A 458,590-nucleotide genomic window follows, 5' to 3' on the forward strand; every position below is an offset into this window, starting at 1 on the left:
ACGGCGGAGCTCCGGGTCGCCGTAGAGACCCCTGACCGCAGCGATCCACGGCCCGATCGGCTCGGAATCGAGGACGAACTGTCGAGCGAGGGCTTCGTCGGTGAAGAGGAAGTCTGCTGCTCCGTAGTCCTTCGAGAGGATCACCGGAACGCCGCGAAGGGCTGCCTCGACTGCGCTCCGCCCGAAGGCCTCGCGCAGGGACGTCCCAAGGAAGACTGATGCACCGTCCCACAGTCTGTCGGGCTCCGTCCAACCGCACAGCTCCGCGTTGGGTGGCAGCGTCTGTTGAAGCGAGGACTCCAGTGGACCACGACCGTAGATCTTCGCTCTGACGCCTAGTGCGCGGACGATCTCCGTGAAGAACGCCGGTCGCTTGTCGACGTCCAGTCGGCCAGCGAAGATCGCATCCCCGTCCGAGCCGAACTCCCCGTGAGAGGTTCGCGCCGCGTGCGGTACGCCGGCCGGAATGAGAATCGGTTTACGTACAGATCTGATCGCTGCTGCGAGCACCGCGGTGGTCACCCAGACCTCATCAGCCGCACGCATCGCGCGAGCGACGAGGAGGAACTGCACTAGACGCCGAATCACAGTGGCCTCTCCCGCTGCGGGCCAGGGCAGCCCACGCACGAAGGAGACCCAGAGCCCGGGGAGTCCCGATCGAAGCCGGGTCATGGCGACATCGCTCTGACCGATCATGGTGATCACGACGTCCGCCGTCCGCACTTCGGGTCGGGAGAGCAGAAGGTGCTCGATCGCCGGAATGAGTGAGGCACCGTGCTGAGTGATGGTCGTCTCGAAGATGCCATCGGTCGTGTCGGGCGGGCCGCCCGCAGCGCCTGGGCGCATGGCGACGATGCCGTGCCAGTCCAGCCCCTTGGACCGTGCGCTCGTCACGAGATCGTACGTCGAGCGGTAGACGCCGCTCCTCGCGGTCAGCGGAACCGACACGATGCACACTCGCATAGGCTCACCGGCTCCTGACAAGATCAGAGACGAGTTTCACGGTCTCGGTCGCGTATCCCTCGGTCGAGAATCGAGCCACAACACTCTCACGTCCCGCCGATGCGATCAGGGTAGCGCCCTCGGGGTCCTCGATCAGAGCAGCGCATGCATCAGCCAGCCCCTTCGCGTCACCGGGCTCAAAGGTGGAGCCCACCACGGGGCTGTCAACGATCTCGACAAGGCCTTGAGTCCGAGCGACCACGGTACAACGTGCTGCGGCCATGCCTTCGGCTGCGACAGTTCCGAACGGCTCCACGCGAGAAGGCACGATCACGATGTTCGCCGAAGCGAACGCCCCGACAGGGTCGGGGCTGAAGCCGGCGAACTCCACGTGGTCAGCGATCTCCAATCGTTGCGCGTCAGCTCTGAGCTGCTCGGGAAACCATTCGTAGCCGGGGAAGACATCCCCGACCAGGGTGAGGTGGACCGGGTAGCCCCTGCCTCGGAGGATGGCGGTGGCCTCGACCGCGGTGTCCGTTCCCTTGCGAGGGCTGATCCTTCCTACGAGGAGCAGAACCACCTTCGCTGCCACGGTGCTCGTCGGAGGGACCTCCAGGTACCGCGACCAATCTTTCCCGTTGTACAGCAGAGACGTCTTGGACTTGGTCCAGAGCCCGAAGCGGTGCACGTGCTCTTCGGTCGCCCGACTGTTACAGGGGATGGCGTGAGCGAACGTGAGCGGAAGGGAGAGGAGGCGCTTGAGCAGGTTCGAGAGTTCGGACTCTGCCTCTCTGACGTGAGCGATGACCCCGATGCGGGCAAGACGTCCGGCTGCAATCCACCACGGCTGAGTGATCGTGTTCACGTAGAGCAGGTCCGCGGAGGACCGACGGATCAGGCCGACGGCTCGGATCAGCGTTGCCGGCATCGTCGCGACGAGCCTCAGGAGCTGCAGCGGTCTGAGCAGCGACTTCCTCAGAACGGGGAGCGCGATGATCACCACATCCGCGCCCGCGTCCCTGAACAGATCCAGAAGTGGTCCGTCGTTCGGGACGGCGACGGTCACCTCGAACCCCGTTCGGGTGAGTGCAGCGACGGTCGCAACTGCCATTCGATCGCTGCCGTAGAGCTCCGCACCGGGATGCGCGAGAAGTACTCGGGTCACTTGATGGCCCTTCTTAGAGGGGGTTTTGTGGAGGACATAGAACACGTTTCCCGGGGGATGGCGGGCCTCACTTACCACGGTCGGCTGAGGAACTCTCGCTGTCCTCGTCATGCAATAGACTACATCGGAGAAGCCGGAGCGCCCGTCGTGCGAGTCCGGTTTAGCACCGGTGCTCGAAACGACGGAAGCGTCGTGGAGCCATGCCAGCGATCTGATCTCGATCTATTCATCCTTGATTGCCAGACGAAAGTGGTAGTGAGTGTCTCGTTCCGTCGCCATCATCGGCACTCGCGGCTACCCCAGCTACTACGGCGGCTTCGAGACTGCTGTGCGGAAAATCGCTCCGTATCTGGCGGAGCAGGGATGGGATGTCACTGTCTACGGACGCGATGGCTCGACCCGGCCCGACGACCCTGAGATCGATCGCCGTGTGCGGACCGTCGTGACTCCAGGTATCGAGTCGAAATCTTTGAGCACCCTGTCCTATGGCTTGATGGCCACATTACATGCCTTTTGGAAAAAGCCGGACGTCGCAATAGTCATGAACGTGGCTAACGGTTTCTGGCTACCGCTCTTGCGTCTCAGGGGGATTCCGACTCTCGTGAACGTAGACGGGATCGAATGGGATCGCGCGAAATGGGGACGGGTCGCGAAAGCGATGTTTCGCGCCGGCGCCAAGATGACTGCCTGGTGGGGAGACCGACTGGTCTTCGACGCACGAGCGATCGGCCAGCGTTGGCGCGACGAGTTCGGTAGGGACGGGGACTTCATACCGTACGGAGGCGACGCTCCGGTCGCGCGAGAGGTCGAAGCTCCGCTCGTCCACCGCGAGTACGCCCTCATGGTGGCTCGTTTCGTTCCGGAGAACACGGTCAGCGAGTTCCTCGACGCTGCGCGGATCATCGCCGAGACGCATGACGTGGTGATTGTGGGTTCTACCGGCTACGGAGGTCCTCTCGATGAGCAGGCTCGACAACTCGGAGAGTCCAGCTCACGCGTCCACTGGCTCGGTCATGTGAGCGATGATGGTCGCCTGTACGCGCTGTGGGCGCACGCGGGAGCGTACTTTCACGGTCATAGTGTCGGTGGCACAAACCCTGCGCTCGTGCAGGCGATGTCCTGCGCCGCCCCGACGGTCGCTCGCGACACGGTGTACAACCGAGAGGTTCTCGGAGAAACTGGGCTTTTCGTCGCTCCGACAACCGAGGCCATCGTCGAAGGCGTGCAGAATCTCTTGTCGAACCCTGTCCTGCAGGACCGATTGAGCAGAAGTGCGTTCGAACGCGGTCGGGCGGAGTACTCCTGGGAGAGTATCTGCGCGAGCTACGAGCGAAGCGCGCGCGAGACGATCGACGCTTCGCGGAAGCGAGACCGAACATCGTCGCGACGGCAACATCTGTGAACACAGCTCGTTCGTCTTTCCGGCGGGACATCCACGGCCTTCGCGCAGTCGCTGTCGGACTCGTAGTGCTCTATCACGCCGGCGTGCCCTTCCTCGGTGGGGGTTACGTCGGCGTAGACATCTTCTTCGTAATCTCCGGATTCCTGATCACGAGCCACCTGTTGACTCAACTCGAACGGAACGGACGTCTCGACCTGGCGTCGTTCTACGCGCGCCGTGTGAGGCGAATCCTCCCCGTTGCCTTCTTCGTGCTCGTCTTCGCCGTGATCGGGTCGCTGGTTTTTCTCCCGCCCCTACGAGTGTGGGATGCCATGAGGGATGCTGCCGCGTCGGCGCTGTACGTGCCGAACGTGCTCTTCGCGTACGTCGGGACGGACTACTTGGCGGAGACGGCGCCGTCACCGTTCCAACACTTCTGGTCGCTCGGGGTCGAAGAGCAGTTCTACCTGTTCTGGCCGCTCGTACTCTGGCTCGTCTATCGCCTGACCCGCGGCGTGGGCCGGCGGTTCTCCCTGGTCATCGGAGCCCTCGTAGCGTTGAGTTTCGCTCTGGGGCTCGTTCTGACGACGATTTCGCAGCCGTGGGCGTTCTTCAGCTTGCCGACGAGAGCGTGGGAGTTGGGCGTGGGAGGACTCGTTGCGTTAGCGGTGTCCCGGTCGTTCACGCCGTTCTCTTCGGCGGTCAACGCAGTTCTGGGATGGCTCGGTCTCGGTCTCGTCCTCGGTGCAGGGTCCCTCTTCGACTCGAGCACGTTGTTTCCGGGCTACGCCGCGCTGGTACCGACCGTCGGCGCAGCGATGATCATCTGGTCGGGTAGCGCTCGCATTCAGCATCCGCGGGGTCCGATCGTGGCTCTCGGCGCACGGCCCCTGCAGTTCGTGGGGACGATCTCGTACTCGATGTATCTGTGGCACTGGCCGTTGCTCGTGATCCCGGCGGCGGCATCGCTGACACCGCTTCCGATCTGGACCGGCCTCGCGATCGCTGCTCTGACGGTTCCGTTGTCCTGGCTGAGTCATCGGTACATCGAGGAGCCCGCACAGAAGAGGGGCGCACTTGCGCGCGCGCGTCCACGCGCGTCAGTCATCGCTGCCTTGGTGACATCCGTTGTCGTCGCGGCGGCGAGCCTCGGAAGTGGGGTGGTGTCCGACGCAAGGCCTCTCGACTCCGGCAGGTCAGCCGCACCGGTCTCGTTCTCGTCGCAGCCCTCGTTCTCTGGGTCGGTTCCCGACAACATGGTGCCTTCTCTTCGCGGTGCCGAGCAATCGAATCCCGCCATCTATTCCGACGGCTGCCACCTCGACTACGCCGCTACAGACGTGCAGAACTGTGTCTTCGGGGATCCGGACTCACTTGAGACAGTGGTGCTCTTCGGAGATTCTCACGCGGCGCAATGGTTCCCGGCTCTCTTGGATTGGGCCGACAGAGTCGGGGTGAGACTCGAGACATACACCAAGTCCGCATGCCCCTCCGCAGACGTCTCGACTCAGCTTCTCGGCAATGTTTACTCCGCGTGTGCGGAGTGGCGGGAGAAAGTCACGACGAAGCTAGCCGGCGAAGAAGTGGGACTGTTGATCCTCGCCAATTATTCGCGCCAGGAAGTGCTGACGTCGGACGATAAAAGCATCGCGGATTCATGGCGTGAGGGTGTTGAGTCGACTATTAGTCGAATAGGCGCAGAAAAGACAGCGGTGATCAGGGATACGCCGTTCATGGGGACTTCGCCGGCGATCTGCCTTTCCGTTCACCTCGATGACTCAGAGCAATGTTCTGTCAGGCGTGCAGCAGCCGAGAACCCGATCGTAGACCGAGCGGAGACAGCAGCTGCCGCGGCAGTGGGGGCTGCTTTGATCGACGTCAACGATTACCTCTGCAGTGCCACGGTTTGCGGACCGATTATCGGAAACGTTCTGCTCTATCGCGATGCTCATCACCTCACAGTCGAGGCGAGTCGAATGCTGAGTGAGCCGCTGGGTCGGCAACTCCTGTCTCTAACGTCAGGCTGATCTGGAGAGCTGTACTTGTCCTCCGTCCAGGCGCCGGCGGTTGCCGTGAAGAAGCTCTCGGCGCCCCCGGCGGTCGACTGCCGCGTGAAAGCCCCGCCGCTGCCCGTCGTCGGGGTCAACGTGTTCCTGGTGCCGATCGGCGTCGATGCGGGGGAGTCGCTCTCGCGGGTGCCCAAGGGCGGTGGCGGAGCCAGCCGCAAAGGTTGGAGCGTCCCCGATTTGTACCAGTCCGGCCGCTAGCGCCCCGGCGAGGACAAGTGTGAGCAGTGCAACGCGTCGGCCACCTCTCAGTACTGGCCTCTGCCGTCGGCGACAGGCGCAGCCGCGGGGGAGCGGAGGGTCGGGAGCGCGTTGACCCAGTGGAGGGCAGGATGCGCTCCCTTCGAGATTCGATTCGCCGTCCGGGTGACGTGAGCAACGGCTCCCCATCGGGTCCAGCGAACACGGTTCACGAGCCGTGCTTGCGCGACGCCTGACGGTCCCGGAACTGCATAGCGTCGTCTTCAGGCGCCCAGAATCTGCCGCCGTCCTGAGACGACGGCCGCGGCCCTCAGCAGCGCCGGGCGCTACGGGGTGGTGCTGATCTGCGCCGAGTACTTCGCCTCGGTCGCCGCCTTCTGCGGACGCCACCAGTCCTCGTTCTCGCGGTACCACTGCACCGTCGCGGCGAGGCCCGACTCGAAGTCCGTGTAGCGCGGCTCCCAGCCCAGCTCCGTCCGCAGGCGCGTGGAGTCGATCGCGTAGCGGAGGTCGTGGCCGGGCCGGTCGGTGACGTGGTCGAAGGCGTCGGCGCCCTGGCCGAACTCCTCCAGGATCAGGGTCACGACCTCGAGGTTGTTCTTCTCGCCATCCGCGCCGATGAGGTACGTCTCGCCGAGCGCACCGCGCTCGATGATCGCCCACACGCCGCTGTTGTGGTCGTCGACGTGGATCCAGTCGCGGACGTTCTCGCCGGCGCCGTAGAGCTTGGGCCGGACGCCGTCGATGACGTTCGTGATCTGCCGGGGGATGAACTTCTCGACGTGCTGGTACGGCCCGTAGTTGTTCGAGCAGTTCGAGATGGTCGCCTTCACGCCGAAGGAGCGGACCCATGCGCGCACCAGCAGGTCGCTGCCGGCCTTGGTCGAGGAGTAGGGGCTGGAGGGGTTGTAGGGCGTCTGCTCCGTGAACTTCGCCGGGTCGTCGAGCTCGAGGTCGCCGTAGACCTCGTCGGTCGAGATGTGGTGGTAGCGGACGTCGTGCTTCCGCACGGCCTGCAGCAGCGTGAAGGTGCCGATGATGTTGGTCTCGAGGAACGGCGTCGGATCGTTCAGCGAGTTGTCGTTGTGCGACTCCGCGGCGAAGTGCACGACCAGGTCGGTGTCGGCGACCAGCCGGTCGACCAGCTCGGCGTCGGCGATGTCGCCCTCGACGAACGTGATCCGATCGGCGACCGGGGCGAGGGAGGCGCGGTTGCCCGCGTAGGTGAGCTTGTCCAGCACGGTGATCTGCGCGTCGGGCCGCTCGCGGAGGGTCAGGTGGACGAAGTTGCTGCCGATGAAGCCGGCTCCGCCGGTGACGAGGATTCGCACGAGTGCTCCTGTTACGAGTTGGGGAAAAGAAGGGGGGACAGGGGCTTCCCTTTGGGACGTTACCGCACGCCGAGCGGGCAGTCGGACGGTCCCGCACGCTCTCGAGAAGGTGGTTTCCCCCCGTCCGGGTGATGTTCCGCGACCACAATTGACCGCTTAATGCGCCGAGGCGGAATTCTCCGATCAACGGCTCCTACGGTGTTCTGCGGTGCGAATTCGTGCCACGACGGAGAGGGGCAGCAGCCATCATGCGACCCACCGTCGACCTCCCGCTCGCCGCCGCCGTCGGCCTCGTCCACGCCCTCGTGGACGACCTCGTCCGCGGCGCGGGGATCCGCGCCCTGTTCCTCAAGGGCCCGATCGCCGATGCGCACCGGATCCGCCGTCCCCATCCCTCCAGCGACGCGGACGTCCTGGTCGCCCCGGGCGATGCGGACCGCCTCCTCACCCTGCTCGGCGAGCGCGGCTGGTCGGTCCGGCCGGGGTCCGCCGCGCACCGGGCGTTCGTGACCCACTCGGTCACCCTCCTCCACGCTTCCTGGCCCTGCGACATCGACGTGCACACCAGCTGGCCCGGCTTCTTCGTCGATCCGCACCTCGCCTTCGAGGTGCTCTGGCGGACCCGCTGCGAGGTGGTCGTCGCCGGAGTGCCGGTGCGGGCGATCGGCTTCGACACGTCCGTCGTCGTCTCCGCCCTGCACAGCCTGCGCTCGCCGTATCAGCAGCGGAGCGAGGAGGAGTTCGAGGAGCTCGTCGCGGTGGTGGCGGCCCGGGGCAGGGAGGAGGCGGTGGTCGCTCGAGCCGCGGAGCTCGGCTGCCTGGAGCCGATCGCCCCCTTCCTCGCGCGGATCGGCGCGAGCGTCGCGCTGCCCGCCCGGCCGAGTCGGCAGTACGCGCTCTGGCGGCTGCGCACCCGTCGACCGAGCAGGACGGCCGACTGGCTGCTGGCGATCGACCAGGCGCCGACGCTCGCGGAGCGTCTCGTCCTGCTCCGGCGAGCGCTCCACCCCGCCTTCCGGGACCTCGTGATCGACCACCCTCTGCTCCCGCCGACCGCCTCCGCCCGCCTGGCGATCCGTGCGCGGCGCTTCGTCGCCGCGACTCGTGCGCTCCTGCCCGCGCTCCGGGACCTCGTCGCCGTGCGCCGCGCCTCCCGGGTGGACGCCGACCCTGCCGCTGCTCCGGGACTCGCGTCCGGGAGAACCGCTCCCGTCGGCGGAGCTCCCGCGCCGACGCCCGTCACCGAGCGGACGGCTCAGGCCACAGGGCTCGTCGTCGACGGCGCGCGGACGACCTGCGGGCCGTCCGCGACGGGGTCCCGCGTGGCGGCGATGGCGACCCCGCAGGGCCTCTACCTCCTGCCCCTCGGTGCCCCCGCGGGGGCGCAGCCGGTCGTGCTGCAGGGGGCGGCGCGGCTGCTCTGGGAGCGGTTCTCCGCTCAGGACGCGCGCTCGCGAGCAGGGGCCGCCGCTGTCGTCCACACCGCGGACGACCTCGGCGACGTGCTCGCCGACGGCCGGCGCGCGGAGATCGAGCAGCTCCTCGACGAGCTCGTCGAGCTCGGCCTCCTGGCGGCCTGACCCGGGCCCGGCGACCCGACCGTGAGACCCGGCGACCCGGCCCGGGGAGCCGACCGCCCGCCGCGGGGGATCGACGGCCCGACCCGGAGGTCTGGCGACGACTCAGCGCACGGAGAGGAAGCGCCCCCGGCTGCCCGCGACGACGCCGCGGAGGATCGTGCGGGTCGTCGCGGTCCGGCCCCACCGCAGGCCCCGGGCCGCCAGCGCGGCGCAGTAGATTCCGCGGTTCAGCGCGAAGACGCTGCCGCCGCGGCGCCCCTCCGTCCGGGCCAGCTCGAGGTCGAGGGCGGTCCGGTTCCGGACGGCGAGGTAGAGCTCTCGGGAGTTCGAGGAGTGCAGGAGCACGTCGGTCGCCGACGCGCGCTCGGCCGCGCTCCGGCACCGGTCGAGATCGTCGATCCGGCTGAGGGGATGCAGGTTGAGGGTGAAGCCGGCCCGCGTGATCCGCCGCGTCCAGTCCCGGTCGTCACCCCGGAGCACGAACTCCTGACGCGGCGGCTCCACCTCGACGAGCGCGGCCCGGGAGACCAGCAGGCCGCCGTAGGGCGCGATCGGAACCACGATCGGCTCCTGTGGGCGCGCCCCGCAGGAGCCACCGGCTCGGCGCTGGAGCAGCCGGCGCATGTCGTTGTCCAGGAACCGGCCGGGGCTCGGGAACACCTCGGCGGCGGGTCGACCAGTGACGAGCTGGGACTGGTAGAAGTCGGTCTCGCGCAGACTCGCGTGGCAGCCCCTCGGATCGAGCGCCAGGGGAGAGGCCAGCAGCACGGCGAGTGCGTCCGGCCGCGGCGCGGTGTCGTCCTCGAGGAGCCAGGCGTAGTCCAGCTCCTGCGTCCGGCAGTGCTCGATCGCGGCGCGGAAGCCGCCGGCGGTGCCGAGGTCGTTCGGAAGGACCGTGGCGCTCACGCGGGCGTCGAGGCCCGCCGGGAGCAGTCCGCGCAGCACGCGCTCCTGGCCGCCGTTGCCGCTGAAGACGACGTGCACCGAGTCGGAGCCGGCCTGCAGCGCCGCCTCGACGACGCGGGCGAGTGTCGCCGTGCGCTTTCCGGTGGACACGGTCACGGCGATGACCCGGGGTTCGGTGCCGTCGAGGCGTCGGAGCATGGCGGTGGTCTCTTCTTCGGTGAGGGGCGGGAGCGAGAGGCGGGCGGCGAGAGCGGCGCCGCCTCGAGCAGGAGGACAGGAACAGCACCGTACACGAGAAGATGAGGTGCGCTCGCTATTGCGAGAGATTCTCTCAGTTCCGCCCGTGCCGCGCACCGCAGCCCGCCCGATCGCCCATGACCCGTGCCCCTTCTTCGGCGAGGACGACGTCGAGCACCCGCTCCGCGTAGGTAGTCCAGTCGGTGATCGACGTCGCCGCGGTGCGCGCCGACTCCGCGATCGCCAGCCGGGTCGCGCGATCGAGCGTCTGCACCCTGCTGAGCGCTTCCCGGAGCGCCAGGACGTCTCCCGCGGGCAGGACCGTGCTGTGCCGCGGGTCGAGAAGGGCGGAGGCACCGTTGGCGTCGGTCGTGATCACCGGGAGGCCGGAGGCCGCGGCTTCGGCGACGACCAGGGAGCAGGCGTCCTCCAGTGTCGGGAGGACGAAGGCGTCGGCGGCCCGGAACTCCCGCGCGAGCTCGTCCGCGGAGAGCGGGCCGGTGACGATCACGTTCGGCGGGGCACCGCGGAGCAGGCGCCGATCGAAGACTCCGCCGGCCAGGACGAGGTCCACCGGCAGCCCTCGAAGGGCGTCGAGGAGCTGGGGGATCCCCTTGCGATGCGAGAGGTGGGCCGCGCAGACGACTCGTCGACGCTCGGGGTCGCGATCGACGGACGGTCCGTCGGGAGTGAAGCCGGTCAGGCTCACGCCGTAGGGGATCTGCACGATCTTCGCGCGATCGACGCCGTACCGGGCCATCTGCTCCGAGACGATCGCCGAGGGCGTGAGGACGATGTCGGCGAGCCGCAGCTCCTTCTCGATCCGGCGCACGAGGCGCCCGGGGTAGCGCTCGTCCCAGGTCCGGCGGCGGGAGAAGTGCCGGAGGAGCTCGCCGTTGTGCGCGCGCGGATGCGCGTCCACGGCGTGGAGGACCCGCCGGGCGTCGGGGTGAGCGCGGAAGAGCGCGAAACAGGCGCCCGGGAAGCCCAGCACGACCGCGCCCTCGGGGAGCTCGACAGCAGCCGCCGCCCGGTCGAAGAGGACCTTCGAGAGGTAGGACGCCCGCAGCGCGAGACCGGGACAGGGCAGCCGGAGACCCGCGCGGAGCACCGTCTCGGCCAGATGCGACACCCGCTCGACCCGGTGGGGACGGGCCGCGGCGTAGCCGTCCCGGAGGACGCGCATCCGCCGCCCGAAGGTCGTGCGGGCTGCAGCGGACGGGAGGGGGAGCGACGCGGCGAGAGCGACGAGCCTCGTCCGCGGAAGGATCTCCGCAGCCAGAGCCCCGCGGGACGCCGCACCGGCGACCAGGGCCCTGGCCGCCCCCTCGGAGTACGGGCTCGCGACGACGAGTGCGCGTCTCGGCGGCGTCATCGCAGCATCGCCCGGAGCTCCTCGCCGATGCGGCGCACGAACTCGGTCCGCGAGAAGGCCGCCGTGGAGTGCTCGTGCGCGGCCCGGCCGAACGATTCGACGGCGGCGCGATCCAGCCCCTCGAGGGCCGCGACCCACTCCTCCACCGCGCCGGGGGCGAGCGTGCGCCCGGTCACTCCGTCCAGGACGATCTCCGGCAGCCCGCCGGAGCGGCTGACGAGGGCCGCTCGTCCGGCTGCGGCGGCCTCCAGGGCGATCGTCGGCAGGGGATCGGGCGACGTGCTGGGCACGACGACGACGTGAGCCGCGTCCAGCACTCGCCGCACGTCCTCGCACTCGCCGCGCACCTCGACGGACTCGCCGTTCCGCATGCCCGCCACGATGCCGCGGACGTCCACTCCGGCCCCGCAGACCGGAGGCCCGCCGAGGACGATCAGCCGCACATCTCGGCGCTGGAGGCGACTCCACACCCGGAGGAAGTGCTCGTGGCCCTTCCACGCGTTCCACCTGCTCGCCAGGACGAAGACGAGTTCGTCTCCCTGCGGCAGCGGGACCGGCGGTGCGCTCTCGAATCCGTTGTGGACGACGGTCGAACGTCTCCGGTTCGAGGCGGTCAGCGTGTCCGCGACCGCTCGGCTCACGACGACGAGGCGGTCCGCCGAGCGGAACAGCAGGCAGAGGACCCGGCGCTCGATCCCTCGACTGTGCTCGTGCAGATGCAGGAGGGTCGGTGCACCGAGGAGGCGGGCGACGGGCAGCACGAGCGCGAGCGCGGCGGTGTTCACGTAGACGAGTGCCGGATCGAGCTCGCGGATCGCCCGGCCGGTCGCTGCGGTCCGCCGCAGGAAGGAGAGGAGGTGGCGCGGCCGGAGATAGGCGCGCCGGAGCACGGGCAGCGGCATGCGGCGCACGGTGACACCGCGTTCCTCGAGCAGGCGGGTGAGGGGGCGAGCGGGGTATTCCAGGTCGTCCGGGAGCCACACTTCGGCCGTCATGCCCTCGGGGACCGCCCGCAGCGCCTCGAGGAGGACCCGATCGGCGCCGTAGGTCTCGTCGGAGGGATGGAGGAACAGGATCGTTCGCGGACAGGACACCGCGGCCGGAGGGCGGGGACGGCGTCGCCGACCGACGGACCCGCTCACCGGCTCACCAGCGGGCGGCGGTGGGCGCGCGGACGGGCCGACCGTGTCGTTGCGCCGTCCACCAGCCGGGCGAGGGTCTCCTCGTAGGCGGAGCAGACCGAGCCCCAGGTGTAGTGCTCGCGGGCGCGCTCGCGGGCCGCGTCGCTCGCGGCGCACTGCTCGTCGGGGGAGAGGAGCATCCGCCGGACCGCCGCGGCGATCGACGGAGGGTCCGGTGCGACGAACACGCCGCCCTCCCCGAGCACCTCCCGGTTGTAGACGGTGTCGCGGGCGACCGTCGGAGCGCCGCAGGCCATGGCCTGGACCAGCGCGGGATTGGTGCCGCCGACGCTGTGACCGTGGAAGTAGGCGCCGGCGTGCTGCCAGAGCGAGAAGAGCCGGGCGTCGTCGCGGAGGTGACCGAGGTGGTGGATGCGCTCGTGGGACGCCGCCAGGCGAGCGGCCCACTGATCCAGCGCGCCGCCGCAGCCGGTGGAGCCGACGATGACGACGTCGTGGGTGCGCGCGATCGCGGGAGCGGCGGCGAAGAACTCCTCGACGGTGTTCTCGGGCACGAACCGCGAGACGAGGAGGGCGTACGACCGGTGCCGGAGCCCGGGCTCCACGGGCAGGGCGGGCGGGACGTCGCCGCCGTAGGGCAGGAAGACGCCGTCGCGCTGGAAGTCGGTGCCCCAGCGCCGGGCGATCTCGTGCGAGTCGAAGGCGAGCTCGGTGGCGTGCGCCGCGGTCATCCGCGCGCCCCTCCGGAAGACGGACCGCGCGAGAGGCCCCCACTTCTCCCGCTCCCACTCCATGCCGTCCACGTTCACGAGGGTGGGGATGCCGGCTCGCTCGAGCAGGGGGAGGAGGAGGCCGTTCGCGGCGTTCATGACGAGTGCGACGTCGGGAGCGCGTCGCACCGCGTCGCGGGTGGCGCTCAGCCCGTGGCTCAGCGTGCTCAGCGACCGGGAGTCCCAGCCGGAGGTGACGACGGTGCGGACGCGCGGGTCCCGGCCCTCGGCGTCGTCGACGGTCGCTCCGGGGCGCCCGTAGACGGTGACGTCCCAGCCCGCGGCGACGAGGTGGGGGGCGAGCCGGCGGACCGCGGTCTCGAAGCCGCCGTAGTAGCTGGGGTAGCCGCGCGTGCCGATGACGGCGAGGGATTTCGGCATGGCGGGGACGCTATTCGCGCGGGACCGGGCGTCGACCCGGAGGGGCGTGTTCGTCGGGGAACTGGCGCGCAGCGCCGCTCGGACCGCGTCAGACGCGCCGGAATCGACGCAGGTGGCGCAGGATGCGTGTCAGCGTCGACCGGCGGCGAAGACCCACATAGGCGCTCGGCGACACGGCGATGAGAGCGAGTGCGGCAGCGACGGCGAGGTGCCCGTCGCGGACGGTGCGGAGGACGTCGCTCGCTCGGACGTCGGCCGAGACCTCCCGCTCGATCGTGCGTCCGGCATCGCCCGCGGACGGGTGCTCGGCGACGTGGTTCAGGGCCGACAGGTGGGCGACCCGCGCCGTGTAGGAGCTGACCGAGGGGTGCGCGGCGAGCAGGGGGAAGTCCGCCTCGAGCAGGCGCACGACGTGACGGACGTTCCTCGAGAGGTCCAGGAGGTCGACCTGCAGTCCGTCCGTGATCGCACCGGGGCGGACGGAGTAGACGTAGAGCTCGCGATCGACGAACGAGACCGTGCGCGCACGCGCGAGCAGGACGGCCATCAGCGCCGTGTCCTCGTAGGAGCGGGAGCGGGGGAAGCGGAGGCCGGCGTAGAGCTCGCGCCGGACGAGCTTGTTCCAGAGGAAGGCCCAGAGCCGGAACTCGAAGAGCTCGACCGCGGCGTCGCATCCCGTCCAGAGGCGGCCCCCGGTGTACGGCATCGCTCCGACGGGCAGCCGCTCGCCCGACTCGCCGACGGCGACCAGACCGGTGACGACGACGTCCACCTCGCCGGACATCGCATCGACCATCGCCGCGAGCATGTCCCGATGGACGTGGTCGTCGGAGTCGACGAACCAGACGGCGTCTCCGGAGGCGCGCTCGAGGATCGTGTTCCGCACCTCGGCGAGCCCGAGATTCGACTCGTGCGTCACCACCAGCACCGAGAACGCCGGAGGCGCGTCCGCGATCGACGCGCGGACCTTCACCATCGAGTCGTCGGGGCTCGCGTCGTCGACGATGATCACCTCCACCGTGCATCCGGGCGGCAGCGCGAGCGCCCACAGCGAGGAGAGGCAGCGCTCGACGTACGCGGAGACCCCGTGGACCGGAACCCCGATCGTGACCGAGCGGGGACGCGCCGTGCTCGGGCGGGTCATCGGTGCCCGTTCGAGGCGCTCGCCCCGCCGATCGCCCGGCCGGCGCCCTCGAGCAGCTGCTGGGCGGCCGCGAGCAGGTCCGGTGCCACCGAGTCCGCGGTGAAGGCACCGATCCCGCGCGCAGCGCGAGCGGTGAGGCGCTCCCTGAGCTCGGGCTCGTCGAGCAGTCGTCCGATCGCCTCGCTGAGCGCCGAGCGGTCGTCCCGAGGCACCAACAGCGCATCCACGCCGTCCTCGCAGAAGTCGTCGAAGCCGCTGCCGGTGGTGGCGACGAGCGGGGTACCCACCGCTTTGACCTCGAGCGCCGCGTTCCCGAAGCCCTCCCAGCGCGAGGGACAGGTCACGACGGTGGCGGCCCTGATCGCGGCGAACACCTCGTCGCCTCCGACATGGCCGAGGAACGTGAACCTGTCGCGGTGCTCGGCGGCGACCGTGCCGAGGAGCTCCGCCTCCGTCGGCTCGAGGAAGCAGAAGGCTCCCGCGAAGACGAAGGAGACGTCAGGACGGGTGCGGGCCAGTGCCTCGAAGGCGTGCATCGCGGTCTCGACGCCCTTGCGCCGCTCGATGCGGCTGAGGAAGAGCACCACGGGACCCGGGCCGGGCGGCCAGCCCTCCGGGAGGTCGCCGGACCGCGCGCTCCGCTGCACCGTCGGCACGTCGATGCAGTTGCGGACGACGACCGAGGGCGGAAGCTCCGGGATCCGCGTCGAGTACCAGTCCCGGACGGCGCGGGAGATCGGGACGAGTCCGAGCGACCGTCTCATCTGGCGGGTCTCGAGGCATTTCTGGAGCCCGATCAGGAGGCGCGTGCGGAGAGTCCGCCCTTCCGTCGACCGGCCCGCGATCCAGTCCGCGATGCGGTAGCCGGTCGCGAGGTTCGTCACGAGCGGCGCGTGCCGGGGGAGCAGCGCGCCCAGGCCCTCCCACTCCGCGAGGAAGATCACGTCGTAGCGGGAGCGGCGGACGAGGGCGCGCAGGTGGAGCGCCCGTTGCAGGAGCCTGCCGACAGCGGGCCGGCGGCGCAGCCGGACGTACTCGAGGATCCGCACGCCCTCGGGATCGAAGCCGTCGAGAGGCGGATCGCAGGAGAGGACGACGAGGTCGACCTCGACGCCGGCTCTCACCAGCGCCGGCAGGAGCGAGGCGAAGCCGCGCCCGATTCCGCCGGTGTAGGGCGTCAACCCCGCGTACTCCGTGGTGGCGACCAGCCAGCGGCGCGTCGATGTCATCAGCACTCCTCGGTGTCCGCCGGGGGCGGGGTGTCCAGCGGCTCGCGGGACGCTACCAAGACGCTCGCCGCCACTGCGGCGTGCGGCGCGGTCTCCGGGGCTCTTGGCGCGGCGCGGCCGGAACGACCCGGCTCGTCGCCGGTCCGGCTGCTCCGGCGCGCCCGTCCTGCGCTGCTGGTGCAGCGGGGCCCGAGCTGCTCGAGTGGCGCTCGCCGGGGCCGACGCGGTGCGGAGGGACGGGCGGGAGGGCACGCGGCGGTGCCGGTTCCGACCGCGCTTCCGCGATGGTCAGCAGGAGGGCGAGCGCCGGGATGATCAGAGAGGCCGGCGCCGACTCGAGGAGGTTGAAGGCCGACGCCGCCACCAGGTAGGCGACCAGCATCGCGGGGCCGGCCACCGCACCCCGGGCGATCGAGCAGATCAGGACGATCAGGAGGTGGGCCACGAGGAAGGTCGTGCCGATGATCCCGTAGCTGAACACCGTCTGCCACAGGCTGCTCTCGAGGACGTAGTTCCCCCCGCCGTTCTGCGCGAAGACGACCCCCGACAGTCCTCCTCCGGAGCCGAAGACGCCCGACTCCGTCGGCAGCACCTTCAGACCGATCCGGAGGACCAGGTCGCGGACGTCCGCGGACCGTGCGCCCTCCTCCGTCTCGGAGCGGGAGTCGAGGGCCTGAGCGCCCACGGTCGACACGATCACGAGGAGAGGAGCGAACGCGAGGATCAGTCTGATGAACCGGCTGCCCGTGAGGCGGAAGACGGTCACGCCGCCCGCCACCAGGACGCCGACAGCGATCGAGATCACGGCGCTGCGCGATCCGGAGAGCAGCACTCCGGCGCAGCAGGCCGCGAAGCCGAGGAGGGCACCCGGCCGTCCGCCCTTGAGGACCAGTCCGAACGCGAGGGACCCGACCGAGGCGAAGAAGGTGCCGTTCACCAGGGGGTGCCCGAGCGTCGTCATGATCCGGTACACGCTCCACTTCTGCGTGAGCGGGAACGGAGCGGAGGCGAAGATCTCGGCGTAGAGGTTCGACCGCGTCGTGAACTCGACCGTCCCGACGATCGCGAGGACGACCGACACGACGAGGAGGGCGGTGGTCAGCGGCCGGAAGACCGAGGGGTCGCTCATCCACAGCGGAAGGGCGATCAGCGCGATGACGACGACGGCCGTCCAGGAGACGATCGTCTCGATCTGCCCCTGCGGCCGGAGGACGGGGATCACCAGTGCGTAGACCGTGAACGCGATCGGCGCCATCAGCCGGGTCCTGCGGAGCCAGTGCGGTGGCGGAGCTCCGGTCGCGATCGCCAGGAGTGCCGCGAGGACGATGATCGGACTGAGGATCGGGAACGGCGCGGGCAGCGCCAGGTAGTCGAACGGGACGACCGCGTAGAGGACGAGCACGAGCGTCAGGGCGGCGGCCGGCGGGAGCAGGCGGGCGACGATCAGCACGCAGGTCGCCGCAGCGGCGAGCGCCGGGATCCGGAGCTCGCCGGTGACGACCGCCACCACCACGGCGCCGAGCAGGAGGACTGCCAGAGCGGGAAGCCAGACGGCGTTCGAGCGCTGCGCGGGCGCTCCGCCCGGGAGCGGGGCCTCCGGGTGACCGGGCCGCGGCAGTGGCGGAGGTCGTCGTGGAGACCGTGCGAGCGATCGGCGGTGCGAGCCGGCGGGAGGTGGTGTCATGGCGGGTCGCCTCAGGGGTCGGGGGGTGTCACGGATGGTCAGCTGTAGCGGGGGAGCGCGGCGCAGAAGCCTGCGGCGCCGATGAGCACGCCGGCCGCGAGGCAGCCGGAGACGCGCAGGAGGCCGGAGCGGCCGATGTCCTGCCCGACGTGCGGCAGGCGACCGGCGAGGGCGACGGCGTCGCGGAGGACGGCGGCGCACGCTCCCGCGAGCAGGTCGGCGGCGACGGTGAATCCGGCTCCGATGCTGAGAGCGACGCCGATCCAGTGCCAGGGGACGAGCACGCTCGCGCGGCCCTGCACGATCAGGTACGACGAGGCGCACCACAGGCAGGCGATCGGCGCGGAGGAGACGGAGAGGATCGGCACGATCAGCAGGGCGGGATGCCAGGAGGAGTCGAGGACGCGTCCGAGGACGAGGAGATCCAGGGCGACCATCGTCGTCTGGACGACCAGGGCGCCGACCGCCGCCTGCATCACGACGGATCGGAGCACTGCGCGCCGCTCCTCGTCCGTCCGGGAGTTCGCCACCCGGGCGCGGAGGACGTTCGCGAGTCCGAGGACGACGGCGTCCGAGACGGCGCGCGCGATCTGACTCGCGATCGAGTAGAGGCCGAGTGTCGTGGCTCCACCGAGGGCGGAGAGGACGATCCGCTCGGACTGGCCCTGCAGCCAGCCGAAGACGTTGCTCTGCAGGGTGGGGATCACGTAGTCCCTGAGCATCGGCCGACGTGGCAGGTCGGGAGCCGGCAGTGTCCCCCGTCTCGAGAGCAGGAGGAGGAGGATCCCCTCGGTCACGCCGGTCTGGAGCGATCCCGCCGCGATGCCGAGGACGGGAGCGAGCGGGACGCAGACGACGATCGAGGCGATGCTGCCGAGGGCCTGGCCCCGCGCGATCGAGGCCCAGCGTCCGTCGAACTGCGCCCGGGTCAGTGCGGGCAGGATCGCTCCGTGGAGCGCGGCGACGGCGACGAACGGCAGGAGGGCGACGGCCTGCGCGGCGGACGCCGCCGACAGGGCCCAGAGCAGGCCGATCGCGACCGCCATCGCCGTCGCGCCGCCGACGGAGACGACGGCGGCGGCGCGACGGAGCTGGCGCGCACCTCCCTCCCTCCGCCACATCGCGACGCCGAGCGGGCGCACCGTGTTCTACCCGATCTCCTGCAGGAGGGAGAGCGCGAGGAACGCCATCGCGTACACGCCTGCCTCCGCGGGCGACACGTGGACGGCGACGACGAGGCCGACCACCGCGCTCGTGCCGCGGGAGACGAGCCGCTCGAGGGCGGCGTTCGAGGAGCTCTGCGCTGTCGGGGAGCGCAGCAGTGCGGCGACGCGGTGGATCATCGAGCTCCGGGGCGTGGAGCCCCGGACTCCGTCGCGCAGCAGGACGTCCGGTCCATCGAGGGAGCCTCCCGATCGGGGATCACGACGGCAGGCGAGCCGCCGGGACACGGTAGGACGCCCCGTTCCACCCCGCCCCGCGTGGCGCGTCCCGGGGCGCGGATCGCCCGCTTCCGTGCAGCGGGCCCCCTCTCGGCGCGGTCCCTTCCTGCAGGAGCCGTCCGCCGGAGCGGTGCGCGCCCTCCGAGTGGTCGCCACCGGTGGTCCCGTATCATTGCGGCGTTATGTCACGCATCTACGACTGCTCCGTCGACACGGACCTCCTGACCGGCACCCGTCTCGCGCGCACCGCGATCGGCCGGGGCGAGCTCGTCGTCCTGCCGACCGACACGGTCTACGGGATCGCGGCCAACGCGTTCGATGCCGCGGCGGTGCAGCGCCTGCTCGACGCGAAGGGGCGCACCCGGCAGTCGCCGCCGCCCGTGCTGATCGGCGACGTGGCCGCGCTCGACGCCCTCGCGGAGAACGTGCCCGAGGCCGTCCGCGAGCTGGCGAAGGCCTTCTGGCCGGGTGGGCTCACGATCGTGCTGCACGCGCAGCCCTCCCTCGTCTGGGACCTGGGCGAGACACGGGGCACCGTCGCCCTCCGGATGCCCGACAACCCGGTCACCCTCGAGCTCCTCGCCGAGACGGGGCCGCTCGCGGTCTCCTCCGCCAACCGCACCGGCCGCCCGTCCGCCGCCACCGCCCAGGAGGCGCTCGACCAGCTCGGCGACTCCGTCGACGTCTACCTCGACGCGGGCACCGCCGGCAGCCGCTACAGCGACCGCCCGGTCGGCGCCAGCGAGTCCTCCACCATCGTCGACGCGACCGCGCTCAGCTTCGAGGGCGGCACCCTGCGCATCCTCCGCCAGGGCGTCGTCTCGGCCGAGAGCATCCGCGAGGTCGTCGGCGACCTCCTCCTCGACGGCGTCGCCACGGCCGAGGAGCCCGAGGCGCCCGCACCGGTCGCGTCCTACGACGCCTCCACCGAGCTCAGCGACCCGACCGTCGAGGACGACGAGCCCGTCGCCGCCGAGGAGCAGCCCGCTCCCACGGCGCGACCGGACTGGGCGTCGCGCGCTCAGGTGCAGGACGAGCCGGCGGCGAGCGGCACCGCGCGCCCCGACTCCACCCCGGGTGAGTAGCCGATGATCACCTTCGTCCTGGTCTCGCTCGCGGTCGCGGTCGTGACCTGCGGGCTGTCGTGGGTCATCTGGAAGCTCAGCCTGCGGTACCGGCTCTACCCGGCGATCCGGGTGCGCGACATGCACACCCGGCCGACCCCGCGCCTGGGCGGGATCGCCATGTTCCTCGGGATCCTCGTCGGCTTCGGCATCGCCTCGCAGCTGCCCTACTTCCGGCTGGTGTTCGCCAACCCCGAGCCGATCCTCGCGATCCTCGGCGCGAGCCTCCTGATCGTCCTGATCGGCGTCGCCGACGACATCTGGGACCTGGACTGGACGACGAAGCTCGCCGGGCAGATGATCGCCGCGGGCCTGATCGCCTGGAAGGGCGTGCAGATCGTCTCGCTGCCGATCGGCGGCCTCACCGTCGGCTCGCCCTGGATGTCGCTGATCATCACCGTGCTGGCGATCGTGCTCGTGACCAACGCGCTGAACTTCATCGACGGCCTCGACGGCCTCGTCGCCGGCGTGGCGCTGATCGCCAACGGCGTGTTCTTCCTCTACAGCTACCTGCTGGTGCAGCAGACGTCGCCGACGGACTACTTCAACCTGGCCTCGCTGATCGCGGTCGTCCTCGTCGGCGCCTGCGCGGGCTTCCTGCCGATCAACTGGCGCCCGGCGAAGATGTTCATGGGCGACGGGGGAGCGCTGCTCGTCGGCATGCTGATGGCGACTTCCGCGATCGCCGTCACCGGCCAGATCGACCCCTCGCAGCTCGCGGCGAAGGAGCTGCTGCCCGCGTTCATCCCGATCATCCTGCCGTTCGCCATCCTGGTCGTCCCGCTGATGGACTTCGGCCTCGCGGTGATCCGGCGGCTGCGTGCGGGCAAGTCGCCGTTCAGTGCCGACCGCAAGCACCTGCACCACCGGCTGCTCGACATGGGGCACTCGCACCTGCATGCCGTGCTGATCTTCTACGCCTGGACGGCGGTCGTCGCCTTCAGCTGCCTGCTGATGTTCGTCGTCGACGTCCTCTGGGTGCCGCTCGCCTTCCTCGCCATCGGGCTGCTCGCCTGCACCGTCGTCACGCTCCTCCCGCTCAGCCGCCGCAAGCGGCTCGAGGCGGCGGCGCAGTCGGCGGAGGCGTCCCCCGTCCTCGACCCCCTCGACCGCGCGTCCGAGTCCGACACGCGCCGTCCGCCGATCGGGCTCCCGCTCGGTCGCGACACGACAGCGCCGCACCAGGCGCGGAAAGAAGCATCATGACCGGAGCCTCCCCGGCCGCCCCCCGCCCCCAGCCCGCCTCGGTGCCCGTCCTCCGGCGCACGCTCGCCGTCGGCGGCGTCTTCGTCCTCGCTCTGGCCGTCGTCGGCGCGATCGTCGGCTTCCTCGCCGCCGGCGGGGAGGGCGCCGTCGGCGCCCTGATCGGCGCCGTCGTCGGCGGGGCCATGGTGGCGCTCACCGCCGCCAGCATCCTCGTCGCCAACCGGATGGACATCGGCGGCTTCTTCGCCGTGGTGCTCGGCACCTGGCTCGCGAAGTTCGTCCTCTTCGTGATCGCGGCCCTCGTGCTGCGCGACCAGCCGTGGCTGAACAGCACCGCGATGTTCGTCACGATCATCGCGGCGGTCCTCGGCTCGCTCGTGATCGACGTCCTCGTCGTCTCGCGCTCGCGCATGGCGAACGTCAGCGACATCGCCCGATGAGCGCCGCCCGAGTGGCGTCTGAGAGGATCACGATTCGGCTCTCAGGCCGTTCTGTTGCTACAGTAGGGTCCAATCCCCGCAGGCGACGTGTGCCCGTCCTCAGGTCGTCTCATCGTTGATGTCGACCGCCGAGTGCGAACGCCGTCCGAGCGGAATACCCCACCTTTCGTCGTCGCGAGAGCGTTGCGTCCGAACGATTCACGTCGTTCGCCTGCCACGTGCCACGCCCCGAATTCCAGGAGCTAGCGCTGTTTGCTAACGCTGTGACCCTGTTGGTCTCGTCCTCGACCGGTGAGAGTGACTTCCACACCCCGTCGATCTCCGAGTTCTTCCCGCCCGGTTTCCTCTTCGAGGGAACCCCTTTCGAGATCAACCGCGTCATGCTGGTCCGCTTCATCGCGGTCATCGCACTGATGCTGTTCTTCTACCTCGGGACGCGCAAGATGCGCATCGTCCCGGGACGCTTCCAGAGCGTCGTGGAGATGGCCTTCGACTTCGTCCGCGTGACGATCGCGAAGGACATCCTCGGCGAGAAGGACGCGCGCCGCTTCCTGCCGATCCTGGTGACGATCTTCTTCGCGATCATCGCGATGAACCTCACCGGCATCGTCCCGTTCCTGAACATCGCGGGAACGTCGGTCGTGGGCATGCCCCTCTTCCTCGGCCTGGTCGCGTACGTCACCTTCATCTACGCCGGGATCAAGGACCGGGGGATGGGCTTCTTCAAGAACGCCCTCTTCCCGCCCGGAGCCCCGTTCCTGATCTACTTCATCCTCACGCCGATCGAGCTGCTGCAGACGTTCATCATCCGTCCGCTCTCGCTCGCGCTGCGGCTCGTGATGAACATGATCGTCGGGCACCTGCTCCTGGTGCTGTGCTTCTCGGCCACGCAGTTCTTCCTCTTCAGCTCGCAGATCGACCCGGGCTTCAAGCTCTTCGGTGTCGTGACCTTCGCCTTCGGCGGCGCCTTCACGCTCTTCGAGCTGCTGGTCGCCGTGCTGCAGGCCTACATCTTCACTCTCCTCGCTGCGGTCTACATCCAGTTGGCCGTCGCCGAGGAGCACTGACCCCACTACTCACGGGCTCCCGCCCGTTCACACGATCACCCCACTGAAAGGACCCACTCGTGGACTCAGTCACCGTTCTCGCCGAACTCACCGGCAACATCGCGACGGTCGGTTACGGCCTCGCAGCGATCGGCCCCGGCATCGGTGTCGGCATCGTCGCGGGCAAGACCGTCGAGGCCATGGCGCGCCAGCCCGAGATGGCCGGCCGCCTCCAGACCACGATGTTCCTCGGCATCGCGTTCACCGAGGTGCTCGCGCTCATCGGTCTCGCCACCTACTTCATCTTCGCGGCGTAGTCGTGTTCAGCACCGCTGTGAACATCGCTGCGGAAGAAGGTGACGTCCCCGCGGTCATTCTGATCCCGGAGTTCTACGACTTCTTCTGGTCGGGGGTGATCTTCCTCATCCTGCTGTTCTTCTTCTGGAGGCTGGTCCTGCCGCGCATCCAGACGATGCTCGACGCGCGCTCCGCCGCGATCGAGGGGAACATCGCGAAGGCCGACGAGGCCCAGCGACAGGCTGAGATCGCACTCGAGAAGTACACCGCTCAGCTGGCCGAGGCCCGCGCCGAGGCCGGAGTGATCCGCGAGAAGGCGAACGCCGACGGCAACGCGATCGTGGCGGCGAAGAAGGAGCAGGCGCAGGTCGAGGCCGAGCGCATCCTCCAGAACGCGCACGCCCAGATCGAGGCGGACCGCCAGTCGGCCGTCGTCGCTCTGCGCTCCGAAGTCGGAACCCTCGCCATCGATCTCGCCTCCGGTGTCATCGGCGAGAGCCTCAACGACGACGCGAAGGCGTCCGCGATCGTGGACCGCTTCCTCGCCGACCTCGAGGCCTCGGAGAAGGCGAACAGCTGATGGGCAGCGCGTCCAGGCAGGCACTCGCGTCGGCGAAGGCGGAGCTCTCCGCCCTCGGCGGCCAGGCGTCCCTCGACACCGCCCAGCAGCTCTTCGAGGCGGCCCGGGTCATCGACGGGCAGGCGCAGCTGCGCACGGTCCTGTCCGACCCGAGCACCGACGCAGGCAGCAGACAGGCCCTCGTCGCCCGGGTGTTCGCACCCTTCGGTGAGCCGGCCAAGCGCCTGCTGACCGTCGTCGTGGGCCACCGCTGGTCGAGCCCGAGCGATCTGATCGCCGGGATCGAGGAGGTCGGGGTCCGTGCGATCGCGTCCGCCACTCCGGAGGGCGTCTCGCTCGAGACCGAGCTGCAGACCTTCGGCGCCGTCGTGGCGTCGGATGCTCAGCTCGAGCTCGCGCTCGGCAGCAAGCTCGCCGCGGCGGACTCGAAGGTGGCGCTCGTGCAGCGCCTCCTCGAGGGCAAGGCCTCCGCGGAGACCCTCGCCATCCTCCGCCAGCTGATCGCGCACCCGCGCGGTCGTCGCATCCCCGAGCTCGTCCGCTTCGCGGCGGGCGTCGTCGCCGACCAGGGCGGCTTCACCCTCGCCACGGTCTCGGTCGCGGCTCCGCTGCACCCCGAGCAGCTCGACCGGCTCCGCTCGGCGCTCACGCGCCAGTACGGCCGCCCGGTCTCCGTCAACGTCCTGGTCGACCCCTCCCTCCTGGGCGGCATGCGACTGCACGTCGGCGACGAGGTCATCGACGGCTCCGTCTCGGCGCGGCTGTCCGACCTGAAGCTCCAGCTCGCGTCCTGACGGACGCACGTATCCTCAGGGAGCGGCTCGCGCCGCCTCCGACCTCCGCTCCACCCAGGTCAGGCCCCGACGACCGCTTCGGCTCGCACGGACCCAACGAATAGGAATTCCCATGGCAGATATCACCATCAGCCCGGATGAGATCCGCGACGCGCTGAAGGACTTCGTCTCGTCGTACGAGCCGGGCAAGGCGTCCACCACCGAGGTCGGCTACGTCATCGACGCCGCCGACGGCATCGCCCACGTCGAGGGACTCCCCGGCGTCATGGCGAACGAGCTGATCCGCTTCTCCAACGGCGTGCTGGGCCTCGCTCAGAACCTCGACGAGAACGAGATCGGCGTCGTCGTCCTCGGCGAGTTCTCCGGCATCGAGGAGGGCATGGAGGTGACCCGCACCGGCGAGGTCCTCTCCGTCCCCGTCGGCGACGGCTACCTCGGCCGCGTCGTCGACCCGCTCGGCAACCCGATCGACGGACTCGGCGACATCGCCTCCGAGGGCCGCCGCGCCCTCGAGCTCCAGGCGCCCGGCGTCATGTCGCGCAAGTCGGTCCATGAGCCGCTGCAGACCGGCATCAAGGCCATCGACGCGATGATCCCCGTCGGCCGCGGACAGCGCCAGCTCATCATCGGCGACCGCCAGACCGGCAAGACGGCCATCGCGATCGACACGATCATCAACCAGAAGGCCAACTGGGAGTCCGGCGACACGAACAAGCAGGTCCGCTGCATCTACGTCGCCATCGGCCAGAAGGGCTCGACCATCGCCTCGGTGAAGGGCGCGCTCGAGGACGCCGGAGCGATGGAGTACACGACGATCGTCGCGTCCCCCGCCTCGGACCCCGCTGGCTTCAAGTACCTCGCCCCCTACACCGGCTCGGCCATCGGCCAGCACTGGATGTACGGCGGCAAGCACGTCCTGATCATCTTCGACGACCTGTCGAAGCAGGCCGAGGCCTACCGCGCCGTGTCGCTCCTCCTGCGCCGCCCGCCGGGACGCGAGGCGTACCCCGGCGACGTCTTCTACCTGCACTCCCGCCTGCTGGAGCGCTGCGCGAAGCTGTCCGACGAGCTCGGCGCCGGCTCGATGACGGGTCTCCCGATCATCGAGACCAAGGCGAACGACGTCTCGGCGTACATCCCGACCAACGTGATCTCGATCACCGACGGCCAGATCTTCCTCCAGTCCGACCTCTTCAACGCCAACCAGCGTCCGGCGGTCGACGTGGGCATCTCGGTGTCGCGAGTCGGCGGTGACGCCCAGGTCAAGTCGATCAAGAAGGTCTCCGGAACGCTGAAGCTCGAGCTGGCGCAGTACCGCTCGCTCGAGGCGTTCGCGATGTTCGCGTCGGACCTCGACGCCGCCTCGCGCCGTCAGCTCGCCCGCGGCGCCCGCCTCACGGAGCTGCTCAAGCAGCCGCAGTACTCGCCGTACCCCGTCGAGGAGCAGGTCGTCTCGATCTGGGCCGGAACGAACGGCAAGCTCGACGAGGTGCCCGTCCCCGACGTGCTGCGCTTCGAGCGCGAGCTGCTCGACTACCTGGGCCGCAACACGCAGGTCCTCTCCACGCTGCGCGACACCAACGTGCTCTCCGACGACACCGTCGCCGAGCTGCACCGTGCCGTCGACGGCTTCAAGCTCGAGTTCCAGACCGGTGAGGGCAAGCCGCTCGCCTCGGTCGGGCGCGAGGAGCACAAGGCGATCTCGGCCGACGAGGTCGGCCAGGAGAAGATCGTCAAGGGCCGTCGCTAACAGCGGCCCCCTGACGATTCAGAGAAGGACAACAGGAGACACATGGGAGCGCAACTCCGGGTCTACCGGTCGAAGATCCGCTCGGCCCAGACGACCAAGAAGATCACCCGCGCCATGGAGCTGATCTCGGCCTCGCGCATCCAGAAGGCGCAGAACCGCGTCGCCGCCGCGGCTCCGTACTCGAACGCCATCACGCGCGCCGTGTCGGCCGTCGCGACCTACTCGAACGTCGAGCACCCGCTCACGACCGAGCGCGAGAAGCTCGACACGGCCGCGATCGTGATCTTCACCTCCGACCGCGGCCTCGCGGGCGCGTTCTCCTCTAGCGTGCTCAAGGAGGCGGAGGAGCTGGCCTCGCTGCTGCGCAGCGAGGGCAAGGAGGTCGTCTTCTACCTGGTCGGCCGCAAGGCGAACGCATACTTCTCGTTCCGCCGGCGTCCGAGCGTCCGCATCTGGACGGGCGGCACCGACCAGCCGGTGTTCGAGACGGCGAAGGAGATCGCCGACGCGGTCGTCGACTCCTACAACCTCGATGACGAAGAGGGCGGAGTGGACGAGATCCACCTCGTGTACAACCGCTTCGTCAGCATGGTCACCCAGCAGCCGACCGTCGTCCGGCTCCTGCCGCTCGAGGTCGTCGAGGGCGCCGAGGATCAGAACACCGATCTGTACCCGCTCTACGAGTTCGAGCCCGACCCCGAGACGGTCCTCGACCGCCTCCTGCCGGTCTACGTCGAAAGCCGCATCTTCAACGCGATGCTGCAGTCGGCGGCGTCCGAGCACGCGGCGCGCCAGAAGGCGATGAAGTCGGCGAGCGACAACGCCGACACCCTCATCAAGACCTACACCCGGCTCGCCAACAACGCGCGCCAGACCGAGATCACGCAGCAGATCGCCGAGATCGTCGGCGGCGCCGACGCCCTGTCGTCCTCGAAGTAGACGGCGCACCTCCCCGACACGAAGCCTCCGCCCTCCGGGTGCGGTGAGACCACAGAAGGAAGAAGCAATGACACTGACCGCACCTGAGGCGGCGACCGGGACTCCGGGCGGGGCCGTCGGCCGTATCGCCCGCGTCACCGGCCCCGTCGTTGACATCGAGTTCCCCCACGACGCGATCCCCGAGGTCTACAACGCGCTCTACACGCACGTCGAGGTCGAGGGCGTCTCGTCCAAGCTGACCTTCGAGGTCGCGCAGCACCTGGGCGACGACCTCGTCCGCGCCATCTCGCTCAACCCGACCGACGGACTCGTCCGCGGCCAGGAGGTCCACGACACCGGCCTGCCGATCTCGGTCCCGGTCGGCGACGTGACCAAGGGCAAGGTCTTCAACGTGATCGGCGAGGTGCTCAACGCTGACGCCGACGGCACGATCAACGGACAGTCGTTCGAGATCACCGAGCGCTGGCCGATCCACCGCAAGCCCCCGGCGTTCGACCAGCTCGAGTCGAAGACCGAGCTCTTCGAGACCGGCATCAAGGTCATCGACCTCCTCACCCCGTACGTGCAGGGCGGCAAGATCGGCCTGTTCGGCGGAGCGGGCGTCGGCAAGACCGTCCTCATCCAGGAGATGATCCAGCGCGTCGCGCAGGACCACGGTGGAGTGTCCGTGTTCGCCGGTGTCGGCGAGCGCACCCGTGAGGGCAACGACCTCATCGCCGAGATGGAGGAGGCGGGCGTCTTCGACAAGACGGCCCTCGTCTTCGGCCAGATGGACGAGCCGCCGGGAACCCGCCTCCGCGTCGCGCTCTCCGCGCTGACGATGGCGGAGTACTTCCGCGACGTGCAGAAGCAGGACGTGCTGCTCTTCATCGACAACATCTTCCGCTTCACCCAGGCCGGCTCGGAGGTGTCGACCCTCCTGGGCCGCATGCCCTCCGCGGTGGGCTACCAGCCGAACCTCGCCGACGAGATGGGTGTGCTCCAGGAGCGCATCACCTCGACGCGCGGACACTCGATCACCTCGCTGCAGGCGATCTACGTCCCCGCCGACGACTACACCGACCCGGCGCCGGCCACGACGTTCGCGCACCTCGACGCGACGACCGAGCTCTCCCGTGAGATCGCGTCGAAGGGCCTCTACCCGGCCGTCGACCCGCTGACCTCGACCTCGCGAATCCTCGACCCCCGCTACCTGGGTGCCGACCACTACCGCGTGGCCACGAACGTCAAGCAGATCCTGCAGAAGAACAAGGAGCTGCAGGAGATCATCGCGATCCTCGGCGTCGACGAGCTCTCCGAGGAGGACAAGATCACGGTGTCGCGTGCGCGCCGGATCCAGCAGTTCCTCTCGCAGAACACCTACATGGCGAAGAAGTTCACCGGCGTGGAGGGCTCGACCGTCCCGCTGAAGGACACCATCGAGTCGTTCGACGCGATCGCCCGCGGCGAGTTCGACCACGTGGCCGAGCAGGCGTTCTTCAACGTCGGCCCGATCACGGACGTCGAGGAGAAGTGGGCCCAGATCCAGAAGGAGAACGGCTGATCATGGCCGCGTTCCTGAAGGTCAGCGTCGTCTCCGCGAACGCGGAGGTCTGGGCGGGCGACGCGAAGCAGATCTCGGCTCGCACCGTCGAGGGCGAGATCGGCATCCTGGTCGGTCACGAGCCGATGCTCGCGATCCTCGCCTCCGGTGAGGTGCGCGTCACGGCCGCCGACGGGACTCGGATCACCGCGCAGGCGGACGACGGCTTCCTGTCCGTCGAGAACGACGTCGTCACCGTCGTGGCCCGCGAGGCCGCGCTGGTCTGACGACCCGCCGCCTCGAGCGGCGACCGGAGGGGCCGGGTGATCATCGCGATCGCCCGGCCCCTCCGTCGTGCGCGGCGTCCCCTCGCCGCGTCCCCCGCGTGCGCTCTCGCACGCCGTCCTCCCGAGGAGTCCCGTGCACGTCCTGCTTCCCCCGTCCGAGACCAAGCGCGACGGCGGCTCGGCCGAGTTCCGGGTCGAGGAGCTGTCGTTCCCGGGGCTGACCGATCGTCGCGTCGCCCTGCGCGACGCGCTGGTCGCGCTCGCCGGCGACCGGGACGCGGCGTCCCGCGCACTGAAGCTCGGTCCCCGGCAGCTCGGCGAGATCGAGCGCAACGCGGCACTGCCGACCGCGCCGGCGATGCCCGCGGTGGACCGCTTCGACGGTGTGCTGTTCGACGCGCTCGAGGCGGCGTCGCTCTCGGCCGGGGCGCGCGGCGTCCTCGGCCGGATCGTCGTGGTGCAGTCCGCGCTCTGGGGTCCCGTCCGGGGCCTCGACGGCATCCCCGCCTACCGGCTGTCGCACGACTCGCGTATCCCCGGGATGCCGCTCAAGCGCTGGTGGGCTGCCGAGGCGGGGCGCGAGCTGTCGGCGCTCCCGGGTCTCGTCCTCGACCTGCGCAGCGAGTCCTACGCGGCGCTCGGGCCGCTGCAGCCGGGGGAGGGGCGCTTCTTCGTCCGGGTGCGGTCGCGCGACGCGACGGGGCAGCTGCGCAACCTCAACCACTTCAACAAGCAGGGCAAGGGTCTCTTCGTCCGCGCGCTCGCGGAGGACGGCGTCGAGACCGACGCCCTCGCCGAGCTGATCGAGTGGGCGGCGTCCCGCGGGTTCGAGCTGGCGCCGAACGCCGGCAGCGGCGAGCTGGATCTCGTCGTGCGCTCGGCCTGAGCGTCAGGAGCGGGCGCGGAAGCACCCGGTGAGGTGGTCGTCGACGACGCCGGCCGACTGCAGCAGGGCGTACATGGTCGTCGCGCCGACGAAGCGGAAGCCGGCCTTCCGGAGCGCCTTCGAGAGCGCGAGGGACGCCGGAGTGGAGGTCGGGACGTCGGCGGGGCGGACGATCCGGCCGGGCGGGGCGTCCTCCTCGAACGACCAGACCAGGCGGTCGATCGCGCCCTCGCCGTCGCGCTCGCGCAGGGTGACGGCCGCCTGCGCGTTGCCGATGGTCGCGAGGATCTTGGGGCGGCTGCGGATGATGCCGGCGTCGTCCATCAGGCGGTCCACGTCGTCCGCGTCCATCGCGGCGACGACGTCGATATCGAAGCCGTGGAAGACCTCGCGGAACCGTGGCCGCTTGCGGAGGATGGTGATCCAGGAGAGCCCCGCCTGGAAGCCCTCGAGGCAGATCTTCTCGAAGAGCGGCCGGTCTCCGTGCAGGGGGACGCCCCACTCCTCGTCGTGGTAGCGGCGGTACTCGACGTCGTCGCCGCTCCAGCCGCAGCGGACGGTCCCGTCCGCGTCGGTGATCAGCCCGTTCTCGGCCGTCATCGGTGCGCGATCCCCTCGTGATCGAGCAGCCAGGCCTTCGTGGCGACGCCCTCACCGGCACTGAAGCCGGTGATCCGGCCGTCTCCGGCCAGCACACGGTGGCAGCCGACGAGGATCGGGATCGGGTTCGCGCCGACGGCGCCGCCGATGGGCCGACCGGAGCGGAGCCGTCCCGTCGCCTGCCCGAGGGCACCGTAGGAGGTGATCTCGCCGAAGCCGATCCCCTGGAGCGCTCCCCAGATCTCCAGCTGGAAGGGCGTTCCACGGAGCAGCAGCGGCAGGTCGAAGGTGCGCCGCTCGCCGGCGAAGTACGCATCGAGCTGGTCGACCGCGGTGCAGAGGACGGGGAGCGAGCTGTCGGGCAGGTGGTCGTGCGGGAGGGTTCCGCCGTTCTCGATCGCGAGCGAGACGATCGACTCGCCGTCGCTGCCGACCTCGATCCGGCCGAGGGGGCTGACGGTGCGGCGCACGTGCAGGGGAGTCGTTCTCATGCCACGAGAGTAGCCGCGGCTCACGCGGGTGACCGGCGGGAATCGGACATCGGTGGACGGCTCCGCAGCTCGGCGGCCTGTGGAGGACGGAACGGGCGCGTCGAGATCCACCGGCCTCGCAGTCCCGCCGTGCTGACGGTGGGCGGGTCTCGATACGCCCCTGCGGGGCTACTCGACCAGCATGCATGTGCCGACTGCGGAGCGTCGGGCCACCCTGCTGATCGAGTAGCCCGCGGAGCGGGCGTATCGAGATCCACCCACCGGGCGCACGTCCGGGCGCGGTGGGCCTGCGTCCTCCACAGGTGGCGTTCCGGCGATCTGTCTTCCGGTCGCCGTGGGCCCCGCCCCGCAGCGACGCCGGGCCCGCCACCGTTGCCGCATGACATCCACTGCATCGCCTCCGGTCCACCCCGTCGATCACAACGCCGTGCTCGCGGCGATCCCTCGCCTGCTCGGGCATCCGCCCCACGAGAGCGTCGTCCTCGTCCCGCTGAGGTGCGGCACGCCCACCGGCGCCCTCCGCTTCGACCTCGCTGTCGGCGATCCGACACGAGCAGCACGGGTCTGGATCGGGGCCCTCGGGCGCTTCGGGCGCGTGGAGTGCCTGGTGATCGTGCTGTTCTCCTGCGACCGACGCGTTCCGTCCGCCGGTGCGCTGATCGGCGCGCTGAGCAGTCGAGCGCAGGAGCTCGGAATCGCCGTGGAGGTGCTCGTCCCCGCCGGCCCGCGCCGCCCGCGCCGACCGGGCAGCGGAACGACGGTCCTCAGAAGGGCCGGCGAGACCCCCTCGGCGGAACTGCTGCCCGCCGCCGACCGAGGGGAGGCGCTGGCGATCGCGGCGGAGGTGGACGCGCTGCTCGACCGGCACCCGCGCGCTCGTCTCCCCGAGGCGGTGACGGCCGACGTCGAGTCCCTTCTGCTGCGCGCAGCCGCGGGTCGTCCCTGGCAGCCGCGGACCCGCGCGCTCGCCGCGCTCATCGTCGGTGCGCAACGGCGGGAAGGGCGGGAGCGGGTGATCCGACTCGTCGCCTCTCCCGACCGCGCCGCTGCGTCGTCCGTCATCGGGCTCGTCGCGCACGCGGCCGCGGCGGCGCCGGCGACCGAGCGGGGACCGCTGCTGGTCCTGCTCGCCACGCTCCACTGGTCGTCGGGGTCGATCCGCTCAGCGGCGCTCCTCGCGCGGGAGGCGGTCCGCCTCGACCCGCACGATCACGACTCGCGGATCCTCGCAGCCGCTCTCGAGGGCGGCGAGCCGTGCCCGTGGGTCGCCGAGGGGCGCCGTGCCGCGTGAGGCGCGTCCGGCGTGCTCGTGAGCGCCGCCAGTTCCTCCGGCGGCGCGCACGAGCACGTCAGAGTCGCGCCCAGGCCTCCGTCAGCACGGAGCGCAGGATCTGCTCGATCTCGTCGAACTCCTTCGGTCCGATGGTGAGCGGCGGTGCGAGCTGCACGACGGGGTCGCCGCGGTCGTCCGCCCGGCAGTACAGGCCGGCGTCGAACAGCGCCTTCGAGAGGAAGCCGCGGAGCAGGCGCTCCGACTCCTCCGCGTTGAAGGTCTCCTTGGTCGTCTTGTCCTTGACCAGCTCGATCCCGAAGAAGTAGCCCGCGCCGCGGACGTCGCCGACGATCGGCAGGTCGAGCAGCTTCTCGAGCGTGGAGCGGAAGAGCGGCGAGTTCTCCCGCACGTTCTCGTTGAGCTTCTCCTCCTCGAAGATGTCGAGGTTCTCCAGCGCGACCGCGGCCGAGACGGGGTGCCCGCCGAAGGTGTAGCCGTGCGGGAAGGAGACCTCGCCGTGCCGGAAGGGCTCGTAGATGCGGTCGCTGACGATGGTGGCGCCGATGGGGGAGTAGCCGCTGGTCATGCCCTTCGCGCAGGTGATCATGTCCGGCACGTAGCCGTACTCGTCGCAGGCGAACATGTGGCCGATCCGCCCGAAGGCGCAGATCACCTCGTCCGAGACGAGGAGCACGTCGTGCCGGTCGCAGATCTCGCGCACCCGCTGGAAGTAGCCGGGCGGCGGGGGGAAGCAGCCACCGGAGTTCTGCACCGGCTCGAGGAAGACGGCGGCGACCGTCTCGGGGCCCTCGAACTCGATCATCTCCTCGATGCGGTCCGCGGCCCAGACGCCGAAGGCCTCCAGGTCGTCGCCGTGCTGGGGCGCGCGGTAGAAGTTGGTGTTCGGCACGCGGAAACCGCCGGGCACGATCGGCTCGAACATCGCCTTCATCGCCGGGATGCCGGTGATCGCCAGGGCGCCCTGCGGGGTGCCGTGGTAGGCGACCGAGCGCGAGATCACCTTGTGCTTGCCCGGCTTGCCCTGGAGCTTCCAGAAGTGCTTCGCCAGCTTGAAGGCCGTCTCGACGGCCTCACCGCCACCGGTCGAGAAGAACACGCGGTTGAGGTCGCCCGGTGCGTGATCCGCGAGGCGATCGGCGAGCTCGATCGCCGAGGGCGTCGCGTACGACCAGAGCGGGAAGAACGAGAGCTCGGCCGCCTGCTTGGCCGCGGCCTCCGCGAGCCGACGCCGGCCGTGGCCCGCGTTGACGACGAAGAGCCCGGAGAGCCCGTCGAAGTACTTCCGGCCCGTGCTGTCCCAGATGTGATGGCCCTCACCCCGGGTGATGATGGGGACCCCCGCGCCGGAGTCCATCACCGACTGCCGGGTGAAGTGCATCCAGAGGTGGTCCTTGGCCTTCTTCTGCAGCGCGGCGTCGTCGAAGCCGGCCGGGGCGTCCTCGCCCTTCACCGGATCGCCCGACGCGAGGCCCTGGCTCGAGAATGCTGTCTCTGTGGTCATCGGTTACCGCGTTCCCCAGTTGTAGAACTGCTTGTGGAGTTTCAGATAGACGAAGGTCTCGGTCGAGAGCACCCCCGGGAGCGACCGGATCTCCTGGTTGAGCAGGGCGATCAGGTCGTCGTCGTTCTCGCAGACGACCTCGGCGAGGATGTCGAAGGTGCCGGCCGTCAGCACCACGTAGTCCACGGCGGGGATCGCCGCGAGGCTGTCCGCGACCACCCTGGTGTCCCCGGTGACGCGGACCCCGATCATCGCCTGCCGGTAGAAGCCGAGCTGCATCGGGTCGGTCACGGCGACGATCTGCATCACGCCCGACTCGGTCAGCTTCTGCACCCGCTGGCGGACGGCCGCCTCGCTGAGCCCGACCGCCTTGCCGATCTCGGCGTAGGAGCGCCGGCCGTCGGCCTGCAGCTGCTCGATGATCGCCTTGGACACGTCGTCGAGCTGGAGCGGGCGCGGCGCAGGAGGGCGGGAGGGGCTCATGCGATGATCCTGGCAGCCTCGGCGGGGCCCGGCAAGTGAATCCGCATCGGCGAGGCGTCCCGGATGACGGAATCCACTGTCGCGGAAGCGCTCTCGCCCACGCGGAGGACGGTCGGTCCGATCCTCCGCGGGGGCGCTGCGGAGCGCCGCCGAGCGGGCGTCTCCAGTGCTCGCACAGCCGCTAGCATCGGAGGGATCGGCCCGCATGCGCGGAGCCGGCGGAGGCGAGGAGACGCGATGACGCAGATCGGCCGCAGCCGAGCGTCGGTGACCGTCCCCGTCTCGGCCTGGTCCTCGAGCACGCCCTCCGCGGAGGTCACCCTCGGCTGGGCGGCGCGCACCGAGGTCGGCCTGGTGCGCAGCGCCAACGAGGACAGCTACCTCGCGAAGACACCGCTCTTCGCCGTCGCCGACGGGATGGGCGGTCATGCAGCCGGAGAGGTGGCGAGCGACGCCGTCGTGTCCCGGCTCTCCCTCGCCGCGACCGGCAGCACCGTGGGAGCGGAGGAGATCGACCGCGCACTCCGTGAGGCCGTGGACTACATCGCCCGCCAGTCGCGCACCGCCGACGGCGGAACAGGGACCACCGTCACCGGAGCGGCACTGACCGCCGTGGGCGGCGAGCCCTACTGGTCCGTCTTCAACATCGGCGACTCGCGCGTCTACCTCTGCGTCCAGGGCGCCCTGGTCCAGCTGACGGTCGACCACTCGATCGTCCAGGAGCTCGTCGATGCCGGCCTGATCACCCGGGACGAGGCCGACGTGCACCCCCACAGCAACGTGATCACCAGGGCGGTCGGCTTCCACGAGCCGCCCGTCCCCGACTACCGCCTGGTTCCCGTCATCGCCCCGTCGCGGCTGCTGATCTGCTCGGACGGGCTCACCAAGGAGCTCACGGACGCGGGCCTCGAGCACGTGCTCTCCACCGCGGAGACGGCCCAGGACGCCGCCGACGGACTGGTCGAGGCGGCGCTCGGCAACGGCGGACGCGACAACGTGACGGTGATCGTCGTCGACGTGCTCGCCGTCACCGGCGAGAGCGACTGATCGCGGACCCGGGAGGCCCGCCGGAGCCCCGGGTAGCATGGGTCGAGGAGGGGTGGTCTCGGTGATCTGCAGCACGTGTGGCTCCACCCTCGATCCCGGGGCGATCCTCTGCGGAGAGTGCGGCACCTCGGTGGCCTCGCACGCGACTCCCGGCGCCTCCCGCCCCGCGTCGACCGGCGACACCACCGTCCTCGACCCCTCGCGCCGTGCCTGGCTCCCCGGTCTCGCACCGGGCCGGCACCGGCGGCCCGCTCCCGGGGCGCCCATGGCGCCGCCGAGTCAGGGGCTCGTGAAGCTGATCTTCGCCTCCGGGCAGCACGCCATCGTCACCGGCAGCGGTCTCATCGGCCGTCAGCCGCTGCCGGATGCGGGCGAGACCTTCCGGCACATCCTCGCGGTCCCCGATCCGACGCGCTCGCTGTCGAAGACGCACCTCGAGTTCGGCTTCGACGAGGGCGGCCTGTGGGTCAGCGATCGCTGGTCGGCCAACGGCACCGTGCTGGTCGCCCCGACGCAGGCCCCGCTCCCGCTCGAGGCGGGCCGCCGCTACCGCGCGAAGATCGGCAGCAGGCTCCTGCTGTCCGCGGTCGAGATGGCGGTGGAACGGGTCGACGGCTCCTCCACAGCCTCGAACCGTCCACCGATCACCCGCTGACCCACCGCGCGCGGCCGGCGTCCGCTTCGCTGGTCGGATGACGATCCAGCACCCCCGGGCACGGCTCCTGCCGCCCACTCCGCCGAGCACGCCGCCGCGGCCGCCGTTCCCGTGGATCGCGGCGCTGACCCCGGTGGTGTCGTCCCTCGTGCTGTACGCGCTGACCTCGTCGCCGTACACGCTGGCCCTCGCCGCTCTCGGGCCCGTGGTCGCGCTCGCCTCCTTCCTCGACGCGGCCCGTCTCCGTCGCCGCACCGCGCGGCGGGAGGCGGAGCGCTACTCCCGGGAGCTCGCGGAGCACACCGTCGCGACGGCCAAGGCGCGGGCGGAGGAGCTCGCCGCCCTCCGCCGCGCGTCGCCGCTCCCGCTCGAGGTCCTCGAGCAGCGCGTCCCGGCGGACGCCCGCTGGCGCCGGCCGGCGGAGGGACTCGAGGTCGTGCTCGGTCGGGCGAGGGGAACAGGGGAGGGCGCGTGGGAGGACCGGGAGGTGCTGCTGGCAGCGATGTCCTCGGGGATCGGCGTCGTCGGCCCCGCCGTCCTCACCCGCGCGCTGGTGCGGGGGCTCCTGGTGCAGATCGCGGAGCTCGTCGCGCCGGAAGCCCTCCGCATCGAACTGCCGGCCGGAACCGGCTGGCGCTGCCTCCGCGCTCTCCCGCACACGCGGTCGGTCGGCGCGCCGCTCACCCTCGCCGTCCTGGAGGAGGACGCGGCGACCGAGGCGGACGCCGTCCTCGCCCTCGCCGGCACGGCGGCCGAGCTGCCGAAGCGGTGCCGCTGCATCGTGCAGCTCGGCGGAGCCGGCGTCGCGAGCGTCGTCGGCCGGAGAGGGCCCGGCACCACGGAGCCGCTGGTCGTCGACTTCGTGGCTGCGGAGCAGGCGCGCGGCTACGCCGAGTCGCTCGCCGCCGCCCGCGGCGCAGGACCGGCGGAGCTCCCGGGGACCGTGCTGCTCTCCGACCTCGGTGGCCGGGACGGACCCGAGGACGGCACCGGCCTCCCGGTGCTGCTGGGGCGGACGCCGAGCGGCCCGATCGAGATCGATCTGGTCCGCGACGGACCGCACGCCGTCGTCGGCGGGACGACGGGGAGCGGCAAGAGCGAGCTCCTGATCGCCTGGGTCGTGGGGCTGGCGATCCGGCACCCGCCGACCGCCGTGACGTTCCTGCTCGCGGACTTCAAGGGCGGCGCGGGGTTCAGCGCGCTCCGGCCCCTCCCGCACGTGACCGGGGTGGTCACCGATCTCGACGCCGAGGGGGCTCTCCGCGCCTTCACCAGCATCGCCGCCGAGCTGCGCCGTCGCGAGGTGGTCCTCGCCGAGCGCGGCGTCCCGGACATCGCCCGGCTGGCACCCGGTGTGCTCCCGCGGCTGGTCGTCGTCGTCGACGAGTGCGCGGTCGTGCTGGAGCGCGCACCGGAGCTGCACCGCACCTTCGCCGACATCGCCGCGCGCGGGCGCTCGCTCGGCGTCCACCTCGTGCTCTGCACCCAGCGGCCGGTCGGCGTCGTCCGCGACGCGGTCGCGGCGAACTGCGGTCTCCGGATCGCGCTCCGGGTGCACGACGCCGCCGACTCGCGAGCACTGATCGGCTCGGACGCCGCCGCGCGGATCCCGCACCGCGCGGCGGGTCGGTGCGTGGTGTCGATCGGTGGACGCGGCCAGCTGATCCAGGCGGCCCTCGCGCAGGAGGACGACATCGCCAGGGCGAGGCGGAGCGGCGCCGGGTCGGCCCCGGCGCACCGGCCCTGGCTCGACCCGCTCCCCGACCGGATCCTCCTGCCGGAGCACCGGCGGACGGGCCGGATCGCGCTCGGCGTCGTCGACCGCCCGGCCGAGCAGCGCCAGGACGTCGTCCACCTCGATCACCGCTCCCTCCTCGTCCTCGGAGCAGCGGGCTCCGGTCGCAGCGGCGCGCTCCGCACGGTCGCCGCGCAGCTCGGCGGCGCTCGCACGGTCGGCCCGCTCGACGCCGAGGGGGCCTGGGACGCGATCGTCGCCGAGGAGGGGCCGTCCGGTCCGCTCCTGCTCGACGACCTGGATCTGCTGCTGCGACGCTGCACCGAGGACGAGCGCCGGCGACTCCTCGACGCCCTGCAGACGGCGCTCCGCTCCGGCGGGGAGCCGATCGTCGCCACCGCCCGCCGGGCGACCGACGGTCTCGCCGGTCTCCGGGACTCCTTCGACGACGTCCTGCTGCTGCGCGCCGCACACCGGCAGGAGCACCAGCTGCTCGCGCTGCACGGCGAGCCGTACCGCGGCGACCTGCCCCCGGGCGGCGGCTGGTGGCGCGGGGAGCGGATCCAGGTCTTCGCGCCGCCGCCGTCGCCGTCGGGCAGGCGTCCGGCGGCCGTGCCGGTCGTGCCGACGGGCGAGGAGCCCACCGCCGTCCTGACGAACCGCGCGGGAGCGTTGCGGGCGAGGCTCACCGCGGCCGGTGTCCCCGCGCTCCCGGTCCCGGTGGTGGCGGACGGGCTGCCTCCGGCCGGGGCGGCGATCCTCGGGTCGGTCGCGGAGTGGTCCGTGGCGAGGGCGCTCCTCGCCCGCCTCCGCGCAGGTGCGCCCGTCGTGCTCGACCTCCCCCCGGCCGAGGCGCGGGTCGTGCTGGGCCCGCTCCCGCCGGCACCTCTCTGCGCGGGCGACAGGGTGCTGCTCCTGATGGACGACTGTCTTCGTCGTGCGCGCTGGCCGGACGCCCCGGTGTCCTGACCATCGGCTCCGAACAGGAGGAATCCGTGGTCGGAGAGCCCTCGGAGCGCGGATTTCGTGACAATCATGTTTCCAGATCACCGATCTCCTCCGTCCGTCATCGACAGACGTCCGAGCACTGTGCCAGTATTTCCCCACGTTCACGCCGGTGGGCCCGAGCACCGACGCAGTCAGGAGCCGCAGCCATGACCCGTCCTCTCCCGAGGGACCCCGTCCTCCGCGAGGCCATCGCCGTCGCACGATCCCGCGAGCGGGAGCGGCGCGCGATGCTCTCGCGGCGCGCAGTCCTCGGCGGTCTCGGGCTCGGCGTCGGCGCGCTGGCGCTCGCCGGCTGCGCCCCGGTCTCGCGCGCCGCCCCCACCGCCGCGGTCGACGAGTCCGCCTCCGATCCGAGACTGGTCTGGGACAACTGGCCGGCCTACCTCGACGAGGACGACGACGGCGGCTACCCGACGCTGACGGCGTTCGAGGAGCAGTCCGGCATCTCCGTCACCTACAACGTCGCGGTCGACGACAACAACTCCTACTACGGCAAGGTCAAGGACCAGCTCGCGCTCGGCCAGTACATCGGCGCCGACACCGTCTGCCTGACCGAGTGGATGGTCTCGCGGCTGGCCCGGCGCGGCTACATCCAGGAGCTCGATCACGCGAACATCCCGAACATCGCGAACCTCACCCCCTCGCTCGCGAACCCCGACTTCGATCCGGGCCGCCACCGTTCCCTCCCGTTCCAGGCCGGCTTCGCCGGGATCTGCTGGAACAAGGAGAAGCTGCCGAACGGACTCGCGAGCGTGGAGGACCTCTGGGACCCGGCACTGCGCGGCCGGGTCGGCGTGCTCAGCGAGATGCGCGACACCATCGGACTGATCATGCTCGCCCAGGGCACCGACATCGCCGGCTCCTGGGGGGACGACGAGTTCATGAACGCGATCGACGTCTTCCGGAAGCAGGTCGACGAGGGCCAGATCCGCAACATCAAGGGCAACGCGTACCTCAACGACCTGCAGAACGAGGACACCCTCGCGGCGATCTGCTGGTCGGGCGACATCACGCTGATCAACACCGAGGCCGGCGACAAATGGGAGTTCGCGCTCCCCGACTCCGGCGGCACCCTGTGGAACGACACCTTCGTCGTGCCGATGGGCTCCCAGCGCAAGGCCAACGCGGAAGCGCTGATGAACTACTACTACGAGCCGGAGGTCGCCGCCGAGGTGGCCGCCTGGGTCAACTACATCACCCCCGTCGACGGAGCGAAGGACGCCATGGAGAGCATCGACCCGGAGCTGGCCGAGAACCAGCTGATCTTCCCCGACGAGGACACGCTCGCGCAGTCCCACATCTTCCGGACGCTCACCGCGGACGAGGAGAAGGACTACCAGGCCGAGTTCCAGAAAGTGCTGCTGGGCATCTGATGGCGATGGGAACCTTCGCCGAGCGCGGCGCCGACCTCGAGCTGGTCGGGATCAGCAAGCAGTACCCGGGCTTCACCGCCATCGACTCGCTGGATCTCACGATCCCCGCGGGCTCCTTCTTCGCCCTGCTCGGACCCTCCGGCTGCGGGAAGACGACCACCCTGCGGCTCGTCGCGGGCCTCGAGGAGCCCAGCGCCGGCCGGATCCTCATCGGCGGGAAGGACGTCACGGCTACCAAGACGTTCCAGCGCCCGGTCAACACCGTCTTCCAGTCGTACGCGCTGTTCCCGCACATGTCGATCCTCGAGAACGTCGCCTTCGGTCTCAAGCGCCGGCGGATCGACGACCCGGTCGGCAAGGCGCACGAGGCGCTCCGGCTGGTCGAGCTCGACCACCTCGCCCAGCGCCGCCCGGCCCAGCTCTCGGGCGGGCAGCAGCAGCGGGTCGCCCTCGCCCGGGCCATCGTCAACCGGCCCGCGCTCCTGCTCCTCGACGAGCCGCTCGGCGCGCTCGACCTCAAGCTCCGCCGACAGATGCAGCTCGAGCTGAAGTCGATCCAGGAGGAGGTCGGCCTCACCTTCCTGCACGTCACGCACGACCAGGAGGAGGCCATGACCATGGCCGACACGGTCGCGGTGATGAACAAGGGCAGGATCGAGCAGATGGGCGCCCCCGAGGCGCTCTACGAGCTCCCGCGGACGGTCTTCGTCGCGAACTTCCTCGGCCAGTCGAACCTCTTCACCGGCGAGGTCGTCGGCTCGACCGCCACCGCGCTGACGATCGCGGCCGGCGACGCCCGGATCGTCGTGCCCACCGCCCGTGCGGCTCGCGAGTCCGGCGAGATGACGATCGGCGTCCGCCCCGAGAAGCTCCAGCTGCTCACGGAGGCGCCGGCCGACTCGCCGGACCGCAACGTGCTGGGCCCGGGGCGCGTCGTCGACGTCTCCTTCAGCGGCGTCAGCACGCAGTACACGATCGAGATCCCGACGCTCGGCTCGATCGTCGTCTTCGCCCAGAACATGGTCTTCGGGCCGGTCGTCGGCGAGGGCGCGCAGGTCTGGGTCAGCTGGAGCATCGAGCACGGCTTCGGTCTGGCCGACGAGCCGGGCACCGTGCCCCGCTTCGCCGCCGACGACTCCACCCGCTCGATCGCCCTGCAGAAGCGCGGGCTGCTCGCCGGACGCTCCGGAGGGGCGTAGGCATGGCCTTCGCTGCGTTCGCGACCGGCTCTGCCGACACGCTCGATCCGCCGGTCCGCCGGCGGTCGACGATCGCCCTGGTGCTCCTGCTGCCGGGCATCGTCTACATGCTGCTCTTCTTCCTGACGCCGCTGATCTCGCTCGTGCTGACCTCGTTCCAGGTCGAGGTGCCGGACGGGGACATCGGCGAGTACGCGCCGGGCTTCGCCTGGCAGAACTACCTCGTCGTGATGGCCGACTACTGGCCGCACGCGATCCGCTCCTTCGGCTACGCGCTGATCGCCACGGTGCTCGCGCTCGTCATCAGCTACCCGCTCGCCTACTTCATCGGAGTGAAGGCGCGGCCGTGGCCGCTGCTGCAGAACCTGCTGCTGACGCTGGTGATCGCGCCGTTCTTCATCAGCTTCCTGCTGCGCACGCTGGCGTGGAAGCAGATCCTCGCCGACGAGAGCCCGCTCGTGCAGGCCCTCAAGACCGTCGCGATCCTGCCCTCCGACGGCCACCTCACGGGGACTCCGATCGCCGTCGTCTTCGGCATCACCTACAACTTCATCCCCTTCATGACCCTGCCGCTGTACACGACGCTGGAGCGGCTGGACACCCGGCTGCTCGAGGCCGGCTCCGACCTCTACGCGCACCCCGCCTCGGTGTTCTGGAAGGTCACGGTGCCGCTCTCGATGCCCGGCATCGTCTCGGGCACGCTGCTCACCTTCATCCCGGCCGCGGGCGACTACATCAATGCGAGCCGGGACTTCCTCGGCTCGTCGCAGACCTCGATGGTGGGCAACGCGATCGAGGCGAACTTCCTGACCCTCGAGAACTACCCGGCCGCCGCCGCGCTGTCGATCGTCCTGATGGCCGTGATCCTGGTCATCGTCGGCTTCTACGTGAAGCGCAGTGGAACGGAGGACCTCCTGTGACCGCCACCGCCGACCGCCCCGTCGCGAGCGCCCAGGAGGCGCTGGGAGCACCCGCTCCCGCGCCGGTGCGAGGCCCCCGCCGCTTCAAGGGCCTCGGGCTCGGGATCTACACCACCCTCGCCCTGATCTTCCTGCTGATCCCCATCGGCTACACCTTCGTCTACTCGTTCAACGACTCGGGCAAGAGCAACCTCGCCTGGCGGGGCTTCACCTTCGACAAGTGGGTCTCGGCCTGGACGAGCGAGGAGGTGATGACGGCGTTCGGCAACAGCCTGCTGGTCGGCGTCGTCGCGACGGTGCTGGCCACCGCACTCGGGACGATGATCGCCATCGCACTCGTGCGGTTCCGCTTCCGGTTCCGCTCGGCGATCAGCCTGCTGCTGTTCCTGCCGATGGCCACCCCAGAGGTGGTGCTCGGCGCCGGACTCGCCGCCCAGTTCCTCGCGCTCGGCACCGAGAAGGGCCTCGTCACGATCATCCTGGCGCACACGATGTTCTGCATCAGCTTCGTCGTGGTGACGGTGAAGGCGCGCGTCGCGAGCCTCGACCCGCGACTCGAGGAGGCGGGGCGCGACCTCTACGCCTCACCGGCCCAGGTCTTCTGGCGGATCACCTTCCCGCTGCTGCTGCCCGGCATCCTCGCGGCGGCATTGCTCTCGTTCGCGCTGAGCTTCGACGACTTCATCATCACGAACTTCAACTCCGGGTCCGTCACCACGTTCCCGAAGTACATCTACATCGCGGCGGCCCGCGGCATCCCCGCCGAGGCGAACGTGATCGCCTCGGCGGTGTTCGTGCTGGCGATCCTCATCGTCGTCGTCACGCAGGTGTCGGCGGCGGCCCGGGCGAAGCGGCTGGCGCGCACGCAGTAGCGGCGCGACCGGCCGCTCCGGCGGCGCCCCGGCGCCTCAGACGTAGGAGGCGCGGACCGCGCCGACCGGCTTGCCGCCGCCGGTGACCACCGGGTTGAGCCGCACCAGCACCTCGTTCGCCGCCGTGCGGTCCACGGTGCCCGCCTCCACCAGCAGCTTGAGCGCGACCACCGTGGCGGCGCGCAGGCTGCCGTCGAGGATCTTCAGCGCGACCGTCGTTCCGTCGGGCGAGGCCATCACGAGCACTCCCTCCGCGCCGAGCTTCGCGACCAGGCCGAGCCGCTCGATCACGACGGTGTTGTCGCGACCCGGCCCGTCCAGCGCCCATGCGTTCTCGAGGATCGCCTCGGTGAGCACGCCCGCCTGCCGGTAGAGCCCGAACGGCGAGGCGGGGGAGGAGGAGACGATCCGCGAGATCCCCTTCGCCAGCGCGGTCAGCGGCAGTGCGTGCACCGGTGCGCCGCAGCCGTCGACGGCCGAGCCGGCGATCCGCTCGCCGGTCAGGCGCTCGATCGTGTCCACGATGTGCTGCTGCAGCGGGTGCGAGCGCTCGAGGTAGTCGTCGGTGCTCCAGCCGTTCTGCACGCAGGCGAGCAGCATCGCCGCGTGCTTGCCGGAGCAGTTCATGTACAGCGGGTCCGCGCTCGCGCCGGCGCGCAGCAGCTTGGTGCGCGAGGCCGAGTCGCTCGGCCAGTCGGCCGGGCACTGCAGGGCGGTGTGGTCGAGGCCCGCGCGGAAGAGCAGGTTCTGCACCAGGGCGACGTGCTGCGGGATGCCGGCGTGGCTCGCGGTCGCGATCACCGCCTCCGCCCCGCTCAGCTCGACGCCGGCGGTCATCACGGCGAGGGCCTGGAAGGGCTTCAGGCAGGAGCGGGGGAGGACCGGCGCCGTCGGGGTGCCCAGGGTGCGGGCGACGCGGCCGTCGGAGTCGAGGAGCACGGCCGATCCGGCGTGGCGCGACTCGACGAAGCCGGAGCGCTCGACCACCGCCAGTTCGACGGACTCGGCGAGGGTGAAGGTACCTGCGGACATCCCCCCATCTTGCCCGACGGCCCGGCGCCTCCTGGGCGGAGGGGCCGGGCCGTCGACGGAGCGGGCGGTGCTCAGAGGGTCGCGAACGCCTCGCCGAGCACGGCCACGGCCTCGTCCAGCAGCTCGTCCGTGAGGGCGAGGCTGGGGAGGAAGCGCACCACGTTGCCGTAGGTGCCGGCGCTGAGCACGAGCACGCCGTGCTTGGCGGCGTAGTCGATGATCGCGGCGACCGCCGCGGTGTTCGGTCGCTTGGTCGTCTGCGCGGTCCCGGGCTCGACGAGCTCGATCGCCATCATCGCGCCGATGCCGCGCACGTCGCCGATGATGTCGTAGCGCTCCTGCAGGGCGTGCAGCGCGGCACCGAGGCGGGCGCCGATCCGGTCGGCCTCGGCGAGGAGGCCGTCCTGCTCGATCCGCTCGAAGACCGCGACGGCTGCGGCCGCCGCGACGGGGTTGCCGCCGAAGGTGCCGCCGAGGCCGCCGGCCTGCGCGGAGTCCATGATCTCGGCCCGGCCGGTGACGCCGGCGAGCGGCAGGCCGCCCGCGATGCCCTTGGCCGAGAGAACCAGGTCCGGGACGAGGCCGAAGTGCTCGCTGGCGAACCAGGCGCCGGTGCGGGCCATGCCCGACTGGATCTCGTCCGCGACGAAGACGATGCCGTTCGCGGTGCACCACTCCTGCAGGGCCGGCAGGAAGCCCTGCGCCGGGACCATGAAGCCGCCCTCGCCCTGGACGGGCTCGACGACGAGGCAGGCCAGCGCGGAGGCACCCACCGTCTTCTCGAGGTACGAGATCGTCTGCTCGGCCGCTTCGGCGCCCGAGAGGCCGTCGTGGTACGGGTAGGAGCTCGGCGCGCGGTGGACGTCGCTCGCGAACGGGCCGAAGCCGAGTCCGTAGGGGAGCGCCTTGAAGTTCATCGCCATCGTCAGGTTCGTGCGGCCGTGGTAGGCGTGGTCCAGCACTGCGACGCCGGGGCGGCCGGTGTGCTTGCGGGCGATCTTGACCGCGTTCTCAACGGCCTCGGCGCCGGAGTTGACCAGCACGGTCTTCTTCGCGTGGTCGCCGGGGGTGTGCTCGCCGAGCAGCTCCGCGACGCGGATGTACGGCTCGTAGGGCGTGACGGTGAAGAGCGTGTGGGTGAGGCGGCCGAGCTGCGCGGTGGCGGCGGCGACGACCGCGTCGTCGGTGTGGCCGATCGTCGTCACGCCGATGCCGGCGCCCAGGTCGATGAACTGGTTGCCGTCGACGTCGACGAGGATCGCGCCGTGCGCGCGGTCGATGTAGACGGGGAGCGCGGTGCCGACTCCGGTGGGGACGACGGCGAGGCGGCGCTCGTGCAGAGCCCTCGATCGCGGCCCCGGGATCTCGGTCGCGACGCGACGCTCCTGGGGGACGGCCGACGTGGGAACCTGGGGAGCGAGCGTGTCTGTCATGGTCCCCCGAGTGTACCCGCGGGCCTCGGAGCAGCAGGGGTCCAGACCGCCGAGACCGGCCTGAACCACGGCCCAGAAGGAGGATTCCGATGAAAGCGGAGCACGATTACGCCGTATCCGTCGTCTGGGAGGGCAATCGCGGCACCGGCACCAGCGGCTACCGGGACTACGGGCGCCAGAACGTCCTCGTCGCCGAGGGCCCGCCGCCGATCCTCGCCTCGGCCGACAAGCCCTTCCGCGGCGACCCGGACCGCTGGAACCCCGAGCAGCTGCTGCTCGCCGCCCTCGCGCAGTGCCACCTGCTCTCGTTCCTGCACGTCGCGGTCAAGAACGGCGTCGTCGTGACCGAGTACGTCGACGACGCCGCCGGGCGGATGGTGCAGGAGGGCGAGGGCGGGCGCTTCGTCTCCGTGACCCTCCGGCCTCGGGTCCGCGTCGCGCACGAGTCGATGGTCGAGCTCGCGCAGTCGCTGCACGGCGAGGCCTCGCGGCTGTGCTTCATCGCGAACTCGGTGAGCTTCCCCGTGGGACACGAGCCGCAGACCTCGGCGGCCGACGCGCACTGATCCGGGCGGGCTCGGGCAGCGGCGACCGGAGCGGTCAGCGCCGCTCGTGCGGCAGCGCCCGTCGGATCTTCTCGACCGCGGTGACCGGCGGCGACTCGTTGTAGACGCCCGCGGCCTCCTGGCCCGAGAGCGCGTGGATCGCGGTCATCACCTCGTCGGTCGCGTGCCGGCGCGCGCGACCCGAGTCGGCCGAGCCGTGCCGGGAGAGGTCGAGCGGATCGCCGAAGCGCACCGTGATCCGGTGCAGGCGGGGGATCCTCGAGCCGACGGGCTGCAGCTCCTGGGTGCCGACCAGCCCGACCGGCACGACCGGTGCGCCGGTGGTGAGGGCGAGCCACGCCACTCCGGTGCGCCCGCGGTAGAGGCGGCCGTCGCGCGAGCGCGTGCCCTCGGGGTAGACGGCGAACGCCTCGTCGCGCTCGAGGATCGCGCGGCCGAGGTCGAGGGCCTCCTGCGCGGCCTGGCCGGCGCCGCGCTCGACGGGCACCGCTCCGACCGCCGTGAAGAACGAGCGCGACGCGGCGCCGCGTGCTCCGGTGCCGGTGAAGTAGTCGGCCTTCGCGAGGAACTGCACCGGCCGCGGCGCCAGCAGGGTCAGGACGGGGGAGTCGATGAACGACAGGTGGTTGCTGGCGAGGATGACCCGGCCGGTGCGCGGGACGTTGTCGCGGCCCTCGACGATCGGGCGGTAGATCATCCGGCCGAGGCGGCTCATCGTGAAGCGGGCCACGCGCGCGGAGACGCCGATCCCCGGGGGTGTCGGCGGTGCGGGAGCGTCGTCGGTCGGCATTCGCCCGACGCTACCGGCGGGTGCATGCCGCTCGGGTCATGCTCCGCCGACCGCTCCGCCGGGGCCCTTCTCGCGGGCCGGGGCGGACGACCGCGGGCCGCCCCTCGTGACGAGGAGCGGCCCGCAGGTCGACGCAGAGGGAGTGACTCAGCCGAAGGTGGCGAGCGCCTCCTCGATGACACCGGCCGCGTCGTCGATCAGCTCCTCGCTGATGACCACGCTCGGCATGATGCGCAGGACGCTGTCCCAGCTGCCGGCGTCCAGGGCGATGACGCCGTTCGTCGTGACGTGCTTGAGGACGGCGGAGAGCGCCTCCGGGTTCTGCTTCTTCGTGCCGGGGTGCACGAGCTCGACGCCGAACATCGCGCCCTTGCCGCGGACCTCGCCGACGACGGCGAAGCGCTCGGCCCAGTCGCCGATGCGGGCCTGCAGGGCGCGCTCGACGCGCTGCGCCTCGGCGATGAGCCCCTCGGACTCGATGGCCTCGAAGGTGGCGAGCGCGGCGGCGGTCGAGACGGGGTTTCCGCCGAAGGTGCCGCCGATGCCGCCGGGCTGCACGGCGTCCATGATCTCCGCGCGCCCGGTGACCGCGGCGAGCGGGAAGCCGCCGGCGATGCCCTTGGCCGAGGTGATGAGGTCCGGGACGACGCCGAAGTGCTCGATCGAGTACCAGGCGCCGGTCCGGGCGATGCCGGCCTGGATCTCGTCGGCGACGAAGACGATGCCGTTCTCGGTGCAGAACTCCGACAGCCGCTCGAAGTAGCCGGCCGCCGGGATGATGATGCCGCCGTCGCCCTGGATCGGCTCGACGAACAGCGCCGCCAGCTCCTCGGCGCCGATGTGGGTGCGGATGTAGTCGATCGAGCGCTCGGCCGCCTCCTCGCCCGTCATGCCCTCGGGGTCGCGGAAGGGGTAGCTCATCGGGAGGCTGTAGATCTCACCGGGGAACGGGCCCATGCCGGCGCGCTCGGGCCAGGGGCGGTAGGTCATCGCCATCGTGAGGTTGGTGCGGCCGTGGAAGGCGTGGTCGAGCGAGGCGATCGCGCGGCGGCCGGTGTGCTTGCGCGCGATCTTGACCGCGTTCTCGACCGCCTCGGCGCCGGAGTTGACGAGGATCGAGTGCTTCTCGAAGTCGCCGGGGGTGATCTCGGCGAGCTTCTCGGCGACCCGCACGTAGTTCTCGTACGGGGTCACGGTGAAGAGGGTGTGGGTCAGCTTCTCCGCCTGCGCGGCGGCGGCGGCCGCGACCGCGGGGTGCGCGTGGCCGATGGTGGTGACGCCGATGCCGCAGCCGAGGTCGATCAGGCGGTTGCCGTCGACGTCGACCAGGACGGCGCCCGAGGCGTGATCCATGTAGATGTTGGCGAGGGTTCCGGCGCCGCGGGAGACGCTGGCGACGCGGCGCTCCTGCAGCGCGATCGAGCGGGGGCCGGGGAGCTCGGTGACGAGCGCGCGGGACTGGGGGACCGAGAATTCACGCATTCCTCCATGCTAGGCGCGGCTCCCGGGGAGGGGGCCGGGGACGCTCCGGGGCGGCGCGACCGGGTGGGCGCCGTGGAGGGATCGTTCAGCCGGGGCAGAGGCGCAGCCCGCAGGATGGACCGATCCCCCCGACGTCGTCCCGCTCCCTGCCGGGCAGGAAAGGTGCACCCGTGCGCAGAACCCTCGCGATCCTCGCCGTCCTCGGCGCCTCCCTCGGCCTCGCGGCCTGCACGCCGGGCACCCCCGGCACCCCCGAGGCGACCCCGAGTGCGAGCCCGACTCCGCTCTCCTGCATCTCCTCCGGAGACGCGTCCGCGGCGGTGGACGCGGCGGGCGACTTCGGGACCAAGCCGGTCACCGTCTTCCCCACCCCGATGAGCGTCGACGCGACCGAGGGCACCACCGTCATCGACGGCACCGGCGAGACGGTCGCCGAGGGCGACACCGTCCTCGTCGACTACACCCTGTACAACGGCACGAGCGGAGCGGAGTTCTCGGCGAGCAGCTACGCCTCCGGGGGCCGCGCGGCCTTCGAGGTCGACACCGAGCAGTACCTGGCCGGCCTGGTGAAGGCGGTCAACTGCGCCACCGTGGGATCGCGCGTCGTCGCGGTCGTCCCGCCCGCCGACGCGTTCGGCGACGCCGGCAGCACCGACCTCGGGATCGCCGCGAACGACTCCATCGTGATGGTCATCGACGTCGAGGGCATCGTCCCCTCGGCCGCGACCGGCGAGCCGCAGGCCCCGGTCGACGGGCTGCCGACGGTGGCGCTCGCCGAGGACGGCGCCCCGACGGTGACGATCCCCGCGACCGACCCGCCGGCCGAGCTGCAGCTCGAGGTGCTCAAGAAGGGCGACGGGCAGACCGTGGCCGACGGCGACTCGCTGATCGTCCAGTACCAGGGCGTGGTCTGGGGCACCGGCGAGGTCTTCGACCAGAGCTGGGGCAAGGGCACGCCCGCGTCCTTCGGCACGGGCGACGTGATCGAGGGCTTCAAGGAGGCGGTGGTCGGCCAGACCGTCGGCTCGCAGGTGCTCGTGGTCATCCCGCCGGACAAGGGCTACGGCGAGGCGGGCAACGCGAACGCGGGCATCAGCGGCACGGACACCCTCGTCTTCGTGGTCGACATCCTCGCGGTGAGCTGACCCGGAGGGGCTCCGCACCCGGGAGGGCCGAGGGCCGCCGTGCCAGGATGGGCGGATGCGCAGGGTCATCATCCTCGGCTCGACCGGGTCCATCGGCACGCAGGCCCTCGACGTCATCGGCGCGAACCGCGACCGCTTCGAGGTGGTCGGCCTGGGCGCCGGATCCAACCGAGAGGTCGTCGCCCGGCAGGCGCGCGACTTCGGCGTCGAGCACACCGCCTTCGGCGCCGCGGAGGCCGAGCAGCTGATCCGCTCGGTCGACGCGGACGTCGTCCTGAACGGCATCACCGGCTCGGTCGGCCTCGGCCCGACGCTCGCGGCGCTCGAGGAGGGCCGCACCCTCGCCCTCGCGAACAAGGAGTCGCTGATCGTCGGCGGCGAGCTGGTCACCTCGCTCGCCGCTCCCGGCCAGATCGTGCCCGTCGACTCCGAGCACTCGGCGATCGCGCAGGCGCTGCTCGCGGGGGAGCACCGCGAGGTCCGCCGGCTGGTGCTGACCGCGTCGGGCGGTCCGTTCCGCGGGCGCGACCGCGCCTCCCTCCGCGACGTCACCCCGGCGGAGGCGCTCGCGCATCCGACCTGGGACATGGGCCTCGTGGTCACCACCAACTCGTCGACGCTCGTCAACAAGGGCCTCGAGGTCATCGAGGCGCACCTGCTCTTCGACGTGCCCTACGACCGGATCGACGTCACCGTGCACCCGCAGTCGATCGTCCACTCGATGGTCGAGTTCGTCGACGGCTCCACGATCGCCCAGGCCTCGCCGCCCGACATGCGGCTGCCGATCTCGCTCGGCCTCGACTGGCCGCACCGCGTCGCCGGCGCCGGCGTCCCGCTGGACTGGACCCGCGCGCAGTCCTGGACGTTCGAGCCGCTCGACGAGGAGGCGTTCCCCTCCGTCCGGCTCGCGAAGAAGGTCGGAGTCGCGGGGGCGTCGTACCCGGCCGTCTTCAACGCCGCGAACGAGCAGGCCGTGCAGGCGTTCCACGCCGGTCGGATCGGCTACCTGGACATCCTCGCGACGGTCGAGGCCGTCGTCGACGCGCACACCGTGGACGGCGAGCTGACCCGCGAGTCGCTGGCCGAGGCCGAGGCCTGGGCGCGCCGCACGGCGGACGCGCGGATCGCCTCCGCCTGAGCGCGACGGGCTGATCGCGCCCTCATCGCGATCCTCCAGCGCCTCTCCAGCCGAGGGGTCACCCCGCGGCCTACAGTGACCGAGTGGAATCCGTGCTGCTCTTCGTCCTCGGCGTCGTCATCATCGCCGTGGGCGTCGCCCTGTCGATCGCGCTGCACGAGGTCGGACACCTCGTTCCGGCGAAGCTCTTCGGGGTCAAGGTCACGCAGTACATGATCGGCTTCGGCCGGACGGTCTTCTCCGTCCGCCGCGGCGAGACGGAGTACGGCGTCAAGGCGCTGCCCCTCGGCGGCTACATCGCGATGATCGGGATGTACCCGCCCAAGCACCCGGGCGACCGCGTCGGCGAGTCGAGCACGGGCTTCTTCAACGGGCTGAACGGCAACGAGTCGGCGCCCGACCCCGAGCCCCGCCGCGGCGGCTACGCGACCATGATCGACGAGGCCCGCGCCGCCAGCGCCGAGACCATCGGCGAGGGCGAGGACCACCGCGCCTTCTACCGGCTCGCGGTCTGGAAGCGCGTGATCGTGATGTTCGGCGGCCCGTTCATGAACCTCGTGATCGCCACCGTCCTCTTCGCGGTGCTGCTCTGCGGCATCGGCGTCGCCCAGAACACGTCGACCATCTCCACCGTCTCGCAGTGCGTGGTCCCGGCGAGCGACACCACCACCGAGAGCTGCTCCGCCGACGACCCGCTCGCGCCCGGCGCCGCCGCCGGCATCCTGCCCGGCGACACGATCACCGCGATCGACGGCACGCCCGTCTCCTCCTGGAACGACCTCACCCCGATCATCCGCGCGTCCGCCGGCGTGCCGCTCAGCGTCGCCGTCGAGCGCGACGGGCAGCCCCTCACCCTGACCATCACCCCGGCCGAGAACGAGGTGGCCGTCACCGACGCCGCGGGCAACGCGGTGCTCGACTCCTCCGGCGCGGTCGAGACGCAGACCGTCGGCTTCATCGGCATCTCGCCGACCCAGGCCCTCGTGCAGCAGCCGATCACCGCGGTCCCCGGCACCGTCGGCGAGAACATCAGGAGCGTCGCGGGGGTCATCCTCAACCTGCCGCAGCGCCTCATCGACGTCGCGCAGGCCGCCTTCGGCACCGAGGCCCGTGACGCCAACGGACCGATCAGCGTCGTCGGCGTCGGCCGCATCGCCGGCGAGATCGCCGCCTCCGACCAGCTGCCCGTCGTCTCCAAAGTGCAGACGATGGTCGGCGTCCTCGCCTCCCTCAACGTCGCGCTCTTCGTCTTCAACCTCGTCCCCCTCCTCCCCATGGACGGCGGCCACATCGCCGGCGCCCTCTGGGAGGGCCTGCGCCGCCGCATCGCCAAGCTCTTCGGCCGCCGCGACCCCGGCCCCGTCGACATCGCCAAGCTCCTCCCGCTGACCTACGCGGTCGTCCTGCTCCTCGGCGGCATGAGCGCGCTGCTGATCTACGCCGACATCGTCAAGCCGATCACGCTGTTCTGAGCTGTCTTGCGAGCCGGTCCCTGCCCGGCTCGCCGCGGTCGGCTTTGCGACGGGTGGTGTTGGGAGGAGCGGGTTGCGGTCGGCTAGCGCGAATCGCTGGCACGCGATTCGCGCGTTCGCCTTGGAGGTGGCGCCGGTCCTCGCCCGGCTCGCCGCGGTCGGGTTTGCGACGGGTTGCGTGGGGAGGAGCGTGTTGCGGTCGGCTAGCGCGAATCGCTGGCACGCGATTCGCGCGTTCGCCTCGGAGGTGGCGCCGGTCCCTGCCCGGCTCGCCGCGAGAGGTCGGTCTGATCTGCAGGCGAGGGGGCGGGGAGGAGTCGAGGGGACAGGTATGGACGCGTGGCGGGCGGGGGATCGCCTGCGGATCGGACGTCGGCGGGTCGCTCACTCGGGGAGGCAGGGCCGGCGCGGACGGCGGAGATCGGCGGGACCTGGGAACCGGGGGAGCGGCGGCGTCCGGCCGTGCGGCGCGCGTACGATGGGGCTCGTGCCTGCTGTGAATCTGGGTTTGCCCAAGGTCCCCGTGACCCTCGCCCCCCGCCGGAAGACCCGTCAGATCAAGGTCGGGAAGGTGCTGGTCGGCGGCGACGCCCCGGTCAGCGTCCAGTCGATGTGCACGACGCCGACCACGAACATCAACGCGACGCTCCAGCAGATCGCCGAGCTCACCGCCTCCGGCTGCGACATCGTGCGCGTCGCCGTGCCGAGCCGCGACGACGCGGAGGCGCTGCCGATCATCGCGAAGAAGAGCCAGATCCCCGTCATCGCGGACATCCATTTCCAGCCGAACTACGTCTACGCCGCGATCGACGCCGGCTGCGCGGCCGTCCGGGTGAACCCGGGCAACATCCGCAAGTTCGACGACCAGGTCGGCAAGATCGCCGCCGCCGCGAAGGCCGCCGGCGTCTCCATCCGCATCGGCGTCAACGCGGGCTCGCTCGAGCCCAGCCTGCTGCAGAAGTACGGCAAGGCCACCCCGGAGGCGCTCGTCGAGAGCGCCGTCTGGGAGGCGAGCCTCTTCGAGGAGCACGACTTCCACGACTTCAAGATCTCGGTCAAGCACAACGACCCGGTGATCATGGTCCAGGCCTACCGCCAGCTCGCCGAGCGCGGCGACTGGCCGCTGCACCTCGGCGTGACCGAGGCCGGCCCCGAGTTCCAGGGCACGATCAAGTCGGCGACGGCGTTCGGCATCCTGCTCGGCGAGGGCATCGGCGACACCATCCGCGTCTCGCTCTCCGCGCCGCCCGCGCAGGAGGTCAAGGTCGGCCTGCAGATCCTGCAGTCGCTCAACCTCCGCGAGCGCAAGCTCGAGATCGTCTCCTGCCCGAGCTGCGGCCGTGCGCAGGTCGACGTCTACACGCTCGCCAACGACGTGACCGCCGGTCTCGAGGGCATGAGCGTCCCGCTGCGCGTCGCCGTCATGGGCTGCGTCGTCAACGGACCGGGCGAGGCCCGGGAGGCCGACCTCGGCGTCGCCTCCGGCAACGGCAAAGGCCAGATCTTCGTCAAGGGCGAGGTCATCAAGACCGTCCCCGAGTCCGAGATCGTCAAGACGCTCATCGAGGAGGCCAACCGGCTGGCCGCCGAGATGCCCGCCGACGACACCTCGACCGGCTCCCCGGTGGTCGTCGTCTCGAAGTGACCGCGGGCGGTGGACCGGCACACGCCCGGTCCGCCGCCACCCCGGACCGCGCGGGACACCCCGCCGCGGACTCCGGATAGGATCGTCCCTCGTGGTTACCCGTCTCTCGCACCTGTTCGTCCGCACCCTCCGAGAGGATCCGGCCGACGCCGAGGTCGCGAGCCACCGCCTCCTGGTCCGGGCCGGCTACATCCGCCGTCAGGCCCCCGGCGTCTTCGCCTGGCTGCCCCTCGGTCTCAAGGTCAAGCGCCGCATCGAGGCGATCATCCACGCCGAGATGGCGGCCGCCGGCGCGCAGGAGGTCCACTTCCCCGGGCTGCTGCCCCGCGAGCCCTACGAGCTCTCCGGCCGCTGGACCGAGTACGGCGACGGCGTCTTCCGCCTGAAGGACCGCAAGGACGCGGACTACATGCTGGCGCCGACCCACGAGGAGTTCTTCACCCTCCTGGTGAAGGACCTCTACTCGTCCTACAAGGACCTGCCGCTCTCGCTCTACCAGATCCAGGACAAGTACCGCGACGAGGCGCGCCCCCGCGCAGGCCTCCTGCGCGGTCGCGAGTTCACCATGAAGGACGCCTACTCCTTCGACTACACCGACGCCGGTCTCGACGCGAGCTACCAGGTGCAGCGCGACGCGTACGAGCGGATCTTCGCGCGGCTCGGCCTCGAGTACGTGATCGTGCAGGCGGACGCCGGCGCGATGGGCGGCTCGCGCAGCGAGGAGTTCCTGCACCCGACTCCGGTCGGCGAGGACACCTTCGTGCGCTCGGTGGGTGGCTACGCGGCCAACGTCGAGGCGTACCGGACCCCCGTGCCCGAGGCGCTGCCCGTGGACGGACTCGCCGAGGCGCGCGTCTTCGACTCGCCCGGCACCCCGACCATCCAGACGCTCGTCGACCTCGCCAACGCCCAGGAGCCGCGCGCCGACGGCCGCGCCTGGACCGCCGGCGACACGCTCAAGAACGTCGTCCTCGCGCTCACCGCGCTCGACGGGACCCGCGAGCTCGTCGTCGTCGGGCTGCCCGGCGACCGGGACGTCGACCTCAAGCGCGCCGAGGTCGCCTTCGCCCCCGCCGAGGTCGAGGCCGCGACCGAGGAGGACTTCGCGAAGCACTCCGCGCTGGTCAAGGGCTACATCGGCCCGTGGTCGGCCGAGGGCGCCGTCCTGGGGGAGGAGTCCGCGAGCGGCATCCGCTTCCTGCTCGACCCCCGCGTCGTCGAGGGCACCTCCTGGATCACCGGGGCGAACACCGCCGGGAAGCACGTGCTCGACCTCGTCGCCGGCCGCGACTTCTCCGGCGACGGCGTCGTCGAGGTCTCCGACGTCCGCAGCGGCGACCCCGCTCCCGACGGCTCCGGCCCGATCGAGACCGCCCGCGGCATGGAGATCGGCCACGTCTTCCAGCTCGGCCGCAAGTACGCGGAGGTCCTCGGCCTCAAGGTCCTCGATGAGAACGGCAAGCTCGTCACCGTCACCATGGGCTCCTACGGCATCGGCGTGACCCGGATCCTCGCGATCATCGCCGAGAGCAACCACGACGACCGCGGTCTCATCTGGCCCGAGAACGTCGCGCCGTTCGACGTGCACGTGATCGCGACCGGCAAGGACCCGGCGGCGCTCGCGCTCGCGGAGTCGGTCGGCGCCTCGCTCGAGGCCGCGGGCCGCGACGTGCTGATCGACGACCGGCCCAAGGTCTCACCGGGCGTCAAGTTCGGCGACGCCGAGCTGATCGGCGTGCCGCTGATCGTCATCGCCGGCCGCAGCGCCGCCGACGGCATCGTCGAGCTCTGGGACCGGCGCACCGGCGAGCGCGAGCAGCTGCCCGCCGCCGAGGCGCTCGCCCGCCTCGGAGCCTGAGCGGCTCCGGTCCCTCCGTCCCGTCCGCCCTCAGCGCGGTCGGTTATGCTCAATGGTCCCGACGCGCGGGCCCGGCTCCGGCCGTGGCGCCGCCGGCGTCGGACCGGTTTTCGACGTGGTCGCGCTGCGCCGCCACGCCCCAAGTGAATAGAGAGAAAGGCCCGCCCATGGACATCGACCTGAGCGTTCTGCGCCTGCTGGAGCGCGAGCGCGAGATCCCCTTCGAGGAACTCGTGCAGATCATCGAGCAGGCGATCCTCACCGCCTACCTCAAGCACATCGGCCAGGCGGACGACGCCGACAAGGCCACCGCCGTGGACGCCCGCGTGCACCTCGACCGCAAGACCGGGCACGTCAGCGTGTTCGTCCCCGAGATCGACGAGGAGGGCGCCGTCGTCGGCGAGTCCGAGGACTCGCCGCGCGACTTCGGCCGCATCGCGGCCTTCGCCGCCAAGCAGGTCATCAACCAGCGGCTGCGCGACATCGGCGACGAGAAGGTCCTCGGCGAGTTCAAGGGCCGCGAGGGCGACATCGTCGCCGGCGTCATCCAGCAGGGCCCCAACCCGAAGATGATCCACGTCGACCTCGGCTCGATCGAGGCGATCCTCTCGCCCGAGGAGCAGGTGCCCGGCGAGGACTACAGCCACGGCCGCCGCATCCGCGTCTACGTGACGAGCGTCAGCCGCGGCCCGAAGGGTCCGTCGGTCCAGGTCTCGCGGACGCACCCGTCGCTCGTCCGCAAGCTCTTCGCCCTCGAGGTCCCGGAGATCGCCTCCGGCGTCGTCGAGATCGTCTCGCTCGCCCGCGAGGCCGGCCACCGCACCAAGATCGCCGTGCGGGCGACCGAGCCGGGCGTCAACGCCAAGGGCGCGTGCATCGGCGAGCTCGGCCAGCGAGTCCGTGCGGTGACCGCGGAGTTGAACAACGAGAAGATCGACATCGTCGACTACTCCTCCGACCTGCCGACCTTCGTCGCCAGCGCGCTCTCGCCCGCCAAGGTGACCAGCGCCTTCGTGATCGACCAGAGCCTCAAGGCCGTCCGCGCCCTCGTGCCGGACTACCAGCTCTCGCTCGCGATCGGCAAGGAGGGTCAGAACGCCCGACTCGCCGCCAAGCTCACCGGCGCCAAGATCGACATCCAGCCCGATTCGGTGATGGACGGGGAGTGATCCCCGCTGTCGGCGGTGCGGGGAGGCGCTCCCGGGAACGAGGGAGTACAGTGGAACCCGTCAGAACGTGCGTCGGCTGCCGTCTGCGCGCCCCAAGGGCCTCACTTCTGAGGCTCGTCCTCCCCTCGAACGTCCTCGTGGTAGATCCGCAGGGTGTCCGTGCTGGGCGGGGAGCGTGGCTGCACGACGCGTACGACTGCTACGAGCTCGCGGTGAAGCGCCGCGCGTTCAGCAGGGCGTTCCGGACGCGCGAGAGCGTGGACGCGAGCGCCGTGGAGCAGTACGTCACCCGTGACCTGACCGGCTCGGCTCCTCACCCTGAGGAACCGGCCAGGCGAACGATCACACCGCAGAGAGAACAGGCAGAACGGCCCGTGAACTGATCATGAGCAACGACTGATGAGCGGCTCGAAATGAGATCCGTCCGTTTGTGATGGCCTGCCCCGTCTTGGGCGCAGGTCCGAGACAGGAGAGAAGTGGCTAAACCACGCGTGCACGAGATCGCCGCCGAACTCGGCGTCGACAGCAAGGTCGCACTTGCGAAGTTGAAAGAACTGGGCGAGTTCGTCAAGGGACCGTCCTCCAGCATCGAACCCCCCGTCGCCCGCAAGCTCCGCCAGGCCCTCCAGGGCAGCGCGAGCACGGGTGCATCGTCGACCCCGTCGGCGCCCACCGCCGGCACCGCCCGTCCCGGGGCTCCCCGCCCCTCGGGTGCCCGCCCCTCCGCGCCGATGCCCGGCCCGGCCAAGCCGCCCGCTCCGGCGCCGGCTCCGCCGATGTCGGTCGCCGAGCGTCAGGCGGCCGCTCAGGCCGCCCAGGAGGCCGCGGCCGCGGCTCGCGCCCAGGCCGCTGCGAACGCCCCCGCCGCTCCGGCTCCGACCGAGGCCGCCGCTCCGGCGCCCGCGGCCGAGAAGCCCGCCGCAGCGACCCCCGCTGCCTCGCCCGCCACCCCCGGCGGACCGAAGCCGGCGACCCCGCGTCCGGCCCCGGCGGCAGCCCCGCCGAAGTCCGGCGGCAGCAGCTCCGCTCCCGGCGGCTCCAGCCGTCCCGGTGGCGCCCCGCGTCCGGGCAACAACCCCTTCGCGAGCAACCAGGGCATGGGCCAGCGTCCCCCGACGCCCCCGCGTCCGGGCAACAACCCGTTCGCCAGCTCGCAGGGCATGGGCTCGCGCCCGACGCCCAGCAACATCCCCCGTCCCGCGGCTCCCCGCCCCGGTGCGCCCCGACCGGGTGGACCCGGCATGGGCCAGCGCCCCGCCGGCTTCGGCCAGCGTCCCGGCGGTCCCGGTGGCGGAGCGGGTCGTCCCGGCGGCCCCGGCCGTCCGGCCGGCGGCGGCTTCCAGCGTCCCGGCGGCGCTCCCGGAGCGGGTGGCGGCTTCGCCCCTCGTCCCGGCGGCGGCGGCGGTCGCGGTCGCGGCCCCGGCGGTGGCACCGCGGGTGCCTTCGGTCGCGGTGGCGGCAAGAGCAAGGCCCGCAAGTCGAAGCGCACGAAGCGTCAGGAGTTCGAGCTCAGGGAGGCCCCGTCGCTCGGCGGCGTCAGCGTCCCCCGCGGCGACGGCAAGACGGTCATCCGTCTGCGCCGCGGCGCGTCGATCTCCGACTTCGCCGACAAGATCGAGGCCATGACCGGCGTGCCGGTGCCCCCCGGCAACCTGGTCACCGTCCTCTTCGCCCTCGGCGAGATGGCGACGGCGACCGAGTCGCTCGACGAGGCCACCTTCGAGGTGCTCGGCGGTGAGCTCGGCTTCAAGATCCAGGTCGTCTCGCCCGAGGACGAGGACAAGGAGCTCCTCGAGGGCTTCGGTCTCGACCTCGAGCAGGAGCTCGAGGACGAGACGGACGAAGACCTCCAGATCCGTCCCCCCGTCGTCACCGTCATGGGTCACGTCGACCACGGAAAGACGCGCCTGCTCGACGCGATCCGCAACGCCAACGTCGTCGCCGGCGAGGCGGGCGGCATCACGCAGCACATCGGTGCGTACCAGGTCGTCGCGGAGCACGAGGGCATCGAGCGCCCGATCACCTTCATCGACACCCCGGGTCACGAGGCGTTCACCGCCATGCGAGCCCGCGGTGCCCAGGTCACGGACATCGCGATCCTCGTGGTCGCGGCGGACGACGGCATCATGCCGCAGACCATCGAGGCGCTGAACCACGCCCAGGCGGCCAACGTGCCGATCGTGGTCGCGGTCAACAAGGTGGACAAGCCCGACGCCAACCCGGCCAAGGTGCGCCAGCAGCTGACCGAGTTCGGCCTCGTCGCCGAGGAGTACGGCGGAGACGTCATGTTCGTCGACGTGTCGGCCCGCGCGAACACCGGCATCCAGGACCTCCTGGACGCCGTGCTGCTCACCGCGGACGCCGGTCTCGACCTGCGCGCCAACCCCGACAAGGAGGCCCGCGGAGTCGCGATCGAGGCGAAGCTCGACAAGGGACGCGGTGCCGTCGCGACGGTCCTCATCCAGTCGGGAACGCTGCGCGTCGGCGACGCGATCGTCGCGGGAACGGCCTACGGCCGCGTCCGTGCGATGGCCGACGAGAACGGCGTCGCCGTCCTCGAGGCCGTGCCGTCGCGACCGGTGCAGGTGCAGGGACTCTCGTCCGTGCCCCGCGCCGGCGACACCTTCCTCGTCACCGAGGAGGACCGCACCGCCCGCCAGATCGCCGAGAAGCGCGAAGCCGCTCAGCGCAACGCCCTGCTGGCCAAGGCCCGCAAGCGCATCTCGCTCGAGGACTTCACCCGCGCTCTCGAGGAGGGCAAGGTCGAGTCGCTCAACCTCATCATCAAGGGCGACGTGTCCGGTGCCGTCGAGGCGCTGGAGGAGTCGCTCGTCAAGATCGAGGTCGACGACTCGGTGCAGCTGCGCATCATCCACCGCGGTGTCGGTGCGATCACGGAGTCGGACGTCAACCTCGCGACGATCGACAACGCGATCATCGTGGGCTTCAACGTCCGCCCCGACCCGAAGGCCCGCGAGCGCGCTGCTCGAGAGGGAGTGGACATCCGCTTCTACTCGGTCATCTACAACGCGATCGAAGAGGTCGAGAACTCGCTCACGGGCATGCTCAAGCCCGAGTACGAGGAGGTCCAGTCCGGTGTCGCCGAGATCCGCGAGGTGTTCCGCTCCTCCAAGGTCGGCAACATCGCGGGTGTCATCGTCCGCTCCGGCACGATCACCCGCAACTCGAAGGCGCGCGTCATCCGCGACGGCGTCGTCGTCGGGGACAACCTCGCCATCGAGTCGCTGCGTCGCTTCAAGGACGACGTCACGGAGGTCCGTACGGACTACGAGGCCGGTATCGGTCTCGGCAAGTACAACGACATCCAGATCGGCGACGAGATCGAGACGATCGAGATGAAGGAGAAGCCGCGAGGCTGACCCTGATGCTCACTGGAAGGCCCGGGTCCGCCCGGGCCTTCCGGCGTTCCAGGGGCCCTGCCCTTTGGGGCTGGAGGTCTGACGAGGGATCGGGAGGATCGACTCGCCAGCACGTGCAGAGGGGGCCCGGTCTCCGAGGTATGTCGCGTCGGGTACCTGCACCAGCACGTGGGGTGGGGCGCCTGCGCGGGAGGGGGACCGGGAGTACGTACTTCCGCCTGTATTGACGGGAGGTGCGGGTGGGGTGTCTCGTCGCGGCTCCTGGCTCGGGTCTGGCGGGCGCGGCGCAGCCGCGCGGGAAGGAGCCGCGGCGAGGCACCCCACCCGCGCCGGCGCAGCCGCGCTGCAGCCAGCACGAAGACCTGGGGTGAGCTCGCGAGGGCAAGCCCCCAGCAAGACGACCGGCAGGACTGCCGGGGAGTGGTTAGATGGCGAGCCGAACGGTTCGTCGAGAGAGATGAGGACCAGCCATGGCAGATCCGGCACGGGCGAGGAAGCTCGCCGAACGGATTCAGGTGATCGTCGCCAAGCGGCTCGAGCGCGGACTCCGCGACCCCCGACTCGGCTTCGTCACCATCACCGATGTGCAGGTGACCGGTGACCTGCAGCACGCCTCCGTGTTCTACACGGTCTACGGCACCGACGAGGAGCGAGCCGACTCGGCGCTCGCCCTGAAGGCGGCGACCGGCATGCTCCGCACGGAGGTCGGCAAGAACATCACGGCGCGGCTGACGCCGTCGCTCGAGTTCATCCTCGACGCGATCCCGGAGAACGCGAAGCACATCGAGGACCTCCTCGCGACGGCGCGCAACCAGGACACCCAGGTGCAGTCGCTCGCCGCGAAGGCGGACTACGCCGGCGACGCCGACCCCTACGTGAAGCCGCGCGAGGACGAGGACGAGGACTAGGCAGCAGGCCTGAACACCGCGGAGCCCGTGGCGACGTCGACCGATTCCAGGACGACGACGACACGGGCTCCCGGCGTCTGCGGCACCGGGACGTCGACGGTCATCTCCGGGTCGAGCAGCTGGACCTGCGAGCGGGTCCTCGCGGAGGAGACGACGACGCCCTCGAAGGAGGTGCCCTCGCGGCCGCGGAGGATCGCGGCCTCGACGACGGCGGTGGCGGCGCGGGAGGCGGCTCCGGAGCGGCGGTCGCTCGCGGTCATCAGGGCGGGCAGCTCGGGCAGGGCCGTGCGGAGCCAGGCCGGGAGCTCCGCTCCGGTCGAGATCGCGAGGCAGGTGGCCAGGCCGAAGCGGTCGACCAGGCGGCGGAGCGGGGCCGTGACGTGCGCGTACGGGGCGGCGAGGGCGGACTGCTCGGGCTGCTCCGGGGCGGCACCGTCGAAGGCGGTGTAGCCGGCGCCGCGGAAGAGCGTCGCCGCGGCGGACATGATCGCGAGCTGTGCGGGGTCGGCGGTGTCGAGGCGGCGGAGGTAGGCGCCGTAGAGCTCGTCGGCGCCCCAGGGGACGCCGAGGGCCTCGGTGCGGGCGCGGAAGGCGGCGACGGTGTCCTCATCGGCCGCGGGCATGGTGCGGAGGATGCCGACCCCCGCGTCGAGCATCATCGTCGCGGCCGCCATGCCGGTGAGCAGCGAGACCTGGGCGTTCCAGCCCTCCGAGGGGAGGGGTGCCCGGCGCTCGATCCGGTAGCCGCCGTCGACGGCGACGATCTCCTCCTCGGGGAGGGCGAGGCTCGCTCCGCCGCGCTCGGCCTCGCGGGCGAGGCGCTCGGCGCCGAACCAGGGGAGCAGCGCGATCGAGGGGTGCGGCTCGCCGGCGTCGACGTTGCGCTGGACGCCGGCGTAGTCGAGCCGGGCGGTGCTGCGGACGAGGGCGCGCTCGAGGCGGACCGTGCGCGGTTCGGCGGCGTCGTCGAGCTCGAGGGTCCAGACCAGGGCGCGGCGCTCGACGTCGGGCAGCAGCGAGGCGGTGCCCTCGGAGAGGACCGGCGGGTGCAGCGGGACGCGGCCGTCGGGGAGGTAGTAGGTCTGGCCGCGGCGGCGGGTCTCGGCGTCGAGGGCGCCGCCGGGACGGACGACGGCCGGCACGTCGGCGATGGCGTAGCGGAGCACGACTCCGGTGGACCGCCGCTCGAGGTGCACGGCCTGGTCGAGGTCGAGGGAGCCGGGCGGGTCGATCGTGACGAAGGGGACGCCCGTGAGGTCGATCCGGCTCGTGTCGTCCGCCGTGCGGTCGGCCTGCTCGGCCTCGGCGAGGGCGTCGGGCGGGAAGGCGCCCGGCAGGTCGTTCGCGGTGCGGACGGCGGCGAGCGCGCTGTCGAGCTCGGCGTCGGGGCGGGGGAGTCGGAGGCGGCGACCGGTCACGGCGCCACGCTACCCGCCCCGTCCGACACCGGAGCGCCGCTCAGGAGTGGGGGAGCAGGTAGCCGTCCTCCGGCGTGCCTGTGGCCAGGCCGTCGGCGAGGAGGCCGGCGAGGGCGCGGTCGCGCTGCTCGGCGTCCGGCCAGAGCGAGGCGATCTCGGCCGCGGTCACCGGGCCGTGCGCGGCGCGGAGCTCGGCGAGGATCAGGCCGCGGACCTGCCGGTCGGAGCCCTCGTACTTCTTCTGCCGCGCCTTGACCGGGCCGTCGTAGGCCGGGTAGCCGGCGGCCCGCCACGCGCAGGCGTCTCGGATCGGGCAGGCGTCGCAGCGGGGAGCGCGGGCGGTGCAGACGATCGCGCCGAGCTCCATCGCGCCCGCGTTGAAGGCGGCGGCGTCGGCGAGGTCGTCGGGGAGGAGTGCCTCCATCGCGGCGAGGTCGGCCTTCGCGCGCGGCGGGCCGGGCTCGGCCGCGCCGTCGATCGCGCGGGCGATCACGCGCCGGACGTTGGTGTCGACGACGGGGTGCCGGTGGCCGAAGGAGAAGACGGCGATCGCGCGCGCGGTGTAGTCGCCGATGCCGGGGAGGGCGAGGAGCGTGTCGACGTCGTGCGGGACGACCCCGCCGTGCTGCTCGGTGATCGCGACGGCGCAGGCGTGCAGGCGCAGCGCGCGGCGCGGGTAGCCGAGCGACTGCCAGGCGCGCACCGCCTCACCCGGAGGGACGGCCGCCAGATCGGCCGGGGTCGGCCAGCGCTCGAGCCACTCGGCGAGCCGCGGGATCACCCGAACGACCGGCGTCTGCTGGAGCATGAACTCGCTGACGAGGGTGCCCCAGGCGGGGAAGCCCTCGCGGCGCCAGGGCAGATCGCGGGCGTTCTCGCGGAACCAGTCGACGATCGCGGCGGAGAGTGCGGGCGTCGGTGCGACGGGCACCGATGCGACGGGCACCGATGCGGCGGGCGTCGATCCGGTGGGCATCAGGTCACCCTAGGCCGTCCCGCGTATCGTGGGCGAATGACCAAGTGGGCTCCGCAGAAGGCCGATGTGCTCGACGCTCTCGCGGCGGAGGTGCTGCACAACTACGGGCACGGCCGCGTGACGATCGGGATCGACGGCGACGACCCGGAGGTGTCCGGCGCGTTCGCGCTCGCACTGGCCGAGGCGATGCGCCGGGCGGGCCGGGACACGGTGGTCGCGCACCTCGCCGACTTCCGCCGTCCCCGGGCCGAGCGGGAGGATCCGTCGATCCCGGAGGCGCAGCGCGCCTACCTCGCGGGCTACGACTACGAGCTGCTGCGCCGGGTGCTGCTCGATCCGTTCAAGCTGGGCGGCAGCACCGGCTTCGTCCTGGCCGGTTACGACGGCGTGCGCGACGAGGCGCGGCAGGCGCGCTGGCGCACCGCCGGCCGCGACGCCGTGCTGCTCGTCGACGGGCCGTTCGCTCTGCGCCCCGAGCTCCGCGGAGCGTGGAGCACGTCGATCCGGCTCGACACCCAGGAGCCGCCGGTCGACGAGGCCTACCGGGCGAGCACGGATCCGAAGCGGATCGCGGGGATCCTGGTGGACGTCCGCGACCCGGAGCACCCGCGCCGGCTCTTCGCCGACTCCTGCTGAGCTGTCCCGCGCTCCTCCGCTAGACGGAGGACGCCCGCCGGACCACGTCGTCCGGCGGCAGGAACGCGCCCGAGCGCTCGACCTCGTGCACGAGCTCCACGAGCAGCTGGTTGACCGGCGCCTCGCGCCCGAGGCGGTGCGCGGTGCGGACGACGGCGCCGGCCAGGTGGTCGATCTCGCTCGGGACTCCGCGCCGCACGCTCTGCAGCGTCGACCCGGGGTTCGGCACGTCGCCCATCCGGGTCGCCATCCGCCGGGGCAGCAGCTCGACGACCGGCAGCGGCGCGGCGGCGAGCGCGCGGATCCGGGCGTCGGAGAGACCCTGCAGCGCGCCGAAGCGGACGCCGGCGGCCAGGCCGGTCCGCGCCGCCTCCCGCATCGCCCGCGCGAGCAGCCGGCGCAGGCCCGGGTGCGCGATCGTCTCCTGCACCGAGAGGCCGGTGATCGCGGGCAGCGCGTTGACCTCGTTGATCAGCAGCTTCGTCCACTGCGCCCCGAGGAAGTCGTCGGTGGTGGCCGTGGGCACCGCCTCGCCGAGGATCGCGGCGGCCCGGCGGACGTCGTCGTCGGCGAGGCGGCCGGGGACGCCGAGAGTCGTCGTCGCCGGGGCGGTCACCGTGACGCGGCCGGGCTCGAGGTGGCTGGCCGCGAAGAGGGCGAGCGCGCCGACGAGGCGGGCGTCGCGGACCTGGCGGGCGGCGGCGTCGAGGCCGTCGAGCCCGTTCTGAACCACGACGAGGAGCGTGCCGTCGACCGTGCGGCGGTTGGCGCGGAGCGCGTCCTCGGCGTCCTGCGCCTTCGTGCAGAGCACGGCGAGATCAGGGACGAGGTCGAGCGTCTCGCCGCAGCGCACCCAGGCGGTGTGCTCGCCCCAGGCGCCGTCGAGGCGAAGGCCCTGCCGCCGGATCGCCGTGAGGTTCTCGCCCCGGGCGGTCACCTCGACGTCGTGTCCTGCGCAGTCCAGGAGAGCGGCGACGGTGCCGCCGACGGCGCCCGCTCCGAGTACGGCGATCCTCATCCGGACAGCCTAGAACCGCGGCGAGCGGCGGCCGTGCCGGGCGCGGGCTCCGCGGGGCCGACTCCCGAACTGCGCGTGTATCCTCGCACCCGTGCTCGAGACTCCCAGCCCTTCTGCGGCGGCTCCGAACGGGATCCTCCTGCTGGACAAGCCGGGCGGGATCACCAGCCACGACCTCGTCTCGCGGACCCGCCGCCGCGCCGGGACGCGCAAGGTCGGACACGCCGGGACGCTCGATCCGATGGCGACCGGGCTGATGATCCTGGGCCTCGGCCCCTCGACGCGGCTCCTCACCTACCTGGTCGGCCTCGACAAGGAGTACGAGGCGACGATCCGCCTCGGCGCCGCGACGAGCACCGACGACCGCGAGGGCGAGACGCTCACGACCGCCGAGCCCGGTGCCGTGGCGGCCCTCACCGCCGAGGCGGTCGACGCCGTTGTGGCGACTCTCACCGGTGCGATCGAGCAGATCCCGAGTGCCGTCAGCGCCATCAAGGTGGACGGCCGCCGCGCCTACGCCCGGGTGCGCGACGGCGAGGAGGTCGTGCTGCCGGCCCGTCCCGTCACCGTGAGCGCCTTCGACGTCCTCGAGCGCCGCGAGGCCGACGGCTTCCTCGACCTCGACGTCCGCGTCACCTGCTCCTCCGGCACCTACATCCGCGCGCTCGCGCGCGACCTCGGCGCCGCGCTCGGCGTCGGCGGGCACCTCACCGTGCTCCGCCGCACGGCCGTCGGCCCGTTCCGGGTCGCCGGGGCCGGCGTCATCGACGAGCTCGACGTCCCCGCCGCCCTGCTCACGCCGACCGCTGTCGCGGGCGAGCTGTTCCCGCTGCTGCACCTGGACGCCGGCGAGGCGGTCGACCTCGCGAACGGCAAGCGGATCCCGGTGCCCGAGGCGTTCGCGGGAGCCAAGGGCCTGCTCGCCGCCGTCGGTCCGGGGGAGCGCCTGGTCGGCCTCGCCGAGCGCCGCGGCGCCGCGCTGAAGAGCGTCGTCAACTTCCCCACCGAGGACCTCCGGGTGGCGACGTCGTGATCGATTGGTTCACCACCCTCCAGGTCGGCATCGCCGTGGCGGCGGGACTGCTCTGCCTGGTGCTCGGAATGATCGGCCGGCGCCCCTCCGACGTCACGGTCGGGGCCACCGCGATCGTCGAGCTGCTGCTGATCGTCCAGCTCGCCGTCGCGATCGTCTCGCCCCTGGTCGGCAACCGGCCCTCGGGCAGCCTGCCGGAGTTCTACATCTACCTGGTCTCGGCGCTGATCCTGCCGCTCGCCGCCGGCTTCTGGGCGCTGATCGAGCGCAGCCGGTGGAGCACGGTCATCCTCGGCGTCGTCTGCCTCGCGATCGCCGTGATGGTCTACCGGATGCACCAGATCTGGTTCTTCCAGGCCGCCTGACGCTCCCGATCCCCGGCCGAGGGGGAGAGGGCGCAGCGAGCGCCTACCATTGACCCTGCGATGTCGAACCAACCCAGCGATGCGCCCGGACGGGCGGCCCAGGACCCAGCTCTGCCACACCCCGATCAGCGACCCGCCCGCTCGGCGCGGTCCCGGGGGATCGGCAGCCTCCTCGTCGTCGTCTACGGCATCCTCGCGCTCGCCGCGACGGGCCGCTCGGTCTTCCAGATCATCGACCGCTTCGACGAGGCGCCGCTCGCGTTCTCGCTCTCGGCGCTCTCCGCCGTCGTCTACATCCTCGCGACCATCGCCCTCGTGGCGCCCGGCCGGGTCTGGCAGCGCATCGCCTTCGTGACGATCACCTTCGAGCTGGTGGGCGTGCTCGTCGTCGGCGCGATCAGCGTGCTGGCGCCGCAGCTGCTCGGGCTCTCGAGCGCGGATCCGTTCGGCCGGCAGTCGACGGTCTGGGCGGCGTTCGGCGCGGGCTACCTGCTCATCCCGCTCGTGCTGCCGGTGCTCGGGCTCTGGTGGCTGCGGGTGCAGGGCCGGCGCTCCGCCGCGGGGAAGCAGGCCTGATGCGCGTCGAGCAGCGCCCCGCCGACCTCACCGGCATCGGCCCGTCCGCGGTCACCATCGGCAAGTTCGACGGCGTGCACACCGGCCACCGGGCCGTCATCGACACCCTGCACGCGCGGGCCCGCGAGCGCGGTCTCGCGGCGGTCGTCGTCACCTTCGACCGCAATCCGCTCAGCGTGATCGCCCCGGAGAAGTGCCCTCCGGCGCTGGTCGGCAACGAGCAGAAGCTCGAGCTGCTGGCCGGGACGGGGATCGACGCGACCCTCCTGCTGGCGTTCGACGAGCGGTTCCGCGCGCTCACCCCCGAGGAGTTCGTGCAGCAGGTGCTCGTCGACGCCCTGGAGGCGCGCGTGGTGCTGGTCGGCTCGGACTTCCGCTTCGGTGCCCACGGCGCCGGCGACGTCGCCATGCTGCGCACGCTGGGCGAGACCCACGGCTTCGAGGTCGAGCTGATCGACGACGTGCGGCCCGAGCACGGCCGCCGGGTGTCGTCCACCTGGATCCGCGAGCTGCTCGCCGAGGGCGACGTCGAGCACGCGACCTGGCTGCTCGGCCACGAGCCGGTGGTGCGCGGCGTCGTCGTGCACGGCGCCAAGCGCGGCCGCGAGCTCGGCTTCCCGACCGCGAACCTCTCGCCCGAGTCGCAGGGGCTGATCCCCGCCGACGGCGTCTACGCCGGCCGCTTCGTCACCGAGGGCCGCAGCTACCCGGCCGCGATCTCCGTCGGCAGCAACCCGACCTTCGTCGGCGTGCCGCCCAAGCAGGTCGAGGCCTACCTGCTGGACGAGACGATCGACCTCTACGACCGCGTCGTCGACGTGGCCTTCGTCTCGCGGATCCGCGGCCAGGTGGCCTACGAGGGCGTCGAGCCGCTGATCCGGCAGATGAACGACGACGTCGAGAAGGTCCGCACGATCCTCGGCGCGGAGCGACCGGCCGGCTGACGCCTCCGGAGTCCGCGGGGGTGGCTCCGGCGGTCCTAGCAGTGGCCGGAGCGGCGCACCAGCGGGAGAGCGTCCAGGGGTGGCGGCGTACCGTGGCTCGCATGAGCGAATCCTCACCCGCCCCGTCGCGCCCCTCGGACCCGTCGCGCCCGCTGGCGCTCGTCACCGGAGCGACCGGCTACATCGGCGGCCGCCTCACCCCGCGCCTGCTCGAGGCCGGCTACCGGGTCCGCGTGCTGGTCCGCGACCCGCGGAAGCTCGCCGAGGTCCCGTGGGCCGAGGAGGTCGAGGTGGCGCAGGGCGATCTCAGCGACCCGGAGTCGCTGGCGGCCGCGTTCGAAGGTGTCGACGTCCTCTACTACCTCGTGCACTCGATGGGCTCGGGCGCCGACCACGCGCGCTTCGAGCAGGTGGAGAGCCGCGCCGCCATGAACGTCGCCGAGGCCGCGCTCGCGGCCGGTGTCGACCGGATCGTCTACCTCGGCGGCCTGCACCCGGACGTGGAGAAGCTCTCGCCGCACCTGCGCTCACGGGCCGAGGTGGGCCGCATCCTGATGGCCTCCGGCGTGCCGACGATCGCGCTGCAGGCCGGCGTCATCATCGGCTCCGGCTCCACCTCGTTCGAGATGGTCCGCCACCTCACCGACGTGCTGCCGTACATGCCCGCGCCGCAGTGGGTCCGCAACTTCATCCAGCCGATCGCCGTCCGCGACGTGCTGCACTACCTGCTCGGCGCCGCCGCCCTCGAGGACGCGACGCTGAACCGCACCTTCGACATCGGCGGGCCGGACGTGCTCCGCTACGGCCAGATGATGAACGGCTACGCGGTCGAGGCGGGGCTCGCGCAGCGGCCGATCGCGTCGCTGCCGGTGTTCACGCCGTGGCTCGCCTCGCAGTGGGTCAATCTGGTGACGCCGATCCCGCGCTCGCTCGCGGTGCCGATCATCGCGTCGCTGCAGTACGACTGCGTGGTGCGCGAGGACGACATCCGCGCGCTGATCCCCGACCCCGAGGGCGGCCTGACGCCGTACCGCCGCTCGGTCCGGCTCGCGCTGGGCAAGATGCAGGCGGGCGAGATCGAGACCAGCTGGCAGAACGCCGAGGTCGTCGGCGCCCCCAGCGACCCGCTGCCGAGCGACCCGGAGTGGGCCGGCCACACGGTCTACGTCGACCTCAAGGTCCGTAGGACGGACGCCGATCCGGCCAAGCTCTGGCGGGTCATCGAGGGCATCGGCGGCACCAACGGCTGGTACTCCTTCCCGCTGGCCTGGGCGATCCGCGGCTGGATGGACAAGCTCGTCGGGGGAGTGGGCCTGCAGCGCGGGCGCCGCGACTCCGAGCGGCTGCACGCCGGCGACGCTCTGGACTTCTGGCGCGTCGAGGCGATCGAGCGGCCGACGCTGCTGCGCCTTCGCGCGGAGATGAAGGTGCCCGGCGGTGCCTGGCTGGAGATGCGTGCGGAGCCCGGCGAGGACGGCGGATCGGTGTACACCCAGCGCGCCGTGTTCTTCCCGCAGGGGCTCGGCGGCCGGCTCTACTGGTTCGCCGTGCTGCCCTTCCACGGCGTGATCTTCAACGGGATGGCCAACCGCATCACGGCCACCGCGACCGACCTCGCGGACGCCGGCGAGGAGCGCTCCCCTGGTGGGCGCGGGGCGCAGCGGTGACAATGGAGGGGTCCGCGGGCGGCGACGCCGCCTCGGACGCGAACGAGAGGAGCACGATGAGCGAACGATCGGACACGGACGCGGGGCGCGATCTCCAGCTGGGAAAGGTCGCCTTCATCGGCGACAGCATCATCCAGGGCGGGTCCTGGGACGAGTGGTTGACCGCGTCGACGGTCGTCGACGAGGGCATCGGCGGAGCGACCAGCGACGACGTCGTGGAGCGGCTGCCCGGGCTCGTCGAGGGGGCGCCCGACACGGTGGTCCTGCTGGTCGGGACGAACGACCTGGCCTACCACCGCACGACCGAGCACATCGTGCGCAACATCGAGACCATCGTCGCGACCTTCCGCCGCGACCTCCCCGACGTGCGGATCCTGGTGACCTCGATCCTGCCGCGCGCCCGCGAGTTCGGCGCGCAGATCCGCGAGGTCAACCGCCACCTCTGGCAGTTCGCGCCCACCGCGCACGCCGGCTACCTCGACCTCTGGCCGGTGCTCGCCGGCGAGGACGGCGCCCTGCTCGAGCAGTACTCGCCCGACGGCCTGCACCTCAACGAGGCCGGCTACGGCGCCTGGCGCGAGGCCCTCGGCCCGGCCCTCGACTCGGTGCTGCGGATGCCGCCGCGCACCCGGCCGATCACGCTGCCGTACGACGAGTTCGCGCGGCCGAAGACGGCGTAGAGCCTCACCGCGAAGGGGGAGTGGGACCGTGTGGTCCCCTCCCCTTTCTCGTTGTCGAGAACGGCGGATTGCGCGTTCATGCGGGTCTTCGGGGATCGATCAGCGGTTCTTGCCGGGGTCATAGGCAGTGGCGGCACTGTCGATCGTGCACCCGGCCGGGTGCGGACGAGAGCCGGAGGCGCAGCATGAGCAGCACGATCGAGAACCAGGCACCGGGGACGGCGGAGTGGCCGCCGCCGACGGCGGGGACCGCGGCACCGGGCGCGGCGGAGCCGGCGCGGTCGCATCAGCCGCTCTGGCGACGGCGCCGCGCCCGGTGGATCGCGCTCGCCGTCCTCGCCGGTCTGCTGTTGCTGGGCGGCGGCTTCGGGATCGGCTACGCCGTCGGGAACTCGGTCGGGTCCTCCGCCGTCGGCGGATTCGACCCGTCGCAGCGAGGCGGGATGCCGGACGGCGGCTTCCCCGGCGGTGGTGGTCCCGGGTCGTTCGGCGGCCAGGGGAGCGGCACCGGGACGGACTCGGGCACGGACTCCGGTACCGGAGCGGACGCGGGCTCAAGCGCCGCGACCGGGACGGCGAGCTAGCCGAGCGCCTCGCGGAAGGCGGCGAGGGCGTCGTCCGAGAAGAGCACGAAGCGGACCTCGTCGAGAGTGCCCGGTCCGTCCTCGGCGGCGGCGAGCCGGACGGAGTCGACGGCGATGCGCGCGGCGCTGGCCATCGGCCAGCCGTAGACGCCGGCGGAGACAGCGGGGAACGCGACGGTGCGGGCGCCGAGGGAGCGGGCGACGCGGATCGACTCGGTGTAGGCGGAGGCGAGGACAGCGGAGCGATCGTCACTCCGCGAGTAGACGGGGCCGACGGTGTGCACGACCCAGCGGGCGGGCAGGCGGCCGGCGGTGGTCGCGACCGCGGAGCCGGCGGGGAGTCCGTCGCGCAGCTCGCCCGCCCGGAGGCGCCGGCACTCCTCGAGGATCTCGGGACCGCCCGCGCGGTGGATCGCCCCGTCGACCCCGCCGCCGCCGAGCAGCGTCGAGTTGGCGGCGTTGACGATCACGTCGACCTGCTCGCGGGTGATGTCGCCGCGGACGGCGGTGAGCGCGGTCACGAGCGGTTGTTCGACAGCTCGAAGATCTTCACGAGCTCGGCGATGGCGGCCTCGCGCGCGTCGCCGCCCTCGTCGAACATCGCGGTCACGTGTGTGCGCAGGTGGTTCTCGACGATCAGCTTGTTCAGCGAGCCGAGCGACTTCTGGATGGCGAGCGACTGCGTGACGATGTCGACGCAGTAGTCCTCGTTCTCGATGGCCTTCTCGAGGCCGCGCATCTGGCCCGCCAGGATGCGGGCGCGGTGCAGGGAGCGCTTCTTCAGATCCTCGATCACCCGCACAGTTTACGCCGGGACGCCGATACCCGGCGGGGGTATCGGCCGGCGAGACGACGCGGACTGTGATCCGTGAACGCGTCGGCGCCCGTTTCGAGTCGTCTCGATCGGTGTGCGGCGCTCGAGTGGACGCGTGCTGGGGTGTGCAGGCCTGTCCGGACCCGATTCGCGTCCGTTCGCTCACGAACAGGGCCGCGCTCCTTCGAGTCGACCCTCGATGGGGTCTGCGGGCGCACTCGCGCCCCGTCCGGGTCGATTCGCTCGGGGCGAGGAGGCCGAACGGACAGCTGTCGGGGTCTGCGGGTGAGTCAGGACCCGGTCCGGGTCCGTTCGTGACGGCGCGGGGGCACGGCTCTGCGAGTGGACGCGGACTGGTGCCTGTGCGCGGGCGTGCGCCCGGTTCGGGTCGGTTCGCGCGAGGGGCGGGAGCCGAACGGGCCCGTGCGGGGTTCCACAGCGGAGCGGTCGGGACCGCCCCGTACGATCGACGGGTGAACGCTGAGAAGTCCGGCCCCCCGCGCGGCGGCACGACCGCCCGCTACCCGTCCCGCTCGAGCGCGCGGATGGCGCTGGCGCCGGGGATCCTCGAGGCGATCATCCTGCTCGCAGGGCTCGCGCTGGTCGGCGGCGACGCCTACGACTTCGTCCGGTACCCGGTGGCGATCCTCGCGGCCGTCATCGGCTGGTTCGCGATCCAGGCGAAGGCGTACTACTGGCTGATCGGGCTCGCGCCGATCGTCGTGCTCTGGAACCCGGTCTTCCCGTTCTCGTTCCCGGACGCCGTCTGGTCCTCGCTGCACCTGGCCGCGGTCGGCGTCGTGGTGGCCGCCGGCCTGATCATCCGGGTGCGCGTCGCCGAGTGATCCGGCGGCCGCTGGACGCGCCCGCAGGCGCAGGTGCCGCCGATCCGGCGCTGAGGAGTAGACTCGTCGCGCACCCGCACGCCGGGGATGCTGCGACCGGGTCTCAGACCCGTTGCTCGGAGCTCCCGACGGCCACCGGGCGCATCGGTGCCCGTCTCGTCTCCGACGCGACGCGGCCAGTGCAACACAAGCGGTGCAGGCAAGACACGCACAGCACGCAAGATTCGCACAGTGCAATGCGACGGTAGAGCGCGGGAACCCCTCCTCCGCCCCCGTCCACGTCGAGGAGGAGCATGGCTCGCAGCGGCCAGCGTCAGTCCGGTCAGTCGCGTCGTTCGACGAGCGCGAGCCCGGGAACTCGGCCCCGATCGCGCCCGCGCGGCGTCGACAACTCCGGGATCATCCCGATCCTCGCCCGTCGCGTGCGCGAGGTCGAGGCGAAGGCCCAGACCGGCAAGGTCGGGCCCACCAATCGCACGAAGTTCCTCGTCATCGCCCTGCTGATGCGCGAGGAGCGCAAGCGGGTGAAGAGCGACACCGAGCTGAGCGACTCGCAGCGCGCGGAGGAGATGAAGCGCCTCGACGGCATCGCGACGATCCTCGCGAAGACCGCGGCGCGCGACACCAGCCTGATCGCCCTGCTCGAGTCGGAGGCCGGCATCACCGCGGCCGCGCAGAAGCTGCGCCGCGACTGGCTGCTGGAGGCCGGCGCCGAGCTGAGTCCCGACGAGCTGCTGATCGTGACCGAGCCGGAGCCCAAGCCGGAGATGCCGGTCAACCAGGTCGTGCCGCCGTCGGTGCGCGCCCGCCAGCTCGCCAACCCCTTCCTCCCGCCGGACTTCTCGATCGCCAGCGCGCCCACCCCCGCCCGCCGTCGCCTCGACGACTGGGAGCTGCTCGGTCCGCTCTTCAAGGCGTTCGAGTACGGCGCCGGCGGCCGCGCCGCCAGCATGGAGCTGCCCGAGCCGCCGAAGATCGACCGGGTGACGCCGCGCGGGCGCGACCTGATGCCGCACCAGGCCCGCTTCATCGAGGGCGCGCGCGAGGGGCACCGCAGCTTCCTGCTCGCCGACGAGCCGGGCCTCGGCAAGACGGCGCAGAGCCTCCTCGCCGCGTCCGTCACCGGCTCCTACCCGCTGCTGGCCGTCGTGCCCAACGTCGTGAAGATGAACTGGGCGCGCGAGGTCGAGCGCTGGACGCCGCAGCGCCGCGCCACCGTCATCCACGGCGACGGCGGCACGCTCGACGCCTTCGCCGACGTCGTGATCGTCAACTACGACATCCTCGACCGGCACATCGGATGGCTCGGCAGCCTCGGCTTCCGCGGCATGGTCGTCGACGAGGCGCACTTCATCAAGAACCTCCGCTCGCAGCGCTCGCAGAGCGTGCTGGCGCTGGCCGCGAAGATCCGCGAGACGACGCCGGGCCACGACCCGCTGATGATCGCCCTCACGGGAACGCCGCTGATCAACGACGTGGACGACTTCCGCGCGATCTGGCGCTTCCTCGGCTGGATCGACGAGACCAAGCCCGGCCCCGAGCTGATGAGCCTGCTCGAGGACACCGGGCTCACCCCCGCGGACACCGGCTTCTACCCGGAGGCGCGCGAGGCGGTCATCGACCTCGGCATCGTCCGGCGGAAGAAGATCGACGTCGCAGCGGACCTGCCCTCGAAGCGGATCGTCGACCTGCCGGTCGAGCTGGACGACGACCTCGGCCGCTCGATCCAGAAGGCGGAGCGCGAGCTCGGCGCCCGGATGCTGCAGCGCTACAAGGCCGTCACCGCGTCGATCACGCACGAGCTCGACGACGACGAGCGCGAGCGCTTCGTCCGCATCGTCGCGCAGAGCGAGCTCGAGGAGTCGAAGTCGGCCAAGACCGGCGAGAACGTCTTCACGATGGTGCGCCGGATCGGCCAGGCCAAGGCGGCGCTCGCCGCCGACTACGCCTCGCAGCTGGCCCGCTCGGTCGGCAAGGTGGTCTTCTTCGCCAAGCACATCGACGTGATGGACCAGGCGGAGGAGACCTTCGAGAAGCGCGATCTCACCTCCGTCTCGATCCGCGGGGACCAGTCGGCGACGTTCCGCCAGGCGCAGATCGACGCGTTCAACGAGGACCCCGACGTCTCGGTCGCGGTCTGCTCGCTCACCGCGGCGGGCGTCGGCGTCAACCTGCAGGCCTCGTCCAACGTCGTCCTGGCCGAGCTGTCCTGGACCTCGGCCGAGCAGACGCAGGCGATCGACCGCGTGCACCGCATCGGCCAGGAGGAGCCGGTCACGGCCTGGCGCATCATCGCGGCGCACACGATCGACGCCAAGATCGCCGAGCTGATCGACGCGAAGGCCGGCCTCGCCGCCCGCGCGCTCGACGGCGCGGACGCCGAGGTCGCCTCGGCCGACACGGTTCAGCTGGACGCGCTCATGCACGTCCTCCGCGAGGCGATCGGCTGAGCGGAGCCGCGAAGAAGTCGCGCTCGAACACGCTCGAGCGCAGGAACGCGTCGCCCATGGCGGCGCGTTCCGCGTTCGTGCCGCGAGCGGCGGCCGCCTCGGTGATCGCGATCGCGCGCTCGGTCGCGACGGCGAAGGCAGGATCCGCGTAGGTGACGAGCCAGTCCGCGTAGGGGTGCCCGGGCCGGTTCGCCGCGGCGAGGCGCACGCCGATGTCCGCATAGAGCCAGAAGCACGGCAGCAGCGCGGCGACGATCTCGCCGTAGCTCCCTCTCGTGCCGACTGCGAGCAGGTGGTCGATGTAGCCGCGGGTGACGGGGGAGGCCGTCGCCGTGCGCTCGCCGAGGCGGTCGCGGTGCAGCTGCGCCTCCGCCGCCAGAGCCGAGGCCGAGGACTCCGCCCAGAAGATCTGCTCGGCGGTGCTCGGCGCGAGCTGCGCCGCGACCGCGAGGACCCGGGCGTACTCGGTGAGGTAGAGCGCGTCCTGCTCGAGGTACCACTCGAAGTCGTCGCGGGCGAGGCAGCCGTCGCCGAGCGCCGTCACGAACGGCAGCGCGTCGATCTCGGCGCGGAGCTGCTCCGTCTCGGCCCACATCCGCTCGCAGAACGCCGGGGCGCGCAGGCGGTGGAAGTGGTCGATCGGGCCGTTGCCCTCGCCGACACGGAGCGCGTCGGCGCCGCGGAGGGCGCCGTTCAGCCAGTCCTTCGCCTCGGTCAGCGCCTGCGTGAGCGTGTCCGGAGTCGTCCCGCCGCCGGCGAGGAGCGTCGCCATCGCGGAGGAGAGCGAGCAGCCGGTGCCGTGGGTGTTGCGGGTGGCGACACGCTCGCCCGGCACCTCGCGCACGCCGCCGTCCGGGGTGACGATCGCGTCGGGCGTCGCCGGGCCGTCGAGGTGCCCGCCCTTCACCAGGACCGCGGTGCCGAGATCCCGGGCCACGGAGCGGGCCTGCTCGAGGGCGGCGGACCAGTCGGCGGCCGGCTCGGCTCCGGCGAGCACGGCCAGCTCGGGGAGGTTGGGCGTGACGAGGCCGGCACGGCGGACGAGCGCGCGGACCGCCTCCTCCGCCTCGGGGTCGAGCAGGCGGTGGCCGCTGGTGGCGACCATCACCGGGTCGACGACGACGAGCGGCGGGCGGACGTCGTCCAGCCAGGCGGCGATGATCCCGCCCAGCTCGGCGTTCGCGATCATGCCGATCTTCACGGCGTCGATCTCGACGTCGTCGCTGACCGCGTCGAGCTGCTCGCGGAGGAACGCGGCGGGCGGCAGGTGGATCGAGCGCACGCCGCGGGTGTTCTGCGCGACGAGCGCGGTGACCACGGCCATCCCGTAGCCGCCGAGCGCGCCGATCGACTTGAGGTCGGCCTGGATGCCGGCGCCGCCGGTCGGGTCGGTGCCGGCGATGCTGAGGACGCGGGGGATCGGGCGGGGCAGCGGGAGCGCGGCACTCATCGGTCCCACTCCGCTCGGAAGGCGCGGGCCGCGGACTCCGGATCGTCGGCCGCGCAGATCGCGGAGACGATCGCGAGACCGGCCGCGCCGGCGCGGCGCAGGGCCGCGGCGTCGCCGGCCGTGACGCCGCCGATGGCGACGCAGGGGAGCGGGGTCGCGGCGGCGAGGGCGGCGAAGCCGTCGATCCCGAGTGGGACCGGGTGGTCGGGCTTGGTCGCCGTCGCCCGGATCACTCCGACGCCGAGGTAGTCGACGGTGCCGGCGGGCAGGGCGTGCGCGGCGGAGAGGTGGGCCGGGGTGTTCGCCGTCAGCCCGATCACCGCGTCGGCGCCGAGGATGCTGCGCGCGGCGAGGACCGGGAGATCGGACTGGCCGACGTGCACGCCGTCGACGCGGGCGCCGGCCAGGCGGGCGGCGAGGACGACGTCGACGCGGTCGTCGACCAGCAGGGTCGTGCGCTCGTCGAGGACGGCGGCGACGGCGCAGGTCAGGGCGACGAGCTCGGCGGCGGTCGCGTCGTGGTCGCGGACCTGGACGACGCGGACGCCGCCGGCGACGGCCGTGGCGACCACGGCCGGGACTCCGCGCGGACCGCAGAGGCGGGTGTCGGTGACGAGCTGGAGCGAGAGGTCGATCATGCGATCCGCGCTCCGCTCTCGACGTCGTCGGCAGTGAGTGCGGCGAGAGCGTCGAGGAGGCCGACCGCGAACGAGCCGGGGCCGGCGGCGGTGACGGCGGACTGCTCGGCGGCGAGGCCCCAGACCACGGAGGCGGCGACCGCGGCGCCGAGCGGGTCGGAGCCGCCGGCGCCGAGGAAGGCGGCCATCACGGCGCCCAGCGCGCAGCCGCCGCCGGTGACGCGGGTGAGCAGCGGGTGCCCTCCGGCGACGCGGACGACGCGCTCGCCGTCGGTGACGACGTCGACGGCTCCCGAGACGGCGACGACGGCTCCTGAGCGGTGGGCGAGCGCAGTCGCGGCCTCCAGCGCCTCCTCCGGGCCGTCGACGGCGTCGACACCGCGACCGCCCGCACCGAGGCCGGCGAGGGCGAGGATCTCGGAGGCGTTGCCGCGGATGATCGCGGGTCGCGCCTCGAGCAGCTCGGCCGCGAGCGCGGTGCGCACCGGCAGCGGGCCGACGGCGACCGGGTCGAGCACCCAGGGTGTGCCGGCCGCGTTCGCCGCCGCGACGGCCTCGCGGGCGCCGTCGCGCTGCTCCGCGTGCGGGGTGCCGAGGTTCACCAGCGTCGCGGAGGCGATGCCGGCGAAGACGCCGGCCTCGCCGGGCAGATCGCACATCGCGGGGCTCGCGCCGAGCGCCAGCAGGCTGTTGGCGGTGAAGCCGGTGACCACCGCGTTGGTGATGCACTGAACGAGCGGCACGGCGGACCGCAGCCCGTCGAGGTCTCGGGCGACGGCCGGGCCGTCGAGGAGGGTCGGGTGGGCAGGCGTGCGAATGCTCATTCGCGACATCCCTTCGCTAGTACGAACTAGATCAGGTTCGACGGGTCTCATCTCAGCCCTGGTGGGCACCCCGTGTCACTGCCGACGACCCTAGCGGGTCGCTCCGTCACGCCGTGAGGATCCTGCTGTCTCCGCGGTCGCTGACGACGACCTTGAGCCCGGTCGGCAGCCGCTCGCGCATCGCGTCGACGTGGCTGATGAGGCCGATCGTGCGCCCGCCCGAGCGCAGCGCGTCGAGGGTGCCGAGCGCGGTCTCGAGGGTCTCGGCGTCGAGCGAGCCGAAGCCCTCGTCGATGAACATCGTCTCGAGCGAGACGCCGCCGGACTGCATCGTGACCACGTCGGCCAGGCCGAGGGCGAGGGCGAGCGAGGCGAGGAACGTCTCGCCGCCGGAGAGCGACGCGGGCTGCCGGCGGGCGCCGGTGAAGGCGTCGAGCACGTCGATCCCGAGCCCGGAGGCGGCGCCGCGGTAGGCGAGCGAGTCGTCGTGCACGAGCGCGTAGCGGCCGCTGGTCATCGCGTTCAGCCGCAGATTCGCGGCGGCCACGATCTCCTCGAGCCGGCCCGCGAGGGCGAAGGCCTCGAGGTCCATCCGGCGGGTGTTCTGCCCGCGGCCGTCGATCGTCTCGGCGAGGGCGCGGAGCTCCTCGTGCCGGCGCAGGCGCTCGTCGAGAATCGCCAGTCGCTCCTCGGCGCGGCCCGCCAGCTCGGCGAGCCGGGCGGCGCGGTGCTCGAGCACCGAGTGCCGCGAGCGGGCCTCGTCGCGGCGGGCGGAGGCGGCGCGCGCGTCCTCCTCCGCGGCGGCGAGGTCGACGGGGGCGGTCGGCAGGCCGGCGAGCTCGGGGTCGGCCAGCACCGAGTCGACGGAGCTGCGGCGGCGCTCGTGCTCGGCGACCACGGCCTCGGCGCGGGCGCGCTCGCCCGAGGTGAGGGCGGCGGACTCGGCGTCGTCGGCGCTCGCGAAGCCGCGGTCGGCGACCACCTCGGCGAGCTGGACCTCGGCGGCCTCGGCCGCCTCGCGGCGCGTGGTCGATGCGTCCTCGGCCTCGACGAGCGCGTCGGCCAGGCGGCGCTGCGCGGTGAGGGCCGCGACGCGGTCGGCGATGCTGGCCGCGCCGTCGCGGTGGGCGTCGATCCGCTCGCGCAGGAGGCGCAGCGCCTCGGCGGCGAGGGCGGCGTCGGAGCTGAGGCGCTGGTGCTCGGCGCGGGCGGTCTCGAGGGCGGCCGCGAGGTCGTCACTGCGGAGACGGAGGTCCGACCGCTCGCGCCGCAGCTCCTCGAGCCGCGTCGCGGCGCTCCGGGACGCGGTGAGCCGCGTCTCGGCCTCGGCACGGGCGGTCTGCAGCTCCTCGGCGGTCGTGGCGCCGGCCCGCTCCTCGAGAGCCGCCAGGGCGAGCGCGCCGGCGCTCTCGGCTTCGCGGGCGGCGTCCATCGCGGCGGCGGCGCGGTCGACGGCGGTGCGCGCCTTCTCGATCTCGCCGGTGCCGACGGGCGGCAGCTCGCCGTGCTCGGCGGGGCGCGGGTGCTCGCAGGAGCCGCAGACCGGGCAGGGGTCGCCGGGAGCGAGCGCTCCGGCCAGCTCGCCGGCGAAGCCCGCGAAGCGGCGGGCGACCAGCTCGGCGTGCTCGGCGGCGTGGACGCCGTGCACCCGGGCCGCCTCGGCGTGGGCGGAGCGGAGGCGATCGAGCGCGGTCGCGGCACTCGCGCGCTCGGCGGCGGCGCGGATCCGGCGCTCGAGCGCGGCCAGCTCCTCGGTGCGGGCCGGCAGCGCCGTCGCGTCCGGCGCGAGCGCGTCCTCCTCCGCGGAGAGCGCGTCGAGAAGGGCGGGCAGCGCCCGCAGGTCGCGATCGAGGACGGCCAGCGCGGCGGTGGACCGCTCGCGTGCGGTGACGGTCCGCTCGGCGCGGCGGACCGCCTCGGGCAGGCCGCGCTCGTCGGCCAGCGCATCGGTCAGCGCGCCGAGCGTTCCGGCGAGGCGCTCCGCGGCCCGGGCGGCGGCGGCCCGGTCCGCGGGCTCGTCGAAGGCGGCCGTGAAGGCTACGGCGGCGCTCTCGCGGCTCCGGTCGGCGGCGGCAGACCTCTCCGCCGCCGAGCGCGCGCCCTTCAGCAGCGGCAGCACTCCCTCGGCCCGTCGGGCCCGCTCGATCCGCTCGCGCTCCCGGACGACGAGCGACTCCGCGACCGCGAGCTCCTCGGCCTCGATCAGCGCGCTCCGGCGGCGGTCCTGCGCCCGCTTCACCAGCCGCGTCTCGTCCCGGGCGGTCTCGGCCGCACGGAACGCGGCGTCGGCCTCCGCCACCTCGTCGCGGGCGAGCGCGAGGGGAGCGTCGAGCCGGGTCACCAGGGCGCGGAACCACTCCGCATCGGGCGGTGTCGGCGCCGTCTCCTCGTCACCGGTGAGCCGGACGGCCTCGTCGGCCAGCGCCGTCACGGCCGCGCGCTCCTCCTCGAGCGCCGCTCCGCTCTCCTGCCGCTGCTCGACGAGCCGTCGGCGCAGCAGGTCGTAGCGCTCCGTCGCGAAGAGGGTGCGCAGCAGCCGCTGCCGGTCGTCGTTCTTAGCGAGCAGGAACTCGTGGAAGCGGTTCTGCGCCAGCAGGATGACCTGGAGGAACTGGTCCTTGGTCAGGCCGACGATCCGGCCGATGTCGGCCCCCGTCTCGCGCGCGCTGGAGGACAGACCCCGCCACTCGCCGTCGACGTGCTCGAGCAGCGCGACCTTCGCCGCCTGCCGGGTGGTGCCGCCGCCGCGCTTGGCCGGCCGCTCGTACTCCGGTGAGCGGCGGACCCGGTAGAGCCGGCCCGCCGCCTCGAAGTCGAGCTCGGCGAACGTCTCGTCCTCGGGGGCGCTGTGGTCGCTGCGCAGGCGCGAGGCCGTGCCGTCGAAGCGCGGCACCGAGCCGTAGAGCGCGAAGCTGATCGCGTCGAGGATCGTCGACTTGCCGGCGCCGGTGCGTCCGGCGATCAGGTAGATCCCGACGTCCTCCAGGCGGTCGAAGTCGATCTCCTGCTCCGCGCGGAAGGGGCCGAGACCGGCGAAGGAGAGGCGGCGGATCCTCACCGCAGTGCCTCGGCGTCGACCTGCGCCAGCGCGTCGAGCGCGAGCGCGCGCTCGGTCTCGCTCGCGCCGTGCCCACCGCGGACGTGCGCGAGGAAGTCGTCGATCACCTCGACGTCGCTGCGCCCGCGGATCCGCTCGGCGTAGCGCCGCTCGTCGACCGCCGCGTGCGGGGGCCGGTGCTCGAGCGTCACGCAGCCGGGGAAGCGGGACTGCAGCCGCGCCATCGCGTCGAGCGGGCGCACCTCGTCGGTCAGCACCGCCGAGACCCAGTCCGGCTCGTACTCGGCGAGCGACGGGTCGCTCAGCAGCTCGTCCAGCCGACCCTCGATCACGCTCAGCCGCCGCGGCACGGGCAGCGCCGACCAGGTCACCTCGCCGAGCCCGTCGGCGCCGAGCTCGACCAGCCAGCCGCCGCGCGGCTTCGAGGCCTCGCCGAACGAGTAGTGCAGCGGAGCGCCGGAGTAGCGCACGCTCGGCAGCAGGATCGCCCGCCCGTGGATGTGCCCGAGTGCCGCGTAGTCGGCCGCGGCGAAGTGGTCGACCGAGACGTAGTCGATCCCGCCGGCCGTGATGTCGCGCTCGACCGTGCCGGCCGGGGCGCCGACGGCGAAGCAGTGCGCGAGCACCACCCAGCGCCGCCCGGCCGCCTCGGCGTGCGCGCGGATGCGGCGCATCGCGAAGGCGAGGACGTCCTCGTGGCGGCGGAGCGACTCGTCCGGGTGCCGGTGCCGGTAGAGGGCCGGCTCGAGGTAGGGGATGCCGTAGACGCCGACCTCGAGCCCGCTCCCGTCGCGGAGGACGACCGGCTCGGCGTACGCCTCGGGATCGGTGAGCACGTGCACGCCGGAGCCGCGCAGCAGCCCGGCCTGGAAGCCCAGCCGGGCGGGGGAGTCGTGGTTGCCGCTGGTCAGCACGACCTCGGCGCCGGCCGCGCGGATCGCCTCGAGCGTGCGGGTGAGCAGGGTGTAGTGCTCGGCCGCCGGCACCGCGGAGTCGAAGACGTCGCCGGAGATCAGGACGACGTCGACCGCCTCGGAGCGCACCGTCTCGACGAGTGCGTCGAGCACGACGCCGAGCGCGGCGACGCTCGAGTGGCCGTGGAAGGTGCGGCCGATGTGCCAGTCGGAGGTGTGCAGGAGCTTCACGACCGTCCTTTCGCGGGGTCTGCGGGTGTGCGGTGGCGCTCCCTGTCGTGCCCCTCCAGGCTACTGAGCGGCTCCGACACCGGACGCCGGCCGAGCCGTCGCCGCCGGACACCTCCCGTTCACCCGCGGGTGCAGAATGGGTCGTCGGTCGATCGAAGGAGGCCCCGCGTGAAGCTGCCCCGAGTGCCCTCGACCCTCCTCGGTCTCGGCTCGCGCACCCGCGCCGCCGCCGAGGACACCAGCCCGATCGAGCGGATCCGCCCCGAGGAGGAGCCGGTCCGCCGGAGCACCGTCGACAACGCGATCTACCAGGACGGCCGGCGCGTCGTCTCGCCGCACAGCATCCCGGAGGCGCTCGCCGCCCTGCAGAAGCTGCCGGACGCGATGGCCTGGATCGGCCTCTACCGCCCGACGGAGGCCGAGCTGGCGGCCCTCGAGGACGAGTTCTCGATGCACCCGCTCGCGATCGAGGACGCGATCAGCGCGCACCAGCGGCCCAAGCTCGAGCGCTACGGCAGCGACATGTTCGTGGTGCTGCGGGCCGCGAGCTACGCGGACCAGCGCGAGGAGGTCGACTTCGGCGAGCTCCACCTCTTCGTCGGGCCGAACTTCGTCGTCACCGTCCGCCACTCCGAGAAGCCCGACCTCTCCCTGGTCCGGCGCCGGATGGAGGCCGACCCCGAGCTGCTGCGCAAGGGCCCGGTGGCGGTCCTCTACGCGATCCTCGACGCGGTCGTCGACCAGTACGCCCCGGTCGTCGCCGGCCTCGAGAACGACATCGACGAGATCGAGGCGCAGGTCTTCGAGGGGGACCCCGCGGTGTCCCGGCGCATCTACGAGCTGTCCCAGGAGGTGCTCGACTTCCAGCGGGCGACCCGTCCGCTGACCGGCATGCTCGGCCGGCTGGTCACCGACTTCGACGTCTTCCGCGAGGACGTCGAGCTGCGCCGCTACCTCCGCGACGTCGCCGACCACGTCGCCGTGGTCGACGAGCGCGTCGAGGGCTTCCGGACGACCCTCCGCGAGATCCTCGCGGTGAACGCCACGCTGGTCGCGCAGCGCCAGAACGAGGACATGAAGAAGCTCGCGGAGGCGGGCAACCAGCAGAACGACGAAGTCAAGCGGATCTCCGCCTGGGCCGCCATCTTCTTCGCGCCGACCATGATCTCCAGCGTCTACGGCATGAACTTCGACGCGATGCCCGAGCTGCACCTCGCCTGGGGCTACCCGGCGGCGCTCGGGCTGATGGTCGCCTCGAGCGTGGTCCTGCACCGGCTGTTCAAGCGCTGGGGCTGGCTCTGAGCCGCCGCCGACGGCCGCGCGCGCTGTCAACACCCTGACGGGTCCGGCCGCCGCGCGTAGCGTCGTTTCGAGCCGCCCTCCGCGGCCCGAGTGCAGGGAGACCCGATGAAGCGAATCGATGTGCCGGCGACCGAGCGGACCTCGCTCTGGCGGCAGGACGCCGCTCCGATCCCGGGCGACGCGTTCGTGCCGGGCGCGCACTACGACGACGTGATCGTCGGAGCCGGCCTCTCCGGACTCGTGACGGCGCTCCTGCTCCAGCGCGGCGGCCGCCGCGTGCTCGTCCTCGAGGCCCGCGAGGTCGGCGCGGTCGCGACCGGCAGCAGCACCGCCAAGCTCAGCCTCCTGCAGGGGACGCACCTGTCGAAGATCGCGGCCCGCAACACCCCCGCGGTCACCCGGGCCTACGTCGCCGCGAACCTCGCGGGCTTCACCTGGCTCGTCGACTACCTCCGCGAGGCCGGCGTGCCCGTGCAGCGCCGCACCGCCTACAGCTACGCCCAGACCCCCGACGGGGTGGACGCGGTGCTGCGCGAGCACGAGACGGCCCGCCGCTTCGGCCTGGCCACCCGCCTCGTCGGCTCGCTCGACACGCCCTTCCCGAGCACCGCCGCGGTGGCGCTCGACGACCAGGCGGAGTTCGATCCGATGGCGGTGCTGACGGCGCTCGCCGCCGATTTCCGGGCCGCGGGCGGCGTGCTCGTTCAGGGCGCCCGCGCGCTCGGGCTGCGCGCCTCCTCGCCCGTGCGCGTGCGGACCAGCGCCGGCGAGGTGACCGGCGAGCGGGCCCACCTGCTCACCGGCACGCCGATCCTGGATCGCGGGCTCTACTTCGCCAAGCAGGTCGCCCTGCGCTCCTACGCGGTGGCCTTCCGCGGTGCCGAGACGATCCCGGACGGCATGTACCTCTCCGTCGACGGGCCCTCGCGCTCGATCCGCGACGTGGAGCGGGACGGGGAGCGGCTGCTGCTGATCGGCGGAAACGGCCACGTCGTCGGCCGGCGCGCGCGGACGCAGGAGAGCGTCGACGACCTGATCGCCTGGACCCGCCGCTCCTTCCCCGGCGCCGAGCCGATCGCGCAGTGGAGCGCGCAGGACTACGAAGCGTTCCACCGCGTGCCGTTCGTCGGCTGGCTGCCGCGGGGCCGCGGGCGGATCTTCTTCGCCTCCGGCTACGACAAGTGGGGGATGACCAACGCGGTGCAGGCGGCGCTGACGCTGGTCGGCGACTCGAGGGGCGAGACGCCGCCGTGGGCGAAGGTTCTGCACCGCCGCCCGACGCTGCCCCGGGTGATGGCGGAGGGGGCCGGAGCGCTCGCCGCGGTCGGCGCCTGGTACGCCCGCGGGTACTGGTCCGCTCTGCGCGCGCCGCGCTCGGTGGACGTGGTGCCGGAGGAGGGGCACGGCGCGCTCGCCCGTGACGGGCTCCAGCCCGTCGCCGTCTCGACGGTCGAGGGCCGCCGTTGCGCCGTCTCGGCGGTCTGCCCGCACCTGGGCGGCGTCGTCACCTGGAACGACGCCGAGCGCAGCTGGGACTGCCCGCTGCACGGCTCGCGCTTCGCCGCCGACGGGTCGGTGCTGGAGGGACCCGCGGTCGCGCCGCTCGCGCCGGTGCGCTGACGACCCGCGGCGCTGACGACCCGCGGCGCCGGTCGCCCGGTAGGGTCGGCGCATGGGGGACACACTGCACGTCCGACGACCGATCGCGCCTCGACTCGCGGCGGGCGCGCTCGGCCTGGCCGTCGCTGCCGCCGCGCTGACGGGCTGCACGAGCGGGGGCGGCGCCGAGGCGCAGACCCCGGCGCCGACCGTCACGGTGACGGTCGAGCCGACGGCGCGCGGGACGGTTCCGGGCGAGCAGGACACCAGCGTGTCCTACGTGTGCGGCCGCTACAGCTCGCTGCTCAGCATCGGCTGGACCATGCAGTGGTTCCACGACCGCGGCGACGTCTCGGACGAGGCGTACCAGGTGTTCCTCGAGCGGCAGGCCTTCCAGCTCCAGACGGTGCGGATGCAGAACCCGGAGCCGGACGAGACCGGCGTCTCCGCCGCGTCCTCCGGCATCCGGACCTACCTGCAGGACGCCCAGGCGGCCGCCGGCCGATGGACGTACGACCCGTCCTCACCGGAGTGGAGCACCCTGCAGTCCGACCTCGGGGTCGGCTGCGCCGCCGCCGGCTCGACCCTCGCCTCCTACGCCGAGCCCGAGATGGGCGGCTGAGCCGCCGGCCCGAGAGCACCTGCCGATCGAGCAGCCGCACTGCGCGCCACCCACGTCGATCGAGCAGCCCGCGTTGCGGGCCGCCCCTGCTGGTGACGGAGCCCGCGGAGCGGGCGCCCATGCTGGTCGAGCAGCCCGCGCTGCGCGCTGCCCTTGGCGATCGAGCAGCACGCGGAGCGGCCCCTCATGCTGATCGAGTAGCCCGCGGAGCGGGCGTATCGAGATCCACCATCGCCGGGAGTGCGGGTGATGGTGGGTCTCGATACGCCCCTGCGGGGCTACTCGACCAACATGAGGGGCGTTTCTGCCGGTGATTGGAGCTGCCCGCGGAGCGGGCCCGCATGTGATGGAGCAACCCGCGGAGCGGCCCCCGTGCGATGGAGCTGCCCGCGGAGCGGGCCCGCATGTGATGGAGCAGCCCGCGGAGCGGCCCCTCCGTGTGATGGAGCAGTCCGCGGAGCGGCCCCCATGCTGATCGAGTAGCCCGCGGAGCGGGCGTATCGAGATCCACCATCGCCGGGAGTGCGGGTGGTGGTGGGTCTCGATACGCCCCTGCGGGGCTACTCGACCAGCATGGGGTGAGGGTGGGTCCCGAGACGCCCCTTGCGGAGCTACTCGACCGACTCGTCCTCGGAGGGCTCCGCGACCTCGCGGCCGTCGGCGCCCGAGGCGTCGCCGTCCACGTGCAGGTCGGTGTCGCCGGGGATGCTGAAGTCGCTCAGGGGGTCGAGCGGCCCGTCCTCGTGGCTGGCGGAGTCGGGGGCGTCGCTGGTCTCGTCGCGTGCGGTCATACCTGCACCCTACGAGCGTCCGACGAGCCGCTGCACCGCGGTCACCGGGATCGACAGCCACTCCGGGCGGTTGCGCGCCTCGTAGATGGCCTCGTAGATGGCCTTGTCGAGCTCGAAGGCGTCCAGGACGGCGCGGTGCGCGGTGACCGCGTCACCCGCCTCCTCGGTGTAGCCCTCGAGGAAGGCGCGGCGGCTGGCCAGCGCCCAGGCGGCGCGGGAGTCGCCCGGCGACGCCTGCTCGTGCGCGCCCGCCGCGTAGTCGAAGGAGCGGAGCATCCCGGCCACGTCGCGCAGTGCGATGTCCGGCAGCAGCCGCTCGTGCATCGGCCGCAGCGGCTCGCCCTCGAAGTCCAGCAGGACCCAGCCGCGGCCGGGCACGGCCAGCACCTGGCCGAGGTGGTAGTCGCCGTGGATGCGCTGCAGCCGCGGCCACGGGGCCTGCTCGGCGGCCTGGAAGACCGCGTCGATCGCGTCGGCGTCCTCGGCGATGACGGGCACCTCGGAGGAGGCGATCCGCAGCCGGCGGCGCATGGTCGCGATCATCCGCTGCACGACCTCGGGCGTCGCGTCCTCGGTCGGCATCACCTCGGCGAGGGTGGAGTGCACCTGCGCGGTCGCCAGGCCGAGCTCACGCGCCGGCCCGGTGAAGTCGGTGTCGCCGGCGACGGCCTCGAGCGCGACGCGCCAGGCGTCCTCGACGCCCGGCAGGAACTCCTGCGCGAAGGCGAGGTGCCCGAAGGCCCGGCCGGTCGGCTCGCCGCGGTCGTCCCACTCGCCGGTGACGTTGCCGATCACCGGCGGGACGAGCGTGCTGCCCGCCGCGTTCAGCGCGGACTGCACGGTGACGTCCGGGTTCTCGCCGTGGTGCAGCGCGCGGAAGACCTTGACGATCACGGGGGTGCCGGCCGAGCCGTCCTCCGCCGTGGTCTGCACGATGATCGAGGTGTTCGACTGCTCGCCGCTGAGGATCCGCGACGACGCGAACGCGCCGATCACGGCGCCGGGCTGGCGGTGTCCCTCGGCGCGGGCGCCGCCCAAGGCGCCCTCCGCGTCGGAGGAGCCGCCGTCGGCGATCAGCTCGAAGAGCGCCCGCGCGAACAGCGGGTCGCGGGGTCCGTCGTAGACGAAGCGGGTCCCGTCGCTCTCGATCAGCGCGTCCTCGAGGCCCGCGACGGGCGACGAGCGCACGGTCACCGGCACCTGGTAGAGCACCGGGCTCGAGCCGGCCCGGTCGATGACGAGGTGCACGACGACGTCGCCGTCACCGCGCTCCAGGCGCCACTCGCCCCGGATCTCCAGCTCGGGGCGGCGCCCCTTGCTCGCGTACCACCGCTGATCGGCGACCCAGGCCGCGGCCCGGTCGATCGACAGTCCTGCGCTCATCTCTGCACTTCCCCTCGGTCGGCACCCCGAACCTTACGCGGCGCGATCGACGCGCCGGTGGGGCTTGCGGCGCGCCCACCCGATCCGGATCCCCGGCTCAGGAGCGGGTCTCCTCCGCCAGCCCGAGCACGTCCAGGATCCAGGCGTACTCGAACGCCACCTCGCGCCAGCGCTCGTAGCGCCCGCTCACGCCGCCGTGCCCGGCCGTCATCTCGATCTTGAGCAGTGCCGGCGCGCCGACCTCGCGCAGCCGGGCGACCCACTTGGCCGGCTCCACGTAGAGCACGCGAGTGTCGTTGAGGCTCGTCGTCGCGAGGATCCGCGGATACCGGGCGCCCTCGCGCACGTTCTCGTACGGCGAGTACGACTTCATGTAGGCGTAGACCTCGGCGTCGTGCAGCGGGTCGCCCCACTCGTCCCACTCGATCACGGTCAGCGGCAGCGACGGGTCGAGGATCGAGGTCAGCGCGTCCACGAACGGCACCTGCGCCAGGATCCCGGCGAAGGCGTCCGGGGCGAGGTTCGCGACCGCGCCCATCAGCAGGCCGCCGGCCGAGCCGCCCTGCGCGACGAGGCGCTCCGGCGTGGTGAAGCCGGCCTCGACGAGGTGCCGGGCGGAGTCGACGAAGTCGGTGAAGGTGGTGCGCTTGGCGAGGGTCTTGCCCTCCTCGTACCAGGAGCGCCCCATCTCGCCGCCGCCGCGGACGTGCGCGATGGCGAAGACCACGCCGCGGTCGAGCAGCGAGAGCCGCGCGATCGAGAAGCCCGGGTCGATGCTCGCCTCGTAGGACCCGTAGCCGTAGAGCAGGAGCGGCGCGGGGGCCTCGTCGGGCGCCGCCGCGTCCCTCCGCCAGACCATCGACAGCGGGATGCGCGTGCCGTCCTCGGCGGTCGCCCACTCGCGGCGCTGCTCGTAGCGGGCGGGGTCGTAGTCGCCGAGCACCGGCTGCTGCTTGAGCACGGTCCGCTCGCCGGTCGCGACGTCGAGGGTGAGCACCGTGGAGGGGGTGACGAACGAGGTGTAGGCGAGCCGCAGCGCGGGCTGCTCCCACTCCGGGTTGCCGGCGAGGCCCGCGTCGTAGAGCGGCTCGTCGAAGACGATCTCGTCCAGGCGCGCGCCGCCGTCCCCGTCGATCAGGAGGCCGAGGCGGGTCGCCCCCGCCTCGCGGTAGGAGACGACGACGTGCCGCGCGAAGGCGTCGACGCCCTCGATCCGCCGGCCCGGGGTGTGCGGGACGAGGACGCGGCGCTCGGCCGCCCGCTCCTCGGGGGAGAGCGCGAGGTCGGCCGGCTCCTCGACGATCTCGAAGTCGAGTGCGCCGTCGTTGTGCACGATCAGCAGGCGGTCGCGGCCGTCGACGACGGCGTGGTCCACCTCGTACTCGACGCCCTCGCGGCGCGGCCAGACCGATCGGAACTCGCCGGTCGGGTCCTCCGCGTCGAGCAGCAGGCACTCGCTGGTGATCTTGCTGCCGATCTCGATGACGAGGAAGCGGCGGCTGCGGGTGAGCCCCACGCCGATCCAGTAGCGCTCGTCGGGCTCGGAGAAGACGACCTCGTCGGCGGTCGACTCGGTGCCGACGGTGTGCCGCCAGATCGTGTCCGGCCGCCAGGACTCGTCGACCGTGGGGTAGAAGACGAAGCGGGCGTCGGCGCCGAAGGTCGCGCCGCCGCCGGTGCCCTCGACGACGTCCGGGAGGTCCTCGCCGGTGCTGAGATCGCGGATGCGCAGCGTGTAGCGCTCGTCGCCCTCGACGTCGGTGCCGAAGAGCAGGAAGCGCCCGTCGGCGGAGACGTCGAAGCTGCCGAGCGAGAAGAAGTCGTGGCCCTCGGCCTCGATGTTGCCGTCGAGGACGACCTGCTCGCCCTCGAGCGGTCCGCCCTCGGCGATGGAGGGCGGAGTCCAGTCGTCCGGGCCGGAGATCGGCGCGCGGCAGTGCACGCCGTACTGGCGGCCCTCGTAGGAGCGGGAGAAGTACCACCAGGCGCCCTCGCGGACGGGCACCGACAGGTCGGTCTCCTTCGTCCGGGAGCGGATCTCGTCGAAGAGGCGCTCGCGCAGCGGCGCGAGGGGAGCGAGGAGGGCGTCGGTGTAGGCGTTCTCGGCCTCGAGGTGCGCGATCACCTCGGGCTCCTCCTTCTGCCGCAGCCACTCGTACTGATCGACCACCAGATCGCCGTGGTGACGGCGTTCGAGCGGGACACGGCGGGCGACGGGAGGGACGGGCGCGGTCATCGCTCCAGCCTAGGCCGACCTCGCGCCCCGCCGCGGGCCTGCCGCCGGGAGCGTCTCCCGCGTGCGCACAATGGACCATGGCTCAGCGTGCGGACCGGACGAAGGCGGAGGCGCCGCGGCGCGTGCAGACCGAGGTGGAGCGGAAGTACGACGTCGATGCGGACACCGCCCTGCCGGAGCTGACCGGCGCGGGCACCGTCGACACGGCGCTCGCCGAGGAGCCCGTCCGCCTGTCCGCCCAGTACTTCGACACCGCGGACCGCGCGCTCTCCCGCGGGCGGATCACGCTCCGCCGCCGCGAGGGCGGCGAGGACGAGGGATGGCACGTCAAGCTGCCGGGCTCGGCCGGCCGCACCGAGATCCACGCCCCGCTGACCGCCTCCCGCACCGTGCCGGCCGAGGTCCGGGAGCCGGTGCTCGGCCACGTCGGCCGCGCGCGGCTCGAGCCGCTCGCCACCCTGGAGACCGTCCGCGCGATCACCCGGGTCGCCGACTCCGCTGGCCGCCGCCTCGCCGAGATCGCGGACGACCTGGTCGTCGCGCACGATCAGCGCTCCGGCGTCGAGCGGCGCTGGCGGGAGTGGGAGGTCGAGCTCGTCGACGTCCACGGCCCCGAGGGCGAGGCCGTGCTCGACGCGATCGAGGAGCGACTGCTCGCCGCCGGCGCCCGCCCCGCCGAGAGCGCCTCGAAGCTGGCCCGGGCCACCGGCGGTCCGATCGAGGACGCGCACCCCGCACCCCAGGACGGCGGGGAGGCGGCGCTCGCCGCGATCCGCGAGCTCCTCACCGGCCTGCGCGCCGTCGATCCGCGGGTGCGCCTCGAGGCCGACGACGCGCTGCACCGGATGCGCCTGCACACCCGCCGCCTGCGCAGCGTCCTCGCCGCCTCCCGCTCCGTGCTGGAGCGCGAGGCCCTCGATCCGCTGCGCGACGAGCTGCGCTGGCTCGGCGGCGTCCTCGGCGCCGCCCGCGACGAGGAGGTGCTCGCGGCCCGCCTCCGCACCGCCGTCGACGAGGCGGGGGAGGGACTGCCCGCGAAGGCAGTCGTCGGCACCACCCTCTTCGACGCGATCGAGCGCCGGCACTCGATCGCCCGGCAGCGGGTCGCCAAGACCCTGCGCGGCGCCCGCTACCTCGCCCTGCTCGCCGCGCTCGACGCCCTGCTGGCCGACCCGCCGCGGACGGCGAAGGCCGGCGCGAGCGCGAAGAAGCTCGTCCGCCGCTCCCTCGCGAAGGAGGTCGCCCGCGTCGACGCGGCGAGGAAGGGCGGAGACGACCTCGAGGCCCGGCACGAGCTGCGCAAGAGTGCGAAGCGCCTGCGCTACGTCGTCGAGGCCTGGAGCGCGGTCGTCCCGGACGCCGTCGGCGCGACGCAGCGACGGATCGCGAAGGCGGCGAAGGCCGTCGCGGACGCGCTCGGCGAGGAGCGCGACGCCCTCGCCGCCCGCGACGTGCTCCGCGGGCACGCCCTCGTCGCGGCCCGTCGCGGCGAGCCGGCGTTCGCCCTCGGCGTCGCCTCCGCCCGAGAGGAGAGCCGGGCTCACGAGGCCGCGCGAGCCGGGGACGCGGCGCTGGAGCGGCTGCACTCCCTGTCAAGCTGAGCAGGACGGTCATCCGCACGAAACGGGCGGCGGATAATGTGAATCATGCCTTCCGTCCGTCCTCTGCCGTCAGCCCTCCTGCGTCCGCGCCATTTCGACCGTGACGACGTGGTCGTCCATGCCGGTCTGTTCTCGCTGGTCAACTCGAGTACGACCCCGCAGGCGGCCTGGACCGAGGACCTGATCGCGCTCGGCGAGGTGCTCGACGAGGCGGAGTTCCCCTACCGCCTCATCCGCGGCACGAAGGGCGCGCCCTTCCTCGCGATCGACCGCTCGCTCGGCGCCGAGCTGGCCACGCTGCTCGCGCGCGCCTTCGCGACCGAGCCGTTCTACGTGAAGACGCTCGACAAGCGCGGCACCCCGCCGCTGCTCCTGGCCGAGGGGGCCATCGCCCCGTATCCGCGCGCCGCGGTCTTCTCGCTCTTCCGCCCCCGCGTCTCCTCGAGCGGCTCGCTCCGCTACGGCGCCCGCAGCGGCGTCCGCCTGGAGTTCTGGAAGGTCGGCGAGGAGGAGATCACCACTCCCGCCGAGAACGCGCTGATGCGCAGCAGCCTCCCCGTCGCCGAGGCGATCGACGCGCACGTCGAGGCCTACGGCCGCACCTGGCCGACCTTCGAGGGCATGTTCGAGCCGCTGGTCAGCGACATCCGCTTCGACGTCGACATCGTCTTCTCCTGGGTCGACGGGACGGACCTGGAGTTCCAGCGCGCCCGCGCTGCCCGGATGGCCAGCTACGTCGTGGGCGAGGGCGACGACGCCCCCGCGCGCTTCCGCCAGATCGACGAGCTCAAGTACGCCCTCCGCAGCGTCTACATGTACGCGCCGTGGGTCCGGCACATCTACATCGTCACCGACTCGCCGCGCCCGCGCTGGCTCGACGAGCACCCCGACGTCACCCTGGTCCGCAGCGAGGACCACTTCCGCGACCTCTCGGTGCTGCCCACGCACAACTCGCACGCGGTCGAGAGCCAGCTGCACCGCATCCCGGGCCTGGCCGAGCATTTCCTCTACTCCAACGACGACATGTTCTTCGGCCGGCCCGTCGACCCGTCGATCTTCTTCTCGCCCGGCGGGATCACCAAGTTCATCGAGGCGACCACCCGCATCGGGATGGGCGACTCCAACGCCTCCCGCAGCGGGTTCGAGAACGCGGCGCGCGTCAACCGCCGGCTGCTCCGCGAGCGCTTCGGCGCGATGACGACCCGCCACCTCGAGCACGCGGCCACGCCGCTCCGCAAGAGCGTGATGGCCGAGCTGGAGACCGAGTTCGAGCCGGAGTTCACCGCGACCGCCGCGAGCCGCTTCCGCTCGGCGAGCGACGTCTCCGTCACCAACTCGCTCTACCACTACTACGCGCTGATGACCGGCCGCGCGGTGGTGCAGGAGAACGCCTCGGTGAAGTACGTCGACACGACGATGCACCAGGGCCTCAAGGACATGAAGAAGCTGCTGAAGAACCGCGGCGTCGACTTCTTCTGCCTCAACGACGGCAGCTTCCCCGAGATCTCGGCGGAGGTGCGCACCCGCGCCGTGATCGACTTCCTCGAGGAGTACTACCCGATCCCGGCGCCGTGGGAGCGGGTGGACTGAGCATGGCCTGGGCGATCGGCGGCGGAGTCCTCGGGCTGCTGCTCGGGCTCGCCAGCGCGCTCGTCTTCCCCGGCATCGGGGTCGGCGCGGGCATCGGCGTCGGGATCGCGCTCGGCGCGGCTCTCGCCTTCGCCGGACACCTGTTCGCCCTCGACCGCAGTCGTCCCAAGCGCTGACGTCCGTTCTGCAGGCGATCCGCGGCTCCGGAGCCTCGGTCCCGCGGACGGGATCGTCTCTCGGCGCGGATCGCCTGCAGACCGGACGCAGTCCTTTAGGCGCTGACGCTGACGGGCTCCGCGACGGGCGGGTAGAGGGCCTCGACCTGCTCGAGCGGAGCGGCGGTGGCCGGGGCGATCTCGACGCCGTGCGAGGCGAGGATCCGCTCGGTCTCGTTCGCCGAGACGTAGGACACCTCGGTCGAGGCTCCGATCGGCACCACCGAGTGCAGCACCGTGCCGTCGTAGACGTGGATGAGGTTGAAGGCCTGCGCGGAGTTGCGGGCGCGAGTGCCGCCGACCGGCACGTTGAGGTCCTGCGTGTAGCAGGTGGCCGACGCGACCGAGACGGGGATGCCCGCGAACGTCGCGGTCGAGGAGTAGTGCAGGTGGCCGGCGATGATGCTGCGGACGTCCGAGCCCTCGAGCACCTCCGCGAGCGCGGGCTGGTCGCGGAGCTCGACGAGCACCGAGAGGTCGAGGACGCTCGGCACCGGCGGGTGGTGCAGCGCCAGGATCGTGCCGTGCGGCGCGGGGCTGGAGAGCTCCTCCGCGAGCCAGTCCAGCTGGGCGTCCGAGATCTCGCCGTAGTGCGCGCCCGGGACGGTCGAGTCCAGCGCGATGATGCGCAGGCCGTTCACGTCGTGCACGCGGTCGATCGGCTGCGTGGTGGGCAGCTGGTCGAGCAGCCCGGAGCGGAAGGCACCGCGGTCGTCGTGGTTGCCCATCACCCAGATCACCTCGGCACCGAGGCGGGCGGCGGCCGGCTCGACGACGGCGCGGAGCTTGGCGTACGCCTGCGGCTCGCCCTTGTCCGCCAGATCGCCGGTGATGACCACGGCCTCCGGGCGACCGCCCGAGGCCTCCAGCTCGTCGAACAGGCGGCGGAGCTGAGCCTCGCTGTCGACGTCGGAGCCGTACAGCCCGCCGTCTCCGGCGATGAAGTGGGTGTCGCTGAGGTGAAGGATGAAGTGGTTCGGCCGGGGGTACTCGGCCTGGCGGACAGTCATGATCCTCGGGTTCCACGATCGGTGGGGCCGGCTCGATCGAGTCGGCGTCGGTACGGGATGTCGCATGGTGCTGTACTGCTGGTCCGCGGGCTGGGAACTGCTCCCGCGAGGCTCAGTCCATCATCGCGGGGTGAACGGACGGCCAACGAGGATCGGCGCGTCATCGAACGGTTTTCCCAGATTCGGCGCCGGACAGTGCCTTCGTCCTCAGGAACCGCGCTCACCGAGCGCGCACTCCCCGCACACCGATCGCCCACGCCCCGCATCGGCGTCGCAGAGGGAGTCGTCAGAGCTCGAGCAGGAGCCGTGCGTAGAAGGCGATGGCGCGCTCGAACTGGTCGACCTCGACCGACTCGTCGGCACCGTGGATGCCGAGCTGCTGCTGCGGGCTGATCTCGAACGGGATGAAGCGGTAGACGCCGTCGCTGATCGCGTGGAAGTGGCGGGCGTCGCTGCCGCCCGTCTGCACGTAGGGCGCGACGATCGCCTCGGGGAAGACCTCCTGCACCACGCGGCGGAGCACGTCGTACGGGCCGCCGTCGCCGGGCTCGCCGGTGGGGGAGACGGGGGAGGGCTCGTGCGCGACGCGCACCTCGATCTCGACCTCGGGGTCGTCGATCACCGCGCGGATCCGCTCGACGACGCCGGCGACGGTGCCGCCCGGATTGATCCGCACGTTGGCGACCGCGCTGGCGGTGGACGCGAGGACGTTCGCCCCGGTGCTGCCGCGCAGCTGCGTGATCGCCACGGTCGTCCGCAGCATCGCGGCGGAGCGGTTGGAGTGCGCGGCCAGGGCCGCGATGACGGCGTCCGGGTGCTCGTGCGGCTTCGCGTACCAGACCGCGTGCGCGGCGTCGGCTCGGGGCGCGGCGGCGCGCACCAGCTCGGCGATCGGCTCCGGAAGGGTCGAGGGGAACGGGTTCTCGGTGAGGCGGTGGATCGCCCGCGCGAGTCGCTGCGTGGCGAGCATGCCGGGCAGGGGCGGCGGGGCGGAGGCGTGCCCGCCCGCGTCGCGGCAGGTCAGCTCGAGGTTCATGATGCCGCGCTCGGTGACGCCGATGACGGCGATCGGCGTGGTCACTCCGGGCACGATGCCGCGACGGACGTTGCCGCCCTCGTCGAGCACGAAGCGCGGGCGGACGCCGCGCGCCCCGAGCAGCGCGACGATCGACGGCGCGCCGTCCCCCGCCGTCTCCTCGTTGTGCGTGGAGACCAGGTAGACGTCGCGGCGGGGCCGCTCGCCGCGCAGGACGGCCGCCTCGACGGCCTCGAGCAGGGCGACGAGGGAGCCCTTGTCGTCGAGCGCGCCGCGCCCCACGATCGCGGTGCGGCCGTCCGGGCGGAGGACCGTGTCCGCCGCGAAGGGCGCGATCGACCAGTCGTCGGGGGTGACGCTGACCACGTCGTAGTGCGCCATCAGGACCGACGGCTCGCCGTCCTCGGTGCCGCGCCAGCGCCAGACGAGGGAGTGCCCGGCCACGGTCTCGCGCTCGAGGGCGCTGTGCAGCGCGGGGTAGAACTGCTCGAGCAGCTCCTGGAAGACGCGGAACCGGCTCCAGTCGGTGTCGGACTCGTCGGAGTGCGACACCGTGTCGACCCGCAGCAGGGCCTGGAAGCGCTCGAGCGCGGTCGTCGTCACCGGGCTAGCCTACGACGGCGGTCCCGACCCCCCGGACCCGGCGAGCGGAGGTGCGGCATGGGCGTGCGGCCGCCGACCGATCCGCTGCCCGAGGTCTGCGTGGTCTACGTCCTCCGCGAGTCGCCGCGCGGCACCGAGGTGCTGCTCGGAAGGAAGCTCCGCGGTCTCGGCGAGGGCCGGGTCGTCGCGCCCGGCGGCAAGCTCGAGCCGGGGGAGTCGCCCGCGGCGGCGGCCGTCCGCGAGCTGGCGGAGGAGGTCGGCCTGCGCGCGGAGCCGACCGACCTCGAGCCCCGCGGGTCCCTCGACTACCTCTTCCCGCACCGCCCCGCCTGGAGCCAGCGCTCGCACGTCTTCGTCTGCCGCCGCTGGTCGGGAGACGTCGTGGCGTCGGGGGAGCTCGCCGCCGCCTTCGTCCCGCTCGACGATGTCCCCTACGACCGGATGTGGGACGACGCGCGCTTCTGGCTGCCCGCGGTGCTGCACTCCGGCGCCGAGGCGTCGGGCACCTTCGAGTTCGGCGCCGACCTCGAGCACGTCGTCGATCGGTCCTGATACCGCCGTCCGGTCGCATCACCGCCGGATCCTCGACGCCTCCTCGGTCGAACGTCCTCGAACCCACCGGCACGGCGCGACCTCGATCAGGTCGAGATCCTCGACTCCCGCATCCTCTGACGAGCGCGCACTCCGTGCGGCTAGACGTCGAGCACGTCGCCCGGCTCGAGGGCGTGGTACTCGCCGCCGCCCTCGCGGGTCGCCCAGCCGAGGCGGTCGTGGCCGAGCTTCTGGCCCGCCTCGGACAGCACGCGCTCGTGCGTCGCGAACGCGTGCCGCGGCGCGAGCTCGAGGACGTAGTCGATCGACTCCGCGATCTTCATCCAGGGCGCGCCGGAGGGGGCCGCCAGCACCTCGACGTCGACGCCGGCCGGCACGGTGAAGGAGTCGCCCGCGTAGTAGAACCGGCCGTTCACCAGGACCCCGACGTTGTCGATCACCGGGATGGAGGAGTGGATCACCGCGTGCCGGGAGCCGAAGAAGCGCAGCTCGAACGGTCCGACCTCGACCACGTCGCCCTCGGCGACCGTCTCGACGTCGAAGCCCTCGGCCGCCGCGGCGACACCGGCCGGCCCGAGGATCCGCAGCGCCGGGTTCGCGGTGCGCAGCCGCTCCAGCTGCTCCGCCGTCCAGTGATCGGCGTGCTCATGGGTGATCACGACCGCGACGGTGTCGGCCGAGCCCTCGACGGGACGGGTGAAGGAGCCGGGGTCGAGGACGAGCCGCGAGCCCGCCTCCTCGACGAGGACGGTGGCGTGCTCGAGCTTGGTCAGTCGCATGCTCCGAGCCTCTCGCGGGGGGCGACCACGGTGCAAGACGGCCCCGGGGAGCGCGCCGTCCGCCCGCTCGATTTGCACCGGTGCGGATCCGTGTGCAACACTCTTCGAGTTGCAAAAACGCGGCCCCATCGTTTAGCGGCCTAGGACGTCGCCCTCTCACGGCGGTAACGCGGGTTCAAATCCCGCTGGGGTCACCACGGCAACACGAGCAGAACCCCCGGTCATGGCCGGGGGTTCTTCTCGTTTAACGGCCCGCTCCCCGGGGAGAGACCGTCGGAATCCACTCACCCCCGGAAGGTCCCCATGCAAGAGCTGCCCGTCTGGTTCGTGACCGGCTCGTTCGTCGTCCTGAGCCTGATCCTGGCCGCGGACCTGCTGCTGGTCTACAAGCGCCCGCACGTGCCGAGCCTGAAGGAGTCCGGCCTCTGGGTCGGCTTCTACGTCACGCTCGCGCTGATCTTCGCCCTGGTGATGCTGCTGCTGGGCGGGGGAGAGGTCGCCGGTCAGTTCGTCGCAGGCTGGCTGACCGAGTACAGCCTGTCGATCGACAACCTGTTCGTCTTCGTGATCATCATGGGCCGCTTCGCGGTGCCGCCGAAGTACCAGCAGGAAGTGCTGATGGTGGGCATCATCATCGCGCTGATCTTCCGCGGGGTGTTCATCCTGCTGGGCGCGCAGCTGATCGAGAGCTTCAGCTGGATCTTCTACCTCTTCGGCGCCTTCCTCGTCTACACGGCCTGGAACCAGGCGTTCGGCAAGGAGGACGAGAACGAGGGCACCGACAACCTCCTCATCCGCCTGCTGCGCAAGCGCGTGAAGATCTCGGACGAGTTCGACGGGTCGAAGATCCGCACCGTGAAGGACGGCAAGAAGTACTTCACGCCGATGCTGATCGTGTTCCTCGCGATCGGCTCGACCGACCTGCTCTTCGCGCTCGACTCGATCCCGGCGATCTTCGGCATCACCGAGAGCCCGTTCATCGTCTTCACCGCGAACATCTTCGCCCTGATGGGCCTGCGCCAGCTCTACTTCCTGCTCGGCGGCCTGATCGACAAGCTCGAGTACCTCAAGTACGGCATCGCGTTCATCCTCGCCTTCATCGGCGTGAAGCTCGTGCTGCACGCCCTGCACGAGAACGACCTCCCGTTCCTCAACGGCGGCGAGCCGCTGCCGGTCTGGGACATCGACACGATCACCTCGCTCGCCGTCATCGTCGTCAGCATGACCGTCGCCACGGTCGCGAGCCTGGTCAAGATGCGCCGCGAGCACTCCCACATCGAGCTGCACGACGGCCACCCGGAGGTCGTCGCCGACGCCGACGGGGAGGACCGCGCCGAGAAGAAATGAGCCCGGTCCCGTGACTGCGACGACGAGCACGACCAGCATCGATCTGCCCCAGGGCGTCCTGCACCTGACGGTGTCGAGCAGCACCGACGTCGGCGCCGTCCGGCGGGTGAACGAGGACGCCCTCCTGGTCTCGCCGACGCTGGTCGCCGTCGCCGACGGCATGGGCGGGCACGCTCGCGGCGACCTGGCCAGCTCGACCGCCGTCGAGAGCCTGCGGGCGAGCGCGGCCGAGGCGATCGGCCCGGTCTCGGACGTCTTCGCCGTCGTCGAGACGGCCAATGCCGCGGTCCGCGACCTCGACGTCGGCGGCGCCCTCTGCGGAACGACGCTCACCGGCCTCACCCTCGTCCGGCCCGACGACGGCGGACCCGCCTCCTGGGGCCTGTTCAACGTCGGCGACTCCCGGGTCTACCGCTGGGACGGCGCGGGTATCCAGCAGCTGACCGTCGACCACTCGGCGGTGCAGGAGCTGGTCTCGGCCGGCCTGCTCAGCCGGGAGGCGGCGGAGTCGCACCCCGACCGCAACATCGTCACCCGGGCGCTCGGCGCCGACGACGAGGTCGAGACGGACGTCTGGACCCTGCCGATCGTGCCCCGGGCGACCTACCTGCTCTGCTCCGACGGCCTCACCAAGGAGCTCTCCGACGCCCGGATCGCCGAGCTCTTCGCCCGCCGCGACGCGGGGGACCTGCACGGCGCCGATCTCGCCGAGGAGCTCGTGCGCGCCGCGGTCGACGCCGGCGGGCGGGACAACGTGACGGTCGTCGTCGTGGAGGCCGTGCTCGCCCCCCGACCGGACGCCGAGGCCTGACTCCACGGGCCACGCCCCTCGAACAGGTGGCAGCGACTCCGGCTCCGAACTGCAGAGCCGGGCTGTCGATGGGCATACTGGAGGGATGGACACCGTCGAGGCTCTCGATCGCGCGAAGACGCGCTTCGCGGAGGGCGACGTCCGAGGGGCCGTGTCGCTGCTCGAGCGCTGCGTCGAGGCCGACCCCGTCTGGATCGACCCCCGCGTCCTCCTGTCAGAGCTCTACCGGAGGTCCGGCGACCTCATCGAGGCCGGCCGCTGGGGCTACCTGATCGAGAACTGCGCCGCTCCCGAGGAGCGCCGGGCGTTCGAGCGCGCCCTGGTGCGCACCGACGAGGACCCGTTCGAGTTCGCGGAGCGGGCCCTGGTGCGTCCGCTCGAGCTCGCGGCCGAGTCGCCGCACGCCGCGATGATGCTCGCCGAGCTGCCGGCCCGGATCGACGAGGCCGAGCGGTTCGAGCAGGAGTCGCCCGATCCGCTCGACGGCGACTGGTTCGAGCACGAGGCCGTGCCGGTGAAGCGGCGCTCCGGTTTCGTCGGGATGGTCGGCGCCGCGGTCGCCGCGGTCTTCGTCGTCGGCGGCGTGGTGGTCGGCGCGGCGGCTCTGCTGGTGGTCCCCGCGGTGCTCATCGCGATGCTCGTCGCGCCCTGACGGCCGCTGCCGCCCTCCCGATCCGCTCGGGCCGCGCCTCCCTGCCGCTCGTCGGCGCGGTGCTATCCTCGGTCAATGCTGTTCGGCCGGCTCCTCCTTCTCCGCCGCGACGAGACCTCGATCTGACAGGCCTCCCTCGTCGCGGTGTCTCTCGCGGGCTGACCACATTCCTGAGGAAGAGAAACCCGTCATGAACGACAGTTCCCCCGACACCGCCGCGCCCTCGGCCGCCGACACCCCGGCCGCCGAGCGCCCGCGCACCCTGGCCGAGAAGGTCTGGGACGACCACCTCGTCGCCAAGGGCGAGGACGGCACGCCCGACCTGATCTACATCGACCTGCACCTGGTGCACGAGGTGACCAGCCCCCAGGCCTTCGACGGCCTCCGCCAGGCCGGCCGACCCGTCCGGCGCCCCGATCTGACGATCGCGACCGAGGACCACAACACCCCGACCGTCGGCATCGACAAGCCGATCGCCGACCTCACCAGCCGCACCCAGATCGAGACCCTGCGGCGCAACGCCGCCGAGTTCGGCGTCCGCCTGCACTCCCTCGGCGACATCGAGCAGGGCATCGTGCACGTCGTCGGCCCGCAGCTCGGGCTGACCATGCCCGGCATCACCGTCGTCTGCGGCGACTCGCACACCTCGACCCACGGCGCGTTCGGCGCGATGGCGTTCGGCATCGGCACCAGCGAGGTCGAGCACGTGATGGCCACGCAGACGCTGCCGCTCAAGCCCTTCAAGACCATGGCGATCACCGTCGAGGGCGAGCTTCGCGAGGGCGTCACCGCGAAGGACATCATCCTCGCCGTGATCGCGAAGATCGGCACCGGCGGCGGTCAGGGCTACGTGCTCGAGTACCGCGGCTCGGCGATCCGCGCGCTCTCGATGGAGGGCCGGATGACGATCTGCAACATGTCGATCGAGGCGGGCGCGCGCGCCGGCATGGTCGCGCCCGACGAGACGACCTTCGCCTACCTGAAGGGCCGCCCGCACGCCCCCGAGGGCCAGGACTGGGACGACGCGGTCGCCTACTGGCGGACGCTGCCGAGCGACGAGGGCGCCGTCTTCGACGCCGAGGTCGTCCTCGACGCGGACGCGCTCGAGCCGTTCGTCACCTGGGGCACCAACCCCGGCCAGGGCGTCTCGCTCTCGCAGGCCGTGCCCGACCCCGACGCGATCGCCGACCCGAACGAGCGCTCCAACGCCCGGCGCGCGCTGGAGTACATGGACCTCGAGGCCGGCACCCCGATGAAGGAGATCCCGGTCGACGCGGTCTTCATGGGCTCCTGCACCAACTCGCGCATCGAGGACCTCCGCGCCTTCGCGTCGATCATCGCCGGCCGCACCAAGGCGCCCGGCGTCCGGGTGATGGTCGTCCCCGGCTCCGCCCGCGTGCGCATCGAGGCCGAGGCCGAGGGCCTGGACAAGGTGATCACCGCGTTCGGTGCCGAGTGGCGCTTCGCCGGCTGCTCGATGTGCCTCGGCATGAACCCGGACCAGCTCGCCCCGGGGGAGCGCTGCGCCTCCACCTCGAACCGCAACTTCGAGGGCCGGCAGGGCAAGGGCGGCCGCACCCACCTGGTGTCGCCGCTGGTCGCCGCCGCGACCGCCGTCCGCGGCACCCTCTCCAGTCCGTCGGATCTGGAGCCCGTCCGCGAGCTGGTGGAGGCCTGATCATGGAGAAGTTCGAGACCGTCACCGGCATCGCCGCGCCGCTGAAGCGCAGCAACGTCGACACCGACCAGATCATCCCCGCCGTCTTCCTCAAGCGGGTCACCAAGACCGGCTTCGAGGACGCGCTCTTCCACGGCTGGCGCCAGGACCCGGAGTTCGTGCTCAACCAGCCGGCCTTCCAGGGTGCGCAGATCCTCGTCGCGGGCCCCGACTTCGGCACCGGCTCCAGCCGCGAGCACGCCGTCTGGGCGCTGCGCGACTTCGGCTTCCGCGTCGTGCTGTCCTCCCGCTTCGGCGACATCTTCCGCGGCAACTCCGGCAAGCAGGGGCTGCTCGCGGCGGCACTGGCGGAGAGCGACATCGACCGGCTCTGGGAGCTGATCGATGCGACGCCGGGAATAGAAGCGACCGTCGATCTGGTTGGTCGTACGGTCACCGCCGGTGGCGAGACCTTCCCTTTCGAGGTCGACGACTACACTCGTTGGCGCCTGATCGAAGGGCTGGACGACATCGGCCTGACCCTGCGCGACGAAGCGCTCATTTCCGAATTCGAGACCCGTCGCGCGAGCTGGCGGCCCAAGACATTGCCGGTGAAATAGCGTGAACACACTTCTTCAGGACGCCAAGGCGGCGGGAGCACAGGATGCGAAGGCGGCGGGAGCCCGTGTGGGGATGACCACCGAGCGGATCACCATCCACGGCGGGCGGCCGCTGAAGGGCCGGATCGAGCTCAAGGGCGCGAAGAACCTCGTCACCAAGGCGATGGTCGCCGCACTCCTCGGTGAGACCGCGTCCACCCTGCGCGACGTCCCGGACATCAGCGACGTCCGCGTCGTGAAGGGCCTCCTCGAGGTGCACGGCGTCAAGGTGAAGCAGGGCCCCGAGGTGGGCGAGCTGATCCTCGACCCCTCCAACGTCGAGTCCGCGCACTTCGCCGACATCGACGCCCACGCCGGCTCGAGCCGCATCCCGATCCTCTTCTGCGGACCGCTGCTGCACCGCCTCGGCGAGGCGTTCATCCCCGACCTCGGCGGCTGCCGCATCGGCGACCGCCCGATCGACTACCACCTCGAGGTGCTCCGCAACTTCGGCGCCATCGTCGAGAAGCTGCCCTCCGGCATCCGGATGTCGGCGCCCGAGGGCCTGCACGGCGCCAAGGTGTCGCTGCCCTACCCGAGCGTCGGCGCGACCGAGCAGGTGCTGCTCACCGCGGTCCGCGCGTCGGGCATCACCGAGCTGTCCGGTGCGGCGATCGAGCCGGAGATCATGGATCTCATCAACATCCTGCAGAAGATGGGCGCGATCATCTCGGTCGACACCGACCGCGTGATCCGCATCGAGGGCGTCGACCGCCTGGAGGGCTACACCCACCGCGCGCTCTTCGACCGCAACGAGGCCGCCTCCTGGGCCGCCGCGGCCCTCGCGACCGACGGCGACATCTTCGTCGGCGGCGCTCGCCAGCAGGAGATGACGACCTTCCTCAACGTCTTCCGCAAGGTCGGCGGCGCGTTCGAGATCGCCGAGGACGGCATCCGCTTCTACCACCCCGGCGGCGAGCTCAAGCCGGTCATCATCGAGACCGACGTGCACCCCGGCTTCATGACCGACTGGCAGCAGCCGCTCGTCGTGGCGCTGACCAAGGCCAAGGGCGTGTCGATCGTGCACGAGACCGTCTACGAGCAGCGCTTCGGCTTCGTCGACGCGCTGGTCGAGATGGGCGCGACCATCCAGATCCACCGCGAGTGCCTCGGTGGCCAGGCCTGCCGCTTCGGTCAGCGCAACTTCATGCACTCCGCGGTCATCTCCGGCCCGTCGAAGCTGCACGGCGCCGACATCGTCGTGCCCGACCTGCGCGGCGGCTTCTCGCACCTGATCGCGGCGCTCTCGGCCGAGGGCACCTCCTCGGTCTCGAACGTCGGCATCATCAGCCGCGGCTACGAGAACTTCCTCACCAAGCTCGAGCTGCTCGGCGCCGACTTCTCCCTCGACGCGTAATCCCGCAGCACCTCCGGCACGCTGGAACGGCTCCGGCTCGCAGAATCCCCCCGATCCTGCGAGCCGGAGTCGTTTCCACGTGCTGGACGTCCCACCGCCGCTCGTCGGCTCGACCTCCGGCTCGCGGAATCGCCTCCGGCTCATCGGATCGGCGGGATCCTGCGAGCCCGAGTCGTGTCCGCGTGCCGGAGTCTCGGCCGCACGGTCGCTCCGCGGGTCCGGCCGGTGTCCCGCGGGACCACCCCTCGCGATCGATCCCCGCAGGCCGTGCTGAGCCACGAGTCCCGTTGCGGTGCCGTGCTCAGTGGCTGTCGGGGACGCGGACCCGGCCGCCTCCACCCGCGCGCGGAGCCGCCCGTGGAAGCGGTCGACGCTCTCAGCCGATGCCGGCCGCAGTCCGAGAAGCCCCGGCTCCTCGACGAGACGCAGGTCCGCGGACCGCGGCCTGAACCCGCGAGACACCGTCACGCCGATCGCGGTCCGGCTCCCGAGGCCGACGGTGCGTCGCTCGAGGGTGCGGATCTCGTCCCAGAGGATCTCGACGCGCCGATCGCCGGCGAGCACCACGAGGGCCTCCTCCGCCGGATCGAGGACGAGGTACGGGTGCAGATCGGGCGTCGGGAGGGTCGGGTCGCCGAACCGCAGCAGGCGCGAGACCGCCGGTCCACCGACGACCACGACACCGCCGATCGCGCTCGCCTGGACGAGGGCGCGCGGAGCGGTGACGAGGCGCGCGGCGACGAGGACCACCAGGAGCACGATCGTGACTGCGGCGGTCGCCGCAGCGACCAGGAGCGCGGGGCTCTCCGATGCGGCGGCGAGCACCGCTTCGAGGAGGCGAGGGGCGCGGATCACGTCGACACGGTACCCAGGCGATCCGCTGCACGGTGACGGTGACGCATGGGACGTGTCCGGAGGGGCATCGCCGCATCCCGCCTGCGCGGCGACCCGAAGCGGATCGCTCCTCCCAGCCGGTGCAGCTCCTCGAGGGTGGCGTCACTCGTCGGGAGTGCCCCAGGCCGGCGCGGGCTCGCCCGGTGGGAGCGCCGCGGCGATGCGGCGATGGAGGAGGACGAGCGTCTGCTCGGAGGCGGGGCTCTGACCGAGCAGCCCCGGCTGCTCGACCGGGACGAGCGTGAGCGACCGCGTTCGGCCGCCCCCGGCCCGGGAGAGGTCGACGACGACGGCGTCGTGCCGGCGCAGCCCTCGACGGACCCGGCGTCGCCGGACGGCGCGGACGCGCGACCAGGGGACGATCACGACGTGCGAGCGGAGGATGACGGAGAGTCCCCTCGCTCCGGGGACGACGACGGCGTAGGGGCGGGAGACCCGCCGCGGGAGGCGGGGCTCCACCCAGCGGAGGACGTCGACCAGGTCTCCGTGGCCCAGCACGACCTCGCCGTCGCTCGCCTCGGCCTCGACGTGCGCGAGCGGGCCGCCGACCGCGCGCGCGACGGAGCGCACGACGACCAGGACGAGCCCCGTGGCGACGGCGACTCCGACCGCGACGAGGCCGGCCCACGCGAGCAGCTGGGCGAGCAGCTCCGGGCTGCGGGTGCCGATCGAGTAGACGGCGACGAAGTCGAGCAGGAGGACGAACGCGAGCGTCTGGAGCGCCGTCACCGAATCGGTGAGCCCGCGGAGCGCGGCGGACACCGGGTTCTCGCGTCGCTCGCTCACTCCGCCACGCTAACGCTGCGGCGTCCCCGCGTGATCGGCCGGAATCTCGTGCCGGAGTCGTCTCGGCCTGCCGGACCCGCGAGCGGTGAGCGCGCAGCGGCGGCAAGACGGACGTCGTGTGGGAGAGGGGTCTCGGTGCGCCCCTGCGGGGCTGCTCGACCAGCATGGTCTGCGGGCGTCTCCTCCAGTCGATGCGCGCCCTCGAGCACGGCAGGGCGCTTCATGCTGATCGAGTAGCCCGCGGAGCGGGCGTATCGAGATCCACGCACTGGGGGACGGTGGGTCTCGATACGCCCCTTTGGGGCTACTCGACCAGCATGAGCCCACGGCGCTGCAGCCGTCTCCTCATCGCCGAGACACGGAGCCGCGCCGCGCGTTGGCGTGGGCGGCGGGGGCGGCGGAGCCGGGGTGCGAGGATGGGCGGGTGTCTGAACGAAGCCGTCCGTCCATCTTCTGGCTCCTCGCGGCGTTGGTGATCCCGACGCTCACCGCCTCCGTGGACCTCCGGGTCCGCGACATCGACAAGATCCCGGGCAAGGGCGCGTTCGTGTTCGCGCCGAACCACTACAGCGAGATCGACCCGTTCATCACGGGCTGGGTGCTGTGGCGCGCCGGTCGCGCGCCGCGCTTCCTGGCGAAGGCGTCGCTGTTCAAGATCCCTGTGGCCGGAGCGATCCTGCGCGCCTCGGGGCAGATCCCGGTCGAGCGGGCCGGTTCCGTGCGCGGCAGCGAGCCGCTGAAGGCGGCGAAGGAGCTCGTCGACCGGGGCGGCTCCGTCCTGATCTACCCGGAGGGCACCCTGACCCGCGACCCGGAGCTCTGGCCGATGCGCGGCAAGACCGGCGCGGTGCGGATGGCACTGCAGTACGGGCTACCCGTCGTGCCCGTCGCGCACTGGGGCACCCAGCAGGTCATGGGCCGCTACTCGAAGAAGATCACCCTCTTCCGCCGCAAGCGCGTCGACGTCCTGGTCGGCGATCCCGTCGACCTGTCGGCGTTCCGCGGGCGCAGCCTCGACTCCGCGACCCTCAACGAGGCGTCGACCGTCGTGATGGCCGCGATCACCCGCCTGCTCGAGGAGCTCCGCGGCGAGACGGCACCGGAGAAGCGCTGGAACCCGGCCGAGCACAATCAGAAGGGCACGGGACGCTTTGAGCAGGGGCAGTAGGGCCGAGAAGGCGCCGATCCCCGTGCCGCGCCGCGTCGCCGTCCTCGGCGCCGGCAGCTGGGGGACCACCTTCGCCAAGATCCTCGCCGACGGCGGCTCCGATGTCGTGATGTGGGCGCGGCGGGCCGAGCTCGCCCGCGAGATCACCGAGGCCAAGCGCAACAGCGACTACCTCCCCGGCATCAACCTGCCGCGCAACATCCGGGCGACCCCGCGGATCGAGGAGGCGCTCGAGGGCGCCGACCACGTCTACCTCTCCATCCCGTCGCAGACCCTGCGCGGGAATCTCGAGGCGATCACGCCGTTCCTCACCGAGCGGACCGTCCTCGTCAGCCTGATGAAGGGTGTCGAGAAGGGCACCGGCCAGCGGATGAGCGAGGTGATCTCGCAGGTGCTGCCGATCGATCCGAGCCGGATCGCGGTCGCCTCCGGGCCGAACCTCGCGCTCGAGATCGCGAAGGAGCAGCCGACCGCGGCGGTCATCGCCTCGGAGAGCCTCGTCACCGCGCAGGAGGTCGCGCTCGCCGCGACCAACCGCTACTTCCGCTCCTACGTCAACACCGACGTGATCGGGACCGAGTTCGGCGGCGTGCTGAAGAACCTGATCGCCGTCGCGATCGGCATCGTCGACGGCGTCGGCTACGGCGAGAACACCAAGGCGTCGATCATCACCCGCGGCCTCGCCGAGATGACCGACTTCGCCGTCGCGTACGGCGGGCGGCCCGAGACGATGTCCGGGCTGGCCGGCCTCGGCGACCTGATCGCGACGTCGAGCTCGTCGCTCTCCCGCAACAACACGGCCGGGCGCCTGCTCGGCCAGGGCTACAGCTTCGGCGATGTCGTGAAGTCGATGCAGCAGACGGCGGAGGGGCTCTCCTCTGTCGCGCCGATCCTCGAGCTCGCCCGGGCCCGCGGAGTCGACATGCCCATCGTCGAGCAGGTGTCGCAGGTGCTCGCCGGTACGCTCGATCCGAAGGACATCGCGCCGCACCTGACCACGGATTCGGACGAGCCCCAGGGTGAGAGGAACCTCGATGACCAGCAAGCTCGCAGTGGCCGTTCTGTTCGGGGGGCGTTCAAGCGAGCACTCGATCAGCTGCGCAACGGCGGCGGGGGTGCTGCGGGCGATCGATCGTGACCGCTTCGACGTGATCCCCGTCGGGATCACCGCCGACGGCGCGTTCGTGCTCGAGGAGGACCGGCCGGAGAAGTTCGCGCTCGACGCGAGCGCCCTGCCGCGCGTCGAGGACAACGGGACGCGCGTGCGCTGGCCGGAGTCGGCGCTCTCCCGCGAGCTGACCGTCACCGCGGCCGACGGCTCCGTCCGCTCCCTCGGCGACGTCGACGTCGTCCTGCCGATCCTGCACGGCCCGTGGGGCGAGGACGGCACCGTCCAGGGGATGCTCGAGCTGGTCGGGCTGCCCTACGTCGGGTCGGGCGTGCTCGCCTCGGCGCTCGGGATGGACAAGCACTTCACCAAGACCGTCTTCCGCGCCGCGGGCATCGCGGTCGCCCCCTGGTACACCGTGACCGAGGCGGAATGGCGCGAGGACCCGAGCGACGCGGCGTCGGCCCTCGACGAGCTCGGCCTGCCCGCCTTCGTCAAGCCGGCTCGTGCCGGGTCGAGCGTCGGCGTGAGCCGGGTCGACGAGCGCTCGCAGCTCGACGCCGCCCTCGAGGAGGCGTTCACGCACGACTCGCGGGTGCTGATCGAGTCCGCGATCGTCGGCCGGGAGGTCGAGATCGGCGTGCTCGGCGCGCGCCGCGGGGAGTCCCCGCGGGCGTCCGTGGCCGGCGAGGTCGTCGTCAGCGGCGGCGGCTTCTACGACTTCGAGGCGAAGTACCTCGGCATGAAGGGCGTCGAGCTGGTCTGCCCGGCCGAGCTCACCGAGGACGAGCTCGCCGAGATGCGGGCCCTCGCGGTCAGCGCCTTCACCGCGATCGGGGCCGAGGGCCTCGCTCGGGTCGACTTCTTCCTCACGGCCGACGGCTTCGTCATCAACGAGATCAACACGATGCCCGGCTTCACGCCGATCTCGATGTTCCCGCGGATGTGGGGCGCGAGCGGCGTCGACTACCCCGACCTGATCAGCGAGCTGCTCGACCTGGCGCTCGAGCGCGTCCCGGCCGCGGTCCGATGACCGCGGCGGGCCTCGGGCTCCGGCTCGAGCCGGGCCCGCGGGCGCCGTTCGAGCAGATCCGCGAGGGGATCACCGCGCAGGTCGCCGCGGGGTCGCTCCTGGTCGGCACGCGGCTGCCTGCGGTGCGGACCCTCGCCGAGGAGCTGGGCGTCGCTCCGGGGACCGTCGCGCGGGCGTACAAGGAGCTCGAGGCCGCGGGGATCGTGGAGACGCGGGGACGCGCCGGGACGGTCGTGTCCGGCGGCGTCGACTCGGTCGAGCACGAGCTGCAGCTGGCGGCCGGCGCGTACGCCGCGCGGGCCCGGGCGCTCGGAGCGACGCCGGAGCGGGCGCTCGAGGTCGCGGCCGCGGCACTCGGCACGTCGGGCTGACGACGGCTCAGCCCGCGGGCGTGCTCGGCGGGTCGAGGGTGTCTGTGTCGGAGACGTTCGTGCAGGCGCGCTCCTGCGGCAGGTAGGAGACGGCGTTCGCGAGGTCGACGACGGCCGAGGTTCCGGAGGCGCGGCTCTGGTCGACGGTGATCTCGACCGCCGGATCGCGGCCGTAGGTGGTCAGCGTATAGACGTCGTCGGCGGCCTGCGACTCGTCGATGATCCAGTCGACGCCGCTGACCGAGACGCAGAGCTCGGTGGTGGGGCCGGGGGGAGTGACACCGCAGTGCAGGATGACGGCGGCGGGGGTGCCCCAGGCCGCCGTGCCCTGCGCGTTCGTCTCGCGCTCGGGCAGCTCGGCGACGACGTCGGGCAGGCGCACCGAGACCTCGGCGCAGCCCTCGTTCGTCGCGTCGTCGGCCGGCTGCAGCGCCACGGCGGCCGAGCAGCCGCTCAGGAGCAGGACGGCGGCGGCGACGACCAGGGGGGTGCGGAGGAGGCGGGAGGACATCGACGGCAACGCTAGCGTGTGAACCATGGCACCGGATCCGAGCCCCACCCTGGCCGAGCTCAGCGAGGGCGAGGTGCTCGCGCGGATCCTGCCGAGGCTCGGCGGCGGTGCCGAGACGCTGGTCGGGCCGGGCGACGACTCCGCCGTGCTGCGGGCGCCGGACGGCCGCTTCGTGGTCACCACCGACATGATGGTGCACGGCCCGGACTTCCGGCTCGCCTGGTCCTCGCCCTTCGATCTCGGCTGGAAGGCCGCCGCCTCCAACCTCTCCGACGTCGCCGCGATGGGCGCCCGCCCGACCGCGCTGGTGGTCGCCATCGCGGCACCGCAGCGGCTCGGGGTCGACGTGCTCGAGGGGATCGCGGACGGTCTCGCCGAGGGCTGCGCGGCGATGGCTCCCGGCTGCGGCGTGGTCGGCGGCGACCTGTCCGCGTCCTCGACGCTGACCCTGGCGATCACGGCCTTCGGCTCGCTCGACGGCCGGCCGCCGGTGCTGAGGAGCGGCGCGCGCCCGGGTGACGTGATCGCGACCGCCGGGCCTCTCGGCGTCTCCGGGCTCGGCCTCCGGCTGCTCTTCGAGCGTGCCCGGACGGCCGGCGAGCCCGACGCGGCCCTCGCCCGCGCGCTGCGGGCGGAGCATCCCGAGGTGCTCGACGCGCAGCTGCGGCCGACGCCGCCGATCGCGGCCGGCATCGCGGCGGGCGGCGTCGCCACGGCGATGATGGACGTCTCCGACGGCGTCGTCCTCGACGCGCGGCGGCTGGCCCGGGCGAGCGGGGTCGTGCTCGATCTCGATCCTGACGCCGTCGACGCCCACGCCGCCCCGCTGACCGCCGTGGAGGGGATCGACGCGGCACTGGCCCGCGCGCTCGTGCTCGGCGGCGGCGAGGACCACGCGATGCTCGCCTGCTTCCCGCCCGGCACGGCGCTGCCGCGGGGGTTCACCGCGCTGGGCACGGTGCGCGAGGGCGCGCCGGAAGTTCGGCTCGGCGGAGTCTCGCTGGACGAGCGCGGCGGCTGGGACCCCTACCTGGGCTGGGACGGCGCCGCGGGCTGATCCGCGGCGGCGGGCGGCTCGGCTACTGGCTCGCCGCCGGCGACGCCCACCAGATCGTCGTCTCGCCGTAGTCCTTCCGCCGGTCGCGCTCGAGCCCGGCGGGCCAGCGCGGCTCCGGGCTGCGCGAGCTCCGCTCGACGACGACGACGGAGTGCTCGGCGAGCAGCGGGAGGAGACCGGCGAGGTCGGCGGCCAGCTCGTCTTCGGGGAGGTCGTAGGGCGGGTCGAGGAAGACCGTGTCGGCGTTGACGGCGGGGGAGCCGTCGAGGAACGAGCGCACGGAGGCGATCACGACCTCGATCCGCGGCTTCGGGCGCTTGTTCGAGGCCGCCGCCGTCGCGATCGCGCGGGCGTTCTCGCCGGCGGTCTTCGCGGCCTTCGGGTCGCGCTCCACCAGCAGCACGGACGCGGCGCCGCGGCTGGCCGATTCGAGGCCGAGCGCACCGGAGCCCGCGTAGAGGTCGATGACCGTCGCGCCGTCGAGGGCGTCGCGCGCCTCGAGCGCCGAGAAGATCGCCTCGCGCACCCGGTCGCTCGTGGGTCGCGTGCCGGCGCGGGGGACCCGCAGGGTGAGCGATCCGGCGAAGCCGGCGATGATCCTGGTCACCGTTCCGAGCATAGGACTCGCGCCGAGGGCTGGGAGCCCCCCGGAAGCCTGAGCCGTTTTCCGGTTCGCACTGCGAGAATCACCAGTTATGACGTCCCTCGATGAGACCCGCTCCGCAGTCGGCACGGCATCGGACCGCGGTGCGGCTCCCGGGTCGGCGATGACCCGCGAGGAGTTCAGCGCCCACTGCGCCGCGATCCTGAAGAACCTGTGCAGCGTGATCGACGGCAAGGACGCCGAGGTCTCGATGGCCCTGACCGTGTTCCTGGCGGGCGGCCACCTGCTGATGGAGGACGTCCCCGGCACCGGCAAGACCGTGCTGGCGAAGTCGCTGGCGGCCTCCGTCGGCGGCACCGTCTCGCGGATCCAGTTCACCCCGGACCTCCTGCCCTCCGACGTCACCGGCGTCTCGGTCTTCAACCAGGCCACCCGCGACTTCGAGTTCAAGCCCGGCCCGGTGTTCGCGAACGTGGTGATCGGCGACGAGATCAACCGCGCCTCGCCCAAGACCCAGTCGGCGCTGCTGGAGTGCATGGAGGAGCGCCAGGTCTCGGTCGACGGCGTGACGCACATCCTGCCGCGGCCGTTCGCCGTGGTGGCGACGCAGAACCCCGTCGAGATGGAGGGCACCTACAGCCTCCCCGAGGCGCAGCGCGACCGCTTCATGGCGCGGCTCTCGCTGGGCTACCCCGACGAGCGCGCCGAGCTCGAGATGATCCGCACCCGCGACGCCGCGAGCCCGCTGGAGGAGCTGCGCCAGGTCGTCGGCCACGATCAGCTCGCCCGGATGATGGACTACGTCCAGTCGATCTACGTCGCCCCGCCGGTGCAGGAGTACGTGGTGGCGATCATGCAGGCGACCCGCATCGACCCTGAGCTGCGCCTCGGCGGCAGCCCGCGTGCGACCCTGCAGCTGATCGCCGCGGCGAAGGCGCTCGCCGCGATCAACGACCGCGACTTCGTCGTCCCGGATGACATCGACGTGCTCGCGGTGCCGGTGCTCGGCCACCGGCTCCTGCCCGCCACCCGGCTCCCCGGCCGCTCCGGCACCGGCGCCTCGCACTCCGTCACCGAGATCGTCCAGCGCATCGTCGCCGCCACCCCCGTCCCGTTCAGCGGCCGTGCCGACTGAGCCGCGCGGTCCCCGGTCCGGCGCGCCCCTATCTCGCGAGTCCGAGCGGCGCGTCGGCGCGCTCCCGGCCGTCCGCGGGGTCGCGCTCACCCTGCGCGGCGGGGTGCTGGTCGTCCTCGGCGTGCTCGGGATCGTCGTCGCGCCGATCATCGAGTTCCGCGAGCTGCTCTTCGTCGGGATCGTCCTCCTCGGCCTGCCCGTCGCCGCCGTCCTCGCGCTGCTCGCCGTGACGCCCGTGCTGCAGGTGCAGCGGCGCTTCGCCCCGCAGGTCGTCGCGGTCGGCGACGTGGTCGACGTCGACGTCGTCCTCGACAACCGCGGCGCGGCGCTGCGGGCCGGTGCCCGGGCGGAGGACCGGCTCGAGCGGGTCGAGCGCGGTCTCGTCTCCGGGCGCACCGTCGCCCGCGGCGCGTTCACCCTGCCGGCGGTCGCACAGCGGGGGAGCGGCTCGAGCCGGGTCCGCGCGCGCTACCGCCTCCCCGCGGGGCGGCGCGGCATCCACCGCATCGGCCCGCTGCGGCTCCTCCGCGGCGACCTCTTCGGCCTGGCGGTCCGCGAGACGATCGCGGGCGCGGCGCAGCCCTTCGTGGTCACTCCGCGGGCCGTCCCGCTGCAGAGCGACGTGCTCGACGCCCACGGCGCCGGCGGCTCCAGCCCGGTCGCCCACGCGACCGCCGGGGCCGGGACCGACGACGTGATCCCGCGCGACTACCGCCCCGGCGACGCCATGCGCCGCGTGCACTGGCGGGCCAGCGCCCGCTCGGGCGAGCTCAAGGTCCGCCAGGACGAGCAGAACACCGACCCGCACGCCTGGATCCTGCTGGAGACGCGCGCCGCCCGCATCCTCGATGAGCGCGGCGGCGACGAGCGCCTCGAGTGGGCGGTCTCGATGACCGCCTCGCTCGCGGTGCACCTGCTCGAGCGCGGCTTCGAGACGCACCTGATCGAGACCGGCGCGCCCGACCAGGCCGTCCGCTCCGAGGACGAGCGCGAGGCCGCGCACGACGTGCTGCTGCGCTTGGCCGAGCTCGCCCCCGCCGCCGAGTCGGTCGAGGCGGTCGGCCGCATCGCGGCCGAGATGCGCGACGCCGGCGGCAGCCGCCCGGTCTTCGCCGTCCTCTCCCGGCTGCACGAGGAGGACCTCGCCGCGCTCGCCTCCCTCGCCGCCCACGCCCGCCCGGCCGTCGCCTTCCTCGTCGGCGGCACGCCCGAGGAGGAGGCCGCGCTGGCCTCCCTCGGCTGGTACCCCGTCCCGGTCACCCCGCGCACCGCCGTCGAGGAGGCGTGGGCGCAGGCCCTCGCGCTCCGGGTGGTCGCGTGAGCCGCCGCGGGCGCGACGCCCGCTCGGGCTCGGTCCTGCTCTCCGTCCTGCTCTGGCTCTCGCTCGTCACCGCGTCCTCCGGCATCGGCCGCCTGCTCGAGGGGATCGGCTGGCTCGTCCAGCTGGCCGTCGCGGTCGGCGTCGTCCTCGCTGTCCCGGCCGCCGCGCGCGCCGTCCGCGCTCACCCGGTCGTCCCGCCGATCCTCGGCACCCTGGCCGCCGTCGGCGTGCTCACCGCGATGTTCGTGCCCGGGCGGGCGCTGCTCTTCCTCGTCCCGACGCCGGGAGCGATCGCCGACGCGCAGACACTCGCCCAGGCCGGCTTCACCTCGATCGCCGAGCAGGGCCTGCCGGCGGTCGCCGACAACGGCATCGCCTTCCTCCTCGTCGGCGGTGTCGTCGTGCTGGCCTGGGCCGCCGACCTCTTCGCCTTCTCGGTGCGGCTGCCCGCGCTCGCCGGTCTCTTCCCCGCCACCCTGCTGGCGGTGCCGGCCATCATCGACCCGGCCGACGTCTCCTGGCCGAGCCTGCTGCTCACGGCGCTGGTCTATCTCGGGATCCTCGCGGTCAGCGCCCGTCCCGAGCGCCGCGCACCGCGCGGGGGCTCGCTCGGCGCCGCCGTGCCGTCGATCGCGATGGCCGGCGTCGTCGTGATCGCCGCCGGGCTCGTCGCCGGCTCCGCGGGCGGCTTCACCCGCGTCTCCACGCCGTCCGGGGTCTCGGGCACGCTCTTCAACGGCTCCATCGACCCGGTCGTCGCCCTCGGCGCCGATCTCCGCCGCCCCAACCCGGTGACCGTGCTGCGCTACTCGACCGATTCCGACCTCCCGGTCTACCTCCGGGTGCTCACCGTCTCGGACTTCGAGGGCGAGGACTGGGCGCCGAGCGACACCGAGGAGACCGCGGACATCGCCGCTCCCATCGCTCCCGCCGGTCTCGGCGAGGCCGTTCCGCGCGAGACCGAGGAGGTCGACGTCTCGGTCGAGACCCTCCGCAGCCGCTGGCTGCCGGTGCCCTACCCGGTCTCCGAGCTCAGCGGGGTCGGCGACGGCTGGCTGCAGGACGTGCAGGACGGCTCGATCCGCGGCGACGCGACCACCCGCGCGGGCGACGAGTACCAGGTGCAGGCGCTGCGCCTCGAGCCCGATCCCCAGCAGCTCCTCGACGCTCCGGTGCCCACCGGCTTCGAGCGCTACCTCTCGCTTCCGGAGGACGTGCCGGAGATCGTCCGCAGCACGGCGACGGAGGTCACCGCGGACGAGGTCACCGCCTACGACCGGGCCCGCGCGCTGCAGACCTTCTTCCGCTCGTCCGAGTTCCGCTACTCCGAGGACACTCCCGCCGAGGAGGGCTACGACGGCGACGGCGTCGGCGTGCTCGCCTCCTTCCTCGAGGTCCGCGAGGGCTACTGCGTGCACTTCGCCTCGGCGATGGCCGTGATGGCGCGGGAGCTCGGCATCCCCTCCCGGCTCGCCATCGGCTACCAGCCCGGCTCGGTCGTGCCCTCGCCGGGCACCGAGCTGACCAGCTACCGCGTGCAGTCGTCCGACCTGCACGCCTGGCCGGAGCTGTACTTCGAGGGCGTCGGCTGGCTGCCGTTCGAGCCGACGCCGAGCCGCGGGGCCCCGGCCTCGTACACGCTGCCGAGCGCGACGACCTCCGCCTCGTCGACGACCCCCGGGGCCGCAGCGAGTGCCGCGCCCGGCGCGGCGCCCGGCGAGACCGCGACGCCGACTCCCACCGCGTCGACCGCGACGGCGACGCCCGGGGCCCTCGGCGGCTCCACGGCGTCCACCGCCCCGGTCGTCACGCTCTGGTCGCTGCTGGTCCTGCTGCTGCTCGTGCCCTGGCTCCTGCGCGTCGTCCAGCGCGCCGTCCGCCGGCGCCGGGCGGCCGACGGCTCTCTCGAGCCGGCCTGGGCCGAGCTGGTGGCGAGCGCGCGCGACCTCGGTGTCCCGGTCGAGGACGGCGAGTCGCCGCGAGCCCAGGAGGCTCTGATCGCCGATGCCCTCGGCGAGGACGAGGGCGCCCGCTCGGCGCTGCGGGAGCTCCGGCAGGGGGTCGAGCGCGTCCGCTACGCGCCGGTGCTCGCGGAGCAGTCCGCAGGCTGGCGCGCGGCGACGACGGTGGTCGCCGGACTGCGCTCCTCCGTCGGCCCCGGCCGCCGCCTGAGCGCGGCCGTCGCGCCGCGATCGGTCCTCCCGGGCCTCGCGCGGGCCCGGCGTCCGAGGTCCGACCTATGATCGTCGGGTGATCCCGGACCCCCTCGACGCCTCGCTCGCGCCGCTGATCGGCCCGCGCACGGCCAAGCCGATCGAGAAGGCGTTCGGCTACCGCACGGTCGGCGAGCTCCTCGGCCACTACCCGCGCCGCTACGCCAAGCGCGGCGAGCTGACCGACGTGTCGCGGCTGCCGGTGGGCGAGAACGTGACGATCGTCGCCGAGGTCCGCGAGGTGCGCTCCCGCGAGATGAAGAACCGTCGCGGGGGACTGCTCGAGGTGATCATCTCGGACGGCACCGGCACCCTCTCGCTGACGTTCTTCGGCCAGCCCTGGCGCGCCGCGCAGCTGCGCCGGGGCGTGCGCGGCATCTTCGCCGGGACCGTGTCGATGTTCCGCGAGACGAAGCAGCTCACCCACCCCGACTACCGGCTCTTCGACGACGAGGAGGTCACGGCGCACGGCCCGATCGCGAAGTCGGCGCTCACGAAGGACTGGACCGAGCGGCCGATCCCGATCTACCCCGCGACCAGCACGATCGCGAGCTGGCAGCTGCAGGCGGCGATCGACGTGGTGCTCGACGACCTGAAGTACGTGCAGGACCCGATCCCCGCCGAGGTGCGCGCGAACCGCAAGCTGCTCGACCTCGGCGCCGCGCTCGAGCTGATCCACCGGCCGCAGCGCGAGGGCGAGGAGATCCCGGCGCGCGACACCCTGCGCTTCCATGAGGCGTTCCTGCTGCAGCTGGCCCTGCTCGAGCGGCGGGCGGCGGCGCGCTCGACCCCGGGCACTCGGCGGGTCGCCGAACCCGGCGGTCTGCTCGAGCGCTTCGACGCCGCGCTGCCGTTCACGCTGACCGACGACCAGAGGACGGTCGGCCGGGAGATCGCCGGCGACCTCGCGGCCGAGTCGCCGATGTCGCGGCTCGTGCAGGGCGAGGTCGGCTCGGGCAAGACCCTGGTCGCGCTGCGGGCCATGCTCGCGACGGCCGAGAGCGGCGGGCAGTCCGCGCTGCTCGCACCCACCGAGGTCCTCGCCGGTCAGCACCTGCGCTCAATCGTGCGCACCCTCGGGCCCGAGCTGGCGGCGGAGCTCTCGCCGACCCTCCTGACCGGCGGCCTCGGCGCCGCGGCCCGGCGCGCTGCCCTGCTGCGGATCGTCTCGGGAACCGCGAGGATCGTGGTCGGCACGCACGCCCTGCTCGGCGACAAGGTCTCGTTCTACGACCTCGGTCTGGTGGTGATCGACGAGCAGCACCGGTTCGGCGTCGACCAGCGCGACGCGCTGCGGCGGAAGGGGGCGCAGCCGCCGCACGTGCTCGTGCTGACCGCGACGCCCATCCCGCGGACGGTCGCGATGACCGTCTTCGGCGACCTGGACGTCTCGACGATCCGCGAGCTGCCGGCCGGCCGCCCGGGCATCACGAGCCACGTCGTGCCGCTGGCCGATCACCCCGCCTGGATCGCCCGGGCCTGGGAGCGGGCCGAGGAGGAGATCCGCAAGGGCCACCAGGTCTACCTCGTCTGCCCGGCGATCGAGCCGGGGGAGGCGGCGGAGGGTCCGCTCGCCGGCGAGGACGAGCCCGCGGCCACCCCGCTGTCGACGGTGTCGGAGACGATCGAGGGCGTCCGCGGGCACGCCCTGCTCGGGAAGCGGCGCTCGGCCGCCCTGCACGGCCGGATGACGGCGGAGGAGAAGGACGCCGTCATGCGGGCCTTCGCGGCCGGCGAGATCGACGTCCTCGTCTCGACGACGGTCATCGAGGTCGGCGTCGACGTGCCGAACGCGTCGATGATGATCGTCCTGGACGCGGAGCGGTTCGGCGTCTCGCAGCTGCACCAGCTGCGCGGCCGGATCGGGCGCGGCGGGGTGCCCGGCGTCTGCCTCTTCGTCACCGCGGCCGAAGCCGGGACGACCGCGCGCGAGCGGGTCGAGACCGTCGCGGCGACCCTCGACGGCTTCGAGCTGGCCGAGGCCGACCTCGAGCTGCGCCGCGAGGGCGATGTGCTGGGCGATTCGCAGTCCGGCGGGCGCTCCTCCCTGCGCCTGCTGCGCGTCGTGCAGGACTCCTGGCTCATCCTCGAGGCCCGGGTGCTGGCCGAGCGGCTGCTCGAGACCGATCCGGTGCTCGCCACGCACGACCGCCTGCGCGCCGCGCTCGAGCGGCGCGTGCAGGAGCGCGACCGCGAGTTCCTCGGCAAGAGCTGACCCCCGACGGGGTGGTCGGGGCCCGGCCGGCCCGCCGGGGCGCCCGATACGCTGGGGGCATGGCCCGCATCGCCGTCGTCCCCGGCTCGTTCGACCCCGTCACCCTCGGGCATCTCGACGTCATCGAGCGCGCCGCGCGCCTCGTCGACGAGCTGCACGTCGTCGTCGTGCACAACCCCTCCAAGACCGCGCTGCTGCCGATCGCGCAGCGCGTGGCGCTGATCGAGCAGTCGATCGCCGAGGCCGGCATCGAGGGGTCGATCGTCGTCGCCTCCTGGAGCATGGGCCTGCTCGTCGACTACTGCACCGACGTCGGCGCGAGCATCCTGGTGAAGGGCATCCGCTCGCAGGTCGACGTGGCCTACGAGACGCCGATGGCCATCGTGAACCGGAATCTCGCGCACGTCGAGACCGTCTTCCTCCTGCCGGACCCCGCGCACGCCCACGTCTCCTCCTCGCTGGTGCGCCAGGTGTCGGGACTGGGCGGCGACGTCTCGCCCTACGTGCCGCCGGCCGTCGCGGCGTACCTCGCCTCCTGACCGCCCGCTCGCACGGTCCGGGCTCGGGCCGCAAGCGCCCCGGGGGCGTGCGCTCCGCGTCTCCGGCGCCTGGGACAATGGCGGGATGAGTGCGATGCGCGTGGCGGCCTGGGTCCTCGAGGGCATCCCCGAGGTGGTCCCGGGGGACGACCTGCTCGAGCTGATCCTCGCGGCGGTCGCGGCCGCTCCCGAAACCGACCGTCCCGTCGACGGCGACGTCCTCGTGGTGACCAGCAAGGTGGTCTCGAAGGCCGAGGGCCGGGTCGTCGCGGCCGACGACCGCGAGGACGCCATCACCGCCGAGACGGTCCGCGTCGTCGCCACCCGCGCGCACGCGCACGGCGTCACCCGGATCGTGGAGAACCGCCTCGGCATCGTCCAGGCCGCTGCGGGGGTCGACTCCAGCAACGTCGCCGAGGGCACCGTCCTGCTGCTGCCCGAGGATCCGGACGCCTCGGCCCGCGCGCTCTGCGCCGGTCTGCGCGAGCGGCTCGGTGCGCGCGTCGGCGTCGTCGTGAGCGACACGCTCGGCCGTGCCTGGCGGGTCGGCCAGACCGACGCGGCGATCGGCGCGGCCGGGCTGCTGGTGATCGACGACCTGCGCGGCGCCGTCGACGCGCTCGGCAGGACGCTCGCGGTGACCATGCCCGCGGTCGCCGACGAGATCGCCGCGCTCGGCGACCTGGTGAAGGGCAAGGCGACCGGGCACCCCGTCGCCGTCGTCCGCGGCCTCGACCGCTTCGTCAGCGGCCTCGATGCGCCGGGCGCCCGCACGCTGACCCGCACCGGTCCGGACGACATGTTCCGCGTCGGCGCCGACGAGGCGCACGCGGAGGGCTACGCCGAGGGCCATGCGGCCGGGCTCGCGGCAGCGGCCGGGCGGGTCGCGTCATGAGCGGCGCCTGGACCGCCGTCGTCGTCTACCGGGGCCGCGGCACCTCCAAGACCCGCCTCGAGCTCGTGGCGCGCTCCGCCCTCGCCGAGGCGTTCCTCCTCGACACCCTGGCCGCGGTCGGCGCGGCGGAGTCTGTGGGCGCCGTCGTCCTCGTCACCTCCGACATGTCCGCGGCGGAGCGGGCCGCGCTCGAGCACCCCGGACTGCACGTCGTCGGCGATCCCGGGCAGCTCAATCCCGCCGTCGCTGCGGGCATCGCGGCGGCGCAGGACCACCGCCCCGGCTCGCCGGTGATCGCGCTGACCGCCGACCTGCCCGCGCTCACCGCCGCGGATCTCGACGCCGCGCTCGCCGCCGCCGGCGACGACCCGGCGATGGTCGGCGACCGCGCCGGCAGCGGCACGACCGCGCTGCTCCTGCCCGGCGGGACCGGCCCGGAGCCGGCCTTCGGTCTCGACTCGCGGGAGAAGCACGTCGCTGCCGGCTACCGCGTGCTCGGCCTGCCCGAGTCCTCGACGCTGCGGCTGGACGTCGACACCGTCGACGACCTGCGCCACGCCGAGTCGGTCGGGGTCGGCGCGTGGACCGCGCGAGAGCTCTCCGACGCGGCCTGAGCGCCCGGGACACGTCAGTCGGCGAGCAGTCCCTCCTCGAGGGCCGAGGTCAGTGCACGGTCCACGGTGAGCGGCTCTCCGTCCACCGAGCGGATCGGCACGGCGCGCCGGGTGCTCGACACCAGCCAGGCCGCGTCGGCACCGGCCAGCGCCGCGACGGGCAGGTCCCGCCGCGCGGAGGAGAGGCCGCGCCTCTCGCCGATCGCCAGCACTCTCGCCACCGTCGTCCCGTCGAGGATCCCGGCGCCGGCGGCGGGCGTCACGAGCACCCCGTCCGCGAGCAGGACGAGACTCGAGGTCGCGCCCTCGAGCAGGAGGCCGTCGCTCGTGCGCCAGACCACGTCGTCCGCGCCCCGCCGCTTCGCCTCGCGCAGTGCGGCGCGGGTGACGGCGCCGGAGGTCGTCTTGACGCCGCCCAGCAGCCAGGGCGCCTCGTCCTGAACCCCGTACGGGTAGCCGCGGTCGAGCACGGCGACGGCGACGCCCCGGGTGCGCAGCTCCGAGGAGTCGGCGGTCGGCTCCGCACGGACCGTGGCCCGCGCCGTCGCGGCGTCCCGGTAGCCCGCGACCAGCCGGATGCTGAGGTCCTCGACCGCGTCGTGCTCGGCGACCGCGAGGCCGATCGCGGCGGACCACGCCGCTGCGGACGGGATCTCGAGCCCGACGGCCGCGGCGGAGGCCGCGAGGCGCGCCAGGTGCTCCTCCTGGCCGCGGGCACGGCCGCGGATCACGGCCAGCGTCTCGAAGACGCCGTCGCCGCGCAGATAGCCCGGCTCGTCGACGCGGACGAGGCCGGCCCCGGCTTCGCGGAGCAGGGGAGTGCCGGAGTCGTCGATCTCGACGAGGACGGGGGAGGTCATCTCCCCATCCTGGACCGCCGGGCCGCTCGGCGTGCGGCTCAGCGGGCGGTCAGACCGCGCGCCACGTCCTCGGCCGTGAGCAGCTCGCGCGGCGGCTCCGCGCGCGCTCCGGCCGCGCCGAGGACGTCGACGGCGGCGAGGGCGTCGAGGTCCAGACCCGTCGGCCCGGCCAGGCTCGCCACCGCGACCTGGAAGGTCCGGTAGGCGCCGAGCGGGGCGAGGCCCTCGCGGTCCTCGCCGTCGACGATCCGGCGCACCAGCGCGGTCTGGTCGAGCAGGTACGCGCTCGCCGCGAGGGTCGTCCCGTCGGGGCTCCAGGCCGCGATCTTCCAGAACCGCAGCGGGATGCCGATGCCGCGGTAGACCGGGTCGCCCTCGGCCAGCACCGGGCCGGTGAAGACGTCGATCCGGGCGCGGTTCGCCTCCGCGTACTCGAGGACGAGGTCCTCGAGGCCTAGCCACAGCTCCTTGGACTGGTTGAAGCCGCTGGCCTGCGGCGCCGCGTTCGTGTAGCAGAAGCTGTCGACGTTGCCGGCGCGCGCCTCGGCCGGCTCGCCCCAGACGGGGTCGCGGCGGCGGACGAGGTGGCCGCGGTCGAAGTCGTTCCGCGCGTACACCTCCGGCCCGGTCTGCTCGCTCGCGGGCACGCGCTCGTCGAGGTGCCAGTCGTCGCCGCGGCCGAGGTCGAGCAGCCGCGCCCCGTCGATGTTCACCGCGGTCGAGAGCGCGAGCCGGCGCTCCGGGGCGAGGAGCACCTCGAAGTGCGTGTACGGCAGCTGCCGCACCACGCGGGCGCCGGAGGGACGGGGTGCCGTGAGCGGGGCGCCGAGGAAGCCGGGATCGAAGCCGCTCACTGGTCGACCTCCGCTGTCGGGGTGACGGTGGGCGTCGCGGTCGGCAGCGGCGTCGGAGTCACGGTCGGCTCCGCGGTGGGCTCGGCCGTCGCGGTCGGAGCCGTGGTCGCCGTGGGAGCGGGCGCCTGCGTCGCGGGAGCGGGCACCAGGGCGCCGTTGCTCACCAGCAGCGTGATGCTGGAGTAGCGGGCGATCGTCGTCCCGGCGCCCGGGTCGGTGCCGGCGACGGTTCCGGCGGGCGTTGCGGCGTCGACGGTGGCGCCCTCCTCGACGTCGAAGCCGAGGTCCTCGAGCACCTCCGTCGCGTCGTCGACGGACTGCCCGGCGACGTTCGGCACGGCGATCTGCCGGCCGTTCAGCAGCGCGCTGCTCGGCTCGGCGAAGTCGTCTCCGCCGTACTTCTCGTCGGCGGCCGTCATCACCCTGTTCCAGATGTAGTGGCGGATGTTCGACGCGTAGGGCCGCGACTCCAGGTCCGAGTTCGGGAAGCGCACCTCGCGCATCGAGACGTGGCCGTCGATGTTGCCGACCCAGACGACGGTCGCGACGCGAGAGCTCGCGCCGTCGATCCAGGTGGATTCGGCGTTGTCGGTGGTTCCGGTCTTGCCGATGTGCTCGATCCCGTCATCGGGATCCGACTGGGCGGCCGTACCGGACGTGACGACGCGCTGGAGCGCGTAGTTCGCCACGGCGGTCAGCTCGGGCGAGAGTGCCTGGTTGCAGGTCGACGTCGGCGGCTGCACGCCGACTCCGGTCGCATCCGTGATGGAGTCGATCGCGATGGCCGAGCAGGCGGAGCCGTTGTTGGCGAATCCGGCGAAGGCGGTGACCATCGAGATCGGCGAGATCAGGGTGTCGGAGCCGAGGATCGAGGACGGCTTGTAGTCGATCACGCCGCCGTCCGCCGCCTTCACTCCGAAGGCGACCGCCTGGTCGCGGATCGCGCAGAGATCGAGCTGCTGCGCCATGGAGACGAAGACGGTGTTGATCGAGCGCATCGTGCCCTCGAGGACGCTGTAGGTGCCGTTCTCGTTGTCGTCGTTGCCGACCGCGGGATAGGAGAGGTCCTCGCCGCCGTTCGGGTCGCAGCTCGCCGTGAAACCGGAGAAGCCGCGCTCGCGGCCGTTCACCGTCTCATAGAGCGTGTGCCCGTTGGCGAGCCACTGCGCGAGGGTGAAGACCTTGTAGGTCGACCCCACCTGGAAGCCGGCGGAACCGCCGTAGGCCGTGTCGGTGTTGAAGTTGATCGCCGAGAAGTTCGCTCCGTTCACGGAGCCGGCGGCGTCGTAGTCCTTGTTCTGCACCATCGCCAGGACGCGGCCCGTGCCCACCTCCATCGAGACGGTCGAGCTGCCGATGTTGACGTCGTTCGTGGGCACCTTCGGCACCGCGGCGTTCGTGGCCGCCGTCGCGACGTCCTGGAGCTCGCGGTCGAGCGTCGTGTAGATCTTGTAGCCGCCGCGCTGGAAGTTGGCGAAGCGGGTGTTCTCGTCGTCGCCGAAGGCGGGGTCGTTCTGGATCACCCGGGTCACGTAGTCGCAGAAGAAGGCGGCGTTGCCGGCCTGCTGGCAGCCCGTGGGCGTCTCCTTGATCGCCGGGACGACCTCCTCGGCCACCGCCGCGTCGTGGTCGGCCTGGGAGATCTTCCCCTCCTCGAGCATCCGGTCCAGGACGTAGTTGCGCCGGACCTTGTTCTCCGGGATGTTCTCCGGCTGGTCGATGCGGAGGCCGTTAGGGTTGTTCACCGTCGCGATCAGGCTGGCGGCCTGGGCGAGCGAGAGCGTCGCCGCGGTGCTGGAGAAGTAGTACTCGGCCGCGGCCTGGATCCCGTAGACCTGCCCGCCGAAGCCGGCGATGTTGAGGTAGCCCAGCAGGATGTCGTCCTTGCTGTACTTCTTCTCGAGGTCGACGGCGAGCTTCATCTCCTTGAGCTTGCGCGCCGGCGTCGTGGCGGTCGCCTCGTCGTAGGCGGCCTGCGAGGCGGCGGCGTCGGTGTCGCTGAGCGCCTCGGCCTTCTGCACGAGGACGTTCTTGACGTACTGCTGCGTGATCGAGGACCCGCCCTGCAGATCGCCGCCGACCACGTTGCTCAGCACCGCGCGGATCGTGCCCTGCAGGTCGACGCCGCCGTGCTCGTAGAAGCGCGGGTCCTCGGTCGAGACGGCCGCGTCCTTCACGAACTGGCTGACCTGGTCGAAGGCCACCTCCTCGCGGTTCTGCGCGTAGAAGGAGGCGAGGAGACCGTCGGTCCCGTCGGCGTTCTTCGCGTAGATCTCGGTCTTCTGCGCCAGCTGGCCCAGCTCGAGGTACTCGGGCACGGTCTCGAAGAGGCCGATCGGGTTGTTGGCGGCGAGCCCGGTGACGGCGAGGGCGGGAGTGACGCCGACGGTGATCAGCAGCCCTCCGGCCAGGCTCGCTCCGACGACACCGAGGACGCGGGCGAGCACGCCGCTGCGGGCGGTTCCTTGCGCAGACATGGCTACGAGAGTAGGCGACGAGTCTGTACCGGCGGTGCCGCGCTGCGCCGCGTCGGCTCGGAGTACGGTGAGCGGATGAGCCGGCAGCAGCGATGAGCACCTCCGCAGACACCGCGACGAGCCGCCCGCGCGCGGTCCTCGTGGTCGCGATCCTCGCCTCCTTCGTGGCGTTCCTCGACGGCACCGTCGTCAACGTGGCGCTGCCCGCGATCACCCGCGAGCTCGGCGGCGGGCTCGCCGTGCAGCAGTGGGTGGTCGACGGCTACCTGATCACCCTCGGCGCGCTGATCCTGGTCGCCGGCTCGCTGGCCGACCGGATCGGGCGCGCCCGCAGCATGACGATCGGCCTGATCGGCTTCGGCGTCACCTCGCTGCTCTGCGCGCTCGCGCCGACGGCGGAGGTGCTGATCGTCGCGCGGATGCTCCAGGGCGCCGCCGGGGCGATCCTCGTGCCCAGCTCGCTCGCGCTGATCATCGCGACGGTCCACGGCGCCGCGCAGGCGAAGACCATCGGCGCGTGGACCGCGTGGACGGGCACGGCGACGATCGCGGGCCCGGTGATCGGCGGGCTGCTGGTGGACGCCGGCTCCTGGCGCTACGTCTTCGCCCTCAACCTCCTCCCGATCGCGGTGACGCTGCTGCTGCTGCGGCGGCTCGGCCACGTCGACTCCGGCACCCGGGTGCCGATCGACGGCGTCGGCGCGGTGCTCGGCGTGATCGGCCTCGGCGGGCCGGTGTTCGCGCTGATCGAGCAGGAGCGGCTCGGCTTCGGGAACCCGCTGGTGCTCGTGGCCCTGATCGGCGGTCTGGCCGCCCTGGTCGCCTTCGTGCTCTGGGAGCGGCGGACGCCGAACCCGATGCTGCCGCTCTCGCTGTTCGCCTCGCGCAACTTCGCGGTCGGCAACGTCTCGACGGCGTTCATCTACGGGGCGCTCTCGTTCGGCTTCTTCGCCCTGGGTCTCTACCTGCAGCAGGGGCTCGGCTTCTCGGCCACGCTCGCCGGCCTCGCCACGCTGCCGCCGACGATCCTGCTCCTGCTGCTCTCGCAGGTCGCCGGCTCTCTGACGGCGCGGTTCGGGCCGCGGCTGTTCATGGGTGTCGGACCCCTGGTGGCCGGCGTCGGCTTCCTGCTGCTGGCCGGCGTCCGTCCGCCGGCCGACTACGCCACCCAGCTGCTGCCCGGCATCCTGCTCTTCGGGCTGGGCCTCGCGATCACCGTCGCCCCGCTCACCTCCACCATCCTCGGCGCGGTCGACAGCCGGCACAGCGGAGTCGGCTCCGCCATCAACAACGCTGTCTCGCGGATCGCCGGTCTGGTCGCGATCGCCGCCACCTCGCTGATCGTGGGCGACAGCCTGGACGCCGAGGGCTTCCGCCGCGCGGCGATCGCGACCGCCGTGCTGCTCTTCCTCGGCGGGCTGGTCTCGCTGCTCGGCATCCGCAACCCGGTGCGCGACGCGGAGCCGACGGCCGCGCGCTGACAGGACGGCCGCCCCGGGCGGCTCAGCCGTCGAGCTCGGCGACGTCGTAGCCGAAGATCGCGCCGTCTGCGTCCTCCTCCGCGATGCCGGCGTAGGCGAAGCCGAACGGGTTCTCGCCGTCGACGATCGCGTTGTAGACGCCGTCGAAGGAGAAGCGTCCGGTCACCGGGTCGACCGGGGTGAACCGGCCCGCGTCGCGGCGGAGATCGACTCGCTCGTTCGGGTCCGAGAAGTTCACGAACGCCTTCGAGGGCATCGGACCGCGCGAGATGGTGACGGTGCCGGTCAGCGGCGGGAACTCGACCCGGTCGCCGACGCGGGTCCCGCGGTACTGGCGGGGGGTGAAGACGATCGTCCCGGTGATCTCCGTGGTCGAGGCCGCGGCGCCGGGGGAGGCGAGTGCGGCTCCGACCACGGGAGCGGCCCAGGCGCCGGCCAGCACGGTGCGGCGGCGGAGGGCGTCGGCGGGGGTGGGGGCGTCGGTCATCGGTGTCTCCTGTCGAAGGGCGCCTCCGGAGGGGCGCCGGCTCTGGCCGGGGATCGCGCGGATGCTGCGGGGCCGTCCTCAGTCTTCGTCGTGCTCCGCGCGGACTCGCCCGCGCCGTGGCGACGGTCTGTGCCCCTTCCGAGGGTGGAAGGCGGCGTGGAAGTGTCCATCAGTCGTCGGACAGGGGTCCCGTGTCGAAAAAGGTTGTCGCTACATGGAATACTCGATCCGTCGATGCGCTTGCATACATCGGACGGGGACGAGCTTCCCGCGCGATTCACACTCTCGAGGAGAAACCATGAGCGACACCACCACCATCCCCGGATACCGCGCCGGCACCTGGGTCATCGACCCCACGCACAGCGAGGTCGGCTTCAGCGTCCGCCACCTGATGATCAGCAAGGTCAAGGGCAAGTTCGAGCGCTTCACCGCCACCTTCACCACCGGCGAGAACCCGCTGGACTCCAAGGTCGAGGCCACCGCCGAGGTCGCCTCCATCAACACCAACGAGCCCAACCGCGACGGACACCTCCGCACCGGCGACTTCTTCGAGGCCGAGAAGTACCCGTCGATCCACTTCGTGTCGACCGCGGTCCGCGCGAACGGCGACGACTTCCTCGTCGACGGCGAGCTCACCATCAAGGACGTCACCAAGCCCGTGACCTTCGAGGTCGAGTTCGGCGGCTTCGGCTCCGACCCCTACGGCAACTACAAGGCCGGTCTGACCGCCAAGGCGACCATCGACCGCACCGACTTCGGTCTCACCTACAACGCCGCCCTCGAGACCGGTGGCGTGCTCATCGGCGAGAAGGTCACCATCACGCTCGACCTCCAGGCCGCGCACCAGGCGTAGTCCGCCCCGCCACGACCGAGGCCGCCCCTCCCCACCCGGGGAGCGGGCGGCCTCGGTCGTTCGCGGCACGGCCGCTGGGCGCGGCTGCCTCATGCTGATCGAGTAGCCCGCGGAGCGGGCGTATCGAGATCCACCGTCGCCGGAAGTCGACTCTGCAGACCCGCCGAGCTGACGACGCCGGGTCTCGATACGCCCCTGCGGGGCTACTCGACCAGCATGCAGTTGCGCCCCCGCGGAGCTGCTCGGCCGGCACGGCCTCCGGCACGGCCTCCGGCACGGTCAGAGGATGCCGAGCTCGGTCAGCTGCTCGGAGATGCCGGCGCCGTCCGGGGCGTAGACCCACGGGGTGCCGCTCGTCTCCGAGAGGTCGGCCGCCTTCGAGCGGCCGCCGGCGAGCACCGCCTCGCCGTTGGAGAGCTGGCGGATCGCGATCGCCGCGACCTTCTCGGGGTGCTCGTGCGCGAAGTCGGAGTAGATCTCCTCGTCGTGCTGCCCGTCGTCGCCGACCAGCAGCCAGCGGACGTCCGGGAACTCCATGGCGAGGCGGCGGAGGTTCTCCTCCTTGTGCTGCTTGCCGCTGCGGAACCAGCGGTCGTGCGTCGGCCCCCAGTCGGTCAGGAGCAGCGCGCCCGCCGGGTAGAGGTGCCGCGACAGGAACCGCGTCAGCGCCGGCGCCACGTTCCAGGCGCCGGTGGAGAGGTAGATGACGGGCGAGCCCTGATTCTGGCGGGAGAAGCGGTCGAGGAAGACGGCCATCCCCGGCGTGGGCATCCGCGCGTGCTCGTCGAGCACGAAGGTGTTCCAGGCGGCGACGAAGGGCCGGGGGAGCGCCGTGACCATGACCGTGTCGTCGACGTCGGACACGACGCCGATCCTCGCCTCCGGCCGCACGATGAAGACGGGGGCCTCGACCGGCGCGCCGCCCTCGACGGTGAGGGTGATGCGGTGCCAGCCCGGCTCGAGCGTGATCGGGATGTCGGTGTCGATCACGCCGCCGCGGTCCGCGACCATCCGGTGGCTCTGCCCGTCGACCGAGACCGAGACGACCGCGCCGCTGATGTAGAGGCTCGTGAAGCTGCGCCAGCCGCGGACGCTCTCCACGGGCTGGACCTCCTGCGCCCCGGGCGGGGTGGGCCGGGTGTAGAGGACGCGCGCGAGCACGCGGAGCTGCTCGGTGGTGCCGTAGCCGGTGTAGGGGATGATCCGCGGCACGTAGCCCTTGCGCGTCACCCGGCGCATGCGCAGCGCGTGGATCCGGTCCTCGATGCGTGCGGCGCGGTGCAGGACCTCGGCCGCCCCGGCGCTCATCGGTTTGCTCTCGGGCGTCAGCGGCATCCGCCCAGTGTGCCAGACGGCCCCGGCAGCCGGACGCCCCCGTCCGGCGGGCGCCGCGCTGCGCCGGAGGAGGGACGCCGGTCCGACTCAGTCCTCGACGGGCTCGATCAGCTCCGGCCCGTTGCTGCCCACCGTGCCGACCGCGGCGCCGACGCGGTGCACGTCGAGCTCCTCGGCCAGCTCGGCCGCGCCGTCGGACGCCGCGCGCAGCAGCGAGCCGTCGCCCGGGGTGAGCGGGTCGAGCCAGTCCTCGATCAGCTCCGGCTGCAGCAGCACGGGCATCCGCTCGTGCACCTCGGCTGACGCGCCCGCGGACGGGCGCGTCAGGATCGTCGCCGACAGCAGCCACGGCGCCCCGGGCTCCGCCGAGCGCCACCACTCGTACAGCCCGGCGAACAGCACGAGTGCCCCGCCGCCCGGGGAGACGAACACGGGTGCCTTCGCGCCGTCGGCGCCGACCCGCCACTCGTACCAGCCTGAGGCCGGCACGATCGCCCGTCGCGCGGCGAAGGACTCGCGGAAGGAGGGCTTCTCGGCGACCGACTCGATCCGCGCGTTGAAGAGCGGCGCACCGGACGGATCCGCGGCCGAGCGGGGCACCAGGCCCCAGCGCGCGCCGGCCAGGCGGCGGCGCGGTGGCTCGCCCTCCTCCACGCCCTTCATCGACTCCGCGACGGCGGCGATCCGCTGCGTCGGCGCGATGTTCCAGGACGGGCCCGGAAGATCCGCGCCGGGCTCGTCGATGTCGAAGAGCGCGACCAGGTCGGCGCTGGTCTGCGAGAGGACGAAGCGTCCGCACATGGGTCCTCCTGGGGTGCCGCTGCGCGCCCACCCTACGCGGGGCGAAGAAAGCGAGAGACATTCGGTGATTCGACGCGGACGGCACGTCCGCGTGCGTACGATTGTAGAAACCGATACCGAAGGAGCTTCGCCGTGCCGCTTGGAAACCTCGTCGATCGACCTTTCGGAGAGTCGCCTCAGGTCCGCAACGAGCCCGTCCAGGTCCGCAGCGCGGCCCGGCTGGCCTCCCTCCTCGACGCCGCCGCGGCCGTGGTCGACGAGGTCGGCTTCGACCGCCTGACCACCGCGATGGTGGCCGAGCGCGCGGGCGCCGCGATCGGCACCGTCTACCGCTACTTCCCCGACCGCATCGCCGTGCTCCAGGCGCTGCGCGAGCGCGCGCTCGAGCGCTTCCGCAAGAAGGTCATCACCGACATCCGCGAGAAGCACCCGGCGGACTGGTGGGGCGCCGTCGACTGCGCGGTCGACGCGTTCTGCGACATGCACCGCACCGAGGCCGGCTTCCGCTCGATCCGCTTCGTCGACACGATCCACGCCCCCGAGGTCGCGGGGGAGGCGTTCGAGGCCGGCTTCTTCGCCCGCCGCTTCGCCGAGATCCTCGCCTCCGAGTACGGCCTGCCCGGGGGCGCTCAGCTGTCGTTCCGCCTCGAGGTCGTGATCGAGGTCGCGGACGCCATGCTCACCCGCGCCTTCCTCATCGACCCGGCCGGCGACCAGCGCTTCATCGACGAGGCCCGGGTGCTGCTGCGCAACTACCTCTCGATGCACTACGGGCCGATCGAGGCCTGACCGCGACGGCCGCCGGCGGCCTAGCTCTTTCCGCGCTCCGGTGCAACACTGCGCCATCCGGGTTGGCACGCGTCTCCGAATGATGTTTTGCTGATCGCTAGGTTCTGACCGGGACCACGGGACAGGGAAGAGCAGGACCGTGATCGAATTCCGCGGAGTGAGCAAGCAGTATCCGGACGGCACGCGGGCGGTGGACGACTTCTCGCTCGTGCTGCCCTCCCGGCAGACGACCGTCTTCGTCGGCTCGTCCGGCTGCGGCAAGACGACGATCCTGCGGATGATCAACCGCATGATCGAGCCGACCGGCGGCACGATCGAGATCGACGGCGAGGACATCTCCACGCTCCCGGCCGTCTCCCTCCGCCGCCGCATCGGCTACGTCATGCAGAACTCGGGCCTCCTGCCGCACCGCCGGGTGATCGACAACATCGCCACGGTGCCGCGCCTCAACGGCGTCGCGAAGAAGCCCGCCCACGACCGCGCGCTCGAGCTGATGGACACCGTCGGCCTCGACCGCTCCCTCGCCACCCGGTACCCCAGCCAGCTCTCCGGCGGTCAGCAGCAGCGCGTCGGCGTCGCGCGCGGTCTCGCCGTCGACCCCAACATCCTGCTGATGGACGAGCCGTTCGGCGCCGTCGATCCGCTCGTGCGCGCCGACCTCCAGCGCGAGACGCTCCGCCTGCAGCGCGAGCTCGACAAGACGGTCGTCTTCGTCACCCACGACATCGACGAGGCCTTCCTGCTCGGCGATCAGGTCGTCATCCTCGAGAAGGGCGGCCGGATCGCGCAGAAGGGCTCGCCCGCCGAGATCCTCGCGAACCCGGCCAGCGAGTTCGTCGCCGGCTTCGTCGGCGCAGACCGCGGCAAGCGCTCGCTCTCGATCGAGGAGCGCGACGGCGCCCGGATCGTCGTCGACGGCGACGGGCGGCCGACCGGCGTCCTGCGCGCGCAGGACGGCGTCGACGCGTGAACTGGGTCGTCAACAACACCGATCAGATCCTCGCGAACCTGCTGGCGCACCTCGCGCTCTCGGTCCCGCCGATCCTGCTCAGCTTCGTGATCTCGCTGCCGTTCGGCTGGGTCGCCAACCGCTACCGCTGGAGCCGCGGCACGCTGCTCACCGGGCTCGGCGTGCTCTACGCGATCCCGTCGCTGGCGATGTTCATCCTGCTGCCCGCGCTGCTCGGCATCCCGCTGCGCTCCACCGCGAACGTCATCATCGGCCTCACGCTCTACGGCATCGCGCTGATGGTGCGGACCACCTCCGACGCGCTCTCCGCGGTATCGGAGGACGTGACCCAGTCGGCCACGGCGATGGGCTACTCCGCCTGGGCCCGGTTCTGGAAGGTCGAGTTCCCGCTCGCCGGTCCCGTCCTGCTCTCGGGTCTGCGCGTGGTCACGGTGAGCACGGTCAGCCTGGTGACGGTCGGCGCGGTGCTGGGCATCCAGAGTCTCGGCCTGCTCTTCACCGACGGCTTCCAGCGCGGCATCCAGGGCGAGATCATCACCGGCATCGTGCTCACGATCGTGCTGGCCCTCGTGCTCGACGGGCTCCTCGTCCTGCTCGGGCGCCTGCTGATGCCGTGGACCACCCTCGACCGGAGCCGCTCCCGCCGCAGGAGCGCCGCGAGCGCGAAGGCGGTGACCGCGTGAACCTCATCGCCCAGGCCTTCGCCTGGATCGGCGACCCGACGCACTGGGAGGGCATCTACGGCATCCCGACCCGCGTCGCGCAGCACCTCGGCATCAGCCTCATCGTGCTGGTGATCGCCGCGGCCATCGCCATCCCGCTCGGCTACCTCATCGGCCACACCGGCAAGGGCAAGGGCATCGCGGTGCCCGTCGCCGGCGGCCTCCGCGCGCTGCCCACCCTGGGCGTCCTGGTGCTCGCGGCGATGAGCCTCGGTCTCGGCCTGGGCGCGCCGCTGATCGCACTGGTGATCCTGGCGATCCCGTCGATCCTCGCGGGCGCCTACTCCGGGCTCGAGGCGGTCGACCGCCGCACCGTCGACGCCGCGCGCTCCGTCGGCATGACGGAGTGGCAGATCCTGGCGAAGGTCGAGATCCCGCTCGGCCTGCCGCTGCTGATCGGCGGTCTGCGCGTCGCGGCCCTGCAGATCATCGCCACGGCGACGCTCGCCGACTACATCGGCGCCGGCGGCCTCGGCCGCTACATCTTCCAGGGCGTGAAGGCGGGCGACTACCCGCAGATGCTCGCGGGATCGATCATCGTGATCGTGCTCACGCTGCTCAGCGAGGTGCTGTTCGCGGTCCTCCAGCGGATCGCCGTGCCCCGCGGAGTCGTGCTCGGTCTCGGCCGCGCCACGACCGAGCGCTCAGGTTTCCGCGCGTCGTCACTCCGACGCCGCGCGGTGGTGGGAATCCCCATCGACGAAGGGAAATAAGAGATGTTCACAGCAACCAAGAAGGGCCGTGTCGTTCTCAGCGCACTCGCGGTCGGCGCCGTGGTGGCGCTGGCAGGGTGCTCGTCCAGCGATCCGCTCGACGAAGGATCGGGAGCGACCGCCGGCGGCGACACCATCGTCATCGGCTCGCAGGACTACTACTCGAACGAGATCATCGCCGAGATCTACGCGCAGGCCCTCGAGGACGGGGGGATGACCGTGCAGCGCGACTTCCGCATCGGTCAGCGCGAGATCTACCTGCCCGAGATCGAGAGCGGCTCGATCGACGTGTTCCCCGAGTACGGCGGCAGCCTCCTGCAGGCGCTGGAGCCGGACACGACCGCGACCACGGCCGACGACGTCTATTCGGCGCTCACCGACGCCCTGCCCGACGGACTGCGCGCGCTCGACGCCGCGGACGCGAGCGACCAGAACTCCTACACGGTCACCCAGGCCTTCGCCGACCAGTGGAACCTGACCGACATCGCCTCGCTGAAGAACGTCACCGATCCGATCGTGCTCGGCGGCAACTCCGAGCTGCAGACCCGTCCCTACGGGCCCGACGCTCTGCAGTCGAAGTACGGCATCACCACGACGTTCCAGGCGATCGAGGACAGCGGCGGATCGACGACCGTCGACGCGCTGGCCAGCAACCAGATCCAGATGGCGAACATCTACACCGCCGACCCGAACATCGAGTCGAACGATCTGCTGCCCCTCGCCGACCCCGACGGCCTGTTCGTCGCGGACAACGTGGTGCCCATCGTCTCCGACAAGGTCGACGACGACGCCGCCGAGATCATCAACGGGGTCAGCGCGAAGCTGACCGCCGACGACCTCGTCGCGCTGAACTCCGAGAGCGTCAACGAGCAGAAGTCGGCCGCGGCCATCGCGACCGAGTGGCTCACCTCGGCAGGCCTGATCGGCTGACCCGACCCGCTCACGCCCGGAGGCGCGTCACTCGTCGAGGTGACGCGCCTCTGCGCGTGAGAGGAGCTTCTTGACCCCGATGACGACCAGCACGAAGACCACGATCGCCCCGACGAAGAGGTAGCCCGCGTAGTGCAGGCTGTCCGACAGCTCGCGGTAGCCGCCCGCCGCGGCGGCCCCGACGCCGACGTAGGCGAACGACCAGAGGATGCACGCGGGCGTCGTCCAGGCCATGAAGGTCCGGTAGCTCATGCCGCTCATCCCGACGGTGAGCGGGATGAGGGAGTGCAGCACCGGGAGGAAGCGCGAGAGGAAGACGGCGATGCCGCCGCGGCGCGCGAGGTAGCGCTCGGCCCGCAGCCAGTTCTTCTCGCCGAGGCGGCGACCGAGGCGGGAGCCGCGGATCCGCGGTCCGAACCAGCGGCCCAGGTAGAAGCCGACCGATTCGCCGCAGAGCGCCCCGATGATCACGGCGATCGCGAGGGCGACGAACTGCAGGGGGGACGTCACGCCGGTCGCGCTGACGATCACGACGGTGTCGCCCGGCACGATCAGCCCGGCGAGGATCGTCGTCTCGAAGAAGACGGCGAGGCCGGCCAGCAGCGTCCGCCAGACGGGCGGCACGCTCACGACGAAGGCGAGGATGCCGGTCAGAGCGTCGTTCACGGCCGCGTGCGCTCCGGCATCTCAGCGGACCCGCTTGAGCAGCGACCAGAAGGTCTCGACGATCGAGCCCATGTCGACCCGGTCGTCGAGCAGCCACTGCACCTGCAGGCCGTCGGAGAGCGCGGTGATCATCTTCGCCGCGAGCTCGGGGTCGATGTCGGCCGCGATGAGCCCCTCGCTCTGGTCCTCGCGGACGCGGGCGGCGAAGACCTCGTTGACCGTCCGGTAGCGCTCGATGAAGAACTCGTGCGCGGGGTGCGACTCGTCGGTCGCATCGGCGGAGAGCGTCGCGTAGAGGTGGACGAGACCGGGCACCTCGCTGTTGTGGCGGATCAGCTTCACGACCTGCTCGATCGCCTGATCGCCCTTCCGCTCCAGGTCGTAGACGGCGCGGTCGGTGTCGTCGCGCTTGCGGAGGACCTCGGCGAAGAGCTCCTCCTTCGAGTCGAAGTAGTGCAGGAGCCCCGCCTGCGTCAGGCCGACCTCCTCCGAGATCTCGCGCAGCGAGGCCTTGCGGTACCCCTGCCGCGAGAACACCTCCAGGGCGGTCTGCAGAATCTCCTCGCGCTTCGCGACACCCTTGGCGTAGCTCCCCTTGCTCGGCATCCCTCGATCGTAGGGGGCGCGGCCGAGCGGGAGCCGCGAGCGTCGCGCGGTGACGGCGCACGATCTCTCAGTGCGGACGCGGGACGCCGGAGCAGCTGTGAAAGACCTGTGAAGATGCGAGCTCGACAGCGCGAAGCGGGGTCGCGAGCGATCGCTCGCCGTCGAGAGGTCCGTCGCCGACCCTCTGACGGACGCGGGCGCTGCTCGACCGGACCCACGGGAGGAGATCTCTCGACGTCTAGACGCTCTGTCTCGACGTCGAGACGTCACTGACGCGCGGGTCGGCGGTGGGCGGCTCGGACCGTCCCGGAAGGGTGTCGCCGGGGGCCCCGCGGGAGGCGCACATCCGCCCCAGTACTGGGATCCGAGGGCATCGCGCCCCTTTGGTCGACCTAGGCTCGGAGCCGTGAACGAACTCCTGGACCCGCTCCTCCTGTCGCGCTGGCAGTTCGGCCTGACGACGATCTACCACTTCCTCTTCGTGCCGCTCACCATCGGCATGGCGCTCACGGTGGCGATCTTCCAGACCTGCTGGGTGCGCACCGGCCGCGTGCACTACCTGCAGCTGACGAAGTTCTTCAGCAAGATCTTCCTGATCAACTTCGCGATGGGCGTGGTCACCGGCATCGTCCAGGAGTTCCAGTTCGGGATGAACTGGAGCGACTACTCCCGCTTCGTCGGCGACGTGTTCGGCGCCCCGCTCGCCTTCGAGGGCCTGCTCGCGTTCTTCCTCGAAGCGACGTTCATCGGCCTCTGGATCTTCGGCTGGGACAAGCTCTCGGCGAAGCTGCACCTCGCGACGATCTGGCTGACCACGCTCGGCACGACGCTCTCGGCCTACTTCATCATCGCCGCGAACGCCTTCATGCAGAACCCGGTCGGCTTCCGGATCAACGAGGCCAAGGGCCGCGCCGAGCTCACCGACATCTGGGCCCTGCTGACCAACAAGGTCGCGCTCGCCGCGTTCCCGCACACGATCTTCGCCTGCTTCATGGTCTCGGCCGCGGTGATCGTCAGCGTCGCCGCCTACCACCTCTCGCGGAACCAGCACCTCGAGACGATGCGCCCGGCGCTGAAGTTCGGCGCCTGGATGATGCTGGTCAGCGGCGGCCTCACCCTCTTCACCGGCGACTCGCTCGGCCTCGCGATGGTCGACACGCAGCCGATGAAGATGGCGGCCGCGGAGGCGCTGTACAAGACGTCCACCGGCGTCGACGCCTCGTTCTCGGTCTTCACCTGGGGCACCCCCGACGGCTCGAGCGAGCTCTTCTCGATCCGCATCCCCTACCTGCTCTCCTTCCTCTCGACGCACACCTTCACCGGCACCGTCGAGGGCATCAACGACCTGCAGGCGCAGTACAGCGCGGTCTACGGACCGGGCGACTACACGCCGATCATCTGGGTCACCTACTGGTCGTTCCGATGGATGATTGCGCTCGGCGTCCTCGCCATCGGCGTCGCCGCCGCCGGCCTCTGGTTCACCCGCAAGGGCCGCCGGCCGAAGCAGTGGATGTGGAAGATCGCGATCTGGGCGGCACCGCTGCCGCTGATGGCGATGATCGTCGGCTGGGTCTTCACCGAGATGGGCCGCCAGCCCTGGCTGGTCTTCGGCCTGCTGAAGACCGCGGACGGCGTCTCGCCCGGGGTCAGCGGCCTCGAGGTGCTGATCTCGCTGATCGCCTTCACCGCGATCTACGGCACCCTCGCGGTCGTCGAGTTCCGGTTGATCAAGCGGGCGGCCCAGGCCGGCCCCGACGACGCCCCCGAGATCGACGAGGAGAGCGGTCGCCCGCAGCTCGTCGGCACCGTCTACTGAGAAGGGCACTGCGCACATGGATCTCGGATCGCTCGATCTCGCCACGCTCTGGTTCTGGATCGTCGCCGTCTTCTTCATCGGCTACTTCGTCCTCGACGGCTTCGACTTCGGCGTCGGGATGTCGCTGCCGTTCCTCGGCCGCGACGACACCGACCGCCGCGTCCTGATCAACACGATCGGGCCGGTCTGGGACCTCAATGAAACCTGGGTCATCGTCGCGGGCGCTGCGATGTTCGCCGCCTTCCCCGAGTGGTACGCGACGCTCTTCAGCGGCTTCTACCTGCCGCTGCTGCTGATCCTGCTGGCGCTGATCGCCCGCGGCGTCTCCTTCGAGTACCGGCACCAGCGTCCGGAGGCCGCCTGGAAGAAGCGGTTCGACACGATGATCGTGATCGGCTCGGCCGTGCCCGCGTTCCTCTGGGGCGTCGCTTTCGCGAACATCGTGCAGGGCGTGCCGCTGGACGCGGACCACAACTACATCGGAACGGGCTTCGATCTGCTGAACCCGTACGCGCTGCTCGGCGGCGCGACGACGCTCCTGCTCTTCTTCACCCACGGCGTCGTGTTCGTCTCGCTGAAGACCGACGGCGAGATCCGCGAGCGCGCGCGCCGGCTGGCGACGCGGGCGGGGCTGGTGACCGTCGCGGTCGCCGCGGTGTTCCTCGGCTGGACGAACCTGGCGCAGGGGAGCGGTCCGTCCTGGCTGCTGTCGATCGCCGCGGCGACCGCCCTGGTGCTCGCCTGGCTCGCGAACGTCCGCGGGCGGGAGGGCCGTGCCTTCGCCCTGCTGGCCGGCACGATCGGCCTCGCGGTGCTCGCGCTGTTCACCACGCTCTTCCCGGCGGTGATGCCCGCCTCGAACGACATCGCCAACAGCCTGACCATCGAGAACGCCTCGAGCACGCCCTATACCCTGACGGTGATGAGCTGGACGGCGCTGGTCTTCGTCCCGCTCATCGTGGGCTACCAGGCCTGGACCTACTGGATCTTCCGCAAGCGCATCACCCGGAGCCACATCCCGGTCGACGCGCACTGACCGATCGCGACCGTGAAGCCCCTCGACCCCCGACTGCTCCGCTACGCCCGCTCCGCACGGCTGTTCCTCGTGCTCGGCGGGGCGCTCGCGCTGGCCCGCACGGCGACCGCGGTCGCGTTCGCGTGGCTGGTGGCGCAGCTCGTCGCCGGGGCGGTCGACGGGCGATCGGCGACCGACCTGGCGCCGTCACTCGCGGCGCTGCTGGGCGTCGTCGCGGTGCGCGCGGTGCTGGCCTGGGCCGTCGAGGTGAACGCCGCCCGGGGCGGCGCCGGCGCGAAGGCGCAGCTGCGGTCGGCGGTCCTCGCCGCGCTGGTCGCGCTCGGGCCGGCCGGCCGGACGGGTGGTTCGGGCGGGGTCGTCGCGCTGCTCGGCGGCGGGCTCGACGCGCTCGACGGCTACTTCGCCCGATACCTGCCGCAGCTGATCGCCACCGCGATCACCACGCCGATCCTGACAGTCGTGGTCTTCCTCGCGGATCCGCTCAGCGCGCTCTTCCTCGTGGTGACGCTGCCGCTGATCCCGGTCTTCATGATCCTCATCGGTTGGGCGACCCAGGCGGTGCAGAAGCGGCAGTGGAGCCGCCTGCAGGCGCTGGCCTCCGGCTTCGTCGACACGGTCGGCGGACTGGCCACGCTGAAGATCTTCGGACGGGCGGAGCGGCAGAGCGCCCGCATCCGCGCGCTGACCGAGGACTACCGCGTGCACACCATGAAGGTGCTGCGGGTGACCTTCGTCAGCAGCTTCGTCCTCGAGCTGGCCGGTTCGCTCTCGGTCGCGCTCGTCGCGGTGTCGATCGGGCTGCGGCTGGTCGACGGCTCGCTCGGGCTCGCGATCGGACTCTTCGTGCTGGTGCTGGCGCCGGACGTGTTCCTGCCGGTCCGCCAGGTCGGCGCCGAGTTCCACGCGGCGGCCGACGGCGTGCAGGCGGCGGACGAGGCCTTCGCGATCATCGAGGCGGCGGCGACCGTCCCCGGGCGAACCGCGGTGCCCGGCCGCTCGGGAGCGCTCGAGCTGCGCGGTCTCGCGGTGGACGACGGTGCGGGCCGCGTGCTCGCGCCCGTCGACGCCGTCCTGCCCGCCGGCTCGATCACGGCGCTGACCGGGCCCAGCGGATCCGGGAAGTCGACCCTCCTCGCCGCCCTCGCCGGCTTCGCTCCCGCGACCGGCTCGATCGCCCTCGGCGGGGTCGCCGTCGACGAGTCGACCGGCCGCGACTGGCTCGCCTGGTCGGGGCAGCGGCCCGATCTGCTGCCCGGGACCGTCGGCTCGAACGTCGCGCTCGGCGCGCGCTCGCCCGACCCGGAGCGCGTCCTGCGGGCGCTGGCTGTCGCGGGTGCCGACCTCGACCCCGGCCGGCGGATCGACGCGGACGGCAGCGGACTGTCCGGTGGGCAGGCGGCGCGCGTCGCCGTGGCGCGTGCCGTGCACCGCGTCCTCGAGCGCGGCTGCACCGTATTGGCCCTCGACGAGCCGACCGCCGCGCTCGACGAGGAGTCGGAGCGCGCGCTGCTCGCCGGGCTCCGCTTCCTCGCCGACCAGGGCGTGATCGTGCTCGTCGCCACGCACCGCCCGGCGACGATCGCCGCCGCCGACGCCGTGCTGGCGCTCGCCCCCGCCGAGGCGGTGCTCCGGTGAACCGCACCGATGTGCTGCGGGCGGCGATGCCGACGCCGCGGCGCTTCCTCCCCGGACTCTCCTTCGGGCTGCTGTCGTCCGCGTCGGTCGTCGCCCTTCTCGCCTGCTCGGCCTGGCTGATCGTGCGGGCGGCCGAGCAGCCGCCGATCCTCTTCCTCTCGATGGCCGTCGTCGGCGTGCGCGCCTTCGCGCTCTCGCGGGCGTTCTTCCGCTACCTCGAGCGCCTCTCCGGGCACGACGCAGCGTTCCGCGCGCTGGCCGAGTTGCGCGCCGGCGTCTACGACCGGCTGGTCCCCGTGGCGCCGGACGGGCTCGGTCGGGTCCGGCGCGGAGATCTCGTCTCGCGGGTGGTCGCCGACGTCGACGCCCAGCAGGACGTGCCGCTGCGCATCGTGCAGCCGCTGGTCGTCGCCGCCGTGGTCTCCGCCGCCGCGGTGGTGGGCGTCTGGCTCCTGCTGCCCGCGATGGGCGCCGTGCTGCTCGGTCTGCTCGTGCTCGCGTTCGTCGGCGGAGCCCTCGGCTCGGGGCTGGTCTCGGCGCGCGCCGACCGCGAGCTGGCGCCGCTGCGCGGCGAGCTGGCCGAGCGCCTGAACCTGCTGGTCACCCGGCTCGACGTGCTGATCGCCTTCGACGCGGCCGACGACGCGATCGACGACGTCGCGCAGGCGGAGGCGGCGCTCACCCGGGCCGCCCGCCGGCGCGCGGCGTCGACCGGGCTCGCCGCCGCCGTCCTCGCCCTGTGCTCCGGCGGTGCGGTCTGGGCGGGTCTCGCGCTCGGGATCCCCGCGGTCGGCGAGCTCGGCGGCCCCGCGCTCGGGGTGCTCGCCCTGGTGCCGCTCGCCGTGTTCGAGGTCGCGGCCGCCGCTCCGCTGGCGGTGCAGAGCGCGCGCTCGGCGCTCTCGAGTGCGCAGCGGCTCGCGGACCTCGACGCGCAGGCCGCGTCGCCGGCGCTGGCGACCGACGCCGACGTCGATCCGTCGGCCGCCGTCCCGCTCGGCCGCGACATCGTCCTCCGCGACCTCTCGGTCTCCTGGCCCGGAGCCGCGACGCCCGCGCTCCGCGACGTCTCGCTCGAGCTCCGCGCCGGCGAGCGGATCCTCGTCACCGGCGGCAGCGGCTCGGGCAAGACGACGCTCGCGCACGCGCTCGTCCGCTTCCTCGACCACACGGGCTCCTACCGGATCGGCGGAGTGGAGGCCCGGACGCTCCCGCAGGACGAGCTGCGGCGCCTCATCGGTCTCGTCGAGCAGCAGCCCTACCTCTTCGACGACACCATTCGGCAGAACCTGCTCTTCGCCCGGCCCGAGGCCGACGACGCGGTGCTGACCGCCGTCCTCGAGCGGGTGGGCCTCGCCTCCTGGACCGCGGCCCGCGGCGGTCTCGACGCCCGGGTCGGCGAGCGCGGCTCGCTCGTCTCGGGCGGTCAGGCGCAGCGTCTGGCGCTCGCCCGCGCCCTGCTCGCCGACTTCGACGTGCTGGCGCTCGACGAGCCCACCGCCTCGGTGGACGCGCCGGTGGCCGACGCCCTGCTCGCCGACCTGCTGCATGCCGCCTCAGGCCGCACGGTCGTGCTGATCGCGCACCGCGTCCCCGCGTCCCTCGCCTTCGACCGGCGGATCACGGTCGTGGACGGCACCGCGCGCTGACTCCTGACAGAGCGGATCCCCGAGCCGAGAGGACGGCCCGGGGATCCGGCTCCGTGCGGGTGCAGGGGTATCAGCGGCTCGACCAGCTCGCCCGTCCGCGCCCGTCGTACTGCACCAGGTTGCCGTCGTCCTGCATCACCAGGCGGAACGGCGGCACGGCGGGGCCGACGTTGACGAAGTACCGCGGGAGGACGGTCCAGCTCACGCCGCCCCGGCTGGAGACCGACATGAAGCCGTCGTCCTCGAGGGAGAGGACCGCGCCGGGAGTGGGGTTCCCCGTGGACCAGATCGCGCCGGCCGGTCCGTAGACGACGAAGTTGCCGTCGGCCTGCATCACCGCGCGGTAGGCACCGTTGCCGGAGCGGAGTCCCTCGCCCGGATAGAGCGCGGCCGGAGCGAACAGCGTGCTGTTCGGGAAGGCGGTCCGGCTGCTCCAGAGCGGGGCGTCCTCGAGACTGTAGAGGACGAGCCGGCCCGCGTTGTCGAGGTTCATCCGCACCCCGGAGCCGCTGGTGCCGGTGAACCACTTCACCGAGCCGTCCGCGCCGTAGATCACGGCATTGCCGTCCTCCTGCAGCACGAAGCGGTTCCCGTCGCCGGAGGTGCCGGTGCTCCAGGTCACGCCGTTCGGTCCGTAGCCGACGAAGTTGCCGTCGCCCTGCATCACGGCGGTGAAGCGGCCGTCGCCGGAGGTCAGCCGCTGACCGGCGCGCAGTGTCTCGGTGGGGTAGAGCGAGTCGGTCGGCGGCGCCGCGATCGTCGTGCCGATGCTGCTCGCCCACGCGGGGGCGCCGTTGGCACGGCTGACGACGAGGTTGCCGTCGTTCTGGATCCGGACGCTCGCGCCGGTCTCGTCACCCGTTCCGGTGAACCAGACGGGCCGCCCGTCCGCGGCGTAGATCACGAGGTTGCCGTCGGCCTGCATCACCAGGCGATCTCCTCGACCCTGGGTGCCGGTGCTGAAGGTGGCACGCCCGCTCGCGTCGTAGGTGACGGCGTTGCCGTCGGTCTGCAGCACGAACCGGTAGCCGCCGCCGACCGAGACGATGCTCTCGCCGCGCGCGAGCTGCTCCCCGCTGACGAGGGCGTCGGTGAAGACGTTCGCGGCGGTCGCGACCGCGGTCGTGACGGGCCCGGAGCCGGCAGCCAGGGCGGGGGGCGCTCCGAGGAGCAGGGCGCCCGCGGTCGCGAGCACCACCGCCCCGGAGAGGAGTGTGCGGGCGGGGTGGCGAGGCGTCATCGCGGGTCCTTCGAGCGGATCGGTGGGCAGTTCTCCCGCATGCTCCCATGCCGCTCGCCCGCGCCACGCCGCCGGAACGCGGTCGTGACCGAGTGGTGATCCGGCCCTGTCAATCCGCCGGCCGGACCCGTCTCTCGGCCTCGGCGAGCGTCCCGCCCTCGGCGGCCCACCGGTCGAGCACACCGTCGACGCGGGCCCGCGCGGATCCGCTGCTGCTCGCGCGCAGTGGAAGGATCACGTCGCGGGCGAGCGGTGCCGTCAGCTCCTCGACCCGTGCATCGCGGACGAAGCCCTCGAGCCGGGTCAGGTCGGAGGCGCGCAGGATCGCCGCCCGCGACTGCAGCAGGACGATCGCCGCGAGCCGGGCCTCGAAGACGGGCGGCGCCCACAGCTCCGAGGACAGCGCCGTGACGTCGTCGTGCTCGAGCCCGCGGAACTTCTTCAGCGCGTCCCGCACCGTGCCGCGGACCGCTCCGACGGAGGCACCGGTGGAGTCGAGTCCCGCGCCGAGCCGCTCGCGCACGTCCTGCGCCCGCCAGACGTCGCCCTCGTACTCGAGCGCCGTGCGGATGAAGTCGCCGGCGTCGCTCACCCCTCCATCATGCGACCCGCGGGGGAGCAGCGACGAACCGTGCGCCGCTGCGGGCCGCGCGCCGGAGGTGGCGGTCCGCCCTTCGAGTCGGGTCCTGCAGTGCGGGAACGCCGACGGCCCGGCCCGTGCAGGGGATGCACGAACCGGGCCGTCGGTGCGGGTCCGCGGGAGGGCGGGACCCGATCAGAGGAGCGTCGAGTCGACCGCGCTCAGCGGCTCGCCCACACCGCCTGGTCGCGTCCGTCGTACTCGACGAGGTTGCCGTCGTCCTGCATGACGAGGCGGAACGGGGCGACCGCGCCGGCGCGGGGCGTGACTGTCCAGGTGCCGATGCCGTCGCCGCGGACGACGGCCATGAAGCCGTCCTCGTACAGGTTGAACGAGCTGCCCGCGCCGGACGTGCCCGTCGACCAGATCGGGCCGGAGCGGCCGTAGACCACGAAGTTGCCGTCGCCCTGCATCACGGCGCGGTAGACGCCGCTGGCCGAGCGGAGCAGGCTGCCGGCGGCGAGCCCGTTCTCGGCGTAGAGGCTCGAGCCGGGCAGCTGCGCCTGGCTGGTCCAGAGCACGTTGTCCGCCTGGTCGACGATGATCAGCGAGCCGGCGTTGTTGATGCCGAGGCGCAGGTCGCTGCCGCGGGTGCCGGAGGACCACTGGACGGAGTTGTCGGGACCGTAGATCACGGCGTTGCCGTCGGTCTGCAGGACCAGGCGGTTGCCGGCGCCGCGGGTGCCGGTGTTCCAGACGACGCCCTGCGGGCCGTAGCCGACGAAGTTGCCGTCGGTCTGCATCACGGCGCGGAAGCGGCCGTCGGCCGAGGTGAGCTGGCGTCCGCCGCGGAGGGTCTGGCCGGTGAAGAGGGTGTCGGTCGCCGGCTCGGCGATCCTCCCGTTCACGCTGCTCGCCCAGGCGGGGGAGCCGTTCTCGCGCGAGACGACGAGATTGCCGTCCTCCTGGATGATCAGGTAGGCGCCGGGCTCGTCGTTGGTGCCGGTGCTCCAGACGGGGCGGTTCTCCGCGGAGTAGATCACGACGTTGCCGTCGGTCTGCATCGCGAGGTGATCGCCCCGGCCGGTGGTGCCGGTCGCGAAGACGACGCGGCCGTCGGGCGCGTAGGTGACGGCGTTTCCGTCGGTCTGCATCACGAACTCGTAGGCGGGGCCGGGGTTGTCGGAGACGATGCTCTCGCCGCGGGCGAGCTCCTCGCCGCCCTCCAGCGCGTTGTAGTAGGCGCCGGCGGCGCGGGACTGCTGATCGGCGTTCGTCTGCAGCGCAGGCGCCGAGTCGGAGGAGGAGGAGAGCGTCTGCTGCACCGCCTCCTCGGCGAGCGCGGGCGTCGCGGTGAAGAGGAGGGCTCCGGTCGCGACGAGCGCGACGAGCCCGGAGCCGACGAATCGGGAGGGCCCGGTGGAGCGGGAGTCTCCGGTGGAGCGGGAGGAAGAGGGAGGCGTCATCGCAGATCTTTCTCGAGAGGTCGGCATCGCCGAGCGGATCCTCGAATGCTCGCACGCGCCGGCGACATCGGGCGTGCGCTCAGGACGCCGTGTCCCGGTGGCGCGTGCGTCGGCGCCGCCGAAGCGCTCGCTCGCCGGTGGCCCGGACCTCGGGCCTTCACGACGGCGGCCCGGTCCGTGCGGGAGGCGCACGACCGGGCCGTCGGTGCAGGGCGGACCGCCTCGGCGGAGCCCGCTGGTCGATGCCGTCAGCGGCTGGACCAGACGACGTGGCCCTGTCCGTCGTACTCGACGAGCTTCCCGTCGTTCCCCAGCACGAAGTGGAACGGCCCGGTCGCGCCGGAGGCGGAGCGGTTCGCCCAGACCACGGTGTCACTCCAGTCGTAGATCGACGCGACGCCGTTCTCGGCGACGTACAGCCCATTGGCGATGCCGTGAGTCCCGGTCTGCCAGTTGAGACCCGTCGGGCCGTGGACGACGAGGTTCCCGTCGGACTGCATCACCGCCAGGTACAGACCGTCGTCCGAGCGCAGCACGTCACCGGTCGAGAGGTGGTTCGGGGCGTACAGGACCGACCCCGGCAGCTGGGACTGGCTGTCCCAGCCCAGGTCGCCCTCGTCATCGACGATCGTGAGCACTCCGCTGTCGTCGAGCTCGACGGCGAGGTTCTCGACGTTGGAGTCGGTCGACCACGCGGCGGTGCCGGACGACCACTCGACCGAGCCGTCGGTGCCGAGGACGACGGCGTCGCCGTCGTCCTGCATGACGAAGCGGTTGCCGGCGCCGCGGGTGCCGGTGTGCCAGATCATTCCGTCGGGTCCGTCGCCGACGAGATCGCCGTCGGTCTGCATGACCGCGTGGAAGAGCCCGTTCTTCGACGTGAGCTGGTCACCCGGTGCGAGGGTGCCGCCGGTGGGGAGGGTGTCGTGCGGCGGTGCGGCCGTCGTCCCGGCACCGTCCGACCGGGCGGGAGTGCCGTTCTGCGAAGCTGCTGCGCCGACGGCGCTCTGAGCGAGGGCGGGTGTCGTGCCGAGGAGCAGGGCTCCCGCCGCGACGAGCGCGACGAGGACGGAGGCGAGGGAGCGTGGATGTGATGTGGACGTCATGGCAGTTCCTTCTCGAGAGATGGGCACCGCCGTCGACGAGGCGGCATCGCCGAACGGTCTTCCTCCCACCGAAGCACTGCCGTCGGACTTCCACGAGGTCTGGCGCGGGGCGCGGGGTCGCTGTCGCGTCGTCCCGCTTGTGCGCTCGCGGAGACACTGCGCAGCTCCGGACCGCCGCGGGAGCACGCCGACGGCCCGACATATGCAGCGGGTGCATGTGCCGGGCCGTCGGGAGGCGTCATCGCGCCCGCGGGCGCTTCGACGTCGGCGCCGTCAGCGGCTGGACCAGACGGCCCGACCCTGTCCGTCGTACTCGACGAGGTTGCCGTCGCTCTGCATCACGAGGCGGAACGGGCCGACCGCACCGGAGGCCGGGCGGGACGTCCACGTCACTGCGCCGCTCGCGGTCTCGATCGTCGCGACGCCGTTCTCGGAGAGGACGAGCGTGCTGTCGATGCCGGCGGTGTGGCTCTGCCAGATCGCGCCCTTCGGGCCGTAGACGACGAAGTTCCCGTCGACTTGCATCACCGATCGGTGGGCGCCGTCGCCCGAGCGCAGCAGGTTCCCGACCTCGAGGACGTTCGGAGCGTACGCCACCGACCCTGGCAGGGCGACCTGGCTGTCCCATTCGACCGCTCCGCCGGGATCGACGATCCTCAGTACTCCGCTGTCGTCGAGCGTGACGGCGAAACCTTCACCGCTGGTACCGGACGCCCACCTGACCGAGCCGTCGGCGCCGTAGACGACCGCGTTTCCGTCGTCCTGGATGACGAAGCGGCTGCCGATGCCGCGGGTGCCGGTGCTCCAGATCGCTCCGGAGGGCCCGTAGCCGACGAGGTTGCCGTCGCGCTGCATGACGGCACGGAACAGCCCGTTCTCGGAGGTGAGCTGGTGCCCGTACGAGAGGGTCTGACCGGTGTCGAGGGTGTCGTGCGGCGGCTCGGCGATCTTCCCTGCGCTGGCGGACCAGGCCGGGGTGCCGTCCTGGCGGTAGAGGACGAGGTCGCCGTTCTCGCCGAGCACGAGGTGCGCGCCCGGCTCGCCATCGGTTCCGGAGCTCCAGATCGGGCGCTCGTCAGCGGCCCTGACCACCAGGTTCCCGTCCCTCTGGAGAAAGAGGTAGTTCTCCTGGAGTGTCGGCCCGATGTAGGTGGTGTTGAAGGTCTGGGTACTGAACAGAACCTTCCCGTCGCCTGTGCGGAGGACCGCGTTGCCATCGAGCTGCATGCTGAAGACGTAGCTTCCGGGGAGATCGGACTGGAGGCGACTGTCATCCCCCGGCCGATCGGAGTTCAAAGTGCCACCGCTGAGCAGGGCGTTGTAGTAGGGGTTCAGGGAACGTGGATCGGGCCAAGGCCTGAGTGCCGGTGTCGTAGGGCTCCACTGCGACGACGAGGCGGAGTCGGACGAGGCGTCCACGGCGAGGGCGGGCGTTCCGCCCAGAAGCAGGGCCCCGGCTGCGACGAGTGCGACGAGCCCGGAGGCTCGGCGTCGTGGGTGGGTGACGGATGTTATGGCAGTTCCTTCTCGAGAGATCGGCACCGCCGCTGACGAGGCGGCGTCGCCGAGCGGTCTTCCTCTCCACCGAAGCACTCGCGCTCGACCCCGACACCACTTGGCGTTCGATATGGGCTCTCTGTCGCGTGGTCCCGTTCCCGGCCCTTCCGAACGGCATCGGAAGTCGTAGCGCAAGCTCCTCACGCGCTTCTCCGAGGGAACGACGACGGCCCGGCTCGTGCAGGGCGTGCACGTGCCGGGCCGTCGGGAGCAGGGGTCACGGCAGCCGCCAGTGCCTCGGACGGGAGGTGGTCAGCGGCTGGACCAGACGGCCCGGCCCTGCCCGTCGTACTCGACGAGGTTGCCGTCGCTCTGCATCACGAGGCGGAACGGGCCGGTGCCGCCGGAGGGCTTCGCCGTCCAGGTGACGGAGCCGTCGGCGGTCACGACCTGCAGAGCGCCGTCCTTCGTGAACTCGAGGGAGCTGCCCGCGCCGGAGGTGGCGGTCTGCCAGACGGCTCCCTGAGGGCCGTAGACGACCACGTTGCCGTCCGCCTGCATGACGACGCGGTACTGGAGGCTCTCGGACCGGAGGATCTCGTCGGTCTTCAGGGTGTTGGGCGCGTACATGCTCGGGCCGGGCAGCTCGGACTGGCTCGACCACACGACGGCATCGGCCTCGTTGTCCATGCTCAGCACACCGTTGTCACCGAGAGTCACCGTGTCGACGTCGCCGGAACCTTCGGGAAGACTGATCCACTTGACCTGCTCATCGGCGTCGATGATCGTTGCGAAGCCCTCGTCCACGACGAACGTGTTGTCCGAGCCGCGGGTGCCGGTGCTCCACAGGGCTCCGTCCGGGCCGTAGCCGACGAAGTTGCCGTCGCGCTGCATCACCGCGCGGAAGAGGCCGTTCTTCGAGGTGAGCTGGTGGCCCCGGTGGAGTTCGTCACCGTCGGAGAGGCTGCTGAACGGCGGCTCGGGGATCGTCCGGTTCACGCTGCTCGCCCAGGCCGGGGTGTCGTCCTCGCGGTACAGGACGAGGTTGCCGTCCCCCTGGATGACGAGGTGCGAGTCCGGTTCGTTGTCGGTCCCGGTGTTCCAGAGCGGGCGGTCCTGGTCGGAGTAGATCACCACGTTGCCGTCGTCCTGCAGGACGAGGCGACTGCCGCGCCCCGTGGTGCCCGTGTTGAAGAGGGCATGACCGACGGCGTCGTAGACGACGGCGTTCCCGTCGTCCTGCATCCGGAAGGTGTGACCGCCGGTGGCACTGTCGGAGGCGAGGAAGTCGCCCGGGAGTAGCTCGTCACCGGCATCGAGAGTGTCATCGGCGGACTCGTGAGGATCGATCGGGGGGTCGGTGACCACCGGGGAGGCTTTCGCGGACACGGCGCTGTGCGCGGTCTCGGCGAGGGCAGGTGTTCCGGTGAGGAGCAGGGCTCCGGTCGCGACGAGCGCGACGAGCCCTGAGGCGCGGGGGCGTGGAGAGGTGTGAGGTGTCATCGCAGTTCCTTCTCGAGAGATGAACCGTCGAGACGAGAGCGGCGCCGGACGGACTGCTTCGAGGCTGACACGCAGGGATCGTCGTAGCCTCCGCCGGACGCGCAGTGAACGGCCCGTGGCGCGTCGCTCGCGCTGAGCGCGGATCCGCTCCTCCGCGGCGTCCCGAGAGTCAGGGGAGGGGACGGCGGAGAGCGTCGAGTCGCTTGCGCCAGGCGTCGAGCCGGCCCGGTACTGCGGCGAGCGCCGGTCCGTCGACCCAGCCCGTGGCCAGGCGCAGGCCGTGCAGGGCGTTCGCCGTCCAGACCTCGTGGCCGTCGAGGTCGGCGGGCTCTGCCGGGGCCTCGATGACGTCGACGCCCAGTGCTCCTGCGAGTACCGAGACCGTGCGGGCCGTGACGCTCAGGACCCGGCGGCTGCTCGCGGGCGGGACGACCAGCGCGTCGCCGAGCCACCACAGCACGGCGCTCGATGCGCCGTCGATGACCGCGCCGTCGGCTCCGAGGATCACGGCCTCGTCCGCGCCCGCGGCGCGAGCGCGCGAGCGCGCGAGCGCAGGAGCGCGGGTCGAGCGATGTCGGGTCCCTTGCGCTCCGGGGTGCGCCGCGGATCCACGGGACTGGTCCACAGGACGACGGTGCGGCCGCGCGGCGGGGCGGGGCGGAGGCGCAGGCGCAGTCCCTCCGCGGTCAGCACGACCCGTCGGGGCGGTCAGCGGCTGAACCAGACGGCTCGGCCCTGTCCGTCGTACTCGACGAGGTTGCCGTCGCTCTGCATGACCAGGCGGAACGGGGCGGCTCCGCCGGCGGCCGGCCTCGCCGACCAGGTCACGGCGCCGTTGCCGGCGACGACCTGGGCGGTGCCGTCCTTCGAGAACTCGAACGAGCTGTCGACGCCGGAGGTGGCCGTCTGCCAGATCGCTCCGGTGGGGCCGTAGACGACGACGTTGCCGTCACGCTGCATCACAGCACGGTATCTCCCGTCGTCGGAGCGCAGGTGGTCGTCGATCTCGAGCGTGTTCGGGGCGTACATGCTCGAGCCGGGAAGCCCGGACTGACTCGTCCAGAGGATCGCGTCGTCCTGATCGAGGACGGTCAGCACGCCGCTGTCGTCGAGGGTGACGCGGTGGACCCCGCCCCCGTTTCAGCCACCCACTTCCGTGTCCCGTCTTTGCGCTCGACTGTGACGCTGTCCGGCCTCACGGCTAGCCAGTTGTCGATTCCACGAGTCCCCGTGTTCCAGACGACACCCCCGGGGCAGTAGCCGACGAGGTTGCCGTCGCGCTGCATCACGGCCCGGAAGAGACCGTTCGGTGAGGTGAGCTGATGGCCACCGCCGAGCACGTCGAGCTGGAGAAGGGTGCTGAACGGAGGCTCGGCGATCCGGCCGTTGACACTGCTCGCCCAGGCGGGCGAGGTCTCCGGGCTCACGCTGAAGTAGAGGTAAGCGCGGTAGAGGACGAGGTTGCCGTCTCCCTGGATGACGAGGTGCGAGGGCGGGTCTTCGTCCGTTCCCGTGCTCCAGAGCGGGCGGCCGTCGACGGAATAGATCACGACGTTGCCGTCCTCCTGCAGGACGAGGTGATTACCGCGCCCCGTGGTGCCGGTGCTGAAGACGGCATGGCCGGCGGCGTCATAGGTCACGGCGTTGCCGTCGTCCTGCATTCGGAAGGTGTAGCCGCCTCCCGACGGGCTCGAGGCGATGGACTGGCCGGCAAGGAGCTGCTGGCCGGGTTTCAGTGCGTCGGAGGACGACGCGCGGGCGGCGGCGGCGGAGACGCTCGAGGGCGCGGCACTGAGACCGCCCTGAGCGAGGGCGGATGTCGCGCTGAACAGCGGGGCACCGGTCGCGACGAGCGCGACGAGTCCAGAGGCGAGCGAGCGTGGGGAGGTGTGAGGTGTCATGACTGGTCCTTCTCGAGAGGGTGAACCGTCGGTGCGAAGGCGGCGTCGCCGAGCGGTCTTCCCTTCCACCAAACCACTCACGCTCGAGCCGCTCAGTCTTCGGCGTGCAGTGCGGCCTCGTTGTCGCGTGCCGGACAGAGCCCGCCACGCGTGTCCGACCTCCCTCGGTACGTCTGCGCGGTGACGACCACGGCCCGGCTCGTGCAGGGCGTGCACGTGCCGGGCCGTCGGGAGCAGGGGTCAGGGCATCCGCCAGTGCCTCGGACGGGAGGCGGTCAGCGGCTGGACCAGATCGCGTGGTGGTGGGCGTCGTACTCGACGAGGTTGCCGTCGCTCTGCATGACGAGGCGGAACGGGGCGGTGCCGCCCGCGGGCGTCGCCGTCCAGGTGACAGCGCCGTTGCCGGCCACGACCTGCGCCGTCCCGTCCTTCGAGAACTCGAACGAGCTCTCGACGCCGGAGGTGCCGGTCTGCCAGACCGCCCCCGTCGGGCCGTACACGACGAAGTTGCCGTCACCCTGCATCACGGCGCGGTAGCGGCCGTCGTCGGAGCGGAGGAGGTCGTCGACCTCGAGGGTGTTGGGGGCGTACAGCTGAGCGCCGGGCAGCCCGGACTGGCTCGACCACAGGACGGCGCCGTCCTCATCGAGAGCGGTCAGGACACCCCTGTCGTCGAGCGTGAGGGAGGTGGCCTCACCCCCGGTGTCGGCCGCCCACCTGATCCCCCCGTCCGCGCCGATGATCACGGCGTAACCGTCGTCGGAGACGAGGAGCTGGTTGTCCGTGCCGACGGTGCCGGTGTTCCAGACGACGCCGTCCGGGCCGTAGCCGACGAGGTTGCCGTCGCGCTGCATGACCGCACGGAAGAGTCCGTTCGGCGAGGTGAGCTGGTGCCCTCGGGAGAGCGCGTCGTCCACGTAGAGGGTGCTGAACGGCGGCTGGGGGATCCTGCGGTTCACGCTGCTCGCCCAGGCCGGCGAGCCGTCTTCCCGGTAGACGACGAGATTGCCGTCCGCCTGGATGATCAGAGACGCGTCCGTCTCGTTGTCCGTCCCGGTGCTCCAGAGCGCTCGGCCGTCGGCGGAGTAGATGACGACGTTGCCGTCCTCCTGCATCACGAGGCGGTTGCCGCGCCCCGAGGTGACGGTGCTGAAGAGGGCGTGGCCGACTCCGTCGTAGACCACGGCGTTGCCGTCGTCCTGCATCCGGAAGGTGTAGCCGCCTCCCGACGGGCTCGAGGCGATGGACTGGCCGGCGAGGAGCTGCTGGCCGGGATTCAGTGCGTCGGGGGCCGACGCGCGGGCGGTGGAGACGCTCGAGGACGCGGTGCTGAGACCGCCCTGAGCGAGGGCCGGTGTCGCGCTGAAGAGCAGGGCCCCGGTCGCGACCAGCGCGACGAGTCCTGAGGCGAGCGGGCGTGGGGAGGTGTGTGGTGTCATGGCAGTTCCTTCTCGAGAGATGGGCGCCGTCGGGGTGAGGGCGGCATCACGAGCGGACTGCCTCGATCCTGACGCGAGCGGGTGCGCACGACGATCGATCGGCGCGCGGTGACCGGTCCTTGGCACGCCGTCCGTCCCGCCGCTTCGTGCGAGTCAGGGGAGGGGACGGCGGAGGGCGTCCAGGCGCCGGCGCCAGGCGTCGAGCCGGCCCGGAACCGCGGCGAGCGCCGGTCCGTCGACCCAGCCCGTGGCCAGTCGCAGGCCGTGCAGCGCGTTCGCCGTCCACACCTCGCGGCCGTCGAGGTCCATCGGTTCAGCCGGGGCCTCGATCACATCGACTCCCAGTGCGCGCGCGAGCACGGAGACCGTGCGGGCCGTCACGCTCCGGACCCGGCGGCTGCTCGCGGGCGGGACGACCAGCGCGTCGCCGAGCCACCAGAGCACAGCGCTCGAGGCACCGTCGATCACGGCGCCGTCGGCACCGAGGATCACGGCCTCGTCCGCGCCGGCGGCGAGAGCACGGGAGCGCAGGAGTGCCAGCCGTGCGATGTCGGGTCCCTTGCGCTCCGGGGTGCGGCGCGGATCCACGGGGCTGGTCCAGAGGACGACGGTGCGGCCCCGCGGCGGGGCAGGGCGCAGCCGGAGGCGCAGACCCTCGGCGGTGAGCTCGACGCGGGGGAAGGAGTCGCCGGTGCGGGGGAGCGCCGCGATCGCGGCGTCGAGGAACGCCTCGGCGTCGTCGGGGTCTCCGCCGACGGGTCGCCCGGCGTCGCTGAGCGCGCCCAGGAACCGCTCCCGGTGCAGCTCGAGACCGCGGACGCGGCCCGCCGACACCAGCCAGGAGTCGGCCGCGAGGAGGGCGCCGGCCGGAGCGTCGACCGCGGGACCGAGCTCGTGCCCCTCCCAGACCCGCACCAGCTCGCCGTCCATGACGGCCTACGCTAGCCCAGTGGCCGCGCTCCCCGAGGTTCCTGCCGCCCGGCGGCAGCTGACCTGGGTCGATCCCGAGCGAGCATACCTCGACTTGTTCGCCTCGGCGGACGCCTCCTTCTGGCTCGACTCCGGCCGCGACGCTGTCGAGGGCCTCTCCTTCCTCGGATCCTCGGACGACGTGCTGACGGTCGGGCCCGGCGCGGACGTGTCGACGGCGCTCGCCGCCGTCGCGGCGGAGCGCACCGGCGATCGGGCGCTCGGCCGGTACGGCTGGATCGCCTACGAGGCGGGTGCGCCGTTCGTCGCCCTTCCGCCTGCACCCGTCGGTGGGGACGCTCCGCCCGCGCTCGCGCTGATCCGGGGCGATCCGGTGCTCGAGTTCGACCACGCCCGGCGGACCCTGCACCTCGTTTCCTCCCCGGAGCGGGAGCCGGAGGCGCGGCGGCTGGAGCGAGCCCTGACGGCGCTCGCCGAGACCCCGGCCGACGCCGGCGAGCCGCGCGACGCGGAGCCGTCCGGGCCCGCCGAGTGGCGGCACGGTCCCGAGCGGTACCGAGCGTTGATCGCCCACTGCCAGGCCGCGATCCGCGCGGGTGACGCCTACCAGCTCTGCCTCACCAACGAGGTGGTGGTCGAGGGCGCGTTCGACCCGCTGGAGGCGTACCGGCGCCTCCGCCGCTCGAGCCCGAGCCACCACGGCGGACTGATCCGGGTCGGCGGGCTCGCCCTCGTCAGTGCCTCGCCCGAGCGCTTCCTCGACGTCACGGCCGACGGCCGCGTCGCCACGCATCCGATCAAGGGCACCCGGACCCGCAGCGCCGACCCCGTCGTCGACGCGGAGCTGCGGGCCGAGCTGCTCGCGAGCGTCAAGGAGCGCGCCGAGAACGTGATGATCGTCGACCTCGTGCGGAACGACCTGGCCCGCATCGCCGCTCCCGCCTCGGTGCAGGTGGACCGCCTCCTCGAGATCGAGACCTATCCGCACGTGCACCAGCTGGTGAGCGAGGTGTCGGCGCAGCTCGCGCCCGGCGTCGGACCGGCCGAGCTGCTCGCCGCGACCTTCCCCGCCGGATCGATGACGGGAGCGCCGAAGCGCCGCGCGATCGAGCTCCTGCGCGAGTGGGAGGCCGGGCCGCGCGGTCTCTACGCCGGCGCGTTCGGCCGCCTCGGCGGCGACGGGTCGCTCGATCTCGCGATGACCATCCGCACCCTCGTGCTCGACGGCGCCCGCGCCAGGATCGGCACCGGCGGGGGCATCACCGCTCTCTCCGTCGCGGACGAGGAGGTGGAGGAGACCCGCCTCAAGGCCCGTGCGCTGCTGGCCGCGCTCGGAGTCGACCTGCACGTCACGGCGGAGTCGTCGCCCGGTCGCTAGAGGCCAGTAGGGTTGTTGGTCGGACGCAGGCGCCCTCCGAGCGCGCGCCCACCCCCACCCTCACAGAAGTAGGACACACCTGTGGCAGAAGAGACCTCCCAGCAGACCGGCCCGACCGACGAGGAGCGTTACGACTTCCGCGCGCTCCAGGAGAAGTGGCTCCCGATCTGGGAGGAGACCCGGCCGTTCGCGACCGGCGACTCCACCGACAAGCGCCCGCGCAAGTACGTGCTGGACATGTTCCCGTACCCCTCCGGCGACCTGCACATGGGCCACGCGGAGGCGTACGCGCTGGGCGACGTCATCGCGCGCTACTGGCGCCAGCAGGGCTTCAACGTGCTGCACCCGATCGGCTGGGACAGCTTCGGCCTGCCCGCCGAGAACGCGGCGATCAAGCGCGGCCTCAACCCGGTCACCTGGACCTACGACAACATCGAGCAGCAGAAGCGCTCGATGAAGCGCTACGCCGCGTCCTTCGACTGGGACCGCGTGCTGCACACCTCCGACCCCGAGTACTACAAGTGGAACCAGTGGCTGTTCCTCAAGATGTACGAGAAGGGCCTCGCGTACCGCAAGGACAGCTGGGTGAACTGGGACCCGGTGGACCAGACCGTCCTCGCGAACGAGCAGGTCCTCGCCGACGGCACCTCGGAGCGCTCCGGCGCCGTCGTCGTGAAGAAGAAGCTCACCCAGTGGTACTTCAAGATCACCGACTACGCCGACCGCCTGCTCGACGACCTCAACCAGCTCGAGGGCTCCTGGCCGTCGAAGGTCATCGCCATGCAGCGCAACTGGATCGGCCGCTCGATCGGCGCCGACGTCGAGTTCGAGATCGAGGGCCGCGAGGAGCGGATCACGGTCTTCACGACGCGCCCCGACACCCTCTTCGGCGCGACCTTCATGGTGGTCGCGCCCGACTCCGACCTGGCCGCCGAACTGGTCGAGGGCGCCGAGCCCGAGCTGCAGACCGCCTTCCGGAGCTACCTGGAGAAGGTGCAGAAGTCGAGCGAGATCGAGCGCCTCACCGTCGACCGCCCGAAGACCGGCGTGTTCCTCGGCCGCTACGCGATCAACCCCGTCAATGGCGAGCGCCTGCCGATCTGGTCGGCCGACTACGTGCTGTCCGACTACGGGCACGGCGCGGTGATGGCCGTCCCCGCGCACGACCAGCGCGACCTGGACTTCGCCCGCGCCTTCGACCTGCCCGTGCGGGTCGTCGTCGACACGACCGCCTCGGTCACCGGCGCGATCCCGGTCATCCCGAAGGACCCGGAGGAGCTCGCCGCGCTCGAGAAGGAGTACTCGCTCGACCCGGCCACCACCGGCGAGGCGCTGACCGGCGACGGCCGCCTGATCAATTCCGGACCCCTCGACGGACTGTCGAAGCGCACCGCCATCGAGCGCGTGATCAAGCTGCTCGAGGAGCGCGGCCGCGGCCGCTCGGCGAAGAACTACCGCCTGCGCGACTGGCTGATCTCGCGCCAGCGCTACTGGGGCACGCCGATCCCGATCATCCACGGCGAGAACGGCGAGCTGATCCCGGTCCCCGAGGACCAGCTGCCTGTGCGCCTGCCCTCGACCGACGGCCTGGACCTGCAGCCGAAGGGCTCCTCGCCTCTCGGTGCCGCGGAGGACTGGGTGAACGTCGCCAATCCGAACGACGGCAGCCCCGCGCGCCGCGACCCGGACACGATGGACACCTTCGTCGACTCCTCGTGGTACTTCCTCCGCTTCCTCTCGCCGAAGGACGACACCCAGGCGTTCGACCCGAAGCTCGCCGAGAAGTGGGCGCCCGTCGACCAGTACGTCGGCGGCGTCACCCACGCGATCCTGCACCTGCTCTACGCGCGCTTCATCACCAAGGTGCTCTTCGACCTGGGCTACGTCTCCTTCACCGAGCCGTTCACCGCGCTGCTCAACCAGGGCATGGTGCAGATGGACGGTGCCGCGATGTCGAAGTCGAAGGGCAACATCGTCCGCCTCTCCGACCAGCTCGACGAGTTCGGTGTCGACGCCGTGCGCCTGACGATGGCGTTCGCCGGCCCGCCCGAAGACGACATCGACTGGGCCGACGTCTCGCCGTCGGGCAGCGCGAAGTTCCTCGCCCGCGCCTGGCGCCTGGCGAAGGACGTCACGACCAAGCCCGATGTGGAATGGAAGAACGGCGACGCGGCGCTGCGCCGGCAGACGCACCGCTTCCTCGCCGAGTCGCCCTCGCTGATCGAGGCGTTCAAGTTCAACGTCGTCGTCGCGCGCCTGATGGAGCTGGTCAACGCGACCCGCAAGGTCATCGACTCCGGTGCCGGCGCGGGCGACCCCGCCGTCCGCGAGGCGACCGAGGTCGTCGCGATGGCGCTCAACCTGTTCGCGCCGTACACCGCCGAGGACATGTGGAACCGTCTCGGCTACGAGGGCTCGGTCGCGCACGCGCTCTGGCGCAAGGCCGACCCGACGCTCCTGGTCGAGGAGAAGGTCACCGCGATCCTCCAGGTCGACGGCAAGGTCCGCGACCGCATCGAGGTCTCGCCGAAGATCTCCTCGGACGAGCTCGAGCAGAAGGCGCGCGCGGCCAGCGGTGTCGCGCGGGCGCTGCAGGGCCGCGAGGTGGTCACGGCCGTCGTCCGCGCACCGCGCCTGGTGAACCTGGTGACGAAGCCGGCCTAGGTCCTCCCGAGCACCGGCTCACCTCGAAGGGGCTCCTCCACTGCGGAGGGGCCTCTTCGGCGTTCCCGCCTGTGACGCGCTGTCAGGCGGGCGGCACGGCGCCGTTGCGGATGTGCTGGTAGACGACCGAGGTGCGGACGTCGGCGACCTCGCGGCGCTCGGTGAGGCGGTCGATGACGACGGCGTAGAGGTCGTCGTTGTCGCGGACGGCGACGTGGATGATGAAGTCCTCGTTGCCGGCGGTGACGAAGACGCCGAGGGTCTGCTCGAGGCCGCTGACCCAGTCGCGGAACGATTCGATCACCTCGCGGGACGGCGGCCGGATGCGCACGGCGATCAGCGCCTGGACGCCGCGGCCGATCGCGGCGAGGTCGACGTCGAGAGTCGTGCCGCGGATGACGCCGCGGGTGCGCAGGCGCCGCATGCGGTCGAGCGAGGTGGTGGGGGAGACGCCGATCGCGGTGGCGACGTCGCGGTTGGACATCCGCGCATCCGACTGGAGGAGGCGGAGGATGGCGATGTCGATTGCGTCGAGGACCACTCCAACGCGGTTCTGCTGGTCGTTCATACGTACATCCTGCGGCTCACGCGCGCATCCGCCTATCGTGGGCGCGGCCGGTCGGGAGGATCGACCAGAGAGGGACGACGATGAGCACTGCACCTGTCGGCTACGCCGAGGACGAGATCGACACCGCGGCGCCGACGCGATCGGCACGGCTGAAGTGGGTGGTCGTGGTCGACGAGGCGCTGCCGGTCGGGCGCGCGGTGAACGCCGCCGTCTGTGTCGCGGCCGCGACCGGCGCGCAGGTGCCCGGACTGCTCGGTCCTGCGGCGCAGGACGCCTCGGGCTCTGAGCACCCGGGGCTGCCGTGGGCGGGCTGCACCGTGCTCGCGGCCGACGCGGCGACGCTGCGGACGATCCGGGCGAAGGCGGAGGCGCACGAGGAGACGTTCGTCGCCGACATGCCCGCTGCCGCGCAGGACACCCGGGTGTACGACGAGTACCGCGAGGTGCTCGGGGCGACCGGGCCCGAGCTCGTCGAGTACCTGGCGGTCGGTCTGATCGGGCCGAGGAACCGCGTGGACAAGATCGTCGGGCGGCTTCGACTGCTCTGAGCGGTCGGGGCGGGCGTCCTCCACAGGACGGGATCTCGAGCTTCGTCCACTGATCCGCAGGCGTCGCTGATCGCCCGAACCGGGCCGCTCTAGCGTCGTCGGATGCAGCAGACGAGCCAGACCGACGATCCCGCGGGGCTGCTGCGCCGTCCGCGGCGAGCGCGGTCGCGCTGGCGGATCGGGGTCGGCGCGGCGATGGTGCTGGTGATCGCGGCGGCGGTCGTCGCGGTGCTCCTCGCAGGGACGCGGGCGAGCGGCCGGACGGAGGTGCTCGCGCCGGCCGGTGGTGTCACTGCTGCGGCGGGTCCGTCCGGAGCGCCCTCCTCCACGGAAGGGAACGCGACGCCCGCGGCGAGCAGCAGCCCCGGTGAGGTGCTCTACGTGCACGTCGCCGGAGCGGTCGCCGCGCCCGGCCTGTATCTGCTCGATCCCGGTGCGCGGGTGGCCGATGCGCTCGCGGCGGCGGGTGGTTTCACGGAGCCGGCCGAGCGGGCCGCCGTGAACCTCGCGCGCCGGCTCGTGGACGGTGAGCAGATCCTCGTCCCGGAGCGGGGTGCGGCGGTCGCACCGGGCGGCACGGCTCCGGCCGCCGGAGGTGCTGCCGCCGCGGGCGGGATCGTCCGCTTGAGCACGGCCACGGCCGCGCAGCTCGAGGAGCTGCCCGAGATCGGGCCCGCGACGGCGGCGAAGATCGTCGCCTACCGCGAGGAGCACGGGCCGTTCACCTCGGTCGACCAGCTGCTGGAGGTGCCCGGCGTCGGCGAGAAGACGCTCGAGGCCTTCCGCGAGCAGGTGGCACCGTGATCCGGGCCCAGGACCTGCGGCTGCTGCCGCTCGCACTCTCGGCCTGGGCGGCGGCCGCGGCGACCGGGCTGCTGCCGGTCACCGCCGTCCTCGGCGGCGGGGTGCTGCTCTGCACGGTCGCGTGGTCCGTGTGCCTCGTCGCCGTTCTGGCTCTCGGCGTGCTCCGTCGGCGCCGCGCGGCCGTCGTCCTGGCTGGGATCGCGGTCGCGTTGGGGGGAGCGGCGCTGGCCGTCACCTCCGTCGTCGTCACGACTCCCGAGCGGCATCCGCCGGAGCTGCGGGCGGCCGCGGAGTCCCGAGCGGCTGAGGCCGTGCTCGTCCGCGTCGAGACGTCCGCGAGACCGCTCGTCACCGGTGGGGTGTGGTTCGACGGCACCGCGCTGCAGCTGGAGGATCAGCCGATGTCGGCGCCGGTGCGGGTGTTCCTCGCCGAGCCCGGAGGGCGGCTGCCGGTCGGCTCCGAGGTGGTGCTGCGGGCTCGGGCCGAGGAGCCGGGCGTCGTCGGCGAGAGCACGCTCCTGACGGCGAGCGCCGTGCTCGAGCGGCGTCCGCCCGTGGGGGTGGCGGCGGTCGCGGAGGTCCTGCGCTCGGGCTTCCTGGCGCGGACCGCGGTGCTCGGGGGAGACGTGGCCGGCCTGCTGCCCGGGCTCGCGACCGGGGACACCTCCGCCCTGTCGTCCGATCTGGAGGACGACATGCGGACCGCCTCGCTCACTCACCTCACCGCGGTGTCCGGAGCGAACTGCGCGGTCGTGGTCGCGGCCGGCTGGCTCGTCGCCGCGCTGCTCGGCGCCGGCCGTCGGCTCCGCACCGTCTCGGCTCTGGCGGTCCTCGCGGCGTTCGTCGTGCTGGTCACTCCGGAGCCGAGCGTCGTCCGCGCGGCCGTGATGGCGAGCGTCGTGCTGCTCGCGCGTCTGGGACGCCGGTCGGGTGCGGCGGTCCCGGCACTGCTGGCGAGTGTCGTCCTGCTGATGCTCGTCGATCCCGCGATCGCGGGGCGGCTCGGCTTCGTGCTGTCCGTGCTGGCGACGGGCGGGCTGCTGCTCGCGGCGGAGCCGATCGCGGACCGGCTGGGCGACGTGCTGCCGCGTCCGCTCGCGCTGGTGGTCGCGGTCCCGCTGGCGGCCCAGCTGGCCTGCCAGCCCGCGGTCCTGCTGATCGACCCGTCGATCCCGGTCTACGGGGTGCTGGCGAACCTGCTCGCCGAGCCGGCGGCGCCGGTGGGCACCGGACTCGGGCTGATCGGCTGCCTCCTGGCGCCGTGGTGGCCGGGTGGCGCCGATGTCGCGATCCGTCTCGCGGCCGTACCTGCCTGGTGGATCGCCTCGATCGCGCGCGCCGTCGCCACCTGGCCGTCTCCGCGCATCGCCTGGCTGCCCGGACTCGGCGGGATGCTGGCGCTCATGGTCCTGACCGTGCTCGCCCTGCTGCTCGTCACCCGTTCGCGTCGCCTCACGCGGGCGCGACAGGTCGCGGCGACCGTGCTCGCCGGGGCGCTGGTCGTCGGGGGAGCGTCGAGCGTGGCGACGCCGCTGCTGCGCTCCGGAGCCGTCCCGTCGGACTGGCGGGTGGCGATGTGCGACATCGGGCAGGGCGACGCGGTGCTGGTCCGCGGCGACGCCGGGGTGGTCCTCGTCGACACCGGACCGCTGCCGGAGCGGCTCGACGCGTGCCTCGACCTGCTCGGCATCGACCGCCTCGCGCTGCTGCTGCTCACCCACTACGACCTCGACCACGTCGGCGGCCTGGCGGCCGTCGTCGGTCGCGTCGACGAGGCGCTCGTCGGCCCGGTGGCGGACGAGGGCGACACCCGCGATCGCGCCGACCTCGTGTCCGGCGGGGCAGCGGTGCAGGAGGCGGCGCGCGGCGACAGCGGCTCGGTCGGCTCGCTGCGCTGGCGGGTCGTCTGGCCGGAGCGGGGGACCACCCTCCGCGGCAACGAGGCGAGCGTGACGCTGCGGATCGACATCCCGGCGGACGCGATCGGCGGGCCGCTGTCCCTGGCCATGCTCGGCGACCTCGGCGCCGAGGAGCAGGGGCGGCTCGCGCGTCTGGATCCCGGCCGCGTCGACGTCGTGAAGGTGGCGCACCACGGCTCCGCCGACCAGTCGCCCGCCCTCTACGACGCACTCGGCGCCCGCACCGGGCTCGTCTCGGTCGGCGCCGACAACACCTACGGCCATCCGACGCCCTCGCTGCTCGCGCTACTGGCCGAGCGCGGCACCCGCGCCCTGCGGACGGACCTGGAGGGGACGGTGCTGCTCTCCTCGCGACCCGAGGGGGTCGTGGTCTGGACGAGCGGTGCCGCCGCGCAGGTGGCCGCTCTGGACGACCAGGGAGGTGCAATCACGCCTGTGCTCAGCCGAGGGTCGCCGGTCGCCGGGGAGGATGGTGCTGCGGGAACCCGATCCGCGGGTGTCTTGCGACGGAGTGGACAGCGTGGCGCCGCGGATCGGTCGCGGACGTCGCCGACTGCTTGGATACGGGATCGACGTGGCGTGACGAGGAGAAGGAGTCGGCGTGACTCGGAAGGAACGACCCGAACTCCGGAAGGATCAACCCGGCGTCTCGATCTCTCTGGTCATGTTCGCCCACGTGGCACTCCTCCTGTTCCTGGCCGCGGTGCCTCACCAGCCGCCGTGGTGGATCGTCGTCTCCGCGGTCGCGCTGATCGGAACAGGGATCGGCGCCTTCTCCGATTCCCGCAGGTACCGACGGAAGTACCTGGAGAGGCAGCGACGGGGCGGTCCGTCCTGACGGCGCGTCCTCTCCTCGCTTCTCCAGCGCGTGTCTCCGGACTCGTAGAATCGAGGGTCACGGAAGGACGACGGCATGGCAGGCAGAGCCCCGGCGCGCGGCAAGGCGGCCCCCTCGAAGGCGGCGATCCCGCAGCTCGCGTGGGACCAGACGCGACCCGCTCCGATCGTGCTGATCACCGGTCCCGAGCAGTTCCTCGCCGATAGGGCACTGCGGTTCCTCCGCGAGTTCCTGCGCGCCGAGGACCCGAGTCTCGAGGTCAACGACATCGACGCCGGCGGCTATGCGCCGGGAGAGCTGCTCACGCTGGCGAGCCCGTCGCTGTTCGACGAGCCGCGGCTGCTGCGCGTCTCCAACGTCGAGAAGTGCTCGGACGCGTTCCTCGTCGAGATGATCGAGTACCTCGCCCAGCCCGCGGACGGCGCGACCGTCGTGCTCCGGCACGGCGGAGGCAATCGCGGCAAGAAGCTGCTCGACGCGATCCGCTCGGGGACCGGCGGCGGCATCGAGATCGTCTGCGCCGAGCTCAAGCGGGAGAGCGACAAGGTCGACTTCGCGATCGCGGAGTTCCGCACGGCCGGGCGTACGGCGACCACCGGTGCGGTGCGGGCGCTGGTATCGGCGTTCTCCGACGACCTGGACGAGCTCGCGTCCGCCTGCCAGCAGCTCGTCTCCGACGTCACCGGAGACATCACCGAGGCGACGGTCGCGAAGTACTACGGCGGTCGCGTCGAGACCACCGCGTTCACGGTCGCCGATGCCGCGATCGCCGGCCGGCACGGGGAGGCGCTGCTGGGGCTCCGGCACGCGCTCGCGTCGGGTGCGGACCCGGTGCCGATCGTCGCGGCGTTCGCGAGCAAGCTGCGCACGATGGCGAAGGTCGCCGGGTCCCGTGAGGGGTCCGGTCAGATCGCCTCGCGGCTGGGCCTCGCGCCGTGGCAGGTGGACCGCGCTCGCCGCGATCTGGCGGGCTGGACCGGCGACGGCCTGGGGACGGCGATCCTGACCGTCGCGGAGGCGGACGCGAACGTCAAGGGCGCGACCCGCGATCCGGTGTTCGCGCTGGAGCGCATGGTGTCGGTCATCTCGGCGCGCGGGGTCTGACGTTCGGCACTTCTCCTGCCGGGGGCGGTGGGTCTCGATACGCCCCTGCGGGGCTACTCGACCAGCATGCACGGGCAGCGACGACCAGCAGCAGCAGCAGCTTTTCGGCCAGCACAGCCGGGCGGCGGTGATCGAGCATCAGGCGGGCGGCACCCGATTCATGCTGATCGAGTAGCCCGCGGAGCGGGCGTATCGAGATCCGACCCGTCAGCACCCACGGTCTCAGCCCGCTTCGATCAGCCGGGTGAGTCGATCCGCGGCGGAGGAGATCGTCGAGACGGCGACGAGCGTGAAGACGCAGGCGACGCCCCAGAACCAGGTGCGGCCGGGAGCGTGCGCGCGACGGCGGTCGAAGGCGAGCCACCAGGCCGCGACGACCGAGACGAGCGCGGCGATCACCGACCCGAGGGCCATCCTGACCCAGTCCGCGGCTTCCGGCTCCGTCCAGGAGTTCGTGCCGACCACGATCGCGGTCGGCACGACGACCATCCCGAGCAGTCCGAGGAGGATCGCCCTGTCCTGGCTCAGCGGCTTCGCCGTCTCCGTGCTGGTCATGATCCCCCGATCGCGCGCCGGGCAGCTCCCTGCGGGAGCCGTCCGTCACGGCGACGCTACCGGACGTCCTTGCGGTGGGTGGGTCTCGATACGCCCCTGCGGGGCTACTCGACCAGCATGTGGTCGCCTCCAGGCTGATCGACCAGCATGTGGTCGCCTCCAGGCTGATCGACCAGCATGTGGTCGTGCGGGCTCGTGCTGCGTGATGTCCTGGCGAGCCGGCGCCGGTGGGCTCAAGCCGCGGCCTCGCAGGCGAACAGGCGATTCGCGTGCCAGCGAATCGTCGTAGCCGGAACGCGACCCGCTCCACTCAGCGAGACCCCTCGGGAAGCCGACCGCGCGACGGACGACGAGGAACGAGGAGTCCGTCGACGGCGAGCGGCAACGACGAAGGGCCCGGCCAGAGGCCGGACCCTTCGTCGTTGCCGTGAGACGCAGCCTTACAGCGCGGCGACCTGCTTCGCGATGGCCGACTTGCGGTTCGCGGCCTGGTTCTTGTGGATGACGCCCTTGCTCGAGGCCTTGTCGAGCTTCTTGGCGGCGAAGGCGAGCGCGGTGGCGGCCTTCTCGGTGTCGCCGGCGGCGATGGCGGAGTGCACCGCGCGGACCGCGGTCTTCAGCTCGCTCTTGACGGCCTTGTTGCGCTCGTTCGCCTTCTTGTTGGTGAGGTTGCGCTTGATCTGCGACTTGATGTTTGCCACGTCTATTACCTTCTTCTCGGATGTGTGTGCAGCCGGCTACTCGACGGAGTGCCCCTTCCGGTGGCGTGGAAACGCCATCCCGGTGCGACTGGAGGTCGCCGGCTTCTGAATCACTCCACACACGCCAATGGTGGAGCGCAAGCCAACAAGGAACTTTAGCGCACCCGCCGCCACCCTTCAACCGCGCCGCGCCCGCCGCCCACGTCCCGTCCCGCGAGATGCCACTTGCGTACGCGACACGCCGCGCGAGGCGTACGCAAGTGCCATCTCGCGGCGGGAGCCCGCCAGTAGCCTGACCAGCGATGCCCCGACTCGCCGATCACATCCCCGCCGTTCCGCCCTCGGGCATCCGCCGGCTGTTCGAGATCGCCCTCCGCCTGGACGGCGTGACGCTGCTCGCCGTGGGGGAGCCCGACGTCGCCGTCGCACCGCACATCATCGAGGCGGCCCGCGCCGCCTGGGCCGCGGACGACACCGGCTACGGCCCGAACGGCGGTCTGATGGAGCTGCGGCGCGCGATCGTCGCCAAGCTCGCCCGCGACAACGGGTTCCGCGCCGACGTCGAGCAGGTCTGGGTCACGGTCGGCGCCACGCAGGCGCTCTACCAGGCGATGACGCTGACGCTCGGCCCGGGCGACGAGGTGCTCCTGCCCGACCCCGGCTACACCACCTTCACGATGAACGCGCGGATGATCGGCGCCGTTCCGGTGCCCTACACGCTGCGCGCCGAGAACGGCTTCCTCCCCGACCTCGACGAGCTCGAGCGGATCGTCACCGACCGCACCCGCGCGATCATCGTGAACAGCCCGTCGAACCCGCTCGGCATCGTCCTGCCGCGACCGATGCTCGAGCGCCTGCTGGACTTCGCCCGCCGCCACGACCTCTGGATCATCAGCGACGAGGTCTACGAGTGCTTCACCTACGGTCGCCCGCACGTGAGCCTCGCCGCGCTCGCGCAGGAGGCCGGCCACGACGACGACCGCGTCTTCAGCGTCTTCTCGCTCTCGAAGACCTACGCGATGACCGGCGTCCGGGTCGGCTACCTGGTCACCCCGCCCGGCCTGACCTCGACGATGGTCACCGTCCAGGAGGCGTCGATCAGCTGCGTCGCGACGCCCGACCAGCGCGCGGCCCTCGCGGCGCTGACCGGGCCGCAGGACGCGGTCGCCGACGCCTCCGCGCACTACCTCGCCAACCTGCGGCTCGCGACGGCGCTGCTCGACGAGCGCGGCATCCGCTTCCGCGAGCCGGAGGGCGCCTTCTACCTCTGGATCGACGTCTCGCACGCGAGCGACGGCGACGTCGCCTCCTGGGCCGAGGCCTTCCTGCTCGAGACCCTCGTCGCCGTCGCGCCGGGCAGTGCCTTCGGGCGCACCGGTGAGGGCTGGATCCGCGTCTGCCTCGCCGCCGACCCCGCCGACCTCGAGCACGGGCTGCGCGCCCTGCCGGCCCCGATCGCGGCGGCGAGCGCATGAGCGCCGACGACGTCCTGGTCCGCCGGGTGCGCCCGGAGGAGTACGCCGAGGTCTCCCGACTGCGCCTCGCCGCGTACGCCCACGACTACGAGCTGGGGGAGGAGTACGCGGCGGACGTCGCCGACGTCGCCCGGCACGACCGCGAGGGCGAGGTCTGGGTCGCGGAGGAGCACGGCGCGATCCTCGCGACCGTCACCACCGCGGCTCCCGGCGCCACCCTGTACTCCCTCGGCCGTCCGGGCGAGCTCGACTGGCGGCTGCTCGCGGTCGCTCCGGAGGCGCGCGGTCGCGGGCTGGGCCGCCTGCTCACCGAGTTCGTGGTGATGCTCGCCGTCGAGCGGGGACTCCAGCGCGTGGTCATGAACAGCGGCACCGACATGCTCGCCGCGCACGCCCTCTACGAGAGCATGGGCTTCGTCCGGCTCCCCGAGCGCGAGAACCCGCCCGGGATCGAGCCCACGCGCACCTACGGACTCGACCTCTAGCGAGGACCGCCCGCAGAACATCAGCGGAGAAGGGCGTTCATCGCCCCTCAGCGATGAGGTCCCTCCACAGCTGACGTTCTGCCCCGCATCCGGCCGGTCCCGGCCCCTCGCCCTCCGCCGCACCCCGGCCGTGGGACACTGGACGCACGATGTCTCCACGTGCACACCTCGGGCTCGAGCCCGCCGCGACCGATCCGGCGTCCATCCGCAACTTCTGCATCATCGCCCACATCGATCACGGCAAGTCGACGCTCGCCGATCGCATGCTCGGCATCACGGGCGTGGTCGAGGACCGCGCCATGCGCGCGCAGTACCTCGATCGGATGGACATCGAGCGCGAGCGCGGCATCACGATCAAGTCGCAGGCCGTCCGCATGCCGTGGGAGCGCGACGGGCAGACCTTCGCGCTGAACATGATCGACACCCCCGGTCACGTCGACTTCTCCTACGAGGTCAGCCGCTCGCTCGCCGCCTGCGAGGGCGCGATCCTGCTGGTCGACGCCGCGCAGGGCATCGAGGCGCAGACCCTCGCGAACCTCTACCTCGCGCTCGAGAACGACCTGGCGATCATCCCGGTCCTCAACAAGATCGACCTCCCCGCCGCCGACCCGGAGAAGTACGCGGCCGAGCTCGCGAGCCTCATCGGCGGCGACCCGGCCGACGTCCTCCGCGTCTCCGGCAAGACCGGCGTCGGCGTCGAGGCGCTGCTCGACCGCGTCACGGAGCTGGTGCCCGCGCCGGTCGGCGACAAGAACGCTCCCGCCCGCGCGATGATCTTCGACTCCGTCTACGACTCCTACCGCGGCGTCGTCACCTACGTCCGGATGATCGACGGCCAGCTCTCGCCGCGCGAGAAGATCCAGATGATGTCGACGCGCGCGACGCACGAGATCCTCGAGATCGGCGTCTCCAGCCCCGAGCCCGTCTCCACCAAGGGCCTCGGCGTCGGCGAGGTCGGCTACCTGATCACCGGCGTGAAGGACGTCCGCCAGTCGAAGGTCGGCGACACCGTCACCACCGCGTCCAAGCCCGCCACCGAGGCGCTGCCCGGCTACACCGAGCCGCTGCCGATGGTGTTCTCGGGTCTCTACCCGATCGACGGCAGCGACTACCCCGACCTCCGCGAGGCACTGGACAAGCTCAAGCTCTCCGACGCGGCGCTCGTCTACGAGCCCGAGACCTCGGTCGCGCTCGGCTTCGGCTTCCGCTGCGGCTTCCTCGGCCTGCTGCACCTCGAGATCGTCACCGAGCGGCTCGACCGCGAGTTCGGCCTCGACCTGATCACCACGGCGCCGTCCGTCATCTACGAGGTGACCACCGACGACAAGAGCACCGTCACGGTCACCAACCCGAGCGAGTTCCCGGTCGGCAAGATCGCCAGCGTCACCGAGCCGATCGTCCGGGCCGCGATCCTCGCGCCGAAGGACTACGTCGGCACGATCATGGAGCTCTGCCAGAGCCGCCGCGGCACGCTGATCGGCATGGAGTACCTCGGCGAGGACCGCGTCGAGATCCGCTACCACATGCCCCTCGGCGAGATCGTCTTCGACTTCTTCGACAACCTCAAGTCGAAGACGGCCGGGTACGCCTCGCTCGACTACGAGCCCGCCGGCGACCAGGAGGCAGATCTGGTGAAGGTCGACATCCTGCTGCAGGGCGAGCAGGTCGACGCGTTCAGCGCGATCGTCCACCGCGACAAGGCCTACGCCTACGGCGTCCTGATGACGGGGCGGCTGCGCAAGCTGATCCCGCGCCAGCAGTTCGAGGTGCCAATCCAGGCCGCGATCGGCGCCCGCATCATCGCGCGCGAGTCGATCAGCGCGATGCGGAAGGACGTCCTCGCCAAGTGCTATGGCGGTGACATCACCCGCAAGCGCAAACTGCTCGAGAAGCAGAAGGAGGGCAAGAAGCGCATGAAGATGGTCGGCCGCGTCGAGGTCCCGCAGGAGGCGTTCATCGCCGCCCTGAGTGGTGACGTCGAGACGAAGGACAAGAAGTGAGCGTCCGGCGCTCGAGCTTCGAGGGGCAGCCGCAGGTCACCTACGCGGCGGTCGGCGGCACGCTCGCGCCGGACCTGCTCGAGTACCCGCCGGACGGCTTCACCGCCGAGCGCTTCGAGGCGCGCCTGGGCTCGGGCGCCGAGCGCTTCGCGATCACGACCGCGTCGCTGATGACGTGGGGCGTGCAGCGCGGCAGCGGCATCGCCGTCACCGACATCACCGCCGGCAGCGGCGTGCAGTACACGGGCGTGAACTTCGACTCCGCCGGCACCCCGATCGACCTCGCCAGCCGCCCGACCGAGGAGCAGTTCTCGGCGGACGGCACGCCCTACATCACCGCCGGCGTGACGGCCGTGCTCAAGATCACGCTGCTCGGCCGGACGGTGAACGCCCCCGTGCGGGTCGTGTACGTCGTCGACGAGCCCGACCAGGTCGGCTTCGCCTACGGCACCCTCGAGGGCCACCCGGAGAGCGGCGAGGAGTCCTTCGTGGTCGAGAAGCGCGCCGACGACTCGGTCTGGCTCGTCATCCGCGTGTTCTCGCGGCCCTCCACCGCCCTCTACCGTCTCGGCACCCCCGTCCTCCGGGTCGTGCAGAAGCGGCAGGTCAAGAAGTACCTGCGCGCGCTGCTGCCGGCGCGCGTCAGCTGACGTGGGCAGCGCCCTCCCGCTCGCCGACCCGGCGCCCCTCGACGGACTCCTGCCGGCCTCCGTCGCCGACGGCGTGGAGACCCGCGACCTCGGGCTGTACGTGCACGTCCCGTTCTGTCGGGTGCGCTGCGGCTACTGCGACTTCAACACCTACACCGCGACCGAGCTGCGCGGCGCGAAGCAGCAGGACTACGCCGACGAGGCGGTCGTCGAGATGGCGCTCGGCGAGGGCGTGCTCGCGGCCGCGGGTCTGCCGCGACGGCCTGCGGCGACCGTGTTCTTCGGCGGCGGGACTCCGACGCTGCTGCCCGCCCGCGATCTGGTGCGCATGCTCGACGGGCTCCGGCGTCACTTCGGCGTCGCCGACGGTGCCGAGATCACCACGGAGGCGAACCCGGATTCTGTCGACGCCGCCTACCTCCGCGAGCTGGCCGACGCCGGGTTCACCCGGGTCAGCTTCGGGATGCAGTCGGCCGTGCCGCACGTGCTCGCGACGCTCGAGCGCACCCACGATCCCGAGCGCGTGCCGCTCGTCGTCGAGTGGGCGCGCGAGGCAGGGCTGCAGGTCAGCCTCGACCTGATCTACGGCACGCCGGGGGAGTCGCTGCCCGACTGGGAGCGCTCGCTCGATTCGGCGCTGGCCAACCGGCCCGACCACCTCTCGGCCTACGCGCTGATCGTCGAGGACGGGACGAAGATCGCGCGGCAGATCCGCCGCGGTGAGGTGGCCACTCCGGACGACGACCTGACCGCCGACATGTACGAGCTGGCGGACGCTCGGCTCGCTGCGGCCGGCTACTCCTGGTACGAGGTCAGCAACTGGGCGCGCGACGACGCCCACCGGTCGCGGCACAACCTGTCCTACTGGCTGGGGCACGACTGGTGGGGCGTCGGGCCCGGTGCCCACAGCCACGTCGGCGGGGTGCGCTGGTGGAACGTGAAGCACCCGGCGGCCTACGCCGAGCGGCTGCACTCCGGCTCGTCGCCGGCCGCCGGACGGGAGACGCTCGACCCGGCGACCCGCCGGGTGGAGGACGTGCTGCTGCGCTCGCGCCTGGCGGACGGACTGCCGATCGACGCGATCGACCCGGAGCGCCGCCGCGAGGTCGCAGGGCTGATCGCCGACGGCCTCGTCGACGGCCGGGCGGCCCTCCGCGGGCGCCTCGTGCTGACCCTGCACGGCCGGCTGCTGGCCGACGCGGTCGTCCGCCGCCTGACGGACGGCTGAGCCGGACCGCTCCCACTGATCGAGCAGCCCGCGGAGCGGGCGCATCGAGATCCCCTGTCCGATGTGCGTGGGTCTCGATACGCCGCCTGCGGCGGCTACTCGACCAGCATGGGGTTCCGCCTGCGGTGGCTACTCGACCAGCATGAGGTGGAGCAGGCGCGTCATGCTGATCGAGCGGCCCGCATCGTGGGCTCCTCATGCTGATCGAGTAGCCCGCGGAGCGGGCGTATCGAGATCCCGCTCGGTGCCTACTTGAAGAAGGGGATGCTCAGCGGGTACGTGTAGTACTCGCCGGCGCTGGCGCGCACCGAGGCGATGATCGCGAAGACGATCACGAGGATCGGCACGACGATGAAGACGATGAAGCCGACGAGCACGAAGCTCAGGATCGTCCCCGCGACGTAGGCGATCAGGGTCGTGAGGTGGAAGTTCAGCGCCGTCTTCGCGTGCGCCTCGAGGAAGGGCCCGCGGCCCTTGAAGACGAGGTAGACGATCAGCGACGGGATGAAGCTGAAGAAGATGCCCGTGATGTGGGTGACGATCGCCCAGGTCTTCTCGTCGGCCGGGTTCAGCGGCGGGGCGGGCGTCGAGTAGGCGGGCGGCGGGGGCGGGGTGGCCGACATGGTGATCTCCGTCTCAGGAATCGGCGCGCCGGGCGACCCCGGGCGCTCGGCGTCCATCGTGGCAGAGAGCGAGCCGCGACGGGACGGATCCAGGGCGAGCCCCGCCCTCCTTCCTCCTGCGCGGTTATGATTGGCACTCAATCTCGCGGAGTGCCAAGCTCCGCGCGGCGCCACGGCGCCGAGGTGGTCGTGCCGCGAGGCACCCGGAGTCCGGCGGGAGGTCGGTCGTATGGTGACGGAGCGCGGTCTCCAGGTCCTGCGCGTGATCGTGCAGGACTACGTCGCGAACCGCGAGCCGGTGGGCTCCAAGTCCATCGTCGAGCGCCACGCGTTCGGCGTCTCCGCGGCGACCATCCGCAACGAGATGGCGCAGCTCGAGGAGGAGGAGCTGATCGCGGCCCCGCACACCTCCTCCGGCCGCGTCCCCACCGACAAGGGCTACCGCCTCTTCGTCGACCAGCTGACCGACCTGCGCCCGCTGACCGCGGCGCAGCGGCAGGCGATCGAGACCTTCCTCGGCCAGAGCCCCGACCTCGACGAGGTGCTCGTGCGAACGGTCCGGCTGCTCTCGCAGCTCACCAACAGCGTCGCGCTCGTGCAGTACCCGTCCTTCGGGGCCGCGCGCATCCGTCACGTCGAGCTGGTCGCCCTCGCCCCGCGGCGGTTGCTCTCCGTGCTGATCACCGACACCGGCCGCGTCGACCAGCGCGTGCTCGAGACGCCCGAGGACGTCGACGAGCTGCTGCTCGGCGAGATCCGGGCGAAGCTGAACACCGCCGTCCTCGGCCTGGGGCTCGCCGCTGCGGCGGAGACGCTGCAGAGCGCGACCGCGCAGTTCAGCCCGGAGCGCCGCGCCGTCGTCGACCCGGTGGTGCAGACCCTGCTCGAGCAGGTCGGCGCGAACCGGCAGGACCGCTTGGTGATGGCGGGCGCCGCGAACCTGGTGCGCACCGAGGAGGACTTCTCGGGCAGCATCTACCCCGTTCTCGAGGCGATCGAGGAGCAGGTCGAGCTGCTGCGCCTCTTCGCCGAGATGACGCCCGATCCGCGCGGCATCTCGGTCCGCATCGGCCGCGAGAACGCGCCGTTCGGCCTGCAGGAGACCTCCGTGCTGACCAGCGGCTACAACACGGCCGGCGGCCAGGTCTCGCGCCTGGGGGTCCTCGGACCGATCAGGATGGACTACTCCGGCAACATCGCGGCGGTCCGCGCCGTCGCCCGCTACCTCTCCCGCCTCCTCGGCGAGGAATGACCCGCTCCCAGACCCTCGCCGGAACCCCGGCTCCCGACAGGTCCGCCGCGCCCGGCGCTCCGACCACGAACGAAGGACGAAGCCCCCTGTGGCCGATCACTACGAAGTCCTCGGCGTCGACCGAGACGCCTCCGCCGACGAGATCAAGAAGGCGTACCGCCGGCTTGCACGCGAGCTGCACCCCGACGTCAACCCGAGCGCGGACGCGTCCGAGCGGTTCAAGCTCGTCACGCACGCCTACGACGTCCTGAGCGACGTCCAGCAGCGACAGCAGTACGACCGCGGCCCGCAGGACGGCTTTCCCGGCGGTGGTGGGCAGGGCTTCGGCGGCTTCGGCGACATCTTCGAGACGTTCTTCGGCCAGGGCGCGCAGGGCTCCTCGCGCGGCCCGCGATCGCGTCGGGAGCGCGGCCAGGACGCGCTGCTGCGCGTCGAGGTCTCGCTCGACGAGGTCATCTTCGGCACCCACCGCGACCTCGAGGTCGACACGGCCGTGCTCTGCGAGACCTGCCAGGGCTCGTGCTGCCAGCCGGGCACCTCGCCGGTCACCTGCGACATCTGCCACGGCTCGGGGCAGATCCAGCGCACCGTCCGCTCGCTGCTCGGCAACGTGATGACGGCCAGCCCCTGCGGCACCTGCCGCGGCTACGGCACCGTCATCGCCACTCCGTGCTCCACCTGCCAGGGTCAGGGCCGCGTCCGCGCGCGCCGGACCATCCCCGTCGACGTCCCCGCGGGCGTCGACACGGGCCTGCGCCTGCAGATGCCCGGCAGCGGCGAGGTCGGCCCGGCCGGCGGCCCGAGCGGCGACCTCTACCTCGAGATCAAGGTCAAGCACCACGACATCTTCAGCCGCAACGGCGACGACCTGCTCTGCACCCTCGAGGTGCAGATGACGGACGCGATCCTCGGCTCGACGACGACCCTCGCGGCGCTCGACGGCGACATCGAGATCGAGGTCAAGCCGGGCACGCAGAGCACCGAGATCGTCACGATCAAGGGCCGCGGCGTCACCAAGCTGCGCGGCAACGGCCGCGGCGACCTCCGCGTCGGCATCCAGGTGGTCACCCCGACCAAGCTGGGGCACCGCGAGCGCGAGCTGGTGCAGGAGTTCGCCAAGCACTATAAGCCGCAGAAGCCGGCCCTCACGCACTTCCAGCAGGGGCTCTTCTCCAAGCTCCGCGACCGCTTCCTGGGCTGACCGGATCCGGCGTGGCGCACCACTACATCGACGAGTCGCTCGACTCCGGGGACTTCGTCGCCGGCGGCCGGTTGGAGCTCTCCGGCGCGGAGGCGCGCCACCTCGCAACCGTGAGCCGGATCCGCGCGGGCGAGAGCGTCCGCGTCGGCGACGGCCGAGGCCGGGTCGCCGTGGCCGTCGTCGAGAGCGCGGAGGCGTCGCGTGTCGTCCTCGCGGTCGAGTCGGTCGAGGAGGTGCCCGCGCCGAGCCCGCGCCTCGTGCTCGTGCAGGCGCTCGCGAAGGGCGACCGCGACGAGCTGGCGATCCAGGCGGCGACCGAGCTCGGCGTGGACGAGGTCGTGCCGTGGCAGGCCGCCCGCAGCGTCTCGCGCTGGTCGGGCGTCAAGGAGGAGAAGGGCCGCGAGCGCTGGCGCAGCATCGTCCGCGAGGCGAGCAAGCAGTCGCTCCGCGCCCGGGTGCCGGAGGTGTCGGCGGTCGTCGGCCTGCGTGCTCTGGTGGAGCGGGCCGCGACGGCGCGCGTGCTCGTGCTCGAGCCCTCGGCCGAGGAGCGGCTCACCGCGATCGAGCCGGACGGGCGCGACCTCGTGCTCGTCGTCGGACCCGAGGGCGGCATCGCGGCGGAGGAGCTGCGCGCCCTCGCCGACGCGGGTGCCGAGACCGTCGCACTCGGCGACTCCGTCCTGCGCACCTCCACCGCCGGCCCGGCCGCGATCGCCGTGCTCTCGGCCCGTCTCGGCCGCTGGTGATCCCCGCGGATCCGCGCGCCCTGGGCGAACGCGCCCCCGTCGTCGCCCTCGCCCCGTTTAAGATGGATGCATGACCGAGCCCACTGTCTTCACGCGCATCGTCCGCGGCGAGATCCCCGCCGACGTGGTGTTCGAGAACGAGCGGATCCTCGCGATCCGGGACATCGCGCCGAAGGCGCCCGTCCACCTGCTGATCTTCCCGAAGACCCCCGAGTACGCGAACGTCGCCGAGCTCGCCGCGGGCGATCCGGAGCTCCTCGCCGAGATGGCCGTCGTCGCGCAGACCCTGGCCGACGCGCACAGCAACGGCCAGTTCCGCCTCGTCTTCAACTCCGGCGAAGAGGCCGGTCAGACCGTGTTCCACGTCCACGCCCACGTCCTGGGCGGCCACCTGACGGAAGGCTCCCTTGCCACCGGTTGATCACGCGGGCGATCGCTCCGCGGACCAGAACCCCACTCGAACCGGCTCGACGGAGCCGTCGGTCCCGCAGAGCGACGCGGACCGGACCACCGGCGGGACCCATCGCGTCATCGCCGTCGACGGAATCGCCATGGTGCGCCTCCTCGGACCCCAGGACCGCCTCATCCGGGCGGTCGAATCGCGATTCCCCGACGTCCGGGTGCACGTGCGCGGCAACGAGGTGACCCTCGACGGCGAGGGCGCCCCCGTCGCCGCGGCGGCGCGCCTGGTGGAAGAACTGGTGCTCATGACGGCAGGCGGCCACGACCTCGACCCGGAGGGCGTGCGCGAGTCCGCGCGCATCCTCGAGAACGGCGGGCCGGTGCGTCCCGCGGACGCGTTCGGCCAGGCCATCCTCACGGCGCGCGGGAAGAGCATCCGCCCGAAGACCCTGGGGCAGCGCGAGTACGTCGACGCCGTCGATCAGAACACGATCGTCTTCGGCATCGGCCCGGCCGGCACCGGCAAGACCTACCTCGCGATGGCCAAGGCGGTGCAGTCCCTGCAGCGCAAGGAGGTCGAGCGGATCATCCTCACGCGCCCCGCGGTCGAGGCGGGGGAGCGGCTGGGCTACCTGCCCGGCTCGCTCACCGACAAGATCGACCCGTACCTGCGCCCGCTCTACGACGCGCTGAACGAGATGATGGACCCGGAGATCGTGCCGAAGCTGCTCGCGGCGGGCACGATCGAGGTCGCTCCGCTGGCCTACATGCGCGGCCGCACGCTGAACTCCTCGTTCGTCGTGCTCGACGAGGCGCAGAACACGACGCCGGAGCAGATGAAGATGTTCCTCACCCGCCTCGGCTTCGGCTCGAAGATGGTGATCACGGGCGACATCACCCAGGTCGACCTCCCCGCCGGATCGAGCGGTCTCCGCCTGGTGACCCGGGTGCTCGACGACATCGACGACATCCACTTCGCCCGGCTGACCAGCGAGGACGTGGTCCGCCACAGCCTCGTCGGCCGGATCGTCGACGCGTACACCGAGTACGACCAGCAGAAGCAGGCGCAGAGCTTCGAGCGCGAGCAGGCCCGCGAGTTCGCGGCCCGCGCCGAGCGCCGGGCGGCCACCCGCTCGACCGGCGACGCGCAGCCCAAGCGCCCGCGCGCCTGAGCGCCGTACCACCGCCTCCCGCCCCGCCGAGCCCCTCCCGATCGAAGGAAAACCGCACCCCGTGAGCATCGAGATCAACAACGAGTCGAGCATCCCTGTGGACGAGGCGACCCTGCTGCGCCTCGCGGGCTACGCGCTCGACTCGATGCACGTGCACCCCGACGCCGAGCTCGCGATCGTGCTGGTCGACGAGGGCGCGATGGAGCAGCTGCACGTGCAGTGGATGGACGAGCCCGGCCCCACCGACGTGCTGAGCTTCCCGATGGACGAGCTGCGCCCCGGCACCGAGGACGAGCCGACCCCGGCCGGCCTGCTCGGCGACATCGTGCTCTGCCCGCAGGTGGCGCAGAGCCAGGCCGAGGCCGCCGGCCACTCCGTGCTCGACGAGCTGCTGCTGCTCACGGCCCACGGGCTGCTGCACCTGCTCGGCTTCGACCACGCGGAGCCCGAGGAGGAGCGCGAGATGTTCGGCATCCAGCGCGACATCCTCGTCGGGTTCCACATCAGCGAGCGACGCCGCTAGGCCCGGCGTGCTCACCGTCCAGCTCCTCATCGCGGCCCTCGGCCTCGTCGCCCTCGGCGGTTGGCTCGCCGCCACCGACGCCGCCCTCGGCGTGCTCTCCCGCAGCGACGTCCTCGAGATGGCGAACCACTCGCGCAGCTCGCGCGCCCTGCGGGCCATCGCCGGCGACATGAGCGCGCACGTCAACGTCGTCAACTTCACCCGGATCGCGGCCGAGACCACCGCCGCGGTCTTCGTCACCACCGTGCTCGTCGTCGTGGTCGACGCCCTGTGGCTGGCGCTCCTGCTCGCGATCCTGATCATGGCGGCCGTCTCGTTCGTGCTCGTCGGCTCCAGCCCGCGCAGCGTCGGGCGCGCCCACGCCCGCGCCGTGCTCGGCTCCAGCGCCTCGCTCGTGCACGTGCTGCGGGTCGCGCTCGGCCCGGTCGCGCACGGCCTCGTCGCGCTGGGCAACCGGGTCACCCCGGGCACCGGCCGCTCGGCCGGCTTCTCCTCGGAGGAGCAGCTGCTCAGCATGGTCGACGAGGCGACCGAGCAGTCGGTCCTCGAGCAGGACGACCGCGAGCTCATCCACTCGATCTTCGAGTTCAACGACACGCTGGTGCGCGAGGTGATGGTGCCGCGGACCGACATGGTGACGATCGAGGCCGGCGCCTCGGTCGGCGCCGGCATGGGCCTGCTGCTCAGTCGCGGCATCTCCCGGCTGCCCGTCATCGGCGACGGCGTCGACGACGTGCTCGGCGTGCTCTACCTCCGCGACGTCGCCCGGCACACCTACGAGCGCCCGGACGACGACGACTCGGCGGCCGACCTCGCCCGCCCCGCGCTGTTCGTGCCGGAGTCGAAGAAGGCCGACGAGCTGCTGCGCCAGATGCAGCTCGAGTCCAACCACCTCGCCATGGTGGTGGACGAGTACGGCGGCATCGCCGGGCTGGTCACGCTCGAGGACCTGATCGAGGAGCTCGTCGGCGACATCTCGGACGAGTACGACCGCGAGGTCGACCTCTTCGAGGAGACCGAGCCGGGCGTCTACCGTGTCTCGGCGCGGCTGCCCGTCGACGAGCTGGGCGAGCTGTTCGACCTCGAACTCGAGGACGACGACGTCGACTCGGTCGGCGGACTGCTCACCAAGGCCTACGGCCGCCTGCCCGAGCGGGGCGCGACCGCCCGGATCGACGGGGTGATCCTCGAGGCCGAGCAGGCGGATCCCCGTCGCGGCACCATCTCGACCGTCATCGTGCGGCGCGATCCCGACTACGATCCCTCAGGCGAGACCGGCACCGGACCGGTCGCGATCGTCGCCGAGACAGACCACCAGGACGAGGACGCACGATGACCGACCCCAGCACTCCCACGACCCCCTACCGGGCGGGCTTCGTGTCGTTCGTGGGCCGCCCGAACGTCGGCAAGTCCACGCTCACCAACGCGCTGGTCGGCGAGAAGATCGCCATCACCAGCTCGAAGCCGCAGACCACCCGCCGCGCCATCCGCGGCATCGTGCACCGGCCCGACGGCCAGCTCATCGTGGTGGACACCCCGGGTATCCACCGCCCGCGCACCCTGCTCGGCGAGCGGCTGAACTCCCTCGTCACCTCGACCCTCGGCGACGTCGACGTGATCGGAATGCTCTTCCCGGCCGACGAGCCGATCGGCCCCGGCGACCGGTTCATCAACGAGCAGCTCGAGGCCTTCCCGCGCGCCCGCAAGGTCGCGATCGTCTCGAAGGTCGACCTCTCCTCGAAGAAGTCCGTCGCCAAGCAGCTGCTCGCCGTCTCCGAGCTGCGCGAGTGGGACACCATCGTGCCGATCTCGGCGGTCACCGAGGAGCAGCTCGACGTGCTCGCGGTCGAGCTGCTGCGCCTCATGCCGGTCTCGCCCGCGCTCTACCCCGAGGAGGCCGTGACCGACGAGGACACCGGCTCGCGCATCGCCGAGTTCATCCGCGAGGCAGCGCTCGAGGGCGTCTCCGACGAGCTGCCGCACTCGCTCGCCGTGACGCTCGACGACATGGTCGAGCGCGAGGACGGCTCCTTCATCGACATCTACGCGAACGTCTTCGTGGAGCGCGACAGCCAGAAGGGCATCATCATCGGCAAGGGCGGTCAGCGCCTGCGCGAGGTGGGCGCCGTGTCGCGCGAGCAGATCGAGCGGCTGCTCGGCCGGCGCGTGTTCCTCTCCATCCGGGTGAAGGTCGCCAAGGAGTGGCAGCGCGACCCGAAGCTGCTCGGCCGCCTCGGCTTCTGAGCCGGTGAGCGCGGCGCCGGATCGGGAGGGGGACGGCAGTCACTCTCCCGGACGACGCCCCGCGGCGACGTCGCCGCGTAGCGTGGGGCTCATGCGTGCGCTCCTGGATCGTCCGGCGACGCTCCCGATCGCGGGAGCCCTGCTCGGGGTCCTCCACCTCGGACTGAGCGCGGCCGGCCAGATCGCGCCGGAGCACCTCAGCGGCGGTCTGCTGATCGCGCTCGGCCTCGGCCTCGCGGCCTTCCTGCCGGCCCTCGCACCGTCCCTGGTCGCCGTCGGGGCGGTCACCGGCGGCGGGATCCCGCTCCTCGGCGTGCCGGTGGACGGTGTCCTCGTGGGCCTGCTCGTCCTCTGGTCCACGGCGCGCCGGCTCGGGCCCTGGACGCGGACGCTGACCCTCGTCGGCGCCCTCCTGCTCGCGGGCGTCGCCGGGCTGGTCGCCGCACTGAGCGGGACCGAGCAGCTGCTGCCGCAGGAGGCGAGCGCCGACCAGGTCCTGCTCTTCCGCGCCGTCGCCGCGCTGGTCGTCGCCGCCCTCCTCGCCGGCCTGAAGGTCCTCGTCTGGCGCGCCGGGGTGCGGCGGCCGGTCGGTCCCGGCGACAGGATCGATGCGCTCGTGGTGCGCGTCGCCGGTCCGCAGGACGGCTTCGCCGTCGGAGCGGCCGGCTGGCAGGCGCTCCTCCTGCTGCTGATCTCGACCGTGCCGTTCGCGGCGCCCGACGGCTCGCTCCAGCCGGTCGTCGGCGGAGTGCTGGCGGTCGCGCTGGTCCTGCACCGCCGGGCGCCGGCGCTCTCCCTCACGATCGCCTGGGGCGGGGCGCTCCTGCAGATGGGTCTGCAGCTGGCACCGGGACCGGCCGACCTCGCGATCCTCGCGGTGCTCTTCGGCACCGGTGCGTCCGAGCGGCGCCGGGTGCGCGCGGCAGGGGCCGTCTCCGCGGTGCTCGGCGCGATCGTGGCCGTCGTCTACCTGATCATCGTCTTCCGGCTCGTCCAGTCCATCCCCTCGCCGATCCTGACCGGGGGAGCGGTGTTCGGCGGGATCCTCGCCACGCTCGGCCTCTCCTGGACGGTCGGCCTGCTGTCCCGCTCGGTGCGGCGAGCGCGCGAGGGGCAGACCCTCCGCGCCGAGGCCGAGCGCGAGCGCGCGGCGGCGCAGCGCGAGCTGGACACGGTCGAGGAGCGCAACCGCATCGCCCGCGACATGCACGACGTCGTGGCGCACTCGCTCGCCGTCGTGATCGCGCAGGCGGACGGCGCCCGCTACCTCGGTGCGTCCAGCCCGGCACAGACGGACGCCGCCCTGCTCACCATCTCCTCGGTCGCCCGCGACGCGCTCGGCGACGTCCGCGTCCTCCTCGCTCAGCTCCGGCACAGCCAGAGCGACGGACCGCAGCCGGAGGCGCGCGACCTGCCGGCGCTGCTCGAGAGCGTCTCCGGAGCCGGGACGCAGCTGCGGTCCGAGCTCGAGGTCGACCTCGAGACCGTGCCGCGCGGCATCGGCCTCGCGCTCTACCGCATCGTGCAGGAGGCGACGACGAACGCGCTCCGGCACGGCCGGCCCGGCGCCCCGCTCGACGTCGCGCTCCGCCGCGAGTCCGGCGAGATCGTCCTCACCGTCCGCAACGCGCGCTGCGCCGACGCCGAGGCCGCCGCTCGCGTGCCCGGGGAGGGGCACGGCCTCGTCGGCATGCGCGAGCGCGCCGCACTCGTCGGCGGAGTCCTCCGCGCCGGCCCCGAGGGCGACGACTTCGTGGTCGACGCGCGCCTGCCCGCCCCCTCGTCCACCGCCCTGCCCGTCGCCTCTGGAGGCCACCCCGCATGACCGACACCATCCGCCTCGTCCTCGTCGACGACCAGGCGCTCTTCCGCGCCGGCATCCGCATGCTGCTCAGCTCCCAGCCGGACCTCGAGGTGGTCGGCGAGGCGTCCGACGGCGCGGAGGGCGCGGAGCTCGTCGGCCGGCTGGCCCCGGACGTGGTGCTGATGGACATCCGGATGCCGGGGGTCGACGGCATCGAGTCGACGCGCCGCATCCTCGCCGACGCCGCGGAGAAGGGCGTGGAGCCGCCGCGCATCCTGGTGCTCACCACCTTCGACCTGGACGAGGCGGCCGCCCGCGCGATCCGCGCCGGGGCGAGCGGCTTCCTGCTCAAGGACACCGAGCCGGGCTTCCTGCTCGCCTCCGTCCGCACGGTGCACGCCGGCACCGCCGTGGTCGCCGCCTCCGCGACGCGCGAGCTCTTCGAGCACTTCGGCGCGCCGGGGAGCGGCCGCGAGACGCCGGCCGCGTTCGGCACGCTGACCGACCGCGAGCGCGAGATCTTCCACCTCGCCGCGCGCGGCCTCAGCAACACCGAGATCGCCCGGGCGGAGTTCCTCAGCGAGGCGACGGTCAAGACGCACATCAGCCGCACGCTCGGCAAGCTCGGGCTGCGCGACCGGGTGCAGCTCGTCGTCTACGCCTACGAGAACGGTCTCGTCGCCTGAGGACGACGTCCGCGCCGCAGTGGTGCCTCGTGGGTGCCGACCCGCGGGCGCAGTGCTACCGTGGTCGCGTGCGCATCGGTCTGCTCCTTCTTAGCCGCCGCGACGAGATCTGATCCTCAGGCCCTCCTCGTCGCGGAGTCCGTCGTCGGCTGAATCAGACCCATCGTCACCACAGACCACCCGCGTGGTTCGATCCGCATCCGGATCCCCGCGAGACGAGAGACAGGCGCGTCCGCGCGCCGGGAGAGCACCCTCATGAAGAACACCCAGAAGCCGTCGTCGCTGCCGATCGGCAAGTACAAGCCGTTCCACGAGCAGATCGTCGTCGAGCTGCCCGACCGCACCTGGCCGGCCAAGCGCATCACCACGGCGCCGCGCTGGTGCGCCGTCGACCTCCGCGACGGCAACCAGGCGCTGATCGATCCGATGAGCCCCGAGCGCAAGCGGATCATGTTCGACCTGCTGGTCCGGATGGGCTACAAGGAGATCGAGGTCGGCTTCCCGAGCGCCAGCCAGACCGACTTCGACTTCGTCCGCAGCCTCATCGAGGAGGACGCGATCCCGGAGGACGTCACCATCCAGGTGCTGACCCAGGCGCGCGACCACCTGATCGAGCGCACCTACGAGTCGATCCGCGGCGCCCGCCAGGCGATCGTCCACCTGTACAACTCGACCAGCGTGCTGCAGCGCGAGGTCGTCTTCCGCAAGGACCGCCAGGGCATCATCGACATCGCCCTCGCCGGCGCTCGCAAGTGCCGCGAGATGGAGGCGTCCGTCCCCGGCACGGCCGTGTACTACGAGTACTCGCCCGAGAGCTACACCGGCACCGAGCTCGACTTCGCCCGCGAGATCTGCGACCGCGTGGTCGAGGTCTTCGAGCCGACCCCGGAGCGCAAGGTCATCCTCAACCTGCCCGCCACGGTCGAGATGGCAACGCCCAACGTCTACGCCGACTCGATCGAGTGGATGTGCCGGAACCTCGCCCAGCGCGAGAACATCATCGTCTCGCTGCACCCGCACAACGACCGCGGCACCGCGGTCGCGGCGGCCGAGCTGGGCTACCTGGCCGGCGCCGACCGCATCGAGGGCTGCCTCTTCGGCAACGGCGAGCGGACCGGCAACGTCGACCTGATCGCGCTGGGCGTCAACCTGTTCACCCAGGGCATCGACCCGCAGATCGACTTCAGTGACATGGACGGCATCAAGCGCACGGCCGAGTACTGCAACCAGCTGGCCGTGCCCGAGCGCAGCCCGTGGGCCGGCGACCTGGTCTTCACCGCGTTCAGCGGCTCGCACCAGGACGCCATCAAGAAGGGCTTCGAGGCGATGGAGGCCGAGGCGGAGCGCACCGGCGTCAGCCGCGACGAGCTGACCTGGGCGGTGCCCTACCTGCCGGTGGACCCGAAGGACCTCGGCCGCTCCTACGAGGCGGTCATCCGCGTCAACTCGCAGTCCGGCAAGGGCGGCGTCGCGTACCTGCTGAAGACCGACCACGCGCTGGACCTGCCGCGCCGCCTGCAGATCGAGTTCTCCGCGGTCGTGCAGGCCAAGACCGACGCCGAGGGCGGCGAGGTCACCAGCGAGCAGATCTGGACGATCTTCCAGGACGAGTACCTGCCCGCGCCCGCGCACCGCGCTGAGGACAAGTGGGGCCGCTTCGAGCTGGCCCGCACGAGCACCTCGAGCGACCTGGGCGGCTCGATCGCCCTCGACGCCGTGCTGCGCGTCGGCGACGAGACGGTCACCGCGAGCGCGACCGGCAACGGCCCGATCAACGCCTTCGAGGCGGTGCTGGCGCAGCACGGCGTCGAGGTCCGCGTCTTCGACTACGTCGAGCACGCTCTCAGCGCCGGCGGCGACGCGCTGGCCGCCTCCTACGTCGAGTGCTCGGTGAACGGCCGCACCCTCTGGGGCGTGGGCGTCGACGCCGACATCTCGACCGCCTCCCTGAAGGCGATCGTCTCGGCCGTCAACCGCGCCCTCCGCGAGGAGGCCCCGGACCGAGAGCTGGCGACGGCCTCGGCCTGAGCCTCGCGCGGCCCGAGCAGCCCGCGGAGCGGGCGGGCCATGCTGGTCGAGTAGCCCGCGGAGCGGGCGGGCCATGCTGGTCGAGTAGCCCGCGGAGCGGGCGTATCGAGACCCGTGTTCATGCGGTGGTGGGTCTCGGTACGCCGCGTGCCGCGGCTACTCGACCAGCATGTTGCGGAGCCGTGCCGTCAGGCGCGGCCCTGCAGGATGAGGTTCCAGTAGACCCAGGGGAGCAGGTAGCGGTCGGCGAGGAAGGTGATGCGGCGCTCCCTCGCAAGGCCCTTCCAGAAGGGGATGGTCGGCTTCGGGCGGTAGCGGTCGTCGAACTCGGCGAAGACGACGGTCGAGCGCGAGACGACGAAAGGGCAGACCGAGTAGCCGTTGTAGACCTGGGGGAGCGGCTTCCCCTGGCGCGCGGCGACGAGGTTCTTCGCCAGGGTCTTGGTCTGCTGCCGGAGCGCGCCACCCGACTTCGAGTTCGTGGTCGCCGCCGCGTCGCCGAGCGCCCAGACCTCGGGATGGCGGGGGTGGCGCAGCGTCAGCGGGTCGACCTCGACGAAGCCGCCCGTGCTCCCCTCCGCCACGAGCCCGGTGCCCGCGAGCCAGTCCGGTGCGGACTGCGGCGGGACCGCGTGCAGCACGTCGTAGGAGAGCGTCTCCCGCTGCTCGGAGCCGACGTGCCCGGCGTCGTGGTCGACACCCAGCTGCGCGCGGCGGCCGTCCTCGCCCGCGATGACGACCGTCCGCTTCTCGGCGTCCACCTCGACCAGCTCGCGGCTGAAGCGCACGTCGATCCCGTACTCCGCCACCTTGCGCTCGAGCTCCGCGTCGATCAGCGGCATGCCGAACATCGTGGGTGTCGGCACGACCAGCACGACGTGGACGTCCGCGAGCACGCCGGTCTCGCGCCAGTAGTCGCAGGCGAGGTACATCGGCTTCTGCGAGGCTCCCGAGCAGGTGGCGGGTCCGCTGGGCTGGGTGAAGACGACGGTGCCGGAGCGGACCCCGCGGAGGACACTCGAGGCTTTCCGCGCGTACTCGAACTCGTAGTTCGAGACGCCGACCGGCGACGCCATCGCCTCCGTCAGCCCGGGCACCGCGGACCAGTCCTTCTGGATGCCGGGGCAGACGACGAGGTCGCCGTAGCCGACCCGCCGACCGGAGGCGAGCACGACCGACTTCGCAGCGGGATCGATGGCCTCGACACGGTCCCGGATCCAGGTGACTCCCTTCGGCGTCACCGAGCCCTGCGGCCGGGTCGCCTTCGAGGCGGGAGCGGTGCCGCCGGCGACGTGGGAGAACATCGGCTGGTAGAGGTGCGTCTCGCGCGGCTCGATCACCGCGACGTCCGCCACCCCGTAGCGGCGGAGGCGCCCCGCGACCGAGAGTCCCGCGTTCCCCCCGCCGATGATCAGCACGTCGTGTCGGTCGGTCGTGGTGCCCGCAGCGGTCATGCCGCCACCCTAGGTCGGACCTCCGACACGGGCGCGGGCTTCCGCGAGCCGTCCCGACGTGCATCCCCGCCGTCAGCCGCGCTTCCGCCAGCCCAGACGCGGCACCCGGCTCAGCGCCCGCTGCTCCGGCAGGCTCCAGCCGTAGCGCACCGCCAGCAGCCGGATGACGGCCGTGACCAGCACCGCGATGGGCGCCGCGTAGTCGATCACCATCCCGAACCGCAGCGCGACCACCAGCACGACGGTGCCGGCGGTCGCCGCGATCGCGTAGAGCGAGCCCACGTGCATCAGCGCGATCGGCCGGTTCAGCAGGATGTCGCGGATCACCGAGCCGCCGACGGCCGAGACGGTGCCGACGAACACGGCGGGCACCTCCGGCACGCCGAGCGAGAGCGCCTTCGTCGTGCCGATGGCGCCGAAGAGCCCGATCGTCAGCGCGTCGAGCGCCGTGATCGTGCCGTCGACCCGGTTGAGCACGTGCTGCAGCAGCATGCCGAAGAGCGAGGCCGTCACCGCGACGAGCAGGTAGGCGTTGGTGTGCAGCGCCACGAGCGGGGTCTGCAGCAGCAGGTCGCGCAGCACACCGCCGCCGAGGCCGGTCGCCGTGCCGATGATGGTGACGCCGAGCAGGTCGATCCGGCGGTCGCGGAACTCGCCGGCGAACATCGCGCCCTGCAGGCAGCCGATCGCGATGGCGAGGAGGTCGGCCCAGGCGGGGATCTCGAAGAGGGAGGCGGCCACCGAGCCATCGTTCCACGGGCGGGAGGGGGCGGGTGCCGGTCCACCGCGGGGTTGTCAGGGGTGGGGAGGATAATCGAGCGCATGCCCACCTACCGTGACGAAGCCGTCGTGCTGCGCACCCACAAGCTGGGCGAGGCCGACCGCATCGTGACGCTGCTCTCGCGCAGCCACGGCAAGATCCGCGCGGTCGCCAAGGGCGTGCGCAAGACCGGCTCCAAGTTCGGCTCGAGGCTCGAGCCGTTCATGGTCGCCGACCTGCAGCTCTACGAGGGCCGGAGCCTCGACATCGTCACGCAGGCCGAGTCGCTCGGCGCGTACGGCGCGATCATCGCGGCCGACTACGACAGCTACACCGCGGCGAGCGCCATGGTCGAGACGGCCGACCGCCTCACCGACGCCGACGCCTCGCTGCAGCAGTACCTCCTACTCGTCGGCGCCCTGCGCTCGCTTTCGAAGCACGAGCACGAGCCGGTGCTCACGCTCGACTCCTACCTGCTGCGCGCGCTCTCGATCGCCGGCTGGGCGCCGAGCTTCGAGGACTGCGCCCGCTGCGGCGCCCCCGGCCCGCACGGCGCGGTGGTCGTCCAGCTCGGCGGGGTCGTCTGCGAGGACTGCACGCCCCCCGGCGCCCCGCGCGTCGCCCCGGAGGTGGTCGTCCTCCTCGGCGCCCTGCTCACGGGAGACTGGGAGCACGCCGAGACGACGGAGCCCTCGACCCGCTCCCGAGCGAGCGGCGTGGTCGCCGCCTACACCCAGTGGCACCTCGAGCGCGGACTGAGATCTCTGGAGCACGTCACCCGATGAAGCCGTTCACCCACAGGGACGCCGTCCCGTTCCGCCCCCTCGACTGGACCGGCGTGCACCCGCCGGAGCTGCCGCGCAAGGCGGTGCCCGAGCACGTCGCGATCGTGATGGACGGCAACGGCCGCTGGGCCAACTCCCGCGGGCTGACCCGGGTGGAGGGGCACAAGCGCGGCGAGGCGTCGCTGCTCGACGTGGTCGCGGGAGCGATCCAGATCGGCGTCAAGCACCTCAGCGTCTACGCTTTCTCGACCGAGAACTGGAAGCGCTCGCCCGACGAGGTGCGCTTCCTGATGGGCTTCAACCGCGACGTGCTGCACCGCCGCCGCGACCAGCTCAACGAGTGGGGCGTCCGGGTGCGCTGGGCCGGCCGGAAGCCGCGGCTCTGGGCGTCGGTCATCAACGAGCTGCAGTACGCCGAGAAGCTGACCGAGGGCAACGACGTCCTCACGCTCACCATGTGCGTCAACTACGGCGGCCGCACCGAGATCGCCGACGCGGTGCAGCGGATCGCCGCCGAGGTCGCCGCGGGCAGGCTGAAGCCGTCCGGCATCACCGAGAAGACGATCGGCAAGGCGCTCTACCTGCCCGACATGCCGGACGTCGACCTCTTCGTGCGCTCCTCCGGCGAGCAGCGCACCAGCAACTTCCTGCTCTGGCAGAGCGCCTACGCCGAGATGGTCTTCCTCGACCGGCTCTGGCCCGACTTCACCCGCGAGGACCTCTGGGGCGCGATCGAGCACTACGCCGGCCGCACCCGCCGCTTCGGCGGCGCCGTGGACGTGCCGGGGGCGTCGTCATGACCGGCGGGAGGACCGTCCGCGTCGGGCTCGTCGGCTACGGGCTCGCGGGGCGGATCTTCCACGCGCCGTTCGTCGAGGCGGACTCCGACTTCGACCTGGTCGCGATCTCGACGAGCGATCCCGAGCGAGGGGCGGCGGCGACGGCCGCGCATCCCGGCGCACGGATCGTCCCCGACCTCGACGCGGTGCTCGCCGAGCGACCCGACCTGGTGGTCCTCGCGACGCCGCCCTCCGTGCACCGCGAGCAGGCCGAGCAGGTGCTCGCCGCCGGCGTCGCGGTCGTGATCGACAAGCCGTTCGCGCCGAGCACGGCCGACGTCGACGCGATCCTCGCCGCCTCCGAGGCGGGCGGCGCGCCCGTGTTCGTCTTCCAGAACCGCCGCTGGGACGCCGACTTCCTCACGCTGCGCCGGCTGCTGGGGGAGGGCGCGCTCGGCGACGTGATCCGCTTCGAGTCGACGTTCGAGCGCTGGAGCGCTCCGAAGACCGGGCGCTGGCAGACGGCGATCGGACCGGCACGGGGCGGCGGCATCCTCTTCGACCTCGGCAGCCACCTCGTCGACCAGGCCCTGGTGCTCTTCGGTCCGGCCGTCGTCACCGCGGCGGAGACCCGCGTCGTGCACGCGGGCGGCGCGAGCGAGGACGACGCCTTCGTCTCGCTGCTCCACGAGTCCGGAGTGCGCTCGCACCTGACGATGAGCCGGATCGCCCGCGCCTCCGCCCCGCGCTTCCGGGTGCTCGGGACGCGGGCTGCGTTCTCGGTCGACGGCCTCGACCCGCAGGAGGGCGCGCTGCGCGGCGGCGGCGCCACTCCGCTGGACGAGGACTTCGGCGTCGTCCCGCCGGGCGCGGAGGGGATGCTGGCCGACGAGCGCGGCACGACGGCCGTGCCGAGCGAGCGTGGGAACTACGCCGCCTTCCTCGCGGGAGTCGCCCGCGCCCTGCTCGACGGCGCTCCGTCACCCGTCGACGTGCAGGACGCTCGAGCAGTGGTCGCGCTGATCGAGCAGGCCCACGCCCTCGCCGCGCGGTGACGCACGACGCGCCCGGTCCTGCCGCGAGGTTGGCGATCCGGGCGTCGAGGGGGATCCTCGGAGGGTGAGCACCGCACCCCCGGCCCCCGCCGACCTCCGAGCGCTCTTCCCCGGCGCCCGCGGGTACCACAACGCCTGCACGCTGGGCCTGCCGCCTCGCGCGACCGCCGAGGCCCTGCGCGCGGACCTCGACGAGTGGTCGGCCGGCTGCGGCACAGCCGCGGGCTACGGAGCGGTCGCCGAGCGCGCACGAGCCTCCTTCGCGCAGATCGCCGGAGTGCCGGTCGACCGGGTCGCGATCGGCTCGCAGACCTCGGCGATGGCCGCCGTGCTCGCCGCCTCGCTCCCGGACGGAGCGCACGTCCTCTGCGTCGACGGCGACTTCTCCTCCATCGTCTTCCCCTTCCTCGCCCAGGCCCACCGCGGCGTCGTCGTGCGCTCGGTGCCGCTGGAGGCGCTCGCCGATTCGGTCGAGGACGCCGACGACCTCGTCGTCTTCTCGGCCGTGCAGTCCAGCAGCGGGGCGCTCGCCGATCTCGACGCGGTCGTCGAGGCCGCCGCCCGCCACGGCGTGCGCACGGCCTGCGATCTGACCCAGGCCGCGGGCGTGCTGCCGGTGGACGCCTCCCGCTTCGACGCGACCCTCACCCACGCCTACAAGTGGCTCTGCTCGCCGCGCGGCGTGGCCTTCCTCACCGTCTCGCCCGAGTACGCGGCCGAGCTGCTGCCGGTGCAGGCCGGCTGGTACTCGGGGGAGGACGTCTGGTCCTCCTGCTACGGGCCCGCGATGCACCTCGCCGAGAACGCCCGGCGCTTCGACGTCTCGCCCGCCTGGCAGGCGTTCGTCGGGGCGGAGGCGTCGCTCGAGCTGTTCCGCTCGCTCGACCTCGACGCGGTCTGGGCGCGTGCCTCCGGGCTGGGCGATCAGCTCTGCGAGCGCCTCGACCGCGCGCCGCAGCACCGCGCGATCGTCTCCTGGCCGGACGAGGACGGCGCCGATCTGGCGCGCCTGCAGGCCGCAGGGCTACGCGTCTCGGGCCGGGGCGGACGTCTCCGCGTCGCCTTCCACCTCTGGAACGACGAGTCCGACGTCGACGAGCTCGTCCGGGTGCTGCGGGAATAGCTCCCCGTCGCCGCGGTTGTCCTCGGAGTGAGCGAAGCGCAGACCCCCATCACCGTCGACATCTGGTCCGACATCGCGTGCCCCTGGTGCTACATCGGCAAGCGCAAGTTCGAGCGCGGGCTGGCGGCGTTCCGTGCCGCGCACCCCGACGCGCCGGAGGTCGCGGTCGAGTACCGCAGCTTCGAGCTGTCGCCGGAGACGCCGGAGGACTACCGCGGCGGTACGGCCGAGTTCCTCGCCCAGCACAAGGGCGTCCCGCTGGAGCAGGCACAGCAGATGCTCGACTCCGTCACCGCGATCGCGGCGGGGGTCGACCTCGACTACCACTTCGAGTCGGTCGTGCACGTCAAGACCGTCCGGGCGCACCAGGCGCTGCACCACGCGAAGGCGAACGGGCTGCAGCTCGAGCTGAAGGAGCGACTGCTCCGCGCCTACTTCGTCGAGGGGCGCGACCTCGCGGACTCCGACGTCCTGGCCGCCCTCTCCGCCGAGGTCGGGCTCGACGCCGACGAGGCTCTACGCGCGCTGGACGAGCAGCGGCACCTCGCCGACGTGCAGTCCGACATCGCGCAGGCCCGGGAGTACGGGATCAACGGGGTGCCGTTCTTCGTGCTCGACGGCCGCTTCGGGGTCTCCGGCGCGCAGGAGCCCACCGCGTTCACCGAGGTGCTCGAGCACGTGCTGTCGCAGCGGGCGGTCGTCGCGTGAGCGAGCCAGTGCCGAGCGGGCCGTTCGAGATGCTCGGCGCGACTGACGTGCCCGTCTGCGAGGACGGGGTCTGCGAGGTCCCGGCGTCCGCGGCTCCCGCTGTCAGCGAGCAGGCTCCTCGATCGTGATGTCGGCGACCGTCGCGCCGTAGGCGGCGATCAGCGCGTCCGCGTCGACGAAGGCGCTCCGGCCGCTCGTGCCGGCGCCCAGGGCGATCCGGCGGCCGACGACCCGCTCGTCCGCGACGACGGGCCAGGCGGTGGTCGAGCCGATCGGCGTGATCGTGCCGCGGCGGTAGCCCGTCGCCTCCAGGGCCACCGACTCGTCGGGCAGCCGGAGCTTGTTCACGCCGACCACCGCGCGCAGCAGCGGCCAGGAGATCTGCCGGCCGCCGGGCACCAGCGCGAAGACGAAGCCGCCGTCGTGGCGCTTGACCACCAGTGATTTCACGATCGAGCCGGGCTCGATGCCCAGCAGCTCGGCCGCCTCGGCCAGGCTGCCGGCCTCCGGGCGGTCGACGATCTCGACGTCGAGTCCGCGCTCGCGCGCATCCGCCTCGAACCGCGCCGGGCCGTCCTCCACAGTGCGGTCCTCCGCGGTGCCGACCTCCGTAGCTCCGTCCTCCACAGTGCCGTCCTCCACAGTGCCGTTCCCGTCCATCCGTCCCCACCTCTCCGCTCGTTCGCCTTCCCCAACACAGGATCTGGGAGAATCGATACCGATGTCCTCCACTCTCATGGCCGCACCGCCCGCGCGCACCGCGCCGGCGCTCCGGATCGGCCCCCTCGAACTCGACGCCCCCGTCGTCCTCGCGCCCATGGCCGGGATCACCAACACCGCGTTCCGCCGGCTCTGCCGCGAGTTCGGCAACGGGCTCTACGTCAGCGAGATGATCACCTCCCGCGCGCTCGTCGAGCGCACCCCGGAGTCGATGCGCCTCATCCGCCACCACCCCAGCGAGAAGGTCCGCTCGATCCAGCTCTACGGGGTCGACCCGAAGACGGTCGCCGAGGCCGTCACCATGCTCGTCGCCGAGGACCGCGCCGACCACATCGACCTCAACTTCGGCTGCCCCGTCGCCAAGGTCACCCGCAAGGGCGGGGGAGCGGCCCTGCCGTGGAAGCTCCCGCTGTTCCGTCAGATCGTCGAGGGCGCGGTGCGGGCCGCGGGCGACGTCCCGCTGACGGTCAAGATGCGCAAGGGCATCGACTCCGACCACCTCACCTACCTCGAGGCCGGCCGGGCCGCGGAGGGCGCGGGAGTCGCGTCGATCGCGCTGCACGCCCGCACCGCCTCCGAGTTCTACAGCGGCCAGGCCGACTGGTCGGCGATCACGACCCTCAAGCAGGCGATCTCGAGCGTCCCGGTGCTCGGCAACGGCGACATCTGGTCGGCCGAGGACGCGCTGCGGATGATGAGCGAGACCGGCTGCGACGGCGTCGTCGTCGGGCGCGGCTGCCTCGGCCGCCCCTGGCTCTTCGGCGACCTCGCCGCTGCCTTCGCGGGCTCGGACGAGCGCTTCACACCGACCCTCGGCCAGGTCGCCACGGCCTTCCGCCGGCACGCCCAGCTGATCTGCGAGTTCTTCGAGAGCGAGGAGCGCGGCTGCCGCGACATCCGCAAGCACGTCGCCTGGTACTTCAAGGGCTACCCCGTCGGCGGCGACCTGCGCGCGAAGATGGCCTCCGTGGTCACCCTCGCCGAGCTCGACGAGCTGCTCGCCACCCTCGACCCGGACGTGCCCTACCCGGGCGAGGCGGCCGAGGGCCAACGCGGCCGCGCCGGCTCGCCGAAGACGCCGTCGCTGCCCGACCGCTGGCTCGAGTCCCGCGAGCTGAACGCCGACCAGCGCGACGCCGTCGCGGCCGCCGAGATCCACCACAGCGGTGGATGACCGCGCGCTCTGGGGGTACTCGCTCGTCGACGTCGAGCGGTTCCTGCCGGAGGACCACAGCACCCGCCGCTCCGACTTCGCCCGCGATCGCGCCCGGCTCTTCCACTCCAGCTCGCTCCGCCGCCTCGCGGCGAAGACGCAGGTGCTCAGCCCGACCGCCGGCGTCGACTTCGCCCGCAACCGACTGACGCACTCGCTCGAGGTCGCCCAGATCGGCCGCGAGCTCGCGACGAGCCTCGACCTCGACCCCGACGTCGTCGACACCGCCTGCCTCGCGCACGACATCGGCCACCCGCCGTTCGGGCACAACGGCGAGCGCGCCCTCAACACCTGGGCCGAGTCGATCGGCGGCTTCGAGGGCAACGCCCAGACCTTCCGGCTGCTGACGCGGCTCGAGGCGAAGGTGTTCGGCGAGGACGACCGCCCGTACGGCCTGAACCTCACCCGCTCGAGCCTCGACGCCAGCTGCAAGTACCCGTGGCCCGACACCCGCTCCGTCGCCGACCCGTCCGGCCGCGCCAAGTACGGCTTCTACGCCGACGACGAGCCGGCCTTCACCTGGATGCGCGAGGGCGCCCCCGAGGGCGTCCGCTGCATCGAGGCCGAGGTGATGGACCTCTCCGACGACATCGCCTACTCGGTGCACGACTTCGAGGACGCCGTCTTCTCCGGCTACATCGACGTCGCCGCGCTCGGCTCCCGCGTGGACCACGACGACCTCGTCGAGTCGATGCACTCCTGGGTCGGCGGCGAGATCGGCCACGACGAGCTCGTCGCCGCCTTCGACCGCCTCGACTCCCTCGACGTCTGGGTCGACTCCTGGGACGGCTCCCGCCGAGACCAGGCCCGGCTGAAGAACCTCACCAGCCAGCTCATCGGCCGCTTCGCCGCCTCCGCCACCGAGGCCACCCGCGAGGCCTACTCCCACCCCGACCTCGTCCGCTTCGGCGGCCACGTCGTCGTGCCCCGCGAGCAGCAGGCCGAGATCGCCGTCCTCAAGGGCATCGTCGCCACCTTCGTGATGTCGCGGAACACCCGTCAGCCGATCTACGCCCAGCAGCGCGAGGTCCTCACCCGCCTCGCCGACACCCTCCTCGAGCGCGGCGCCGGCGCCCTCGACGCCGGCTTCGCCGAGGACTGGAACGCCGCCGGCACCGACGACGCCCGCCGCAGGGTCGTCGTCGACCAGGTCGCCAACCTCACCGACCAGAGCGCCCTGAGCTGGTTCGAGAGGCTGTGCCACTGAGCTCGCCGGGCGCAGCCCGGCTCGCTCGGACGCCGGTCCCCGCCCGGCGTCCGCGCAGTCGGCTCCTCGGGGTGGTGCGTTCCGCAGAGCGGAGCGCGGACGCCCAGCGCGATTCGCTGGCACGCGAATCACGCGTTCGGCTGCACCCTGCGCCGTGCCCGCCGGTCGGCTGAGCTTTCCGGCATCCATGCTGGTCGAGTAGGGCGCGGAGCGGCCGTATCGAGACCGACGAGTCCGGTTCGGTGGGAAGCCCATGCTGATCGAGTAGGCCGCGCAGCGGGCGTATCGAGATCCACCAGCGTCAGCAGGACGAGTCTGCAGACCCGCTCTGCTGATGACGGTGGGTCTCGATACGCCGCGTTCCGCGGCTACTCGACCAGCATGTGCGCGGGAGGCGGGTGCGCCGTTCGGCGCTCCTCCTTGCTGGTTCCGCGGCTACTCGACCAGCATGTGCGCAGGAGGCGGGTGCGCCGGTCGGCGCTCCTTCCTGCTGGTTCCGCGGCTGCTCGGCCGGCAGGGGAGGGGCGGAAACGGCGCACTCGGCCGGGGGGCGGGTGGCGGCGGATACGATGGGAGGCATGCCTCGGATTCGACAGACGGATGTCGAGGAGGTCAAGGCCAGGGTCAACATCGCGGACGTGGTCGGCGAGTACGTCACCCTGAAGTCGGCGGGCGTCGGCTCGCTGAAGGGGCTCTGCCCGTTCCACGACGAGCGCAGCCCGAGCTTCCACGTGCGCCCCCAGGCCGGCTTCTACCACTGCTTCGGCTGCCAGGAGTCGGGCGACGTCTACAGCTTCGTCATGAAGATGGACCACACCTCGTTCAGCGAGACGGTCGAGCGGCTCGCCGGCCGCATCGGCTTCCCGCTGCAGTACGAGGAGGGCGGCGGCCAGGCCCCCGAGACCGGCGGACGCGCCCGGCTCATCGCCGCGAACAACGCCGCCGAGGAGTTCTTCCGCGAGCAGCTCGCGACCCCCGGCGCCGACGTCGGCCGCCGCTTCCTCGGCGAGCGCGGCTTCGACCGCGCCGCCGCCGACCGCTTCGGCGTCGGCTTCGCCCCCGACGGCTGGGACGGCCTGACCACCGCACTCAAGCGCCGCGGCTTCTCCGAGGAGGAGCTCACCACGGCGGGCCTCGTCAGCAGCAGCAACCGCGGCGGCGTCTACGACCGCTTCCGCGGCCGCCTCGTCTGGCCGATCCGCGACGTCACCGGCCAGACCGTCGGCTTCGGCGCCCGCCGCCTGCTCGAGGAGGACAAGGGTCCGAAGTACCTGAACACCCCCGAGTCGCCCGTCTACCACAAGTCGCAGGTCCTCTACGGGCTCGACCTGGCCAAGCGCGACATCTCCCGCGGCCACCGGGTGGTCGTCGTCGAGGGCTACACCGATGTGATGGCCTGCCACCTCGCCGGCGTCACGACTGCGGTCGCCACCTGCGGCACCTCCTTCGGCGTCGACCACATCAAGGTCCTGCGCCGCGTGCTCGGCGACGACAGCGGGGTCGGCGAGGTCGTCTTCACCTTCGACCCGGACGCCGCCGGCCAGAAGGCGGCGATGCGCGCCTTCCAGGAGGAGCACCGCTTCGCCGCGCAGACCTTCGTCGCCGTCGCGCCCGAGGGCCTCGACCCGTGCGACCTGCGCCTCAACCGCGGCGACGACGCCGTCCGCCGGCTCATCGACGACAAGAAGCCGATGTTCGAGTTCGTCATCCGGCAGCTGCTGGCTCGCTACGACCTCGACACGGTCGAGGGCCGGATCGCCGCCCTGCGCGCCGCCGCGCCCGTCGTCGCCGAGATCCGCGACCCGGCGCTGCGCCCCGGCTACTCCCGCGAGCTGGCCCGGATGCTCGGCCTGGACATGTCCGAGGTCAACTCCGCCGTCCGCTCCGCCGGCTCGCGCGCGCGCAACGCCCCGGGCGGCCGGGACGAGCGCCCGCAGGAGGACGCCCCCGAGGCGCCCGCCGGCGCCCGGATCGCCGACCTCCCCGTCGACGTCGTCACGCGGATCGAGCGCGAGGCGCTGATGGCCATGCTCCAGCTGCCGCAGGTGATGGGGGAGTCGCTGCTCGCCCGGGCCGCGCACGCCGCCGTCACGAACGAGACCCTCCGCGTCGTCCGCGACGCCGTGGTCGCCAACCTCGAGCGCGCGCAGGACCGCGACTGGGTCGAGCACGTGGCGGCCGACGTGCCCGGGCCGTTCGCCTCGCTCGTGCACCAGCTCGCCGTGGCGCCCATCCCGGCCGCCGACGAGGCCGGCCTCGCCCGCTACTCGAAGGACGTCGCGATCTCGCTGATCGAGCGCGACCTCCTGCGCGAGATCGCCGAGCTGCGCGGCGCCCTGCAGCGCGCCTCGACCGACCCCGTGCTCTCCCGCGCCGTGCAGGTCCGCCTGGTCGAGCTGGAGCGCGAGAAGCGGGCCCTGCGCACCGAATGAGGGCGCCGCGGGTGCCCCGTGCCCTCGATGAGGGACGTGTTGCAGTCGTGTGAAGAAAGCGCTCGACGGCCCGCGCCGGTTCGGAGAGCGCTTCCGCATGTGTTACCACTGAGGAACAGCAATGCGGGCGCTCAGCGTCGTGGCCCCCGTGCGCCCAGAGAACACCGCGCGCCTGAAGGACAGTGCGCCGGATCGACACCGCTCCGCACGGACCCCGTGCGCGACGGACTCTGCGCCGCGGGACCGCGTTCCACGCCGAGGTCCGCATCCGATTTCTGACAGGAAGAGGCAGACGGAGATGACATCCGGATTCACTCGCGGTTCGCGGGCACTCGGCACGGCAGCAGGCTTCGCCGCGGTCGCGCTCGTGCTGGCGGGCTGCTCCGCCGGCGGCGGGGACTCGACCGGCGGCGCGGCCGGCGGCACGCTCACCATCGGCACCACCGACAAGATCACCACGCTCGACCCCGCCGGTTCGTACGACAACGGCTCCTTCGCCGTGATGAACCAGGTGTTCCCGTTCCTGATGAACACCCCCTACGGCAGCCCGGACGTCGAGCCCGACATCGCCGAGTCGGCCGAGTTCACGGCGCCGACCGAGTACACGGTCACGCTCAAGGACGGCCTGAAGTGGGCCAACGGCCACGACCTGACCTCCTCGGACGTCAAGTTCTCCTTCGACCGCCAGGTCGCGATCGCGGCCGAGAACGGCCCGTCGTCGCTCCTCGCGAACCTCGACAGCGTCGCGGCGCCGGACGACACCACCGTCGTCTTCACGCTGAAGTCGGAGAACGACCAGACCTTCCCGCAGATCCTCTCGAGCCCCGCGGGCCCGATCGTGGACGAGGAGGTCTTCTCGGCCGACGAGCTGACCGCCGACGCGGACATCGTCTCGGGCGACGCCTTCGCCGGGCAGTACACGATCGCCAACTACGACGTGAACAACCTCATCCAGTACAAGGCGTACGACGACTACCAGGGCGTGCTCGGCGCGGCGAAGACCGGCACCGTCAACGTCAAGTACTACGCGGACAGCTCGAACCTCAAGCTGGACATCCAGGAGGGCAACATCGACGTCGCGTACCGGAGCCTCTCCGCGACCGACGTCGAGGACCTCCGCGGGAACGACGCGGTCAAGGTCGTCGACGGTCCCGGCGGCGAGATCCGCTACATCGTCTTCAACTTCGACACGCAGCCGTTCGGCGCGACGACCGCCGAGGCCGACGCGGCCAAGGCTCTCGCCGTCCGCCAGGCCGCGGCCGATCTGATCGACCGCCAGGAGATCGCCGACCAGGTCTACAAGGGCACCTACACCCCGCTGTACTCCTACGTCCCCCAGGGCCTCACCGGCGCGACCGAGTCCCTCAAGGGCCTCTACGGCGACGGCCAGGGCGGTGTCGACGCCGACAAGGCGGCCGCCACGCTCCAGGCCGCGGGCGTCACCACCCCGGTCACCCTGAACCTGCAGTACTCGAACGACCACTACGGTCCGTCCTCGGGCGACGAGTACGCGCTGATCAAGGACCAGCTCGAGTCCACCGGCCTGTTCACCGTGAACCTGCAGACGACCGAGTGGGTCCAGTACTCCAAGGACCGCTCGAGCGACGTCTACCCGGCGTACCAGCTCGGCTGGTTCCCGGACTACTCCGACGCCGACAACTACCTGTCGCCGTTCTTCATCAAGGAGAACTTCCTCGCGAACCACTTCGACGACGCCGACGTGCAGAGCCTGATCGCCGAGCAGGTCTCCACCACCGACGCCGATGCGCGCACCGCGCTGATCGAGGAGATCCAGGACAAGGTCGCGGCGCAGCTGTCGACCCTGCCCTACCTCCAGGGCTCGCAGGTCGCGATCGTCGGCAGCACCGTGAGCGGAGCCGAGGACACCCTCGACGCCTCGTTCAAGTTCCGCTACGCGGCGCTCAGCAAGGGCTGATCCACCCCTCCGGCCGGCGCCTCCCCACCCGGGAGGCGCCGGCCGTTCTCCACGAAAGGCATCACGTGACGACAGCCACGACGGCTGCGGCGACGGCGCCCACCCGGCGACCGCGCGGCTCCGGAGGAGGACTCGGGCGCTATCTGCTCGTCCGCTTCCTGCTCATCATCCCGACCGTCTTCATCCTCGTGACGATGGTGTTCCTGCTCATGCGCTCGACGGGCGACCCGATCACCGCGGCGCTGGGCGGTCGGCTCACCGCCGACCAGCTGGCCGAGCGCGTCGCCGCGGCCGGCTACGACCGCCCGCTGATCGTGCAGTACCTCGAGTACCTCGGCAACCTGCTGCGCGGCGACTTCGGCACCACCCTGAGCGACAACCGCCCGGTCACCGAGGTGCTGGTCACCTACGGCGCCGCGACCGTCGAGCTCGCCTTCTACGCTCTGATCGTGGCGTTCCTCGTCGGCATCCCGCTCGGAATGCTCGCCGCCTACCACCGCGACCGCACGCCCGACGCGGTCCTGCGCATCTTCGCGATCCTCTGCTACGCGACCCCCGTCTTCTTCGCGGGGCTGCTGCTCAAGCTCGTCTTCTCGGTCTGGCTCAAGTGGTTCCCGGTCGCCGGTCGCGCGACCACGAACACCGAGCTCTCGCTGCAGTTCCTCGAGAACAAGACCGGCATCTACCTGATCGACGCGATCCAGACCGGCGACCCCGCCGCCGTCGCCGACGTGCTCTCGCACGCGGTGCTCCCGGCGATCGCGCTCGGCCTGCTCACCGCCGGCATCTTCCTCCGCCTCGTGCGCACGAACGTGATCGGCACCCTCGGCACCGACTACGTCGACGCCGCCCGCTCGCGCGGAGTGAGCGAGTTCCGCCTGGTCCGCACACACGCCTACCGTCCGGCGCTCATCCCGATCATCACCGTCATCGGCCTGCAGATCGCCCTGCTGCTGGGCGGCGCGGTGCTCACCGAGACGACCTTCGAGTGGAAGGGCCTCGGCTTCCAGCTGGCCGAGTACCTCCAGGCGCGCGACTTCGTCGCCGTGCAGGGCATCGTCGCCCTGCTGGCCGTGATCGTGGCGCTGACCAACTTCATCGTCGACGTCATCGCGGCGCTCATCGACCCGCGAGTGAGGTACTGACCCATGAGCACCACCACTCCGGCGCGCCCGCGCCGCCGCCTCGTCGACCGGCTGCCGGTCGTCCACCAGCTCCGGCAGAGCGTGGGCCTGCAGCGCGGGATGCTCGTCACCGGTCTCGTGATCACCGGCGCGTTCCTCCTCGTCGCGGCCCTCGCCCCGCTGATCGCCCCCTACGGCTACTCACAGCTGCGCACCGGCACCGAGTCGTTCGGCGCGCAGCAGCCGCCGAGTGCCGAGCACCTGCTCGGCACCACCGTCGGCGGCTACGACGTGCTCTCGCGCGTGATCTGGGGCGCCCAGACGGCGTTCCTCGTCATCGTGGTCGCCGTCGTGCTGTCGATCTTCCTCGGCGTCTTCCTCGGTCTCGTCTCGGGCTACCTCGGCGGCTGGCTCGACCGCGTGCTCGTCGTGATCTGCGACGCGATCTACGCCTTCCCGACCCTGCTGCTCGCGATCGTGATGTCGATCGTGATCTCCGGCGGGCAGTCGAACCTCTGGTCGGGCATCTTCGCCGCCGCGGTCTCGATCACGGTCGTCTACATCCCGCAGTACTTCCGGGTGATCCGCGCCGAGACGGTCCGGATCAAGGGCGACGCCTTCGTCGAGTCGGCGAAGGTCATCGGAGCGTCGACCCCGCGGATCATGTTCAAGCACGTGCTGCGCAACGCCACGCGCACCCTGCCGCTGATCTTCACGCTGAACTCGTCCGAGGCGATCCTCACCCTCGCGGGCCTGGGCTTCCTCGGCTTCGGCATCGAGCCGACCTCGGCCGCCGAGTGGGGCTACGACCTCAACAAGGCGCTGTCCGACGTGACCAGCGGCATCTGGTGGACCTCGGTCTTCCCGGGCCTGGCCATCGTCCTCGTCGTGCTCGGCATCACGCTGGTCGGCGAGAGCCTCAACGACCTCGCCGACCCGCGCCTGCGCGGCCGGCGCGCGGTGGCCGCCGGTTCCGGCGACGTCGCCGCGACGTCCGTCGTCCCGGGCGGTGCGCTCCCCGCGGACGGCCTGGAGACGCCGGGACATGATCCCGTCGCCGGAGTGGAGAAGACCCGATGAGCGTCCAGCGTCCCGCCGACAGCCGTCCCGCCGACGCGGGCTCCCGCCCGATCGTCGACATCCAGGACCTCGAGGTCGCCTTCGCGAGCGATCGCGGCGCCGTTCGCGCGGTGGCCGGCGTCAGCCTCCGCGTCGAGCGCGGCGAGGTGCTCGCCATCGTCGGCGAGTCCGGCAGCGGCAAGACCGTGACCGCCAAGACCATCCTCGGGCTGCTGCCCGAGACGGCGACGGCGTCCGGCGTCATCCTGCTCTCGAAGAAGGACGGCAGCTCGTCGACCGACGTCGTCTCGGTGCCGAAGTCGCGCCTGCGCGAGCTCCGCGGCACCGACGTCGCGATGGTCTTCCAGGAGCCCGGCACCGCCCTCAACCCGGTCTTCACCGTCGGCTGGCAGATCGCGGAGGGGCTGCGCGCGCACGCCTCCGTCTCGCGCAAGGACGCGCGGAAGCGCGCCATCGACGTCCTGCGCACGGTCGGCATCCCCGAGCCGGAGAAGCGGGTCGACTACTACCCGCACCAGTTCTCCGGAGGCCAGAAGCAGCGCGTCGTCATCGCGATGGCGCTCGTGCTCGACCCGGGGCTGATCGTCGCCGACGAGCCGACCACGGCCCTCGACGTGACGGTGCAGGCGGAGATCCTCGACCTGCTCCGCCGCTGCCGCGACGACTTCGGCACCTCGATCGTCCTGATCACCCACAACATGGGCGTCGTCGCCGACCTGGCCGATCGCGTCGCGGTGATGTACCAGGGCGAGCTGGTCGAGGAGGCGCCGGTCGCCGAGCTGTTCGCCGCACCGAAAGCCGAATACACCCGCAAGCTCCTCGCCGCCGTGCCGCACGTGGGCCAGGGCGTCGCCCGGGCGAAGGAGCGCGCCATCGAGCGCGCCGGCGCCCCGGAGGCGGAGACGCTCGTCCTCGCCGAGGATCTGCGGATCCAGTACCCGGGCCGCCTCGGCCGCCCCGGCTTCGTCGCCGTCGACGGCGTCTCCTTCCGCATCCGCGCGGGCGAGGTGCTCGGCCTGGTCGGCGAGAGCGGCTCGGGCAAGACGACCATCGGCCGCGCGATCGCCGGACTCACCACCGTCACCGGCGGCTCGCTGCGGGTGCTCGGCAAGGAGATGCGCGGCATCCGCGAGCGCGCCTTCCGCCCCGTCCGCGGCGACATCGGCTTCGTCTTCCAGGACCCGGCGTCGAGCTTCAACCCGCTTCTGACGATCGCCGAGTGCGTCGCCGAGCCGCTGATCGTGCACGGGCGAGCCCGCGACGCCGGTGCCGCCCGGAAGCGGGTCGACGAGCTGCTCGAGGCGGTGCAGCTGCCGCGCTCCTACGGCGACCGCTACCCGCACGAGCTCTCCGGCGGCCAGCGCCAGCGCGCGAGCCTCGCGCGCTCGCTCGCCCTCGAGCCGAAGCTGCTGATCGCCGACGAGCCGACCTCGGCGCTCGACGTCTCGGTGCAGGCGCGCGTGCTCGAGCTGTTCGCGGAGCTGCAGCGCGAGTTCGGCTTCGCCTCGCTCTTCATCAGTCACGACCTCGCCGTCGTCGACCTGCTCGCCGACCGGATCGCCGTGCTCTACCGCGGCGAGCTGGTCGAAGAGGGCACGGGCGAGGAGGTGCTGTCCGCGCCGAAGCACCCGTACACGCAGCGGCTGCTGGCCTCGCTGCCGGTGCCGGACCCGGGGGAGCAGGCCGAGCGCCGCGAGCTCCTGCGCAGCATCGTCGAGGCGGAGCGGAAGGCGTGAGCCGAGCCGCCGCCGCCTCGGCGCCCATCGTCGTCGACGACCTGAGCGTCGAGTACCCGCCGCGCGGCATCAGCGGGCGCTGGACCGCGCTGCGCGGGGTCAGCCTGCGCGTCGAGCCGGGTGAGGTGCTCGGGATCCTCGGCGGCAGCGGCTCCGGAAAGTCGACGCTGGCGCGCGTCCTCGGCGGCGAGGGTCTCGATGGCCCGGCCGGTGCCGGGGCGCGGACGCGGCCGGTGATCATCGGCGGCGAGGCCACCGTCTCCGGCCACCGACTCCGCGGGATGCCCGCCCGCGAGGTCAAGCGCTTCACTTTCGACGTCGCGCACCTCGCGCAGGACGCCGGCGCGGTGCTGCGCCCGGAGCTGACCGTCTCCGAGCTGATCGCCGAGCCGATCTTCCTCCGCGACCGGCACTACGACCCGAAGAGCGCCGCGGTGCGGGTGGCGACGCTGCTCGACTCCGTGCACCTGCCGCTGTTCCTGCTCGACCGCTTCCCCTACGAGCTCTCCAGCGGTCAGCGGCAGCGCGTCGCGATCGCGCGCGCGCTCGTCCTCGGCCCGAAGGTGCTGATCGCGGACGAGCCGACCTCCGGCATCGACGCGACCGTCCGCGAGTCGATCGTGGACCTGCTGACGGATCTGCGCCGGCAGGAGGGCTTCGCCGCGGTCGTCGTGAGCCACGACATCGACGTCCTCAGCCGGGCCACCGACCGGATCGCCGTGCTGGTCGAGGGCGAGGTGGTCGCCTACGGCCCGCTGCTCGAGGTGCTGAACGACTCCCGGCACCCGTACGTCCGCGAGCTCGGCGCCGCCTTCGCCGAGTTCGAGCGCTTCGACGCCACCCGCGCCGCGCGCACGGCGCCCGCGGAGGAGGCCGGATGAGCGCGCCGCGCGTCGCCGTCCTGCCCCGGCCGAAGCAGACCTTCACCGACGCGATCGAGGCCGGCGGCGGCACCGTCGTCGGCGTCGAGGACGCGGAGGCGCTGCTCTGGCTCTCCTACGGCCGCACCGACGAGCTCGCGGCGGTCCTCGCGGAGCACCCGGGCCTCCGCTGGGTGCAGCTGCCCTGGGCGGGCGTCGACGTGTTCGCGCCCGTGCTGCGCAGCACCGCGCATCGAGGGCTGCGCTGGACGAGCGCGAAGGGCGCCTACGCCGAGCCGGTCGCCGAGCACGCTCTCGCGCTGACCCTCGCGCTGCTGCGCTCGCTGCCCGAGCGCGCGCGTGCCGACTCCTGGGGGGCGAAGCGCGCCAGGACGCTGCACCGCGCGCGAGTCGTCGTCGTCGGCGCGGGCGGCATCGCCGTGGAGCTGCTGCGGCTGCTCAGCGTCTTCGACGCCCACGTCACCGTGGTGCGCCGGACCGACGCCGCCCTGCCCGGAGCCGACCGCACGGTCCCCGCGGAGCAGCTGCCCGACGTGGTCGCCGACGCGGACGTGCTCGTGCTCGCGGCCGCCGCGACCGACGGCACGGCCCGGCTGGTCGACGCCGAGCTGCTGCGGCGGCTGCCGGCCGAGGCCGTGCTGGTCAACGTCGCCCGGGGGAGTCTCGTCGACACGGACGCTCTCGTGACCGCCCTCGCGGAGGGACGGCTCGCTGGAGCCGCTCTCGACGTCACCGACCCGGAGCCGTTGCCAGACGGGCACCCGCTGTGGAGCGAGCCGCGCTGCCTGATCACCCCGCACTCCGCGGACACCCCGGAGATGACGACGCCGCTGCTCGCCGAGCGGGTCCGCGCCAACGTCGCCGCCTTCGCCGCGGGCCGCGAACTGCTCGGCGTCGTCGACCCGGTGCTCGGCTACTGATCCAGGATTTGGAGTTCGCGCAGACTTTGCTAAAGTAGTCACGCGCTGCTCGCCTCCGGGTGAGCGGATGATCCTCGATAGCTCAATTGGCAGAGCAATCGGCTGTTAACCGGTAGGTTCTTGGTTCGAGTCCAAGTCGGGGAGCGAAGGGCCTGGGACTCCACTCCTGGGCCCTTTTTCGTGCCCTCGAGTCGGTCCTCCGGGCCCGGTCTCCGCGCCTCGTTCCCTGCGTGCTCACCGGTCCGCCGTGCTCCCCGCCACGACCCCGACCGGAGCCCCCATGCGCGACGACGTCCTCGACCTCCTCCGCCGCCGGCCCGACGTCGAGGCCCCCGACCTCGTCGCGGTCGACGCGAGCGACCGCCTCCTCCTCGACCTCGCCGCGGGGCACTCCCGGGTCGCCGTCGTCGGCGACGCCTTCGGCGCGCTGACGCTCGCCCTCGCCGCCGACGGCGTGGCGGTCTCCTCCGCCCAGGACTCGATCGTCGCCGAGCGGGCCCTCGCGGCCAACGCCGAGGCGGTCCGCGCCGCCGGCATCGAGCTCGCGCTCTTCACGATCGCCGACTCGATCGCCCAGGCGGTCGAGGGCGCCGAGATCGTGCTGCTGCGCCTCCCGCGCTCGCTCGACGCGCTGGCCGCCGTCGCGGCCGAGGTCGCGCTCGCGAACCCCGCCGCGCAGCTCATCGGCGCCGGGCGGATCAAGCACATGTCGCTCGGCATGAACGAGGTGCTGGCCCGCCGCTACGACCGGATCGACGTCAGCCTCGCGCGGCAGAAGTCGCGGGCGCTGCTCGCGAGCGAGGCGAAGGCGGAGCAGCCCCCCGCCGCCGGTGCGGAGCGCCGCCGTCTGGCCGAGCACCGGCTCGAGGTCGTCGCACTGCCCGGCGTCTTCGCCGGCGCCAAGCTCGACCTCGGCACCCGGGCGCTGCTCGCCGCGCTCGACCCGGCCGCGCTGCCCGGGGGAGTCGCGGTCGACCTCGGCTGCGGCTCCGGAGTGCTCGCCGCGTCGCTCGCGCTCGCCCGCCCGGACCTCGACGTGATCGCCACCGACAGCTCCCGCGCGGCCGTCGAGTCCGCCGGCCTGACCGCCGAGGCGAACGGCCTGGGCGACCGCATCCGGCTGCTCCGCGACGACAACGCCTCCACGCTCGCCGACGGCTCGGTCGACGTGGTGCTCTGCAACCCGCCGTTCCACTCCGACGGCGCGGTGACCGACCTCGTCGCGCGCCGGATGATCGCGGCCGCCGGCCGCATCCTCCGCCCCGGCGGCGAGCTGTGGACGGTCTTCAACTCGCACCTCGCGCACCCGGCCGAGCTGCGCCGCTCCGTCGGGCCGACCAAGATCATCGAGCGCAGCGCGAAGTTCACCGTCGCGCGCAGCCGCCGCGAGGGCTGAGCGCTCACTCGAGTCGGGTGAGTCGACCGCAAGCCCCCGCCGCGCCTCCGGCTCCGACGCCCGCTCCCGGGTACCATCGCTCTCCGGCGTCCCCCCGCGCCGTTCCCTGATGCCCCGGAGGCCGTCGTGCTCGAAGTCGTCCTCGTCCTCGCCCTGATCGTCGCGGCGGGGGCGATCGTCCTGTGGCGCCGCTCCGCCGCCGCCGAGCGCCGCGCGCTCGACAGCCGGGCCGAGGAGACGGCGCGCGCCGTCGCCCTCGAGCTGTCCGTCCGGGAGCAGGAGGCGCGGCTGCGCATCGTCGGCGAGCTCGAGCAGCTCGCCGTCCGCGCCGCGTCGAAGGTGGTCGAGGAGGCCGAGAGCGTGCGCCTCACCATCGACCGCGATCCCGCCGCCGCCTCGCGCTCCGCCGGGCGGGCCGTCAGCGCCGCGGAGGCGTCGCTCGCCCAGCTGCGCCGCATCGCGACGGTCGCCGCGGTCGATCCGCGCGAGCTCCCCGCGACCGGCGGGACGGACGCCCTCATCGAGAGCGCCCGCGAGCGCGGCCTGGTCGTGCAGGAGGAGACCTTCGGCGAGCCGTTCCCGCTGCAGGACGGCGCGGACGTCGCCGTGATGCGCGTGCTCGAGTACGCCTTCGACGAGGCCCTCGAGTCCGGCGGCACCGGCACCGAGCTGCGGATCACCTCCCGCTGGACCGCCACGGGCCTCCGCGTCGAGGTCGACGACGACCGCGAGCGCCACGCCGGCGCCGAGTCCGACGCGAGCGCCGTCGACGCCGACCTGCATGCGCTGACCGACCGGATCGACAGCCCGGCGCTCTCGGAGCTGCGCGAGCGGGCCGGCCTCTTCGGCGGCGACGTCGTAGAGAAGCGCACCCCCGGCGTCGGGCGCAGCGTCACCGCGTCCTTCCCGACCGTGCGCCACCACAACGGCGTGCACGGCGTCGACCTGGCCTAGGCCAGGGAGCGCCGGCCCGGAATCGGAGCGGAGGCGGGGTGCCTCGGACGCTCAGTCCTCGAGGTGCTCGAGGCCCGGGGTCCAGGAGACGCCGGGCACGCCCCAGCCGCGCTTGCGGGTGATCTTCGCGACGGGCTTGGCGTACTCGTGCTCGAGGCGGTCCGTGTAGAGGACGCCGTCGAGGTGGTCGAACTCGTGCTGGAAGACGCGGGCGAACCAGCCCTCCGCCTCGATCTCGAACGGCGCGCCGTCGAGGTCGACCGCGCGCAGGATCGCGCGCTCCGAGCGCCGCAGCGGGAAGCGCTCGCCCGGGAACGACAGGCAGCCCTCGGACTCGGTGTCCTCGTCGGCCTCGCCCAGCGGCGTCGGCGTGACGAAGAGCTCGGGGTTGATCGCGACACCGCGGCGGGGAGTGCCGTCGTCGGCCTCGTAGTCGTAGACGAAGAGCCGCAGCGGCACGCCGACCTGCGGTCCGGCCAGTCCGACGCCGGGCGCCGTGTCCATCGTCTCGAACATGTCCGCGACGAGCGTGCGGAGCGCGTCGTCGAACTCGGTGACGGGGGCGGCGGGGGAGTGCAGGACGGGGTCGCCGGCGATGCGGATGGGGAGGACGGCCATGAGGATCAGGGTATCGCGGGCCCTGCGGGCGGCCGTCCTGATCGTCATCCGCTGGTTAGCCGAGGTCCCCCGTGCGTCGGAGGATGCGCGGATCGATCGTGGGTAGGGTCGTGCCCATGCCCACTGACCTCGCCGACCTTCTGAACGACCCGGCGAAGTTCATCGGCATCCCGATCGCTCTGATCGGCGCGGTCTTCCTCTCCCTCGGCGCGCAGTTCCAGCACCGCGGAGTCGTCAAGGTCGAGCGCTTCTCGAAGCGCTCCGGGTCGAGCGGGCTGAGCGGCGGGCAGCTCTTCGCGCTGCTCTCGCGGCCGTCCTGGGTGATCGGCACGCTGATGCTGGCGCTCGCGATCGTCTTCCAGCTCACCAGCCTCGGCTTCTCGCCGCTGATCGTCGTCCAGCCGCTCGGCGCCGTCGCCCTCGTCATCACGGCGATCGTCAACGCCCGGGTGAGCAAGGTCCGGCTGAACGCGTCCTCGATCCGGGCGATCATGCTCTGCGTCGGCGGCGTCGGGGTCTTCGTGCTGGTGGCCGCCTTCAACGCGGTCGACGAGTCGATCCGGACCTCGCAGCTGATCACGATCCTGGTGATCCTCGCGGTCGTCATGACGATCTTCGTGATCGCCTTCCGCGTCTTCCGCAAGAAGGCCCGCGCGATCTTCTACATCCTCGGCGCCGGCGTCGTCTACGGCTTCGTCGCCACCCTTGCGAAGGTCGTCCTCAACCGGATCAAGTTCGGCGAGTTCGACCCACTGACCGTCGTCTGCATCGTGGCGCTCCTGGCCGCCACCGCGCTCGGCGGCTACTTCGTGCAGAACGCCTACGCCTCCGGGCCGCCGGACCTCGTCGTCGCCGGCCTGACGGTCGTCGACCCGCTGGTCGCCGTGGCGATCGGCATCATCGTCCTCGGCGAGGCGCAGTACGCCGCGCCGTGGGCGATCCCGCTCTTCATCGCGGCGGGAGTGGTCGCCATCTGGGGCGTCTTCCTCCTCGCGAAGCACCACCCGCAGGCCCGCTGAGCCGCCCGACGCGAGGCGCCGCAATCCCGGGTTCCGGCGCCCTCCCCGCCTACACTGGGACCGCTTCGAGACGCCGTGCACCCGCCCGAACCCACGCCGATCGCTCCACTCCCTCGAGCGACACGACATCGTTAGGACCCACTCCGTGTCAGATCCCCGCGACGCGTCACGCCCCGAATCGTCGACCGGCGACTCCGCTCCGGCGGACGCCGCCCGCCGCCCGCTGACCGTCGTGATCGGCTGCGACACCTTCGCGCCGGACGTCAACGGAGCCGCCAAGTTCGCCGAGCGCCTCGCCGCCGGCCTGCAGGCGCGCGGCCACGAGGTGCACGTCGTCGCCCCGTCCGCCGACGGCTGGAGCGGCACCCGCGTCGAGGACCACGAGGGCCAGCGGATCATCGTGCACCGCCTCTTCAGCCTCCGGTGGCCTCCGCACGACTGGCTGCGCTTCGCGATGCCGTGGCGCATCCGCCAGAACAGCGCGCGGATCCTCGATGAGGTGAAGCCCGACGTCGTGCACTTCCAGTCCCACGTCATCGTCGGCCGCGGCCTCGGCCAGGAGGCGGCCAAGCGCGGCATCCGCATCATCGGCACCAACCACTTCATGCCCGAGAACATGCTCGAGTTCACGCTGCTGCCCAAGGCCGCCCAGGCGAAGGCCGTGGCGATGGCCTGGCGGGCCGCCCGCCGCACCTTCGGCCGCGCGGAGGCCGTCACGACGCCGACTCGCAAGGCCGCGCAGTTCCTCGAGAAGTACACCGGGCTGCAGGGCGTGCACGCCATCTCCTGCGGCATCGATGCCGACAACTACACGCCCGACTTCACCCCGCGCACCGCCAACCGCATCCTCTTCGTGGGGCGCGTCACCGGCGAGAAGCACATCGACGTCCTGCTCCGCGCGGTCTCGCTGCTCGACCCCTCGCTGGACGCGCAGCTCGAGATCGTCGGCGGCGGCGACCAGATGCGCAACCTGCAGCAGCTCGCCACCACCCTCGGCATCGCCGACCGCGTCCACTTCACCGGCTACGTCTCCGACGCCGAGCTGAAGCAGGCGTACAGCCGGGCGACCGTCTTCGCGATGCCCTCCATCGCCGAGCTGCAGAGCATCGCCACCATGGAGGCGATGGCCTCGGCCCTGCCCGTGGTCGCCGCCGACGCGATGGCTCTCCCGCACCTCGTCCACGAGGGCGAGAACGGCCACCTCTTCGAGCCCGGCAGCGCGCAGGCCCTCGCCGACGGCCTCACCGACGTCCTGACGGCCGACCCCGAGCGCCTCGAGGCCCTCAAGCGCAGCTCGCTCCGCATCGTCGCCGCACACGACATCAACCGCACGATCAGCACTTTCGAGAGCCTGTATCGTGGGGAGCCGGCGGCCGATCCGGCCGCCGACGCAGCGTCCGCTCCGGCAGGCCGAGCCGCCTCCTGACGGCCCGCCCCGCTCGCCTCGGGCGCCGCGGGGCGTTAGCTCAGCCGGTCAGAGCAGCGGACTCATAATCCGTCGGTCACGGGTTCAAGTCCCGTACGCCCTACTTCCGTCCCGTCCCCGTCGCGCCGCCGGTCCGCGCCTCGACTCCGCAGTAGTCGTCGTACTCGCGCGCTGAGTACGACCACTTCTGCGCACTCGACGCGACCTCGCCGTCGGTCCCGCCGCGCTTGCGTGAAAGTCGTCGTACTCCGGCGGCGAGTGCGACGACTTCTGCGGAGTGGGCGGAGTGGAGGGCGTCAGGCGTCCGGGCGGGACTTCTTCAGGCGGGACTTCGCGGCGCGCTCGGTGAGGACGGACAGGTAGTCCTGGACCGGGCGGTCGGCGAGGGAGTCGAGCTCCTTCTGGACGGCCGACTCCACCTCGGCGGCGGGGCGGTCGGGGAAGCGGGTGCGCAGGCGCGCGGACACTTCGGAGACGATCTGGTCGAGGTTCACTTCAGCGGTCACGGGCGGATCTTCCTCCCCGTTGGTTAACGGATGGTGTTCCTTCTGCGTCGACCGCGTCGGCGCTAGCACGTCCGCCGCCCGGAAGCCCGTAGTGGCCGGTCTCCGCACGACGTGGTTCGCTGTTCTCGTGCCTGACCTCCCGATGTTCCCGCTCGGCTCCGTGCTGCTGCCGCACATGCCGCTCCCGCTCCGGCTGTTCGAGCCGCGGTATCTGCGGATGCTCGGCGACGTGCTCGAGGACGACACGCTCTCGTTCGGCGTCGTGCTCATCGAGCGCGGGCAGGAGGTCGGCGGCGGCGACCAGCGCTTCCCGATCGGCACGGTCGCGCGCATCCTCAACATCGACGGCGCCGAGTCGTTCGTCACCCTCGACAGCGTCGGCGAGAACCGCTTCGAGGTCGTCCGCTGGTACGACGACGACCCGTATCCGAAGGCCGAGGTGCGCCCCGTCGCGCCGCTCGAGTGGGCGCCGGAGCACGAGGAGCTGCTGCGCTCCGCCGAGTCCGCGGTGCGGACGGCGCTGGCGGTGGCGAGCGAGTTCGTCGAGCAGCGCTACGGCGCCGTCGTCGAGCTGGCCGAGGACCCGGCCGCGCACGCCTGGCAGCTCGCGGGTGTCGCTCCGGTCACCGAGCTCGACCGGCTCGCGTTCCTGCGGAGCACCTCGATGGTCGAGCTGCTGGAGGCCGTGCGCGAGCGCTCCTCCGAGGCGACCGAGTCGTTCCGCGCCGGCTGGGCCTGATCATGCACTACCGCTGAGCGCTGTCTCCAGCTGACCGCGGGAGAGCACCTTACTCCTCGAGCGCGACTCCGCGCTCGGCCGCGAGCTTCGCCAGGTCGTCGACGACGACGAGCGACATCCGCACCGAGCGGTCTCGCTGATACTCCTCGTCGTCCGCGTCGATCAGCGGCGCGCGGTCGAGGGTCTCCTCGATCGACTGCGACAGCTCGCGCCAGGCGTCCTGCCGAGCGTCGTCGACGAGCGAGGCCAGGTACTGCTCGTCCCGCGCGCGGTGGCGCAGGGAGTCGGCCACCGCGAGCGAGAGCCGCTCGCGGTGGTCGAGGTTGTCGATGTCGGCGGAGCGGTAGTCGTGCACGTGGTCGGAGCGGCCGCCGACCAGGGTCGCGTCCGCGGCGATGGCGCGCAGGCGCTCGGCCGCCGCCTCCGACTCGTCGGCGAGCTTCTCCAGCTCGGCGGCGGCGATGACGGAGTAGTGCCGGACGTCGAAGGGGACGCCCTCGGCCAGGCCGTCCATCAGCACGCGGTTCTTCACGGCCATCCGGCTCGCGTACTGGGCGAGCAGCAGGCCCTCCTCCGCGGCCTCCTCGACCGAGACGGGCTCGCGCGACGGGTTCTCGTCCGGGTCGTACGGCTCCATCTTGAACCTGCGTCGACGGCGGAACCACACGCGCGTCACCTGCACCCTCGGTTCGAGCGCCCCGCCCACCGGAGCACCTCTTCGAGAATACCGGTCGGGCGGGCGCGATGGTCGGCCGGTCAGGCGTCCCGCCAGTCGTCCTGCAGCAGGTGCGAGCCGGCCTGCGGCCCCATCTGCAGCATGCCGCCGTCGACGGCGTAGGACGCTCCCGTGATGTAGGCGCCCGCGGGCGAGGCGAGGAGGGCGATCACGGCCGCGATCTCGCGCGCGTCGCCGGGACGGCCGAGCGGGATGCCCGGGCGGTCGATGCCGTGCGGATCCACGTCCTCCGCGTCGTTCATCGGGGTCGCGATCTCACCCGGTGCCACCGCGTTGGCGGTGATGCCGTAGCGGCCGAGCTCGAGGGCGGCGACCTTCAGCAGCCCGCCGAGGCCGTGCTTGGCGGCGACGTAGGCGCTCGCGCCGACGCGGGGCTGGTGCTCGTGCACGCTCGTGACGCCGATCAGCCGACCGCCGGTGCCCTGCTCGACCATGATGCGGGCGGCGCGCTGGAGGCCGACGAACGCTCCGTCGAGGTTCAGCGCGACGACCTCGCGCCAGCTGTCCAGGCTCTGCTCGAGGAAGGGCTCGCCGCCGCCCCCGCCCGCGTTGTTGACGAAGACGTCGAGTCCGCCGAGGCGCTGGGCCAGGTCGTCGATCACGTCGCCGACCCGATCGAGCTCGGTCGCGTCGAGGTGGGCGACCTCGGCGCGGCGGCCGTGCGAGCGCACCTCCTCCGCGGTCTCCAGGGCGCCCTGCTCGTCGCTGTGCCAGGTGATGCCGACGTCCATGCCGGCCTCGGCGAGGGCGACGGCGGCGGCTCGGCCGATGCCGGAGTCCGAGGCCGTGACGACGGCGCGGGTGGGGTGGAAGTCGCGGGGTCCCTGGGTCATGTCGTCTCCTGTTCCGAGGCGCAGCGCGCCTCCTCGATCACGATCCCAGCACCGGCGTCGGCCGGCCGGCAGACGCTTGACACGCCGGTCACCGCGGTCGCGGGCGTGGCGGATGTCCGGGCGAGGGCCCGGATCGAGTTGACTGTCCTGATGGACTCCCGACGCATCTCCGTCGTCGTCCCCGTCAAGGACGACGCCCGGCACCTCGAGCGGCTGCTCGCCCTCCTGGCCGAGCAGACCCTCGCCCCCTTCGAGATCGTCGTCGTCGACGACGGCAGCACCGATGACAGCGCGGACGTCGCCCGTGCAGCGGGCGCGCGGGTGATCGTGCACGGCGGGACCGGCATACCCGCCAGCACGGCGCACGGCTTCGACGAGGCGGAGGGCGACGTGCTCGCCCGGCTGGACGCCGACTCTCAGCCCGACCGGCACTGGCTCGCGCGGATCGCCGCACACTTCGCCGACCCGGGCGTCGGAGCGGTGACCGGCCCCGGCCGGTTCGTCGAGCTCGGCCCGGTCGCGCGGAACCTCGCCCGGATCGTCTACATGGACGCGTACTTCGTGCTGATGGGCTCCGCGCTGGCCAACTGGCCGCTCTTCGGCTCGAACTGCGCCGTCCGCCGCTCGGCCTGGCAGGAGATCGCGGGGGAGATGCACCGCGACGACCCCTACGTGCACGACGACGTCGAGATCAGCGTGCACTTGGGCCTGCGCCACCGGATCGTCTACGACCGCCACCTGGAGGTCGGCATCTCGGCGCGACCGTTCGGCGCCGCGGCCGACATGGTGCGGCGCCTCGACCGCGCCCTGCACACGCTGCGCCGGCACCCCGGGCTCGGCGACCCGGTGCAGCGCTGGATCCACCGCACCCGGCGCCGGCACGTGGAGCGGCTGAGGGCCCTCTCCGCCGCCCGCCGCGCTCCGCGCTAGGACTCCGCGGGGGTCGCGGCCGGAGCCTCGGCCGGTCGCGGGTCGTCCTTCGGCATCGCGCGGACCGCGAAGAGCATGCCGACGGCGAGCACCGTCAGCGCGATGCAGACGAAGCGGGTGCCGGCCGCGAGGCCCTCGGGCGTCGGATCGCCGCCACCGGCCTGGGCGTTGACGATCGCGCCGAACACCGCGACGGCGATCGCGCTGCCGATGTTGCGGGCGAAGAAGTTCGTCGAGGACACGACGCCGCGCTCGTTCCACTCGACGCTCGCCTGCGCGCGGATGAGGGTCGGCGTCGCGACCAGACCCATCCCGGCGCCGATCAGCACGCAGAAGCCCGCGATCTCCCAGAGGCTCGACGAGGCGCCGAGGAGGATCGTCAGCCCGGTGCCGATGGTGACCAGCGCCGCGCCGAGGAAGGCCGTGCGGCGGAAGCCGATCCGCAGGTAGAGCCTGCCGGAGAGGCTCGCCGCGACCGGCCAGCCGATCGTCATCGCGGCGACCGCGAAGCCGGCGCCGAGGGCGGAGCTGCCGAGGACGCCCTGCGCGAAGGTCGGGAAGTAGGAGGTGACGCCGAGCGTGATCGCGCCGACCGTCACCGAGACGAGACTCGTCGAGAGCAGCACCCGCCGCGTGAGCACCCAGAGCGGCAGCACCGGGGCGACCGCTCGGCGCTCGATGGCGACGAAGCCGGCGAAGGCGAGCGCCGCGACGACGAAGACGCCGACGCCCGCGGGCGAGAGCCAGGGCCAGGCGTTGCCGCCCTCGAGCAGGCCGAGGATCAGCAGCGCGGTGCCGACGGCGAGCACCGACGCGCCGGCGAGGTCGAGCGGGGTGCGCTCGCCGCGGGTGGTCTCGCGGAAGCTGCGGATCAGGAGGAAGGCCGCGAGCAGGCAGAGCGGGATGTTGACCAGGAAGATCCAGCGCCAGGCGCCCAGGTCCGAGAGCACGCCGCCGAGAGTGGGGCCGACGACCGAGGAGATGCCCCAGACGCTGGCGAGGTAGCCCTGGGTCTTCGCCCGCTCGGCGACCGTGTAGATGTCGCCGGCGATGGTGATGCCCATCGGCTGGATCGCCCCGGCGCCGAGGCCCTGCAGGGCGCGGAAGGCGATCAGCGCGGGCATGCTCCAGGCCAGGCCGCAGAGCAGCGAGCCGACGAGGAAGAGGCCGATCCCGATCAGCATGATGGGCTTCCGGCCGATCACGTCGGAGAGCTTGCCGTAGAGCGGGACGGAGACCGCCTGGGCGAGCAGGTAGATGGAGAACAGCCAGGGGAACTGCTCGAAGCCGCCGAGGTCCGCGACGATCGAGGGCACCGCGGTGGAGAGGATGGTCGCGTCGAGGGCGACCAGCGCGGTCGAGATCATCAGCGCCAGGAGGATCGGACCGCGCTCGGAGCGCAGTCCGACGCTCGCGCGCGTGGGGGAGTCGGTCATTCCGCTCACGCTATTGCAGAGCCGGGCGATGGAACGGGGGCTCGACGCACTCGGTAGACTGGCCCTATGGAACTCGTGCTCTGGCTCGTCGTAGCCGCCATCGCCGGTGTCGGCCTCGTCTCCGGAGTCGCGGCTCTGGTCGCCATGACGAAGGCGCCCTGGTCCGACGGCAAGTAGCGGGGTCCGGGGTCGCACCCGCCCGCCCTCACTCGTAGTACCGCACCACGCTCCAGCACGGATCCGTCGAGGCGACGACGTCGAGCACGAACGCTCCGCCCGTCTCGAGATCGGTCGCCTGGAAGCGCCAGCCGCCGATGCTGACCGGCACGCCGCCGAACGTCGGCGGGAAGCCGTCGAGCGGCGCCCACCAGTCGCTGGTGCGCGTCCAGACCGTCGGCCGATCGCTCACCCGATAGCTGGCGCCGCGCCATTCGAGTGCGACGGGCACTCCGTCGCCGTCGGTCGCGACCATCGCCGTCTCCTCGGTCACCGCCATCGTGGGTGCTCCCGCCTGCTCCTCTCGACCCGCCGGACTCGACTGGCCGTTCGAACATGTGTTCGATAGTCTGCGAGTGTACGCCGCGGCGCCCGTGCTCGCCACGGCAGCGGATCGACCGGGCAGGAGGCGAGATGATCGAGTGGAGTCCCCTCCAGATGCTGCGCAGCAGCGGGCCCGACGAGTGGGTCATGGTGGACGCGATGCGGACCGGGCGGATCGGGCTGATCCGCAGGATCGAGACGGGACCGTACCGCGAGAGCTGGTTCCGGGCCGTCACCTGGGCCGCGGAGCCGGGCAAGCGGACGCTGGTGGGCTACTCGCGGTCGATGGAGACCATCGCGGCCACGCTGTGGGCGCATCAGCCGCTGACCGCGCAGGAGAAGCCGTTCCCGGGCTACCCGGCGTCGAGGCCGGCCGGGGCGCCCGCGCCGTGAGTCCGGCGGCCGAGGCCGTCGTCCGAGCTCGCGCACCCGCGGAGGAGAATGGCCGGATGCTTATCGCGCTCACCGGTGGCCCCACGGGGGAGTGGCGGGCGGTCGTCTCGGACGGCTCGGGGGCCGAGGTGGGCGGCGGGCGCGGTCCGGTCGAGCTGGCCGCCTTCGTCCGCGAGCGGGAGGCGGAGCGTCCGCGCTGGGTCTGGGACGACACCGCCCGCTGGTACCCGGCTCTCCTGGCCGAGGGCGTGCACGTCGCGCGCTGCCACGATCTCCGCCTCGCCCGGGCGATCCTCCGCCGTTCGGAGCAGACGGCGCGCTCGCCGCTCGCCCGCGCGGCTCCCGACGCCTGGGACGCCGGGGCCGCCGCCCCGGTCGCCGGCGACACGCTGCTCGGCTTCGAGGAGGCGCCCGCGGAGACGGACGAGCTGGACCCGCTGGTCGAGCTCGCCCGGCAGGAGGAGGCGCTGGCAGCGGCCGCGCAGGGCGGGCGCCTGCGACTCCTGCTCGCCGCGGAGTCGGTCGGCGCGCTGATCGCCCGCGAGATCGCCGCGGCCGGGCTGCCGTGGCGCGCCGACGTCCACGACCGCGTCCTCACCGATCTGCTCGGCCCGCGTCCGCGCTTCGGCGGACGGCCGGCCCGCCTCGAGGCCCTGGCCGACGACATCCGCCGTGAGCTGGACGCGCCCGAGCTGAACCCCGACTCGCCGGCGGACCTCCTGCGCGCGCTCCGCCGCGCCGGACTCACGGTCGAGTCGACCCGCTCCTGGGAGCTGACCTCGATCGAGCATCCGGTGATCCCGCCGCTGCTGGAGTACAAGAAGCTCTCGCGCCTGCTGACCGCCAACGGCTGGGCCTGGCTCGACGCCTGGGTGCACGACGGGCGCTTCCGACCGGAGTACGTCGTCGGCGGCGTCGTCACCGGCCGCTGGGCGACGTCGGGCGGGGGAGCGCTGCAGCTGCCGCGGCAGATCCGCGCCGCAGTGACCGCGGACGCGGGCTGGAAGCTGGTGGTCGCCGATGCGGCGCAGCTGGAGCCGCGCATCCTCGCCGCGCTGGCGGGCGACTCCGTGATGGCCGCCGCGGGTCGGGGCAAGGACCTCTACCAGGGCATCGTCGACGCGGGAGTCGTCCCGGACCGGCCGCGGGCGAAGGTGGCGATGCTCGGCGCGATGTACGGGGCGACGAGCGGTGAGGCCGGTCGGCTGCTCCCGCGGCTCACGCGCGCGTACCCCCTCTCCGTCGCGCACGTCGAGGCGGCCGCCCGCGCCGGCGAGCGGGGCGAGCGGGTGTCGACCCGGCTCGGACGCAGCTCACCGCCCGGCGACGTCGACGCCGGTGGTCAGCGCGCCCGCGACTGGGGGCGCTTCACCCGCAACTTCGTCGTGCAGGGCACGGCCGCCGAGTGGGCGCTCTGCTGGATGGGGGAGCTGCGGGCCCGGCTGCGCGCGGAGGGCGCGCTCGCGCACCTCGTCTACTTCTTGCACGACGAGGTGATCGTGCACGCGCCCGCGGAGGAGGCGGAGCGGGTCGCCGCGGTCGTGCTCGAGGCCGCCGTGCGCGCCGGGCGGGCGCTGTTCGGCGATCAGGACATCGACTTCCCGGTCACCGTCGCGATCGTCGACGCCTACGACGAGGCGAAGTGACGCGACTGCCCGACCGAGGCTCCGGTGCAGTGGCTCAGTACCAGTGCGGCGAGCGGTTGTTCCAGGCCGACCAGGCCGCGCACGGCGAGCCGTAGCGGTCGGAGATGTAGGCCAGACCCCAGTCGATCTGGGTCGCGGCGTTGGTCTGGTAGTCCGCGCCGTAGGTCGCCATCTTGCTCGCCGGCAGCGCCTGCGGGATGCCGTAGGCGCCCGAGGAGCGGTTCAGCGCGTTCCAGCGCCAGCCCGACTCGCCGTTCCAGAGCGGGATGAGGCAGCTGTCGGCCTGATCCTGGCCCCAGCCGTGGACGCCCATGACGGAGCGCGCGTAGTTCTGCGCCTGCGCCGGCGACATGCCGTCGGTCCGGCCGGCGTAGCTGCCGAGCGCGGCGATGGTCTTCGCACTGCTGTCCTTGCCGGACGCGTCGTCGTCGCCGAGCTCGACCGGGCCGCCGCCTCCGCCTGTCGACGGGGCCGCGGGCGCCGCCGGTGCCGGAGCGGAGGGTGCGGACGGCGCCTTCGCGGCCTGCTGACGCCGGGCCTCCGCCTCGGCGGCGAGGCGGGAGAGGCGCTCCTGCTCCTCGAACGCGGCCTTCGCCTCCTGACCGGTGGCGAACTCCTCCTCGAGCGCGGCCGTGGTGTTCTTCAGCGAGGCGAGCTGCTCGTAGAGCCCGGCGCTGTACTGCTCCTGGTCGGCGACCTTCGCGTCGGCCTCGGACTGCGCGGCCTGCGCCGTGGCGAGCGCGTCCTGCGCGGCGCTGACGAGGGAGAGCCGCTCCGTGCGCGCCTGCTCCGCCTGCTCGGCGAGGGAGGCGGCGGCGTTCTCGGTCGACTCGGCGTCGCTCTGGAGGCGGCTGGTCTGCAGGGTGAGCTGGCTCATGGTGCCGAGGCGGTAGAGCAGCTTGTCGGACTGATCGCCGCCGACCAGGAGGTTGAGCGTGGCGTCGGTGCCGCCGTTGCGGTAGAGCTGAGCGGCGAGCCGGCCTGCCTGCTCCTTCGCGGCGTCCGCGTCGGCACGGGCCGCGGCGGCGCGCTCCTCGAGGGCGGTCACGCGCTGGGTGGCCTCATCGAGCGCGCTCTGAGCGGCGTCGGCCTCGGACGCGCGGGAGATGGCGGCGTCGGTGAGGGCGGCGGCCTGATCGCGCAGGTCGGCGAGGATCGCGGTGATGCGGTCGACCTCGGCGGCGGTCGCGGTCTCGCTCGACTTCGCGGCCTCGACGTCCGACCAGGACGGGTAGTCGGCCGGGTCGTAGGCGTTGGCCGCCATCGGCGCGGCCAGGGCGGCGCAGAGGACGAGGACCGTGCCCGCTCCGGCTGCGACGAGCCGTCGGCGCGCGGAGGTGGACACGCGGAGGCCGAGAGGCGAACGGATCATAGCCCCCACCCTAGGCGACGGCGCCCGCGCCTGTCTCGTGCCGGTCGTTCTGTGCGCTCAGCGGCCCCTCGGTCGCGGCGTCGTCCCGCGCCGCCGCCTTGCGTCCGCGCCGCGGGCGCTCGAGGGCGTAGCCGCGGACGGCCGCTCCGTCGCCCGCCCCGGCGAGCTCCTCTCTGGCGGCGTCGAGGAGCCGGCGCAGCGCGTCGTCGCGCACCAGCACCGCCCGTGCGGCGAGGCGGCGCTGCGGGTGCTCGTCGAGAGCCTCCTGCTCCTCGGGGAGCGTGCTCCCGTAGGCGTCGAGGACCGCATCGAGGTCGGCGTCGGAGAGGCTCGAGGCGAGGAGGATGCGGTCGAGCACGTCGTCCCAGTCCTCCTCGGCGGAGGCGCCCTCGCCGCTCAGCCAGGCGAGCGCCTCGGCCCGGCCCTCGTCGGTGAGCGCGTGCAGGGGGAGGCCGTCCTCCGTCGATCCCGCCGCCGCGACGAGGCCGCGCTCGCGGAGCCGGTCGAGCGTGGAGTAGATCTGCCCGACGTTGACCCGGCGGCGGTGGGCCGCCCGATCGAGCAGCTCGGCGTGCAGCTGCAGACCGTAGGCGGGACCGAGGGTGAGAAGAGCGAGCAGACCGTCGCGGACCGACACGGGGCTCCTCTCGAGCGGGTCGCGGGCCCGGAGCCGGGCGACGCCGCGGTTCGGGCGGACTTTCCCGAGTATAGGCAGGGGATCTGCGCGACCCGGCGGCGGGAGCGGCGAGGCGCCTTGTCGTGGCGCGGAGGGTCCTGCATAATCTCGACTGGTGGCTCGTCCACCGCACAAGAAGGCACTGCACGTCGCTCGTGGTCCAGGTCGTTGGGGAAGACGCACCAGGACGGACGGAGGACAGCGTGGTGACGCAACAGACTCGGGGTGTGCTCTTCGTGCACTCCGCCCCCCGCGCGCTCTGCCCCCATCTGGAATGGGGAGCGGGTCGCGCTCTCGGTCGTGCCGTGAACTTCGACTGGATCGAGCAGCCGGTGCAGCGCGGCGCCCAGCGCACCGAGTACGCCTGGGAGGGACCGGTCGGCACCGGCGCGGCGATCGCCTCCGCGCTCCGCGGCTGGGCCGACGTCCGCTACGAGGTGACCGAGGACCCCTCTCCTGGCGTCGACGGCGGCCGCTGGATGCACACGCCCGAGCTGGGCGTCTTCTACGCGCAGACGGACAGCGCCGGCAATACCGTCGTCCCCGAGGACCGCATCCGCTCCGCCATGGAGACCGCCGGAGCCGACCCCATCGAGCTGCACCGCGAGCTGCGCCTCGCCCTCGGCCAGGCCTGGGAGGACGAGCTCGAGCCGTTCCGCGCCGCCAGCGACTTCGCGCGGGTCATCTGGATGCACAGCGTCGGCTGAGCGGGCGGTGCCCACTTCTGCGCCGCTCCTTGCGCGGCGCAGCGCGGTCGGCTCGGGGAGGTGGTCGCGTTCTGCAGAGCGGGGTGCGGGCGGCGACGGCGATTCGCTGGCACGCGAATCGCCGGATGCGCCTCGGGGCGCCCGGCGATACGGTGCGCGCGACACTCTGAAGGGTGGGCGCATCTTCGGCTCGTGAGACGCGCTTCGGCTCGTCGGAACGTCGGGATCCGGCTGCTGGTCCGCCGTGCTGGGGACGGTGGGTCTCGATACGCCCCTGCGGGGCTACTCGACCAGCAAGCTCGTCATGGTGATCGAGTAGCCCGCGCAGCGGGCGTATCGAGATCCACCACCGCCTGAACGCGGGCCGGCGTCGGTGGGTCTCGATACGCCCCTGCGGGGCTACTCGACCAGCATGGCCGGGCGCTGGCGGAGGTTCCGGACGGAGCGAGCCGCAGGCGATGCGGTCACTTCACCCGGAGTGCTGCAGCGAGTGCCCGGCCGAGCGAGCCGCAGGCGATGCGGTTTTGTTGCCAGAACTGTGGGCGAGGGCTCGCGGTGAACGACCACCCTAGCGGCACGAGGCGCATCCGGCGATCCGCGTTCCAGCGGATCGCCGTCGCCGCACCGCACCGGCCCTGCGGAACGCGACCATGCAGGGAGCGGACGCGCCTGCGCCGCGCGATGCGCGGCGCAGCCCGCGTTCCGCTCGGAGTGACGGGGCTACGCCCCGTTACACCGACCGGAACGCGGCAACAGCATTGTGCCCCCCGAACCCGAACGAGTTGGAGAGGGCGACGAGGGGCCCTGCTCCGAGGTCGCGCGGGCTGGTGACGACGTCGAGCGGGATCTGCGGGTCCTGCTCGAAGAGGTTGATGGTGGGCGGGGCGGTGCGCTCGTGCAGGGCGAGGACGGTGAAGATCGCCTCGAGGGCGCCGGTGCCGCCGAGGAGGTGGCCGGTGGCGGCCTTGGTGGCGGAGACGGCGATGTTCGGGAGGTGGTCGCCGAACACGCGGGCGAGGGCGCGGTACTCGGCGATGTCGCCGACGGGGGTGCTGGTCGCGTGGGCGTTGACGTGGGTGACGTCGGTGCGGGCGGCGCCGGCCTGCTCGAGAGCCTCGATCATGGCGCGGGCGGCGGCGGAGCCCTCGGGGTCGGGGGCGGTGATGTGGTACGAGTCGCTGGTGACGGCGCCGCCGGCGAGCTCGGCGTAGATGCGGGCGCCGCGGGCCAGGGCGTGCTCCTCGGTCTCGAGGACGAGGGTGGCGGCGCCCTCGCCGAGGACGAAGCCGTCGCGGGAGACGTCGTAGGGGCGGGAGGCGGTGGCCGGGTCGTCGTTGCGGCGCGAGAGGGCCTGCATCGAGGCGAAGGCGGCGAGGGGGAGCGGGTGGACGACCGACTCGGTGCCGCCGGCGATGACGACGTCGGCGAGGCCGCGCTGGAGGTGCTCGTAGGCGTTGGCGATCGCCTCGGTGCTGGACGCGCAGGCCGACACGTCGGTGCGGGCGTAGGCGCGGGAGGGGATCGACATGCTGATCGCGGCCGCGGCGGCGTTGGGCATGAGCATGGGGATGGTCATCGGGAGGACGCGGCGGGGGCCGCGCTCGCGGAGGGTGTCCCACGCGTCGATGAGCGTCCAGAGTCCGCCGATGCCGGTGGAGTAGTCGACGCCGACGCGCAGCGGGTCGACGTCGGTGATGCCGGAGTCGGCCCACGCCTCGCGGGCGGAGATCAGGGCGAACTGGCTGGAGGGGTCGAGGCGCTTGGCCTCGGGCCGGGGGAGGACCTCCTCCGGGCGCACCTTCGCCTGCGCGGCGAAGGTGACGGGGAGCTCGAGCTCGGTCACCCAGTCGGCCTGGATCGTGCTGACGCCGGACTCACCCGCGAGAAGGGCGTTCCAGGACTCGCGAGCGGTGCCGCCGAGGGGCGTGCTGGCTCCGATGCCGGTGACGACGATTTTCTTGGGACTCATGACGACGATCTCTGTTCCGTGACGGGTGGGTTCCGGGCGCACCCCGGCCGGGCTCAGGGCCCTGGCCGGGGTGTCCGCCGCGAGGACGGGAAGCGCGGGGCGCTGGTTACGCGGAGGCCTTGACGATGAAGGTGACCGCGTCGCCGACCGTCTTGAGGTTCTTGACCTCGTCGTCCGGGATCTTCACGTCGAACTTCTCCTCGGCATTGACGACGATGGTCATCATCGAGATGGAGTCGATGTCGAGGTCGTCGGTGAACGACTTCTCCATCTCGACGGAATCGGTCGCGATGCCGGTCTCGTCGTTGACCAGTTCGGCCAGGCCGGCGAGGACTTCTTCGTTGGACAGTGCCATGGTTCTCTCCTTGAGGGGTGTTCGATCAGGGTGTTTCGACTCGGTGTACGTCGAGATCGAGGTGTTCGTCGTGTGACCGTAGGTCAGTTTAGGGGTGGGCCTGCGCCCCCTAAGGGAGCACCACGACCTGCGCGCCGAAGACGAGTCCGGCGCCGAAGCCGATCTGCAGGGCGAGTCCGCCGCTGAGCTCGGGGTGCTCCTCGAGCAGGCGGTGGGTCGCGAGCGGGATGGAGGCGGCCGAGGTGTTGCCGGTCGTCTCGATGTCGCGTCCGATGGTCACGGTCTCGGGCAGCTTCAGCTGCTTCGCGAGCTCGTCGATGATGCGCATGTTCGCCTGGTGCGGGATGAAGGCGGCGAGGTCCTCGGGCGCGACGCCCGCCTCGGCCAGCGCCTGCTTGGCGACCTTGGCCATCTCCCAGACCGCCCAGCGGAAGACGGAGGGGCCGTCCTGGCGCAGCGTCGGCCACTCGGCGACGCCGTCGCGGTAGGCGGCGAGCGGGTTGTCCATCCCGACGGTGTCCCACTTCGAGCCGTCGGAGCCCCAGACGGTCTTCGAGATGCCGACGGTGTCGCTCGGGCCGACGATCGCGGCGCCGGCGCCGTCGCCGAGGAGGAAGGAGATGCTGCGGTCGGTCGACTTCACGATGTCGGAGAGCTTCTCGGCCCCGACGACGAGGACGTACTCGGCGAGGCCGGAGCGGACGAACGAGTCGGCCTGGGCGATGCCGTAGGTGTACCCGGCGCAGGCGGCGGAGATGTCGTAGGCGGGGGCCGGGTTCGCGCCGATCCGATCGGCGAGGAGCGCCGCCAGCGACGGGGTCTGCACGGTGTTGCTGATCGTGGAGACCAGCACGAGGCCGATCTGGTCGGCGCGGATCCCGGCCTTCTCGATCGCCTCGAGCGAGGCGGTCGTCGCGAGGTCGACGGCCTGGATCTCGGAGGAGGCGCGGCGGCGCTCGACGATGCCGGTGCGCTGGCGGATCCACTCGTCGGAGGAGTTGATCGGGCCGACGAGGTCGTCGTTCGGGACGACGAGGTCGCCACGGGCTGCGCCGATGCCGAGGATGCGGGTGTACTGGCTGCCGCTGGACTGGGTGAGGGAAGGGGTCGTCATGGGTCTCTCCTGCTAGGCGGCGTGCTCGTCGATGAAGGCGCGGGCGGCGTCGAGGTCGTCGGGGGTCTTGATCGCGAGGGTCGGGAGGCCCTTGAGGCCGCGCTTGGCGAGGCCGACGAGGGCTCCGGCGGGGGCCAGCTCGATGAGCCCGGTCACGCCGGCCTCGGCGAAGGCCGCCATGCAGAGGTCCCAGCGGACGGGCGAGGCGACCTGGCCGACGAGCAGCTCCAGGAAGCGGGAGCCGCTGTCGACGACGGAGCCGTCGCTGTTCGTCCAGAGGCGCAGCGTCGGGTCGGCCGGGGTGATCGAGGCGGCGACGCCGGCGAGGGAGTCGCGGGCCGGCGCCATGTAGCGGGTGTGGAAGGCGCGGGCGACCTGCAGCGGGACGACGCGGGTGCCGCGGAGGGGCTCGTCCTTCAGCGCTTGCAGGGCGTCGACCGCACCGGCGACGACGATCTGGCCGCCGCCGTTGTAGTTGGCCGGCTCGAGGCCGAGCTCGTCGAGGCGGGCGAGGAGCGCCTCCTCGTCGCCGCCCAGGACGGCGCTCATCGCGGTGGGGGTCGCGGCGGCCGCGGCGGCCATGGCGCGGGCGCGCTCGCGGACGAAGACGAGGGCGTCGGGCTCGGAGAGGACACCGGCTCCGGCCGCTGCGGTGATCTCGCCGACCGAGTGGCCGGCAATGCCTGCGATGCGCTCGCGGCGGCCGCCCTCGAGCAGCGCGGCCAGGCTGACCAGCCCGGCGGAGACGATCAGCGGCTGGGCGACAGCGGTGTCGCGGATCGTGTCCGCGTCCGAGACGGTGCCGTGGGCGGCCAGGTCGATGCCGACCGCCTCCGAGTGCGCGGCGACCTGCTCGGCGACCGAGGGGACGGCGAGCCAGGGCTCGAGGAATCCGGGGGTCTGGGAGCCCTGACCCGGGGCGACGACGACGATCACGCTTTCAGTCTTCCGATCCGCGCCGGTTCGTGCGGCGCTCTGAGGTACTGACAAACCACAAAGAGCTTGTGGCGGTTCTACAACGGGGTGCGAGGAGGGAGCGGCTCACTTGCGGGTCGGACGGCGGCGGACCGCCCCGTCCGGGTCGCTCATCGAGCCGAGGATGAGGGCCGACTGGAGGATGAGCGCCTCGCGGGCGCCCGTCGCGTCCCAGCCGATCACCTCCGCCACCCGCTTCAGGCGGTAGCGGACGGTGTTGGGGTGCACGAAGAGCTCGCGGGCCGTCGCCTCGAGCGAGCGGCCGTTGTCGAGGTACGCCCACAGCGTGGTGAGCAGCTCGGTCGAGTGCTTCTGCAGCGGCTTGTAGATCTGGGTGATCAGGCTGTGCCGGGCGAGGGGATCGCCGGCGAGCGCGCGCTCGGGGAGGAGGTCGTCGGCGTTCACCGGCCGCGGGGCGTTGCGCCAGGAGCGCGCGACCGCGAAGCCGGCCAGCGCTGCGCGGGCGCTCCGCGAGGCCTCGACGAGCGTCGGCACCTCGTGGCCGAGGACCAAGTGACCGGAGCCGAAGCCCGGCTCGAGCGCGTTCGCGATCTCGAGGAAGGCGACCGGCGGGCCGGTCTCCTCCGTCGCGTTCTCGCTCGGCTCGGCGCGGCCGATCACCAGCACGAGCCGGCTGCCCTGCACGCCGATCAGCACGTCGGCGCTCATGTGCCGGGCGGTGCGGCGGAGCTGGTCGACGTCGAGCATCTTCGGCGCGGTGCCCACGAGCACCGCGACCTCGCCGTGGCCGTGCCAGCCGAGGGCCGCGATGCGGCTCGGCAGCTCGTCGTCGGCCTCGCCCGTGAGGATCGAGTCGACGACGAGCGCCTCGAGCCGGGCGTCCCAGAGGCCGCGCGCCTCGGCCGCACGGGCGTAGACGTCGGCCGCGGCGAAGGCGATCTCGCGCGAGTAGAGCAGGATCGCCTCGCGCAGGTCCTCGCCGCGGTTGGTGATCCGCTCCTCGACGACCTCGACGGTGACCTTGATCAGCTGGAGGGTCTGGGTCAGCGAGACGGAGCGGAGCAGCTCCCGGGGAGCCGCTCCGAAGACGTCGGCGGCGATCCACGGCGTCGCCGAGGGGTCGTCGAACCAGGAGATGAACGAGGTGATGCCGGCCTGCGCGACCATGCCCACCGCGGAGCGGCGGCCCGGGGGCATGCTGCCGTACCAGGGCAGCGTGTCCTCGAGCTTCTTGATGGTCTGCGTGGACAGCTCGCCCGAGAGGGTCCGGAGCCACGCGAGGGTCTGCTCCTTCGTCCGCGGAGCGCCCGGCCGGGTGGCCGGACGCTCCGCGGAAGGGGCAGTGCCCCGCGTCGACTGCGCGTCGTCGGAGGAGAGCACCGAGCCGTCCGTCAGCTCTCGCCGCCCGCGTTGCCGGTGGTGCCGGCGTTCACGTCGTGGAGGCTGTACTTCTGGATCGCCTGGGCGGAGAGCGAGGGGTCGACCTCGCCGCGCTTGGCGAGCAGCTGCAGCGTGCGCACCACGACCGACGGTCCGTCGATCTTGAAGTGGCGACGTGCGGCGGCGCGGGTGTCCGAGAAGCCGAAGTCGTCCGCTCCGAGCGTCGCGAAGTCGCCCGGGATGAACTGGCGCAGCTGGTCCGGGACCTGGTGCGAGAAGTCCGAGACGGCGACGAAGGGGCCCTTCGCGTCGGCGAGCTTCTGCGTGACGTAGGGGACCTGCGCCTCGTCCTCGGGGTAGAGGAAGTTGTGGTGCTCGGCGTTGATGCCGTCGCGCCGCAGCTCGTTCCACGAGGTGACCGACCAGACGTCGGCCGACACTCCCCAGTCCTCGGCGAGGAGCTTCTGCGCCTCGATCGCCCACGGCACGGCGACGCCGGACGCGAGCAGCTGGGCCTTCGGGCCGTCCCACTGACCCCAGGAGACCCGGTGGATGCCGCGGACGATGCCGTCCACGTCCACGTCCTCGGGCTCCTTCGGGTGCACGATCGGCTCGTTGTAGACCGTCACGTAGTACATGACGTTCGGCTCCGGGTGCTTGCCGCCGTACATCCGCTCGAGACCGGCCTGCACGATGTGCGCGATCTCGTAGCTGTACGCCGGGTCGTAGCTGACGACGGCCGGGTTGGTGGCGGCGAGGATCGGCGAGTGGCCGTCCGCGTGCTGGAGGCCCTCACCGGTCAGCGTCGTGCGACCGGCGGTCGCCGCGATCATGAAGCCGCGGGCCATCATGTCGCCCGCCGCCCAGATCGCGTCGGCCGTGCGCTGGAAGCCGAACATCGAGTAGAAGACGTAGACCGGGATGAGCGGCTCGCCCTGCGTCGAGTAGGACGTGCCGACCGCGGTGAACGCCGCGAGGGCGCCCGCCTCGTTGATGCCGACATGCAGGATCTGACCCTGCGGGCTCTCCTTGTAGGCCAGGAGCAGCTCGCGGTCGACCGACGTGTAGTGCTGACCGCGCGGGTTGTAGATCTTCGCGTTCGGGAAGAACGCGTCCATGCCGAAGGTGCGGGCCTCGTCGGGGATGATCGGGACGACGCGGTTGCCGAAGTCCTTCGAGCGCAGGATGTCCTTCAGGATGCGGACGAACGCCATGGTGGTGGCGATCTCCTGCGTGCCGGAGCCCTTCTTGCCGATCTTGTAGGCCGAGTCGTCCGGCAGCGAGAGCTGCGTGTACTTCGACCGGCGCTCGGGCAGGTAGCCGCCGAGCGCGCGGCGGCGCTCCTGCATGTACTCGATCGCCTCGTCGCCCTGACCGGGGTGGTAGTACGGCGGGAGGTAGGGGTTCTCCTCGAGCTGGGCGTCCGTGATCGGGATCCGCATGGTGTCGCGGAAGCCCTTCAGGTTGTCGAGCGTCATCTTCTTCATCTGGTGGGTCGCGTTGCGGCCCTCGAAGCTGCGGCCGAGACCGTAGCCCTTGATGGTGTGCGCGAGGATGACGGTCGGCTGGCCCTTGTGCTCCGTCGCGGCCTTCATCGCGGCGTAGATCTTGCGGTAGTCGTGACCACCGCGGCGCAGGCCCCAGATCTGCTCGTCGCTGTAGTCCTCGACGAGCTTCTTCGCGCGCTCGTCGCGGCCGAAGAAGTTCTCGCGGACGTAGGCGCCGTCCTCGGTCTTGAAGGTCTGGAAGTCGCCGTCGGGCGTCTTGTTCATCAGGTCGAGCAGCGCGCCCTCGGTGTCGCGGGCGAGCAGGTCGTCCCACTCGCGGCCCCAGATGAGCTTGATGACGTTCCAGCCGGCGCCGCGGAAGAACGACTCCAGCTCCTGGACGATCTTGCCGTTGCCGCGGACCGGGCCGTCGAGGCGCTGCAGGTTGCAGTTGATGATGAAGTTGAGGTTGTCGAGGCCGTCGTTCGCGGCGACCTGGAGCTGACCGCGCGACTCGACCTCGTCCATCTCGCCGTCGCCGAGGAACGCCCAGACCTGCTGGTCGGAGGCGTCCTTGATGCCGCGGTTGGTGAGGTACTTGTTCGCCTGCGCCTGGTAGATCGCGTTGATCGGGCCGAGGCCCATCGACACGGTCGGGAACTGCCAGAACTCCGGCATGAGGCGCGGGTGCGGGTAGCTGGAGAGCCCGCCGCCCTGGTGCGACTTCTCCTGGCGGAACCCGTCGAGCTGGTGCTCGCTCAGGCGTCCCTCGAGGAAGGCGCGCGCGTAGGGGCCGGGGGAGGCGTGGCCCTGGATGAAGATCTGGTCGCCGCCGCCCGGGTGGTCCTGGCCGCGGAAGAAGTGGTTGAAGCCGACCTCGTAGAGCGAGGCGCTCGACGCGTAGGTCGAGATGTGCCCGCCGACGCCGATGCCGGGGCGCTGCGCGCGGTGCACGAGGATGGCCGCGTTCCAGCGGATCCAGGCGCGGTAGCGGCGCTCGACGTCCTCGTCGCCGGGGAAGTCGGGCTCGTTCTCGGCCGCGATGGTGTTGATGTAGTCCGTCGTCGGCACCATCGGAACGCCGAGGTGCAGCTCCTTGGAGCGCTTGAGGAGGCTGAGCATGACGTCGCGTCCGCGACCGGCACCCCGCTCCTCGACGAGCGCGTCCAGCGACTCGTTCCACTCCGACGTTTCCTCGGGATCCGAGTCGACGTGTCCGACGGAATACGGGTCCTGATCGTTAACAGTCACCCTCGACCTCTCTCTGGGGGCAGATCGTGCCCGAGACATCACTCTCATGAAGCGGTGCGGATCCGCGCGCAGGACCCTCGGATGACGAGGAGCGCGCGGGCACCCGTGCAAGCCTAGCGATTCCGGTCATGTGTGGCGATCCACGACGGAACCGCACAGGGCACTGTGGGATTTCTCCATCCGGACCGCGTCCAGCGGCCGATCGTCGCGGTCCCTTGGCCGATCGGCGGAGCGGGTCTAGCATTGCCCCTCGTGCTCGCGCGACATTCGTGCGCATGGAAGGACATCGTCCGATGGCTCTCGAGAAGCTCACGCTGGCTCCCGACTTCGAACTCGCGAACCAGTACGGCGAGCGCATCCAGCTCGGCGACTTCCACGGGCGGCGCAACGTCGCCCTCGTCTTCTTCCCCCTCGCCTTCTCCGGCACCTGCACCGGCGAGTTCTGCGCACTGCGCGAGAACCTCTCGCTGTTCGAGCACGCGGAGGTCGAGCTGATCGGCATCTCCGTCGACTCCAAGCACACCCTGCGCGCCTGGGGCGAGAAGCAGGGCTACGACTTCACGCTGCTCTCCGACTTCTGGCCGCACGGCGACGTCGCCAAGCAGTACGGCGTCTTCCTCGAGGGCAAGGGCTACGCGACGCGCGCGACCTTCCTCATCGACAAGGAGGGCGTCATCCGCGACACCTTCATCACGGCTCCCGGCGAGGCCCGCTCGATGGACGACTACCGCGCCGCGATCGACGCGCTCACTCCGGCCCACGCCTGACACCCTCCGCGAGATGCCACTTGTGACCGCCTTTCACGGCGTGTCGCGCTCATAAGTGGCATCTCGCGGGAGGGGTGCAGGGGTGCACACGCCAGGGCGTCAGTTGAGGATGTTCACCGCTCGGGAGATGACCAGGGCCAGCAGGACGAAGCCGGTGAAGCCCTCGAGGGCCATCAGGAGCTTCACCCGGCTGGACAGCGGCATCGTGTCGGTGGGGCTGAACGCCATGGTGTTCGTCGTCGAGACGTAGAGGTAGTCGACGAAGCCCGGGCGCCAGTCGGCCTTCTCGGAGGAGCCGGCCGCGACCTCGCTGACGGTGTCGCGGTAGGTGTCCTGCGGGAAGGCGAAGTCGGCGGGCGGCAGCTGCGAGCGCTCGAGCGTGCCGCGGGAGACGGGGCCGCCGCGGTCGAGCTCCCAGAAGATCAGCGCGTAGGCGACGACGTTGGTGACCCAGACCTGCAGCGCGGTGAGCAGCAGCAGCGGGCCGTCGGCGGATCCGTCGACGAGGTCGATCACGACCCGGACGACGTTGATCTGGTTCGCCGCGGCGAGCACGACCGCGAGGGCGATCGACACTCCGCGGGACCAGCGGGTCTCGGTGTCCAGCCGCCGCGGGTTGACGACGAACAGCGGGATCAGCAGCGCCAGCGTCAGGACCGCCGCGGCGATCCGGACGACCGAGGTGCCGGGATCGTGCCCGACGAGGTTGAGCGCGACGGCCACGAGGATCGCGGCGGAGGCCGGCCAGCGGCTCTCGGCCCGGCGCCTCGCGCGGGTGTCGTCCGTGTCCGCCATGCGCCGAGAGTAGCGGTGCGAGCCGTGTCGTAGGATCGATCCCGATCGTCCGCGGCCCGGCCGCGACGGGGGCCTTTAGCTCAGTTGGTAGAGCGCCACGTTTACACCGTGGATGTCATCGGTTCGAGCCCGGTAGGGCCCACAGGAGAACCTCGCGAGACCGCGCCTCAGCGGGACTGGCGGCGCTTGTAGGGCTTGGGCTGGCCCTTGACGACGGGGGCGCGGCCGGTGCCCTTCGAGGCCTTGGCCTTGCCGCCGGACTTGGGGGCCTCCTCCGGCTCGTCGCCGAGGGCGGCGAGCTCCTCGCGGGCCGAGGCGAGGCGCTGGCGGCCGGCGGCGGTGAGGGTCGTGGCGGCGGCACCGGGCTCGAAGAGCGGGCGGCCGAGGTCGAGCTCGACGGCGGCGACGGAGGAGTCGAGCTTCGCGCGGGAGATGCCGAGCTTCTCGGCGGCGCGCACGAAGTGGAGCTCCTCGGCGACGGCCACGAAGTGACGCAGCTGGCTGATCTTCATGAGGAACCCTTCGCGGCCGCTCGCTGCGACCGCCTCCACCCTAGGCGGACCCCGGCGCGCGGCGGACACCCGCCCCGGCGCGGACGGACGCTCGCGGACACCCGCCCCGGTCGAGACCGGCCCTACGCGGACGGCGTCAGCCGCTGATCGCCGACGACCCCGAGCAGCCGGAGGGCCTCGGCGGAGGCGGGCGATCCGGCGCGCGGCGTCAGCACCAGCAGCACCTGCGCCTGGTTCTCGGTGAAGAGGGCCTGACAGTCGACGTCGATCTCGCCGACCTCGGGGTGCCGCAGGGTCTTGTGGTCCTCGAAGCGGGCGGTGACCTCCTGCAGCTCCCAGTAGCGGCGGAACTCCTCGCTCCGCGCGAGCAGCGACGCGACGATCCGGGCGGCCAGCGGGTCGGCGTCGGGTGCCGCGGCGGCGAAGCGCAGCTGGGCGGTCTGCATCCGCCCCTGGTGCTCGTGCTCGCGCTCGGGGTAGCTGCGGCGGGCCTCGTCGGGGTGCGCGAACCAGCGGTGGATGCCGCTGCGGTCCAGGCCGGTCCAGGCGGTGCCGTCGCCGAAGAGGGCGCGGGCCAGGCGGTTCTGCACGAGGGTCTCGCCGAGCTCGGTGATCACCAGCGCGGGAGTGTCGTCCAGCCGGTCCAGCACGCGGAGGAGACCGGGGGAGACGTGCTCGTCGCGCCGGTGCCGCGCGGGCGGGGTCTGCCCGGCGAGTCGGAAGAGGTGGTCGCGCTCGTCGAGGTCCAGGCGCAGCCCGCGGGCGATCGCGGTGAGCATCTGCTCGGACGGCTGCGGTCCGCGCTGCTGCTCCAGCCGCGACCAGTAGTCGGCGGACATGCCGACGGCGGCGGCGATCTCCTCCCGGCGCAGGCCCGCGGTGCGGCGGCGCGCTCCGGGCGGCATGCCGACGTCGGACGGCTGCAGCCGCTCGCGTCGGCCGCGGAGGAACTCGGCGAGCGCAGGTCGGTCCATGCGCTCATCCTGCCGGTCCGCGCGCATCGCGGACCAGGGACCGCCGATCCCTGGATCGTCCAGCCCTTCCGGCCCGTGCGGCGCAGGGCGACGCTGGGGTCAGCCGGGCGGGACAGCCCGGGACACGGAGGAGACCACATGAAGACCACGGGCAGCACCATCCTGATCACCGGCGCGACCTCGGGCATCGGCCGGGGCCTCGCCGAGCGCTTCCTCGACGCGGGCAGCACGGTGATCCTCGGCGGTCGCCGCAGCGAGCTGCTGGACGAGTTCACGGCGGCCCACCCCGGCTCGCACTCGGTCGTGATCGACGTCACCGATCCGGAGTCGATCGCCGCCGCGGTCGAGACGGTCACCCGGGAGCACCCCGACCTCGACGTTGTCGTCACGATGGCCGGCATCATGCTGCCGGAGGACCTGCGGGACTCGGGGCACCTCGACACCGCCGCGGCGATCGTCGAGACCAACCTGCTCGGCACGATCCGCACGCTGACCGCGTTCACGCCGTGGATCGCCGCGAAGCCGGACGGCGTGCTGATGACGGTGTCCTCGGGGCTCGCGTTCGTGCCGCTGCCGGCGACCCCGACTTACAGCGCGACCAAGGCCGCGGTGCACTCCTACACGCAGAGCCTGCGGGCGCAGCTCGCGGAGACTCCGGTGCAGGTGATCGAGCTGGTGCCGCCGGCCGTGCAGACGACGCTGATGGGGCAGCAGGACGACCCGAGCGCGATGCCGCTGGACGAGTTCCTCGACGAGACGGTGCGGATCCTCGCCACGCAGCCGGAGGTGGAGGAGGTGCTCGTCGACCGGGTGCGCTTCCTCCGCGACGCCGAGGCCGAGGGGCGCCACGCCGACGTGCTGGCGCTGCTCAGCAGCAGGCACTGAGCCCGGAGGGGGACGCCCCGCGCCGCTCGGCCGTCGTTCGGCGACTGTTCTCCGGCAGCCGTTGCGCTGGAGCGCTCTCACGCCTACCCTCGCGGGCGTGGTCGGAACCCGAATCCGGCTGCAGAGGAGGCCGATGTGGGCGCGCTCGTCTACAGCGGTGTCGCCTCGATCGACGGCTACACCGTCGACGAGACCGGGGATTTCAGCTGGGCCACGCCCCGTCCCGAGGTGCACCGCTTCATCAACGAGACCGAGACCGGGGTGGGCACGTACCTCTACGGTCACCGGATCTACGAGACCATGCGCGGCTGGGACGCGGGCTACGAGCTCGCCGAGCAGTTCGCCTTCATCCACGACTTCCAGGAGATGTGGCGCGCGGCCGACAAGGTCGTCTACTCGACGACCCTGCCCGCCGTGCGCACCCGCCGCACCCGGCTCGAGCGGACGTTCGATCCGGTGGGCGTGGCGCAGGAGGTGCGCTCGAAGCCGCACGACGTCTCCGTCGGCGGTGCGACCCTCGGGGCGCAGGCGCTCCTGGCCGGCGTGGTCGACGAGATCCGCTGGTACGTGGCGCCGATCGCGGTGGGCGGCGGAACGCCGTTCCTCCCGCACGGCTTCCGCAGCCGCCTCGAGCTCCGGCAGCAGCGCAGCTTCGCGGACGGAACGGTGTTCCTCCGCTACGGCGTGAAGCGCTGAGGAGGAGCGACGCGGGCGCCGGTCAGGCGCGGGCCGGCTCGTCCGCGCCGACCAGTGCGGCGATCCGGGCGGCGATCCGCGCGCCCTGCGCCCGGCCGGCCTGCGCGGCGGCGGGACGGACCTCGGGGTCGAGCGAGTTCGGGCCGAAGGCGGCGATCGACGCCTCGTCCGCGTAGACGACCTCGACGCGCGAGCCCGACAGCGCCTCGAGCTCGGCGGTGGGCAGCGTGCCGACACCGGGCGAGCCGATGCCGGACATCGGCGTGATGACGACCACCCAGTCGGCACCCGCGGCGAGGTCGGCGTTGCTCCCGGAGCGCACGCCGCCGTCCATGTAGCGGACGCCGTCGATGCTGACCGGCGGCCAGACACCGGGCACCGCGCAGCTGGCGGCGATGGCGTCGACGAGGCCGACGCCGCTCGTGCGGTCGAAGACGGCGAGCGCCCCGGTGGCGGTGTCGATCGCGGTGATCAGGAGGCGCTGCTCGGGCCAGTCGGCATCGGCGATCCGCGCGGCGATGACGTCGCGGCGGGACTCCTCGGAGAGGGTCGCGGTCTCGAGGGCGAGCACGCCGATGCGGCGCCGGGCGTCCTCCGGCGAGGTCGCGCCCTCGATCGCGGCGGCGTAGCTCGCCTGCAGGCGCTCGACGTCGACGACGGCGCCGATCTCGGCGGACTCCTCGCGCAGCTGCGACGCGTAGGCCTCGTCGAGGCCGACGGAGGTGCTCAGCTGCGAGGCGACGGCGGAGCCGGCCGAGGTGCCGATCAGGGTCGTCGAGGGGTCGAGGAGGAGGCGGGCCGCCTCGGGCGAGGCGTCGCTGAGGCCGCGGACGATGCCGAGCTCCCAGGCGATTCCGGCGAGGCCGCCTCCGGCGAGGACGAGGGCTCCGGGCATGGGTGGTCCTTTCGATGGTGCGGTGAGGGGTGCTGCCAGCCTGGCCCCCGAGGCTGGGAGGCGCCGGCCGGTGGCGCGTGTCCGGCGCCGGTCAGGCGCGGGCTGCGGCGATCGCGTCGGCCGCGAGCCGCGCTGAGCTGTCCCGGTCGCGGAGCCAGAGCGGGACCGAGTGGACGCGCAGACCGGTGCCGTCGAGGGCGCCGACGGCCGCCGCGTCCTCCTCGCCGACCAGCCAGGCGTCGAGCAGGCCGCCGGCCGAGCGGGCGCCGTAGTGCCGGCCCACCGCCTCCGCCGAGGTCTCGACGCCGATCGCGGGCAGGCAGTGGTCGGCCATGCCGCGCACCACCGCGCCGCCGATGATCGGCGAGACGCCGACGACCGGAGCCGACGTGGTCCGCACGGCCTCCGCGATGCCGGGAACGCCGAGGATCGTCCCGATCGACACCACCGGGTTGGACGGCGCGATCAGGACCGCATCGGTGTCGGCGATCGCCTCGAGCACGCCCGGGGCGGGGCGCGCCTCCTCGACGCCCCGCTGGACGAAGCGGCGGGCGGGCACCGACGCGCGCAGCCGCACCCACCACTCCTCGAAGTGCAGCAGCCGGACGCCCTCGCCGGGCAGGTCGACCTCGACGTGGGTCTCGACGTCGGAGTCGGACATCGGCAGCAGGCGGACGCCCAGCGGCCAGCGCGCGGTGATCCGCTCGGTGGCCTCGGAGAGGGTGAGCCCGTCGCGCAGCATCGAGGTGCGGGCGAGGTGCGTGCCGATGTCGAGGTCGCCGAGGGTGAACCACGGCCAGCCGACGCCGAACGCGGTCAGCTCGGCCGAGACGCGCTCGCTCTCGCCGGCCCGGCCCCAGCCGCGCTCGGTGTCGTTGACACCGGCGAGCGCGTAGGTGAGCGAGTCGAGGTCGGGGCAGACCTTCAGGCCGGTCAGCCACATGTCGTCGCCGGTGTTGGCGACGACCGTGATCTCGGAGGGACCGCCGCCGGCCGCCTCGAGGTCGCGGAGGTGCTCGCGCACCGCGGAGGTGAAGCGGGCGCCGCCGACGCCGCCGGCCAGGATCGTGATGCGCATCCGTCGACGCTACCGCGGACCGCGGACACCGCGGATTCCGAAGGGGCCGAGGCCTTAATGCTGCGGATCCGCGCCGGAAACACCCGGGAAACGTCGGAGGACGACGATGAACCCCTGTCCGGCGCACGGAGCGGAAGCGGTCATTGCCTTCGACCCTCGCGCGGACCACAGTGAGACCACGGCCCCTCGGCGCCGCCTCCCGCGTCTCGCGGGACCTCGGCGGAGCCTCGACCGGGCCGACCGAAGCATGGAGGTACCGATGACCATCGTCCGCGCAGCGATCACCCAGACCACGTGGACCGGCGACAAGGAGTCGATGCTCGACAAGCACGAGCAGTTCGCCCGCGACGCCGCCGCCCAGGGAGCGCAGATCGTCTGCTTCCAGGAGCTGTTCTACGGCCCGTACTTCGGCATCACCGAGGACAAGAAGTACTACCGCTACGCCGAGCCGGCCGACGGCCCGATCGTGCAGCGCTTCGCCGCGCTGGCGAAGGAGCTCGGCACGGTGATGATCCTGCCGATCTACGAGGAGGACATCACCGGCGTCTACTACAACACCGCCGTGGTCGTCGACGCCGACGGCACGATCCTCGGCAAGTACCGCAAGCACCACATCCCGCACCTCGACCGCTTCTGGGAGAAGTTCTACTTCCGCCCCGGCAACCTCGGCTACCCGGTCTTCGACACCGCCGTCGGCAAGGTCGGCGTCTACATCTGCTACGACCGGCACTTCCCCGAGGGCTGGCGCGAGCTGGGCCTGAACGGCGCGCACATGGTGTTCAACCCGAACGCGACCAAGCCGGGCCTCTCGAACCGCCTGTGGGAGGTGGAGGGCCCGTGCGCCGCCGTGGCGAACGGCTACTTCGTGCTCCAGCCCAACCGGGTCGGCCGCGAGGACAACGAGTACGGCGAGCTGGCCGTCGACTTCTACGGCACCAGCCAGGTGATCGACCCGCGCGGCAACTTCGTCGGCGAGCGCGGCTCGGGCGACAGCGAGGAGATCCTGATCCGCGATCTCGACCTCGACATGGTGCAGCAGATGCGCGACGACTGGCAGTTCTACCGCGACCGCCGGCCGGACTCGTACACGAGCATCCCGAAGCCCTGACCGCCGACGTCCTGACCGCGCGACCGCCGCAGCACCGGAACCACCGAGGAGCATCGATGAAGACCCTCATCACGAACGGCACGGTCGTCAACGCGACCGGCACCGCCACCGCCGACGTCCTGATCGACGGCGAGACCATCGCCGCGGTGCTCGCGCCCGGCTCGACGCTGCTGGGCTTCGACCTCGCGGCGAACGTCGACCGCGTGATCGACGCGACCGGCAAGTACGTCATCCCCGGCGGGATCGACGCGCACACGCACATGGAGATGCCGTTCGGCGGCACCTTCGCCTCGGACACCTTCGAGACCGGCACCCGCGCCGCGGCCTGGGGCGGGACCACGTCGATCGTCGACTTCGTCGTGCAGTACCCGGGCGAGAGCGTGGTCGACCGCTACCAGGCCTGGCAGGAGAAGGCGGCCGGGAACTGCGCGATCGACTACGGCTTCCACCAGATCCTCTCCGACGTGCAGGACTCGTCCCTGGTGGCGATGGACGAGCTGATGGACGAGGGGGTGACCAGCTTCAAGCTGTTCATGGCCTACAAGGGCGTGTTCCTCTCGGACGACGGGCAGATCCTGCGGGCGTTCCAGAAGGGCGCCTCGAACGGCGCGATGATGATGATGCACGCCGAGAACGGCGCGATCATCGACGAGCTGGTGAAGCAGTCGCTCGCCGCCGGCAACACCTCGCCCTACTTCCACGGCACCTCGCGGCCGTGGCAGGCGGAGGAGGAGGCGACGCACCGGGCGATCATGATCGCGGACCTCACCGGCGCGCCGCTCTACGTGGTGCACGTGTCGGCGAAGCAGGCGGTGGAGCAGATCGCGCAGGCCCGCGACCGCGGGATGAACGTGTTCGGCGAGACCTGCCCGCAGTACCTCTACCTCTCGCTCGAGGAGCAGCTCGGCGCACCGGGCTTCGAGGGCGCGAAGTGGGTGTGCTCGACGCCGCTGCGCTCGAAGGCGGAGGGGCACCAGCACCACATGTGGCAGTCGCTGCGGACCAACGACATCCAGATGGTCTCCACCGACCACTGCCCCTTCTGCATGAAGGGCCAGAAGGACATGGGCGTCGGCGACTTCTCGAAGATCCCCAACGGCATCGGCTCGGTCGAGCACCGGATGGACCTGATGTATCAGGGCGTCGTGTCCGGGCAGATCTCGCTGCCGCGCTGGGTCGAGCTCACCTCGACCACTCCGGCGCGGATGTTCGGGATGTACGGGAAGAAGGGCGTGATCCAGCCCGGGGCCGACGGCGACGTGGTCGTCTACGACCCGAACGGGCACACCTCGATCGGCATCGGCGAGGGCCGCAGCCACCACATGAACATGGACTACTCCGCCTGGGAGGGCTTCGAGATCGACGGCCACGTCGACACCGTGATCTCCCGCGGCAAGGTCGTCGTCGACTCCGGCGACTACATCGGCACCAAGGGCGACGGCAAATACATCAAGCGAGGTCTCTCGCAGTATCTGATCTGACCTGAAGTCATCTTTTTCCCACCGCAACGAAGGAAGCCCCATGGACTTCGGAGTCGTCCTCCAGACCAACCCGCCCGCCTCGCGCACCGTCGCGCTCGCCGTCCTCGCCGAGACCTACGGCTTCGACTACGCGTGGACGTTCGACTCGCACCTGCTCTGGCAGGAGCCGTACGTCATCTACTCGCAGATCCTCGAGAAGACCCACCGGATCACCGTCGGCCCGATGGTGACCAACCCGGCGACCCGCGACTGGACCGTCATCGCCTCGCTGCACGCGACCCTCAACGAGATGTACGGCAACCGCACCGTCTGCGGCATCGGCCGCGGCGACTCCGCCGTCCGCGTCACCGGCGGTGCTCCCACCACGCTGAAGACCCTGCGGGAGTCGATCCACGTCATCCGGGAGCTCGCCAACAGCCGCTCGGTCGAGTACAACGGCTCGACCCTGCAGTTCCCGTGGAGCCGCGGCTCCTCGCTGGAGATGTGGGTCGCCGCCTACGGGCCGCTCGCGCTCAAGCTGGCGGGGGAGACGGGCGACGGGTTCATCCTGCAGCTCGCCGACCTCGACATCGCGCGCTGGATGATCCAGACGGTCAAGGACGCGGCGGCGAACGTCGGCCGCGACCCGGAGTCGCTGCAGTTCTGCGTCGCGGCGCCGATGTACATCGGGACCGACCGCGCGCACATGTACGACCAGTGCCGCTGGTTCGGCGGGATGGTCGGCAACCACGTCGCCGACATCGTCGGCCGCTACGGCACGAGCGGCGCCGTCCCGCAGGCACTGACCGACTACATCGCCGGGCGCGAGGGCTACGACTACAACGAGCACGGGCGGGCCGGCAACTCGCACACCGCGTTCGTGCCCGACGAGATCGTCGAGCGCTTCTGCGTCCTCGGCACCGCCGACGAGCACATCGCGAAGCTGACGGCGCTCGCCGAGATCGGCGTCACGCAGTTCGCCGGCTACCTCCAGCACGACAACAAGGAGGAGACGCTGCGCGTGTACGGCGAGCGGGTCATCCCGGCCCTCGGCCCGCACATCGTGGCGAAGGCATGAGGTCGCCGGCCGCGACGCGCGGGGTCCTGCTCGGCGCGGCCGGGCTGCTCCTGCTCGCGGTGCTCTGGGAGGTCTACAAGGCCCTCGGGCCGGAGACCGGCGTCGTGATCCAGGGCGTCACCGTGCTCCCGCGCACCAGCGCCATCGCGATGCCGCACCTCTGGGAGATCGCCGGCCGGCTCGCGGAGCCGATCACCGGCGCCCGCAACGCCCCGGTGCTCTGGCTCGCTGTGCTGCAGGCCAGCGCCTTCTCGCTCGGGGTCGCGGCCGTGGGCTGGGTCGTCGGCGTGGTCGTCGGGCTGCTGCTCGCCGTGCTGATGCAGCGCTTCCGCACGGCCGAGTCCGCGGTGCTGCCGTGGATCGTGCTGAGCCAGACGGTGCCGCTGATCGCGATCGCACCGCTGGTGCGCCGCTGGGGCTCGCAGCTCGAGCTCGGCGCGTTCACCTGGGAGAACTGGATGTCGGTGGCGCTGATCGCCTCCTACCTCGCCTTCTTCCCCGTCTCGATCGGGGCGCTGCGCGGGCTCAACGCGCCGTCGGCGCACCAGGTCGAGCTGATGCGCGTCTACGGCGTCGGCTGGTGGAAGACGCTGCTGCGGCTGCGCCTGCCCGCGAGCGTGCCGTTCCTCCTCCCGGCGCTGCGGCTCGGTGCCGTCAGCGCCGTGATCGGCACCGTCGTCGCCGAGGTCTCGATCGGCCTGCGCGGCGGCATCGGTCGCATGATCATCGAGTTCGCCTCCTCCGCCGGGGGAGACCCCGCCAAGCCCTGGGCGCCGATCCTGGGCGCGGTGCTGGTGGGCCTCGCGGCCGCCGGCGTCGTCGGCCTGATCGGCACCGCCCTCCGTCCGTTCCGCAGAGGGGAGCAGCCCGCATGAGCGCTGCCGAACCGGCCGTCGTCGTCGACTCCGTCACCAAGACGTTCACCACGAAGAAGAACACGAGCGTCATCGCGCTCGACACCGTCTCGCTCGAGATCGCCGCGGGGGAGTTCGTGTCGCTGATCGGGCCCTCCGGCTGCGGCAAGTCGACGCTGCTGCGCCTGATCGCCGACCTGGACGAGCCGACCTCGGGCACGATCTCGGTGTTCGGCAAGACGGCGCGGCAGGCGCGGCTCGACCAGGAGTACGGGATCGCGTTCCAGCAGGCGGGGCTGCTGCCCTGGCGGAGCATCCGCGCGAACATAGCGCTGCCGCTCGAGCTGCACGGCGTCGGCACCGCGGCCCGCCGGTCGCGGGTCGACGAGCTGCTGGCGCTCGTGGGGCTCGGCGACTTCGCCGACTCCTACCCCGACCAGCTCTCCGGCGGGATGCAGCAGCGGGTGGCCATCGCGCGCGCCCTCGCCGAGAGCCCCCGGCTGCTGCTGATGGACGAGCCGTTCGGCGCCCTGGACGAGATGACCCGCGAGCGGATGCAGACCGAGCTGCTGCGCATCCGGAGCGAGACGGGGGCCGCCGTGGTCTTCGTGACGCACTCGATCCCCGAGGCGGTGTTCCTCTCCGACCGCGTCGTGGTGATGTCGCCGCGGCCTGGACGGATCCGGGACGTGCTGCGGATCGCGCTGCCCGACTCCTCCGAGCGCGAGGCGGGGGTGCGCGAGGACGCGGCGTTCTTCTCGGACGTCGGGGCCGTGCGCGAGCTGCTGCACGGCGACGCCGCGGCTGTGCCGCGCGGGGTGGAGAACCGGTGAACAGCCCCGCGCTCGCCCGGGCGGTCGTCGCGCCGCTCGTGCTCGGCGTCGCGGCGCTGCTGCTCTGGCAGGTCGGCGTCGCGGCGCTCGACGTGCAGCCGTTCGTGCTGCCGTCGCCGCTCGCGATCGGGGCGGAGTTCGCGCAGAACGCCGGCTCGGTCCTCGCCGGGAGCCGGGTGACCGGCGGCAACGCGCTGATCGGGCTCGTCGCCGGGGCGGTGCTCGCGGTGCTCGTCGCCGCGGTGTCGGCGCTGGTGCGGGTCTTCGACGGGCTGACGGCGGCGATCGTCGCCGCCGCGGCCGTCGTGCCAATCGTGGCACTGGCCCCCGTGCTCTACACGATGTTCGGCGCCAACGTGGAGACGGCGCGGCAGCTCGTGGCCGCGCTCGCGGTCTTCGTGCCGGTGTACGTCAACACGCTGCGAGGGCTCCGGCAGGCTGCTCCCGTGCACCGCGATCTCATGCGCGCCTACGCCGCCTCGCCGTGGCAGACGGCGCGGACGATCACGCTGCCCGGGGCGGTGCCGTTCTTCTTCACCGGACTGCGGATCGCCTCCTCGCTCGCCGTGATCTCGGCGCTGGTCGCCGAGTACTTCGGCGGGCCGATCGGGGGCCTCGGCAAGTCGATCACCTCGGCGGCGTCGGGCAGCGACTACGCGCTGGCCTACGCCTACGTGCTCGGCGCCGTGCTCGTCGGCCTCGTCTTCTACTGCGTCACCGCGGGCCTCGAGGCGCTCGCGCTGCGGCGCAGCCACGCGCGCTGAGACGCGCCCCTCGACTCCCGCCGGCTCGCGCCGGACGGGCACTTCGGCACCACCCGAACGCACCACCCGCACCACTGCACTCGCACCACCGCACTCGCTCCATCCGCTCCACCGCTCCATCCGCACCACGGCACTGACGGCCCGTCCGGGCCGCATCCCGCACCGCACCGCACCAGGAGGAACAGTGAACAGACGCACGCGCATCGCGATGACGACCACGGCGGGGCTCGCCGCCGTCGGCCTCGCGCTCACCGGCTGCAGCGCAACCAGTGACACCGGCTCCGGAGCCTCGGGGGACTCCGGGGATCTCACCCCCGTCACCCTGCAGCTCCAGTGGGTCGCCCAGGCCCAGTTCGCCGGCTACTACGCCGCCGTCGACCAGGGCTACTACGAGGACGAGGGCCTCGACGTGACCATCGCCGAGGGCGGCGGCGACATCGTGCCGCAGGACGTCCTCGCCTCCGGGGACGCCGACTACGCGATCTCCTGGGTCCCGAAGGTGCTCGGCTCGATCGAGAACGGCGCGAACATCACCGATGTCGCGCAGATCTTCGAGCGCAGCGCGACCACGCAGATCTCGTTCAAGGACAAGGGCATCACCTCGCCCGCCGACCTCGCGGGCAAGCAGGTCGGCAGCTGGGGCTACGGCAACGAGTGGGAGCTCTTCGCCGGCATGCAGAAGGACGGCGTCGCGCTCAGCGACATCTCGCTCGTGCAGCAGCTCTTCGACATGAACGGCTTCCTCGCCGGCGACATCGACGCCGCGCAGGCGATGACCTACAACGAGTACGCGCAGGTCCTCGAGACGGTGAACCCCGACACGGGCGAGCTGTACACGCCGGACGACCTCAACGTGATCAGCTGGAACGACGTCGGCACCGCGATGCTGCAGGACGCGATCTGGGCCGACGCGGACAAGCTCTCGAGCGACGACGCCTACGCCGAGCAGACCGTCGCCTTCATCAAGGCGTCGATCAAGGGCTGGATCTACGCGAAGGACAACCCGCAGGAGGCGGCGGACATCGTCACCGCGGCCGGCTCCACGCTCGGCACGAGCCACCAGCTCTGGATGACCAACGAGGTCAACAAGCTGATCTGGCCCTCGACCGACGGCGTCGGCATGATCGACGAGGCCGCCTGGGACCAGACGGTCGACATCGCCAAGACGACGGAGAACGAGACCGGCGCGACCATCATCAGCGAGGACCCGCCGGAGACCGCCTACTCGAACGAGTACGTCGAGAAGGCGCTCGCCGAGCTCGCGGACGAGGGCGTCGACACCAGCGGCGCCGACTACGAGCCGATCGAGGTGACCCTGCAGGAGGGCGGCGCCTGACGCGTCCTTTCCCACTGACCACCCTCTCCACTCCGCAGAAGTTGCGGTAGTCGATCCCGGCTACCGCAACTTCCGCGTACTCGGCCGCATCTTCTGAGGAGTGAGGGTGCGGGGTGTCGGCGGGATCCGCCGGACCTCCGCCCGGGCGTGGCGCGGGGGACTAGGCTCGATCCTCGTGACTACTTTCAAGAAGACGCCGTTCACCGTGAACGTGCGCGACATCGTGAACCGCCCGGGGGAGATGCGCGAGCACCGTCTCGACCTCGAGGCGCCCGAGGCCTTCGGCGAGGGAATCGTCGCCGTCCGCCAGGGCGCGCCGCTCGATCTCGACGTCCGGATCGAGTCGGTGCACGAGGGCATCCTGGCCAGCGTCCAGGTGTCCGCGGAGGCCGTCGGCGAGTGCAGCCGCTGCCTCACCGACATCTCCCTGCCTGTCGATGTCGAGTTCCAGGAACTTTTCGCGTACTCTTCTGACGAAGCTTTCGACTATGAGGTTCACGACGACCACGTGGATCTTGAACCTCTGGTCAGGGATGCGGTGGTGCTGTCGCTGCCGTTCCAGCCGGTCTGCCGGCCGGATTGTCCGGGCCTCGACCCTGTCACGGGGGAGCGGCTGGCCGAGTCCTCCGTGTCCGAGCCCGAGGCTCCGCGCGACTCCAGGTGGGCCGCGCTCGCCGGGTTGGGCGAGTCGGGGACCGGTGGGGCCGCAGCGCCCGGAGCTTCCGCAGACAGTGGTGCCGGCGCCGAGCCGCGCACCGAAGACGACCGAACCTGATCAGCCCCGCCTGATCCGACCGAGCTAGAGAAGAGAGAATCATGGCTGTTCCCAAGAGGAAGAAGTCCCGCGCGAACACCCACGCTCGTCGTTCGCAGTGGAAGGCGGAGGTCCCGCCCCTGGTGAAGACCGTCGAGAACGGCAAGACCGTCTACAGCCTCCCGCACCGCGCCAAGGTCGTCGAGGACTCCGCGGGCACCGCGCTGTTCCTCGAGTACAAGGGCCGCAAGGTCGCGAACGTCTGATCCAGTCCCTTCGGCTCCGCGTCGCTCCGCGACACGAGCCGTGCGGTCCATGGTGAACCAGACCTCTGCCACACCCTCCAGCGACGACCGGTCGCGTCTGGAGGCCACGCTCGGCGTGAGCCTCGATGGTGAGCTCTTCGAGCTCGCCCTGACGCACCGGTCGTTCGCTTTCGAGCACGGCGGCCTCCCGCATAACGAGCGCCTCGAGTTCCTCGGCGACTCGATCCTCGGGCAGGCCGTGACGGTCATGCTCTACACCGAGTACCCCGCGCTGAGCGAGGGCGACCTGGCCAAGCGCCGGGCGAGCCTGGTATCGACGGTCGCGCTGGCCGAGATCGCCCGCGGCATCGGCCTGGGCGAGCACCTCCGCCTCGGCCGCGGCGAGGAGATGACCGGCGGCCGCGACAAGTCGTCGATCCTCGCGGACACCGTCGAGGCGATCATCGGCGCGGTCTACCTCGGCACCGGCCCGGACGCCGCGCGCGATCTCGTGCTGAGGCTGATCGCCCCGCTGACCGCGGATCCGCTGCGCTTCGGCGTCTCGATGGACCCGAAGACGAGCCTCCAGGAGGCGGCGGCCGAGCGCGGTGCGCCCGCGCCCCGCTACGAGATCGCGGCGACCGGACCGGACCACAGCAAGGTCTTCGTCGCCACCGTCGTCGTCGGCGGGCTCGTCACGGCGCGCGGCGAGGGGACGAGCAAGAAGGCGGCCGAGATGGCCGCCGCTCTCGACGCCTGGACGCGCCTCTCGGCGACGGCTCCGGGTGAGCCGGTCGCGCCCGCGGCGCCCGCCGCTCCGATCGAGGGCTGACCGTGCCCGAGCTGCCCGAGGTCGAGGTGGTGCGGGCCGGGCTCGCTCCCGCCGTCACCGGCTCGCTGGTGACGAGTGTGGAGATCGTCGACGAGCGCTCGCTCAAGCGCCATGTGCACCCGCTCGGCTCGTTCGAGGGGCTGCTCGTCGGGCGGCGGCTGCGCGGCGCGGTGCGGCGCGGCAAGTTCCTCTGGCTGCCGGCCGGTCGCGACGAGGCGCTGCTCGTGCACCTCGGAATGAGCGGGCAGGTGCTGCTGCGGACGGCCGACGCGGCTCTCGCGAAGCTGACCCGGATCCGGATCGGCATCGAGCATCCGGAGCACGGCGAGCTGGCGCTGCACTTCGTCGACCAGCGGATCTTCGGCTCGATGGCGATCGACTCGCTGGCTCCCACCGCGGACGGTGCTCCGGGCGGCTACGCCGGCGACGACGCGGTCGACGGCGACTGGCTGCGCGCCGTGCCCTCGCAGGTCGCGCACATCGCCCGCGATCCGCTCGACCCGTTCTTCGACCTCTCCGCGGTCCTCGGCGTGCTGGCCCGCCGGAACAGCGGCATCAAGCGCTCCCTGCTCGACCAGACGCTGGTCAGCGGCATCGGCAACATCTACGCGGACGAGTCGCTCTGGGCGGCCGAGCTGCACCCCGAGACGCCGAGCTCGTCGCTGACCGAGGCGCGGATCCGCCGTCTCTTCGCCGAGGTCCGCTCGGTGCTCGAGCGCGCCCTGGCCGAGGGCGGCACCAGCTTCGACGCCCAGTACGTCAACGTGAACGGCGCCTCCGGCTACTTCTCGCACAGCCTCAACGCCTACGGCCGGACCGGCAAGCCCTGCCCGCGCTGCGGCGAGCCGATCGTCCGCGTGCCGTTCATGAACCGCTCGTCGCACCTCTGCCCGCACTGCCAGCGCGCACCGCGCTGAGCGGTGCGACCTCCGGTTCGGTCGGCGCTGCCTCCGATGGAGGAGCCGCTGCAGAACATCAGCTGAGGTGGCAGGTCAGCGCTGATGGGCGATGAGCAGGACTCCTGGCTGATGTTCTGCGTCGGCCCGCTCTGTAGGGCGGGGTCGAGCCGGGTCAGGCCGCGGCCTTCTCCTCCGCGGGGATGGCGTGCTTGACGTGGGCGAGGAGGTGGCCGAGGAGCGAGGCGATCAGGGTGATCGCGGCGGCGATCGCGAGACCGAGCCAGAGGCCGACATTCAGTGCCAGGGCGCCGACTCCGGCGCCGGCGGCGATCAGGACGACGGCGGTGGCGCGGCGGAACCAGGGCTGGCCCTTGCCGCCGCCGAGTCGGGAGTCGGCGGCGAGGCCGGTGATGGTCGAGGTGACGACGACGGTGGTGACGTCCTTGACCGCGATGTGGCGGGCGGTCGCGGCCTGGAGGCCCATCGCGAGGCCCAGGACGCCGGTGACGGTGAGGGCGAGAAGCTCGGGGTGCTCGGGGACGACGCCGAGCACGACGGCGAGCACGGCCATCAGCAGGCCGACGACGGTGAAGAGCCAGGAGGAGCGGGTGGTCCAGCCGGCCTTCACCGGGCGCAGGACGCGGCCGCCGATCGCGGCGCCGAGCATGAAGCCGGCGAGGGCGATGATCGGGCCGACGATGGGGAGGTCGTCGGCGCCGGCGAGCGCCATGCCGAGGATGACCACGTTGCCGGTCATGTTGCCGGTGAAGACCCGGTCGAGGCCGAGGTAGCCGACGGCGTCGATGATGCCGGTCGAGAAGGTCAGGGCGAGCATGAGGCCGAGGTGGACGTTGTCGGTGCGCGTGCGCAGGCGTCGGAACACGGGGGTCCTGTCGTCGGAGGGGTGGGCGGGCACCGCGAGATGCCACTTGTGAGCGCCTCCGTCGGCGTGTCGTGTGCACAAGTGGCATCTCGCGGGAGGGAGCGAGGGTGGTGCGGGGCCGATACTGCCATGGATGCGGCGGGCGGCCGGGACACGAGGGCGCAACACGGCGCCGCTACTGTCGGACGGAGTGCGGGGCGGGCCCGCGCGGAGAGGCGGCCATCGTGCAGGACGTGCAGAGGCGGGACGCGCAGGGGCGGCCTGCGCAGGAGCGGTCGGCGGTGTGGGCGGTGCAGCCCGGGGAGGGACTTCCGGAGGGGGTCGAGTACCTGCCGGCCGGTCCGGGATCGGTGCTGTGGGGGCGGCTGCCCTGCGCGAGCGACCGGGCGGTGCTCACCGTGGACTCCGGTGCCGAGGTCGTCATCGACACGCTGAGCCACGAGGGGGTTCTGGAGGATCAGGGGCGCGATCCGGTCGCGTTCTTCGGGGCGCACGGTGTGGCTCCCGAGGGGGTGCTGCGCGACGCGATCGAGCTCGCCGCGGCCGGGCCCTTCCGCGACACCGCCGTCGACGGGCCGCACGTGGTGACCGGGCCGATCGCGGTGCGCGGCGCGCAGCCGGGCGATCTGCTCCGGATGACGCTGCTCGAGGCCGAGCCGCGCGTCCCGTACGGCGTGATCTCGAACCGGCACGGGCGCGGCGCGCTGCCGGGGGAGTACCCGCTCGCTGCCGGCCCGTTCAGCGCCTTCGCTCGGGTGGAGGAGGGCGTCGACGGCATCCGGCGGGGCGTGCTGCCGCTGACCCCGGGCGGTGAGCGCTCGGCGCGGTTCGAACTGCACCCGTTCCTCGGGATCATGGGCGTCGCGGTGGCGGGCGACGAGCGGCCGCACTCCGTGCCCCCGGGCGCGCACGGCGGCAACATCGACATCTCGCTGCTCACGGCGGGCACGAGCGTGTACCTGCCGGTGCAGGTGCCGGAGGCGCTCGCCTACGTCGGGGACCCGCACTTCGCGCAGGGCGACGGCGAGGTCGCGCTGACCGCGATGGAGGCGAGCCTGCGGGTGCGGGTGCGCTTCGAGGTGATCCCGCGGGCGGAGGCGCTCGCCGCGTTCGGCGAGATCGCCGGGCCGCTCGGCGAGACGGCCGAGTTCCTGGTGCCGACCGGGATGGACGAGGACCTCGACGTCGCGGTGCAGAACTGCGTGCGGGCGGCGATCGCGCTGCTCCAGGCCCGCTACGGAATGGACGCGAGCCTGGCCTACGCGTACCTCAGTGCCGCGACGGACTTCAACATCTCGCAGGTCGTCGACCTGGTGAAGGGCGTGCACGCCCGCGTGCGGACGGCGGACTTCGATGACTGAGCAGGACGGCCCTGATCCGCGCGTCACGACACTGGAGGGGCAGCTGCCCGACGGGCTCGTCGACGCGGTGCTCGCCTACGAGGCCGCGCTGGCGGCCGACGACGTGCCGGCGCTCGCCGACGCCTTCGTCCGAGAGCCGACGACGCTGCGCGGCGACGCCTCCGGGCTGCTCGTGGGGCACGAGGCGATCACGGGGTTCCGCGGTCGGCGCGGCGGGACCCCTCCGAGGGCTCTCGCGGAGCTGCACGTGCGGGCCCTCGGGGCGGACGACGCGCTGGTCGTGACGGTGAACCTGCCGGCCCGCGGGGGGCGCGGGCTGGTGACGCAGCTGTGGACGCGGGACTCCGGAACCTGGCGGGTGCGCGCCGCGCAGGTGCAGGCGCCCGCGCCGGCGCTCGACGTGCGGGTGTGGCGGGCGGTCGGGGCGCCGCTCGTGCCCGCCTCCGCGTCGGGGCCGCTCGACGGGCTGGACGTGGCGGTGAAGGACCTGTTCGCGATCGAGGGGCAGCGGATCGGCGCGGGGATCCCCGTGCGGCTGGCGGAGGCCGAGGTCGAGCGATCCACCGCTCCCGCCGCCGCGATGCTGCTGGGCGCGGGGGCATCGGTGCGCGGGATCGCGCAGACCGACGAGTTCGCGTACAGCATCGCGGGGCGGAACTCGGGCTACGGGACGCCGCCGAACCCGGCGGTCCCGGGGGCGATCCCAGGCGGCTCCTCGAGCGGACCCGCGACCGCGGTCTCGCTCGGGCAGGCGGCGGTCGGGCTCGCCACGGACACGGCGGGGTCGATCCGCGTGCCCGCTTCGTACCAGGGGCTCTGGGGGCTGCGGACGACCCACGGCGCGGTGCCGGTCGCGGGGCTGCTTCCGCTCGCTCCGAGCTTCGACACGGTGGGGTGGCTGACGCGGGATCTCGAGACGTTGCGGAAGGTCGCCGCGGTCGCGCTGACCGGGCCTGCGGAGTCGCCGGTGAGTGGATTCGTCGTGGCCGAGGCGCTGCTCGAGAGGGTCGACGCTTCGGTCGCGACCGCGTTCTCGGCGGTGGTCGACGGGCTCGAGGTGGAGCGGATCGCGCTGCCGCCGGTGGCGGAGATGTTCGAGGCGTTCCGGCTCGTGCAGGCCGCGGAGGCGTGGGCGTCGGACGGTGCCTGGGTCACCGCGCACCCGGGCGTGCTGGCGCCGGACGTGCAGGGCCGGTTCGACGCGGCGGCGCGGACCGATGCCTACACCGAGGCGGCGGCGCGGGAGCGTGTCGCGGGGTTCCGCGAGCAGCTCGACGCGGCGCTCGGCGGGCGGGTGCTGCTGCTGCCGTCGGCGTCGTCGGTGGCGCCGGCGCTCGACGCGTCGGCCGAGGTCATCGACGCGGCTCGGACGGCGACTCTCGGGTTGACCTGCCTCGCGGGGATCGGCGGGTATCCGGCGCTGTCGGTGCCGCGGTTGAGCGTCCACGGCAAGCCGGTGGGGCTGTGCCTGGTCGGGCCGCGCGGGGCGGATCTGGCGCTGCTGGAGCTGGCGGCGGAGGTGCTGGGGTAGGCGGGTCTCCCGGAGCAGAGCACCTTGTCGATGGTGGATGACCCCACGCATGCTGATCGAGCAGCCCGCGGAGCGGGCGTATCGAGATCCGCCCGCGCCAGGACAGGAGTCTGCAGACCTGCCCTGCTGATGACGGTGGGTCTCGATACGCCGCTGCGGGGCTACTCGACCAGCAAAGGCTGCGGGCGTCTCTTCCCCGTGGACCCTCCGGCGCCGAAACATCGACGAAACGTCTGTTGCAGTAGAGTCGTGACCTGAAACAGGTTTTTCTCTGCACGTCCGACTGCGAAGAAGGTGGCTCCCATTCCGACCGCGCCCGCGATCTCGACGTTCCTCCCCATCGACCCGCCGCCCCGGCTGCTGATGGGCCCCGGCCCGATCAACGCCGACCCGCGGGTGCTCCGCGCGATGTCCGCGCAGCTGGTGGGCCAGTACGACCCGTTCATGACCTCGATGATGAACGAGACGCAGGAGCTCTACCGCCGCGTCTTCGCCACCTCGAACGAGAAGACGATGCTGGTCGACGGCACCAGCCGCGCCGGCATCGAGGCGGCGCTCGTCTCGATGCTCGAGCCGGGCGACAGGGTGCTGGTGCCCGTCTTCGGCCGCTTCGGCCACCTCCTCCGCGAGATCGCCGAGCGCTGCGGCGCCGAGGTGCACGTGATCGAGGCGGAGTGGGGCCAGGTGTTCCCGGTCTCGGTCATCGCCGAGGCGATCGAGCGCGTGCGCCCGAAGGTGCTCGCAGTCGTGCACGGCGACACGTCGACGACGATGGCGCAGCCGCTCGAGGAGCTCGGCGCGGTCTGCGAGAAGCACGGCGTGCTGTTCTACACCGACGTCACCGCGTCGCTCGCGGGCAACGCGTTCGGCGCCGACGAGCTCGGCCTCGACGCCGTCTCGGCCGGCCTGCAGAAGTGCCTGGGCGGGCCGTCCGGCTCCGCTCCCGTCACCTTCTCCGAGCGCGCCGTCGCCGTGATCGAGGCGCGCAAGAGCATCGAGGCCGGGATCCGCGACGAGGGCGACGCGGTCAGCGCGCACCCGGTCCGCTCCAACTACTTCGACCTCGGCATGGTCTTCGACTACTGGGGTCCGCGCCGGCTCAACCACCACACCGAGGCCACGACGATGCTCTACGGCGCGCGCGAGTGCGCCCGGCTGATCGTCGAGGAGGGCCTCGACACCACCATCGCGCGGCACGAGCTGCACGGTGCGGCGATGCTCGCCGGCGTCCAGGGTCTCGGCCTCCGCGTCTTCGGCGACCTCGCGCACAAGATGAACAACGTCGTCGCAGTGCACATCCCGGACGGCGTGAACGGCGATGCGGTGCGCGGCGCGATGCTGGAGGACTTCGGCATCGAGATCGGCACCTCCTTCGGGCCGCTGCACGGCAAGGTCTGGCGGATCGGCACGATGGGCTACAACGCGCGCCAGGACACGGTGCTGACCACCCTCGCCGCGCTCGAGGCGGTCCTGCGCCGCGCGGGCGCGACCGTCGCTCCGGGCGGCGGCGTCGCGGGCGCCTACGGCGTCTACGACTCCGCACGGGGAGGCGCGGCGTGAGCGTCGTCGACGCCGCCGCGATCATGGCGCGCTGCGACGAGCTCGCCGCGGTGTCGAGCACCCGCGGCGCGATCGAGCGCGTCTACCTCTCTCCGGAGCACGCCCGCGTCAACGCGATGGCCGCGCGCTGGATGGAGGACGCCGGCATGCGCACCTGGCAGGACGCGGCCGGCAACCAGTGCGGCCGCTACGAGGGCGCCACGCCCGGACTGCCCGCGCTGCTGCTGGGCTCGCACCTGGACACCGTGCCCGATGCGGGGCGCTACGACGGGATCCTCGGCGTGATGCTCGCGATCGCGGTCGTCTCCCGGTTGAACGCGGCTAGGACCCGGCTGCCGTTCGCCGTCGAGGTCGTCGCGTTCGGCGACGAGGAGGGCACCCGCTTCGGCACGGCCCTGCTCGGCTCCCGCGCGGTCGCCGGCACCTGGGACGAGCACTGGTGGGAGCTGGAGGACGCGCACGGCACGACCCTCGTCGAGGCGTTCCACGAGTTCGGCCTCGACCCCTCGCGCATCTCGACCGCGGCGCGCGACGCCGCCGACGTCCTCGCCTATCTCGAGACGCACATCGAGCAGGGCCCGTACCTCGAGGAGGCGGACCGCGCCCTCGGCGTCGTCTCCTCCATCGCCGGCGCCCGCCGCTTCGCGCTGACCCTCACCGGCAAGGCCGGGCACGCGGGGGGCGTGCCGTTCGACCGCCGCCGCGACGCGCTGACCGGGGCCGCCGAGGCCGTGCTCGCCGTCGAGCGCATCGCCCGCGAGCACGGGGCGATCGCCACCGTCGGCCGCCTGGAGGCGTTCCCCGGCGCGGTCAACGTGATCCCGGGCCGGGTGGAGTTCTCGCTCGACCTGCGGGCCGAGTTCGACGACGTCCGCGACACCGTCTGGGACGGGATCGAGCACGCGATGTCGGAGACGGCCCGCCGCCGCCGGCTCGCGCTGACCGTCGAGGAGACGCACGGGGCGCCCGCCGTCGTCGCGGCCGACTGGCTGCAGGACGTGGTCCGCGCCGGCATCCGCGCGACCGGCGACGAGGAGCCGATGGTGCTGTTCTCGAAGGCCGGGCACGACGCGATGGCGATCGCCGACCTCACCGAGTACGCGATGCTCTTCGTCCGCTGCGAGGGCGGCGTCAGCCACCACCCGGAGGAGAACGTGACCGAGGCCGACGTGGCGACGGCACTGGACGCCTTCGAGGCGGCGGTGCACGCGTTCGCCGAGGCGCGGGCAGGACGGGTGTGACCGCCTCGGCGCCGATCTCCGAGCACCGCGCCGAGGCCTCCGCACCGAGCATCGGCCGTCGGATCGACGCGGGCTACGCCTCGCTCTCGCGGCAGGAACAGCGCGCGGCCGACTTCATCCTCGACCATCTCGGCGACCTCGCCAGCTACACCGCCACCGAGCTCGCGCAGCACAGCGGGGTGTCGAAGGCCACGGTCTCGCGGCTCTTCCGCCGCCTGGGCTTCTCCAACTCGCAGGAGGTGCGCGAGCACGCCCGCGCGCTGCGCAGCTCCGGGGTCCCCGTCGGCCCGGCCTCGGCCGGAGCCCCCGCCGACGCGCTCGCCGCGCACCTCCAGAGCGAGCACGCGAACCTCCGCCGCCTCGCCACGACCTTCGCCGACGGGCGGCTCGAGGAGTCCGTCCGGCTGCTCTCCGGCGCCCGCGAGGTCGTCGTGATCGGCCTGCGCAACAGCTACCCGGTCGCGCTGCACCTGCGCCAGCAGCTCGCCCAGGCGCGCGCCCGAGTGCGGATCGCGCCGCAGCCCGGGCAGTCGCTCGGCGAGGAGATCGCCGGGCTCGGTGCGGAGGACGCGGTGGTGCTGGTCGGCTTCCGGCGGCGGCCCGCCTCCTTCGCGGTCGTCGTCGAGGTGCTGGCCGCGCACGGGGTGCCGGTCGTGCTGCTCGCCGACGCGCACGCGCGGCGGTTCGCCGACCGCTGCGCGGTCTGGCTGGAGTGCCCCGTCGACAGCGAGACGGCCTTCGACAGCTACGCGGCGGCGATGAGCGCGGTCGCCGTGCTGGCCGCCGGGGTGCTCGGCGCCGTGCCGCGCGAGTCGCGCGAGCGGATCGCGGGCATCAGCACCCTGTACGCCGAGCTGGCCGAGTTGGAAGAGCGGCCGTGAGCGCCGAGGCGGCCGAGCTGATCCGGGCGCACGCGCGGCACCCGGTCGGGCGCGACGACGCGATGCCGGCCGGGGTGCTCGGCCGGGCCGAGCTGCTCACGCCGACCTGCGGCGACCGGATCGAGGTCCGGGTCTCCGGAGACGCGACGGCGCTGGCGATCAGCTGGAGCGGGCGCGGCTGCGAGGTGTCGCAGGGCTCCGCGTCGCTGCTCGCGGACGAGCTCGACGGGCTCGACGCGGTCACTGCCCGCGGGCGCGTCGCCGCCTTCCTCGACGCGATGGCGGCGCACGACGCGGTGTCCGGTCGCGGGGCGGATCCCGACGGCCCGGCGGGCCAAGCGCTCGGCGACGAGGCGGCGCTGCTGCTGGTCGCCGCGAACCCGGTGCGCTCGGTCTGCGCGGCGCTCGCCTGGCGCGCGCTGCGCGACGCGCTCGACGTGAGCGGGCTCGGATGACCGCGTCAGCCGGGTCCGTCGCGGTCGGCCCCCGAGGAGAGATCGCCGCACTCCACCGCGAGGGCGCCGTGCCGCGCGAGGTAGTCGCGGGCGCCGGAGTCGCCGGTGAGCGTTGCCGCGAGCGGCCGCCAGTGCGCGCTGCCCAGCAGCACGGGATGACCGGGGCGACCGCGGTAGGTCGCGCGGGCGAGCACCGACGGGCCGACGGGGGAGTCGCGGAGGACGCGCTCGCCGACCGCGGCGGGTTCGTCCGGCAGATCGACGAGCGTCACCAGGGCGGCGTCACCGTGCGCGGCGCGCAGCCCGGTGCGCAGGGAAGCGGACAGTCCCTCGGCCCAGTCCTCCGCGACGACGACCGCCGCTCGTTCGGGCACCAAGGGGCGCGCCTCGTCGGCCTCAGCGCCGAGCACGACCAGCACGCTCCCGCAACCCGCGTCCTCGAGTCGCGCCACGGCACGCTCGACCCAGCTCACGCCCTCCGCATCGACCCGCAGCGCCTTCGGCCCGCCCGCCCGGCGGCCGGCACCCGCGGCGAGCACCACCCCCACCACGTCCATCCGACCATCGTGCCGCACACCCGGGCCGACGAGGAGACCGCATGACCGACCCCACCCCCCTCCGCGACGCGCTGCTGGCGTGCCTCGCCGTCCCGCGCTGGGCCGATGAGGTCGCCGCGGGCGCGCCCTACGCCTCGACCGGGGCTCTCGCCGCCGCGGCCGACGCGAGCGCGCGCACGCTGACCGCCGACGAGGTGGAGGCGGCGCTGGCCGACCACCCCCGGATCGGCGAGCGGCACGCGGGGACCGGACGCTCCTCCGACTTCTCCGCCGCCGAGCAGGCGTCGAGCCTCTCGCCGGACGAGGCGCTGGCCGAGCGGCTGCTGGCCGGCAACCGGGCCTACGAGGAGCGGTTCGGGCGGGTGTTCCTCATCCGCGCGGCCGGGCGCGACCGGGCCGAGATCGTCGCCGAGCTGGAGCGCCGGCTCGGCCTCGACGAGGACACCGAGCGCGGGATCGTCGCCGACCAGCTGCGCGAGATCACGGTGCTGCGGGTGCGCGCGCTCGGACCCGAGACCGGCGCCGTCGCGGAGGCGGCTCGATGAGCGCGCACCGCAGCCACGTCACGACGCACGTGCTCGACGCCGTGCTCGGCCGGCCGGCGCAGGACGTGCCGGTCGCGCTCGAGGCGCGACGAGGATCCGGCTGGGAGCTGATCGCGACCGCGCGGACCGACGCCGACGGCCGCGTCGCCGAGTTCGGTCCGGTCGAGCTGCCCGCGGGGATCTACCGGGTCGTCTTCGACACCGCCGTGTACTTCGAGCGCTCGGGCACCGCGTCGTTCTACCCCGAGGTGGTCGTCGCGTTCCGCCTCGAGGACACGGCCGCGCACTTCCACATCCCGCTGCTGCTGAGCCCGTTCGCCTACTCGACCTACCGGGGGAGCTGAGCGTGCAGCTCCGGGAGCTCCTCGACGCGCCGACACTGCGGATCCGCGCCGTGCACACCACCGAGGAGGCGCTCGCTCGCGAGGTGAACTGGACCTTCACCACCGATCTGCTCGACCCGCGCCGCTACCTGGCGCGCGACCAGCTCGTGCTCACCGGCATGATGTGGCGGCGCACGGCCGAGGACAGCGAGACCTTCGTGTCCGCGGTCGCCTCCTCCGGCGCCGTCGCGCTGCTGGCCGGCGAGGGGCTCCTGGGCTTCGTGCCCGACGACCTTGTCGCCGCCTGCCGCGCGCACGGCGTCGCGCTGTTCGCCGTGCCGGCCGACGTGTCCTTCGCCGCGATCACCGCGCACCTCTCCAATGCGCTGGCGGGCGACCGGGTCGCGCGGCTGACCGCCGGGCTCGCGCGCCAGCGGCAGCTGCTGACCGAGGTCTACCGCGGGCAGCTGCTCGACGAGCTGATCGCCCGCACCTCGACCGAGCTCGGGAGGCCGGTGCGGGTGCTGACCGCGACCGGGCGCTCCGCCGCCGCGTCCGCGGACCCGCTGAGCGCCGACGAGGTCGACCGCGTCGTGCACGCCGCCCTCACGTCGCGCCGCACTCCGGTGACGGTGCCGGACGCGCACGGAGGAGTGCTGTCGATCCTCGCCGTCGCGGGAGCGGAGGAGCACCGCGCCGCCTCCTGGTTCGTCGTCGTCGCCGGCGACTGGAACGAGTGGCACCCCTCGCTGCTCGACGCGATCACCGAGCTGACCGGCGTCATCGGGCTCTACCGGCTGCAGCGCGAGGCGGCCCTGCTCGCCGACGCGGCGCTCGTCGACCGGCTGCTCGAGCTGATCGAGGAGGACAGCGAGCAGCCCGAGACCACGGTCTACCTCCGCCAGCTGGGCCTCGGCGGCGTCGAGCGCTTCGCGGTGCTGGCGGCCGCGGCGGACGGCGACGGCGAGCTCGCGCGCTCGGTGCTCACGGATGCGGTGGCGCACCTGGGGCGGGCCGTGGTGGGGCGCGATGCCGACGGAGCGGTGGCGCTGGTCCCGGTGGCGGACGACGAAGCCCTGGCCGTCGTGACCGCGGCGCTGCGCCGGGCCGGTGCGGCGTTGGACGGCGCGGTGCTGCGGGTCGGAGTGAGCGCGCCGAGTCCGCTGGCCGCGCTCGGCGGGGCGCTGCGGTCGGCGCGCTACGCGCTGCGGCTGCCGTCCGCGCCGGGCGACGCGTCGCCGGTGCGGATCGGGACAGCCGGCGAGGTGACTTCGGCGGTGCAGCTGCTGAGCGCGGTGCCGGACCACCTGCGCGCGGTGTTCGTCGAGCTGGTGCTGGGCCGGCTGATCGAGCACGACGCGCGCTACAACTCGCAGCTGGTGGCGACTCTGTCGGCGTTCCTCGACTGCGGCGGCTCCTGGGTGCGCGCGGCCGAGCAGACGCACCTGCACCTCAACACGGTGCGCTACCGCATCGCCCGGGTGGAGGAGCTGACGCAGCGCGACCTCTCGAACACGTCGGACCGCGCCGACCTCTTCCTGGCGCTGCGGCTGCGCTGAGCAAACCATGTCGATCGAGTAGCGCGCGCAGCACGCGTATCGAGATCCACCGTCGTCTGCGCGCGTGGGTCTCGATACGCCCCTGGCGGGGCTACTCGACCAGCATGAAAGGGGCCCTGCGGGGCTGTTCGACCAGCATGATGCGTGGGCGCAGGCGCTTCCTTCGCTGGTCGAGTAGCGCGCACAGCGCGCGTATCGAGATCCACCCACAGTTCGGACGGGTGGGTCTCGAGACGCCCCTCCGGAGCTCCTCGACCACCATGAAGCCCGGGGCTACAGGGACGGAGCGACGACGCGGCGGCCCTGCACGTGGACCGCCGCGATGGCGGGCTCGCGCAGGCCCAGGAGCAGGGCGAACAGCAGCTGGGCCGTCGCCTCCTCCGGGTCGTCGGCGCGGACGCCGAGGGCGAGCACCTCCGCGAGCGGCTCCCAGCGGTCGGGCTCGATGCGGAGGAAGTCCGCGTCCTTGCCGAGGTCGAAGTTGCCGAAGCGCTCCTCCATGTCCAGCGCCCGCGCGCCGGCCAGCGTCGCGGTGAAGAGCAGCTGGGCCGGGTGCAGCGCGATCGACGCGTCGCCCTCCTCCGACAGGTGCACCTTGAAGGTGTCGTTCGCCACCCGCGCGAGCAGCCACTCGTCGCCGGCGCCGATGTCGCTGCCGAGCGCGATGGTCACGCCCGCCGCCGCGGTGCGCCGCCACGGCATCGTCCCCGAGCCGAGGAACTGCTGCGAGGTCGGGCAGTGCGCGATCGAGGTGCCGGTCGCGGCCATCCGGTGCAGCTCGGCGTCCTGGCAGTGCACGGCGTGCGCGAGGATCGTGCGGCGACCGAGCAGGGACGAGCCGCCGCGCTGCGAGCCGGGCAGGAACAGCCCGTCGTAGGTGTCCAGGTAGCTGCGGGTGCCGAAGCTCGCCCGGACCGCCGCGATCTCGCCGTCGCCCGGCCGGTCGTTCTCGTTGAGGTGGCTGTGCACGTACACGCCGCGGTCGCGCACACCGTCGTAGAGCTCGCCGAGCCCGGCGAGCGTCGTCGGCGTCACCGACAGCGAGAAGCGCGGCACGATCGCGACCTGCTGCAGCGCCGTCGAGGGGTCGCCGGTGTCGACCGCGTGCCAGCGGTCGATCTCCTCGGCGACGAGCGCGAGCGCCTCGTCCTCGCCGGTCAGCAGCGCCGCGGCGGACGGCGGCCCGACCGTCTGCAGTCCGCGACCCGACACCGTGCGCAGGCCCGCCGCGACACTCCGCTCGAACAGCGCGTCCTGCGCGTGCGGGAACGCCGAGCCGAAGACCATCGCCGCGGTCGTCCCGGCGCTCACCCGGCGGCGGGTGAAGGCGCGTGCGATGCGGCTCGCGAACTCCTCGTCGGCCAGCCGCGACTCCGCCGGGAAGATCGCCGTGTCCAGCCACTCCAGCAGCTGCCCGCCGCCGAACGCGTCGGTCGAGTACGTCTGCGGGAAGTGCAGGTGCGTGTCGACGAAGCCCGGCAGGAGGAACGCGCCCGCGTCGCCGGTGACCGGCCAGTCCGCGTAGTCGCGGGGGAGGGCCGCGTGCGGTCCGACCCAGAGGATCGTCCCGGTGTCGCCGACGACGAGCGCGCCGTCGGGGATCGAGACCAGCGCGTCGGCGGCCGTCTCGACGGTGGGCCGGCCGGCCACGTGCAGGACGTGGCCGCGGTGCACGCCGCGCGGGCCTGCGCCCGGACCGGACCCTCCGCTCACACCAGTCCCGAGTACGCGTACCAGGCGGGCCCGGCGTCCGGCGCGTCGTCGCGGGTGACGGCGGCCTGGATCAGCCCGTACGGCCGGTCGGCGGCGTGGTAGACCTCGTTGTCGTTCTCCACGCCGAAGGGCGAGAGGTCGTAGAGGAAGTGGTGCTTGTTCGGGGCCGAGAGGCGCACCTCGACGATCTGCGGGAACTCCTCCAGCACCGCCTTGCCCATCTCGAAGAGCGTCTGCTGCAGGGCGAGCGAGTGCACGGTGGCGAAGCGGCTGATCATCAATGCCTTCACTCCGGCGTAGACGGCCTCCCAGTCGCTCGCGGCGATCTCCTCGTCGCTGAGGGCGAAGCGCCACTTCGCGACCAGCGAGGTCGCCATCACGCGGTCCCGGGTGGGCGGGAGCACCGTGTACGGGTCGGTGAGGAAGCCGTGGAACTCCGAGCCGGTGGACTTGAGGATCGTCAGGTCCTTGAAGCCGCCGGTGATCCAGACCTGCTGCGCGTCGCCGGTGCCCTCGACGGTGACGGAGGCGATGCGCACCTCCTGGCCCTTGCGGACCCAGGTGTGGTCGTGCTCGGCGCCGTCGACCAGGACGCGCTCCCAGGCGAACTCCTCGATCTCGATCCGCGCGCCGTGCACGGTCGCGGTGCCGTCGACGAAGTGCCGGGCCAGCTCGAGGCCGTACGCCTCGATCGAGCGCAGCCCCTTCTCCTTGGCGAAGGAGTAGGCGGTCTGCTTCTGGGTGTCGGTGGGGAGGACCGCGGACTGGTCACCGGTCAGGTGCGCGGCCGCGAAGTCGCCGCGCAGGGCGGTCGAGACGTTCACGTCGTGGATCTCGTGCCGGGGGCTGTCGCGGTAGATCCGGACGACGCGGTTCTCGGCCTTCCCGTACTGGTGGTCTCCGAGGATGATCGACATGTCCGCTCCTGTTCGCGTTCGGTGGTTCGTGGCGGTGCGCGGAGTCCGCGGCCGCGGCCGGGCGGTGCCCGTCTGCCAGGATGCCGCGCGCGGAGCCGCCGTCGCACCGGCGGAGCACTCAGCGTCCGGCGCCCGCCTCACCCGAGTCTTGTGCGATCCGCCCGGAACCGCGCCCGGAACCGCGGGAGTTCACACGGCGGAAACGTGACCGGAACACGCGGCCCGGCCTCGTCACTGCGACTCCGCTGCCGGTGACGGCTCAGGGCCGCTCGAGCAGCCGGCCGACCGGCGCCGAGGTCTCGCCCGTGACCCGGATTCCGCCGATCCACGTCGCCGCGACGGCGCCGCGCAGCACGCGGCCGTCGTAGGCGGAGACCTTGTTCTTGTGCGAGAGCGCGTCGACGTCCACCGGCGACGCGGCCTCCGGCTCGAACGCGACCAGGTCGGCGTCGGCGCCGGCCCGCAGCAGCCCCTTCTGCCCGAGCCCGGCGAAGGCGGCGGTCGCCGTCGACATCCAGGCGACGACCTGCTCCAGCGGGATCCCGCGCTCGCGCGCGCCCGTCCAGACCGCGCGGAAGCTCAGCTCGAGCCCCGAGATGCCGCCCCAGGCGAGGCCGAAGTCGCCGTCGTGCGCGAACTTGAGCTCGGCCGTGGCGGGGGAGTGATCGGAGGCGATCAGGTCGATCGTGCCGTCGAGCAGTCCCTTCCAGAGCAGCTCGCGGTTGCGCTCGTCCCGGATCGGCGGGCAGCACTTGAACTGCGTGCCGCCGTCGGGGATCGTCTCCGCATCGAAGGTGAGGTAATGCGGGCAGGTCTCCGCGGTGATCCGCAGCCCCTCGGCCTTCGCCTCGCGCAGCAGCGGCAGCGCCTCGGCAGAGGACAGGTGCAGGATGTGCGCCCGCCCGCCCGTCTCGCGGACGGCCTGGATCACGCTCGCGATCGCCGAGTTCTCGGAGGCGGGCGGCCGGGAGTCGACGAAGGCGTCGTAGGAGGTGCCGCCGCTGTTCGCGCTCGCCTCGAGCTCGTCCGGGTCCTCGGCGTGCACGATCAGCAGGCCGTCGAACGCGGCGATCTCGGCCATCGCCTCGAACAGCTGCTCGGTGCTGAGGTGCGGGAACTCGTCGACGCCGCTCGGCGAGAGGAAGCACTTGAAGCCGAAGACGCCCGCGTCGTGCAGCGCGCGGAGGGTGCCGAGGTTCTCCGGGATCGCCCCGCCCCAGAAGCCGACGTCGACGAGCGCCTGCGGACCGGCCGCGGCCTTCTTGGCGTCCAGCCCCGCGACGGTGGTGGTCGGCGGGATCGAGTTCAGGGGCATGTCGATGATCGTGGTGACCCCGCCCGCGGCGGCAGCGCGGGTGGCGGAGGCGAAGCCCTCCCACTCGGTGCGGCCGGGCTCGTTCACGTGCACGTGCGTGTCGACGATCCCCGGCAGCAGCACCTGACCGGCGGGGAGGACGACCTCCTCCAGGGTCTTCCAGGGCGCGTCGATGTCGCCGACGGCGACGATGAGGCCGCCCGCGACGGCGACGCTGGCGGGCCGCGTCCCGTTCTCGGTGAGGACGGCGGAGGAGCGGATCACGAGGTCGAGCGAGGGGGAGTCGTCGGGCATGGGTTCGACCATATACTCGGCATGTTTCCCGCGTGTGAGCGCCCGCCGGCCGCACGACCCGGCTCCGCGCCCTCCCGCCCGTCGACGTCGGAGGCCGCCGTGCTCGAACTCGCCGTACCGCTCCTCGCGCGCGTCGAGGCGGGCGAGAGCGTCGCCGTGGTCACCGTCACGCACGTCTTCGGCTCGGCGCCGCGTGCCCTCGGCTCCTCGATGGCGGTCGACGCGGCCGGCAGCGCCATCGGCTCGATCTCGGGCGGCTGCGTCGAGGCCCAGGCCTACGCGCTCGCGCAGGAGGTGCTCGGCTCCGGCGGCTCCGGCTCGGAGCACTTCGGCTTCGACGACGAGGCGGCCTTCGCGGCCGGTCTCTCCTGCGGCGGGCAGCTGCGGGTCTTCGGCCACGTCGTCGACGCGAGCTCGGGGGCCGTGCTGGCCGAACTGCGGGCCGCGCGGGCCGGGCGGCCGGCGGGACTGGCGATGATCGTCGGCGGGCCGGCCGAGCTCGTCGGCCTGGTGCTGACGGGCGCGACCCGCGCTCAGGACGTGGTGGGACCGTCGCTGGACGAGGACACGGTGCGCCGGATCCTCGCCGAGCGGGCCGCGCGCCTGGCCTCGGGCCGCTCGGCGACGGTGGAGATCGCCTGCCAGGGCACCGAGCTCGAGGTGACCTACGTCGTGAGTGCCGAGAAGCCGCGTCTGCTGATCTTCGGCGCCGTCGACTTCTCCGCGGCGCTCTGCGCGGCCGGGGCGCTGCTCGGCTACCGCGTGACGGTCTGCGACGCGCGACCGGTCTTCGCGACGGCGGAGCGGTTCCCGGGCGCCGACGAGGTCGTGGTCGACTGGCCGTCCGACTACCTCGCGGCGACGGAGGTGGATGAGCGCACGGTGATCGCGGTGCTCACCCACGACGAGAAATTCGACGTGCCGCTGCTCGAGACGGCGCTGACCCTGCCGGCCGCCTACATCGGCGCGATGGGCTCGCGGCGCACGCACGAGCGGCGGCTGCGGCTGCTGCGCGAGGCCGGGGTGGCGGAGGAGTCGCTCGCCCGGCTGCACTCGCCGATCGGCCTGGACATCGGCGCGTCGACGCCGGAGGAGACGGCGGTCTCGATCCTCGCGGAGGTGCTGGCGGTGCGCGCCGGGGCATCCGGGGCGCCGCTGGCGGGGCGGTCGGGTCCGATCCACGCCTCGAGCTAGAGGTCGGTACCGAGGGCGGATGCGCTGAGGGGCGGGCGCGCTCCGCTCCGGGGTGCGGATCCTCCGATGGAAACCGCAGCGAAACACCGCGCTGGCATTCTGGGGGGATGCAGCGTCACGTCATCACCGGAGCCCACGTCGCCACCGTCGACGCCGCCGGGGCCGAGCACCCCGGCGGCCACGTGGTCGTCGACGACCGGCGGATCGTCGCCGTCGGCGCGGGGGAGCCGCCCGCCTGGGCCCTGGACGGCCGGGCGCCGACCGGGCTCCCGTCCGCGGAGCCGGTCGTGCTCACCCGGGTCGACGGCCGCGGCCACCTGCTGACCCCGGGGCTCGTCAACACCCACCACCACCTGTACCAGTGGCTGACCCGCGGCTGGGCGCAGGACTCGATCCTCTTCGACTGGCTCGTCGCGCTGTACCCGGCCTGGTCGCGGATCGACGCCGATCTGACCCGGTCCGCCTCGCTCGGTGCGATGGGGGTGCTCGCCCGCTCGGGCTGCAGCACCGTCGGTGATCACCACTACGTCTTCCCGCGCGGGTCCGGCGACATCGTGGGCGGGATCGTGGACGCCGCCTCGACGCTCGGGCTGCGCCTGCACGCGACGCGGGGCTCGATGGACCTCGGCGAGTCGCAGGGCGGGCTGCCGCCGGACTTCGCGGTCGAGACGACCGCGGCGGCGCTGCAGGCGAGCGGCGAGGCCGTCGAGCGCTACCACGACGCCTCCTTCGAGGCGATGGTGCGCGTCGCGATCGCGCCGTGCTCGCCGTTCTCGGTGACCCCGGACCTGCTGCGCGAGTCGACGGTCCTCGCTCGGCAGCTCGGCGTGCGGCTGCACACCCACGGCTCCGAAACGGTCGAGGAGGACGCTTACACCCGCGAGACCTTCGGGATGTCGCCCACGGACTACCTCGAGTCGCTCGGCTGGCTCGGCGACGACGTCTGGATGGCGCACGGCGTGCACCTCGACGACGACGCGATCGCGAAGTTCGCCGCCACGGGCACCGGAGTCGCGCACTGCCCGTCCTCGAATGCGCGGCTCGCGGCGGGCATCGCGCCGATCCCGCAACTGCTGGCGGCCGGGGCTCCGGTCGGGCTCGGCGTGGACGGCGCGGCGTCGAACGAGTCCGGGCAGCTGGGCTCCGAGATCCGCGCGGCCGTGCTGATGAACCGGCTCCGCGCCGGCGCAGACCGGATGGGCGCGCGGCAGGCGCTCTCGATCGCGACGATCGGCGGCGCGCGCGTGCTCGGCCGCCAGGACGAGATCGGCTCGATCGAGGTGGGCAAGCTCGCCGACCTGGCGCTGTGGCGGATCGACGGGGTCGAGCACGCCGGCATCGCCGATCCGGTCGCGGCCCTCGCGCTCGGCGCGCAGCCGCCGCTGACGCTGCTGCTCGTGAACGGGCGGCCCGTGGTCGCGGACGGGCACCTCGTCTCCGCGGACGAGGACGCGATCGCCCGCGAGGTCGCCCGCGCGAGCGCGGAGCTGGCGGCGCGCGTCTGACTGAGCACGGCCCGGATTGCGGACCACCCTCCGCCGCTGAGGGAGCGACCCGTGCGGCGGCCCGCCCGTTCTTGCTGATCGAGTAGGCCGCGAAGCGGGCGTCTCGAGATCCACGGTCGTCCGTGGGGCGGTCTGCAGACACCGCGTGCTGGCGGTGGTGGGTCTCGATACGCCCCTGCAGGGCTACTCGACCAGCACGGGCGGCCCTGGCCACGGCCGCCGCTCGGGTCAGCCGGGGGGCGCGCCTGCATCGACCGTCGGCACGGGGGGCGCGTCGGGGTGGAGCAGGCGCCAGACGCGGTCGCGGGAGACGGGCAGGGCGTGCGGCCGGACGCCGACGGCGTCGCGGACGGCGTTGGCGAGGGCGGGCGCCACCGGGTTGTAGGGCGCCTCGCTCATCGATTTCGCGCCGAACGGGCCCAGCTCGTCGGCCGTGTCGGCGAAGTAGACCTCGGTCGGCGGCACGTCGGCCATCTGCGGGATGTGGTAGTTCCGCAGGATCGCCGTGGTCACGGTGCCCTCGCCGTCGAGGATCACCTCCTCGTACAGCGCCGAGCCGATCGCCTGGGCGACGCCGCCCTCGACCTGCCCGCGGAGCTGCGCCGGATTGATCACGAAGCCCGCGTCGACCGCCTGCACCGACTGCAGGATCCGCACCTCGCCGGTCGGCGCGTGCACCGCGACGCGGAAGCCCTGCACGTTGAAGGCGAGCGAGCGCTGCGCGCCGTCCTCGCTTCCGGTCGCCGACACCGGTCCGCCGGCCGCGAGCACCAGGTCCGCGTAGCTCACCCGGGTCCCATCGGCGGCGAGGAGCCCCTCGTCGTCCGGCTCGAACTCGCTGCCGTCGTGACCGGTGAGCCGCTTCGCCAGCGAGCGCAGATCGGCGAGGAGCCGCAGCGCCGCGCTGTACACGGCCTTGCCGGCGACGACCGTCCCCGCGGAGCCGAACGCGCCGGTGTCGTACCGGGCCGCGGCGGTGTCCGACTGGCGGATCCGCACCCGGTCCGCCGAGGCGCCGAACGCACTCGCGACGAGCTGCGTGTGCACGGTCGTCGTCCCGTTCCCGAACTCCGCGGTGCCCACTCCGATCGTCAGAACGCCGTCGGCGTCGACCGACACGGTCGCCTCCGAGAAGTGGCCGCGCGGAGGCAGCGTCGCGATCATCGCGACCGCCATGCCGCGCCCGGTGCTCCAGCCCGGTCCCTCCGGAGCCGGCGCGCCCGTCGCGCGGTCGAGCGCCGCCTCCGCGAGATCGAGGCACTGGTCGAGCCCGTAGGAGGCGAAGCCGATGTCGTCGCCCTCCACATGGGTCACGACGAGCGGCTCGCCCGGCTTCACCGCGTTGATCCGCCGCAGCTCGAACGGGTCGATGCCGAGCTCGCCAGCGAGCTCGTCCATCGCGGACTCGATGCCGAAGATCACCTGGCCGAGGCCGTAGCCGCGGAACGCGCCCGAGGGCAGGTTGTTCGTGTAGACCGCCTGCGCGTCGACGCGCTTGTTCGGCGCCGTGTAGGTCGCGACCGACTCCGACGTGCCGTGGAACATCACCCCGGGGCAGTGGTTGCCGTAGGCGCCGGTGTCCGAGAGCACGTCGACGCTCAGCGCGGTCAGCGTCCCGTCGCGGCGCGCGCCGAGCGTGACGTCGACCCGCATCGGGTGCCGGCAGGGCGCCATCGTGAACTCGTCGGAGCGGGTGAACTCGAACTGCACCGGCCGCCCGGTCGCCAGCACGGCCAGCGCGACGACGTCCTCGGTGAGGATCTCCTGCTTGCCGCCGAAGCCGCCGCCGACCCGCGCGGTGAAGACCCGCACGGTCGCGGGGTCGCGGTCGAAGATCCGCGCGATCTCGTCGCGGACCAGGAACGGCACCTGGGTGGAGGTGCGCAGCACCAGCTCGTCGCCCTCGAGCCAGCCGATCGTGCCGTGCGTCTCCAGCGCGGTGTGCGCGACGCGGGAGGTGGTCCACCGCCCCTCGACGACGACGTCCGCCTCGGCGAGGCCGGCCGCGACGTCGCCGTACTCGCCGTGCAGCTCGGCGACCACGTTCGAGCCGGGGTCGGCGATTCGCGAGGCGATCGGGTCCTTGTCCGCGTGCAGGAGCGGGGCACCGGGCGCGCGCGCCTCCTCCGGGTCGAAGACCGCGGGCAGCAGCTCGTACTCGACCTCGATCGCGCGGCAGGCGGCCTCGGCCACTCCGACCGACTCGGCGACGACGACCGCGACGCGCTGGCCGCGGAAGCGCACGACGGTGTCGAGCATCCGGGTGTCGTCGGGGTCGTCCAGCCGCGACTCGTGCCGCGCGGTGGAGTAGAGGATGTCCGGCACGTCCGCGGCGGTCAGCACGGCCACGACGCCGGGCATCGTCGCGGCGACCGCGGTGTCCATCGAGAGGATGCGGGCGTGTGCGTGCGGGCTCTGCAGCACCTTGAGGTGCAGCAGCCCGGGCACGGCGACGTCGAGCGTGTACGGCTCCTGGCCGGAGACGATGCGGCGGCCGGCGGGGGCGCCGAGCGAGCGGCCCACCCGTGACTCATCGGCGGAGGTGCGCCCGGTGCGCCGCACGGGGGTCAGCCCGGTGGGCGGCGCGCAGACGTGCTCGGACACCGCCTCGCGGATCGGCCGGTAGCCGGTGCAGCGGCAGAGGTTTCCCTTCATCAGGCGGGGGAGGTCCCCCTCCCGCGCCCCCTGGAGGGCGCTCGCGGTGACGACCATGCCCGCGGTGCAGAAGCCGCACTGGAACGCGGCGTGGTCGACGAACGACTGCTGCACCGCGCCGGGTTCCTCCGGAGTGCCGAGTCCCGCGGCGGTGGTGACCTCGCGCCCCTCGATGCGGTGCGCGGGGTAGAGGCAGGAGTGGAAGGGCGTGCCGTCGACGAGCACCGAGCAGGCGCCGCAGTCGCCCGCGTCGCAGCCCTTCTTGACCTCGAAGTGCTCGTGGTCGCGCAGCAGCGTCCGCAGCACCTGGCCGGGGCGGGGCGACGCGTCGACCGGTTCGCCGTTGACGGTGAATCTCATGCGGCGCCTCCCGCGGTCGGGGTGGTCTCGCCGCTCGTCGCCGGCTGGTCCGCTCCGCCCAGCTCGTCGCGGATCTCCTCGGCCAGCACGCCGACCACCGCGCGCCGCCAGTCGGCCGTGCCGTGCGGGTCGGTGAACCAGGTCGTGATCGCGCCGAGCGCGGCGTCGAGCTCCTCGGCCGTCGGGAGCGCCGTCCAGCGCAGCACCTCGGGCCGGATCGTCGCGGCGGTGACCGTGACCACGACCTCCCCGTCGGCGTCCACCCGGCCGATGACGAGCGCGCCGGAGCGCCCGAGCGGCGACAGCGCGATCTTCCGGTACGCCGTCCGCGCCGCCAGCGCCCGGCGCGGGATCTCGATCGAGCGGATCACGTCGCCGTGCCCGAGCGAGGTCGTCATGTTGCCCGTGACCAGCTCGGCGACCGGCACGAGAGCGTCGGAGCCGTCCGCGCGCCAGACGAGCGCCTCGGCGTCGAGCGCCGCGGTGAGGCTGATCATCGGCCCGGCCGGGAGTGCGTTGGCGATGTTGCCGCCGACCGTCGCGACGTTCCAGATCTTGAAGGAGCCCAGCAGTGCCGTGCAGCACTGGAAGAAGAGCGGGTGCGCGGGCCGACCGCCGTCCGGCATCGCCGACAGCTCGGCGAGCGTGCAGGTCGCCGCGATCGAGAGGCCCTCGGCCGTCTCGCGGTACGGCTCCCAGCCGAAGCCCTGCAGGTCGAGCAGCTCGTCGAGGTGGTCGTGCGGGAGCGAGAACACCCAGGACCCGCCGCCGATCACCGCGGTGCGCGGACCCATCGCGGCCAGGTCGGCGCGCTCGCGGACGACGCGCACGCGCTGGATCGTGTTCAGGTCCATGCCGCGCCCTCCGCTCCGTGCGCCGACGGCGCGCTCCTCCCAGTGAACCCCAGACGTGTGACGCTCGTGTTTCCGAGCCCGCCGCGGCCGATCAGCCGAGCGACGCGACCCACTCCGAGCTGCCGTCGACGAACGACTGCTCCTTCCAGATCGGCACGGTCGCCTTGATGTCGTCGACCAGCGCCGCGCAGGCCTCGAAGGCCGCGGCGCGGTGGGCGGAGGCGACGGCGCAGGCGAGCGCGAGGTCGCCGACCACGAGGTCGCCGACCCGGTGCACCGCGGCGACGCGCACCTCCGGGAACCGCTCGACGATCCGCCGGGCCGAGGCGAGCAGTGCGGCAGGCGCCTCGGGGTGCGCCTCGTAGGAGAGGCGCAGCACCCCGCGGCCCTCGTCGTGGTCGCGGACGATCCCGGCGAAGGTGACGACGGCGCCGTGGGTCGGCGACTCGACGGCGTGCTCGCACTCGTCGACGGTGACGGGGTCGCGGGCGATCCGGGCCAGGGCGACGGGATCAGCGGACATGATCGCCCCCGCCCAGCTGGTCCAGCACGTGGCCGATGATCGGCTCCAGCACCTCGATGCCGTCGCGGACGCCCCCGGGAGAGCCGGGCAGGTTCACGATGACGCTCCGGCCGCTGACTCCCGCGCGCCCACGGCTGAGTACCGCGGTGGGCACGTGAGCGGCCCCGCGCGCGCGGATCGCCTCGGCGAGTCCGGGCAGCTCGCGCTCGAGCAGCGGCGCGGTCTGCTCCGGAGTGACGTCGCTCGGTGCGACGCCCGTGCCGCCGGTGGTGATCACCACGTCGATGCCGGCCGAGAGCGCATCGGAGATCGCCTCGCCCACCGCGTCGCCGTCGGCGACGACGACCACGCGGCCGCTCCAGCCGCGGCTCTCGAACCAGGTGAGCAGCGCCGGACCGGTGCGGTCCTCGTAGACGCCCGAGGCGGCGCGGGTGGAGGCGACCACCGCGACCGCGGTGCGGCTCACGACCGGCTCCACGAGCCGCTCCTGCCGCCCTCTTTCGCCAGGACCCGTATCCCGGTGATGACGGCGCCGCGGTCGACGGCCTTGATCATGTCGTAGACCGTGAGCGCGGCGACGCTGACCGCGGTGAGCGCCTCCATCTCGACGCCGGTGCGGCCGCTCGTGCGCACGCGCGCCTCGATCCGGACCCGGTCGTCGCCGGGCTCGAGGTCGATGTCGACGCCGTCGAGCACCAGCGGGTGGCAGAGCGGGATCAGCGCGGAGGTGGCCTTGGCGCCCATGATCCCGGCGATGCGCGCGACGCCGAGCGCCTCGCCCTTGGGCAGCTCGCCCTGCGCGAGGAGGCGGACGACGTCGGGAGTCGTCTCGACGAACCCCTCCGCGACCGCGACCCGCGAGGTGACCTGCTTGCCGCCGACGTCGACCATGTGCACGGCGCCGTCGCCGCGGACGTGGGTCAGCTCGGTGCCGTCGGCCGTCCCGCCTCTTCCGGTCGTGTCCGTCGTGTCAGTCATCGATCCTCCAGATCTCGACCGTGTCTCCGGTCGCGGCGTGCTCGGTCCCGATCGGGACGTGGATCAGCACGTTCGATCGAGCGTAGGACGCGAGCAGGTGCGAGCTCGGCCCGCCGACGGCGTGCACGAGCCCTTCGTCGTCGAGGGTGCCGCGCCGGATCTGGTGCAGATGCCCGGGGGAGTCGAGCGGCGTGGCCAGCCGCGCGCGCAGCCGGGGACGCTCGGCCGGCAGCCGGCCGGCGAGGGAGCGGAGCACGGGGCGCAGGAACAGCTCGAACGAGACCAGGGCGCTGACCGGGTTGCCCGGCAGCGAGACGATCGGCAGGTGCAGGTCGTCGCGGACCCGGACCAGGCCCAGGCCCTGCGGTCCGCCCGGCTGCACGGCGACGTGGCCGAACTCGGAGCCGGCCGCCCCGAGCGCGTCGCGGACGACCTCGTAGGCGCCGGCGCTGACCCCGCCGACGGTGATCGCGAGGTCGGCCTCGGCCGCGTGCGCGTCGAGGAGCGCGAGGAGGTCCTCCGCCCGGTCGCTGCCGCAGGGCACCACGATCGGCAGGCCACCGGCCTCGCGGACCGCCTCGGCCAGCAGTGAGCCGTTGGCGTCGAAGATCTGGGCGTCCTCGAGCTCCGAGCCGGCCGCGCGGATCTCGTGCCCGGTCGGCACGACCAGCACGCGGACGCGGGGGAGCACCTCGACCTCGGTCAGGCCGAGCGAGGCGAGCAGCCCGTAGTGCGCGGCGCGGAGGACGGTGCCGGCGGGCAGCGCGAGCTCGCCCTGCCTCGCGTCGCTGCCCCGGGCGCGGACGAAGGCCGCCGCGACGACGGGGCGCGAGAAGGCGACCTGGGCGTCGGTGCTGCCCGGGGCAGGGAAGCGCGGCGGGTCGACGGTCTCGATCGCGACGACGGCGTCGGCGCCGGCCGGCAGCGGCGAGCCCGTCATGATCGGCACCGCGGTGCCCGCCTCGTGCCGGGGAGCGCGGTCGCCGGCCGGGATCGGCGCGGCTACAGGCAGCGAGACCGGGCTGCCGGCGCTCGCCGCGGCGAGGTCCGCCGCGCGCACCGCGAAGCCGTCCATCTGCGAGTTGTCGAAGCGCGGCAGATCCAGCGGAGCGTCGACCGAGCGCGCGAGCACGCGGCGGTCGTACGCACCCGGGTCGGCGGCGACGGCGGCGGGAGCGAGCGTCAGCGTCTCGCGGGCGCCGCGGGTGGCCAGCGGCGAGAGCAGCGCGCGCACGCGGGCGGCGTGCAGATCGATCGAGGTCATCGGGTCCTCTCGGAGGTCCTGGCCGGCGAAAGCGCTCCTGACGGGGCGGGGCGTTCCTGACGGGGCGGAGGCGTTCCTGACCGGCGGCAGGGACGTCTCCATCTTGCCCGCTCCGGCCCGGATCCGGCGCGTAGTCTGTCCGGATGAGCACAGCACTCGGGATCCCCGGCATCCGGCCCCGCCCACGCGGTGCGGTCCTCCCGGCCGAGCGGCCCGAGACCCCGCTGCTGCTCGACAGCTACGGCCGCGTCGCCGACGATCTGCGCATCTCGCTGACCGATCGCTGCAACCTCCGCTGCACCTACTGCATGCCGGCCGAGGGACTGCCGTTCCAGCCGCCCGCGTCGCTGCTGAACCGCGAGGAGATCGTCCGCCTCGCCCGCATCGCCGTCGAGCAGTTCGGCGTCCGCCAGATCCGCTTCACCGGCGGCGAGCCGTTGCTGCGCAAGGACCTCGTCGACATCATCCGCGACGTCGCCGCGATCGAGCCGCGCCCCGAGATCTCGCTGACCACCAACGCGATCGGCCTCTCCGGCCGCGCGCAGTCCCTCGCTGACGCGGGCCTGGACCGGGTGAACGTCTCGCTCGACTCCATCTGCGCCGAGACGTTCGCGAAGGTCACCCGCCGCCCCTTCCTCGACCGGGTCCTCGCCGGCATCGACGCGCTCGGCCCCGCCGGGCTCCAGCAGACCAAGATCAACGCCGTGCTCCTGCCCGGGATCAACGACCACGAGGCGCCCGAGCTGCTCGCCTGGGCGCTCGCCGGAGGGCACCAGCTCCGCTTCATCGAGCAGATGGCCCTCGACGCCGACCACGGCTGGGACCGCTCCACCATGATCACGGCGGCGATGATCCGAGACCTGCTCTCGGAGCGCTTCGTCCTCACGCCGAACGCCGCGCCGCGCGACGGCGCGCCCGCCGAGCTCTTCGACGTCCGCGCGATCGGCTCCGACGAGCTGCTCGGCACCGTCGGCATCATCGCCTCCGTCACCGAGGCGTTCTGCGGCGACTGCCGCCGCACCCGGCTCACCGCCGAGGGCGGCGTTCGCAGCTGCCTCTTCTCCAACGAGGAGACCGACCTGCTCGGCGCGATGCGCTCCGGCGCCGACGACCATCACGTCGCCCAGCTCTGGCGCGGCGCGATGTGGGCCAAGCCGGCCGGCCACGAGATGAACCGGGCCGGTTTCGTGCAGCCCGAGCGCACCATGAGCGCGATCGGCGGCTGAGCGTGCGCGTCCGCTACTTCGCCGCGGCGAAGGCCGCCCTCGGGCGCGCCTCCGACGAGCTCGACGGCGTGGCCGACCTGGCCGCCCTGGAGGCGGAGCTGGTCGCCTCCGCGCCGTCCGCGGCCGACGTCCTCGCCCGCTGCAGCTACCTGGTCGACGGCGTCTCGACGACCGACCGCGCCACGCCGCTGCCCGCCGGCGCCGCGGTCGACGTCCTGCCGCCCTTCGCCGGCGGCTGACCCCTGCGCCCTCGCCGTTCTGCAGGCTCGTGTCCGTTGTGCAGGAGATCTCGGCTCCGGTCGGCCGCGCCACGCGGCGAGACGGCACAGGGAACGCGGAAGACCTGCGAATCGGACCTCTGACCGGATCAGCGCCAGCCCACCATCCCGCCGAGCAGAGAGTCGGAGGCGATCCCCGCCGCCGCCGCCCGGTCGGCCGCGATCCGCGAGCGCACTCCCGAGGCGCAGTGCAGCACCAGCGGCCCCGCGGGCAGCAGCGCCGGATCGAACCGCGACATCGGCAGCCGCACGGCCCCGGGGATCGCGACGGAGCGGTCCTCGTCGTCCTCTCGCAGATCGACGACCGTCGGCGGCGTCGGCCCGGCGAGCCGCGCCCGCAGCTCGTCGGCGGTCACCGCTCCGGCCACGGCGAGCACCACAGCCACCGGCGGCACCGCGCGGGCCAGCGGCAGCTCGCTCCAGGTGCTGTCCAGCGCGTCGTGCACGACGACCCGCCCGAACAGCGGCTCGCCGACGCCCGTGACGAGCTTGACCACCTCGCTCGCCATCGCCGAGCCGATCGCCGCGCAGAGCGAGCCGAGCACCCCGACCGTCGCACAGCTGTCGGCCGCGTCCTCGGCCCCGGGGTGCAGGGCGCGCAGGGTGACTCCGCCCCCGGGCGCGTCGGCCCAGAACGTGGACAGCTGCCCGTCGAAGCCGAGCGCCGAGCCCCAGACGTGCGGGACCCCGGCCCGGGTCGTCGCGTCGGAGGCGAGGTAGCGCGAGCCGAAGGTGTCGAAGCCGTCGACCACCACGTCCCAGCCGGCGACGAGCGCGTCGGCGTTCGCAACGGTGAAGGAGACGGGGAAGGCCTGCACATCGATCCCGGGGGAGAGCCGCCGCGCGGTCGCTGCCGCGGACTCCGCCTTCGACGAGCCGATCGACGACTCGTCGTGCGCCGTCTGCCGCGCGAGATTCGACGCCTCGACGACGTCGCCGTCGACGATCCCGAGATGACCGACTCCGGCCGCGGCGAGCGCCGTGATCACCGGGGAGCCGATGCCGCCCGCGCCGAGGACGAGCACCCGCGCATTCCGCAGGCGTCGCTGCCCGAGCTCGCCGAGCGGCGACAGCCGGATCTGCCGGGCGAAGCGCTCGCGCTCGGCGGCGGTCAGCGGCGGCCCCGGCTCCACCAGCGGGATCACGGCGCCACCTCGTCGAGCCGCCACTGCCCCTCCACGGCGATCGCCCGGAACCCCACGGCCTCGTTGACGGCGAGCATCGGCCGGTTCTCCTCCGCGTTCCAGGTGTAGACGGCTCGGCAGTCGGGATCGGCCGCGGCCAGGTGCTCGAGCGCGTCGAGCTTCAGCAGCATGCCGAGCCGGTGCCCGCGGTGCGCCGGCTGCACGAGCGTCGCGCCCCAGAGCGCCGCGCGGCCGGGCAGCACGTCGACGGTGCAGTAGCCGACCGGCCGGTCCTCGTGCAGGGCGACCGAGGTCAGCTCCACCCGTCCACCGGCGGTCGACTCGCGGTCGTGCGCCTCGAGGCGCTCGCGGGTCCAGGTCTCCTCCGGCACCGACAGCCCGGCCGTGGGCGCCTGCGCGGACATGCTCGCGCGCAGGGCGAGCATCCCGTCGACGAGCTCCGCGGGCGTCGCACCGCTCCAGTGCCGCAGCTCGTAGCCCTCGGCGTGCGCCAGGGCACCGCGGCGCCGGGACGCGGCGAGCACGGGGTCCAGCGGCAGCCGCACCGCGCTGACCCGCTCCACCTGCTCCAGCACCCAGCCGCGGGAGGCGAGCCAGCGCGCGCCGGGGTCGTCGGCCGGAACGGAGCCCGCCCCGGAGCGCGCGGCCCGGCGCGGCCCCGAGCGGTCGGCCCGGTGCGCCGTCCAGGTCTGCAGCACGGTGCGCCCGAGCGCGTGCGCCTCCGCCGTCAGCCGCTCCAGCAGGGCGGAGCCGACCCCGCGCCCGCGCTCCGCGGCGAGGACGGAGAACGCCAGCCAGGCCGCGTCGTCGCCCTCCTCGGTGCTCCAGTGCAGCTCGCCGCTGCCGACCGCGCGGACTCCCTCGGCGTCCACCAGCTCGGCGAGGAATGCGCGGCGCGGGTCGAACTCCTGCTGCCGCCACTCGCCGAGGTTCGTCTCGGCGGGGAAGCCGAGCTCGTCCGTGCCGGTGCCCTCGGCCTCGACGGCGTTGCCGATCGCGGTGAGGGTGACGAAGTCGTCCCAGCCCCCGGCGCCCGGGTGCTCGGGGATCGGCAGCTCGCGGATCCGGAGCGCGGGGTCGGTGGGGCTCGTCACCTCCCCAGTGTGCACGCCGCCGGGCCGCACCGCGCGGTTCCGGGGCACGACGGAGCCCGTCGAGTACCGTAGGGAGCGTTTTCGAGCGGAGCGAGGCGGCCGGGTGTACCTGAAGAGCCTGACCCTCAAGGGGTTCAAGTCCTTCGCGCAGCCGACCACGTTCGCCTTCGAGCCCGGGGTCACCTGCGTCGTCGGGCCCAACGGCTCGGGCAAGAGCAACGTCGTCGACGCTCTCGCCTGGGTGATGGGGGAGCAGGGCGCGAAGACCCTCCGCGGCGGCAAGATGGAGGACGTCATCTTCGCCGGCACCTCCACCCGCGGCCCGCTCGGCCGCGCGGAGGTCGCGCTCACCATCGACAACACCGACGGCGCGCTGCCGATCGAGTACACCGAGGTGACGATCAAGCGCACCCTGTTCCGCAACGGCGGCAGCGAGTACGCGATCAACGGCCGCGCCTGCCGGCTGCTCGACGTCCAGGAGCTGCTGAGCGACTCCGGTCTCGGCCGCGAGATGCACGTCATCGTCGGCCAGGGCCAGCTCGACGCCGTCCTGCACGCTACCCCGGAGGAGCGCCGCGGCTTCATCGAGGAGGCGGCCGGCATCCTCAAGCACCGCCGCCGCAAGGAGAAGACCCTCCGCAAGCTCGACGGCATGCAGGCGAACCTGACCCGCCTCTCCGACCTCGCCGGCGAGATCCGCCGCCAGCTCAAGCCGCTCGGCCGCCAGGCGGAGGTCGCCCGGCAGGCGCAGACCATCGCCGCCGTCGTCCGCGACGCCCGCGCGCGCCTGCTCGCCGACGACGTCGTCACTCTCCGCACCGCGCTCGACGGCTTCGCCCGCACCGAGAGCGAGCGGCACAGCGAGCGCCTCGTGCTGCAGGAGCGGCTCGAGCAGAGCACGCTGCGCACCGCCCGGATCGAGTCCGAGATGGTCGGCGACGCGGTCGACGACGCCCGGCGCACCACCTTCGAGCTCGAATCGGTGCAGGAGCGGCTGCGCAATCTGGCGGCGCTCGCCGGCCAGCGCCTCGCCCTGCTCGAGGCGGAGTCGGAGCAGCCCGCCGTGCAGCCCCGCGTCACGGCGCCGATGGTCGAGGAGGCGCGCGCCGAGCTGGAGCGCCTCCGCGTCGCCGTCCTCGACGCCGAGACCGCGTGGACCGACTCACAGAAGGCGACGGTGCGCGCTCGCGGCGCCCTGGACGCGACCGACGAGGAGATCGCGGCGCAGTCGGCGCTCGTCTCCCGGCACGACCTCGAGCTGTCCAAGCTGACCGGCCAGGCCGACACCGCCGCCTCCCGCCTCGCGGCCGTCCGCGGCGAGGTCCTCCGCGCGCAGAACACCCTCGACTCCGCCGTGCAGCGCCGCGAGGCGGCCCAGCGCCAGCTCGACGCGCTCGAGGACGAGATCGGCGAGGCCGGCGGCGGCACCGACGGCACGCTCGACGAGGGCTACGAGCTCGCGCAGTCCTCGGTCTTCGAGGCGGAGGGCGAGATCGAGCGGCTCCGCGAGGAGCTGCACGCGCTCGAGCGCGAGCGCGACGGACTCGCCGCCCGCCGCAGCGCCCTCTCGCTCGCCCTCGACGTCTCCGACGGCTCGGCCGAGCTGATCGCCACCCGCCTCGACGGCATCCGCGGCCGCGTCGCCGAGCGGATCCAGGTCCGCCCCGGCTACGAGGCGGCGATCGCCGCGGCCCTCGGTGCCGCCGCCGACTCCGTGCTCGCCGACTCGCAGCCGCACGCCGAGGCCGCACTCGACGAGGCGATCCGTCGCGAGCTCGGCCGGGTCGAGCTGCTGATCGGCGACGCCGCCCGCCCCGCCCTCGCGATCGAGGTGCCGGAGGGAGCCACCCGCGCCCGCGATCTCGTCACCGGCCCCGACGGCGTCCTCGCCCTCCTCGAGCAGGTCGTCGTCGTCGACGACCTCGACACCGCCCGCCGGCTCTGGCCCGCGCTGGCCGGCGGCGAGCACCCCGTCACCGTCGTCACGCGGGACGGCGCCTCGGTCTCCGACGCCGTGCTCAGCGGGGGAGCGGGCGGGCAGCGCAGCCGCCTCGAGCTGGTCTCCGAGCGCGACGCGGCTGCGAGCCGGCTGGAGGAGATCGAGGGCCGGATCGACCGCCTCCGCTTCGACCTCGCCGAGCAGACCGGCGCCCTGCGCGCCGCCAAGGAGCAGTCGCGCCTCGCCCTCGCCGCCCTGCGCGAGCACGACGCCGCCCGCGCCGCGCACACCGAGCGCCTCGGCCGTGTCCGCGCGCAGCTCGAGGGCGCCACCGCCGAGCTCGGCCGCGGCGAGAAGGCCCTGACCATCGCCACCGAGCGGGTCGGCGACGCCGAGGCCGCCGCGCAGAGGGCGAAGGGCGAGCTCGACGTCGCCCGCTCGCGCCCGCGCCCGGTCCTCGACGTCAGCGCCCGCGACGGCCTCCAGCGCGAGGTCGACGCGGCCCGCGAGCGCGAGATCGAGGCGCGCCTCGGCGTCGAGACCGCCAAGGAGCGGGTCCGAGCCGAGCAGTCCCGCGGCGAGTCGCTCGAGCGCCAGCTCGCCGCCGACCGCGCCGCCGCCGACGAGGCCGCCCGCCGCGCCGTGATCCGCCGCCGCCAGCACGACGCCGCGGCCGACGTGACCGGCGCGATCCCCGCCGTGCTCGCCTCCGTCGACCGCTCGGTGCAGCAGTCGCGCGCCGAGCTGCTCCGCGCCGAGACCGCGCGCTCGCAGCAGAACGAGGAGCTGCAGGCGCTGCGCCGCGAGGAGGGCGTGCTCCGCGACCGGCTGCAGAGCGTCACCGAGAGCGTGCACGGCCTGGAGCTGCAGATCTACGAGAAGCGCCTGCAGCTCACCGGGCTGCTCGAGCGCGCCGGCTCCGAGCTCGGCCTGGTCGAGGACGTGCTCGTCGCCGAGTACGGCCCCGAGGTCCCGGTCCCCGACGAGGCCGACGCCGAGGCGCCCGCGCGCCCGTTCCTCCGCGACGAGCAGCGCCGCCGGCTGGACAAGGCCGAGAAGCAGCTCGGCCAGCTCGGCCGGGTGAACCCGCTCGCCCTCGAGGAGTTCGCGGCTCTGGAGCAGCGCCACGTCTTCCTCACCGAGCAGCTGACCGATCTGACGAACACGCGGCGCGACCTGCTCACCATCATCGAGGAGCTCGACGAGACGATGCAGACGGTCTTCGCCTCGGCCTTCGACGACACCCAGGCCGCCTTCGCGGACGTCTTCCCGGTGCTCTTCCCCGGCGGCACCGGCAGCATCCGGCTCACCGACCCGGAGAACCTGCTCACCACCGGCATCGAGGTGGCCGTGCGCCCGGCCGGCAAGAAGATCGAGCGGCTGTCGCTGCTCTCCGGCGGCGAGCGCTCGCTCGCGGCGGTGGCCTTCATGGTCGCGATCTTCAAGTCGCGGCCGAGCCCGTTCTACATCATGGACGAGGTGGAGGCGGCGCTCGACGACGCGAACCTCGGCCGCCTGCTCAGCATCTTCCAGGACCTCCGCACGTCGAGTCAGCTGATCGTCATCACGCACCAGAAGCGCACGATGGAGATCGCCGACGCCCTCTACGGCGTCTCGATGCGCCAGGACGGGGTCTCCGCCGTGGTCGGTCAGCGCGTGGAGGCGCCGGCGGTCTGACGCCCGCGTCCGATTCGCAGGCGATGCCGGCCGGCAGGCCCGTCCTGCCGCAGGTGCAGGCGCCGCGAAGGGCGGATCGCCTGCAGATCGGACGTCCACCCGCCGGTAGCCTGGGCGCATGGCAGAACGCAGCTCCTGGTCGCTCGGTCGCGCACTCCGCGGCCTGTTCGAGAAGCGCACGATCGACGAGCAGACGTGGGACGACCTCGAGACGGCCCTGATCACCGCCGACTTCGGGCCCGACATCACCGAGGAGATGGTCGAGGACCTCCGCGCCAAGGTCGCCCGCTACAACACGACCGACCCCCGCGACCTCCAGCGCATGCTCCGCGAGTCGCTCGAGGAGCGCCTCTCCAAGTACGACACGACCCTGAAGCTCAGCGAGCGGCCCGCGGTCATCCTGGTCGTCGGCGTCAACGGCGTCGGCAAGACCACGACCATCGGCAAGTTCGCGAAGTTCCTCCGCAACTTCGACCGGAGCGTCGTGGTCGGCGCCGCCGACACCTTCCGCGCCGCCGCGGTCGACCAGCTCGCCACCTGGGCGCAGCGCGCCGACGCGCAGATCGTCCGGCCGCAGCAGGAGCGCCAGGATCCGGCCTCCGTCGCCTACCAGACCGTGGAGTACGCGAAGACCCACGGCATCGAGATGGTCATCATCGACACCGCCGGCCGCCTGCACACCAAGGGCGGCCTGATGGACGAGCTCGGCAAGATCAAGCGCGTCGTCGAGAAGCAGGCACCGATCTCCGAGATCCTCCTCGTCCTCGACGCGACCACCGGTCAGAACGGCCTGATGCAGGCCCAGGCCTTCATCGAGCACGCCGGCGTCACCGGCCTCGTCATCACCAAGCTCGACGGCTCGGCCAAGGGCGGCTTCGTCCTCGCCGTCCAGGAGAAGACCGGCATCCCCATCAAGCTCGTCGGCCAGGGCGAGGGCATCAACGACCTCACCGGCTTCACCCCCCACGTCTTCGCCGCCCAGCTCGTCGCCTGACCCGGGGAGCCCTCCCTCCCCCTCCGCGAGATGCCACTTGTGCACACGACACGCCGTGAAAGGCATGCACAACTGGCATCTCGCGAAGCAGTTCAGTCCCCGCCGCAGCGTGAGTCACCACTGACCGCCGGGCCGAGAGTGGACGCGAACCGAGTTCTGCGGGCGGGCAATGGCCCGAGACGGATCGACTCGGCGAACAGCCCTCTCGGAAGACCGGCCACTTTGCTGATCGAGTAGCCCGCGGAGCGGGCGTATCGAGATCCACCAGCGTCAAACAGCGAGTCTGCAGACCACCCCTGCTGACGATCGTGGGTCTCGATACGCCCCTGCGGAGCTACTCGACCAGCGAGGGTCCCCAGGACCTCGTCCGCGAGATGCCACTTCTGCACTCGACACGCCGTGCAAGGCGTGCACAAGTGGCATCTCGCGGGGAGAGCGGGTCAGACCGCCTGGGAGAAGCCGAGGGCCGCGTCCGCCAGGTGGCGCAGGTGCTCCGGGACCGGCAGGCCCTTCGACTCCATCGAGCGGGCCCAGAGGCGACCGGCGCGGTACGAGGAGCGGACGAGCGGGCCGGAGAGCACGCCGAGGAAGCCGATGTCCTCCGCCTCCTCCTTGATCGCGACGAACTCCTCCGGGTGCACCCAGCGATCGACCGGCAGGTGCCGCGGCGTCGGGCGCAGGTACTGCGTGATCGTCACGATGTCGGTGCCCGCGTCGTGCAGGTCCTGCAGCGCCTGCGAGATCTCCTCGCGCTCTTCGCCCATGCCGAGGATGAGGTTCGACTTCGTGATCAGCCCCGCGTCGCGCCCCTGGGTCAGCACGTCGAGCGAGCGCTCGTAGCGGAAGGCCGGCCGGATCCGCTTGAAGATGCGCGGCACCGTCTCGACGTTGTGCGCGAACACCTCCGGCCGCGCGTCGAACACCCGCTGCAGGTGCTCGGCGCGCCCGGTGAAGTCGGGCACCAGGATTTCCACGCCCGTCCCGGGCGCCTGCGCATGGATCTGCCGGATCGTCTCGGCGTACAGCCAGGAGCCCTCGTCCGGCAGGTCGTCGCGGGCCACCCCGGTCACCGTCGCGTAGCGGAGGTTCATCCGCGCCACCGACTCGCCCACCCGGCGCGGCTCGTCGGCGTCGTAGTCCGCGGGCTTGCCCGTGTCGATCTGGCAGAAGTCGCAGCGCCGCGTGCACTGCGAGCCGCCGATCAGGAAGGTCGCCTCGCGGTCCTCCCAGCACTCGAAGATGTTCGGGCAGCCGGCCTCCTGGCAGACCGTGTGCAGCTCCTCGTCCTTCACCAGCGACTGCAGCTGCCGGTACTCCGGGCCCATCACGGCCTTGGTCTTGATCCACTCGGGCTTGCGCTCGATCGGCGTCTCGGCGTTGCGCACCTCGAGGCGCAGCAGCTTCCGGCCGCCGGTCTCGGCGCTCACGCCGCGACCCCCGCGATCGCGTCCACGGCCGCGAAGGCGGGCGCCGCCTCCCGGAACCGCGCCTCGACCCGTGCCCGCACCGCCGCCATCGACGGCGCCTCGCCGCGCTCGCGCTCGCGCTCGACGGTGGTGACTCCGGCATCGGCGATGCCGCACGCGATGATCCGGGAGTAGGGCTCCAGGCTGTTCGACACGTTGAGCGCGAAGCCGTGCATCGTCACGCCGTGCGCCACCCGGATGCCGATGGCCGCGATCTTGTCGGCGCCCTCGCCCCGGCGGATCCAGACCCCCGAGCGCCCGTCGACCCGCACCCCGGCGACACCGAGGTCGTCGAGCACGTCGATCAGCACGCCCTCGAGCGAGCGGACGTAGGCGACCACGTCGACCGGCTCCCGCAGCCGCACGATGGGATAGCCGACCAGCTGCCCCGGCCCGTGCCAGGTCAGCCGTCCGCCTCGGTCGACATCGACCACGGGGGAGCCGTCGACCGGGCGCTCGTGCGACTCCGTGCGCTTGCCCGCCGTGTAGACGGCGGCGTGCTCGCAGAGCACGAGCGTGCCCGGCCGGGAACCGGCGACCACCTCGCCGTGCAGCCGGCGCTGCAGCTCCCAGCCGTCGCGGTAGTCCAGGGGATCCGCGGCGTCGCCCGCGAGCAGTGTCTCGATCACCCGGCCACCCTAGACGAGTTCCTGCACTCGGTACAGTTAATCGACGCGGGCCGCCGTCGTCCGACCCCCGGGAAGGCTCCGGTAGAATTCCCGGCATCATGGCTACTTTCGGCACCCTCTCCGATCGACTCGTCGAGACCTTCAAGAACCTGCGCACGAAGGGCAAGCTCTCGGCCTCGGACGTCGACGGCACCGTCCGCGAGATCCGGCGCGCGCTGCTCGACGCCGACGTCGCGCTCGACGTCGTCAAGGCGTTCACCGGCAAGATCAGGGAGCGCGCCCTCGGCGACGAGGTGAACAAGGCGCTGAACCCCGCGCAGCAGGTCGTGCAGATCGTCAACGAGGAGCTCGTCGCGATCCTCGGCGGCCAGTCGCGCCGCCTCGAGTTCGCCAAGCGCCCGCCGACGGTCATCATGCTCGCCGGCCTCCAGGGCGCGGGAAAGACGACCCTCGCCGGCAAGCTCGGCAAGTACCTCGGCAAGGACGGCCACACGCCGCTCCTCGTCGCGGCCGACCTCCAGCGCCCCAACGCGGTGCAGCAGCTGCAGGTCGTCGGCGAGCAGGCCGGCGTCGCCGTCTACGCGCCCGAGCCCGGCAACGGCGTCGGCAACCCGGTGAAGGTCGCGCAGAACGCGATCAAGTTCGCCACCGACAAGCAGTACGACACCGTCATCATCGACACCGCCGGCCGCCTCGGCGTCGACGCCGACATGATGAAGCAGGCCTCCGATATCCGCCGGGTGACGAACCCGGACGAGGTCCTCTTCGTCATCGACGCGATGATCGGCCAGGACGCGGTCGCCACCGCAAAGGCCTTCCAGGAGGGCGTCGACTTCACCGGCGTCGTCCTCTCCAAGCTCGACGGCGACGCCCGCGGTGGTGCGGCTCTCTCCGTCGCCTCGCTCACCGGCCGCCCGATCCTCTTCGCGTCCACCGGTGAGGGCCTCGACGACTTCGAGCAGTTCCACCCGGACCGCATGGCGAGCCGCATCCTCGACCTCGGCGACGTCCTTACCCTCATCGAGCAGGCGCAGAGCGCGTTCGACGAGGACGAGGCGCGGAAGATCGCCGAGAAGATCATGGGGGACACGTTCACCCTCGACGACTTCCTCGGCCAGATGCAGCAGCTGCGCAACATGGGCTCGATCAAGAAGATGATCGGCATGCTGCCCGGCGCGAAGGGCATGCGCGAGCAGCTCGACCAGTTCGACGAGCGCGAGATCGTGCGCACCGAGGCGATCATCCAGTCGATGACCAAGGCCGAGCGGGTGAACCCGAAGCTGCTGAACGGCTCGCGGCGCCTGCGCATCGCGCGCGGCTCCGGCATGACTGTGACCGACGTCAACCAGCTCGTCCTGCGCTTCGACCAGGCCGCGAAGATGATGAAGACCGTCGCCAAGGGCGGCGTGCCGAACGTCCCCGGCATGGGCCCCGTGCCCGGTGCCGGCTACCAGGGCCGCCCGAAGCCGCAGAAGAAGAAGAGCAGCAAGTCGGGCAACCCGGCCAAGCGCGCCGCGGAGAACGCGGCGATCAGCTCCGGTCCGCAGTCCACGAACGCGGGCGGCTCGGGCTTCGGCCTCGGCGGCGGCTCCGGTGCGGGTGCGCAGCCCACTCCGGAGGAGCTGGAGCAGCTGCAGAAGCTCCTCGGCCGATGAGGGGCCTGCGCGCCGGTCTCGCGGTCGCCGCGGCGGCCGCTCTCGCCCTAGGGCTGGCGGGCTGCTCCGAGGGCTCGGGAGTGGACGCCGCCTCGGCCCCGTCGCCGGACGAGCTCGTCGGCCGCTGGGTCACGGGAGTCTCCTACGAGTCGCCGGACGTCCCGTTCCTGCTCCTCGCTGAGGACGGCACCTGGACCGGCTCCGACGGGTGCAACGGCGTGCAGGGCGAATGGTCGATCGACGGCGAGGGCGCGCTGACCGTCGACGCCGGCCCCAGCACGATGATCGCCTGCGACGGCGTCGCCCTGCCGATGATCTTCGCCGACGCGATGATGGCCTCGATCGACGGCGGCCGCCTCCGCCTCTTCGACGCCGACGGCGCCACCACCGTCAAGCTCGCCCGCTCCACCAGCGACGACGCCCCCACCGCGTCCCCCGACCCGGCCGGCGAGTAGCCACCCCGGCCGGCCTCCCTTGGTCCGCTTGCTCTGCATGCTGGTCGAGTAGCCCCGCAGGGGCGTATCGAGACCCACAGCCGTCAGCACGAGAGCCGTGCAGTCCGCCCGCCGCGAGGTCTAGCGTGAAGGCATGACAACCGCTTCTCCGCGCCCCGTCCGCATCGGCGTCCAGATCGCTCCGCAGCACGTCTCCTACGAGGTCATCCGCGACACGCTCGCCGAGCTCGAGGACATCGGCGTCGACATCGCCTTCAACTGGGACCACTTCTACCCGCTCTCCGGTGAGCCCGACGGCCTGCACTTCGAGGGCTGGAGCATGCTCGCCGCCTGGGCCGAGCAGACCAGCCGCATCGAGTTCGGCCCGCTCGTCACCTGCAACAGCTACCGCAACCCCGACCTGCTCGCCGACATGGCCCGCACCGTCGACCACATCAGCGCGAAGGGCGCCGAGGGCCGCCTGATCTTCGGCATCGGCTCCGGCTGGTTCGAGCGCGACTACCAGGAGTACGGCTACGACTTCGGCACCGCCGGCTCGCGCCTCGACGAGCTCTCCGAGGCCATGCCCCGCATCCGCGCCCGCTGGGACAAGCTGAACCCCGCTCCCACCCGCGACATCCCCGTGATGATCGGCGGCGGCGGCGAGAAGAAGACCCTCCGCATCGTCGCGGAGCACGCCGACATTTGGCACAGCTTCTCCGACGTCCCCACCCTCGAGCGCAAGCTCGGCGTCCTCGCCGACTGGTGCGGACGCGTCGATCGCGACATGGACGCCATCGAGATCTCGACCGGCGCGAGTGTCCGCGGGGGCGTCGGCGACGCCTCCTTCGGCGTGCTCGACCAGCAGTTCGACCTCGGCGCCCGGCTCTTCACGCTCGGCATCACCGGCCCGGACATCGACCTCCAGCCGGTGCGCGACCTGCTCTCCTGGCGCGACGGCAAGAACAGCACCACCCGCTGAGCGGCTCCCCGGGGGTCAGCCGGGCGCGTCCGTCGCCCGCTGGTCCCCGGGGATCGCCTGCGCGAGCCCGGCCTTCTCCGCGGCGAGCACGAAGGCGTCCGCGAGCGCGACCTGGCCCTCGGCCGTCGGATGCACGCCGTCCTCGGCGAGCAGCCCGTCGGCGCGCAGCGGGTCCGGGTACTCGAGGGCGATCCCGCCTGCCGCGTCCACGGCGCCGACGAGCACCGCATCGTACGCGTCGAGGTCCTCGGGTCGCGGATCCGGCCCCCACACCGAGTCGAGCGCGATCAGCTTCGCGGAGGGGGAGGCCTCCGCGATCGCCTGCACCGCCGGGCCCATCGCGTCGGCGACCTCCTCGGGCGTCCAGCCGAGGTCGTTGCTGCTGGCGATCAGCACGATCGCGTCCGGCCGGGTGTCGGCGATCTCCTCGGCCCGGTCGCCGATCGCGACGCCGCAGTCGCCGGGCTCGATGAAGCCGCCGCCGTCGCAGCCCAGGTTGACCACGTTCCAGCCCAGGTCGTCCCCGACGAGCGCCGGCCAGGCCTGTCCGGGATCGAGCCCCAGACCGCGGACGATGCTGTCGCCCACGATGGTCACCCGCGCGCCGGCGGGCAGCGCGCCGCCGAGGGCGAGGGGAGCGGAGTCGGACAGCGGATCCGAGGTCGGCGACGGCAGGGCAGTGGCCGTCGCGGTGGACGCCGTGGGTGTCGCACCCGCTCCGGCGGGAGCGCCGCTGGCACTCGAGCACCCGGCGAGAGCCAGCACGCTCGCGCCGAGCAGCAGCGCGCCTGGGAGGAGCCGTCGTGTCATGCCCGCGGGTCCTTGAGTCCGTCACGCAGCTCGCCCGCCAGAGCCCGGACCACGGCCTTCAGATCGCCGTCGTTCTCGGCCGCGGTGCGCAGCTGGCGCTGGTAGCTCGCTCCCGCGACCAGGATCAGCTCGACGTCGGCCAGCTCCGCCGCGCAGTCGAGCCGCTCCGCCACCGGCGCGAGCGTCGTGAGCAGATCGCGGATGTCGTCCGTGACGAGCCGCTCGTTCCCGGCGGCGTCGAGGATGATCTCGGCATCGAGTCCGTAGCGCGCCGCGCGCCACTTGTTCTCCCGGACGTACCAGGGCTGCATCGTCGCGAGCGTCCCGCCCTCGTCGAGCTGGGTGGAGAGGTGCTCGACCAGGCACTGGATCAGCGCCGCGACCGCGCCGATCTCCTCCGGCGAGGACAGCCCGTCGCAGGCGCGCATCTCGATCGTGCCCCACTGCGGCGAGGGGCGGATGTCCCAGCGGACCTCGGTGTGGTCGTCGATGACGCCGGTGCGCATCATGTCGTCGACGTACTCCTCGTAGTTCGCCCAGGCGCCGAACTGCGGCGGCAGCCCGGCGGTCGGCAGCTGCTGGAACATCAGCGCGCGGTTCGAGGCGTAGCCGGTGTCGACGCCGCCCCAGAACGGGCTGGACGCCGAGAGCGCCTGGAGGTGCGGGTAGTAGTCGAGGAGCGCGTTGAGGATGGTGAGGACCTTGTCGCGGTCCTCGATCCCCACGTGCACGTGGATGCCCCAGATCATCATGTTGCGGCCCCACCATTGGGTGCGGTCGATGAGCCGGTGGTACCGCTCCTTGTCGGTGATGGTCTGGTCGTACCACTGCGCGAACGGGTGCGAGCCGGAGCAGACGAGGTCCAGGCCCATCGGGTCGGTGATCTCGCGCACCTGGCGCAGCTGGTCCTGCAGGTCGGCGACGGCGTCGCGGACGGTGCGGTGCACCCCGGAGACCAGCTCGACGGTGTTCTTCAGCAGCTCGCCGGTGATCCGCGGGTGCGGCGATCCGTCCTCGCCCCGGAGCGCCTCGAGCACGACGTCGGCGACGTTGGCGAGGTCGCCCGTCTGCCGGTCGACGATGGCGACCTCCCACTCGATCCCGAGGGTGGAGCGGTCGGATTCGGCGAAGGTGATCTCCATGACGGCGTCCTCGTCAGTCCGGCGTCCACCGGGCGGGACGCGCCCCCACATCCTCGCACCCGAGACCGGAGCGGACGCCGAGTGACGGGTGTCAGTGTCGGGGCCGCAGGCCGGGGGTTTTTCTGGCAGAATGATCCGTCGGGTCCGAGGCGGTCGACCCTCTACTCACCGCCGAAGAAACCCCCTCGAGCTTCCGGCCGGGTGTGCACCCCACGCTCACGGCTCAGTTCATCCATCATCGACCTCACGGTCAACGACCACACAGGAGAATTGTGGCTGTCAAGATTCGTCTGAAGCGCCTCGGCAAGATCCGAGCGCCCTACTACCGCATCGTCGTCGCCGACTCGCGCACCAAGCGCGACGGCCGCGTGATCGAGGAGATCGGCCAGTACCACCCGACCGAGCAGCCCTCGTTCATCAAGGTCGACTCGGAGCGCGCGCAGTACTGGCTCGGAGTCGGCGCGCAGCCGACCGAGCAGGTCGCCGCGATCCTCAAGCTGACCGGCGACTGGGGCCGCTTCAAGGGCGACGCCGACGCCGTCAGCACCGTCCAGGTGAAGGAGCCCAAGGCTCCGTTCGTCGTCGACGCCAAGAAGAAGCCGGTCCTCAAGCCGAAGTCCGAGGCTCCCGCCAAGGCCACCGCGCCCGAGGCGCCCGCCGCCGACGAAGCCTCCACCGAGGCGTAGTCCATGCTCGCTCCCGCCGTCGAACACCTCGTCAAGGGGATCGTCGAGAACCCCGATGAGGTCAAGGTCGTGGCTACGAGCTCCCCGCGCGGAGAGGTCCTCGAGGTGCGCGTGCACCCCGAGGACCTCGGCCGCGTGATCGGACGTTCCGGTCGCACCGCCAAGGCCGTCCGCACTCTCGTCGCTGCCCTCGCCGACGGGCGACGCGTGCGCGTCGACGTCGTCGACACCGACAAGTAGGGTGGCGGCCCCCGCAGCGGGCACGACGCAGCTCCGCGTCGCCCGACTCACCAAGGCCCACGGGCTCAAGGGCGCGATCAAGCTCGAGCTCTACACCGACGAGCCCGACAAGCGCTTCACGCCCGGCGCCTCCTTCACGCTCCAGGTGCCGCGCACCTCCGAGTGGCACGGCAAGAAGCTCGAGCTCGTCGAGCTGCGCTGGTACAACAGCCACCCCGTCGCGTTCTTCAAGGGCATCGCCGACCGCGACGCCGCCGAGACCCTCCTCAAGGCGATCCTCTGGATCGACGAGGAGGTGCAGACCGAGCCCGGCGACGACGACTCCTGGTACGACTACCAGCTGGTCGGCATGTCCGTCGTCCGCGACGGCCGCGAGGTGGGCACGGTCCGCCGCGTCGACCACTTCCCCGCGCAGGACCTCCTGATCGTCGGCACGCCGTCCGGCGAGGTGATGGTCCCGTTCGTGAACGCGATCGTCCCGTCCGTCGACCCGGTCGCCGGCGTCGTCACCGTCACGCCGCCGATCGGCCTCTTCGAGGAGGCTCCCGAGGAGGAGCCCGCCGAGGTGGACCTCAGCGGTATCGACCTCTCCGACCCCGAGCTGGCCGCGGCCGCTCCGGTCGAGGACGAAGCCGACGCCGACGCCGAAGCCGAATCCGAGTCCGCCGACGTGACAGCCGACTCCGCTCCGGCCGACTCCGCCGACGCCGACGCCGCGGATGCCGCGACCCCGGACTCCCAGGAGGAGCCGCGGTCGTGAGGATCGACATCGTCACGATCTTCCCGGAGTTCTTCGGCGTCCTCGACATCAGCCTGCTCGGGCGCGCGCGCCAGAGCGGGCTGATCGAGCTCGGGGTGCACGATCTCCGCTCCTTCACCCACGACCGGCACCGCACCGTCGACGACACGCCCTACGGCGGCGGCGCCGGCATGGTGATGCGGCCCGAGCCGTGGGGCGAGGCGTTCGACACGATCCTCGATCCCGCGGCGGACCCGCTGGTGATCTTCCCCTCGCCCGCCGGCGAGGTCTTCACCCAGGCGACCGCGCGCGAGCTCGCGCAGGAGTCGTCCCTCGTGTTCGGCTGCGGCCGCTACGAGGGCATCGACCAGCGCGTCGTCGACCACACCGCCGAGCGCGCCCGCGTGCGGATGATCAGCCTCGGCGACTACGTCCTCAACGGGGGAGAGGTCGCCGTGATGGCGATGATCGAGGCCGTCGGCCGCCTCGTGCCCGGCGTCGTCGGCAACCCGGCGAGCCTGGTCGAGGAGAGCCACTCCGACGGCCTGCTCGAGTACCCCAGCTACACCAAGCCCGCCTCCTGGCGCGGCCTCGACGTCCCCCCGGTGCTGCTCAGCGGCAACCACGGAGCGATCGCCGCCTGGCGCCACGAGCAGAGCGTCGAGCGCACCCGCCGCGTCCGCCCGGAGCTCCTGCCCTGACCCGCCTCCGCGCCTGGCCCCGATCCCGCGAGATGCCACTTGTGCACACCTTCTGCGGCGTGTCGCGCTCATAAGTGGCATCTCGCGGAGGGGGGTTACGTCGCGCGCGTCAGGGTGAGGTGGCGCTCGCGGAGGGCGAGGAAGAGGGGGAAGGCGAAGGCCAGGGCGACCAGGGGCGCGAGCAGGACGAGGATCCACACCCGCTTCATGCCGATGCGGCGGCCCTCGGCGATCATGAAGGCGACGGCGGCGATCGCCACCACCAGCAGGTCCGTCGTGATCGACGAGACCGCCGGTCCACCGCCCGCGAGGTCGCCGAGGAAGTCGACGCTCTCCAGCACGGCCCGGACGTTGTACGTCCAGGTGCCGACGAGGCCGGCGACGGCGAGCAGCAGGTAGATCACGGCGGGCGGCGTCCAGCCGCGGCGCAGCCGGCTCATCGCGCCACCTCGGCGGAGGCGCGGCGGACCGCGACGACTCCCGCGATCACGAGGGCGAGCACGACAGCGCCGCCGACGGCGAGGGTGAGCGCATCCGGAGCCACGATCGACTGCCCGCGCAGCGCCTGCCAGCAGGTCAGCGCGACGACCGCGGACCACGTGAGCGCCGCAAGCGCGACGAGCCGCAGCCGGAGAGTCGCATCGCCGAGCAGCCGCGCCCGCGTCCCCAGCCGTGCGAGTGCGAAGGCCAGCAGCGGCAGCCCCTGCAGCGCGTGCATCCCGAGGAAGTGCGGGATCCGCAGATCGCCGCCCGTGGTGCTCCAGCCGAGCAGCGGCAGACCTGCGCCGCCGTCCTCCACGCCGACCGCGTGCGCACCGACGAATCCCTGGTAGTCCGAGAGCTGCGACGCGGTCGGCCCGGTCATCAGGAAGGCGAGCGCCATCCCGACGAGTCCGATCACGAGGCCGGCCCGGACCGCGAGGGTGAGCGAGGGGTCGCCGAGCGGCACCCGCGCCAGGAGCGCCGCCAGCACCAGCGTGACCAGCCAGACGACGACGATCGACACCGCCATCGCCGCCCAGAGCGCCGAGTGCAGCGGGGTGGTGACGTTGAAGTGGCTCGTGACGCCGACCGCCGCGGCGCCGCCGATGACGACCATCTCGATCGCGAGACCGGCGACCGCGATGCTGCCGAGGATCCGCGCGAGTCGCCGGCGGCGCTCGGGGACGAGGCCGATCAGCCAGGCGAGCGTCAGTGCGTAGACGGCGATGGAGAGGCAGAACTTCAGCGGCTTCGCCCAGAGCGGCTGGCCGCCGAGCTCGCGCGTGTCGACGAGCAGCAGGACGAGGCAGGCCAGGACGCCGACCGCCATCGCCGCGGCGAGGACGAGGAGCGGGCGGTGCGGGCGGGCGGGGACCGCTGCCGCACGCTCCGGACGCTGGATCGTGGCGGTCAACGCGCCACCTCGGCGTTCTCTCGCACCGCGCTGTGCTCGGAGGCGGAGGTCGAGTCCTGCCGCTCTCCGAACCGCCGCTGCGTCTCCCGGGCCTGGGCGACCCGGCGCATCGACTGCAGCACGACATCACCGAGGGCCGTGCCCACCGCCGCGATCGACGTCTGCTCACTCACGCTGCTGCGCGCCTCGAGCTCGTCCAGGTCCGCGCTCGCGACGATCGCCGCCGCCCGGGCGTAGGCGTCGAGCCAGGACGGCGTCATGCCGCCCCCGGAGAGCTCCAGGGCGTCGAGCGCCCGAGCCGCTGTCCGCACGGCCGGGTGCTCGCAGTAGTCGTCCCCGACGATGGCCCGCACCCGCTCGAGCGTGTCGTCTGAGGCGACGGCCTCGGAGTCGACGTTCGCGGAGACGACGTCCTGCGCTACCTCGAACGCGACCGCCGGGGGAGCGCCCTCGTCCAGAACGGCAGTGATCCGCTTCGCGCCGGCGATGCCGACGCCGCCGCTCTCGATCAGCGCGCGGAGCAGGCGGAGCCGGGCGAGGTGCTCGTCGCCGTAGTCGGACCGCTGCGGCCCCGAGGCCGTGCCCGGCGGCAGCAGCCCCTCCCGGATGTAGTACTTGATCGTAGGCAGGCTGACGCCGCTGAGGCGGCTGAGCTCCGAGACTCGCATGCGGATAGTATTGCTATCAGATACCGCTCCTGTCCAGTACTCGGCGGGAGAACCTCCAGGGGTGGGCTCAGTCGCGCGCGGAGAGGACGACGTTGCCGGTCTCCGTGATGGCGATGGTGTGCTCCATGTGCGCGCCGCGCGAGCCGTCGCGGCTGCGGAGGGTCCAGCCGTCCTTATCGGTGTAGATCTCGTCGGTGCTCTGCAGGAACCACGGCTCGATCGCGACGACCAGGCCCGGGCGCAGCGGGTAGCCGCGGCCGGCGCGGCCGTCGTTTGCGATGTGCGGGTCGCCGTGCATGGTGCGGCCGACGCCGTGGCCGCCGAAGTCGGTGTTGATGCTGAGCCCCTCGGCGCGGGCGACCGCGGCGATGGCGGCTGAGATGTCGCCGATCTTCTTACCCGGCTGCGCGGCGGCGATGCCGGCCTCGAGCGCGCGGGTCGTGGTGTCGACGAGCTTCAGGTCCTCGGGGCGGGGCGTGCCGACGGCGACGGTGATCGCGGAGTCGGCGACCCAGCCGTCGACGGAGGCGGCGAAGTCCAGGGTCAGCAGGTCGCCGTCGCGCAGGCGGTAGTCGAAGGGGAGGCCGTGCAGCACGGCGTCGTTCACCGACGTGCAGATCACCTTGCCGAACGGGCTGGCGCCGAACGAGGGGTGGTAGTCGATGTAGCAGGACTCCGCGCCGGCCGAGCGGATCATGTCGTGGGCGAGGCGGTCGAGCTCGAGCAGGTTGACGCCCACGGCGGCCGCGGCGGACGTCGCCTTCAGCACCTCGGCGACGAAGCGGCCGGCCGGGCGCATCTCCTCGATCTCGGCGGGTGTGCGCAGCTCGATCATGCTGATCCTCTCTCGGGGGTCGCTGAGGCGTTCTTCAGCGGTCGTGGGTACCGTCGGTGCATGCGCACGAGACGGGCTTTCGGTTCCTGGCTGTACCCTGCGGCGGTCGTCCTGCCGCTCTGGATCCTCCTGGGGTACGGACTCTTCGGAGGATCGAGCGGCTGGACCGTGCTCGGCCTGGTCATCGCCCTCCCCATTCTGGCGGTCGCTCTGGCCGTCGTCGCGAGCGTCGTGGCGTTTCGGGTGACCGTGCGGCCCTCGCGGACCCCCGCCTGGGGCGACGTGGCGGCGCTCGGCGCCTGGCACGTCTCGCTGATCGCCTTCGGCTTCTTCCCTCCCGGGGCGTGGGCGCTCGGCCTGCTCTCGATCCTCCTGGGCGTCGTCGCCTTCACCCACTCCGTCTGGCGCTTCTTCACGGACGCGCGCGCGACGCTCCTCGCGTTCGCCGCGGCCGCAGAGGTGCAGGCCCAGGGCGGCCCGCAGCCGCAGCCGGTGACGGACGAGCGCTTCGACCCGGACCGCCCCCAGGACGGGCAGACGATCGTCCTGTGAGGCCGCGCGCCGGGCTCGCGGCGCCTCCGACTCCGCCGCCGAGTCCTCGAAAGTTGCGGTAGTCGAGCGCGACTACCGCAACTTCTGCGTAGCGGCGAGAATCCGGCCGGCCCGCCGCTTTGACGCCGGCTCCGGCGCCATGGCAGAATGAGCGCTTGTGCCTCGCGCAGGCTCTGCCACAGGGGAGCCGCGACGACGTGGGCACGACCGACTTCCATCAACGAAACGGTGTTCGACCTGTGGCGGGCACGGAGAGCGATACAGCATGCACATCCTCGACTCACTTGATGCGGCGTCACTCCGCACCGACATCCCCGAGTTCCGCGCCGGCGACACCGTCAAGGTGCACGTCAACATCGTCGAGGGCACCCGCTCGCGCATCCAGATCTTCCAGGGCGTCGTCATCGGCCGCTCGAACGAGGGCGTCCGCGAGACCTTCACGGTCCGCAAGGTCAGCTTCCAGGTCGGCGTCGAGCGCACCTTCCCGGTCCACTCCCCGGTGATCGACCACATCGAGGTCGTCACCCGCGGTGACGTGCGTCGCGCGAAGCTCTACTACCTCCGCAACCTCCGCGGCAAGAAGGCGAAGATCAAGGAGAAGCGCGACTCCTGAGCGGCGTCCGCACAGCGATTCCCGGACCCCGGCCCATCTATGATGGACCGGGGTCCGACCCTTTTCCGGGGCGGTACGACCCGGTGATCCACAGACCGGCGCGGCACCGCGCGGGTCGACCACAGTAGGGGCCACGGCACGCGATGACAGACAGCACGGCCCCCGTGACCCTCCCGCACGACGGCGGCCGCCACTCCGCCGATCCGGACGGCGAGCACCGCCCGCGCCGTCGCCGACGGGGGGTGCTCCTCTTCCTCCGCGACGTGCTGATCATCGTCGTCGTCGCCGTGCTGGTGTCCTTCCTCGTCAAGACGTTCCTGATCCGCTCGTTCTACATCCCGTCCTCCTCGATGGAGCAGACGCTGGTCGAGAACGACCGCATCCTCGTGAACGAGCTGGTCCCCGGGGTCGTCCCGATCTCGCGCGGCGACGTGGTCGTCTTCCGCGATCCGGGCGGCTGGCTCTCGCCGACCTCCGAGCCCGAGGTCCCCGCGTTCCAGGCCGCCATCGACTCCGCCCTCGCGCTCGTCGGCCTCACCGCGCCCGACAGCAACGACCACCTGATCAAGCGTGTCATCGGCCTGCCCGGCGATCACGTCACCTGCTGCACGCCGCTCGGCCAGGTCGAGATCAACGGCAATCCGATCTCGGAGCCGTACGTGAAGCTCCCCGACGGCGTCCAGGCGGTCTCGGCGACCCCGTTCGACGTGGTCGTGCCCGAGGGCTCGCTCTGGGTGATGGGCGACAACCGCTACAACTCCGCCGACTCCCGCTACAACACCGACAAGCCCGGCAATGGCTTCGTGCCGATCGACAACGTCGTCGGCCGCGCGATCCTGGTCACCTGGCCGGTGCAGCAGTGGGCCTGGCTCGACGACTACCCCTCGGTGTTCCGTGGCGTCGACACCGAGGCGTCCGACGAGCAGTCGGAGGACGACCGGGCCAGCGCGGGCGGGCGCTAGGTGGTCGTCGCCGACCCGGACCTCCGCGAGGAGCGCCGGCTCTTCCGTCAGGGCTTCGAGAGCGTCATCGGCTGCGACGAGGTCGGCCGCGGCGCGATCGCCGGACCGGTCTCCGTCGGCGTCGTCGAGATCGGCTCGCGCTGCGGCCGCTTCCCGGAGGGCCTGCGCGACTCGAAGATGCTCGCCCCCGCCCGTCGCGAGGCGCTGCTGCCCGGCGTGGTGAAGTGGGTGTCCGGCTGGGCGATCGGCGAGTCCTCCGCCGACGAGATCGACGACACCGGGATCATCGCCGGCCTCGGCCGCGCCGCCTCGCGCGGCATCGAGCGCCTCGTCGACCAGGGCGTGGAGCTGTCGCGCGCCGTCGTCCTGCTGGACGGCAAGCACGACTGGCTGACGCCCGCGCTCGGCCCGTGGGCGGCGGAGCTGACGATCGTCACCCGGATCAAGGCCGACCGCGACTGCGCCTCCGTCTCGGCCGCCTCCGTGCTGGCGAAGGTCGGCCGCGACGGCCAGATGGTGCGCCACCACGACGACTTCGCCGACTACGCCTGGGACAGCAACAAGGGCTACGGCAGTGCCGCGCACTGGGCCGGCCTCGACCGCGTGGGGCCGTCGCCGCTGCACCGGGTGACCTGGCTGTCGCGCTCGCGCGAGGCCGGAGTCGACGCCGTCTCCGCCTAGGGCGGTCCCGGCGCCGGGCGGTGTCGCGTAGAATCGACGGACGATGGATGAGGACGAGTTCGAGGACTACGACCGCGAGGTCGAGCTGGCACTGTACCGGGAGTACCGCGACGTCGTCTCGCAGTTCTCGTACGTCGTCGAGACCGAGCGGCGCTTCTACCTCGCCAACGAGGTCGAGCTGGTCCGCCGCGACACCGAGCACGACTTCTACTTCGAGCTGACCATGCGCGACGTGTGGGTCTGGGACGTCTACCGCTCCGACCGCTTCGTGAAGTCCGTCCGCGTCCTCACCTTCAAGGACGTCAACGTCGAGGAGCTCTCCCGCAAGGAGTTCGAGCTCCCGAAAGAGCTCGCCCTCGACGAGTAGGGCCTTCGGCTCGTTCTCTCCGGGTTGAGGAGCGCTTCCAGCGCACACTCCCCCCTGCCGAGGAGCGCTTGCAGCGCTTCATTCTCCGGCTGAGGAGCGCTTGCAGCGCACTCTTCCCTCCGCTGATCGAGTAGCGGTGGCGCTCATCGAAACCTCGCAGACGGACGTCGCTGACGGCTCTTCCCTCGCGACGCCGCCGGCACCACCCATGCTGGTCGAGTAGCCGCCGAAGGTGGCGTATCGAGACCCACCCTCACAAGGGGCCGGCAGCGGCTGGTCTCACGATTCCGGCATGCATCACGCACCGCCCGGCCTTCATGCTGGTCGAGTAGCCGCCGCTGGCGGCGTATCGAGACCCACTGTCGACGGACGATCCCGCGCCGATCGACGCCGCCGGGCCCGCCCTCCACAGCTCCGGATTCCCCGCTCCCTCCCCAGTTCTGCCGCCGCTCGCCCCGTGCCCCTTCTCCCTCCGCGACCCTTCCGCAAGGAGGTTCTGCATGGACAAGGACGAGTTGGGCCGCCGTGGCGAGGAGATCGCTGCGGCGCATCTGAGGGAGCGCGGTTTCGAGATCCTCGACCGCAATTGGCGGGTGCGGGAGGGGGAGTTGGACATCGTGGCGCGGGAGGGTGCGGCGCTGGTGGTGGTGGAGGTGAAGACGCGGTCGTCGACGCGGTTCGGGTTGCCGATCGAGGCGATCACTCGGGTGAAGGCGCAGCGGTTGCGGCGGCTCGCATATGCGTGGGCTCGGGAGCACGACGAGCGTTCGCGGCACCTGCGGATAGACGCGGTCGGGATCGTCGCGCCGGAGGGTGTGCCGTCTCAGGTGCGGCACGTGCGGGCGGTGGCGTGATGGGGCTGGGGCGGACGTCCGCGGTCGGTCTGGTCGGCTTCACGGGTGCCGTGGTGGGAGTGGAGGCGCATTCCGCGGACGGCACTCCGGGGATGGTGATCATAGGGCTGCCGGATGCGGCGCTGTCGCAGGCGAAGGAGCGGGTGCGGTCCGCGGCGATCAACTCGGGGAGCGGGATCGCGGAGTACAAGCTGACGGTGAACCTGTCGCCGGCGGCGATGCCCAAGCACGGGTCGGCGTTCGATCTCGCGATCGGGCTCGCGGCTCTGGCGGCGCTGGGGGAGGTGAACCGGGAGTCGGTCGCGGCGGTCGTGCACATCGGCGAGCTCGGGCTGGACGGGCGGCTGCAGTCGGTGCCGGGGGTGCTGCCCGCGGTGCTCGCCGCGGCGCGGGCCGGCCGATACAGGGTGATGGTGCCTGAGGACGACCGGCTCGAGGCGGAGCTGGTCGAAGGAGTCGACGTGATCCCGGTCTCCTCCCTGGCGGCGGCCGCCGTCTGGCACGGGGCGGAGTGGGACGTGCCGGTCCTGCCGGAGCGCTCTACTGCGCCTCCTGCCGCTCGTGAACCGGAGTCCCGGCTCGACTTCGCGGACGTGATCGGCAACGAGGAGGCGGCGTCCGCGATGGTCGCCGCAGCGGCGGGCGGTCACCATGTGTTCCTCCTGGGTCCGCCCGGTGCGGGGAAGACGATGCTCGCCTCGCGCCTGCCCGGCATCCTGCCGGATCTCGACGACGAGGCGGCACTCGAGGCGACCTGCATGCGTTCCCTGGTCGGGGAGCACACCGGCGGGACACTGGTGAGGCGTCCGCCCTTCGAGAGCCCGCACCACTCCGCCTCCGCCGCCGCGATCGTCGGCGGTGGCAGCGGGAGGATCCGCCCGGGAGCCGTGGCTCGCGCCACCCGCGGGGTCCTCTTCCTGGACGAGGCGCCGGAGTTCTCCGCCGTCGCCCTCGACGCGCTGCGGCAGCCGCTCGAGTCGGGCGTGATCCGCATCCACCGTGCGAACGTCATGGCGGAGTTCCCGGCCCGCGTGCAGCTCGTGCTCGCGGCGAACCCGTGCCCCTGCGGGCGCCACGGCATCCGGGGTGAGATCTGCTCGTGCTCGCCGCCGGTGCGGCGCCGCTACCTGGCGCGGCTGAGCGGTCCGCTGCTCGACCGCGTCGACATCCGGCTGACGGTACGGCGCATCGGGGCGGCACAGCTCGCCGTCCGTCGCGACGAGCCGGGCCTCTCGACGGCGCAGGCTCGTGCCCGAGTGGTCGCCGCGCGTGCTCGCGCTCGGGCGCGTCTGGCAGGCACCCCCTGGTCGGTGAACGCCGAGGTCGACGGCGCGTGGCTCCGCGCGAGCCCGCAGCGCCCGACCGCCCGGGAGTCGAGCACCCTCGACCTGGCCCTGGAGCGCGGGCTGGTGACGATGCGCGGCTACGACCGCGTGCTCCGCCTCGCCTGGACGCTCGCCGACCTCGACGAGGTCGACCGCCCCGCTGCGAGCCACCTCGCCCGCGCACTGATTCTGCGGGGAGCGGGCTCGTGACGGCCGTCGCCGAGCTGTTCGACCGGACCGAGACGCGCCTCGCGAGGCGCCTGCTTCCCGAGGACAGCGAGTCCGACCCGGTGGAGACGCTCGCGCGCGCGGCCTGGTCGTCGCTCGCCGAGCCGGGCGATGCGGTGGCAGGAACGCTGATCGAGCGATTCGGTGCCGGCGGTGCGCTCGCCCACGTCGTGGGGTCGGCGTCGGCGGGGGAGATCCTCGCGGAGTCGGCGGCGGCGGACGTGCGCCGGGTCGAGGCCGGACCCGCGGACGACGCTGCTTTGGAGACCGGCCGCTCCGAGAACTCGTTCGACTCGACGATGGGCGGAGAGAGCGACGGCGACGATTCCCGGAGCGGAACGAGAGTCCTCGCCGCCGGATTGGCGCGCTGGCGCCCCCGCGTCGACAGGGCCCTGCTCCTCCGCCGCCTGGAGATCGCGCACCGTCTCGACGCACGCCTCCTGCTGCCGGGCTGCGAGGGCTGGCCCCAGCCGCTCGCCGACCTGGGGGAGCACGCGCCGTTCATGCTCTGGAGCCGCGGCGATCCGCTCGCCCTCGCCGCTCCGTACCGCCTGGCCGTCGTCGGGGCCCGCGCCGCGACCGGCTACGGCGAGCACGTCGCCGCGGACCTCGCCGCCGGTACCGCCGAGCGCGGCGTCCTCATCGTCTCCGGAGCCGCCTTCGGGATCGACGCGGTCGCACACAAGGCCGCCCTCGGAGCGGGTGGCAGCACGGTCGCCTTCCTCGCCGGCGGCTCCGACCGGCTCTACCCGACGGCGCACACCGACCTCCTGCACCGCGTCATCGCGACGCCCGGCTGCTTAGTGGTGACGGAGGTGCCGCCGGGCACGACGCCGACGCGTTGGCGCTTCCTGCAGCGCAACAGGCTGATCGCCGCGTCGACCGCTGCCACGGTCGTCGTGGAGGCGGGAGCCCGCTCCGGGTCGCTGAACACCGCCGGCCACGCTGCGGCGCTCGGGCGCCCGCTCGGTGCAGTGCCCGGCCCAGTGACGAGCGCCTCGTCGGCGGGCTGCCACCGGCTCCTTCGGGAGTACGCCGCGACCTGCGTGACGTCGGCTCCGGAGGTCGTCGAGCTGCTCGGCATGTCCGCGGTACTCGCTGCTGTACCGGAGGTCTCACGGACGGCGTCGCGCGTCCTGGACGTCCTCCGCTCGGACGGTGCGCACGAGACCGAGGTGCTCGCGCAGCGCTCCGGCCTGTCCGTCTCCGAGATGCTCGACCTGCTCGGGACCTGCCTCGCGACCGGGCTCGTCCAGCGCGACGCGGAGGGGAGGTGGAGGGCAGCCGCGTGAGAAGCGGGTGAGGGGAGGTGGCGGTCCGCCGCAGGAGGACGGGGTGACGTTCCGCTCCGTCCCTCGCCGTCCGGCGAGGCATCCGGTCCTCGACGGCCCTGAAGGCGAGCGACTCGCGGGACGAGGTTCTTCCGGCCTCGCGAGGCGCGGCGAAAGGCCCCGCCTCAATTCACGGCGAAGCAAGCCAGTCCGGAGCATCCCGCGCGCACGGCCTGCCGCCGAGGCGACGGGGCGCTGTCGGCGGTGCGCCCTACGCTGTCGATCAAGCAGCGAGGGGAGCCGCATGGGTGACGAGACGACGACGAGGACGCAGCCGGAGAATCCGCAGCTCGGGCACTTCCGGGCCGCCGACCGGGTGGTCGCGCACCTCAGCGACATGCACTTCCTCGCGGAGGGCGCTCCGCTCTACGGGCGCGTCGACACCGTCTCCCGGCTCGAGCAGGCCGTCGCGCGGCTCGTCGAGCGCGGCGGTCGGCTCGACGCGATCGTCGTCACGGGGGACGTCGCCGATCGCGGTGAGGAGGACGCCTACCGGCGGGTCAAGGACGTCCTCGATCCCGTGGGCGAGCGCTTCGACTGCCCGATCGTCTGGGTGATGGGCAACCACGATGAGCGCGGTGCGTTCCGCCGGGTGCTCCTCGATCAGGAGCCGGGCGACGTGTCCAGCGATGCCCCGATCGACCAGGTCGTCGACCTCGGCGGGCTGCGGCTCATCGCGCTCGACAGCGCGGTGCCGGGCTACCACCACGGCGCGCTCACCGGCGAGCAGCTCGAGGCGCTCCGAGCCGAGCTCGCGACGCCTGCTCCACTCGGCACGATCCTCGCGCTGCACCACCCGCCGCTGCCGACGCCGCTCGGAGCGATGACCGTGCTCGAGCTCCGCGGAATGGACCGGCTGGAGGAGGTGGTGCGCGGGACCGACGTGCGCGCGATCCTCGGCGGGCACCTGCACTATCCGACGGCCGCCACCTTCGCCGGCGTCCCGGTCTTCGTCGCCGGAGCGACCAGCTACACGATGGACCTCGGCGCTCCGGAGCGCGAGCTCGCCGGCATCGACGGCGCGCAGAGCTTCTCGCTCGTCCACGTGCACCCGGAGACCGTCGTCACCTCGCTCGTCCCGAGCGCCACCGCGCCGATCGCCACCCGCTTCGGCACGGATCTGATCGAGAAGCTCGAGAGCCTCGACGAGCAGGGCCGCATCGACCTGTGGTCGCGGATGCCGGGCACCGATGGCTGACACGCCTCCCGCAGGCCTGCCCCCGCGTGGCGAGCCGCTCGCGGCGGCCGTCGAGGACTTCCTCCGCTACGTCCTCGACGAGCGCTCCCTCTCACCCGCCACGGCCCGCGGCTACCGCGCGGACCTCTCGACGCTGATCGACTTCGCCGCAGGCAGGAAGCAGCCGATGCTCGCCCAGCTCGACCTCGAGCTGCTGCGCGACTGGCTCTGGCACGAGTCGCAGACCGGCGTCGCACGCGCGACGCTCGCCCGGCGGACCGCGGCCGTCCGCTCCTTCTCGTCCTGGGCGCAGCGCTCCGAGCGCCTGCCGATCGACGTCGCCGCACGCCTGCGCACGCCGAAGGGCGGGCGCCCGCTGCCGCGCGTGCTCACCGAGCCGCAGACCGAGCACCTGATCGACGTGGTCGCGGCGCGCGGGGCGACCGAGGACCCGGTGGCCCTGCGCGACCTCGCGATCATCGAGCTGCTCTACGCCTCCGGCATCCGCGTCTCCGAGCTCGTCGCGATCGACGTCGGCGACCTCGACCTGAGCCGGCTCACCGTGCTGGTCACCGGCAAGGGGAGCAAGCAGCGCGTCGTGCCGTTCGGCGTGCCCGCGAAGGAGGCGCTCATCGCCTACCTGGAGAAGGCCCGCCCGCAGCTGCTCCCGGACGCGGAGGCCAGCGCGACCGGGACGAGCACCCCGGCCCTTTTCCTCGGCCGTCGCGGCGCCCGCCTCACCCCGCGCACCGTCTACGGCGTCGTCGCCCGGCTCCTCGACGGCGGCCAGGGCTCCGGCCCGTCCGGCCCGCACACCCTCCGGCACACCGCGGCGACGCACCTGCTCGACGGGGGAGCGGACCTCCGCGCCGTCCAGGAGCTGCTCGGCCACGCGAGCCTCGGCACCACCCAGATCTACACCCATGTCTCGACCGAGCGGATCCGCGAGGCCTACCGCCTCGCCCACCCGCGCGCCTGAGCGCGCCGCCGTCACCACCGCCTGCTCCGGATCGGCGACCGCTCCTGCGGCCACTCCGTCCATCGGCAGCAGCACCGCCCGCGGGATCCCGCCGAAGAACCGCATCGGGTTCACGTACTCCCCGTCCTCGCGCACCCCGAGGTGCACGCACGAGCCGTCGCAGTGCCCGCCCGAGCCCACCGAGCCGACGACGTCCCCGGCGCGGACCTCCTGACCCTCCGCGACGGACGGCTCGACCGGCTCCACGCTCGACACCAGCCCGTCGGCGTGCGCGATGCTGACCACGCTCCTGTCGACCACCCGCCCCGCGAAGGACACCCGCCCGTCCGCGACGGCCCGCACCGGAGAACCCGCCGTGGCAGCGAGGTCGATCCCGCGATGCCCCGCGGCGTAGCGATGCGCGGGCGCCCGCCACGGCTCGACGACGGAGAAGCCGTCCACCGGCGGGGTCCAGAGCATCGGAGCGAGCAGGGCGAGCACCAGGAACACGCCCGGGCGGAGGAGGAGAGGAGCAACCATGCGGACACCCTCGCCGACAGCGCAGAGGCGCGGGCGACTCGCGGCCCGACCGGGGGAGAAGCACCGGAGTACGCCGCCTGTGGAGGAGCGACTGCGAAAGCAGCGCTCCGCAACCCGTCCCGGCGGATTGGCAGGCGGGAGTAACGTGCCTGTGATCCGGAGCGGGCGCGGAGACACCGCACCCACCGGCGGCGAGAATCGGAGACGACCATGACCAGCGGACGATCTGACACCATCCCGAACCCCTCGGCGGCGAAACTGAAGAGGAAGGTGATCGGTCTCGCCATCGCGGCGGCGGTCGGCGGCTTCCTCTTCGGCTTCGACTCGTCCGTGGTCAACGGAGCGGTCGAGGCGGTGCAGGGCGAGTTCGAGCTGTCGGCCGCGCTGATCGGCTTCGCCGTCGCGTCGGCACTCCTCGGCTGCGCGGTCGGCGCCTACCTCGCCGGTCGCCTCGCGGACCGCTGGGGCCGCATCAAGGTCATGCTGCTCGGCGCAGGCCTCTTCTTCATCTCCTCGATCGGCGCCGGCGCGGCCTTCGCCGTGTGGGACCTCGTCCTCTGGCGCGTCGTCGGCGGCCTGGGCATCGGCATCGCCTCGGTGATCGCCCCCACCTACATCTCCGAGATCGCACCCAAGGCGATCCGCGGGGCGCTCGCGTCGCTGCAGCAGCTCGCGATCACGCTCGGCATCTTCGCCGCGCTGCTCTCGGACACCGTCATCGCCGAGGGCGCCGGCGGAGCGTCCGAGCCGTACTGGTTCGGCGTCGCGGCCTGGCGCTGGATGTTCATCGCCTGCGCCGTCCCCGCCGTGATCTACGGACTGCTCGCCCTGACGCTGCCGGAGTCGCCGCGCTACCTGGCCACGCGGGGTCGCTCGCAGGACGCGCGCAAGGTCCTCGCGACGGTGACCCCGCGCGACGAGGTGGACGAGGCACTGGCCGACATCCAGAAGAAGATCGACGAGGACGCCGAGAACGCCCAGCGCTCGAGCCTGCGCGGTCCGGCGCTCGGCCTGCTGCCGGTGGTCTGGGTCGGCATCCTGCTCTCGGTGTTCCAGCAGTTCGTCGGCATCAACGTGATCTTCTACTACTCGACCTCGCTCTGGAGCGCGGTCGGATTCGACGAGTCGAACTCGTTCGCCATCTCGGTCTTCACCTCGGTCGTGAACGTCGTGGTCACCTTCGTCGCGATCTTCCTGGTGGACAAGGTCGGCCGGAAGCCGCTGCTGCTCGTCGGCTCCGCCGGCATGGCGATCTCGCTCGGACTGATGGCGCTCGCGTTCAGCCAGTCGACGATCAGCGGCGAGGACGTCTCGCTGCCCGGCGCCTGGGGTCCGATCGCGTTGGTCTCGGCCAACGCCTTCGTGGTCTTCTTCGGCGCGACCTGGGGCCCGCTGGTCTGGGTGCTGCTCGGCGAGATCTTCCCGAACCGGATCCGCGCCGCCGCCCTGGGCCTCGCCGCCTCGGCGCAGTGGATCGCCAACTTCGCGATCACGGTGACGTTCCCGATCCTGTCGCAGGACGTCTCGCTGACCCTCGCCTACGGCCTCTACGCGGCGTTCGCCCTCATCTCGTTCTTCTTCGTCTTCCTGTTCGTGCCCGAGACCAAGGGCCGCTCACTGGAGGAGATGGACACCCTGCACATCCGCACCGTGATGAAGTCGGCGCGCAAGTAGGGCCGCACCGCGCCCCTTTCCGAGCTCCGGCTCGCGAGAACGCCTCCGGCTCGTGGAATCCCAGCGGTTCTACGTGCCGGAGGCGTTTCCGCGTGCCGGAGCCGCGTGGCTGAGCTGCGCGGCGGACTTCGGGCTCGTGATTGCGGGTCGGGCTCGTCAGATCGGGTGGTTCCTGCGTGCCGGAGGTGTTTCTGCGTGCCGGAGCCGCGCGGCGGGACGTCGGGCCCGAGGTTTCGGTCCGGGCTCGTGGGATCGGGCGGCTTCCGAGTGCCGGAGGTGTACTCACCTGCCGAACGTGGGTGGTGGAGCCCCGGGCTCGCGATTTCGGCTCGGGCTCGTCGGATCGGAGATTCTCCGCGTGCCGGAGGTGTTTCTGCGTGCCGGAGGTGAGCAGCGGGACCCCGGGCTCGTGATCTCGGCTCTGGCTCGTCGAATCGGGCGGTTTCCGCGTGCCGGAGGCGTCTCCGCGTGCCGGAGGTGGTCGGCAGCCGGGCGGCGGACGCGCGGGTCCCGCACCCGCGGGGGAGGCGGCCGTCCTGGTGCTAGTCTTCTCGGAGCACCTCGCTCGTCGGGGTGACTACGCGCGCCCATTCGGCCAACGCTCCCCACGGTCCCCTTCGCCCAGTGCGAGGAGGGCGGGAGCGCGCCGGGCGCCAGGGCGACGTGCCGACCGGCCGTCGCGGACAACCGAACGGGAGTTCGGCGCCGTCGTGCGCCCGAGCCCCAGAGAAGGAGAACGACTCATGGCAGTCGTCACCATGCGCCAGCTGCTCGACAGCGGCGTTCACTTCGGGCACCAGACCCGTCGCTGGAACCCGAAGATGAAGCGCTTCATCCTGACCGAGCGCTCGGGCAGCTACATCATCGACCTCCAGCAGTCGCTGGCCTACATCGACAAGACCTACGACTTCGTCAAGGAGACGGTCGCCCACGGCGGCACCATCCTCTTCGTCGGCACGAAGAAGCAGGCGCAGAACGCGATCTCCGAGCAGGCGACCCGCGTCGGCCAGCCCTACGTCAACCAGCGCTGGCTCGGTGGCCTCCTCACCAACTTCCAGACGGTCTCCAAGCGCCTCGCGCGCATGAAGGAGCTCGAGGAGCTCGACTTCGACGACACGTCGAAGAGCGGCTTCACGAAGAAGGAGCTCCTCATCAAGAAGCGGGAGCTCGACAAGCTGCACAAGTCGCTCGGCGGCATCCGCAACCTCTCGAAGACGCCGTCGGCCCTGTGGGTCGTCGACACCAAGAAGGAGCACCTCGCGATCGACGAGGCCAAGAAGCTGGGCATCCCGGTCATCGGCATCCTCGACACGAACTGCGACCCGGACGAGGTCCAGTACCCGATCCCGGGCAACGACGACGCGATCCGCTCGGTGAGCCTGCTCACCCGCATCGTCGCCGACGCCGCGGCCGAGGGCCTCATCCAGCGTCACCAGAAGCCCGAGGCCGAGGGCAACGTCTCCGCCGTCGAGCCGCTGGCCGAGTGGGAGAAGGAGCTGCTCACCACGAGCGACGACTCCGCCGCCTCGACCGACGCCCCGGCGTCCGACGTCCAGGAGCCCGCCGAGCAGGCCGGCGCCGAGACCGAGAAGGTCGCCGACGCCGAGCTCGCGACCGCCGACGAGGCCGTCGCCGAGGCCGAGGCGCCCGCCGAGGCCGACTCGACCACCGAGTCCGCGACCGACGAGACCCCGGCGTCCGTCTGACACCCGCACTGAGCCGGGGGTCGGACGGGTCGCGAGAGCGCCCGGCCGACCCCCGCTCATTCGGTGCACGTTCACCACGAAGCAGAACCGCCGACACCCCGGCGTGATGGAGTCCTCGACACCGAGGCCCGTCGCCGCGGGACCGGCAGACCACGACGTCCTGGCGGGCGCGGGTGCGCGAAGCACCGCGCCGACCGGACACAACAGAGGAGTTCGCAGAACTATGGCTAATTTCAGCCTCGCTGACGTCAAGACGCTGCGCGAGCAGCTCGGAACCGGCATGGTCGACACCAAGAACGCGCTCGTCGAGGCCGACGGCGACCTGGACAAGGCGGTCGAGATCCTCCGCCTCAAGGGCGCCAAGGGCAACGCGAAGCGCGCCGACCGCTCCACGAGCGAGGGCCTCGTCGCCGCCGCCGAGAAGGACGGCGTCGCCACCCTGATCGAGCTCGCCTGCGAGACCGACTTCGTCGCCAAGGGCACCAAGTTCATCGCCCTGTCCGAGGGCGTGCTGGACGCGGTCGTCGCCGCCGGCGCGACCACCGTCGAAGAGGCCCTCGCGGCCCCCGCCGGCGACAAGACCGTCGCCGACCTCATCAACGACGAGGCCGCGATCCTCGGCGAGAAGGTCGAGCTCCGCCGCGTCGCCACCGTCTCCGGCGAGCACTTCGCCGTCTACCTGCACAAGACCAACAAGGACCTGCCCCCGCAGGTCGGCGTGGTCCTGGGCTACTCGGGAGACGACGCGGAGACCGCGCGTTCGATCGCGCAGCACATCTCGTTCGCCAACCCCTCCTACCTGTCGCGCGAGGACGTGCCGCAGTCGGAGGTCGACAACGAGCGCCGCATCGTCGAGGAGATCTCGCGCGGCGAGGGCAAGCCCGAGGCCGCCCTGCCGAAGATCATCGAGGGTCGCGTCAACGCGTACTTCAAGCAGGTCGCGCTGCTCGACCAGGACTACGCCAAGGACAACAAGCTGTCCATCAGCAAGGTCGTGGCGGACGCCGGTCTGACCGTGTCGGGCTTCGCCCGCTTCAAGGTCGGCGCGTAGCACGCACAGCGAGGGGAGTCCGGGTCGTTCAGTCGACCCGGACTCCCTTCGCTCTGCCCGGGGGAGGCGCCCGGGCGTGGTCGCGGGGCGTCCCCCGCGCGGGATAGGTTTGTACGGGTCTACGGGAGGAAACGTCCATGACGGAGACGGATGCGAAGACGACGGGCAAGCGCCGCAGGGTGCTGCTGAAGCTGTCGGGGGAGGCGTTCGGAGCCGGCACTCTCGGGGTGAACCCGGACGTGATCAGCGCCCTGGCGCGCGAGATCGCCGACGCCGCGACCGAGGTCGAGATCTCGGTGGTCGTCGGCGGCGGCAACTTCTTCCGCGGGGCCGAGCTCTCGCAGCGCGGCATGGACCGCGGCCGCGCGGACTACATGGGCATGCTCGGCACGGTGATGAATGCCCTCGCCCTGCAGGACTTCCTCGAGCAGGCCGGCGCGGAGACGCGCGTGCAGTCCGCGATCGCGATGACGCAGGTCGCCGAGCCCTACATCCCCCGCCGGGCGATCCGGCACATGGAGAAGGGCCGCGTCGTGATCTTCGGCGCGGGCGCGGGCCTGCCCTACTTCTCCACCGACACCGTCGCCGCGCAGCGCGCGCTCGAGACGCACGCCGACGTCGTGCTCGTCGCGAAGAACGGCGTCGACGGGGTCTACGACGCCGACCCGCGGACCAACCCGGACGCGAAGAAGCTCGACACCCTCACCTACCAGGAGGCGCTGCAGCGCGGTCTCAAGGTCGTCGACTCGACCGCCTTCAGCCTCTGCATGGACAACGGCATGCCGATGCAGGTCTTCGGGATGGAGCCGGCCGGCAACGTCGCGCGCGCCATCCGGGGCACCCGGCTCGGCACGCTCGTCTCCAACTAGGGCGCCCCCGCCCCGAACTAGACTGACCACTTCCCTCTCTTAAGGAGCCCCCTGTGATCTCGGATGTACTCGCCGACGCGACCGTCAAGATGGACAAGGCCGTCGGAGTCGCCAAGGAGGACTTCTCCACGGTGCGCACCGGTCGGGCCAACCCCGGCCTGTTCCAGAAGGTGCTGGTGAGCTACTACGGCACGCCCACCCCGCTCTCGCAGCTCGCGTCGCTGCAGAACATCGAGGCGCGCACGCTGCTGGTCACCCCGTACGACAAGGGTGCCCTGCGCGACATCGAGCAGGCCATCCGGGACATGCCGAACCTCGGCGCCAACCCGACGAACGACGGCTCGGTCATCCGCATCAACCTCCCCGAGCTCACCGCCGAGCGCCGCAAGGAGTTCGTGAAGATCGTGCGCACCAAGGCGGAGGACGCGAAGATCGCCGTCCGCAACATCCGCCGCAGCGCGAAGAGCGACCTCGACGCGCTCAAGGGCGACATCGGCGACGACGAGCTCTCCCGCGGCGAGAAGGAGCTCGAGGCCCTGACCAAGCAGCACGTGGACGCCATCGACGAGGCGCTCAAGCGCAAGGAATCCGAACTGCTCGAGGTGTAGTGCCGTGCCCGTGAACCCCGAGGATCCCGAGAGCAGCGACGACGCTCCGGCGCCGCACGTTCCGGGCGCCCGGGGTTCGCGCATGGTCACGCGCGACGCCCTGCGCGCGCGGGCCCAGCAGGGCCGGGCCGACGTCGAGCGACAGCTCGAGGCGACCCGTGCCCAGCTCGAGGCGACCAACGAGCGGCTGACCGCGCGCTCGGGCCGGAACCTCGTCTCCGCGACCGTCATCGGCCTGATCGGCGGCGGCGCGATGGTCGTCAGCCTGCTGGTCGTCAAAGAGCTCTTCATGGTGCTGGCCGGCGCGTTGGTGCTGCTGGCGGCGCTCGAGCTGTCGAGCGCGTTGCGCCACGCCGGCCGCGACATCCCGCGCATCCCCACCGGGGTCGTAGCCGTGGTCGCCGTGCCGGCGGCCTACTACGGCGGGATGCAGGCCGCCTGGTTCGCCGTGCTGGGCGGCTCGGCGCTGGTCGCCCTCTGGCGGCTGGGGGAGCAGCTCCTCCGCCGGACGAGGTCGACCGGTCGCGAGCTCCTGCTCGACGTCGGGCTCGGCGCGTTCGTGCAGATCTACGTCACGTTCCTCGGCGCCTTCGCGATCCGCCTCGTCGCGGAGGAGGGCGGCCAGTTCTGGGCGCTGTCCTTCCTGATCCTCGTGATCGTCGTCGACACCGGCGCCTACGTCAGCGGTCTCACCTGGGGCAAGCACCCGATGGCGCCGCGGATCAGCCCGAAGAAGACCTGGGAGGGGTTCGCGGGAGCGGCGGTCGCGGGCGTCGTCGTCGGCGTTCTCCTCGCCCTCCTGCTGCTCGGCCAGCCCTGGTGGGTCGGCGCCGTGTTCGGCGCGGTCGTCCTCCTGACGGCGACGCTGGGCGATCTCGCCGAGTCGCTGATCAAGCGCGACATCGGCATCAAGGACATGAGCTCGTGGCTGCCCGGGCACGGCGGCTTCCTCGACCGGCTCGACTCGATCCTCCCGTCGGCCGCCGCGGCCTACGTGCTCTACTTCGTCTTCGCGCACTGACCGCGCACGCGCTGATCGGGCCGTGGCCGAGCGCACGGCCTCCGGCCCCTCGCGGCGCGGTCGACGCGTCGATTCCCGGACCGGGCCGCCGTCTTGGCAGAATGACGGGATGAACGCTCCCTTCCCCCGCGCGCGCGAGTCCCGGCCCGGCTACGACACGGACGAGGTCGACTCCTTCCTCGCCTCGGCCAGGGACGCCTACGCCCAGCTCTCGGGCGGTCCGGCCGACCTGCGCGCGGTGGATCTGCGGCACACCGCCTTCTCGCTGAAGAAGGGCGGCTACTCGGCGCCGCACGTCGACGCCGCGCTGGAGCGCCTCGAGGACGCCTTCGCCGTGCGCGAGCGCCAGTACGCGATCGCGGCGCAGGGCGAGGAGGCCTGGCTCCGGAGCGCCCGCGAGACCGCGCAGGAGATCGTGAACCGCCTGGCACGGCCCGCGCGGGAGCGCTTCACCCGCGCCGGCGTGCTGACCACCGGCTACAACATCCGCCAGGTCGACGCCTTCTCCGACCGCGTCTCCGGCTACTTCCGGGACGGCTCCGTGCTGACCGTGGACGACGTCCGGACGGTGTCGTTCGCGCCGCAGCGCGGCGGCTACTCCGAGCCGCAGGTGGACCTCGTGCTCGACGCCGTGGTCGACGTGATGCTGGCGGTGCGCTGAGCGGTCGGCCCCGCACTGGCGGATCGAGAGGTCCTCCGTTATGCTTTCGTGATCGTGGGTATGCATCAGAGAACGTCCGTCGCGCAGCCACCCGTCTCTCGATCCTCGGTCGAGACCTCGAAGCGCCCGGCGGCCCGTCGGTCCCGGACCCGTGTCCCGCTGGCGTTCCTCGCCTTCGCCGCCTCCATCGGCTTCGTCGCCGTCAGCGCGGTCGACCCGTCCAGCGGCGCCGTCGCGTCGCCCTTCTACCAGGCCCCGGAGCGCTTCAACGGCGACCCGGCCCAGCGCCTCGTCGTCGCCGAGGCGGCGGTCGAGCGCACCGTCCAGCGCGACACCTTCGACGCGCAGGCCAAGCCGACCCCCACGCCGACTCCGACGCCGACCCCCACTCCGACGAAGTCGAAGCAGGCCGTCGTCGAGGACGACGAGGAGGAGGAGTCGGCCGCCGCGGCGCCCGTCGCCCGCTCGGCCGCTCCGGACCCCGGCTCGGCGAAGGCCCTCGCCTACGACCAGATCGTGCAGCGCGGCTGGGCCGACAGCGAGTACGACTGCCTCGTGCTGCTGTGGAACCGCGAGTCCGGCTGGAACGTCTACGCCGAGAACAAGTCCAGCGGTGCCTACGGCATCCCGCAGGCGCTCCCCGGCAGCAAGATGGCGACCGTCGGCGGCGACTGGCAGACCAACGCCAACACCCAGATCACCTGGGGCCTCGGCTACATCTCGGGCCGCTACGGCTCGCCGTGCGGCGCCTGGGCGCACTCGGAGAGCGTCGGCTGGTACTGATCCCCGCCGCTGCCCGTCCGCAGGGGAATCGGCACGCCCGATAGCCTGATCGCGTGGATTACGCGCTGCTCGGGGTCGTCGGGATCATCACCGTCGTCACCGTCGCGCGCTTCTCGAGTCGGCTCGGGGTCGCAGCGCCGCTGCTGCTCGTCGTCATCGGCATCGGCGCGTCCTACCTCCCCGGCGTCCCCGAGATCGAGGTCGAGCCGGAGCTGATCCTCGCCGGGGTGCTGCCACCGCTGCTGTACTCCGCGGCGATCCAGGTGCCGCTCGCCGACTTCCGGCGGAATCTGCGCTCGATCTTCGGGCTGTCTGTGCTGCTCGTCGTCGTCACGGCGCTCGTCGTCGGCTTCTTCCTCTACATGCTGCTGCCGGACCTCAGCCTCCCGGCCGCCATCGCGCTCGGCGCCGTGGTCAGTCCGACCGACGCGGTCGCGGCCACCTCGATCGGCAAGAAGCTCGGCCTGCCGCCCCGGCTCGTGACGGTGCTCGAGGGCGAGAGCCTCGTCAACGACGCGTCGGCGCTCGTGCTGCTGCGCGCCGCCACGGCCGCGACTGCGGTGGTGGGCGCCTCCGTCTCGAGCGACGCCATCGACATCGGCGAGGTCGGCGTGCTCTTCGTGTACTCGGTCGTGATGGCCGTCGTCCTCGGGCTGGTGATGGGCGTGCTGACCGTCTTCGTGCGCTCGAAGCTGCGCGACCCGGTGCTCGACACCGCGGTCTCGTTCGCGGTGCCCTTCCTCGCCTACATCCCGGCGGAGGAGCTCGGCGCCTCGGGTGTCCTCGCAGTGGTCGTCACGGGCATCTACACCGGGCACAACAGCGCGCGCTTCCTCAGCCCGCAGTCGCGGATCAGCGAGCGGGTGAACTGGCGGACGGCGCAGTTCCTGCTCGAGAACGGCGTGTTCCTCCTGATGGGCGCCGAGATCAAGGCGATCGTCGGCGACATCGAGCCGGGCGGCGTCGGCGTCGACACCGCGGTCCTCCTCGGGCTCGCGACGGTCGTGATCCTGATCGTGCTGCGCACCCTCTTCGTCTGGCCGCTGCTGCTCTGGCTGCGCGGCTCGGGCCGGCGCGCGGAGCGGATCAACCGCCGGCTCGCGGTCGGGGTGATGCGCCTGCGCAACAGCGCCAGCAGCGACGAGCGGTTCGTCCGCCGCCAGCAGCGGGCGGAGCGGCTGTACCAGCGGCGGGAGACCGACCTCGCGGCGACGACGAGCGAGGCCTTCGGCTGGCGCGGCGGCGTCATCCTCTCCTGGTCCGGGATGCGCGGCGTGGTCACGCTCGCGGCGGCGCAGTCGCTGCCGGAGGAGACGCCGTACCGCTCGCAGCTGATCCTGATCGCCTTCACGGTCGCGGTGGTCACCCTCCTGCTGCAGGGGGCGACCCTGCCGGCGCTCATCCGGGTCACGGGCATCCAGGGGAGCGACGGCGACGCCGACCGCCGCGAGCTGGCCACGCTGCTCGACGAGGTCGCCTCGACCGGCATCCAGGCGCTGCCCGAGGCGGTCGAGGACCTGCCGGCCGGCAGTGTCGGCGAGCGGGTGCTGGAGCGGGTCCGCCGGGACACGCTGACCCGCTCGCAGGTCGCGTGGGAGCAGGTGGAGCGCGAGGCCGACGGCCCGCTGGGCCCGCAGGGGCAGTATCTGCACCTGCGGCGGGCGGTGCTCAGCGCCGAGCGCGAGGCGCTGCTGGAGGCGCGCGGTCGAGGGGTCTACTCCTCGCGGATCCTGCGGCGGGCGCAGCTGATGCTCGACGCCGAGGAGACGCGGCTCGAGATGGACGACTCCTCGCACTGACCCGCCCGGGAGGGACGGCTGCGAGCGAGTGCTCGCGCGGCGGCTCCTAGACTGGAGCAATGCCGCGCAGCAATCGACCCCGCGGACGCGGGCGCGAGGACGACGACGAGCAGCGCGACCTCTCGCAGATGCTCGCCGGCTGGCGCCGCACCGAGACGCGCCGAGGCCGGGAGTGGAACGTCCAGCCCGTCTCGTCGTCGCGCGCGGTCAAGAACTACCTCTGCCCGGGCTGCGGCCAGACCATCGACATCGGCCTCGCGCACGTCGTCGTCTGGCGCGGCGACGGAGCACTCGGCGACGCCGCGGACCTCGCCGGCCGTCGCCACTGGCACACCCACTGCTGGCGGATCGAAGGAGCACGATGACGCACGAGATCCGCGGAGGAGTCGTCCTCCCCGCCCGCCGCGAGGACGTGGAGCTGCGCACCGCCGACGGGCTGACCCTGGTCGGCGAGCTGGCCCTGCCGCTCGAGGGCGAGCCGGTGGCCACGCTGGTCACCCTGCACCCGCTGCCGACGCACGGCGGCTTCATGGATTCGCACATCCTGCGGAAGGCCGCCGCGCGGCTGCCCGCCCTGGCCGGGGTGGCGGTGCTCCGCTTCAACACCCGCGGCACGAGCTCGCCGCGCGGGACGAGCGAGGGTGCCTTCGACGGCGGCGCCGCCGAGCGGGCCGACGTCGCCGCGGCGATGGCGCTGGTCGCCGAGCGCGGGCTGCCGCACCCCTGGCTGGTCGGCTGGTCCTTCGGCACCGAGCTGGCGCTGAAGTGGGGGAGGGAGCACCCCGTCGACGGCGCGATCCTGCTGTCGCCGCCGCTGCACCGGGCGACGGCCGAGGAGGTCGCGGCCTGGGGCGAGGACGGCCGCCCGCTGGTCGCGCTGATCCCCGAGTTCGACGACTACCTGCGGCCGGACGCGGCCGCCGAGCGGTTCGTCTCGGTCCCGCAGCTCGAGCTGGTCGCCGTCGAGGGCGGCAAGCACCTCTGGGTCGGCGAGGCGCAGACGCGCCGCGTGCTCGACGAGATCGTGCGGGTGGTGGCGCCGGAGTCGTCGCCGCTGCCGACGGAGTGGGCGGGCGAGCTCGGCTGAGCCCGCCCGCGCCGGTCAGCGGTTCGCCGCGCCCCCGTCGTTCTTCGATCCGCCGCCGTCGTTCTTCGAGTCGCCGTCGTTCTTCGAGTCGCCGTCGTCGTCCTTCGATCCGCCGTCGTCGTCCGACAGGCCGTCGATGTGCCCGATCAGGCCGCGGAGGCCCGTGACGTAGCCGGCGATCGCGTCGCGCTCGGTGCGGATCTCGTCGAGACGGGACTCGGCCGTGTTCTGCAGCTCGCGGGTGCGCCGCTCGGCGTCGGCGATCATCTCGCGGGCGCGGTCGCGCGCGGAGTCGAGCAGCGCGTCCGACTCGTCCTGCGCCTCGCGGCGCAGGCGCGTGACGTCGTCGAGGGCGTCGCTGCGGAGCGCGTCGGCCTCCAGGCGCTTGTCGTTCGCGCGGCGGATGGCGTCGGCGAGCTGCAGGTTCGACTCGTCGAGGTAGCGCTGCGTCTGGGCGACCGCCTCCTGGTGGCGGAGCAGGTAGTCGCGGTCCGCCTCCTCGCGGCGGGCGGCGAGCTCGACGACGAGATCGATCCGGGCCTGCTCGACCTCGCGCGAGAGTGCTGCGGCCTCGTCGGAGGCGGCGGAGCGCAGCGCGGCGAGCTCGGCGTCCAGGAGGGCGACGGCCTCGGCCCGGTCGCGGGCGAGCTGGGTGCGCAGATCGGCGAGCTCGCGCGCGCCCTCGGCGCGACCGGTGGCCAGCTCCGCGGCGAGGTCGGCGCGGCCGGACAGGACCTCGGCCTCGAGGTCGGCGCGGGCGGCCAGGACCTCGGCCTCGATCGCGGCACGGGCCTCGGCGACCTCGGCGGTGACGGCGGCGCGCAGGCGGTCGACCTCGGAGGCGACCTCCGCGCGCAGCAGCTCGTTGCTCTGCGCCAGGCGGGCGGCCTCGGCGCGGGCCACCTCGACCTCGCGGGCGGCGACGGCGCGCATCTCGGCGGCCTCGCGGCCGGCCTCGGAGCGGATCGCTGCGGCCTCGCGCTTCGCGGTCGCGCGGGTCTCGGCGGCCTCGGTGGCGACGGTGCCGCGGATGGCGGCGGCCTCGCGGACGGCGTCCTGGGTCATCACGTCGCGGTCGTCGGCGGCCTTGCCGAGCGTCGCGGCGGCCTGCGCCTCGGACTCCTCGCGGGTGCGGTCGGCGCGGCGGCGCGCCTCCGTCACGAGGCGCTCGGCCTCGTCGCGCGCGTCCTTCAGCAGGCTGTCGCGGTCGTCGCGGGTCGAGCGGCGCAGCGCCGAGGCGTCGTTCTCCGCCTGGGCGATGATGCGCTCCGACTGCTCCTCGGCCACCCGGAGGGTGTGCTCGAGCTTCGCCCCGAGTCCCGCGTAGGTGGGCGCACCGACCTGCTGCAGCTCCTTCTCGAGCCCGTCGATCCGGGAGGAGAGACGCTTGGCCTCGCGACCGCTCTCAGCGGCCTGGGTGTTGGCGTGGATGAGCTCGCGGCGCAGACCCTGGATGGCCTTGTCGACCTCGTCCCGGTCGTAGCCCCGGAACACCTGGGTGAATTCGGCCTCGTCGCTTGCCACGTCGTCTCCTCCGGAACACGGCCGCGGTGGGGTCGCGGCACTCCAGGGAGTTTAGTCAGCGGGTGCCTCGCGGCCCGGGCCGACACCCGCACCGCGCGCCCCTGGATCGGGGCTCTCGGCCGATCCCTGGGTTCGGCTCGGCCCATCCGCTAACCTGGACTGTCTTTGTCTGTTGCCGTCGCGCCCCGGTCCGGCCGTCACCGGAGCCGTCCCGGGCCGCCACCCCCCCCGATCCGGCAACGCAGGAGGAGTTCTTTCGTGCGGTTCGTCTTCGCCATCATCGCCACCGTCATCGCCGCGGCGCTCATCGCGCTCGGCATCGGCCAGCGGACGGTGTGGGCTCCACCGGAGTCGCTCACCGCGCAGACCGCGCTCGAGTCCGGCGCCCCCTACGCCGTCATCGACGGCAGCACGCTTGGCGCCAATCCCGGCCGGCAGACGATCACGGTCGAGGGCGAGGGCGACCTCGTGATGGCGTACGCGCCGACGACCGACGTGCTGGGCTGGGTCGGCGGCTCCGACTACGACCGCATCGACTACGCGAGCAGCGAGGACGGCGCGGACAGCCTGTCCGCCGAGCAGGAGACCGGGACGGCGCTGACGCTGGCCTCCGACGTGGCGGACGCGAACGCCGCCGTCGTCGATCCCCGCGATTCCGACCTCTGGCTCGAGCAGTTCGAGGGCACCGGCAGCATCACTGTCGCCCTCGACCTGCCGGAGGACGTCTCGCTGATCGTCGCCACCGACGGGACCGCCCCGGCCGCGAGCGACATCCGGGTGAGCTGGCCGGTCGACACCGCGACGCCGCTGGCCGGTCCGCTGCTGCTGGGGGGAGCCGTGTTCCTGCTGATCGGGCTGATCCTCTACATCTGGGCGTTCCTGCACCTGCGCCGCCAGCACGGACCGCGCCGCAAGGGCCCGCAGGGCAAGGTGCCGCGCGGTGTCCGGCTGCCGCGCGCCCGCGCCGGCATCCAGTCCTCCCTCGCGGCGGCTCAGCCCTCGCGGCGCCGCCGGCTGCTGGTGCTCCCGATGGCGCTCGGCGCGACCGTGCTGCTCGCCGGCTGTAGCTCCGACTACTGGCCCGACCTCGCCGCGAGCGCCTCCGGGACGCCGACGGCGTCCGCCACCGCGACCCCGGGCGCCGAGCCCGTCGCCGAGGAGCCGACCCCGGTCGTCACCACCCAGCAGGCGGAGGCGATCGTCGCCTCGGTCTCCGAGGTCGCGGCTGCCGCCGACGCCGCTCGCGACGCGAGCATCCTCGCGGAGCGCTTCCAGGGCGAGGCACTGACCGAGCGCACCACGAACTACGAGGTCCTGACGAAGGGCGGCACGATCGACGCGCCGCAGGCGATCCCGGCGTCGCCGGTGAGCCTCGTCCTCCCGCAGGACACCGACAGCTGGCCGCGGCTGGTCACGGCGGTCGTGCAGAACACCGCCGACGCCACGCAGGCGCCGATCGCCCTGATGATGAGCCAGGCGAGCCCCCGCCTCGACTACAAGGTCGACTACGCGATCTCGCTCGAGGCCAACGCGCGGATCCCCGACGTCGCGCCGGTCACGGTCGGCACCTCGATCGTCGCCCCCGACTCGAAGCTGATGAAGCTCGCTCCGGAGAACGTCGGCGCGGCCTACGCGGACATCCTCGCCAACGGCGACTCCAGCCAGTACGCCGGGACCTTCTCGGGCGACGGCGACACCCTCCGTGGCCAGGTCGGCGTCGACAAGAAGAACGCCGATCGCGAGGCGCTGCCGGACACCGCCTCGATCGAGTTCACCAACGCAGCGGGGACCTCGGACACCATCGCCCTCGCCACCAACGACTCCGGCGCGCTCGTCGCCGCGAGCATCGCCGAGACCGCGACGGTCCGCCCGACCGCCGAGGGCTCGACCGTGTCGACGTCCGGCGCCTCGCAGACCCTGCTCGGGATCGACAAGTCGACCACGGGCATCGCGACCACCTACGGTTATCAGTTGCTGTTCTACGTACCGCCCGTCGGATCGGAGGAGAAGATCGTCATGCTCGGATGGAGCCAAGGACTCGTCTCGGTGGTGCAGCTGCCGTGAGCACCCCCCTGCCCCCGCTGCCCGGCAACCTGCGCGGTGCCGTCGACCTGTCCACTCTCGTGAACCGGCGCACCCCGCCGGCCGCGCCCTCCGCACCCGCGGGCGGCGGTGAGGCCCCCCAGGGCGCCCCCGTCGCGAACCCGCTGCTGCTCTCGGCCGGTGACGCGGAGTTCGACCAGGTCGTCCAGCTGTCCTCGCGGGTCCCCGTGATCATCGACCTGCGCGGCTCGTGGTCCGACCAGAGCCTGAGCATGACCGCTCTGCTCGAGAAGGTCGTGATCTCCTACGCCGGTGCCCTCGTGCTGGTCGGCGTCGACGTCGAGTCGAGCCCCCAGCTCGCGCAGGCGTTCCAGGTGCAGTCGGTCCCGACGATCGCCGCGGTGATCGCCGGCCGCCCGGTGCCGATGTTCAACGGCCTCATCACCGAGGAGCAGCTCCGCGACCTGCTCGAGCAGGTCCTCCAGCTCGCCGCGCAGCAGGGCGTCACCGGCACCGTTCCCGTCGACCCGGCCGCCGGTGCCGAGCCGGGCGCCGAGCCCGAGGCCGCCCCGCTGCCCCCGCACCACCAGGAGGCGTACGACGCGATCGACCGCGGCGACTACTCCGCCGCGATCACCGAGTACGAGACCGCCATCGCGCAGAACCCGCGCGACGACCTCGCCGTCGCGGGACTCGCCCAGGTGAAGCTGCTGCAGCGCCTGCAGGGCCGCACCCTCGACGACATCCGCTCGACCGCGGCCGCCGAGCCCGCGAACCTCGACGCGCAGCTCGCCGTCGCCGACCTCGACGTCTCCGGCGGCCACGTGGAGGACGCGTTCGACCGCCTCCTGTCGATGTACCCGCGCCTCGACGCCGACGGCAAGGCGAGCGTCCGCGCCCGCCTGCTCGAGCTGTTCGAGATCGTCGGCACGACCGACCCGCGCGTGAACAAGGCGCGAGCGCGGCTCACGGGGTTGCTGTACTGAATTGAATTGCGGGAGGAGCGCTAGCGCTCCTCCCGCCGCGGTCGGCAGATCGTGTGCGTGCGTTCCGCAGAGCGTCCTGCGTCCGGCTCGCGAGAAACGCTGGCACGCGTTTCTCGCTCATCGCCTTGTGGGACTCGGCTGGTTCTGGGGACGGGCGGCTCAGCATTCGTTGTCGTCAGCGCACGTGCTCCGCAGAGGCCGACCTCTGGCCGCTGTATCCCGCATCCGGCCATGGTGGTCGAGTAGTCCCGCAGGGGCGTGCCGAACATGCTGGTCGAGTAGACCCGCGGGGGTGTGCCGGACATGCTGGTCGAGTGGCCCCGGAGGGGCGTATCGAGACCTGCCGTCGACCGGGGTGGAGGCTGCCGCCTCCGTGGATCGAGGGTTGCGATCGTGCCGCTGCGCGAGCTGCTCCTCGCGTGAGGCAGCAAGGGCGAGGCCTGAGGTCGCGGGTCGAGCAGTGCGCAGGGCTCAGCGGGGCCCGCTGGTGCAGGTGGAGGGGACCGGCGCTGCTGGTTCCGACCGTGGTGGATCTCGATACGCCCGCTGCGCGGGCTACTCGATCAGCATGCGGGGGCCGCGTCGGGGCGGGGTCGGCAGCGTTCGGGCGGGGCGTCGCGCTCAGCCGCAGGAGCAGTTCTCGGAGCGGGGGGCGGTGATGCTGCGCTGGTGGACGAGCACCTCGCGGGCCACGATCGGCAGGTCGAGACCGCTCGACGCCGCCTCGGCGCGCAGCGTGAGGAAGGCGACGTCGGCGGAGATCCGCAGGCTAGCGCTCAGGAAGCCGACGGCCTGGAGGACCGCCGCCTCCTCGTCCGTGACGTCGGGCAGGGACTCCACCCAGGAGACGAACACACCGTCGACCGAGTCCTCAGGCACGGGGGCCACCACCGGCACGACGACGGCTCAGGGAGGTACGGAACGGTGACAGCATCCCCATCAGTGTCACCGAAACGGTGACATGAGCGCGGGGGGCTCGCCGCTGCGGGAGGAACACGGACGAGGACGACCGGTCCCGCCTCGTGTCGGGCGCCTCAGGGGCGGTGCGTGCCGAGTGAGGAGTGGACACCCGGCGCTCGGAGTCGACGCGAGGTCCCGCGGTCAGCCGATCCGGCGGATCGCTTCGGGTCGGCGCGGATCGACCGCGGAGAAGTTCCATGGTGGTCGTCCTGTCTGCCGGGGTCTGGGGCGGATCGGATTGTCGGATCGACGCAGACAAGGTAACTTTTTTGCCGGTATCTCCTTCCTGTGCGGTTGTCCGCTCAGCGCACTCCTCGCACCGGGAGGTCGCTCACGGCGGCGGCTACCGCGGATCGGCACGGGCGGAAGGGGGAGCAGTGGCGGAGCACCTGCAGTTCGAGCCGAGCGGAGACCGGGCCGCGCGCCTCGTGGAGGCGGTCGTGCACGCGCAGGACGCCCAGCGCCGGTTGACCGCCCGAGGGCGGGTGCAGCTCGGCCTCGGCGCGACCGACATCGCGGCCCTGCAGTACGTGGCGCGGACCGGCCGCTCCCCGGTGACCCTCGGCCAGCTCGCCGACTGGCTCGACGTCACTCGCGCTGCGGCGTCGATGGCCGCCAAGCGGCTGGTCGCGGCCGGCTACCTGCACCGCGTCGACGACGAGTCCGACGGCCGACGGCGCTGGCTCGCCCTCACTCCACGCGGTCGCGAGGCGATCGACGAGGCGTTCGGCCCTGCCGACCGGGATGCGTCGGCGCTCGTCGCGCAGCTCGACGACGCCGTGGTCGAGTCCGTGCTCTCGACCCTGCAGCAGCTCGCGACCGTGCTCGACCCGCCCGGTGGGCCGGAGCGGACGAGAGCGCAGCATGGCGACTGATCGGGCTCCGGACTCCGCACGGGAGGATCGGGGGAGCATCCGCATCGAGGCGGTCGGCACCGACCTCGAGCGCGCCTCCGAGGTCCTCGGCGGCTTCTACTCGGGGACGGGGTGGTCGGTGGCGGCCACCGAGCAGCCGTTCTCGTTCCGCTACGCGGCGCTGGGCGACCCGGTGATGACGCTGCGCACCTCGCAGATGCGCGGCGCGACCACCGGGGAGGACCCGGCCGGCGGCGACTACGTCGTGCAGTGGCTGGTCGAGGGCAGGGGGATCGTCGACGTCCACCGGGACGCGATGCCGGTGACGCGTGGTGTGCCGCTCCTGAATCCGGCCCATCGACCGTTCGTCTTCTCCTACGCCGACTACGACCAGAAGCTCGTGCACCTGAGCCGTGAGCACGTCGACCGCAGCGCCCGCGAGCACGGCTACCGCCGCACGGGCGCGCTCCGCTTCGACCACCTGCACCGCCACGGCGTGGAGGCCGTGGCGCAGTGGCACGCGGTGATCGGCGAGATCTCCACGGCGATCCGCACCGGCCGGGTGACGCCGCTGCTCTGGGACCGGCTGACCCGCCGGGCGGCGGCCGCGTTCCTGGAGCTGTACCCGCCCGAGGGCGCGGCGCTCCCGGAGGTCCTGCTCGCCCCGAGCAACGCCGGGATGCGCTCCGCCGTCGAGTTCGTGCACGAGAACGCGCATCTCCCGATCGGACCGATCGAGATCGCCGCAGCCGCGCACCTCAGCGTGCGCGGTCTGCAGGTCGCGTTCCAGCGCCTGCTCGGCACCACGCCGCTGCAGTACGTCCGCGACGTGCGCCTCGACCGGGTGCACGCGGACCTGCGCCTGGGCGATCCGGCGCGCTCGAGTGTCGCCGGCACGGCACGCAGCTGGGGCTTCGGACACCTCGGCCGGTTCTCCGCCGCCTACGCCGCGCGCTTCGGCGAGTACCCGAGCAGCACCCTCGGCCGCTGATGCGGGCGTCCGGTCAGGGGCGGTAGAGCGCCCACTCGTCCCGGGGCAGCTCGCGCAGCTCGTCGACGACCCGCAGCTGCCAGGTCGCCGGCGTGTGCCCCTCGAGGCGCCCGTGCACGGTCTCGCTGGTCCAGCCGTCGCGGGTGCGGGTGTAGCGGATGAATCGGACGTGCCGGCCCTCGAGGGGTGCTCCGCTGGTGGCCATCCCTCGATGGTCCCCGATCCGAGGGGCGGTTATCCGCTCTTGACAATGCGCGCGACCAGCTGGGCGACGTACGGGAAGGGGATCGGCGGCTGAGCACCGACCGCGGAGTGCGGTCGGGGCGCTCGCCACCGACCCCTAGGGTGAGCGGATGAGCACCGCCGCCCTCTCCCCGAGCGCCCGATTCCACCAGCGATTCCTCGTCGAGCAGCGGGAGATGACGGAGCCCGCCCGCCGCCGCCTGATGCGCGCGGGAGGCGGTTCGGTGGCGGTCGGTCTCGTGCTCTTCGCCGCGCTGATCGTCCAGGTCGCGACGGGCACCGGCCTGGCGGCGCTCGACCCCGCGGTCTCGGAGTGGTTCCGCGCGAAGCGCTTCGCGGAGGGGACGGTGGTGATGGACACGCTGGCCACGGTGTTCGGCCCGGTCTTCCTGCCGATCATCATCCTCGGCGTGCTCGTGCTGTGGATCGCGCTCGCCCGGCACCTCTGGCGGCCGCTCCTGCTCGCGGGCGGGATGATCACGGGGATGCTCAGCGTCCAGCTCGCCGCGCACCTGGTGCAGCGGATGCGGCCGCCCGTGGAGTACATGCTGCTCGGGGCCGACGGGACGTTCTCCTTCCCGTCCGGCCACGTGACCGGCGTCTGCGACTTCTTCCTGATCACGACCTTCCTGCTCGCCTCGCGCCGCTCCTCGCCGGTCTGGGCGATCGGCGGCTTCGCGCTCTCGCTCGGGATGATCGCCGGCCAGGTCGTCGCCCGCCTGTACCTCGGCTACCACTGGCTGACCGACACTCTCGCCTCGGTGGCGCTCGCGCTCGTGATGCTCGGGTCGGTCGTGCTCATCGACACCTGGCGCACCGCGGTGGCGCGCGGGGACGAGGCCTGACCGGAGGTCGCCGAACCGCACCGCTCAACGACGACGCCCCCGGGCCGCAGGGCTCGGGGGCGTCGTCGTCCATCGGGGGAGCGTCAGCCGCCGACGGCCTGGCGTGCGCTGTCGAGTCCGGAGGAGAAGGCGTCCGCCGACGAGACGTTGCCGGACTCCAGCTCGACCAGGGCGCCGGAGAGCGCCGCGCCGATCACGCCGGTGTCGGGCCCGTTGACGAAGGACGGGAACTGCTCGACGGAGGTGGCGATCACGTCGCCGATCTTCGAGTCGCCGAAGAACGGGTCCGTGTAGGCGCGGACGCTCTCGCTCTCGAGGGCGTCGGTCGCCGCCGGGAAGGTGCCCGAGGTGGCGAAGTGGTCCTCCTGGCCCTCGGCCGACATCATCGTCTCGATGTACTGCCAGGCGGCCTCGGGGTGCTCGGCGCGGGCCGGGATGGCGATGACGCTGCCGCCCCAGTTGCCGCCGACGCCGGGGACCGTGGTGACCCGCCAGTTCCCGGCGGTGTCGGGGGCGTCGGTCTTGATACCCTGCAGGATCCACGAGGGAGCGACGGTCACGGCGAACGCGCCGTTCGCGCGCCCGGGGCCCCAGCCCGAGGAGAACGCGGCGATGCCGGCGCTGATGCCCGCGTCGTGCGCCTGCACGGCGGTGTCGAAGGCGTCCTCGACCTGCGGGTTGGTGTCGTAGACCAGCTCGCCGTCGGGGGAGTAGTACTTCTCGGTCACCTGGTTGATGGTCGAGTAGAAGACGCTGGTCTCCACGTTGTCGACGAACGGCTTGCCGGTCGCGGCGGTGTACTTCTCGCCCGTCGCGAGGAAGCCGTCCCAGTCGCTCCAGAGCGCGGCGACCTCGGCAGGGTCGGTCGGGAGGCCGGCCTGCTCGAAGAGGTCGGCGCGGTAGGCGAAGCTCAGTCCGCCGACGTCGGTCGGGATGCCGACGACCGAGCCGTCCTGCGCGGTGCCGGCGTCGGCGGCCCACTTCAGATAGGAGGCGTCGAGGTCGTCGCCGCCGAGGGTGCGCAGGTCGAGGAAGCTGGCGCTGTTCTCGACGAAGCGGGGCAGGTCGTCGCCCTGGATCATGACCAGGTCCGGCACCTTGCCGCCGGCGAGCGCGGCGGTCAGGGCGGTGGCGGTCTCCTGCGAGGAGCCGACCTCGGTCAGCTTGACCTTCGCGTCGGGCTTCTTGGCCAGATACTCGCTGACGTTGTCCTTCGCCTGGATGCCGGTGAAGGACCAGAACTGGACCTCGGCGTTCGGGTCGTCGGACGCGCCGCCGCCACCGCCCGAGGAGCAGCCGGTCAGGGCGAGGGCGACGGTGGCGACCGCGGCGGCCGCGGTCAGGATTCTTCTTCTCACGGGGGAGTCCTCTTCATCGGGGAGTCGCGGTGGTGCCCCGCGCGCGGGCGGGAGAACGATCTCTAGCTCGACGCTATCCCGCGCCTGGCCCCCTACGCAACAGCTGTCGGTCTCGGCGAGAGTTCGATCTCCCATCCACGGCGGGTCCGTGCATGCTGGTCGAGTAGCCCCGCAGGGGCGTATCGAGACCCCAGGTCCTCTGCAGGGCGGTCTGCAGACTCGGCTTCTGACGCCGGGGGATCTCGATACGCCCGCTCCGCGGGCTACTCGATCAGCATGAGGTGGCCCGTTGCGCATGCAGATCGATCAGCATGCGGTGGCCCGCTCCGCGGGCTGCTCGATCAGCATGGCCCGGTCCGCTGAGCGGCCGCCCGACCGGCACGACGACGAAGGCGGGCGGAGGGACGCGTGTGCGTCCGCTCCGCCCGCCTCCGGGTGGGGTGGTGCCGGTCAGCCCAGGTGGCGCAGGAAGAGCGCGCCGAGCGGGGGCAGGATCAGCTCGGCCGAGGCGGGTCGGCCCGCCCAGGGCTCGTCGCGGGCCTCGACGGCGCCGAAGTTGCCGACTCCGGAGCCTCCGTAGATCTCGGCGTCCGTGTTGAGCAGCTCCTCCCAGCGGCCGGCCTCGGGGAGGCCGACGCGGTAGCCGTGCACCGGCGAGCCGGAGAAGTTGACGATGACCGCGACCGCGCGGCCGGCCTTGTCCTTGCGGAGGAAGGAGATCACGTTCGGCGCCGCGGCACCGCCGTCGATCCACTCGAAGCCGGCCTGGTCGTTGTCGAGCTCGTTCAGCGACGGGACCTCGCGGTAGAGCCGGTTCAGCTCGCCGACGAGGCTCCACAGCCCGCGGTGGCTGGGCTGGTCGAGGATCCACCAGTCGAGCCCGCGCTCCTCGGACCACTCCGAGTACTGCCCGAACTCCTGGCCCATGAAGAGCAGCTGCTTACCCGGGTGCGCCCACATGAACGCCAGGTAGGCCCGCACGTTGGCCAGCTGCTGCCAGTGGTCGCCCGGCATCTTCTGGATCAGCGAGCCCTTGCCGTGCACGACCTCGTCGTGGCTGATCGGCAGCACGAACTGCTCGCTGAAGGCGTAGACGAAGGAGAAGGTGATCTCGCCCAGGTGGTACTGGCGCCACAGCGGGTCGTTCGCCATGTAGCGCAGCGAGTCGTTCATCCAGCCCATGTTCCACTTGAGCCCGAAGCCGAGCCCGCCGGAGACGGTGGGCTGGGTGACGCCGGGCCAGCTGGTGGACTCCTCGGCGATCATCATGATGCCGGGGTAGAGCTTGTACGCGGTGGCGTTCACCTCCTGCAGGAAGCTGATCGCCTCGAGGTTCTCGCGGCCGCCGAACTGGTTCGGCAGCCACTCGCCCTCCTTGCGGGAGTAGTCGAGGTAGAGCATCGACGCCACGGCGTCGACCCGCAGGCCGTCGACGTGGAACTCCTCGAGCCAGAACAGCGCGTTGGCCACGAGGAAGTTGCGGACCTGGGTGTGCCCGAAGTCGAAGACGTAGGTGCCCCAGTCCATCTGCTCGCCGCGGCGCCAGTCCGGGTGCTCGTAGAGCGGCTCGCCGTCGAAGCGGGCGAGCGCGAAGTCGTCCTTCGGGAAGTGCCCGGGCACCCAGTCGACGAGCACGCCGATGCCGGCCTGGTGCAGCCGGTCGATCAGGTACTTGAGGTCGTCGGCGGTGCCGAAGCGGCTCGACGCGGCGTAGTAGCCGGTGACCTGGTAGCCCCAGGAGCCGCCGAAGGGGTGCTCGGCGAGCGGCATGAACTCGACGTGGGTGAAGCCCAGCGTGGTGACGTACTCGATCAGCGGATCGGCGAGGTCGCGGTAGCCGAGACCGGGCTTCCAGGAGCCGAGGTGCATCTCGTAGACGCTGATCGGCTGGGTGTGCGGGTCGATGCTCGCGCGCTGCTCCATCCAGCCGGAGTCGCTCCACCGGTGGTGGGAGACGGGGACGCGCGAGGCGGTCGCCGGCGGCACCTCCGTCGCGCGGGCCATCGGGTCGGCCTTCCGGACCCAGCGGCCGTCCCGCGAGAGCAGGTCGAACTTGTAGGAGGCGCCGGGCTCGACGCCGGGGACGAAGATCTCCCAGACGCCGTTGACGCCGAGGTTGCGCAGGGCGTGGCCCTCGCCGCTCCAGTCGTTGAAGTCGCCGACGACGCGGGCGGCCTGGGCGTGCGGCGCCCAGACGGCGAACGAGGTGCCCCAGACACCCTCGTGCTCGCGGTGCCGCGCACCGAGCGCCTCCCAGAGCCGCTCGTGCCGGCCCTCGCCGATCAGGTAGAGGTCGAAGTCGCCGACCGTCTTCGAGAAGCGGTACGGGTCCTCGGCGGTCCAGGAGGAGCCGTCGCCGTAGTGCGCCTCGACGGTGTACGCCTGCGGGTCCTCGTCGTGGACGCCCTGCCAGAGGCCGTCGTGCAGGTGCTCGAGCTCGACGCGGACGCCGCCGGCCAGGACGGCCGTGACGGCGTCGGCGAGCGGCCGGCGCACGCGGACGACCGCGCCGCCGCCGGGGAGCGGGTGCTGCCCCAGGACGTCGTGGGGGAGCGCGTTGCTGCCGGTCGCCAGCTGCTGGAGGACCCACTCGGGGAACTCGGGGAGCGCGTCGACCTCGGCGTCCGGCGCCGGGGCGGGGTCGGAGTCGCTCGTCTCGGCGATCGGTGCGTCGGCCGCGGCGGTCGGCTCCGGCGGCGTCAGCGGCTCGAGGGTCGCGGACGGAGCGGTCGGCTCCGGCGGCGTGAGCGGCTCGGGGGTCGCGGACGCCGTGGTCGGCTCGGGCGGCAGGAGCCGCTCGGGCGGCGCGACGGGCTCGGGCGGGGTGAGCCGCTCGGGCGCCGCGGACGACTCCTCGGCCGCGGGCTCCGCGACGTGCGCGCCCGTGGTCGTGGCCGAGCTCGTGCCGGTCGTCACGACCGTCTCCGTGCGCGGCTCGACGTCCGCCGCGTCGGCGGGGCTGCCGGCCTCGGCGGGGACGACGTTCTGCGCCGGCCCCGTCCCGCGCTCGCTCTCGTCCGTGCTCTCGGCCGGGCTCGTGCCCTTGCCCTCGGGAACCGTCATCGTCCGTCCGCCTTCACGCTCAGGATGTGCGCGGGCTCGACGAAGGAGTCGAGCCGCACGTAGTTGTCGCTGCCCCAGGTCCACACGGCACCGGTGATCAGGTCCTCGACCTCGTAGGTCGAGCTCCAGTCCAGCCCGAGGGACGGCAGGTCGATGTGCACCGTGGTCTCGCGCGCCGAGTGCGGATCGGTGTTGACGACGACCAGGAGGGTGTCGTCGCTGCCGGTGCCGGTGAACGCGCGGTCCAGGTGCTTGGAGTAGACGAGGATCGCGTCGTCGTCGCTGCCGTGCACCTGCAGGTTGCGGCGCTGGGCGAGCGCGGGGTGCGCCCGGCGGATCTCGTTGAGCCGGGTGATGTACGGGGCGATCGTGGTCCCGGCGGCGTCGGCCGCGGCCCAGTCGCGCGTCTTGTACTCGAACTTCTCGTTGTCGATGTTCTCCTCGGCGCCGGGGCGCGCGACGTTCTCGATCAGCTCGTAGCCGGCGTACACGCCCCAGAGCGGCGAGGCCGTCGCGGCGAGCGCGGCGCGGACCTTGTAGGCCGAGCGGCCGCCGTACTGGAGGTACTCGGTGAGGATGTCCGGCGTGTTCACGAAGAGGTTCGGCCGCATGTAGTCGGCCGTCTCGTGCGAGATGCTCGTGAAGAACTCCTCGAGCTCCTCCTTGGTGTTGCGCCAGGTGAAGTACGAGTACGACTGCTGGAAGCCGACCTTGCCGAGCGCCCGCATGATCGCCGGGCGGGTGAACGCCTCCGCGAGGAAGACGACCTCGGGGTTCTCGGCGTTGACCTCGTGGATGATCCACTCCCAGAAGTCGAGCGGCTTCGTGTGCGGGTTGTCGACGCGGAAGATCTTCACGCCGAGCGAGATCCAGTACCGCAGGACGCGCAGCGCCTCCTGGCGGATGCCCTCGGGGTCGTTGTCGAAGTTGATCGGATAGATGTCCTGGTACTTCTTCGGCGGGTTCTCGGCGTAGGCGATCGAGCCGTCCGGCAGCGTCGTGAACCACTCCGGGTGGCTGGTCACCCAGGGGTGGTCGGGCGAGGCCTGCAGCGCGAAGTCGAGCGCGAGCTCGAGGCCCGCGGCGGTGACGGCGTCGTGGAAGGCGGTGAAGTCCTCGACCGTGCCGAGGTCCGGGTGGATCGCGTCGTGCCCGCCCTCGGGGGCGCCGATCGCCCACGGCGAGCCGGGGTCGCCCGGGCCGGCGTTCAGCGTGTTGTTCGGGCCCTTGCGGAAGTTGCGGCCGATCGGGTGGATCGGCGGCAGGTAGAGCACGTCGAAGCCCATCGCCGCGACGGCGGGGAGGCGGTCGATCGCGGTGCGGAAGGAGCCGGAGGTGACGGTGCCGTCCTCGTTCCGGACCGCGCCCTCCGAGCGGGGGAAGAACTCGTACCAGGCGCCGACGCCGGCGCGGGTGCGCTCGACGTGCACCGTGCGCGGCTCCGAGACGCTCGCGAGACTCATCACGGGACGCGCGGTGAAGGCGCCGTGCACGGCGGGATCCTCGGCCGCGGCGAGGCGCGCCTCGGGGGAGAGCGACTCGTCGGCGACCGTGGCCGCCGCGTCGGACAGGAGGGAGCGCTCGGCCTCGGAGCGGGAGTCGTCGCCGGCCGCGGTGCGGAGGAGGCCCTCGCCGATCGCGAAGGTGACGGCGATGTCCAGGCCGGCCGGGATCTTGACCTCGGCGGTGTGCAGCCAGGTCGCCCAGTCGTCGGCGAAGGCGCGGATGCGGTACGTCCAGTCGCCCTCGTCGTCGAGGAGGACGAGGCGCCCGTAGCGGTCGGTGCCGGTGGCGATCAGTGCCATCCGGTGCTCCGACTCGGTGCCGGCGGGGGAGGTGAGCAGCAGGTCGACGCCGATCAGGTCGTGACCCTCGCGGAACGCCGTCGCCGCGAACGGGACGACCTCGCCGACGAAGGCCTTCGCCGGCCAGCGGTCGTCCTCGAGCCGCGGCTGCGGGTCGATGATCGGGATGCGCTCGGCGCGCACCCGGTAGCCGGAGCCGGTCGGAGGGGACTGCTCCGCGGTCTCCGCCGCAGCCTCGGGAGCCGGCGCCGCGTCGGCCGTCCCCGGTGCCACGGGCGCCTGCGCCTGCGCGGCCGGAGCCGGTGCCGGTGCCGTGCGATCCTGCGCATCCTGTGCCGCCGCCTCGGGCGACAGGGGTGTCTGCGCGGCGGGAGTCTCCTCCCGGGCCGCACCTCCCCGAGCCGCTCGTCGTGCGTCCTTGCCGTGCGAAGCCTTGCCGAAAGGTGTCTGAGCCACGTCACGACAGTAGCGACCGGCGATGCCTTTGGCACGCCGGTTGCGAACGCGCGCGCCGCTGTGCAAAAGGGCCTGCGCCACGGCCGACGGCGCCCGCGGGCACTCCGCTACAGTGTGCGAGCGCGACCGCCCCGGCCGTCCGCAGGGGGTGCTCGCCGGGGTCCGCAGTCGCCGGGATCAGCCGGTCGTCGTACCGGCAGAGAGTCGAGGAGTGCCGTGAAGGCCATCCGCCGCTTCACCGTCCGATCGGTCCTGCCGCCCGAGCTGTCCGCGCTCGGCGAGCTGGCGGGCAATCTGCGCTGGGCCTGGCACGAGCCGACCCGTCGCCTGTTCGAGCGGGCGGACGCCGAGCTGTGGCAGCGCAGCGGCGGCGACCCGACCGCGCTCCTCGGCGCGATCGCGCCCGAGCGCCTCGCCGAGCTGGCCCGCGACCAGGGCTTCGTCGACGACGCCTGGCGCCTCCGCGACGACCTCGAGCGCTACCGCACCGAGCCGCGCTGGTACCAGTCGCTGCCGGAGTCGGCGCCGCGCTCGATCGCCTACTTCTCGCCCGAGTTCGGCATCGCCGCGGCGCTCCCGCAGTACTCCGGCGGCCTGGGCATCCTCGCGGGCGACCATCTCAAGGCGTCCTCGGACCTCGGCGTCCCGCTGACGGGCGTCGGCCTCTTCTACCGCTCGGGCTACTTCTCCCAGGGCCTCTCCGCCGACGGCTGGCAGCTCGAGTCCTACCCCTCGCTCGACCCCGACGGCCTGCCGCTGCGGATCGTGCGGCTGGCCGACGGCTCGGCGGCGCGGATCGTCCTGGCCCTGCCGGACGGGCGCGCGCTCTACGCGCGGGTCTGGCGGGCCGAGGTGGGCCGGGTGACGCTGCTGCTCCTCGACACGGACGTCCGCGAGAACGAGGACGCCCTGCGGACGGTCACCGACCGGCTCTACGGCGGCGGCGGCGAGCACCGCCTCCTGCAGGAGCTGCTGCTGGGCATCGGCGGCGTGCGCGCCCTCGAGCTGTGGGCCGAGGTCTCGGGCACGCCGCTCCCGGAGGTGTTCCACACCAACGAGGGGCACGCGGGCTTCCAGGGGCTCGAGCGCATCTCCGGCCTGATCGGCTCGGGCCTCGACTTCGACCAGGCGCTGCAGGTCGTCCGGGCGAGCACGGTCTTCACCACGCACACGCCGGTGCCGGCGGGCATCGACCGCTTCGACCGCGGGATGATCGAGCAGTACTTCACCACCGAGCTGCTGCCGGGCGTGCAGATCGAGGACGTGCTGGCGCTGGGCTCCGAGTCGACCACGGGGGGCGCGAGCGACGTCTTCAACATGGCGTTCATGGGGCTCCGCCTGGCGCAGCGCTCCAACGGCGTCTCGAAGCTGCACGGCGAGGTGAGCCGCTCGATGTTCTCCGGTCTCTGGCCGGGCTTCGACACGGCGGAGGTGCCGATCGGCTCGGTCACCAACGGCGTGCACGCGGCGACCTGGACCGATCCGATCCTCCGGGGTCTCGCCCGCGACCGGCTCGGCACCGACGACACCACCCGCGCCGACTGGGCGTCCGGCGCCCTGAGCGACGGCGAGCTCTGGCAGGCGCGGCGCTCGATGCGCGAGCAGCTGGTGCGCGACGCCCGGGCGCGCGCCGCCCGCAGCTGGCGCGAGCAGAACCCCGGCGGCCTCACTCCGGCCTGGCTCGACGAGCTGCTCGACCCGGACGTGCTCACCATCGGCTTCGCCCGGCGAGTGCCCACCTACAAGCGGCTGACGCTGATGCTGCACGACCCGGAGCGGCTGCGCGCGCTGCTGACCCACCCGGAGCACCCGATCCAGATCGTGATCGCCGGCAAGTCGCACCCCGCCGACGAGGAGGGCAAGCGGCTGATCCAGAAGCTGGTCCGCTTCGCGCAGGAGCCGGACGTGCGCCGGCGGATCGTCTTCCTGCCCGACTACGACATCGCGATGGCGCAGCTGCTCTACCCGGGCACCGACGTCTGGCTGAACAACCCGCTGCGTCCGCTCGAGGCCTGCGGCACCTCCGGGATGAAGGCCGCGCTGAACGGCTCGCTGAACCTGTCGATCCTCGACGGCTGGTGGAACGAGTACTTCGACGGCGAGAACGGCTGGGCGATCCCGTCCTCCGACCGCGACCTCGACCCGGAGTCGCGCGACACGCTCGAGGCCGATGCGCTCTACGAGCTGCTCGAGAGCGAGGTCGTGCCGCGCTACTACGAGCGCGATCACGACGGAGTGCCGCGCCGCTGGGTGCGCTCGATCCGGCACACGCTGGCGACGCTCTCGCCGGAGCTGTCGGCCGAGCGGATGGTGCGCCAGTACGTCGAGGCGCTCTACCAGCCCGCCGCGGAGGCCGGGCGCGAGATCGCGGCCGACCACTTCGAGCCCGCCAAGGAGCTGTCGTCCTGGAAGCAGCGGGTCCGCGCGGGCTGGCCGGGAGTGGCGGTCGCCTCCGTGGAGTCCGGCGGCATCGACGCGGTGCCCCAGCGCGGCGACCGGCTCGCCCTGCGCGCGGGAGTGCGCCTCGGAGAGCTCTCGCCCGAGGACGTCGTGGTGCAGGTCGTCTCCGGCACGACCGCGGCGGACGGCTCGCTCGTCGACGTGCGCCTGCACGAGCTCGAGGTCGCCGAGGAGTCGGGCGCGGTCGTGCCCGCCGACGCGGTCGGCCGCGTGCCCTACGCCGGCGAGATCGTCCTCGACCGCAGCGGCTCCTTCGGCTACACCGTCCGCGTCGTGCCGCGGCACCCGCTGCTCGCCCGCTCGGCCGAGCTCGGCCTGGTCGCGGCGGCCGGCTGACGCGCCCCATGCCGGTCGAGTAGCCGCGCAGCGGCGTCTCGAGCGGGGAAGCCGCTCCGCGTCTCAGTGGTGAGCTGAAGGACGCGGCTGCGCCGCGACATGCTGGTCGAGTAGCCCCGCAGGGGCGTATCGAGACCCGACGTCACCAGAAGGGCTGGTCTGCAGACTCAGGTTCTGACGGTGGTGGATCTCGATACGCCCGCTCCGCGGGCTACTCGATCAGCGTGGAAGCCCGCTGCGCGGGCTGCTCGATCAGTATTGACGTGGCCTCAGTGCATGCCGGTGGAGCTGCCGCGAAGCGTCCTCTCAGATGCATGCTGGTCGAGTAGCCGCGCAGCGGCGTATCGAGACCCGCCCCGCTCAGCGCGCGATGTCCGCCAGGGTCGCGCCCGTCGCGGCGACGAGGTCCGCCGGCGCGAGCTCGATGTCGAAGCCGCGCCGCCCGCCCGAGACGAGCACGGTGTCGTACAGCTCCGCCGTCTCGTCGAGCACCGTGCGGTGCCGCGTCTTCTGCCCGATCGGCGAGATGCCGCCGAGCACGTAGCCGGTGCGCCGCTGCGCCAGCGCCGGGTCGGCCATCGCGGCTCGCTTGCCGCCGACCGCCGCCGCGAGCTCCTTGAGCCCCAGCTGCCCGGTCACCGGCACGATGCCGACGACCAGCTCGCCGTCGACGTCGACCAGCAGCGTCTTGAACACCCGCTCCGGCTCCACCCCGAGCGCCTCGGCCGCCTCGCCGCCGTAGCTCGCCGCCCCGGGATCGTGCCGGTACTCGCGCGGCACGAAGGCGATCCCCGCCGCGGTCAGCGCGAGCGTCGCCGGAGTCCCCGGTCCGCCCTTCATCAGCTCGCGGCGGCCGGACGCGGGCCGTGCGCGGCGAAGAGCTGCATCGACGTGCCGGCGACGCGGACGACCTGCCCCGGCTCGAACGACTCGCCGTGCTCGAGCGGCACCGACTCCTCGCTGCTCCAGAGTCGCGTGTACCCGGTGACCCCCTCGCTCTCGGCGAGGACCACCGAGGTGTCCGCCTCGACTCCGTGCACGATCAGCAGGACGCGGTCGAACTCCTCCGTCTCGGGAGTCGACGCGGCGAGGTACTGCAGCGTGCGGTTCTCCGCCGAGGTCCAGTCGTGCTCCGACATCGTCCGCCCGTGCGCGTCGAACCACTGCATGCTTGTGGCTCCCGGTGTCACCGCACCGCCGCGCCCGTAGTGCGAGGGCCGCAGCGCCGGGTGCTCGCGGCGCAGGCGGATCAGCGTCCGTGCGTGCTCCCGCAGCTCGAGCTGCCAGTCGCTGCGCCCGTCCCAGCGCAGCCAGGTGAGGTCGGAGTCCTGGCAGTAGGCGTTGTTGTTGCCGCGCTGGCTGCGGCCGAACTCGTCGCCGGCGGTGATCATCGGGACGCCGGCCGAGAGCAGGAGCGTCCCGAGCAGGTTCCGCATCGCCTTCCGCCGGCCCCGGTTGACGCCGTCGTCGGCGGTCGGGCCCTCGAAGCCGTGGTTGAATGAGCGGTTGGTGTCGGCGCCGTCGCGGTTCGACTCCCCGTTGCCGATGTTGTGCTTGACGTTGTAGGAGACCAGGTCGGCGAGCGTGAAGCCGTCGTGCGCCGTGACGAAGTTGATGGAGGCGAGCGGCCCGCGCTCGAGCGAGAACGTGTTCGACGAGCCGGAGAGCCGGGTCGCGAAGCCGCCGATGCCGACCGGCGCCGTTCCCGCGCGCCGGGCGTAGTCGATGTCCGAGAGCCAGAAGTTGCGCGCACGGTCGCGGTAGCGGTCGTTCCACTCCGACCAGCCGTCCGGGAAGTTGCCGGTCTGCCAGCCGCCCATGCCGACGTCCCAGGGCTCGGCGATCATCTTCACGTCGGCGAGCGACGGGTCCTCGACGGCCGCGCGCAGCAGCGGGTGGTCGCGCTGGAAGTGCGCGATCTCGTCCCGCCCCAGCGTCGCCGCGAGGTCGAGACGGAACCCGTCGACCCCGACCTCGTCGGACCAGTAGCGGAGCGAGTCGAGCACCAGGCGCTGCGCGACCGGCCGGCCGAAGTCGATGGTGTTGCCGCAGCCGGTCACGTCGATGTAGTGGCCCTCGCCGGTCTGGCGGTAGTACGCCTGGTCGTCGATCCCGCGCAGACTCGAGCGCGGACCCTGTGGCCCCTCCTCGGCGGTGTGGTTGTAGACGACGTCGAGGATCACCTCGAGCCCGGCCTCGTGCAGCAGCTTGACCATGCCCTTGAACTCGCGCAGCACCGCGGTCGGGCCGCCGCGCTGGGCGGCGGGGGAGGCGTAGGCGGCGTGCGGGCTGAAGAAGTTGAGGGTGTTGTAGCCCCAGTAGTTGGTGAGCCCCTGGCGCAGCAGCCGCTGCTCCGAGACGAACGCGTGCACGGGGAGGAGCTCGACGGCGGTGACCCCGAGGTCGAGGAGCGACGAGACGGTTGACTCGTGCGCGAGGCCGGCGTAGCTGCCGCGCAGCTCGACGGGCAGGGCCGGGTTGAGCTTGGTCAGGCCCTTCACGTGCGCCTCGTAGATCACGGTGCGATCCAGCGGCGTGCGCGGCTTCTCGGAGGAGCCCCAGTCGAAGGAGTCGTCCACGACGACGGAGCGCCACTCGTTCTCGGCGACCCGGTGCAGCCCGCGGGAGTAGGGCTCGAGCAGGGGGACCCGCGGATCGAAGCGCCCGGGGACGCCGGAGGGCCCGTCCACCTTGATCGCGTAGCGGCGGCCGACGGTCAGCTGCGCGGCCCGGGCCGACCAGACGGCGTCCTCCCCGCGCACCAGCGGCACCGTGCGGGTGACCCAGCTCGGGTCCTTCTCGTCGTAGAGCAGCAGATCGATGGCGGTCGCGTGCTCCGACCAGACCCGCAGCTCACCGCCCTCCGCGTCCACGACGACTCCGAGGCGGGCCAGGGAGTCGCGTGTCTGCATGCGACCTACAGTAGTGAGGGGCCGGAGACCTGCTCCGCACCCCGGACGCGGGACGGAGGGCGCCATGATCTATCTCGACCACGCGGCGACCACCCCGCTCCGGGCCTCGGCGCTCGCCGCCTTCGCCGAGGCGTCCGCGCAGCCCGGCAACCCCTCGTCGGTGCACGGCTCGGGCCAGGAGGCGCGCCGCCGGCTCGAGGACGCCCGCTCGGCGATCGCCGTCGCCCTCGGCTGCGAGCCGATCGAGGTGATCCTCACCGCGGGCGGCACCGAGGCGATCAACCTGGCGCTCAAGGGCCTCTACTGGCAGCGCCTCGCGGAGTCCCCGGCGCGCACGCGCATCCTCGTGCCCGGCGGCGAGCACCACGCCACGATCGACACGGTGGAGTGGCTCGCGGCCCACGAGGGAGCCCGGATCGAGTGGCTCGCGCTCGACGCGGAGGGGACGCTGCGGCCCGAGACGCTCGAGGCGGCGCTCGCCGCGGATCCCGGCTCCGTCGCGCTGGTCTCCGCGCTCTGGGTGAACAACGAGATCGGCACGATCGCGCCGGTCGCCGAGCTGGCCGCGGTCTGCGCGCGGGCCGGCGTGCCGTTGCACCTCGACGCGGTCGCGGCGCTCGGCCACGTGCCGCTCGAGATCGCGGCGGTGCGGCGCGCCTCCGGCTCCCGCGACGGCGCGGGTCTCGTCGCGGTCAGCGTCTCGGGGCACAAGGTCGGCGGGCCGATCGCGACCGGCGCCCTCATCCTGGCGCGCGACGCCCGGGTCGTGCCGGTGCTGCACGGCGGCGGCCAGCAGCGCGGCGTCCGCTCGGGCACCCAGGACGTCCCCGGGGCAGCCGCGTTCGCGGCGGCCGTGATGGACGCGGTCGCGGAGCTGCCCGGCGAGGCGCTGCGACTGGCGGCTCTGCGCGATCGGCTCGTCGCGGGGATCCTCGCGGCCGTCCCCGGTGCGACGCTGACCGGGCCGGCCGTCGACTCCGGCCGGCGGGTCGCGAGCAACGCGCACGTCGCCTTCCCCGGTGCGCAGGGCGACTCGCTCCTCTTCCTCCTGGACATGGCGGGCGTCTCGGTGTCCACCGGCTCGGCCTGCACGGCGGGCATCCCCGAGCCCTCGCACGTGGTGCTGGCGCTCGGCCGCAGCGAGGACGAGGCGCGCGGCGTGCTCCGGATGACGCTGGGCTGGACCACGACGGACGCTGACGTCGACGCGCTGCTCGCGGCGCTGCCGGACGCGTACGCGCGGGCGGCCCGCGCCGGGTTGTCCAGCCGCGCCGTGCTGCCCGGCTGACGCCGCCTCCGCGCGCCCGCCCGCCCGGTCCGTTGTGCAGGCGTCCGGCGCGAGTCGCCCGCTCCTCCGTGCAGGTCTGCACCGAACGCACGCGATCGCCTGCAGATCGGACGCGACGGGGGACGGACCGCCGCGAATCGCGCACACCGCACGCCCGCCGCCCGCTCGTAGACTCGGACGGTGAAGGTTCTTGCGGCGATGAGCGGTGGAGTGGACTCGGCGGTGGCCGCGGCCCGCGCGGTGGAGGCGGGGCACGAGGTGGTCGGCGTGCATCTCGCGCTGAGCAGGATGCCCGGCACGCTGCGCACCGGCAGCCGCGGCTGCTGCACGATCGAGGACTCGATGGACGCCCAGCGCGCCGCGAACGTCCTCGGCATCCCCTACTACGTGTGGGACTTCTCCGAGCGGTTCAAGCTCGACGTGGTCGACGACTTCGTGGCCGAGTACGCCGCCGGCCGCACCCCCAACCCGTGCATGCGCTGCAACGAGCGGATCAAGTTCGCCGCCCTGCTCGAGAAGGCGCTCGACCTCGGCTTCGACGCCGTCTGCACCGGCCACTACGCCTCCCTCGAGACCGCGGCCGACGGCAGCCCCGAGCTGCACCGCGCGAGCGACGAGGCGAAGGACCAGTCCTACGTGCTCGGCGTGCTCACCACCACGCAGCTCGAGCACTCGATGTTCCCGCTCGGCTCGACGCCGTCGAAGGCGGTCGTCCGCGCGGAGGCGGCCCGCCGCGGCCTGAGCGTCGCGAACAAGCCGGACAGCTACGACATCTGCTTCATCCCCGACGGCGACACCCGCGGCTGGCTCTCGGAGCGCGTCGCCCCCGAGACCGGGGCGATCGTCGACCGCGACGGCGCGGTGGTGGGGGCCCACGAGGGTGCCCACGGCTACACGGTCGGTCAGCGCCGGGGCCTGCACCTCGGCGTGCCCGCGCCGGACGGACGACCGCGCTTCGTCCTCGAGGTGCGGCCGAAGACGAACGAGGTCGTCGTCGGTCCGCGGGAGGCGCTGCGCATCGGCGAGATCGCCGGCGCGCGCTTCACCTGGGCCGGCGCGGCGCCGGAGGACGCGTCGACGCCGTTCCGCTGCGACGTGCAGATCCGCGCACACGCCGACCCGGTCCCGGCGACCGCCGTGGTGTCGGACGTCTCTGGGAAGGTGGAGCTCGTGATCACTCCCGACTCGCCGCTCGACGGCGTCGCCCCCGGCCAGACGGCCGTCGTCTACCTCGGCACCCGCGTGCTCGGCCAGTGCACCATCGACCGCACGGTCGCGGCCGACCTCGTCGGTGCCTCCGCGAGCGGGGCGGTGCTCTGATGGCCGCGACGTCCGAGGCGGGCGCGACTCCGGCGGCGGACCTCGATCCGGCGCAGCGCGTCGACGAGCTGCGCGCGCGGATCCGCTCGGCGAGCGAGGACTACTACGCGGCCGACGCCTCGCCGCTCGCCGACGCCGAGTACGACGCGCTGGTCCGCGAGCTCGCCGAGCTCGAGACGGCGCACCCCGAGCTGGCCAGCGAGGACTCGCCGACGCAGACCGTCGGGGGAGTGGTCGCCGCCGGTCTCGACCCGATCGATCACGCCGAGCGGATGCTCTCGCTCGACAACGTCTTCTCGGCCGAGGAGCTGCGCGAGTGGTGCGACAAGACCGTCGCCTCCGCCGCCCGCCCGGTCGCCTGGCTGACCGAGCTCAAGATCGACGGCCTCGCCATCTCGCTGCACTACGAGAACGGCCGCCTCGTCACCGCGGCCACCCGCGGCGACGGGCGGACCGGCGAGGACGTCACCGTCAACGCACTGCGCGTGGCGGGCATCCCTCAGCAGCTGGCGGGCGAGGGGCACCCCGCGCTGGTCGAGGTCCGCGGCGAGGTCTTCATCCCCGTGCGCGAGTTCGCGGCACTGAACGCCCTGCAAGAGACCCTGCGGGACGAGGCCGTCGAGGAGGCGCGCGAGCGCTGGTCGGCCCGGCCGAGCGCCACCCGCAAGCCCTTCGACGAGGAGCGGGTCCGCGACAGCGCCCTGCGCCGCTTCCCCACCTTCGCCAACCCGCGGAACGCCGCGAGCGGCGGGCTCCGCCAGCAGCTCGACAAGAAGTCCGGCCTCGACCTCCGCGCCGGCGAGGCGCGCGTCGGCTCGCTCGCGCTCTACGTGCACGGCATCGGCGCCTGGCCGGACCCGCCGGTGCAGAGCCAGTCCGAGGTCTACGGGCTGCTCGCCTCCTGGGGGCTGCCGGTCAGCGCGCACAACCGGGTGTCGGAGTCGGTGGACGAGGTCCTCGCCTTCGTCGAGCAGTACGGCCGCGAGCGCCACTCGGTCGAGCACGAGATCGACGGCGTCGTCGTCAAGGTGGACGAGCTGGAGCTGCACGACGAGCTCGGCGCCACCAGCCGCGCCCCGCGCTGGGCCATCGCCTACAAGTACCCGCCCGAGGAGGTGCACACCAAGCTCCTCGACATCGTCGTCAGCGTCGGCCGCACCGGCCGGGCCACCCCGTTCGCGCAGATGGAGAAGGTCAAGGTCGCCGGCTCCGAGGTGCGCCAGGCCACGCTGCACAACGCCGACGTGGTGAAGGCCAAGGGCGTGCTGATCGGCGACACCGTCGTCCTGCGCAAGGCCGGCGACGTCATCCCCGAGGTGCTCGGCCCGGTGATCGAGCTGCGCGACGGCAGCGAGCGCGAGTTCGTGATGCCGACGCAGTGCCCCGAGTGCGGCACGACCCTCGCTCCCGCCAAGGAGGGCGACGTCGATCTGCGCTGCCCGAACGCCCGCTCCTGCCCCGCGCAGGTGCGCGGCCGCGTCGAGCACATCGGCAGCCGCGGCGCGCTCGACATCGAGGTGCTCGGCGAGGTGACCGCCGCGGCGCTGACCCAGCCGTTCGTGCCCGCGGAGCCGCCGCTCGACACCGAGGCGGGCCTGTTCGAGCTGCGGATCGAGGACGTCTTCCCGATCGAGGTCGTCGTCCGCGACAGCGAGACCGGGCTGCAGAAGCTCGACGACCGGGGCGAGGCGAAGGTCGTCGGCCCGTTCAAGCGCAAGCGGCAGAAGCGCGACGGCCCGTTCGACCCGGAGGCGGAGGTGTTCGGCGGCGACGCCGAGTACGTGCCCTCGACGACCGGCCTCGCGCTGATCGCCAACATCGAGAAGGCGAAGACCTCGCCGCTCTGGCGCTTCCTGGTCTCGCTCAGCATCCGGCACGTCGGCCCGGTCGCCGCCCGCGCCCTGGCCGGGCACTTCGGCTCGCTCGACGCGATCCGCGCGGCCAGCCGCGAGGAGCTCGCGGCGGTCGACGGCGTCGGCGGCATCATCGGCGACGCGGTGCTCGCCTGGTTCGAGGTCGACTGGCACGCCGAGATCGTCGACCGCTGGGCGAAGGCCGGCGTGCAGTTCGCCACGCCCGGCCACCCCGTCCCCGGCGCGGCCGACGCCGCGGGCGGCGTGCTCGCCGGGCTGACCGTCGTCGCGACCGGCTCGCTCGAGGGCTACAGCCGCGAGGGGGCACAGGAGGCGATCCTCGCCGCCGGCGGCAAGGCCGGCTCGAGCGTGTCCAAGAAGACGCACTACGTCGCCGCGGGGCCCGGTGCCGGGAGCAAGCTCGGCAAGGCCGAGGCGCTCGGCGTGCGGATCATCACCGCCGCGGAGTTCCACCTGCTCGTGACCGAGGGGCCCGAGGCGATCGCGCTGCCCGAGGAGGCGGCCTCGGAGGAGACGGCCGGCGACGCGCCAGTGGCCGACGCGCCCGCCGCCGACGGCACCGACCCGGTCGCCGCCGAGGCGCCGGCCGACGAGACCGCCGATGCGTCGACCGCCGATGCGCCCGCCGCCGAGGAGACCCCCGACGCGGATGCCTGACCGGCCCGGCGAGGAGCGGCGGGCGTTCCTCCGCCGCTCCCTCGCCGAGGCCGCCTCGACCGCGCTGGACGCCGCCGCCCGCGCCGTGCCGCTCACGACTCGCGAGCGCGAGGCCGCCGCCGCACTGGCCCGGATCGACCACCTCGTCGTCGTCTCCTTCGCCGGCCGGCCGCGCCGGGAGGTCTTCGGCGCTCTCGACGGCGAGCCGGGCAGCGACTTCGCCGGCGGCACCGACGAGGTGCTGACCGCCCCCGGCCCCAGAACCGCGGGCGACCGATTCGCCCCCGCGATGCTCCCCGTGCACACGCTGCTCGCGCACTCCTTCGCGCGCGCCGACCACTGGCGCGCGGACGGCCGTGACCCGCTCCGCTCACTGCTCGACTCGGCCAGGCACGTCGGCACCCGCTGGTCCCTGGTCGTCGACGACCGGCAGGGTGTCTCGACCACGCTGCTCGCCGACCCCGAGTGGCCGCACCACGACCCCGCGGCCGTCGCCGCCGCCGAGGGAGTCCTTCTCCCGCTCTCCCGTCTCGCGGAGGCCGCCGCCGCGGGCGCCCTGCCGCCGGTCGTCCTCGTCGAGCCCCGCTCGCTCGTCGATCCGGCCGACTTCGCCGCCGCCGACGATCCGAGCGCCTCGCGGTCCGCGGACGCGCGGGTCGCCGAGCGGCTCCTGCACGAGACCGTCGACGCGGTCCGGGCGGCGGAGTCGGCCGGCCGCCGAGTGCTCCTGCTCGTCATCGCGCGCGGACAGGCCGGTCGCCCCGGCGACGTCCCGGCCCTCCTCATCGCCTCGAGCGCGCGGCCCGGTGATCGTCTGACGGCCCGGCTCGGCCCGGCGACTCCCGCCCTCCTGCACCGCGCCCGCTTCGCCGCGGACCGCCGGGCGCTGGCGGACGACGGCGTGCTCGCCGTCGCCGAGGCGCTCTCCGGGCCCGCCCGGCCGCTGTCGCGCTACCCGCGCACGGCACCCGCCTTCGCGCCGGAGGACCGGGAGCGCTCGATCGGGCCGGCCCTGGCCGCAGCCCTCGCCGCGGCAGGCGTCAGCGGCGCGCCCATCGACGTCGATCAGGCCCTCATGATGCTCCGAGCCGCCGCCCCGGGCGCGTCGCTACACTCCCGGGAGGCACGGATCCGCAGCACGCGGGAAGGGCGGGACGCATGAGCGGCACCGACGGCGGCGGCGATCGCACCCCGCGAGACGATGCCCCTCGTTCGCGCTCCCGCCGCCGCTTCCTGGCCGGCGGCGCGGTCGCCGGCGGAGTCGCCGCCGCGGGCCTCACCGGCGGAGCGATCGGCGCGGCCGTCGCCTCCGGCCGGGACCGCGAGGCCGAATCGCCGCTGCCCGAGCGCAGCGAGCCGGGCTTCGACCACGTCGTCGTCGTGATGTTCGAGAACCGCTCCTTCGACAACATCCTCGGGCAGCTCTACACGGCCGACGGCCCGCCCGCGGGCGCGACCTTCGAGGGCCTGCAGAGCGGCGAGCACTCCAACACCACCGCCGCGGGTGACACGGTCGCCGCGCACGTCTACCAGGGCGCGACCGACACCGTCATGCGCCAGCCCGATCCCGACCCGGGCGAGGAGTACCCGCACGTCAACACCCAGCTCTTCGGCACGATCGACCCGCCGTCGAACGCCGGGGCGTCCGTCGGCGCGATGACGGCCCCCTACAACGCGCCCGCCGACGCGTCCGCGCCGACGATGAGCGGGTTCCTCGAGGACTACGTGCAGAACCTCCGCCACCTGAAGAAGGGCGAGGAGCCGACCCGCGAGGAGTACGGCACCATCATGGGCGGCTTCTCGCCCGACATGCTGCCCGTCTTCTCGACACTGGCCCGCGAGTTCGCCGTCTTCGACCACTGGTTCTGCGCCGTCCCCTCGCAGACCTTCTGCAACCGCTCGTTCTTCCACGCCTCGACCTCGCACGGCTTCGTCACCAACAAGCACGGCGGCGGCTACGAGAAGTGGCTCGCCGACGACCTCGCCGATGCACCGACCGTCTTCAACCGCCTCGAGGAGGCCGGGAAGAGCTGGCGGGTCTACTTCGACGCGCTCCAGGTCGTCTCCTACACCGGCTTCCTGCACGCGCCGGTGCTCGAGAAGTACTGGAAGACCAACTTCGCCCCGATGGAGCAGTTCCACGCGGACGTCGCGAACGGCGAGCTGCCCGACTACGCCTTCGTCGAGCCGCGGCTCGTCTTCGACCACAACGACATGCACCCGCCGACGGGCGTCCTGCACGAGGACGAGGTCGACGGGCAGCCGCTCTACGACAGCGCGCTCTCCGACGTGCGCGCGGGGGAGCTGCTGCTGCACCAGATCTACTCGGCGATCCGCGAGAGCGCGTCGACGACGGGCTCGAACGCGATCAACACCCTGCTGCTGGCCACCTTCGACGAGCACGGCGGTCTCTACGACCACGTGCCGCCGCCCGCCGCGACCCCGCCCGGCGACGGCCGCGAGGGCGAGATGGGCTTCGGCTTCGACCGCCTCGGCTGCCGCGTGCCGGCGATCGCGATCTCGGCCTACACGCGGGCCGGCACGGTCCTGCACGACGAGATGCACCACGGCGCCCTGATCCGCACCCTCAGCCGCCTGCACGGGCTCGAGCCGCTCACGGCGCGCGACGCGGACGCGCCCGACCTCTTCGGCGTGGTCACCCTCGACACCCCGCGGCAGATCGACGACTGGCCGACCACCGTGCCGCAGTACCTGCCGCCGAATCCGGAGGCGACCCCGCCGCACCCGGCCAACGCGAACAGGGACAAGCCGCTCAGTCCGCCGGCCCTCGGGTTGATGGGCCTGCTGCTCGCCCGCTACGGCGAGCCCGGCGACGACCTGCCGACCACTTACCAGGGCGCCTACGAGGCGCTGCTGAAGCACGGCACGAGCCTCTTCGGCACCGGCACAATCACTGCCTCGCCCACCGCCTCGCCCACCGCGTCGCCCGGGGCCTGAGCGGAGGGAGCGTCGGTGCCCCTGGCTAGACTGGACGCCGATTCCCACGAACCACCCGACGGAGACGCATGTCCGAGATCACGGCCGACACGGTCGCCCATCTGGCCTCGCTGGCCAGGATCGACCTCACCACCGAGGAGATCGAGAACCTCACCCGGGAGCTCGGTCAGATCGTCGACTCGGTGACGGCGATCCAGGCCGTCGCCACCCCCGACGTCCCGGCCACCAGCCACCCCATCCCGCTCGAGAACGTGTTCCGCCCCGACGTCGTGGGCGAGACGCTGACCCTCGAGCAGGCGCTCTCCGGTGCTCCCGAGCACGACGGCAGCCGCTTCCAGGTCTCCGCGATCCTGGGGGAGGAGCAGTGAGCGCCCACGGCGACGAGCTCGTCCGCCTCAGCGCCTCCGCCCTCGCCTCGCGCCTCGCCGACGGCTCCGTCTCCTCGCGCGAGGCGACGCAGGCGCACCTCGACCGCATCGCCGCCGTCGACGGCGCAGTGCACGCCTTCCTGCACGTCGCGGGCGACGCCGCGACCGCGACGGCCGACGCGATCGACCGCCGCCGCGCCGAGGGCGAGTCGCTGCACCCGCTCGCCGGCGTCCCGCTCGCGGTCAAGGACGTCATCGTCACGAACGACATGCCGACCACCGCGGGCTCGCGCATCCTCGAGGGCTGGCGCCCGCCGTACGACGCGACCGTCATGCAGAAGGTCCGCGCGGCCGGCCTCGTGCCGATCGGCAAGACCAACATGGACGAGTTCGCGATGGGCTCGACCACCGAGCGCTCCGCCTACGGCCCCACCCACAACCCGTGGGACCTCGACCGCATCCCCGGCGGCTCCGGCGGCGGCTCGGCCGCGGCCGTCGCGAGCTACGAGGCGCCGCTGGCCCTCGGCTCGGACACCGGCGGCTCGATCCGCCAGCCCGCGCACGTCACCGGCACCGTCGGAGTCAAGCCGACCTACGGCGGGGTCTCCCGCTACGGCGCCGTCGCCCTGGCCTCGAGCCTCGACCAGATCGGCCCGGTCTCGCGCACGGTCCTGGACTCGGCGCTGCTGCACGACGTCATCGCCGGGCACGACCCGCGCGACTCGACCTCGCTCCGCGACGAGTGGCCCTCCTTCGCCGATGCGGTCCGCCGCGCCGACGTGAAGGGCCTGCGGATCGGCGTACTCAAAGAGCTCGACGGGGGAGAGGGCTTCCAGCCCGGTGTCCTCGCGCGCTTCCACGAAGCCCTCGCGGTGCTCGAGAAGGCCGGCGCCGAGATCGTCGAGGTCAGCGCGCCGAGCATCGAGCACGCCGTCGCGGCGTACTACCTGATCCTCCCCGCGGAGGCGTCGAGCAACCTCGCGAAGTTCGACTCCGTCCGCTTCGGCCTGCGGGTCACCCCGCAGGGCGGCGGCACCGTCGAGCAGGTCATGGCCGCGACCCGCGAGCAGGGCTTCGGCCCCGAGGTGAAGCGCCGGATCATCCTCGGCACCTACGCGCTCTCGGCCGGCTACTACGACGCCTACTACGGCAGCGCGCAGAAGGTGCGGACCCTGGTCCAGCGCGACTTCGACGCCGCCTTCGCCTCGGTCGACGTGATCGCCTCGCCGACCGCGCCGACCACCGCCTACCGGCTCGGCGAGAAGCTCGACGACCCGCTGGCGATGTACCGGGGCGACATCGCCACCATCCCGGCGAACCTGGCCGGCATCCCCGGCATCTCGGTCCCCGCCGGTCTCGCCGACGAGGACGGCCTCCCGGTCGGCGTCCAGTTCCTGGCCCCCGCCCGCCAGGACGTCCGGCTCTACACCGTCGGCGGCGCGCTCGAGGCGCTCCTGGAGGAGCAGTGGGGCCACCCGCTGCTCTCGCAGGCGCCCGATCTCGCCGCCGCCCAGCTCTCCGCCCCCCAGGAAGGTGCCGTCTGATGGCCTCCGCGCACGCGTCCGCCCCCGAGCTGATGGACTACGACGAGGTCTTCGAGCGCTTCGAGCCGGTCCTCGGCTTCGAGGTGCACATCGAGCTCAACACGAAGACGAAGATGTTCTCGGACGCCCCGAACATCGCCGGCTCCGAGCCGAACACGAACACGACGCCCGTGTGCCTGGGCCTGCCCGGCTCGCTGCCGGTCGTCAACGAGCAGGCCGTCCGCTACTCGATCAGCCTCGGCCTCGCGCTCGGCTGCTCGATCGCGCCGTCCAGCCGCTTCGCCCGGAAGAACTACTTCTACCCGGACATGGCGAAGAACTACCAGATCTCGCAGTTCGACGAGCCGATCGCGTTCGAGGGCTCGGTCGAGGTCGAGCTCGCCGACGGCAGCGTCGTGCACATCCCGATCGAGCGCGCGCACATGGAGGAGGACGCGGGCAAGCTGACCCACGTCGGCGGCTCCACCGGCCGCATCCAGGGCGCGGAGTACTCGCTGGTCGACTACAACCGCGCCGGCGTCCCGCTGGTCGAGATCGTCACGAAGCCGATCCACGGCGCGGGCAAGAGCGCTCCGGAGTACGCGAAGGCCTACGTCGCCACCATCCGCGACATCGTCCTCGCGCTCGGCATCTCCGACGCGAAGATGGAGCGCGGCAACCTCCGCTGCGACGCGAACGTCTCGCTCAAGCCGATCGGCCAGGAGAAGCTCGGCACCCGCACCGAGACCAAGAACGTCAACTCGCTCCGCTCGGTCGAGCGCGCCGTGCGCTACGAGATCCAGCGCCAGGGCGCGATCCTCGCCGCCGGCGGCACGATCACCCAGGAGACGCGGCACTGGCACGAGGACACCGGCCGCACCTCGGCCGGGCGCCCGAAGAGCGACGCCGACGACTACCGCTACTTCCCGGAGCCCGACCTGCTGCCCGTGGTGCCGAGCCCCGAGCTGATCGAGGAGCTGCGCGCCGCGCTGCCCGAGAAGCCCGCCGCCCGCCGCCGCCGGCTGAAGGCCGACTGGGGCTTCACCGACCTCGAGTTCCAGGACGTCGCGAACAGCGGTCTCCTGGTCGAGATCAGCGAGACCGTCGCCGCCGGCGCCTCGCCGCAGGCCGCCCGCAAGTGGTGGACCGGCGAGATCGCCCGGCTCGCCAATGCGGCGGGGCAGGACCCGGCCGAGCTGGTCGCTCCCGAGCAGGTCGCCGAGCTCGCGACGCTGATCGACGCCGGCACCCTCACCGACCGGCTCGCCCGCGAGGTGCTCCAGGGCGTCATCGCCGGCGAGGGCACCCCGCAGGAGGTCGTCGACGCCCGCGGGCTCGCGGTCGTCTCGGACGACGGCGCCCTCATCGAGGCGATCGACGCCGCCCTGGCCTCGCAGCCCGACGTGCTCGTGAAGATCCGGGACGGCAAGGTCCAGGCCGCCGGCGCGGTCATCGGCGCGGTGATGAAGGCGATGAAGGGCCAGGCCGACGCCGCCCGCGTCCGCGAGCTCGTCCTCGAGCGCGCGGCCGGCTGAGTCGATGCGCGGGGAACGGACGGCGGCGTGAGCACCCTGCCCGGCGACGCGTCCGTCCCCGCTCGGCTCGATCTGCCGGGCGGGGCGTTCCTCCGCCCGCTCGTGACGAGCGACGCGGATCTGCTGCACCCGGTGATCGGGCAGCGCCGCGGCTGGCTCGCCGCGCTGCTGCCCAAGGGCGACCCGAGCGGCCTGCCCTCCGCCTCCCCGGGTGACGACCTGCGCGCGCTCCGGCGGCTCGAGACCGCCGCGCGCGAGCGGCGCCTCTTCGCCTACCTCCTCGTCGGCGCGGACTGGACCGAGGTCCTCGGTGCCCTGAGCGTCCGGCCCGTCGGCGACGACCACGGCGAAGCGTCCTGGTGGGTGGTGCCGAGCCTCGTCGGGTCCCGCCTCGAGGAGGAGCTCGACGCCTACGCGCGACGCTGGCTGCTGCTGCGCTGGCCGTTCGAGCGCGTCGAGACCCCCGACAACCACCCCGAGGAGCCGGCCGCCCTGGCCGGGGCCAACCTGCTCCCGCTGCTCCCCGAGACTCCGGCGCGCACGCCGCTGCCCGAGCCGGACCCCGCGGCGGCGGAAGTACTCTGGGCCGCCTACCGGGCGCACGAGCCGACTGCGCCCGAGGAACTGCCCCTCGTCGAGTCCTTCGGCGACTCGGTCGAGCTCGCCGACGAGCTGCTCGCCCTGGTGCGGCGCGGCGTCAAGACCGCGACGGCCTCGCTCGTCGGCGACGAGCCCGTGCTCCGCGTCGGCGACCACTGGATCGTCTGCGACGGCGCCGGTGTCGCCCGCGTCGTGCTGCGGACCGTCGAGATCCGTCTCGGTCCCCTCGACAGCGTGGACGACGCCTTCGCCTGGGACGAGGGCGAGAACGACCGCTCGCGGGAGTCCTGGCTCGCCGGGCACCGGCGCTACTTCGAGCGCGAGTCACCGGGCGGCATCGGCACCGTCGTCTTCGAGCGCTTCCGCCTGGTCTGGCCGGAGGAGGATGCGACCGTCGCCGCGGGCTTCTCGCGGCGGATCGCCTCCGAGCGGCCGGACGGCGCACCCTAGGCCGGTTCGGGGGGTTCCCCTGATGCTCCACTCAGCGGCCCTGCGTCAGAGTGGAGGCATGGCTACTCTCGTGCGCCCCCGTCGGGGCAAGATCATCGCCGGCGTCTGCGCCGGCCTCGCTAACCGCTTCGGCTGGAGCCCCTTCCTGGTCCGGCTGCTCTTCGTGCTCTCCTGCCTGCTCCCCGGGCCGCAGATCATCGCGTACCTCGTGATGTGGGTGGTCGTCCCGAAGCAGAAGTGATCCCGGCGCTCCTCCGCCCCTCCGCCTCCCTCGGGAGCGGTGGCGGGGGAGCGTCTTTCTTCACGTGGTGAACGTTCACGGCGACGTACCGCGCCACGCTTGACCCGACCCCTCGTGCCGCTCTACCGTGATGCGTGAACGTTCACGTCGACGACGCCGCGAAAGGGCTACGCATGACCGACTCCACCACGACCACCGCCACCGCACCGGGCTGGGCGGTGCTCGGCCCCGGCAGCATCGCGCGCCGGTTCCTCTCCCAGCTCCCGGCGAGCAGCCGCGGGGCCCGGCTCGTCGCGGCGGGCAGCTCCGATCAGGGGCGCGCCGCCGCCTTCGCCGCCGAGGCCGTCGAGCACGGCTTCCCGGACGCGACCGCCGGCGACTACGCCGCGGTCCTCGCCGATCCGCAGGTCAGCGCCGTCTACATCTCCACGGTGCACACCGGCCACGCGGCGCTCGTCCTCCAGGCGCTCGAGGCCGGCAAGGCCGTGCTCTGCGAGAAGCCGCTCGCCGTCAATCACGGCACCGCGATGGCCCTGGTCGACGCCGCCCGCAGCGCCGGGCTGCCGCTGGTGGAGGCGTACATGTACCGCTTCCACCCGCAGACCGCCGCGCTGCTCGACCTCGTCCGCGACGGCGTGATCGGCGACGTCGTGCACATCGACGCCTCCTTCTCCTTCCGCACCGGCGCCCGCGAGGGCCGGCTGTACGACGTCGCGACGGCCGGCGGCGGCATCCTCGACGTCGGCGGCTACACCGTCACCGCCGCGGCGGCCGTGGTCCAGGCCGCGACCGGCGTCGCCGTCGCCGAGCCCGTCGAGTTCGACGCGCAGGGCACGCTCGGCCCGACCGGCGTCGACGAGTGGAGCGTCGCCCGCGCGACCTACCGCGGCGGCATCACCGCGACCCTCCGCACCGGAGTGGCGCTGGACGACGTGAACGCCCTGACCGTCCACGGCACTCGCGGCCGTCTGCACGTGGCCGACCCGTGGTTCGGCGCCGCGGAGACGGGCATCGAGATCAGCGTCGTGGGCGAGGAGCCCCGCCTCGTGGCCTTCGAGGGGGAGAGCCCCTACGCGCTCGAGGCGGACGCGACGACCGACGCCCTGGCCGCCGGCGCTGTCGAGGTGCCGCAGATGACCCTCGACGAGACCCTCGCGACCGCACGCACGCTCGACCGCTGGCGCTCCGCGGTCGGCCTGCGCTTCCCGTTCGAGGCCGAGACCGCCGATATCCCGACCGTCTCCGGTCGGCCGCTCCGCGTCGCGGCGGACGCCTCGATGCTCTCCGGTGAGATCCCCGGCGTCGGCAAGCGGATGTCGCGGCTCGTGATGGGCGTCGACAACCAGCCCGACCTGGCGCACGCCTCGGCGATCTTCGACGCCTTCGTCGAGCAGGGCGGCACCGCCTTCGACACCGGCTACATCTACGGCGGCGGCGTGCTCGAGGGCCGTCTCGGGCAGTGGATCCGGAACCGCGGCATCCGCGAGGACGTCGTCGTGATCACCAAGGGCGCGCACACCCCGTACTGCGATCCGGAGTCGCTCACCCGCCAGCTGCTCGAGAGCCTCGAGCGCCAGGGCACCGACTACGCCGACATCTACCTGATGCATCGCGACAACCTCGAGGTTCCGGTGGGCGAGTTCGTCGACGTGATGGACGAGCACCAGCGCGCCGGGCGGATCCGCGCCTACGGCGTCTCGAACTGGACGCCCGCACGCTTCGACGAGGCGCAGGAGTACGCCCGGGCCAACGGCCGGGCCGGCTTCCAGGCGCTGAGCAACCACTTCGGCCTGGCCGAGGCGTACGACGTGCCGTGGGACGGCTGCGTGCACGTCACCGACCGGGCCTCGAAGGAGTGGCTGGTCGAGCGGCAGATCCCGCTGCTGCCGTGGTCCTCGCAGGCCCGCGGCTTCTTCACCGGCCGCGCCCGACCGGATGACACCAGCGACGCCGAGCTGGTGCGCTGCTACTACGGGCCGGACAACTTCGAGCGGCTCCGCCGGGCCGAGCAGCTGGCGGCCGAGCACGGCGTCGGAGCGACGGCGATCGCCCTGGCCTACGTGCTCGCGCAGCCGTTCCCGACCTTCCCGCTCTTCGGACCGCGCACGATCACCGAGCTGCGCTCGTCGATGCGCGGCCTGTCGATCGAGCTGACTCCGGAGCAGACGGCGTGGCTCGACCTCCGCGCCTGAGCGGTGCCGAGGCCGGCGGTCGCGCGACGATTCACGACGTCGCCGCGGCCGCCGGGGTCTCCCGCCAGACCGTCACCCGGGCGATGAACGGCATGCCGGGCATCAGCGAGGAGACGAAGCAGCGGGTCCTCGAGGCGGCGGAGCAGCTGTCCTACCGGCCGTCGCGCTTCGGCCGCGGCCTGGTGACGGGTGGCGAGCACCAGCTCGGGCTCGTCGTCGACGACCTGCGGAACCCGTGGTCGCCGGAGCTCGCCTCCGCCGTCGTCCGGGTCGCCGCGGCGCGGGGCTGGAACGTCTCGCTCGCGGACGTCGGCCTCGCCGCCGACTCCGACCGGATGATCCAGGCGCTCGGCGCGCAGACGGACGCGGTGATCGGCACCTTCGGCGATCGGGCTGCCGAGTGGATCGAGCGGCTCGGCTCCGTGCCGGTCGTCGAGCTCGATCCGACCGGGGACCCGCTGAGGGGCGCGGTGCTGCTCGACCATTCCGACGCGGTCGGGGCGCTGGCCGAGCACCTGGCCGAGGTGGGGGTGCGGCGTCCGGTGGTCGTCGACGTGTCGCGGGACGCGCGGCCGAGCCCGCGGGCGGAGCTCCTGCTGGGCGCCTTCGCCGCGCACGGGCTCGAGGCCTCGGTCGTCCGCGCGGACGTCCCGACCGCGCAGGCCGCGGCGGAGGCGACCGAGCGGATCGTCGCGCGGCCGCGGGTCGCGGATGCGATCGTCGCCTTCAACGACCTCTGCGCGCTCGGCGTGCTCTCCGCCTGCCGCCGCGCGGGCGTGGACGTGCCCGGTGACGTCCGGGTGGTCGGCATCGACGGCCTCTCGATCGGGCGGCTGCTCGCCCCGACGCTGACGACCCTCGCCGTCGACCTCGACGAGCTCGCCCGGCACGCCCTCGACCTCGCCGTCGCCATGATCGCCGGTGAGCTCCCGAAGGGGGGCCCGTCGGTGCACCGCACCGTCCGTCACCAGCTCGTCCTCCGCGAGTCCGCCTGACCCCCGCGGAGGTCTCGCGTGCCGCGAGCCGCGCCGTCATGCTGGTCGAGTAGCCCCGGAGGGGCGTATCGAGACCCGCCGTCATCAGCAGGGCGGGTCTGCAGACTCGTCTTCTGATGCTGGTGGATCTCGATACGCCCGCTGCGCGGCCTACTCGATCAGCATGAAAGGCGGGCGTTCCTCTGAGGTGGCGCCCTCCTGCTGGTCGAGTAGCCCCGGAGGGGCGTATCGAGACCCGCCGTCGTCAGCAGGGCGGGTGTGCAGACTCGTCTTCTGACGCTGGTGGATCTCGGTACGCCCGCTCCGCGGCCTACTCGATCAGCAGGGAGACGGAGTGGCGCTTCGCGCCACCTCTCCTGTCTCCGTCGACGGCTGACGACCGACGCTGGGCTCGCTCTGAGTGAACCCTCAGCGATCCCTGCGGAGGGAGGCATAGCGTTGCGCTGTGCGTGCGCATCCTGCCGCGCCGAGGAGGAGATCATGGGATTCCTGGACCGACTGCTGGGCCGCGAAGAGCGACCCGAGGAGCGCCGCGCCGCCGCCGGCTACCCGGCCCCTGCGGCCGCGGAGCGCCGCGCCGACGCCCCGTCCTACGGCACCCCGCCCGCGCAGTCCGCGCGCAGCAAGGACGAGATCGCGATCGAGCGCTACCGCTACCTCCTCCGCACCGCGCCGCCCGAGGCGATCGAGCAGGTGCACCGCGAGGCGTTCGAGCAGCTCACGCCCGAGCAGCGCCAGCAGGTCTTCCGCGAGCTCAGCGAGGGCGCGCCCGCGGGCGACGCCCCGCGCGCCGACGACGCGCAGTCGCTCGCCCAGTCCGCGACCCGCAGCGAGCTGCGCCAGCCCGGCTTCATGGAGCGGCGCTTCTCCGGCGGCGGCGGCGCCGGCGGCATGGGCTTCGGCGGCGTGCTCGCCTCATCGATGCTCGGCACCATCGCCGGCTTCGTGATCGGCTCGGCCATCGCCGACGCGTTCATCCCCGACGGGGTCGGCGAGTCGGTCCAGGCCGACGGCGGAGACGGCGGAGACGGCGGAGACGCGGGAGCGGACGGCGGCGACGCCGGTGCCGGCGACGCAGGAGGCGACTACGGCGGGGGAGACTACGGCGGAGGCGACTTCGGCGGCGGAGGCGACATCGGCGGAGGCGGCGACTTCGGGGGCGGCGACTTCGGCGGAGGCTTCGACTTCTGACCCCCGCGAGTCCTGAGGCCGGCGAAGGACCGCCCGGCCTCAGGACTCGTCGAGCAGCAGCGCCTTCACCTCGCGGCGCAGCACCTTCCCGATCATGCTCCGCGGCAGCTCGTCGACGACGACGATCCGCTTGGGCACCTTGTAGGGCGTGAGCGCCTCGCGCACGGTGCGGCGCGCCTCCTCCTGATCGAGGTGGGCACCCGGCTCGAGGACGACCGCGGCAGCGACCTGCTCGCCGCTGCGGGCGTCCGGCAGGCCGACGACGGCCACGTCGCGGACGGCGGGCAGTCGGCGCAGCACTTCCTCGACCTCCGACGGTGAGACGTTGAACCCGCCGGTGATGATCAGCTCCTTGATCCGATCGACGATGGTGACGAAGCCGTCCTCGTCGATCGTCGCGATGTCGCCGGTGCGGAACCAGCCCTCGGCGGTGAACACGGCCGCGGTCTCGTCGGGCTTGCGGTGGTAGCCGCGGAACACCTGCGGGCCGCGGACGACGAGCTCGCCCTGGCCGCCGGCCTCGACCTCGGTCTCCGGGTCCTCAGGATCGACGATCCGCACGTCCGTCCCCGGCAGCGGCAGCCCGACGGTCCCGGCCCGGCGCGCGGTGCTGACCGGGTTCGCCATCAGCACGGGCGAGGTCTCCGACAGCCCGTAGCCCTCGACGAGCGTGCCGCCGGTGAGCGCCTCGAACGACTCGACCAGGTCCGGGTCGAGCGGCATGGCGCCCGAGATCGCGATCTCGATGCCCTGCAGCGAGACGCCCTTCTCCTTCGCGCGGAGAGCGAGCCGCTCGGCGATCGGCGGGACCGCAGGCAGGAACGTCGCCGGGTGCTTGCGGACGACCTTGAGGACGAGGTCCGGATCGAACTTGGGGAACAGCACGAGCCGCGCACCCATGCTCATCGCGAAGGTGAGGCAGAGGGTCAGCCCGTAGGCGTGGAACATCGGCAGGACCGCGTAGACGACGCAGTCGCCGCGGCGCACCGTCGGCACCCACGCGCGGGACTGCGCGGCGTTGGCCGTGAGGTTGAGGTGCGTCAGCTCCGCGCCCTTCGGGGCGCCGGTCGTGCCGCTGGTGTACTGGATGACCGCGAGGTCCTCCGCCGTCGGCCGCGAGTGCGCCGGGTCGAGACGGCGGCGCAGCAGCGAGTCCCACTCGATCGCGCCGCGGACCTTCCCGGTCAGGGCGGCGCGCGACTCGCGGGCCTTGCGGATCGGCAGCCGGAGGGCCGCGCGCATCGGCGCGGGCATCGCCCGGGTCAGGTCGACGGAGACGATCGTCTCGACGCCGAGGTCCTCGGGGAGGTCCTGGACGAGCGGCACCACGCGGTCCCAGGCGATCGCGACCCGCGCGCCGTGGTCCTCGAACTGGTGCCGCAGCTCGCGCGGCGTGTAGAGCGGGTTGTGCTCGACGACGACCGCGCCGAGACGCAGGACCGCGTAGAAGGCGACCACGTGCTGCGGGCAGTTCGGCAGGATCAGAGCGACCGGGTCGCCGGACCGGACGCCGAGCCGGCGCAGGCCCTCCGCGGCCTTCTCCACGTCGTCCGCGAGCTGGGCATAGCTGGTCGAGCGGCCGAAGAACTCGAGCGCGACCTGGTGCGGATAGAGCCGCGCGGACTCGGTGACGATGTCGACGAGCGAGCCGGTCGGGAGCTCCAGCTCCTCCGGCACTCCCTCGGCGTAGCTGCGGATCCAGGGGCGGGGCGGGTGAGTGCTCACCCGCCCCACTCTAGGTGCAGGGCTCCCGGCGCCCGACGGGCCGGTGAGCGCTCAGGCGCCCTTCGCGACCGCGTCCTCGATGGCGACGTCGCCCGAGACGATCTCCCAGGTCTTTCCGATCGAGGACGGATCGGCGAGCACCGCGATCACGGTGGCGGCGACGTCCTCGCGCGGGATGCTGCCCCTCTCGACGCTCTCGCCGAGCTCGATCCGGCCGGTGCCCTCGTCGTTGGTCAGACCACCCGGGCGGAGGATCGTCCAGTCGAGGTCGGTGCCGCGCAGCGCCGTGTCGGCGTCGCGCTTGGCCTCGACGTAGGCGCGCCAGCCCTCCTCGGTGTCGTCGTCGAGCGGGGCGTCCACGCCGATCGCGCTGATCTGCACGAAGCGGCGGATGCCGGCGATCGCGGCCGCCTCCTGGCTGAGGACGGAGGCGCCCAGGTCGACGGTGCGCTTGCGCTCGGGACCCGAGTCGGGTCCGGCGCCGGCGGTGAAGACGAGGGCGTCCACGCCCTCCAGCCGCCCGGCGAAGTCCTCGGCGGTCGAGTGCTCGAGGTCGTGGACGAGCGGCTCGCCGCCGAGGCGGACGATGTCCTCCGAGTGGTCGGGGTTGCGGACGACTCCGACCGCTTCGTGTCCGGCGTCGTAGAGCAGATGGAGGATCTGCTGGCCGACCTTGCCGTGTGCTCCGATGACGGCGACGCGTGTCATGGGTGTCCCTTCCTCGTCGGGGCGCTGGGCCCCTGGTGCCGTCCGCGCGGTGGGCGCGGACCTCCCCATCCTGCCGTCGGCAGCCTGGGGTCGTTCTCAGGTGGTGCGGCTCGTGCGGCGCTGCTCAGGTGCCGCGGCTCACGCGGCGAGGCGGTCGTCGCGCCCGGTGACGGCCAGCAGCCGGCTCTGCAGCGGCGCGGAGGCGTCGATCGGCACGGGCGCCGCGAACAGCCCGCTCGCGCGCAGCGTCTCCTCCTGCGGGGCGAAGAGCTCCCAGACGGCGGCGACGAGGCCCTCCTCCATCGCCTCCTCGCTGCCGGTGGCTCGCGCGAGGTCCCAGGTGTGCACGGTGATGTCGGCGACCTGCTCCTGCAGCAGCTCCAGGGCGGTGACGGTGTCGCGGCCGAGGCGCATCTCCGCCTCGGGGTCGATCTCGCGGGACACCGCGCGCAGCAGGGTCGTGACCCGGGTCCACTCGCTCCGCAGATCGGCGGCGACGGGCTCGAGGCGGATCGGCGACTCGTCGCCGCCGGAGAGGAGCGTGTGCGCCCGCTGCTGCTCGCGGACGACGTGCAGAACGAGCGCGCGCGTGTCCCACTCGGTGTCGGGGGTCGGCGCCGTCCAGTCGACCACCGCGTCGAGGCGGATCTCGAACGCGGCGTGCGCGCGGGCCTGCAGGTCGAGCCAGAGGCTCAGGTCGGAGTCGGGGGAGGCGGGCTCGTGCTCGTGCGTCATGTCTTCTCCGATGGAGTGATCGTGGGTGCTCGGGTCAACCGCCTGAGCGGCGCCGCCATTCCCACCGGGGCGGGTCCGCGCGAGGGCGGCCCGGTGTCGGTGGTGCGTGCGACCATGATCCTCGGAAGCACTGCCGTCCGGGGAGCGGTGCGCCACTCGAGCAGGGCGGAACGTGAGCAAGCAGGACGGCAGCGGGCGGCAGGTCACCATCGAGCCCTTCGACGACCCGCGCGCGAGCATCCTGCACGTCGACATGGACGCGTTCTTCGCCTCCGTCGAGCTGCTCGAGCACCCGGATCTGCGCGGCAAGCCGGTCGTCGTCGGGCACATCGGCTCGCGCTCGGTGGTCACCGCCGCCACCTACGAGGCGCGCAAGTACGGCATCAACTCGGCCATGCCGATGGCCGTCGCCCTCCGCCGCTGCCCGCACGCGATCATCCTCGAGCCGCACATGGACCGCTACCGCGAGGCCTCGCGCCGGGTGATGGCCATCTTCGACTCCTTCACCCCGCTCGTCGAGCGGCTCAGCATCGACGAGGCGTTCCTCGACGTCGCCGGCGCGCGGCGGATCTCCGGTTCGCCCTGGGCCATCGGCACCGAGATCCGCCGGAGGGTGCACGACGAGCTCGGTCTCACCTGCTCCGTCGGCATCGCCAGCACCAAGTTCGTCGCCAAGCTCGCCTCCGGCCGCTCCAAGCCCGACGGCCTGCTCGTCGTGCCGTCCGACGGGGTGCAGGCCTTCCTCGATCCGCTGCCGGTGAGCGCGCTCTGGGGCGTCGGCGCCAGCACGGAGGAGGCGCTGGTGCGCCGGGGCCTGCGGACGGTCGCCGACGTGGCGACCACGCCGCTCGCCTCCCTCGTCTCGGCCCTCGGCGAGGCCACGGGGCGCCGCCTGCACGCGCTGTCCAACGGCGTCGATCCCCGCCCGGTCGACACCCGGCAGATCGAGAAGAGCGCCGGCCACGAGATCACCTTCGCGGACGACGTCGCCGACCCCGAGCTGGTCCGCCGCGAGCTGCTGCGCCTCTGCGACAAGGTCGCCGTGCGGATGCGCCGCTCCGGCGTGCGCTGCCGCACCGTCGCCGTCAAGGTCCGCTTCGGCGACTTCAGCACCCTGACCCGCTCGCGCACGCTGCCCGAGGCGACGGACGTGGCGCGCGTGCTCTACGACGCGTCGTCCGCGCTCCTCGAGGCGGCCAATCCGCTGCGCCGGCCCGTGCGCCTGATCGGCGTGCGCGGCGAGCAGCTCGTCGAGGGCGACGACGTCGCCTTCTCGCTCTGGAGCGACTCCGACGACTGGCGCGACGCCGAGCTCGCGGTCGACGGCGTCTCGGCGCGCTTCGGCACCGGTGCCGTCCGGCCGGCGTCGCTGCTCTCGCGCTCCGCTCCGGAGTCGGCGAAGGGCATCGACATCAGCGACACCCTCGCTACGCGGAACCGATCGTCAGACTGATCGGCCGGTGGTCCGAGCCGTTCGGCGGCAGGACTTCGAGGGTCGCGGCGGGCACTCCGTCCGCCAGAGCGTGATCGAGCGAGACCAGCGGCAGCAGAGCCGGCCAGGTCGCCGGGAAGCCGATGCCGGACGTGCGGACCAGCGCCGCCTGGTCGAGGACCGGCGCGAGCAGGTGGTCGTCCGTCGCGGTGTTGAAGTCGCCGACCACGAGCGTGCGGTCCGACGCGTCGTCCGCGAGCGTCGAGGCGAGGCCGCCCAGCATCGTGTCGCGCTCGGCGTGATCGCCGAGGCGGAACGAGGCGAGGTGCACCACGAAGAGCCGCGTCGCGCCGAGCGGGGTGTCGACGTCGACCGCGAGGGCGCGGTTCCAGTCCAGGCCGAGGTCGAGCGGCTCGCCGTTCGAGAGCTCCGTGCGGCTCCACAGCCCGACCGTGCCGACCACGTACGAGTGCGGGTACGTGTCCGAGAGCTCCGCGTCGACCGCCTCGCGATCCTCGCCGGCCAGCTCCTGGAAGGCGAGCACGTCCGGCTCCCTCGTCGCCAGCTCCGTCGCCAGCGCTCCGGCGTCGTCGCCGGTGCCGAGGTTCTGGCTGATCACGGTGAACGATCCGGAGCGGACCGCCGGTGCGGGGAGCGCCACCGGGAGCACGAGCACGCCGTAGACCATCACGAGCACGGTCACCGCTGCTCCGGCGCCGCGCGAGCGCAGAGCGACCGCGGCGGCCACGAGGACGAGCACCGCGAGTCCGGACCACGGGATCGCGGTCTCGACCACCGACAGCCAGCCGGCCGCGTCCCACAGCACGCGGTGGAAGGCGAGGAGCGCCGCCAGCAGCAGGCTCGCGACCGCGACGGTCGCGGCGCGACCTGGACGGCGGCGGCGCGGGCGGGACGGCATCCGACGATCATCGCAGCAGACCTCGGGGAGGAGGTGGGGGAGTCCTGTGCGCGCCGGTGCGCCGCTTGTCGCCCGTTCGGCCCGCGGAGTAGCGTCGGGCCATGCCCAACATCGCTGTCTCCCTGGCCGACAAAGTGACCTCCGCGGGTGCCGCGACGAGCTACGGAGACCCGATCGAGGTCGACGGCGTCTCGCTCGTCCCCGTCTCGCTCCGCTGGTTCGGCTTCGGCGGCGGCAGCGGCTCCGAGGACGGCCAGGAGGGCGGCGGAGGCGGCGGCGGCGGTGCCGTGGTGCCGATCGGCGCCTACATCAAGGACGACCTGGGACTGCGCTTCCAGCCGAACATCGTCTCGGTCCTCGCCGTCGGCGTCCCGCTGGTCTGGGTCTCCGGCAAGGCGCTCGCGCGGATCATCCGCGCGCTCAAGAAGTAGCGGCCCGGGCGCGGTCTCAGCGCTGGGGCCTTGCAGCGAACCAGGTCTTCTTCGTCCGGCCGAAGCCGACGATCAGCCGCTCGGCATCGTTCGGCCGGCGCGGGTCGTAGATGACCGCGACCGGCTCGCCCGCCATCCAGGCGTCGCCCCGGCGCTGCGGGGTCTTCACCAGGTGCCGCTCCTCGCCGTCGACGAGGCGGTAGGCGACGAGCAGTCGACCGAGATCGCGAGCCGCCGCATCGTCTCCGCGGGCCGGATCCTGCGCGACCACCCGACCGGACACCCGCGTGCCGTAGCTGAGCAGCTCGCGGCGGATCCGGAAGCGGCGCCGCCAGAGCAGCACCTGCAGGAGCACCACGAGGACCGCGGCGAGGACGAGCACCACCGACCACGACATGCTGTCTATGATTGCTGACGAACACGGGAGTCCGGTGCACCGGGCTGAGAGGAAGGCAGCAGCCTTCGACCGTCGAACCTGATCTGGGTCATGCCAGCGAAGGAACGTTTCGATCTCCTCTTCTTCGACCCGTGCCCCGTTTCGCTTCCACGAAAGGGCACGTCAGTGCAGAACACACCAGCGCAGAACAACGCAGCGCAGAACTCAGCAGCGCAGAACACCTCCGCGGAGAACTCAGCAGCGCAGACCACCTCCGGTCCAACGAAGGCCTCCTCAGCCGGCCGTCCCCGGGACCTCCGCTGGCGGGTCGTCGACATCGTCGTGGCCAGCGTCGTGGCCGTCGCCGCCGGCATCGTCTTCTGGGCGTGGGGTCTCGCGACCAACGTCCTCGGCGTGGCTTTCGAGTTCCTCCCCGGCCTGGGCGGCCTCCTCGGCGGCGGCTGGCTCTTCGCCGGCGTCCTCGGCGGCCTCATCATCCGCAAGCCGGGTGCGGCGCTCTACACCGAGCTGCTCGCCGCGGTCGTCTCGGCCCTGATCGGCACGCAGTGGGGCTTCCTCGTCCTGCTCTCCGGACTCGTCCAGGGTCTCGGCGCCGAGATCGTGCTCGCCCTCTTCCTCTACCGCAGCGGCCGTCCGCTCGTCGCGATGCTCGCCGGAGCGGGCGCGGGCCTCGCCCTCGCCGTCAACGACCTGCTGGTCTACTACCCCGCCGTCGACGACCTCTTCCGGACGGTCTACGTGGTCTCGTCTCTCGTCTCCGGCGCCGTGCTGGCCGGGCTCCTGCCCTGGTTCGCGGTGCGCGGCCTCGCCGCCTCCGGGGCGCTGGACCGCTTCGTCTCCGGCCGGGAGGGCCGCGTGGTCGAGGGGGCGGGCGCGGGCGCTCGATGAGCGGCGCGTCGATCCTGGCCCGCGGCTGGAGCTGGCGCCATGCGGGCCGGTCGACCGCGGCCGTGACCGGGCTCGACCTCGAGGTGCAGCCGGGCGAGCGCGTCCTGCTCCTCGGTCCGTCCGGCGCGGGCAAGAGCACGCTCCTGCACGCGCTGGCCGGGGTGCTCGGCGGCGAGGAGGACGGCGCCGACGAGGGCGAGCTGAGCATCGACGGTGCCTCTCCGGCGGAGCGCCGCGGAGTGGCCGGACTCGTCCTCCAGGACCCGGACACCCAGGCCGTGCTGGCCCGCGTCGGCGACGACGTCGGCTTCGCCTGCGAGAACCTCGGGGTGCCGCGCGCGGAGATCCCGGCGCGAGTCCGTCGCGCGCTCGACGACGTCGGTCTCGACGTCGCCCTCGACCGCTCGACGTCCGCGCTCTCGGGCGGGCAGAAGCAGCGGCTCGCTCTCGCCGGCGTCCTCGCGATGCAGCCCCGCCTCCTGCTGCTCGACGAGCCGACCGCGAACCTCGATCCGCGCGGGGTCGAGGAGGTGCGCTCCGCGGTCGAGCGGACCACGGCGCGCACCGGCGCCACCCTGATCGTCGTCGAGCACCGCGTCGACGTCTGGATCGACCTCGTCGACCGGATCGTCGTGCTAGGCGCCGACGGGACGGTCGTCGCCGACGGCGAGCCGCGTCCCGTGATCGAGCGCGCCCGCAGTGTCCTCGTGGCAGCGGGTGTCTGGCTCCCCGGCGAGCACCCGGAGCGGCGCGTCGAGTCGCCGGCGCCCGCATCGACCGCCCTCACCGCCGCCGCGCTCGATCTCGCCCGCCCCGTGTTCGGACGCCGCACGCCGCCCCTCATCGCGACGGGCCTCGACCTGACGATCGACGCCGGACGGGTGACCGCCGTCCTCGGCCCGAACGGCGCGGGCAAGTCCACGCTCGCCCTGACGCTCGCCGGTCTCCTCCCGCCGGCCGGGGGAGAGGTCGTGGCCTCGCCGGCGGTGCGCGACGGAGCGTCGCCGCACCCGCACCGCTGGAGCTCGCGGCAGCTCGCCGACCGGGTCGCGATGGTCTTCCAGGAGCCGGAGCACCAGTTCCTCACGGCGCGGGTCCGCCAGGAGCTGCACCTCGGCGCTCGCGACCAGGTGGAGCGGCGCCGCGCCGACGAGCTGCTCGAGCGCCTCGGTCTCGCGAACCTCGCCGAGGCGAACCCGTTCACCCTCTCCGGCGGCGAGAAGCGGCGGCTCACCGTCGCGTCGGCGCTGGTCCGGCGTCCCGCCGTCGTCGTGCTCGACGAGCCGACCTTCGGGCAGGACCGGCGGACCTGGGACGTGGTCGTCGACCTCCTGGCCGAGCTGCGCGGCGAGGGCCGTGCCGTCCTCGCGGTCACCCACGACGAGCACCTGGTGTCGGCCCTCGCCGATGCCGTGGTCCGCCTGGGCGAGCCCACGGTGGTGACCGGATGACGCTGCTCGACGCGGTGCCCGCCCGCGGACGCATCGCCGGTGCGAACCCGGTCGCGAAGCTCCTCGCGAGCCTCCTCATCGCCGTGGTCCTCGTCCTGACCGTCGACGTCGTCTCGGCGGCCACCGCTCTCGTCCTCGAGCTGCTCGTGCTGCCCTTCGTCGGTCTGCGTCCCGGCGACCTGGTGCGCCGCACCGCGCCGATCTGGATCGCGGCCCCGCTGGCCGGCGTGACGACCGTGCTCTACGGCCGCGACAGCGGCGCCGTGCTGGGGCAGTTCCTCTTCGTCTCCGTCACGGAGGGCTCCGTCGCCCTCGGCGCAGCGATCGCCCTGCGCGTGCTCGCCATCGGCCTGCCGAGCGTCGTGCTGATCGCGACGACCGATCCGACGGATCTCGCGGACGGGCTCGCGCAGATCCTCCGGCTCCCGGCGCGCTTCATCCTCGGCGGCCTCGCCGGGATGCGACTCGTCGGCCTGCTCACCGACGACTGGCGCACCCTCGCGATGGCGCGCCGGGCGCGGGGCGTGGCCGACGGGCGCGGACCTGTCGCCGCGGTGAAGAGCCTCGGTGCCCGCAGCTTCTCGCTGCTGGTGCTGGCGATCCGGCGCGGTAGCCGCCTCGCCACGGCGATGGAGGCGAAGGGCTTCGGCTCGGACATCCCGCGCACCTGGGCACGCGAGTCGCGCCTGGGCGCGTTCGACGTGCTGCTGGTGCTGGGCGGAGCGGCGATCGCGGCGGTCGCGGTCACCGCGGCCGTGCTGACCGGCGCCTGGAGCTTCGTGCTGAATGGCTGACCCGCGGCAGCTCACCGGGTCGACCGCGCGGACACTCGCCGTCGGCCTCGTCGCCCGCCGCGCGCGCACGGTGCTGCTCGACGGCCCGAGCGGCTCGGGGAAGTCGACGTTCGCGCTGGCGCTGCTGGCGGAGCTGCGGCGGTCCGCCCGTGCTCCCGCGGCCGCGCTCGTGCGGATGGACGACGTCTACCCCGGCTGGTCGGGGCTCGACCGCTCGGTCGCGATCGCGGCTGACCGGATCGTCCGGCCGCACGCGCTCGGGCTCGGCGCGCGCTGGCAGGCCTGGAACTGGGCCGCCGCCACGACCGCCGGCCCGCGCACCGCCGAGGCACCGCTCCTCCTGCTCGAGGGCTGCGGCGCCGCGGGGGAGCGGAGCCGGCGCTTCGCCGACCTCACCGTCTGGATCGAGGCAGACGAGGCGCAGCGGAAGCAGCGCGCGCTCGCCCGCGACGGCGCGCTCTTCGAACCGCACTGGGACTCCTGGGACGAGCAGTTCCGGCGCTACTGCGCGCGGGAGCGTCCCCGCGAGGGCGCCGATCTGGTGCTGGACTCGAGCGACCCGGAGGCCATCGCTCCAGGCTGAGGGGTCAGGCCCAGCCGAGCTCGTGCAGGCGGTCGTCGTCGATGCCGTAGAAGTGCGCGATCTCGTGCACGAGGGTGACGTGGATCTCGTCGCGCAGCTCGTCGAGGGTCTCGCAGGCGGCGAGGTGCGGCTCGCGGTAGAGGATGATCCGGTCGGGCATCTCGCCGAAGCCGTAGCGCTCGCGCTCGGTCAGGGCGACGCCGTCGTAGAGCCCGAGCAGGTCGAGCGAGCCGTCCTCGGGGCGGTCCTCGACGACGAAGACCACGTTCTCGAGCCCGTCGACCATGTCGTCCGGGAGGGCGTCGAGCTCGGCGACGACCAGCGTCTCGAACTCGGCCTCGTCGAGGGTGAGCATCGCCTGGCCTCTCGTCATCGATCGGGTAGGGGAGCGGTCGGATCTCCGGCGGCGGAAAGACGGAAGGCCCGGAGCCATCGACTCCGGGCCTTCCGAACTGGTTCTCATACAACTGGGGTGAGTAACGGGGCTCGAACCCGCGACCTCCTAGACCACAACCAGGCGCTCTGCCAACTGAGCTATACCCACCAGGACGGTGTTCCGCGGGGTGAACCCGCGAAGCAACTGTACGAGAGTACTACATCCGCGAGGCGAACTCGTCCACGACGGCGGCCGAGACGGCCTGCACCTCGGCGGAGGTGGGGCCCGGCTCGGGGACGAAGACGGCCCGGCGGTAGAAGCGGAGCTCGCGGATGCTCTCGAGGATGTCGGCGAGGGCGCGGTGGCCGCCGTGCTTGGCCGGGGCGTTGAAGTAGATGCGCGGGAACCAGCGGCGGGCCAGCTCCTTCACGGTCGAGACGTCGACGTTGCGGTAGTGCAGGTGCGCGTCGAGACGCGGCATGAACTTGACCAGGAACGCCCGGTCGGTGCCGATGGAGTTGCCGGCGAGCGGCGCCTGCTGCTCGGCGGGGACGTGCTTGAGCACGTACTCGAGCACCTCGTACTCGGCCTCGGCGACACTCACGCCGTCCGGGATCTCCTTCAGGAGGCCCGAGGTCTCGTGCATGTTCCGGACGAAGTCGCCCATGTTCTCCAGCGCCGACGCGTCGGGGCGGATGACGATCGACAGCCCCTCGTCGAGGGGTTCGAGATCGAAGTCGGTGACGATCACGGCGATCTCGACGAGCTCGTCGACGGCGAGGTCGAGTCCCGTCATCTCGCAGTCGATCCAGACAAGACGGTCGGGGGCGCTACTCATGCGCCGAAGTCTATCCGCGGCCACCGACACGGCCGGGGCGGCGGGGAGCGCCTCCTAGAATCGATCTCCGTGATGATCCTCGTCTGCGTGCTGCTGATCGCCAACGCCGTCTGGAACGCCGTCGTCTGGCCGCCGTTCCTCCGCCGGGTGCGGAAGGACCCGCGCGCCCGCGACGCCTCGGGCCGCGCAACGACCTTCCTCCGCGTGCACTCGATCCTGATCGGCGTCTCGCTGCTGCTCGCGGCGGTGTCTCTGGTCGTCGGCGTGCTGGGTCTCGTGCAGGGCGCCTGACCCGGCCCCGCTGCCGGCGCCGTGGCGACGCCGCCTCGTGAAGGCGCCGTAGTAGCCTGGCGAGACGCCCCCGTAGCTCAGCGGATAGAGCAGCAGCCTTCTAATCTGACGGTCGCAGGTTCGAGTCCTGCCGGGGGCACTTCCGCGTCACGACGACCGCGGCGATCGCTCCGCCCGCCCGTCGGATCCTCTCCGTCGAGCCCCGTCCGCTCCTGCCACCCGGACGCGGGTCGGCAGGTCCCCCGGACGCGGGCTCGCGGTCCGGGCGGCGCTAGCACAGTGCAGATATCTGAGCAATACCGGCGTGTTTCGCCGCATCGGCCGTTCCGCCCCTCCACCCGCCCCTAGGCTGATCGAGCACCGGAATTACAACGACGTAAGAAACGGAGGTACGACCATGTTGCTCCTCGCCATCCTCGGCGGAATCGCCGTCGCGTGGACGATCATCGCGGCGCCCCTCGCTGTGCTGGTCGGTCGAGTCGCTCGTGCTCGAGATGCGCACGTCTGAGGCGTACGAACTGCACCACGGAGAAGGCCCCGATCGCACTCGCGATCGGGGCCTTCTCTTCTTTCCTGGGACGGCTACTCGGCCGGACGGGTGGTCGCGGCGCTCTGATCGCGCTCGGCCGAGGGCTCGTCCTGCTCCTCCGCGGAGTCCGCCTCCGTGCTCGTGGCGCGCTGTTCGACGGGCGGCAGCTCCTCGACGGGCCGCTCGCGCGACGGGACGTCGAGGCGGTCGACGTCGGCCATGAGTCGGCGCGTTTCGTCGTTGTGCGGTCCGTCGGAGACGGGCGGCAGGACGATGGTCGGCGTCGACGGCCGCTCGAAGGCGGTCGTCGGCTCGCTCGAACCGGCGCCGACGACCACCGGGGTCGCCGCGGCGGGGGCTGTCGGACGGACGGGCTCCGGAGCGCGGTCGGCCGAGCCCTCCGTCGAGCCCGACGTCGACCCGGTGGTCTTCGCGGCCTCGGGGCGCGAGGTCTCCGAGAAGCGCCAGCGCTCGAGGTCAGCGAGGAACGCCTTCCGGGCGCGGTTCGGCTTGTCGCGCCAGAGCACGAGGCGGTCGCGGAACTCGCCGACGCTCGCCTGCGTCTGGTATCCGCCGGTCGACGAGGTGTGCTTGAGGTCGGCGAGCTCGTGCGCGGCCCAGTTGGCGGCGACTCCCGAGCCCTTGACGGGGAGCAGGCGGAGGTGCGTCTCGGCCTGCGCGGCGGCGCGGTCGCTCAGGATGCGCTCGGACTGGCTGAGCACGTTCCAGGCGGAGGCGTCGACCGCGGCATCGATCAGCGTCGCGATGACCGCGTTCTTGCGCTCGTGCTCCTGCTGCCGGATGAGGCGCCCGATCGCCGAGCGGAGGACGAGCGCGGCCACGATCACCCCGATGATCACGGCGAGGAGGACGAGTGCGCCGACGAACACCGACTGGCGCCCTTCGGCCGTCTGGACCCAGGTCACGAATTCGTTCCACCACTGCATGAGCCGAACGTTAGCCCGGGGCCCGGCGGCACACCGGTCAGGCGCGCCGACCCCCGGGGGATCGGCGCGCCGAGCCGGGGCTCAGGCGACCCGGAAGACCTCGACGGCGTCCTCGACGCTCCAGAACTCGCCGATCTCGGCGCCGGCCGGCATGCCCGCGCGCAGCAGCCGGGCGCGGTACTTCTCGCCCTGCGGGCCCTCGACGAGCTCGACGTGGCCGACGATCGAGCCGGCTCCGGTGCTCACGCGCCAGAGGCGGGCGTTCACGCGGGTGAGGGTGGGCGGGACGCGGGTGGCGTGAAGGGTGGTGAGGGACACTGCTTCCTCCTGCTGGTCGTCGAATGCGGGAGCACCCTCCGGCCGAGTGCTCTCGCAGACTACGAGCGACCACCGACATCGCCGCCGGCCCGCGGCGGCCGGTTCGGAGACGTCGGCCGGGAGCGTCAGTTCAGCGACGTCCCGTGCACCGCGAACTCCTCGATCGCGGCGGTCTCCGACTCGGTCAGCGGTCCGGCCTCGAGGGCCGCGACGTTCTGCTCCAGCTGGGCGACGCTCGAGGCGCCGATGATGGCGCTGGTGACCGTCGGCACGCGCAGGACCCAGCTCAGGGCGAGCTGCGCGAGGGTCTGGCCGCGGCCCTCGGCGATCGCGTTCAGACCGCGGGCGCGCTCGAGGTACTTCTCATCGATCCGATCGGAGGAGAGGAAGCGCGAGGTCGCCGCGCGGGAGCCCGCGGGCACCGTGCCGTCGAGGTAGCGGTCGGTCAGCAGGCCCTGCGCGAGCGGCGAGAAGACGATGCAGCCCGTGCCGATCTCGTCGAGGACCGGGAAGAGGCCGTCCTCGATGTGGCGGTCGAAGAGGGAGTAGCGCGGCTGGTGCAGCAGCAGGTGCACGCCGCTGCCGGCCAGGGCGGCCTCGGCGGCGCGGGTCTGCTCCGGGCTGTAGTTCGAGATGCCGACGTAGAGCGCCTTGCCCTGCTCGACGGCCGAGACCAGCGCGCCCATCGTCTCCTCGATCGGCGTCTCGGCGTCGGGGCGGTGCGAGTAGAAGACGTCGACGTAGTCGAGTCCGAGCCGGGTCAGGCTCTGATCGAGCGAGGAGAGCAGGTACTTCCGCGAGCCGCCGTCGCCGTAGGGACCCGGCCACATGTCGTAGCCGGCCTTGGAGGAGATGATCATCTCGTCGCGGTAGGGGCGGAAGTCCTCGGCGAACAGGCGGCCGAACGCGGTCTCGGCGGCGCCGTACGGCGGGCCGTAGTTGTTCGCGAGGTCGAAGTGGGTGATCCCCAGGTCGAACGCGCGGCGCAGGATCGCGCGCTGGATGTCGAGGGGACGGTCGGATCCGAAGTTGTGCCAGAGGCCGAGCGAGAGGGCGGGCAGCTTCAGCCCGCTCCGTCCTGCGCGTCGGTAGTCCATGGCGTCGTAGCGGGCGGGGGCGGCGTCGTAGCTCACGCGCCGACTCTATTCCAGCGCCCGAGCCGTGCGGAATGCGCACAGCCCCGGAGGTGTTGGATCGAGAGACGTGCCCGGCGCCCCGGACGCGTCGATGAGACAGGAAGTGAGTCACACGCAATGCGCACATTCGTACTCGCCGGAGGATGCTTCTGGTGTCTGGACGCCGTCTACCGCGTCCTCGACGGCGTGACCGACGTCGTCTCCGGGTACACCGGCGGATCGACCCCGAACCCCGACTACGAGTCCGTCTGCACGGGCCGCACCGGGCACGCGGAGGCTGTCGCCGTCACCTTCGACCCCGAGGTGATTCCGGAGCAGGTGATCCTCGACGTGTTCTTCACGCTGCACGACCCGCGGCAGCTCAACCGCCAGGGCAACGACGTCGGCACCCAGTACCGCTCGGCGATGTACTACTCCTCCGACGAGGAGAAGGAGCTGTTCGAGGCCGCCCGCGACCGCGCGTCCGAGTGGTGGGACGGCCCCATCGTCACCGAGATCGCGCCGCTGGGTGTGTACCACGAGGCCGAGGACTACCACCAGGACTTCTTCGCCAAGAACCCCGGCCAGGGCTACTGCCTCGCGGTGGCGCTGCCGAAGGTGAACAAGATCCGCAAGTCGTACTCGAAGTACATCCTCGCCTCCTAGCTCTCCTCCCCAGGCGACGATGTCGCCCGGTCTCCACCGAAGGGCCCGCCTCCACCACGGAGGCGGGCCCTTCGTCGCGACACTGTCCCTGCGTCGCCCGGGTGGTTCCGGCCCCCTCCGCCCGGGCGGCGTCCCCGTCGCAGTCGCGTCGGGAGCAGAGGAGCGCCGCCCGTGGCGGCGACCGAGGAGAGGACAGCAGCATGACCGACACCCTGACCGTCATCGGAGTCATCGGCACCGAGCCGCGCAGCGTCGACACGGCGAGCGGCACCGCGATGACGACCTTCCGCCTGGCGTCCGCCCAGCGGCGCTACGACCGCTCCACCCAGCGCTGGGTGGACGGCTCGACCAACTGGTACACCGTGAACGCCTTCAACGGGCTGGCCGGCAACGCCCTGGCCTCGCTCGCGCGCGGCGACCGCGTCCTCGTCACCGGGCGCCTCTCCGTCCGCTCCTGGGAGTCCGGCGGCAAGACGGGGACGGACGTCAGCGTGATCGCCGAGGGCCTCGGCCACGACCTGGCCTGGGGCACGACCCGCTGCACCCGGACGGTCGGGCGGGCGAAGGCGGCAGCGCCCGAGTCGGCCGCGCCGGAGGCGGCCACGAGCGGCGCGAGCGGCTGGAGCCCGGAGGCGCCGGCCGCCGTCGAGGGCGCGACCTCCGCGTCCTCCGGCGGCGACTGGGGCGCAGCGCGCGCCTCCGTGTCGGAGCCGTCCGAGGCCTCGTTAGACTCGGCCGACGCCCCGTTCTGACGCGGCGTTCGGCGCGCGTCCGGCCGCCGCGGGAGGGATTCGAGTGAGCACACGGACCGTCGTCCGCGCCGGCCTGCGAGCGGGAGCGGTGCTCGCGCTGCTGACCGGGATCGCCGGCTGCACGGCGCCCACCGCGCCGCCGGCCGCCGAGAGTCCGTCGGCGTCGGCCGCCCCGTCCACCGAGGAGCCCGCCGCCCCGGTCGCGCTGGTGCCCGGCGGCACCGCAGAGGAGAACCTCCCCTTCTTCCGGGAGACCGTCACCGCCGCCGCCGGCTCCGACCCGGAGACGCCCGGCCGGAGCGTCGTCGACGCCCTCGTGGCCGCCGGCTTCGCGAAGGAGTCGATGCAGCTCACCGCCGACGAGACCTCGGTCGGCCTCGAGGCCGACTCCGTGCAGGTCTCGGTGAAGGCGAGCGATGCCTGCCTCATCGGGCAGTACGGGCCGAAGGTGGACGGCGTCCGCGCGGTCGTCGCCGCGCCGATCGCGACCGGCGCCTGCCTCATCGGCAGCACCGTCCCGCTCGACGGCTGAGCCGACGGCCGGAGCCGGAGCAGCGAGCCGAACGCTCCGCGCGTCCAGCCGGTATCCTCGGTACCGGCCCGGCCTCCGACCTTCCCGCCCGCGCTCCCGCGTGCGGTGGTCGATCACCGGCGACATTCCGGCCGAGGGGCACCCGACGAACGGGACGCCCGCGGCGGAGAGCGGGGCTCCGAGAACGTACGAGCGGTTGAGGGACTGAAGTGGCTGAATACATTTACTCGATGGTGCGCGCCCGCAAGGCGGTCGGCGACAAGCTGATCCTGGACGACGTCACGATGTCGTTCCTGCCCGGGGCGAAGATCGGCGTGGTCGGCCCGAACGGCGCCGGCAAATCGACGATCCTGAAGATCATGGCGGGGCTCGACACCCCGAGCAACGGCGAGGCGCGGCTGAGCCCGGGCTACACCGTCGGCATCCTGATGCAGGAGCCGGAGCTCGACGAGACCAAGACGGTGCTCGAGAACGTCCAGGAGGGCGTCGGCGAGATCAAGGGCAAGATCGACCGCTTCAACGAGATCTCGCTGGCGATGGCCGACCCGGACGCCGACTTCGACACGCTCCTCGCCGAGATGGGCACCCTGCAGGAGGCCATCGACGCCGCCGACGCCTGGGACCTCGACTCCCAGCTCGAGCAGGCGATGGACGCGCTGCGCACCCCGCCGGGGGACTCGCCCGTCACCAGCCTCTCCGGTGGTGAGAAGCGCCGCGTCGCGCTGACCAAGCTCCTGCTGCAGAAGCCCGACCTGCTGCTGCTCGACGAGCCCACCAACCACCTGGACGCCGAGAGCGTGCTCTGGCTCGAGCAGTTCCTCTCCAAGTACCCCGGCGCCGTCCTCGCCGTGACCCACGACCGGTACTTCCTCGACAACGTCGCGGAGTGGATCGCCGAGGTCGACCGCGGTCACCTCTACCCCTACGAGGGTAACTACTCGACCTACCTCGAGAAGAAGAGCGCCCGCCTCGAGGTGCAGGGCAAGAAGGACGCGAAGCTCGCCAAGCGCCTGACCACCGAGCTCGAGTGGGTCCGCAGCAACGCGAAGGGCCGCCAGACCAAGTCGAAGTCGCGCCTCGCGCGCTACGAGGAGATGGCGGCGGAGGCGGAGAAGACGCGCGTCCTCGACTTCGAGGAGATCGTCATCCCGGTCGGCCCGCGACTGGGCTCGCAGGTCATCGACGCGAAGAAGCTGCACAAGTCGTTCGGCGACCGCGTCCTGATCGACGACCTCAGCTTCACCCTGCCGCGCAACGGCATCGTCGGCGTCATCGGCCCGAACGGCGTGGGCAAGACCACGCTCTTCAAGACGATCGTCGGCTTCGAGCCGCTCGACTCGGGCGACCTGAAGATCGGCGACACCGTCGACATCTCCTACGTCGACCAGACCCGCGGCGGCATCGACCCGAACAAGAACCTGTGGGAGGTCGTCTCCGACGGGCACGACTACATCCAGGTCGGCAAGACCGAGATCCCCTCGCGGGCCTACGTCTCGCAGTTCGGCTTCAAGGGCCCGGACCAGCAGAAGCGCGCCGGCATCCTCTCCGGTGGTGAGCGCAACCGCCTCAACCTGGCGCTGACGCTCAAGCAGGGCGGCAACCTGCTCCTGCTCGACGAGCCCACCAACGACCTGGACATCGAGACGCTCGGCAGCCTCGAGAACGCGCTGCTCGAGTTCCCCGGCTGTGCCGTGGTGATCACCCACGATCGCTGGTTCCTCGACCGGATCGCGACGCACATCCTCTCCTATGAGGGCACCGAGGAGGACCCGGCCAACTGGTACTGGTTCGAGGGCAACTTCGAGTCGTACGAGCAGAACAAGATCGAGCGCCTCGGTCCGGACGCGGCGAAGCCGCACCGCTCCGCCTACCGCAAGCTCACCCGCGACTGATGCGCCTGCACGTCGCCATCCCGCTGCGCTGGTCGGACTTCGACGCCTACGCGCACGTCAACAACGCCGAGATGCTGCGCCTGCTCGAGGAGGCGCGCATCCAGGCGTTCTGGCGCCCCGACTCCCCGGAGCCGGGCGGGAGGGCGACGGCGGTGCTCGACGCCCGGCCCGGCGCGCGCACGATCAGCCTGATCGCGCGGCAGGAGATCGAGTACCTCGCACCGATCCCGTACATGCGCGCCCCGCTCGACATCGAGCTGTGGATCGGGCGGATCGGCGGCGCGAGCCTCGAGGTCTGCTACGAGCTGTACTCGCCGATCGGAGTCGAGCCGCGCGTGCTCTACACGAAGGCCGCGACGACGCTCGTCATGGTGACCGCTGCCACGGGTCGCCCGGAGCGCATCCCGGAGGAGCTCCGGGAGGTCTGGGCGCCGTACGTCGAGGAGCCCGTCGCCTTCTCCAAGCGGAGCTGACGCCGTCCCCTCCGGCGGGCGGTCCCGGCGCGAGCCGGACCGCTCAGCCGAGCGGGACGCGGACCATGCCCTCCTGGGCGACGCTCGCCACCAGGCGGCCGTCCCGGGAGTAGATCCGGCCGAGCGAGAGCCCGCGGCCGCCGGAGGCGCTCGGCGACTCCTGCACGTAGAGCAGCCACTCGTCGACGCGCGCGGGGCGGTGCCACCACATCGCGTGGTCGAGGCTCGCGATGCGCAGCCCCGGGGTGATCCAGGCCGCGCCGTGCCGGCGCAGCGTCGACTCGAGGATCGTGTAGTCGCTCGCATAGGCGAGCGCGGCGCGGTGCAGCAGCGCGTCGTCCGGCAGCGGGCCGAGCGCGCGCATCCAGACGCACTGGTGCGCCGTGCGGCTCGGATCGGCGCGGAGATACACCGGCTGCTCGACGTGGCGGACGTCGAACGGCCGCTGAGTGGCCCAGAAGCTGCCGACCGGGTGGTCGACGCCCTTCAGCACCTCGGCGGTGCTCGGCAGCGACTCCGGATCGGGCACGCCCTCCGGCATCGGCGTCTGGTGGTCCAGGCCCTCGTCCTCGGTCTGGAACGACGCGATCATCGAGAGGATCGGCGCCCCGTTCTGATAGGCCTGCGTCCGCCGGGTGGCGAACGAGCGGCCGTCGTGGATCCGGTCGACCGAGAAGGTGATCGGCTGCGAGATGTCGCCCGGGCGGAGGAAGTAGCCGTGCATCGAGTGCACGCTGCGCTCCTCGACGGTGCGGCCGGCGGCGATCAGCGACTGCGCCAGCACCTGGCCGCCGAAGACGCGGCCCTCCGGCATCCACTGCGAGGGCCCGGTGGAGATGTCCTCGCTGGTGCGCGCGCCCGTGTCGACGAGATCGAGGGCGGTGAGGAACGAGGAGAGCGGATCGGACACGGGACCTCCGGGGTGTCTGCCGATCAGGAGAGCGGCCTCGGGTAAGTTTATCGACGCGATGATGTCGTCCTTCTCCCTGGCGGATCCGCCCAGCCTCTCCGATCTGCGCGTGTTCCTCGGCCGGTCCGCGCGTGTCGAGGACGGCGCCGTGCGCCTCCTCGCGCAGGATCGCATCCTGGCCGCGTACACCGCGATCCTCCAGCCGCGCGGCCTGCTCGACCGGTCCTCCACCGTGCTCGGCCTGCGGGTCTTCGCACTCGACGAGCCCACCGCCTTCGACCGCGTGGTGCCGATCCGCGCGCTCTCCGACCGGCTCGCCCGCCTGCAGTGGGAGCCCGGGGGAGCGGACGGCAAGCCGGTCGTGCTGCCCGACGGCGACGACGCCACGGCGGGCGCCTGGGCCGGCATCTCGCCGCCGCGCGGCGGCTGGCAGCGGCGCGAGCCGGTCGACCCGGCGTTCCTCGAGAAGGTCGCCCGCGACGGCATCGACGAGATCGCCGCAGCGGTCGGCTCCGAGACCGGCGAGCAGATCGTCGGCCGCGTGCGCTCCACCGTCTGGGGCCGTCCGCTCGACGGTCTCGAGGACGTGCCCGCCGGCGCCGCCTTCGCGCTGTTTGCGCTCGGCTTCCTCGGCGCCGACGACCCCGTCGCGCTGCTCGAGAGCGGCCAGTGGCGGCGGCTCACCTCGCGGCGCGGGCACGTGCTCGTCCGCACCCCCGCCTGACCCGACGCCGGCGGGAAGCGCCGATGGCTACTCCTCGAAGGTGTTGACCATCGCGTGCGCCGCGCGCTCCAGGTAGTCCCAGAGCATCGCGTCGTCGGCCGGAGCCAGCTTGAGCTCATCGACCGCGACCCGCATGTGCGCGAGCCAGTGGTCGCGCGCCTCCGGGTTCACCTTGAAGGGCTGGTGCCGCATCCGCAGGCGCGGGTGCCCGCGCTCCTCGCTGTAGGTGCCCGGTCCGCCCCAGTACTGCTCGAGGAAGCCGGTGAGCCGCTGGATCGCGCCCTCGAGGTCGTGCTCGGGGTACATCGGCCAGAGGACCTCGTCCTCGCGGACGCCCTCGTAGAAGCGGCGGACGAGGCGCTCGAAGGTCGGTCGCCCGCCGAGGTGCTCCCAGAAGGAGCGCATCGGGGGAGTGCCGCCGATCTGCAGCCCGCTCACGGGCGCGGTCCCGTCTGGGGCGGCACGGAGCCGCCGTCCTGGGGACGCTCGGTGGACTCGGTCGCCTTCGGACGCCGCAGAGCACGCGGCAGGCGCACCGGCTTCCCGTGCTCGGTCGTGACCGTGGCGGTCGGCGTCGTGCGCGGTCCCTTCACGCCGCCGACGCTCGTCGCGCCCTCGAAGCCGCTGAGCACCACCGCGCTGAGCGAGGGCAGCTTGACGTCGAGCGTGTCGAGGGCGCGCTTGAGACGGATGCGGAGCTCGCGCGCGACGTCGTCCTTCGCGGTGGTGCGGGTCTTCAGCACCACGCGGATGACCAGCGCGTCGTCGGCGATCGACTCGAGGCCCCACAGCTCGGGCTTGTCGATGATCCGGGCCCGCCAGCGGCTGCTCGAGGCGAGCTCGTTCGCGGTGCTGAGGATCGTGCTCTGCACCGACTCCAGGTCGGTCTCGTAGGGCACGGCGAGGTCGATGATGACCCGCGACCAGCCCTGCGACATGTTGCCGACGCGGACGATCTCGCCGTTGCGGACGAACCAGAGTGTGCCGTTGACGTCGCGGATCTGGGTGATCCGCACGCCGACGTTCTCGACCACTCCCGTGGCCTGGCCGGTGTCGACGACGTCCCCGACGCCGAGCTGGTCCTCCGCGACCATGAACAGGCCGTTGAGGACGTCCTTGACGATGTTCTGCGCGCCGAAGCCGAGGCCGGCGCCGAGCGCGGCGGTCAGCAGCGCGAAGGAGCCGATCAGAGTGTTGTCGATGGTGTTCACGATCATCACGACGGCGATGACCACGATGAGGATCGAGCTGATGTTGTTGAGGATCGAGCCGAGGGTCCTCGTGCGCTGCACGACCCGGACGGCCGCGAGCGGGGAGGCGGCGATCGCCTGCGTGTCCTCGACCCGCTGGCGCTTCTTCACCCCCGAGACGATCTGGTCGACGACCCGCCCGACGACGAAGTGCGCGATGACGCGGGCGAGCAGGGCGCCGAGCACGATCGCGAGGACGGCGACGCTCTTCCAGAAGAGCTCGGAGTCGAAGAAGGAGATGGTCGCGGCGACGGGGTCTGGGGTGGAGGTCTCGAAGAGCAGCATCCCGTCCAGGTTAGGGGACGCGTGCTGACGAGCTCCGGTGACGCCGGAACGACGCCGAGCGGCGTCCGGGGGATAGATTCGACGAGGGCCTGCCGGGCCCCCGAACTCCGCACCCGAACTCCGCCCCAGGGGAAGGACGCCCGATGCTCCACTCCACCCGGACTCCCGCCGAGAAGCGCCGCCTCTTCCGCGAGCGGCTCGCGACCGGCGAGCTGCTGCAGCTGCCCGGGGCGTTCACCCCGCTGTCGGCGCGGCTGATCGAGGAGAAGGGCTTCGACGGCGTCTACGTCTCGGGCGCGGTGCTGTCGGCCGAGCTCGGTCTGCCGGACATCGGCCTGACCACGCTGAGCGAGGTCGCGGGCCGCGGCCAGCAGATCGCGCGGATGACCGATCTGCCCGTCCTGATCGACGCCGACACCGGCTTCGGCGAGCCCCTCAACGTCGCGCGCACCGTGCAGATGCTCGAGGACGCCGGAGTGACGGCCCTGCACATCGAGGACCAGGTGAACCCCAAGCGCTGCGGACACCTCGACGGGAAGTCCGTCGTCGATGAGAGCACCTCCGTGCGGCGCATCGCCGCCGCGGTCGACGCCCGCCGCGATCCGGGTCTCGTGATCATGGCCCGCACCGACATCCGCGCCCTCGACGGGCTGCAGGCCGCGATCGACCGGGCGAAGCGCCTCGTCGACGCCGGCGCCGACGCGATCTTCCCCGAGGCGATGCGCGACCTCAGCGAGTTCGAGGCCGTCCGCGCCGCGATCGACGTCCCGGTGCTGGCGAACATGACCGAGTTCGGCAAGAGCGAGCTCTTCACGACGCAGCAGCTCGCCGACGTCGGGGTGAACATAGTGATCTACCCGGTGTCGCTGCTCCGCATCGCGATGGGCGCGGCGATGCGCGCGCTCGACGCGCTGAAGGCGGAGGGCTCGCTGCAGTCCGAGGTCGCGGGGATGCAGACCCGGGCCGAGCTCTACGAGCTGCTCGACTACTCGTCCTACAGCCGCTTCGACGAGGGCGTCTTCGACTTCAGCCTCGCCGGCCACCACGGCGCCTGAGCCACGACCCACCCCGGCGGCTCCGGCCGCCGATCCGATCGCGAAGGAGCGAGCGATGAGCACCACCGAGCAGGACATCCGCAAGGGACTCGTGGGGGTCGTCGTCGACACCACGGCGATCTCGAAGGTCGACCCGGAGTCGAACTCGCTGCTGTACCGCGGCTATCCGGTGCAGGAGCTGGCGGCGTCCTGCTCCTTCGAGGAGGTGTCCTGGCTGCTGTGGAAGGGCGAGCTGCCGACTCCGGCCGAGACCGAGGAGCTCCGCGCCTTCGAGCGCGCGCACCGGGAGCCGGCGCCGGAGGTGCGCGCGGTGGTCGAGCTGCTGCCGGTGACGGCGCATCCGATGGACGTCGTCCGCACCGCGGTCAGCGTGCTGGGCGCGCTCGAGACGGACCCCGAGGACGAGTCGCCGGAGGCGGTCCTGGAGCGCTCAATGCGGCTCTGGGCGGTGCTGCCCGCCGTCGTCGCCGCGATCCAGCGCCGCCGGCACGGGCAGGAGTCGATCGCCGCGCGCGACGATCTCGACTACTCGGAGAACTTCCTCTGGATGACCTTCGGCGAGCTGCCCGACCCGGTGGTCGTCGATGCCTTCCGGGTGTCGCTCGTGCTGTACGCCGAGCACTCGTTCAACGCCTCGACGTTCACGGCTCGCGTGGTCACATCGACGCTCTCGGACGTGCACTCCGCCGTGACGGCGGCGGTCGGCGCGCTGAAGGGGCCGCTGCACGGCGGCGCGAACGAGGCCGTTCTGCACGTCTTCGACGAGATCGGCCTCGGGCCGGAGGCGGGTCCCCGCGCGCGGGCCTGGCTGGCGGAGGCGCTCGGGGCGAAGCGCAAGGTGATGGGCTTCGGCCACCGCGTGTACAAGTCGGGCGACTCGCGCGTGCCGACGATGGAGGCGGCGCTCCGCCGGGTCGCCGACCAGGCCGGGGCGGACGACATGCTCGAGCTCTACGACGCGCTGGCCGCCGAGATGGCCGAGCGCACGGGCATCCTGCCGAACCTCGACTACCCGTCCGGTCCGGCCTACCGCCTGATGGGCTTCGACACCGAGCTCTTCACGCCGCTCTTCGTCGCGGCCCGCGTCGTCGGCTGGACCGCGCACGTCCTCGAGCAGCGCGCCTCGAACGCGCTCATCCGCCCGCTGTCCGCGTACGACGGCCCGGCCCGCCGCGCGGTTCCGGAGCGCTGACCCCCCCCGCATCTCGCTGTCCTGCGGAGCCGGCGCGGCCGACGCGGTTCCCAGTGCGCGCTGCGCGCGCCTCGCATGCTGGTCGAGTAGCCGCGCAGCGGCGTATCGAGACCCGCCCTCCTGGTGGCGGTGGATCTCGATACGCGCGCTGCGCGCGCTACTCGATCAGCAGGGCCGGCGCGCTCAGAGCGCCGCGTCGCGCTCCTGCGCGCGCAGGGCGCGCTCGACGCCGGCCAGGTTCTCGATCACGAGGCGGCGCAGCGCCGGCACGTCGGGGTTCGCGTCGAGCCACGCGCGGGTGGCGTCGACGATCGCCGGCGTCGGCGTCGCCGCCGGGTAGAAGCCGACGACGAGGTACTCCGCGATCTTGTAGCTCTTCGCGTCCCACAGCGAGCGGAGGGCGTCGAAGTACACCGGCACCATCGCCTCGAGGACGGCGGGGTCGCTGGTGTGCTGGAAGCCGAGACCCGTCGCACGCACGATGGTGTTCGGCGCCGAGTCGTCGAGCGTCACCGAGTCCCAGGCCGCGCGCTTCGCCTCCGCCGTCGGGATCGCCGCGCGGGCGTTCGCCGCGGACTGCGCTCCCGTCGCGGTGTTGTCGGCCGCGAGGGCCGCGTCGATGTCCGAGGCGTCCGCCCGTCCGCCGGCCACGAGCGCGATCAGCAGCTCCCAGGAGAGGTCGGTGTCGATCTCGAGCCCCGACAGCGTCGTGGTTCCGTCGCGCAGCGCCTGCACCGCGTCCAGGTGCGCGGGCGTCGTGGCGACGGCGGCGAGCACCTTCACGAACTGGAACTGCGCGTCGCTGCCGGCCTCGGCGCCCTGCGCCAGCGTCCACAGCCGGTCGCCCACCTCCGCGAGGACCTCGTCGCGGTGCTCCGGCGCGACGTACTGCGAGGCGGTGCTCACGAGCTGGCCGAGGACCGTGCGCAGCGTCGTCGACTCGGTCTCGGTCGCGATGTTGCCGAGCACGAGGCGGACGAAGTCGCGCGGCGCCGACTCGGCGTCGCGGGTCGCGTCCCAGACCGAGCCCCAGACCAGCGAGCGCGCGAGCGGGCTGCTGATGCTCGCGAGGTGCTCGATCGCGACGGCGAGCGAGGCGTCGTCCAGCCGGATCTTCGCGTAGGCGAGGTCGTCGTCGTTGAGCAGCACCAGCGCGGGGCGGGTGCGGCCGATCAGCTCGGGCACCTCGGTGCGCTCGCCGTCCACGTCGAGCTCGAGGCGGTCGATGCGCACGAGGCGGTCGCCCTCGAAGTCGTAGAGGCCGATCGCGAGGCGGTGCGGGCGGATCGTCGGGTAGTCGGCGACCGCGCTCTGCAGGATCGCGAACGAGGCGATGGCGCCCTCCTCGTCGACCACGATCTCGGGGCGGAGCGTGTTCACGCCGGCCGTCTCGAGCCACTGCGCCGACCACTCGGTCAGGTCGCGGCCGCTGGTCGCCTCGAGCTCGACCAGCAGGTCGCGCAGCTCGGTGTTCGAGAACGCGTGCTTCAGGAAGTACTCGTGCACGCCGGCGAGGAACTCCTTCTCGCCGACCCAGGCCACCAGCTGCTTGAGCACCGAGGCGCCCTTGGCGTAGGTGATGCCGTCGAAGTTGACCTGGACGTCCTCGAGGTCGTTGATCGTCGCGACGATCGGGTGCGTCGAGGGCAGCTGGTCCTGGCGGTAGGCCCAGCTCTTCTCCATCGCGGCGAAGGTGGTCCAGGCCTCGGTCCACTCGGTCGCCTCGGCCGTCGCGAGGGTGGAGGCGTACTCGGCGAACGACTCGTTCAGCCAGAGGTCGTTCCACCACTTCATGGTCACCAGGTCGCCGAACCACATGTGCGCGAGCTCGTGCAGGATCGTGACGACCCGGCGCTCCTTGACCGCGTCGGTCACCTTCGAGCGGAAGACGTAGGTCTCGGTGAAGGTGACCGCTCCCGCGTTCTCCATCGCGCCGGCGTTGAACTCCGGCACGAAGAGCTGGTCGTACTTCGCGAACGGGTACGGCACCCCGAACTTCTCCTCGTAGAAGGCGAAGCCCTGCTTGGTCTTCTCGAAGACGTAGTCCGCGTCGAGGAACGGCGCGAGCGAGGCGCGGGCGAAGACGCCGAGCGGCACGGTGCGGCCGTCGGAGGAGACCAGCGAGTCGGTCTCGACGACGTAGGGGCCCGCGATGAGCGCGGTGATGTAGGAGGAGATCCGCGGGGTGGGCTCGAAGCTCCAGGTCGCGACGCCGTCACCGGCCGGGACCGGCTCGGGGGTCGGCTGGTTCGAGACGACCTGCCAGGCGGCGGGCGCGGTCACCGTGAAGGAGAAGGCGGCCTTGAGGTCGGGCTGCTCGAACACCGCGAAGACGCGGCGCGAGTCCGGGACCTCGAACTGCGAGTAGAGGTAGACCTCGCCGTCGACCGGGTCGACGAAGCGGTGCAGGCCCTCGCCCGTGTTCGTGTAGAGCGCGTCGGCGTCCACGCGCAGTACGTTCTCGGCGGCCAGCGAGTCGAGGCGGATCCGCACGCCGTCGGCGACGTCGGCCGGGTCCAGCTCGACGCCGTTCAGCGTGACCGAGTGCACGGTCTTCGTGATCGCGTCGATGAAGGAGGAGGACCCCTCCGTCGCGGTGAAGCGCACGGTCGTGGTGCTGCGGAAGGTCTCGGCCCCCCGCGTCAGGTCGAGGGCGACGTCGTAGGCGTCGACCTGGATCAGCGAGGCGCGCTCCTGCGCTTCGCTCCGGGTGAGGTTGTCTCCAGGCACAGGGTGCTCCATCCGTTCGTCTCGGCGCTGCCGCTTCGGCGCCGGGGTGCGGGCGCCACCGATCCACCCTAGGGCCGCGCCGCACCCGCGCACCCGAGAGGCGCCGAGAGGCGTAGCGTTGCCTCATGACCGCCGTTGACTTCTGGTTCGATCCCTCCTGCCCCTGGGCCTGGATGACCTCCCGCTTCGTGGACGAGGTGACGGAGGGGCGCGACCTCGACGTCACCTGGCACATCATGAGCCTCGCCGTGCTCAACGAGGACCAGGACGTGAGCGACGACTACCGCGCGTTCTTCCCGCGCGCCCTGCGCTACACCCGCCTCGTCGCCGCCGTCGGCGAGCGCGAGGGCCAGGAGAAGGTCAAGCCGCTCTACGACGCACTGGGCACGCGGATCCACAACGGCGGCCGCACGGACGTCGACGCGATCATCGCCGAGTCGCTCGCCGAGGTCGGCCTCGACGCGAGCCTCGCCGCCTTCGCCGACACCGACGAGTACGACGAGCCGATGCGCGCCTCGCACTTCGACGGCATCGGCCGGGTCGGCCAGGACGTCGGCACGCCGGTCATCGCGATCGGCGACATCGCCTTCTTCGGACCGGTCATCTCGCCGATCCCGCGTGGCGAGCAGGCGCTCTCGCTCTGGGACGGCCTCGTCGCCGTGGCCTCGTACGACGGCTTCTTCGAGCTCAAGCGCTCGCGCACCCGCGACCCGATCTTCGACTGAGCCGCGATCCGCGTCGGCGACCCGGTCCTCGGCTGAGGACCGGGCCGCCGCGCGAGCGGTACCCTGACTCCCGGCCCCAGATCCACGGGCCACGAACGGCTTTCCGGAGGACGAGCGCGTGCGCATCCACATCGCAACGGACCACGCCGGGCTGGACTTCAGCCGGCACCTGATCGAGCACCTCGGTGCCGCCGGCCACGACGTGGTCGACCACGGCCCCACCTCGTACGACCCGCTCGACGACTACCCCTCGTTCTGCATCAACGCGGCCGCCGCGGTCGTGCGCGACCAGGAGGCCGGCGTCGAGGCGCTCGGCATCGTCTTCGGCGGCTCGGGCAACGGCGAGCAGATCGCGGCCAACAAGGTCGCGGGCGTCCGCGCCGCGCTGGTCTGGAGCCTCAGCACCGCGGTGCTCGCCCGGCAGCACAACGACGCCAACGTGATCTCGATCGGAGCGCGCCAGCACTCGGTCGAGGAGGCGACGGACTTCATCGACGCCTTCGTCGCCGAGCCGTTCTCCTTCGAGGAGCGCCATGTGCGCCGCATCGCGCAGCTCGCGGAGTACGAGGCCACGGGCGACATCGCCGGCCGCACGGTCGACTCCGCCGCGAGCGGTCGCTAGGTGCCCGAGGGCCACTCCGTCCACCGCATCGCGCTGCAGTTCGAGCGCGACATCGTCGGCCACTCCGTCGCGACGAGCAGCCCGCAGGGACGCTTCGTCGAGGGCGCCGCGCTGCTGGACGGCCGCACCGTGCTCGAGTCGACCGCGGTCGGCAAGCACCTGCTGCTGCGCTTCGAGGGCGACGCGACGCTGCACGTGCACCTCGGCCTCTACGGCGCCTGGGACTTCCTCGGCCACGTCTCGCCGCTGTTCGACGACGGCAAGGCGGGCAGCAGCATCGGCGCCCCGCGCCGCCGCCGGGCCGTCCGGCTCTCCGAGACCGAGCACGAGACCGACAGCGATCTCGAGGAGTTCCCGCCGCCGCCGATCGGCGCCGTGCGCGTGCGCATCCAGACGGAGGAGACGGTCGCCGACCTGCGCGGCCCGACCGCCTGCGAGGTGATGGACGACGCGCAGGTGGAGGCGCTGCTCGCCCGGCTCGGTCCGGACCCCGCGGCGGACGACTCCGACGAGGCCCGCGATCGCTTCGTGAACCGCCTGCGCAAGACGGCCACGCCGGTGGGGCTCGTGCTGATGGACCAGTCGGTCGTCAGCGGGATCGGCAACATCTACCGAGCCGAGCTGCTCTACCGCGCCGGACTCGACCCGCATACGCCGGGCAAGCTGGTGCCGCTCGAGCTCGCGCGCGAGCTCTGGGCCGACTGGGCGCTCCTGCTCGAGGACGGCATCCGGACCGGGATGATGATCACCCGCCGCGGCCTGACGAAGACGCAGCGCTCCGCCGCCGTGCGCAGCCGGGCCGAGCGCAACTACGTCTACAAGCGCGAGGGACTGCCCTGCCGGGTCTGCGGCACGAACGTCCTCCTCGAGGAGATCGGTGCACGCAAGCTCTACTGGTGCCCGGTGTGCCAGTCGTGACCGCCTGAACCGCTCGTGATGAGCGACGACCGAGAGGACCCCGTGACCCCGAGCCTGCTCCTGCGCACCGCGCGGCTCCTCGGCCGCGACGAGCCGGTGTCCGTGCTGCTCCGCGACGGCCGGATCGAGGCGATCGCTCCGGACGGCGCTCTCGACGGCACCAGGACGGGCGACGCCGAGGTGCGCGACCTCGACGGCCGCTGGCTGCTGCCCGGGCTCTGGGACGAGCACGTGCACTTCTCCCAGTGGTCGATGACCGCGCCCCGCCTGGACGTCTCGACGGCGCGGTCGGCGGCGGAGGCGGTGGAGGCGGTCCGTGCGCGGCTGGCCCAGGCGCCGGACTCGCCGGCGACCCTCGTCGGCTTCGGCTTCCGCGACGGGCTCTGGCCCGACCTGCCGACGACGGCGCTGCTCGACGCGGTGGCGCCGGAGCGACCGGTGGTCCTGGTCAGTGGCGATCTGCACTGCGCCTGGGTGAACTCCGCGGCGCTGCGCCGCTACGGCTTCCCCGCGCAGGACGACATCCTTCGGGAGGAGCCCTGCTTCCGCCTCGTCACGGCGCTCGGTGCGCTGAGCGACGACGAGCTCGACGAGCTGGCCGACGAGGCGGCGCGCCGCGCGGCAGCCCGCGGCGTGGTCGGCGTCGTCGACCTCGAGATGCGCTGGAACGCGGGGGACTGGACGCGGCGGATCGCCCGCGGCACCCGCTCCCTGCGCGTCGACATCGGCGTCTACCGCGACCACCTCGACCGGGCGATCGCGGAGGGCCTGCGCACCGGGGACGAGGTCGAGGGCGGTGAGGGCCTGCTCCGGATGGGTCCGCTCAAGGTGCTGATCGACGGCTCGCTGAACACCCGGACCGCGTACTGCGTGCACCCGTACGCCGGGCACGAGGGCAGCGGCGTCCTCACCGTGGACCCCGCGGAGCTCGACGAGCTGCTCGCGCGGGCGGCCGCGGCGGGTATCCGGCCGACGGTCCACGCGATCGGCGACGCGGCCGCGACGGTCGCGCTCGACGCCCTGGCCAAGGTCGGCGGCGGCCGCATCGAGCACGCGCAGCTGCTCTCCGACGCCGACCTCCCGCGCTTCGCCGGGCTCGGCGTCGTCGCGGGAGTGCAGCCGGCACATGCGCTGGACGACCGGGAGGTCGCCGACCGCTACTGGGAGGGCCGGACCGGCCGGGCCTTCGCGCTGCGCTCGCTGATCGACTCCGGAGCGACGGTCGTGCTCGGCTCGGACGCCCCGGTGGCGCCGCTCGACCCCTGGGTGGCGATCGCCGCCGCCGTCTCCCGCGCCCGGGACGGCGACGAGCCGTGGCACCCCGAGCAGCGGGTCACGGTCGCGGAGGCGCTCGTCGCGTCGACCCGCACCCGGCGGCTCGCTCCGCAGGGGGGAGACGTCGCCGACCTGGTCGTCGTCGAGCGCGACCCGCTCGCCTCCGACGGCGAGCAGCTGCGCTCGATGCCGGTCGCCGCGACACTGCTCGCCGGACGCGTCACGCACGAGGTCTGACCGGATCGTGAACGACGGACGGCCCGCCGGATCCGAGGATCCGACGGGCCGTCGCGGCGTGGGAGGCGCGTGCTCAGCTCTCGCTGACGTGCGCGAACAGGAACCAGCGGTCCTTCTCGAGGCCGCGGCCGATCTCGATCGCGACGTCCTGGCTGCTCGCGTCGATGTCGGCGAGCTCGGCGATCGCGGTGTTGACCGTGGTGATCGCGACGTCCATCAGGCCGATGACCTCGACGATGGCGTTCTCGGAGCGCTGGAAGCCCGGAGTGAGCGGCGCGGTCTGCGTGGCCGACGCGACGGTCTGGATGCGGGCGTCGACGGGGAGGCCGAGGGCGACGACGCGCTCGGCGGCCAGGTCGGCCCACTCGATCGCGTGGCCGACGACGACGTCGAGCAGCTCGTGCACGCCGATGAAGTTGGCGCCGCGCACGTGCCAGTGCGCCTGCTTGCTGTTGACGGCCAGGGCGGTCATCTCGACGACGACCGGGCTGAGGAACTGGGCGACTCCGGATGCGACATCCGGGTTCGACGAGGTGAGCGACGCGACGGATGCAGTGGACATCGTCTGTTCCTTTCGAGAGGGGGTGACTGATCGTCAACACTACGCCGCAGCCCAGTGTTCGCAAGGAAGTGCAGGCTCGGCTAAGGCGGGAGAAGGGGAGCCTGGCCTGTGCCGGCCAGGCACGTGCGGTGGGCTTCCGAGACGGAACCGGGGGTCAGCCCCCGCATCGCCGCGAAGGGTCGCCGGTACCCTCGAGAGGATGTCCGCGCGTTCGCGAGGACCGGTGGAGGAGGCTCGCGTGCCCGCAGCGCCGACCGCCCTCGGTGAGGCCTCCGCGGCGTACCTCCGGCTCTGGCGCGAGCTGCCCCGCGAGGCCCTGTCGCTCCTGCTCGCCGTCCCACTGGCGCTGGCGGGTGCGTTCGCGACCGGAGTCGCCCTCGCCCTGGGCCTCGGCCTGATCGGCGTGCTGATCGGCGCGGTCTTCCTCCCGCTGGCACTGCACACCGCCCGGGGCTTCGCTCGGGCGACCCGAGCGCTCGACCGGCTCGCCGGCCGCCCGCGGATCGAGGAACCACAGTGGCGGCGTCCGCCCGCCTCGGTCGCGCCCGCCACCTTCGCCCTCTACGGCCCGGTCGTCGACGGGCACTACTGGCTCGCGCTGCTGCACACGCTCGTCGTGGCGCCGCTGCTCGCGCTCGTCTTCGCCGCGGTCCTCGGGCTCTGGAGCTGGGCCGGCCTCGGCTCGCTGACGGCGCTGCTCGCCGGCGACTCCTCGGTGATCGTCCGGCTCGTCTCCGGGCAGTCGAGCGCAGTCCTCGGCGTTGCCGGGCCGCCCACGGCCTTCCTGGTGCTGGCCGATGTCGCGCTCGTCGTCCTGTTCCTCGCGACGCTGCCGTTCGTCACCCGCGGGCTCACCCTCGCGCGATTCCTGGTCGATCGGCTGCTGCTCGGGCCCTGGGGCTCGGAGGCGCTGCAGCGCGAGGTCGCGGAGCTCAGCGTCTCCCGCGGTGCGGCGGTCGCCGCCGAGGACCGGGCGCTGCGCCGGCTCGAGCGCGACATCCACGACGGTCCGCAGCAGCGGCTGATCCGGGTGCAGATGGACCTCGGATCGGCTCTCAACCGGGTGCGCTCCGATCCCGACTCGGCGGCGGCGCTGATCGACGAGGCGCGCGAGCACGTCCGCTCGGCGCTCGACGAGCTGCGCGCGCTCTCCCGGGGAGTCGCGCCGCCGATCTTGCAGGACCGGGGCTTCACCGCTGCGGTGCATTCGCTGGCGGTCATGAGCCCGGTGCCCGTCGAGGTGCTGGTCGAGCATCCGGTGACGGAGGTGCCGCCCGAGGTCGAGCGCAGCGTCTACTTCGTCGTCGCCGAGCTGCTCGCGAACGCGTCGAAGCACGCGTCGGCCCGCTCGATCCGCGTGCACCTCGACGTGCGGGGGACGGGCGGACCGGAGCGCTGGTTGGACGTCTGGGTCGTCGACGACGGCGTCGGCGGCGCCTCGCCCCTGCCCGGTCACGGTCTCGAGGGGGTCGCCGGGCGCGTCAGCGGGCTGCGCGGGCTGTTCACCGTCGATTCGCCCCCGGGCGGCCCGACCACGGTGGGCGTGCACGTGCCGTTCCTGCCCGCACCGCCGCCCGCCCTATCCTGAGGGCGTGCCGCCCGCCTCACCGATCCGTGTCGCCCTCGCCGAGGACTCCGTCCTCCTGCGCGAGGGCCTGGTCCGACTGTTCGAGGACGCCGGCTTCTCCGTCGTCGGAGCCCACGGCGACGCCGAGGGGCTGCTCGCGGCCGTCGCCGCGGAGCCGTCCTCGGTGGACGTGGCCGTGCTCGACGTCCGCATGCCGCCCACCTTCCGCGACGAGGGCGTCCGCGCGGCCCTCGACCTCCGGCGCCTGCACCCGCGGATCGCCGTGCTCCTGCTCAGCCAGTACGTCGAGGTGACCTACGCGCACGAGCTGCTCGGCTCGGGCGAGGGCGGCATGGGCTATCTGCTCAAGGACCGCGTCGCCTCGGTGGAGGAGCTGCGCGACGCCGTCGAGCGCGTCGCGGCGGGCGGGACTGTGCTCGATCCGCAGGTCGTCGCCTCGCTGCTCCAGCGCAACCGCGACCCGCTGGCGCTCCTGACCCCGCGCGAGCGCGAGGTGCTCGAGGCGATGGCCGAGGGGCGCACGAACGCCGGCATCGCCGCCGCGCTCTTCATCGGCGTCGGCGCGGTCGAGAAGAACGTCACCTCGATCTTCCAGAAGCTCGGACTCGAGGACTCCGGCTCGGACCACCGCCGCGTGCTCGCGGTGCTGGCCTGGCTCCGCGCCGCGCGCTGAGCCGGCCGAGTAGTCGCACCGCGTCTCGCCGGTGAGGCCCCTCCATGCTGGTCGAGTAGCCCCGCAGGGGCGTATCAAGACCCACCGCCGTCAGCTGGGCGGCTCTGCAGACCCTTGCTCTGACGCTGGTGGATCTCGATACGCCCGCTCCGCGGGTTACTCGATCAGCATGCCTGCCGTCACGGCGATGCGATCTGCCGAGATGCGCCCGCAATCATGCTGGTCGAGTAGCCCCGAAGGGGCGTATCGAGACCCACCGTCGTCAGCAGGTCGGGTCTGCAGACTCCGGTCCTGACGCTGGTGGATCTCGATACGCCCGCTGCGCGGGCTGCTCGATCAGCATCGGCCTCCGACGCGGAAGAGACAGTCCCGACGCCTACTTCAGCGCCGTCCGCTCCGTGTCGTAGAGCGCCTTGACCTGGTCGGCGGTGAGGGCCTTGTCCCAGACCCGGATCTTCGCGAAGGTGCCCTTCGCGTAGTTGCCGGGGCCCGAGGTGAGCTCGACCGCGCCGACCGTGAAGTCGCCGGCGTTCGGGTTCAGGCCCTCGGTGAAGAGGTACGGGTTCTTCGCGTAGGTCGCGCCCTTGTTGTCGACGAAGCGCGGGTAGGCGACCGAGGTGCCGTCCAGGTAGGAGACCGCGTAGGTGCCGTCGTAGGTGCCGACGTGCAGCTGCCAGGTGTTCCGAGTGAACGTGTTCCCCGAGGCCGAGTAGTCGCGGGAGTACGGATAGCCGGGGGTCGGGCCGCCGGTCCGCGAGACGTGGAAGGCCGATCGCTCGTCACCGCCGTAGAGGCCGAGGTCGTAGAAGAGGCCGTAGGAGCGGCCCGCGCGCTCACCGTGCTCGTTCCAGGCGCCGGCGACGTAGCCGGTGCTGTCGTCGGTCATGTAGACCCAGCTCGCGACGGTGACCGCGTTGCCCGTGGCGCCGATCGTCAGGCGACCCGCCGACTCCTGCGGCACCCGGAGGAAGCTCGACCCGGTCATCGAGATCCCGGAGCCCCAGGGCGTCGACGTGGCCGTGGCCTTGGTCTTGCCCGCCTGGAGCAGCGGCAGGTCGTTCGCCGTGGAGTAGTACGGCGCGGCCGACTGGGTGAAGTCCCACTGCGCGAGCGGCGCCGGAACGCCGGGCACGGTGGGGGGAGTGGTGGGCGTCGCCGTGGGGGTCGGCGTCGCGGTCGGGGTGGCCGTAGGGGTCGCGGTCGGTGTCGCGGTGGCGGTCGGCGTCGCCGTGGGCGTCGGAGTCCTCGTCGGGGTCGCGGTGGGCGTCGGAGTCGCGGTCGGCGGCGTCGTCGGTGCCGTGGCCGAGACGGTCAGCGCGATCGAGCCGCTGCTGCCGATGTTGCCGGCGGCGTCGCGGGCCTTGGCGATGATCACGTGCGAGGTCACGGCGAGGCTCGAGGTGGTGAGCGACCAGTCGCCGGAGGCCTGCTGCACGGCGTTCCCGACCCGGGTGGAGCCGGACCAGAAGGAGAGAGCGGTGACTCCGACGTCGTCCGACGCGGTGGCGACGAGCGTCACGGTCCGCGGGACGGTGCTCCCCGTGGCGGGCGAGGTGATGCGCGCGGTCGGCTTCGTCGTGTCGGGCTTCGGCGAGCCCGTGGCGGTCGGCGTGGCGCTGGGGCTCGGCGCGGTCGTCGGGCTCGCGGTCGGCGAGGGAGTGGTCGTCGCGGTGGGCGTCGCCGACGGGACCGGGGTCTGCGTGGGGGAGGGACTCGTCGTCGGAACGGGGGTCGAGCCGGTGTTCTGCACGGTGACGCGCGTGGCGGCACTGTTGCCGATGTTCCCCGCCGCGTCCTTGCCCTTGGCCACGAAGACGTGCGAGCCCTCGGTCAGCGTCCGGGTGTCGAGCGGCAGAGACCAGACGCCCGCCTGCACGGTGGCGTAGCCCAGACGGCGGGTGCCCTCCCAGAACGAGAGCTGAGTGGTCCCGACCGCGTCCGTCGCCGTCGCCTTCAGGGAGATCGTCCCCGAGACCGTCGATCCGCTCGTCGGAGCGGTGATGCTCACAACCGGCTTCACCGTGTCGGCGGCGGCGCTCGCCGAGCTGCCCGGCGCGGTGGCCACCATCGGCACCAGGAGGAGGGCTGCGAGCGCTCCCATGATCGTCGCCCGTGCGGTACGTCGTCGCATTGCCGTCCCCTTGTTCCGTCGGTCACGGAAATCCCCCCGGACCGGGGTCAGCCTAAGTCGTGCCGCCTCCTCCGCGCGTGCCCCGGACGGGGACAGATCGTGGTCAGGGTCCGACGACCGGCCAGGATCGCCGCCCGGGCGGTGCCCGACGCCCCTGCGACACTGGGATCCGGCGACCGCGAAGTCCGCCGAGGAGGAGGACCGATCGCATGGCACCAGGAGCGCACCCGGACGCCCGCTTGATCGCTCTGCCGAGCGGATCCCCGGTCGTCGCCGACTCGGCCTGGGTGGCCCCGGGCGCGACCCTCGTCGGGGCGGTGGAGCTGGAGGAGGAGTCGAGCGTCTGGTACGGCGCCGTCCTCCGCGCGGAGAAGGCGCGCATCCGGATCGGCCGCGGCAGCAACCTGCAGGACGGCGTGATCGTGCACGTGGACGAGGGCTTCGACGCGACACTCGGCTCGGGTGTCTCGGTCGGGCACAACGCCGTGCTGCACGGCTGCACCCTCGAGTCCGACGTGCTCGTCGGGATGAACGCGACCGTCCTGAACGGGGCGGTGATCGGCTCCGGGTCGCTCGTCGCCGCCGGCGCAGTGGTGCTCGAGGGCACCGTCGTGCCGCCGGGCTCCCTCGTCGCGGGCGTTCCGGCGAAGGTGCGCCGCGAGCTGTCCGAGCAGGAGCGGGACGGGATCCGCCGCAACGCCGCGTCGTACCTCGACCTGGCCGAGCTGCATCGGGGAGCGGCCGGCGCCGGGACCGACTGAGGCGGTCAGGGAGCGCCAGGAGCCCGATCGGCGCCAGAAGTTCCCGCCTCTGCGGTGAGCGTCTCTATCGTTCGGGAACAGGTTCCGCCGTGGCACTCCGGTGTGCGGTCGCCGCCCTCGGATCGACGGCTCGCCGATCGATCGGACACCTCTGTCTCCGTCCCACTCTTCCCGAGGAGAATCGTGTCCCCGCATCGTCCCCGCCGTTCCCCCCTGATCGTCCTCGGCCTCGCCGCGGCCGTGCTCGCGGGAGGGGCGATCGCCCCCGCGGCCGCCGCCGCGACACCGTCCGAGCTGTCCGTCGTCGCCTTCGGCGATTCGATCACCCGAGCCGCCGCGACCTGCGGCACGGAGGACGACTGCCCGGTCAACTCCTGGTCGACCGGTTCCGCCCCCGAGGTCCGCTCTATCGCGACCCGCCTCCAGGAGGTGGCTCCGCAGCGCACGGTCACGACCGACAACCGCGCGAAGTCCGGCAGCCGCATCGCCGAGGTCTCCGCGGCGGTCACGGCGGCACAGGCGGCCGGGGCCGCTCCGGACGTGGTCACGCTCCTCATCGGAGGCAACGACCTCTGCAGCCCCGACGTCCCGGCCGGGCCGGACGGCTACGCGATGACGCCCGCCGCGGACTTCTCCGCCTCGGCGTCGGGTCTGCTCCGGCAGATCAGCTCGGCCTGGCCCCGGGCGACCGTGCTGCTCGGGTCGGTGCCGGACATCGGGTCCGAGTGGGAGGTCGTCCAGGGCACACCGGGCGAGTTGATCTGGGGACTCTTCAGCATCTGCCGGACCACGCGCGGAGCCAAGGCCGACAACCACGTCCAGAGGGGGGCCGCCTTCGAGGCGACGGTCGCCGCAGCCGAGGAGCGCACGGATCGGTACAACGAGGCCCTGGCCGCGGCCTGCTCCGCAGCGGGCCCCCAGTGCGTCTGGGACGGCGGTGCTCTCACCAGGACGCCCGTCACGAAGGACGTCCTCTCGACGGTCGACTACTTCCACCCGAACGTCGCCGGCCAGGCGCTGGTCGCCAGCGTCCTGTGGGGCCCGGAGGCGGTTCCCGCGTGGGCGGTCCCGCACTCCGCAGGCGCTCCGGCTCCGGCTCCGGCGGACCTCCCGACGCTCGACGAGATCGGCATCGCCGATTCGACGAGCGGCGCCCCGGACGAGTCGAGGACGCGGGTCGGCATGCCCGAGAACGTGACCGAGCGCGTGACGCTCGGCCGTCCGGCCGGAGCGCAGCCGTCCGAGGGGAGCCCGTCTCCGGCGGACCTCCAGCAGACCGCCGCCGTCGGCCGCTAGCTCGAGGGAGGCGCACCGATCGTCAGAGTGCGCCACGTGGTCAAATGCCGACAACTGCTCGATGAACGCCAGTCGAGTCGACCCGTGCCACAAGTTGGCGGCCTGCGGAGGAGCGGAAATACCTTTCCCCACGAGGTTCCGCCGGCGTCGTCCGCGGACCTCACCGCGGTCGGTCGACCGCTGGAGCCGACGGTCGAACGACCGTGCTCCGCCCTCCTTGATCACCGTCCTTGAGAAGAGCCATGTCCCTCCGTTCCCGCCTGTCCACCGTCGCTCTCACGGCACTGCTCCTCGCCGGAGGAGCAGCCGCCCCGTCCGCCACCGCCGCCGAGGCCCCCGCGCTCTCGGTCGCCTCGTTCGGCGACTCGATCACCCGCGCCGCCACCACCTGCGGAGGCCGGGGCGACTGCCCCGTCAACTCCTGGGCCACCGGTTCCGCACCCGCGGTCCACTCCGTCGCCACCCGCCTCCAGGAGCTGAACCCGGGTCGCACCGTCACGTCGACGAACTACGCCAAGTCGGGCAGCCGGATCGCGGGAGTCGCCTCGGCGGTGTCCGCCGCGGCGGCCGCCGGGGCCCGACCCGACGTCGTGACGCTGCTCATCGGCGGCAACGACCTCTGCCACCCCGATCTCCGGGCCGCCGCCGACGGCTACGCGATGACGCCCGCCGACGCGTTCGCCGCGTCCGCGACGAGTGCGCTGCAGCGGATCAGGTCCGCCTGGCCGGAGGCGACCGTCCTCGTCGGGTCGGTCCCGGACGTGGCGTCCGAGTGGGCCGCGGTGCAGACCGGCGCGGGCGCGAGGACCTGGCCGTCGGCCAAGCTGTGCCGGACGACGCGCGGGGCCCTCGCCGACAACGTCGTCCAGACCGGTGACGCCTTCACCTCGACGGTGATGGCCGCGGCCGAGCGCACGCGGCAGTACGACGACGCGCTCGCCTCGGCGTGCGCGGCCGAGGGCCCGCACTGCGTCTGGGACGGCGGCGCCCTCAGCCGCACGGAGATCAGCCCCGAGATCGTCTCGAGCGTCGACTCCTTCCACCCGAACGTCCAGGGCCAGGCCCTGATCGCGCGGGTGCTCTGGGGTCCCGAGGCGGTCCCCGCCTGGGCCGCGCGCCTCACCCAGGGCGCTCCGGTCTCCCCGCCGGTGCCGGCGGTCACCGACGCACCGGTCCCGACGACGCCCACTCCGACGACGACTCCCGCCCCGACGACCACCCCGTCGTCGAAGACCACCCCCGCGCCGAAGGCCACTCCGACCCCGGCCGGCGCGCGCCGAGCGACGAAGACCGTGACTCCTGCTCGGCCCACGACCCCGGCACGCGCAGCGACCCGCGCTCCGGCGCCCGGCTCCACTCCGAGCACGACCCCGAGCCGAGGCCTCGCCGGCACGAAGGACACGACCGCGCCGACGGTGCGCATCACCGGCCCGCTCGCCGGCGACTCGGTCTCGGGGAACGTCGCCCTGGCCGCCGTCTCCGACGACGACACCGCCTCGCTCGTCTTCTCGAGCGAGGGTCGCCGCCTCGGTTCGGCGAAGCACGCGGCGAACGGCGGCTGGACGCTGACCGTGTCGACCAGGGGCTTCCCGAAGGGCGAGCACGATCTCGTCGCCACCGCGACCGACCGCTCGGGCAACACGGGGACGAGTGCCCCCGTCACCGTCACGGTCCGCTGACCAGCAGGGGCCGCCGTCAGGCGCCCCACGGGACCGCGGCGGTCCTCGTCGGAGCGGTGCAGGACGCACCGAAGGATTCGACCCGTGCCGCGCCTCACCTATGGGGGGAGCAGGCCGGTCCTGAGGCGGTGCCGTGCTGCCGCGCCGTCGGCCAGGCTCTGAGCAGCCGGCACCGCCGGAGTGGCCGGGCTCCCTGAGCGGCACTTCTCCGGGCGGATCCGGCGGTTCCCCTCCCCGTCCCCCGGTCGCCCGGTCGACGGAGCCCGCGCCCCCGCCTCGCTCCGCTGCCGCGGCACCACGTCGCCCCACGAGAGCAGAGTCATGCCCCCGCGCCCGGCCCGCCGTTCCCCCCTGTCCGTCCTCCTCCTCATCGCCCTCCTCCTCGTCGGCGCGGCCGCGGTGCCCGCCGCGGCCGCCGAACCGGCCCCGACCCTGTCGGTCGTCTCCTTCGGCGACTCGATCACCCGTGGCGCCTCGAGCTGCGGCACCCGCGCCGACTGCCCGGTCAACTCCTGGTCGACGGGAACCGCGAGTGCGGTCCGCTCGATCGCCACCCGCCTCCAGGAGGTGAACCCGGGCAGCGTCGTCACCACGGCGAACTACGCCAAGTCGGGGAGCCGGATCAACGCCGTCGCCTCGACCGTGACCGCTGCCGCCTCGGCCGGCGCGGACCCCGACGTCGTCACCCTCCTGGTGGGCGGGAACGACCTCTGCCACCCCGACCTCACGGGCGCCGCCGACGGGTACGCGATGACTCCCGCCGCGTCCTTCAGCGCGTCGGCGTCGAGCCTGCTGCGTCAGATCGGCTCGACCTGGCCGGAGGCGACGGTCCTCGTCGGCTCGATGCCGGACATCGCGTCCGAGTGGGCGGGCCTGCGCGGGGGACCGGCCGAGGCGGGCTGGCCCGCGAACCGGCTCTGCCGCACGACCCGCGGGGCGACGGCCGACAACGTCGTCCAGACCGGTGACGCGTACACCGCGGCGGTCGCCGCAGCGGCGCAGCGCACCCGTCAGTTCAACGACGCCCTCGCCGCGGCCTGCTCCGCCGTCGGCTCCCGCTGCGTCTGGGACGACGGCGCCTTCACCGCCGCCGCCGTCTCGCCCGACATCGTGTCCACCGTCGACTACTTCCACCCCAACGCCCGCGGCCAGGCCCTGATCGCCGACATCCTCTGGGGACCCGAGGCCGTGCCCGACTGGGCGGCGTCCGAGCCGACGTCGACGCCCGTGCCGTCCGCTCCGCCGACCGCTGAGCCGACGAGCGTGCCGACGCCCAGCGCCTCCCCGGCACCGACAGCCGTCCCCGAGCCGACCGATCCTGCCGAGACCCCGACCGCGTCCCCCACCGCGACGGCCTCCCCGACCACCACCCCGACTCCGTCTCCGGCCGCGACTGCTACGCCGACCGCGACTGCCACGCCGACCGCGACTCCGACCGCTACGCCGACTGCGACTCCGATCGCCACCCCGAGTCCGACTGCAACGGCGACTCCGACTGCAACCGCGACTCCGACTGCAACCGCGACTCCGACTGCTACTGCGACTGCATCGCCGACTCCGACCGCGACCGCGACTCCGACTCCGACTCCGACTGCCTCTCCGACCCCGACGCGTACGCCGACGCCGACGCCGACTCCGGCCCGAGACACGGCCGCACCGTCCTCGCGCGTCACCAGCCCGACCGCGGGAAGCACCGTCGTCGGAACGGTCACCCTCGTCGCGGTCGCGGACGCCGACACCACGTCCCTGGTCTTCTGGACGGGCAGCACGCGGATCGGGACGGCGAAGAAGGCGGCCGACGGCACCTGGAAGCTGACCGTCTCCACCAAGGGCTTCCCCAAGGGCGAGCACCTAGTCGTGGCGAAGGCGTCGGACGCCGCGGGCAACACCGCGTCGAGTGCCCCGGTCGCCGTCACCGTCCGCTGAGCTCCGCCGCCATGCTGATCGAGTAGTTCTCGCAGGGGGCGTATCGAGATCCATCCCTGCTGAGCACGGTGGGTCTCGATACGCAGCTAAGCGGCTACTCGACCAGCATGCGGAAGCGCGCGGAAGCCCAGCTGATCGAGTAGCCCTCGCAGAGGGCGTGTCGAGATCCATCCCTTCTGAGGACGGTGGGTCTCGATACGCCGCTGCGCGGCTACTCGACCAGCAAGAAGGAAGAAAGAATCGGAGGGGCTGACGAGAATCGAACTCGCATCATCTGTTTGGAAGACAGAGGCTTTACCACTAAGCTACAGCCCCGGAATCGGCAGTCCGGAGAACCCGCCGCGGGCCGCCCTCTCGGGCGGGGCCCGTCGTCTCGACCGGGCACCAGGACACTGTAGTACACGAGGCGAAGCGGCGGCGACGCCGACCCGCGAAGCCGCCCCCGCGCGCCTGTTCCGGCCGCAGGAGTGCGGTGCAGTACACTTGCGAAGGCCATTTCGGCGTGTCGCGCCAGTGACCGTGCAGGAAGGGCTCGACGAGAGTCCTCATCGGCACGGTGCACCGGCCCGCGCAACCGGGGCGTAGCTCAGCTTGGCTAGAGCGCCCGCTTTGGGAGCGGGAGGTCGCAGGTTCGAATCCTGTCGCCCCGACCACGAGTACTCATCGTGACGACATCGACCCGTGACGACCGGTCACACGGCGCCGACACCAACCAGCACAGGAGATCCCCTCACGTGAAGACCACGGTAGAAAAGCTGAGCCCGACCCGCGTCAAGCTCGCGATTTCGGTCACCCCGGACGAGCTCGGCCCCAGCATCACCCACGCCTACGGCCACATCGCCGAGCAGATCAACGTCCCCGGCTTCCGCAAGGGCAAGGTCCCGCCGGCGATCGTCGACCAGCGGGTCGGCAAGGCCGCCGTCCTCGAGCACGCCGTCAACGAGGGGCTCGACGGCTTCTACCGCGAGGCCGTCCGCGAGACCGAGGTGCGCCCCCTGGGCCGCCCGCAGGCCGACATCGTCGCCTGGCCGAGCGACAAGGACTTCACCGGCGACCTCGAGCTCGCCATCGAGGTCGACGTCCGCCCCGAGATCACCGTCCCGGCCTACGACGGCCTCGAGCTCACGGTCGATGCGGCCGAGGTGACCGACGCCGACGTCGACGCCGAGCTCGACAAGCTCCGCAGCCGATTCGGCACGCTCGTCACCGTCGATCGCCCCGCGACGACCGGCGACTTCGCGCAGATCGACCTCATCGCGACCATCGACGGCGTCGAGGTCGACACGGCCAACGCCATCTCCTACGAGCTCGGCTCGGGCGAGCTGATCGAGGGCATCGACGAGGCGCTCGACTCGCTCACCGCGGGGGAGAGCACCACGTTCACCGCTCCGCTGCTCGGTGGCGACCACGCCGGCCAGCAGGCCGAGATCGCCGTCACGCTCACCGCCGTCAAGGAGCGCGAGCTCCCCGACGCCGACGACGACTTCGCGCAGATCGCCAGCGAGTTCGACACCATCGCCGAGCTGCGCGACTCGCTCAAGGAGCAGGCCGCCCAGCAGAAGACCTTCGGTCAGGGCGGCCAGGCGCGCGAGAAGCTCGTCGAGGCCCTCCTCGGCCTCGTCGAGGTCCCCGTCCCCGCCGCGCTCGTCGAGGACGAGGTGCACCGCCACCTCGAGGGCGAGAACCGCCTCGAGGACGCCGAGCACCGCGCCGAGGTGACCGAGGCGAGCGAGAAGACCTTCAAGACCCAGATCCTCCTCGACCACGTCGTCGAGCAGGAGAAGGTCCAGGTCAGCCAGGACGAGCTCACGCAGTACCTGATCCAGGGTGCGGCGCAGTACGGCATGGAGCCGAACGAGTTCATCAAGATCCTCTCCGAGAACAACCAGATCGGCCAGATGGTCGGCGAGGTCGCCCGCAACAAGGCGCTCGCGATCGTCCTGGGCAAGGCGAAGGTCACCGACACCGAGGGCAACGCCGTCGACCTGACCGCGTTCACCGCCGTCCCCGGGGACGACGCGGACGAGACGGACGCCGACGCCGCGACCGATGAGGTCGACGCGCCCGCCGCCGAGGTCGTCGAGGAGGCCGTCGTCGAGGAGGCCCCCGCCGCCGCCGAGGCGCCCGCCGAGGAGGAGGCCGCTCCGGCCCCCAAGAAGAAGCGCGCCCCCGCGAAGAAGAAGGCTCCGGCCGCCGAGGAGATCCCGGCCGCCGAGTAGTCCTCGACGCAGAACGACACGAGCCGCTCCCGGATCACCGGGGGCGGCTCTCGTCGTCTCGGCCCGAGTCCGGGGTCGAGCCCCGGCCCGGGTCCCGTCCGCAGTCCGCCCCGGGCGAACACCGGCCGCTCCGGCTCCGCCCCCGGCGAACACGGCCGGGTCGCCCGGGTGCCGTCCGATAGATTCGCCTCCGAAGCGACAACTGAAACGGAGCGACACATGGCCGATATGGCGATGCCCAACAGTGTTTTCGACCGCCTTCTCAAGGACCGGATCATCTGGCTCGGTTCTGAGGTGCGCGACGAGAATGCGAACGAGATCGCAGCGAAGCTCCTGCTCCTCGCGGCCGAGGACGCCGAGAAGGACATCTTCCTGTACATCAACTCGCCCGGCGGCTCGATCACCGCGGGAATGGCGATCTACGACACGATGCAGTTCGTGCCGAACGACATCGTGACGGTCGGCATCGGCATGGCGGCGTCCATGGGTCAGCTCCTGCTCACCGCGGGGACCCAGGGCAAGCGTTACATCACGCCGAACGCGCGCGTCCTGCTGCACCAGCCGCACGGCGGGTTCGGCGGCACCGCGTCCGACATCCAGACCCAGGCGCAGCTGATCCTCGACATGAAGAAGCGCCTCGCCGAGATCACCGCGAAGGCGACCGGCAAGACCGTCGAGCAGGTCAACGAGGACGGCGACCGCGACCGCTGGTTCAGCGCCGAGGAGGCCCTGGCCTACGGCTTCGTCGACCACATCCGCTCCTCGGCGACCGACGTCGCCGGCGGCGGCGGAACCGCCACCGACAGCTGAGCACCCCGACGCGCCGAGAGATCAGGAAGAGACAATGAACACACCCACCTTCGGCGGGACGGCCTTCGGCTCCGGAGCCGCGCCCTCCTCCCGCTACATCCTCCCCACGTTCGAGGAGCGCACGGCCTACGGCTACAAGCGCCAGGACCCCTACGCGAAGCTCTTCGAGGACCGCATCATCTTCCTCGGCGTGCAGGTCGACGACGCGTCCGCGGACGACATCATGGCCCAGCTCCTCGTGCTCGAGAGCCAGGACCCGGACCGCGACATCGTGATGTACATCAACTCGCCCGGTGGCTCCTTCACCGCGATGACGGCGATCTACGACACCATGCAGTACATCCGCCCGCACATCCAGACCGTCGTCCTCGGTCAGGCCGCGTCGGCCGCAGCGGTGCTCACCGCGGCGGGCACGCCCGGCAAGCGCCTGGCGCTGCCGAACGCGCGCATCCTGATCCACCAGCCGGCCGTGCAGCAGGGCGGTGGCCAGGCCTCGGACATCGAGATCCAGGCCGCGGAGATCATGCGCATGCGCGAGTGGCTCGAGAAGACGCTGTCCTTCCACTCCAACCGCTCCCCGGAGCAGGTCAAGAAGGACATCGACCGCGACAAGATCCTCGGCGCCGACGACGCGCTCGAGTACGGACTGATCGACCAGATCCTGACCAGCCGCAAGGGCGTTCCCGCCCTCACGGTCTGACCTCGGGAGAGCGACCGATCGTCGAGGGGCCGGGAGGCGGAGCGATCCGCCGCCCGGCCCTTCCGCGTGCCGGCGGACGGATGCGCGCCGCCGGACCGTAGCAAACCGACACGGACGGGGCAATGGTCCGCCGATCCGGCCCGCCTGCCGAGCCCTCTCGGCTCAGCGGCTAGGCTCGGTCCTGAGTTCGGCGGTTCCGCATGACCGCCCTCTGCGAGACGCTCGACGGCACCGCCGCCCGAGAGCACCGACGCACGACAAGGAAGTGGGGCATCCCCGTGGCACGTATTGGCGAAAGCGCCGACCTGCTGAAGTGCTCGTTCTGCGGCAAGAGCCAGAAGCAGGTCCAGCAGCTCATCGCCGGTCCCGGCGTCTACATCTGCGACGAGTGCGTCGAGCTGTGCAACGAGATCATCGAGGAGCGCCTCTCCGAGTCGAGCGAGGAGACGAGCCACGAGTTCGACCTCCCGAAGCCGAAGGAGATCTACGGCTTCCTCGAGGAGTACGTGATCGGCCAGGAGCAGGCCAAGCGCGCCCTCGCCGTCGCGGTCTACAACCACTACAAGCGCGTGCGGGTGCGCAACACCATCACCGCCGCGGACGCGATCCACGACGAGATCGAGATCGCCAAGAGCAACATCCTGCTGATCGGCCCCACCGGCTGCGGCAAGACCTACCTCGCGCAGACGCTGGCCAAGCGGTTGAACGTCCCGTTCGCCGTGGCCGACGCGACGGCGCTGACCGAGGCGGGCTACGTCGGCGAGGATGTCGAGAACATCCTGCTCAAGCTGATCCAGGCCGCGGACTACGACGTCAAGCGGGCCGAGACCGGCATCATCTACATCGACGAGGTCGACAAGATCGCCCGCAAGGCCGAGAACCCGTCGATCACGCGCGACGTCTCTGGCGAGGGCGTGCAGCAGGCGCTGCTGAAGATCCTCGAGGGCACCGTCGCCTCCGTGCCGCCGCAGGGCGGTCGGAAGCACCCGCACCAGGAGTTCATCCAGATCGACACGACGAACGTACTGTTCATCGTGGCCGGCGCCTTCGCCGGGCTGGAGGACATCATCTCCTCGCGCGCGGGCAAGCGCGGCATCGGCTTCGGCGCCCCGCTGCACAACAAGCAGGACGAGATCAACATCTTCAGCGAGGTGCTCCCAGAGGACCTGCACAAGTTCGGGCTCATCCCCGAGTTCATCGGCCGCCTCCCTGTGGTCACCACCGTCACGCAGCTCGACCAGGTCGCGCTGATGCAGATCCTGACCGAGCCGCGCAACGCGCTGGTCAAGCAATACCAGCGGATGTTCGAGATCGACGGGGTCGAGCTCGAGTTCGACCGCGGCGCCCTCGAGGCGATCGCCGATCTCGCCGTGCTGCGGCAGACCGGCGCCCGCGGTCTCCGCGCCATCCTCGAGGAGGTGCTCGGCCCGATCATGTTCGAGGTGCCGTCCTCCGACGAGGTCGCCCGCGTGGTCGTCACTCGCGCCGCGGTTCTCGACAATGCCGCGCCGACCATCGTGCCGCACGCTCCGCGCCGCCAGGAGAAGAGCGCCTGAGCCGCCTCCGCCGGGCCGTCGCGTGACCAGTTCGCGCTGATTGGCCCGGCGTTCGTGCGCCCGGGCGCGACGCGGTTCCCTACTCTGGCGGAGCGCATCGCCGATGCGTCCGCCGGCTCAGCGCTCGGCCGGGTCAGCGACCGGAGGCACCGTCATCGTCCAGCCGCTCCTCGCCGGGATCGTCGCCGCCCTCACCGGCTTCTCCAGCTCGTTCGCGATCGTCCTCGCGGGCGTCGTCGCCGTCGGCGCCACCGATGCTCAGGCCGCGTCGGGTCTGCTCGCGGTCTGCGTCCTGCAGGGCGTGCTCTGCATCGCGCTGAGCGTGCGCTACCGGGTGCCGATGACCTTCGCCTGGAGCACCCCGGGCGCCGCCCTGCTCGCCGCCACCGCGACCCTGCCCGGGGGCTTCGACCGCGCCGTCGGCGCCTTCCTCGTCGCGTCCGCGCTGATCGTCGTGACGGGGCTCTGGCCGGCGCTCGGGAGGCTCGTGGCGCGCATCCCGCGGCCGCTCGCCAACGCGATGCTCGCCGGCATCCTGTTCCCGCTCGTGCTGGCGCCCGTGCGGGCGGCGGTCGAGATCCCGCTGCTCGCGCTGCCGGTGATCGCGCTCTGGCTGATCCTGCTCCGCCTGCTGCCGCGCTGGGCGGTGCCGGCGGCGATCGCGCTCGCGATCGTGCTGCTGCTCGTCACGGACGGCGCCGCCCTCGCCGGGGCGCCGCTGCTGCCGGTCCCGGAGTTCGTCGCCCCGGTCTTCGAGATCGGCGCGATCGTCGGCATCGGGCTGCCGCTCTACGTCGTCACGATGGCGGGGCAGAACATCCCCGGCATCGCGGTGCTGTCGAGCTTCGGCTTCGAGGCGCACTCCCGTCCGGCGATCGTGTCGAGCGGCCTCGCCTCCGGCGTCTCGGCGGTGTTCGGGGGAGTGCCGGTCAACTACGCGGCGCTGAGTGCTGCTCTGACCGCGGGTCCGGAGGCCTCGCCGCAGCCGGAGCGGCGGTGGATCGCCTCGGTCTCGGCGGGAGCGTCCTATCTGGTGCTCGGCGCGGTCGCGGGAGCGGCCGCGGCACTCGTCTCCTCCGCCAGTCCGCTGCTGATCGAGGCGGTGGCCGGGCTGGCGCTGCTCGGCGTGTTCGTCTCGTCGGTGCAGGCCGCGGTCGAGGACGCGCGACTGCGTCTGCCCGCCGCGGCGACCCTGCTCGTCACCGCGTCCGGCATCGCGGTCGCGGGGATCGGCTCCGCGTTCTGGGGCCTGGTGGTGGGGCTGGTCGTGCTGGCCTGGCTGCACCCGCGTCGGGTGGCCCGCCACTCCTGACCCCTGGGACGCGCCCTTGGATCAGGCGAGTCCGCGGCGCCGCAGCAGGGGCTCGGTGCGCGCGTCGCGCCCGCGGAACTCCCGGTAGGCGACGAGCGGGTCGCGCGAGCCGCCGATCTCGAGGATCCGCCGCCGGAACCGCTCGCCGGCCGCGCGGTCGAGTCCGCCGTTGTCCTCGAACCACTCGACGGTGTCGGCGTCCAGGATCTCGCTCCAGATGTAGGAGTAGTAGCCCGCGGAGTAGCCGCCCGAGAAGACGTGCTTGAAGTAGGTGCTGCGGTACCGCGGCGGGATCGCGGCGTTCAGCAGCCCGGCGGCCTCCAGCGCGCGCGTCTCGAACTCCACGACGTCGGCGCGGTCGGCGGAGGCGGGCGTCTCGTGCCAGGCGAGGTCGAGCAGGGCGGCGGCCAGGTACTCCGTGGTCGCGAAGCCTTCGCCCCAGAGCGCCGCCGCCTCGAGCTGCTCGACGACGGCGGCCGGCAGCGGCTCACCGGTCTCGACGTGCCGGGCGTAGACGGGCAGCAGCTCCGGGTGGCGGATCCACATCTCGTTGACCTGGCTCGGGAACTCGACGAAGTCGCGGAAGACGCTCGTGCCGCCGAAGCGGGGGTAACGCGTGGTCGCGAAGAGGCCGTGCAGCGCGTGCCCGAACTCGTGGAAGAGGGTCTCGACCTCGTCGAGGCTGAGCAGCGCCGCCTCCCCGTCGCCGGGCGCCGAGATGTTCAGCGTGTTCACGACGACGGCGGAGTCGCCGAGCAGCGTCGTCCGGGTCCTGAGCGAGTTCATCCAGGCGCCGCCGCGCTTCGAGTCGCGCGTGAACGGGTCGAAGAGGAACAGACCGAGCGGGGTGCCGTCCTCCTCCGCGACCTCGAAGACGCGGACGTGCGCGCTGTGCCCGACCAGGTCGGGCCGCTCCGCGAACCGGACGCCGTAGAGCCCGGTGGCGGCGGCGAAGACGCCCTCGCGCAGGACGCGCTCGAGCTCGAAGTAGGGGCGGAGCGCGCTGGAGTCGACGGCGTAGCGGGCGGTGCGGACGCGCTCCTCGTAGAAGGCGCGGTCCCAGGCCTCGAGCATGAAGCGCGGCCGTCCTGCGGCGTCCTGCTCGGTGTCGGCCTGCTGCTGCATCTGCTCGAGCTCGGCGCGGGCGTTCCGGGCGGCGGGGATCGCGAGCTCCTCGAGGAGGGCGCGGACGCGCTCGGGTGTGCCGGCCGTCTGGCCCGAGATCACGAACGCGGCGTGCGAGGAGTGGCCCAGGAGTGCGGCGCGCTCGGCGCGCAGGGCGACGATGTCGAGCAGGACCTCCCGGTTGTCGTGCGCTCCGCTCTCCCCGGCGCGGCCGAGGGAGGCGCGCAGGATCCGCTCGCGGACGGAGCGATCGCGCAGGCGGGCGAGCCACGGGTGCCCGGAGTAGAGCGGCAGCGTCACGAGGTAGCCGTCGGCACCGCGATCCGCGGCGGCGCGGGCGGCGGCGGAGATCTCGGAGGCGTCGAGTCCGTCGAGCTTCTCGGCGCGCTCCAGCAGCACGGCCCGCTCGTTGGTGTCGGCGAGCAGGTTCTTGTCGAACCGGGTGGTCAGGCTCGACAGCCGCTCGTTCAGCGCGCTGAGCCGGGTCTTGCCGGCGTCGTCGAGGAGGGCGCCCGCGCGCTCGAAGCGCAGGAGGACGCGCTCGAGCAGGTAGGCGGTTTCCGCGTCCAGGTCGAGTGTCGCCTCGCGGTCGGCGAGCGAGCGGACCCGGGCGTAGAGGCGCGGGTCCAGGGTGATCGCGTCGTCGTGCGCGGAGAGCAGGGGAGCGAGTTCCTCCTCCACAGCGTCGGTCAGCGGCGTGCGATCGGAGGCGCCCACCGTGAAGAAGACCGCGCTGACCCGGCGCAGCTCCCGGCCGGAGCGCTCGAGCGCCACCAGCGTGTTCTCGACCGTCGGCTCGTCGGGGGAGGAAGCGATCGCCTCGATCTCCGCGCGGTGCCGCCGCAGCGCCTCGTCGAACGCCGGGCGGTACGCCTCCGGCTCGACCGCCGCGAAGTCGGGCAGCCCGTGCGGCAGCGCGCTCGGCTCGAGGAGGACGGCGACGGCGGCGGAAGTGCTCATCCAGCGAGCCTAGGGGCGCCGCGTCCGCGGGCGGGGTCCGCGGTCCCGCCCTGCTGGAGACGGTGGGTCTCGATACGCCGCTGCGCGGCTACTCGACCAGCATGGAACGTCATGCTGATCGAGCAGCCCGCGCAGCGGCCCACCCATGCTGATCGAGTAGCGCGCGCAGCGCGCGTATCGAGATCCACGCCGTCAGCCGCTCAGCCCCAGTCGTCGTCCTCGCCCTCGACGCGGCCCTGCGGCTGGGTGATGTAGGCGGCGTCCTCGTCCGGGCGGTAGGTGATGGTGGTGCCGTCGTCGAGTTCGAGCACGGGCTTGCCCTCGAGCCAGGTCAGCGTCCAGCGCCAGGCGGAGCTGTCCGTGCCGGCGGCGGCGAGCTCGCCCTCCACGTCGCGGACGGCGGTGACGACGATCTCGGGCAGGGTGGACGGCGTGTCTCCGCCGACCGGCCAGCGCGTTCCGAGCTGCATGGGGTGTTCCTCTCGAGAAGAGGGGGAGCGGGCCGGAGCCCGCTCCCCGGGTGATCAGGCGGTCGGCTCGGTCTCGAGCTCGATCTGCACGGCCAGCGCGTCACCCTCGGCGAAGTCGAGCTCCGCGATCCGGCCGACGGCCGCGAGGTCGCCCGCGGCGAGTCGCAGCGACGCCACCAGCTCGGCCGGAGCGGTGACGACGGCCGACCGGGCCGGCGTCTTCTGCGAGGCCTTCGCATCGGTCTTCGCCCGGCGGATCGCGGTCAGCACGGTGCTGGCGGCGGTCAGCACGGCCGGGTCGCCGCCGAGAGCGGCCTGCTCCGGCCACGGCTGCACGTGCACCGAGCCGTCGTGCGACCAGGACCAGGTCTCCTCGACCGCGAACGGGATGAACGGCGCGAACAGCCGCTGCAGCACGTCCAGCGCACGGTGCAGGGCGGCGGCCGCGGACGCGCCGTCCTCGCCGTACGCGCGCTCCTTCACCAGCTCCAGGTAGTCGTCGCAGAACGTCCAGAAGAACGCCTCGGTGGTCTCGAGCGCACGGGCGTGGTCGTAGTTCTCCAGCGCCGTCGTCGCGTCGGCGACCACGCCGTCGAGCGCGGCGAGCATGCTCAGGTCGAGCGGGTCGCTGACCGTCGCGCCCTCCGGCAGCGGGAAGCCGTGGATGAACTTCGCCGCGTTGAGCACCTTGATCGCCAGGCGGCGGCCGATCTTGATCTGCGTCGGGTTCTGCGGGTCGAAGGCCGCGTCCGTGCCCAGGCGCGAGGAGGCGGCCCAGTAGCGCACCGCGTCCGAGCCGTGCTGCTCGAGCATGCCGGCCGGCGTCACGACGTTGCCCTTCGACTTCGACATCTTCTTGCGGTCGGGGTCGACGATGAAGCCCGAGACCGTCGCGGTGCTCCACGGCGCGCGGCCGTCCTCGAGCTGCGAGCGCAGCAGGGTCGAGAAGAGCCAGGTGCGGATGATGTCCTGCCCCTGGGGGCGCAGGTCGTAGGGCGCGACCAGCTGCCAGAGCTCGTCGTCGCGCTCCCAGCCGCCGGCGAGCTGCGGGGTGAGCGAGGAGGTCGCCCAGGTGTCCATCACGTCGAGCTCGCCTTGGAAGCCGCCGGCCACGCCGCGCTGGTCCTCCGAGTAGCCGGGGGCGGCGTCCGAGGACGGGTCGACGGGCAGCGCCGACTCCTCGGGGACGATCGGCGCGTCGAACACCGGGTTGCCGTCGCCGTCGAGCGGGTACCAGACCGGGATCGGCACGCCGAAGAAGCGCTGGCGCGAGATCAGCCAGTCGCCGGCGAGGCCGTTCACCCAGTTCTCGTAGCGGACGCGCATGAACTCGGGCACGAACCGCACGTCGCGGCCGAGCTCGAGCAGGCGCTCCTTGAGCGCCGCGTCGCGGGCGCCGTTGACGATGTACCACTGGCGGGTCGAGACGATCTCGAGCGGCTTGTCGCCCTTCTCGAAGAACTTCACCGGGTGCACGATCGGGCGGGGCTCGCCGACCATCTCGCCCGACTCGGTGAGCAGCGCGACCACGGTCTGCTTCGCGGAGAACACGGTCTTGCCGGCGAGTTGCGCGTACGCGGCACGGCCGGCCTCGCTCTCGATCGCGGCGGGCGCCTCGGAGATCAGGCGGCCGTCGAAGCCGATGACCGCGCGGTTGGGCAGATCGAGCTCGCGCCACCAGACCACGTCGGTCAGGTCGCCGAAGGTGCAGATCATCGCGATGCCCGAGCCCTTGTCCTTCTGCGCGAGGTGGTGCGCGAGCACCGGCACCTCGACGTCGAAGAGCGGAGTGCGCACGGTCGTTCCGAAGAGCGCCTGGTAGCGCTCGTCGTCCGGGTGCGCCACGAGGGCGACGCACGCGGGCAGCAGCTCGGGGCGGGTCGTCTCGATGAAGACGTCCTCCGCACCGTCGCGGTGGAAGCCGATGCGGTGGTACGCGCCGGGCTGGTCCTTGTCCTCGAGCTCGGCCTGCGCGACCGCGGTCCGGAAGGTGATGTCCCAGAGGGTCGGCGCCTGCGCCTGGTAGGCCTCGCCGCGGGCGAGGTTCCGCAGGAAGGCGCGCTGCGACGCGGCCTGCGACTCCTCGCCGATGGTGCGGTAGCTCTGCGTCCAGTCGACCGAGAGGCCGAGGGTGCGCCAGAGGTCCTCGAACTGCTTCTCGTCCTCGACGGTGAGGCGCTCGCACAGCTCGATGAAGTTGCGGCGGGAGATCGGCTTCTGGTCGGCCGCCTTGCTGCTCTTGTTGTCGCCGCCCTCGAACGGCGGCACGAAGTCCGGCGTGTAGGGCAGGGTCGGGTCGCAGCGGACGCCGTAGTAGTTCTGCACCCGGCGCTCGGTGGGCAGGCCGTTGTCGTCCCAGCCCATCGGGTAGAAGACGCTCTTGCCGCGCATGCGCTGGAAGCGCGCGACGACGTCGGTGTGCGTGTAGGAGAAGACGTGCCCGATGTGCAGCGAGCCGGAGGCGGTCGGCGGCGGGGTGTCGATCGAGTAGACGTCCGCGCGGGAGAGCCCGGTGCGATCGAACCGGTAGGTGCCGTCCGTCTGCCAGACGAGGCCCCACTTGCTCTCGAGGCCCTCGAGGGCGGGCTTGGCGGGGAGGCGGTCGGCGACGGTCATGGTTCTCCGGTTCGATATGGGCGGCACCGCGTCGGTGGTGATGATGCCTGGGTGGGGGCTCTCGGAGCGTGTCGCTCACCGGCCGCGACGATCCTACCGCGGGGCCGGGAAGCCGCGACGGGCGGGCGCGGTCAGCCGACGACGGGCGCGAAACCGCGGCAGACCGGCGTCAGCGCCTCGTCGAGGTAGGGCACCAGCTCGCCGCGGGTCGGCCCCGCGGCCGCCCAGGCCTGCACCGCGGCGACCGCCGCCCCGACGCTCGCGTAGGCGACGGCGTGCGCCACGTGCGCGGGCAGCGGACGTCCGGCGCGTGCGCGCACGAACTCCGCGACGATCGCCGCCTGCCGAGCGAGCCGCGAGAGCGCCGACGCCTGCAGCTCGTGCACGCTGCCGATCAGCTCGGTCTGGGTCAGCGCCCACGGCACGCTCGACGGACCGAAGCCCGCGCCGACCGCGAGCAGCGCGCCGCGCAGAGCGTCCATCGTCGACACGTCCGGCGACGCGGCCTCGAGCGCCGCCGGCAGCTCGGCCAGCCGGTCGTCGACGAGCACCCAGAAGACGTCGCTCTTCGAGGCGAAGTAGTTGAAGAAGGTGTTGCGCGAGACGCCGGCGCGCTGGGCGATCTGCTCGACCGTCGTGCCCGCGTAGCTCTGCTCGACGAAGAGATCGAGAGCCGCGTCCTCGAGCATGGAGCGCGACGACGCCCGCGGCCGTCCGCGACCCGCTCCCGCTGTCCGCGCCATGACCGCCTCCGCCCCTGTCCGGCGACCGCCGACGCGCTAGGATAACGGCTGGACGACTTCGACCCGGCCATCACCGGTGAGTCTCCGGAAGAACAGCCCGGCCCCGGCCGCGGCCCAGTAGACCCGGACGGGTACGGCCCGTGACAGCCGATCGAGTGGGAGCGACCAGGGACAGCCCGTGAGGGCCGGTCCTGGGCGGTTCAAGCGAGGTGGTACCGCGACCCGGCCCGGGGTCTGAGATCCGGGCGGGCCGTCCTCGTGCAGACCAGCAGCACTGCCAGGAGACCGCACGTGACCTACCCCCTGACCCCGCCCACCCCCCGCGATGCCGAGAGCGCCGGAGACGACGCGAGCACCGGCGTCCCCGCGAGCACCGGCTCCGCCTTCGGCCGCGGCGTCCCCGCGTCGCCGCGGTTCCCGCAGATCGAGGAGAAGGTCCTCGCCTACTGGAAGGCCGACGACACCTTCCAGGAGTCGATCCGCTCCCGCGAGGGCGCCCAGGAGTGGGTGTTCTACGACGGCCCGCCCTTCGCCAACGGCCTGCCGCACTACGGGCACCTGCTGACCGGCTACGCCAAGGACGTCTTCCCCCGCTTCCAGACGATGCGCGGCAAGCAGGTGCACCGCCGCTTCGGCTGGGACACGCACGGCCTGCCCGCCGAGCTCGAGGCGGAGCGGCAGCTCGGCATCACCGACAAGTCGCAGATCGAGGAGATGGGCGTCGCCGCCTTCAACGCGGCCGCCAAGGAGTCGGTGCTGCGCTACACGGGGGAGTGGCAGGACTACGTCACCCGCCAGGCGCGCTGGGTCGACTTCGACGACGACTACAAGACCCTCGACCCCACCTTCATGGAGTCCGTGATCTGGGCCTTCAAGCGGCTCTACGACAAGGGCCTCGCCTACGAGGGCCACCGCGTGCTGCCCTACTGCTGGCGCGACCAGACCCCGCTCTCGAACCACGAGCTGCGGATGGACGACGACGTCTACAAGATGCGCCAGGACCAGACGGTCACGGTCACCTTCCCCCTCGTCGGCGAGACCGCCGAGGCGCTGAACCTCACCGCCGTCCGCGCCCTCGCCTGGACGACGACCCCGTGGACGCTGCCCACCAACGCCGCGCTCGCCGTCGGCCCCGACATCGAGTACGCCGTGCTGGCGGCCGGCCCGAACGGCGCCGCCGACGGCAAGGGCGAGCCGGAGGAGCGCGAGCTCTCGGCCGAGTACCTCCTCGCCATCGACCAGGTCGGCGCCTACGCCAAGGACCTCGGCTACGAGGACGCGGAGTCGGCGCTGGCCGCCGTCTCGCGCACGCACCGCGGCAGCGAGCTCGAGGGCATCAGCTACGACCGCCTCTGGGACCACTACGCCGACACCGAGCAGTGGGGCACGCAGAACGCGTGGCGCATCCTCGTCGCCGACTACGTGACCACCAGCGAGGGCACCGGCGTCGTGCATCAGGCGCCCGCCTACGGCGAGGACGACCAGAAGGTCTGCGAGGCGGCGGGGATCCCCGTCATCATCTCCGTCGACGACGGCGGCCGCTTCCTGCCGCAGATCAGCGAGGTCGCCGGCCTGCAGGTCTTCGAGGCCAACAAGCCGCTGACGCAGCTCCTCAAGGCGCAGCACCGCCTGCTCCGCCAGGCCAGCTACGAGCACAGCTACCCGCACTGCTGGCGCTGCCGCAACCCGCTGATCTACAAGGCCGTCTCCAGCTGGTTCGTCCGCGTCACCGCGATCCGCGACCGGATGGAGGAGCTGAACCAGGAGATCACCTGGGTCCCCGAGAACGTCAAGGACGGCCAGTTCGGCAAGTGGCTCTCCGGCGCGCGCGACTGGTCGATCAGCCGCAACCGCTACTTCGGCTCGCCGATCCCGGTGTGGAAGAGCGACGATCCGGACTACCCGCGCATCGACGTCTACGGCTCGCTCGACGAGCTCGAGCGCGACTTCGGCGTGCGCCCGGAGGACCTGCACCGCCCGTACATCGACGAGCTCACCCGTCCGAACCCCGACGACCCGACCGGCCGCTCGACGATGCGCCGCATCAGCGACGTGCTCGACGTCTGGTTCGACTCCGGCTCGATGCCGTTCGCGCAGGTGCACTACCCGTTCGAGAACTCCGACTGGTTCGACTCGCACAACCCGGCCGACTTCATCGTCGAGTACATCGGGCAGACCCGCGGCTGGTTCTACACGCTGCACGTGCTCTCGACCGCGCTCTTCGACCGGCCGGCCTTCCGCAACGTGGTCAGCCACGGCATCGTGCTCGGCAACGACGGGCAGAAGATGTCGAAGTCGCTGCGCAACTACCCGGACGTCGCCGAGGTCTTCGACCGCGACGGCTCCGACGCGATGCGCTGGTTCCTGATGTCGAGCCCGGTGCTGCGCGGCGGCAACCTCGTCGTCACCGAGGAGGGCATCCGCGAGGGCGTGCGCCAGGTGCTGCTGCCGCTCTGGAACACCTGGTACTTCTTCTCGCTCTACGCCAACGCCTCGGTCGACGCCGCGGGCGAGGGCTACCGCGCGAGCCGCCGCACCGACTCCGAGGACGTGCTCGACCGCTACCTGCTGGCCAAGACGCACGATCTCATCGAGACCGTCACCGGCCACCTCGAGGCGCTCGACTCGACCCTCGCGGCGGCCGCGCTGCGCGACTTCGCCGACGTGCTGACCAACTGGTACGTCCGCCGCTCACGCGACCGCTTCTGGCAGGGCGTCGACGCCGAGGGCCGCGGCACGGAGGCGTTCGACACGCTCTTCACCGTGCTCGAGACCGTCTGCCGGGTCGCCGCCCCGCTGCTCCCGCTGATGACCGAGGAGATCTGGCAGGGCCTGACCGGCGGGCGGAGCGTGCACCTGGCCGACTGGCCCGATGCCGCCGAGTTCCCGGTCGACGAGACGCTGGTGCACGCGATGGACGCGGTCCGCGGCATCTCGTCCACGGCGCTGTCGCTGCGCAAGCAGGCCGGCCTCCGGGTCCGCCTGCCGCTCGCGCGGCTCACGGTCGTCGTCGACGCCGCCGCCGAGCTGGCGCCGTTCGAGGCGATCCTGCGCGACGAGCTGAACGTCAAGGAGGTGTCGCTGGTCCCGCTGGTCGAGTCCAGCGCGGCCGACTACGGCGTCACCTCCCGCCTCTCCGTCAACGCGCGCGCCGCGGGCCCCCGCCTCGGCAGGGGCGTGCAGACCGTCATCAAGGCCGCGAAGGCCGGCGACTGGAGCGAGACCGACGGCGTCGTCACCGCCGGCGGCGTCGAGCTGGTCGAGGGCGAGTACGAGCTGACCCTGGAGGTCGGCGGCTCGGGTGCCGACGACCGCGCGATCGCGCTGCTGCCGCGCGGCGGCTTCGTGCTGCTCGACACGGCGACCACGCCGGAGCTGGAGGCCGAGGGCCTGGCCCGCGACCTGATCCGCGCCGTGCAGGACGCCCGCAAGGCCGCCGGCTTCGAGGTCAGCGACCGCATCGAGCTCGAGATCGTCCTCGACGAGATGAGCATGGCGGCCCTCGAGCCGCACGCGCTCTGGATCGCCGAGGAGACCCTCGCGACCGGCTTCGCCTTCGCCGCGCTCACCACCGCGCTGGAGGGCGGCGAGGGTGCGATCGCCTTCGGGCCCGCCGGGACCGCCATCATCCGCGTCGAGAAGGTGGAGGCCTCCGATGTCTGACAAGGACCGCTACTCCGAGGAGGACGCCCGGCTCGCGCGTGAGGCGGCCGACGCCGTCTACGCGAGCCTGCTGAAGCGGCTCGGCGAGGCGAGCCCCCGCCCGCGGCTCGCACCGACGCGCCGCGCCGTCGACTACATGGGCGACCCGCAGCAGGCCTACCCCGTCATCCAGGTCGCCGGCACCAACGGCAAGACCTCGACCAGCCGGATGATCGAGAGCCTGCTCCGCGCCCACGGGCTGCGGGTCGGCCTCTTCACCAGCCCGCACCTCGAGCGCTTCAACGAGCGCATCGTCATCGACGGCGCGCCGATCTCCGACCTCGGCCTCGCCACGAACTGGATCGACGTCGAGCCCTACCTCACCATGACCGACGCCGAGCTCGTCGGCCGGGGCGAGAGCACGCTCTCGTTCTTCGAGGCTCTCACCGTGCTGGCCTACGCGGCCTTCGCGGACGCTCCGGTCGACGTCGCGGTGATCGAGGTCGGCATGGGCGGCGAGTGGGACTCGACGAACGTCGCGGACGCGCAGGTCGCGGTCTTCACGCCGATCGCGCTCGACCACACCCGGCAGCTCGGAGCGACGATCGAGGAGATCGCCCGCACCAAGTCCGGCATCGTGAAGCCCGCGGCCGCCGTGGTGTCGGCGAAGCAGACCCCTGAGGCGGAGGCGGTACTGCGGCAGGCGGCCGAGCTGACCGAGTCGACGATCGTGTTCGAGGGCGCCGACTTCGACGTCGAGTCGACCACGGTCGCCGTGGGCGGCCAGCTCGTCTCCGTCCGCGGTCTCGTCACCCGCTACGAGCAGCTTCTGCTGCCGTTCTTCGGCGACCACCAGGCCGAGAACGCGGCGGTCGCGATCGCCGCGGTCGAGACGTTCCTCGGCGGCGGCACGCAGGAGCTGACCGGGAACGTCCTCGACGAGGGCTTCGCCGCGGCGACCTCGCCGGGCCGCCTCCAGATCGTCGGCCAGTCGCCGCGCACGGTCGTCGATGCGGCGCACAACCCGCACGGCGCGGCCTCCCTCGCCTCCGCGATCGAGCGCTACTTCGACTTCGACCGCGTCACCGCGGTCCTCGGCGTCCTCGCCGAGAAGGACGCGGAGGGCATCCTGCGCGCGCTCCTGCCGGTCGTCGACGAGCTCATCGTCACGACCGCCCCGAGCGAGCGCGGAGTCCCGGCCGAGGAGCTCGCCGAGCTGGCCCGCACCGTGTTCCCCGCGGAGTCGGTCCGCGTCGCCGAGGACCCGGACGGCGCGCTCACCGCCGGCCGCCTCCTCGCCGCCCGGACCGACAGGGGCGCCCTGCTCGTCACCGGGTCGATCACCCTCGTCGGACGGACGATGACCGTCGCCCGCGACGAGAACTGGCTCGGCGCGTGAGGGCCGGCCGGCCGCGCCGCACCCGGACCGTCCGCGAGAGCCTCGGCTCGATCGTCCTCGGCTTCGAGGCCGTCATCGTCTTCCTCGCGACACTCGTCGCCTTCGGGCTGAAGGCCGCCGACCCGGTGATCGTCCTCGTCGGGGGAGCGGTGGTCTGCCTCGCCCTCGTCGCGACGCTCGGCCTGCTCAACCGGCCGGCCGGCTTCCGGATCGGCTGGGTCCTCCAGTTCGTTATCGTGGCCACCGGTGCCCTGGTCCCGATCATGTTCGTCATCGGCGCGGCGTTCGTCGCCCTGTGGACGTACTGCATGGTCACCGGCACCAAGCTCGACACCCAGAGCCGCCGCGCGGCGGACGGGCCCACCGACCCCACCCCGACCTAAGGAGACCGCCGAATCATGGCCATCCAGGAGACCCTCGTCCTCGTCAAGCCCGACGGCGTCGCCCGCAACCTCACCGGCGAGATCCTCCGCCGCATCGAGGCGAAGGGCTACTCGCTCGTCGACATCAAGCTCGTCGAGGCCGACCGCGAGCTGCTCGCCGCCCACTACGCCGAGCACGAGGGCAAGCCGTTCTACGAGCCCCTCGTCGAGTTCATGGAGAGCGGCCCCATCGTCGCCCTCCGCATCGCCGGCGACCGCGTCATCGAGGGCTTCCGCTCCCTCGCCGGCACGACCGACCCCACCACCGCCGCCCCCGGCACCATCCGCGGCGACCTCGGCCGCGACTGGGGCCTCAAGGTCCAGCAGAACCTGGTGCACGGCTCCGACTCGGCTGAATCCGCGGAGCGCGAGCTCGCGCTCTGGTTCGCGTAGCGAACCGCCGCGGTGCCGTCTTGCGCCGCGGTAATCCGCGACGCCGCGGTCGGCTCTCGGAGGCGGGCGCGTTCCGCAGAGCGTCCTGCGTTCGGCGACGGGAAAGCGCTGACACGCGCTTTCCCGAATGCGCCTCCGAGGCGGTACTTGCTGATCGAGTAGCCCGCGGAGCGGGCGTATCGAGATCCACCGGGGTCGGCAGCCGAGTCTGCAAACTCCTGTCCTGACGACGGTGGGTCTCGATACGCCGCTGCGCGGCTACTCGACCAGCAAAGAACAGCGCGCCCCGCGGCCTGGGACCCCGTGCATGCGGTCGGCAGTGGGCTGGCCCCCGTGCATGCTGATCGAGCAGCCCGCGGAGAGGGCGTGTCGAGCACCTCCGCCTCCCGGGGGCGGCGTCGGGCGTCAGCCCGGCAGTGTCAGATGTAGGACAGCACGTCGAGTCGCACCTGGGCCATCACGGCGATCGCCAGGTAGCAGACGATGGTGATGAACGGCACCCAGCCGTACGCGGCCCCCGCGAAGCGGCGGACCGCGGCGGGGACCGGGAACACGCCCTCGCGGAGGTTGCGGAGGGTCACCAGCCAGAAGCCGGGGATGACGACGGCCCAGGTGAGCATGCACCAGGGGCAGAGCGTCCCGAGAGCGAAGATGCTCGTCGCGATCAGCCAGCCGACGAAGGCGAGCGCGAAGACGAAGCCGAGGTTGAACAGCGCCCAGAACCAGCGGTCGAAGCGCGCCCCCGCGAGCAGCCCGGCACCCACGACGATCGGCGCGATCCACGCGGCGACGCCGATCAGCGGATTCGGGAAGCCGAAGATCGCGCCCTGCGCCGACTTCAGGTTGGCACTGCACTGCACGAGCAGGCTGAAGTCGCAGCCGAGGGCCTCCGACGACCCGCTCAGCGAGGTGAACTTGTCGAGGGTCAGCGTGAACGCGGCGATCCAGCCCACCACGCCGAGCACGATCAGGAGCACCGCGAAGAGGACCGGACGCTGCTGGGTGGGGGCGCTCGGCACCTCGGGATCGCTGGACACCGGGGGATTATGGCACGCGGCGAATCGGCGGCTCTGGGAATGCGTGCGATAATCGGAGCCGTCGGCCCGGAAGATCCCGCACCGACGCGAAGAAGGTTTACCGGGCGAGCACCGGGCCACAGGAGATCGACAGCGTTCCGCGAATGAGCGCGACGCATCTCCACGTGTCGGATAGTCAGTTCCGAGGAGAAGCTGCAACCGGAGTCCTGCGCCACGTGAGCGACGGGACCGGGGGAGCGGAAGGATTCGCGGCGGGCCGAGGCCCGTCGCTCGAGAACAGCATCCGGGTCGACGGCGCGGCGCACGACCCGGCCGAGGAGTGCACCAGGAATGGTGGAAGACAACAGCACGGGCGGATCCGAACCGGACCGCGACGAGCCCCGCAGCGGGGCCAGGAAGATCAGTCGCCTCTTCGGTGGCCGTCGGACGAACCGACGGGCCGGATCGAGCGCATCAGCGACAGGGGAAACGATCATCGACACGAACGACGCCGAGCAGAACGGGTCGGACACCGCCGCCCCGGACACGGCAGCCCAGGACACCGAGCAGACCACCGCGCCGGACGCGCGCGCCGAGCCCGGCGAGACGGAAGGGCCGGCCTCGACCGGCGCCGCCTTCTTCACCGCCGGCCCGGAGTCGGCGTCCGACGGCGAGCAGGCCGCGACGGAGGAGTCCGCTCCCCGCCGCCCGCCGCTGCCGAGCACGTCGCTGCTCTTCCAGGCGCCGATCCTGCCCGACTACGTCCAGCTGACCCCGCTCCCGCCCCGGGGCGCCCCGCTCGGCGTCCGCGAGGAGCGCGACGAGCCGGAGGAGGAGCAGGGCTCCGTCCGCCGCCGCTCGCGCCGCCGCAGCGGCGAGAGCGACCGCGGCGGCTCCGACGACCCCGAGAACACCGTCGTCCGGGTCCGCCAGCCGCGCGAGCAGCGCGAGCCCCGCGAGGCGCGCGAGCCGGAGCTCATCACCGAGCCGCAGCGCATCAAGGGCTCGACCCGCCTCGAGGCGAAGAAGCAGCGCCGCCGCGACGGCCGCGACGCCGGCCGCCGCCGCACGGTCGTCACCGAGTCCGAGTTCCTCGCCCGCCGGGAGGCCGTCGACCGCGTCATGGTCGTCCGCTCCAAGGAGGACAGCATCCGCATCGGCGTGCTCGAGGACGGCGTCCTCGCCGAGCACTACGTCGCCCGCTCGCAGGAGGCGTCGCTGATCGGCAACGTCTACCTCGGACGCGTGCAGAACGTCCTCCCCAGCATGGAGGCGGCCTTCGTCGACATCGGACGCGGCCGCAACGCCGTGCTCTACTCCGGCGAGGTCGACTGGGACGCCGCGAACAACGCCGGCGGCCCCCGCCGCATCGAGCTCGCGCTCAAGCCCGGCGACCGCGTACTCGTCCAGGTCACCAAGGACCCGGTCGGCCACAAGGGCGCCCGCCTCACCAGCCAGATCTCGCTCCCGGGCCGCTACCTCGTCTACGTGCCCAACGGCTCGATGAACGGCATCTCGCGCAAGCTCCCGGACACCGAGCGCGCGCGCCTCAAGAAGATCCTCAAGGAGGTCCTCCCCGAGAACGTGGGCGTCATCGTCCGCACGGCCGCCGAGGGCGCCACGGAGGAGCAGCTCACGGTCGACGTCGAGCGCCTCACCGCGCAGTGGACCGCGCTCAGCACCAAGGCCGCGACCGGCCAGGCGCCGGCGCTGCTGCACAGCGAGCCCGACCTGCTGATCAAGATCGTCCGCGACGTCTTCAACGAGGACTTCGAGAAGATGGTGATCGCCGGCGACGACGCCCGCGAGACCATCGAGCTCTACCTGAGCCAGGTCGCTCCCGACCTGCTCGAGCGGGTGCAGGTCTACTCCGGCGAGCAGGACGCGTTCGACGAGTTCCGCATCACCGAGCAGATCGAGAAGGCCCTCGAGCGCAAGGTCTGGCTGCCCAGCGGCGGCTCGCTCGTGATCGACCGCACCGAGGCCATGACGGTCGTCGACGTGAACACCGGCAAGTTCGTCGGCTCCGGCGGCAACCTCGAGGAGACGGTCACCAAGAACAACCTCGAGGCCGCGGAGGAGATCGTCCGCCAGCTCCGCCTTCGCGACATCGGCGGCATCATCGTCGTCGACTTCATCGACATGGTGCTCGAGTCCAACCGCGATCTCGTGCTCCGGCGCCTGGTCGAGTGCCTGAGCCGCGACCGGACGAAGCACCAGGTCGCCGAGGTCACCTCGCTCGGCCTCGTGCAGATGACCCGCAAGAAGCTCGGCCTCGGCCTCCTGGAGACCTTCAGCGAGAACTGCGAGGTCTGCGCGGGCCGCGGCGTCATCGTCCAGCACGACCCGGTGGTCAAGCACCGATCGACCGCCGCTCCGCAGCAGGAGCGCCGCCGCGGCGGCAAGCCCGCCGGCGAGCAGCCCTCGAACGGCCGCAGCGGCTCGGCCGGCCAGAACGGCTACAGCGCCCAGAGCGGCGCCGGCGCGCAGAACGGCTCCAAGCCGGTCAGCACCCACGCCATCACCGACGACGCCAAGAACGCGCTCGCGCAGATCGCGGCGAGCACGATCCACCCGGCCGCCGTCCGGCACGCCGCGGAGGAGGCCGTCGCCCTCGTCGACGAGGCCACGACCACCGCGGAGACGCAGCCGGCCGAGCAGCCCGCCGATCCTTCCGCCGAGCAGTCGGGCGAGCAGTCCGCGGAGCGTCAGGGCGAGTCGTCCGGCCGCCGCGAGCGTCCCGCCCGGGGCGAGCGCCGTCGCCGAGGCCGCGACCGCGAGCCGCGCCAGGAGACGCCGGAGTCCGGCGAGCAGCAGGAGTCCGCTCCCGCCGCCCGCGAGGCGGCCCAGGAGCCCGCAGCGCAGGAGCCCGCAGCTCAGCCCGTCGCGGCCGAGGCTCCTGCGGCCCAGGCCCCGGTGGTCCCGATCCTCGACATCCCGATCCCGCCCGCTCCGGTCGTGACCGAGCGCCGGGTGCCCAGCGCGGTCGCCGAGCATCTGCTCGACTCCGTCCTGGACGCGCTGCCCGCACCCAAGCAGCCCGGCCAGGGCCGCGCCAAGAGCCGTCGCGTCACCACGGCGGCGCTCACCGGGATCGCGGTCGTGCCCGAGCAGACGCCGCGCCGCGCGCAGTAGCGCGACCAGCGACGATCAGTGGGGCCCGGTGCCCGGCGAGAGCCGGCGCCGGGCCCTCTCCGCGTCCCGGTCCCGGCCCTTCACCCGCAGGCCGCTGTCGCGGAGCCGCTCGACCAGCTCCCGGCTGCCCACGGGCACGGCACCCGCCGCCAGCAGCTCCTCGCGACGCGCGGCGGGCACGTCGTAGTGGTCGAGGTCGAAGCCGCGCTCCGGCAGCCCGACGCGGCGCGCGAAGTCGTGCAGCTCCTCCAGGGAGGAGTCGCTGACGAGGTGGGCCCAGAGCGTGTCGTGGGCGGGCCAGCGCGCCGCATCGAGGAGGATCGCCATCCGTCGATCGTAGGCGGCGCGCCTGCCCGATCCGCGGCACGGCCTGCACTATCGTGACGGGGTCGTCGGTCGAGCGGTACCCCCTCCGGGGCGGTGCGCGTTTGACCGGGGAGCACGGATCCCGTACTCTTGACCGTTGGTGTGGCGCGATCCATGTGCTCACGCAGATTTCCGTTGCCGCTCGGTCCCTCACGGGATGCGAGCCGCGGTGCCGGTCCCCTCGTCCCGTACGAGAGACGGGTACGACCGGGAAGACCGGGGTCCGACCCCGTCCTTACAAGCCCCGGACAGCGCTCACGCGCCGTCCAGATGAGAAAACAGGTACGAGAAGTGGTTTACGCAGTTGTGCGCGCCGGTGGCCGGCAGGAGAAGGTCGAGGTCGGCACCATCGTGACGATGGACCGCATCAAGGCCGACGAGAACGGCACCGTGCAGCTGGCTGCCGTGCTCCTCGTCGACGGGGACTCCATCACCTCGGACGCCGCGGCGCTCGAGAAGGTGTCGGTCACGGCCGAGGTGCTCGAGGAGCTCCGCGGTCCGAAGATCATCATCCAGAAGTTCAAGAACAAGACCGGGTACAAGAAGCGCCAGGGGCACCGTCAGGACCTCACGCGCGTCAAGGTCACGGGCATCAAGTAACACCCACACTTCGCTGATCTGCGGCGGGAGCCATCGCTCCGCAGAGCATCAGCACGGGGCTGCGGCCCCCCGGTCTCGAGGAGATGAGAAATGGCACACAAGAAGGGCGCAAGCTCCACCCGCAACGGTCGCGACTCGAACGCGCAGCGTCTCGGCGTGAAGCGCTTCGGCGGTCAGGTCGTCAGCGCGGGCGAGATCATCGTCCGCCAGCGCGGCACCCACTTCCACCCCGGCGTCAACGTCGGTCGTGGCGGCGACGACACCCTGTTCGCCCTCTCGGCCGGTGCGGTCGAGTTCGGCCAGAAGGGCGGCCGCAAGGTCGTCAACATCGTGGTGGCCGCCGCTTAGGCAGCTCTCCTCGGCCGAGCAGGCACAGGACGCAAGGGGCGGGCTTCGGCTCGCCCCTTGCGCGTTGCTGCGGCACCCTCACTGCGAGCCCCGGGCTCGTGGGCGCCGCGCACCTCGGCACCCGGCGTCGGACACTCCGACGCCGCCACCTCCCCATCGGACGGAACACACCATGGTCACCTTCGTCGACAACGTCACGCTGCACCTGCGCGCCGGGCACGGCGGCAACGGCTGCGTCTCCGTCCGCCGCGAGAAGTTCAAGCCGCTGGCCGGCCCCGACGGCGGCAACGGCGGTCACGGCGGCGACATCGTCCTCGTCGCCGACGCGCAGACCACGACGCTGCTCGCCTTCCACCGCCACCCGCACCGCTCCTCGGCGAACGGCGGCCCCGGGATGGGCGACCACCGCGCCGGCGGCAACGGCGACCTCCTCGAGCTGATGGTCCCGGTCGGGACCGTCGTCAAGTCGCCCACGGGCGAGGAGCTGCTCGACATGGACGAGCCGGGGCTCCGCTTCGTCATCGCCCCCGGCGGCCAGGGCGGCCTCGGCAACGCCTCGCTCGCGACCACCAAGCGCAAGGCCCCCGGCTTCGCGCTGCTCGGCACTCCCGGCTGGGAGGGCGACGTCGTCCTCGAGCTGAAGACCGTCGCCGACGTCGCGCTCGTGGGCTTCCCCTCGGCCGGCAAGTCCAGCCTCGTCGCGGCCATCTCCGCGGCGAAGCCGAAGATCGCCGACTACCCGTTCACCACCCTCGCCCCCAACCTCGGCGTCGTCCAGGCGGGGGAGTCGCGCTACACCGTCGCCGACGTCCCCGGCCTGATCGAGGGCGCGAGCGAGGGCAAGGGCCTGGGCCTGGAGTTCCTCCGCCACGTCGAGCGCTGCACCGCTCTCGTGCACGTGCTCGACTGCGCCACGCTCGAGCCGGGCCGCGACCCGCTGACCGACCTCGACATCATCCTCGGCGAGCTGGCCGCGTACCCGGTCGGCGACGGCCAGGTGCCGCTCCTCGAGCGCCCGCAGCTGATCGCCCTGAACAAGGTCGACGTGCCGGAGGCCCAGGAGCTCGCCGACTTCGTCCGCGCCGACCTCGAGGCCCGCGGCTACCGCGTCTTCGAGATCTCGACCGTCTCCCACTCGGGACTGCGCCAGCTGACCTTCGCCCTCGGCGAGATCGTCGAGCAGCACCGTCTCGCCCTCGCGGCCGAGCCCAAGGTCGAGCGGATCACCATCCGCCCGCGCGCCGTCGACGAGAAGGACTACGAGATCCGCGTCGAGGGCGGCTCCTACGGCAACGTCTACCGCGTGCTCGGCACCAAGCCGCAGCGCTGGGTCGCGCAGACCGACTTCACGAACGACGAGGCCGTCGGCTTCCTCGCCGACCGGCTCGCGAAGCTCGGCGTCGAGAACGGCCTCTTCTCGGCCGGGGCCGTCGCCGGCTCGACCGTCGTCATCGGCCCGGGCGACGGCGTCGTCTTCGACTGGGAGCCCACGCTCACCTCGACGGCGGAGCTGATCACCGCCCCGCGCGGCACCGACCTCCGCCTCGAGGAGAACAACCGCAAGACCCGCGCCGAGCGTCGCGACAACTACCTCGAGCGGATGGACGCCAAGGCGGCCGCCCGCGCCGAGCTCGACCGCGAGCGCCAGGGCGGCGTCTGGCGCGTCTCCGACGAGGACGACCTGGTGGGCGACGCCGAGGAGGTCTGACTCCTCGGCACCGCCCTCGGCGAGGCGCCGTCGGCGAATACACTGGCCGGATGCCGCAGACGACCCTCGACAGCTCCGTCCTGACCGAGCGGTTCGCCGCCTCCCGCACGGCCTCGCGGTCCCTGCGCAGCGCGACGACCGACCTCAAGAACCGCGCCCTGCTCGCGATCGCCGACGCCGTCCGCGGATCCGTCGAGCGGGTCGTCCCGGCGAACGGGCTCGACCTCGCGAACGGCCGGGAGAACGGCATGAGCGCCGGGCTGCAGGACCGCCTCCGTCTCGACGAGGCGCGTCTCGGCTCGCTCGCCGACGCCGTGGTCGCGGTCGCCGGTCTCGTCGACCCGGTCGGCCAGACGGTCCGAGGCTCGAACCTGCCCAACGGCGCCTCGCTCACCCAGGTGCGCGTGCCCTTCGGCGTCGTCGGCGCCATCTACGAGGCGCGCCCCAACGTCACGATCGACATCGCCGCCCTCGCGCTCAAGAGCGGCAACGCCGTGATCCTCCGCGGCGGCAGCGCGGCCGAGAACACCAACCGCGTCCTCGTCGAGCTGCTGCAGGAGGCGGTCGCCTCCGTCGGCCTGCCCGCCGAGCTGATCCAGACGGTCGACGACTTCGGCCGCGAGGGCGCCAAGGCTCTGATGCGCGCCCGCGGCTACGTCGACGTGCTCGTGCCCCGCGGCAGCGCCGGCCTGATCGAGTCGGTCGTGACCGAGTCGACCGTGCCGGTGATCGAGACGGGCGCCGGAGTGGTGCACGTCTTCCTCGACGCGAGCGCGGACGAGCAGTGGGCCGTCGACATCGTGCACAACGCCAAGACCCAGCGCCCGAGCACCTGCAACGCGCTCGAGACGCTGCTCGTGCACCGCGACGCCGCCGAGCGCCTCCTGCCGCCCGTCCTCGGCCGCCTCGCCGCCGCCGGAGTGACCGTGCACGGCGACGAGCGGGTCCGCGCGATCGTCGCCGATGCGGTGCCCGCCACCGCGGAGGACTGGACGGCCGAGTACTACTCTCTCGACATCGCAGTCGCCGTCGTCGACGATCTCGACGCGGCGATGGACCACATCGCCCGCTACTCCACCCACCACACCGAGTCGATCGTCACCAACGACCTGCGCAGCGCCGAGCGCTTCCTCGCCGAGGTCGACTCCGCGGTGGTGATGGTGAACGCCTCCACCCGCTTCACCGACGGCGGCGAGTTCGGCTTCGGCGCCGAGGTCGGCATCTCGACGCAGAAGCTGCACGCCCGCGGCCCGATGGGACTGCCCGAGCTGACGAGCACGAAGTGGCTGCTGCGCGGGTCCGGTCAGGTCCGCTCCTAGCGCCGCACCCGGCTCGCGGCGGTGTCCGGGTAGACTCGACGACGCCCTGAGTGGGCGATCCCGATTCCAAGGAGCACCGCATGTCCCTCGTGACGACCGTCCTCGCTGAAGCAGCGCACACCGAGCTGCCGATGCCGACCATCGTCTACGGGCTGATCGCCGTCGTCGCCTTCACCGCGCTCGGCTTCGTCACGTGGAGCTACCGCGACGTAGCCAACCGCCACTCGCACAAGACCGGTGCCGGCTCCCACGACTCCCACGGCCACGGCCACTAGTCCGGCGGCCCTGCGATCGTGACGTCCGCCGCGAGCGGAGACCCGCGGCGTCCGCGCATCGGCGTGATGGGTGGCACCTTCGACCCGATCCACCACGGGCACCTCGTCGCCGCCTCCGAGGTGGCGCAGTCCTTCGACCTCGACGAGGTCGTCTTCGTGCCGACCGGCCGGCCGTGGCACAAGAAGACGGTCACGCCGCCGGAGCACCGCTATCTGATGACGGTCATCGCGACCGCGTCCAACCCGCGCTTCACCGTCAGCCGCGTCGACATCGACCGCATCGGCACGACGTACACGATCGACACGCTCCGCGACATCCACCTCGCCCACCCCGACGCCGAGCTGTTCTTCATCACGGGAGCCGACGCCGTCGAGCAGATCCTGAGCTGGAAGGACTACGACGAGCTCTGGGAGCTGGCGCACTTCGTCGCCGTCAGCCGGCCGGGTCACGCCCTGTCCGTTTCGGGATTGCCGGCTCAGGACGTATCGTTGTTGGAAATTCCGGCGCTAGCGATTTCCTCGACGGACTGTCGGAGCCGCGTGAACCGGGGTGATCCGGTCTGGTATCTGGTTCCCGACGGTGTCGTCCAGTACATCTCGAAGCACCACCTGTATCGGAGCACGACATGACAGTTCAGCACGAGGGCGCGCCGCTCACCCGGCGCGAGATCCGCGAGCGCGAGCGAGCCGCGGCCGGCGCAGCGCCCGCCGCCGCACCGACGACCTCCCGCCGCGCCGCGACCGCGTCCGTCACTGCCGCGGGCGAGATGCCCGTCCTCACCGCGACCCAGGCCCTGCGCGTCCCCGTCGTCGCGCCGACCCCCGCCCCCGAGCCCGAGCTCAGTACCTCCGCCATCGAGGTCGTGCTGCCCGAGGGCGTCGATCGCAGCACGCTCACCCGCCGCGAGCTCCGCGCGCTGCTCGCCCAGCAGCAGGCCGAGCAGGTCGCCGCGACCCCCGAGGCCGCGCCTGCCGACGCCGCGCAGGAGTCGGCGAAGACCGAGCCCGACGCCGCCGCCGAGGAGACCGCTGCCGAGGAGACCGCTCCCGAGGTGTCCGACGTCGAGCAGCCGGCCGACGAGTCCGAGCAGTCGGACGACGAGCCCGAGCAGCCCAAGCTCAACACCGCCCTCTTCGCCACCGTCGGCACGCTCGACATCGCGGACGAGAAGGCCACAGAGATCACCGGCAGCTTCCACCCGCCGATCGAGCACCTGGCCATCACCGACGAGCTCGACAGCAAGTCCAAGGAGGAGGTCGACGCCTCCTTCGACTCCCTCATCGCGAGCGGAGTCGCCGCGACGGGCGCCGTCACCACGACGAACGCCCTGATCCTGCCGACCGCGGGCGACGCGTCTCCGGTCCGCACGGACACGGGGGAGGTGCTCGTCACGGGCTCCTTCGACCTGCCGCGGAGCCTCGGCTCCACCGGTCAGCACCCCAACCTCTACGACTCGCCCGATGTCGACCGCTACGTCGACCGCATCGACCGCGAGCAGCCCGCCTCCGACTCGGAGCCCGTCCGGGCGTCGAGCGCCGTCTCCACGCACGCCGCGGGCACCGCGATGATCGCCCCGCAGAAGCGCCGCGCCGTCAGCGTCCCCGTCGTGCTGGCCATCACCGCCGCCGTGCTGCTGGTCGCCTCGATCGCGCTGTTCATCGGCGGCTTCGTCCTCAACATCTTCTGATCCACCACCGACACTGAAGGCTTCATGACTGCGACCGCTTCCGCCCGCGCCCTGCTCGACCTCGCGGCCACCGCCGCCGACTCCAAGGGCGGGGAGGACCTCGTCGCGCTGGACGTCTCGGGACCGCTGCCGCTCGTCGACATCTTCTTCCTGGTGACGGGGCGCTCCGAGCGCAACGTCGTCGCCATCGCCAACGAGGTGGAGGACCGCCTCAACGAGTCCGGCGCCAAGCTCCTGCGCCGCGAGGGCCGCGCCGAGGGACGCTGGATCCTGCTCGACTTCGGCGACCTCGTCGTCCACGTCTTCCACGAGGAGGACCGGATGTACTACTCGCTGGAGCGCCTCTGGAAGGACTGCCCCGTGGTCCCGATCACGCTGGCGAACGCCGTTCCCGCCGACTCCGCGGCCTCCTCGAACTGAGGAACACGCCCGGCGTCGCCGCTCGATTTCACTCCACGCGCTTCGTGTTGTAGTTTATTCGAGTTGCTTCCGCCGGGCGGAGGAGCGGGCCGCAAGGCCGGTACCTCGAGTCCGAGAAGCGCACCAAGGGTCCGTGGCGCAGCTGGTAGCGCACCTGCATGGCATGCAGGGGGTCAGGGGTTCGAATCCCCTCGGATCCACCGCAAGAAAGAAAGCCCCGCACTTCTCCGGAAGTGCGGGGCTTCTCTCGTCTCCGGACGGCGCGCGAGCGGTACCGGCTGGCGCTGGAGAGCTGAGCGCTCCGCCAGAATGGCGGGATGCCGACTCCGACCGCGCCGCGCGGCCTCATCACCCAGTTCTCGATCGTCGACGCGCTGCTGGCCGGTCTGTTCGACGGCGTCGTCACGCGCGCCGAGGCCGACGAGGCCGGCGACTTCGGGCTGGGCTGCGGCGACCACATGGAGGGCGAGCTCGTCGTGCTCGACGGCGTGCACCGGCTGTTCCGCGGCGACGGCTCGGTCGTCGTCCTCGAGCCGGAGGACACGATCGCGTTCGCCGAGCTGGCCCGGTTCGCTCCGGACAGCACGGAGTCGGTCGAGGCGGTGCCGTCGCTCGACGCCCTGCTGACGGCGGTGCGGCGGACCGTGCCGAGCCTGAACGTGTTCGTCGGCGTCCGTCTCCGAGGCCGCGTGGAGTACCTGACGCTGCGGCAGCCGATCGCCCAGGTGAAGCCGTACCTCCGCCTGGCGGACGCGATGCGCGACCAGCGCGAGGTGCACCTGAGCGACGTCGAGGGCACGATCGTCGGCTTCTACGGCCCGAAGCCGTTCCAGGGGATCAGCGTCGCCGGGCTGCACACCCACTTCGTCGACTCGAGCGGCTCCGTCGGCGGCCACGTCCTCGCAGCGTCCGGGCTGAGCGGCGAGCTGGCGGTCGAGCAGTACGCCGGGCTCACCGTGCGCCTTCCGGAGTCGGAGGACTTCCTCGCCGCGGACCTCGACGACGAGGTCGGCAGCTCCGACGCCGCCATCCGCGCCGTCGAGACCGACCACGCGCACTGAGGTGCACTCCGGCGGGGGAGCGGCGGCCCTACCCTGGACGCATGCCCACGCTGCGCGACGTCCACGCCGTCATCGACCGTCTCTGGCCCGAGGGGGCCGCTGAGGACTGGGACGCTCCCGGTCTGGTCACCGGTGACCCGGCTGCGCAGGTCGAGCGGATACTCCTCACGGTCGACGTCGTCGCCGACACCGTCTCCGAGGCCGTCGACGGCGGCTACCAGCTCCTCCTGGCCCACCACCCGCTCCTGCTCCGCGGGGTCACCTCGATCGCGGAGGACGGCTACAAGGGCCGCCTGCTCGCCGAGCTCATCCGGCACGGCTGTGCGCTCGTCTCCGCGCACACCAACGCGGACATCGTCGCGGACGGCGTCTCCGACGTCATTGCGACCCGGCTCGGGCTCACCGGCACGACGCCGCTGGTCCCCGGCGAGGATCCGTCGGTCGGCCTCGGCCGCGTCGGCGACCTCGCCGAGGAGGTCACGCTCGGCCGTCTCGCCCGCGCCGTGGCCGAGCTGCTGCCCGCGACCGCCGGAGGAGTCCGTGCCGCCGGCGACTACGAGGCGCCCGTCCGCCGGGTCTCGCTCTGCGGCGGAGCCGGGGACTCCCTCCTCGACAGCCCCGCCGTCCGCACGAGCGACGTTTACATCACAGCCGACCTCCGGCACCACCCGGCCTCCGAGGCGCGCGAGAAGGCCCGCCACGGCACCGGTCCGGCGCTCCTCGACGTCTCGCACTGGGCGAGCGAGTGGCTCTGGCTCGACGTCGCCGCGACCGCTCTGCGCACCGCGCTTCCCGGGGTCGTCGTCGACGTCAGCGAGACCCGCACCGACCCCTGGGATTTCGCGATCGTCCACTGACGCTCCGCGAGCGCGCGAGAATGGAGCCGGCACGCCCACCCTCCGTGCCGGGAACGAGGACCGCGACGTGATTGCCAGCCCCGCCGACCAGCGAGAGCTCCTGACTCTGCAGAGTCTCGACACGAGGGGCAACCAGCTCCGTCACGCCGTCGCCACCCTGCCGCAGATCGCGGCGATCAAGGCGATGCAGACCCGCGACAACGAGACCCGCCGCACCCTCGCGGAGCGCAACGGCCGGCTGGAGGACGCCCGCACCGAGCTCGGCCGCATCGAGTCCGACGTCGAGGTCGTCGACAAGCGCCTCGCCCGCGACCGCGACCGCCTGCAGACCGCCTCGTCCGCGAAGGACATCGCCGCACTCGAGGGAGAGATCACCTCGCTGGTCAAGCGCCGCGGCGACCTCGAGGACATCGAGCTGACGCTGATGGAGCGGATCGAGGGCATCGAGGCCGAGGTCGCCGCCGCCCAGGCCGAGCGCGACGAGGTCGTCGCGGGCATCGCGACCCTCGCCGAGGAGCGCGACGCCCAGGCGGAGAAGCTCGCCGGCAAGCAGGAGGCGCTCGCCCGCGACCGCGCCTCGCTCGTCGAGAAGATCCCGGCCGACCTGGTGGAGCTCTACGAGAAGCAGCGCGCCCGCTACGGCGTCGGCGCGGCGCTCCTGCGTGGCAAGGTGTCGGAGGGGAGCGGCGTCGCCCTCACCGAGTCCGACCTCGCCTGGATCCGCACCACCGCGCCCGACCAGGTCGTGCTCTGCCCCGACAGCGGCTGCATCCTCGTCCGCGGCGACGAGTCGACGCTCGCCTGACCCGGCCCGTACACTGGTTCCGCGAACGGGCCGGCAAGACGGTCGCGTCGCCGGGGTGAGAGCCCCGGCGCCGAGGAACGTCCGGGCTCCGCAGAGCAGGGCGGTGGGTAACACCCACCCGGGGTGACCCGCGAGACAGTGCCACAGAGAACAGACCGCCACGGGCCCCGGCCCGCGGTAAGGGTGAAACGGTGGTGTAAGAGACCACCAGGGGCCGGAGTGATCCGGTCCGCTCGGTAAACCTCGCCCGGAGCAAGGTCAGACAGAGGACGATGCGGCTGCTCGTCGGGTCCTCGGGTAGACCGCTGGAGGGTCACGGCGACGTGCCCCCGAGAGAGATGGCCGTCCAGCGCCCGCCGAGAGGCGCGGCGTGAACAGAACCCGGCGTAATAGCCGACCCCTTCGCCACGAAAGGCCCCGCACAGCGGGGCCTTTCGCGTCTCGTGGCCGGCTGCGCCCCTTTGCGCGGCGGTCCCTGCCCGCCGCGCCGCGGTCGGTCTGGGTGCGTGGTCGCGTTTCGCGGAGCGTCTCGCGTTCGGCTCCGGAGAGACGCTGGCACGCGTTTCTCCGGCTCGCCTCGGCCCTGCTTCCGCATGCTCCTGAAGAGCGCCGTCCTCGCGCGCATGCCGATCGAGTAGCCCTCGGAGAGTGCATATCGAGATCCCGCCCTGCTGCACGAGTGCCTGGGACCGCCGTTCGGTGACGTGGGTCTCGATACGCCGCTCTGCGGCTACTCGACCAGCATGGAGGGGCGGACGTCAGAGGCGCCGACCCTGCCGGCCGCTCTCGCGGAGCGAGGCTCACCGGCGAAACGCGTGCCAGCGTTTCGTCGTAGCCGAGGGCGAGACGCCCTGCGGAACGCGGCCACCTGTCGGGGCCGACGGCGCCGCGGCGGGCGGGGACCGCCGCGGAAGGAGGCGCCGCCTCAGCGGCGGACGCCGCCGCCTGCCAGGGCCGCTGCCCCGAGGATGCCCGCGTTGTTGCGCAGGGCGGCCGGCACGATCGGGGTGCGCAGGTCGAGCAGGGGCAGGAACTCCTCGTGGTGCTTCGAGATGCCGCCGCCGACGATGATCAGGTCCGGCCAGAGAAGCGCCTCGAGGTGGGAGTAGTAGCGCTGCAGGCGCTTGGCCCAGTGCTTGTAGTCGAGGTCGTCCCGCTCCTTCGCGGCGAAGGACGCCTTCTTCTCGTAGTCGCCGCCGTGGATCTCGAGGTGGCCGAGCTCGGCGTTGGGGATGAGGACGCCGTCGTAGATCTGCGCGGTGCCGATGCCGGTGCCGAGCGTGGTCATCAGGACCAGGCCCTTCTTGTCCTTCGCCGCGCCGAAGCGCGACTCGGCGTACCCGGCGGCGTCGGCGTCGTTCACGAAGAAGATGTCGCGGCCGATGGCGTCCTCGAACAGCTTCTCGGCCTCGAGGCCGATCCACTCATCCGAGACGTTCGCGGCGGACATGGTGCGCCCGTGCACCACGGCGGCCGGGAAGCAGATCCCGACGGGGGTGTCGGCCGGTGCGTCCGGGAGCATGCCCAGGATCTGCTGCACCGTGGCGACGATGTCCTTCGGGCGTCCGCCCTCGGGGGTGGCGACCTTCATCCGGTCGCTGAGGAGGGCGCCCTCGCCGAGGTCGACGTACGCCCCCTTGATGCCGGTCCCTCCGATGTCGATTCCGATCGCGGTCGCAGCAGCAGTCATACCGGCCATGCTAGCGAGGCGCGAGGGGGAGCGACCGGCGACCGGCCCCGGCGTAGGATCGCGACATGTCTGACGGTGATGCGAACTCCTGGTGGTACAACCTCAAGTCCGGCGCGGTGGAGCAGGGCTTCCAGTCCCCGTCCGTCGACCGCGCGGGCCCCTACTCGTCCCGCGAGGAGGCGTCGCACGCCCTCGAGAAGATGCGCGAGAACACCCGCCGCTGGGACGAGGAGGACGCGGAGGATCGCTGATCCCACGCTGAGCCGGGTCGCGCCCCGCTACTCGTAGCTGTGCTCGGCTCCGGGGTACGCGCCGGCCTCGACGTCCTCGCGGAACGCGGTCACCGCGCCGGTGAGGACACCGCGCAGGTCGGCGTACTGCTTGACGAAGCGCGGCACGCGGCCGGTGGTCAGCCCGGCGAAGTCCGTCCACACGAGCAGCTGACCGTCCACGTGCGGGCCGGCACCGACGCCGATCGTCGGGATGCTGAGCTCCTCGGTGACCCGGCGGGCGGCCTCGCTCGGCACCATCTCGAGCACGACGGCGAACGCGCCGGCGTCCTGGACGGCACGGGCGTCGGCGAGCAGCTGCTCGATCCCCTCGCCGCGGCCCTGGATCATGTGCCCGCCGAGGCCGTGCTCGCTCTGCGGGGTGAAGCCGATGTGCGCCATCACCGGGATGCCGGCCTCGACGATCCGCCGGATCTGCTCCGCGGAGCGGACGCCGCCCTCGAGCTTCACGGCGTGCGCGTGCGTCTCCTTCATGAAGCGGAAGGCGGTGTGCAGCGCGTCGTCCGGGCCCGACTCGTAGGAGCCGAAGGGCAGGTCGGCGACGACGAACGCGCGCTCGACGGCACCCGCGACGGCGCGGGCCAGCGGGATCAGCTCGTCCACCGTGACCGGCAGGGTCGTGTCGTAGCCGAGCACGGTGTTGCCGGCGGAGTCGCCCACGAGCAGGAAGTCGATGCCCGCCTGGTCGAAGATGCGGGCCGTGAGCACGTCGTAGCTGGTGAGCCCGGTGATCCGCACCCCCGAGTCCTTCGCGGTCTGGAAGTGGCGGGTTCTCACGCGTTTCACGGGCTGCGCTGACATGCGGTCGAGTCTATCCGCGCCCCGTCAGGGCTCCGCGGGGAACGGCCGGGCGCCCAGCAGGGGAGGGGCGGAGCCACTAGCCTGGGAGCGAAACAGGAAGGGCCTTGATGGACAAGCAACGGGACTTCGTTCTTCGCACCATTGAAGAGCGAGGGATCAAATTCGTTCGCCTCTGGTTCACGGACGTCGTCGGCACGCTCAAGTCGGTCGCGATCGCGCCGGCCGAGGTCGAGGGGGCGTTCGCCGAGGGTCTCGGCTTCGACGGCTCCGCGATCGAGGGACTGACCCGCTCCTACGAGGCCGACGTGCTGGCGCACCCGGATCCGTCGACCTTCCAGATCCTGCCGTGGCGCGGCGAGATCGATCCGACGGCGCGGATGTTCTGCGACATCACCACGCCGGACGGCCAGCCCGCCGTCGCCGACCCGCGGAACGTGCTCAAGCGCACGCTCGCGAAGGCGGCCGAGCGCGGCTTCACGTTCTACACGCACCCCGAGATCGAGTTCTACCTGCTGAAGTCGTCGACCTTCGGCGCGGAGGGGCCCGAGCCCGTCGACTCCGCCGGCTACTTCGACAACGTCCCCGGCGGCACGGCGCACGACTTCCGCCGCCGCTCGGTCCGGATGCTCGAGGACCTCGGCATCTCGGTCGAGTTCAGCCACCACGAGGCGGGCCCCGGCCAGAACGAGATCGACCTCCGCTACGCGGACGCGCTGACCACGGCCGACAACATCATGACCTTCCGCACGGTCATCAAGGAGGTGGCGATCGAGCAGGGCGTCTACGCGACCTTCATGCCCAAGCCGCTCTCCGGCCACCCCGGCTCGGGCATGCACACGCACCTCTCGCTCTTCGAGGGCGACATGAACGTGTTCTACGAGCAGGGCGCGCAGTACCAGCTGTCCAAGCTCGGCCGCCAGTTCATCGCCGGGCTGCTCAAGCACGCCCCCGAGATCACCGCGGTGACGAACCAGTTCGTCAACTCCTACAAGCGCCTCTGGGGCGGCGACGAGGCGCCGAGCTACGTGTCCTGGGGCCACAACAACCGCTCCGCGCTCGTCCGCGTGCCGCTGTACAAGCCCAACAAGGGCCAGTCCTCGCGCATCGAGTACCGCGCGCTCGACTCGGCCGCGAACCCCTACCTCGCGTACTCGCTGCTGCTGGCCGCGGGACTCAAGGGCATCGAGGAGGGCTACGAGCTCCCCGCCGAGGCCGAGGACAACGTCTGGACGCTGTCGGACGCCGAGCGCCGCGCCCTGGGCTACAGCCCGCTGCCGGCGAGCCTCGACCGCGCGATCTCGCTGATGGAGGAGTCGGAGCTCGTCGCCGAGACGCTCGGCGAGCAGGTGTTCAACTTCGTGCTGCTCAACAAGCGGAAGGACTGGGCCGAGTACCGCGCCCAGGTCACCCCGTACGAGCTGCGCAGCAACCTCGAGATGCTCTGACCCCTCCCGCCATGCCCCGCGAACGCACGCTGAGCGAGGTCGCACGCCTCGGTTTCGCCGCACTCGGCGAGACCGGGGCTCGGCTCGCCGAGGCGGAGGAGCTCGCGGGCCGCTCGCTCGAGTCGGTGGTGCCGGCCTTCGCGACGGTGGCCGATCCCGACGCGGCGCTCGGCGCGCTGCTCGATCTGCTGCGCAGTCACCGCGACCGGATGGACGCGGTGCTCGCGGACGACGCCGCGATCACGCGGCTACTGCTCGTCCTGGGGGCGTCCTCCGGTCTCGCGGACTTCCTGCAGCGCCGGCCGGACGAGCTCATCGGCTTCCTCGACCCCGTCCGGGTCCTTCCGGGTCGCGGTGAGCTCAAGCAGGAGCTGCTCGACTCGGTCGGCGCCGTCGACGGTGTCGCGGCGCTGCACGAGGAGGACGGCTGGACGGCCCTGCGGGTCCGCTACCGCCGACTGCTCACTCGCGTCGTCGTGCACGATCTCGGCCAGGCGGATCCCGTCGCGGCGATCGACAGGGTCGCCCGGACCCTCGCCGATCTGGCGGGGGCGGCCCTGGAGGCGTCGCTCGCCGTGGCGCGCGCCGACCTGATCGCGGGCTCCGGACCCGGTCGCTTCTCTCGCGAGGAGGTCGTGGCGACCCGCTTCGCCGTCATCGGGATGGGCAAGGCCGGCGCCTCCGAGCTCAACTACGTCAGCGACGTCGACGTCATCTTCGTAGCCGAGGGCGACCCCGAGCGCGGCCTCTCGAACGCCCGCGCGATCGACATCGCGACTCGGCTCGCCGTCCTGTTGATGCGCGGCACCTCCGCGCTCGCGCTCGAGCCGGAGCTCTGGGAGGTCGACCCCAACCTGCGGCCGGAGGGGAAGCAGGGCGCGCTCGTGCGGACCCTGGAGTCGCACATCACCTACTACGACCGCTGGGCGAAGAGCTGGGAGTTCCAGGCCCTGCTGAAGGCCCGCCCGCTCGCGGGCGACCTCGAGCTCGGCCGCGCCTACGTCGCCGCCGTTGCGCCGAAGGTCTGGTCGAGCGCGTCGCGGGAGAACTTCGTCGAGTCGGTGCAGCGGATGCGCGAGCGCGTCACCGAGAACATCCCGCAGAACGACGTCCACTACCAGATCAAGCTCGGCCCGGGCGGGCTGCGCGACATCGAGTTCACGGTCCAGCTGCTCCAGCTCGTGCACGGCCAGACCGACGACGAGATCCACATGCCGGGCACCCTGCTGGCCCTCGGTGCTCTCGCCGACCGCGGCTACATCGGCCGCGCGGCGGCGGAGGAGTTCGCGCAGGACTACCGCGCACTGCGCCTGCTCGAGCACCGGCTCCAGCTGCGCAGGCTCCGGCGCACCCACCTGATGCCGCGGGACGAGCACGAGCTGCGCACCCTGGCACGGGCGAGCGGACTCGCCCGCAGCGCCGAGGAGCTCCTCGTCGTCTGGAACTCCATCAAGCACCGGGTGCGCGGGCTGCACGAGCGGCTGTTCTACCGCCCGTTGCTCTCCGCGGTGGCGGCGCTGCCCGACGGCGGGATCGAGCTGTCGACCGGTCAGGCGGAGGCGCGACTGGCGGCGATCGGCTTCGCGGACGCCCGCGGCGCCCTCGGCCACATCGCCGCGATGACCTCGGGCGTCTCTCGGCGCGCGAGCATCCAGCGCCACCTCGTCCCCGTCATGCTGCAGTGGTTCGCCGACGGGGCGGACCCCGACTACGGGCTCCTCGCCTTCCGGCGCCTCAGCGACACCCTCGGCGGCACGCCCTGGTTCCTCCGGATGCTGCGCGACTCCTCCGGGGCCGCGAAGCGCCTGACGACGGTCCTGTCCGGCTCGCGCTTCGTCGGCGAACTGCTCGACCGCATTCCGGAGTCGGCGGCCTGGCTCGAGGACGACGACGCGCTGCGGCCGCGCAGCGCCGAGGGGCTGGCCGAGGAGGTGCGCGCCGTGCTGGCGCGGCACGAGACTCCGGAGGCCGTCGCCACGGCGCTGCGGGGGATGCGCCGCCGGGAGGTGCTCCGCACCGCGATGGGCGGCGTCCTCGGCCTCAGCACCATCGAGGAGATCGCGACGAGCCTCTCCGACATCATCTCCGCGCTCCTGGGCGGCGTGCTCGCGGCCGTCCGCCGCTCGAGCACCGGTCGCCGCGGATCCGCCGCTGAGTTCGCCGTGATCGGCATGGGGCGCTACGGGGGAGCGGAGCTGGGCTTCGGCTCGGACGCCGACGTGATGTACGTGCAGCGACCGGGCGAGGCGGATCCGCACGAGGCGCAGCTCTACGCGCAGTTCCTGGTCGCCGAGCTCGTGCGCCTCACCGAGGACTCGCGCCTCCCGCTCGACCTCGACGCCGATCTGCGCCCCGAGGGCAAGAACGGCCCGCTGGTGCGCTCCCTCGACTCCTACCGCGCCTACTACGCCCGCTGGTCGCTGACGTGGGAGGCTCAGGCACTGCTGCGCGCTCGAGGGGTGGCCGGCGATGCGGCGCTGATCGCCGCCTTCGAGGAGCTGGCCGACGGCGTCCGCTACCCGGCCGCGATCTCGGACCGCGACATCCGCGAGGTGAAGCGGATCAAGGCCCGCGTCGAGAGCGAGCGGCTGCCGCAGGGCGCCGACCCGAAGCGCCACCTCAAGCTCGGCCGCGGCTCGCTCAGCGACGTCGAGTGGCTGGTGCAGCTGCTGCAGCTCCAGCACGCGCGCACGATCCCCGCGCTGCGGACCACCTCGACGCTGACCGCGCTGAGCGTGGCGGAGGAGGCGGACCTGATCTCGCCGCCCGACGCCGAGCGCCTGCGCGCGGCCTGGCTCCTCGCGTCGCGGGTGCGCTCGGCGATGACCCTGTTCACCGACCGCACGGCCGACGTGCTGCCGGCCGACCGCCGCCAGCTGGACGGCGTGGCACGCCTCCTGGAGTACCCCGCCGATTCGGCGACGCAGCTCGAGGACGACTACCTCGGCGTCACCCGCCGGGCCCGCGCCGTCTTCGAGCGCCGCTTCTACGGCCCTGTCGAGGTCGACGCGCCGACCTACCGCTGACGCCCGCGGGTCCGTCCGGGAACGCGGAAGGGCCGCTCCTCCGGGGAGGAACGGCCCTTCGTGCAGTGCGCGAGCCCTGCGGTGCGTCGGATCAGACGCCGTAGTACAGCTCGAACTCGAAGGGGTGCGGGCGCTGCGCGAGGGGCTTGATCTCCTTCTCGCGCTTGTAGTCGATCCAGGTCTCGATGAGCTCCTGGGTGAACACGCCGCCCTGGAGCAGGAAGTCGTGGTCGGCCTCGAGGGCGGCCAGGGCCTCCTCGAGCGAGGCGGGGACCTGCGGGATGAGCTTGGCCTCCTCCGGGGGCAGCTCGTACAGGTCCTTGTCGACCGGCTCGTGCGGCTCGATGCGGTTCTTGATGCCGTCGAGGCCCGCCATCAGCTGCGCGGCGAACGCGAGGTACGGGTTGCCCGAGGCGTCCGGCGCGCGGAACTCGATGCGCTTGGCCTTCGGGTTCGTGCCCGTGATCGGGATGCGGATCGACGCGGAGCGGTTGCCGGCCGAGTAGACCAGGTTGACCGGCGCCTCGAAGCCCGGGATCAGGCGGTGGTACGAGTTGACCGTCGGGTTCGTGAACGCGAGGACAGCGGGGGCGTGCTTGAGCAGGCCGCCGATGTACCAGCGTGCGACGTCCGAGAGTCCGCCGTAGCCGTTCTCGTCGTAGAACAGGGGCTTGCCGTCGTTCCAGAGCGACTGGTGGGTGTGCATGCCCGAGCCGTTGTCGCCGAAGAGGGGCTTCGGCATGAACGTGGCGGTCTTGCCCCACTGCTCGGCCGTGTTCTTGACGATGTACTTGAACTTCAGGATGTCGTCCGCGGAGTGGACCATCGTGTCGAATCGGTAGTTGATCTCCGCCTGGCCGCCGGTGCCCACCTCGTGGTGCGAGCGCTCGAGGATGAGGCCGGCGTCGATCAGCTTGAGGCAGATGTCGTCGCGGAGGTCGGCCTGCTTGTCGACCGGGCTGACCGGGAAGTAGCCGCCCTTGTAGGGGGTCTTGTTGCCGAGGTTGCCGCCCTCTTCGACGCGGCCCGAGTTCCAGGCGCCCTCGACGGAGTCGACGGAGTGGAACGCGGAGTTCTGGGTGACCTCGTAGCGCACGTCGTCGAAGATGTAGAACTCGGCCTCGGGGGCGAAGAACGCGGTGTCGGCGATGCCGGTCGACGCGAGGTACTTCTCGGCCTTCTTGGCGACCTGGCGCGGGTCCTTCGAGTAGATCTCGCCGTTGCGCGGGTTGTAGATGTCGAAGACGATGATCAGCGTGCGCTCGACGCGGAACGGGTCCACGTAGGCGGTGGTCACGTCAGGGATCAGCTGCATGTCCGATTCGTGGATGTTCGCGAATCCGCGGATCGAGGACCCGTCGAAGAGCTGGCCGACGGAGAAGAACTCCTCGTCGACCGTCGAGGCGGGGATGTTGAAGTGCTGCTGGACACCGGGGAGATCGGTGAACCGGATGTCGAGGAACTTGACGTCCGTGTCCTTGATGAACTTGAGCACCTCGGAAGAATCTTTAAACATGCAAAGGTCTCCAATGGCGTAACGGGTGGCTGCAGACGCAGCCGTTCCACAGTAGTCACCGGCGGTTACCCCGCCGTGTCCCTCGTGTTTCGGGCGTGTTACACGGGGTCCCGCCGAGCGTGTCGCGGCCGGCCTCCGCTCCCGGCGGGCGCGCGGCCTGCGCGGGTAGCATCGGAGGATGCCAGCACCCGAGCGCAGGACCTTCGCCGACGTCGCCCCGAGCACGCGACCGGGGGAGCGGCTCGGGCTCCCCGAGACCGGCCGGATGTCGATCGCCCGGCCCGGTCGCCGCTTCGCCGCCCTCGCCGTCGACTTCGCGATCGTCGCGCTGCTGTCCTTCGTCTTCTTCGGCTACGACCGCTGGGCGAGCATCGTCCTCTTCGTGGTGCTGCAGGCGGTGTTCATCCCGACCATCGGCGGGAGCATCGGCCACCGGCTGCTCGGTCTGCGCGTCGTCCGCCTCGGCGGCGGCTGGGTCGGCGTCTGGCGTCCGCTGGTGCGCTCGGTGCTCCTCGCCGTGCTCGTCCCGGCCCTCGTCTGGGACTCGGACCAGCGCGGCTTCCACGACAAGGTCGCCGGCACGGTGCTCGTCCGCTACTGATCGGGCAGTCGTCCGGGAACGACGAACGGGCCGGCGGGAGTGATCCCGACCGGCCCGTTCGTGTGCTCGTCCCGTGCGTCAGCGGGAGCGCTGCGGCCGCACCTTGAAGGGGTCGACGCCCTTGGGGATCGGCAGCGAGGTGTTCAGCGAGGCGAGGCGGTTCTTGACGGCCAGCACCTCCGCCTTGGTCAGCACCTTCTTCGTCTTCGCGAGGGCGCGCGGCACCTTGTGCAGCGGGACGGCGCCCTCGTCGGGGCCGACGTTCACGAAGGTGACGGGGACGTTGGGGAGGATGCGGGTCACCTTGCGGCGCTCATCCTCGAGCATGCGCTTGGTGCGGCCGGTCGGGCCCTCCGCGATCAGCACGACACCGCCGCGGCCGACGGCGCGGTAGACCGCGTCCTGCGTCTTGCCGTTGACGGCGACCGGCATCTCGCCGCCGGTCCAGGTGCCGCGGAGTCCGCTGCGCAGGACGGCGCCCACGGCGCCCGGCTGCCCGGCGATCTGCCCGTAGGCGGCGCGCTCGGCGCGGCGGGAGAGGACCGCGAGGCCGGCGACGAGTCCGGCCATCACGCCGACGACGATCCAGAGCGCGATGACGAAGCCGTTGCCGTCGCCGAGGAGGACGCCGAGGAGGATCCCGATCAGGATCGGGACCAGCAGCGCCAGCAGGATGATCCAGACCGCGCTGCTGTCGTAGCGGCGGGTCATCTGGAACACCTGCCACATCTGCTTGAGACGTCCTGGTTCCTTGACCGCCTTCGTCGACGGTTCCGTGCTGCGTGCCATTCCTCCAGGATACCGAGCGGACCCGGTGGGGGAGACCGATCCGAGCGGATCCGCCGGACCTCCCCTCCTCCCCAGCGACGGCACACCGGATCCGTCCACCGACCGGGCCTCCGCCGCCCCGGCGAGCCGGCTCGCGCGGCACCCTCGGAGCATGGCAGCGAGCGGTGAGAGCGAACGGAGCGGCGGACAGCCGCTCGAGTGGGTCGCCGGTCACGCCGTGGTGGGCTCCGGAGCGCTCGGGCCGGTCGTCCGCGACGGCGACGGCCGGCTCCTGAACGCTCTCCTGCTCTCGCAGGAGCGGGCGGAGGGCGCGCTGGGGTCGGGGATCGAGCGGCTCGCGCCGCACGAGCATCGGCAGCGCCTCGTCGACGTCGGGGTGCACGCCGATGGAGCCGTCCTCCTCACCACCCCGGCCGTCGTCTCGACCCTCGAGCAGGTGCTCGAGTCCGGTGCGGTGCTGCCGCCGGGGGTCGTCGTCACCCTCCTCGCGCCGGTCGTCGGCGCCCTGCGTGACGCGGCGGCGTCGGGAGTCCACCCGCTCCCCGGTGCCGAGGCGATCGGAGTGACGGAGGAGGGACGTCCGGTGCTGCTGCTCACCGAGGCGCCGACGGGATCGACCGAGGCCGACGTCGTGGCCGCGGTGATCGGGCTCCTCGGACGCTGCCGTCGGAGCTGCCCTGCCTGGCGGGGGAGCCCGCGGGACGACGACGACCTCGCGGCGCTGGAGGCGCTCCTCTACCGCTCCGCGGCGCCGTTGCCCCTCCGCGTGGTTCACCGGCCCGGGACGGCGGCCGACCGGGAGCGGTCGAGCGGGGTCGTCGAGAGCCCGCCTGCGCGACACCGCCGCACGCATCCGCTGGACGGCTGGCGCGATCGGGTGCGCGCGCTGGTGGTCCGCCGCCGCGGCCCCCTCGTGACCGCGGCCGTCGTCCTCGTCGGCGCGCTGGTGATGACGGGCCTCGGCCCCGACCGGAGCACGGGAGCGGAGACGGCCGCGTCGACGCGGACGCCGGCGCCGGTGCCGTCGACGTGGACGCCGGCACCGAGTCCTGGCGCTCCGACGGGGCCGGTACCGGCGACGGCGACCGCGACCGCGCCAGCGACCGCGGGAGCGACACCGACACCTCCGGTGAGAGCCGTGGCGACGCCGACACGGGCACCGGCTCCGGCGACGCCGAGCGCCGAGCCGACGGTCCGGCCGCCGCGCGCTGAGCTCGGGGCGGAGGAGGCGGCGACGGCCCTTCTCGCGGCGGCCCGCCACTGCGGCGGCTCGGAGAGCGCCTGCGCGGAGGCGCTGACCACCCCCGACTCGCCGATCCGCGTCGACGGGGGCTCCGCCTTCGCGACGCTCCGCGCACCGGCCTCCGCCGTCATCGCTGTGCGTGTGGACGTGAACGGCGCCTCCGCCGTGGTCGCCGTCGGTCCGGATCCGGGAACGACGACGGCCTCCGTCCTGATGATCAGGACGGAGGCCGCATGGCTTCTCCGCGACGTCTTCACCGACGGGGGCCGCTAGTGCGGCGCGTCAGCGTGGCGGCGTCAGATGCCGAGGTCGTTCTCGAACGAGCCCTCCTCGAGGCGCTCCTTGATGGCCACCAGGAAGCGGGCCGCGTCGGCGCCGTCGACCGTGCGGTGGTCGTAGGAGAGGGCGAGGAACACGGTCGAGCGGATCGCGATCGCGTCGCTGCCGTCGACCTGCACGACGGCCGGCTTCTTCGTGACGATGCCGGTGCCGAGGATCGCGGTCTGCGGCAGGAACACGACGGGCGTGTCGAACAGCGCACCGCGCGAGCCGGTGTTCGTCAGGGTGAAGGTGCCGCCGGCCAGCTCGTCGGGCTTGAGCTTGTTGTTTCGGGTGCGCTCCGCGAGGTCGCCGATGGTGCTGGCGATCTGCGCGAGCGTGAGCTCCGACGCGTTCTTCAGGACCGGGGTGAGCAGTCCGCGCTCGGTGTCGACCGCGATGCTGATGTTCTCGTGGTCCGGGTAGACGATCGAGTCGCCGTCGAGCGTCGAGTTGATCACCGGGTAGGCCTTGAGGGCCTCGGCGGCCGCGAGGGCGAAGAACGGCAGGAAGGACAGCTTGGCGCCGGTCTTCTCGTTGAAGGTCTTCTTGACCGAGTCGCGGAAGCGCGCGACGGCGGTGACGTCGACCTCGACGACCGAGGTGAGCTGGGCGGTCGACTGCATCGACTCGACGGCACGCTGCGCGAGCACCTTGCGCAGGCGGGTCATCGGCTGCGTCGTGCCGCGCAGGGGCGAGGTCTCGAGCGGCGTGCGAGCGGCCTTCGCGGCGGCGGCGGCCGGAGCCGAGACCGGGGCGGGAGCCGACTTGGCGGCCTCGACGGCGTCGAGCACGTCCTGCTTGCGGATGCGCCCGCCGACACCGGTGCCGGTGAGGGTGGAGAGGTCGATGCCGTTCTCGCCGGCGAGCTTGCGCACCAGAGGGGTGACGTAGCCGGGGTTCGAGTCGGTGGGCTCGGGGGTCGCGGCCGGCGCGGGGGCGGAGGCGGCGGGGGCCGGAGCGGCGGCGGCGGGAGCCGGGACCGACGGAGCGGGGGCGGACGCCTCCGGAGCGGCGGGCTTCTCGGCCGCGGGGGCCGGCTCGGGCTCGGCGGGGGCCGGAGCCTCCTCCTCGGTCTCCGCGTCGACGGACGGGGTGGCCTCGTCGGTCGGCTCGGTCTCGGCGGCCTCGGCCTCGGGCGACTCCTCGGCGGCCGGCTCCTCGGCGGGGGCCTCGGGCGCGGACGCGGCTCCGGAGCCGTCGCCGATGCGCACCAGCTCGGCGCCGACCTCGACGGTCTCGTCCTCCTGGACGAGGATCTCCTCGATGACACCGGCGACGGGCGAAGGGATCTCGGTGTCGACCTTGTCGGTCGAGACCTCGAGCAGCGGCTCGTCGACCTCGACGCGGTCGCCGACGTTCTTCAGCCAGCGGGTGACCGTTCCTTCCGTGACACTCTCTCCGAGTGCCGGGAGGCTGACGGATTCGCTCATGAGCCTGTCTCCTTAAGACGCTTGTGTACGTGGTTTCAGTTTAGTGAGGCGGGAACGGCCGGTCGCCGTCCCGCGATGGTCCTAGAGGGCGTGCAGCGGCTTCCCCGCCAGCGCGAGGTGCGCCTCGCCGAGCGCCTCGTTCTGGGTCGGGTGCGCGTGCACGAAGGGGGCGACGTCCTCGGGGTGCGCCTCCCAGTTCACGATGAGCTGCGCCTCGCCGATCAGCTCGCCGACGCGGGCGCCGATCATGTGCACGCCGACGACGGGCCCGTCGACGACGCGCACGACCTTGACGGAGCCCGCGGTGCCGATGATCGTGCTCTTCGCGTTGCCGCCGAGACCGTAGTCGTAGCTCGCGACGCGCTCGGCACCGTACTCGGCGACGGCGCGCGCCTCGGTCAGGCCGACGGACGCCACCTCGGGGTCGCTGTAGGTGACCTTCGGGATGTTGAGGTCGGCCACCGTCTGCGGCTTCAGGCCGGCGAGCTCCTCGGCGACGAAGATCCCCTGCTGGAAGCTGCGGTGCGCGAGCTGCAGGCCGGGCACGATGTCGCCGACGGCGTAGACGCCGGGAACCGAGGTCTGCAGGCGCTCGTCGGTGATCACGTAGCCGCGGTCGAGCGTGACGCCGATCTCCTCGAGGCCGAGCCCCGCGGTGACCGGGCCGCGGCCGACCGCGACGAGGAGGAGGTCGCCCTCGACGCTCGCCCCGCTCTCGAGCGAGACCGAGACGCCGTCGTCGGTCTGGACGACGCCGGTGACGCGCGAGCCGAGGGTGAAGGAGATCCCGCGCTTGCGGAAGGCGCGCTCGAACTGCTTGCTGACGCTCTCGTCCTCGTTCGGCACGAGGTGGGGGAGCGCCTCGACGATCGACACCTCGGCACCGAAGGAGCGCCAGACGCTGGCGAACTCCACGCCGATGACACCGCCGCCGAGCACGACGACCCGCTCGGGGACGTGGTCGAGCTCGAGGGCCTGGTCGCTGGTGATCACTCGGCCGCCGATCTCGATGCCCGGGAGGGTGCGCGAGGCGGAGCCGGTCGCGACGACGATCGAGCCGCCGTGCAGCACGTGCTCGCCGACCGTGACGGTCCTCGGCCCGGTCAGCCGGCCCTCGCCGGAGACGACGGTGATGCCGCGGGCGGAGACGAGGCTCTGCAGGCCCTTGTACTTGCCGGCGACGACGCCCTCGCGGTAGCGCGTGACGCCGGGGACGTCGATGCCCTGGAAGCCGGCGAGGACGCCGTACTTCTGCGCGTCCCGGGCGCCGTCGGCGAGCTCGGCGGCGTGCAGGAGGGCTTTGGTCGGGACGCAGCCGCGGTGCAGGCAGGTGCCGCCGAGCTTGTCGCGCTCGACGATCGCCACGCTCATCCCGAGCTGGGTCGCGCGCAGAGCCGCCGCGTACCCGCCGCTGCCACCTCCGAGCACGACCAGGTCGTAGCGCTCTTCCGACACCCAGTGACTCCCTTGCGACGTGCGGTTCCCCTCGCCTCCGCGGATCTCCGCGCCTGTGCGCGGGCCGGTCGGAGGGGGGGACGAGGCGGGAGATCCCGCCCCGTCGACCCTACTACGCGCTCGCCAGGCCCTCGGCCAGGGCGAGGAGGGCGCGGACCGAGACCCCGGTGGGGCCGGTGCCGGTGAAGCCGTACCCGCCGCCGCCGTTGTTCGCCGGGCCGGCGATGTCGAGGTGCACCCAGGGGATGCGCGCCGCGTCCGGGCCCTCGCCACGGGTGCCGACGAACTCCTGGAGGAAGTGCGCGGCGATCAGCATGCCGCCGGCGGTGTTGCCCGGCTTGATGTTGGCGATGTCGGCGATCTCGGAGTTGAGCAGCGGGCGCAGCTCCGCGGGGAGCGGCATGTGCCAGAAGAGCTCGCCCGTGCTGCGCGCCGACTCCAGCACGGAGGCGACCAGCTCGTCGTCGCCGAACACGCCGGTGTAGCGGTTGCCGAGCGCGACGACGGCGGCGCCGGTCAGCGTCGCGACGTCGACGATCGCGTCGGGCTGCTCCTCGCTCGCGGCGACGAGGCCGTCGGCGAGCACGAGGCGGCCCTCGGCGTCCGTGTTGAGGACCTCGACGGTCTTCCCGCCGCGGATCGTGAGCACGTCGTTCGGGCGGATGGCCGTGCCGGAGGGCATGTTCTCGGCGATGCAGAGCCAGGCGGTGACCCGCACCGGCAGGCGGAGCTCGGCGACCGCGCGCACGACCGCGTAGACCGTCGCCGCGCCGGTCATGTCGTCCTTCATGCCGATCATCGAGGCCGGCGGCTTGAGGGAGAGTCCGCCGCTGTCGAAGGTGATGCCCTTGCCGACCAGCGCGAGGTGCTTGGGCGCCGTCCGCTCGGCCGTCCCCCCGGGGGAGGAGGCGCCGTCGGGCGTGTAGGCGATCTTGACGAGGCGCGGCGGGCGGGACGAGCCGCTGCCGACACCGAGGATGCCGCCGAAGCCGTCGCGCTCGAGCGCCGACTCGTCCCAGACCGTGACCTCGAGGGGGAGCCCTTCGACGCCCTCCTGCACGGCCTCGGCCAGGGTCTGCGGGTAGAGGTGCGACGGCGGGGCGTTGACCAGGTCCTTCACGGCGGACACGGCGCGACCGACGACCTGCGCGCGCTCGAGGACGGCCGCGTCGGCGGACTCGTCGGAGGTCACGAGGAGCACGCGCTCGACGGGAGCCTTCGCGGCGTCGAGGGTGCTGTGCCGGAAGGCGGTGTAGCTGTAGGAGCCGAGCGCGGCTCCCTCGGCGACGGCCGCGAGCGCGTCGTCGTCTCCGGTGGGCAGGGCGAGGGCGACCGAGGCGGTGCCGGCGAGGCTGCGGACCGCGAGTCCGGCGGCGGTGCGCAGCACGGTGGCGCTCGGCTCCGCGGAGCCCAGGCCGACGAGGACGACCACGCCGGCGCGGACGGAGGAGGGGACCCGCGTCAGCGACTCGACGGAGCCGGTCACCCCGAGCGCGGGGAGCGCGGCGACGAGGTCGTCGAAGCCGTCGACGCCGACGAGACGGGGGCCGTCCGGTCCGGGCGCGACGCCGAGGACGAGAGCGCCGGTGTCGAGATCGGAGGCGGGGACGGTCGTGTACTCGAGAGAGGAGAGGGGCATGAGCGCAATGCTAGGCGCGGCCGGGACGGCGCTCGGCCGCCCCGTCGCGGCTGTTCGCTCAGGGCTCAGCGCCGCCGGGGAGCCGCCCCGGCGGGCCGTCTAGGCTGGATCGCATGCCGGATCCTGCAGACCTCTTCGCGATCGAGGGCGACCTCGCCGACGTCCCGCGGGGCCTCCACCTCGTGGCCGGCCTCACCGGGTTCGCCGATGCCGGAGGTGCGGTCGGCCAGCTCGCCGAGCACCTGCACGGGACGCTCGAGCACCGGACCGTCGTCGAGTTCGACCCCGACCAGCTGCTCGACTACCGCGCACGCCGGCCGATCATCACCTTCGATCAGGACCACCTCACCGACTACACCCCGGCGAGCCTCCGCCTCTCGCTCGCGCACGACGAGCTGCACCAGCCGTTCCTCCTGCTCACCGGGTTCGAGCCGGACTACCAGTGGGAGCGCTTCACCCGGGCGGTGCTCGAGCTCATCGATCGGCTCGAGGTCGCGAGCACCACCTGGGTGCACGCGATCCCGATGCCCGTCCCGCACACCCGGCCGGTCGGCGTGACGGTCAGCGGCAACCGCGAGGACCTGATCGAGGCCATGTCGGTCTGGAAGCCGGTCACCCAGGTGCCCGCGAACGTCCTGCACCTGCTCGAGCTCCGCCTCTACGACCGGGCTCTCCCGGCCGTCGGCTTCGCCCTGCTGATCCCGCACTACCTCTCCGACACCGCCTACCCCCAGGCGGCCGTCGCCGCGCTCGAGAGCATCTCGGCGTCGACCGGGCTGATCTTCCCGACCGACAGCCTCCGCGAGAGCGGCCGCGAGTTCCTCTCGAAGGTCGACGAGCAGGTCGGCTCGAACGAGGAGCTGCAGAAGCTCGTCGCGGCGCTCGAGTCCCGGCACGACACCTACATGGAGGGGACGAGCCTGCGCTCGCCGCTCACCGACGAGGACGGCTTCGTCCCGACCGCCGACGCGCTCGCGGCCGAGCTGGAGAAGTTCCTGGCGATCAAGCGGCCCGGCGAGGAGCCCACGGCCCAGTAGCAGGCGAGCCGCGCTTGGTAGTCTCTGCCGAGTGCGATCTCGTCGAGCCTGGTTCGTCTTCGGTGCCGGTGCCTTCGCGTACCTGGTCGCCGTCCTCGACCGCACGACGCTCGGAGTGGCGGGCGTCGACGCGGCGGAGCGGTTCGGCATCTCCGCCGCGATGCTCTCCTCGCTCGCCGTCGTCCAGCTGATCGTCTACGCCGGGATGCAGATCCCGGTCGGCATCCTCATCGACCGCTTCGGCCCGAAGACGCTGATCCTCAGCGGGACCGCGCTGATGATGGTCGGCCAGATCGTCCTGGCCTTCGCGCCGTCCCTCGGCGTCGCGATCGTCGGACGGATCCTGGTGGGTGCGGGCGACGCCGCGATCTTCACCTCGGTGATCCGACTGACCGTGACCTGGTTCAGCGGACCGATCGTCCCCCAGCTCTCGCAATGGATCGGCAACATCGGCCAGGTCGGCCAGATCCTCTCCGCCCTGCCGTTCGCCGCGATCCTGCACGCGGCGGGCTGGACTCCCGCCTTCCTCTCCGTCGCCGGGATCGGCGCCGTCGCCTTCCTCGGCGTGCTCCTGCTGATCACCGACGTCCCGCCGCGGACCGAGCCGATTGTCCTGGTGCCGCCGACGCTCCGCGCCACGATCGCCCAGCTGGGTGTCAGCCTGCGCCGCCCGGGCACGCAGCTCGGCTTCTGGTCGCACTTCGTGACGCAGTCCTCCGGCACCGTGTTCACGCTGCTCTGGGGGTACCCCTTCCTCGTCTACGCGATCGGACTGGAGCCGGGCGTCGCCGCTCCGACGCTGACGATCGTCGTGGTCGCCGGCATCGTCGTCGGCCCGATCCTCGGCGTCCTCACCGCCCGGCACCCGATGCGGCGGAGCAACCTCGTGCTCGGCATCGTCTCGGCGATGGCGGTGGCCTGGACGGTCGTGCTGCTCTGGCCGGGGGTCCCGCCGTACTGGCTGATCGTCCTGCTGCTGATCGTGATCGGCGCGGGCGGGCCGGGATCGATGATCGGCTTCGACTTCGCCCGCACCTTCAACCCGTCCCGGAGCCTCGGCGCCGCGAACGGCGTGGTGAACGTCGGCGGCTTCCTCGCGAGCTTCACGATGATGTTCCTGATGGGGCTGCTGCTCGACTCGCTGGCAGGGCCGGGCGCGGACTCCGCCCGGCTCTACTCGATGGACCACTTCCGGCTCGCCTGGTGCATCCAGTACGTCGTCGTCGGCCTCGGAGTGATCGGACTGGTCACCGCTCGCCGCAGGACGCGGCGGCGGCTCGCCGAGGACGAGGGAATAACGGTGGCCCCTCTGTGGGTTGCATTGAACGACCGTCTCCGTCGTGGCCGCGCAGGACGCTGACCGTCGGACCCGCCCTTCCCCGTCCTTCCGCGAGGCCCCGCATGGTCTCGCGTCGGACTCCTCCCGGAGTGCCGAAGCCCTGAGCGCACGGCCGCACTACTCAGGCGTGCAATAATTGTCAATAGGACCCGTTCGGGTCGAGGAGCACGGCGCCCACGTCGGGCGTGCGATCCCCTCGACTTGACATGGGTCCTCGTAATGCCCACCGACGGACGACGCCTCCCGGCCTCGCCCGCAGCCGGGACGCAACGGATGGAGAGGTGCCGCCATGGCCACCAGAGCTACCAAGACCGCAACGCTCGACGCCGTCGACGACGACGTGACGACGACCAAGAAGCCCGCCGCGCGCAAGCCGGCGGCCAAGACCACGCGCGCCCGCGCCACCGCCAAGGCCGCGGCCCCCGCCGCGACGGAGGAGGAGCCCACCGAGCCCGAGGACGTCGACGGCGACGCCGACGCCGAGGAGGAGACCGCGGTCGTGGTCGAGGAGACCGAGACCGAGACCAAGGACGACACCGAGACGCCAGTCGTCGCGGCCGCCGCTCCGGCCGAGCCGCTGCCCAGCGGCGCGCTCGTTCTTTCCTTCGGCGGCGACGACGACGAGGTCCCCGTCTACTCGACGGCGATCACCGGCGCCACGGCCGACCCGGTCAAGGACTACCTGAAGCAGATCGGCAAGGTCGCGCTCCTGAACGCGGCCGAGGAGGTCGAGCTCGCGATGCGCATCGAGGCGGGCCTCTTCGCCGAGGACAAGCTCGCCAACTCGAGCGACCTCAGCCCGGAGCTCGTCCGCGAGCTGCGTTGGGTCGCGAAGGACGGGCAGCGGGCCAAGAGCCACCTGCTCGGCGCGAACCTCCGCCTCGTGGTCAGCCTCGCCAAGCGCTACACCGGCCGCGGCATGCAGTTCCTGGACCTGATCCAGGAGGGCAACCTCGGTCTGATCCGCGCGGTGGAGAAGTTCGACTACACCAAGGGCTTCAAGTTCTCGACCTACGCGACGTGGTGGATCCGCCAGGCGATCACCCGCGCGATGGCCGACCAGGCCCGCACCATCCGCATCCCCGTGCACATGGTCGAGGTCATCAACAAGCTCGCCCGCGTCCAGCGCCAGATGCTGCAGGACCTGGGCCGCGAGCCCACGCCCGAGGAGCTGTCCCGAGAGCTCGACATGACCCCCGAGAAGGTCATCGAGGTGCAGAAGTACGGTCGCGAGCCGATCTCGCTGCACACCCCCCTGGGTGAGGACGGCGACAGCGAGTTCGGCGACCTCATCGAGGACACCGAGGCGGTCGTGCCGGCCGACGCGGTGGGCTTCACGATGCTGCAGAAGCAGCTCGAGTCGCTGCTGGACTCCCTCTCCGAGCGCGAGGCCGGCGTGATCCGCATGCGCTTCGGCCTGGGCGACGGCATGCCCAAGACGCTCGACCAGATCGGCGACACCTTCGGCGTGACGCGCGAGCGCATCCGCCAGATCGAGTCCAAGACGATGGCCAAGCTCCGCCACCCGTCCCGCTCGCAGTCGCTCCGCGACTACCTCGAGTAAGCCGGTGATCCGCTACGCGCCGGCGGTCCTCCTCGGAAGGGCCGCCCGGTTCGCAGCGCGCGTCCGCAAGCCCGGCGGAGGCTCCGCCGTGCCCGGACTCGTCTTGAACCGCCTCGCGCCGGGCTTCCTCCCGGCCGTGCTCGACGGCTTCACCGACGGCCTCGTCGTCGTCACCGGCTCGGCCGGGAAGTCGACGACGACCAAGATGCTCGTGGCGGTGCTCCGTGCCCACGGGCTGCGGGTCTTCACCAACCCCTCGACCGCGAACATCGCGCAGGGGCTGACCTCGGCGCTGCTCGAGCGCACCGACCTCCGCGGGCGGATCGATGCAGACATCGCCGTCCTGGAGATGGACGAGGGCCACGGCGCCCGGCTCGCGCCGCGGATGAGCCCGCGCGTCGTGCTGCTCACCAACGTGGTCGTCGACCAGATCGACCGCTTCTTCGACCCGGCCATGGTCGCCCGGATGCTCGCGACCATCGCGACCCGGGCCACGGGACCCGTCGTCCTCAACGCGGACGACCGCCACGTCGCCGACATCGCGACGAGCCTGCCCAGCGATCGCCTGCGCTGGTACGGCACCTCGTCCGCCGTCCGCGATGCGGCTGTCGGGGGGCTCGGCTACGCGGCCGACGCCGAGGGCCAGGAGGGTCGTGCGACGACCGTCGTCGAGACCACGGGCGGTGCCGCCGCGACGATTCGGAGCGACGGCGACGTCCTCGACGTCCGCCTGCCCGCTCGCGGCGTGCACTACGCGGTCGACGCCGCCTCGGCGGTCTCCGCGGCCCGCGCGATCCTCGGCACCCGCTTCCTCCCGGCGACGACCGCCTCCGCGCTCTCGTCGATCGACCCCGTGTTCGGGCGCGGCGAGATCGTGACGGTGCGCGGCCAGGAGGTCGAGTTCGTCCTGGTGCAGAACCCGGCGAGCTACCGCCTGAACATCGCGGAGATCCCCGAGGGCACCGAGCAGATCATGCTCGCCCTCGGCTCGGACGTCCGCGACCCCTCCTACTTCTGGCCGGTCGACACCGCCCGCCTGGGGCGAGTCCGGGTCGTCTCCGGCTCGAAGGCCCACGAGGCCGCGCTGCAGCTGCGCTACGACGGGGTCGCGATCGACGCGGTCGACGACGACCTCGGCCGTGCGCTCGACGCCTTCCTCGCGCTGCCCGCGCCGAGCCACGGGCGGAAGACGATCGTCTTCTCCGCCGACTCGATGCGGCGCACCCGCGCCCACCTCCAGCTCGCCTCCAACCGCGAGGAGACCGCGTGACCACCCTGCTGATCGGCGTGCTCGCCCCCGACGTCCTGGACAGCAACGGCGACGCGGCGAACGCCCGCGTCCTCGCGGCACGCGCCGGCTGGGCCGGTCTCGACGCCCGCCTCCTGCCGCTGCGCGAGAAGGCCGACTTCGCCGAGCGCCCCGATGTGCTCGTGGCCGGCACGGGAGCGGACGAGGACCTGCCCGCCGTGCTCGACCTTCTCCGCGCCGTCGGCGACACGGTCCACGGCTGGGTGCGCGACGAGACCGAGGTCGTCGCCGTCGGCGCGGGCTGGGAGCTCCTCGCCGAGTCGTTCGCGACGCCCGAGGCCGTCGTCGCGGGCATCGGGGTCCTCCCCGGTCGTGCCGTGACCTCCGAGCGCACGACCGACGACCTCGTCGTCGAGTCCGCGGCGGGCGTCCTCGTCGGCTTCGAGAACCACGCCCGCCGTTTCGAGGGCATCGATCCCGCGCACGTCCTCGGCCGGGTGCTGCACGGCACCGGTGACGGCGGGGGAGCGGAGGGCTACGCCGCAGGTCGGCTCCTCGGCACGCACCTCCACGGCCCCGTGCTCGCGAAGAACCCCGCCCTCGCGGACGCGATCCTTACCCGGGTTGTCGGGCGGCACGGTCTGGCCTACTCGACGCAGGACGAGCGGATCCGTGCGGCGGATGAGACAGCTCGAGCCGCCCGCGAAGTGATCGCGAAGCGGCTCGGAGTCGGCCGGTAGGGAGTCCCGCTCCCCACCGGCGAAGAGCGGGCTGACTAGGGGCGCTGCTCCTCGAAGAGGCGCGCCGACTCGTCGTGCCAGCTCTGGGCGATGCTGGAGAGCTTCTCCTGGTACTTCTTGCCGTGGTGCGCGCAGAACAGCAGCTCGCCGCTGTTCACCACGACACGGATGTAGGCCTGGGCTCCGCAGCTGTCGCAGCGGTCTGCCGCGGAGAGCTGCTGCGATCCAGCGAGCTCGTCCACGCCGTTCTGGGTTGCTGTGGTCGACATGACGTGGCCTCCTGCGCTCGGGTCTTCGACTTCGGTGGACTCGGCCTCTCGGCTCCGTCCTTCCCTTGGTCCAACCATCAAAGCACGCGGATGTTTCCCGGCAGAGTCGATCCCGTGGCATTTCGCTCTGCGCGTAGGTCCCCCGCCGCACTTCCCAGCCCGCGAGCACCGTGATCGCGCTCCGCCGCGCCGCGGCCGGGGTGTCGTCCCTCGAACCTAGACTGATCGGATGGCCTCCACCGACTACTCCGCACGGCACCTCTCCGTCCTCGAGGGCCTCGAGGCGGTGCGCAAGCGTCCCGGCATGTACATCGGCTCGACGGACTCCCGCGGGCTGATGCACTGCCTCTGGGAGGTCATCGACAACTCCGTCGACGAGGCCCTCGCCGGCCACGGCACCGAGATCAGCGTGGTGCTGCACGAGGACGGCAGCGTCGAGGTCCGCGACCGCGCCCGCGGCATCCCGGTCGACATCGAGCCCAAGACCGGGCTCACCGGCGTCGAGGTCGTCTTCACCAAGCTGCACGCGGGCGGCAAGTTCGGCTCCGGCTCGTACGCCGCCTCGGGCGGCCTGCACGGCGTGGGCGCCTCGGTCGTGAACGCGCTGTCGGAGCGGCTGGATGTCGAGGTCGACCGCGACGGCCGCACCTACCGGATGTCCTTCCACCGCGGCGAGCCCGGCCGCTTCGCCGACTCGGGCGAGCCGACTCCGGACGCCCCGTTCTCGCCGTTCGAGAACGGCTCCGAGCTGGAGATCGTCGCCAAGGTGAAGAGGGGCGTCACCGGGACGCGGGTCCGCTACTGGGCGGACCGGCAGATCTTCACCAAGGGCGCCGCCTTCCAGACCGACGACCTGGTCACCCGGGCCCGGCAGACCGCCTTCCTGGTGCCGGGGCTCACGATCGACATCGTCGACGACCGCGAGGAGGAGCGCCGCGCCGAGATGTTCCGCTACGACGGCGGCATCTCGGAGTTCGTCGAGTTCCTCGCTCCGGACGCGGCCGTCACCGACGTGCTGCGGCTCACCGGCAGCGGCACCTTCACCGAGACCGTCCCGGTGCTCACCCCCGGCGGCGCGATGGTGCCGACCGAGGTCGAGCGCATCTGCGAGGTCGACATCGCGTTGCGCTGGGGCACCGGCTACGAGACGGTGCTGCGCAGCTTCGTCAACATCATCTCGACGCCCAAGGGCGGCACCCACCAGACCGGCTTCGAGCAGGGGCTGCTGAAGCTGCTCCGCGCGCAGGTCGAGGCGAACGCCCGCAAGCTCAAGGCCGGCTCGGACAAGCTGGAGAAGGACGACGCCCTCGCGGGGCTCACCGCGGTGCTGACCGTGCGCCTGCCCGAGCCGCAGTTCGAGGGCCAGACGAAGGAGGTCCTCGGCACGCCGGCGGTGCGCGCGATCGTCGCGCAGACGATCACCTCGACCCTCGGCGCCGTGTTCGCCTCGACGAAGCGCGAGGACAAGGCGCAGATGTCGCAGCTGCTCGAGAAGCTCGTCGCCGAGATGAAGTCGCGGATCTCGGCCCGCGCGCACAAGGAGACGCAGCGCCGCAAGAACGCGCTCGAGTCCTCCTCGCTGCCGGCCAAGCTCGTCGACTGCCGCAGCAACGACGTGGAGAACAGCGAGCTGTTCATCGTCGAGGGCGACTCGGCGCTGGGCACCGCGAAGCTCGCCCGCAACAGCGAGTACCAGGCGCTGCTGCCGATCCGCGGCAAGATCCTCAACGTGCAGAAGGCGAGCATCGCCGACATGCTCTCGAACACCGAGTGCGCCTCGATGATCCAGGTGATCGGGGCCGGGTCCGGTCGCTCCTTCGAGCTGCCGGCCGCGCGCTACGGGAAGATCATCCTGATGAGCGACGCCGACGTCGACGGCGCGCACATCCGCACGCTCCTGCTCACGCTGTTCTTCCGCTACATGCGGCCGCTGGTCGAGGCCGGCCGGGTCTTCGCCGCGGTGCCGCCGCTGCACCGCGTCGTGGTGATGAACTCCGGCAAGAAGCCGAACGAGACGATCTACACCTACTCCGAGAAGGAGCTGCAGGGCGTCCTCGCCGGGTTGTCGAAGGCGAACCGGCGCTACCAGGACCCGATCCAGCGCTACAAGGGCCTGGGCGAGATGGACGCCGACCAGCTCGCGCTGACCACGATGGACCGCTCGCGGCGGACGCTGCGCCGGGTCAAGGTGTCGGACGCCGAGAACGCCGGCCGGGTCTTCGAGCTGCTGATGGGCAACGAGGTGGCGCCGCGCAAGGACTTCATCGTCCGCGGCTCCGAGACGCTCTCGCGCGACCGCATCGACGTCTGAGGGTCGTCCCGCGCCGTGGTGGCGCGGGACGACGGCCTAGAACTGCTCGGGAGCCGCGCCGATGCTGGCGACCGGGGCCGCGAGGGCGACGCCGGAGCCGTCGCGCTTCATCCCGGAGTCCGGGAGCGCTGCGACGCTGCCGTCGGCCTCGAGCGCGTGCGCCGGGCCGGGGCCGACCCAGGCGACGCCGAGGGCGGTCTCGCCCTTGAGGAAGCGCTGGGCGCGGACGCCGCCGGTCGCGCGGCCCTTGGGCGGGAACTCCGAGAACGCCGACACCTTGGCGCTGCCGGTGTCGGTGCCGGTGAGGGCCCAGCTGTCGACGGCGACGGTCGCGACGACCGTCTCGTCGCGCTCGGACTCGGGGACGACCGCGAAGGAGACGACCTCGTCGGTCTCGCTGATCTTGACGCCCGCCATGCCCGCCGCGGTCCGGCCCTGCGGTCGGACGGCCGACGCGGAGAAGCGCAGCAGCTGGGCCTCGCCGGTGACGAAGACGAGCTCGTCCTCGTCGGCCGACGGCGCGGCGCCGACGACCGCGTCCTTCGGCCGCAGCGCGATCAGCTCGATGTCCGGCCGGTTCGGCAGGTCGCCGGGGGCGACGCGCTTGACCGTGCCCTGCAGGGTGCCCAGGGCGATCGGGCGGGGGTCGTCGAGGGCGACCAGGGCGAGGACGCGCTCGTCCTTCGCGAGGTGGCTGAGGTAGTCGCTCATCCGGACACCCGCGCCGAGCTGCACGGAGGAGGACGGGACGGCGGGTACGTCGACGGGGGAGAAGCGCAGCAGGCGGCCGGCGGTCGTCACCGCGCCGATCTCGGCGCGCGTGGTGGTGTCGATGGCGCTGAGGACCGCGTCGTGCTTGCTGCGCCGGGTCGCGCGCTCGGGGTGCGGCGCCGCGTCCGGGTCGCGGTCGATGCGGACCATCCGACCGGTGGTGCTCAGCAGCACCCGGCAGGGCAGGTCGGCGATCTCGAGCACGGCGGCGGCCTTCCGGCCGGTCGTGGCGACGGAGGGGCGCGCCTCGGTGAGCAGGGTGCGCCGGGGCGTGCCGAGGCGCTGCGCGACCTCGTCGAGCTCGTCGGAGACCAGCGCCTCCAGGCGGCTGCGACTGGCCAGCAGCTCCTCGAGCTCGGCGATCTCGGCGAGCAGCGTGTCGCGCTCGGTCTCGAGCTCGATGCGGGAGAACCTCGTCAGGCGGCGCAGCTGCAGCTCGAGGATGTACTCGGCCTGGATCGTGCTGAGGTCGAAGACCTCGATCAGCCGGGCCCGGGCGGCGGCGGTGTCGTCGCTCGCGCGGATCAGCTGGATGACCTCGTCGATGTCGAGGATCGCGATCAGCAGTCCCTCGACCAGGTGCAGCCGCTCCTGGCGCTTGCGCAGCCGGTAGCGGGAGCGCCGGGTCACCACGGTCAGGCGGTGGCCGACGTAGACCTGCAGCAGCTCCTTGAGGCCGAGCGTGCGGGGCTGGCCGTCGACGAGGGCGACGTTGTTGATCGAGAAGGCGTCCTCGAGCGGGGTGTAGCGGTACAGCTGCTCGAGCACCGCCTCCGGGCTGAAGCCGGTCTTGATCCCGATCACGAGGCGGAGGCCGTTGTCGCGGTCGGTGAGATCGGTGACATCGGCGATCCCGCTCAGCTTCTTGTTCTGGACGCCGTCCTTGATCTTGTCGATGACCTTCTCGGCGCCGACGAGGTAGGGCAGCTCGGTGACGACGAGGCCGGACTTCCGGGCGGTGATGCTCTCGACCGAGACGCGGGCGCGAGTCTTGAAGCTGCCGCGGCCGGTCGCGTAGGCGTCGCGGACGCCGGCGAGCCCGACGATCGTGCCGCCGCTGGGGAAGTCGGGGCCGGGGACGAACGACATCAGGTCGTCCAGCGAGGCGTCGGGGTGCGCGATCAGGTGCCGCGCCGCTCCGATGACCTCGATCAGGTTGTGCGGGGCCATGTTGGTGGCCATGCCGACCGCGATGCCGCTCGCACCGTTGACGAGGAGGTTCGGGAACGCCGCGGGGAGCACCTCGGGCTGGTCGTGCGAGTTGTCGTAGTTGGGGACGAAGTCGACGACGTCCTCGTCGAGGTGCTCGGTCATCGCCGTCGCCGCGGCAGCGAGGCGGGCCTCGGTGTAGCGGGCGGCGGCGGGGCCGTCGTCGAGCGAGCCGAAGTTGCCGTGACCGTCGACGAGCGGGACCCGGAGCGTGAACGGCTGCGCGAGGCGCACGAGCGAGTCGTAGATCGAGGCGTCGCCGTGCGGATGCAGCTTGCCCATCACCTCGCCGACGACACGGGCAGACTTCACGTGGCCGCGATCGGGGCGCAGGCCCATCTCGCTCATCATGTAGAGGATGCGGCGCTGCACGGGCTTCAGGCCGTCGCGGGCGTCGGGCAGGGCGCGCGAGTAGATCACCGAGTAGGCGTACTCGAGGAACGACCCCTCCATCTCGGCCGAGACGTCGACGTCCTCGATGCGCTCGGTCAGGGAGGATCCGGAGGGAGGGGGTGCAGCGTTCATGTCTCACTTCGGTAGCGGGCGCGGGCACGGCGGGGCACGCTCCGCGGAGGGGCGCAGCGTGCGAAACTGGGCGCGATGACCCCCATGCTACCGGCCGTCCCCGCCGGGCGGCGGAGCCTCGCCGACGTCCTCCCCGGCGCTCTCGACGCCCTCCTCGGCCGATCGGGGACCTTCGGCTCGCCGCGCGTCGAGCGGATCGTCGTCGTCCTCGTCGACGGGCTCGGAGCGGCCAACCTGCGCCAGCGCGCCGGGCACGCCCGGACGCTCACGCCCGCGCTCACCAAGGCCACGACCCTCGCCTCCGGCTTCCCGACGACGACCGCGGCGGCCCTCGCCAGCCTCACCACGGGCCGGCGCCCGGGGGAGCACGGCATGGTCGGCTACCGCGTGCTCGACCGGGCTCACGACCGCCTGGTGAACCAGCTCTCCGGCTGGGACGAGCGGATGGTCCCGGAGCAGTGGCAGCCGCACCCCACCGTCTTCGAGCGCGCCGTCGAGGCGGGTGTCGCGGCGAGCGTCATCGGCGCCGCCCGCTACGCGCACTCGGGGCTCACCCGCGCGATCCTGCGCGGCGCCGAGTACCGGGTCGCCGGGGGAGTCGCCGAGCGCTTCGCCGCCGCGCGCGACCTGCTCGATCGCGGCGGCCGGCAGCTGGTCTACCTCTACGTCCCCGAGCTCGACATGACCGCGCACGCCCGCGGCTGGGAGTCGCCGGAGTGGACGACGGCCCTGGAGCAGCTCGACGGCGAGGTCGCGGGCTTCGTCCGCGGACTCTCCGGCCGCGAGGGCGTGCTCGTCACCGCCGACCACGGCGTGCTCGACGTCCCCGCCTCGTCGCACGTCCTCGTGCGCGATCCCGCGCTCCTCGAGGGCGTCCGCCACCTGGCCGGCGAGCCGCGCTGCCTGCAGCTGCACCTCGAGGCCGGGATCGATCCCGCGGCGGTCGCGGCGCGCTGGAGCGACGCGGAGGGCTCCCGCGCCTGGATCGCGACCCGCGACGAGGTCGCGGCGAGCGGCTGGTTCGGCGAGATCGGCGCCCCGGCGGCGGAGCGGATGGGCGACGTCTTCGTCGCCGCGCGGAAGGCGATCGCCTACTACTCGGCGGAGGACGCCTCCGGCCGGTCGATGATCGGCCAGCACGGCTCGCTCACCCCCGAGGAGACCCAGGTGCCGCTGCTCGGCTTCGGCGCGCTCTCCGGGATCTGAGTCCCGGGAGCGCGCTCGCCCTCTCAGGCGTCGACCGGTCAGGCGTCGACCGGTCAGTCGTCGCTGCGGGCCCCGAAGACGATCTCGTCCCAGCTCGGGATGGCGGCCCGGCCTCGGCGCATCGAGGTGCGTCCGCTCGCGGCGGGGTGCTCGGCGGCGGGTGCTGCGGGGCGCTCGGGCTCGGGGGCCTTCGGGGCGACGACCGCGGGGGCCTCCGGCTGCGGCTCCTCGCGCACCCGCGCCGAGGAGGCGTGGTCGCGCTCCCCGCGACGGCGCCGGAGCGCGTCGAGGAGATCAGCCGTGTCGTTGAGGTTGCGCTCGCGCTGCTCGGTCGTGCTGGTCACCGGGCGGGGGAGCGTGGAGACCGGACGCGGCGTGTCCGACAGGGCCGGCTGCGGCTCGGTGTCGGAGGGCCGGGAGGCGGCGGGACGGGAGTGCGGGAGGCGCGAGGGCCCCTGGCGCTCGGAGCCCGCACGCTCGGAGCCCGTGCGCTCGGGGCGCGACGGCTCCGCGGGCTTCGCGAACGCGTCGGTGTCGAAGCGGGTCGCCAGCTCGTCGACCGCGGCGGGGATGACGGCGCGCAGGCGCGGGATGAGCGTCGGCCGGATCTCGCCCTGCTGGGAGAGCGTGGTCGCCTCGGCGGTGAGGGGGGAGAGGAGCGCCTTCTTGGGGTCGAAGCGCCAGCGGGCGTCGTGGTCGATCTCGTCGGAGCGGAAGAGCAGCTTGACGACCCAGCCCTCCTCCTCCTTCCAGCTCGACCACTGCTCGCCGTCGGCGCCGAGGGCGCCCAGGCGCTCGCGGATGACGTCGCCGAAGGGCGTGCCCTCCTCGAGCGGGTCGGGGTCGGCGCTGGTGTAGACGCGGACCGCCAGGGCGGAGGCGACGATGTGCTCGCGCTCGGCCGTGACCGGGCCCTCGAAGCGGGCGACGTAGTCGAGGTCGGCGCCGGTGAGCTCGGCGACCTCCTCGGCGGAGAGGCCCGAGCGGATGTGCGACTGGATCTCGCGGGGCGACACGCGCTTCTCCCGCGGGGGCAGCGAGTGCACGCGCGGGCGCAGCTGGCTCTGCAGCGTCTCGTCGATGCGGACGGAGAACCGCTCACCGCCGTCCGAGACGAGGACGAGCGATCCGCTCTCGACGCCGATCACCTTCAGTTCCATCATCGTGCTGGACCTCCTTCTGGCCGCGGACGAGCCCGTGCCTGCCGCGAACCGGCTCAGGATCGCACGCCGACGGGCCGTTCCCCGGGAATACCGCGGGCGGGTCGAAAGTTGGTGCGGAGGAGGGCGCGGCAGCGGCTGTCAAGACGCGTTCGAAGCGGTTTGCGCATCGATACTTCTTGATGCACACTGTCCCCGCCGATTTGTTGAACGACTGAATTTAAGAAGTGGATGGGAATGGCTACGGACTACGACGCCCCCCGCAAGACCGATGACGACTCCGAGTCGATCGAGGCCCTGAAGGAGCGAGTCCCCGACAAGATGTCCGGTGTCGTCGACGTCGATGACGCCGACAACCCGGGCGGATTCGAACTGCCCGGTGCCGATCTGTCCGACCTCGATCTGGACGTCGTGGTCCTTCCGCCGCAGGCGGACGAGTTCACGTGCGTCAGCTGCTTCCTGGTGAAGCACCGCTCGCAGATCGACCACGAGGAGAAGCTCGGCCCGATCTGCCTGGAGTGCGCCGCCTAGGCCTCTCCCGGCTCCGAAAGACCAGCGCCCCGTCGCCGTGATCCCTCCCGGATCGCGGCGACGACGTCGTTGGGGCGCCTGCTCGACAGCAGCCAGTACGGCGTCGGGTCGGCGGGGTCCTCGATCGGGACCCGGACGACGTCGCGCACCCAGCCGCGGATGACGAGGAACGCCCTGGCGTCCAATCGCGGTCCGCGCTGAGCGAACGCCCGCTCGCCGGTGAAGGCGACCGCGTCGCCCACCAGCTCGAGCGGGATGTGCGCCCGGCCCGCCCGCAGCTCGCCGTCGACGACCTCGATGGTCGGCGACGTGGCCAGCAGCGTGCCGACGGTGCCGCCGTAGAGCACCAGCGCGACGAGGAAGCCGACGGACAGGTTGATCGGCGCGAAGACCAGGATGCTGGCGGGGATCACGAGGGCGGTGGAGACGAAGAGCCAGGGCGCGGGCCACAGCCTCTCTCGGTAGGACGGCATGTCCCTATTGCATCAGACGATTGGTCTACCCTCGTCACGTGAACGAAACCGTCGACGTCCCGATCCGCGCGGACGAGGTCCCGTTCTACGCCCACCCCGGTGACGCCGGAGCCGATCTGCGCTCCACGGAGGAGCTCGTGCTCGCTCCCGGCGAGCGGGCGAGCGTCGGCACCGGGGTCTCGATCGCCCTGCCCGACGGTCACGTCGGCTTCGTCGTGCCGCGCAGCGGGCTGGCCTTCAAGCACGGCCTCACGATCGTGAACGCGCCCGGCACCATCGACGCCGGCTACCGCGGCGAGATCCGCGTGGCGCTCCTGAACACCGACGCCCGCGAGCCTTACCGCATCGCCGCGGGCGACCGGATCGCGCAGCTCGTCATCCTGCCCGTCGTCCGGGCCCGCTTCACCGCCGTCGAGGAGCTGCCGGACTCCGTCCGCGGCACCGGCGGCTTCGGCTCGACCGGCTACGCGACCGCAGCACCAGCAGACGCCCGCACCAACGAGGAGAACGCATGAGCGACATCCAGCCCGCCGGCACCGAGGACGCGGCCGTCGAGACCGCCGCGCAGGACTTCGAGAAGTCCGCGCCCGCCGACCGCGCGGAGGCCGGCCCGCTCGACGAGCGCGAGGCCAACCCGGTCCGCCCCTACATCGACCTCGGTGGGGTGAAGGTGCTGCCCCGCGAGGGCATGCACATCCGCCTCGAGGTCGAGGAGGCGACCAAGCGCGTCATCGCCGTCGGCCTCGACTACGCCGGGTCCACTCTCCAGGTGCAGCCGTTCGCGGCACCGCGGTCCTCGGGCCTCTGGCACGAGATCCGCGGGCAGATCGCCGAGCAGATCGGTCGCCAGGGCGGCAGCACCGAGGAGCGCGAGGGCGTCTTCGGCCCGGAGATCGTCGCGCAGCTCCCGCTGGCCGGCGGCGGCGTGCGCGTCGCGCGCTTCGTCGGCGTCGACGGTCCGCGCTGGTTCCTCCGCGGCGTGATCGCCGGCGCGGGGGCCACCGACGAGCAGGCCGCGGCCGCCGTCGAGGACCTCTTCCGCAGTGTCGTCGTGGTGCGCGGCTCCGGTCCGATGCCCCCGCGCGACCTCATCCCGCTCAAGATGCCGGACAGCGGCCAGACCCAGCAGAGCGCGAGCTGAGCGGGATGGGCGCCGAGGGCGACCCGCAGCCCGAGCGCGCCGATCAGCCCGAGCGGCCCGAGCGTGCTGTCCAGCCGGAGGTCGGCGAGGCGATCGCGAAGGCCGCCCGCCGCTCCGGACTCGGCGTCGTCGCCGACGGCGAGCCGTTCGACGGCCGTGCACTGCTCGGCTCGATGGGCGGTGTCCGCGGCATCCTCGAGGCCGTCGTGCCCGGGGTCGCCTTCGTCCTCCTCTTCACGATCACGGGCGAGCTCGTGCTCTCGCTGGTCGCCTCGGTCGGGATGGCCGTGCTGTTCACCGTCGCGCGGATCCTCGGGCGCACCCCGGTCATCCAGGCGGTCGGCGGTCTGCTCGGCGTCGTGATCTCGGCCGCCCTCGCGCTGATCACCGGCCGCGCGGTCGACAACTTCGTGCCCGGTCTGATCACCAACCTCATCTACGGCCTCGTCTTCCTGGTCTCGGTGCTCGCGCGCTGGCCCCTGATCGGCGTCGCGGCCGGCTACCTGATGGGCGACGGCACGGCCTGGCGGGACGACCGCCGGAAGCGCCGGCTCTTCTCGCTGCTGACGCTCGCCTGGGCGGCCCTGTTCTTCGTCCGGCTCGCGGTGCAGTACCCGCTCTTCCTCGCCGGCGACGCCACGGCCCTGGGCACCTGGAAGCTCGTGCTCGGCCTGCCCCTCTACGCGCCGCTGCTGGTGCTCACCGTCCTGGCCGTGCGCGCGGAGTACCGCGGCGCGGCGGAGCGGGACGAGGCGGCTCCGCCCGCCGAACGCGCGTAGAGTTGTCTCGACGTCAAGATAAATAGTTAGGTCCTCCTTGGTGGCGGGGCGCTGTGCGCGGTCGCCAAGATGGAGATGGATATGTGGGTGCGCCCGTCGGCGGAGCCCACGTCAGCGAAGGAGAGGGCGACGTGTCCGCGGTAGACAGCTTTGGATCGAAAGACAACCTGAAGGTCGGCTCGACCGACTACGAGGTGTTCCGCATCGACCGGGTCCCCGGTCACGAGAAGCTCCCGTTCAGCCTGAAGGTGCTGCTCGAGAACCTGCTCCGCACGGAGGACGGCGCCAACATCACGGCCGATCACATCCGCGCCCTGGGCGAGTGGGTCCCGGAGTCGGAGCCCGACACCGAGATCCAGTTCACGCCCGCGCGCGTCGTGATGCAGGACTTCACCGGTGTGCCCTGCATCGTCGACCTCGCCACCATGCGCGAGGCCGTCGCGGCCCTCGGTGGAGACGCGAACAGGATCAACCCGCTCGCGCCCGCCGAGATGGTCATCGACCACTCGGTCATCGCTGACCTCTTCGGCACCCCCGACGCCCTCGAGCGCAACGTCGAGCTCGAGTACGAGCGGAACGGCGAGCGCTACCAGTTCCTCCGCTGGGGCCAGACCGCGTTCGACGACTTCAAGGTCGTCCCGCCCGGAACCGGCATCGTCCACCAGGTCAACATCGAGTACCTGGCCCGCGTCACGATGACCCGCGAGGTCGGCGGCGTCCTCCGCGCCTACCCCGACACCTGCGTCGGCACCGACTCGCACACCACCATGGTGAACGGCCTCGGCGTGCTCGGCTGGGGCGTCGGCGGCATCGAGGCCGAGGCGGCCATGCTCGGCCAGCCCGTCTCGATGCTCATCCCCAAGGTCGTCGGCTTCAAGCTCTCCGGTGCCATCCCGGCCGGCGTGACCGCCACCGACGTCGTCCTGACGATCACCGAGATGCTGCGCAAGCACGGCGTCGTCGGCAAGTTCGTCGAGTTCTACGGCGCCGGCGTCGCCCAGGTGCCCCTCGCCAACCGCGCCACCATCGGCAACATGAGCCCCGAGTTCGGCTCCACCGCCGCGATGTTCCCCATCGACGACGTGACCCTCGACTACCTGCGCCTCACCGGCCGCAGCGACGAGCAGATCGCCCTGGTCGAGCAGTACTCCAAGCTGCAGAAGCTCTGGCACGACCCCGCGGTCGAGCCGGTCTTCAGCGAGTACCTCGAGCTGGACCTCAGCACGGTCGTCCCCTCGATCGCCGGGCCGAAGCGCCCGCAGGACCGCATCGAGCTCACCTCGGCGAAGACGCAGTTCGAGTCGGACCTCAACAACTACACCGACGTCACCCACGACATCGTCGACCTCACCCTCGCCGAGTCGTTCCCCGCGTCGGACCCGGGCGAGCTCCAGCCGCAGGACGAGTACAGCTCGCACTCGCACACCCACCGCTCGCACGCGCCGACCACCGCGTCGAAGCCGACGACCGTCGAGCTGGGCGAGGGCCACGAGAGCTTCACGATCGACCACGGCGCCGTCGCGATCGCGGCGATCACCTCCTGCACCAACACGTCGAACCCCTCGGTGATGCTCGCGGCCGGCCTGCTGGCCCGCAACGCCGCGCAGAAGGGCCTCAAGGCCAAGCCGTGGGTCAAGACCACGCTGGCGCCTGGCTCGAAGGTCGTCACCGACTACTACGAGAAGGCCGGGCTCACCGAGTCGCTCGAGGCCCTCGGCTTCTTCACCGTCGGCTACGGCTGCACCACCTGCATCGGCAACTCCGGCCCGCTGCTCGAGGAGATCTCGACCGCGGTGCAGGAGAACGACCTCGCCGTCACGGCCGTCCTCTCGGGCAACCGCAACTTCGAGGGCCGCATCAACCCCGACGTGAAGATGAACTACCTGGCGAGCCCGCCGCTCGTCATCGCCTACGCCCTCGCCGGCTCGATGAACTTCGACTTCGAGGTCGACGCCCTGGGCACCGACACCGACGGCAACGACGTCTTCCTCAAGGACATCTGGCCCGACGCGGCCGAGGTCCAGGCGACGATCGACTCCTCGATCGACAAGTCGATGTTCGACACGCAGTACGCCGGCGTGTTCGACGGCGACGAGCGCTGGCGCTCGCTGCAGACCCCCGAGGGCTCGATCTTCGAGTGGGACGAGGACTCCACCTACGTGCGGAAGCCCCCGTACTTCGACGGCATGACGATGGAGACGACTCCGGTCACCGACATCGCCGACGCCCGCGTGCTCGCCAAGCTGGGCGACTCGGTCACCACCGACCACATCAGCCCCGCCGGCTCGATCAAGGCCGACAGCCCGGCCGGTCAGTACCTCGCCGAGCACAGCGTGGACCGCAAGGACTACAACTCCTACGGCTCGCGCCGCGGCAACCACGAGGTGATGATCCGCGGCACGTTCGCGAACATCCGCCTGCGCAACCAGCTCCTGGACAACGTGGAGGGCGGCTACACCCGCGACTTCACGCAGGAGGGCGGCCCGCAGTCGTTCATCTACGACGCGTCGCAGAACTACCAGGCGCAGGGCACCCCGCTGGTGATCCTCGGCGGCAAGGAGTACGGCTCCGGCTCGTCGCGCGACTGGGCGGCGAAGGGCACCAGCCTCCTGGGCGTCAAGGCGGTCATCGTCGAGAGCTTCGAGCGGATCCACCGCTCGAACCTGATCGGCATGGGCGTCGTCCCGCTGCAGTTCCCGCAGGGCGAGACCTGGGCCTCGCTCGGGCTCGACGGCACCGAGTCGATCAGCATCTCGGGCATCGAGGCGCTGAACGAGGGCGTGACCCCGAAGACGGTCCACGTCGTCGCCTCGCCGACGTCCGACTCGCCCGAGGGCAAGCAGCCGATCGAGTTCGACGCGGTCGTCCGCATCGACACCCCCGGTGAGGCGGACTACTACCGCAACGGCGGGATCCTGCAGTACGTGCTGCGCTCCCTGGTCTGATTCCGAGCAGATCTGCGCGCCTCCCTGCAAGCCGGGGAGGCGCGCACCTGTTCCACCGGACCCCGTGCGTAGACTCGGGAGACGTCCACACCCCTCAGACATCCCCCGGAAAGGCGGCGCGAATGGCTGTTCTCGAGACCATCTCCGGACCGCGCGACCTCGACCGCCTGACCCGGACCGAGCTCGAGACGCTGGCGCTGGAGATCCGCGACTTCCTCGTGCGCGAGGTGTCCAAGACCGGCGGCCACCTCGGCCCGAACCTCGGCGTCGTCGAGACGACCATCGCGATCCACCGGGTCTTCGACTCGCCGCACGACGCGATCATCTTCGACACGGGGCACCAGTCCTACGTGCACAAGCTGCTGACCGGCCGCCAGGACTTCTCCGGCCTCCGCCAGCGCGGCGGTCTCGCCGGCTACCCGCAGCGCTCCGAGTCGCCGCACGACATCGTCGAGAGCTCGCACGCGTCCAGCTCGCTGTCCTGGGCGGACGGCATCTCCCGCGCCTTCACGATGACCGGTCAGACCGACCGCCACGTGGTCGCCGTCGTCGGCGACGGCGCGCTCACCGGCGGGATGACATGGGAGGCGCTGAACAACATCAGCGACGACAACTCCCGCGGGCTCGTCATCGTCGTCAACGACAACGGCCGCTCCTACGCCCCGACCATCGGCGGCATGGCGCGCTTCCTCAACGGCGTCCGCACCCGGCGCACCTACCGCACGCTGCACCGCGGCTCCCGCGCCGTCTCCGAGCGCCTGGGCGGCCCCGCAGCGGCGGTCTACCGCGGTGTGCGCGGTGGCCTGCACGGCTTCCTCAGCCGCTTCATCAACAACGAGGCGCTGTACTCCAACCTCGACATCAAGTACCTCGGCCCGATCGACGGACACGACCTCACCGCGATGGAGGAGGCGCTCCAGCAGGCGAAGGACTACGGCACGCCCGTGATCGTGCACGCGATCACGCAGAAGGGCAAGGGCTTCGAGCCCGCCGTCCAGGACCTCGCCGACCAGTTCCACGCGGTCGGCCAGATCGATCCCGAGACCGGCGAGCCGCTGAGCGCGAGCGGCGCCCGCTCCTGGACCTCGGTCTTCGCGGAGGAGATCGTCACCCTCGCGGACGAGGACCCGACGATCGTCGGCATCACCGCCGCCATGCTCCGCCCGGTCGGCCTCGACCGCCTCGCCGAGAAGTACCCGGACCGCGTGTTCGACGTCGGCATCGCCGAGCAGCACGCCGTGACCTCGGCCGCCGGCCTCGCATTCGGCGGTCTGCACCCGGTCGTCGCGCTCTACGCGACCTTCGTCAACCGCGCCTTCGACCAGGTGCTGATGGACGTGGCGCTGCACCGCGCCGGTGTCACCTTCGTGCTCGACCGCGCCGGGGTCACCGGCCCCGACGGTCCGAGCCACCACGGCATGTGGGACCTCGCGATCCTCCAGGTCGTCCCGAACATCCGCCTCGCCGCGCCCCGCGACTCCGTCAGGCTGCGCGAGGAGTTGCGCGAGGCCGTCGGCGTGAAGGACGCCCCCACGGTCGTGCGCTTCTCCAAGGGCAACGTCGGCGACGAGATCGACGCGCTCGAGCGCCTCGACGACGGCGTCGACGTGCTGCTGCGCTCCGAGCGCCAGGACGTGCTGATCGTGACCGTCGGCCCGATGGCCGCGATGGGCCTCGACGTCGCGCAGCGGCTCGCCGCGCAGGGCATCGGCGCCACCGTCGTCGACCCGCGCTGGGTCGTGCCGGTGCCGCGCAGCGTCATCGACCTCGCCGCCGAGCACCGCCTCGTGATCTCGATCGAGGACGGCGTCCGCGTCGGCGGCATCGGCACCCGGATCCGCCAGGACCTCCGCGAGGCCGGCGTCGACACGGCCGTCACCGAGCTGGGGCTGCCGGACCAGTTCCTCGACCACGCCAAGCGCGAGGAGATCCTCGAGGACGTCGGACTGACTCCGCAGCACATCGCCCGCGACGTCGTCGCCCAGGTGCTCGGCAGCAAGATCCCGGTCGCGCGCCCGCTGCCCGAAGAGGTCGCGGCGCACGACGACGCGCGCAAGGACTGAGTGCTCGAGGACTGAGCACGCTCCACGCACGAGAGAGGGCGCCCCCCCGACCCGGGGGCGCCCCCCACCCGTCCTGCGGTTACTCGACCCCGCGGATGGCCGGGTCGTGGAACGTGCCGCCGAAGGCGCGCTCGCTCGCGCCGACGCGGTCGAGGTAGGGCGTCAGGCCGCCCATCTGGAACGGGTAGCCGGC

412 protein-coding genes, 9 tRNA genes, 1 other RNA gene, 1 pseudogene and 2 riboswitches (2 of these 425 running past the window's edge) are annotated in these 458,590 nt (G+C 72.4%); of the genes and pseudogenes, 273 read left to right on the forward strand and 150 right to left on the reverse strand.

From position 1 onward, the window contains the following. Positions 1-948, reverse strand: partial view of a glycosyltransferase family 4 protein gene (locus tag MT355_RS21555; protein ID WP_243598946.1) — the 5' portion only. Its footprint begins 102 nt before the window's first position; the window shows 948 of its 1,050 coding nt (coding positions 1-948); the start codon lies at positions 946-948; the stop codon falls past the left edge of the window. A 19-nt stretch (positions 949-967) separates the two neighbouring features. Further along, the gene (locus MT355_RS06585; RefSeq protein WP_243598947.1) at positions 968-2,218 is read right to left on the reverse strand and encodes a glycosyltransferase; all 1,251 of its coding nucleotides are present in this window, start codon (positions 2,216-2,218) and stop codon (positions 968-970) included. A gap of 148 nt (positions 2,219-2,366) precedes the next feature. On the opposite strand from MT355_RS06585, the gene MT355_RS06590 reads away from it, so the two are divergent. Genes MT355_RS06590 through MT355_RS06600 form a run of 3 tightly spaced genes read left to right on the forward strand, consistent with a single transcriptional unit; the run spans position 2,367 to position 5,755 of the window. Then, a complete protein-coding gene (locus MT355_RS06590; protein WP_243598948.1) occupies positions 2,367-3,509 on the forward strand; it encodes a glycosyltransferase in 1,143 nt (380 codons plus the stop codon). Then, on the forward strand, positions 3,506-5,515 hold the full coding sequence (locus MT355_RS06595) for an acyltransferase family protein (RefSeq protein ID WP_308197312.1): 2,010 nt from the start codon (positions 3,506-3,508) through the stop codon (positions 5,513-5,515). The genes MT355_RS06590 and MT355_RS06595 overlap by 4 nt, the downstream gene beginning before the upstream one ends. 15 nt (positions 5,516-5,530) lie before the next feature. Then, positions 5,531-5,755, forward strand: coding sequence for a hypothetical protein (locus tag MT355_RS06600; RefSeq protein ID WP_243598950.1), 225 nt, complete (start codon positions 5,531-5,533; stop codon positions 5,753-5,755). 326 nt (positions 5,756-6,081) lie between these two features. Here MT355_RS06600 and rfbB read toward each other — a convergent pair whose 3' ends face one another. Then, positions 6,082-7,086, reverse strand: a complete 1,005-nt coding sequence (gene rfbB / locus MT355_RS06605; protein WP_243598951.1) for a dTDP-glucose 4,6-dehydratase — start codon at positions 7,084-7,086, stop codon at positions 6,082-6,084. Positions 7,087-7,334: 248 nt separating this feature from the next. Between rfbB and MT355_RS06610 the strand changes: the two genes are divergently transcribed. Then, positions 7,335-8,666, forward strand: coding sequence for a nucleotidyltransferase family protein (locus MT355_RS06610; RefSeq protein WP_243598952.1), 1,332 nt, complete (start codon positions 7,335-7,337; stop codon positions 8,664-8,666). 102 nt (positions 8,667-8,768) lie between these two features. Here MT355_RS06610 and MT355_RS06615 read toward each other — a convergent pair whose 3' ends face one another. The 9 genes from MT355_RS06615 to MT355_RS06655 all read right to left on the reverse strand — a co-directional run bounded on the left by MT355_RS06615 (position 8,769) and on the right by MT355_RS06655 (position 18,877). Continuing rightward, a complete protein-coding gene (locus MT355_RS06615; RefSeq protein ID WP_243598953.1) occupies positions 8,769-9,770 on the reverse strand; it encodes a glycosyltransferase in 1,002 nt (333 codons plus the stop codon). A 133-nt stretch (positions 9,771-9,903) separates the two neighbouring features. After that, complete coding sequence (locus MT355_RS06620; protein ID WP_243598954.1) at positions 9,904-11,184, reverse strand: glycosyltransferase family 4 protein; 1,281 nt, start codon at positions 11,182-11,184, stop codon at positions 9,904-9,906. Further along, entirely contained in the window at positions 11,181-12,278 is a 1,098-nt protein-coding gene (locus tag MT355_RS06625; protein ID WP_243598955.1) for a glycosyltransferase family 4 protein, read from the reverse strand. Before MT355_RS06625 ends, MT355_RS06620 begins: the two co-directional genes overlap by 4 nt. 44 nt (positions 12,279-12,322) lie before the next feature. After that, positions 12,323-13,477: a glycosyltransferase gene (locus tag MT355_RS06630; protein ID WP_243598956.1), complete on the reverse strand. Its 1,155-nt coding sequence runs from the start codon at positions 13,475-13,477 to the stop codon at positions 12,323-12,325. Positions 13,478-13,565: 88 nt separating this feature from the next. After that, positions 13,566-14,621 (reverse strand): glycosyltransferase family 2 protein, encoded by a 1,056-nt coding sequence (locus MT355_RS06635; protein ID WP_243598957.1) that lies wholly within the window; start codon positions 14,619-14,621, stop codon positions 13,566-13,568. Further along, on the reverse strand, positions 14,618-15,850 hold the full coding sequence (locus MT355_RS06640) for a glycosyltransferase family 4 protein (RefSeq protein ID WP_243598958.1): 1,233 nt from the start codon (positions 15,848-15,850) through the stop codon (positions 14,618-14,620). The genes MT355_RS06635 and MT355_RS06640 overlap by 4 nt, the downstream gene beginning before the upstream one ends. A gap of 52 nt (positions 15,851-15,902) precedes the next feature. After that, positions 15,903-17,357, reverse strand: a complete 1,455-nt coding sequence (locus tag MT355_RS06645) for a hypothetical protein (protein WP_243598959.1) — start codon at positions 17,355-17,357, stop codon at positions 15,903-15,905. Positions 17,358-17,572: 215 nt separating this feature from the next. Next, complete coding sequence (locus MT355_RS06650; RefSeq protein ID WP_243598960.1) at positions 17,573-18,676, reverse strand: oligosaccharide flippase family protein; 1,104 nt, start codon at positions 18,674-18,676, stop codon at positions 17,573-17,575. Between the two features lie 6 nt (positions 18,677-18,682). Continuing rightward, on the reverse strand, positions 18,683-18,877 hold the full coding sequence (locus MT355_RS06655) for a hypothetical protein (protein WP_243598961.1): 195 nt from the start codon (positions 18,875-18,877) through the stop codon (positions 18,683-18,685). Between the two features lie 281 nt (positions 18,878-19,158). On the opposite strand from MT355_RS06655, the gene MT355_RS06660 reads away from it, so the two are divergent. From MT355_RS06660 to MT355_RS06715, 12 genes are all read left to right on the forward strand, one after another. Then, a complete protein-coding gene (locus tag MT355_RS06660) occupies positions 19,159-20,061 on the forward strand; it encodes an L-threonylcarbamoyladenylate synthase (protein WP_243598962.1) in 903 nt (300 codons plus the stop codon). A 3-nt stretch (positions 20,062-20,064) separates the two neighbouring features. Next, positions 20,065-21,306 carry an MraY family glycosyltransferase gene (locus tag MT355_RS06665; protein ID WP_243598963.1) on the forward strand — a complete coding sequence of 414 codons (1,242 nt, stop codon included), beginning with the start codon at positions 20,065-20,067 and terminating at the stop codon, positions 21,304-21,306. Further along, positions 21,303-21,746: a hypothetical protein gene (locus MT355_RS06670; RefSeq protein ID WP_243598964.1), complete on the forward strand. Its 444-nt coding sequence runs from the start codon at positions 21,303-21,305 to the stop codon at positions 21,744-21,746. Before MT355_RS06665 ends, MT355_RS06670 begins: the two co-directional genes overlap by 4 nt. 263 nt (positions 21,747-22,009) lie before the next feature. After that, positions 22,010-22,813 carry a F0F1 ATP synthase subunit A gene (gene atpB, locus MT355_RS06675; RefSeq protein ID WP_123445503.1) on the forward strand — a complete coding sequence of 268 codons (804 nt, stop codon included), beginning with the start codon at positions 22,010-22,012 and terminating at the stop codon, positions 22,811-22,813. A 59-nt stretch (positions 22,814-22,872) separates the two neighbouring features. Next, positions 22,873-23,109 carry an ATP synthase F0 subunit C gene (locus MT355_RS06680; RefSeq protein ID WP_055794702.1) on the forward strand — a complete coding sequence of 79 codons (237 nt, stop codon included), beginning with the start codon at positions 22,873-22,875 and terminating at the stop codon, positions 23,107-23,109. A gap of 2 nt (positions 23,110-23,111) precedes the next feature. Beyond that, complete coding sequence (locus MT355_RS06685) at positions 23,112-23,669, forward strand: F0F1 ATP synthase subunit B (RefSeq protein ID WP_243582674.1); 558 nt, start codon at positions 23,112-23,114, stop codon at positions 23,667-23,669. Next, positions 23,669-24,463: a F0F1 ATP synthase subunit delta gene (locus MT355_RS06690; RefSeq protein ID WP_243598965.1), complete on the forward strand. Its 795-nt coding sequence runs from the start codon at positions 23,669-23,671 to the stop codon at positions 24,461-24,463. Before MT355_RS06685 ends, MT355_RS06690 begins: the two co-directional genes overlap by 1 nt. Before the next feature lie 112 nt (positions 24,464-24,575). Further along, the gene (atpA, locus tag MT355_RS06695) at positions 24,576-26,213 is read left to right on the forward strand and encodes a F0F1 ATP synthase subunit alpha (protein ID WP_123702905.1); all 1,638 of its coding nucleotides are present in this window, start codon (positions 24,576-24,578) and stop codon (positions 26,211-26,213) included. Positions 26,214-26,255: 42 nt separating this feature from the next. After that, complete coding sequence (locus MT355_RS06700) at positions 26,256-27,152, forward strand: F0F1 ATP synthase subunit gamma (RefSeq protein ID WP_123445506.1); 897 nt, start codon at positions 26,256-26,258, stop codon at positions 27,150-27,152. Positions 27,153-27,219: 67 nt separating this feature from the next. Beyond that, a complete protein-coding gene (atpD, locus tag MT355_RS06705; protein WP_123445507.1) occupies positions 27,220-28,695 on the forward strand; it encodes a F0F1 ATP synthase subunit beta in 1,476 nt (491 codons plus the stop codon). A 2-nt stretch (positions 28,696-28,697) separates the two neighbouring features. Beyond that, positions 28,698-28,961: a F0F1 ATP synthase subunit epsilon gene (locus MT355_RS06710; RefSeq protein ID WP_243598966.1), complete on the forward strand. Its 264-nt coding sequence runs from the start codon at positions 28,698-28,700 to the stop codon at positions 28,959-28,961. Positions 28,962-29,094: 133 nt separating this feature from the next. Beyond that, complete coding sequence (locus MT355_RS06715; protein WP_243598967.1) at positions 29,095-29,847, forward strand: YaaA family protein; 753 nt, start codon at positions 29,095-29,097, stop codon at positions 29,845-29,847. A gap of 3 nt (positions 29,848-29,850) precedes the next feature. Here the strand turns inward: MT355_RS06715 and MT355_RS06720 are convergent, their stop codons facing one another. Together MT355_RS06720 and MT355_RS06725 are read right to left on the reverse strand one after the other, a co-directional pair. Further along, complete coding sequence (locus tag MT355_RS06720; RefSeq protein ID WP_243598968.1) at positions 29,851-30,447, reverse strand: DNA-3-methyladenine glycosylase I; 597 nt, start codon at positions 30,445-30,447, stop codon at positions 29,851-29,853. Beyond that, on the reverse strand, positions 30,444-30,938 hold the full coding sequence (locus MT355_RS06725; RefSeq protein ID WP_123735367.1) for a methylated-DNA--[protein]-cysteine S-methyltransferase: 495 nt from the start codon (positions 30,936-30,938) through the stop codon (positions 30,444-30,446). The genes MT355_RS06720 and MT355_RS06725 overlap by 4 nt, the downstream gene beginning before the upstream one ends. A 379-nt stretch (positions 30,939-31,317) precedes the next feature. Between MT355_RS06725 and MT355_RS06730 the strand changes: the two genes are divergently transcribed. Further along, complete coding sequence (locus MT355_RS06730; RefSeq protein ID WP_243598969.1) at positions 31,318-32,229, forward strand: DUF4192 family protein; 912 nt, start codon at positions 31,318-31,320, stop codon at positions 32,227-32,229. 58 nt (positions 32,230-32,287) lie between these two features. Here MT355_RS06730 and MT355_RS06735 read toward each other — a convergent pair whose 3' ends face one another. Both MT355_RS06735 and MT355_RS06740 read right to left on the reverse strand, forming a co-directional pair. After that, complete coding sequence (locus MT355_RS06735) at positions 32,288-33,610, reverse strand: aspartate aminotransferase family protein (RefSeq protein WP_243599284.1); 1,323 nt, start codon at positions 33,608-33,610, stop codon at positions 32,288-32,290. Between the two features lie 126 nt (positions 33,611-33,736). Continuing rightward, the gene (locus MT355_RS06740; RefSeq protein WP_123445514.1) at positions 33,737-34,216 is read right to left on the reverse strand and encodes an Lrp/AsnC family transcriptional regulator; all 480 of its coding nucleotides are present in this window, start codon (positions 34,214-34,216) and stop codon (positions 33,737-33,739) included. Positions 34,217-34,453: 237 nt separating this feature from the next. Between MT355_RS06740 and MT355_RS06745 the strand changes: the two genes are divergently transcribed. From MT355_RS06745 to MT355_RS06775, 7 genes are all read left to right on the forward strand, one after another. Beyond that, complete coding sequence (locus tag MT355_RS06745; RefSeq protein ID WP_243598970.1) at positions 34,454-35,263, forward strand: PP2C family serine/threonine-protein phosphatase; 810 nt, start codon at positions 34,454-34,456, stop codon at positions 35,261-35,263. Positions 35,264-35,324: 61 nt separating this feature from the next. Then, positions 35,325-35,918 carry a hypothetical protein gene (locus MT355_RS06750; RefSeq protein WP_243586517.1) on the forward strand — a complete coding sequence of 198 codons (594 nt, stop codon included), beginning with the start codon at positions 35,325-35,327 and terminating at the stop codon, positions 35,916-35,918. Positions 35,919-35,955: 37 nt separating this feature from the next. Further along, a complete protein-coding gene (locus tag MT355_RS06755; protein ID WP_243598971.1) occupies positions 35,956-38,622 on the forward strand; it encodes an FtsK/SpoIIIE domain-containing protein in 2,667 nt (888 codons plus the stop codon). Between the two features lie 185 nt (positions 38,623-38,807). Further along, positions 38,808-40,034 carry a PotD/PotF family extracellular solute-binding protein gene (locus MT355_RS06760; protein ID WP_123445518.1) on the forward strand — a complete coding sequence of 409 codons (1,227 nt, stop codon included), beginning with the start codon at positions 38,808-38,810 and terminating at the stop codon, positions 40,032-40,034. After that, entirely contained in the window at positions 40,034-41,233 is a 1,200-nt protein-coding gene (locus MT355_RS06765; RefSeq protein WP_123735372.1) for an ABC transporter ATP-binding protein, read from the forward strand. Before MT355_RS06760 ends, MT355_RS06765 begins: the two co-directional genes overlap by 1 nt. A 2-nt stretch (positions 41,234-41,235) precedes the next feature. Then, a complete protein-coding gene (locus tag MT355_RS06770) occupies positions 41,236-42,153 on the forward strand; it encodes an ABC transporter permease (protein WP_123732044.1) in 918 nt (305 codons plus the stop codon). A 104-nt stretch (positions 42,154-42,257) separates the two neighbouring features. After that, positions 42,258-43,025 (forward strand): ABC transporter permease, encoded by a 768-nt coding sequence (locus MT355_RS06775; protein ID WP_243599285.1) that lies wholly within the window; start codon positions 42,258-42,260, stop codon positions 43,023-43,025. Between the two features lie 36 nt (positions 43,026-43,061). Here the strand turns inward: MT355_RS06775 and MT355_RS06780 are convergent, their stop codons facing one another. Further along, the gene (locus MT355_RS06780) at positions 43,062-44,057 is read right to left on the reverse strand and encodes an asparaginase (RefSeq protein ID WP_123702932.1); all 996 of its coding nucleotides are present in this window, start codon (positions 44,055-44,057) and stop codon (positions 43,062-43,064) included. Positions 44,058-44,128: 71 nt separating this feature from the next. After that, positions 44,129-45,490 (reverse strand): 4-aminobutyrate--2-oxoglutarate transaminase, encoded by a 1,362-nt coding sequence (gene gabT / locus MT355_RS06785; RefSeq protein WP_123445522.1) that lies wholly within the window; start codon positions 45,488-45,490, stop codon positions 44,129-44,131. An 89-nt stretch (positions 45,491-45,579) separates the two neighbouring features. Here gabT and MT355_RS06790 point away from each other — a divergent pair, with 89 nt between their 5' ends. After that, positions 45,580-46,056, forward strand: coding sequence for an OsmC family protein (locus tag MT355_RS06790; protein ID WP_243598972.1), 477 nt, complete (start codon positions 45,580-45,582; stop codon positions 46,054-46,056). A 34-nt stretch (positions 46,057-46,090) separates the two neighbouring features. Here the strand turns inward: MT355_RS06790 and MT355_RS06795 are convergent, their stop codons facing one another. Together MT355_RS06795 and MT355_RS06800 are read right to left on the reverse strand one after the other, a co-directional pair. Then, positions 46,091-46,846 (reverse strand): lysophospholipid acyltransferase family protein, encoded by a 756-nt coding sequence (locus MT355_RS06795; protein ID WP_374204643.1) that lies wholly within the window; start codon positions 46,844-46,846, stop codon positions 46,091-46,093. Positions 46,847-46,993: 147 nt separating this feature from the next. Beyond that, the gene (locus MT355_RS06800; protein ID WP_123445525.1) at positions 46,994-48,328 is read right to left on the reverse strand and encodes an aminotransferase class III-fold pyridoxal phosphate-dependent enzyme; all 1,335 of its coding nucleotides are present in this window, start codon (positions 48,326-48,328) and stop codon (positions 46,994-46,996) included. 170 nt (positions 48,329-48,498) lie between these two features. Here MT355_RS06800 and MT355_RS06805 point away from each other — a divergent pair, with 170 nt between their 5' ends. From MT355_RS06805 to rbfA, 9 genes are all read left to right on the forward strand, one after another. Next, positions 48,499-49,473 carry an FKBP-type peptidyl-prolyl cis-trans isomerase gene (locus tag MT355_RS06805; RefSeq protein ID WP_243598973.1) on the forward strand — a complete coding sequence of 325 codons (975 nt, stop codon included), beginning with the start codon at positions 48,499-48,501 and terminating at the stop codon, positions 49,471-49,473. Between the two features lie 55 nt (positions 49,474-49,528). Then, a complete protein-coding gene (locus MT355_RS06810; protein WP_243598974.1) occupies positions 49,529-50,611 on the forward strand; it encodes a 1-deoxy-D-xylulose-5-phosphate reductoisomerase in 1,083 nt (360 codons plus the stop codon). An 83-nt stretch (positions 50,612-50,694) separates the two neighbouring features. Then, a complete protein-coding gene (locus MT355_RS06815; RefSeq protein ID WP_165909009.1) occupies positions 50,695-52,083 on the forward strand; it encodes an RIP metalloprotease in 1,389 nt (462 codons plus the stop codon). A 487-nt stretch (positions 52,084-52,570) separates the two neighbouring features. After that, positions 52,571-53,728 (forward strand): flavodoxin-dependent (E)-4-hydroxy-3-methylbut-2-enyl-diphosphate synthase, encoded by a 1,158-nt coding sequence (ispG, locus tag MT355_RS06820; protein ID WP_123445529.1) that lies wholly within the window; start codon positions 52,571-52,573, stop codon positions 53,726-53,728. 91 nt (positions 53,729-53,819) lie between these two features. Continuing rightward, complete coding sequence (locus MT355_RS06825; RefSeq protein ID WP_243598975.1) at positions 53,820-55,586, forward strand: proline--tRNA ligase; 1,767 nt, start codon at positions 53,820-53,822, stop codon at positions 55,584-55,586. A gap of 167 nt (positions 55,587-55,753) precedes the next feature. Then, positions 55,754-56,755, forward strand: coding sequence for a transcription termination factor NusA (nusA, locus tag MT355_RS06830; protein WP_123445531.1), 1,002 nt, complete (start codon positions 55,754-55,756; stop codon positions 56,753-56,755). A 50-nt stretch (positions 56,756-56,805) separates the two neighbouring features. Then, entirely contained in the window at positions 56,806-57,138 is a 333-nt protein-coding gene (locus tag MT355_RS06835) for a YlxR family protein (RefSeq protein ID WP_243598976.1), read from the forward strand. 93 nt (positions 57,139-57,231) lie between these two features. Further along, positions 57,232-60,135 carry a translation initiation factor IF-2 gene (infB, locus tag MT355_RS06840; protein ID WP_243598977.1) on the forward strand — a complete coding sequence of 968 codons (2,904 nt, stop codon included), beginning with the start codon at positions 57,232-57,234 and terminating at the stop codon, positions 60,133-60,135. 470 nt (positions 60,136-60,605) lie between these two features. Further along, the gene (gene rbfA / locus MT355_RS06845) at positions 60,606-61,043 is read left to right on the forward strand and encodes a 30S ribosome-binding factor RbfA (protein ID WP_123445535.1); all 438 of its coding nucleotides are present in this window, start codon (positions 60,606-60,608) and stop codon (positions 61,041-61,043) included. Here the strand turns inward: rbfA and MT355_RS06850 are convergent. Further along, on the reverse strand, positions 61,040-62,461 hold the full coding sequence (locus MT355_RS06850) for a ribonuclease catalytic domain-containing protein (RefSeq protein ID WP_243598978.1): 1,422 nt from the start codon (positions 62,459-62,461) through the stop codon (positions 61,040-61,042). The genes rbfA and MT355_RS06850 overlap by 4 nt on opposite strands. Before the next feature lie 40 nt (positions 62,462-62,501). Next, complete coding sequence (locus MT355_RS06855; protein WP_243598979.1) at positions 62,502-63,437, reverse strand: A/G-specific adenine glycosylase; 936 nt, start codon at positions 63,435-63,437, stop codon at positions 62,502-62,504. Between the two features lie 36 nt (positions 63,438-63,473). On the opposite strand from MT355_RS06855, the gene MT355_RS06860 reads away from it, so the two are divergent. Then, on the forward strand, positions 63,474-64,073 hold the full coding sequence (locus tag MT355_RS06860; RefSeq protein WP_243598980.1) for a hypothetical protein: 600 nt from the start codon (positions 63,474-63,476) through the stop codon (positions 64,071-64,073). 19 nt (positions 64,074-64,092) lie between these two features. On the opposite strand, the gene MT355_RS06865 is transcribed toward MT355_RS06860, so the two are convergent. Further along, positions 64,093-65,091 (reverse strand): ketopantoate reductase family protein, encoded by a 999-nt coding sequence (locus MT355_RS06865; protein ID WP_243598981.1) that lies wholly within the window; start codon positions 65,089-65,091, stop codon positions 64,093-64,095. Between the two features lie 91 nt (positions 65,092-65,182). On the opposite strand from MT355_RS06865, the gene truB reads away from it, so the two are divergent. The 7 genes from truB (at position 65,183) to MT355_RS06900 (ending at position 70,940) form a co-directional block, all read left to right on the forward strand. Continuing rightward, positions 65,183-66,124: a tRNA pseudouridine(55) synthase TruB gene (truB, locus tag MT355_RS06870; RefSeq protein ID WP_243598982.1), complete on the forward strand. Its 942-nt coding sequence runs from the start codon at positions 65,183-65,185 to the stop codon at positions 66,122-66,124. Next, the gene (locus tag MT355_RS06875) at positions 66,121-66,489 is read left to right on the forward strand and encodes a hypothetical protein (protein WP_123735382.1); all 369 of its coding nucleotides are present in this window, start codon (positions 66,121-66,123) and stop codon (positions 66,487-66,489) included. The genes truB and MT355_RS06875 overlap by 4 nt, the downstream gene beginning before the upstream one ends. Before the next feature lie 60 nt (positions 66,490-66,549). Next, entirely contained in the window at positions 66,550-67,065 is a 516-nt protein-coding gene (locus tag MT355_RS06880) for a hypothetical protein (protein WP_243598983.1), read from the forward strand. Continuing rightward, positions 67,065-68,009, forward strand: a complete 945-nt coding sequence (locus MT355_RS06885; protein ID WP_123735383.1) for a bifunctional riboflavin kinase/FAD synthetase — start codon at positions 67,065-67,067, stop codon at positions 68,007-68,009. The genes MT355_RS06880 and MT355_RS06885 overlap by 1 nt, the downstream gene beginning before the upstream one ends. 101 nt (positions 68,010-68,110) lie before the next feature. Continuing rightward, a complete protein-coding gene (locus MT355_RS06890) occupies positions 68,111-69,676 on the forward strand; it encodes an SDR family oxidoreductase (RefSeq protein WP_123445542.1) in 1,566 nt (521 codons plus the stop codon). Positions 69,677-69,732: 56 nt separating this feature from the next. Continuing rightward, on the forward strand, positions 69,733-70,356 hold the full coding sequence (locus tag MT355_RS06895) for a GDSL-type esterase/lipase family protein (RefSeq protein WP_243598984.1): 624 nt from the start codon (positions 69,733-69,735) through the stop codon (positions 70,354-70,356). Positions 70,357-70,541: 185 nt separating this feature from the next. Then, positions 70,542-70,940 (forward strand): hypothetical protein, encoded by a 399-nt coding sequence (locus MT355_RS06900; protein ID WP_243598985.1) that lies wholly within the window; start codon positions 70,542-70,544, stop codon positions 70,938-70,940. On the opposite strand, the gene MT355_RS06905 is transcribed toward MT355_RS06900, so the two are convergent. After that, complete coding sequence (locus tag MT355_RS06905; protein WP_243598986.1) at positions 70,937-71,461, reverse strand: O-acetyl-ADP-ribose deacetylase; 525 nt, start codon at positions 71,459-71,461, stop codon at positions 70,937-70,939. The genes MT355_RS06900 and MT355_RS06905 overlap by 4 nt on opposite strands. After that, positions 71,458-71,736, reverse strand: a complete 279-nt coding sequence (locus tag MT355_RS06910; protein WP_123445545.1) for a metal-sensitive transcriptional regulator — start codon at positions 71,734-71,736, stop codon at positions 71,458-71,460. Before MT355_RS06910 ends, MT355_RS06905 begins: the two co-directional genes overlap by 4 nt. Positions 71,737-72,227: 491 nt before the next feature. Here MT355_RS06910 and MT355_RS06915 point away from each other — a divergent pair, with 491 nt between their 5' ends. Together MT355_RS06915 and MT355_RS06920 are read left to right on the forward strand one after the other, a co-directional pair. Beyond that, positions 72,228-72,599, forward strand: a complete 372-nt coding sequence (locus MT355_RS06915) for a DUF6804 family protein (protein ID WP_243586532.1) — start codon at positions 72,228-72,230, stop codon at positions 72,597-72,599. A gap of 293 nt (positions 72,600-72,892) precedes the next feature. Beyond that, positions 72,893-75,049, forward strand: a complete 2,157-nt coding sequence (locus tag MT355_RS06920) for a DEAD/DEAH box helicase (protein ID WP_243598987.1) — start codon at positions 72,893-72,895, stop codon at positions 75,047-75,049. Here MT355_RS06920 and thiD read toward each other — a convergent pair. From thiD to MT355_RS06945, 5 genes are all read right to left on the reverse strand, one after another. Continuing rightward, positions 75,018-76,499: a bifunctional hydroxymethylpyrimidine kinase/phosphomethylpyrimidine kinase gene (gene thiD / locus MT355_RS06925; protein ID WP_243598988.1), complete on the reverse strand. Its 1,482-nt coding sequence runs from the start codon at positions 76,497-76,499 to the stop codon at positions 75,018-75,020. The two genes, MT355_RS06920 and thiD, sit on opposite strands and share 32 nt — an antisense overlap. Continuing rightward, positions 76,496-77,137: a thiamine phosphate synthase gene (gene thiE, locus MT355_RS06930; protein ID WP_243598989.1), complete on the reverse strand. Its 642-nt coding sequence runs from the start codon at positions 77,135-77,137 to the stop codon at positions 76,496-76,498. Before thiE ends, thiD begins: the two co-directional genes overlap by 4 nt. Beyond that, on the reverse strand, positions 77,134-77,961 hold the full coding sequence (gene thiM / locus MT355_RS06935; RefSeq protein ID WP_243598990.1) for a hydroxyethylthiazole kinase: 828 nt from the start codon (positions 77,959-77,961) through the stop codon (positions 77,134-77,136). The genes thiE and thiM overlap by 4 nt, the downstream gene beginning before the upstream one ends. Further along, a riboswitch (TPP riboswitch) is annotated at positions 77,953-78,044 on the reverse strand. It overlaps the preceding gene by 9 nt. A gap of 23 nt (positions 78,045-78,067) precedes the next feature. Beyond that, positions 78,068-81,019, reverse strand: coding sequence for an AAA family ATPase (locus MT355_RS21560; protein WP_243598991.1), 2,952 nt, complete (start codon positions 81,017-81,019; stop codon positions 78,068-78,070). Then, the gene (locus MT355_RS06945; protein ID WP_243598992.1) at positions 81,016-82,164 is read right to left on the reverse strand and encodes an exonuclease SbcCD subunit D; all 1,149 of its coding nucleotides are present in this window, start codon (positions 82,162-82,164) and stop codon (positions 81,016-81,018) included. The genes MT355_RS21560 and MT355_RS06945 overlap by 4 nt, the downstream gene beginning before the upstream one ends. A 168-nt stretch (positions 82,165-82,332) precedes the next feature. Here MT355_RS06945 and MT355_RS06950 point away from each other — a divergent pair, with 168 nt between their 5' ends. The 3 genes from MT355_RS06950 to MT355_RS06960 all read left to right on the forward strand — a co-directional run bounded on the left by MT355_RS06950 (position 82,333) and on the right by MT355_RS06960 (position 85,687). Beyond that, positions 82,333-83,466, forward strand: coding sequence for a magnesium and cobalt transport protein CorA (locus tag MT355_RS06950; protein ID WP_123702982.1), 1,134 nt, complete (start codon positions 82,333-82,335; stop codon positions 83,464-83,466). Positions 83,467-83,571: 105 nt separating this feature from the next. Beyond that, positions 83,572-85,086 (forward strand): FAD-dependent oxidoreductase, encoded by a 1,515-nt coding sequence (locus MT355_RS06955; RefSeq protein ID WP_243598993.1) that lies wholly within the window; start codon positions 83,572-83,574, stop codon positions 85,084-85,086. Between the two features lie 52 nt (positions 85,087-85,138). Next, complete coding sequence (locus tag MT355_RS06960; RefSeq protein ID WP_243598994.1) at positions 85,139-85,687, forward strand: hypothetical protein; 549 nt, start codon at positions 85,139-85,141, stop codon at positions 85,685-85,687. 611 nt (positions 85,688-86,298) lie between these two features. On the opposite strand, the gene MT355_RS06965 is transcribed toward MT355_RS06960, so the two are convergent. From MT355_RS06965 to MT355_RS06975, 3 genes are all read right to left on the reverse strand, one after another. Then, positions 86,299-86,478, reverse strand: a complete 180-nt coding sequence (locus MT355_RS06965) for a hypothetical protein (protein ID WP_243598995.1) — start codon at positions 86,476-86,478, stop codon at positions 86,299-86,301. Positions 86,479-86,487: 9 nt separating this feature from the next. Next, the gene (locus tag MT355_RS06970) at positions 86,488-87,861 is read right to left on the reverse strand and encodes a phosphotransferase (protein ID WP_243598996.1); all 1,374 of its coding nucleotides are present in this window, start codon (positions 87,859-87,861) and stop codon (positions 86,488-86,490) included. Positions 87,862-87,958: 97 nt separating this feature from the next. Further along, on the reverse strand, positions 87,959-90,097 hold the full coding sequence (locus tag MT355_RS06975; RefSeq protein ID WP_243598997.1) for a S9 family peptidase: 2,139 nt from the start codon (positions 90,095-90,097) through the stop codon (positions 87,959-87,961). 77 nt (positions 90,098-90,174) lie between these two features. Between MT355_RS06975 and MT355_RS06980 the strand changes: the two genes are divergently transcribed. The 3 genes from MT355_RS06980 (at position 90,175) to MT355_RS06990 (ending at position 93,464) form a co-directional block, all read left to right on the forward strand. Beyond that, on the forward strand, positions 90,175-91,698 hold the full coding sequence (locus MT355_RS06980) for a CYTH and CHAD domain-containing protein (RefSeq protein ID WP_243598998.1): 1,524 nt from the start codon (positions 90,175-90,177) through the stop codon (positions 91,696-91,698). A gap of 108 nt (positions 91,699-91,806) precedes the next feature. Then, the gene (locus MT355_RS06985; RefSeq protein WP_243581813.1) at positions 91,807-93,288 is read left to right on the forward strand and encodes a stealth family protein; all 1,482 of its coding nucleotides are present in this window, start codon (positions 91,807-91,809) and stop codon (positions 93,286-93,288) included. A 2-nt stretch (positions 93,289-93,290) separates the two neighbouring features. Then, the gene (locus MT355_RS06990) at positions 93,291-93,464 is read left to right on the forward strand and encodes a hypothetical protein (RefSeq protein ID WP_165909224.1); all 174 of its coding nucleotides are present in this window, start codon (positions 93,291-93,293) and stop codon (positions 93,462-93,464) included. 95 nt (positions 93,465-93,559) lie between these two features. Here MT355_RS06990 and MT355_RS06995 read toward each other — a convergent pair whose 3' ends face one another. After that, entirely contained in the window at positions 93,560-94,513 is a 954-nt protein-coding gene (locus MT355_RS06995; RefSeq protein WP_279392143.1) for a phosphodiesterase, read from the reverse strand. Positions 94,514-94,799: 286 nt separating this feature from the next. Beyond that, positions 94,800-96,152 carry a M20/M25/M40 family metallo-hydrolase gene (locus MT355_RS07000; protein WP_243598999.1) on the reverse strand — a complete coding sequence of 451 codons (1,353 nt, stop codon included), beginning with the start codon at positions 96,150-96,152 and terminating at the stop codon, positions 94,800-94,802. A gap of 57 nt (positions 96,153-96,209) precedes the next feature. Between MT355_RS07000 and MT355_RS07005 the strand changes: the two genes are divergently transcribed. Further along, a complete protein-coding gene (locus MT355_RS07005; protein ID WP_243599000.1) occupies positions 96,210-96,704 on the forward strand; it encodes an 8-oxo-dGTP diphosphatase in 495 nt (164 codons plus the stop codon). Between the two features lie 140 nt (positions 96,705-96,844). Here MT355_RS07005 and MT355_RS07010 read toward each other — a convergent pair whose 3' ends face one another. Next, positions 96,845-97,483 (reverse strand): MBL fold metallo-hydrolase, encoded by a 639-nt coding sequence (locus MT355_RS07010; protein WP_243599001.1) that lies wholly within the window; start codon positions 97,481-97,483, stop codon positions 96,845-96,847. A 121-nt stretch (positions 97,484-97,604) separates the two neighbouring features. On the opposite strand from MT355_RS07010, the gene MT355_RS07015 reads away from it, so the two are divergent. The 7 genes from MT355_RS07015 (at position 97,605) to murA (ending at position 103,966) form a co-directional block, all read left to right on the forward strand. After that, positions 97,605-97,680 (forward strand) — tRNA-Glu (locus tag MT355_RS07015). Between the two features lie 106 nt (positions 97,681-97,786). After that, complete coding sequence (locus tag MT355_RS07020; protein WP_243599002.1) at positions 97,787-98,830, forward strand: TerC family protein; 1,044 nt, start codon at positions 97,787-97,789, stop codon at positions 98,828-98,830. A gap of 10 nt (positions 98,831-98,840) precedes the next feature. Then, positions 98,841-99,641, forward strand: coding sequence for a PP2C family serine/threonine-protein phosphatase (locus MT355_RS07025; RefSeq protein ID WP_243599003.1), 801 nt, complete (start codon positions 98,841-98,843; stop codon positions 99,639-99,641). Positions 99,642-99,726: 85 nt separating this feature from the next. Further along, positions 99,727-100,293 carry a DUF6584 family protein gene (locus MT355_RS07030; RefSeq protein ID WP_123735405.1) on the forward strand — a complete coding sequence of 189 codons (567 nt, stop codon included), beginning with the start codon at positions 99,727-99,729 and terminating at the stop codon, positions 100,291-100,293. A 190-nt stretch (positions 100,294-100,483) separates the two neighbouring features. Then, positions 100,484-101,971 carry a 3-isopropylmalate dehydratase large subunit gene (leuC, locus tag MT355_RS07035; protein ID WP_243599004.1) on the forward strand — a complete coding sequence of 496 codons (1,488 nt, stop codon included), beginning with the start codon at positions 100,484-100,486 and terminating at the stop codon, positions 101,969-101,971. 2 nt (positions 101,972-101,973) lie between these two features. Next, positions 101,974-102,570 (forward strand): 3-isopropylmalate dehydratase small subunit, encoded by a 597-nt coding sequence (gene leuD, locus MT355_RS07040; protein WP_123445564.1) that lies wholly within the window; start codon positions 101,974-101,976, stop codon positions 102,568-102,570. 73 nt (positions 102,571-102,643) lie between these two features. Then, entirely contained in the window at positions 102,644-103,966 is a 1,323-nt protein-coding gene (gene murA, locus MT355_RS07045; protein ID WP_164874434.1) for a UDP-N-acetylglucosamine 1-carboxyvinyltransferase, read from the forward strand. A 996-nt stretch (positions 103,967-104,962) separates the two neighbouring features. Here murA and MT355_RS07050 read toward each other — a convergent pair. Continuing rightward, on the reverse strand, positions 104,963-105,646 hold the full coding sequence (locus tag MT355_RS07050) for a hypothetical protein (RefSeq protein ID WP_243599005.1): 684 nt from the start codon (positions 105,644-105,646) through the stop codon (positions 104,963-104,965). 424 nt (positions 105,647-106,070) lie between these two features. Between MT355_RS07050 and MT355_RS07055 the strand changes: the two genes are divergently transcribed. Genes MT355_RS07055 through MT355_RS07070 form a run of 4 tightly spaced genes read left to right on the forward strand, consistent with a single transcriptional unit; the run spans position 106,071 to position 109,326 of the window. Continuing rightward, positions 106,071-106,814, forward strand: coding sequence for a 1-acyl-sn-glycerol-3-phosphate acyltransferase (locus tag MT355_RS07055; RefSeq protein WP_243599006.1), 744 nt, complete (start codon positions 106,071-106,073; stop codon positions 106,812-106,814). Positions 106,815-106,836: 22 nt separating this feature from the next. After that, positions 106,837-107,952 carry an NAD(P)H-dependent glycerol-3-phosphate dehydrogenase gene (locus MT355_RS07060; protein ID WP_173286025.1) on the forward strand — a complete coding sequence of 372 codons (1,116 nt, stop codon included), beginning with the start codon at positions 106,837-106,839 and terminating at the stop codon, positions 107,950-107,952. Beyond that, complete coding sequence (locus MT355_RS07065; protein ID WP_243599007.1) at positions 107,849-108,955, forward strand: D-alanine--D-alanine ligase family protein; 1,107 nt, start codon at positions 107,849-107,851, stop codon at positions 108,953-108,955. The genes MT355_RS07060 and MT355_RS07065 overlap by 104 nt, the downstream gene beginning before the upstream one ends. After that, positions 108,952-109,326, forward strand: a complete 375-nt coding sequence (locus MT355_RS07070) for a GntR family transcriptional regulator (RefSeq protein ID WP_243599008.1) — start codon at positions 108,952-108,954, stop codon at positions 109,324-109,326. The genes MT355_RS07065 and MT355_RS07070 overlap by 4 nt, the downstream gene beginning before the upstream one ends. Before the next feature lie 7 nt (positions 109,327-109,333). Here MT355_RS07070 and MT355_RS07075 read toward each other — a convergent pair whose 3' ends face one another. Next, entirely contained in the window at positions 109,334-109,837 is a 504-nt protein-coding gene (locus tag MT355_RS07075; protein WP_243599009.1) for a DUF3515 domain-containing protein, read from the reverse strand. Between the two features lie 25 nt (positions 109,838-109,862). On the opposite strand from MT355_RS07075, the gene thiL reads away from it, so the two are divergent. Further along, on the forward strand, positions 109,863-110,894 hold the full coding sequence (gene thiL, locus MT355_RS07080; RefSeq protein ID WP_243599010.1) for a thiamine-phosphate kinase: 1,032 nt from the start codon (positions 109,863-109,865) through the stop codon (positions 110,892-110,894). Between the two features lie 22 nt (positions 110,895-110,916). On the opposite strand, the gene MT355_RS07085 is transcribed toward thiL, so the two are convergent. Beyond that, positions 110,917-111,501 (reverse strand): RsmD family RNA methyltransferase, encoded by a 585-nt coding sequence (locus MT355_RS07085; RefSeq protein ID WP_243599011.1) that lies wholly within the window; start codon positions 111,499-111,501, stop codon positions 110,917-110,919. Between the two features lie 160 nt (positions 111,502-111,661). On the opposite strand from MT355_RS07085, the gene MT355_RS07090 reads away from it, so the two are divergent. The 7 genes from MT355_RS07090 (at position 111,662) to cofC (ending at position 120,430) form a co-directional block, all read left to right on the forward strand. Then, positions 111,662-112,633, forward strand: a complete 972-nt coding sequence (locus MT355_RS07090; protein ID WP_208110582.1) for a MoxR family ATPase — start codon at positions 111,662-111,664, stop codon at positions 112,631-112,633. After that, positions 112,623-113,954 carry a DUF58 domain-containing protein gene (locus MT355_RS21565; RefSeq protein WP_243599012.1) on the forward strand — a complete coding sequence of 444 codons (1,332 nt, stop codon included), beginning with the start codon at positions 112,623-112,625 and terminating at the stop codon, positions 113,952-113,954. The genes MT355_RS07090 and MT355_RS21565 overlap by 11 nt, the downstream gene beginning before the upstream one ends. Continuing rightward, positions 113,951-116,197, forward strand: coding sequence for a DUF3488 and transglutaminase-like domain-containing protein (locus MT355_RS07100; protein ID WP_243599013.1), 2,247 nt, complete (start codon positions 113,951-113,953; stop codon positions 116,195-116,197). The genes MT355_RS21565 and MT355_RS07100 overlap by 4 nt, the downstream gene beginning before the upstream one ends. Before the next feature lie 7 nt (positions 116,198-116,204). Further along, the gene (locus MT355_RS07105; RefSeq protein WP_243599014.1) at positions 116,205-118,382 is read left to right on the forward strand and encodes an ATP-dependent DNA helicase RecG; all 2,178 of its coding nucleotides are present in this window, start codon (positions 116,205-116,207) and stop codon (positions 118,380-118,382) included. Between the two features lie 59 nt (positions 118,383-118,441). After that, entirely contained in the window at positions 118,442-118,921 is a 480-nt protein-coding gene (gene coaD, locus MT355_RS07110; RefSeq protein ID WP_123445577.1) for a pantetheine-phosphate adenylyltransferase, read from the forward strand. Positions 118,922-119,015: 94 nt separating this feature from the next. Continuing rightward, positions 119,016-119,816, forward strand: coding sequence for a coenzyme F420-0:L-glutamate ligase (cofE, locus tag MT355_RS07115; protein WP_123735415.1), 801 nt, complete (start codon positions 119,016-119,018; stop codon positions 119,814-119,816). Next, positions 119,813-120,430, forward strand: coding sequence for a 2-phospho-L-lactate guanylyltransferase (gene cofC / locus MT355_RS07120; RefSeq protein ID WP_243599015.1), 618 nt, complete (start codon positions 119,813-119,815; stop codon positions 120,428-120,430). The genes cofE and cofC overlap by 4 nt, the downstream gene beginning before the upstream one ends. A 14-nt stretch (positions 120,431-120,444) precedes the next feature. Here cofC and MT355_RS07125 read toward each other — a convergent pair whose 3' ends face one another. The 3 genes from MT355_RS07125 to MT355_RS07135 are packed head-to-tail and all read right to left on the reverse strand — an operon-like array spanning position 120,445 to position 124,621. Further along, positions 120,445-121,290 carry an aminotransferase class IV gene (locus MT355_RS07125; RefSeq protein WP_243599016.1) on the reverse strand — a complete coding sequence of 282 codons (846 nt, stop codon included), beginning with the start codon at positions 121,288-121,290 and terminating at the stop codon, positions 120,445-120,447. Between the two features lie 38 nt (positions 121,291-121,328). Next, complete coding sequence (locus MT355_RS07130; RefSeq protein WP_243599017.1) at positions 121,329-122,144, reverse strand: DNA/RNA non-specific endonuclease; 816 nt, start codon at positions 122,142-122,144, stop codon at positions 121,329-121,331. Continuing rightward, positions 122,141-124,621, reverse strand: a complete 2,481-nt coding sequence (locus tag MT355_RS07135) for a transglycosylase domain-containing protein (RefSeq protein ID WP_243599018.1) — start codon at positions 124,619-124,621, stop codon at positions 122,141-122,143. Before MT355_RS07135 ends, MT355_RS07130 begins: the two co-directional genes overlap by 4 nt. A gap of 92 nt (positions 124,622-124,713) precedes the next feature. On the opposite strand from MT355_RS07135, the gene MT355_RS07140 reads away from it, so the two are divergent. Then, positions 124,714-126,102, forward strand: coding sequence for a DHA2 family efflux MFS transporter permease subunit (locus MT355_RS07140; protein WP_243599019.1), 1,389 nt, complete (start codon positions 124,714-124,716; stop codon positions 126,100-126,102). A 22-nt stretch (positions 126,103-126,124) separates the two neighbouring features. Here the strand turns inward: MT355_RS07140 and MT355_RS07145 are convergent, their stop codons facing one another. Beyond that, entirely contained in the window at positions 126,125-126,589 is a 465-nt protein-coding gene (locus MT355_RS07145) for a hypothetical protein (RefSeq protein WP_123445584.1), read from the reverse strand. Between the two features lie 298 nt (positions 126,590-126,887). Between MT355_RS07145 and MT355_RS07150 the strand changes: the two genes are divergently transcribed. Further along, complete coding sequence (locus MT355_RS07150) at positions 126,888-127,442, forward strand: YceI family protein (RefSeq protein ID WP_123445585.1); 555 nt, start codon at positions 126,888-126,890, stop codon at positions 127,440-127,442. Positions 127,443-127,721: 279 nt separating this feature from the next. Here MT355_RS07150 and MT355_RS07155 read toward each other — a convergent pair whose 3' ends face one another. Then, the gene (locus MT355_RS07155) at positions 127,722-128,777 is read right to left on the reverse strand and encodes an App1 family protein (protein WP_243599020.1); all 1,056 of its coding nucleotides are present in this window, start codon (positions 128,775-128,777) and stop codon (positions 127,722-127,724) included. An 87-nt stretch (positions 128,778-128,864) separates the two neighbouring features. Beyond that, positions 128,865-129,578 (reverse strand): SOS response-associated peptidase, encoded by a 714-nt coding sequence (locus MT355_RS07160; protein ID WP_243599021.1) that lies wholly within the window; start codon positions 129,576-129,578, stop codon positions 128,865-128,867. Between the two features lie 132 nt (positions 129,579-129,710). Between MT355_RS07160 and MT355_RS07165 the strand changes: the two genes are divergently transcribed. The 5 genes from MT355_RS07165 to MT355_RS07185 all read left to right on the forward strand — a co-directional run bounded on the left by MT355_RS07165 (position 129,711) and on the right by MT355_RS07185 (position 133,702). Beyond that, positions 129,711-130,367 (forward strand): TetR family transcriptional regulator, encoded by a 657-nt coding sequence (locus tag MT355_RS07165; RefSeq protein ID WP_133961754.1) that lies wholly within the window; start codon positions 129,711-129,713, stop codon positions 130,365-130,367. A 139-nt stretch (positions 130,368-130,506) separates the two neighbouring features. Continuing rightward, on the forward strand, positions 130,507-131,337 hold the full coding sequence (locus MT355_RS07170; RefSeq protein WP_243599022.1) for an ABC transporter ATP-binding protein: 831 nt from the start codon (positions 130,507-130,509) through the stop codon (positions 131,335-131,337). After that, on the forward strand, positions 131,334-132,020 hold the full coding sequence (locus MT355_RS07175) for an ABC transporter permease (RefSeq protein ID WP_123445590.1): 687 nt from the start codon (positions 131,334-131,336) through the stop codon (positions 132,018-132,020). Before MT355_RS07170 ends, MT355_RS07175 begins: the two co-directional genes overlap by 4 nt. Next, entirely contained in the window at positions 132,017-132,772 is a 756-nt protein-coding gene (locus tag MT355_RS07180; protein ID WP_243599023.1) for an ABC transporter permease, read from the forward strand. Before MT355_RS07175 ends, MT355_RS07180 begins: the two co-directional genes overlap by 4 nt. 3 nt (positions 132,773-132,775) lie before the next feature. Then, positions 132,776-133,702, forward strand: coding sequence for an ABC transporter substrate-binding protein (locus MT355_RS07185; RefSeq protein WP_243599024.1), 927 nt, complete (start codon positions 132,776-132,778; stop codon positions 133,700-133,702). A 27-nt stretch (positions 133,703-133,729) separates the two neighbouring features. Here the strand turns inward: MT355_RS07185 and MT355_RS07190 are convergent, their stop codons facing one another. Both MT355_RS07190 and MT355_RS07195 read right to left on the reverse strand, forming a co-directional pair. Continuing rightward, on the reverse strand, positions 133,730-134,368 hold the full coding sequence (locus tag MT355_RS07190) for a DedA family protein (RefSeq protein ID WP_123445593.1): 639 nt from the start codon (positions 134,366-134,368) through the stop codon (positions 133,730-133,732). A 21-nt stretch (positions 134,369-134,389) separates the two neighbouring features. Then, positions 134,390-134,974, reverse strand: a complete 585-nt coding sequence (locus MT355_RS07195) for a TetR/AcrR family transcriptional regulator (RefSeq protein WP_243599025.1) — start codon at positions 134,972-134,974, stop codon at positions 134,390-134,392. Between the two features lie 406 nt (positions 134,975-135,380). Between MT355_RS07195 and MT355_RS07200 the strand changes: the two genes are divergently transcribed. The 4 genes from MT355_RS07200 to cydC are packed head-to-tail and all read left to right on the forward strand — an operon-like array spanning position 135,381 to position 141,107. Then, positions 135,381-136,790, forward strand: coding sequence for a cytochrome ubiquinol oxidase subunit I (locus MT355_RS07200; RefSeq protein ID WP_243599026.1), 1,410 nt, complete (start codon positions 135,381-135,383; stop codon positions 136,788-136,790). A 16-nt stretch (positions 136,791-136,806) separates the two neighbouring features. After that, positions 136,807-137,826 (forward strand): cytochrome d ubiquinol oxidase subunit II, encoded by a 1,020-nt coding sequence (gene cydB, locus MT355_RS07205; protein ID WP_243599027.1) that lies wholly within the window; start codon positions 136,807-136,809, stop codon positions 137,824-137,826. Positions 137,827-137,838: 12 nt separating this feature from the next. After that, positions 137,839-139,461, forward strand: coding sequence for a thiol reductant ABC exporter subunit CydD (cydD, locus tag MT355_RS07210; RefSeq protein WP_243599028.1), 1,623 nt, complete (start codon positions 137,839-137,841; stop codon positions 139,459-139,461). Beyond that, positions 139,458-141,107: a thiol reductant ABC exporter subunit CydC gene (cydC, locus tag MT355_RS07215; RefSeq protein ID WP_308197313.1), complete on the forward strand. Its 1,650-nt coding sequence runs from the start codon at positions 139,458-139,460 to the stop codon at positions 141,105-141,107. The genes cydD and cydC overlap by 4 nt, the downstream gene beginning before the upstream one ends. Before the next feature lie 70 nt (positions 141,108-141,177). On the opposite strand, the gene MT355_RS07220 is transcribed toward cydC, so the two are convergent. The 11 genes from MT355_RS07220 to MT355_RS07270 form a co-directional block, all read right to left on the reverse strand. Further along, positions 141,178-142,347, reverse strand: coding sequence for a hypothetical protein (locus tag MT355_RS07220; protein ID WP_243599029.1), 1,170 nt, complete (start codon positions 142,345-142,347; stop codon positions 141,178-141,180). A gap of 109 nt (positions 142,348-142,456) precedes the next feature. Beyond that, complete coding sequence (locus MT355_RS07225; RefSeq protein WP_243599030.1) at positions 142,457-142,939, reverse strand: DNA alkylation repair protein; 483 nt, start codon at positions 142,937-142,939, stop codon at positions 142,457-142,459. 209 nt (positions 142,940-143,148) lie between these two features. After that, on the reverse strand, positions 143,149-144,393 hold the full coding sequence (locus MT355_RS07230; RefSeq protein ID WP_243599031.1) for a hypothetical protein: 1,245 nt from the start codon (positions 144,391-144,393) through the stop codon (positions 143,149-143,151). Positions 144,394-144,641: 248 nt separating this feature from the next. Then, a complete protein-coding gene (locus MT355_RS07235) occupies positions 144,642-145,499 on the reverse strand; it encodes a hypothetical protein (protein ID WP_243599032.1) in 858 nt (285 codons plus the stop codon). A gap of 273 nt (positions 145,500-145,772) precedes the next feature. Further along, positions 145,773-146,726: a hypothetical protein gene (locus MT355_RS07240; RefSeq protein WP_243599033.1), complete on the reverse strand. Its 954-nt coding sequence runs from the start codon at positions 146,724-146,726 to the stop codon at positions 145,773-145,775. A 582-nt stretch (positions 146,727-147,308) separates the two neighbouring features. Beyond that, positions 147,309-148,499: a hypothetical protein gene (locus MT355_RS07245; RefSeq protein WP_243599034.1), complete on the reverse strand. Its 1,191-nt coding sequence runs from the start codon at positions 148,497-148,499 to the stop codon at positions 147,309-147,311. Positions 148,500-148,668: 169 nt separating this feature from the next. Continuing rightward, entirely contained in the window at positions 148,669-149,322 is a 654-nt protein-coding gene (locus MT355_RS07250) for an aminotransferase class IV (RefSeq protein ID WP_308197321.1), read from the reverse strand. Then, positions 149,208-149,597, reverse strand: a complete 390-nt coding sequence (locus MT355_RS07255; protein WP_243599036.1) for a hypothetical protein — start codon at positions 149,595-149,597, stop codon at positions 149,208-149,210. The genes MT355_RS07250 and MT355_RS07255 overlap by 115 nt, the downstream gene beginning before the upstream one ends. Further along, on the reverse strand, positions 149,591-150,400 hold the full coding sequence (locus MT355_RS07260; protein ID WP_243599037.1) for a hypothetical protein: 810 nt from the start codon (positions 150,398-150,400) through the stop codon (positions 149,591-149,593). The genes MT355_RS07255 and MT355_RS07260 overlap by 7 nt, the downstream gene beginning before the upstream one ends. A 275-nt stretch (positions 150,401-150,675) precedes the next feature. Continuing rightward, entirely contained in the window at positions 150,676-151,839 is a 1,164-nt protein-coding gene (locus MT355_RS07265; protein ID WP_243599038.1) for a hypothetical protein, read from the reverse strand. A gap of 153 nt (positions 151,840-151,992) precedes the next feature. Beyond that, positions 151,993-152,769 carry an aminotransferase class IV gene (locus tag MT355_RS07270; RefSeq protein ID WP_243599039.1) on the reverse strand — a complete coding sequence of 259 codons (777 nt, stop codon included), beginning with the start codon at positions 152,767-152,769 and terminating at the stop codon, positions 151,993-151,995. Between the two features lie 19 nt (positions 152,770-152,788). Here MT355_RS07270 and MT355_RS07275 point away from each other — a divergent pair, with 19 nt between their 5' ends. Together MT355_RS07275 and leuS are read left to right on the forward strand one after the other, a co-directional pair. Then, complete coding sequence (locus MT355_RS07275; protein ID WP_243599040.1) at positions 152,789-154,147, forward strand: anthranilate synthase component I family protein; 1,359 nt, start codon at positions 152,789-152,791, stop codon at positions 154,145-154,147. Positions 154,148-154,228: 81 nt separating this feature from the next. Continuing rightward, on the forward strand, positions 154,229-156,811 hold the full coding sequence (gene leuS / locus MT355_RS07280) for a leucine--tRNA ligase (RefSeq protein ID WP_243599041.1): 2,583 nt from the start codon (positions 154,229-154,231) through the stop codon (positions 156,809-156,811). 82 nt (positions 156,812-156,893) lie between these two features. On the opposite strand, the gene MT355_RS07285 is transcribed toward leuS, so the two are convergent. Further along, on the reverse strand, positions 156,894-157,379 hold the full coding sequence (locus tag MT355_RS07285) for an Lrp/AsnC family transcriptional regulator (protein ID WP_243599042.1): 486 nt from the start codon (positions 157,377-157,379) through the stop codon (positions 156,894-156,896). Positions 157,380-157,459: 80 nt separating this feature from the next. Between MT355_RS07285 and MT355_RS07290 the strand changes: the two genes are divergently transcribed. The 4 genes from MT355_RS07290 (at position 157,460) to holA (ending at position 162,592) form a co-directional block, all read left to right on the forward strand. After that, positions 157,460-157,927, forward strand: a complete 468-nt coding sequence (locus MT355_RS07290; protein WP_243599043.1) for a DUF2000 domain-containing protein — start codon at positions 157,460-157,462, stop codon at positions 157,925-157,927. Between the two features lie 102 nt (positions 157,928-158,029). After that, positions 158,030-158,731 carry a ComEA family DNA-binding protein gene (locus MT355_RS07295; RefSeq protein ID WP_243599044.1) on the forward strand — a complete coding sequence of 234 codons (702 nt, stop codon included), beginning with the start codon at positions 158,030-158,032 and terminating at the stop codon, positions 158,729-158,731. Then, entirely contained in the window at positions 158,728-161,694 is a 2,967-nt protein-coding gene (locus tag MT355_RS21570) for a ComEC/Rec2 family competence protein (protein ID WP_243599045.1), read from the forward strand. Before MT355_RS07295 ends, MT355_RS21570 begins: the two co-directional genes overlap by 4 nt. Next, a complete protein-coding gene (gene holA / locus MT355_RS07305) occupies positions 161,615-162,592 on the forward strand; it encodes a DNA polymerase III subunit delta (RefSeq protein WP_243599289.1) in 978 nt (325 codons plus the stop codon). Before MT355_RS21570 ends, holA begins: the two co-directional genes overlap by 80 nt. A gap of 222 nt (positions 162,593-162,814) precedes the next feature. Here holA and MT355_RS07310 read toward each other — a convergent pair whose 3' ends face one another. Beyond that, a complete protein-coding gene (locus MT355_RS07310; protein WP_243599046.1) occupies positions 162,815-163,147 on the reverse strand; it encodes a hypothetical protein in 333 nt (110 codons plus the stop codon). A 440-nt stretch (positions 163,148-163,587) separates the two neighbouring features. Beyond that, positions 163,588-163,848 carry a 30S ribosomal protein S20 gene (gene rpsT / locus MT355_RS07315; RefSeq protein WP_123445612.1) on the reverse strand — a complete coding sequence of 87 codons (261 nt, stop codon included), beginning with the start codon at positions 163,846-163,848 and terminating at the stop codon, positions 163,588-163,590. A gap of 302 nt (positions 163,849-164,150) precedes the next feature. Here rpsT and MT355_RS07320 point away from each other — a divergent pair, with 302 nt between their 5' ends. The 5 genes from MT355_RS07320 to hemW all read left to right on the forward strand — a co-directional run bounded on the left by MT355_RS07320 (position 164,151) and on the right by hemW (position 169,686). Next, the gene (locus MT355_RS07320) at positions 164,151-165,323 is read left to right on the forward strand and encodes a pyridoxal phosphate-dependent aminotransferase (RefSeq protein WP_243599047.1); all 1,173 of its coding nucleotides are present in this window, start codon (positions 164,151-164,153) and stop codon (positions 165,321-165,323) included. After that, a complete protein-coding gene (locus tag MT355_RS07325; protein WP_123732102.1) occupies positions 165,320-165,808 on the forward strand; it encodes a GNAT family N-acetyltransferase in 489 nt (162 codons plus the stop codon). The genes MT355_RS07320 and MT355_RS07325 overlap by 4 nt, the downstream gene beginning before the upstream one ends. A 149-nt stretch (positions 165,809-165,957) precedes the next feature. After that, a complete protein-coding gene (gene lepA, locus MT355_RS07330) occupies positions 165,958-167,808 on the forward strand; it encodes a translation elongation factor 4 (protein WP_123445615.1) in 1,851 nt (616 codons plus the stop codon). Next, a complete protein-coding gene (locus MT355_RS07335; RefSeq protein WP_123445616.1) occupies positions 167,805-168,458 on the forward strand; it encodes a DUF1990 family protein in 654 nt (217 codons plus the stop codon). The genes lepA and MT355_RS07335 overlap by 4 nt, the downstream gene beginning before the upstream one ends. 1 nt (position 168,459) lies before the next feature. Next, positions 168,460-169,686, forward strand: coding sequence for a radical SAM family heme chaperone HemW (hemW, locus tag MT355_RS07340; protein WP_243599048.1), 1,227 nt, complete (start codon positions 168,460-168,462; stop codon positions 169,684-169,686). Positions 169,687-169,934: 248 nt separating this feature from the next. Here hemW and MT355_RS07345 read toward each other — a convergent pair whose 3' ends face one another. Continuing rightward, on the reverse strand, positions 169,935-170,309 hold the full coding sequence (locus MT355_RS07345) for a DUF4870 domain-containing protein (RefSeq protein WP_123704749.1): 375 nt from the start codon (positions 170,307-170,309) through the stop codon (positions 169,935-169,937). A 229-nt stretch (positions 170,310-170,538) separates the two neighbouring features. On the opposite strand from MT355_RS07345, the gene hrcA reads away from it, so the two are divergent. From hrcA to leuA, 11 genes are all read left to right on the forward strand, one after another. After that, positions 170,539-171,561 carry a heat-inducible transcriptional repressor HrcA gene (hrcA, locus tag MT355_RS07350; protein ID WP_243599049.1) on the forward strand — a complete coding sequence of 341 codons (1,023 nt, stop codon included), beginning with the start codon at positions 170,539-170,541 and terminating at the stop codon, positions 171,559-171,561. A gap of 88 nt (positions 171,562-171,649) precedes the next feature. Continuing rightward, a complete protein-coding gene (dnaJ, locus tag MT355_RS07355) occupies positions 171,650-172,762 on the forward strand; it encodes a molecular chaperone DnaJ (RefSeq protein ID WP_243599050.1) in 1,113 nt (370 codons plus the stop codon). Between the two features lie 11 nt (positions 172,763-172,773). Then, positions 172,774-173,508 (forward strand): 16S rRNA (uracil(1498)-N(3))-methyltransferase, encoded by a 735-nt coding sequence (locus tag MT355_RS07360; RefSeq protein ID WP_243599051.1) that lies wholly within the window; start codon positions 172,774-172,776, stop codon positions 173,506-173,508. Between the two features lie 70 nt (positions 173,509-173,578). Continuing rightward, entirely contained in the window at positions 173,579-173,929 is a 351-nt protein-coding gene (locus tag MT355_RS07365; protein WP_123735452.1) for a histidine triad nucleotide-binding protein, read from the forward strand. 130 nt (positions 173,930-174,059) lie between these two features. Further along, complete coding sequence (locus MT355_RS07370) at positions 174,060-175,082, forward strand: PhoH family protein (protein ID WP_123445998.1); 1,023 nt, start codon at positions 174,060-174,062, stop codon at positions 175,080-175,082. 61 nt (positions 175,083-175,143) lie between these two features. After that, positions 175,144-175,605, forward strand: coding sequence for an rRNA maturation RNase YbeY (gene ybeY, locus MT355_RS07375; RefSeq protein ID WP_123445622.1), 462 nt, complete (start codon positions 175,144-175,146; stop codon positions 175,603-175,605). Between the two features lie 7 nt (positions 175,606-175,612). Beyond that, positions 175,613-176,941, forward strand: a complete 1,329-nt coding sequence (locus MT355_RS07380) for a hemolysin family protein (RefSeq protein WP_123445623.1) — start codon at positions 175,613-175,615, stop codon at positions 176,939-176,941. Continuing rightward, entirely contained in the window at positions 176,938-177,849 is a 912-nt protein-coding gene (era, locus tag MT355_RS07385; protein ID WP_123732108.1) for a GTPase Era, read from the forward strand. The genes MT355_RS07380 and era overlap by 4 nt, the downstream gene beginning before the upstream one ends. 91 nt (positions 177,850-177,940) lie before the next feature. After that, positions 177,941-179,674 carry a histidine kinase gene (locus MT355_RS07390; RefSeq protein ID WP_243599052.1) on the forward strand — a complete coding sequence of 578 codons (1,734 nt, stop codon included), beginning with the start codon at positions 177,941-177,943 and terminating at the stop codon, positions 179,672-179,674. Continuing rightward, a complete protein-coding gene (locus tag MT355_RS07395) occupies positions 179,671-180,339 on the forward strand; it encodes a response regulator transcription factor (protein ID WP_123445626.1) in 669 nt (222 codons plus the stop codon). Before MT355_RS07390 ends, MT355_RS07395 begins: the two co-directional genes overlap by 4 nt. A 255-nt stretch (positions 180,340-180,594) precedes the next feature. Further along, a complete protein-coding gene (gene leuA / locus MT355_RS07400) occupies positions 180,595-182,367 on the forward strand; it encodes a 2-isopropylmalate synthase (RefSeq protein WP_243599053.1) in 1,773 nt (590 codons plus the stop codon). Positions 182,368-182,555: 188 nt separating this feature from the next. Here leuA and MT355_RS07405 read toward each other — a convergent pair whose 3' ends face one another. Further along, complete coding sequence (locus MT355_RS07405; protein ID WP_243599054.1) at positions 182,556-183,821, reverse strand: NAD(P)/FAD-dependent oxidoreductase; 1,266 nt, start codon at positions 183,819-183,821, stop codon at positions 182,556-182,558. 72 nt (positions 183,822-183,893) lie between these two features. Continuing rightward, a complete protein-coding gene (locus MT355_RS07410) occupies positions 183,894-184,562 on the reverse strand; it encodes a trimeric intracellular cation channel family protein (RefSeq protein ID WP_243586590.1) in 669 nt (222 codons plus the stop codon). 81 nt (positions 184,563-184,643) lie between these two features. On the opposite strand from MT355_RS07410, the gene recO reads away from it, so the two are divergent. The 5 genes from recO to MT355_RS07435 all read left to right on the forward strand — a co-directional run bounded on the left by recO (position 184,644) and on the right by MT355_RS07435 (position 189,031). Further along, a complete protein-coding gene (gene recO, locus MT355_RS07415; protein ID WP_123445629.1) occupies positions 184,644-185,366 on the forward strand; it encodes a DNA repair protein RecO in 723 nt (240 codons plus the stop codon). Then, positions 185,363-186,166 (forward strand): isoprenyl transferase, encoded by an 804-nt coding sequence (locus tag MT355_RS07420; RefSeq protein ID WP_123703114.1) that lies wholly within the window; start codon positions 185,363-185,365, stop codon positions 186,164-186,166. The genes recO and MT355_RS07420 overlap by 4 nt, the downstream gene beginning before the upstream one ends. Further along, positions 186,163-187,200: a Gfo/Idh/MocA family oxidoreductase gene (locus MT355_RS07425; RefSeq protein WP_243599055.1), complete on the forward strand. Its 1,038-nt coding sequence runs from the start codon at positions 186,163-186,165 to the stop codon at positions 187,198-187,200. The genes MT355_RS07420 and MT355_RS07425 overlap by 4 nt, the downstream gene beginning before the upstream one ends. Positions 187,201-187,264: 64 nt before the next feature. Beyond that, positions 187,265-188,323 (forward strand): aminotransferase class V-fold PLP-dependent enzyme, encoded by a 1,059-nt coding sequence (locus MT355_RS07430; RefSeq protein ID WP_243599056.1) that lies wholly within the window; start codon positions 187,265-187,267, stop codon positions 188,321-188,323. Positions 188,324-188,350: 27 nt separating this feature from the next. Further along, complete coding sequence (locus MT355_RS07435; RefSeq protein ID WP_123735461.1) at positions 188,351-189,031, forward strand: DsbA family protein; 681 nt, start codon at positions 188,351-188,353, stop codon at positions 189,029-189,031. Positions 189,032-189,133: 102 nt separating this feature from the next. Here MT355_RS07435 and MT355_RS07440 read toward each other — a convergent pair whose 3' ends face one another. Continuing rightward, the gene (locus MT355_RS07440; protein ID WP_243599057.1) at positions 189,134-189,691 is read right to left on the reverse strand and encodes an aminoacyl-tRNA deacylase; all 558 of its coding nucleotides are present in this window, start codon (positions 189,689-189,691) and stop codon (positions 189,134-189,136) included. Between the two features lie 61 nt (positions 189,692-189,752). On the opposite strand from MT355_RS07440, the gene dusB reads away from it, so the two are divergent. From dusB to MT355_RS07500, 12 genes are all read left to right on the forward strand, one after another. Further along, positions 189,753-190,925 carry a tRNA dihydrouridine synthase DusB gene (gene dusB / locus MT355_RS07445; protein WP_243599058.1) on the forward strand — a complete coding sequence of 391 codons (1,173 nt, stop codon included), beginning with the start codon at positions 189,753-189,755 and terminating at the stop codon, positions 190,923-190,925. Continuing rightward, the gene (locus MT355_RS07450) at positions 190,918-192,171 is read left to right on the forward strand and encodes a deoxyguanosinetriphosphate triphosphohydrolase (protein ID WP_243599059.1); all 1,254 of its coding nucleotides are present in this window, start codon (positions 190,918-190,920) and stop codon (positions 192,169-192,171) included. Before dusB ends, MT355_RS07450 begins: the two co-directional genes overlap by 8 nt. A gap of 578 nt (positions 192,172-192,749) precedes the next feature. Continuing rightward, complete coding sequence (dnaG, locus tag MT355_RS07455) at positions 192,750-194,603, forward strand: DNA primase (protein ID WP_123445638.1); 1,854 nt, start codon at positions 192,750-192,752, stop codon at positions 194,601-194,603. 298 nt (positions 194,604-194,901) lie between these two features. Next, a complete protein-coding gene (locus MT355_RS07460) occupies positions 194,902-196,539 on the forward strand; it encodes an ABC transporter substrate-binding protein (protein WP_127886292.1) in 1,638 nt (545 codons plus the stop codon). 65 nt (positions 196,540-196,604) lie between these two features. Then, positions 196,605-197,684: an ABC transporter permease gene (locus tag MT355_RS07465; protein ID WP_123735467.1), complete on the forward strand. Its 1,080-nt coding sequence runs from the start codon at positions 196,605-196,607 to the stop codon at positions 197,682-197,684. A gap of 3 nt (positions 197,685-197,687) precedes the next feature. Continuing rightward, positions 197,688-198,743, forward strand: coding sequence for an ABC transporter permease (locus tag MT355_RS07470; protein ID WP_123732121.1), 1,056 nt, complete (start codon positions 197,688-197,690; stop codon positions 198,741-198,743). Then, a complete protein-coding gene (locus MT355_RS07475; RefSeq protein ID WP_123735468.1) occupies positions 198,740-200,479 on the forward strand; it encodes an ABC transporter ATP-binding protein in 1,740 nt (579 codons plus the stop codon). Before MT355_RS07470 ends, MT355_RS07475 begins: the two co-directional genes overlap by 4 nt. After that, the gene (locus tag MT355_RS07480) at positions 200,476-201,360 is read left to right on the forward strand and encodes an ATP-binding cassette domain-containing protein (protein ID WP_243599060.1); all 885 of its coding nucleotides are present in this window, start codon (positions 200,476-200,478) and stop codon (positions 201,358-201,360) included. The genes MT355_RS07475 and MT355_RS07480 overlap by 4 nt, the downstream gene beginning before the upstream one ends. Continuing rightward, positions 201,357-202,280, forward strand: coding sequence for a D-isomer specific 2-hydroxyacid dehydrogenase family protein (locus tag MT355_RS07485; protein WP_243599061.1), 924 nt, complete (start codon positions 201,357-201,359; stop codon positions 202,278-202,280). The genes MT355_RS07480 and MT355_RS07485 overlap by 4 nt, the downstream gene beginning before the upstream one ends. Positions 202,281-202,351: 71 nt before the next feature. After that, positions 202,352-202,424: transfer RNA gene (locus MT355_RS07490), tRNA-Asn, on the forward strand. 136 nt (positions 202,425-202,560) lie between these two features. Further along, positions 202,561-203,676, forward strand: a complete 1,116-nt coding sequence (locus MT355_RS07495; RefSeq protein WP_243599062.1) for a class I SAM-dependent methyltransferase — start codon at positions 202,561-202,563, stop codon at positions 203,674-203,676. Positions 203,677-203,802: 126 nt separating this feature from the next. Then, the gene (locus MT355_RS07500) at positions 203,803-204,630 is read left to right on the forward strand and encodes a hypothetical protein (RefSeq protein ID WP_243586603.1); all 828 of its coding nucleotides are present in this window, start codon (positions 203,803-203,805) and stop codon (positions 204,628-204,630) included. Between the two features lie 51 nt (positions 204,631-204,681). Here MT355_RS07500 and def read toward each other — a convergent pair whose 3' ends face one another. After that, the gene (def, locus tag MT355_RS07505) at positions 204,682-205,248 is read right to left on the reverse strand and encodes a peptide deformylase (protein ID WP_243599063.1); all 567 of its coding nucleotides are present in this window, start codon (positions 205,246-205,248) and stop codon (positions 204,682-204,684) included. Between the two features lie 116 nt (positions 205,249-205,364). Here def and MT355_RS07510 point away from each other — a divergent pair, with 116 nt between their 5' ends. From MT355_RS07510 to MT355_RS07520, 3 genes are all read left to right on the forward strand, one after another. Beyond that, positions 205,365-206,267 (forward strand): DMT family transporter, encoded by a 903-nt coding sequence (locus MT355_RS07510; RefSeq protein WP_123445647.1) that lies wholly within the window; start codon positions 205,365-205,367, stop codon positions 206,265-206,267. A 145-nt stretch (positions 206,268-206,412) separates the two neighbouring features. Beyond that, complete coding sequence (locus MT355_RS07515) at positions 206,413-207,693, forward strand: glycosyltransferase (protein ID WP_374204644.1); 1,281 nt, start codon at positions 206,413-206,415, stop codon at positions 207,691-207,693. A gap of 29 nt (positions 207,694-207,722) precedes the next feature. Continuing rightward, a tRNA-Ile gene (locus MT355_RS07520) sits at positions 207,723-207,796 on the forward strand. 193 nt (positions 207,797-207,989) lie between these two features. On the opposite strand, the gene MT355_RS07525 is transcribed toward MT355_RS07520, so the two are convergent. Next, positions 207,990-208,199 carry a three-helix bundle dimerization domain-containing protein gene (locus MT355_RS07525; protein ID WP_132437785.1) on the reverse strand — a complete coding sequence of 70 codons (210 nt, stop codon included), beginning with the start codon at positions 208,197-208,199 and terminating at the stop codon, positions 207,990-207,992. Between the two features lie 127 nt (positions 208,200-208,326). Between MT355_RS07525 and MT355_RS07530 the strand changes: the two genes are divergently transcribed. Next, a complete protein-coding gene (locus MT355_RS07530) occupies positions 208,327-208,938 on the forward strand; it encodes an LON peptidase substrate-binding domain-containing protein (protein WP_243599064.1) in 612 nt (203 codons plus the stop codon). A gap of 49 nt (positions 208,939-208,987) precedes the next feature. Here MT355_RS07530 and MT355_RS07535 read toward each other — a convergent pair whose 3' ends face one another. Further along, on the reverse strand, positions 208,988-209,575 hold the full coding sequence (locus MT355_RS07535; protein ID WP_243599065.1) for a hypothetical protein: 588 nt from the start codon (positions 209,573-209,575) through the stop codon (positions 208,988-208,990). A gap of 119 nt (positions 209,576-209,694) precedes the next feature. Beyond that, positions 209,695-210,507 carry an SDR family oxidoreductase gene (locus MT355_RS07540; RefSeq protein WP_243599066.1) on the reverse strand — a complete coding sequence of 271 codons (813 nt, stop codon included), beginning with the start codon at positions 210,505-210,507 and terminating at the stop codon, positions 209,695-209,697. 150 nt (positions 210,508-210,657) lie between these two features. Here MT355_RS07540 and MT355_RS07545 point away from each other — a divergent pair, with 150 nt between their 5' ends. Continuing rightward, a complete protein-coding gene (locus MT355_RS07545; RefSeq protein ID WP_123735474.1) occupies positions 210,658-211,437 on the forward strand; it encodes a glycosyltransferase family 2 protein in 780 nt (259 codons plus the stop codon). On the opposite strand, the gene MT355_RS07550 is transcribed toward MT355_RS07545, so the two are convergent. Together MT355_RS07550 and MT355_RS07555 are read right to left on the reverse strand one after the other, a co-directional pair. Beyond that, positions 211,434-212,873, reverse strand: a complete 1,440-nt coding sequence (locus MT355_RS07550; RefSeq protein ID WP_243599067.1) for an MDR family MFS transporter — start codon at positions 212,871-212,873, stop codon at positions 211,434-211,436. The genes MT355_RS07545 and MT355_RS07550 overlap by 4 nt on opposite strands. 205 nt (positions 212,874-213,078) lie before the next feature. Then, complete coding sequence (locus MT355_RS07555) at positions 213,079-213,369, reverse strand: hypothetical protein (protein ID WP_243599068.1); 291 nt, start codon at positions 213,367-213,369, stop codon at positions 213,079-213,081. A gap of 134 nt (positions 213,370-213,503) precedes the next feature. Between MT355_RS07555 and MT355_RS07560 the strand changes: the two genes are divergently transcribed. Next, complete coding sequence (locus tag MT355_RS07560; protein WP_123445655.1) at positions 213,504-213,806, forward strand: hypothetical protein; 303 nt, start codon at positions 213,504-213,506, stop codon at positions 213,804-213,806. Between the two features lie 56 nt (positions 213,807-213,862). Continuing rightward, a complete protein-coding gene (locus tag MT355_RS07565) occupies positions 213,863-215,452 on the forward strand; it encodes a bifunctional 3'-5' exonuclease/DNA polymerase (RefSeq protein WP_243599069.1) in 1,590 nt (529 codons plus the stop codon). A 34-nt stretch (positions 215,453-215,486) separates the two neighbouring features. Here MT355_RS07565 and MT355_RS07570 read toward each other — a convergent pair whose 3' ends face one another. Both MT355_RS07570 and MT355_RS07580 read right to left on the reverse strand, forming a co-directional pair. Continuing rightward, positions 215,487-216,824 (reverse strand): hypothetical protein, encoded by a 1,338-nt coding sequence (locus tag MT355_RS07570; protein ID WP_123735479.1) that lies wholly within the window; start codon positions 216,822-216,824, stop codon positions 215,487-215,489. A gap of 10 nt (positions 216,825-216,834) precedes the next feature. Beyond that, entirely contained in the window at positions 216,835-217,461 is a 627-nt protein-coding gene (locus MT355_RS07580) for a PadR family transcriptional regulator (protein ID WP_243581738.1), read from the reverse strand. 266 nt (positions 217,462-217,727) lie between these two features. Between MT355_RS07580 and MT355_RS07585 the strand changes: the two genes are divergently transcribed. Continuing rightward, positions 217,728-218,207, forward strand: a complete 480-nt coding sequence (locus MT355_RS07585; protein ID WP_243599291.1) for a DUF3145 domain-containing protein — start codon at positions 217,728-217,730, stop codon at positions 218,205-218,207. A 730-nt stretch (positions 218,208-218,937) separates the two neighbouring features. On the opposite strand, the gene MT355_RS07590 is transcribed toward MT355_RS07585, so the two are convergent. From MT355_RS07590 to aceE, 6 genes are all read right to left on the reverse strand, one after another. Continuing rightward, positions 218,938-220,176: a beta-ketoacyl synthase gene (locus MT355_RS07590; RefSeq protein WP_123703161.1), complete on the reverse strand. Its 1,239-nt coding sequence runs from the start codon at positions 220,174-220,176 to the stop codon at positions 218,938-218,940. A 106-nt stretch (positions 220,177-220,282) separates the two neighbouring features. Then, positions 220,283-220,531 carry an acyl carrier protein gene (locus MT355_RS07595; protein ID WP_123445660.1) on the reverse strand — a complete coding sequence of 83 codons (249 nt, stop codon included), beginning with the start codon at positions 220,529-220,531 and terminating at the stop codon, positions 220,283-220,285. 109 nt (positions 220,532-220,640) lie between these two features. After that, entirely contained in the window at positions 220,641-221,645 is a 1,005-nt protein-coding gene (locus MT355_RS07600; RefSeq protein WP_243599070.1) for a beta-ketoacyl-ACP synthase III, read from the reverse strand. A gap of 12 nt (positions 221,646-221,657) precedes the next feature. After that, on the reverse strand, positions 221,658-222,581 hold the full coding sequence (locus MT355_RS07605) for an ACP S-malonyltransferase (RefSeq protein ID WP_243599071.1): 924 nt from the start codon (positions 222,579-222,581) through the stop codon (positions 221,658-221,660). 105 nt (positions 222,582-222,686) lie between these two features. Beyond that, positions 222,687-223,832: a CdaR family transcriptional regulator gene (locus MT355_RS07610; protein ID WP_243599292.1), complete on the reverse strand. Its 1,146-nt coding sequence runs from the start codon at positions 223,830-223,832 to the stop codon at positions 222,687-222,689. 140 nt (positions 223,833-223,972) lie between these two features. Beyond that, positions 223,973-226,699 carry a pyruvate dehydrogenase (acetyl-transferring), homodimeric type gene (gene aceE, locus MT355_RS07615; protein WP_243599072.1) on the reverse strand — a complete coding sequence of 909 codons (2,727 nt, stop codon included), beginning with the start codon at positions 226,697-226,699 and terminating at the stop codon, positions 223,973-223,975. Between the two features lie 293 nt (positions 226,700-226,992). Here aceE and MT355_RS07620 point away from each other — a divergent pair, with 293 nt between their 5' ends. Then, the gene (locus MT355_RS07620; protein ID WP_123445665.1) at positions 226,993-227,466 is read left to right on the forward strand and encodes a peroxiredoxin; all 474 of its coding nucleotides are present in this window, start codon (positions 226,993-226,995) and stop codon (positions 227,464-227,466) included. A gap of 99 nt (positions 227,467-227,565) precedes the next feature. On the opposite strand, the gene MT355_RS07625 is transcribed toward MT355_RS07620, so the two are convergent. Beyond that, positions 227,566-228,261 carry a hypothetical protein gene (locus MT355_RS07625; RefSeq protein WP_243599073.1) on the reverse strand — a complete coding sequence of 232 codons (696 nt, stop codon included), beginning with the start codon at positions 228,259-228,261 and terminating at the stop codon, positions 227,566-227,568. 69 nt (positions 228,262-228,330) lie between these two features. On the opposite strand from MT355_RS07625, the gene MT355_RS07630 reads away from it, so the two are divergent. Further along, positions 228,331-228,403 (forward strand) — tRNA-Val (locus MT355_RS07630). 25 nt (positions 228,404-228,428) lie between these two features. Here MT355_RS07630 and MT355_RS07635 read toward each other — a convergent pair. Together MT355_RS07635 and MT355_RS07640 are read right to left on the reverse strand one after the other, a co-directional pair. Next, positions 228,429-228,773 carry a LysR family transcriptional regulator gene (locus tag MT355_RS07635; protein ID WP_123445667.1) on the reverse strand — a complete coding sequence of 115 codons (345 nt, stop codon included), beginning with the start codon at positions 228,771-228,773 and terminating at the stop codon, positions 228,429-228,431. Positions 228,774-228,895: 122 nt separating this feature from the next. Further along, complete coding sequence (locus MT355_RS07640) at positions 228,896-229,747, reverse strand: helix-turn-helix transcriptional regulator (protein ID WP_243599074.1); 852 nt, start codon at positions 229,745-229,747, stop codon at positions 228,896-228,898. A gap of 138 nt (positions 229,748-229,885) precedes the next feature. Here MT355_RS07640 and MT355_RS07645 point away from each other — a divergent pair, with 138 nt between their 5' ends. After that, positions 229,886-230,632, forward strand: a complete 747-nt coding sequence (locus tag MT355_RS07645) for an SDR family oxidoreductase (protein ID WP_243599075.1) — start codon at positions 229,886-229,888, stop codon at positions 230,630-230,632. 135 nt (positions 230,633-230,767) lie between these two features. Continuing rightward, entirely contained in the window at positions 230,768-231,328 is a 561-nt protein-coding gene (locus MT355_RS07650) for a dihydrofolate reductase family protein (protein WP_123732139.1), read from the forward strand. Positions 231,329-231,350: 22 nt separating this feature from the next. Here the strand turns inward: MT355_RS07650 and MT355_RS07655 are convergent, their stop codons facing one another. Next, positions 231,351-232,223, reverse strand: a complete 873-nt coding sequence (locus MT355_RS07655; RefSeq protein WP_123445671.1) for a patatin-like phospholipase family protein — start codon at positions 232,221-232,223, stop codon at positions 231,351-231,353. Positions 232,224-232,314: 91 nt separating this feature from the next. Continuing rightward, a complete protein-coding gene (gene cofD, locus MT355_RS07660; protein ID WP_243599076.1) occupies positions 232,315-233,301 on the reverse strand; it encodes a 2-phospho-L-lactate transferase in 987 nt (328 codons plus the stop codon). Positions 233,302-233,560: 259 nt separating this feature from the next. Between cofD and MT355_RS07665 the strand changes: the two genes are divergently transcribed. The 11 genes from MT355_RS07665 to mutM all read left to right on the forward strand — a co-directional run bounded on the left by MT355_RS07665 (position 233,561) and on the right by mutM (position 243,482). Further along, positions 233,561-234,409 carry a nitrilase-related carbon-nitrogen hydrolase gene (locus tag MT355_RS07665; protein ID WP_123445673.1) on the forward strand — a complete coding sequence of 283 codons (849 nt, stop codon included), beginning with the start codon at positions 233,561-233,563 and terminating at the stop codon, positions 234,407-234,409. Between the two features lie 56 nt (positions 234,410-234,465). Then, the gene (hydA, locus tag MT355_RS07670) at positions 234,466-235,890 is read left to right on the forward strand and encodes a dihydropyrimidinase (RefSeq protein WP_243599077.1); all 1,425 of its coding nucleotides are present in this window, start codon (positions 234,466-234,468) and stop codon (positions 235,888-235,890) included. A 40-nt stretch (positions 235,891-235,930) separates the two neighbouring features. Continuing rightward, complete coding sequence (locus MT355_RS07675; protein ID WP_123735494.1) at positions 235,931-236,947, forward strand: TIGR03842 family LLM class F420-dependent oxidoreductase; 1,017 nt, start codon at positions 235,931-235,933, stop codon at positions 236,945-236,947. After that, the gene (locus MT355_RS07680) at positions 236,944-237,822 is read left to right on the forward strand and encodes an ABC transporter permease (protein WP_243586615.1); all 879 of its coding nucleotides are present in this window, start codon (positions 236,944-236,946) and stop codon (positions 237,820-237,822) included. The genes MT355_RS07675 and MT355_RS07680 overlap by 4 nt, the downstream gene beginning before the upstream one ends. Next, the gene (locus tag MT355_RS07685) at positions 237,819-238,634 is read left to right on the forward strand and encodes an ABC transporter ATP-binding protein (protein WP_243599078.1); all 816 of its coding nucleotides are present in this window, start codon (positions 237,819-237,821) and stop codon (positions 238,632-238,634) included. Before MT355_RS07680 ends, MT355_RS07685 begins: the two co-directional genes overlap by 4 nt. Next, positions 238,631-239,398 (forward strand): ABC transporter permease, encoded by a 768-nt coding sequence (locus MT355_RS07690; protein WP_243599079.1) that lies wholly within the window; start codon positions 238,631-238,633, stop codon positions 239,396-239,398. Before MT355_RS07685 ends, MT355_RS07690 begins: the two co-directional genes overlap by 4 nt. 184 nt (positions 239,399-239,582) lie before the next feature. After that, positions 239,583-240,734: an ABC transporter substrate-binding protein gene (locus MT355_RS07695; RefSeq protein WP_243599080.1), complete on the forward strand. Its 1,152-nt coding sequence runs from the start codon at positions 239,583-239,585 to the stop codon at positions 240,732-240,734. Positions 240,735-240,909: 175 nt separating this feature from the next. Further along, positions 240,910-241,509, forward strand: coding sequence for a DUF177 domain-containing protein (locus tag MT355_RS07700; protein ID WP_372487848.1), 600 nt, complete (start codon positions 240,910-240,912; stop codon positions 241,507-241,509). Between the two features lie 41 nt (positions 241,510-241,550). After that, positions 241,551-241,754 (forward strand): 50S ribosomal protein L32, encoded by a 204-nt coding sequence (gene rpmF / locus MT355_RS07705; protein WP_123445680.1) that lies wholly within the window; start codon positions 241,551-241,553, stop codon positions 241,752-241,754. A 49-nt stretch (positions 241,755-241,803) separates the two neighbouring features. Next, entirely contained in the window at positions 241,804-242,565 is a 762-nt protein-coding gene (rnc, locus tag MT355_RS07710; RefSeq protein WP_123732146.1) for a ribonuclease III, read from the forward strand. Positions 242,566-242,567: 2 nt separating this feature from the next. Further along, positions 242,568-243,482 (forward strand): bifunctional DNA-formamidopyrimidine glycosylase/DNA-(apurinic or apyrimidinic site) lyase, encoded by a 915-nt coding sequence (gene mutM, locus MT355_RS07715; RefSeq protein WP_243599081.1) that lies wholly within the window; start codon positions 242,568-242,570, stop codon positions 243,480-243,482. A gap of 154 nt (positions 243,483-243,636) precedes the next feature. Here the strand turns inward: mutM and MT355_RS07720 are convergent, their stop codons facing one another. Then, positions 243,637-244,347, reverse strand: coding sequence for a YoaK family protein (locus MT355_RS07720; RefSeq protein WP_308197314.1), 711 nt, complete (start codon positions 244,345-244,347; stop codon positions 243,637-243,639). 233 nt (positions 244,348-244,580) lie between these two features. Here MT355_RS07720 and MT355_RS07725 point away from each other — a divergent pair, with 233 nt between their 5' ends. The 6 genes from MT355_RS07725 to MT355_RS07750 all read left to right on the forward strand — a co-directional run bounded on the left by MT355_RS07725 (position 244,581) and on the right by MT355_RS07750 (position 251,376). Further along, a complete protein-coding gene (locus MT355_RS07725; RefSeq protein WP_243599294.1) occupies positions 244,581-245,708 on the forward strand; it encodes an acetamidase/formamidase family protein in 1,128 nt (375 codons plus the stop codon). Continuing rightward, positions 245,701-247,239 carry an AtzH-like domain-containing protein gene (locus MT355_RS07730; RefSeq protein ID WP_243599082.1) on the forward strand — a complete coding sequence of 513 codons (1,539 nt, stop codon included), beginning with the start codon at positions 245,701-245,703 and terminating at the stop codon, positions 247,237-247,239. Before MT355_RS07725 ends, MT355_RS07730 begins: the two co-directional genes overlap by 8 nt. Positions 247,240-247,602: 363 nt before the next feature. Further along, positions 247,603-248,799 carry an alanine--glyoxylate aminotransferase family protein gene (locus MT355_RS07735; RefSeq protein WP_123735632.1) on the forward strand — a complete coding sequence of 399 codons (1,197 nt, stop codon included), beginning with the start codon at positions 247,603-247,605 and terminating at the stop codon, positions 248,797-248,799. After that, positions 248,796-250,040 carry an allantoate amidohydrolase gene (locus tag MT355_RS07740; RefSeq protein WP_243599083.1) on the forward strand — a complete coding sequence of 415 codons (1,245 nt, stop codon included), beginning with the start codon at positions 248,796-248,798 and terminating at the stop codon, positions 250,038-250,040. Before MT355_RS07735 ends, MT355_RS07740 begins: the two co-directional genes overlap by 4 nt. Continuing rightward, positions 250,037-250,921 carry a MurR/RpiR family transcriptional regulator gene (locus MT355_RS21575; RefSeq protein ID WP_243599084.1) on the forward strand — a complete coding sequence of 295 codons (885 nt, stop codon included), beginning with the start codon at positions 250,037-250,039 and terminating at the stop codon, positions 250,919-250,921. Before MT355_RS07740 ends, MT355_RS21575 begins: the two co-directional genes overlap by 4 nt. Beyond that, a complete protein-coding gene (locus tag MT355_RS07750) occupies positions 250,918-251,376 on the forward strand; it encodes an iron-sulfur cluster assembly scaffold protein (protein WP_243599085.1) in 459 nt (152 codons plus the stop codon). The genes MT355_RS21575 and MT355_RS07750 overlap by 4 nt, the downstream gene beginning before the upstream one ends. A gap of 5 nt (positions 251,377-251,381) precedes the next feature. Here MT355_RS07750 and MT355_RS07755 read toward each other — a convergent pair whose 3' ends face one another. Next, complete coding sequence (locus tag MT355_RS07755) at positions 251,382-251,933, reverse strand: NTP transferase domain-containing protein (RefSeq protein ID WP_243599086.1); 552 nt, start codon at positions 251,931-251,933, stop codon at positions 251,382-251,384. Between the two features lie 41 nt (positions 251,934-251,974). Here MT355_RS07755 and uraD point away from each other — a divergent pair, with 41 nt between their 5' ends. From uraD to MT355_RS07770, 3 genes are read left to right on the forward strand one after another with little or no spacing between them, the layout of a single operon-like run. Further along, a complete protein-coding gene (uraD, locus tag MT355_RS07760) occupies positions 251,975-252,478 on the forward strand; it encodes a 2-oxo-4-hydroxy-4-carboxy-5-ureidoimidazoline decarboxylase (protein ID WP_243599087.1) in 504 nt (167 codons plus the stop codon). Continuing rightward, positions 252,475-252,822 (forward strand): hydroxyisourate hydrolase, encoded by a 348-nt coding sequence (uraH, locus tag MT355_RS07765; RefSeq protein ID WP_243599088.1) that lies wholly within the window; start codon positions 252,475-252,477, stop codon positions 252,820-252,822. The genes uraD and uraH overlap by 4 nt, the downstream gene beginning before the upstream one ends. Before the next feature lie 2 nt (positions 252,823-252,824). Then, a complete protein-coding gene (locus tag MT355_RS07770; protein ID WP_243599089.1) occupies positions 252,825-254,360 on the forward strand; it encodes a helix-turn-helix domain-containing protein in 1,536 nt (511 codons plus the stop codon). A gap of 273 nt (positions 254,361-254,633) precedes the next feature. On the opposite strand, the gene MT355_RS07775 is transcribed toward MT355_RS07770, so the two are convergent. The 3 genes from MT355_RS07775 to allB all read right to left on the reverse strand — a co-directional run bounded on the left by MT355_RS07775 (position 254,634) and on the right by allB (position 258,599). Then, complete coding sequence (locus MT355_RS07775; protein ID WP_243599090.1) at positions 254,634-256,034, reverse strand: amidohydrolase family protein; 1,401 nt, start codon at positions 256,032-256,034, stop codon at positions 254,634-254,636. Between the two features lie 35 nt (positions 256,035-256,069). Next, on the reverse strand, positions 256,070-256,990 hold the full coding sequence (gene pucL, locus MT355_RS07780; protein ID WP_123703219.1) for a factor-independent urate hydroxylase: 921 nt from the start codon (positions 256,988-256,990) through the stop codon (positions 256,070-256,072). Between the two features lie 259 nt (positions 256,991-257,249). Next, entirely contained in the window at positions 257,250-258,599 is a 1,350-nt protein-coding gene (gene allB, locus MT355_RS07785; protein WP_243599091.1) for an allantoinase AllB, read from the reverse strand. Positions 258,600-258,698: 99 nt separating this feature from the next. Here allB and MT355_RS07790 point away from each other — a divergent pair, with 99 nt between their 5' ends. Both MT355_RS07790 and MT355_RS07795 read left to right on the forward strand, forming a co-directional pair. Continuing rightward, positions 258,699-259,793 (forward strand): XdhC family protein, encoded by a 1,095-nt coding sequence (locus MT355_RS07790; protein ID WP_243599092.1) that lies wholly within the window; start codon positions 258,699-258,701, stop codon positions 259,791-259,793. Between the two features lie 107 nt (positions 259,794-259,900). Then, a complete protein-coding gene (locus tag MT355_RS07795) occupies positions 259,901-261,298 on the forward strand; it encodes an 8-oxoguanine deaminase (RefSeq protein ID WP_243599093.1) in 1,398 nt (465 codons plus the stop codon). A 228-nt stretch (positions 261,299-261,526) separates the two neighbouring features. Here MT355_RS07795 and MT355_RS07800 read toward each other — a convergent pair whose 3' ends face one another. The 6 genes from MT355_RS07800 to glp form a co-directional block, all read right to left on the reverse strand. Beyond that, positions 261,527-264,313 (reverse strand): molybdopterin-dependent oxidoreductase, encoded by a 2,787-nt coding sequence (locus MT355_RS07800; protein WP_243599094.1) that lies wholly within the window; start codon positions 264,311-264,313, stop codon positions 261,527-261,529. Further along, positions 264,310-265,167 carry a xanthine dehydrogenase family protein subunit M gene (locus MT355_RS07805; protein ID WP_243599095.1) on the reverse strand — a complete coding sequence of 286 codons (858 nt, stop codon included), beginning with the start codon at positions 265,165-265,167 and terminating at the stop codon, positions 264,310-264,312. The genes MT355_RS07800 and MT355_RS07805 overlap by 4 nt, the downstream gene beginning before the upstream one ends. A 91-nt stretch (positions 265,168-265,258) precedes the next feature. Then, complete coding sequence (locus MT355_RS07810) at positions 265,259-265,690, reverse strand: molybdenum cofactor biosynthesis protein MoaE (protein ID WP_243599096.1); 432 nt, start codon at positions 265,688-265,690, stop codon at positions 265,259-265,261. After that, positions 265,680-266,156 carry a molybdenum cofactor biosynthesis protein B gene (locus MT355_RS07815; RefSeq protein ID WP_123446009.1) on the reverse strand — a complete coding sequence of 159 codons (477 nt, stop codon included), beginning with the start codon at positions 266,154-266,156 and terminating at the stop codon, positions 265,680-265,682. The genes MT355_RS07810 and MT355_RS07815 overlap by 11 nt, the downstream gene beginning before the upstream one ends. Then, positions 266,153-266,668 (reverse strand): cyclic pyranopterin monophosphate synthase MoaC, encoded by a 516-nt coding sequence (moaC, locus tag MT355_RS07820; RefSeq protein ID WP_279392148.1) that lies wholly within the window; start codon positions 266,666-266,668, stop codon positions 266,153-266,155. The genes MT355_RS07815 and moaC overlap by 4 nt, the downstream gene beginning before the upstream one ends. Further along, entirely contained in the window at positions 266,661-267,932 is a 1,272-nt protein-coding gene (gene glp / locus MT355_RS07825; protein ID WP_243599097.1) for a gephyrin-like molybdotransferase Glp, read from the reverse strand. Before glp ends, moaC begins: the two co-directional genes overlap by 8 nt. Before the next feature lie 143 nt (positions 267,933-268,075). Between glp and moaA the strand changes: the two genes are divergently transcribed. Continuing rightward, the gene (gene moaA, locus MT355_RS07830; RefSeq protein ID WP_132437818.1) at positions 268,076-269,158 is read left to right on the forward strand and encodes a GTP 3',8-cyclase MoaA; all 1,083 of its coding nucleotides are present in this window, start codon (positions 268,076-268,078) and stop codon (positions 269,156-269,158) included. A gap of 2 nt (positions 269,159-269,160) precedes the next feature. Continuing rightward, positions 269,161-269,397 carry a MoaD/ThiS family protein gene (locus MT355_RS07835; RefSeq protein WP_308197315.1) on the forward strand — a complete coding sequence of 79 codons (237 nt, stop codon included), beginning with the start codon at positions 269,161-269,163 and terminating at the stop codon, positions 269,395-269,397. Positions 269,398-269,525: 128 nt separating this feature from the next. Here the strand turns inward: MT355_RS07835 and MT355_RS07840 are convergent, their stop codons facing one another. Together MT355_RS07840 and MT355_RS21580 are read right to left on the reverse strand one after the other, a co-directional pair. Then, complete coding sequence (locus MT355_RS07840; RefSeq protein WP_243599098.1) at positions 269,526-270,581, reverse strand: ThiF family adenylyltransferase; 1,056 nt, start codon at positions 270,579-270,581, stop codon at positions 269,526-269,528. Next, positions 270,578-271,675 carry a GNAT family N-acetyltransferase gene (locus tag MT355_RS21580; RefSeq protein ID WP_243599099.1) on the reverse strand — a complete coding sequence of 366 codons (1,098 nt, stop codon included), beginning with the start codon at positions 271,673-271,675 and terminating at the stop codon, positions 270,578-270,580. Before MT355_RS21580 ends, MT355_RS07840 begins: the two co-directional genes overlap by 4 nt. 103 nt (positions 271,676-271,778) lie before the next feature. Between MT355_RS21580 and smc the strand changes: the two genes are divergently transcribed. Together smc and ftsY are read left to right on the forward strand one after the other, a co-directional pair. Beyond that, positions 271,779-275,291, forward strand: a complete 3,513-nt coding sequence (smc, locus tag MT355_RS07850; RefSeq protein WP_243599100.1) for a chromosome segregation protein SMC — start codon at positions 271,779-271,781, stop codon at positions 275,289-275,291. 118 nt (positions 275,292-275,409) lie between these two features. Then, positions 275,410-276,285 carry a signal recognition particle-docking protein FtsY gene (ftsY, locus tag MT355_RS07855; protein WP_123445706.1) on the forward strand — a complete coding sequence of 292 codons (876 nt, stop codon included), beginning with the start codon at positions 275,410-275,412 and terminating at the stop codon, positions 276,283-276,285. Between the two features lie 440 nt (positions 276,286-276,725). Here ftsY and lipA read toward each other — a convergent pair whose 3' ends face one another. Further along, the gene (lipA, locus tag MT355_RS07860) at positions 276,726-277,712 is read right to left on the reverse strand and encodes a lipoyl synthase (RefSeq protein WP_208323042.1); all 987 of its coding nucleotides are present in this window, start codon (positions 277,710-277,712) and stop codon (positions 276,726-276,728) included. After that, positions 277,709-278,380: a lipoyl(octanoyl) transferase LipB gene (gene lipB / locus MT355_RS07865; RefSeq protein WP_243599101.1), complete on the reverse strand. Its 672-nt coding sequence runs from the start codon at positions 278,378-278,380 to the stop codon at positions 277,709-277,711. The genes lipA and lipB overlap by 4 nt, the downstream gene beginning before the upstream one ends. 98 nt (positions 278,381-278,478) lie before the next feature. On the opposite strand from lipB, the gene ffh reads away from it, so the two are divergent. The 3 genes from ffh to MT355_RS07880 all read left to right on the forward strand — a co-directional run bounded on the left by ffh (position 278,479) and on the right by MT355_RS07880 (position 281,451). Further along, the gene (gene ffh / locus MT355_RS07870; RefSeq protein WP_123445708.1) at positions 278,479-280,035 is read left to right on the forward strand and encodes a signal recognition particle protein; all 1,557 of its coding nucleotides are present in this window, start codon (positions 278,479-278,481) and stop codon (positions 280,033-280,035) included. After that, positions 280,032-280,490, forward strand: a complete 459-nt coding sequence (locus tag MT355_RS07875; protein ID WP_243599102.1) for an META domain-containing protein — start codon at positions 280,032-280,034, stop codon at positions 280,488-280,490. The genes ffh and MT355_RS07875 overlap by 4 nt, the downstream gene beginning before the upstream one ends. 133 nt (positions 280,491-280,623) lie before the next feature. Next, on the forward strand, positions 280,624-281,451 hold the full coding sequence (locus tag MT355_RS07880; RefSeq protein ID WP_123732175.1) for an LLM class F420-dependent oxidoreductase: 828 nt from the start codon (positions 280,624-280,626) through the stop codon (positions 281,449-281,451). Positions 281,452-281,466: 15 nt separating this feature from the next. Here MT355_RS07880 and MT355_RS07885 read toward each other — a convergent pair whose 3' ends face one another. Then, a complete protein-coding gene (locus MT355_RS07885; RefSeq protein WP_243599103.1) occupies positions 281,467-282,261 on the reverse strand; it encodes an SGNH/GDSL hydrolase family protein in 795 nt (264 codons plus the stop codon). After that, positions 282,258-283,403 (reverse strand): glutamate--cysteine ligase, encoded by a 1,146-nt coding sequence (locus MT355_RS07890; protein WP_132437826.1) that lies wholly within the window; start codon positions 283,401-283,403, stop codon positions 282,258-282,260. The genes MT355_RS07885 and MT355_RS07890 overlap by 4 nt, the downstream gene beginning before the upstream one ends. Before the next feature lie 272 nt (positions 283,404-283,675). On the opposite strand from MT355_RS07890, the gene rpsP reads away from it, so the two are divergent. The 4 genes from rpsP to trmD are packed head-to-tail and all read left to right on the forward strand — an operon-like array spanning position 283,676 to position 285,769. Continuing rightward, positions 283,676-284,089 (forward strand): 30S ribosomal protein S16, encoded by a 414-nt coding sequence (gene rpsP, locus MT355_RS07895; protein WP_123445713.1) that lies wholly within the window; start codon positions 283,676-283,678, stop codon positions 284,087-284,089. A gap of 3 nt (positions 284,090-284,092) precedes the next feature. After that, positions 284,093-284,329, forward strand: a complete 237-nt coding sequence (locus tag MT355_RS07900) for an RNA-binding protein (RefSeq protein ID WP_123445714.1) — start codon at positions 284,093-284,095, stop codon at positions 284,327-284,329. 1 nt (position 284,330) lies between these two features. Further along, a complete protein-coding gene (gene rimM / locus MT355_RS07905) occupies positions 284,331-285,089 on the forward strand; it encodes a ribosome maturation factor RimM (protein ID WP_374204645.1) in 759 nt (252 codons plus the stop codon). Continuing rightward, positions 285,086-285,769 (forward strand): tRNA (guanosine(37)-N1)-methyltransferase TrmD, encoded by a 684-nt coding sequence (gene trmD / locus MT355_RS07910; RefSeq protein ID WP_123445716.1) that lies wholly within the window; start codon positions 285,086-285,088, stop codon positions 285,767-285,769. The genes rimM and trmD overlap by 4 nt, the downstream gene beginning before the upstream one ends. A 95-nt stretch (positions 285,770-285,864) precedes the next feature. On the opposite strand, the gene MT355_RS07915 is transcribed toward trmD, so the two are convergent. The 4 genes from MT355_RS07915 to map form a co-directional block, all read right to left on the reverse strand. After that, entirely contained in the window at positions 285,865-286,209 is a 345-nt protein-coding gene (locus MT355_RS07915) for a DUF2834 domain-containing protein (protein ID WP_243599104.1), read from the reverse strand. After that, the gene (locus MT355_RS07920; RefSeq protein ID WP_243599105.1) at positions 286,206-287,165 is read right to left on the reverse strand and encodes a hypothetical protein; all 960 of its coding nucleotides are present in this window, start codon (positions 287,163-287,165) and stop codon (positions 286,206-286,208) included. The genes MT355_RS07915 and MT355_RS07920 overlap by 4 nt, the downstream gene beginning before the upstream one ends. Beyond that, positions 287,162-287,833 (reverse strand): MerR family transcriptional regulator, encoded by a 672-nt coding sequence (locus MT355_RS07925; RefSeq protein ID WP_243599106.1) that lies wholly within the window; start codon positions 287,831-287,833, stop codon positions 287,162-287,164. The genes MT355_RS07920 and MT355_RS07925 overlap by 4 nt, the downstream gene beginning before the upstream one ends. 67 nt (positions 287,834-287,900) lie before the next feature. After that, on the reverse strand, positions 287,901-288,668 hold the full coding sequence (gene map, locus MT355_RS07930; protein WP_243599107.1) for a type I methionyl aminopeptidase: 768 nt from the start codon (positions 288,666-288,668) through the stop codon (positions 287,901-287,903). Between the two features lie 60 nt (positions 288,669-288,728). Here map and MT355_RS07935 point away from each other — a divergent pair, with 60 nt between their 5' ends. The 10 genes from MT355_RS07935 (at position 288,729) to MT355_RS07980 (ending at position 297,737) form a co-directional block, all read left to right on the forward strand. After that, the gene (locus tag MT355_RS07935; RefSeq protein WP_123445721.1) at positions 288,729-289,220 is read left to right on the forward strand and encodes a hypothetical protein; all 492 of its coding nucleotides are present in this window, start codon (positions 288,729-288,731) and stop codon (positions 289,218-289,220) included. A gap of 265 nt (positions 289,221-289,485) precedes the next feature. After that, a complete protein-coding gene (rplS, locus tag MT355_RS07940; protein ID WP_123445722.1) occupies positions 289,486-289,833 on the forward strand; it encodes a 50S ribosomal protein L19 in 348 nt (115 codons plus the stop codon). 143 nt (positions 289,834-289,976) lie between these two features. Then, entirely contained in the window at positions 289,977-290,795 is an 819-nt protein-coding gene (gene lepB / locus MT355_RS07945; protein ID WP_243599108.1) for a signal peptidase I, read from the forward strand. Further along, a complete protein-coding gene (locus MT355_RS07950) occupies positions 290,796-291,476 on the forward strand; it encodes a ribonuclease HII (protein WP_243599109.1) in 681 nt (226 codons plus the stop codon). Between the two features lie 43 nt (positions 291,477-291,519). Beyond that, a complete protein-coding gene (locus MT355_RS07955) occupies positions 291,520-291,843 on the forward strand; it encodes a DUF2469 family protein (protein WP_056044100.1) in 324 nt (107 codons plus the stop codon). Between the two features lie 500 nt (positions 291,844-292,343). After that, positions 292,344-292,697, forward strand: a complete 354-nt coding sequence (locus MT355_RS07960; RefSeq protein WP_123704773.1) for a YraN family protein — start codon at positions 292,344-292,346, stop codon at positions 292,695-292,697. After that, on the forward strand, positions 292,697-294,232 hold the full coding sequence (locus MT355_RS07965) for a YifB family Mg chelatase-like AAA ATPase (RefSeq protein WP_243599110.1): 1,536 nt from the start codon (positions 292,697-292,699) through the stop codon (positions 294,230-294,232). The genes MT355_RS07960 and MT355_RS07965 overlap by 1 nt, the downstream gene beginning before the upstream one ends. Further along, positions 294,229-295,542: a DNA-processing protein DprA gene (dprA, locus tag MT355_RS07970; protein WP_243599111.1), complete on the forward strand. Its 1,314-nt coding sequence runs from the start codon at positions 294,229-294,231 to the stop codon at positions 295,540-295,542. Before MT355_RS07965 ends, dprA begins: the two co-directional genes overlap by 4 nt. 283 nt (positions 295,543-295,825) lie before the next feature. Beyond that, positions 295,826-296,779: a phosphodiesterase gene (locus MT355_RS07975; protein ID WP_243599112.1), complete on the forward strand. Its 954-nt coding sequence runs from the start codon at positions 295,826-295,828 to the stop codon at positions 296,777-296,779. Next, positions 296,772-297,737: a tyrosine recombinase XerC gene (locus MT355_RS07980; protein ID WP_243599113.1), complete on the forward strand. Its 966-nt coding sequence runs from the start codon at positions 296,772-296,774 to the stop codon at positions 297,735-297,737. The genes MT355_RS07975 and MT355_RS07980 overlap by 8 nt, the downstream gene beginning before the upstream one ends. A 117-nt stretch (positions 297,738-297,854) precedes the next feature. On the opposite strand, the pseudogene MT355_RS07985 reads toward MT355_RS07980, so the two are convergent. Then, positions 297,855-298,256: pseudogene (locus MT355_RS07985) on the reverse strand (M23 family metallopeptidase); the annotation flags it as partial. Positions 298,257-298,466: 210 nt separating this feature from the next. On the opposite strand from MT355_RS07985, the gene MT355_RS07990 reads away from it, so the two are divergent. From MT355_RS07990 to MT355_RS08040, 11 genes are all read left to right on the forward strand, one after another. Further along, positions 298,467-299,930 (forward strand): sugar porter family MFS transporter, encoded by a 1,464-nt coding sequence (locus MT355_RS07990; protein WP_123445729.1) that lies wholly within the window; start codon positions 298,467-298,469, stop codon positions 299,928-299,930. A gap of 743 nt (positions 299,931-300,673) precedes the next feature. Beyond that, positions 300,674-301,636 carry a 30S ribosomal protein S2 gene (gene rpsB / locus MT355_RS07995; protein WP_243599114.1) on the forward strand — a complete coding sequence of 321 codons (963 nt, stop codon included), beginning with the start codon at positions 300,674-300,676 and terminating at the stop codon, positions 301,634-301,636. A 223-nt stretch (positions 301,637-301,859) separates the two neighbouring features. After that, positions 301,860-302,687 carry a translation elongation factor Ts gene (gene tsf / locus MT355_RS08000; protein WP_123732203.1) on the forward strand — a complete coding sequence of 276 codons (828 nt, stop codon included), beginning with the start codon at positions 301,860-301,862 and terminating at the stop codon, positions 302,685-302,687. Between the two features lie 137 nt (positions 302,688-302,824). Then, positions 302,825-303,556 (forward strand): UMP kinase, encoded by a 732-nt coding sequence (gene pyrH / locus MT355_RS08005; protein WP_123445732.1) that lies wholly within the window; start codon positions 302,825-302,827, stop codon positions 303,554-303,556. A gap of 53 nt (positions 303,557-303,609) precedes the next feature. Further along, positions 303,610-304,164 carry a ribosome recycling factor gene (gene frr / locus MT355_RS08010; RefSeq protein ID WP_123445733.1) on the forward strand — a complete coding sequence of 185 codons (555 nt, stop codon included), beginning with the start codon at positions 303,610-303,612 and terminating at the stop codon, positions 304,162-304,164. An 82-nt stretch (positions 304,165-304,246) separates the two neighbouring features. Beyond that, entirely contained in the window at positions 304,247-305,185 is a 939-nt protein-coding gene (locus tag MT355_RS08015) for a phosphatidate cytidylyltransferase (protein ID WP_243599115.1), read from the forward strand. A 109-nt stretch (positions 305,186-305,294) separates the two neighbouring features. Then, positions 305,295-305,846, forward strand: coding sequence for a DivIVA domain-containing protein (locus tag MT355_RS08020; protein ID WP_243599116.1), 552 nt, complete (start codon positions 305,295-305,297; stop codon positions 305,844-305,846). A 60-nt stretch (positions 305,847-305,906) separates the two neighbouring features. Further along, a complete protein-coding gene (locus MT355_RS08025) occupies positions 305,907-306,629 on the forward strand; it encodes a lytic transglycosylase domain-containing protein (protein WP_123736859.1) in 723 nt (240 codons plus the stop codon). A gap of 53 nt (positions 306,630-306,682) precedes the next feature. Continuing rightward, a complete protein-coding gene (locus MT355_RS08030) occupies positions 306,683-308,428 on the forward strand; it encodes a sodium:proton antiporter (RefSeq protein WP_243599117.1) in 1,746 nt (581 codons plus the stop codon). Between the two features lie 59 nt (positions 308,429-308,487). Further along, positions 308,488-308,793 carry a hypothetical protein gene (locus MT355_RS08035; RefSeq protein WP_123445737.1) on the forward strand — a complete coding sequence of 102 codons (306 nt, stop codon included), beginning with the start codon at positions 308,488-308,490 and terminating at the stop codon, positions 308,791-308,793. After that, positions 308,790-309,515: an alpha/beta hydrolase gene (locus MT355_RS08040; RefSeq protein WP_243599118.1), complete on the forward strand. Its 726-nt coding sequence runs from the start codon at positions 308,790-308,792 to the stop codon at positions 309,513-309,515. Before MT355_RS08035 ends, MT355_RS08040 begins: the two co-directional genes overlap by 4 nt. 15 nt (positions 309,516-309,530) lie before the next feature. Here MT355_RS08040 and MT355_RS08045 read toward each other — a convergent pair whose 3' ends face one another. After that, positions 309,531-311,039 carry a DivIVA domain-containing protein gene (locus MT355_RS08045; RefSeq protein ID WP_243599119.1) on the reverse strand — a complete coding sequence of 503 codons (1,509 nt, stop codon included), beginning with the start codon at positions 311,037-311,039 and terminating at the stop codon, positions 309,531-309,533. 258 nt (positions 311,040-311,297) lie between these two features. Between MT355_RS08045 and MT355_RS08050 the strand changes: the two genes are divergently transcribed. Together MT355_RS08050 and MT355_RS08055 are read left to right on the forward strand one after the other, a co-directional pair. Then, complete coding sequence (locus tag MT355_RS08050) at positions 311,298-313,103, forward strand: hypothetical protein (protein ID WP_243599120.1); 1,806 nt, start codon at positions 311,298-311,300, stop codon at positions 313,101-313,103. Further along, complete coding sequence (locus MT355_RS08055; RefSeq protein WP_374204646.1) at positions 313,064-314,068, forward strand: tetratricopeptide repeat protein; 1,005 nt, start codon at positions 313,064-313,066, stop codon at positions 314,066-314,068. Before MT355_RS08050 ends, MT355_RS08055 begins: the two co-directional genes overlap by 40 nt. 621 nt (positions 314,069-314,689) lie before the next feature. Here MT355_RS08055 and MT355_RS08060 read toward each other — a convergent pair. Further along, positions 314,690-314,947 carry an ANTAR domain-containing protein gene (locus MT355_RS08060; protein WP_243599122.1) on the reverse strand — a complete coding sequence of 86 codons (258 nt, stop codon included), beginning with the start codon at positions 314,945-314,947 and terminating at the stop codon, positions 314,690-314,692. A 458-nt stretch (positions 314,948-315,405) separates the two neighbouring features. Here MT355_RS08060 and MT355_RS08065 point away from each other — a divergent pair, with 458 nt between their 5' ends. Both MT355_RS08065 and MT355_RS08070 read left to right on the forward strand, forming a co-directional pair. Then, the gene (locus MT355_RS08065; protein ID WP_243599123.1) at positions 315,406-315,903 is read left to right on the forward strand and encodes a MarR family winged helix-turn-helix transcriptional regulator; all 498 of its coding nucleotides are present in this window, start codon (positions 315,406-315,408) and stop codon (positions 315,901-315,903) included. Then, positions 315,893-316,873, forward strand: coding sequence for an AraC family transcriptional regulator (locus MT355_RS08070; protein WP_243599124.1), 981 nt, complete (start codon positions 315,893-315,895; stop codon positions 316,871-316,873). The genes MT355_RS08065 and MT355_RS08070 overlap by 11 nt, the downstream gene beginning before the upstream one ends. A 13-nt stretch (positions 316,874-316,886) precedes the next feature. Here MT355_RS08070 and MT355_RS08075 read toward each other — a convergent pair whose 3' ends face one another. Beyond that, positions 316,887-317,078 carry a hypothetical protein gene (locus tag MT355_RS08075; RefSeq protein ID WP_243599125.1) on the reverse strand — a complete coding sequence of 64 codons (192 nt, stop codon included), beginning with the start codon at positions 317,076-317,078 and terminating at the stop codon, positions 316,887-316,889. A gap of 148 nt (positions 317,079-317,226) precedes the next feature. Between MT355_RS08075 and MT355_RS08080 the strand changes: the two genes are divergently transcribed. Next, entirely contained in the window at positions 317,227-317,961 is a 735-nt protein-coding gene (locus tag MT355_RS08080; RefSeq protein WP_123736867.1) for a phosphatase PAP2 family protein, read from the forward strand. A gap of 83 nt (positions 317,962-318,044) precedes the next feature. Here the strand turns inward: MT355_RS08080 and MT355_RS08085 are convergent, their stop codons facing one another. The 3 genes from MT355_RS08085 to MT355_RS08095 form a co-directional block, all read right to left on the reverse strand. Continuing rightward, a complete protein-coding gene (locus tag MT355_RS08085) occupies positions 318,045-319,319 on the reverse strand; it encodes an ABC transporter substrate-binding protein (protein ID WP_243599126.1) in 1,275 nt (424 codons plus the stop codon). 450 nt (positions 319,320-319,769) lie between these two features. Beyond that, complete coding sequence (gene glgB, locus MT355_RS08090) at positions 319,770-322,382, reverse strand: 1,4-alpha-glucan branching protein GlgB (RefSeq protein ID WP_243599127.1); 2,613 nt, start codon at positions 322,380-322,382, stop codon at positions 319,770-319,772. Further along, complete coding sequence (locus tag MT355_RS08095; RefSeq protein ID WP_374204647.1) at positions 322,379-324,460, reverse strand: alpha-1,4-glucan--maltose-1-phosphate maltosyltransferase; 2,082 nt, start codon at positions 324,458-324,460, stop codon at positions 322,379-322,381. Before MT355_RS08095 ends, glgB begins: the two co-directional genes overlap by 4 nt. Before the next feature lie 399 nt (positions 324,461-324,859). Between MT355_RS08095 and glgP the strand changes: the two genes are divergently transcribed. After that, positions 324,860-327,439: an alpha-glucan family phosphorylase gene (glgP, locus tag MT355_RS08100; protein ID WP_243599128.1), complete on the forward strand. Its 2,580-nt coding sequence runs from the start codon at positions 324,860-324,862 to the stop codon at positions 327,437-327,439. Between the two features lie 360 nt (positions 327,440-327,799). Here the strand turns inward: glgP and ybaK are convergent, their stop codons facing one another. Both ybaK and glgX read right to left on the reverse strand, forming a co-directional pair. Beyond that, positions 327,800-328,279, reverse strand: a complete 480-nt coding sequence (ybaK, locus tag MT355_RS08105; RefSeq protein WP_243586685.1) for a Cys-tRNA(Pro) deacylase — start codon at positions 328,277-328,279, stop codon at positions 327,800-327,802. Further along, positions 328,279-330,351, reverse strand: coding sequence for a glycogen debranching protein GlgX (gene glgX / locus MT355_RS08110; RefSeq protein ID WP_243599129.1), 2,073 nt, complete (start codon positions 330,349-330,351; stop codon positions 328,279-328,281). The genes ybaK and glgX overlap by 1 nt, the downstream gene beginning before the upstream one ends. A gap of 64 nt (positions 330,352-330,415) precedes the next feature. On the opposite strand from glgX, the gene MT355_RS08115 reads away from it, so the two are divergent. The 13 genes from MT355_RS08115 to MT355_RS08175 all read left to right on the forward strand — a co-directional run bounded on the left by MT355_RS08115 (position 330,416) and on the right by MT355_RS08175 (position 347,543). Further along, positions 330,416-331,639, forward strand: a complete 1,224-nt coding sequence (locus MT355_RS08115; protein ID WP_243599130.1) for a cysteine desulfurase family protein — start codon at positions 330,416-330,418, stop codon at positions 331,637-331,639. Between the two features lie 180 nt (positions 331,640-331,819). After that, entirely contained in the window at positions 331,820-332,959 is a 1,140-nt protein-coding gene (mnmA, locus tag MT355_RS08120) for a tRNA 2-thiouridine(34) synthase MnmA (RefSeq protein ID WP_243599131.1), read from the forward strand. After that, positions 332,959-335,490: an NAD-dependent DNA ligase LigA gene (ligA, locus tag MT355_RS08125; RefSeq protein ID WP_243599132.1), complete on the forward strand. Its 2,532-nt coding sequence runs from the start codon at positions 332,959-332,961 to the stop codon at positions 335,488-335,490. The genes mnmA and ligA overlap by 1 nt, the downstream gene beginning before the upstream one ends. After that, positions 335,483-336,652, forward strand: coding sequence for a hypothetical protein (locus tag MT355_RS08130; RefSeq protein ID WP_243599133.1), 1,170 nt, complete (start codon positions 335,483-335,485; stop codon positions 336,650-336,652). Before ligA ends, MT355_RS08130 begins: the two co-directional genes overlap by 8 nt. Continuing rightward, the gene (locus MT355_RS08135; RefSeq protein WP_243599134.1) at positions 336,649-338,448 is read left to right on the forward strand and encodes an alkaline phosphatase family protein; all 1,800 of its coding nucleotides are present in this window, start codon (positions 336,649-336,651) and stop codon (positions 338,446-338,448) included. The genes MT355_RS08130 and MT355_RS08135 overlap by 4 nt, the downstream gene beginning before the upstream one ends. Positions 338,449-338,516: 68 nt before the next feature. Next, on the forward strand, positions 338,517-338,816 hold the full coding sequence (gene gatC, locus MT355_RS08140; RefSeq protein ID WP_123445757.1) for an Asp-tRNA(Asn)/Glu-tRNA(Gln) amidotransferase subunit GatC: 300 nt from the start codon (positions 338,517-338,519) through the stop codon (positions 338,814-338,816). After that, entirely contained in the window at positions 338,813-340,360 is a 1,548-nt protein-coding gene (gatA, locus tag MT355_RS08145) for an Asp-tRNA(Asn)/Glu-tRNA(Gln) amidotransferase subunit GatA (RefSeq protein ID WP_132437853.1), read from the forward strand. Before gatC ends, gatA begins: the two co-directional genes overlap by 4 nt. Then, on the forward strand, positions 340,360-341,874 hold the full coding sequence (gatB, locus tag MT355_RS08150) for an Asp-tRNA(Asn)/Glu-tRNA(Gln) amidotransferase subunit GatB (protein ID WP_243599135.1): 1,515 nt from the start codon (positions 340,360-340,362) through the stop codon (positions 341,872-341,874). Before gatA ends, gatB begins: the two co-directional genes overlap by 1 nt. Positions 341,875-341,901: 27 nt before the next feature. Further along, positions 341,902-342,924, forward strand: coding sequence for an ASCH domain-containing protein (locus MT355_RS08155; protein WP_243599136.1), 1,023 nt, complete (start codon positions 341,902-341,904; stop codon positions 342,922-342,924). A gap of 58 nt (positions 342,925-342,982) precedes the next feature. Then, positions 342,983-343,165, forward strand: coding sequence for a PspC domain-containing protein (locus MT355_RS08160; protein WP_123445760.1), 183 nt, complete (start codon positions 342,983-342,985; stop codon positions 343,163-343,165). Between the two features lie 173 nt (positions 343,166-343,338). Next, on the forward strand, positions 343,339-345,357 hold the full coding sequence (locus MT355_RS08165; protein WP_243599137.1) for an aldo/keto reductase: 2,019 nt from the start codon (positions 343,339-343,341) through the stop codon (positions 345,355-345,357). Then, a complete protein-coding gene (locus tag MT355_RS08170; protein ID WP_243599138.1) occupies positions 345,336-346,352 on the forward strand; it encodes a LacI family DNA-binding transcriptional regulator in 1,017 nt (338 codons plus the stop codon). The genes MT355_RS08165 and MT355_RS08170 overlap by 22 nt, the downstream gene beginning before the upstream one ends. A gap of 480 nt (positions 346,353-346,832) precedes the next feature. Continuing rightward, positions 346,833-347,543 (forward strand): hypothetical protein, encoded by a 711-nt coding sequence (locus MT355_RS08175; protein WP_243599139.1) that lies wholly within the window; start codon positions 346,833-346,835, stop codon positions 347,541-347,543. Positions 347,544-347,582: 39 nt separating this feature from the next. Here MT355_RS08175 and MT355_RS08180 read toward each other — a convergent pair whose 3' ends face one another. From MT355_RS08180 to MT355_RS08190, 3 genes are all read right to left on the reverse strand, one after another. Then, positions 347,583-349,268 (reverse strand): long-chain-fatty-acid--CoA ligase, encoded by a 1,686-nt coding sequence (locus tag MT355_RS08180; RefSeq protein WP_243599140.1) that lies wholly within the window; start codon positions 349,266-349,268, stop codon positions 347,583-347,585. Positions 349,269-349,319: 51 nt separating this feature from the next. Further along, on the reverse strand, positions 349,320-349,976 hold the full coding sequence (locus MT355_RS08185) for an SDR family oxidoreductase (protein ID WP_123732238.1): 657 nt from the start codon (positions 349,974-349,976) through the stop codon (positions 349,320-349,322). A gap of 138 nt (positions 349,977-350,114) precedes the next feature. Continuing rightward, the gene (locus MT355_RS08190; RefSeq protein WP_243599141.1) at positions 350,115-350,711 is read right to left on the reverse strand and encodes a TIGR03086 family metal-binding protein; all 597 of its coding nucleotides are present in this window, start codon (positions 350,709-350,711) and stop codon (positions 350,115-350,117) included. A gap of 172 nt (positions 350,712-350,883) precedes the next feature. On the opposite strand from MT355_RS08190, the gene dinB reads away from it, so the two are divergent. After that, on the forward strand, positions 350,884-352,164 hold the full coding sequence (dinB, locus tag MT355_RS08195) for a DNA polymerase IV (protein WP_243599142.1): 1,281 nt from the start codon (positions 350,884-350,886) through the stop codon (positions 352,162-352,164). Here the strand turns inward: dinB and MT355_RS08200 are convergent. Beyond that, entirely contained in the window at positions 352,139-353,062 is a 924-nt protein-coding gene (locus tag MT355_RS08200; protein ID WP_243599143.1) for an endonuclease/exonuclease/phosphatase family protein, read from the reverse strand. The genes dinB and MT355_RS08200 overlap by 26 nt on opposite strands. A gap of 101 nt (positions 353,063-353,163) precedes the next feature. On the opposite strand from MT355_RS08200, the gene MT355_RS08205 reads away from it, so the two are divergent. Further along, the gene (locus tag MT355_RS08205; protein ID WP_123445768.1) at positions 353,164-353,493 is read left to right on the forward strand and encodes a hypothetical protein; all 330 of its coding nucleotides are present in this window, start codon (positions 353,164-353,166) and stop codon (positions 353,491-353,493) included. Positions 353,494-353,509: 16 nt separating this feature from the next. On the opposite strand, the gene MT355_RS08210 is transcribed toward MT355_RS08205, so the two are convergent. Next, positions 353,510-353,890 (reverse strand): DUF3592 domain-containing protein, encoded by a 381-nt coding sequence (locus MT355_RS08210; RefSeq protein ID WP_243599144.1) that lies wholly within the window; start codon positions 353,888-353,890, stop codon positions 353,510-353,512. Positions 353,891-353,904: 14 nt separating this feature from the next. Further along, a riboswitch (TPP riboswitch) is annotated at positions 353,905-354,012 on the forward strand. Between the two features lie 43 nt (positions 354,013-354,055). On the opposite strand from MT355_RS08210, the gene MT355_RS08215 reads away from it, so the two are divergent. Genes MT355_RS08215 through MT355_RS08230 form a run of 4 tightly spaced genes read left to right on the forward strand, consistent with a single transcriptional unit; the run spans position 354,056 to position 357,606 of the window. Beyond that, positions 354,056-354,778, forward strand: coding sequence for an ECF transporter S component (locus MT355_RS08215; protein WP_243599145.1), 723 nt, complete (start codon positions 354,056-354,058; stop codon positions 354,776-354,778). Then, positions 354,775-356,229 carry an ABC transporter ATP-binding protein gene (locus MT355_RS08220; RefSeq protein ID WP_243599146.1) on the forward strand — a complete coding sequence of 485 codons (1,455 nt, stop codon included), beginning with the start codon at positions 354,775-354,777 and terminating at the stop codon, positions 356,227-356,229. The genes MT355_RS08215 and MT355_RS08220 overlap by 4 nt, the downstream gene beginning before the upstream one ends. Next, complete coding sequence (locus tag MT355_RS08225) at positions 356,226-357,023, forward strand: energy-coupling factor transporter transmembrane protein EcfT (RefSeq protein ID WP_243599147.1); 798 nt, start codon at positions 356,226-356,228, stop codon at positions 357,021-357,023. Before MT355_RS08220 ends, MT355_RS08225 begins: the two co-directional genes overlap by 4 nt. Then, complete coding sequence (locus MT355_RS08230) at positions 357,016-357,606, forward strand: ATP-binding protein (protein ID WP_243599148.1); 591 nt, start codon at positions 357,016-357,018, stop codon at positions 357,604-357,606. The genes MT355_RS08225 and MT355_RS08230 overlap by 8 nt, the downstream gene beginning before the upstream one ends. A 4-nt stretch (positions 357,607-357,610) precedes the next feature. Here MT355_RS08230 and MT355_RS08235 read toward each other — a convergent pair whose 3' ends face one another. The 3 genes from MT355_RS08235 to orn all read right to left on the reverse strand — a co-directional run bounded on the left by MT355_RS08235 (position 357,611) and on the right by orn (position 358,820). Continuing rightward, positions 357,611-357,961 carry a metallopeptidase family protein gene (locus MT355_RS08235; RefSeq protein WP_123445773.1) on the reverse strand — a complete coding sequence of 117 codons (351 nt, stop codon included), beginning with the start codon at positions 357,959-357,961 and terminating at the stop codon, positions 357,611-357,613. A gap of 113 nt (positions 357,962-358,074) precedes the next feature. Then, positions 358,075-358,150: transfer RNA gene (locus MT355_RS08240), tRNA-His, on the reverse strand. Between the two features lie 49 nt (positions 358,151-358,199). Continuing rightward, positions 358,200-358,820 carry an oligoribonuclease gene (gene orn, locus MT355_RS08245; protein WP_123445774.1) on the reverse strand — a complete coding sequence of 207 codons (621 nt, stop codon included), beginning with the start codon at positions 358,818-358,820 and terminating at the stop codon, positions 358,200-358,202. 72 nt (positions 358,821-358,892) lie between these two features. Between orn and MT355_RS08250 the strand changes: the two genes are divergently transcribed. Then, complete coding sequence (locus tag MT355_RS08250) at positions 358,893-359,111, forward strand: SCO4848 family membrane protein (protein WP_243599297.1); 219 nt, start codon at positions 358,893-358,895, stop codon at positions 359,109-359,111. A 66-nt stretch (positions 359,112-359,177) separates the two neighbouring features. Then, a tRNA-Arg gene (locus tag MT355_RS08255) sits at positions 359,178-359,250 on the forward strand. Between the two features lie 443 nt (positions 359,251-359,693). Here the strand turns inward: MT355_RS08255 and MT355_RS08260 are convergent. The 3 genes from MT355_RS08260 to MT355_RS08270 form a co-directional block, all read right to left on the reverse strand. Next, the gene (locus MT355_RS08260; protein WP_243599149.1) at positions 359,694-360,566 is read right to left on the reverse strand and encodes a hypothetical protein; all 873 of its coding nucleotides are present in this window, start codon (positions 360,564-360,566) and stop codon (positions 359,694-359,696) included. A 102-nt stretch (positions 360,567-360,668) separates the two neighbouring features. Further along, positions 360,669-360,905, reverse strand: a complete 237-nt coding sequence (locus tag MT355_RS08265) for a hypothetical protein (protein ID WP_123445777.1) — start codon at positions 360,903-360,905, stop codon at positions 360,669-360,671. 125 nt (positions 360,906-361,030) lie between these two features. After that, positions 361,031-362,038: an aldo/keto reductase gene (locus MT355_RS08270; RefSeq protein ID WP_243599150.1), complete on the reverse strand. Its 1,008-nt coding sequence runs from the start codon at positions 362,036-362,038 to the stop codon at positions 361,031-361,033. A 120-nt stretch (positions 362,039-362,158) separates the two neighbouring features. On the opposite strand from MT355_RS08270, the gene msrA reads away from it, so the two are divergent. The 5 genes from msrA (at position 362,159) to MT355_RS08295 (ending at position 366,335) form a co-directional block, all read left to right on the forward strand. After that, positions 362,159-362,686: a peptide-methionine (S)-S-oxide reductase MsrA gene (msrA, locus tag MT355_RS08275; RefSeq protein ID WP_243599151.1), complete on the forward strand. Its 528-nt coding sequence runs from the start codon at positions 362,159-362,161 to the stop codon at positions 362,684-362,686. A 200-nt stretch (positions 362,687-362,886) separates the two neighbouring features. Further along, entirely contained in the window at positions 362,887-363,438 is a 552-nt protein-coding gene (locus MT355_RS08280) for a single-stranded DNA-binding protein (RefSeq protein ID WP_243599152.1), read from the forward strand. A gap of 43 nt (positions 363,439-363,481) precedes the next feature. Then, the gene (locus tag MT355_RS08285) at positions 363,482-363,970 is read left to right on the forward strand and encodes a hypothetical protein (RefSeq protein ID WP_127886448.1); all 489 of its coding nucleotides are present in this window, start codon (positions 363,482-363,484) and stop codon (positions 363,968-363,970) included. Positions 363,971-364,179: 209 nt separating this feature from the next. Continuing rightward, complete coding sequence (gene ettA / locus MT355_RS08290) at positions 364,180-365,862, forward strand: energy-dependent translational throttle protein EttA (RefSeq protein WP_123445782.1); 1,683 nt, start codon at positions 364,180-364,182, stop codon at positions 365,860-365,862. Further along, on the forward strand, positions 365,862-366,335 hold the full coding sequence (locus MT355_RS08295; protein ID WP_243599153.1) for a thioesterase family protein: 474 nt from the start codon (positions 365,862-365,864) through the stop codon (positions 366,333-366,335). Before ettA ends, MT355_RS08295 begins: the two co-directional genes overlap by 1 nt. A 43-nt stretch (positions 366,336-366,378) precedes the next feature. Here the strand turns inward: MT355_RS08295 and MT355_RS08300 are convergent, their stop codons facing one another. Next, the gene (locus tag MT355_RS08300; protein ID WP_243599154.1) at positions 366,379-367,245 is read right to left on the reverse strand and encodes an acyl-CoA thioesterase II; all 867 of its coding nucleotides are present in this window, start codon (positions 367,243-367,245) and stop codon (positions 366,379-366,381) included. 61 nt (positions 367,246-367,306) lie between these two features. Between MT355_RS08300 and MT355_RS08305 the strand changes: the two genes are divergently transcribed. Continuing rightward, positions 367,307-367,969 (forward strand): hypothetical protein, encoded by a 663-nt coding sequence (locus tag MT355_RS08305; protein ID WP_308197316.1) that lies wholly within the window; start codon positions 367,307-367,309, stop codon positions 367,967-367,969. A 27-nt stretch (positions 367,970-367,996) separates the two neighbouring features. Here the strand turns inward: MT355_RS08305 and MT355_RS08310 are convergent, their stop codons facing one another. Both MT355_RS08310 and MT355_RS08315 read right to left on the reverse strand, forming a co-directional pair. Then, positions 367,997-368,374: a globin gene (locus MT355_RS08310; RefSeq protein WP_243599298.1), complete on the reverse strand. Its 378-nt coding sequence runs from the start codon at positions 368,372-368,374 to the stop codon at positions 367,997-367,999. Between the two features lie 29 nt (positions 368,375-368,403). After that, positions 368,404-369,504 carry a mechanosensitive ion channel family protein gene (locus MT355_RS08315; RefSeq protein WP_243599155.1) on the reverse strand — a complete coding sequence of 367 codons (1,101 nt, stop codon included), beginning with the start codon at positions 369,502-369,504 and terminating at the stop codon, positions 368,404-368,406. Positions 369,505-369,647: 143 nt separating this feature from the next. Here MT355_RS08315 and prpB point away from each other — a divergent pair, with 143 nt between their 5' ends. Then, positions 369,648-370,559 (forward strand): methylisocitrate lyase, encoded by a 912-nt coding sequence (gene prpB / locus MT355_RS08320; protein WP_243599156.1) that lies wholly within the window; start codon positions 369,648-369,650, stop codon positions 370,557-370,559. 55 nt (positions 370,560-370,614) lie between these two features. After that, a complete protein-coding gene (locus MT355_RS08325; RefSeq protein WP_243599157.1) occupies positions 370,615-371,751 on the forward strand; it encodes a bifunctional 2-methylcitrate synthase/citrate synthase in 1,137 nt (378 codons plus the stop codon). Between the two features lie 183 nt (positions 371,752-371,934). Here the strand turns inward: MT355_RS08325 and pepN are convergent, their stop codons facing one another. Beyond that, a complete protein-coding gene (gene pepN, locus MT355_RS08330; RefSeq protein ID WP_243599158.1) occupies positions 371,935-374,481 on the reverse strand; it encodes an aminopeptidase N in 2,547 nt (848 codons plus the stop codon). 125 nt (positions 374,482-374,606) lie between these two features. On the opposite strand from pepN, the gene MT355_RS08335 reads away from it, so the two are divergent. The 4 genes from MT355_RS08335 to MT355_RS08350 all read left to right on the forward strand — a co-directional run bounded on the left by MT355_RS08335 (position 374,607) and on the right by MT355_RS08350 (position 378,258). Beyond that, a complete protein-coding gene (locus MT355_RS08335; RefSeq protein WP_243599159.1) occupies positions 374,607-375,206 on the forward strand; it encodes a DsbA family protein in 600 nt (199 codons plus the stop codon). 118 nt (positions 375,207-375,324) lie between these two features. Next, positions 375,325-375,828: a ribose-5-phosphate isomerase gene (locus tag MT355_RS08340; RefSeq protein ID WP_127886453.1), complete on the forward strand. Its 504-nt coding sequence runs from the start codon at positions 375,325-375,327 to the stop codon at positions 375,826-375,828. Further along, positions 375,829-376,746: an Fpg/Nei family DNA glycosylase gene (locus tag MT355_RS08345; protein WP_243599160.1), complete on the forward strand. Its 918-nt coding sequence runs from the start codon at positions 375,829-375,831 to the stop codon at positions 376,744-376,746. Between the two features lie 18 nt (positions 376,747-376,764). Continuing rightward, complete coding sequence (locus MT355_RS08350; protein ID WP_243599161.1) at positions 376,765-378,258, forward strand: amidohydrolase; 1,494 nt, start codon at positions 376,765-376,767, stop codon at positions 378,256-378,258. A 73-nt stretch (positions 378,259-378,331) separates the two neighbouring features. Here MT355_RS08350 and MT355_RS08355 read toward each other — a convergent pair whose 3' ends face one another. After that, positions 378,332-378,820, reverse strand: a complete 489-nt coding sequence (locus MT355_RS08355) for a Dps family protein (RefSeq protein ID WP_243599162.1) — start codon at positions 378,818-378,820, stop codon at positions 378,332-378,334. A gap of 238 nt (positions 378,821-379,058) precedes the next feature. Here MT355_RS08355 and MT355_RS08360 point away from each other — a divergent pair, with 238 nt between their 5' ends. Then, positions 379,059-380,408: a sensor domain-containing protein gene (locus tag MT355_RS08360; protein ID WP_243599163.1), complete on the forward strand. Its 1,350-nt coding sequence runs from the start codon at positions 379,059-379,061 to the stop codon at positions 380,406-380,408. Between the two features lie 4 nt (positions 380,409-380,412). Further along, entirely contained in the window at positions 380,413-381,081 is a 669-nt protein-coding gene (locus MT355_RS08365; protein WP_123703482.1) for a response regulator transcription factor, read from the forward strand. Positions 381,082-381,457: 376 nt separating this feature from the next. Here MT355_RS08365 and MT355_RS08370 read toward each other — a convergent pair whose 3' ends face one another. Next, on the reverse strand, positions 381,458-383,212 hold the full coding sequence (locus MT355_RS08370) for an Ig-like domain-containing protein (protein WP_243599164.1): 1,755 nt from the start codon (positions 383,210-383,212) through the stop codon (positions 381,458-381,460). Between the two features lie 209 nt (positions 383,213-383,421). On the opposite strand from MT355_RS08370, the gene MT355_RS08375 reads away from it, so the two are divergent. The 4 genes from MT355_RS08375 (at position 383,422) to MT355_RS08390 (ending at position 388,874) form a co-directional block, all read left to right on the forward strand. Continuing rightward, a complete protein-coding gene (locus tag MT355_RS08375; protein WP_243599165.1) occupies positions 383,422-383,973 on the forward strand; it encodes a gamma carbonic anhydrase family protein in 552 nt (183 codons plus the stop codon). A gap of 183 nt (positions 383,974-384,156) precedes the next feature. After that, on the forward strand, positions 384,157-385,269 hold the full coding sequence (locus tag MT355_RS08380) for a GDSL-type esterase/lipase family protein (protein ID WP_243599166.1): 1,113 nt from the start codon (positions 384,157-384,159) through the stop codon (positions 385,267-385,269). 242 nt (positions 385,270-385,511) lie between these two features. Beyond that, positions 385,512-386,948 (forward strand): GDSL-type esterase/lipase family protein, encoded by a 1,437-nt coding sequence (locus MT355_RS08385; RefSeq protein ID WP_243599167.1) that lies wholly within the window; start codon positions 385,512-385,514, stop codon positions 386,946-386,948. Positions 386,949-387,269: 321 nt separating this feature from the next. Further along, complete coding sequence (locus MT355_RS08390; RefSeq protein ID WP_243599168.1) at positions 387,270-388,874, forward strand: GDSL-type esterase/lipase family protein; 1,605 nt, start codon at positions 387,270-387,272, stop codon at positions 388,872-388,874. Positions 388,875-389,118: 244 nt separating this feature from the next. Here MT355_RS08390 and MT355_RS08395 read toward each other — a convergent pair. Then, positions 389,119-389,189: transfer RNA gene (locus MT355_RS08395), tRNA-Gly, on the reverse strand. 260 nt (positions 389,190-389,449) lie between these two features. Here MT355_RS08395 and MT355_RS08400 point away from each other — a divergent pair. From MT355_RS08400 to MT355_RS08425, 6 genes are all read left to right on the forward strand, one after another. Further along, positions 389,450-389,527 (forward strand) — tRNA-Pro (locus MT355_RS08400). Between the two features lie 81 nt (positions 389,528-389,608). After that, entirely contained in the window at positions 389,609-391,093 is a 1,485-nt protein-coding gene (gene tig / locus MT355_RS08405; RefSeq protein ID WP_243599169.1) for a trigger factor, read from the forward strand. Positions 391,094-391,261: 168 nt separating this feature from the next. Beyond that, the gene (locus tag MT355_RS08410) at positions 391,262-391,903 is read left to right on the forward strand and encodes an ATP-dependent Clp protease proteolytic subunit (RefSeq protein WP_260300538.1); all 642 of its coding nucleotides are present in this window, start codon (positions 391,262-391,264) and stop codon (positions 391,901-391,903) included. Positions 391,904-391,937: 34 nt separating this feature from the next. After that, on the forward strand, positions 391,938-392,603 hold the full coding sequence (locus tag MT355_RS08415; RefSeq protein ID WP_123445811.1) for an ATP-dependent Clp protease proteolytic subunit: 666 nt from the start codon (positions 391,938-391,940) through the stop codon (positions 392,601-392,603). Positions 392,604-392,881: 278 nt separating this feature from the next. Continuing rightward, positions 392,882-394,159, forward strand: coding sequence for an ATP-dependent Clp protease ATP-binding subunit ClpX (clpX, locus tag MT355_RS08420; protein WP_123445812.1), 1,278 nt, complete (start codon positions 392,882-392,884; stop codon positions 394,157-394,159). 103 nt (positions 394,160-394,262) lie between these two features. After that, the gene (locus tag MT355_RS08425; protein ID WP_243599170.1) at positions 394,263-395,471 is read left to right on the forward strand and encodes a benzoate/H(+) symporter BenE family transporter; all 1,209 of its coding nucleotides are present in this window, start codon (positions 394,263-394,265) and stop codon (positions 395,469-395,471) included. A gap of 21 nt (positions 395,472-395,492) precedes the next feature. Here MT355_RS08425 and MT355_RS08430 read toward each other — a convergent pair whose 3' ends face one another. From MT355_RS08430 to MT355_RS08445, 4 genes are all read right to left on the reverse strand, one after another. Then, positions 395,493-397,556 carry a M3 family metallopeptidase gene (locus MT355_RS08430; RefSeq protein WP_243599171.1) on the reverse strand — a complete coding sequence of 688 codons (2,064 nt, stop codon included), beginning with the start codon at positions 397,554-397,556 and terminating at the stop codon, positions 395,493-395,495. 200 nt (positions 397,557-397,756) lie between these two features. Further along, complete coding sequence (locus tag MT355_RS08435; RefSeq protein WP_123736916.1) at positions 397,757-398,026, reverse strand: hypothetical protein; 270 nt, start codon at positions 398,024-398,026, stop codon at positions 397,757-397,759. Positions 398,027-398,080: 54 nt separating this feature from the next. After that, entirely contained in the window at positions 398,081-400,642 is a 2,562-nt protein-coding gene (gene valS, locus MT355_RS08440) for a valine--tRNA ligase (RefSeq protein ID WP_243599172.1), read from the reverse strand. Between the two features lie 131 nt (positions 400,643-400,773). Next, positions 400,774-401,385: a TetR/AcrR family transcriptional regulator gene (locus MT355_RS08445; protein WP_123732272.1), complete on the reverse strand. Its 612-nt coding sequence runs from the start codon at positions 401,383-401,385 to the stop codon at positions 400,774-400,776. A 291-nt stretch (positions 401,386-401,676) separates the two neighbouring features. Here MT355_RS08445 and ileS point away from each other — a divergent pair, with 291 nt between their 5' ends. The 4 genes from ileS to ndk are packed head-to-tail and all read left to right on the forward strand — an operon-like array spanning position 401,677 to position 407,241. Beyond that, positions 401,677-405,048, forward strand: coding sequence for an isoleucine--tRNA ligase (gene ileS, locus MT355_RS08450; protein ID WP_374204648.1), 3,372 nt, complete (start codon positions 401,677-401,679; stop codon positions 405,046-405,048). Continuing rightward, positions 405,041-406,426, forward strand: coding sequence for a folylpolyglutamate synthase/dihydrofolate synthase family protein (locus tag MT355_RS08455; protein WP_243599173.1), 1,386 nt, complete (start codon positions 405,041-405,043; stop codon positions 406,424-406,426). The genes ileS and MT355_RS08455 overlap by 8 nt, the downstream gene beginning before the upstream one ends. Continuing rightward, positions 406,423-406,809, forward strand: coding sequence for a DUF4233 domain-containing protein (locus tag MT355_RS08460; RefSeq protein WP_243599174.1), 387 nt, complete (start codon positions 406,423-406,425; stop codon positions 406,807-406,809). Before MT355_RS08455 ends, MT355_RS08460 begins: the two co-directional genes overlap by 4 nt. A gap of 15 nt (positions 406,810-406,824) precedes the next feature. Then, on the forward strand, positions 406,825-407,241 hold the full coding sequence (ndk, locus tag MT355_RS08465) for a nucleoside-diphosphate kinase (RefSeq protein ID WP_123732274.1): 417 nt from the start codon (positions 406,825-406,827) through the stop codon (positions 407,239-407,241). Between the two features lie 419 nt (positions 407,242-407,660). On the opposite strand, the gene MT355_RS08470 is transcribed toward ndk, so the two are convergent. After that, positions 407,661-408,278 carry a vitamin K epoxide reductase family protein gene (locus MT355_RS08470; protein ID WP_243599175.1) on the reverse strand — a complete coding sequence of 206 codons (618 nt, stop codon included), beginning with the start codon at positions 408,276-408,278 and terminating at the stop codon, positions 407,661-407,663. A 330-nt stretch (positions 408,279-408,608) separates the two neighbouring features. On the opposite strand from MT355_RS08470, the gene MT355_RS08475 reads away from it, so the two are divergent. Beyond that, entirely contained in the window at positions 408,609-411,392 is a 2,784-nt protein-coding gene (locus MT355_RS08475) for an Rne/Rng family ribonuclease (RefSeq protein ID WP_243599176.1), read from the forward strand. 15 nt (positions 411,393-411,407) lie between these two features. Here the strand turns inward: MT355_RS08475 and MT355_RS08480 are convergent, their stop codons facing one another. Continuing rightward, positions 411,408-411,719: a DUF4031 domain-containing protein gene (locus MT355_RS08480; protein ID WP_243599177.1), complete on the reverse strand. Its 312-nt coding sequence runs from the start codon at positions 411,717-411,719 to the stop codon at positions 411,408-411,410. Between the two features lie 330 nt (positions 411,720-412,049). Here MT355_RS08480 and rplU point away from each other — a divergent pair, with 330 nt between their 5' ends. From rplU to rnpB, 13 genes are all read left to right on the forward strand, one after another. Continuing rightward, positions 412,050-412,358 carry a 50S ribosomal protein L21 gene (gene rplU, locus MT355_RS08485; RefSeq protein ID WP_123445822.1) on the forward strand — a complete coding sequence of 103 codons (309 nt, stop codon included), beginning with the start codon at positions 412,050-412,052 and terminating at the stop codon, positions 412,356-412,358. 90 nt (positions 412,359-412,448) lie between these two features. Continuing rightward, positions 412,449-412,706 carry a 50S ribosomal protein L27 gene (gene rpmA, locus MT355_RS08490; RefSeq protein WP_123445823.1) on the forward strand — a complete coding sequence of 86 codons (258 nt, stop codon included), beginning with the start codon at positions 412,449-412,451 and terminating at the stop codon, positions 412,704-412,706. Between the two features lie 172 nt (positions 412,707-412,878). Next, entirely contained in the window at positions 412,879-414,414 is a 1,536-nt protein-coding gene (gene obgE / locus MT355_RS08495) for a GTPase ObgE (RefSeq protein WP_123703517.1), read from the forward strand. 50 nt (positions 414,415-414,464) lie between these two features. Continuing rightward, positions 414,465-415,733, forward strand: coding sequence for a glutamate-5-semialdehyde dehydrogenase (locus MT355_RS08500; protein ID WP_243599178.1), 1,269 nt, complete (start codon positions 414,465-414,467; stop codon positions 415,731-415,733). An 80-nt stretch (positions 415,734-415,813) separates the two neighbouring features. Continuing rightward, positions 415,814-416,008, forward strand: coding sequence for a hypothetical protein (locus MT355_RS08505; protein WP_123445826.1), 195 nt, complete (start codon positions 415,814-415,816; stop codon positions 416,006-416,008). 18 nt (positions 416,009-416,026) lie between these two features. Then, positions 416,027-416,638 (forward strand): nicotinate-nucleotide adenylyltransferase, encoded by a 612-nt coding sequence (gene nadD, locus MT355_RS08510; RefSeq protein ID WP_308197317.1) that lies wholly within the window; start codon positions 416,027-416,029, stop codon positions 416,636-416,638. After that, positions 416,635-417,696 carry a hypothetical protein gene (locus MT355_RS08515; protein ID WP_243599179.1) on the forward strand — a complete coding sequence of 354 codons (1,062 nt, stop codon included), beginning with the start codon at positions 416,635-416,637 and terminating at the stop codon, positions 417,694-417,696. Before nadD ends, MT355_RS08515 begins: the two co-directional genes overlap by 4 nt. Positions 417,697-417,720: 24 nt before the next feature. Beyond that, the gene (gene rsfS / locus MT355_RS08520) at positions 417,721-418,116 is read left to right on the forward strand and encodes a ribosome silencing factor (protein WP_132437037.1); all 396 of its coding nucleotides are present in this window, start codon (positions 417,721-417,723) and stop codon (positions 418,114-418,116) included. 127 nt (positions 418,117-418,243) lie between these two features. Then, positions 418,244-418,316: transfer RNA gene (locus MT355_RS08525), tRNA-Ala, on the forward strand. A 117-nt stretch (positions 418,317-418,433) separates the two neighbouring features. Continuing rightward, positions 418,434-419,177, forward strand: coding sequence for an acetolactate decarboxylase (locus tag MT355_RS08530; RefSeq protein WP_243599180.1), 744 nt, complete (start codon positions 418,434-418,436; stop codon positions 419,175-419,177). A 41-nt stretch (positions 419,178-419,218) separates the two neighbouring features. Beyond that, the gene (locus tag MT355_RS08535) at positions 419,219-420,034 is read left to right on the forward strand and encodes a Nif3-like dinuclear metal center hexameric protein (protein WP_243586734.1); all 816 of its coding nucleotides are present in this window, start codon (positions 419,219-419,221) and stop codon (positions 420,032-420,034) included. A gap of 67 nt (positions 420,035-420,101) precedes the next feature. Then, complete coding sequence (locus MT355_RS08540) at positions 420,102-420,839, forward strand: zinc ribbon domain-containing protein (RefSeq protein ID WP_123445833.1); 738 nt, start codon at positions 420,102-420,104, stop codon at positions 420,837-420,839. A 26-nt stretch (positions 420,840-420,865) separates the two neighbouring features. Further along, an RNA gene (gene rnpB / locus MT355_RS08545) (RNase P RNA component class A) lies at positions 420,866-421,244 on the forward strand. 520 nt (positions 421,245-421,764) lie between these two features. On the opposite strand, the gene ppgK is transcribed toward rnpB, so the two are convergent. After that, on the reverse strand, positions 421,765-422,529 hold the full coding sequence (ppgK, locus tag MT355_RS08550; protein ID WP_132437043.1) for a polyphosphate--glucose phosphotransferase: 765 nt from the start codon (positions 422,527-422,529) through the stop codon (positions 421,765-421,767). A 65-nt stretch (positions 422,530-422,594) separates the two neighbouring features. Between ppgK and MT355_RS08555 the strand changes: the two genes are divergently transcribed. Then, positions 422,595-422,780, forward strand: a complete 186-nt coding sequence (locus MT355_RS08555) for an SPOR domain-containing protein (protein WP_123445835.1) — start codon at positions 422,595-422,597, stop codon at positions 422,778-422,780. Positions 422,781-422,807: 27 nt separating this feature from the next. Here MT355_RS08555 and panB read toward each other — a convergent pair whose 3' ends face one another. Further along, positions 422,808-423,620: a 3-methyl-2-oxobutanoate hydroxymethyltransferase gene (gene panB, locus MT355_RS08560; RefSeq protein ID WP_132437044.1), complete on the reverse strand. Its 813-nt coding sequence runs from the start codon at positions 423,618-423,620 to the stop codon at positions 422,808-422,810. Positions 423,621-423,727: 107 nt separating this feature from the next. On the opposite strand from panB, the gene MT355_RS08565 reads away from it, so the two are divergent. Next, entirely contained in the window at positions 423,728-425,065 is a 1,338-nt protein-coding gene (locus MT355_RS08565) for a glutamine synthetase family protein (RefSeq protein WP_123736929.1), read from the forward strand. An 11-nt stretch (positions 425,066-425,076) separates the two neighbouring features. Further along, positions 425,077-428,091: a bifunctional [glutamine synthetase] adenylyltransferase/[glutamine synthetase]-adenylyl-L-tyrosine phosphorylase gene (locus MT355_RS08570; RefSeq protein ID WP_243599181.1), complete on the forward strand. Its 3,015-nt coding sequence runs from the start codon at positions 425,077-425,079 to the stop codon at positions 428,089-428,091. A gap of 91 nt (positions 428,092-428,182) precedes the next feature. On the opposite strand, the gene glnA is transcribed toward MT355_RS08570, so the two are convergent. Then, entirely contained in the window at positions 428,183-429,607 is a 1,425-nt protein-coding gene (gene glnA, locus MT355_RS08575; protein ID WP_123445839.1) for a type I glutamate--ammonia ligase, read from the reverse strand. 178 nt (positions 429,608-429,785) lie between these two features. Between glnA and MT355_RS08580 the strand changes: the two genes are divergently transcribed. Next, a complete protein-coding gene (locus MT355_RS08580) occupies positions 429,786-430,208 on the forward strand; it encodes an RDD family protein (RefSeq protein WP_123703545.1) in 423 nt (140 codons plus the stop codon). 78 nt (positions 430,209-430,286) lie between these two features. Here MT355_RS08580 and MT355_RS08585 read toward each other — a convergent pair whose 3' ends face one another. Then, complete coding sequence (locus tag MT355_RS08585; protein WP_123445841.1) at positions 430,287-430,997, reverse strand: DUF4191 domain-containing protein; 711 nt, start codon at positions 430,995-430,997, stop codon at positions 430,287-430,289. 151 nt (positions 430,998-431,148) lie between these two features. Here MT355_RS08585 and MT355_RS08590 point away from each other — a divergent pair, with 151 nt between their 5' ends. Then, complete coding sequence (locus tag MT355_RS08590; protein ID WP_243599182.1) at positions 431,149-432,513, forward strand: hypothetical protein; 1,365 nt, start codon at positions 431,149-431,151, stop codon at positions 432,511-432,513. 23 nt (positions 432,514-432,536) lie between these two features. On the opposite strand, the gene sucB is transcribed toward MT355_RS08590, so the two are convergent. From sucB to MT355_RS08605, 3 genes are all read right to left on the reverse strand, one after another. Then, positions 432,537-433,991 (reverse strand): 2-oxoglutarate dehydrogenase, E2 component, dihydrolipoamide succinyltransferase, encoded by a 1,455-nt coding sequence (gene sucB, locus MT355_RS08595; protein WP_243599183.1) that lies wholly within the window; start codon positions 433,989-433,991, stop codon positions 432,537-432,539. 81 nt (positions 433,992-434,072) lie between these two features. Next, positions 434,073-435,446 carry a dihydrolipoyl dehydrogenase gene (lpdA, locus tag MT355_RS08600; protein ID WP_243599184.1) on the reverse strand — a complete coding sequence of 458 codons (1,374 nt, stop codon included), beginning with the start codon at positions 435,444-435,446 and terminating at the stop codon, positions 434,073-434,075. A 112-nt stretch (positions 435,447-435,558) separates the two neighbouring features. After that, positions 435,559-437,085: a leucyl aminopeptidase gene (locus tag MT355_RS08605; RefSeq protein WP_243599185.1), complete on the reverse strand. Its 1,527-nt coding sequence runs from the start codon at positions 437,083-437,085 to the stop codon at positions 435,559-435,561. Positions 437,086-437,198: 113 nt separating this feature from the next. On the opposite strand from MT355_RS08605, the gene MT355_RS08610 reads away from it, so the two are divergent. From MT355_RS08610 to MT355_RS08630, 5 genes are all read left to right on the forward strand, one after another. Next, entirely contained in the window at positions 437,199-438,122 is a 924-nt protein-coding gene (locus tag MT355_RS08610) for a proteasome assembly chaperone family protein (RefSeq protein WP_123736935.1), read from the forward strand. Positions 438,123-438,153: 31 nt separating this feature from the next. After that, a complete protein-coding gene (locus MT355_RS08615) occupies positions 438,154-439,482 on the forward strand; it encodes a nitrate/nitrite transporter (RefSeq protein ID WP_123736936.1) in 1,329 nt (442 codons plus the stop codon). 268 nt (positions 439,483-439,750) lie between these two features. Further along, positions 439,751-441,025 (forward strand): RNA polymerase sigma factor, encoded by a 1,275-nt coding sequence (locus tag MT355_RS08620; RefSeq protein ID WP_243599186.1) that lies wholly within the window; start codon positions 439,751-439,753, stop codon positions 441,023-441,025. Positions 441,026-441,113: 88 nt separating this feature from the next. Next, entirely contained in the window at positions 441,114-442,295 is a 1,182-nt protein-coding gene (locus MT355_RS08625) for a Mur ligase family protein (protein ID WP_243599187.1), read from the forward strand. Further along, positions 442,292-443,014 (forward strand): hypothetical protein, encoded by a 723-nt coding sequence (locus MT355_RS08630; RefSeq protein WP_243599188.1) that lies wholly within the window; start codon positions 442,292-442,294, stop codon positions 443,012-443,014. The genes MT355_RS08625 and MT355_RS08630 overlap by 4 nt, the downstream gene beginning before the upstream one ends. A gap of 35 nt (positions 443,015-443,049) precedes the next feature. Here the strand turns inward: MT355_RS08630 and MT355_RS08635 are convergent, their stop codons facing one another. Then, positions 443,050-443,283 (reverse strand): hypothetical protein, encoded by a 234-nt coding sequence (locus MT355_RS08635; protein WP_123445851.1) that lies wholly within the window; start codon positions 443,281-443,283, stop codon positions 443,050-443,052. Positions 443,284-443,512: 229 nt separating this feature from the next. Between MT355_RS08635 and MT355_RS08640 the strand changes: the two genes are divergently transcribed. Next, positions 443,513-445,594, forward strand: coding sequence for a type IIA DNA topoisomerase subunit B (locus MT355_RS08640; protein WP_243599189.1), 2,082 nt, complete (start codon positions 443,513-443,515; stop codon positions 445,592-445,594). A gap of 36 nt (positions 445,595-445,630) precedes the next feature. Here MT355_RS08640 and MT355_RS08645 read toward each other — a convergent pair whose 3' ends face one another. Then, positions 445,631-448,099, reverse strand: a complete 2,469-nt coding sequence (locus tag MT355_RS08645) for a DNA topoisomerase (ATP-hydrolyzing) subunit A (RefSeq protein ID WP_243599190.1) — start codon at positions 448,097-448,099, stop codon at positions 445,631-445,633. Positions 448,100-448,174: 75 nt separating this feature from the next. On the opposite strand from MT355_RS08645, the gene MT355_RS08650 reads away from it, so the two are divergent. Continuing rightward, positions 448,175-449,305 (forward strand): alkaline phosphatase family protein, encoded by a 1,131-nt coding sequence (locus MT355_RS08650; protein ID WP_243599191.1) that lies wholly within the window; start codon positions 448,175-448,177, stop codon positions 449,303-449,305. Between the two features lie 53 nt (positions 449,306-449,358). On the opposite strand, the gene sepH is transcribed toward MT355_RS08650, so the two are convergent. Then, complete coding sequence (gene sepH, locus MT355_RS08655) at positions 449,359-450,468, reverse strand: septation protein SepH (protein WP_243599192.1); 1,110 nt, start codon at positions 450,466-450,468, stop codon at positions 449,359-449,361. Positions 450,469-450,702: 234 nt separating this feature from the next. Here sepH and MT355_RS08660 point away from each other — a divergent pair, with 234 nt between their 5' ends. Then, positions 450,703-450,996: a DUF4193 domain-containing protein gene (locus tag MT355_RS08660; protein WP_055792269.1), complete on the forward strand. Its 294-nt coding sequence runs from the start codon at positions 450,703-450,705 to the stop codon at positions 450,994-450,996. On the opposite strand, the gene MT355_RS08665 is transcribed toward MT355_RS08660, so the two are convergent. Next, on the reverse strand, positions 450,993-451,469 hold the full coding sequence (locus MT355_RS08665) for a DUF3093 domain-containing protein (protein ID WP_123445856.1): 477 nt from the start codon (positions 451,467-451,469) through the stop codon (positions 450,993-450,995). The two genes, MT355_RS08660 and MT355_RS08665, sit on opposite strands and share 4 nt — an antisense overlap. A gap of 38 nt (positions 451,470-451,507) precedes the next feature. On the opposite strand from MT355_RS08665, the gene dut reads away from it, so the two are divergent. The 5 genes from dut (at position 451,508) to dxs (ending at position 458,397) form a co-directional block, all read left to right on the forward strand. After that, positions 451,508-451,984 (forward strand): dUTP diphosphatase, encoded by a 477-nt coding sequence (gene dut / locus MT355_RS08670; protein WP_123445857.1) that lies wholly within the window; start codon positions 451,508-451,510, stop codon positions 451,982-451,984. Beyond that, positions 451,981-452,610, forward strand: a complete 630-nt coding sequence (locus tag MT355_RS08675; protein ID WP_123445858.1) for a DUF3710 domain-containing protein — start codon at positions 451,981-451,983, stop codon at positions 452,608-452,610. Before dut ends, MT355_RS08675 begins: the two co-directional genes overlap by 4 nt. A 5-nt stretch (positions 452,611-452,615) precedes the next feature. Next, positions 452,616-453,389 carry a DUF3159 domain-containing protein gene (locus tag MT355_RS08680; protein ID WP_243599193.1) on the forward strand — a complete coding sequence of 258 codons (774 nt, stop codon included), beginning with the start codon at positions 452,616-452,618 and terminating at the stop codon, positions 453,387-453,389. 131 nt (positions 453,390-453,520) lie between these two features. After that, positions 453,521-456,334 (forward strand): aconitate hydratase AcnA, encoded by a 2,814-nt coding sequence (gene acnA / locus MT355_RS08685; protein WP_123445860.1) that lies wholly within the window; start codon positions 453,521-453,523, stop codon positions 456,332-456,334. A gap of 122 nt (positions 456,335-456,456) precedes the next feature. Continuing rightward, positions 456,457-458,397 carry a 1-deoxy-D-xylulose-5-phosphate synthase gene (gene dxs, locus MT355_RS08690; protein ID WP_123703583.1) on the forward strand — a complete coding sequence of 647 codons (1,941 nt, stop codon included), beginning with the start codon at positions 456,457-456,459 and terminating at the stop codon, positions 458,395-458,397. Positions 458,398-458,476: 79 nt separating this feature from the next. Here dxs and MT355_RS08695 read toward each other — a convergent pair whose 3' ends face one another. Next, a protein-coding gene (locus tag MT355_RS08695) for a 3-hydroxyacyl-CoA dehydrogenase NAD-binding domain-containing protein (RefSeq protein ID WP_243599194.1) crosses the window boundary here: on the reverse strand, positions 458,477-458,590 show its 3' portion. 2,010 nt of this gene lie beyond the right edge of the window; 114 of the gene's 2,124 nt are visible here — the last part of the coding sequence; its start codon lies beyond the right edge, outside the window; it ends in the stop codon at positions 458,477-458,479.

The sequence above is a fragment of the Rathayibacter sp. VKM Ac-2929 genome (assembly GCF_022815495.1).
Lineage (GTDB): Bacteria > Actinomycetota > Actinomycetes > Actinomycetales > Microbacteriaceae > Rathayibacter > Rathayibacter festucae.

Bases quoted from the DNA above. Each gene is read 5' to 3' on its own strand.
- MT355_RS06660 (WP_243598962.1), top strand. From the start codon at position 19,159: ATGTCACGCATCTACGACTGCTCCGTCGACACGGACCTCCTGACCGGC.
- MT355_RS08675 (WP_123445858.1), top strand. From the start codon at position 451,981: ATGAGCGACATCCAGCCCGCCGGCACCGAGGACGCGGCCGTCGAGACC.
- MT355_RS06760 (WP_123445518.1), top strand. From the start codon at position 38,808: ATGACCCGTCCTCTCCCGAGGGACCCCGTCCTCCGCGAGGCCATCGCC.
- MT355_RS07295 (WP_243599044.1), top strand. From the start codon at position 158,030: ATGCAGCAGACGAGCCAGACCGACGATCCCGCGGGGCTGCTGCGCCGT.
- MT355_RS07370 (WP_123445998.1), top strand. From the start codon at position 174,060: ATGGTGCGCCTCCTCGGACCCCAGGACCGCCTCATCCGGGCGGTCGAA.
- MT355_RS08305 (WP_308197316.1), top strand. From the start codon at position 367,307: ATGTCGTCCTTCTCCCTGGCGGATCCGCCCAGCCTCTCCGATCTGCGC.
- dusB (WP_243599058.1), top strand. From the start codon at position 189,753: ATGTCCTCCACTCTCATGGCCGCACCGCCCGCGCGCACCGCGCCGGCG.
- MT355_RS06890 (WP_123445542.1), top strand. From the start codon at position 68,111: ATGAGCGAATCCTCACCCGCCCCGTCGCGCCCCTCGGACCCGTCGCGC.
- MT355_RS07090 (WP_208110582.1), top strand. From the start codon at position 111,662: ATGACCCGCGAGGAGTTCAGCGCCCACTGCGCCGCGATCCTGAAGAAC.
- MT355_RS06620 (WP_243598954.1), bottom strand. From the start codon at position 11,184: ATGACGCCGCCGAGACGCGCACTCGTCGTCGCGAGCCCGTACTCCGAG.
- MT355_RS07600 (WP_243599070.1), bottom strand. From the start codon at position 221,645: ATGACGACCCCTTCCCTCACCCAGTCCAGCGGCAGCCAGTACACCCGC.
- MT355_RS07470 (WP_123732121.1), top strand. From the start codon at position 197,688: ATGAGCACCACCACTCCGGCGCGCCCGCGCCGCCGCCTCGTCGACCGG.
- MT355_RS07220 (WP_243599029.1), bottom strand. From the start codon at position 142,347: ATGACGCCTCGCCACCCCGCCCGCACACTCCTCTCCGGGGCGGTGGTG.
- MT355_RS08175 (WP_243599139.1), top strand. From the start codon at position 346,833: ATGGGATTCCTGGACCGACTGCTGGGCCGCGAAGAGCGACCCGAGGAG.
- MT355_RS06720 (WP_243598968.1), bottom strand. From the start codon at position 30,447: ATGACGGCCGAGAACGGGCTGATCACCGACGCGGACGGGACCGTCCGC.
- MT355_RS06710 (WP_243598966.1), top strand. From the start codon at position 28,698: ATGGCCGCGTTCCTGAAGGTCAGCGTCGTCTCCGCGAACGCGGAGGTC.
- MT355_RS07260 (WP_243599037.1), bottom strand. From the start codon at position 150,400: ATGACACCTCACACCTCCCCACGCTCGCTCGCCTCTGGACTCGTCGCG.
- glgB (WP_243599127.1), bottom strand. From the start codon at position 322,382: ATGACGGTTCCCGAGGGCAAGGGCACGAGCCCGGCCGAGAGCACGGAC.
- cydB (WP_243599027.1), top strand. From the start codon at position 136,807: ATGGATCTCGGATCGCTCGATCTCGCCACGCTCTGGTTCTGGATCGTC.
- MT355_RS06895 (WP_243598984.1), top strand. From the start codon at position 69,733: ATGAGCGAACGATCGGACACGGACGCGGGGCGCGATCTCCAGCTGGGA.
- msrA (WP_243599151.1), top strand. From the start codon at position 362,159: ATGCGCACATTCGTACTCGCCGGAGGATGCTTCTGGTGTCTGGACGCC.
- MT355_RS07755 (WP_243599086.1), bottom strand. From the start codon at position 251,933: ATGGACGTGGTGGGGGTGGTGCTCGCCGCGGGTGCCGGCCGCCGGGCG.
- MT355_RS08445 (WP_123732272.1), bottom strand. From the start codon at position 401,385: ATGGCGCGGACAGCGGGAGCGGGTCGCGGACGGCCGCGGGCGTCGTCG.
- MT355_RS08185 (WP_123732238.1), bottom strand. From the start codon at position 349,976: ATGACACGCGTCGCCGTCATCGGAGCACACGGCAAGGTCGGCCAGCAG.
- murA (WP_164874434.1), top strand. From the start codon at position 102,644: ATGACCACCGAGCGGATCACCATCCACGGCGGGCGGCCGCTGAAGGGC.
- MT355_RS07570 (WP_123735479.1), bottom strand. From the start codon at position 216,824: ATGATCCGTTCGCCTCTCGGCCTCCGCGTGTCCACCTCCGCGCGCCGA.
- MT355_RS08435 (WP_123736916.1), bottom strand. From the start codon at position 398,026: ATGCAGCTCGGAACGCGCTGGCCGGTCGGCGGAGACACGCCGTCCACC.
- atpD (WP_123445507.1), top strand. From the start codon at position 27,220: ATGACACTGACCGCACCTGAGGCGGCGACCGGGACTCCGGGCGGGGCC.
- MT355_RS07960 (WP_123704773.1), top strand. From the start codon at position 292,344: ATGGACAAGGACGAGTTGGGCCGCCGTGGCGAGGAGATCGCTGCGGCG.
- glgX (WP_243599129.1), bottom strand. From the start codon at position 330,351: ATGCAGACACGCGACTCCCTGGCCCGCCTCGGAGTCGTCGTGGACGCG.
- leuD (WP_123445564.1), top strand. From the start codon at position 101,974: ATGGAGAAGTTCGAGACCGTCACCGGCATCGCCGCGCCGCTGAAGCGC.
- MT355_RS07140 (WP_243599019.1), top strand. From the start codon at position 124,714: ATGAGCACCTCCGCAGACACCGCGACGAGCCGCCCGCGCGCGGTCCTC.
- gabT (WP_123445522.1), bottom strand. From the start codon at position 45,490: ATGACAGACACGCTCGCTCCCCAGGTTCCCACGTCGGCCGTCCCCCAG.
- MT355_RS08580 (WP_123703545.1), top strand. From the start codon at position 429,786: ATGCCAGCACCCGAGCGCAGGACCTTCGCCGACGTCGCCCCGAGCACG.
- thiL (WP_243599010.1), top strand. From the start codon at position 109,863: ATGGCACCGGATCCGAGCCCCACCCTGGCCGAGCTCAGCGAGGGCGAG.
- MT355_RS07345 (WP_123704749.1), bottom strand. From the start codon at position 170,309: ATGTCGGCCACCCCGCCCCCGCCGCCCGCCTACTCGACGCCCGCCCCG.
- MT355_RS07640 (WP_243599074.1), bottom strand. From the start codon at position 229,747: ATGGACCGACCTGCGCTCGCCGAGTTCCTCCGCGGCCGACGCGAGCGG.
- MT355_RS07655 (WP_123445671.1), bottom strand. From the start codon at position 232,223: ATGCCCGGAGCCCTCGTCCTCGCCGGAGGCGGCCTCGCCGGAATCGCC.
- MT355_RS07160 (WP_243599021.1), bottom strand. From the start codon at position 129,578: ATGTGCGGACGCTTCGTCCTCTCGCAGACCAGCGCCGACCTGGTCGCG.
- MT355_RS07550 (WP_243599067.1), bottom strand. From the start codon at position 212,873: ATGACCGACTCCCCCACGCGCGCGAGCGTCGGACTGCGCTCCGAGCGC.
- MT355_RS06860 (WP_243598980.1), top strand. From the start codon at position 63,474: ATGACCAAGTGGGCTCCGCAGAAGGCCGATGTGCTCGACGCTCTCGCG.
- MT355_RS06700 (WP_123445506.1), top strand. From the start codon at position 26,256: ATGGGAGCGCAACTCCGGGTCTACCGGTCGAAGATCCGCTCGGCCCAG.
- moaC (WP_279392148.1), bottom strand. From the start codon at position 266,668: ATGACTGACACGACGGACACGACCGGAAGAGGCGGGACGGCCGACGGC.
- MT355_RS07635 (WP_123445667.1), bottom strand. From the start codon at position 228,773: ATGAAGATCAGCCAGCTGCGTCACTTCGTGGCCGTCGCCGAGGAGCTC.
- ppgK (WP_132437043.1), bottom strand. From the start codon at position 422,529: ATGACTGCTGCTGCGACCGCGATCGGAATCGACATCGGAGGGACCGGC.
- pucL (WP_123703219.1), bottom strand. From the start codon at position 256,990: ATGTCGATCATCCTCGGAGACCACCAGTACGGGAAGGCCGAGAACCGC.
- MT355_RS07540 (WP_243599066.1), bottom strand. From the start codon at position 210,507: ATGACCCAGGGACCCCGCGACTTCCACCCCACCCGCGCCGTCGTCACG.
- MT355_RS08205 (WP_123445768.1), top strand. From the start codon at position 353,164: ATGCCCAACATCGCTGTCTCCCTGGCCGACAAAGTGACCTCCGCGGGT.
- hrcA (WP_243599049.1), top strand. From the start codon at position 170,539: ATGGTGACGGAGCGCGGTCTCCAGGTCCTGCGCGTGATCGTGCAGGAC.
- MT355_RS07805 (WP_243599095.1), bottom strand. From the start codon at position 265,167: ATGGACCTGAACACGATCCAGCGCGTGCGCGTCGTCCGCGAGCGCGCC.
- MT355_RS06920 (WP_243598987.1), top strand. From the start codon at position 72,893: ATGGCTCGCAGCGGCCAGCGTCAGTCCGGTCAGTCGCGTCGTTCGACG.
- MT355_RS07030 (WP_123735405.1), top strand. From the start codon at position 99,727: ATGGACACCGTCGAGGCTCTCGATCGCGCGAAGACGCGCTTCGCGGAG.
- hydA (WP_243599077.1), top strand. From the start codon at position 234,466: ATGAAGACCCTCATCACGAACGGCACGGTCGTCAACGCGACCGGCACC.
- MT355_RS08315 (WP_243599155.1), bottom strand. From the start codon at position 369,504: ATGCTGCTCTTCGAGACCTCCACCCCAGACCCCGTCGCCGCGACCATC.
- MT355_RS07240 (WP_243599033.1), bottom strand. From the start codon at position 146,726: ATGCAGCTCGATGGCAACGCGGTCCTCCGCACAGGCGACGGGAAGGTT.
- MT355_RS08635 (WP_123445851.1), bottom strand. From the start codon at position 443,283: ATGTCGACCACAGCAACCCAGAACGGCGTGGACGAGCTCGCTGGATCG.
- MT355_RS06795 (WP_374204643.1), bottom strand. From the start codon at position 46,846: ATGCCGACCGACGACGCTCCCGCACCGCCGACACCCCCGGGGATCGGC.
- MT355_RS08135 (WP_243599134.1), top strand. From the start codon at position 336,649: ATGAGCGGCACCGACGGCGGCGGCGATCGCACCCCGCGAGACGATGCC.
- MT355_RS07495 (WP_243599062.1), top strand. From the start codon at position 202,561: ATGCGCGACGACGTCCTCGACCTCCTCCGCCGCCGGCCCGACGTCGAG.
- MT355_RS07685 (WP_243599078.1), top strand. From the start codon at position 237,819: ATGAGCGCTGCCGAACCGGCCGTCGTCGTCGACTCCGTCACCAAGACG.
- MT355_RS06970 (WP_243598996.1), bottom strand. From the start codon at position 87,861: ATGAGCGCAGGACTGTCGATCGACCGGGCCGCGGCCTGGGTCGCCGAT.
- MT355_RS08220 (WP_243599146.1), top strand. From the start codon at position 354,775: ATGAGCGGCGCGTCGATCCTGGCCCGCGGCTGGAGCTGGCGCCATGCG.
- MT355_RS08070 (WP_243599124.1), top strand. From the start codon at position 315,893: ATGGCGACTGATCGGGCTCCGGACTCCGCACGGGAGGATCGGGGGAGC.
- MT355_RS07145 (WP_123445584.1), bottom strand. From the start codon at position 126,589: ATGACCGACGCCCCCACCCCCGCCGACGCCCTCCGCCGCCGCACCGTG.
- MT355_RS07990 (WP_123445729.1), top strand. From the start codon at position 298,467: ATGACCAGCGGACGATCTGACACCATCCCGAACCCCTCGGCGGCGAAA.
- rsfS (WP_132437037.1), top strand. From the start codon at position 417,721: ATGACTGCGACCGCTTCCGCCCGCGCCCTGCTCGACCTCGCGGCCACC.
- ffh (WP_123445708.1), top strand. From the start codon at position 278,479: ATGGCTACTTTCGGCACCCTCTCCGATCGACTCGTCGAGACCTTCAAG.
- rnc (WP_123732146.1), top strand. From the start codon at position 241,804: ATGGTGAACCAGACCTCTGCCACACCCTCCAGCGACGACCGGTCGCGT.
- MT355_RS08025 (WP_123736859.1), top strand. From the start codon at position 305,907: ATGCATCAGAGAACGTCCGTCGCGCAGCCACCCGTCTCTCGATCCTCG.
- MT355_RS06885 (WP_123735383.1), top strand. From the start codon at position 67,065: ATGCGCGTCGAGCAGCGCCCCGCCGACCTCACCGGCATCGGCCCGTCC.
- MT355_RS06790 (WP_243598972.1), top strand. From the start codon at position 45,580: ATGAAAGCGGAGCACGATTACGCCGTATCCGTCGTCTGGGAGGGCAAT.
- cofE (WP_123735415.1), top strand. From the start codon at position 119,016: ATGCGCGTGGCGGCCTGGGTCCTCGAGGGCATCCCCGAGGTGGTCCCG.
- thiE (WP_243598989.1), bottom strand. From the start codon at position 77,137: ATGATCGACCTCTCGCTCCAGCTCGTCACCGACACCCGCCTCTGCGGT.
- cofC (WP_243599015.1), top strand. From the start codon at position 119,813: ATGAGCGGCGCCTGGACCGCCGTCGTCGTCTACCGGGGCCGCGGCACC.
- sepH (WP_243599192.1), bottom strand. From the start codon at position 450,468: ATGATGGAACTGAAGGTGATCGGCGTCGAGAGCGGATCGCTCGTCCTC.
- MT355_RS07965 (WP_243599110.1), top strand. From the start codon at position 292,697: ATGGGGCTGGGGCGGACGTCCGCGGTCGGTCTGGTCGGCTTCACGGGT.
- MT355_RS06975 (WP_243598997.1), bottom strand. From the start codon at position 90,097: ATGACCGCGCCCGTCCCTCCCGTCGCCCGCCGTGTCCCGCTCGAACGC.
- MT355_RS07285 (WP_243599042.1), bottom strand. From the start codon at position 157,379: ATGAACGACCAGCAGAACCGCGTTGGAGTGGTCCTCGACGCAATCGAC.
- MT355_RS08370 (WP_243599164.1), bottom strand. From the start codon at position 383,212: ATGCGACGACGTACCGCACGGGCGACGATCATGGGAGCGCTCGCAGCC.
- MT355_RS08190 (WP_243599141.1), bottom strand. From the start codon at position 350,711: ATGACGCACGAGCACGAGCCCGCCTCCCCCGACTCCGACCTGAGCCTC.
- MT355_RS08280 (WP_243599152.1), top strand. From the start codon at position 362,887: ATGACCGACACCCTGACCGTCATCGGAGTCATCGGCACCGAGCCGCGC.
- MT355_RS08385 (WP_243599167.1), top strand. From the start codon at position 385,512: ATGTCCCTCCGTTCCCGCCTGTCCACCGTCGCTCTCACGGCACTGCTC.
- MT355_RS08425 (WP_243599170.1), top strand. From the start codon at position 394,263: ATGCGTCCGCCGGCTCAGCGCTCGGCCGGGTCAGCGACCGGAGGCACC.
- MT355_RS06755 (WP_243598971.1), top strand. From the start codon at position 35,956: ATGACGATCCAGCACCCCCGGGCACGGCTCCTGCCGCCCACTCCGCCG.
- MT355_RS07325 (WP_123732102.1), top strand. From the start codon at position 165,320: ATGAGCGCCGACGACGTCCTGGTCCGCCGGGTGCGCCCGGAGGAGTAC.
- MT355_RS08200 (WP_243599143.1), bottom strand. From the start codon at position 353,062: ATGCCGTCCCGCCCGCGCCGCCGCCGTCCAGGTCGCGCCGCGACCGTC.
- MT355_RS08335 (WP_243599159.1), top strand. From the start codon at position 374,607: ATGACCGCCGTTGACTTCTGGTTCGATCCCTCCTGCCCCTGGGCCTGG.
- MT355_RS08295 (WP_243599153.1), top strand. From the start codon at position 365,862: ATGCGCCTGCACGTCGCCATCCCGCTGCGCTGGTCGGACTTCGACGCC.
- MT355_RS08455 (WP_243599173.1), top strand. From the start codon at position 405,041: ATGTCTGACAAGGACCGCTACTCCGAGGAGGACGCCCGGCTCGCGCGT.
- MT355_RS07460 (WP_127886292.1), top strand. From the start codon at position 194,902: ATGACATCCGGATTCACTCGCGGTTCGCGGGCACTCGGCACGGCAGCA.
- prpB (WP_243599156.1), top strand. From the start codon at position 369,648: ATGCTCCACTCCACCCGGACTCCCGCCGAGAAGCGCCGCCTCTTCCGC.
- MT355_RS07135 (WP_243599018.1), bottom strand. From the start codon at position 124,621: ATGTCTGCGCAAGGAACCGCCCGCAGCGGCGTGCTCGCCCGCGTCCTC.
- MT355_RS07185 (WP_243599024.1), top strand. From the start codon at position 132,776: ATGTTCACAGCAACCAAGAAGGGCCGTGTCGTTCTCAGCGCACTCGCG.
- MT355_RS08565 (WP_123736929.1), top strand. From the start codon at position 423,728: ATGGACAAGCAACGGGACTTCGTTCTTCGCACCATTGAAGAGCGAGGG.
- thiD (WP_243598988.1), bottom strand. From the start codon at position 76,499: ATGAGTGCCGCGCTCCCGCTGCCCCGCCCGATCCCCCGCGTCCTCAGC.
- MT355_RS08055 (WP_374204646.1), top strand. From the start codon at position 313,064: ATGGAGCCAAGGACTCGTCTCGGTGGTGCAGCTGCCGTGAGCACCCCC.
- MT355_RS07565 (WP_243599069.1), top strand. From the start codon at position 213,863: ATGCTTATCGCGCTCACCGGTGGCCCCACGGGGGAGTGGCGGGCGGTC.
- MT355_RS07270 (WP_243599039.1), bottom strand. From the start codon at position 152,769: ATGGACGGCGAGCTGGTGCGGGTCTGGGAGGGGCACGAGCTCGGTCCC.
- MT355_RS07230 (WP_243599031.1), bottom strand. From the start codon at position 144,393: ATGACGCCTCCCTCTTCCTCCCGCTCCACCGGAGACTCCCGCTCCACC.
- MT355_RS07195 (WP_243599025.1), bottom strand. From the start codon at position 134,974: ATGCCGAGCAAGGGGAGCTACGCCAAGGGTGTCGCGAAGCGCGAGGAG.
- MT355_RS07980 (WP_243599113.1), top strand. From the start codon at position 296,772: ATGGCTGACACGCCTCCCGCAGGCCTGCCCCCGCGTGGCGAGCCGCTC.
- cofD (WP_243599076.1), bottom strand. From the start codon at position 233,301: ATGCGCATCACGATCCTGGCCGGCGGCGTCGGCGGCGCCCGCTTCACC.
- MT355_RS08235 (WP_123445773.1), bottom strand. From the start codon at position 357,961: ATGCTCACCCTCGACGAGGCCGAGTTCGAGACGCTGGTCGTCGCCGAG.
- dnaG (WP_123445638.1), top strand. From the start codon at position 192,750: ATGCCTCGGATTCGACAGACGGATGTCGAGGAGGTCAAGGCCAGGGTC.
- MT355_RS07150 (WP_123445585.1), top strand. From the start codon at position 126,888: ATGAGCGACACCACCACCATCCCCGGATACCGCGCCGGCACCTGGGTC.
- gatB (WP_243599135.1), top strand. From the start codon at position 340,360: ATGGCCTCCGCGCACGCGTCCGCCCCCGAGCTGATGGACTACGACGAG.
- MT355_RS07420 (WP_123703114.1), top strand. From the start codon at position 185,363: ATGAAGCCGTTCACCCACAGGGACGCCGTCCCGTTCCGCCCCCTCGAC.
- tsf (WP_123732203.1), top strand. From the start codon at position 301,860: ATGGCTAATTTCAGCCTCGCTGACGTCAAGACGCTGCGCGAGCAGCTC.
- MT355_RS07005 (WP_243599000.1), top strand. From the start codon at position 96,210: ATGGGCGTGCGGCCGCCGACCGATCCGCTGCCCGAGGTCTGCGTGGTC.
- MT355_RS07245 (WP_243599034.1), bottom strand. From the start codon at position 148,499: ATGACACCTCACACCTCTCCACGCCCCCGCGCCTCAGGGCTCGTCGCG.
- MT355_RS08160 (WP_123445760.1), top strand. From the start codon at position 342,983: ATGGCTACTCTCGTGCGCCCCCGTCGGGGCAAGATCATCGCCGGCGTC.
- MT355_RS06585 (WP_243598947.1), bottom strand. From the start codon at position 2,218: ATGACGAGGACAGCGAGAGTTCCTCAGCCGACCGTGGTAAGTGAGGCC.
- MT355_RS06630 (WP_243598956.1), bottom strand. From the start codon at position 13,477: ATGCCGAAATCCCTCGCCGTCATCGGCACGCGCGGCTACCCCAGCTAC.
- MT355_RS06980 (WP_243598998.1), top strand. From the start codon at position 90,175: ATGGCTCAGCGTGCGGACCGGACGAAGGCGGAGGCGCCGCGGCGCGTG.
- era (WP_123732108.1), top strand. From the start codon at position 176,938: ATGACCGACCCCAGCACTCCCACGACCCCCTACCGGGCGGGCTTCGTG.
- rplS (WP_123445722.1), top strand. From the start codon at position 289,486: ATGCACATCCTCGACTCACTTGATGCGGCGTCACTCCGCACCGACATC.
- MT355_RS08210 (WP_243599144.1), bottom strand. From the start codon at position 353,890: ATGTCGTGGTCGGTGGTGCTCGTCCTCGCCGCGGTCCTCGTGGTGCTC.
- MT355_RS07900 (WP_123445714.1), top strand. From the start codon at position 284,093: ATGCTCGCTCCCGCCGTCGAACACCTCGTCAAGGGGATCGTCGAGAAC.
- MT355_RS07395 (WP_123445626.1), top strand. From the start codon at position 179,671: ATGACCGACACCATCCGCCTCGTCCTCGTCGACGACCAGGCGCTCTTC.
- MT355_RS07925 (WP_243599106.1), bottom strand. From the start codon at position 287,833: ATGCGAGTCTCGGAGCTCAGCCGCCTCAGCGGCGTCAGCCTGCCTACG.
- MT355_RS07620 (WP_123445665.1), top strand. From the start codon at position 226,993: ATGGCTCTCGAGAAGCTCACGCTGGCTCCCGACTTCGAACTCGCGAAC.
- MT355_RS07645 (WP_243599075.1), top strand. From the start codon at position 229,886: ATGAAGACCACGGGCAGCACCATCCTGATCACCGGCGCGACCTCGGGC.
- MT355_RS08430 (WP_243599171.1), bottom strand. From the start codon at position 397,556: ATGAGCACTTCCGCCGCCGTCGCCGTCCTCCTCGAGCCGAGCGCGCTG.
- MT355_RS08515 (WP_243599179.1), top strand. From the start codon at position 416,635: ATGACAGTTCAGCACGAGGGCGCGCCGCTCACCCGGCGCGAGATCCGC.
- MT355_RS08555 (WP_123445835.1), top strand. From the start codon at position 422,595: ATGTCTGACGGTGATGCGAACTCCTGGTGGTACAACCTCAAGTCCGGC.
- glp (WP_243599097.1), bottom strand. From the start codon at position 267,932: ATGACCTCGATCGATCTGCACGCCGCCCGCGTGCGCGCGCTGCTCTCG.
- MT355_RS06735 (WP_243599284.1), bottom strand. From the start codon at position 33,610: ATGCACTTCACCCGGCAGTCGGTGATGGACTCCGGCGCGGGGGTCCCC.
- MT355_RS07590 (WP_123703161.1), bottom strand. From the start codon at position 220,176: ATGAGTCCCAAGAAAATCGTCGTCACCGGCATCGGAGCCAGCACGCCC.
- MT355_RS07680 (WP_243586615.1), top strand. From the start codon at position 236,944: ATGAGGTCGCCGGCCGCGACGCGCGGGGTCCTGCTCGGCGCGGCCGGG.
- MT355_RS06665 (WP_243598963.1), top strand. From the start codon at position 20,065: ATGATCACCTTCGTCCTGGTCTCGCTCGCGGTCGCGGTCGTGACCTGC.
- MT355_RS06810 (WP_243598974.1), top strand. From the start codon at position 49,529: ATGCGCAGGGTCATCATCCTCGGCTCGACCGGGTCCATCGGCACGCAG.
- MT355_RS07735 (WP_123735632.1), top strand. From the start codon at position 247,603: ATGGGCCCCGGCCCGATCAACGCCGACCCGCGGGTGCTCCGCGCGATG.
- MT355_RS07595 (WP_123445660.1), bottom strand. From the start codon at position 220,531: ATGGCACTGTCCAACGAAGAAGTCCTCGCCGGCCTGGCCGAACTGGTC.
- MT355_RS08250 (WP_243599297.1), top strand. From the start codon at position 358,893: ATGATCCTCGTCTGCGTGCTGCTGATCGCCAACGCCGTCTGGAACGCC.
- pyrH (WP_123445732.1), top strand. From the start codon at position 302,825: ATGACGGAGACGGATGCGAAGACGACGGGCAAGCGCCGCAGGGTGCTG.
- MT355_RS07510 (WP_123445647.1), top strand. From the start codon at position 205,365: ATGCCCACTGACCTCGCCGACCTTCTGAACGACCCGGCGAAGTTCATC.
- MT355_RS06855 (WP_243598979.1), bottom strand. From the start codon at position 63,437: ATGCCCACCGGATCGACGCCCGCCGCATCGGTGCCCGTCGCATCGGTG.
- MT355_RS08610 (WP_123736935.1), top strand. From the start codon at position 437,199: ATGCCGGATCCTGCAGACCTCTTCGCGATCGAGGGCGACCTCGCCGAC.
- MT355_RS07065 (WP_243599007.1), top strand. From the start codon at position 107,849: ATGACCAGCAAGCTCGCAGTGGCCGTTCTGTTCGGGGGGCGTTCAAGC.
- gatC (WP_123445757.1), top strand. From the start codon at position 338,517: ATGTCCGAGATCACGGCCGACACGGTCGCCCATCTGGCCTCGCTGGCC.
- MT355_RS08040 (WP_243599118.1), top strand. From the start codon at position 308,790: ATGACGCACGAGATCCGCGGAGGAGTCGTCCTCCCCGCCCGCCGCGAG.
- panB (WP_132437044.1), bottom strand. From the start codon at position 423,620: ATGTCAGCGCAGCCCGTGAAACGCGTGAGAACCCGCCACTTCCAGACC.
- coaD (WP_123445577.1), top strand. From the start codon at position 118,442: ATGGCCCGCATCGCCGTCGTCCCCGGCTCGTTCGACCCCGTCACCCTC.
- MT355_RS08015 (WP_243599115.1), top strand. From the start codon at position 304,247: ATGGTCACGCGCGACGCCCTGCGCGCGCGGGCCCAGCAGGGCCGGGCC.
- MT355_RS06725 (WP_123735367.1), bottom strand. From the start codon at position 30,938: ATGAGAACGACTCCCCTGCACGTGCGCCGCACCGTCAGCCCCCTCGGC.
- MT355_RS08230 (WP_243599148.1), top strand. From the start codon at position 357,016: ATGGCTGACCCGCGGCAGCTCACCGGGTCGACCGCGCGGACACTCGCC.
- MT355_RS06690 (WP_243598965.1), top strand. From the start codon at position 23,669: ATGGGCAGCGCGTCCAGGCAGGCACTCGCGTCGGCGAAGGCGGAGCTC.
- MT355_RS08590 (WP_243599182.1), top strand. From the start codon at position 431,149: ATGGCAGCGAGCGGTGAGAGCGAACGGAGCGGCGGACAGCCGCTCGAG.
- MT355_RS08080 (WP_123736867.1), top strand. From the start codon at position 317,227: ATGAGCACCGCCGCCCTCTCCCCGAGCGCCCGATTCCACCAGCGATTC.
- MT355_RS06635 (WP_243598957.1), bottom strand. From the start codon at position 14,621: ATGACCCGCCCGAGCACGGCGCGTCCCCGCTCGGTCACGATCGGGGTT.
- MT355_RS07890 (WP_132437826.1), bottom strand. From the start codon at position 283,403: ATGGAGATCACCTTCGCCGAATCCGACCGCTCCACCCTCGGGATCGAG.
- MT355_RS08035 (WP_123445737.1), top strand. From the start codon at position 308,488: ATGCCGCGCAGCAATCGACCCCGCGGACGCGGGCGCGAGGACGACGAC.
- ftsY (WP_123445706.1), top strand. From the start codon at position 275,410: ATGGCAGAACGCAGCTCCTGGTCGCTCGGTCGCGCACTCCGCGGCCTG.
- MT355_RS06800 (WP_123445525.1), bottom strand. From the start codon at position 48,328: ATGCGTGAATTCTCGGTCCCCCAGTCCCGCGCGCTCGTCACCGAGCTC.
- MT355_RS08640 (WP_243599189.1), top strand. From the start codon at position 443,513: ATGGCCTCCACCGACTACTCCGCACGGCACCTCTCCGTCCTCGAGGGC.
- MT355_RS08020 (WP_243599116.1), top strand. From the start codon at position 305,295: ATGAACGCTCCCTTCCCCCGCGCGCGCGAGTCCCGGCCCGGCTACGAC.
- MT355_RS08650 (WP_243599191.1), top strand. From the start codon at position 448,175: ATGACCCCCATGCTACCGGCCGTCCCCGCCGGGCGGCGGAGCCTCGCC.
- thiM (WP_243598990.1), bottom strand. From the start codon at position 77,961: ATGAGCATTCGCACGCCTGCCCACCCGACCCTCCTCGACGGCCCGGCC.
- MT355_RS08225 (WP_243599147.1), top strand. From the start codon at position 356,226: ATGACGCTGCTCGACGCGGTGCCCGCCCGCGGACGCATCGCCGGTGCG.
- MT355_RS07875 (WP_243599102.1), top strand. From the start codon at position 280,032: ATGAGGGGCCTGCGCGCCGGTCTCGCGGTCGCCGCGGCGGCCGCTCTC.
- leuC (WP_243599004.1), top strand. From the start codon at position 100,484: ATGAACGACAGTTCCCCCGACACCGCCGCGCCCTCGGCCGCCGACACC.
- ndk (WP_123732274.1), top strand. From the start codon at position 406,825: ATGGCCATCCAGGAGACCCTCGTCCTCGTCAAGCCCGACGGCGTCGCC.
- MT355_RS07955 (WP_056044100.1), top strand. From the start codon at position 291,520: ATGGATGAGGACGAGTTCGAGGACTACGACCGCGAGGTCGAGCTGGCA.
- MT355_RS07265 (WP_243599038.1), bottom strand. From the start codon at position 151,839: ATGACACCACACACCTCCCCACGCCCGCTCGCCTCAGGACTCGTCGCG.
- glnA (WP_123445839.1), bottom strand. From the start codon at position 429,607: ATGTTTAAAGATTCTTCCGAGGTGCTCAAGTTCATCAAGGACACGGAC.
- rpmF (WP_123445680.1), top strand. From the start codon at position 241,551: ATGGCTGTTCCCAAGAGGAAGAAGTCCCGCGCGAACACCCACGCTCGT.
- MT355_RS08375 (WP_243599165.1), top strand. From the start codon at position 383,422: ATGGCACCAGGAGCGCACCCGGACGCCCGCTTGATCGCTCTGCCGAGC.
- ligA (WP_243599132.1), top strand. From the start codon at position 332,959: ATGGCCGCGACGTCCGAGGCGGGCGCGACTCCGGCGGCGGACCTCGAT.
- MT355_RS08585 (WP_123445841.1), bottom strand. From the start codon at position 430,997: ATGGCACGCAGCACGGAACCGTCGACGAAGGCGGTCAAGGAACCAGGA.
- MT355_RS06960 (WP_243598994.1), top strand. From the start codon at position 85,139: ATGGGGGACACACTGCACGTCCGACGACCGATCGCGCCTCGACTCGCG.
- dxs (WP_123703583.1), top strand. From the start codon at position 456,457: ATGGCTGTTCTCGAGACCATCTCCGGACCGCGCGACCTCGACCGCCTG.
- MT355_RS07625 (WP_243599073.1), bottom strand. From the start codon at position 228,261: ATGGCGGACACGGACGACACCCGCGCGAGGCGCCGGGCCGAGAGCCGC.
- MT355_RS06610 (WP_243598952.1), top strand. From the start codon at position 7,335: ATGCGACCCACCGTCGACCTCCCGCTCGCCGCCGCCGTCGGCCTCGTC.
- MT355_RS07885 (WP_243599103.1), bottom strand. From the start codon at position 282,261: ATGACACGACGGCTCCTCCCAGGCGCGCTGCTGCTCGGCGCGAGCGTG.
- ybaK (WP_243586685.1), bottom strand. From the start codon at position 328,279: ATGAAGGGCGGACCGGGGACTCCGGCGACGCTCGCGCTGACCGCGGCG.
- MT355_RS07440 (WP_243599057.1), bottom strand. From the start codon at position 189,691: ATGGACGGGAACGGCACTGTGGAGGACGGCACTGTGGAGGACGGAGCT.
- MT355_RS08480 (WP_243599177.1), bottom strand. From the start codon at position 411,719: ATGGCGATCCTCCTCGATGCGGCGCGCTGGCCCGCCCACGACACGCTC.
- MT355_RS07485 (WP_243599061.1), top strand. From the start codon at position 201,357: ATGAGCGCGCCGCGCGTCGCCGTCCTGCCCCGGCCGAAGCAGACCTTC.
- MT355_RS08505 (WP_123445826.1), top strand. From the start codon at position 415,814: ATGTCCCTCGTGACGACCGTCCTCGCTGAAGCAGCGCACACCGAGCTG.
- MT355_RS08620 (WP_243599186.1), top strand. From the start codon at position 439,751: ATGGCCACCAGAGCTACCAAGACCGCAACGCTCGACGCCGTCGACGAC.
- MT355_RS06900 (WP_243598985.1), top strand. From the start codon at position 70,542: ATGAGCAGCACGATCGAGAACCAGGCACCGGGGACGGCGGAGTGGCCG.
- MT355_RS07935 (WP_123445721.1), top strand. From the start codon at position 288,729: ATGCGCACGAGACGGGCTTTCGGTTCCTGGCTGTACCCTGCGGCGGTC.
- MT355_RS08680 (WP_243599193.1), top strand. From the start codon at position 452,616: ATGGGCGCCGAGGGCGACCCGCAGCCCGAGCGCGCCGATCAGCCCGAG.
- MT355_RS08115 (WP_243599130.1), top strand. From the start codon at position 330,416: ATGATCTATCTCGACCACGCGGCGACCACCCCGCTCCGGGCCTCGGCG.
- valS (WP_243599172.1), bottom strand. From the start codon at position 400,642: ATGACCGTCGCCGACCGCCTCCCCGCCAAGCCCGCCCTCGAGGGCCTC.
- MT355_RS07675 (WP_123735494.1), top strand. From the start codon at position 235,931: ATGGACTTCGGAGTCGTCCTCCAGACCAACCCGCCCGCCTCGCGCACC.
- MT355_RS08415 (WP_123445811.1), top strand. From the start codon at position 391,938: ATGAACACACCCACCTTCGGCGGGACGGCCTTCGGCTCCGGAGCCGCG.
- MT355_RS07310 (WP_243599046.1), bottom strand. From the start codon at position 163,147: ATGACCAGCACGGAGACGGCGAAGCCGCTGAGCCAGGACAGGGCGATC.
- MT355_RS06745 (WP_243598970.1), top strand. From the start codon at position 34,454: ATGACGCAGATCGGCCGCAGCCGAGCGTCGGTGACCGTCCCCGTCTCG.
- MT355_RS06640 (WP_243598958.1), bottom strand. From the start codon at position 15,850: ATGACATCGACGCGCCGCTGGCTGGTCGCCACCACGGAGTACGCGGGG.
- uraH (WP_243599088.1), top strand. From the start codon at position 252,475: ATGAGCGCGCACCGCAGCCACGTCACGACGCACGTGCTCGACGCCGTG.
- MT355_RS06955 (WP_243598993.1), top strand. From the start codon at position 83,572: ATGAAGCGAATCGATGTGCCGGCGACCGAGCGGACCTCGCTCTGGCGG.
- MT355_RS08350 (WP_243599161.1), top strand. From the start codon at position 376,765: ATGAGCGACGACCGAGAGGACCCCGTGACCCCGAGCCTGCTCCTGCGC.
- MT355_RS08660 (WP_055792269.1), top strand. From the start codon at position 450,703: ATGGCTACGGACTACGACGCCCCCCGCAAGACCGATGACGACTCCGAG.
- MT355_RS06965 (WP_243598995.1), bottom strand. From the start codon at position 86,478: ATGACCGCACGCGACGAGACCAGCGACGCCCCCGACTCCGCCAGCCAC.
- MT355_RS08645 (WP_243599190.1), bottom strand. From the start codon at position 448,099: ATGAACGCTGCACCCCCTCCCTCCGGATCCTCCCTGACCGAGCGCATC.
- def (WP_243599063.1), bottom strand. From the start codon at position 205,248: ATGGCCGTCCTCCCCATCCGCATCGCCGGCGACCCCGTCCTGCACTCC.
- MT355_RS06770 (WP_123732044.1), top strand. From the start codon at position 41,236: ATGGCCTTCGCTGCGTTCGCGACCGGCTCTGCCGACACGCTCGATCCG.
- MT355_RS07235 (WP_243599032.1), bottom strand. From the start codon at position 145,499: ATGACGTCCACATCACATCCACGCTCCCTCGCCTCCGTCCTCGTCGCG.
- MT355_RS08475 (WP_243599176.1), top strand. From the start codon at position 408,609: ATGGTGGAAGACAACAGCACGGGCGGATCCGAACCGGACCGCGACGAG.
- uraD (WP_243599087.1), top strand. From the start codon at position 251,975: ATGACCGACCCCACCCCCCTCCGCGACGCGCTGCTGGCGTGCCTCGCC.
- MT355_RS07125 (WP_243599016.1), bottom strand. From the start codon at position 121,290: ATGACCTCCCCCGTCCTCGTCGAGATCGACGACTCCGGCACTCCCCTG.
- MT355_RS08530 (WP_243599180.1), top strand. From the start codon at position 418,434: ATGCCGACTCCGACCGCGCCGCGCGGCCTCATCACCCAGTTCTCGATC.
- MT355_RS07795 (WP_243599093.1), top strand. From the start codon at position 259,901: ATGCAGCGTCACGTCATCACCGGAGCCCACGTCGCCACCGTCGACGCC.
- MT355_RS07475 (WP_123735468.1), top strand. From the start codon at position 198,740: ATGAGCGTCCAGCGTCCCGCCGACAGCCGTCCCGCCGACGCGGGCTCC.
- MT355_RS06990 (WP_165909224.1), top strand. From the start codon at position 93,291: ATGGCCTGGGCGATCGGCGGCGGAGTCCTCGGGCTGCTGCTCGGGCTC.
- orn (WP_123445774.1), bottom strand. From the start codon at position 358,820: ATGAGTAGCGCCCCCGACCGTCTTGTCTGGATCGACTGCGAGATGACG.
- MT355_RS08310 (WP_243599298.1), bottom strand. From the start codon at position 368,374: ATGCGCTCCTTCTGGGAGCACCTCGGCGGGCGACCGACCTTCGAGCGC.
- moaA (WP_132437818.1), top strand. From the start codon at position 268,076: ATGAGCACAGCACTCGGGATCCCCGGCATCCGGCCCCGCCCACGCGGT.
- MT355_RS07010 (WP_243599001.1), bottom strand. From the start codon at position 97,483: ATGCGACTGACCAAGCTCGAGCACGCCACCGTCCTCGTCGAGGAGGCG.
- atpA (WP_123702905.1), top strand. From the start codon at position 24,576: ATGGCAGATATCACCATCAGCCCGGATGAGATCCGCGACGCGCTGAAG.
- MT355_RS06865 (WP_243598981.1), bottom strand. From the start codon at position 65,091: ATGAGGATCGCCGTACTCGGAGCGGGCGCCGTCGGCGGCACCGTCGCC.
- MT355_RS07560 (WP_123445655.1), top strand. From the start codon at position 213,504: ATGATCGAGTGGAGTCCCCTCCAGATGCTGCGCAGCAGCGGGCCCGAC.
- lepB (WP_243599108.1), top strand. From the start codon at position 289,977: ATGACAGACAGCACGGCCCCCGTGACCCTCCCGCACGACGGCGGCCGC.
- MT355_RS08535 (WP_243586734.1), top strand. From the start codon at position 419,219: ATGCCCACGCTGCGCGACGTCCACGCCGTCATCGACCGTCTCTGGCCC.
- MT355_RS08390 (WP_243599168.1), top strand. From the start codon at position 387,270: ATGCCCCCGCGCCCGGCCCGCCGTTCCCCCCTGTCCGTCCTCCTCCTC.
- MT355_RS08165 (WP_243599137.1), top strand. From the start codon at position 343,339: ATGACCGACTCCACCACGACCACCGCCACCGCACCGGGCTGGGCGGTG.
- MT355_RS08130 (WP_243599133.1), top strand. From the start codon at position 335,483: ATGCCTGACCGGCCCGGCGAGGAGCGGCGGGCGTTCCTCCGCCGCTCC.
- MT355_RS08325 (WP_243599157.1), top strand. From the start codon at position 370,615: ATGAGCACCACCGAGCAGGACATCCGCAAGGGACTCGTGGGGGTCGTC.
- MT355_RS07405 (WP_243599054.1), bottom strand. From the start codon at position 183,821: ATGACCGCTGCGGGCACCACGACCGACCGACACGACGTGCTGATCATC.
- MT355_RS08075 (WP_243599125.1), bottom strand. From the start codon at position 317,078: ATGGCCACCAGCGGAGCACCCCTCGAGGGCCGGCACGTCCGATTCATC.
- MT355_RS07155 (WP_243599020.1), bottom strand. From the start codon at position 128,777: ATGCCGCTGACGCCCGAGAGCAAACCGATGAGCGCCGGGGCGGCCGAG.
- MT355_RS07320 (WP_243599047.1), top strand. From the start codon at position 164,151: ATGCCCCGACTCGCCGATCACATCCCCGCCGTTCCGCCCTCGGGCATC.
- MT355_RS06880 (WP_243598983.1), top strand. From the start codon at position 66,550: ATGTCGAACCAACCCAGCGATGCGCCCGGACGGGCGGCCCAGGACCCA.
- MT355_RS07390 (WP_243599052.1), top strand. From the start codon at position 177,941: ATGCGTGCGCTCCTGGATCGTCCGGCGACGCTCCCGATCGCGGGAGCC.
- MT355_RS07800 (WP_243599094.1), bottom strand. From the start codon at position 264,313: ATGAGATTCACCGTCAACGGCGAACCGGTCGACGCGTCGCCCCGCCCC.
- MT355_RS06995 (WP_279392143.1), bottom strand. From the start codon at position 94,513: ATGACTGTCCGCCAGGCCGAGTACCCCCGGCCGAACCACTTCATCCTT.
- MT355_RS07810 (WP_243599096.1), bottom strand. From the start codon at position 265,690: ATGTCCGCTGATCCCGTCGCCCTGGCCCGGATCGCCCGCGACCCCGTC.
- MT355_RS07545 (WP_123735474.1), top strand. From the start codon at position 210,658: ATGGACTCCCGACGCATCTCCGTCGTCGTCCCCGTCAAGGACGACGCC.
- MT355_RS06765 (WP_123735372.1), top strand. From the start codon at position 40,034: ATGGCGATGGGAACCTTCGCCGAGCGCGGCGCCGACCTCGAGCTGGTC.
- MT355_RS08665 (WP_123445856.1), bottom strand. From the start codon at position 451,469: ATGCCGTCCTACCGAGAGAGGCTGTGGCCCGCGCCCTGGCTCTTCGTC.
- obgE (WP_123703517.1), top strand. From the start codon at position 412,879: ATGGTCACCTTCGTCGACAACGTCACGCTGCACCTGCGCGCCGGGCAC.
- MT355_RS06780 (WP_123702932.1), bottom strand. From the start codon at position 44,057: ATGTCCGCAGGTACCTTCACCCTCGCCGAGTCCGTCGAACTGGCGGTG.
- MT355_RS07975 (WP_243599112.1), top strand. From the start codon at position 295,826: ATGGGTGACGAGACGACGACGAGGACGCAGCCGGAGAATCCGCAGCTC.
- MT355_RS06670 (WP_243598964.1), top strand. From the start codon at position 21,303: ATGACCGGAGCCTCCCCGGCCGCCCCCCGCCCCCAGCCCGCCTCGGTG.
- nusA (WP_123445531.1), top strand. From the start codon at position 55,754: ATGGACATCGACCTGAGCGTTCTGCGCCTGCTGGAGCGCGAGCGCGAG.
- MT355_RS06740 (WP_123445514.1), bottom strand. From the start codon at position 34,216: ATGAGCCCCTCCCGCCCTCCTGCGCCGCGCCCGCTCCAGCTCGACGAC.
- allB (WP_243599091.1), bottom strand. From the start codon at position 258,599: ATGCCCGACGACTCCCCCTCGCTCGACCTCGTGATCCGCTCCTCCGCC.
- lepA (WP_123445615.1), top strand. From the start codon at position 165,958: ATGTCTCCACGTGCACACCTCGGGCTCGAGCCCGCCGCGACCGATCCG.
- MT355_RS06730 (WP_243598969.1), top strand. From the start codon at position 31,318: ATGACATCCACTGCATCGCCTCCGGTCCACCCCGTCGATCACAACGCC.
- rpmA (WP_123445823.1), top strand. From the start codon at position 412,449: ATGGCACACAAGAAGGGCGCAAGCTCCACCCGCAACGGTCGCGACTCG.
- MT355_RS07535 (WP_243599065.1), bottom strand. From the start codon at position 209,575: ATGGAGCCGTACGACCCGGACGAGAACCCGTCGCGCGAGCCCGTCTCG.
- rpsB (WP_243599114.1), top strand. From the start codon at position 300,674: ATGGCAGTCGTCACCATGCGCCAGCTGCTCGACAGCGGCGTTCACTTC.
- MT355_RS07665 (WP_123445673.1), top strand. From the start codon at position 233,561: ATGACCATCGTCCGCGCAGCGATCACCCAGACCACGTGGACCGGCGAC.
- MT355_RS08605 (WP_243599185.1), bottom strand. From the start codon at position 437,085: ATGCCCCTCTCCTCTCTCGAGTACACGACCGTCCCCGCCTCCGATCTC.
- MT355_RS08355 (WP_243599162.1), bottom strand. From the start codon at position 378,820: ATGTCCACTGCATCCGTCGCGTCGCTCACCTCGTCGAACCCGGATGTC.
- MT355_RS08570 (WP_243599181.1), top strand. From the start codon at position 425,077: ATGCCCCGCGAACGCACGCTGAGCGAGGTCGCACGCCTCGGTTTCGCC.
- sucB (WP_243599183.1), bottom strand. From the start codon at position 433,991: ATGAGCGAATCCGTCAGCCTCCCGGCACTCGGAGAGAGTGTCACGGAA.
- map (WP_243599107.1), bottom strand. From the start codon at position 288,668: ATGATCGAGCTGCGCACACCCGCCGAGATCGAGGAGATGCGCCCGGCC.
- MT355_RS06655 (WP_243598961.1), bottom strand. From the start codon at position 18,877: ATGATCCACCGCGTCGCCGCACTGCTGCGCTCCCCGACAGCGCAGAGC.
- MT355_RS08500 (WP_243599178.1), top strand. From the start codon at position 414,465: ATGCCGCAGACGACCCTCGACAGCTCCGTCCTGACCGAGCGGTTCGCC.
- recO (WP_123445629.1), top strand. From the start codon at position 184,644: ATGCCCACCTACCGTGACGAAGCCGTCGTGCTGCGCACCCACAAGCTG.
- MT355_RS07915 (WP_243599104.1), bottom strand. From the start codon at position 286,209: ATGAGCCGGCTGCGCCGCGGCTGGACGCCGCCCGCCGTGATCTACCTG.
- MT355_RS07020 (WP_243599002.1), top strand. From the start codon at position 97,787: ATGCAAGAGCTGCCCGTCTGGTTCGTGACCGGCTCGTTCGTCGTCCTG.
- MT355_RS07070 (WP_243599008.1), top strand. From the start codon at position 108,952: ATGACCGCGGCGGGCCTCGGGCTCCGGCTCGAGCCGGGCCCGCGGGCG.
- MT355_RS07880 (WP_123732175.1), top strand. From the start codon at position 280,624: ATGACAACCGCTTCTCCGCGCCCCGTCCGCATCGGCGTCCAGATCGCT.
- MT355_RS06615 (WP_243598953.1), bottom strand. From the start codon at position 9,770: ATGCTCCGACGCCTCGACGGCACCGAACCCCGGGTCATCGCCGTGACC.
- rbfA (WP_123445535.1), top strand. From the start codon at position 60,606: ATGGCAGATCCGGCACGGGCGAGGAAGCTCGCCGAACGGATTCAGGTG.
- MT355_RS07290 (WP_243599043.1), top strand. From the start codon at position 157,460: ATGAGCACTGCACCTGTCGGCTACGCCGAGGACGAGATCGACACCGCG.
- MT355_RS07075 (WP_243599009.1), bottom strand. From the start codon at position 109,837: ATGTCCTCCCGCCTCCTCCGCACCCCCCTGGTCGTCGCCGCCGCCGTC.
- MT355_RS07555 (WP_243599068.1), bottom strand. From the start codon at position 213,369: ATGGCGGTGACCGAGGAGACGGCGATGGTCGCGACCGACGGCGACGGA.
- MT355_RS07730 (WP_243599082.1), top strand. From the start codon at position 245,701: ATGACTGAGCAGGACGGCCCTGATCCGCGCGTCACGACACTGGAGGGG.
- leuA (WP_243599053.1), top strand. From the start codon at position 180,595: ATGAAGAACACCCAGAAGCCGTCGTCGCTGCCGATCGGCAAGTACAAG.
- MT355_RS07365 (WP_123735452.1), top strand. From the start codon at position 173,579: ATGACCGAGCCCACTGTCTTCACGCGCATCGTCCGCGGCGAGATCCCC.
- MT355_RS07425 (WP_243599055.1), top strand. From the start codon at position 186,163: ATGACCGGCGGGAGGACCGTCCGCGTCGGGCTCGTCGGCTACGGGCTC.